The organism is Acinetobacter legionensis (assembly GCF_057165765.1).
In genome coordinates, this window is record NZ_CM169896.1 from 3,344,943 (window position 1) to 3,806,315 (window position 461,373).

Here is a 461,373-nt window from a genome sequence, read left to right on the forward strand (position 1 = left end):
TTTCTGAACCACTCAGTCGTGTTGCAGGTGTAGGTGAAATTCAAGTCTTTGGTGGTCAATATGCAATGCGTATTTGGCTAGACCCAGCTAAAATGACCAGTTTGCAAGTGACACCAAGTGACATTGCTGCTGCTATTCGTGCGCAAAACTCACAAGTAGCTGTAGGTCAATTGGGTGGTGCACCAGCGATCCAAGGTCAAGTTCTTAACGCGACTGTCAATGCACAAAGCATGCTGACAACTCCTGAACAATTTAAAAATATCTTCCTGAAAAACACTGCTTCTGGTGCTCAGGTTCGTTTAAGTGATGTTGCTCGTGTAGAACTAGGCTCAGATAACTATCAATTTGATTCTAAATTTAATGGTAAGCCTGCTGGCGGTGTAGCAATTAAACTGGCAACAGGTGCAAATGCACTTGATACAGCGGCTGCTGTAGAAAAACGTCTTACTGAGCTACGTAAAAACTACCCAGATGGTCTAAAAGATAAGCTTGCTTATGACACTACACCATTTATCAAGCTTTCAATTGAAAGTGTGGTACATACCTTAATTGAGGCAATCGTTCTTGTATTCTTCGTGATGTTCTTATTCTTACAGAACTGGCGTGCAACGATTATCCCAACAATGGCTGTTCCTGTGGTTGTACTGGGTACATTTGCAGTTATTAATATTTTTGGCTTCTCAATCAACACCTTAACTATGTTCGCCATGGTGCTCGCGATTGGTCTCTTGGTCGATGATGCAATTGTTGTGGTTGAGAACGTCGAACGTGTGATGCAAGAAGAACATACGGGTCCAGTTGAAGCCACTGAAAAGTCGATGAAACAAATTTCAGGTGCTTTAGTAGGTATTACCAGTGTATTGACTGCTGTATTTGTGCCAATGGCATTCTTCGGTGGTACTACAGGTGTAATTTACCGTCAGTTCTCGATCACGCTGGTTACAGCGATGGTTTTATCATTAATCGTTGCTTTAACCTTTACCCCTGCTCTTTGTGCGACATTGTTAAAACAGCATGATCCAAATAAAGAACCAAGCAATAACATTTTTGCGCGTTTCTTCCGTTGGTTTAACCGTAGCTTTGATAAAGTAGCTGAGAAATATCAAGGTGGTGTCAATCGTATGACCCATCATAAGATCTTCTCTGGTGTGATCTACGTTGCTGTGATTGTTGCCTTAGTCGGACTGTATAAAATGCTCCCCTCTTCTTTCCTACCAGAAGAAGACCAAGGTATGGTTATGACGCTTGTTCAATTACCACCAAGCGCCAGCCTTGAACGGACAGATAAAGTCATCACCACCATGACCAATTACTTCTTAAATGAGGAAAAAGCCAATGTAGATACTATCTTTACAGTTTCTGGCTTCTCATTTACTGGTGTCGGGCAAAATGCTGGTTTAGCATTTATGAAACTGAAAGACTGGAGTGAACGTACAACACCTGAATCACAAATTGGTGCCATTATTCAACGTGGTATGGCACTAAATATGATTGTCAAAGATGCATCGTACATCATGCCATTGCAATTACCAGCAATGCCAGAATTAGGTGTTTCATCAGGTTTTGATATTCAGTTAAAAGATGCAAGTGGTCAAGGTCACGAGAAGCTAGTTGCTGCACGTAATGCTGTTTTAGGCATGGCTGCACAAGACAAACGTCTTGCTGGTGTTCGTCCAAATGGACAAGAAGATACACCTCAATATCAAATCAACGTTGACCAAGCGCAAGCGGGTGCAATGGGGGTTAGTATTGCGGATATTAATTCGACCATGAGCATGGCTTGGGGTGGTTCTTATATCAATGACTTCGTAGACCGTGGTCGTGTGAAAAAAGTCTATGTTCAAGGCGAATCAAGTGCTCGCATGATGCCTGAAGACTTAAACAAATGGTATGTACGTAATAATAGCGGCACTATGGTTCCATTCTCTGCATTTGCAACAGGCCAATGGACTTATGGTTCACCTCGTTTAGAACGTTATAACGGTGTAGCTTCTGCAAACATTCAAGGTACACCAGCACCGGGCGTAAGTTCGGGAGATGCCATGATGGCTATGGAAGAAATTATTGGTAAGTTACCATCTATGGGCTTAACAGGTTTCGACTATGAGTGGACTGGTCTATCTTTAGAGGAACGTGAATCTGGTAGCCAAACTGTTCCGCTTTTGATTCTTTCTCTGCTTATTGTATTCCTTTGCCTTTCAGCTTTATATGAAAGTTGGTCAATCCCTGTTTCAGTATTATTAGTAGTACCTTTAGGTGTTATTGGTGCATTTACTTTAACGTGGTTGGGAATGGTCATCAAAGGTGATCCTAACTTATCATTTAACATCTATTTCCAAGTCGCGATCGTTGCAGTCATCGGTTTGTCTGCAAAAAATGCGATTTTGATTGTAGAGTTTGCAAAAGAGTTGCAAGAACAAGGCGAAGAATTGTTTGAAGCGACATTGCATGCTGCAAAAATGCGTTTACGTCCAATTATCATGACGACTTTAGCGTTCGGTTTCGGTGTATTGCCACTTGCTTTATCAAGCGGTGCAGGTGCCGGTAGCCAACACTCAGTTGGTTATGGTGTATTGGGTGGTGTAATTAGCTCAACACTTTTAGGTATCTTCTTTATTCCTGTGTTCTTCGTATGGATTCGTAGTATCTTTAAGTACAAACCTAAAAATCAAAATATTCAGGAGCATAAATCGTGATGCAGAAAGTATGGTCTATTTCAGGTCGTAGCATTGCGGTATCTGCACTTGCGCTTGCTTTGACAGCTTGTCAAAGCATGCGTGGCCCAGAACCCGTAGCTCAAGCAAACATACCAACAGGTTATATTCAAAATAACACTGGTACATCTATTGCTGAACAAGGTTATAAAGAGTTTTTTGCAGATCAACGCTTACTTCAAGTAATTGATCTTGCTTTAGCCAATAACCGTGATTTACGTACAGCAACATTGAACATTCAACGTGCTCAACAAGCTTATCAAATCACTGAAAACAATCAGTTACCAACGATTGGTGCAAGTGGTGGTCTTTTACGTCAAGATCAAGGTGTTGGTGCTCAAACACGTTATAATGTTGGTCTCGGTGTAACTGCTTATGAGTTAGACTTCTGGGGCCGTGTAAAAAGTTTAAAAGACAATGCTCTTGATACTTATTTATCGACCGCGAGTGCCCGTGATGCAACGCAAATCAGCTTAATTGGTCAAGTTGCTCAAGCTTGGTTAAATTATTCATTTGCCAATGCGCAACTTAAACTTGCTGACCAAACATTAAAAGCTCAACTTGATTCTTATAACCTCAACAAAAAACGTTTTGATGTTGGGATCGACAGTGAAGTTCCTGTTCGTCAGGCTCAAATTTCTGTTGAAACCGCACGTAATGATGTTGCCAATTATAAGACTCAAATTGCCCAAGCTCAGAACTTATTGAATCTACTTGTTGGACAATCAGTTCCTGACAATTTATTGCCTACACAACGTGTGACGCGTATTACCTCGAATGCTGTGTTTGCATCAGGATTACCAAGTGATTTGCTCAACAATCGCCCAGACGTAAAAGCAGCTGAATATCAGCTTTCTGCTGCTGGCGCGAATATTGGTGCTGCGAAAGCACGCTTGTTCCCAACAATCAGTTTGACGGGTTCTGCGGGTTATGCATCTACTGATTTAAGTGATTTATTTAAATCAGGTGCATTCGTTTGGTCTTTAGGCCCTAGTCTTGATATTCCTTTATGGGATTGGGGTACACGTAGAGCAAATATTAAAATTTCAGAAACAGATCAACAAATTGCATTATCTGACTATGAAAAATCAATTCAATCTGCTTTCCGTGAAGTTAATGATGCATTAGCGACTCGCCAAAATATTGGTGATCGTCTTTCTGCTCAAAAACGTTTAGTTGATGCGACCAATACAACGTATAAACTTTCAAATGCTCGCTTCCGTGCAGGTATTGATAGTTTCTTATCTGTATTAGATGCACAACGTACCTCTTACTCTGCTGAACAAGGTTTATTGCTATTAGAGCAAGCGAACTTAAACAATCAGGTAGAAGTCTATAAAACACTGGGTGGTGGTTTAAAAGCCAACACTGCGGATCAAATTGCACAACCGGCCTCTTCATCTGAATTGAAATATCATTCAAAAGATAAAAAAGTCAGTTAATATCAATTTGATAATCTAAGCTCACTTCGGTGGGCTTTTTTTATTGCTTTTTAGTGGATAATTTCCTATGTTTAAAGTAAGACATCATCAATGAATATTTAAAATGAAACTCAGTAATTTAGAAACTATTCCAGCCCATGTAATAAAGCAACAGCTTGATGTCGTTTATGGAAGCACAGTCCGCAGCAAACATGTCGGACGTGACTTTATGGCTGGTCTAAAAAATATTGTCGGTGGTGAACTCAAAGGCTATACCGAATTATTAGAAGAATCGCGTCAAGAAGCCATGAATCGTATGATTGAAAAAGCACGTGGTTTAGGTGCCAATGCAATTGTCGGTATCCGTTTTTCTACCTCTAATATTGCGCAAGGTGCTTCAGAACTTTTTGTCTATGGTACTGCAGTCATTGTTGAACCGACCACGACACAACTTCCTGATCCATTTTCAAAATAGGCGAAACAGATGGATGGTTTAATTTTTAAAATTGGGCTCACACTGGTTCTGTTTTTTATTGGCTGGGGGTTTGGACGTTTTATCGAACAAAAGCATTTAAAAGAATTGGCAGACAATGAACAACGGCTTGCTCATATTCGGATTGATACCAATAAGTTCCAAGTCTCTGAAAAGCATGGACAACTCATCAGTAGTAATGTGGTCATTTCACATGATTATTTTAAATATATTATCGCGCAAATTCAGAACTTCTTTGGTGGTCGTTTAACCACCTATGAGAGTGTCGTCGATCGCGCACGTCGAGAAGCAATTGTTAGATTAAAACAGGAAGCTGAAAATATTGGAGCAACGCATATTATGGGCTTACGTTTAAGTACCACTGAACTCGGTATGCAAGGTGGAATGGTTGAAGTCTTTGCCTATGGAACAGCAACTTAATCTCACTCCTCTTTTTTAAATAATCATCATGATTTTTTCATCAGAATACATAATCGCTGTTGGACTGTCTGGTTTTGTATTCTGGTGATGTAAAGATCTGGGAATATCTAAACCATAACAAAAATGAAAAAATCTTAACTTCATGAACAGGTTAGACATCATGAAAGCTTTAGCACTTAAAATAAGTATCGGATTACTGTCTATGCTTCCATTCACAATAAATGCAGAATTGATTGTATTGGCTTCGCCACAAAGTCAAGATAAGTACTATGCAGAAAAAATCGATGATATCTTTGATTTCCACGTCGATTATGCAAAGAAAATTATTCAAAATGGTGACAATGTGATGATCTTAACCGATCAACAACTTTACCCTGATTATGTTAACGCACTCGGTAAACAGCATGTCACTATTGCGCCTATGCAAGATATTTGGATGCGTGATTTTAGTAGTGCCAATCCCAATCAACCTGTTCTTTTTCGTTATACCGCAGCAGGACAAGGTGGAACCAAAAAGGCTCAAGCCATCTCTGATGATGTTCAATCAGACTTTAAAGCCTATAGTCAAAAGGCTGGCTTAAAATTTACCCAGACCCAACTGCTCAATGATGGTGGTAATTGGGTTGAAGATGGCTATGGCAATGCTGTGTTAAGCACCAAGTTCTTAGCTGACAATCATTTAACCGAAACCCAAGCAAGAGCACAGCTGATCCGTTTGACAGGTGCTAAACATATTGCATTTATTGAAGCGGATGAACAAGGTGGCTTAGAACATGCGGATGGCGTGGTGAGCTTTATAGATCAGAATACGTTAGTGATTAACACTTATCCTGAAGATCCCGAATACGCCAAACAGTTAAAAATTGATTTAAAACGCGGTATTCCAAATATCAAAATTCATGAAATCACCACACCTTATGATGGCAGTGAGATCTATGATGAAAAATTTGGTTCAGCTTGTGGTTTATATACCAATATGCTGGTTACGCCTGAGCGTATTTATTTTCCGCAATTTGGTATTAAACAAGATGCACTGGCATTACAGCAAATTCGTCGTCTAACCAAACGAACAGTCATCCCAATTCACTCTGCACAGGTGTGCCATATGGGGGGTGGAGTGCGCTGTATGTCATGGCAATTAAGAGGCAAAAATGCTGAATTATTATTAAACTACTTCAATAAAATACATTAAGCATTCGATTTTTACCCTTTCAAATATCCTGTTATTCTAAAAGCATTCATCTTTTAGCTCACTGCTATTTTTTCGCTAACGAGAAGATGGATGTTGAATAATCAGCATTACGCTGCAATGACTTAATTTTATTGATACTCTTGTACTGTACTGCCTATCGGTACTGATATTCATCTTTAAAACTTTTAGGAAATTGATATTTTTTCCTATCAAATTTTAAAACAAACCGTTGTTGCGATGAGTGATGATTAACTTCTTGGCAATCCTCGTTTATCACTTGCGTCTGGTAGCGTTTAATTTTGCTATTGACCAAAATATCCGTATATTTCTTGGTTTGGGTTGACTGCATGACTAAGGTAGAAGCGCGTTCTTCAATATCTGCATTACAATGCATATCTACTTCTGCCCGATTACGTGTCACAATCAAGCTGTCCAGAATTTGTTGTTTATTTTTAAGGTCATATAAATTTAAAAGTTGCATAGAAAAAGGAAAGGGCTGTGAGTGACCTGAGTAATTTAATCTTAGACCCAAAGCTCTATTTGAATCAGTGACTTTATAATTTGCAGTATCCAGCTCAATAGAATTTAAGCTAATTGCGTCCGAAACCATGCGTTCAGCAACAGCATAGTGATAAATCACCTTTAAATTTTTTGGATTAAACTTAAATAAGTCTAAAGCATAATCCCTTTCTTCTGCATTTCCTTTTACAGGAATCCATTGGGCATAGGCCATGATCATATTTGAATTATCGACCGGATCGAGTTTACAGTCGATTAAAGACTGTTCAACCTTTACAATTTTAGCCTGCTTCAATATTTGTGCGACAACTTGAGTATCATCACAAATATTTGCATAAACCGCACTGATCAATATGAATTGTAGACTGATGATTTTAAATATTATTTTCATTAGGTTTAACATGGATTTTGTGCTTATAGATAGAGACGGAACATATTAAGAAAAAGCGCTTATACAATGTATAAACGCCATCAATACACATAAAATTTATGAATTTTCAATCACTTTACTTTCATTTTGCGAATCATTTTATAAAGTGTCGATGGTGATAGACGAGAAACCAACACACCCAATTTCTCTTTACGCCCACCCACGACAATATATTCTTGACCTTTTAATAAAGCAGAAACTGTTTTCTGCGCAAAATCATCAGCTTCTAATCCATTTTCAATGGCTTCATCCTGATGTGCCTGTGCTTTTCCTGCACCATTTAAGGCATTGAAAGATACATTGGTTTTTACAAAACCAGGGAAAATAACAGAAACATTAACACCATCTTGTGCCACTTCTGCGCGTAAACTGTTTGCCCACATATGAATCGCTGCTTTTGCTGCAGAGTAAGATGCCCGATATTGCGTCCCCAATAAGCCCGCAACGCTAGAAATATACGCAATTCGCCCAGATTTTTGAGCTAAAAAGGTTGGTAAAACCAATTTGGTCAAAAACACTTGAGAGAAGTAATCAATTTCCATAATCGCACGTTCAGTTTGCATTGTGGTATCAGCAATCAGTGCCCTTTGGCTTAAACCCGCATTGTTGATCAACCAATCAATACGCCCTTTCTCATCTAAGACTTGTTCATATGCATGGCGTACTTGTGCTTCATCGGTAATATCCATTGCCACAGAAATATGATGATCTGGGTTAAGAAGACTTATACGAACTTTTTCAAGTTCTTCTAAACGTCTTGCACTTAAAACCACTTGTGCACCTTGTAAAGCACATTCAGCAGCCAAGGCTTTACCAATCCCTGAAGATGCGCCTGTAATCCAAACCACCTTTCCTTCTAAGCTTTCCATTTTATTATGCTCTTGAATATGGTGAATAAATATTAGACCACGTGACCCACCAAATCAATCAAGTGATTTGCTTTTAAAAACTAACCTTCAACTAAAAACTTTTTAAAATGTTCTGCATAATGTTGCGCCTTTTCTACATTGCGAGGATTGTATTCATCGCCAACTTTTTCTAAGCGTTTATAGCCAGTACTGGTGATCATATTAATCACACCATTTAAGGTTTTATCGACCACAAAGTTAAATTTTAACAAAGTCTTAGGGTCACGGATAAATTCTGATACACCGAGGTCAATAATTTTAACCAAATTTTTTAGTGTCTCAGGCAAAGCACTGGTATCCCCTTGAATGACCTTTTGAATATTGCTAGTCGCTTCTTGCCCTAAGCTACGGTCTAATTGGTAATACATCACCACTTCAGTTGCATCTGAATCTTCAAACTTTTTAAGAATATGGTTTGCCACAGGCTTTAGACGATCATTACTAAAAAAGGAAATTGACCACGGCATATATTTTTTTAATGCCCCTTCAATCTGATCAAAAATCTGTTCAGCTTCTTTGAGCTTTTTCTTCCCTGTTGCATCTAGTGCATCATTTTTACGTTGTTCATCAAGTAAGGTTCCAAAAACCTGATCCAGCACTTGGCATGACATTTCCGTAAAGACATTACCTAATTGTTTTGCTAGATCTCTTTTTTCACCATGATTCAAACTTTGGGTAATGCTTTTTAACTCTTGGTACGTTTGCTGTTTAATCAATAAATCGATTTTATACTGCATTGTTATGTGTCCTTTTGTTGTTTTGTCCTATTCAATTTTGATCTTAGCAAAACTTGAAATATCTTGCATTGTCTTTAACCACTGCTATTTGTTGAATATCAATCACAAATACTCTCAACAAATCAAATATCTAAAACACGCATTTGTAAATATGACTCAGTTAAAACCCCATAATATCCAACATTTGTCATATTTAAGATCGATAAAAACCACAAATGCATCTTGTATTCTCATGTTTTGATTGCTGCATTCAATTCAAGATAAATATGCCATAACAGGAATCAACATTCCTAATGAATATTTGCTACAATGAATGCAATTTTTTACTTACTTTTGATCTGTTTTTACTATGACTGATTCAGCGCAAAATATTGCTACAACCTACGATCCTACCGAGATCGAGAAAAAATGGTACAAGACTTGGGAAGAGAAAGGTTATTTCCAACCGTCTCGTAAAGGCGATTCATTCTGTATCATGATTCCGCCACCGAACGTCACAGGTAGCTTGCACATGGGTCATGGTTTTAACAATGCCATCATGGATGCCTTGACACGTTACAACCGAATGTCAGGCAAAAATACTTTATGGCAACCGGGTACTGACCATGCGGGTATTGCAACTCAAATGGTGGTTGAGCGTCAATTGGCAGCTCAAGATATTAGTCGTCATGACTTAGGCCGTGAAAAGTTCATCGACAAAATTTGGGAATGGAAAGAACAATCTGGCGGTACAATTACCCGTCAAATTCGTCGTCTTGGCTCATCTGTAGATTGGTCACGTGAACGTTTCACCATGGATGATGGCCTGTCAAATGCTGTTAAGGAAGTATTTGTAAAACTGCATGAACAAGGTTTGATTTACCGTGGCAAACGCTTGGTAAACTGGGATCCTAAACTACAAACTGCACTTTCAGACCTAGAAGTTGAATCAGATAAAGAAGAACAAGGTTCATTGTGGCACTTCAAATACTTCTTTGAAGATAAGTCTCTACGTACTCAAGACGGTCACGATTATTTAGTGGTTGCAACAACCCGTCCAGAAACTTTACTGGGGGATACTGCTGTTGCAGTTGCTCCAGATGACGAACGCTATGCACATCTTGTTGGTAAAAATATTATCTTACCAATTACGGGTCGTGCGGTTGCAATTGTTAAAGATGAATATGTTGATAAAGAATTCGGTACAGGCTGTGTAAAAATCACCCCTGCACATGACTTCAATGACTATGAAGTGGGCAAACGTTGTGAACTCGCAATCATCAACATTTTCAACAAAAATGCCGAAGTTTTAGCTGATTTTGAGTTTATCGCAAAAGCTGGCGAAGCAATTTCTAAAACCATCCCAGCACCAGCTGACTATATTGGTTTAGAGCGCTTTGCTGCACGTAAAAAATTGGTTGCACAAGCTGAAGCTGAAGGTTGGTTAGACCAAATTCAACCGTATACGCTGAAACCACCACGTGGTGACCGTTCAGGTGTGATCATTGAACCGTTATTGACCGACCAATGGTATGTCAAGATTGCGCCTCTTGCTGAGCCTGCAATCAAAGCAGTAAAAGACGGCGATATCAAATTTGTGCCTGAACAATACAGCAATATGTATATGGCTTGGATGAACAACATTCAAGACTGGTGTATTTCTCGTCAATTGTGGTGGGGTCACCGTATCCCAGCTTGGTACGATGCAGAAGGCAACATTTATGTTGGTCGTTCTGAAGAAGAAGTTCGTGAAAAAAATAATATCGCTGCTGATATTGAATTAAACCAAGATGAAGATGTACTGGATACATGGTTCTCTTCAGGTCTTTGGACATTCTCTACACTGGGTTGGACCGGAGATGAAGCAAAAGATAAAGAAAACTATTTCTTAAATACATTCCATCCAACGGATGTATTGGTTACTGGTTTTGACATCATTTTCTTCTGGGTTGCCCGAATGATCATGATGACCATGCATTTCATGAAAAATGAAGATGGTACACCGCAAGTTCCATTTAAAACTGTGTATGTACATGGTTTGGTTCGTGACGGTGAAGGTCAAAAAATGTCTAAATCTAAAGGGAACGTACTTGATCCATTAGATTTGATTGATGGTGTAGATCTTGAAACCTTAGTACAAAAACGTACCACTGGTTTAATGAACCCTAAAGATGCACCAAAAATTGAGAAATCTACACGTAAAGAATTCCCTGAAGGTATTCAAGCTTACGGTACAGATGCGGTTCGTTTTACTTTCTGTGCACTTGCCAATACTGGACGTGACATTAAGTTCGATATGAAACGTGTTGAAGGCTATCGTAACTTTGCCAACAAAATCTGGAACGCAACCCGTTTCGTGATGATGAACTGTGAACAACAGCCAATTGGTCAGGAAATCCGTCAAGATCTTTGGGAACTTCCTGAACAATGGATTGTCAGCCGTTTACAAAAAGCGGAAGCTGCCGTTCAACAAGCGTTTGCAACCTACCGTTTAGATTTGGCTGCTCAAGCGATTTATGAGTTCATCTGGAATGAATACTGTGACTGGTATGTTGAACTGACCAAACCAGTACTGAATGATGAAAAAGTATCGACTGAGCGTAAAGCAGAAGTTCGTCGTGTCCTTCTTTCTGTAATGGAAGCGTCTTTACGTCTTGCACATCCAATCATGCCTTTCTTAACTGAAGAAATTTGGCAGACCCTGGCACCAATGATTGGTATTGATGGTGAAACCATCATGCTTGCGCCGTACCCTGTTCCTAACCCTGAACGTGTCAATGAACAGGCTGAAGCAGATATGCTTGGGTTACAAGGCTTGATTGGTGCTGTACGTAATATTCGTGGTGAAATGGGCTTAGGTAATGCACGTTTATTGCCTGTATTGCTTCAAAACGCGACTGATGCTGAAAAAGCACAAATTGCACGTATTGAACCACTGTTTAAAGCTTTGGCTAAAGTTGAAAGCATTACCTTCTTAACCGATGCTGAGCAACCACCGTTGTCTTCATCTTCTGTTGTTGGTCATGTGTCTGTATTTGTACCAATGAAAGGCTTGATTGATCCAAAAGCAGAACTTGCTCGCTTGCAAAAAGACTTAGACAAGGTTCAAAAACAGCATGACCAAATTGCTTCTAAACTTGCAAATGAAGGCTTTGTGGCTAAAGCACCTGCTGCGGTTGTTGAAGGTGAAAAGGTTAAACTTGCTGAATTTGTAGATCAGTTAGCTAAGATTAAAGCCAATATGGAGCAGATTGCGGCGCTTTAAGCTAAGCTTGCAATTTTGCCTCTAAAGAAGGAAGCTTAATTATGCTTCCTTCTTTTTTTGAGTAAAATAATGAATATTATAGAAGAATTTAAAGAATATCTTTTAAAGCAAAATTTAGAAATCAAAGAACCTGCAACCTTGATTGAGGTCGAACAATTTGAACAACAATATAAGCTCAAGCTTCCGCAAATTTTGAAAGCGTATTTTACACTTTGTAATGGTTCAGGTGAGATGAATTGTAATAATGAAGGATTTTCATTTTTTACTTTAGCTGAATTTAGACCTGTAAAAGATTTAAAAGGGATTGAAAACTTTCCTCATGCAAATTGTTTTGTATTCTCTGAGTTCTTACTCTGGATTACCGCGTATGCAGTAAAACTAGACGAATATGGCAATGAATTAGGCATTTATGAAATCTGTAATACGCATAATAAGGTTTGTAATAGTTTTGAAGAGTTTATTTTACTCATAATGAAAGATGATTTAGAAATACTTGATCGATGATGTTTTTCCGTACAGCATTCAACAATTTCATATCCATTTAACTTAAAGATTAGTTATCAAAATAAAGCGAATTGATACACTCTAATTTTTCAAAAATTACCCTCACCCTAGCCCTCTCCCACAGGGAGAGGGGACTTCCATTACTAATTTTATCGTTATTTGATACACAATAGGTTTCTCTCCTTTCAACAGAGAATTAAAGAGAAATGACTTAAAATATTTGCATAAACTCCACAACCTCAATCTTCCCAAAAATGTGGCAGAGACACTCTTTGAGAGTTTAATAATTATTCGATACACAATGAAGCTCCCTCTCCTTTCAGCAGCGGGTTAAAGAGAAGTAACTAAAAATGTGTGCATAAATTCCACAACCTCAATCTTCCCTAAAATGTGGAAGAAACACTCTTTGAGAATTGAATAGTTATTCGATACACAAAGAGGTTCCCTCTCTTTTCAGGAGAGGGTTAGGGAGAGGTCTGCTCTTTCAATATCTCTCCAGTAATGCATAACACTAAAACCACTATTCCTTAAGCTGATCTAAAGCTGTCCCCTCTACAGGATTTCTTTTCCAATAATAAGGTTGGAAAAATCGAAGCAACAAACGCCACGGTGTCATCCAGACAATACGCGCATTGCTCTTCTTATTCTTACTGATGCGTTGTGCCAAATAACCACACACTTGCTCAGGTGGGTCAATCACAAACATAAATAACCATTTCATTTTATGCCAGTTTTTAACTTCACCTTGTTGCCAAGAAGAAATCAATAAATCTGTTGCCACCATTCCGGGGCTGAGCGTTCCAATCAAAATATTACTATTTTTGGTTTCTTTATTTAAAGCATGATTCAGATAAGCAACTGCTCGTTTACTGGTTGCATAAGGCGTCATCCCCGCACTCCATTCACCACGACTACCCCAACCTTCCATATTAAAAATTTGCCCAAAACCTTGCTGCATCATTCCTTTTAAAGCCACTTGCGAACCCAACATCGAACCAAGCACATTAGTTTTGATTACACTTTCCAAGTCTGAGCTAGCAATCTCGGTAAATGCCCTTGCTGCATTACAGGTACCGGCATTGTTAATCCAAACATAGACCTGACCAAACCTTAAAACTGTTTCTTTCCATAAATTGTGTAAATCTTCATATTGAGCCACATCACAGGTCACCCCATAAATTCGATTTGGGGCATAGCGTTGCGCAAAATCTGCAACAACTTGATTTAACTGCGCTGCATTTCGTGCCGAAATCATCACAGACCAACCTAACTTTAAAAAAGCTTCTGCCAAAGCAAAACCAATTCCACGTGTGCCCCCTGTAATCACGACAGATAAAGCTTGATCAGAATTTGATGTGTTCAAAATATTCCCCCATTGTAGTGATGAAGATGAATCAGTATAAGACAGCAAACTGGCACATATAGAACACACGACTATATCTCCAATTTAGGACATTGAGCATCAAAAAATCAATTTTTAAGATAGAATCTTCAACATTCAAAATGATTGAATGATTCAAATTCTATGAAAAAGAAAATTTTATTATCCATCACCCTTATTTTTCTCATGGGATGTCATGAGAAAGCCGGCACTGAAACTAAACTAACCAAACAAGAAACTCCACAACAAGCATATACCAAAGTAGAATCCATTGAGATTCCTGCTCAGCCAGAGCCAGACCACCTCGTCAATAACCCAACACCACTCCCTCAAGGTTTTTCAGTTGATACGACACATCTTAAAAAGCCATTACTTATCGATTTTGATGGAGATGGAAAACGAGATGCTTTCCAAGTCTTAAAAAATCCCAATAAAAAGGGCATGAAATATCTGTTTGAATTTCGTATTTCGGACAGTGATAAAGTTTATTATTATCAAAATAATGAAGAAGCTGATGATTTAGATATTTTTGCTAAGTTCGAAGTCGCGCCTAAAACAAATATCTATGTCGATGAAGAATATCGCTTTGGAGAAAATGGCGATATTATTGCTAACGAACAGATTGACCCTAAACATTATTTAAAGTTTAAAGGTGATGGTGTTTCAGCCAATGTACTCGAAGAAACCTGTGCTGCATCTGCTTTCTTCTTAACAGATGACAAAATGAAACGGATTTATCTGTGTTAAATCTATTTTTCATCCGCAAAAATTGCATTTGCACCAATCACTTTAGAAATCTTTACTTGGCCTTGCTTTAATAAAGCATAGATTTTTGCTTTAAGTGTTTCACTGGTAAAAGTCCCATTTAAATTCAGCAAAATGGGTTCATCACTCAATGAACCTTTACCGTGATATTCTTGATTAATATCGTTGGTAGTTGCTTGATTGACCACCACAAAATGCCCCGCAATACCAGCCGCTTGACCACAAGCTAAACTTTGTGGTGACCAATCCCCTACTTTCATATCAGGTGTTAAAGCATAGCCTTTGCTTGCTAATATTTTCTGCTGCTGTACTGTTGCCATGGGAAAATTCAGTATTCTTTGCTGACCTTTCCAGTTTACCGCTAATCGACTCGATAAACATGATGTTCGAAAAGAACCTGCACTACCTGACTCTGCACTGTCATTAGAATCATCACATTGAGAAATAACTTGAAAAGTTGCTTCTCCACACTGTAACAGTTTCGACTTATAGATTTTATATTGATTGGACTGCGCACTCACTGATTCAGCAAATAGACAGAGGCCAAAGAATGCTATTAAATACACTAAAAAATTGGAATATGTTTTAGACACCATCATTTTTGTACACGTCATTAATTGTTTAATCGCAAATTGATTTTATCTTAAACATTTATTTTCAACTCATTAAAACACTCAATAAAAGACCAACCATTTGAAATTTATAATAATATAACTCAGATATCCCCAAGATGTTGATTAAACCAGAAGATGAATACAAAAGCTTGATAAAATACATATTTTAAAATACAGATAATTCAATCACAAAAAAATCGATATGATGATGAAAAATATAATAATATTCAACAGTAGTGTTCTATCACTATTTTTGGGCTCGCTTAATTATGCAGCGACTCCGCAAGTACTTGAGAAAACGGCCATACAAATTTTTTAAAATGCAAAGTTTCAAAAAACCAATCAATGGAACGGTCAAAAATTTCAAAGAAACCATTTCGAATACAGAAATCAAGCTTGCAGTGTGGGTGTATGCAAAAATTGGTCATTAAGTTATTTTTTAATTTTAACTCAATCATTTATCGGTTTGTTTTTAGATTCAAATTAGACAGGCTGGGTCTAAGGTGAAACACGATAAATAAAAATCAATAATTATCAGTATCTTAAAAATAAACCAGAATATCTTATTGCATCAAGTTAGTGCATAAATTCCAATATAGTGCATGCTTTTGCTTTATATCGAGTCTTAATAATATTTTGAAATTGTTGATCTATTTTTTCATACAGCCAAACACTTCACGGATTCAAATCGTTGGTTATACTTGAACCAATTTGTGACAGATAGCACCAAAAAGAATCGTATATGCAAAACGTTGATCTACTCTTTCTCTTGCTTGGCGCAGTGCTTGTACTCGCTATGCATGCAGGCTTTGCTTTTTTAGAGCTGGGAACAGTTCGCCATAAAAATCAAGTCAATGCACTCAGTAAAATTATTACTGACTTTTCAATCTCAGCAATCGCCTACTTCTTTGTTGGTTATTACATTGCCTATGGCCAACATTTTTTTCATACAGGTACTACGCTTTCAACTGAGCATGGCTACAATTTGATGCGTTGTTTTTTTCTTTTGACCTTTGCTGCAGCAATCCCCGCCATTGTTTCTGGTGGCATTGCAGAACGTGCCAAAATGCGTTCTCAAGCCATTGCGACCCTGTTTATTGTGGCGCTGGTTTATCCTTTTTTTGAAGGGATCGCATGGAATGGTAATCTCGGCTTACAAAAGTGGTTAGCGGATACGTTTGGTGCTAGCTTCCATGATTTTGCCGGTTCTGTTGTGGTACATGCGATGGGTGGCTGGATTGCACTTGCAGCAGTGTTACTACTTGGTGCACGTCATGGCCGCTATAAAAAAGATGGTCGCGTTAGTGCACACCCCCCCTCTTCTATTCCTTTCTTAGCACTCGGTTCTTGGATCTTAATTGTTGGTTGGTTTGGCTTTAATGTCATGAGTGCTCAACGCTTAGATGCAATCTCAGGTTTAGTCGCTATGAACTCACTCATGGCAATGGTAGGCGGCACACTTTCTGCAAATTTCTTTGGAAAAGAAGATCCGGGGTTTTTACATAATGGCCCCTTAGCAGGCTTGGTGGCAATCTGTGCAGGTTCTGATGTGGTTCATCCAATTGGCGCTTTATTTATTGGTATCTGTGCCGGTTTTCTGTTTGTTAAACTGTTTACCTATACACAAAATAAACTCAAAGTTGATGATGTACTCGGTGTTTGGCCATTACATGGGGTTTGTGGTGCATTTGGTGGTATTGCTGTGGGTCTATTTGGTCAGCAGTGGTTGGGAGGGATCGGGGGAGTATCTTTGATGTCTCAGATAATAGGTACGCTACTTGCCATTTTACTGGCTTTAGCTGGTGGATTTGCTGTATATGGTATACTTAAAGCGACTATGGGTATTCGTTTAACACAAGAAGAAGAGTTTCGAGGTGCAGATTTATCAATTCATAAAATTTCTGCAAACTCTGAGGATGCAATGTTTTAATCGTTTATACCAGCAGGTTTTATTTTTTATAAATTTTGCGGCTGAAAAGCCGCTTTTTATAGCATCTAAATGACTATACAATAATTTAAAAATAAAATTTTTAAAATAAGCTTATTCATTCTCAAGAGCAGTTACTTACAAAAACCATCTTAAAATAATCGTTGATGTTTCTATTTATTAATAGATCAAATTATAAAATTCCAATTATATAATCATTAAGCTTAGTTTAAGTTTGTTTTTTTCTAATACACGCAGATTAAAATATTTAAATTGAGCAAAACAACACATGTCTTATTGCGACTCAAATAAATTTTTCCTAAGTAACAGTTTATTGTTAGGAATATTATTTTTAATATTGTTCTTTGTCTTTCCCGTGGGTGGCGCAATCGATATGTATTTTATCCAACCGTGGATAGATAGTACTGGTCATTTTCCACTCAAGAACAATTGGTTTCTTATTGAAGTTAATCACAAGTTGCTTAAACATATTATCATTGCCTTCTATATTACAGTATTCATTTCATGGATTGCTTCTTTTAAAGTTGCGAAATTAAAATCGTATCAATGGCAATTGGGCTATTTGTTCATTGTCAGTGTTTTATCTACAGCAGTAATTGGCATTTTCAAATCCCACTCAGCTCATGCCTGCCCTTGGTCTATGACAGAGCAAACCGCTCTAGGCTATGTTTGGGATTTTTCTGCAAGCCACGGAGGCTGCTTTCCTGGTGGGCATGCCAGCACAGGTTTTTCATTGCTTACAGGTTTTTTTGTATTTAGACGATCAAATTCTAAAATTGCTTATCTTTTCCTAGCCCTAGGTTTAACACTTGGCTTGATTACGGGGTGGGGGCAAATGATGCGTGGTGCGCATTTCCTTAGCCATAACCTTTGGACAGGTTGGATTATTTTTACTTTTAACTTAATTGTGTATCGTATATTTTATAAAAAATTTACCAGATAACGACTCTAAAATTATATATGATATATCGCACAAAATTATTTTATTATAAATGCATCTCTAAAAATACATCAGATATTTAAAAGCGAATTACTGTTACTCTGGTTTATTTGATCGCTCATCTATTTTTATTTCAATCTAAAATGCCAAATCAAGTGATGCTTAGCTATATTCATCACTAAAAGAATTACATTTTTGTCATAATTTAAATATTAAATTATTAAACCAATCTTAATTTTTACAAATTATTATATTTTGTTTATACTTGTGCCAATTTAGTAATCTTATACGTGCAAAATATGAGTAATTTTTCTAAATTTCTCCGCAATTCGCTTAAAATTCAAGACCAGAATATTCAGTCTTATCAGTTAGGTGATGGCAAAGTGTGGCTTAAAAAAGCCTCTGAACGCCACTCGGCTTGGATTTATATCCCATTAAAATGGGTTGCACGTATACTCAATATTGAAGCACTAACCCCTATTCCAAATTATGGTGGAAGCAAATCGATTTATTGTGAAGTACATCGTCTGACAGAATTAAATTCACTTGGTATTCCAACACCACAAATTTTAGCTAATTGTTCACAAGGTCTATTGATTGAAGATGCTGCTGATCACGGTGAAGATGTCATGCAACTTGATCAAGCATTGGCAAAAATGGAAGGAAATACTGCTAAAAAGCTTGAATTTTATCGTGAAGCAATTTTTGCTATTCAAGCTGTACACCAAAAAGACAGTTATTTGAGTGAGGCGTTTGCACGAAATATTTTAGTGAATAAGGACAAAGCATTTACTTTTATTGATTTTGAAACTGATCCTGGGGAAGTCCTCGAATTAGAAACCTGTCAAATTCGAGATTGGTTATGCTTTATTTTCTCCACAGCATTCCGTTTTAATGATGACGAGCTTGCACAAGCGTGCGATATCCTGATTGCAGAAATTTATCCAAGTAAATCAAAATACAACGAGATTTGCCGTATAGGAAATAAACTCAATTGGGTTGCAAATTTCAATTTGGGTAAACTTGGCAGTGATGGTCGTAGAATGCAAAAATGTTTAGAATTTTTTCAGTATATGAAGAAAAATGAGCCCCTTCCGCTAATGTAGAAATGGGATCATTTATTTTTTAAGTATTTTACTTTTCTGTTTTGATATGGCACTGAATTGGGATTTTGACCAAAACACTGAGTCCGCCCAATTCTTCACTACGTGATAAAGACAGTTCACCGCCTAAATGTTGAATGGCTTTATCCACGATCGACAATCCCAAACCACTCCCCACTTCCAAGTGATGATGTACACGATAAAAACGTTTTAAGACTTTGTCATACATATCAGGATCAATTCCAGAACCACTATCCTCAATTAAAACATAAGCAAAACCATGAATATCTTCAAATACTGAAATATTAATCATGCCTGAAACAGGTGTATATTTTATTGCGTTATCGATTAAATTAAAAATGATTGAATGAAGACTATGTTCTACACTTCTTAAAGTCACTATTTCATTACGTACAAAGCCAAGATCGATATCTTTTTCCATTGCAAGATTCATCAACTGTTCTACACAATTAAGTGCTACATCATTCAGCTTAAATTGAGTCACTTGAACTTCATGACTCAATGAGGAATCTTGCTTTGCCAAGGCAAGCAGTTGCGTTACTAGGTGCTGCATCCGTGCTAAACCTTTACTTAAATTTTTCAGATTTTCCTCTTCAGGAAACTGGCTCATTAAAATTTTAGTTTGCAGATTCAAGGCAGTAATTGGTGTACGTAACTCATGTGCAGCATCTGCTACAAACTGTCGCTGTTCTTGCTGAGCAATAGAAATTCGCTCAAATAAATGATTCATTTCTTGAATTGTAGGCAATAATTCTTCTGGATAATGTTCATTTTGAATCGCAACCAATGAATTTGAATCACGTTTTGCGAGTTCAGATTTAAAGTCTTCAAGGGGCTTTAAACTACGGCGAATAATATAAACCAAACCGAGTAAGGCAAAAGGAATAATTAATAAATAGGGAAGAAACATACTTCCAGCCAGCTCTAAAGCCAAATGCTCTCTAACTTTTTCCTGTTGACTGATTTGAATTTGAAAATTAGTGGTAGGTAAGATATAGGTAATCCAAGTACCATGCGCTGTTTCTTGGCTATAAAAACCTGCTTTTTGCTTAGGTTCAACGATGACATGATGAGGCGTACTTTGGGTTTGACTTGGGTCAGCATATGCCCAAACATCAATAAATAAATCCTCTTCATGGTAACGTTTATGTATATCAAAATGACTTTGAATAGCACGTGGATTTAATTCCACTCGCTCTGCCAAATAGACCATTTGTGCATCTAAAATTTCATTAATCTCTTCTAAAGAAATTTTATAGGCTGAAAAAACCAACACGCAACCAAGTAAAATACTAAAAATAGATGTATAACGAATTAAACGTTTTCTTAAGGAAAATGCAGATTCCATGTTATTCCGCTTTTTGTGGTTGCCCCAAACGATAACCTAATCCACGAATTGTACGAATAATATCTTTACCCAATTTTGATCGGATATGATGTACATAGACTTCAATTGTATTACTGTTGATTTCACTATCAAAAGCATACAATTTATCCTCTAAATTAGATTTAGAAAATATTTTATTGGGATGGGTCATTAACGGAATGAGAATCGCCCATTCACGATTTGAAAGTTCCACTGTTTCACCTTTTAGAGTTGCAATATGCTGTTCAACATCTAAAACAATTTCACCATTTTTCAATAAATTTGATGCGTTTCCTATCACTTCTTTTGTTATATCACCTGTGCGACGTAATAAGGCATGGATACGAGCTACCAACTCATCAAACTCATAAGGCTTAATCAAATAATCATCCGCGCCTTGATTTAAACCTTCAACACGATTTTGTAATTGATCACGTGCTGAAATAATCAGTACAGGTAAACTTGAACGTTGACGAATTTGCTTTAAGACCTGCATCCCATCCATCATGGGCAAGCCTAAATCAAGTAAGACCAAATCAAATTGTTTCTCAGAAATAAGCTTGAGGCCATCTAAACCATTATTCACCCATTCCACATCAAAGCCCTGATATTTCAATAATGTTTTAGATGATTCTGCAATCATAAAATCATCTTCTATCATCAAAATTTTGGTCATGGTTTATATCCTTTCAATCAGCTTTGTACAGCACACTGGTGCAACATATTATTTTTTTGATCTATGACTTGAGTTTGGACATTTAACAAACTCAAAAGACTTGGAAATAAATTATCTTGACTCAATGTTGCCTGTTTTTGTTGATTTAAACAATTGATTTGTTTTGTTGCTACAGATTTCCAAGCATCTGAAAACCACATCACCATTGGTACATGGGTTTGTTGAGTAGGCGCAATCGCATAAGGTGCACCATGCAAATACATACCACGTTCACCTGTAGACTCACCATGGTCAGATAAATACCAAAAACCTGTGCGATAGTTTTGTTGCTGTTTTAAAGTTTCAATCATTTGATTTAGAATATGATCTGTATAGACAATCGAATTATCATAAGTATTAATCAATTCAGTCGATGAACAACCTTGTATCGCATTGGTTTCACAAGTCGGTTTGAATTTTTTGAATTCATTTGGTGCACGTTTATAATAAGCGGGTCCATGACTTCCCATTTGATGTAATACAATCAAATGCGCTTGCTTATCATCTTTTGGCAATTGACTTAAATATAGGTTTAAGCTATCGACTAAAATTCCATCTTGACATTCGCCATCTTTACACCATTTTTTCTCTAAATTTTGAGGAATTACAAACTTCTCAACGCGATCACAAGCACCTTTACATCCTGAATTATTATCAATCCACGTTACCTTGTAACCTGCGCGTTGCGCGATATCAAGCAGTCCCTCTCGATGACTTGCCAGTTGCTCATCATAGCTTTTACGAGGCATACCTGAAAACATACAAGGCACTGAAACTGCTGTTGCTGTACCACAAGAACTGACTTGAGAAAAATTAATTAGGCCCGTCTGCTTGGACAATTCAGGATTAGTGTTCTTTGCATAACCATTTAAAGAAAAACTCTCTGCACGTGCGGTTTCACCAACTACCAAAACCATCAATTTAGGTTTATGTTGTAAAGCAACATCGTCGACTAAATGTGCATCTTCACCATAACGAATCAAAGGTAGATTTTTTTTCGGTGCTTTTTTATGAAAATAAGAAAGTGTTGAAGCTACTGCATTTTGCGGAGAAATCATGCCTTTTAAATCACGATGCTCGCGAAAAATAGCAGCATAATCCACATAGAAAACAAATAATAATGCTGCAATTACAGCGAAAGAGCCCGCAATATTTATGCTTTTAAATAATAATATTTTGCCAATTTTTTCTGGTTTAATTTTTACCCAAAAAATAATGATGATGGGTAAAACAACAAATCCCAGTGTCCAAACCAAAAATTGCAAAGAAAGTAAGTCTGACACTTCACTAGGATCTGTTTGTACCATATTTTGAATTTGATCAGGCGAAATGACTACACCCAATGAGTTGACAAAATAAGCACTAAATCCACCAATGAAGACCAAGACAATTGCAAAAAATTTTGCTGTCCATTTCCAGTCTAAAATTTGTAATAATAGATTATATAAAGCAACCAGCACAAAACCTGTCGCGATCAGAAACAGCTGTGCTTTAATCCCCTGATAAGGCGTTAGAGACTGAACCTTATTTAAAAAACTAAAATTCAGGCACAAGCCTAACCACACTGCGACAATAAAATTAAAAGCAGTTAGGGAAATTGAGACTTCACGTCGTTTTATACGCTGTATTAAGTTAGACATTACTTTGGCAATACTCTTTTCAATGGGGTTAAGTTAAAAAATGAAGCTTAAACTGAACTTAAAAAGCACTTTCCCAAGCATATTGCACCACTGATCTTAATTGTAACTACCTTTAAATTTCTCACGATCTGAGAAAATTAAAATCAAATAAAGCATCTACAAAAAAAATGAGTATTATTTTATAGCCCGTAGATTATAATACTGCTTATTCCATTCACAATAATTCATTTAAAGTTAATATTTTTGAGATAAATTTATTTTAAATCCAAAAAAGTAATAATACACGAATTGATTTCTACATATTTTAAAATGGCGAAAAAGTAATTTTCTATTTTTCAAGCAATGCAAAACACATCAACATTTAATTAAAAAATAAAGACAAAACCACATTAAATCAAAGACATTTATACATAAATTAAACTTTATTAACCATACAATGTATTTTACTTTTATAATACATTGTGGGCTTATTTATTCCCAAGAAAAATTATTTAATTCAATCAAAACCTGACTAACCATAACGCTACATATTAAATATTGATCATAGCTATTATCAAAATTTAAGTTCATAATATTATGAATGACGAATCTTTTTGATCCAATATATTATAGGGATTTGACAAAAAATGCCTATCACTAAAATCAAACTTAAATAATTAAAATATCCCAATTGATCGCCAATCATGCCACTTAAGGTATACAACAACCCACTGATTGTTGCCATAATCGAGACCTGAAAGGTAAAATCTGTACCTGCATATTCTTGACGGCTATATTGCATCACTAATGTTAAAATTATGACTAAAAGCATTGCAGCAAACAGATCTTCTAAAGCATTAATCAAATAAATTAACCACGGTGCTACAAAATGAGATTGTTCATATTGAGCTGCTAACCACACAAACCCTGCTAAACTGATCAATTTCAAAATAGAAAATAGGATTAAGGCTTGCTGACGCTTTAGATTTTTTAACATTAAACTGGCCAAGCCTGCACCCAATAATGCAGAAAATGCCCCTAACATAGTGATATAAATGCCGATTTGAGAAAGGCTCAGCTGTAGATCAACCAACAAAGGTTTAGTTATTGGACCTGTAAAGCCATCGGTTATTTTGATGCTACAAAGTACAAAGAACCATGCTCTTAGTTTTTTATTGACAAAGAAATAAGTTAAATAACTTTTAAGTTTTTCAATAAAGTGCTGTGTAGCGTCATCGTGTAAATGTGTTAAAGCAGTCTTTTTCAAGTGTTTGGGTTCGTGGTAAAAGCAAATAGGGATTGTATTTAAAGCCACAATTCCTGCTAAAATCAAAAACGTACTTTGCCAACTTAACCAGTCCATTGCCCATAAGATTGCCCCGCCCCCAACAATAAATCCTAAACGAGAGCCAATGACTTGAATCATATTCCCGATATGTTGCTGATCCCCTTTTAAAATACTAACGGCTAAGCCATCCGTTGCAATATCTTGGGTTGCACCAACACTGTTCATACAGAGCAAAGCCATAAAAAACAATAATAAATAGATCGGTTCATTCAGGGATTGGATCGGTAAAAAAGATAAAATGGTCAAGATAGCAATGGTTAAAAGTTGGGTTGGAATAATCCAACTGCGATAATGCCCTTTGGAATCATGTCCAAAACTGTCCACAAAGGGCGCCCACAAAATCTTAATTGCCCAAGGGGCCATGAGTAATCCAAAGCCACCGATATGTGCCAATGACACGCCTTGTGATCGCAAAATTACTGGTAAAGCATGCGTCATAAATCCTACAGGTAAACCCTGTGCCCAATACAATGAAAATAACAACAAATAGGTGTGTCGCATGCAATCTAAACTCGAATGATGTCAATATAAATGGGCGTAACTTGATTCTGTATGTATTGCTTTTATCTACGAATTTTGTAATATTTACATTTTGCAGATCGTTACTATTAAGCAAAAACCAAAATCAATGCAAGAGTAATCATATAAAAATACAATGTCACAAAATTTTCCAATGATACCTGATCAAGTACCTCAGCGTGGTACAAACACCAGTCGTAATATTTTTAAAAACCTTTACTTAGTTCAAGGCTGGGGATTTGAAGGTGAATTTCCCAATTTACCTAAAGCGGTGGTATTTATTGCGCCACACACCTCTAATTATGATGGTTTATATGCCTTCCTCGCGATGTTAGGTATTGGTGTTAAAGTCACAATTTTTGGAAAAGATAGCCTGTTTAAAACGCCACTTAAAGTACTTTTTGAATGGATGGGTGTCATTCCTGTTCATCGTGATTCACCACATGGACTCACCCAACAGATTGTTAAAATCATACAAGAGCAAGATAAAATTTGGATTGCGATTGCACCTGAAGGTACCCGGAAAAAAGCTGAAAAAATTAAAAGTGGTTTTTATCATATTGCTATGGGAGCCAAAATACCGATTGCAATTTTCTCATTCGATTATGAGAAAAAGCAAATTCACTGCTTAGGAACATTGCAACCTACAGGAGATTATGAGCAAGATTTAGCAGAGATTTTAGCGCGTTTTAAAGGTAATTTTTCACCTAAACGGCCTAATTTTTTATCAATTCCTTTACAAAAACTTTTGAAAAATAACTAGAAAAAACAGAGACAATCTGTTCAGATGTGCAACATATATTTTGATCAAAAGTAATACTCCATGCGTTTTAAACAACTTGGTTTTATAGGCTTATTGGGTCTAGCCCTTGTTGGCTGTGACAAAACTACCAAAACTCCAACACAGACCACTGCAATTAAAGCACGTGAGCCTGTTATCGCGATTGCTTTAGGTGGCGGTGGTGCAAAAGGTTTCGCTCATATTGGCGTGCTCAAAGTTTTAGAATCACATGGGATCAAACCTAAAATTGTGACTGGAACCAGTGCCGGAAGTTTTGTTGGCAGTATTTATGCCAGTGGTAAAACACCATTTCAAATGCAACAAATTGCACAACAATTGAAAGAATCTGATTTGCGTGATTTAACTATAAATAGCCAAGGTATTGTTCTTGGTCAAAAACTACAAGATTATATCAATCGGAATGTTGCGAATAAACCTATTGAGCAATTTCCAATCCGTTTTGCAGCAGTTGCCACTCGCTTAGACAATGGTAAAAAAGCTGAATTTATTAAAGGAAATGCAGGACAAGCAGTCCGAGCTTCTTGCAGTATTCCGAATATTTTTGTACCAGCCACGATTGGTCATACAAAATATGTTGATGGTGGTTTAGTTAGCCCAATTCCTGTCCAGACTGCGCGTGATATGGGAGCTGATATCGTGATTGCAGTTGATATTTCTGCTCGTCCAAGTGGCAGCCAACCCATGAATATGTGGGGCTTATTGGATCAAACCATTAACATCATGGGACAACAAAGTATTAACAATGAGTTGGCTCAAGCAAATATTGTTATTCAGCCTAAAGTTGGACACTTAGGTACACTTGATCTTAAGTCGAGTAACCAAGCCATATTAGAAGGCGAAAAAGCAGCCCAAGGCAAAATCATTGCGATTCAAGCTGCAATTAATAACTTTAAAAAAACACCTGCTGCATTAAAACCTGCACCACGGGCAAAATTTTAATACCGCAATAGCGGTCATATAATCAATAAAGCTTTAAAACGAGAATAATCACGTTTTTATATGCAGCACTAAAATGATCTGCTACATTGATATAGATGATCCGTCATCTATATCAATGATAATCACTCGAGTAGATGTATGAACTTTATTTTTGAACCGTGGCATTGGTTTGTACTTGGCATATTGCTGATCTTATCTGAACTTCTACTACCAGCATTTGCGGCTTTGTGGTTTGGTATCGCTGCAGTTATAGTCAGCATTTTATTGTGGTTATTCCCAAGTATGAGTTTCACCTTGCAAGTCGTTTGCTGGATTATCTTATCTATCATTTGTACTGTGGCTTGGTTTAAATTCATTAAACCCTTATCTGTAGATAAAACTAAAGCTGGGCTTTCTCGTGAAGCAACCATTGGTCAAACGGGTATGGTCATTCAAACTGGGCTTAGCCATGATCAAATTCGTGTCCGCTTTCCAATGCCTGTTTTGGGTTCTGATGAATGGAATTGCCGTACGTTATCGCCTGTACAAGTAGGTGACCGTGTACGAGTGACTGATATTTTAGGTAATGATCTAGTTGTACAACTACATTCATCATCTTAATAATGAAGAATAAAGAGGAAAATTAAATGGGTTTTGGTTCTATTGTTGTTTTAGTCTTATTTCTATTTGTGGCTGTGACCATTTTCAAAGGTGTCCGTATTGTTCCTCAAGGTTATAAATGGATCGTACAACGCTTAGGTAAATATCACATCACACTGAGTCCTGGTTTAAACTTCGTCATTCCATATGTGGATGAAGTTGCTTATAAAGTAACCACAAAAGATATTGTTCTAGATATCCCATCACAAGAAGTAATCACACGTGATAACGCTGTATTAGTGATGAATGCCGTGGCCTATATCAATTTAACCACACCAGAAAAAGCCGTGTACGGTATCGAAAACTACACTTGGGCAATTCAAAACTTGGTGCAGACTTCCCTACGTTCAATCGTTGGTGAAATGGACCTAGATGATGCATTGTCATCACGTGATCATATCAAAGCGAAATTAAAAGCAGCAATCTCTGATGATATCTCCGACTGGGGCATCACACTAAAAACTGTGGAAATTCAAGACATTCAACCATCACACACGATGCAATCAGCGATGGAAGCCCAAGCAGCAGCCGAACGTCAACGTCGTGCAACTGTAACCAAAGCAGATGGTGAAAAACAGGCCGCTATTTTAGAAGCTGATGGACGTTTAGAAGCTTCTCGTCGCGATGCTGAAGCTCAAGTTGTATTGGCTGAATCTTCACAGCGTGCTATTGAAATGGTGACCTCTGCTGTAGGTGATAAAGAAATACCTGTTGCCTACTTATTGGGTGAGCAATATGTCAAAGCTATGCAAGACATGGCCAAATCCAATAATGCCAAAACGGTTGTGTTACCTGCGGATATTATGAATACGATTCGCGGTGTGATGGGCAGAAATTAATTCTGAAATTTAAAAAATTGCTCAAAATAGGCAACCGATGTGTTGCCTATTTTTATCTTGAAATAGGTTTTTGCATTAACATGCCCATAAGGTCTGATTCAGTAATATAATTCGCGATTGAATAAGCCCAAACTTCACACATAGCACACCCTCAATTGGTCTTGTTTCAACCGAGCTCTATTCCAACGTTGAAATATCTCCACTTAGTTTGGTTCTAATACAAAGTGGTATGCCTAATCGGAGCGGTAAACAAGGTAGCAATCAAACCTATTCAGATGCGACTATTCAATCTTATCTGATGATTAAATCCTTATTCTAATTGTCTTTAAGTATGGGCACAGGCTTTGTTTAAAGCTTGATTAAATTATGAGGGCCTGATTAAACAGCTTTAGATTTTTTCACTATTTTTAGAAGACAAAAGTATATTGAGATTACGATTCGCTATTAAAAAGTCATTGTATACTTCACCTACTTTTAAACATGAGATGCCAGCTTCACAAGATTTAAAATTTTCGTTGATCAAATAAGGTGAATGGAAGCCTAAGAAACAATAAGCTGAATATCGACCCCAATGGCATAAGCTCCATAGAGGTATCGATGCTAAAACACTACAAATAATATTAGTGATTTACTCTATCAGACTCCACCAAGTGAACAACTCAATTCCATCTATACTGATGGAGCTTATGATACTAAAAGCTGCTAACGGGTGATTTCAGACAAATTGGCACATATGGTGATCCCTAAGAAAAAATGTCAAGCCTTGAAAAAATACAAAAACTTGCTCATTAGAATGCAATGAGCTGCTTCGAACAGCCAAACATTTAGGTAGGATACTATGGAAAAATGGTCAGATTACCCTCAGAGAAGTTTAGTAAATACCAAGATGCACTGCATAAAATTTTTTGGCGACAAACTAAGCACAAGGAACTTTCAAAGTCAGGTCGTTGAAATCTATGTACCTTGCGCATTAATAATGCTCGTGTATTAAATAGATTCAGTGAATTAGGTAGAACTCGCACCCGAATTGTGGTCTAAACTTGACTTAGGCAAAGGAATTTAGACTTTCGAATCTTTGTGCAACAAAGCCTATTCAATTGATTACCCCACATTGAGGGGGATTCATCAAATTTAAATGATTCAAAAATATTTCTTTAGTGCTGAGAGATAAATAAATCACCGCATTACATTAAGTTTAAATTGTAACCTCATAAATTTTTTGTACTGTCGCTTGGATTGAGCGTTTAAATCAATTTTGCAGGTAATGTTCTACTTTCATATATGAAATTAACAAAAATCCTTTTTGCTAAGGTGACAAACCTGTACTTAAAACAATCTTAGTACTCATGTCTCCATTCATAGCGATATCATGTCGAATTAAACTATGAAAAAACAGTGTTAATCTATCTTATCTAAGTACTCTATTTAAGTACTACTGATGAGCATTACTTTATTGAAAATCTGATTTAGCTTTTTCTTGCCAATAAAAATTGAGAAATTTGATTCAATTCCTTAGCATCCTCACCAAAATATTCTAAGGCTTTAAATGCTTGGTCATGTAATTGTTGTGCATAAATTTTGGCATTGTCTAATCCCATTAAAGCAGGATATGTCGACTTATCTACTTGTTGATCTTTACCTGCAGTTTTTCCCAAAGATGCAGTATCAGAAATCACATCTAAAATATCATCTTGCACTTGAAATGCTAATCCAATCGCTTGACCATATTGACGCAATTGGGGAATAGCCTGATCTGTACCTACAAAAATTGTCACAGCAGACATCATAATTGCAGCTTGGATTAAAGCCCCAGTTTTATTAAGATGAATACTTTCTAAATGCGCTTGATCAACATGCTTACCTTCAGCCTGTAAATCTAAGACCTGACCACACACCATTTTTGAACTGGCTGTTGCTAAAATTTGCATTTGCTTAAGAATAATGCTCTGTTCAACGGCTTGACCTTGATCAAATAGACGACTCCCTAACACTTCAAATGCCATTGATTGCAGAATGTCTCCTGCTAAAAGCGCTGTATCTTCACCAAAAGCCACATGACAAGTTGGCTGCCCTCGACGTAACAAGTCATTGTCCATACATGGCAAGTCATCATGTGCCAATGAGTAACAATGAATAAACTCAATCGCAACCGCAGCTCTACGCACAGCTGCAAAATTTGGATTATTTGCTTTTAAATGTGCTGTTGCGTAACTTAAAGCAGGTCTAACTCGTTTTCCACCTAACATTACCGTATGATGCACAGCCGATTTTAATGGCTCTGGCAATGAAAAGGCATCTAAAGCAACTTGTAAATCTTGCTGAATTTGTACTTGCGCTCGTTTTAAAATTTCTGCATTTACATTGGGAATAGAAGTCACATCTGCCTCGGTTTGTACGAATCTCTAAAACTAAAAAATCAGAAGTTTTAGATGAATTGGTAAATTTGATGAGTCAGAACATTCTACTATGAGTTACTATAATTCTCATCTCTTAATTCCAATAGGATCATTTGAATAAGTTCAAGGTATTTACAACTCATTTTTTAATAGAAACAGCGAGTTTTTTCCCTTTTCTTTAGCAGCTCGTACTGCAAATTCTAATTTTTGTAAAACATCAATCTCAATCTGTTTTTTTTGTAGATCTAAATGATAAATTCCTATAGACGCAGTAAGGTATTCGTTATTATTGCCAAATAATATCTTTTCATTAGTAACTGCAAATTTAAGCCTTTCAGCAAGTGTTACAACAGCCCACTCTGTCAGGTGTTCAATCACAATAACAAAACTTGCTGAATTTAAGCGAAAAATTTCGGCTTCTTCAGTTTGAGCAATCGCTTCATTTAATACAGAACCTAACTGTATTAAGACCTCATCACCTGCCGTATAACTATTCAATTGATTAAATCGCTTGAAGTTATCTAAATCAATTTTCAGGAATGATAGATACGTTTCATGGCTTTTTTGCCAAACTCTATTTAAATAATGCTCAAAAGCAAAAGCATTTTGTAAACCTGTGACAAAGTCTAAATAGAGATGATCATGCAATTTTTTATTATTTTGCAAAAGTACATTTTCACGACGCTTCAAACGCGTTATATCTGAGCAAACCACCACAACTCGTTCAATCTCATCATATTGATTACGTATTGCTTTAAAATAAGAAAGATAAAATTTTCCTTTTACATAGAATTCTTGTTCAAAATAGTTATTTTTCTTTGCAAAATAACGCATTGCTTCATGAAAATGTGTATAGACTACAGTTGAAAATGTATTCAGTAACTTGTCAAATAGATAAAGTGCGTCACTTTCATAAATATCTGCAAACTTTTGATTTACCCCCAAAAATCGTGCTTCTTGATCAAATAATGCAATAGGCAAAGGAATTTGTGAAATAAAAGAAACCAGATGTAATTTATCGATGTCTTGTAAATATTCAAAAACTTTGATGTCTTCAAGGCTATCTCGTAGTTTTTTAGACTCTTGTTCCATACGCCACCTCGAAGCCAATAAATTTTAATCTATTGAAATCAGCATTTAATGTATTAATTTTTTACAACAGCAAATAATCAAAATTGCTATCTCATAAAGTAAGTATGATAAAATACTGCAAACATTTTGCCACACACAATACAAAATTAGTACTTTTATTGATATAAATCACAAAAAAATAAACCTTGCGAGCGCAAGGTTATTAAAATTTCAACGTAAAAATTACTTAAGTAGAAATTAGAACGTATATAAAATCTATCAAAAACTATCTGCTGGCACCCGAACCCAGCCCTCCATCAATACACGTGCACTACGACTCATCATTGCTTTCTTGACAATCCATTGCCCTTTTTCGTTCAAAGCCTGTGCCCCTACACGAAGTGTTCCAGATGGATGTCCAAAGCGTACCGCCTCACGCTCACCACCTCCTGCGGCTAAATTCACTAAGGTATTTGGAATTGCTGCTGCCGTACCAATTGCGACTGCAGCTGTTCCCATCATGGCATGATGTAATTTACCCATTGATAATGCACGTACCAATAAATCTGTGTCCGTTTCACTCACTTGTTTACCACTCGAAGAGGTATAGCTTTTAGCTTTGGATACAAATGCAACTTTAGGAGTATGCTGACGATTTATCGCCTCACTGATGTCTTTGATTAAACCCATTTTTACAGCACCATACGCACGGATTTTTTCAAAACGTGCTAATGCAGCGACATCACTATTGATATCTTCTTGTAGTTCAGTTCCGTTATAGCCAATCTCTTCAGCATTTAAGAAAATTGTAGGAATACCCGCATTGATCAAAGTTGCTTTAAATGTACCAATTTCAGGCACATCTAAGTTGTCAACGACATTACCTGTAGGGAACATGGCTCCACCATCTTCACCATCATCGGCGGGATCTAAAAATTCAATTTGAACTTCTGCAGCAGGGAAAGTGACACCATCCAATTCAAAATCACCCGTCTCTTGAACTAGACCCTGTGTAATAGGAACATGAGCAATAATTGTCTTATGAATATTGGCTTGCCAAATCCGAACCGTACAAATGCCATTCTCTGGAATGCGATCAGTAGCAACAAGACCATTACTAATTGCAAATGAACCAACAGCTGCAGTTAAATTACCGCAATTACCACTCCAATCTACAAACGCTTTATCAATAGACACTTGCCCAAAAAGATAGTCAACATCATGATTAGGTTGCGAACTTTTAGCCAAAATAACTGTTTTACTGGTACTTGAGGTTGCCCCACCCATCCCATCAATTTGCTTTCCATAAGGATCTGGACTACCTATGACTCTAAGTAATAACTGATCACGTGATTGCCCTGCTATTTGTGCACGTTCAGGTAAGTCATCAAGCTTAAAAAAGACACCTTTACTAGTACCACCACGCATATAGGTTGCTGGGATTTTGATTTGTGGTGCAGAACTCATTTTTTCGTATTCCTTTAAATTCTCTTTGTTGTATCAAATAATGAATCATCATTCAGTTTTATAGTACCCTTTTTGGAATAAAAATACTGATAAATTAACTCAAATATTCAATAAATCTTGGCACAAAGATTAAAAGTTAAACAGTTTAAATATAGTTTGAAAATTATTACTTATGATTATTTTATTGAAAATTAACAAAAAAATTAAAAATCCTATTTTTTGACTTCACAGTTCCTTCCCATACATCCATCGTATACTAGGCTAAAAGTAACCAATCTATTACAATAATTAAATTCGCATAAATAGAGTTGTACACATTGAGCAACGAGTCTACACAATTACAGCGTGGACTTAAGAATCGTCATATCCAATTGATTGCCATGGGTGGCGCAATTGGTACAGGATTGTTCTTAGGTTCAGCACATGTGATCGAAAAAGCTGGGCCATCCATTATTTTGGGATATGCCATTGGTGGTTTGATCGTTTTTTTAATTATGCGTCAGCTTGGAGAAATGATTGTACATGAACCAGTAGCTGGTTCTTTTAGCCATTTCGCCAATAAATATTGGGGTAAATTTCCTGGGTTTTTAACAGGTTGGAACTATTGGATGCTTTACGTCCTAGTTGCAATGACTGAATTAACTGCTGTTGGCAAATACATCAATTATTGGTGGCCTGAAATTCCCAATTGGATATCTGTACTGTTCTTCTTTGTTGTGATTACACTGGTAAATCTAGGAAATGTAAAGTTTTACGGTGAATCAGAATTTTGGTTATCCATTATTAAAGTCACTGCGATTGTTGCAATGATTGTGTTTGGTATCTATTTAGTTCTGACCGCAGATGTAAGTTCAGGTATTGCTTTTTCAAACTTATGGTCACATGGCGGGTTTTTTCCAAATGGATTTGACGGCTTATTTTATATGCTGGCTTTCCTTATGTTTGGTTTTGGTGGTATTGAATTAGTTGGTATGGCTGCTGCCGAAGCCAAAGACCCAGAAAAAACGATTCCTAAAGCAATTAATCAAGTCGTCCCTCGTATTCTCATCTTCTACGTAGGCTCAATGATTATTCTTTTGTCTTTAGTTCCATGGAACCAATTGAATTTTGGTGGTTTAGATAAAAGCCCATTCGTTATGGTCTTTAGTATGATTGGGATTGCATGGGCAGCTCATCTGGTTAACTTTATTATCTTAACTGCGGCACTATCTGTTTATAACAGTGGTATGTATGCCAATAGCCGTATGCTTTATGGTTTAGCAAAACAAGGCAATGCACCTAAAATCTTTACTAAAACCAATAAACATGGTGTTCCAATTCCATCGGTATTACTTTCTGCATTTTTAATTTTGGGTTGTGTACCTTTAAATTATTATTTACCAGAAGATGCCTTAAGTCATTTGATGTATGTGGTCGTTGGTGCTTTAGTTTTAAACTGGCTTATGATTACACTCACCCATTTGAAGTTTAAGCGCGCTCTACGTTTGACCAATCAAACCAGTAAATACCCCGCACTCTGGGCACCTGTTAGTAATTTCGTTGTAATTATTTTTATTGGTATCGTTTTATATATCATGTGGGATCAAGGATTTAAAGAGTCAGTATTGATGATTCCCGTATGGATTACACTGATGTTAGTCTTGTTTGATATTTTAAATCCAAATGAAATAAAGACCGAAGAAAAATAAATCCAACGTAAAGCTATTATTTAGATAATAGCTTTTTTTTCATATGTATATACGGTAAATTATTGACTTATTGTGCCCTTAGCTTAACTGGATAGAGCAGTTGCCTCCTAAGTGACAGACGTGGGTTCAAGTCCCGCAGGGCGCACTATCGAAAAAGCAAGAAGTGAAGGTCTCTTTTTTATAAAAATTTAATGTAAAGCGATTTATATAACCTGATAAATTTATATTTCACTCCAATTAATTGTTTAAATTTCACTCAATCTGTCAATTACTTAAATATCTAAATTTTATTGTTTTATATCTATAAATTTGTAATATTCCTCTAAATAATCACATCTTTATATATTTTTCTATATTCTCGCAAATCAAAAAAAACTACATAGTTCATTTTTTTTTTACTAATTCACCCTCTAGAGTATTTACTCTTATTTTTTATATGCTATTTTGTAAATAGAAGTAACTTTGAGTTGATTATTTAAGTATCAAAATTATTTCTCATTCAAAACTTAAGTACTTCAAAGTATTCATTTTATTATATTAGGGAAAAATTAAAATGAAATTAAAAAATTTATCAATCGCGATAATTGCTGCAAGTTTGCCAATGACTGGTGTTTTTGCCGCAGCAATGGATCGCTCAGGCCAATCTATTTCGGCATTCCTTCAACCTAATAATTATTTTGAAGCTGGTATTTCAGTTTTAGACCCGACTGTTGAAGGCCGAGAAGCTGGCGATACACCTAAACCATATCGTGAAATTGATGATATGGGTGGGGATTATTACTTTCCATCTGCCGCTATTAAATTACAACTCACTGATCAAGTATCATTCGGTCTATTGTATGACCAACCATTTGGCGCGGATGCAAAATACTCTGGTGAAAATGCATTTGTCTCTTCTAATGGCGATACGGTATTACCTCAAGATAGATTGACAGCGCTTCGTGCTAGTACTATTGCTAAAAATGTAAATTCACAAGTTGTTGACCGAGCAACACAGCAAGCAATTGCGATGACTGGTTCTCCAACACCACCTCAAGCTGTAATTGATCAAATTGCAACGCAAATTCGAGGAAATGCAAATGCAATGGCTTTGATCACAACAGGCGTAACACAAGCTGTAGATAAAGGTATTGCAGGGGCTAATAGTACACTGGGTAAAGGCAGTACTGAAGTTAAAGTTGACACCCAAAATATTTCAATGATTTTTGGTTTTCAACCTATAGCTAACTTGAACTTCTTTGGTGGTGGTGTATACCAAACCATTAAAGGAAATGTAAGCCTTCGTGGTCAAGCATATAGTTTATACAATGGCTATGATGCTAACATCAAAGAAACTGGCGGTGTGGGTTGGTTAGCAGGTGCTGCTTATCAAATTCCAGATATTGCCTTAAAAGCATCGGTAACTTACCGCTCTGAAATCGATCATGATGTCAATATTAATGAATCGATTCCTACGCTTGGAGCATTAGCATTACTCGGTGATAGCGGAGCTGCTGCTGCACAAGCAATTGCCGCTTCAAATGGTAAAACGACAATTACAACACCACAGTCGGTCAACATTGATTTACAATCAGGGATCATGGCAAATACAGTTGCATTTGCAAATCTTCGTTGGGTGAACTGGAAAGACTTTTCAATCCGCCCATTAAAGTTTGGTCAAGTTTCTGAAGCAGTTGGTCCAATTGTTGGTCGTCCAAACGGATTTAACCTCGTTGAATATTCTGATGATCAATATACAGTGACAGCTGGTCTCGGTCGTAAAATTAATGACCAATGGGCAGGTAATGTCTCAGTGGGTTGGGACTCAGGTGCTGGTAACCCAGTTTCAACTTTAGGCCCAACAGAAGGTTATTGGAATGTAGGTTTAGGAGTTCAATATAGCCCTACACCTGCGACTTTCATTGCGGGTGGTGTTAAATACTTCTGGTTAGGCGATGCTAAAGCACAAACGGGTGCTCAAGCAGGTAGTGATGCCTATGTTGCAGAATTTAAAGATAACAATGCAATCGCTTATGGTTTAAAAATGGGTTATAGATTCTAAGAATCTATACTGATAAAAAATCCCACTCTAAGTGGGATTTTTTATCTTAGAAATTTAAATTTTTAAAAATCATAAAAAGAAACTTCACCTGTTTCTAGAGAATATTCAGCACCAACGACTTTCAATTTACCTTTTGCAATTAAGTTTTCTAAAACAGCTGAACCATGGCGCAATTGATTAACAGAGGCAAAAACATTTGATTTCACTGCATGCATAGATAACTTTTCTAAATCATCTTTCAATTCAGTTTGCATTAAAATTTCAACTGACGGACGTACACGATTCACAATTGACATGAGATTTGCAGAAGGAGGTGTGTTGGGATTCTTAAGTGCTTCAATCGTTGAATGAATCGCACCACAATGGCTATGCCCTAAAACAACAACCAATGGACAACCAAAACTATCTGCGGCAAATTCCACACTCCCCACTTGCGATGGCGCAACAATATTACCTGCAACACGAATCACAAATAAATCGCCAAAACCTTGGTCAAAAACCATTTCTGCTGGGACACGTGAATCCGAACAGCCTAAAATAATTGCAAATGGCTCTTGATTGTCCATCATTTCAGATCGTTGCTGATGCGTCAAAAATTTAGTCAGATTTGTTTCACCATGTGCAAAACGTTCATTACCCTGTTTTAATCGTTCTAAAGCTTCTTGAGCGGTTAGCATGTCTTCGTTCCATTGTGTGGAGATTTGCATTATTTTAATGCCGTAAAATTTGAAAGTCACTGACTAAAAATAAACTCTGTTACAATTTTTGTTATGCATGGTTTATCTACCAAAACTTAAACAATATGTAGACATAACTCACATTTTCAATAAAATTATTTAACCAAACTACAAAATAATCTTTATATTAGTTGAGTTAGAAGCTTAAAGTATGGCAAAAAACTTACAAATAAGACTTTCTCGGCAAATGTTGAAAAAATTATGATCATGAATAATATTTTTACTTTATATAATGCCTAGTCTTTTACTCGGAACCCTATGCATGTCTGAACTGTCCCATAAAAAAACTCTTCATTTTTTAAACAGCATATTGTTAAGTTTGACTGCGATCGGTGTATTGTTTTTAACTAGCCACAATGCAACCGCTAGTACACCAGAATATGTGGATTATTTAAAAATTGTACAAGAAGAACGTGCTTGGGCAGGCTTAAGTTCTAAAACATTGCGTGTAGGTGATGTTATTTGGTCTTATAGTGAAGGTGGGTCTAAAGATAAACCTACTGTTTTACTGATTCATGGCTTAGCCAGCAGCCGTGATACATGGAATGATATTGCGCAGTCATTAACCCCTTATTATCATGTCATTATTCCAGACTTACCTTCTGCTGGAACTACCCAAGTCCCAGCCAATTTTGATTTATCTGTGCCGAATGTAACAGAGCAACTTAGACGCTTTATTGAAGCCGCACATATTCAAGATAATTTAAATATTGCAGGACACTCATTGGGTGGAACCATTGCAATGTTTTATGCTTCACAGTACCCTTTTGATACTAAAAGCTTATTCTTGATGAGTACTGGCGGTATTTTTAAGTCGACAAACACCAATTATCTAAGAAATCCTATCTATCTAAAACAGTTATTGATCACCCAAAAAGGCGATTTGGATTTTGTAATGAAAAAGGTGATGTTTAATCCACCTTTTACTGCCCGTGTAATTAAAGATGAACAAGAAAAGTTATTTATTGCTAAATCTCAAGACACTGCCAAAATTATCAATCAAATTGATGCCCTCAATCGACTATATACCCCTGCAACCTTTACCACAATGTTAAAAAACATTGAGGCACCCACCATGATTCTTTGGGGTGAACAAGATCAGATTGTAAATGCAGATGTTGCAAATGAATTAAAGTCGGTATTAAAACGTGCTGAAACACCGATTATTCTAAAACATGTTGGACACATGCCCCTACTCGAAGCACCTGAACGAGTTGCAGATCAGTATTTAAGCTTTTTAAATAAGGTACAGCCCTTGCAAAATCCATTGTCTGATCAAACACATGGACAAATTGAGCTCAAAAAATGAAAAATCAACTTATTGAACAATTGATCGAAGCCCAACTTGGCTTTTTAGACCAAGAGTTTTCACAGATAGATACGATTAAAATTGAGTTTACTGAATTTTATCACTGGTTTAGAAAACAGCCTTTAAAACAAATTTGGTCTTTTGCACAAATCCATGATTTATTGTTAAAGCAAATTTTAGCAACGCCTGCAAATAACTTTCTCATTGAGCAAATCGCTGAACATATTCGTTTTGCATTGATTCATCCAAGTAACGATGAAACCTTAATTGAAGATATTATTCCAGTCACCACAATTGATAAAATTGCCCAATATGTCGCAAGTAAATCACGTCATCGTCAAGCCTTGATCAAACGTGTTGTCAATAATCCAGCCTTTTCAAGTATGTTAACCCAACTGATTCATCACTCTATCCAGGATTATATTGATAATTCGGTCATGAATAAAAAAGTCCCGGGGGTGGGACGTTTTATGAAGATGGGGAAATCAGTTTTAGAATCGGTTACCGACACTAATTTAGATGATACGGTTAAGCATTATCTGCAAAAAAATATTATTAAAATTAGCCAGTTGAGTGAACAAGTCATTAATCAACAATTTGATGACAATAAACTTTATCATTTTCAAGCCAATTTATGGCATAAAATTAAAAAAGTACCGATTGCTGTATTGCGTAATTATGTTGAAATTAACGACTTACCTAAAACTGTGGGTATGGGGCATGAGATATGGGAACATATTCGCCAAACAGATTATTTAAAGAAACAAGTACATGATGGTGTACTGACTTGGTATGTACGTAATGAAGAGCGACCTTTTGATTTAATTTTAAGTGATATCAACATTGATGAAGCATTGATTCAAAATCAATTACAACAGTTACTTGAACCTGTTATTCAACAGATGCTTGCTTCTCAACACTTAAAAAGTCGTGCACGGATCTATTTGGAAAAATTTTATTATTCCGATGAAACTTTAAAGATTCTAAATATTGAAAAAGGCGTATAAAGCGCCTTTTTCTACTATTCATTTTTAAAACATAGATTTATACATTAGAAATTAGCAATAAAACTGATGCCATAACGACGTCCATCTAATAATTGATCGCCATCTGCATTTTCTGCTCGTTCATCTAAAATATTGTAAACGCCAAATTTTCCTTTTAAATGTGGAGTAAATTTGTAATTAAACCCTACATCTAAAAACTCATAACCAGGATTGGGATTAGACATCGATGTACGACTTAAATAAGCTGAAGTTTCAGCACGATAATGTAATCTAGACCAAATATTTAAGGCATCGTTAATATTATGATCAACAGTAATATTAAACATATGTTCAGGCATTTCATTTAAAGGACGTCCTTTAAATTCACCTGACTTAATTTTAGTATCACTAAACGTATAATTCGCTGTCAATGTTGTGTATTCAGTTAAATCTGCTTCAACAGTTGCCTCAATCCCTTTCAATTCAGCTTCATCTACGTTGATACGATCACTAATAAAGTAGAATGGCGTAGCACCTTCTGCACATTTCCAAGCAGCAACATTATTACGATTGGTCGTTGAGCCATCAGTATCTGTTTCACATGTACGTACTTCAGTAATTTTATCTTTAAATTGAGTGATATACCCTGTTAAAGAAGCGTTAAAATAATCATTTTTCCAATTAAACCCTAACTCTGAAGAAATACTTGTTTCTGGATCAAGATCTGGATTTGCTCGAATAATCCCTCGGCCTGTAGGTGTAGGTGAGCCACCACCACCAGTTACACTATAAAAACCTTCTGTAGCTGCACGAATATCTGGCTGTTTATAGCCTGTAGAAACACCACCTTTTACAGTAAAGTTATCATTTAAACTAAACACACCGTATAAGCGCGGTGAAACATTGCCACCGTAATTTTCATCATGGTCATAACGTACACCACCCGTTAAATCAAAGCGGTCTGTAATACTCCAAGAATCTTCTAAAAATGCAGCTGCTGACCAGCGTGTTAATTCACTAAACTCAGGAATATTGGGATTTCGGTTGGTCGCCTTATCATTTAAAGATTCGTCTTTATAGTAAGCACCGAATGACAATCTATGATCTGCTAAACTCCAATTCCATTGATTATTGAACGTCCATGTTTCGAGTTCAATTCCTTTCGTATCCAATGTCGTATTTTCACGATCAGGATTTCGGGAATTTTCATACTGTAAATAAGTTGAGCTTTCTAAATTGTCACTATATTTCCCATTATGGGTTAGAGAATAGACACTGCGGTAATTTCTTGAAAATGAATCAGCGGCATTGGCTGCTGGGGCAACCGTTTTACCTACAGTTGATTCAGCATCTTGTTTGACAAAATTTGCATCAAGTTGTAAGTCATGTTGATCGTTGACTAAATAAGTGAAGCGTGTATTTAAGCTCTCACGCTCAACACCACGGAAGCCACCTTCATAACTGTCCTCATCACGTTTTTGTTTGTTTACACCAAGTTGTAAACCTAATTTATTGGCAATTAATGGTCCAGATAAATAAACCGATCCATTCTTTATATCACCAGAATTACTGTGATCTTGAATCACTGTACCTAATTCAACAGTTCCCGACCATTCATCAGTCACTTTTTTAGTAATGATGTTAATCACACCTCCCATCGCTTCACTACCGTATAAAGTTGAAGCGGGTCCGCGAATAATTTCTATACGCTCAATTGCTGCCATAGGCGGCAAAATATTTTTTTCAAAACCATAGTCATCCCCATTTGGATTCACATCTTTTGAATACTGGCGTTTACCATCGATAAGAAATAACGTGTAATTTGAGCTCATTCCGCGAATACTAATACCCTGTGCAGAACCAGAACCAGAAACAACAACCCCTGGGGTATTGCGAAGTACATCCGTAATATCGCTATATTCACGTTTCTGTAATTCTTCTTTACTAATCACAGTTATAGATGCAGGTGCTTTTGTAAGATCTTGTTCATAACCAGCAGCTGAAACCACAATCGTTTGTAATTTCGCTAATTCAGGAGACTGAGATCTTTTATCACTAGAATTTTCTTGTGAATCTGCTGCATAGGCAGTACCCATCATAACGGTGATAATGGAGAGAGATAACGCAGATTGGATGATACGGTTAGTAGACATAAGGTATTCCAAAGAGGCTCAGCAATGAATAGACAATGAAGATTTAGATACAATGTGTAATAAAACACCACAGCATTATAAACAATATTAATAACTATTCTCATTTTTATTAACCATTCGGTTAATATTTGGACGTTTATGAGTATATCTTTAAGTTTTTATTCTATTTTTTAAGATTCATTTAAGCTTATCAATATTTAAAAATACAAAAATAAAATTTAGCTATGTGACAACCATAAAAAAACCTCCGAAATCCGGAGGTTTTGAACAACAGTAAAATATCTACATTGATATACAGACTATTTGAAATAAGCACCTTCTGCTTGACTGTGATCAGTCTGATCGACCACACGACCTAGTTCAGGAATATGCTCTTTAAGCGTAGTTTCTACACCTTGTTTTAACGTTACATCGATCGCAGAACAGCCTTGACAGCCACCACCGAATTTTAATACCGCAGTTAAACCATGTTCTTCATCTTCAACCACTTCTACCAGTGCGCAGTTTCCGCCATGCCCTGCCAATCCAGGATTGATCTCTGCCTGAAGAATATAAGTAATTCGTTCTTCCATAGACGCATCTGGACCAACACGTGGTACTTTCGAGTTAGGTGCACGGAAAGTAAGCTGCCCACCAAAACGGTCTTTGTTGTAATCAATTACAGCATCTTTCAGATATGGAATCGACGGTGTATCAATAAATGCAGGGAAATCAGGATAATCTTGTTTGTAATCTGTTGGAGCAATTTCATCAGGTGCACTATATGCCATACAACATTCAGCACGTGGAGTACCTGGATTTTCAACAAATACACGAACGCCAATTCCTGGAGTATTTTGCTTCTCCAAAAGATCTTTTAAATACTCTTGCGCATTGGGAGTAATCAATAAATTTGGAATTTCTTCTGCAACCGCAGTATTGGTGTTCTCAGTCGACATAACTCTATCCTCAAGCTGAAGTCGGTATTTTAACTGAAGATGAGGCTGAATGAGTGAAAATCAACTAAAATTGTCGGAATTAACTTAAAAAGATGTAAAAAATATAATCTATGCAAATTTTAAAATAAAATATGTGTGTAATAAATGAATATAAATCATACACAAATTGATATTTACTACATTTTAGCTTATCAATAAATTGCGTTTTAAAACGCACAAAATTACACCAATGAAACTTTTTATAAATGAAATAATAAGCTTAATTTTAGATGTTTTCAGCACTGATTTATTTAATTTATACGACCAATTTATCTAAATTTTGTCAGAAAATGCCACCCAAATATTGAATATGGCATGGATAATGTATACATCTGTATATTAATGATGAAATAAAACGAGATATTTTGCATGTCCAGTTCAATTGATGGTTTACAGTTTCCAGTTCATCCAAAGACTCAAAAAAGTAGCAGCTCGCAAGTCGGTAAAGAAATCATTGCAGAAGCACTTTCCTTGGTTGATCATCTCAGCGCACAGCAAGCTTTAGATGAAAAAAACTGGCGTAAAAATTATCCAGTTTATTTTAAGGCATTGGTCGAACATGGCATTCGTTCAAGTCATAACGCCATCACTATTGCCAAACAAGGCTTGCACAAAGCCCAACATAGCTTTGATTTCTTTAGAGATGGACAACGCTATTCTTTAAAAGATATTGGTACAGTTCCAGTATTAGATAAGATTCAAAGCGTTAGTTTTAAAGGTCATTCAGATGCTGAAGTTGAATGGTTTGTGCCCTATCATGGGCAAAAACTGCAAGGCGAAGCGCTATATCAGCAAATTCAAAAGTGGCAAGAAACTGGCATTATTGAAGCCAGTCATGCAGAAGCACTGAGAGAAGTGATTGCTCATCCCGAATGGTTTGATTTATCGGATCGTACCTTAGTTTTATTTGGCGCAGCCTCAGAGGCAGGCCCATTAACATGGTTATCGAAATGGAAAGCCAATATTGTTGCCGTTGATCTGCCCAATGAACGCGTTTGGGAAAGAATTCTTAAAATCATTGAAAATGGCAATGCTACACTGCACGCACCAAGTTTTCAAAAAATCGCCAACACCCATGATATTGAAGAATTAAAAAGTAAACTTGGGGCAAATTTACTAACCCAAATTCCAGAAATTACACAATGGCTTTGTGATAATCCACACAAATTAGATTTGGCCTCAATTGCTTATTTAGATGGTGAAAAACATGTCCGTGTATCGATGGCAATGGACACGATTATGAGCCATGTCAGTGAACACAAGAATGATTCATCATTGATGTATATGTGTACGCCTACAGATGTTTATGCAGTACCTGAAGAAGTGATTGAAGGTTCAAACAAAAAGTTCAAACATAGATCAAAATTTGAAACCGTATTCAGCAAAGGGATTGCAATTCTCTCCTTAAAACAATTCTTTAAGCACAATGATCAACAACTGATTGCCTCTGACAATGGTAAATTCTATGGGATTGCTGATTGTCTTGTGGTTGAACAAGGCCCTAATTATGCCTTGGCAAAACGCATTCAACAGTGGCGTGCAACTTTAGCACGACATCAAGGGCAACATGTCAGTATCAATATTGCACCATCCACGACGACACATTCGGTCACCAAGAATCCTTTGCTTAAAGCAGCGTTTAACGGTGCAAGTTTGTTTGATGTAGAAGCATTCCGCCCTGAAACAACCAATTCAATTATGGCAGCGCTTTGGATCCATGACTTAAGAAATCCGAAGTCTGTTGCAAATCCAGAAACTAAGATGGGACATCCATTAGAATTGATGATGGAGGGTGCCAATCATGGTGGTTTATGGCGTGTCGCCTATCTTGCTCGCACAGCCTTACCTTTTGCTGCAATTTATGGGTATGCAAGTGATAAATTGCCGATCCAAAAGCTTTTAACCAAGTTTAAAAAGTAATCCTTCAGGTTTAAATCTCTTTAAATTAAATGCCTAGTGATAAATTTAGCTAGGCATTTAAGCTTATGAGCAGATTTTTATGTCTAGTTAAATTTCTTATAAAAACTATAGGTACTCCCCCCAAAGCGCCAAATAACATACACAATGCAGCGATCCTTCAACGCCTTAAATAGGCTATACCGATGTAAACGGTTTAGTCACTCTAAAATCATTGACAGTTTTCTAACGATCGTTTAAAAACTTATAAAACAACCAATGAGAGAATAACAAATGTCAAATCTACAAGGAAAAGTCAGTCGTGAAATCCGTGGTCATATTTTTTTAGTTGGCCTAGACCGTGCAGATAAACGCAATGCTTTTGATAGTCATATGATTCACGACCTATCACTGGCTTTAACTGAATATGAAAATAATCCAGAACTACGCTGTGCGGTGGTCTTTGCCCATGGGGATCATTTTACTGCAGGATTGGACTTGGTTGAGTTACAACCAAAATTAGCCGATGGTGTTTTTAATTTTAGCAATGATATTGTGAACCCTTGGGGAACTGTTGGGCGTCAAAGAACAAAGCCATTGGTAACCGCGGTACAGGGTTATTGTTATACCGCTGGTATAGAATTAATGTTGAATTCTGACATTGTTATTGCCAACAAAAATACTCAATTTACCCAAATTGAGGTACAGCGCGGTATTTTACCTTTTGGTGGTGCAACGGTACGTTTCATCCAAGCTGCTGGCTGGGTAAAAGCTATGAAATATGTGTTAACTGGTGATTTATTTTATGCACAAACAGCCTATGAAATGAATTTAGTGACTGAAGTTGTTGAGGATAACCAACAGTTAACGCGTGCCATAGAATTGGCTGAACGTATTGCCAATGCTGCACCACTTGCCGTCAAAGCGGCACTGCATTCGGCTCATCAAGCCTTTTTACAAAGTCCTGAAGTCGCATTTGCAAACCTACAAAATCTACTTAGCCCTTTACTTGCCTCTGAGGATGCGCAAGAAGGTGTAAGAGCAATGATTGAACGTCGAGCACCACAGTTTAAAGGTAAGTAAACCAATCATAGCGATATACGGCGATAATCTAATAACTGTGGGAACAATCATGCAAAATTTAAAGTACTCAACTGAGGTCCAACACTTGAATGGCAATAGTTTTACCAGTCAGGCCATTAGTTTTAAGGCACTGGATGGTTATATATTGGCTGGCATACTTTACACGCCAGTCAATACAATCAAAGCAAAAATTGTTGTTTCCAGTGCAACAGGAGTCCCTCAAGCATTTTATCGCCGCTTCTCTGAATATGCTGCACAATTGGGCTATCAGGTACTCACTTTTGATTATCGTGGGGTGGCCAACTCTGCTCCACGGCAATTAAAAGGTTTTAAAATGTCATACCTCGATTGGGGAAAATTAGATTTAGCAGGTGCAATTGACTACAGTTTTAAACAAGACATGCCCCTATTTTTAGTTGGACATTCTTACGGTGGACAAGCTTTAGGGCTAACACCGAATCATACCAAAGTAAGCGCAATGTATTGTTTTGGCACAGGTGCTGGCTGGCATGGCTATATGCCATTGAAAGAAAAAATTAAAGTTCAGGTAGTTTGGAATATTATCTTTCCACCTATGGTGGCGATTACAGGTTACTTGCCTTGGAGTAAACTCAATATGGGTGCAGATTTACCTAAAGGGGTCTATCAACAATGGCGTAGATGGTGTAAAAATCCCACTTATTTTTTTGCAGATCCTGAGCAAAAAAATTTGCATGAGCAATATGCCCAAATTAAAACGCCAATTTATGCAGTAGCTGCTTTAGATGATGATTGGGCATTGCCAAATTCTCGTTATGCTTTTATGCAACATTATAAAAATGCGCCCATGCACTATATCAACATATCAGCTGATGAGTTTGGTTTAAAACAGATTGGACATATGGGATATTTTCGTCAAGGTTCAGAGCCAATTTGGGATAAAATGTTAAATATTTTTGAGACATTCATCCACAATTAATTTTAAGCCCATAAGCAGCAAGGTCATCTATGCGCCCACAAAAACTTACACCTGAACACATGTTAAATACCTGTGCTTTGCAATTTAAAGCACATGGTTATGCAGGGACAAGTATGGAGATGTTGGCAAAAGCATGTGGACTCAGTAAAGCATCGTTTTATTATTATTATCCCAACAAACAAGCCTTATTGATGCAGATCTTAGCGCACACTCATCTTTATTTAAATCAATCGTTGTTTAAACTCGAAGATTTTGCTGTAGTGGATGCAAATCAACAATTTCAAATCATCCATGATAAAGCTGTTCATTTTTTTAGTTATGAAATAAAAGGCTGTTTAGTTGGGATGCTGTCCTTAGAGGCCAGCCATATTTCTTTAGAAGTCTTGGAAAAAATCCGTGAAATTTTCCAAGATTGGCAAAATGCCTTGTATCAATTATTTCAACAAAAAATGAATCAAACCGATGCACAAATTTTGGCAAAAATAAGCGTGGCCGATTATGAGGGTGCTATTTTAATGTATCGACTGAACGATGACCTGTTCTATTTAAATCAAGTGAAGCAACGAATTTCTCAACTACTCTCTATATAATACTCGACTGATTTGCAACTTCTTGGTGAAAATTAAATGATAAAAAAGATCAAATATAGTTTTTTAGCTTTGCTTTTTATAAGCCTATTCAATACAGCTCATGCGCAATGTAATCAACAAGATCAACAACAAGCTTATCAATGTATGCAACAGCAATTAAAAACAGATAAAGCGAAAATGATAGGGTCTGTTGACAATTCGTCTACGTTTGCGACTACGAGTGTTTTTTAGGCGATACTAGGCACGAAATATGAAATTTAGTCATTCTAAATGAATAGTTCGTAACGACGTAGCGGCAAAAAACACAAAAGGCTTGGCTTAATTATCGTGATGCTCAATGTAATGAACTTACGGGAAGTCTTACTTATGGCGCTTTGGGGTTAGCTTCAGGATTTGCACATTTAGATTGTGAAATCAATTCCACAATATTTCGACTAAAAGAGTTAAGCAGCCTAAGAGAAAATCAATAACGATCTTTAAATTCGGCTTTATGTTCTATACCTTGATAATCAACATGCGCATAGAATACCCCATAACGTCCGACATAGTATTCAAGTGATTGTTCATGATAGCTCCAAAAAATAGACCATTCACCAAAATCAAAAGAACCAATCTGACTTTGTGTATTCATAGGCATTTTACTGAGTACATCATGTTGAATATGCCCTGCTTGAGAAAAGTCTTTGGTCTGTAAAGCTTGTTCAAAAAAAAGTTGCGCAGCTGAATCAAATAAACGTTGGTCTTCATCAGTGATCTGCTTGGCGAGTGCATATTGGTCTTCGACTAAACTCTGCTGCTCTACTTGAACTGTAGCGCTTAATGCCTCTTTTACTTGGGTTAAACCCGCCTTTTGTCGCTCTTCTGCAATCATCTGTTTAATCAGTTTGGTTTTTTCGGGTAGATCATGCTCTTCTTGAGGATTCTGAACCAATTCAGATAACGCTTGTCGTTGTTCTTCAAAAGCTGCATTAATTTTTTGTTTAGCAACCCATCGCCATAACACATATAACGTGATCAAAAATAACACGACTAGGATAAATTTCAACATAGCGTAATCTCAAGCATATAATACGCCCCAGTTCAGACTCATGAGCTAAGTTTAAAGCTGAGTATTTTGATTGTTTTTTTAATAGTTTACCCTATAAATTGTATAACTATCTCACTAGAGATACCCAGCTTAAACGTAACAATTGTTTTCTCTATATCGATAAACTAGATCTCTTATTTTAATTTTGTAATGCTTTTAGATCACCTGAAGCAAATACGATCCCTTTGCCTGGCACCTTTTTGAATATTATGGGTTTTCCTATATTTTCATATATCGGCTGATCATCTTTAAGCGCTTTTAAATCAATTTTTTGAATAAAATCTGATTATTTTTACTATACAACTTTACCGCGCCTTCATCTGAAGCCATATAATGAACTTTCACATGATAGATATTTTTTAAATCTTGCATCTACATAATCACTAAATCGCCGCCACGTTCATACATACTGTCAAACACAATGGTATCTGCATCTACTTGCTCTAATTTAACACTAACATAACCACTTGCATCCGCCAGTTGATCGACTAAATATAATGATTTTTTAGCACCCAGCTGTATCCCATACGCTGAAAAATATTGCTCTCGAACTTGCTTTTTACCAATACAGGAATAAGTTTTTAATACGACTTTTATCGAGCCCAATTGATAGTTTTGAGGTGAAAATATGTCTTCGTCATCTTTATGGCATTGTTTTGCAAGCTTCGTTTGAGTATTGAGTTGTTGAAATTCTTGTGCATATATAGATGAAGTGAGCACGACACTACAAATGAATAATAACTGTTTGAAATATTGTATTTTCAATATTTTAGTATAAGCCGTTATCTGTTATATATCATTCAAAATAAATGATCAGTTTTACCTGAATTATAGCAATATTTAAAATAAAACACGCCATATAATACATAAAGCATGTTTTATTTTAAATTAATTATTGCAATGTTTTAAACTGCGCTAAGCGTTGTTGCTGTTGTAATTCTTGTTCAAATTCAACTCTCCCCTTTGCTACATAATTTTGTAAACCCGTCTGATCAATAAATGCTTTTTTATTACCCACATTCAATTTGGCTAATTTCTGCTTCATATAGAAACGATCAGCTTTATTGGCAAGGAAAATATCTGCATGGATTGCATCCAAAGTTTTAAATGTATGTCGTATGTCTGAAACTAGATTTGGATAGTTGATATTGTTTACCAAATAATAACCGCCAGTAAATAAACTGTCGGCATAGATGACTTTATAGTTTTTAAAGTAGTAACGGATATCTGTCGTCCAAGAGGTTGCGCCTGGTAAATGGCCGGGCGTCGCATGTGCTGTAAAGATTTGACGACCGAGCTTTAATTGTTGCCCATCTTTAATGATGATATCTACAGCTACAGAAGGAAAAGGCAATTGCTTACCTAGAGCAAAATCAGTCACGCCCCCATTTTCTAGCATTTCGGCATTTGCAGCACTTGCGACCAATTGAGCACCACTCCATTGTTTTAACTTAGCAAAACCACCAGCTTGATCTAAACGGGCATGACTATTGAGTAGATATTTTACATCTGTAATTTTAAAACCTAATTTTTCAATATTGGCTTTAATCTGCACTGCCGATTGATCAATCCCACTATCAATTAAAACCAAACCATCACCCGTATCAAACAGTACTGAAGATAAATTTTCAGTACCAACATAATAGACATGATTAAAAATTTTAAAGGGCACAATGGGTGTATTCCACGATTCAAATAAACTCATTGGCGGTGCATCGGTCAGTGCTTGCTGAGCATTTAATGGTGCTGCTTGAGCAAATTGAAGACTCATTGCAATCAATGAAATAACAATGGATTTGAACAGATGCATATAAGCGATCCATGCTAAAAATGAGTCGCCCATACTTGATTAAATCACGATATTTATCAATTTTTTAATGTCTAAAAAACAACTCAATACATCTTAAATTGTAAACAATATTTGCAAATTGTATCCGAGTCTTGAAGTACTAATTTAAAACCTTGTCGGCAATTTTATTACTGACCTTAATAGCGAACTGATCGATATAATCACTATAAAAATTTGCAGCAATCAAAGTGACTGCAATCGCAGTTAATCCTGAGCAGATTACAGCGAAAGAATAACTCCAATGCCAACTTAAAAATAAGTTAAATAGCGGAATACAGATTAAATACAACATCATTAGATGTAATAGATAAATGGAAAAAGATAACTTTCCTAACCAGACTAAAATCGGGTGGTCTAAGCCTTTAGACAATAATGGACTCATCAAAACACTGTAAACAATTAAAATCCCAGCAATGAAATTACTATAATCATAAGTATTCTCCCCTAAAATATGATGCACCCAGCTATAGGCTGCGCTGGTATTATGTGCACCCGCTAAATATAGGCCAATCAATAACATAGGAATGGCTACAACATTCGAAAGTGGTTTGGCATACAGATAGATATAGATACCAATAATAAAGCTGGAAATCCCAAAGCTGAAACCTTGCCCACGCCAAAGAAATGCAAAACAAGGGATTAAAAGTGAACCTAGCCAAAAGGCACTATGTTTATAATGATACAAATAGAGTAGAAAAAATAATGCAAATGAGCCCATAAGCTCAATCGTCATCGTCCATAACACCCAGTTTATATCACTTTCCGAGAATAAAAATGCACCTATAGTTCCTTCATATAATGCATGTTTAAAACTAAAATCTTGTATCGTAAATGCATGTAACCAAGCACCCACATGACTACTATCAATATGAATGACTTTAAAGACCAACCAAATGATGACGCATGAAGTCAGCGCTGGGATCATTAAACGTGGATAGCGTTTAATCATCATATTGTTAATTTTTGCATGAAATTTTTGAGGGCTTTTTAAGATCGCATAACTGAGTACAAAGCCACTTAAGACAAAGAATACAAAAACAGCCGCATCACCTGAGTAGAGAAAACCAAAAGGCAAATGATGTATGGCATACACCCAAGCCAAGTCTGTTTTCTCATTGGGATCAAAATGATGTAAATATGGAAAAAAACTCATTGCAAGATGAGAAAATACGACAGCTAAACAAGCTAAACCTCGAATACTTTCTGCCGAGTTTATTTTTGCGGACATCTAAGTTTCCCTTTGAAAACAAAAGCCCCAACCTGTGGGACTTTTGCCGACTAAACCATTAGTCAATATATGTGATTCGACCATCAGCATCATGATGAACTGTAGCGATTTTTTGCTGACGAGAATGTAAAAGATCATCCATATCCAAATTGAAATGATCAGCATATTCTTGTGTAGATTTAGCTTCTGCTTCTTTTTTGGTCTTTGCTGGAACAAAGTTACTCCATAGCCACAAAGAAATTGCACAAGCAATCAACGCAAACAATCCGCTTTCTAATGCTTTTGCAAAAGCATTAAAAAAGTAATGTACTAGTTGTGGTTTCTCAAGTGAAAGATATCCCACCAAGATAACAATAGGTCTCCAAAGCAACAACCAAAATGCCCATAGCATTGCCGTCATTGTCGTGGAGAAATAACGACGATGCCACGGTAACTGCTTACGTAAATCAATAATCAAAGAATTTGTTTTCATATTCGTATCTCAAAACTTATTTTGACTAACATCTTAGTCATCATGTCGCATACCACGATCGGGACTGACCCAACGTGCTCTTTTACTTTCTCCACGTAAAAGAACTTTTGGAAATGCAACAATACTTGCCGTTACTGTAATCAACCAAAATACAAAGGGATACCAAATCATCCAATAATAGTTTTTCACTAAACTCGATTCGTAACGACTATCCATCCACTTACTGATTGCGAACTGCAGTAAACAAGTTGTACCGAGTAAAATACCTGTTCCCATAGGTAATAATGGAGAACTCATTGCAGGGAATCCCGCATAAGGTAACACCAAATGCAAAATCCAGAAAATCACCATAATCAGCATTAAATATGACCAAACTAAGGTGAGGATCAGCTCAATAATCAAAGGCCATAGAAAATTAAGTTTCGGTTTAAATAATACATCAAAATTCTTAATTAAAACTTGAGCGCCACCCATGGCCCAACGTAAGCGCTGCTTCCATAGACCATCAAAGGTTTCTGGCATTAAAATCCACACCAAGGCATTGGGTTCAAACTTTACATCCCAACCCGCACGATGTAATTTCCATGTAATATCAATATCTTCTGTTAACATGTTCGGTGACCAATAGCCTACCTCATGTACAGCACTTTTACGAAAAGCAGTAATTACACCAGAAACTGTAAATAAACGCCCGAAAGTACGTTGTGCGCGTTTAATCATACCAACAATTGATGAAAATTCACCAACTTGAATCCGTCCAAGTAAAGTAGAACGGGTACGAATACGTGGATTTCCTGTCACAGCTGCAACTGTAGGATTATTGAGAAAATGACGAATCATCCACTGTGCAGCATATGGATCAAGTAACGCATCGCCATCAATACCAATTAAAAATTCAGCATCGGTAAGCAGACTACCTGCTTGTAAAGCCATGGCTTTACCCTGATTTTCAGCCAAGTGTACGACGCGCAGCTTGTCATACTTCAAAGCCAACTCATTTAAGATTTCTGCGGTATTGTCAGAACTCCCATCATTAATCGCAATGACTTCAAAGTTTGGATAATTCAACTTTAATGCATGACTAATGGTCTCATCCGCATTATCTTGCTCATTGAAACATGGCACAAGCACAGCAACTAAAGGATATTCTTCCAATGTTGGCGGTTGAGTATATGGGGGCTCTTTACGTTCTTTCCAATAGAAAATTAAAGCACCTATCATCCATAAATACGACATAAATAATGGATAATAGAAGATAAAGTTTAATACTGATTGCCACAGGTGTTGAAATGCGCTCATATCAGACCTTAAGGAACCAATCGTTGTGGTTTAGAATCAAATACTTTACGCATTTCAGCAGTATTTGGGTGATCTTCAATTGGATCGTCGGGGTAGTACCCCACATGCATCACACCTTGTTGGTATAAAGACTGGATCGTTTGAGCAATTTCTGATGTTGGAATCTTTTGATTATTACGCCAGTTCACTGCTTGTAATTCAAAAATCGTCTTTTTAATCCCATTTGGTTGTTTCTTCACGTTTTGTACTAAATCTTTATAAAACTTAGTTGCATCTGGTGCCTGTTCCATATACGGCATTGCCATAATTGCAGTAAAGTCATAATTTTTAATCGATTGCTCTAAAGACTGGGCATACCAGTTTTCCGAATATGCTGAAAGTGCAACTTGGGCATATAAGTTACGTGCAGTCAGTAAGAATGGTTGGTAATAACGCGCCTTTTGCGCTAAATCCATTGCAAAGTTATCAATGGTCTTGGTTTTAAAATCAGTCCATTTTTGCAATTTTGCATCATCATTACGAATTTCTTCTAAATCCGCTGGTAAACCAATTTTTTGATAAGCTTTAATCGCTTCTGGACTAGCATCTTCATAATCTGAAAGTGTTGCATCATCATGGAACAAGATGCCATCAAACGTCGTCGATTTTGCTAAATCCTGATATAAACCTTCAATTACTTTACGTGCTTCTGGTGAATATGGACTTAAACGATGATATCCCATATTTAAATGATCACTGTCTTTGGCTTGCTGAGTCACCACCACATCTTTAGACGCAGGATTTGAAGTTGGTAAGTCCCAAGCCAATAAAGGCATCCACGCATATAAACGACTCACATGGGTCCGAGTTTGAATCTGCCATGCAACACGGTTAAACAAATCTGCACGCATTGGTAGATAACGATTTGGGAAATACACCATATCAGCTGACCCATTCGCATCTGGATCAGCGAATGCCTGTAAGAATACCGTAGTGACATTCATTTCACGAATACGGTCTAACAGATGTCCTAAGTTTTTCTCTTGCTGCGCTTCATCTGGATCATAGATATAGTCTAAATCCACATGCATGACTTTTTGTGGACGGTTATTGTCAGTAAAATTCATCTGACGACTTTGGATTTCTTGTGCTAGAGAATCCGTAGTCATATTGCCTTCGACAAGAATGCGGTTCAAATGGCCTAACGATTTCTCAATATGGTCTGGACCATCATCTAAGCTAATGGTGATGGGCATACCCACCTTTTTAGCCAAAGCAACCGCTTCCATATTATAACGACCATATGGCCACACCATCACACGTGGTGCTTTTAAACCATGTGATTGCAATAATTTATTATTTTTTTTCAAATCACTAAAAATACGATCTGCATAGACTTTATCAGATTCATAGGTTTTACTTTTTGGATCGTATTCGCGTGTGACGGCGGCAGGCTCAGAATTGCCCTGAGGATTGCCTAAAATACCACGATGTAAATTATAACTGTGGCTACCAATTTCTACATAGCCACTTTTTTGCATGGTTTTAAGTTCATCCCAAGTCAAAAGTTTTTTACGTGCTAATTTTTCATCACCAAATTGAACCATTTCATTGGCTTTAGGTTCTAACCATGAGCCAACGACAGCGAGTACAACAGGAATTTTACGTTGTTTAATGACAGGATATGCATATTGATAAAAAGATTGATAACCATCATCTACAGTCAACAATACAGGTTTGGTGGGTAGTTTATATTTACCTTCATTGGCTTTAATAATTTGGTCGACATTGACAAAATTATAGCCATTTTTTTGCAGCCAATCTAAATGTAGCTCAAACTGTTTCGTGGTGACAGCATAATCTGGAATCACTGCATCATGGTTCGGCGTAATTTCATGATAACCAATAATAGTCAGCGTATTTAAATCAATTTTAGGTAATTCGTGCTCTATTGGAGTTTCAGTAGCAACTTGGTCTACTTCTGCCATTGCACTATTATAAAAGGACGAAAACAATAGTGTTACGCATATCATCGCTGAAGGAGAAAAGTAACGGCTTAGCATATATTTAAATACTCGATCATCATTGTTTTTAAATCTGAATCCGTCCGTAGTACATCAATAATGAAATACTAAAATCCTTTTTCAAGACGAATTAAGCCAGAGGTTTTACAACGATGATTTAAAAGAATAAAACTGAAACGAACCTTAAAAAATAACTCTGAGCAGAATTATTTATTTGTGATATTTAAACACTTTTAAGACAAAAGTATTGTAGATGATTGTTAAGCATTGAGCAAATAATAAACAAAAAAATAAAACTATTGTGTTTAAAATCACACTATTAGATAAATAATAAACTTATAAAGTCGAATTCGGGTTATATTTTATCTGAGTAAAATATACAGAAGTCAAAAAGCCCCTCTCAACATTGTTAGTACAACATCGTGTAGTCAATAGATGCTGCATTAAACATAAAAAATAGAGATCAATTGACCTCTATTTTTATGTTTGAAGAGTGATGGCTGAGTCAATCCAGACATTTAGCAGATTTAATCACGCGTTTTGACATCAAACAGTTCAATTTCAAAAATCAGATTAGAATTTGCTGGAATAATTTTGCCCATTTTACGCTCTCCATAAGCCAAGTGTGCAGGAACGATCAATTTACGTTTACCGCCCACTTTCATTCCCATAATACCTTGATCCCAGCCCTTGATTACACGCCCTGTTCCAATCACTGTTTCAAAGTAATTGCCGCGATCAATTGAAGAATCGAATTTGGTTCCGTCTTCCAACCAGCCAGTATAATGGGTTGTAATCAAAGCACCTTTTACTGCTTCTTTACCTTCACCAACTTTTAAGTCAATAATTTCTAATTCATTTGACATACATTATTCCTATTCATCATTCGGGTTTATGCAAAGCTTTACTCATCACTGTCTTTTGTTCATTACGATATTCAGCATAGCTTTTACAAAAACTTTGATAATCTTGCTCAACTTGTTGGGCGTAATTATACGTGTATTTCAACAACTGCGTTTTCCAAAGTTCTGCTTGTTCTGCAAAATTGATTAATTCATCTGCTGTTGAAGAACCTTTACGCCCTGTTGAACGTAATTGAGCATAAGCAATTAATCGAGCCATGTTATAACAGGCATCGGTAAATTTTTTAGGTTTATCTACACATTGTTTAAAATCAATTTTATCTTGTTCAGGTTGTAATGCTTTGACAATATACGCTTGTCCTTGAAAGTCTAGCCGTGATAACTGAGCCGGTATTTGATACTGCATGAGTGTTTGAATGAATTGAATGCGTTGCGCATGATCATCCCATTTTGGTTGTTGTATTTTTAGAAATGGAGACAAGCTCAAAGAGGAAGCTTGAGCCTGTTTCATATCGAATAAAGTATGGGTTTTATTTTCACTATCATAGACTAAGAATACATAGCGATTTAAGCCAATACTTCCTGTCCCCGCAATACGGAATGCGACATCTAATACTTGAAAATTTGATTGATTTTTCGCCTTGAGTGTTTTTAAATCCTCAGAAAATGTTTTTATCAGTGCTGTATATAAGCTTTTGGACTCTATTTTAAAATATTTTTTCTGATCAATCACCAAATAACGCCGCTCACTTGTTTTATCTAAAGAACAACGCGATTCAATAAATGCCACAGGATCACGCTCAGAAACTGTTGTAATATATTTCTTTAAAATACCATCGACGGTTTCTTTTTCTACTGCATAAGCTTTCCCTATTCGAATTGCATTTAAATACTCATCTACCAGTTGTTCCGCGATAGATTTTAAATCATCGTCTCCGATATTCAGCTCTTTGCCAGCCAGAAATATACTGCAAATAAAACGGGACACATCCCACGTTGGATAGGCCAAAATTGCCTCGTCAAAATCATTTAAATCAAAATAAACCACTTGATGTCGACTACGATAACTACCAAAATTCTCGATATGTAAATCACCACAGATCCAAGTGATGGTTTGATCTTTCCATGTTTGTTGGCTTGCTAAATCTTCATAATATAAATGACATGAACCACGAAAAAAGCGGAAAGCACTGCTCGCCATTAATTTATATTTAATTGCTAGAAATTTCTCATCTCGCGACTGATTAAAATGAATAACTCGCTCATAAGGATCTCGCATCGGTTTACTCCAATACTTATACATTTCGTTAGATTAAATCGCTAAGCTGAAAATTTGATGAATAAAAAATTGAATAAATCAAGCACACTTTTTCTTGTTTTAAAAGCTTAACTCTTTAATCTCTTGATCTAAAAGCAAATAGTTTGTGAGTTTTTTGTGATTTTGAGCAGATCCTATTAACACCCAGCGCCCAACAATCTGTTTTTCAGTTTTATTTTGCACGCCGCGTAAAATTTTCATATGGTATTGTTTAAATAATTCCTCATATTTATCTAAAGTTTCTTGTTGATAATCACATAAAATTCTATAGCTACGCGATTGGTGAATGGCTTCAATTCTCTCTTGAAAATAGACAAGAAATACGAGAACAACCAATACCAGTACTGTACCAACACATGCTAAATATTCATAACCAGCACCTGCGGCCATACCTAAAGCTGCCACCATCCAAATCGTTGTTGCTGTAGTAATCCCAGAAATTCTATTATCATCTTTAAAAATAACCCCCGCACCTAAAAAGCCCAAGCCAGTCAGAATATTTGCAGCCAAACGATCAGGATTTTGCACTCCAATTTTAATTGAAAGTATGGTGAATAAACAGGATGCTAAACTCACCATAATCATAGTTCGCAATCCTGCCGACTTACTGCGATACTCACGCTCTGCTCCAATAATTGCACCAATCGCCAAAGCCATAAGTAAGTGGTAGATGTCATTATTCATTGATTTTCTACATAGCTATTTTTATCACTCTAGGTATACGAAATTTGAGTAAAAAAAAGCAAGCGATTCGCTTGCTTTTCTTGTCAATTTTTATTGAACAACAATGCTTACTGTAACTGTGTCCATTCAATCACAGCTTGAGCATCATCACCAATCAAGGTCCACTCACCATCCATAACATTTAATTGCAATTGCATGGTGCGTTGACATAAAGCTTGAATTGCTGTTGTCGTCGCCTCAGACAATTGCCATACCTGAACATTTGACAATGTTTTGAGTTTAGAACTTCTTTTATACCATTCTGCAACGGCTGAACCATAGGCGATCACAGCCACTTCTTTACAACGCGCTGCCGCTTTTTTAACTTTGTCTTCGTCAGGCAAACCAACTTCAATCCATTTAATCAACTGTCCGGTTAAATCCTTCTCCCATAAAGCAGGTTCATCAGTTTCAAATAAATCTTTGGTAAATTCCAAACGTTCATCTGCAAAGCGAGCATATGCCAATACACGTACCATCAAACGTTCAATCGTTTCAGACGGATGTAATGCCATCGTGAATTGATAATCACCATATTGATGCACATCCATATTGGCAATATTCAGATCAGCCTTATAAATTGTTGCTTTTAATGCCATGAAAGTTCCAAAAAGTTCTTAAATATGGCGCACAGTCTATAAGATTTTCAAAAGGATTACTGCGTTTTTTCCGCCTGATCAATTCGACAATTCAACAAAGCCGTTTCTAAACTTTCCCAATCACGATTGTGCTGGCTAATGAGTTCGATCCGATTATCCAAGCTTTCTTCACCCGATTTATAATTCAAATTTTCAGGATTAAAATTAAATGTCATCCAACCTTGATTGGTATTGAATATCCCTTTGATGCGCAACCAGTCTTTTTGCTCACACAAGACATCTAACAAGTCATAAAAATCGAATTGCCAACGCTTTGAAAATTTCCAACCAGCAACAGTATACCCATTAGCCGTTTCAACATAGTGATAAGGTAATTGTTTAACCACAGGCAGTACTTCATCGGGGTTAAATTGCTTTTGCACTTGAATCAGCGGTACAACTTTTCTCTCCCCCCCTTGATGTGATAGATCCAGCTGTTGAATATCAAGATTACCCTGCTCTGCCAATACCCAAGTTTGAATATAAGCAAAGTAATCATTTTTAAACTGGTTTAATACCTCATGATCAGACGCAGACATGCTATCTGCATGCGAAACCACAACAATTTGTGCAGCTTTTAACTGATCTTGATAATGCGCTTGATTCACCCATTCAGAATCATGTAAGCGACTCCCATCGATTACTGTCACCAACGCACGCATATCAATTTGCGCTTGCCATTGCGGTTCAGTCAATTGTGCCAAAAGTTGAGCGGGATGACCTAAGCCTGTAGGTTCTATAAATAGTCGATCGGGTTGTTTATCATAAATCAATCGAGACAAGGCAATTTGCATAGGCAATTGTCCTGCACAACATAAACAACCACCGAGTAATTCTTTTACTTCATAACCTGAGTCTTGTGGTAACAATTGCTGATCCACACCAATCTGTCCAAACTCATTCATAAGAACCGCCCAAGTTTCATTTTCTGGCTTCTGTTGAAGCAAATGCTGTAATAAGGTGGTCTTTCCAGCCCCTAAAAAACCAGAAATAATATGAGTTTTGACTGTTTTTTGGCTTAAAATCTTCAAAGGATCGACCCAGCATATTAAATGAAAGAAATAGATAGATATTGTGACTCTTCTTATTATTACTGAAAAATTGCCAATAGTTTCAGGTTTAACATCTATTTTTTAAATTAAATTTACAAAAACAATCCAAAACTCCAATACCAGGTTCATAAAGATTGCATAATGAATGTTTAGAGTAAGTAACAATGCAGTGTGTTTTTTAATCAACTTTTCATATTTACATACACTTTTACCTATGTGTAGAAGTCAATAGATCACAAAAAAACAACATAATACAATGATTTGTTTTAAACATGTAAACCAGCCTGTTACGCTTTGTTGCTTAGGTTGCCCATTTTTTCATCTGCACTTAGCATGACATTACTCCCTGTGATCAGCAACGCATTTAACAACTGACGCTCTCACAGGTCGTTATACGATCAATTCAATGAATTAAGGATGCCAAAATGAAACTCGTTAAAACACTTTTAGCTACTACACTTGCTTTCACTGCTTTCTCAACTTTTGCTGCTACTGATACAGCTGCAACTGAAGCTGAACAAGTTGTTGTATCAACTCAAGAACAACCAGCTGCAACTGAAGATACTCAAGCTGCAGGTCAACCTACAGCTCAACCTGCGACTGAAAGCGCTGCTGAAGCTCCAGCGACTTCTGCTCCTCAAGCAGGTCAATAAGATTTAACTCTCCTCCCGAGTTAGCAATTGGGTTGTCTGAAAAGACAATCTGAATAAAAAGACTAGATCATGCTGCGATTTAGTCTTTTTATTTTTCTAATGTCTTTTACTTGATCTTTGCTGTCTTTAAACAATTAGACCCAACATATCGAAATCTGGCTTTCTTATTATTAGAAAAGAAATTTGATAACTTTATATTCTTTCTGATTTGTAATTTTTGATCCTAAAAAGAATTAATTTTTTTATTTCATATAAATAGATTCCATATTTTAAGATTTCAAAAAATATTAACCTAAAGTTTAAAAACTCAATGCCTGTATCGCTTCATTTTGCTCAACTCTAGTATAGAGAGGATTTTTGAATAATTCATATATACTCTTTTGCACTTAAATCAGTTTGTAAATTTATAATTAAAACCTGACATATCCAGACTTACGAGGAATTTAAAATGTTAAAAAAACTGATCGGTTTAGGCGTCATCAGCACCCTACTTGTTGCATGTAGCAAACCATTACCGACAGACAAACAAAACTACTCAGGCACATGGCAAAGTGAGGATGGCAGTGTAAATTTGATGATTACGCCTGAAGGACGCGTTGAATATAGCAATAAACAACCTAATTCAAGCTCATCTGTATCTGCACCAATTTCTAAATTTGAAGGCAATAACTTTAGTGCTGGCATTGGACCACTTTCAACTGAGTTTAAAGTTTCTCAAGCACCGCAACAAACTGCCAATGGGATGTGGAGCATGACGGTAGATGGACGTGTTCTTAACAAAGTCAATTAAAAGTGTGGAACTGTTTTTATCAAATTTTTATCGTTTGAATTTATTGTCAAAGCCACCTAATTATTCATATAAGTGATTTGCATCAAGTCATTGATCATAAATGAAGCTTATGTTTTTGTATGAAATTTTGAAACTGTTGGTTATCAATTCGTTTTTTTACTTTTGAATCGTAGATGGTGATCCTACCGTGGGACGACAGGGATGTCGCCGTTCGGCGGTATAGCCCTCTTCCATGAGCAAAAACAAAGCAATGCTTTATTTGCAGCGCAAGGTCTGGCATCTCCTACATAAGTGAGGCATCGCCTACTCAAAGGTATTTAAACTTTGAATGTAGTGTGGGTCATTGTAAGCTTTTTTAAAATCAAACAATTTATTCCGCTATACAGTTGATTTGATTTAAATATTAATTAAAAGAAATTATATTCTTGTGTTTGATTTTTTTGACAGGTTAACCATTTGTTTAAATGTCAATCGCTTAGTGCTGGCAAATATAGCGCATCAAGCTGACTACATTTCATTTTAATTTTGAGATTACCTAAAGCGCCCCCTCATTGGCAACGAGGGGGGAAACTTAATCAATTAACTATTTGAAGCTTTTTTATAAATACTACAAGAAGGATGATGATTTTCTTGTAAACGTGCCACTTTACGCTGCTCAGCCGCTTCAAAACGACAGCGTTTCCAATCATTATCCAGATTTAAAGCTGGAATTTGTTGTGGTTTACCATTTTCATCTACAGCCACCATGGTGAAATAGCAACTGTTAGTATGACGTACTGTACGTTTTTGAATATTTTGTGCTTCAACACGAATCCCGATTTCCATTGAAGTACGACCAACATGGTTTACACTGGCAAGAAAGCTGACCATTTCACCCACATGAATTGGTTCTTTGAAATTCACTTTATCGACTGAAAGTGTTACCACATAACTACCTGAATAACGACTTGCACATGCATAAGCGACCTGATCAAGCAGCTTAAGGATGGTTCCACCGTGTACATTACCTGAAAAGTTTGCCATATCTGGGGTCATCAAAACGGACATGGTTAATTCTGACTGGTCATCTGTAGCTGGGATCATTTGATCTAATGGAGACATCGTATTCTAGACTCTATTTTGGCAGGAGATTTAAGTCTATTATTATATATCTTTTCAACTAAAAAACATGTTTAATTCGGCAATTGACCATTCTCTCAATTTATGATTATGAACACTGTCATTTATTTGAAGTATATCTTATTGGTTTATCAATCATTTTCTATTTATTCAACATGTTTGCTACAATATTTCTATATTTAGGTTTTTTCTGATCCGAATACTTGGTGTTGGATTTTAAAGTACTTCTAACTGTTGATCTTAGTTCTGGACTTGAAATTGCTGTTGGGCAGTTTCAATACTTTTCTTACTGGCAATAACCACGTCTAGATCATGCATACGTTGATTAGCTGCATCCATTCCAGCTTGCATAGTATCCTGACGACCTTTTACATCAAAAATATGTGCTTTTTCACGCAAATCTGGCTGAATCACAATATCTGCATTTTTTAATTCTTCAGCCGCTAATCTATTTTGCATGATATTGATATTTTGGTTAAATAGCCCCCAGACATTACTCGTTTCAGTATTGACAGGTTGTGCCAATATATCCACCGCAATCACGATATCTGCACCTAATTCTTTGGCAATATTCACAGGTACAGGGCTTACTAAACCACCGTCAACATATTCCTTACCTTTAATTTTGGTAGGAATAAACATGCTTGGAATAGATACAGAAGCTCTCACAGCCTGACCTGTATTACCATAATTAAAAATCGTCTTTTCACCATTTTGTAATTCTGTAGCAACAACATACATAGGTATTTTCATTTTTTCCAAAGGCATTTGATTGATTTGCTTATTGACATAATCTTCAACTTTTTGCCCATCAAAAAAACCTTTCATGCCAATTTTAAAATCGCGTACATCACCCACTTTCATATTGAGTGCAATTTGGCGTAGTTGTTCAGGCGATTTTCCACTGGCATAAATTGAACCAACAATACTTCCCGCACTTGTTCCAACAATAAAATCAGGTTTAATACCATGTTGCTCCAACACTTCAATTACACCAATGTGTGCATATCCACGCGCGCCTCCACTGCCCAAGACCAAGGCAATCACAGGTTTTTTCTTTGATAATTGTTTGTATTGATAAAAAGTATAGTCCAATCGCGAAGAGGCTTCCAAAACCTGTTGTGATGCCAATATACCAGCTTGCGATTTTTTTTCGGGTGAGTGTGCACATGCAGTTAGTAACAAACCACAAAACAAAGAAGCAAAGATTTTCTTTAACAATGACATATACTCTCAGATCATGGCACAATCTAAATTCGCCTGTATCTAAGCATAATTTGCAATGATTTGCTGTTGTATTTATTTATTCTGTCATGATTTTCGATTAGATTTTAAAAATCAATGTCTAAAATAATCCTAAAAATATGCCCACACTTTTTGAAATTTTTTGGATTTTTTTAAAATTAGGCTGTAGTAGTTTTGGCGGTCCAGCGGCGCATTTAGTGTTCTTTAAACAAGCTTTTGTAGAGAAAAGAAATTGGTTAAATGAGCAGCAATATGATCAACTGCTTGCACTCACCCAAATGCTCCCTGGCCCAAGTAGTAGTCAAATGGGCATGGCTATAGGTTGTTTACAACATCGATATTTAGGCGCAATTGTCGCTTGGATTGGATTTACTCTCCCATCAGCACTGCTAATGTTTGGCTTAGCAAGATTCATTCAGCAGCATCCAGTTTTTAATCTAGCCTTATTTTCAACAATTCACTCAATCATCTTAGCAATTATAGTCTTTGCTTTTTTACAGATGTTTAAAAGCTATTGTAAAACCAAACTACAATTTACCTTAATGCTGGTCAGTACTGTGTTGCTACTCTTATTTTCAAATGCATGGCTACAACTTGCGATTATCCTTGGTAGTGCTATTTTAGCCATTTTAATGACACGATTTAAATATATTCAAAAGGATTCAAATGTTTTTGCTAGTGGTAATCAGCAGGCAAATTTTAATGTATTACCGAGCTCTTATCATCACAACTCAATCTGGTTGATTGGCTTTGTTTCAATTTTTTTTGCCCTGTGCGTAGCAATGCTTTTTTCCAACAAGCTACTATTTCAAGCCAGTTTTAGTTTCTATAAAACAGGTGCTTTAGTCTTTGGTGGTGGCCATGTGGTTCTTCCCATGCTTCAGCAAGATTTTGTCGATACAGGCCTAATCAGCAAACAAGATTTTGAATTAGGCTACACACTTGCACAATTTATGCCAGGACCACTCTTTAGCTTTGCCAGTTATCTTGGTGCATATTTGCCCCTTACAACTTTTCCCATTGTAAATGCTGTCATAACAACACTGTTAATCTTTTTACCTTCTTTTTTCTTTGTTTTTTTAGCTTTGCCTTACTGGTCTAAGCAACTTGTGAATCCTTATATTCAAAATTCTGTGATACTCATCAATGCTGCAGTTGTTGGATTTGTCCTGTCTGTGATTATCCCTATGCTACAAAAAAGCATGGAAAATCCATTAGATATCGTCACCACCTGTTTAATGCTGTTGAGTTTAGAACTTAAAATTTCAATTTTTATCAGTATTCCTAGTCTTTTATTTATTCATTATGCCTTGCTAAATTTCATTTAAAAAGCCAGTGATATCACTGGCTTTTTAAATCTAAACATAAATTAAGCGATAAATTTTAGAATCAATTGAATCACTGTTGCATTAATTAAGTCGACAAAAAATGCACCACAAAGTGGAACAATCAAAAATGCTTTATGTGAAGGGCCATACATATTGGTAATGGCTTGCATATTTGCAACAGCTGTTGGTGTAGCACCCATACCAAAACCACAATGCCCTGCTGCCAATACAGCTGCATCGTAATTTTTTCCCATTACACGGAATGTCACGAAGGCGGCATATAAAGCCATCGTTAATGTTTGTGCACTCAGAATAATCACCAATGGCCCTGCTAAATCTGCTAACTGCCAAAGTTTTAATGAAAGTAAAGCCATCGCAAGGTAGAGTGAGAGTGCTGCATTACCAAATACATCGATCGCGCGATCAAACATTTTAACTCTTAAAATGCCTTCAAGTACATTACGAAGAATAACACCCCCAGCCAATGCCCAAACAAATGTTGGTAGCTCAAACCATTGCCCTTTACTGTAACCGGTCATGAATTCAGCAAAAGCCAGACATGCTGCAAAAAGTCCCAATGTTGTAATCGCATTATCTGCAGTAATCAAACGGACTTGGTGTGGATACTCAAATGGAACATATTCCCCAAGATCAGAAACGGCTTGTTGATTGGTCTCATCCACTTCTTTTTGTGTTTTTGGGTTCGATAGCTGATAACGGTTAATCAGCAACTTGGCTAATGGACCACCGATGATCCCACCAATAATTAAACCAAACGTTGCGCTCGCCATACCCAACGCTAAAGCACCTTGTATACCATGCTGGGTTTCTAAAATCTCACCCCAAGCACCTGCTGTACCATGTCCACCTGTGAGCGTAATTGAACCTGCAATCAGACCAATCAGTGGGTCTAGCCCCATGACTGTTGCCAACCCAATCCCAACAAAGTCTTGTACGACAATAAATGAAGCAACACAAATTAAAAAAATGACTAAACCAAAACCGCCTTCTTTTAATTTTGCAAAATTTGCACTTAAACCAATCGAAGCGAAAAATACCAACATGAAACTGGTTTGTAATTCACTACTCGTGGTAATGCTATAACCCCAAAAATTATGGATGAGTAAAGACAAAATTGCGGCAACAAGTCCCCCAGCAACAGGTTCTGGAATATTATATTTACGGAGAAAATCAATCTTATTGACCAGGAAACGACCTAATAACAATACGATGACTGCTGCAATCAACGTATAGAAGGCATTAAAAGAAAATTCCATAAGTAATTGTCCATTCTTTGGCTAGATTTTTTGTTGTATAGGTATAGAAATGCTATTCCATAATAGTAGCAGACTTAAAATCACTCAGATTTAGTGATTACCTAATTGCCTGATATATACAACAAAAAATTAAAATAAAAAGCAGATTTTCAACATTGAAAATCAAAAAGGCTCATCGCGATAAATACATTAGCGATTAGATATAAACAGAATTGCAATGCTGCAAAAATTTAGAAAAGAAAATGGTCATGATGTTACTCCTATTATTGATAAAAGATCATTTCATCAAACAATGAGAAATACAGTTCTCATAAGTCATTCGCTTTACAAGAACAGGCCAAAACAGGTCATTTATCTATACGATAATATGAACATAGAAAAAAGTGGGTTAATTATGCATTTTTTTAAGCAAATGTCTTACGTTTTTACAATTTTAGCTATCATTTTAAATTATATTTTTTTCTTATCTATTTCTTTTATAAATACTCATGCATAAAAAACCGAGGAGCATTCCTCGGTTTTTGGGATTAATAAATTTCTAAGCTGGAATTAGAAATTGTATTTCGCCATTAAACCTACACGGTTATCTTTATAAGATTGACCCGCGAAAGTTTCACGCTTACCGTTGATATACTCGATACCTAAATCAATCGGTTTCGCTGGAGAATAGATCACGTTTAACCAAGCTTGTTGAATTTTTTCATTCGCGTTTTGGTTTGCTTTCGCAAAATCTGTACCGTTGTCAGCAAACAATGCGCCATATGCTAAAGTCGAACGCAAATTAGGTAAGATTTTATATGTACCACCCACTTGAAGTGCAGTGAACTCATTCTGCTCAATATCGCCATTTACAATAGCATAAGCATTGTTACTGCCGTATAGGTAATTGCTATTGCCCACCACATAAGATGCATCAGCAAAAAGTTTTAAAGGATCCGCAACTTTAAAGTCTGTGCCAAGTGCAACACCCCATCCCGTCTTATCTTTGCCAGCATTGTTATCTTTATAGTTTTCCACTAAAACACGTGCAGACGCATTACCGTTGCCATCAGCATATGATTGTGTAATTTTACCTGTTAACACAGGAAGACTATATTTAACTGCTGTACCGGTAGCCCCAGCACTATTACCTTCTTCAGCAGCAACCAATAATTTTGTAGTTGGTGCCAGATTGTATGCATAACGTACTTGTGGAATACGTGTAGTACCGCCACCTGCGTTAGTTGCAAAGTCAATCATTTCTGGCGCATGGCTAGATAGGAAGTTAGATGTTGTTTGACCGAATAACCAGTTGTTATAGGTTAAATAAGCATGACGAATACGAAGGTTTTCATTTACACCGTTACCTGCAAAGTCAACTTCAACTTTACCACCAACTTTAGCATCACCTACTGGCGTATTAAAATCTAAACCAATACGTGTTGTTTTTGCTGTCGCGCGGAGTTTGTCTTTCGCTTCTCCAGTAGTTGAACTAATTTTGTTGAAGTCGTCATCACCGCCTTCAATGATATAGTTGGCATCACCACGAACAAAACCATAAATATTGATATCTGCACCAGACTTAGACTTTAAGCCAACTGATGAAGAAGATGGTGCTGCTTGAACTTTAGATTCAACTAATCTCACTTGCTGTTGTTGTTGCTGAAGAAGTGCTTTTAATTCTTGAACTTCATTGCGTAATTGTTGAATCTCTTGACTGTCAGTAGCAGCTTGAGCTGTATTTACCATCAAAGCTGTTACTGTTAATGCTAAACTTTTGACGATCAATGACTTGCGATTTGTGAATAGACTCATTAAATACTCCTAGCCTTATTTATGATGTGCATCCGTACAATTTGATCTTTTAACCCCAATACTTTGCTAAAAAATCAATTTTTCTTGTTTTCTTCAGTAGTTTCTCAGACACCACATAAAAAAAACTTTGCACATATATGCTTGCTATTAAATTATGAAAGCGTTGAAACTAAGTTAAAACCCAAAAGTAACAATTTGTGTATAATTCTTACACCTTTGTAATCTAGCGTAACTCAACCCCTTTATTAAATCAGTTTTATCGAATAAGACTTTAATTTCAATTCTTTTTTCAGATTAGTATTTCTATAATCATTATATAATCTAAGGCTTAGCTAAAATTTCAAAAAATGAATATAACCCCTCTACGACTATCGTATATAGTTTATTTGATTGAAAACTAGACCAATAAAGGATTTTTATGTTTTTCGAACAGGTTCAAGTAATAGATCAAGTAATTACAAGCCGTCATTCAGTGCGTGCTTTTTTGGATAAACCTATCGATTTAGCCATTATTAAAGATATTTTAAATGTCGCATGTCGTGCACCATCTGGAGCAAATACCCAACCGTGGAAAGTATATGTAGTTACTGGTAATAAGCGCCAAGAAATGATTGACCGTGTATGTGCTGCACAAATCGAATTATTTACCCGACCAGAACTCGCCGAACAGCATACAGCAAGTTTTTCATACTACCCGACCACTTGGATTTCACCGTTTATTGATCGTCGTCGTGAAAATGGTTGGGGGCTGTATGGACTTTTGGCGATTCAAAAAAGCGAAAAAGAAAAAATGGCGGCGCAACATTTAAGGAATTATCAGCTTTTTGATGCACCTATTGTGTTGTATTTTACTGTAAATAAAATTATGGGAACAGGCGCTAAAATGGACATTTCCATGATGGTGCAAAATGTCATGATTGCAGCAAAAGCACGTGGTATAGACAGTTGTCCTCAAGCTGCATGGAATCATTTTCATCGTATAGTCTTAGAGGTACTCAATGCACCTGATGATGAGGAGTTAGTCTGTGCTGTTGTGTTGGGTTATGCCGATCCAGACCATATTGTAAATACATTTATTACCCCGCGTGAATCTGTTGAAAACTTTAGCGTGTTCTTGGATTAGAGCGACTTTATTTAACAGCCTTCAATAATTTAAATCATTTTAAAATATTTTTATTCGGCTTCTTTCAAAGGCCCTTTTAAAAACTGAGTTCAACATAAAAGTTCCTCATCCTAACCTTCTCGAAAGGTGGAGAAGGAACTTTCAATACCAATATGATTTACTCCACATGAGCATTTTTTGATTTTTAAAAGATTTATTGTTCTGTATCAGTTGAACATGAATATTTCAACGAATGAATCATCCCTCCTGACTTTTTAAAGTACATGTTTTCTTATAGTAAGGGCTTTTTATCGTAGCTGTCTTTTATATAGCTATCGTCTTTTAGCGATCCCCTGCTTTTTCTTACATAATAAATGTCTAGGGATTAAAACCTGTTAAATCTCGAATAACAGACAGCATTAAAAATCAGCACGCTCTCACACACCAAATATTACAAAATAAAACAATGACTTAAATAAAAATCCAATCAAAAAGCATCTAATACCCAGGTTTGTAATCTTTTGTAAAGTAATATTGATAATTAAATAGGCTTTATGACACTATATATGTATTGGCAGTAAGCCACTTTATAGGTATAAGCAACATGTCTATCCAAGTCAAAGATTCAAACAACAATATTATCCCTATTCAAAATATCCAGTTTGCGGGTGGTGAACGACATGTTCAAATTTCAGCAGATACGTTAAAAACGTTGAAAGGGCAAATTCAGATTCAAGCCAAAATCAGTAACACGCAAGATTTGATGGATTACTTGTTAATTGAAAATGTATTACTCAATCAAGGTTTAGAAATTGATTTGGAAATCCCCTATTTTCCATACGCACGCCAAGATCGAATCTGTGCGATAGGACAGGCATTCTCATTAGAACTAATGACAAAATTATTAAATATCAATACTGAACAATTTCCACAACAACGTAAATCAATCAAAGTTTGGGATGCACATAGTTGTGTTACTGAAAAACTTTTAAATGAAAATACCCATTTTTTTGAGATTGAGAATGTTCAACCCAGTGAAATCATTCTGCAAAATTCAAAGTTACAAGACATTTTAATTGCTCAAGACACCGTTTTAATCTGTCCAGATGCAGGTGCAAAACAACGGACCAAAATGATTGCCAAAGTCATCAATAGCTTACGAGATCACGAAATCGAAATGGTCTACTGTGAAAAAAAACGTGATGCCGTCACAGGAAAAATTCAGAATGCTCAAGTCAACGCAACTGATTTAACGGGCAAAACAGCTGTGATCACGGACGATATTTGTGATGGTGGTGCAACTTTTATTGGTATTGCACAAGAGTTAAAAAAATTAAATTGCCAACATGTGATTTTATATGTGACTCACGGGATCTTTAGTAAAGGTATGCACGTATTTGAAGGCTTGGTTGACCAAATTTTTACCACGATGAGCTTTCCTCAAACTGAACATCCAAATCTAAACGTCATTTCATTTAGTCGTTTCAATTCATTTTAATTATTTTGGAGAATAACAATGAGCTTAAAAATCAATCCACTGAATGCAATTGACTTTTATAAAGCAGATCACAGACGTCAGTATCCTGTTGGCACAGAATATGTTTATGCCAATTTCACGCCACGCTCTTCTCGTTTAGCGAAAATGTTGCCTGACTTCGACGATAAAATCGTGTTCTTTGGCTTACAAGGCTTTATCAAACACTTTTTGATTGAAACTTGGAATGAAGGTTTTTTCCAACAAGATAAGGCAAAAGTCATTGCTAGATATAAACGTAGAATGGATAACGCATTGGGCGAAGGTGCAGTTCCTGTCGATCATATTGAAGCTTTATATGACTTAGGCTATTTACCGATTCGGATAAAAGCATTAGAAGAAGGCAGTCGTGTCAATATAAAAGTACCTGTCCTCACTATTGTAAATACCCTGCCTGAGTTCTTCTGGTTAACCAACTACTTAGAAACAGTACTCAGCGCTGAATTATGGAAAAGTTGTACTACAGCAACGATTGCATTTGAATACAAACGCTTACTGACAACATATGCGATTAAAACAGGTGTACCTTTAGACTTCGTTGCTGTACAAGGGCATGATTTTAGTAGTCGCGGAATGAGTGGGATTTATGATGCCACACAAAATGGTGTAGGACATTTAACCAGCTTTATCGGTACAGACGCGGTTTCAGCGATTGATTATGCAGAAGAATATTACGATGCGGAAGGCATTGTAGGTGTTTCGGTTCCCGCAACCGAACATAGTGTGATGTGTATGGGCAGTGAAGACAATGAAATTGAAACTTTTAGACGTTTAATCACTGAGCTTTATCCATCAGGTGTGGTCAGTATCGTATCGGATACTTGGGATTTTTGGCGAGTAATTACAGAATTTACTGTGGCGTTAAAAGACGAAATTTTAGCTCGTCAGCCAAATGCTTTAGGTTTGGCTAAATTGGTTTTTCGTCCTGACTCTGGTGATCCTGTAAAAATCATTTGCGGTGACCCTGAAGCTGAAATGGGCAGTCCAGCTTATAAAGGCGCTGTGCAATGTTTATGGGAAATCTTTGGCGGAACCGAAACAGATCAAGGCTATAAAGTTTTAAATGAGCGTGTTGGTTTGATTTATGGTGACTCGATTACTTTGGAACGTGCTTTAAATATTCTTCAAGGGCTAGAAGCTAAGGGCTATGCTTCAAATAATCTGGTCTTTGGGATCGGTAGTTATACTTATAACTATTTAACGCGTGACACATTTGGTTTTGCAGTTAAAGCCACTTGGGGACAAGTCAACGGTGTTCCACGTGAATTGTTTAAAGATCCAATCACTGATTCTGGTATAAAGAAATCCGCTAAAGGTTTACTTCGCGTAGAAAAAACTGAAGACGGATTTGTGTTATTTGATCAGCAAACCATGGAACAAGAGCAACAAGGTGAGTTAAAAACAGTGTTTGAAAATGGGCAATTGATTCTAGCGTGTCGTTTGAATGAAATTCGGGAGCGATTGGCAAATCAGTTATAACAATCATTTTCAGAAACCTTGCTTTTTTATTGCAAGGTTTCTGTGCTTAGGCTGCACCATTGCCAATCTCATTTTACTCAACATATTTTCTACTTGGCGAATCTCTTCCACCCTGTAATAATCCAAGACAATCCGTTACTTTAATAAAATTAAGCGAGCCTTACAGTGACCTTTAACTCCGAACAGGAATTTCTCTCCAACTATAATAAAAAGGATTATGAATCCCCATTACTTACAGTAGATATGGCGATTTTTTCTGTTAATGCAGGTCAGCTACAAGTTTTATTGATTAAACGTTCCAATTTCCCACAAAAAGATAAATGGGCACTCCCAGGTGGTTTTGTCGATTTGTCTAAAGATCAAGATTTGATGACAACAGCACATCGTAAATTGGTTGAAAAAACTGGACTTCAATCACCACATTTGGAACAAGTTGCGACGGTTGGCAATGCAGCACGTGATCCTCGTGGGTGGGCTGTAACAGCTTTATATTTTGCCCTGATTGATTTCAAAGCATTCCAACAGATTGCCACTGAACAAAATGAATATAGCGAGTGGGTTTCAATTGCTGAGGCAAAAAAATTAGACTTGGCTTTTGATCATTTAGAGCTTTTAGATATGGCTGTTGACCGTTTAAGTAGTAAGGCACGTTATACAGCCTTACCCGTCAGTTTAATGCCTCAACTGTTTACTTTGACTGAGTTACAGCAGATTTATGAAATTATTTTGGGACAAAGTTTAGAAAAGAAGTCATTTAGACGGCGTATGATTGAAGCTGGCGCAGTTGAGGAAACAGATCAATCTAAGATTGCGGGCAAACGCCCTGCTCAATTGTATAAGTTTGCACTACAAAGTTATGATTTCCATTTTCCTCGAATTTTAGAGTATCCAAGGGAAACCACTTAAGCGCTTTGTATTGCTTGGATAACAGCAAACAATGAAAACTTTAGAAAGATTAATCAAAGGGATTTACGCAATAAGCTTAAAAGCTTTGTCTTCACTTATCGACATCACTAAATTACTTCAGATCGACTTCTAATTGCCGTTTCAATTTCATTTATTGATTTCCAAAAATAACGACATAAGTCCCTATTTGTATTTTTTTCTCTAAACAACAGACCAGTTTTTCTAAAAAATTCATCACTTTGCTATCGTTAAAATGCAGATCTTTAATTTTTAAAATAATGTCTTGTAGGGCATTTTTATCAAAATAGTTATCTGAACAAGGATCAAAACTACACTCGTATTCATTTCTCAGTGGGCTAAACAACGGAAATAAAGATCTAAATATTTTAATGACATAAGCAAAATCATCTTGCGGAATAAAATAAGTTCTATTGCCTTTATTTTGTATCCTCTCTAAGTTTTCATCTTCTACCCAAATAAAGAAACCCACTTTATCAACATATTTTGGATTTTCATCTATACTCAATTTGATTGTACGTTGATTAAATTCATTAATTTTTTGAATGATTTTTTCAAGATTGGGATGATATCTAGGATCATCATAATATTCTCGTGCAAGCTCCACTTTACAATCTGTTGCTGCACAAATTTTTTCAATATTCTGCTGATGATAAACTTGTATGCAATGTTCTATCTCATCATATTGTTTTAATAAAGCGCAAGCATCTGCGATTGAAATGGTAATTTTTGTGCGTAATTCATGCAATTTTTCTTTATCCATAACACACCACTTTTAATTGCCTCATTCTTTCATTTTCAATATTTATACATCACAACTTTGCAAATTCTATTATCTTAATCAAAACATTTAAAATTGGACAATAACAATGAACGCACTAAGCTACTTTGAAATTCAGTCTTCAAATCCTGAGCGTGAAGTTAAATTTTATCATGAAGTTTTCGGTTGGAAATTTCGCAAAGTTGAAGGTCTACCCATTCAATATTTTCAAATTGAAACAGCCAACATACATGGTGGCTTATTGGAGCGTCCAGCTCAAACACCACCCACCCATTGTGGAACCAATGCCTTTACCTGTTCTTTTGAAGTTGAAGATTTTGATACAACTGCTGAAAAGATTTTAGCTTTGGGTGGACAAGTAGCAATGGAGAAATTTGCTATTCCCAATAAATGTTGGCAAGGATATTTTTTAGATGCAGATCATAATACCTTTGGATTAGTCCAAGTTGATCCCAATGCAAAATAACATTCAATAATTAAAAATCTAAATAAATGTTCGAAAAAACCTGTCTATATTCGGCTGCATGAAACAGTTGAGAAAAAGATAGCGAGTATTTTTTAAGAATTTTTATAAAAAATACAGATCATATTAAGTGATTAAGGCCTTACAGCTGATTTAAGCATTCAATTTGTGCTACCTTAATTTTAAATTCTGTAAGGCTTATCCAACTAATGACTGTACGCTTTCTTCATACTTCAGACTGGCATCTGGGACAATTCTTCTATAACCATTCTCGCCAGTATGAACATGAGCAATTTTTAGCGTGGTTATTAGCTCAAATCAAAGAAAAGCAACCCCATGCCCTATTAATTGCAGGCGATATATTCGATGTCATCAATCCTGCATCTGCTGCGCAGAAACAACTCTATCAATTCCTAGCCAATGCACATCAGCTTGCTCCACATATGCAAACCTTAATGATTGCAGGTAATCATGATTCAGGTTATCGCATTGAACAAGTTGAGCCCCTGCTTGAAAAATATCACGCCAAAACCGTCGGTGTGATTCATAAAAACGAGCTTGGTCAAATTGATTTGGATCGTTTACTGATTCCAATTTATGATGAACAAAAAAATATTATTGCTTGGTGCCTAAGCTTACCGTTTCTGCGCCCAGCCGAAATTACAGGTTTTAACGAAAAAACCAATAACAGTCAAAATGCCATTGCCTATTTACATCAACAGGTGATTTCTGAAGCACGAAAAAGAAAAACAGATAATCAAGCACTCATTCTAATGTCACATGCCCATATGCAAGGTGGAGAAACCTCTGATTCTGAACGGCCTATTATCATTGGCAATGAGGAAGCACTTTCTACCACATTGTTTGAAGATAGCATTGATTATGTTGCACTCGGGCATTTACATAAACCGCAAAAAGTTGGTCAGGAACATATCCGTTATAGTGGTTCACCTATTCCCTTATCCTTTAGTGAAATCAACTATAAACACCAAATTGTCGACGTGAATATTGACCCGCTTAAAATAGATGAGTCACGGGTTTCATTTGAAAGTGTATTTATTCCCCGTAGTGTACAACTACATAAAATTAAAGGGGAATTGAACGAAGTTTTAGCCAAATTAAAGGCATTAGCAAGCGATGAAATTGAAAATATTGATCAGCGTGAATATGTCGATATTGAATACCATACCGATGTTCCACCTCCGCCCAATTTGCGCCAACAATTTGAAGATGCTTTACCCAAAAACCGTTACCGCTTAGTTCGCATCTCAAGACAATACTTCGCATCAGAAAAAAATAGTGATGAAATTACTTCAATCAATTTAGAACCACCGACACCAGAAAAACTCTTTCAACAACTTTGGGAAAAAAATGGCTATACCAATGATGATGCTGTCTTGAAAGACTTTTTAAGCTTATTACAAGAAGCCGAAAAAACGCTTGAAAATGAACATGACGCATAGGAGTTTGCCGTGAAAATTTTATCTATACGACTCAAAAATCTCGCGTCTCTTTCGGGTGAACATTTTATAGATTTTGAATCTGAACCTTTAGCTTCAGCAGGTTTAGTTGCGATTGTTGGAAAAACAGGAGCAGGAAAATCAACCATTTTGGATGCCATGTGCCTTGCTCTATTTAATAAAATCCCACGTTTAAAAGACAGTGATGGTAAATTACAGGATGTTGATGGCTCTGAACTTTTAACCAACTCACCACTGACGGTACTCCGCCGTGGTACCTCACACGGCTTTGCTGAATTATGTTTTGTGGCACAAGATCAAAAGCATTATTTGGCACGCTGGGAACTTAAACGTTCCCGTGAAAAAGTAGATGGAAAACTACAAAGTGTCCAACGCTATTTAAAATGCTTAACTGATGGAACGGTAGTCGCAGATAAAGCCAAAGCCGTTGAATCAGCGATCTATAAAATTACCCAACTGAGTTTTGAGCAATTTACTCGTGCAGTTCTTTTGGCACAGTCCGAAGTTACAGCCTTCTTAAAAGCACGTGACAATGAACGTGGTGAATTACTTGAGTATTTAACCAATTCATCCATTTTTGGAAAAGTCGGTCAATTGGCCTACGAAAAAACCAAATTGGTGGCATCAAAACGTAAGGATTTGGAAAACCTTCTCGGTCATATTGAACTCCTCGCTGAGGAAGATGCCGCTGAATTACAGATGCAATTCCAACACATCAATCAAGACTATAAAAAACTTGAAGATGAAAAATCGCAACTTGAAAAACAACAGCAATGGTTTGAGCGTAAACAAAAACTGAATAATGAAATTGTCGTTAAGCAACAGTTGCTTAATACACAGTTACAAGCGCAACAAGGCTTAATCCCTGAGCGTGAACGTTTAAATCGTTTAGAAATATTCTCAGAGATTCGTTCTAGTATTTTTCAAAAGCAACAACTGATAAAAACCGAACAGCAACTCGCACCACAAACTCAAAAACAACAACAGCTTTTTGATGCATTACAAGTTCAATTTGACACTGAAAAGACCCGTTTTCTCCAAACTGAAACGGCTTTAACTGTTCAGCAAAATTTCGAAAATACCCATCGTGGATCTTTGAGTGAAGTACGGAAATGTATTCAGGAGCGGGATTTTATTGGGGTCGAATTTAAGAAAATTCAGACCAGATTAAATGATTTAGAATCGTCTAAAACCCCACTACTCAATCAACAACAACAACTTGAACATCATATTCAGCAGATTACAGAAAAACGAAATCTTTTAAATCAGCAACTTGCAGACTCTCAGCAGTTCTCAAGTTTGGATAAAGGTTTAACTGCACATGTGCAACAGTTAACCCAATTTATTCAGCACTATCAATCTATTGAAAATCAATTAGGGAACCTGTCTCAGGCTGAAACGAAATTAATTGAGCAAAAAACACAATTACAAGACTCAATTCATCAATTTGGAACTGCGGAGCAACTTGAAACTCAGCTTGAACAAACGCGCCAACAACGTGAATTTAAACTGAGCCAACTCAACCAATTGGCTACCTTACAGCAAAAATTAGCCCAGTTTTTTGAATTAAAGATTGAATCTCAGCAGCTTAATGACCGATTGAAACGTTGCTCGGAACAATTTCAACAACTAGAAAAAACCACAATACAGGCTGAACAAGATTTCCAAACGGCGAAACAAGCCCGTTTAAAACTGCAAGAGGTTTTACAACAACAACGCTTATTACATGCTGAAAATGTGGAACATTTAAGAGCTGAATTAATAGATGGTCAACCTTGTGTTGTTTGTGGAAGCACAACCCATCCCTATCACCTTGATGATTCTGCTATATCTAAAGTACTGTTTGAGCTACAACAGCAACAGGAACAACAAGCCACGCTCAAAGAACAACAAACCTTTAACCTTTGGCAAGCGGCTCAACAAAACTTGACCAAATTGAGTGTCGAACAGCAACAGCTTAAGACCACTCTTCAAAATGTGACTGAAAAAATAACCGTCATACAACAGCTATGTATTGAACAAGGTCAATCAGCCCAAATCCCTCTGAACGTAACTTATACACAATCTGAAATTAAGCAACAATTGGAGCAACTTACCCAGCAATATCAGTTTGATATTCAACAATTGGAAGCACAATCTAAGCAATGGATTCAAAGCATCAAAATTCAGCAACAATTAAGTCAAAGCATTCAACACACTGAACATTTATTGCAAAATGCCAATAACCTACACAATCAGGTACAACATATTGTCAGTTGCTTAGCTGATCGTGAAAAAAATGCATGGCAACAGTACAGTATCACCACAGCACAATATATCTTGAGCCAATTAAATACGCGTACACAACAGCTTGAACAGCTTGAGTTATTGTCGAAACAGCATGATCAATATCTACAGCAACTCAATACAACTCAACTCAATATAGCGAATACAGCCAAACACATTTCTGAAACTGCTCACAGCTTGAACGAGATAAAACTGAAAGGGCAACAAAACACAGAATTGGCAAATCAACTCATTCAAAATATGACGGGATTAACCGAAGTTAAGCCGAATGAATGGTTAACGCAGTATGACCATGAATACCAAAAAATTCAGACGCTTTACCAACAACAAAAGCAAAGTTTTAATCAATTACGCAATCAATTTGAGCAAGAAAAAAGTCAGCTCGAACAACTCAACGCTCAGCAACAACACAATCAGAATAACCTCAATCTAGTGAATCAGGATATTCAGCAATGGCTTACTCAGCATCCAGCTTTTCAGCCTGATGATTTAGAGCTTTTGGCTCAAATCACGGCGGTACAAGAACAACAGATTCGCCAACAACTGCAACATGTTGAACGAATGTTAAATGAGGCCAACTCAGCACTTAACACCATACAAGAGCAATTAACTGAACATACGCTTCATCAACCCGAAATTGATTTTGAACAGTTACAACAATTGATTTTGAATAATGCGAATACGCTAAAAACCCAATTTGAAATCCGCGATCAGTTAAAACTCAAACTTGAATTGCATCAACAAAATGTTGCTAAGCAAAAGCAATTTGCTGATCAGATTCAACAAGTACAACAGGAAGAACATCGCTGGGGCAAAATTTCAGGCTTAATGGGAGATGCGACGGGTAAGAAATTCCGTGATTATGCACAACAGTATAATCTGGATATTTTACTCGAACATGCCAACCAACAATTGGCAATGTTGTCTCAACGTTATACCTTAAAACGATTAGATAATTCACTCAGCCTTGCCATCATTGACCATGATATGGATGGTGAAACCCGTTCGGTTGCCTCACTTTCAGGAGGTGAGTCATTCTTGACTGCCCTTGCCTTATCTTTGGCAATTGCCAATATGGCATCAGGTTCAATGAAAATTGAATCTCTCTTTATCGATGAAGGTTTTGGTACATTGGATGCATCTTCATTACATATGGTTATGAATGCATTAGATCAACTGCAAAATCAAGGGCGTAAAGTTGTATTGATTTCACATATACAGGAAATGCATGAACGTATTCCTGTGCAAATTCAGGTACGCCCTTTAGGGGCGGGTGCAAGTACGCTTGAAGTGGTGAGTTAGAATAAATGAGGAGGCCACCCTCCTCTAAAACATAAACTCATCGTATTTATTTATGTTCTAAATACGCTTGTTTAGCTTGATCACAAATTTCTTTTTTATCACTCAAGCCTTGTGTGGCTTCTGCTAAAGTTTCATCAAATGTCGTATCGAACTGCTTATAGTCACGATCATATTGAGCCTTATATTTTTGATTATTTTTCATAGCAGTGATTGAGCTTTGTATTGCAACACACATAGGATAAAGCTCAGATTTGTCCTGTATTTGAGTTACACGTTCCGTTATTTCTTCAATTTTACCAAGGATCGTATCAAAGTTTTCTTGAAATTTGGCATAACTGGGCTGAGGTTTAATAAGGACTTTATATTGATCTTCAATAGGATTTGCAAATACTTGCGTAGACACCATGCCCATTAAGATTACAGTGTATATTTTTAGTAATTTCATTGGATTAAAACTCTTTATAGTTTTCATTTAATTTCATTAAGTTTAATAATAGGCATTCTTTATTTTAAGAATGCCTATTATTATTACAAACGAATAAATTAACGATCTGCGGGAAATGCATTTGGTGGAGGTGCATATTTATTCACGGGTTTAGACTCGTCTTCTGGTGCTTCCAACTCATATAAAACCGTACCAATTACACCAGCGTTCTGAATTGAACCATTCTCTGAGTTCGCAGCATACGCATCTTTAGGCTTACTAAATGTAAAGGAAGCAACAGCAGATTCACTCTTACGGAAACCTTCAATTTTCAATGAATCATGTGCATGTAATACATAACCAGAATTGCTTCTGGAAGCCTCACTGCCATCAATGACATCTACACCATCAACACTGGCAACCACTTCAAACGTTTTAGCTGTGTTATTTTCATAATGAAGTTGATAGCTTTGCCCTTCACGCCCTGACAAATAGTAGCTTTGTCCAACACGATACATTGGAATTCGGTTTCCACGATCATCTACAACAGAAAAACTCACTTTTCCTGCGGCAATAGAAATTGAATTGACCGTTTTACCTTTGTAGCTTTTATCTGCATATTGCACGATAGTTTCAGCAAGAGGTGAATCAGATTTGCGCTTTAATTGCACTTCGGTCACATGGGAATCAATTTCATCACCCCACTTTGTGCCTAACTTTTCATCAGCAGCAACTTGATTGTTGGCTGCTTCAGCGGCAGCATCTGCACTGGTCGCTTCAGTTTGGGATTGAGATACGCTTTCATCTGTTTTTTTCGAACATGCAGCTAGAAAAATACACAAAAAAAGGCAGAGAAATATATTTATATTTTTCATTATAAAACCTATTTTAAAGTTTATAAGTTACGTAGATTATTATCAAAGTCATAATATCGTAGCTATTTTGACTGTGCTATTTTTAAATCATTGCAATTATGTAACATTATAACATCTAAAAAGAGGGATAATAACATCCCCCCTTTCGTCTTAATATTTTTAATTAATCCGCAGGAAAGGCATTAGGCGCAGGTGCGTAATTATCCTTAGATTTTTTGGGTAGATCGTATTTTGGTGCTTTTAACTCATACACCACTGTACCAATCACACCAGTATTTTGAATAGAACCACTGGTAGTGTTGGCAGCATAAGCATCATTTGGCTTACTAAAAATAAATGAAGCTACAGATGAATTACTCTTCCTAAAACCTTCAATCGCGAATGAGCTATATGGTCTTAACACATAACCACTATTTGAACGTGAAGCTTTACTTCCATTAAGAACATCTAAACCATCGACACTTGCAACAACTTCAAAGGTTTGGCTACTGGTATTGGCATAACGCAATTGATAGCTTTGTCCATCACGCGCAGAGAGATAATAACGCTCTCCATCGCGATACAATGGTAAAATTCGCCCACGATCATCCACAACAGAAAAGCTAATTTTTCCAGCAGCTAAAGAAATGCTATTAATACTGCGTCCTGAAAATTGCTTACTGGCATAACGAATTTGAGTTTCATCAATAGGATTACTACTCAAACGTTTTAAATCAACCTGAGTCACATATGAACTCACATCATCTCCCCATTTCGTTCCCAAACGCTCTTCTGACTTTACTCGATTTTGATTGGAGATAGGCGCTGGTGCAGCTTTAGCTGTTGCTGAGGTAGGTGATGGTGCAGATTCGATTTCTTGTGAAGTAGCATCCTGCGTTGAAGAATATTTTGCAGTACTACAAGCGCTGATTAAAGCACAAAGACATAACCATAATAATAGTTTGGATTTATACATATTCTATTTCCAGTTTTTAAATTTTATTCAAATCAGTATAGTCAAATCGACAATCATATTACATCTAATATTGTTGAGTATATTTTAAAAAATTTAACTGAATAATTTGCCTTAAAGTAAATTCCAAATGCCTAAACGGATACTCATCAGCTTCATTTTACCTACACATAGAATTGTTTTTTATAGCGATTTATCTAAGCCAATGTAAAAAATCTAATTACTATTCAATAAATACCAACAGAAATCAAAAACGGTATGTAGAAATATAGTTTTTGATTTCATCCATGCAATTACTCAACGTGTATGGGTCTTAAAGTGAGAATCTGTTCACTACGTCCAAATGGCCCATAAATATCATGTAAGATGGAACTGGTTAAACCAATACCATCTTCACCATACTGTTGTACGGTTTCTAAGCCTAGCCATTGACCTTGGGGCAAACGATATAAATGAATTTGTAAATCTAGATTTGGAAAGCCCCAATTAAAAGGTGCTGTTTGTCTCGCCACGACACCATTTGCAGTATCGATCATTCCCATTAACTTCACAAATGCCGATGTCGGTCGACCTTCAACCATATCCAAAGTATTGCTAAGCCATACAATACCAGCTCCCTGTCGACGTTGCTCAGTCCTTGCTTCAATCGAATGAATATATCCACCAGGCCATTGACGTATTTCATGCCAAATCGGTAACTGTTCCGGTGTGCCAATAGATTGATCCTCTAAGCCTGCAACACTTTGACTATTGCTGATCATCATGCGCCAACTTCTCGCCACAATACTTATTTTACCTTGTGTGACCATTTCGGATTCAATCAGTTCAATGGTCTTGCCAGCTCGAATTACTTTTGTCCGAATATAAAATTCGCCACCTGCAATTAATCCAAGAATATCTAAACTTATACGACCAATTCGAACATCATTTCGAGGTGAAAACTGCTCTAATTCAGCACAAATAACCCCTGTCGCTGGTGCCATATGTTGCTCATGTGCATTCCAAGCCCCTTGAGCATGATCTGTCGATTGATAATGTGCAGTCACTACACCCTGTTTATCGATATGACGCTGAATCAATTGATAATATGCAGACATAAACTTCCCTATCACTCTTAAAAATCATTCGCTATACATATAATCCCGCATTATTTTTGTACTCGACTTAAGCAAAGAAGTCTAATATTAATAGGAAAAATGACCCATAGCGTTCAATATTTTACACGGGATTGAACGCTTAGATTTAAAGTGACATATTGAAAAGTCAGTGTTTGAAAGCCTAGATTTAACCAATGAGTAAAACGACACCAGAGAAAATCAGACAATAAATACCAAAGAAATGCCAACGACCATGTTCAAGCCAACTCGATAGCCATTTTAAAGCAACAAGACCTGCAATAAAGCTAAACAGCATTCCAAACATACTGGGTAAAAACAGTTGAGCTAAATAGGTATTTTGAAAATTTTCGGCATGTAGCAATCGATAAAGTTCTTTTACAATCACCGCTGGGGTTAACACCACTGCCAAGGCAAAACTAAACTCTTCCGCTTTTTGGCGAGCGACACCTAAAAATAATCCTGTTGAAATTGTTGCACCTGAACGTGAAAAACCACGAAACGGCAAACATAAAGCCTGAACAGCGCCAATCCATGCCGCACTTTTCATCGTCACATCACCAACCTGTCCACGATCTAATCGAGAAGATAAAATAATCAATACACCAGCAGAAGCTAAAGCAGCAGCCATTAATTTTGAGTTGCTAAACAATTGCTCAATTTCAAAGTGGTTTGCCCCAGCAAAAAATACATGTTTGATCATCGATTGCAACGCTAATCCAAGTACGCCCGTGATGCATGTTGCAACAATCACAAACCATGCTTGTTTTTTAAAACGATCCCATGACGAAAAATAGGTTGTGCGCCAAGACTTCCAAAAATACACAATGACCGCAAACATGGTTCCTGTATGTAGCATCACCAATAAAAACGTCATATCGGGCGCTGATGGGTCAAAACCCATCAATTTTTCAGCCACAATCACGTGCGCTGAACTGGATACAGGCAGCAGTTCTGCAAACCCTTGTATGATGGCAAGAATAAGTACATGAAAAATAGTCATCAACAATCTCTACGGATTAGAATTATCGATGCCTTATACGTTTACAGCATTAAATCAAAATTAAAATAAACTTAAACCACTCATTATAGTAAGCTTCATACAAATTTAGCTGCTTTTTTGTCTTGTTGAGTCATACATGGGCGATCTATCGTGTGGCGACATGGATGCAGCTGTTGAGTGGAGCGTACCCTACCCAACATGAGCAAAAACAAAGCAGGGCTTTGTTTGCAGCGCAAGATTTGGCATCCATCCCTGAAAAGAGAGGCATCGCCTACATAAATTTATTTAAATTTTCAAGGTAAGGTGCGGCTACACCAACCCTATAATCCTATAAATTAGCTTTTATGAAATGCTATAAATTAGGGTAAGCGCAATAATCTTTCAAAATACGTCATACCATGATTAATGTTTATTTGAATAATCTCGTGCACCAAACAAAGCTGTCCCGATACGTACCATGGTTGACCCTGCGGCAATGGCTTCCACCATATCTCCAGACATCCCCATGCTTAACGTATCCCAATCTTCAGCATGCGCATGATGAACTTTAACCTGATCAAATAATTGCTTTGTATCACTAAATGCTTGCGGATGATCAGGTGCAGGAATCACCATTAAACCACGCAACTTTAAATTCTTTAATTGACTAATTTGTTTTACCAGATCTGCAACTTCATCAGGCTGACAACCATCTTTACTGTCTTGTGCATCAATATTCACTTGCAAGCAAATATTTAATGGCTTTTGAGTAACTTCTCGTTGATTTGAGAGACGCTCTGCAATGATAAAACGATCAACACCATGCACCCACGCAAACTTTTCAGCAAGATGCTTGGTTTTATTGCGCTGCACATGACCAATAAAATGCCATTCGATCTCTAAATCTTTTAAATCTTCAATTTTTTCGAGCGCTTCTTGTAAATAATTCTCGCCAAAAGCCCGCTGCCCTGTAGCATACATTTCTTTTAAGAGCATACTTGGATGTGTCTTGGAAACTGCCAACATCTTTACCTGACTCACATCTCGATTTGCTGTCAAACAGGCCTGCTGAATTTGCGTGAGTATATGATTTCGAGCTTGATTTAGATCATTCATTGACAAGGTTCTCATTTCATAAAAATTTCAGCTTCCAAGCAATCAAATTGTTGGTTATGCTGAGTGAAAGGCCTTATTATTCTACAAAATAATGAGGGTGTGTAGATCGTTTATAAATAGCTTGCGTTGTAGGCTAAAATTGAGCAAACAAGGAATGAAATGAAGAGAATAGTAAGCCTATTTTCAAATTTCACAACACAGTTTGAAATAATTTTAACTACAACTCTGTGGGACTTTGATGTTTTTGACTGCTACGTGTTAGCTTGCGAAACGATGTATCTCATCATTTAGAATAACTAAATTTCGTACTTCGCGCCTAGTAACCCAGAAAACACGCTTAAGCACAAGCATGATGAATAATCTACACCCTAGGCAAATAGATTTTTATTCGGGGACATTATGGATATTACAGAATTATTGGCGTTTTCCGTCAAAAATGGTGCATCTGACTTACACCTTTCAGCCGGTATGCCACCGATGATTCGTGTCGATGGGGAAGTCCGTCGTATCAATTTACCAGCATTGGAACATAAAGAAGTTCACAGACTGGTTTATGACATCATGAATGATAAACAACGTCGTGATTTTGAAGAACAATTAGAAACAGACTTCTCATTTGAAGTTCCAAGTATTGCCCGTTTTCGTGTAAACGCATTCAATCAAAATCGCGGTGCTGGTGCTGTATTCCGTACCATTCCGTCCAAAGTTCTGACCATGGAAGATTTAGGTTTAGGACAAATCTTCAAAGATCTTTGTGAATTACCACGTGGTTTGATTCTTGTAACAGGCCCAACAGGTTCGGGGAAGTCAACCACATTGGCCTCTATGATTGACTTTATCAATGACAGTCGCTATGACCATATTTTAACAGTCGAAGACCCAATCGAATTTGTACACCAATCTAAGAAGTGCCTCATCAACCAGCGTGAAGTGCATCGTGATACACATGGCTTTAATGAAGCACTGCGTTCTGCGTTACGTGAAGACCCTGACATTATCTTGGTCGGTGAGATGCGAGACCTTGAAACCATTCGCCTTGCATTAACTGCTGCAGAAACAGGTCACTTGGTTTTCGGCACGCTACATACCACATCTGCGGCAAAAACCATTGACCGTGTCATTGACGTATTCCCTGCTGAAGAAAAAGATATGGTACGCGCCATGTTGTCAGAATCATTACAAGCCGTCATTTCGCAAACACTGCTTAAAAAGAATGGTGGAGGACGGGTTGCCGCACATGAAATTATGATTGGTATTCCTGCAATTCGTAACTTAATCCGTGAAAACAAAGTTGCACAGATGTATTCAGCAATTCAAACGGGTGCAAACTATGGTATGACCACCTTAGATCAAAGTTTAAAAACACTGGTTGCCAAAGGTATTATTAGTCCTCAAGTTGCAAGAAATGTAGCAAAACAACCAGAATCATTTTTATAAAATGGATTATTGAGGTTTAAAAAAGATGGATTTTAATGACTTGCTCAATATGATGATTGAGCAAAAAGCATCAGACTTATTTATTACTGCCGATGTTGAACCATCAATGAAAATTAATGGTCAAATTGTTCCTGTAGTAAAAACCAAGTTAAACGGCGAAATTATTATGCAACTGCTTAACTCAATTATGAGTGAAAAGCAGCGTAAAGAATTTGCTGAGACGCGTGAATGTAACTTTGCCATTACCAATCGCGATAAAACTGCTCGTTTCCGTGTGAGTGCCTTTCAGCAGCGTGATATGCCAGGTATGGTTTTGCGTCGTATTGAAACTCAAATTCCAACTATGGATGAGCTTAAATTACCACCTATCCTCAAAGATCTGGCAATGACCAAACGTGGAATTATCATCTTTGTCGGAGCAACAGGGACAGGTAAATCAACTTCGCTTGCGTCTATCATTGGTTATCGTAATCAAAACTCTAAAGGTCATATCATCACCATTGAAGACCCGATTGAATTTGTGCATGAACATGCAGGATGCATTATTACGCAACGTGAAGTGGGAATCGATACAGATTCTTTTGAAATTGCGCTAAAAAATACTTTGCGTCAAGCGCCAGATGTGATCTTGATTGGTGAAATTCGTTCTCGTGAAACCATGGACTATGCCATAGCCTTTGCTGAAACGGGACACTTAGTATTTGCCACACTGCATGCCAACAACGCAAACCAAGCAATTGATCGGATTATTCACTTCTTTGAGTCTGATCGTCATAGCCAGTTGTTTATGGATCTATCGCTCAATTTAAAAGCGATGGTAGCACAGCAATTAATCCCAACACCTGATGGTAATTCACGTCGTGCTGCAATTGAAATTCTAATCAACTCACCATTGGTTTCAGACTTAATCCGTAAAGGTGATGTGCATGAGATTAAGGATTTGATGAAACGCTCTCGTGAATTGGGTATGCAAACTTTTGACCAAGCTTTATTTGACCTTTATAAAGCAGGACAAATTACCTATAAAGATGCACTTAAACATGCTGACTCTCCAAATGATTTACGTCTACAAATTAAATTGGATGAAGAAGGTGGTGCACAACTACTTAATGCAAATAGTAAACTCACCTTTGATGGACAATAGTCCCAAATCAAAAAAAGAGCGTATAAAAAAAGGGGGGCTTAAATAAGCCCCCCTTCATTTGTTGTATTTATGTGATTCTAGCGCTTACGATAAGCTTCCTGACATCCAGGTTCATCACAATAACCGTAAAGATTCAAAGAATGTCCAGTCAACTGAAAACCGTGTTTCTCAGCTACTGAATGTTGCTCTTGTTCAATGGTTTCATTAGTAAATTCAACGACTTTATTACAATTTTGACAAACCAAATGATCATGATGATCTTCTTGCATTATTTCAAAAACAGAATGATTGTTTTCGAAATGATGGCGCTGAATGATTCCAGCAGCTTCAAATTGTGTTAACACACGATATACGGTCGCTAGACCGACATCTTCACCTTGTTCGAGTAATGTTTTATAAATGTCTTCCGCGCTCAAGTGGTGTTGTCTTGAATTTTCTAATAATTCCAAAATCTTGATTCGTGGTAGGGTAACTTTAAGTCCAGCTTTGCGTAAATCTTGATTTGAAATAGGCATATAAAAAGGTCTCTCAACAAATTTTAAGTTGGAATATGCAACAGAGTTGAGATGCAGTATGATCTATCCATGGATCAATTGCATCATAATTAATTTGGGATAGTGTAGCAAAATGCAAAAAATCATGCTGACGTTATTCGTCGCTTCTTTACTTGGTGGTTGTTCTGTATTTGGAGTATACAAAGTCGATATTCCTCAAGGAACACCGTTAACCCAAGCTCAAGCTTCAAAAATTCAAGTCGGTATGACCTACCAACAAGTACAATTCTTGTTGGGTAGCCCAACAGTCTCAGATCCATTGAATCCAGGACGATGGGATTACATTTACAACTATATCCCAGGAACTTACGCGAAAAAAGCGAAGATTCCCGCAGCACATGGCCAACATTTAAAGGTTTATTTTGATCAATCAGGTGTCGTAAACAAAATTGAAGGTTTAGAAACCATTCCTGAGTCTCAACCTGGTTTACCTGCTTCTAAAGAAGCAATATTGAATGCGCCCCCACTATAGACACTTTGCGATAAAAAGAAACCCCTCAGTGAGGGGTTTTTCATATGCATTCAATTGTTTAAAGCGATTATTGTAAATAACGCCTTATTTAAATAACAATTGTTGATAGCGATTTCCACGGCAGTAACGTCCGACAGGATTTGCTTTTGCGCGATTGCGACGAATATCTTTTGGATTAATCGTTAAAGGTCTATAAATTTCAACACGATCACCTGCTTGTAATACATGTGATTGTTGTTTTATTTTCACTCCAAAGATACCAAAACTAAAATTTTCAGGCAGTTCTACTTGTTGCACCAATCCACTTTGCGCAATTGCATCAGCAATCGTCATGCCTTGAGAAAATTGTAACTCAATGTGAAATTGTTGCTTTTCGGCAGCATATGCCACCCAAATTTTTGCCACGAGATTCACCTTGACCCTTAAATTAACTGTCCAATATAGGATACCAATGCCAACACAATGCTCAAAGGTAAAATAATTCGTACCGCAATGCGCCAAATATTATAAAACGCTTCAGAACTAAAATTGATCGCTTTACGTAGATGGCTGATTTTCATAATCCAACCCACAAAGATTGAATAAATCAAGCAAATGACCAAGCCCCAAATCATCAGTAATGGATTAAACACCACGACCATATTTGGAATTGCCCAAATGAATAATGCCACCAATAACACTACAAATTGAATAAGTATTGCGACTTGGCGTTGAGCTAACTGTTCTTTGCCTAGTTGTAATAATAGCGCGGCTGAAATGACTGCAGTAAATAATAAAGTATACGCAGGGATTTGTGCTGAAGCTGCAAAAAAACTAAAGGCAATCACAGCAACCAGTTGCGCAATCCAAATAGGTAAAGCTGTTTTAGACGCCTCATTATTCTGTTGGACATTTAACAAGCTGGTTTGCCAATACAAACCTAAACCGAGCCCTGTGGCCACAAGGGCTAAAATCGTAGCATTGCCCCACTCTTTAAATTCTAAAGGGGTAACATGCCAAGTCTGTAAATGGGTACCAAAGACTTGTGCAAGAATTAAAGAAAGCAGCACGCCTACCGTGATCAAACCCACTAAAATTTGACGAGGTGCAAATGACAAAGCAAAAGCCATGACAGCGGCACCAGCAAACAATAGATGACTTTGTATCGGTAAATTCACCATTTGCACAGTACTTTGACTGATATTCGATAAAATCCCACCCGCTAAGAACGGAATAAAGATAACAGCCAGCCAGCCAACAATACGCCACGATTGTGATGCATCAGCATCACGAGTTAAGCTAGACAAGGCATTGAGTGCAGTTGTTTTAGAACGCTTTGCTAATGCAACTTCTAAATAAGTAATCGGCAATGCCAACACGAGCATTGACACTAACCACAATATCCAAAAATCAATTTGTCGATCAATTTGAATATCCAGACTTGGTGCTAAGCCTGCGATAATTATAAATGATAAACAAAATGCCATGAGCGGCGATAACCATCGTGACATAGAATAATCCTGCATGAGGTGTTTCGTAAAAAGTTCTGCTATTTTGCCTTTGTCGATGCTGAAAATCAAAGTTTAAAAGAAAAAAGCAAATCACCCCTCGATGATTTGCTGCGCTAGATATTGTTATAATCTTTGTTATTTCTTTTTATCCCCTCTGAATTTTTTTAGTTAGAGAGCTGGTGATTTCCATAATTTCACAATCATAAAATGTCTGTAAATTACGAAAAAAATCTTGCAAACCAATTTTTTCCTTTTTTCTTTTCGTTTTCTTTAATGATCCCCATCATATTTAATTTTACAGCCCCCACATAATCTGCATCATCGTGTTGAATATGATTAATTAACCATTTAGACAACACCTCATGTAATTCTTTTTCTATAGAATGCCCTTCTTCAAAACTGGTACGATAACTTTCTATACGTTTAATAAACAGGTCATGTACACGCTTATGAGGAACACGATATTTATAACCAGCCTCTTCTTGTAAGCTTTCTTCAAAGGTAAAATGTGATTGCGTATAGTCAATAATATTATCAAGAATTTGCTTGATACGAGCACGATCCGTTGCCATACCGATTTCATCAATTTCATTGATGTAATCCAAAATCCTTTTATGTTGATCGTCGATCACATCGATACCCGTATTATATTCTGGAATCCATCTCATCTTCATACGATCACCCTAAAATAATGTCTTGACCTTAAGCAACCATATTAACGGCTATCTCTCTAAATAAAAATGAACTGTATTAGTCGGGATTCATTAAAAAAACTATGAAATAAATTAAGTTATTGTTTATACTTGGATAATATTTTAATCCGCACTAAAAGAGTAAGATATTTTTTAACCAATTATTAAATTTAAATGATTTTATTGATTGTCTATATTTATTATTAAGCATGAATAAATGATTATAATTGTGTAATCGATTTTTCTTACAATCACTTCAAATGTTATTTTTATACGATTTCTCGTTAAAAAACTAAGATAATTTTGTCAAAATCAGAATAAATATTCTTTTGTGATTTTGTTGTATTTTTAAATACTTTCTTTATTCAAGTAAAAATATTTTATAGATACTATTATTATTCCTCTTATTTCATGACTCACTTTAAAAGAGTTGAAATATAAATTTTATTAAGACTATTTAATATGATATTTAAATAATTATAACGGTATCATTACATCAAAAATTATATAAAGAATATAATTAAATATTATTATTTAATCGTCCTCTGTTTATTGTAACAACATCAAAATACTTAGTTAATTATCAAAGATGACAATCCCATATAGTCAACCACCTCATTATTCATACAAGTGTTTTGCATCAAGCCATTGATCATAAATGAAGCTTATGTATTGTATGAACATTTAGAAAATGTTGGTTATCAATTCATTTTTTTTGAATCTTAGATCGTGATCCTACCGTATGGCAACATGGATGTCGCCATTGGGCGAGGTACAGGACGTACCCCTCGCCTAACATAAGCAATAACAAAGCACTGCTTTGTTTGTAGCGCAAGGTTTGATAATCCCTACGAAAAGCGAGGCATCACCTAAGCAAAGGTATTTAAACTTTGAATGTAAGATGTGGCAGTGTAAGCTTTTTATAATCAAACAATTTTATTTACTCATACAGTCGATTTAATTAAAAGTATTATTTAAAAGAAATTATATTCTTGTGTCTGAGTTTTTGACAGGTTGACTATAAATTAAATTTATTTTTACAATGACTTAGATTCTAAAAAATATGGAGTTAACGAATTACGCCTCCCCCAATCTTCACATGAATTCATTCAGATCAAACTAATATTGATCTGCCTTGGTGACTCTAACCAAACTTGGATCAGCGGCCTCACGAGCAAGTCTTTCCACATGGGTCGTTGCGGCTTTTATCGCTTGACCATCTTTAAATAAAATCATCTCACCAGGCTGATATGCGGTCCAAACTTCATTTTGAGTCAACGGCTCTGTGGTAATCACGGCAACACGATCTTCTTTTGTTGTAAATTGACTAAAATCAATATCAACATCAATATCGACTAAGCGTGCATATGTAAATGGATACTCACGTACAATCCAATGCAGCTTAGTTGTCGCATAACTAAACAATGCTTGTCCATTGGAGAGGCAAAAATTAAAAGTGCCATATTCTGCAATTTTAGGTGAGATTTCTTCAAGCAAGGCAAAAACATCATTTAAACTCGGTTCAAAATAACCAAATCTTAAAACTAATTGTTCAAGTAAATAACAAAATGCCAACTCACTATCTGTACTGCCTACAGGGGTAAAACGCCCCGATAAATGCGGATGAAAGTTATGTAAATCACCATTATGTGCAAAAATCCACTGTCTCCCCCATAGCTCACGAATAAATGGATGAGAGTTTTCTAAGGTGATTTTACCTTGGGTTGCTTTGCGAATATGCGCAATAACATTACGAGATTTGATCGGATAGTTACGCACCAGTTCAGCAATTGGTGACAAGACAGCAGATTGATTATCAACAAATAAACGGCATGCTTTATCTTCAAAAAAAGCAATACCAAACCCATCAGAATGATCAGAGGTTATTCCTGCGCGTTGAGAAAACCCACGAAACGAAAAGGTAATATCAGTGGGAGCAGCGCAGTTCATTCCAAGCAATTGGCACATAGTGTATTCATACAGCATTTTATTTATAAGAATATTGTGCATGACTACGCACCTGCTTGCAAATCTCAATAACTGAAAATAACTGCAAACAGATGCATATTAGACTAATGACTTCACACAGAACAACAAAATGCTTGGGATAATTTTAGGATATCTAAGTCAAAGTATCCTTATTTTTTCGGACACTCAGCGATTAACCATTTTCTTTAAAACAAAGTTTTTGGCAATTTCATTGACATCTAAAAAGACAAAATAATCTAAACAATTAAATGCCTCATCATGATAAGCCTGTTTAGATAAACGAGCATTCATTTTCAAATAGACATCAAATAACTTCGGAATTCGTTCATCTTGTGGAAAGCTGTACTCTGGATGACACGGTTCAAAAGCAGAATTTGCCTTTATATCAATCGACTGTTTGCTAGTCATTTTCTTCAAATGCTGATGCGTATAATAAGCACGGGCCTTATTGTCTTCTAGACGAATACTGACACACCCTATTAAATGTTTTGCTTTCATTTTCCACAGCACTGTCGGAACTAGATTTAACCATAACATCGACAAGGCACGCCCATTACGATAGCGCGGATGCACACAAGTACGACCAATTTCTACAATATTAGATAAATGTGAAAGCTGAGAAAGATCAAACTCTTGTGCACTATAACTACGTGCAAGCTCATGCCCTTGAATTAACTTCAAGCGTGTATAAGCAACAATTTCATTGCTCCATTTATCACGTAATACTGCATGTTCACAATCAAGATCATATAAGTCTTGATCTAACCCATTTTCAAATGTAATGCCAAATTGATCTCCGAACTGTACTGCACGAAATTTTTGTACTTCTTTGAGTTGTTTCAGGTCTTCGACCCATTCAAATTTATATTGTGATTGTGCTTTTTTAGATTTTGGTAAAGGTAAATTTAAGTTCTGGAAGTTCTGACGATACTGATTTAATTTTGCGAACATATTTTCGACTCCTTGAGCTTTTACTTACACTAGGCAATCCCGATGACACTTATATGACGAAAAAATGACCGTTTAAAAACACGCAATGAGTAGTTAATTTGAAACAGTGTCGGTAAAATAAAAAGCCAATGCTTTCACATTGGCTTTCAAAGAAATTAACGTATAAATTAAAAATTATTTATGAGGCTTGCCACGGTTGGTAATTAATGTTCCTACACCATGATCTGTAAAGATTTCTAAGAGCGTTGCATGGGGTACACGCCCATCCACAATATGTGCACTAACAACCCCACCTTTAACCGCATCTAACGCACAGCCCACTTTGGGGATCATCCCCCCGTAAATCACTCCGGTTTCAATAAGACGATCCACTTCTTGAGTACTCAAACCAGTAAGGAGGTTTTTATTTTCATCTAAAACACCCGAGATATTGGTCAATAGAATCAATTTTTCCGCCCCTAAAGCTTCTGCCACTTTACCAGCAACTAAATCAGCATTGATATTATAAGTTTGACCATCTTCATCTACACCTAAAGGCGCTATCACTGGAATAAAATCACTCTGGGTAAACATTTCCAAGACATCAGTTTTAACCCCGATCACTTCTCCCACAAGACCTAAGTCAATTTGTGTGACTGTACCATCTGCAAGCGTTTTTTCCATCAAGAGCTTTTGAGCACGTAATAAATTACCGTCTTTCCCTGTTAAACCAATAGCACGTCCACCGTGTTGATTAATCAAGTTAACGATGGATTTATTGACACTGCCGCCTAAAACCATCTCGACTACTTCCATGGTTGCTGGATCCGTCACCCGCATTCCATCAATTCGATCAGACTCACGACCTAACTGTTTAAGTAATGAATCTACTTGTGGACCACCCCCATGTACGACAATCGGATTTAAACCTACAGTCTTGAGTAAAACGATATCACGAGCAAATGAACTTTCCAAAGCAGGATCAGTCATTGCATTGCCACCATATTTTACAACGAGTGTTTTACCTGTAAATCGTTGAATATATGGCAAAGCCTCTGTCAATATTTGCGCTTTGTCGATGCCAGTATGCTGATGTGGCATTCGCCTCTCCTTAGTGAGCTGTAGGAATTAGACTGATGAATATGGATAAATTAAGAAATCAGTGTGCCTGTAGAATATCTTTGGCGATCATAGGATAACGGTCACGAAGCATAGACGCAAATGTCTGACGAATTTCATTTAAACAAATTGGGTCATCAGCATCAAACCGTACTGTAAAATATTCACCCGTATTTGATGCTCGAATAATGCCAAACCCGTGTTCAAAATCAAGGCGTATGCCATCAATTTTACTCAGTTCAGCACCAAACTGTTGACTGAGATATTCAATCTCATTCAAAACAATTTTCGGATCAGTACAATGGGTACTGATATAGGTATCTTCGGTATAGAAACGATCGGGATAACACGCTAAGATTTCAGACAATGTGGCTTGAGGAAAATAACATAAGTACTCCATCACACGTAAAGCAGCATATAACCCATCATCATAGCCAAATCCTCGCCCATCATTAAAGACATAATGACCTGCGTACTCACCACCAAAGACAGCTTGGCCTTTAGATTGCGACATGTATTTGCGTAAAAAACTGCTGCCAGTTCGAATCATCTTGGCTTGACCGCCTAAACGCTCAACCACTTGACGCACCATAGATGAACATTTCACATCAAACACGATTTCATGCTGTGGATGATCTTTCAAACAGATTTGCGCGAACAGTGCTAAAAGTCGATCTGCTGAAATAATATGTGCATTTTCATCCAACAAAACCACACGATCACCATCACCATCTAAAGCAATACCAATGTCTGCCTGATGATTGAGTACATTTTGTCGTAGTAATTCTAAATGTGAAGCTTGTGAAGGATCTGGTGCATGATCAGGGAAGTTTCCATCAGCATTACAACGTAATGCAATCACCTCACAGCCCAATTTTTTTAAAACAAGATTGGCACAAAAGCCTGCGGAACCGTTTAAACCATCAATCACGACTTTGAGTGGTCGGGTTAATTGAATATCTGTTAATAACGCGGACTGATAGGATAAACAAAATTCAGACTTTATTTGATGAGTTGCCCTTTCAACAATAGCTCCTGTATCAATCCATGCTGACTGCTTATTTTGCAGATAATTTTTTGCTTGAATTCCAATGTTTTGAATCATTTCAGGAGAAGGTGGCTCAAACTGCATAATCCATTTAATACCATTGTCAGTTTTTGGATTATGACTTGCTGTCACCATAATGCCATTGCCCTGCGTATTTCTTGCGGCAAAGTACAATTGTGGGGTCGCACAGCAGCCTATTTCAGTAACTTCAATGTGGTTATTTTGAAATACCTGTTTGATAATTTGAGCATACGCAGGACTACTTAATCGTGCATCATAACCCAAGGTTATTTTTGATTGACTCTTTTCAATCAGTTGATTAACTAAAGCATATGCCACTGCCTGAATCAATTCTGGGGTCATCATTTCAACTTTTCCACGGATATCATAGGCGCGGAAAATCTGAAAAGGAAAATCATTCATCTTTTTCATAAGCAAAACTTCTATTTGCTCAACCCTTTATTTTGTTAGCTTCATCTCTCTAATGATTAGCAATCAATTCATTTATATGAAAATATTTATATCAGGTCAAATGCAATATACTAAAAACTCTTGATAATATATTCAATTTCATACAAGGCTTTATACATACTTTTTGTTACAAATCAATATAATATTAAAAAAGCCTGATAAATCAGGCTTTAAAAATTATAGAAAAATCTAGTTTTTCCCAGTATGACCAAAACCACCCGCACCACGTTCAGTCGCTTCAAACTCATTTACAATATCAAATTGCGCTTGAACTACAGGCACTAATACATATTGCGCTAAACGCTCACCAGGCTCTAAAGTAAAGCTGGTTTGACCACGATTCCATACAGAAACCATTAATTCACCTTGATAATCTGAATCAATTAACCCAACCAAATTGCCCAATACGATCCCATGCTTATGGCCCAAGCCCGAACGTGGTAAAACTAGACCAGCAAAATTACTATCTTCAATATAAATGGCCATGCCTGTTTTAACTAAAACAGTTTGACCAGGTTCAATCTGAATCGCTTCTTCTACACATGCACGTAAGTCCAAACCTGCTGAACCTGATGTTGCATATGTTGGCATTGGCCATTCTTGACCTAAACGTTGATCAAGTACTTTTACTTGAACTTTCATATTGAAATCCTTGGTTAAATAAAGCTGTTAAAAGTTTTTTTATTTTTTTCGATCTGTTCAAAATCAAATCGAAAGAAAAAAAAGAACTGGTTTAAAAATTAACGTTTTAATAACGCTTTTAAGTTTTGTAAATATTGCTGTGCTTGTTGCTTTGGATCGACATGTTCAGCTATTTTTTTCTTACGCCCTAGCCAATCAAGCTCATCTTGTGGCAATTCATCTAAGAAGCGACTTGGCGTCATTTGCTTCATTTGTCCACCATTTTTACGCTGCTCAGCCAAAGTCAAGGTCAAACCTTGTTGTGCACGAGTAATCCCCACGTACATTAAACGGCGTTCTTCTTCGATCGTTTCCGCAGCAATGGAGTTCTTATGTGGCAGAAGCTCTTCTTCTAAGCCCATAATATAAACAAATGGAAATTCCAGACCTTTAGATGCATGTAATGTCAGCAGGTTGACCTTATCGGTGTCTTCATCTTCCTGTTGTTGCTCAAGCATATCCAACAACACCATTTTACGAATCACACTTTCAATGTTCTTTTCATCTACATCTTCAGCACGGTTGATTAAGCTTTGAATACTGGTATAGAGCATCTCCACATTATCAATCTTGGTTTTTTCTTGTGCAGGCGTTGCCGCAGTTTCACGTAAATAATCGATATAGCCTGCATCATTCATCATTTGACGAATTTTAGGAACAGGTTCATCGTCATCTAACAATTCACGAGTGAAATCATTGATAAAGCCAGCAAACTCAGCCAATTGTGTGGTGGCCTTTTTTGGCATCACCATAGTTAAGCGTTGATCACTTGCCGCAGCCAACAGTGATAAATGATTTTCTTGGGCAAAAAGACCTAACTTTTCAAGTGTTACTGGGCCAATTGCACGTTTAGGCGTATTGATAATACGTAGGAAAGCACTGTCATCTTCAGGGTTAATGATGATACGCAAGTAGCTCATCACATCTTTAATTTCTGCACGACCAAAGAAAGATTGACCACCAGAGAGCTTGTATGGAATCTGCATTTGACGTAGCTGAGTTTCCAATACACGTGCTTGGAAATTTCCGCGATACAACACCGCATAATCTTTCCAGTTTTTGCCATTCATCAATTTATGCGTGAGCAGGTCTTTTACTACGCGTTCAGATTCATCATCATCATTACGACAGGTGATGATTCGAATGACTTCACCATGGCCTTTATCACTCCACAACTTTTTATCAAAAATGTGTGGGTTATTTTCAATGACATGGTTCGCGGCTTTTAAAATACGACTGGTAGAGCGGTAGTTTTGCTCCAGCTTAATCACTTTTAAATTGCGGAAATCTTCTTTGAGCAATGCCATATTTTCAGGCTTTGCACCACGCCATGCATAAATGGATTGGTCATCATCACCTACAGCGGTGAACTGCCCCATCACACCGACCAATAATTTCACCAAAATATATTGCGCGGTATTGGTGTCTTGATACTCATCCACAAGTAGATAGCGAACTCGGTTTTGCCAACGATCACGAACTTCTGCATTGTCTTGTAAGAGGCGTGTTGGCATCACGATCAGATCATCAAAATCTACGGCATTATAAGCACGTAAATTTCGCTCATATAATTGATACAAGTGGGCAAACTGCACATCTTCTGGTGTTTCACAAGTCGTATGTGCTTGTTCAGGCACAATCAAATCATTTTTCCAATCTGAAATCTTTTTCATGGCTTTAGCAATCAATTCTTTACTTTCAGCGCCCGATAAATTATCACGATGCATCAAATCCATAAGAATACGCTTACAGTCATCGGCATCAAGGATTGAGAAATTATTTTTCAGTGGGGTATTTTTCAGCTCAATTCGTAATAAATTTAAACCAAAGGTATGAAAGGTTGAAACCGAAAGCCCTTTCCCTTCTTCTTTACCCAACAACTTACCGACACGTTCTTTCATTTCACGTGCAGCTTTATTGGTAAAGGTCATTGCAGTAATTCGATGTGCAGGAATCCCACACTGTTGAACCAAATACGCAATTTTTCTTGTAATTACTGAGGTTTTACCTGAACCCGCCCCTGCAAGTACTAACAAGGGTCCTTGAGTATATTTCATGGCTTCAAGTTGCTTGTCATTTAGTTGACTTGCTTTCGACATTGTTCATCCTCTAAAAACTTCGAGCTCGATTATAGTCATCTAAAGTAGAGTTGCAAAATGCTTAATTTGAATTTTTCAAATATAAAAACCAGATAAAAATAATTTCAGTTAAATTATGCTTTAGTTTCAAACCGTCTTGTTTCAATACTCTATTTTGCTCTGAGCTGTTGTTATTCAGTTAACCTGTGATCAAATGGCGAAAGCATAACCAAAAGCTATCACCCAAAGCCATAATAACGGTTAACACACTGCAGCAAGAAGAGAGACTATCCTCGAATCAACGCTCGTATTAATGATAAAAACCTTAATCTCATGCTTAAAAAGATTAATAAAATTTAAGCAAAAATTTGGAAAATAAAAAAAAGGAATCATAGCGAACTATGATTCCTCTTCAACACTTTTAGCTAAAAAATTCGCTACTTTTATTACGATTTCTTAGTTTGTCGCATAAATACTAATTTCTACACGACGGTTCTGTTCACGACCCGCAGCAGTTGAGTTATCTGCGATTGGATTTTGCGAACCATAACCTTGGGTATCAATACGGCTTTGTACGCCTTTACCTTTAAGGTAGTTAGCAACTGAGTATGCGCGGTTTTGAGATAATGGAATGTTAATTGAGTCATTCCCTGTATTATCCGTATAACCAGTCACAAGAATTACACTCTTGTTGTCTTCCATTAAAGTTTGTGCAACTTTATTCAACGTACCGTAGAAGTTCGGTTTAATTGATGACTTGTTAGTATCAAATGTAATGCTACCTGGCATAACTAAAGCTACAGAACCATCTGGATTACGGTTAACTTCTACACCAGTACCCTGCATTTGCTGACGTAATTTCTTCTCTTTATTGTCTAAATAAAGACCAGTACCCGCACCTAAAAGCGCACCTATTGCTGCTGCACGATTGTTTTGTGCAGATGAGTTTGCATTACCACGAGACAAACCATAGCCCGCTGCTGCACCGATCAAACCGCCAATAGCAGATTTGTCGTACTCCATACCACCAATGTTATTACCAGTTGATTGACAGCCAGAAAGTACTAAAGCCCCTGCTGTAAGTGTTGTAATTAATAGTGCACGCATTGCATGCCTCCAAGTTGTGTTTTTTGTTAGCTTAATTTTGGTATAAAAAACAAAGCACCACTATAGGCGTTTTGTTAACAATCACGTATTTTTTTACATTTTGTAATATTTACAATGAAATTTACAAAAGTGATCATCATAATTTGTACATAGTCATTAAATGTGTCTTTTTAAATTGCATTGTAACGATTATATTTAAGGGCTGTGGACAATTCGTCTATGTTTGCGATTATGTATATTTCTAGGTGATACGAGGCAAGAAATACGAAATTTATTCATTCTAAATAATGATAAACATTATTTCGCAACGTAGCAGTAAAAAATATCTAGTCGCTTGAACTGGCACTCACAATAAATCATTAGGACTGTTCTATGTCATCTCAACAGCAGAAGCAACCTATTTTAAAAAAAATTACGAAAGGTTTAACCGTTGGCTCAGTGATTACTGGCAGTACTTTTTTTCACGGCCCACCTGTTTTAGCTTTAGGCTTGACCAAATTATTTAAAAAGTCAAAAAAGGTGGATGAAACCAATATCAATATCACCAATAGTTGGTTAAGTGTAAATAATTGGTTGATTGATCATGTTCTTCCCGAAACACAATGGGACATTACTGTTGATGACAACTTGGATTTAAATATGCAAGGTCGTTATTTAATGACCTGTAACCATCAAAGTTGGGTCGATACTACCGTAAACCAATATTTTGGTCTAACACGCATGCCTCTCACCCGCTTTTTCACCAAATGGGAACTGATCTTTATACCATTTGTCGGGCAAGCATTTAAAATTCTTGGCTTTCCGATGATGAAACGCCATACAAAAGAGCAGATTGCAAAGAACCCTGATCTCAAAACACGTGATATGGAAGAAGCACGTAAAGCCTGTGAACAGTTATTAAGCCAGCCTTTTACATTGCTCAACTACCTTGAAGGAACACGTTTTACCCCAAAAAAACATGCTCAACAGCAATCCCCTTTTACCAATTTACTTAAACCTAAGGCCGGTGGACTTGCTCTCGCCTTAAATATCTTAGGTGATAAGATTGACGCTCTGGTGGATATGACCATTGTGTATCCAGATGGTGCACCCGGTTATGGTGAGTTTTGGTTAGGTGAAGTACCTCGAATTGCAGTTAATATGCGTAAAATTGAGATTCCTGAATGGGTACTGGGCGGCAATTATGAAGATGATGCAGAATATCGCGAACGCTTTCAAAACTGGGTTGATGATTTATGGAGTGAAAAAGATCAACTGATTAGCACCATAAAACAAAAATATAATCACTAACTTTCAATTGAAGAAAAAACTACAGAATAGGATGGATATGACAGAGCAAGTTCCACCACTCGAAAACAGTACAGAAACGAAAAACGATATGTCACGAGGATGGTGGATCGCTTTTGGTTATGACATCTTTATGATGTTTATCATCGTCTTCAACCTATTCTGTTTATGTGCCAATGCTTTTTTAATGAGTAATTTTGGTGACTGGCTTTTCAATGAAATTCATCTACCGCAAGTTTTACAGTATTACAAAACAGATCTGCATCCGTGGGTGATTAAAACTGAAAGCTGGTTTATTACCTTTTTGATTGTTGAATTAGGCATTCGCTGGCTCATCGCTATTATCAACAAACACCATGCGCGTTGGTTCTTCTTTCCATTTATTCACTGGTATGAGATTTTAGCGATTATTCCTTATTTACGTTTTTTACGTTTAATTCGCGTCGGTATTATTGCTTATCATTTTCATGAGTTAGGTTATAAGGTTATTCCCGATAACATTCTAAAACGTGTGCTGTTTTATTATCGAGTACTGATGGAAGAATTATCAGATCGTGTTGTGATTACCGTCATTGATGGAATTAAACAAGAATTAGACACCAGCTCAAGCCATAAAAAAATCATTCATGATTTAATTGATCACCATAGAGATCGTTTTGCACAAACTTTAGCTGAAGTATTACAAGAATCTTTGGCCACTGAACTAAAAGCACAAAGTCATGTGATTACCCATAATGTCGGACAGATTGTACGTCAAGCGATTGAGGACACCCCGCAATTGACCCAGTTATTGCGCATGATCCCAATTGCAGGCAGTATGATTGAAAATCAGATTCAAAATATTGGGCAACAGCTAGGTGAGAATATTACGCAAGGATTGGTGCAACCGTTTACTCAAGGCAATCTACAAAATCCAAACGCGACCTATCAATTAATTTCAACCAAATTAAGCCAATTAAATATTGAAAATCAAAAACTTGAAGAACTAGTTGAATCTATAGTCTATGAAAGTTTAGAATCGTTAAGGAAACAAGTGAAAGTAAAACAATGGCAGCTTGAATTAGAAAAAAATGATCAAGTAAAAGATGAGTGATTCAAAGAATAAGCAATTCATTGAAAATATTTGTATCTTTGCTAGAGAAATCATTCAATATGTTCTAGCATTTGCCCTATTTCACAATTTTTGACGCTTAGATAGAAAAATTTAGGTCACATGCCTTTTAAGGAATAATTATGGCTGATATACGGATTACAGGCAGAATGGTTAATTTTACCCGATTAACCTTCGATACTAATGATCATGATGCCATCCGCCAGCAATTAACTTCAATGATGAGTGAGACCTCTTATCAAGGGGCTTTGGTCATTATTGATACCACAGTTGAACAAGAGCTTATTGCCCTGATTCAACTCATTATCAGCCTAGATTTACAGCCTATGGCTGTGATTGATGGTTTATTGGGTGACCAAGCACGTGCAATTCAATTCCCAGTCTTGCCTGCCGATCGTCCATTGCAACGGATTAAACCGACGAAAGAACAAGTGGTTGAAACTCCAGTAAAAGCACCCGCTGTAGCGACACCAAATGTAAGCGTAGATGCGTCTAAAACATTGAGTCATGTCACTTCATACCATGATGAAATTTTAAGAACTGGGCAATGTTTGGTTCAAGATCATGGAGACATCATACTGAATGCTGGTATTAACAGTGGTTCAGAAGTGATTGCTTCAGGAAATATACATATCTATGGCAGTGTTCGTGGTAGAGTCATTGCAGGCGCAGGTGGTAACACCAGTGCAAGAATTTTTTGTCATTCACTAGAAGCCGAATTGGTTTCTATTGCGGGAACATATTGTGTAGCAGATGACATTCCTCAAGATGTAATTAAAAAAGCTGTACATATTTACTTGAATGACCAGCAAGAGCTAGTGTTTGAAGCTTTGCAATTTTAAGGTATAAATTAAACACCATATAAAACTCGTTTAATCGGGTAAAATGACCATAACAGGAGTGGATTCGGTGGCCAAAATTGTTGTCGTTACATCAGGCAAAGGTGGCGTAGGTAAAACTACGACGAGTGCATCTTTTGCAACAGGATTAGCCCTACGAGGTCATAAAACTGTTGTGATTGATTTCGATGTGGGTTTGCGTAATTTAGATTTGATCATGGGCTGTGAACGCCGTGTCGTATATGATTTTGTAAATGTCATCAATAACGAAGCGCGCTTACAGCAAGCGCTAATTCGCGATAAAGATATTGAAAATTTATATATTTTACCTGCATCGCAAACCCGTGATAAAGATGCACTGAGCGATGATGGTGTTGCTCGTGTAATCGATGAGCTTGCACAAGAATTCGATTATATTATCTGTGACTCACCTGCAGGGATTGAGCGTGGTGCAATTTTAGCCATGTATCATGCAGATGAAGCGATTATTGTAACAAACCCAGAAATCTCTTCTGTTCGAGATTCAGACCGTATTATTGGTATGCTCGACAGTAAGACGAAAAAAGTAGAAAACAACGAAGGGCGTATTCGTAAACATTTATGTATTACGCGTTTTAACCCTGAACGTGCCGATAAACAAGAAATGTTGACCATTGATGATATCTCAAAAGATATCTTACGTGTACCAACTTTAGGCGTCATTCCAGAATGCCCTAGCGTACTTCAGGCATCGAATGAAGGTAAACCTGTCATTCTTTACCAAGAAGCATCTGCTGGGCAAGCATATGATGATTTAGTTGCGCGTTTCTTGGGTGAGGAACGTCCTTATCGACATATTACAGTGAAACCTAAGGGTTGGTTAGCACGGTTATTTGGAGCGTAGAAATGGCAGGATTTTGGAGTAAACTTTTTAGCAATGATGACAAACCATCTAGCGCCCAAACTGCTAAAGATCGCTTAAAAGTTATTGTTGCTTCTGAAAACGGTTTGGGCAAACGTTTAAGCCAAGACAAGATTGACCAAATGAAAAAAGAAATCATGCAAGTGGTTAATCGTTATGTCCGTGGCGTGGATGAACAGCATATTCAAATGCAAGTTCGTTCTGAAGCCAACATTGAAATGTTGGAAATGAATATCAATTTACCTGAAGAACGATAATTTCATTATTGATTAGTCAAGCGAATTGATTCAGGGCAAAATATAGGGCAGAGTTAAAAAAGGGTTACTTTTTCTCGTGCAATATATTTTGCCCTTTTTGTTTTAGATTTTTTTCAGCTAAAGATTGTATTTATCCTTATAAAATGAAAGATAAATAAGGTTGATATAATGTTGTAAATTAATCATTTAATTTAGAATTATTTTATTTGAGGAGATGCTGTTATGGCACTTTCACAGCCAGCAACGTTCAATGAAGAATGGTCAGACGAGCGTGTTTTTGCCTACTTAGATCAACTTCCTCCTGAAGGTACTAATACTGATTTTCATGTACTTTATCATGCCTTTAAACATATGCGTCCTTTTGACTATGAACGCTTATTGACTAAGTTTGTTGCTGCTGGTCGAAATATCAACGCAACTAATCCAGAAGGTCTACGTATTCATGATGTGATTGCAGAGTACCCGCGTCAAAAAGAAGGTTTCTTAGAAGTATTAGCGAAGTTTGCTTAAGCACTTCAACCAACGAGCAATGTAGTCTTGAAATATTGCTGATCTATAAACGCCTAATGAACTTCATTGGGCGTTTTTTAGTTTACATATCCCATTTTATCAATGTCTATATCTCAATGTTCTATACTATTTCCTACAAAAAAATATTAAAAACATCCATATAAACAATTAAGTCAGTCAGCATAATTTCATATGAACAAATTAACTTTTCTAAAATTACACTATTTTATTTGATCTTTAATCACGTTTAAACATCATTTAATTTTATTTATGTCAAACAACCATATGCTTTGTAAATACGCATTGCTTTTATGATTTACTTTAAATCACTCCTGTATATCAGCACTGGATAATTATATTTAAATGTAGTTCCTGTTTGATATGTCTGAAGTTGAAGTATTTAATTCTACAGACTCTAATAACCTGTCATAAAAAAACCCAGCTTGCGCTGGGTTTTTGAATCAAGTCAATGCTTAGTGAGCAGCAAATTGGTTCATTGTGTTTTTAGCATCGTCATGCGCTTTAAGTGCATTGTCACCAGAGAAGATTTCTTTGTGATCATCACCAATGTCAGAACCCGCCATCGCTTGGTGTTTAACACAAGCGATACCACCACGGATTTCTTTACGTTGTACACCAGCAACATAAGCCAACATACCTTCAGTACCGAAGTAACCTTGTGCAAGCTCATGAGTAGAAAGCGCAGCAGTATGGTAAGTCGGAAGTGTAATCAAGTGATGGAATACACCCGCTTCACGAGAAGCATCTGCTTGGAATGTACGAATTTTCGAGTCAGCATCAGCAGCCAATTCAGAAGCATCGTACTCAGCGCTCATTAATTTAGCACGGTCGTAAGCAGAAACATCTTTACCTTCAGCAACCCAACGATCGTAAGCTTGTTGACGGAAGTTTAAAGTCCAGTTGAATGATGGGCTGTTGTTATAAACAAGCTTCGCATTTGGAATTGTTTCACGTACACGGTTAACCATGTGTGCAATTTCTTCAACGTTTGGAGTCGCAGTCTCGATCCAAAGAAGATCTGCACCGTTTTGTAAGCTAGACACACAGTCAAGTACAACACGGTCAATTTGAGTACCTTCACGGAACTGATATAGGCCTGAAGCTAAACGCTTAGGACGGTGTAATTTACCATCACGTTTAATCAAGATTTCATCTTCTTGAGCATCTGCAATGTCAATTTCAGTTGTATCTAAGTAGCTAATATATTGAGAAGCAATATCACCTGGCTCTTTAACCACTGGGATTTTTTGAGTCAAGTCAGCGCCTTCAGAGTCAGTACGCGCAACGATGATACCGTCATCAAGACCCATTTCTAAGAATGCATAACGTAATGCATGGATTTTAGAGATAAAGTCTTCATGTGGAACTGTTACTTTACCAGCTTGGTGACCACATTGTTTAGCATCAGATACTTGGTTTTCGATTTGAAGTGCACAAGCACCAGCTTCAATCATTTTACGCGCAAGTAAATAAGTTGCTTCTTCGTTACCGAAACCTGCATCGATGTCCGCAATAATTGGCACAACGTGAGTTTGGAAACCATCGATTTGTGCAGTGATTTCAGCAGCTTTAGCTGTATCACCAGCTTCGTTTGCTTTTTTAAGCGCACGGAATAAATCATTAAGTTCTTTCGCATCAGCTTGACGTAAGAATGTATAGATTTCAGCGATTAGAGCAGGTACAGAAGTTTTTTCGTGCATAGATTGGTCAGGAAGTGGACCGAATTCTGAACGAAGTGCAGCAACCATCCAACCAGAAAGGTAGATATAACGTTTGCTTGTAGTACCAAAATATTTTTTGTTTGCAATCATTTTTTGTTGCGCAATGAAACCATGCCAGCAACCTAAAGATTGAGTGTATTTACTAGAATCAGCATCATATTCAGCCATATCACGACGCATGATCGCAGCTGTATATTTAGCGATATCTAAACCAGTTTTAAATTGGTTTTGCAGTTGCATACGCGCAGCATCTTCTGGGCTAATATCGCGCCATGTGCTTCCGAATTTTGCTTTTAATTCACGGATTGCATCAATCGCTGTTTGGTATGTAGTCATGATATGTTCCTGTAATAATATTAGGATTTCATCAATCGAAGAGCTAAATCCACTCGGTATTTGTTTGTTCAGATTTAGAACACTTCGTTGTTATGGTCTTAGCTTAGATTGAGTCCTCAAATTAATCCAATATTCTGAGTTAATTTTCAGTATTTATTTAAAAAATATGTAGATCAAAGTCATATTATAATTAAACCAAAAATCGATAAACAATTAATTTATATAATTTTTAATAATTAACAACTACCTATACATTGCTTAAATATCAGTCAATTTGATAATTTTATCTCTATTAGACTTAAGTCTGAGCTTGTAACAAAAAAACCAAAACTGCATTTTTTTAATATAAAAACACCCTGAATGATCAAGAATCGGACAAAGCATAATTGGGTGATTCATCGATTGATAAACAATGTTGTTGCTTAAAAATCTGCTTATCTTCACATATAATGGCGAAATTATGATTTATTCAAACATGCATCTCAATTTAAAACTAAGACAACAATTCTTGATTCTTCTACAACAATAAATCGTCTGCTGTTTTTTTATCTACTTTTTACACAAAAGCATTTCCTTATGGCATAATCCTCTGTGATTTCTAAATTTTATTTTCGGTATTTTTTTTATGAATCTGGAGCGGGTCGATCTCAACCTCTTAATTTACCTTGACGTTCTTTTACGTGAAAAAAATGTGACTCGTGCTGCTGAACAGCTTGGCGTTACCCAACCCGCAATGAGTAATATTTTACGTCGTCTTCGTAATTTATTTAATGACCCTCTTTTAATTCGTTCTTCTGAAGGTATGACACCAACAGAACGTGCTTTAGAATTACAACCCCGCATCCGTGACGCACTGTCTGATTTATCCATGATTTTGGAACCTCGTACTGAGTTCCGACCTTATACGTCAAACCGTGTATTCCGTATTATGACCTCTGATTATGCCGAAGCAACACTTGTTCCTCGTCTAGTCAAAGCCTTGCGCTCTGAAGCACCGAATGTTGTTCTCGACTTTTTAACACCAAGTGACGTGTCATATCGTGACATGGAACAAGGAAAAGTTGATTTAGCCATCAACCGGTTTAATGAAATTCCACAAAGTTTTCACCAAGTTTTAGTGTGGCGTGACAGTTTCTCTTGTCTACTCAATAACAAACATCCAGCTTCAAGTACTTTAAATCTTAAAAGTTATTTAGATGCACAACATATCTGGGTATCAAAAACAGGGATGGGTGTTGGTTTTGGTGTGAATCCTGAAAAACAAGCAGGATTAGGTTGGATTGATCAAGCTTTAGAGCGGATTGGTCAAAAGCGTAAAATTTCAGTCTTTACGCGTCATTATCAAATGCCTGCATTATTGGCTTCAAATGTCGATTTAATTGCGACCTTACCAACCCGTATCGCACGTTTACAAGCCAAAAGCCAAAATTTACTCATTAAAGATCCGCCATTTTATATTCCTGAATTTGAATTAAAAATGGCATGGTGTCCTTTACTTCATCATCATCCTGCACATCGTTGGTTACGCCAATTGATTCTTTATGTTGCACGTCAAATGATTGAAGAAGAAAATCGTGAATTTATGCAAAATAATTCGCATTTTTCTCAATATTAATAGGAATTTTGTTAAATTCTTATCATTTCAAGCTTATACTAATTCTAGATCGGTAGTGTGTTACTCACTACCACCCCCTTTTATGTGTTAAAAATATCTCATAATAATGATGATCCATAGGTGGATTCGTGAGCCTGTTCCAGAATATCCTAATCATCGCTGTCCTCATCGCAGGAGCTGGTTTTTTATCTTTAACTGAAATCGCACTTGCGGGTGCGCGTAAAGTTAAACTCAAAATTCTTGCCGAATCTGGCGATGAGCGAGCACAAAAAGTCCTAGACTTACAGCAAAACTCTGCCGATTTCTTTGCCGCATCCCAAATCGGTTTAAATGCTGTTGCTATTCTTGGCGGTATTTTAGGTGAAGGTGCATTTCGCCCTTATTTTCTTGAATTTGTTTCTCGTTTCTATGTCGGAAATTGGACTGAAACCATCAGTTTTGTCCTCTCATTTACTTTAGTCACCTCACTTTTTATTCTTTTTGCCGATTTAATGCCAAAACGTATGGCGATGATTGCACCCGAAAAAATTGCAGTTTCAGTCATCAATCCCATCCAGATCTTTATCGTGGTATGTAAACCATTAGCTTGGTTTATCAATGCTGTTGCTAACTTGTTATTCCGCTTGTTTAAAGTCAATACAACGCGTGAAGACAATATTACCTTTGATGATATTTCAGCGGTGATGGATGCAGGTGCACAAGCGGGTGTTTTACAAAAGCAAGAACATCACTTTATTGAAAATGTATTTGAACTTGAAGAACGTAATGTTCCATCCAGTATGACCCCACGTGAAAACGTAGTGTTTTTTACTTTAAAAGAACCAGAAGAAAGTATTCGCCAAAAGCTAGCTGAATACCCTTATTCTAAGTTCCTTGTTTGCAACGAAACCATTGACCAAGTGATTGGTTATGTCGATGCCAAAGATATTCTAGTTCGTATTCTCAATAACCAGAAAATTAATCAGTTACATGAGTCAACTATTCGTACAGTATTGACCATTCCTGATACATTAACACTATCTGAAGTCCTTGATCGCTTCAGATCTAGCAAAGAAAAATTTGCAGTCGTATTTAATGAATATGCCCTTGTCGTTGGCGTTATTACCCTGTCAGATATCATGATCACTGTGATGGGTGACTGGGTTACACCAATGGATGAAGAACTACAAATTATTAAACGTGATAACAACTCATGGTTAATTGATGGTAGTACACCAATTGAAGACATGAAGCATGCTTTAGCAATTGATGAGATGCCAGATGAAGAGAACTACGAGACACTGGCAGGCTTTATGATGTATCAGTTAAGAAAAATTCCTAAACCAGCTGACACCGTGATTTTTGGTGGTTATAAATTTGAAGTGGTCGATGTTGATCATTTTAAAATTGACCAGCTACTTGTCACACGCTTACTTGAAAAAGCAGAACCCTCGACATCAGAAGACTCTTCACAATAAGCTTCTTTAGCTCATTTAAAGCTTAGCAATCACCTTGCTAAGCTTTTTTTATGAAAAGTGGCGCTTTAATATTGCAAGATCCAGAACGCTATTGATTAGATTATAGCCTTTTGATTTATAAATTTTAAAAATATGAAAATTAACATGAATACAGTTTTTAAAATCATAAAATATAATAAACATATAAATCAATATCTTAAATTTTATAACCATTTTGGTGCAATTATAATATTCATTTTTAAATATCTGTTTTGAATACTCTATTTATTTAAAAAATAGTACTGAATTCAGTATTTCTACAAGGATATTTTAATTTAATCCAATAACTATTAGCATGCTTCTGCTTAAAAAATTAAAAGACTTCTGTTACCAAAGTCTCATTCAAGGATCGAACTATGCTAACCGTATTAGGTTTGGGCATGATTTTGTGCTTTATGTACTTAATTATGTCTAGACGAATGACTGCTCTTGCAGCACTCACACTTATTCCAATTTTATTTGCATTAATCGCTTACGGTCTTAGCTTCTATTTCGACAGCCTTGGGCATTTAGAAATCAAACAGCTCGGTGAAATGATGCTTGATGGTGTAAAAAAACTTGCACCAACAGGCGTAATGCTACTTTTTGCAATTCTTTATTTTGCCATCATGATTGATACGGGATTGTTTGATCCTTCTGTAAAATTTATCTTGAAGCTGGTCAAAGGTGATCCACTTAAAGTCGTTATTGGTACCATTACCCTGACACTCATCGTCTCTCTTGATGGCGATGGTTCTACCACCTACATGATTTGTGTAGCAGCAATGCTCCCACTTTATAAAAAGTTAGGTATGAGCCCATTGATCATGGCTTGTTTAATGATGCTGGCAAGCGGAATCATGAACCTTACCCCGTGGGGTGGACCAACGGCACGTGCTGCAAGCGCGCTGCATGTAGAAGCCAGTGAAATCTTTGTGCCAATGGTTTTACCAATGCTCGCTGCTATTCTTTGGCTCTACTTTGTCGGTTTTATGTATGGCCGTATGGAACGTAAACGCTTAGGTATTATTGAACTTGATGTTAGTCATGGTGATGACATTCAAATTTCAAGTAATCCAGAAGCAAATCGTGCACATTTAAGATGGTTCAATGGTTTATTGACAGTTGTCCTTATGATTTGTTTGGTGAAAGGCGTGTTGCCTTTACCGATCTTATTTATGATTGCACTTTGTATTGCATTGGTGGTCAACTATAAAGATGTCGATATGCAAAAATCTTTAGTTGCTCATCATGCAGGTAGTGCTCTAAACGTTGTGGGTATTATTTTTGCTGCAGGGATTTTTACTGGGATTCTTTCAGGGACAGGCATGGTTGATGCGATGTCTAAAGAATTGGTGGCGATTATTCCACAAAGTATGGGTCCTTTTTTAGCGCCCATTACTGCTGTGATTAGTATGCCTTTGACCTTCTTTATGTCGAATGATGCTTTCTATTATGGAGTGTTACCGATTCTTTCTGAAGCGGCAAGTCATTATGGTATTACACCTGTAGAAATGGCGCGTGCTTCAATTGTCGGCCAACCTGTACACTTACTTTCACCATTGGTTCCTTCAACATATTTATTATGTGGATTGGCTGGTATCGAATTTGGACAGCATCAAAAGTTCACTATTAAATGGGCGATTCTGACCTGTTTGGTAATGCTTGTTGCAGCCATGCTGCTCGGTGTATTCCCACTCTATTCAACACTACACTAATAGAAAAAAGCCGATATAAATATCGGCTTTTTTCATTTTAAATAGATTATTTTCATCATCTATTTAAAATAATGATTTATTTAGAATCAAATCCAATTAAGCATGAATCAATACATCAAGCAATGCTTGATAATGAATTGAAATATCATCTTCTAAAATTTTATAAGCGCTATCAAACTGCACCATTGGCCAGCCTTCTTTCCAGAAAGGAAAAATATTATGCAGGTCACGCGTCACGATTGCATCTTCACGAATAATCGCTTGAGCAACTTGTGATAACACTTGAGCGGTTTCTGCCCCATCAAGAGCTAAATAATCGATACCTTTTGCTTTTAAAATACGGATTCGATCTTTCTTATAACGAATTTTCTTGGCCTGCGCTTCATTTAAATTTAAAGCCAAAGTCACAGCTTCAACAAATTTGTCTTCAAAGCTTTGATGTAAAGCAACCAATGCCTGTTTATGTGCTTCTTGACGCCCAGCTTTTCCACCATCACGAATGATTTTTTGTGCTTCAACATTCAATTCATCCGATTTCATCGACTGAAGAATGTCTAAAATTTCAATATCACTTAATGAAGCAGAAGAATCTGTCATGGGAGTCCTAAAACAAAAATAAATAGAAATCCTATTTTCGCACAATTTTAAAATTAAGTCAGAGATAATGTTAATCTGTGGCGATGTATCTCTAGCTGATCAAATAACAATAAAGGATAATATTTTAATGCTGTTTTAGCCCTACTTGCCTGTATTAGTTTTTATTCTGCCTTATATCTTATCTATTTTTATTTTGCTCAACAACCTTAACCTCTGTCCTTGTGCTGGCAACAGTTTTACTCATATAGTCAACCTGTCAAAAGCTCAGCCAAAAGAATATAATTGCTCTTAAATAATATTTTTAATTAAATCAATTGCATGGAAAATAAATTGTTTGATTATAAAAAAACTTGCCATGCCATACCTTACATTCAAAGTTTAAATAGTTTTGCGTAGGCGATGGCTCGCTTTTCGTAGGGATTGTCAAACCTTGCGCTGCAAACAAAGCAGTGCTTTGTATTTGCTCATATTGGGCGAGGGTACATCCTACACCACCGCTCAATGGCGACATCCCTGTCGCCCCGCGCTAGGATAATCATCTAGGATTCAAAAGTACAAAAAATGAATCGATAATCATTGGTTTCTAATAGTTCATATAAAAACATAAGCATCATTTATGATCTATGACTTAATAGAAATCGCCTGTATAAATAATTAGGTGGTTTGAATATATTTTGCTACCCTGCGGCTTATCAAAAGGGACGACAAACATTTAACCGCACCTTGAATCATGAAAATTGGTTGACTCTACCGTTTTACATATACTGGCAATTGTTTATCTTGCGTATACGCTTGTTACTGTCCAAATTTCTTGATTAAGATCATTTGATAAAATCTTATCAATAAGCATAAACTGACAATTTTTTTCTTTCTTAATTGAGGATTTTTTGCTATTGATTTGATATGCCAATAAAAAGTGAAACCTTATGAAAGCTATTGCTTATAAAAAACCATTCGCAATTTCAGAAGCCCATGTTTTTTCCGAAATCGAAATCGAACAGCCAGTTGCAACTGGTCATGACTTACTGATTGAGGTTAAAGCCATTTCAATCAACCCAGTCGATATCAAAATGCGACAGCGTACTTCGCCAGAAAATGATACTTGGAAAATTTTGGGTCATGATGCGGTTGGAATTGTGAAAGCAATCGGAGAAAATGTTCAAAATTTTAAAGTGGGTGATGAAGTTTTTTATGCGGGTTCAAACCAAAGACAAGGCTCTTATGCTGAATTCCAATTGGTTGATGAACGTATCGTTGGATTAAAACCGAAATCATTGAGTGATGCAGAAGCCGCAGCGTTGCCTTTAACGTCGCTCACCGCATATGAAATGTTATTTGACCGTTTAAAAATCCAAGACACCAAAGTTGAAAAACCTGTGATTTTAGTCATTGGCGCTGCAGGAGGTGTTGGCTCTATTACAGTTCAATTGTTAAAAGTACTGACTGAATTTACAGTGATTGCTACAGCTTCCCGCCCTGAATCTAAAGCATGGCTGACTGAAATTGGCGCAGATTATATTGTGGATCATAGCCAACCTTTAGAACAGCAAATTCTAGACTTGAATATTGGGCTACCTCATTATATTTTTTCAATTAACGGTACAGGGCGATATACACAAGCCATTGCAAATTTGATCGCACCCCAAGGTCATTTTGGTTTAATTGATGATCCTGAAAACTTTATCATTAACCCGTTTAAAGTTAAGTCTGTTTCAGTTCATTGGGAATCGATGTTTACTCGCTCTACATTCCTGACCAAAGATCTCAGCCGCCAAGGTGATATCTTAAATAAAGTTTCAAAATTAGTTGATGACCAAAGACTCAAAACCACTTTGGGACAAAACCTCGGTCAAATCAATGTTGAACATATATCCCAAGCTCATACACTGATTGAGTCAGGTAAAAGCATTGGTAAGATCGTATTAGCAGGCTTTTAACCACTCGAATAAAATTTAATTTTTAAGAATCGCTTAAAGGTTTATAAAAAGATTTAAATGACCCTGTGAATATCAATCAATTTAATGAATTAAATATAAATTGAACATTTTTTCATCATTTAATCATACATAGTGTATCGATAGCTTAGCGACATGGATGTCGCGGTTGAGCGAGGGGTACGCCCTATACCCCTCGCTCAACATGAGCAAAAACAAAGCACTGCTTTGTTTGCAGCGCAAGGTTTGACAATCCCTACGAAAAGCGAGCCATCGCCTACGCAAAACTACGTAAACTTTTCAAGCTAATACGAGGTAGTGCTAATTCTTTAATAATGAGAATCAACTTTTAGAGAAATAGTTTAATCACAAAGTTAAATAGAAAACTTATCTTAAATCACTTCCACCACAACTTTACCAATATGCTCACCTGTATCCATACATGCATGCGCAGCCTGAATTTGATCAAACTTAAATGTTTTATAAATCATTGGTAAACATTCCCCTTTTGCCCACAATGGGACGACATGTTGCATCAAACCTTTGGCAATTTCAGCTTTTTCAGCAGTTGTACGTGCACGCATAGTTGAACCGGTAATAGTGAGGCGTTTCATCATAATCTGTCCCAATTTTACCTCTTTGGCCTTTGCACCGCCCAAAAATGCGATATAGACCAAACGCCCATCTCTACGGAGTAGATTTAGATTTTGATCTAGATAAGGCGCCCCAACCATGTCAAGAATAATATCAACACCCTCATTTTGGGTCTTTTCAGTAATGACCTGTTCAAAGTCCTGAGTTTTATAATTAATTGCATCAGTCAAATTGCGAATAGCTTGAACTTTCTCATCTGAACCTACAGTTGCAAAGCTTTTCAAACCGAATGATTGCGCTAACATTAATGCGGTTGTACCAATACCACTTGTACCACCATGTACCAATAGTGTTTCACCTGCTTTGGCATGTGCCATTTGAAAAACATTGGCCCATACCGTAAAGAAAGTTTCAGGTATTGCTGCAGCTTGAACAAAACTTACAGCTTCAGGAATATGAATGGTTTGAGATTCTGGCACGACACAATATTCTGCGTAGCCACCACCATTGGTTAATCCACAAATTTTATCGCCCACAGTAAATAAAGTAACATCTTCGCCCACTGCAATCACTTCTCCAGCAACTTCCAAACCAGGAACAGGTGTCACCCCTTTTGGCATAGGATATAAGCCTTGACGCTGTAAAATATCGGGGCGATTAATCCCAAATGCATGGACTTTAATCAAAACTTCATCTACTTTGGGTTGAGGAATTTCTACCGTTTCATAAGCCAGTTTTTCTATACCACCAGGTTCTGTAATAATGACCTGTTGCATATTATTTGTAGACATAATTTCTTTCCTATTCCATTCATTACTTTTCATGTTTTCTGTATTTGAACATAAACCAGTGCATGTGCAAATATTTCACCACCAATGTCTACAAAATATAGTGGGTATCCTTACAAAAATATAATTTTCAAATATTTATACAAATGGCACCAAACGGATAAAGACATAAAAACAAAGATGAAAAAAACAAACTATGTTGTTAATTACAGATCACCATGCGCTCACTTATGATTTAAAAATAGGTTATCGCTTTTAATCGTTATATTTTTGACAATTAAGCATTTAATTCTTAAAGATTTACATGCTTTTTTATTACCGTTTTTAGGCATCAAAAAACTATATTGATCATTTTTTGTTTGCTAATTTAATTTTACCCTGATAATATTCAAACACGAATTAGTTTTACCCTGATAAAAATATTCAAAGGTTTTAAAATGAATACTGAAAACACCTACTCTGCCTTTGTTGGCAATAAGCGTTTAATCACTGATTCTTTGTTAAACGTAGCATTAACCATTAAGACTCAACAAAACACCTCCACACCTGTGTTGATTTTTAATGATCAAACGGGCCAAGCCATTGATGTTAATACCATCGGATCTACAGCAGATATTCAACAACGTTATGCTAAACCTGAAGCGGTTAAAAAAGTTGGCCGTCCTAAATTAGGGGTGATTTCTCGTGAAATCACTTTGCAGCAAAAGCATTGGGATTGGTTAGATCAACAAAGTTCTAGTGCATCTGCTGTGATTCGAAAATTGATTGACCAAGAGTTAAATAACCCTAATTCAGCAAGCAATAAAATGTTGGCAAAACAGGCAACTGATCGTTTTATGTCAGCAATGTCAGGCAATATGCCAAATTATGAGGAAGCCACTCGTGCTTTATATCAAGGTAATCAAGCGCTGTTTTTAGCACTAATTCAAGACTATCCAAAAGATTTACGAGCGTATTTGACTTTAAAAACGCAACATGCTTTTTAACTATAATATTCGCAACTATATAAAAATTAAATGCGCTAAGCCTATAGAATTAGCGCATTTTTTATAATGATCGGCACATGATTGATCATTAAATTATTTTTGTTGTTCGGACTCTTCACAAGTTTGTTTTAAACGTTGCATTGCCATCGGATCCATAGGTGCCGTCATCATTGCATGATAATTATGGCATTCTTTGGTCGGCTCAGGTATTTTCTTCGGTGGGTTTGAAGCACATGCTGTCAACACGCTTGTCATTCCTATCAGGAAAAATATTTTCATTACATGACCTACTATTAAATCTTAACTTGATTTAAAACTAAATTTTATTGCTTGTGCTGTTGTAAGTCTGTTTTGATCACATTCCATAAATGTTAATTCTTCTTATCTTACAGCTTACACAGCCGTGCCGCTCATTAGTTTTAAATAAATTTAGCTGAGCGTTGCAAAAAGTACTCATCGACTGTTGCTGAGAATAGTAATTTAAAAATCCCTTTATTTATAGCAAAACACACGCTCTAAGTATTAAATAACGCAAAATTCAAAATGCTTTAATCTATATAATGTTGATTAGTATTATCTTATATATATTAAATTTTTTGCATGAAAAAACCCACCTTATGGTGGGTTTCTCTCAATCAATCCAATCTGTTAAAGACGAACCAATTCCACAATTTTTTCAGCCAATTCTTCAACTGCTTCTTGAGCAAATACTACATCAGCACCTTGTTCAACATTCGTCACCACCACAACACCAGTTTGACGAAGCAATGCAACTTGATCGCTTGATAAACCTGCTTTTGCAATCGCAACAACACCTTGTTGAATCAGCAAGCTTTCAAGAGCTTGCGAATGTTCAAGTACTTGAGCAGATACAGCAACCACAGCAGGTTTTTGACCTAAACGTGCAGCACGTGCTTCAGCAGTGACAGGTTCATTGTGTGCAGTCCATTCAACCGCAGCTTCAACCATACCCGCACCAACAGTCACATTACTTAAACGGTCAATGAAGATAAAAGAACCCGTATAACGACTGTCATGATAACGGTCAAATACCACTGGTGCATCAAACTCAATCGTTACATCTGCAATGGCATTTAAATCAAGCTGTTCAACTTGCATTTTTTCCAATGTGTTGACATTGGTACGATAGTTAATCTTCGCAACCTTAGCCGGAATGGTTTGTGTACCAAACTTCACATTATAAAGTTTGCCCAACACTAATGGCTGATCAGTCATCCATACGACTGTCGCACGAGCAGAACGTGAAATGAGCGGTTGCTCACCTGCTTTGACCAAGACATTACCACGCGAAATATCAATTTCATCATTTAACGTTAGAGTTACAGCCTGACCTGCTATAGCATGCGCTAAGTTACCATCAAAAGTGACTATTTCTTTCACTGTTGATTTCTTGCCCGAAGGTAAAGCCACAATTTCATCGCCAACTTTCACTTCACCTAAAGCAATTGTACCGCAGAAACCGCGAAAATCGAGGTTAGGACGGTTCACATATTGCACTGGAAAACGGAACTCATGTTTGCTTACATCATGTGTAATTTCAACAGTTTCCAATGTTTCCATCAAGGTTTTACCCTGATACCACGGCGTATTTGCGGATTTATTTACAACGTTATCGCCATTCAATGCAGAAATTGGCGAGAAGATGATATTGGCAGGTTTACGCTCACCCAATTGATTGACAAAATTATTGTACTCAACTTGAATTTCATTGAAACGTTCTTCAGAGAATTCAACCAAGTCCATTTTGTTAATCGCAACCACAATATTACGAATACCTAATAGGCTCGCAATAAAAGTATGACGACGAGTTTGCGTTTGTACGCCATAACGGGCATCAATCAAGATGATTGCAAGATCTGCGGTAGATGCACCTGTTGCCATGTTACGGGTATATTGTTCATGTCCTGGTGTATCAGCAATAATGAACTTACGCTTTTCAGTAGAAAAATAACGGTATGCCACATCAATGGTAATACCTTGCTCACGTTCAGCTTGTAAACCATCGACAAGCAAGGCCAAGTCAGGTGCATCACCTGTTGTACCCACTTTTTTCGAATCACGGGTTACTGCTTGTAATTGATCTTCGTAAATCAATTTTGAATCGTAAAGTAAACGACCAATTAACGTTGATTTACCATCATCCACATTACCGCATGTCAAAAAACGTAATAGGTCTTTATTTTCATGCTGTTTTAAATATGCCAAGATATCTTGACTAATTAATTCTGATTGATGAGACATTGCTCAAAGCTCCACAATATTTTGAAATCTCTTGCTATATCTTTAAATCCTCCTAAAAGCTCCTTTGATAGCAGAGGACTTTCCTCCATTTTGTTGCTGGAGTTCCCTCCTCTTTTATAAAGAGGGATTAGGGGGGATTCATATAAAAAATCCTTAGAAATAGCCTTCTTGCTTTTTCTTTTCCATCGAACCCGCTTCATCATGGTCAATCATACGACCTTGACGTTCAGAGCTTGTGGCTAAAAGCATTTCTTGGATAATTTCAGGCAGTGTCGTTGCCGTTGATTCAACCGCACCTGTCAACGGGTAACAGCCCAAAGTACGGAAACGTACCGATTTCATTTGTGGAACTTCACCTTCTTTTAAACGCATACGTTCATCATCCACCATGATCAACGTACCACTACGTTCAACAACTGGACGTTCAGCTGCTAAATACAAAGGCACCAAAGGAATACTTTCTTGGTAGATATATTGCCAAATGTCTAACTCAGTCCAGTTTGACAATGGGAATACACGGATACTCTCGCCTTTATTGACTTTACCGTTATAAAGATTCCAAAGCTCTGGACGTTGGTTTTTAGGATCCCAACGGTGCTTAGAATCACGAAAAGAATAAACACGTTCTTTTGCACGTGACTTTTCTTCATCACGGCGTGCACCACCAAATGCAGCATCAAACTGATACTTATCCAAAGCCTGTTTTAAGCCTTGGGTTTTCATAATATCGGTATATTTTGAACTACCATAATCAAATGGATTTACGCCTGCATCTTTACCTTCTTTGTTTTGATGCACGATCAGATCAAAACCGTGTTCTTTTGCCATGTTGTCACGGAATTTAATCATATCCTTAAATTTCCAGCCTGTGTCAACATGCAACAGTGGGAAAGGAAGTTTAGCAGGATAAAATGCTTTTAAAGCAAGATGCAGCATGACAGCTGAGTCTTTCCCGATTGAGTAAAGCATCACTGGATTTTCAAACTCAGCAGCAACTTCACGGATGATATGAATACTCTCAGCTTCAAGCTGTTTTAGATGAGTAAGTCTTTCCTCAGATATAGGCATTGACAGCACCAGCTCACAAAAACGTGTACTTATTACACATATTAAAATTTATATTCATTATAGTGATTTACACCTCAACCCTTTTGCTTGTTTTTTTATATTCATATATAAAAACATCATAAGCAACAACAAGAGATCGGCATGACCACACAAATTATTGCACTAGAACAGATTGATTTTGAGCAATGGCTTCCACTTTGGCGCAGCTATTTAACATTTTATAAATCACAACTCAGTGATGAACAAATAAGATTATCTTGGAAGCGAATCACAAATCCTGAACAAGCTGATATGTTTGGTTTTGCCATCAAAGTAAATGGTCAAGTGGTTGGCTTTGTACATTTGATTGCACATATGAGCATGTGGACAGATTTACCCTATTGTTATCTACAAGATTTATTTGTCGATGAAGCTTTTAGGAATCGAGGTTTAGCACGACAATTAATTGAGCATTGTTATCTGGTCTGCGCAACAAAGTTTGACCGTGTTTATTGGCTCACTCAAGAATACAATATTAGCGCCCAACACCTTTATGATCGTATTGCGAGTAAAACAGGATTTATCCAATATAAAAAGGTATTAACATAACTAGGGTCTGTTGACAATTCGTCTACGTTTGCGACTACGAGTGATTTTTAGATGATACAAGGCACGAAATATGAAATTTAGTCATTCTAAATAAATTGTTCGTAACGATGTAGCAGCAAAAAACACTCTAGTCCCCCGCTGCGCCTTGCGCTGCAAACAAAGCAGTGCTTTGTTCTTGCTCAGGGTTGTGGCTAAAATTATCTCAGTCTGCGTTATGAAACTCGTAAATAGTCTCGCTATTCTCTTCGTTTCATGCCTTGCCTGCTCAATTTTAACCTACAACGCAAGCCATTTATGAAATGTCAACAGACCCTAATAGATGTAATTCATTTAATAATGACCGTCAAATGCTCACGCTTGAAAAAGATCAAGCCTAAACATAAAAAAGGCTCACCTTTTTCAAGTCAGCCTTTAAAAATATTAAAGATCTGTGTAGCAAATAATTCAATCAACAATCAAAAACTAAAAATCGCTTCTAGAATTTAAAGAAGCGATTTTAGCTTAGTCCCAACTTATCAAACTGTATATGCTTAAAATTAGATATATACAGCCGATAACTCAGGTCTTAATGGCCGAATAATGCTTTATCTAAAGGAATTTCGATTCCTACAGAAGCACCTGCATCATTGCCATGTAGATCAGAATCACTGACCCAACCATTAATTTTTAATGGCATGGTCGGTTTAATATAATGTGTCCAAGTTAAATCTAATGCTTTAATTTTGTCTTTTTCTGGGAAGGCTAAGTTGATTTGCTTATCACCAAAGAGAGCAGCAGATTGGTTAACTTTGGCATACAGTGCACGACCAGATAAACGATTCATCACATCAAAACGAATATCACCACCGACAGAAATCATTTCACCATCACCACCCATTGCATGTCCCAATGGGAAACCTTGTTGGTAATAACCATCTTTATAGACATGGTGACTATAAGAAACACCTAATGGATCACCATTTGTTTCTGTATTCGCCCATTCAACATAAAGCTGATATGGTAAATTTTTAAAGCTTGATGAATAGTCAGCACCAGCTAAATACATTTTTTTAGATGGTAATAGACCCGCTTCATCTTCACCAATATATTGCCCATAAAAACTCATAGGAACATTCAGCAAAGACTGAAGATTTAAACGCGCATCAAATCCAGCAAGCTGATTGGATGGATTACCCACCCCCGTACAAGTGCTATCTGCACACTCATTGTCTTTTCCAATAAAAGCATTCCAATAAGCTTTTGCACTTCCTGGTTGACCCTCTCCATCAATTTGGAAAGCGCGTGATGCACCGATTTCCAAATAAGGTAAAGGTTGAGCAGTTAAGCGCAATCCCATTAAACGTGCATCAGGTACAGCCGTATAATCATTTAACTGTCCAGCAAATGCTTGATATTGCCAAGGACCAATCCAAGACAACCATTTAGATTCAAAAGCCTTTTGTTCAGCACGCTGTACAGTAAAGCCATACACAGGACGGCTGGCATCACCACGAATCAAACTACCATCATGTCCCGGCCCCCAATATGTTGGGATTTGACCCGCAATAACCCATTGATTCCATAACTTCCCAGCAATATATGAACCTTCCACATTGACATCTTGACCATTGTCAATTTGCGGATCTTTTTCACCATTGACACGAAGCTTTGCATCCCAATTCTCGCCACCCGCATTGAATTCTAATGAACCCACATATTGTGCTTTTGCACTATCCCCAAAAGCTTGAGGAATATTTTTTTGATCAGTTTCGGCAAATAAACCTAATTTTGCAGTTTGATTATCTGCTTTTAAGGCATTTTGAATTGAATCAATAACTTTTTGTTGAGTATTGTTTAAAACTTTTGCTTGAGATAAGGCACGTTGAATTTCATCCCCACTCATCGGCCAAGTCGATGTACTGATTTGTATCACACCTTGTTGATTTAACCAGTTCAAATCTGTGCGAAGATCTTCATTATTTAATACGATTCCCTGTGCAAATACAGGTAAAGACATTCCAAGTAATACAGCAGCACAAAGTGATTTTCTTAAATACATGCTCATTGTTCTCAAGTTTGATTTACAAACACACCTTAATTTTTTTATAAGTTTTTTTCAATGGTGAAATTGTGTTATTCATATTTTAAAATTCCATTATCCAAAAGAAAAAGAGTGCACCAAAGTGCACTCTTTTTCTTTTAAATTCAGATAATAACGATCATTCAATTTTTAAAAAATCGCCATCTCTAACTTTTAAATTAAAATACTTTTAAAAATAGCCAGAATAAACCACCTGATAAACAAATCGTTGCAGGTAAGGTAAAAATCCATGCAGAAAGAATCGTTTTGACTGTTGCAAAATTCAATCCAGTTTTATTGGCGACCATGGTTCCTGCAACCGCACTGTTGAGTACATGAGTCGTTGAAACGGGTAAACCAAAGCCATCTGCAGCAGCGATTGTCGACATTGCCACAAGCTCAGCAGACATCCCTTGACCGTAGGTCATATGATGTTTACCAATACGCTCGCCCACAGTAACCACAATACGTTTCCATCCCACCATTGTTCCTAAACCCAATGCCAATGCCACAGCAACTTTTACCCAGTTTGGAATATATTGGAGGAAAGAATCTAAGTTTTTGCGATACTCTTTTACCACTTTGCCTTGAGCTTCATCCATTTTTGGAAGTTGATCCGCTTTATCCAAGCGTTTAAAAGCCGTGGTGCTTAAGTACATATCATTACGTAATGAAGATACTTCAGCTTCTGGAATATCTTTGAGATCACCAAATTTACCAACACGCTCGCCCAAATGATCAGTCAAACTGGCCAATGCTGGAACAACTTCAGGATTCATTTCTTTGGTTTGGATAAATTTAGTGATGGTTACACGCGCTTGTTCATCTGGAATATCGGCATGCTGTGCATAAATTGCCGTCGCAGTTTGACCAGACAATTGTGAGAATGACTGTAAATGCTGTTGGTCTAATCCTCTATTCAACGAATAAGCCAAAGGCACAATACCAATCAAAATCAACATGATTAACCCCATACCTTTTTGACCATCATTTGAACCATGTGCAAAGCTCACACCTGTACAGGTGAAAATCAGAACCGCACGAATCAATGGTGGTGGTGGTTTATTGCCTTCAGGGGGTTGGAACAACTCAAGTTGCTTTTTAAATATTTTTTTAACAATCAAAAATACAATTGCTGCAAATGCAAAACCAATCAAAGGAGAAAACAGTAATGCTTTACCCACTTTAAGCACTTGATCCATGTCTACACCACTTGCACCCGTTGAAGCATGCAAAATGTAGTTCATGATGCCTACACCCAAAATTGAGCCAATCAAGGTGTGAGAGCTTGATGCCGGAATACCTAAGAACCAAGTGCCTAAATTCCACAGAATCGCCGCAATTAGCATGGCAAAAACCATAGCAAAACCAGCGCCACTGCCTACATTCATGATCAGTTCAACAGGAAGCAATGCAATAATTCCATACGCAACTGCACCACTGGCAACCATTACCCCAAGGAAGTTACAAAAGCCTGCCCACATGACTGCTACAGGCGCAGGCAATGCATTGGTATAAATCACGGTTGCTACAGCATTGGCTGTATCATGAAAACCATTTACAAACTCAAAACCCAAAGCGATAAACAACGCTGTCGCTAAAAGAATCACTGAGTAGAGGCTTAACGGTGGAACATGTGCTAAATCTGCACTAACTTGCACCCCAATGTAGATTAAGGTAGCAATGATAATCGTCAGAAACACCGGCATAAAAAATTTCGGTGTAGGGACGTGCACATTCGTCGATTGAACGGGTTTAGGTGACTGTGCAGAATCTGTGACGGGAGGTAAATTCGAATTCATGCAGAAAGTTAGCGAATATTAGAATGCGCTTATTGTTCAATTAAATTGTGACAATTATATGACAAATAGAGATCATATGAAGTGAAATTTATAATTATTTCACCTCAGTGTTTCGCTACATAAGCGACAAAATTAATATTTTTATTATTTATAATTAGTATCTTAAACTAATAAAACCAATATAACTTGAGCAAAATATTTTATTTTAATCTGAAATAATATTTGTAATATTTCAGATCAATTTGAACTATTTATCATTTGGTATTGCTATTTTTCATGAAATTTATGACAAATTGATGAAAAAACAAACATACTTTTAACTTTATTTTTACATATGTTCCAATAAATCCCGCTTACCTAATCCAAGCAAGTTTAACGCCAACAATTGCCCTACACTAAAAAAGTATCCTATATCTTCAACGAATCGTCTTAAATTAAATGTGCCAGACCAATAAATAGATCATCTGAACAATATCCCACACATTTTAAAAACCTTGCGCTAACACGCCGATCAATCATTTACTTTTCAATCGATACATAAAATGATTACGAACAAAACCTAGTATATTGTAAATACCAATGATATAAAAAGATCAAAAAAAACCTAACCCAATGATTTTTTATAATTTTACAGATCAAAAATCTACAATCAGGAAGTACATCAAGACTGGTACCTTGAAAGTCTACATTCTGATAACATATCGGCTATTTTTAAAATCCGATTTTATTGAGAGTTTTAATGTCCACGCTTACCACGTTAAAAGAGCTTCTTGCCCAACGCATCCTAATTATTGATGGTGCGATGGGAACTATGATCCAACGCCATAAACTGGAAGAAGTTGATTACCGTGGTGAGCGTTTTGCTGATTGGGCATCTGACTTAAAAGGTAACAATGACCTTTTAGTGTTAACTCAACCCCAAATTATTCAAGGCATCCATGAAGCTTACCTAGATGCTGGTGCTGACATTATTGAAACCAATAGCTTTAACGGTACACGTGTTTCAATGTCTGACTATCACATGGAAGATTTAGTCCATGAGATCAACTTTGAAGCAGCCCGACTTGCCAAAGCTGCTTGTGAAAAATACTCAACCCCTGACAAACCACGTTTTGTTGCTGGAGTATTGGGGCCTACATCACGTACCTGCTCGATCTCACCGAATGTAAATGATCCAGCGTTTCGCAACATTACCTTTGATGAACTCAAAGAAAATTATATTGAAGCCACACATGCTTTAATTGAAGGTGGTGCAGACATCCTTCTCATTGAAACTGTGTTTGATACTTTAAACTGTAAAGCAGCAATTTTTGCGGTAAAAGAAGTCTTTAAACAACTTGGCTGTGAATTACCGCTGATGATTTCAGGCACAATTACGGATGCTTCTGGTCGTACCTTAACAGGACAAACTGCAGAAGCATTTTGGAACTCTGTTCGTCACGGCGATTTATTGTCAATTGGATTTAACTGCGCCTTAGGTGCAGATGCCATGCGTCCACATGTCAAAACTGTATCAGATGTTGCGGATGTTTTTGTTTCAGCGCATCCAAACGCTGGCTTACCAAACGCATTTGGTGGCTATGATGAAACACCAGAAGAAACAGCTGCCTTCTTAAAAGAATTTGCTGAAAGTGGCTTAATCAATATCACTGGTGGATGTTGTGGTACCACACCTGACCATATTCGTGCCATTTATAATGCGGTTAAAGACATCCCACCGCGTAAAATTCCAGACATCAAACCTGCATGTCGCCTCAGTGGTTTAGAGCCATTTAATATTTATGACGACTCATTGTTTGTCAATGTTGGTGAACGTACCAATGTCACTGGTTCTAAAAAATTCCTCCGTTTAATCCGTGAAGAAAACTTTGCAGAAGCACTCGATGTTGCATTACAACAAGTAGTTTCAGGCGCACAAATCATTGACATCAATATGGATGAAGGAATGCTCGATTCGCAAAACGCGATGGTACATTTCTTAAATCTGGTTGCATCTGAGCCTGAAATCTCTAAAGTACCAATCATGATTGACTCCTCTAAATGGGAAATCATTGAAGCAGGTCTAAAATGTGTACAAGGTAAACCTGTTGTTAACTCCATTTCCTTAAAAGAAGGTTATGATGAGTTTGTCCATAAAGCACGTTTGTGTCGCCAATATGGTGCAGCTGTCATTGTGATGGCATTTGATGAAACAGGTCAGGCAGATACTGCCGCACGTAAACGTGAAATCTGTAAGCGCTCTTATGATGTGTTGGTCAATGAAGTTGGTTTTCCTGCGGAAGACATTATTTTTGATCCGAACGTTTTTGCTGTTGCAACGGGGATTGAAGAACACAATAACTATGCTGTGGACTTTATTGAAGCAACCGGCTGGATTAAACAAAACTTACCACATGCCATGATTTCTGGTGGTGTGTCTAACGTGTCGTTCTCTTTCCGTGGCAATGAACCTGTCCGTGAAGCCATTCACTCTGTATTCCTTTACTATGCCATCAAACAAGGCATGACCATGGGAATTGTCAATGCGGGTCAAATGGCCATCTATGATGATATTCCTAAGGAGCTGAAAGCCGCTGTTGAAGATGTCATTCTCAACCAGAATCAAGGTGACAGCGGTCAAGATGCAACAGAAAAATTGCTTGAAGTTGCTGAACAGTACCGTGGTCAAAGTGCTGCCCAAAAACAGGTTGAAAACCTTGAATGGCGTAATGAACCTGTTGAAAAGCGTCTTGAATATGCATTGGTCAAAGGGATTACCAGCTTTATCGATGAAGATACTGAAGAAGCCCGCTTAAAGTCCAAACGTCCACTTGATGTGATTGAAGGTCCATTGATGGACGGTATGAATGTGGTCGGTGACTTATTCGGCTCAGGTAAAATGTTCTTACCTCAAGTGGTTAAATCTGCACGGGTGATGAAACAAGCCGTAGCATGGTTAAACCCGTACATTGAAGCCGAAAAAACAGGCAGCCAATCCAAAGGTAAAGTGTTGATGGCGACTGTAAAAGGCGATGTACACGATATTGGTAAAAACATTGTCGGTGTTGTACTGGGGTGTAATGGTTATGACATTGTTGACCTTGGTGTCATGGTGTCTTGCGAGAAAATTTTACAGACTGCAATTGATGAAAAAGTCGATATTATCGGCTTATCAGGTTTGATTACCCCATCGCTTGATGAAATGGTGTTTGTTGCAAAAGAAATGCAGCGCAAGGGTTTTAAAATTCCACTGTTGATTGGTGGCGCAACTACATCGAAAGCACACACTGCAGTAAAAATTGATCCTCAATACTCAAATGATGCAGTGATCTATGTTGCCGATGCTTCTCGTGCGGTGGGTGTTGCAACCACCCTGTTGTCTCCCGAAATGAAGCCTAAATTTGTGGATGAACATCGTGCTGAATATGAAAAAGTACGTGAACGTATTGCCAATAAGCAACCAAAAGCAGCTAAATTGTCGTATACAGAATCCATTGAAAATGGTCTAAAAATTGACTTTTCCGCCAATCCACCAGTAAAACCTAACTTTATTGGTTTGCAAACCTTAACCCATTACCCTCTTGATACGTTAGTAGAATATTTTGACTGGACGCCATTCTTTATTTCTTGGAGTTTGGCGGGTAAATTCCCGAAAATTTTACAAGATGACGTGGTCGGTGAAGCTGCGACTGATTTGTATAATCAAGCTCAAGCGATGCTCAAAGACATTATTGACAATAAGCGTTTCGATGCGCGTGCCGTTTTTGGGATTTATCCTGCAAACCGTTCAGCCGCAGACTCTGTTGAGGTCTTTAATGAAGATGGTCAATCTGTAACCCATACCTTCCATCATATTCGTCAGCAATCAGATAAAGTTACAGGTAAACCTAATTTGTCTTTGGCTGATTTTGTTGCAACCAAAGCACAAGCCGAAGACTACTTGGGTGGTTTTACCGTTTCAATTTTTGGTGCGGAAGAAATGGCGCATGAGTACAAAGCCAAAGGTGATGATTATTCTGCCATTCTTGCTCAGTCCTTAGGTGACCGTTTTGCTGAAGCATTTGCTGAACATTTGCATGAGCGTATTCGTAAAGAGTTCTGGGGCTATCAAGCCGATGAGCAACTGTCGAATGAAGAATTAATTAAAGAAAAGTATGTCGGTATTCGCCCTGCACCGGGCTACCCAGCTTGTCCTGAGCATTCTGAAAAAGCATCTTTGTTTGATTGGTTAGGCACCACGGATAAGATTGGTACGCAATTGACCAGCAGTTTTGCAATGTGGCCACCATCAAGTGTCAGTGGTTTCTACTATGCCAACCCACAGTCTGAATACTTTAACGTGGGTAAAATTGCGTTGGATCAGCTAGAAGATTATGCAAAGCGTAAGAATTGGACTTTGGATGAAGCCAAACGTTGGTTAGCACCGAATTTGGATGATTCGATTGCTTAGATTTATTTAAATCTCCCCTAACCCCTCTTTTCAAAGAGGGGAACTGCACGTCTCGATTGAATTACGTGAAAGCTCGTCCCTGAACAAGTTTAAAGTATTACTTTAAAACGAAGTTCAAGAAGGAGGGAATAGCTCGAATCGAAGACCATCATCCAATTCACGGCAGGTCCCCCTTTATCAAAGGGAGATTTAGGGGGATTCCAAATGCTGACTCGCCACATCAAAAACCTTCGAAATCCCCCTATCAATTTCCAGCAAAATTCTTCCATTATCAAATATTAAGATAACTAAGCCTTGCTGAGTCAATGCTTCATCACGGATACGATCAGCTTCTAAACCCTCATCTGTATAATGCTACCCACCATGGCATTCAATCACCAAATTTATAGCGGGACAGTAAAATCGACGATGTAATTTAAAATCAGTTTCTGACGATAAAACTGTAAACCTAAAATTTGCTTGTGTCGTAACTTTAACCAAAGCAATAATTCTGCATCCGTCATATTATTCCTAAGATCACGAGACAGTTGTTTTAAGTTTTTGTTATCGGGTTGCATTGCTGTTCTTCTTTTTAAATTTATTTAATCTTTTCCAATTGCCCGTTCTTGCACTTCATTTTCAGCAAGCAATATTGCAAATCCAATACCATCATAAAATTAGCAACATTCCCCTCTTCAAAAAAGAGGGAAACTGCGATTTTAGCAGCACAAAGGAATATTTTTATATTAAAAAACCAATTCCCTCATACAAAATCCCGTCAATTAAAGGGATTTATCTAAAAAAACTACGATCCAATAACCCAAAAATAAAATGGCCTGAATCTATACCTATTACTTTCTAAAATTAGACAACAAATTATTGGTAATCGACTTATTGTTTTCAACAATTCGGGTCTTTTTGGCCTTTGCTGATTGATCTTCAACGCGTTCAATTTTGGTTGCTTTTAACTTGCCGTTATTTTCAACAACGATAAATTTAACTCTTTCATTTCGCTTTGGCTCACCCTCTGCAAGCGGAAAATCCGAAATATGAAAGAAAATATCTTGTTCAAGTCCACCAATAAAGCCAAAGCCTCTATCGGCATCGTATTGTTTAATTTTTCCTTGTTGGAATTCAGGCTTCATACATATTACTCATCGCGGTACACAATCGCTGTATTATACCCTGATCTTGATCAATAGATAAAATAGCAAAAAAAAGTCTTGCTTCATCCTAATTGCAGCGATAAAAAAGCCCACTTTTCAGCAGGCTTCTATACAACTTGAGTTCTAATGCGCATGTCCTGCGCCGACATTCCCTTTCGGTTTTGGACATAACCAAATAATCAATCCTGCGAAAATAAAAATCATCGCAAAGATCAAAAATACATGATTGACCGAAAGTGTTAAAGCCTCTTTATCGACCAAATTTGAAATGGTGCCTAAAGCCATTTCAGGACTAAAGCCACTGTTGACCAAGTTACGTTGAGTTTCCTCAACATGCATGGTCGACACGATTTCACTACGTGCCAGCTTGGTATGATCATCCCAAATGGTCACCGCAATAGATGCACCAATAGCCCCTGCCATAGTTCGCATAAAGTTCATCAAACCTGCAGCAGAAGCCACTTCATCTGGACGTACCACACCTAAAGCAATATTAGACAGTGGGATAAAGAAGAATGGTACCGCAAAACCTTGAATAATCTGTGGTAACGCCAGCGCCATAAAGTCAGCATCACTGGTCCAAAATGAACGCATTAATGTAACGCCACCTAAAATCATCAGACCAAAACTCGACAAGGCTCTGGGGTCGTATTTAGTCGCAAGTTTGGCAACCACTGGCGACATCATCAAACTACCAAAGCCCATCGTCGCAGTCAGATAACCTGCCCAAGATGCGGTATAGCCCAAGTTAATCTGTAACCATTGTGGAATGAGCACAATACTGCCAAAGAATGCTGCAAAGGCAAAAGCCAATGAGATTGTTGCTATAGTAAAACCACGGTATCGGAAAATTTGTATATTGACGATAGGATGTTTTTCATAATATTCCCAGATGAAAAAGGCGATAAATCCAACTACCAAAATCACAGCCAAAATACAAATAAAGCTGTTATTAAACCAATCCCGCTCATGCCCCAAATCGAGCATTAACTGTAATGCGCCAATCCAAATGATCAGTAGCGTTAAGCCAATGGTATCAATCGGAAGTTTAGCAATCGGTGTTTCAGCAACTTTTAATAGACGCATCACCCCAACAGCACAGATCACACCCACTGGAATATTGATAAAGAAAATCCAATGCCATGACCAGTTATCACTGATCGTACCGCCTAAAATAGGACCTAGAATCGGTCCAACAACGGTCGTCATTGCCCACATCCCCATTGCTTGAGAATGCTTTTCGGGTGGGAAAATACGCATCAACAAAGTTTGACTGAGTGGCATGATTGGACCACCAAATAAACCCTGTCCGATCCGGCAGATCACTAACATCGCCAAGCTATTGGATAAGCCACAAAGAATTGAAAATGTGGTAAAGCCAATCAGACTGATGGTAAATACCCGAACAGCACCAAAACGTCCTGCGAGCCACCCCGTTAAAGGTACACAGATGGCTTCAGCAACAGCATAGGAAGTAATCACCCAAGTCCCTTGAGAACTTGATACTGCTAAACTTCCGGTAATATGAGGCACAGAAACATTGGCAATGGTCATATCCAGTACGACCATAAAATTGGCAAGTGCTAAAAAGAAGGCGGCAAGAAGTAAACGCCCACCTTTAAGCTCACTTTGAAACGTTGCTGTATTCATAAGTGATTACTTCGCTGAAGAGGTATCAACCTCAGCATTCATGGATAAACCCACACGTAATGGATGCTCAGCCAACTCTTTAGGATCGAGTTTGATACGTACAGGTAGACGTTGAACCACTTTAATCCAGTTACCTGTCGCATTTTGTGCAGGGATCAACGCAAATGCTGAACCTGTACCACCAGAAAAGCCGATCACCGTACCGTGATACTCTACTTTCTTCCCATAGAGGTCTGAAGTGAGGGTTGCCTTCTGACCAACTTTCACGTTTTGCAACTGACTTTCTTTAAAGTTTGCATCCACATAAAGTTCAGCCAAAGGAACCACTTTCATCAGACTTGTCCCTGGTGCAATACGCTGACCGACTTGAATACTACGGCGGGCAATCACACCATCTAACGGCGCTTTAATTTCTGTACGTTGTAAATCTAAAAGTGCTTGATCAAGTTTGGCTTGAGCCACCAATACATCAGGGGTTGAACTTTGTGAGGTACCCCGAATTAAAGCTTCATTGGCATCTAAATTACTTTGTGCAGCTTTACGTTTAGATTCCGTTTGCGCCAATGCTGCTTTTGCCACATCGACATTTGCTTTGGCATTGTTTAAAGCACTTTGTGCTTTGCTAAATTCTTCTTTAGAAATTGCACCTGTCGCGCTTAACTGCTGACGGCGTGCAAACTCTTGTTGTGCTTGTTGATACGCCACATCAGCTTGCGCCACTTGTGCTTTAGCACTGTTAATATCATCTGCACTGACTAAAATCTGTGAGGACAATGAACTGCTATTTGCCGAGCTTTGCGTATATTGACGCTTGGCTTTGGTCAACGCTGCTTCAGCTTCTGCAACAGCGATTTTTGCATCACGATTATCAATAATTGCAAGCACATCGCCTTTTTTCACTTGTTGAGTATCACTGACCAAAACCTCAGCAACCTGTCCGCTGACCATCGAAGTGATTTCAGCAGTTTCAGCACCGACATAGGCATTGTCTGTTTCAACAATATTGCCAAAAATAAAAGCCCAAATTGCATATAGAATTGCAGCTACAACAACAATAATGGCAAAAATCTTCAGCATTTTTTTACGTTTTTGTTTGGCTTCCAAATCCGCTTGCGCTTGATTTTCATCATTTGGAGAGGCATTCGTCGTTTGCGCGTCAGTCATCGCATGTTCCTAGCTTACTTGGACTTGTCAAAACATCTTTGCATTTTGGAGATATAAACTGAAAAACTGCTTAATCATATCTATATGACATTGCTTGATGGTTGAATAAGTCAACTTCTTAAAATTGTGGTGCTCAATTTTACAGGTAAAAATCATATTATGAGAATAAAAATATTACTCTATAGTTTATCTTTATAAAATAGGATGATCTTATTGATATTCATATTTTTTTGAAAAAAAATAAGCCAACAAAATATCTATTTTGCTGGCTTATATTGACACAAAGAATACAAAAGTGTACTGATTAGTACACTTTTCAACTTAATCAATAAGCATAAGAAGCAATAGCTGTCGCAATCGCCTTACCTTCATTGTTGAGCATGGTCATACGCATGGTGCAACCTTTACGCCCCATTCTCAAGGTTTCAGCTTTGGCAATAAAATATTCACCGCGCCCAGGTGCAAGATAATCCACACGCATATCAACTGTCGCTAAACGAGAAACTTTCTTTAACGTGTCTGGCAATTGATCTGGCTCTGCACGTTTATATAGCTCCCCCATTGCCACAATTCCACCAATACTATCCAGCAATGTCGCGGCCACACCACCATGTAAAATTTGAAATGCGACATTGCCAATCAAATACGGTTTCATTTCGATGTAGCCTTCAATCTCATCATTGACAACACGCATTTGCATATTGTTATGTGAAAAATAAGGCGAACCATTAAACGCTTTAGTGAGTTGGTTAAGCACCACATTTAGATCTGCTTTCGCGCCTAAATGTAAATTACCAGTCCACTTTTTTTGCGATTCGCTAGGCGCAGAATCAATTTTAGAAGAATCACTCATCATCATTTCGAAACCAATATTGAGAAAAATTTTCAGCTTTTTCCCAAAAAATATATGAAAGGGCTACAATATATGCCTAGTTTAATACTGAACATCGAGATTGTTATGACTTATACGTTCAATCGTCCTGCTTTTCCAGCTACACGTATGCGCCGTATCCGTAAAAACGATAAGCTTCGAGCAATGGTAAGAGAGACTCAACTCACAGCAGATCATCTCATTTATCCAGTATTTGTGCTTCCGGGACAAAACCAAAGCCAAGATGTACCAAGTATGCCAAATGTTCAACGATTGTCAGCAGACTTATTGTTGAAAAAAGCAGAAACACTATTAGAACTTGGTGTATCAAAACTTGCCTTATTCCCCGTTACACCACAACAAGACAAAAGTTTAACAGCAGAAGCAGCGTGGCATGAAGACGGTTTAGTTCAAAATACTTTACGTTTGCTAAAAAAAGAACTGCCTGAGATGGTGCTCATCACCGATGGTGCATTAGATCCTTATACCACCCATGGTCAGGACGGTATTATTGACAATACAGGTTATGTGTTAAATGATGAAACAGTCCAATGCCTGATCAAACAAGCCTTAAGCCATGCTGAAGCAGGTGCAGATGTGATCGCGCCAAGTGACATGATGGACGGCCGTATTGGTGCAATCCGCCAAGCTTTAGAAAGTAACGATTTTATTTATACCAGTATCATGGCGTACTCTGCAAAATACGCGTCTAGTTTCTACGGTCCTTTCCGCGATGCAGTTGGCTCATCATCCAACCTAAAAGGTGGTAATAAGTATAACTACCAAATGGATGTCGGTAATCGTGCTGAAGCACTGCATGAAATCGCCCTCGATATTCAAGAAGGCGCAGACATGGTGATTGTTAAACCAGGTATGCCATATTTGGATGTGGTACGTGAAGTTAAAGATACCTTTGGTGTCCCAACCTTTGTTTATCAAGTCAGTGGTGAATATGCCATGCTTGCTGCAGCCATCCAAAATGGCTGGTTATCAGAAAGCGTGATCATGGAATCATTGATGTGCTTCCGTCGTGCAGGTGCAGATGGTATTTGGACCTATTATGCAGAAGATGCAGCACGTCAATTAAAAGAGATGAAGTAAAAAATTCCTTCCTTACTGAATTCATTGTTCCTTACCTTTTAGAAAGGGAAGTGTCCATTACTGATTCGGTCGTGGAAGGAAAGTCCCCTCTTTCAAAAGATAAGCAGTATTGCTTTTGTAGGTGGGGATTAAAATTCTAAATTGGTACAGAATACACAATGCATATCGCCATTATCGGTGCAGGAGTAAGTGGCTTACTCAGCGCGCTTGAACTTGTTGAACAAGGTTGCACCATCACTCTGTTCGATCAACAACATGCTGGACATGCTGCTTCATGGGCGGGTGGCGGTATTTTGTCACCCATGTATCCATGGAGATATCCAAATGAAGTCAATCATCTGGCACAACATGGCAAACAACTTTACCAACAATGGAATGAGAAACTACAGCCTAAAACAGGGATAGACTTTCAAATCCATGAAACTGGAATGCTAATTTTTGACGAAGCAGATTTTGAGCTTGGACTCGGTTATAAAGACCAACATCAAGAACCGATGCAGCATTGTGAATACCTGCAAAGAGAGCAGCTTGAAACCATCAACCCACATATTTCAGCACAATTTCAACATGCAATTTATTTTCCACACTTAGCCAATGTTAGAAATCCAAGACTTCTTAAATCACTGATCAGCTATCTCAAACAACACCCTCAAGTTGAAGTGTATGAAAATACATGGATCGAAAAATTTAATATTCAAAATCAAAAAATTCAGTCTGTTGAAAGTACCAATGGGCGACGTTTTTTCGCAGATCAATTTGTGATTACCACAGGCGCATGGTCAAATTGCTGGGCAGAACAATTACAGCTTTCGATCCCAGTAGAGCCAGTTCAAGGACAAATGATGTTATTTAAAACCCCTGAAAACTGGCTACCCACCATGTGTATGAACAATGTCATGTATTTGATCCCACGCCTAGATGGTCATATCGTATGTGGTTCAAGCATGGACAATATCGGGTTTGATAAGCGTCCAAATGTACAAACACAGCAAAATATTTATAAAGCCTGTATCGAGATGGTCCCTGAATTGACAAACTTCCCTATTGTTAAGCAATGGGCAGGATTACGTCCCAGTTCACCGACAGGCATTCCATATATAGGAAAAATGCCTAAACTGAACAATTTATGGGCAAATTTTGGACATTACCGTAATGGCTTATGTATGGGGCCTGCTTCTGCACAGTTATTAAGACAATTGATGCTCAATCAAGATACACATGTTGATTCAACAGCTTATTCAACCGAGCGATTAACTGCATATACACCTCTCACTCAGTAATCATCTTTTAGCTAAAAAGTGTTAGGTTCTGGCATGAAACAATCAAAGAGAAGACGCTTAGTCGCTTCTCTCATCGAAAACGATTGATAAAATTGCTGATGCCGACAAGTGATTTACCAATAATTCTCTACAGCAATATTACCTTCACCCCGACGATTCATCGTTAAACCACGGGATTTTAATGCGGCTTTGGTGTCATCCACCATTTGTGGGTTTCCACATAGCATGACATGAGTGGTATCTGCATTGAATTTTAAATCAGCGGCTTTTTCCAATTCACCATTTTCAATCAAAATTGGTAAGCGATCATGCAAGGTGGCATTGGGATCACGCGTAACAATCGGGATAAATTTAAAACCTGTATGTCCCTCCCCAAAAAGCTGGGCAATCTCTTGGATCCGATCGACATAAGCCAATTCAGATTCAGTTCTTACGCTATACACCAAGTTGATTTTTTCGTACTTTGACCAAGTTTCAAAATCTTGTAGCATCGAAATAAAAGGCGCTAAACCTGTGCCCGTTGCCAACAACCACAAATCTTTAGGCAACGGCAATTGATAACGTGCTAAAGTTAAGAATCCATAGGGGATTTTTTCCAAATAAAGCTCATCACCGACTTGTAAATGCTGTAAATTGGAGGTAAATGCACCATCAGGAACAACGATTGAAAAAAATTCGAGTGTTTCATCAAACGGGGATGAAACCACGGAATATGCCCTTACCACCAATTCATCACCCACTTTTAAACCAATGCGAGCAAATTGCCCAGCGGTAAACTTAAAATGAGCAGGTCGAGTCATGGTGAAACTGAAAAGTGTATTGGTCCAACGCTGAACAGACAAAACCTTTTCTATGCTAAATTTTTCAATTGACATGATTTCTTCGTGGCATGAAACATAGTCCTCATGGTAGCATGACTATATAATCTATGAATATTAAAATGTTAAGGCTCTACTTATGCGAATGACTTTACGCCAGTTGGCGGTTTTTGTTGCTGTCGCTCAAGAAGGCACCGTGACTAAAGCAAGTGATGCGGTTCGGTTGACTCAAAGTGCGGCAAGTATGGCTTTGGCAGATTTAGAAGATGGGCTGGGAGCCCCCCTTTTCGATCGTCTTGGTAAGCGCTTACAGCTCAATGATCTTGGTCGCTTCTTACTTCCCCAAGCTTTAGAAATTTTAGGCCGCTGTGAAGCTTTTGAACAAGCAGCCAAAGGCGAATTACAAAGTATTGATTTACGCATTGGTGCAACACTGACTATCAGTGATTATTTAATGCCCGACTTAATGGCAAACTTTTTACAAGTTCAACCTCAAGCACATTTGCAACTCCAAGTTGGCAATACCCGTCAAATGATTGAAGCCGTCAACCAATTCCAACTGGATTTAGCATTGATTGAAGGTTCATGCTTCTTACCACAACTTCAATGTATTCACTGGCGAGATGACGAACTTGCGGTATGTTGTTCACCTAATCATCCACTTGCAAATTTACATCGTGAATTAAAACAGTCTGACTTTCAACATGTTGAATGGATTTTGCGTGAAGAAGGTTCTGGCACACGTGAAGTTTTTGACAATGCCATTCTAAAAGACCTAGAAGATGCCAATATCCGCTTAACTTTGGGTCATAATGAAGCGATTTTAAAAATTGTCGCAGGTGGTTTAGGAATGTCATGTATTTCTAAATTAGCCATTCAGCCTTTGCTGGACAAAGGGCAATTGGTAATTTTAAAGACTCCTTTTTGGCAACTTGCACGTCCTTTGTACATGCTTGTACATCGTCAAAAGTACCAAGGTCCTGGTTTAAGAGCCTTCTTAAAATTCTGTGAACACGGATAAAACTAAAGCTCCTCTTGGAGCTTTTATATAATTTTTAGCTTAATAAAGTTATTTACCAAATTGTCTTTCGCATGGCTGACCATCATGATCGCCATCCATTTGCGTATTAGGACAATTTTTAATAAAAAATACAGCTTCATCATAGGATGTCATTTGACTGCAATGTGTCCGCCCATCACATTGATAAGGCGATTTTACCATTGATGATGTCGCTACAGTTGCGTTAGATTGCACTGTTACCTGAGCATGTTCAGTCCTTACTAGGTTATGATCACCATTTATTAAAGCATTTTGCGATTTTTCACTAAACTTTACTGGTTTGACATAACCAATTTCTTTGCGTTGTTGCTCAATAATTTGTTGCTGCTGGTGTTCTAACAAGGTAAGTTTATTATGCTGTTCATCCTGATAGGTTTGGTATTGATTCCATGTCGCAAAACTAAAATAAACGAAGCCAAAAACAATCACTAAAATTACCACAGACATAAAACCAAATTTCTGTCCTTCACTTTTACTTCGTCTTAATATATTTTTTTGCTTATCAATATTGATGTTTTTATTTTTTAATTCATTACTCATCGCTACATCCAAACGAATCATTTGATGTGCTTTTAATGTTCCTTGCTCATTGATAATTACATACTTTATAGTTTCCCCTTTTTTCGGTTGACCACCTAGTTTTGGAAAATCAGCGATGTAGAATACGACAGATTGCGCTGAATTATGATCCAATAAAAGTCCGTAACCTTTATCATGATGATATTCAATGATTTGCCCCAAATAAAACATAAAACTTCTCTTTTAAAATAAGTTTGAACCACAATAAATTCAACTCGTTTCAGATGTTTAGTGTGAATATGCCTTGCGTTTTTGCTGTTTAATCTTGTCCTTTTGTTGTTGTTGATATTGTTGAAATCTCATTTCAGTTTCGATTTTGTACTGCCTATAACGATCTTTTGCATACATTACAGAACTTACCCCAATGGATATCACTACAGCAACGGTCACCACCCAAGAATTCAATGCTAGACGTTTTTCAAGTCTAATTTTCTTTATAGGCTGTTTGCGTTTTGAGTATAAAAATTTAACTTTTAACTTTTGAATTAAACTTTGGATCGCATTTAAACGCATATTTTTTTCAAGCAACTGCTGATTCATTTGCCTATCAAAATATAAATCTTGTTCTTTAAAACATTGCCCCTCTACCAACATCTCTACAGGCTTAACCAACTCTTGTTTCTTAGAGTCCCCCGCAATTTCAATATTTTGATACGCCTCTCCCAAATCAGAAAGCATAACCTCACAAATTCCTTCAGTGGTTTTAATGTTATTAACTGTATGAATTTCGTCTTCGGATTCAGTATTTTGGATAACTTTAATAGAAAGGTCAACTTGTGTTTGCGCTACAGGCTCAATTTGATTGTTTTGGTATAAATTTATGCTACCTTCTTCTATCATAGGATTACTAATTAGAGTTTGTATGGGCTCGACAAAGATTACTTGTTGCTCCTCTACAACTAAGTCAATAGCTGGAATAGCTTCTACTGAAACCAATTGCTCTGTTTGAGTTTGTGTTTTGATATTAGCTAAATCGTTATCAGCTACCAATCTTCTCTTTTTAAGCGCTTTTCGAATAGTTCTAATTTGTTCATAGCCATTTTCTGAATGGAGACGCGTATTAGGTAACTTATTTTGATCGTTCTCATAATTTTTATAATCAAACCGCACAATAAATTTAGCTAAGGTTGCACCATATTGTTCTAAAACAACACACTTAATCCGCTCGCCAATTTGAGGAAGAATGGATTGATTTGAAAAATCTTCTAATTTAAAAACAACTTGTTGATGATTATCATTTAATTCAATTAGACCTTGCCCTAAATCATTATCGAAAAAGGTTACTGTCCCTTTTCTGAACATTTTTTATTCTCTTATAATTAAAAAAGGAGGCCCCTATAGCCTCCTTTGATCATACTAAATTTTAATCTTTTTGCACACTGCCAAAAATTTTATCACCAGCATCTCCTAGACCTGGCACGATATATCCCTGTTCATTTAAACCTTGATCAATTGAAGCAGTAAAAATCGTCACATCTGGGTGAGCTGCTTCCACACGTTTAATGCCTTCAGGTGCTGCAACTAACACCATAACACGGATATCTTTACAACCACTTGCTTTCAACACATCAATCGCAGCAACCAAAGATGAACCAGTTGCCAACATCGGGTCAATAATCATAGCTAAACGATTTTGTACATCTGGAACCAATTTTTTATAATAAGTACGTGCTTCCAAGGTTTCTTCATCCCGTTCTAAACCGAGAACTGAAACTTTTGCACTTGGAATAAGATTTAAAAAACCTTCTAACATGCCAATACCAGCACGTAAAATTGGCACTACAGTGATTTTTTTACCCGCAATTCTGTCCACTGTGACTTTACCGTTCCAACCATCAATTTCGTGATCACACACAGGTAAATCTTTGGTTGCTTCATAAGTTAAAAGCATAGTTACTTCTTGAGCAAGTTCACGGAAATTCTTAGTACTAATGTCAGCACGGCGTAATAAACCTAATTTATGACGAATAAGTGGATGACGAATTTCTTGAATAGACACGGGAGGACACCTAAAAGGATAAAAGTAAATTTCCATTATTATAAATGTTTTTTATATCTGAGATAAGAAAAGCCCTCAATGAATGAGGGCTTTTTTTGTTAATAGCAGGATTTTATTGCGATTAGTGTTGCTGGCTCATCAAGAAATGTAAAGGAGATAAAATTTCTGATTTCAACGCCAAGCTGATGATTGGATCTGGATAAACACCAATGATCAATACCAAAGCAGCAGCACCGAGCACCATAAGACCACCCACTTTTTGTCCCCAGTGATCAACAGCATCAATACGAGGATTATCTGGTGGCGTCATATACATCACGATCATCACACGTAAGTAGTAATACAAACCAATACCACTACCCACCACTACCATAGCAGCCAAGAACCAATGTTCTGTGGTTACAGCAGCAATCACCACCATAAACTTACCAATGAAACCAGCGGTTAATGGAATCCCTGCAAGAGAAAGCATCATCACTGTTAATGTCGCAGTCAGTACTGGACGACGCCAGAATAAACCACGGTAATCCGCAAGAGACTCAGCTTCATCAACATTGTTATATGGGCTCGACATTAACGCGACAGCACCAAAAGCACCAATCGTAGTTAAGGTATAAGTCACCACATAGACGCTTACGCTGCCTAAACTTGCATAACCTAAACTAATCAAAGCAATCAATAAATAACCAAAATGGGCGATTGATGAATAACCTAAAATTCGTTTTAAGTTGACTTGGCGTAATGCAAGAAAGTTCCCGACTAAAATCGAAAGCACAGCGATCACTGTTAATACAGTCACGATAGACGGTACAAGAATGAAACCTGAACTTAAAATAAAGCGTACTAATAAACCAATCGTTGCGACTTTAGCAACAGTTGCAAGATAAGTAGCGATTGGCGCAGGCGCACCTTGATAAACATCTGGTGTCCATTTATGAAATGGCGCCAATGATAATTTAAACGCAATCGCAATCACGATTAATCCTGAACCCAACAAAATCATTGGTTGAGCAAGGAAACCTTTTAACTGTTCAATAAAGTCAGCCAAAGATGCAATTTGTTGCACTTGTGCTAACTGATTTCCATACAAACCTGGGAAGTCAGTAAATGACAATGTACCTGTATAAGCATAAACGTATGCCATACCCATCAACAAAATTGCTGAAGCGGTTGCAGAAAGTACCAAATACTTTACGCCAGCTTCTAGCGATTTTCCACGCTGATGCGTATATGCCAATAAGCCATACACAGGAATTGACAAAAGCTCCAAACTAATAAAGAACGACGCATAGTGAGAACTTGCCACCATTAACATTGCCCCTGTTACAGAGATCAACATCAAGATATAAAGCTCTTCACGATTATCTTTATAAGTTTCAATATAAGCGTGAGATAACGTACAGCATGCGAGTGCAGCAACTACTGCAATAAATTGATAAAACAATGTAAATGGATCAACCACAAACATGTTCATCACATTTGATGGTGCAAATGAACCACCAAACATCATGAATAAAATATCAATTGCAGCAAGGTTTAAACCCACCACCGATGCAGTCGCAATCAAATTATGATTACGCTTGATCGAGGTTAGGATCATCACCACTACAGCGGTTAAAGCAACAATAAAAACTGGCGCTAAAGGCATGAGACCCGAAAATGACATAGTGAAGTTCATGACTATTGGATCTCCACATTTTGTTGAGATACGACTTGTTGTGCCGCATCAACAACTTCTTGAACTGGAATATAGCTATTTGATAACCACGCCATACTTGAGTGAGAAATATCAAGGAAGCTTTGTGGATATACACCTAACCATAATAAGCCAAATGCACAGATCAATAGAATTACTGTTTCACGTACATTCAAGTCTTTTAATGGACTTTCATAATGCTTTTTCTGTTCTTCATTTGGCGTACCAAATAAAGCTTTGTGGATCAGAATCAAGCCATAAAGACCAGCAAAGACCAAGCTAATAGCAGCAATGATGGTAAATGTTGGGAACTTAGCGAATGAACCCATCAAGATCAGGAATTCACCAATAAAGTTACCTAAACCTGGAATGCCCACAAGTGCAGAGACAAAGAACATCAAGAAGAATGGTAAATACTGGAATTGACCACGAATACCACCCATCAAACGTAAGTCACGGGTATGTAAGCGTTCATACACTTGACCACACATAATGAACAATGCAGCAGATGACAAGCCATGTGCCAACATCATGATCATTAAGCCTTGGAATGTCAGAATATTACCGGCATAAAGTGCAAGTAATACGAAACCCATATGCGAAATAGAAGTATAAGCAAGCAGGCGTTTCATATCTGTTTGCTGGAAAGCACACCAAGCGCCGTAGAAAATACCAATCAAACCTAAAATAATCGCAATATCGGCAAATTGTGCAGATGCTGCTGGGAAGAATGGCAATACAAAGCGCAATAAACCGTACGCAGCAGTTTTAATCAAGATCCCCGCTAAGTCTACAGAACCTGCTGTAGGTGCTTGTGCATGGGCATCTGGTAACCAACCGTGTAATGGGAATACTGGCAACTTGACTGCAAAACCAATAAAGAAACAGATCATCAACGCATAGGCAATATGTGGTGCCTGAGCATCTAAAGTATTTGCAACAGCAAGTAAGTAGTTATAGTCGAAGCTAATCGTACCTGACATCTGAGAACCATAAACCACTAAGCCTAAGATACCGATGAGCATGATTAAGCCAGCGACTTGGGTGTAGATAAAGAACTTGGTTGCAGCATAAACACGTGATTTACCGTCTGCGCCTTTATGACCCCAAAGTGCGATCAAGAAGTAGATAGGGACCAGCATCATCTCCCAGAAGAAGAAGAACAAGAACATATCAATTGCAAGGAAAACCCCGATTACCCCACCCAAAGACCATAAAAGGTTTAAATGGAAGAAGCCGACATTCTTTTGAATTTCACCCCATGAACAACCCACTGCAAGTACACCCAGTAATGCAGTCAAGCCCACCATCAGCAATGAAAGACCATCTACAGCCAAATGAATGTTAATACCGAGTGATTTAATCCAAGGTAAATAAAATTCTGCTGCCCAAGTTGGAGTCTTCGCCCCCAACTCATAGCTAAAGCCACCTTGTTTCCACAAAATCAGTGTTAAGCCCAATGTAACGAGCATACCGACTAATGCGATATAACGTGGCAAATGTTTATCAAGTTTATCGACCAACCAACACACGAAACCTGCAATAAAAGGTACAAGAATCAGTGCGGGTAAAATCCAATTGTTTGTGATTTCCATCTTATTTCCCCACTACCTGAATCACGATCAAGATCATCAGCAATACCACCACACCGAGTGACATACTTGATGCATATTCACGTAATGAACCTGTTTGACGGGTACTTGTAAATTTATTTCCACTATTTACGATTGCAGGTAATAACAGCCATAAACCATCAACTGGGTCACGACCTAAAATTTTCGCAATGAGTAAATAAGGTTGAACAAAAACAAGGTTGTATAAAGAATCGAAACCAAATGCATTACGGCAGATATTTGCAAGTCCAGCACCAAATGAAGTGGCTGCAAAACCTTGCACCGCTTTATAAGCGAAAGCAAATAACACCACACCTACAGCTAAACCGACCAATGCGATACCGACTGCAAGGTGTTCTGCACCATGCATCCCTTCTTCAATCGCTTGAGAAACTTCAAATGCTGGGATATGTGCTGCATTTAAAATGTTCATCACTGGCGCTTTTAAGAAGTAAGCCAAACCTGTTGAAAGAACAGCCAAGATACCTAAAGGCGCCCAATACGTTGCACCTTTGATTTCGTGATAATGTGTTTTTTCTTCACCAAAGAATACAACCCAAATTAAACGGAATGTATAAATCGAAGTTAAGAATGCACCCGCAACACCCACCCAATACAATGAGTTATACAATGCCACAGATTGACCTTGCGCCCAAACAGCACCCAAGATTGCATCTTTAGAGAAGAAGCCGATCGTAATAAATGGAATTGCAGCAAGTGCACCACCACCAATCGCGAAGCAAGCAAATAAGAATTTGTTTTTGTAGAACAAGCCACCCATTTTAAAGATGTTTTGTTCATGATGGTAAGCCAAGATCACTGCACCCGAAGACAAGAACAATAATGCCTTAAAGAATGCATGTGCAAGCATATGGAACAGACCTGCTTGATACGCTTCTGCACCCACAGCCATAAACATATAACCGAGCTGACTCATGGTAGAGTAAGCCAGAATACGTTTGATATCTGTTTGAACCAAAGCCGCAAAGCCAGCAACCAACAATGTTACAGCACCTGTAATCGAAATGAACTGCATCACTTCTGGTGTCATTTCAAATACAGAGAACATACGGCAACATAAGTAGATACCAGCGGTAACCATTGTTGCAGCATGGATCAATGCAGATACTGGTGTCGGACCAGCCATTGCATCTGCCAACCATGTTTGTAATGGGATTTGCGCAGATTTACCAGCTGCACCCAAGAACAACATCAATGACGTGATCAATGCCAAGTTATGATCAAGTGCCAGAACTTGTGAAGCATTGGCAACAATCGTGCCGATGTGTAAAGTACCAAATTGTTGGTAAAGCAAGAACAAAGCGATCAGTAAGAATACATCACCAACACGCGTTACTGTAAATGCTTTAATTGCCGCAAAACCATTTGCAGGGTTTTGGTAGTAATAACCAATCAACAGGTAAGAACACAGACCTACGCCTTCCCAACCTAAGAATAACAACGCTAAGTTGTCACCCAATACAAGCACCAACATGCTTGCAACGAATAAGTTGAAGTATGAGAAGAAACGTGCGAAGTCTTCTTCACCACGCATGTACCAAGTTGCAAAGATGTGAATCAGGAAACCTACACCTGTCACCATGCCCATCATTAATAATGACAAGCCGTCAAGATGCAAACTTACACCCGGTGCAAAACCGCCTACATTGAACCAAGTCCATAAATGCTGTGCTTGCGCAACTGAACCCTGCTTAACAAAGTCCATGCCTGCAATCAATGCAAATAAAGCAGAAAGGCCAACAGAACCCGCACCAATAATTGCTGCTACATTTTCAGGAAGTTTATTACGTCCTGCCGCTAAAAGTGCAAAGCCAATCAGCGGAAATAAAATCGTTAAATATAAATAACTCATCCGCGCATCTCACTAGCAGCATCTACATCCAGATGATGGAAGCGATGATAGAACTGGAGGACGATCGCTAGACCGATACAAGCCTCTGCCGCAGCAAGTGTGAGGATCAAAATAAACATAATTTGACCATCAGGTTGTGCCCATGCACTTCCTGCCACAACGAATGCCAATGCTGCTGCATTCATCATGATCTCAAGGCTCATTAACATAAATAATAGGTTGCGTCGCACCATTACACCGTAAAAACCCAGTGCAAAAAGGATAGTTGCGACGATCAAACCATGTTCTAAAGGAATGTTGCCCATTACTGTTTATCCTCTGCTGCACTCGGTTCACGTTTGCCTAAGTGGAATGCTGCAACCAATGCTGCAAGCAATAACATTGCGGCAACTTCAACCAATAATAAATAGTGGGTAAAGAGTGCTTGACCAATTGCTTTAGGTCCAATCACTTGAGTTCCAAGTACTGCACCAGATTGCGTGTAGTCTGAACCTAATACCCAAACCAAACATAAGCCGATTAAGAAGCTCATGAGTGCTGGATAAGCCCAAGCATCTGAAGTCAACCATTTACGCTCTTGATCAACTGTATGTTGACCAAGGTTGAGCATCATTACTACGAATACGAACAACACCATGATCGCGCCCGCATAAACAATCACTTCAAGTGCAGCTGCAAATGGTGCACCAATGATTAAGAAGATCCCTGCAACAGCAAGTAAAGAAACGATCAAACTTAATAAAGCATGTACTGGATTGGTGTTGGTCACAACACGAATCGTCGAAACAATGGCCACAAGAGCCATTAAATAAAATGGCCACATCATGGTAATAAGCTCCGTACATCTACAGGCGCACTTTCACGTTGCGCTTGACCTTTTTCTTTACCATCAATTGCCATACCACTTACACGGTAGAAATTGTAGTCTGGGTATTTACCTGGTCCTGAAATGAGTAAGTTTTCTTTCTCATAAACAAGATCCTGACGGACATATTCGCCTAACTCAAAATCTGGTGTTAACTGAATGGCAGTTGTTGGACATGCTTCTTCACACATACCGCAGAAAATGCAGCGTGAGAAGTTAATGCGGAAAAATTCTGGATACCAACGTCCATCATCTTTTTCAGCTTTCTGCAATGAAATACAACCAACAGGACATGCAACCGCACATAAGTTACACGCAACACAACGCTCTTCACCGTCTGGGTCACGTGTTAATACGATACGACCACGATAGCGTGGAGGTACGATTTGTTCGGCTGGCACTTCTGGATATAAAATCGTATCGCGTTTGCGTGTGACATGGCTAAACACCATCCACAACGAACGAACAATTGATCCTACGCCAGCTAGAATTTTATACATTTTGTACTCCCTGCTGTCCTAGGCCTGATTCATCAGAATCACAGCACCAGTCACCAAAAGGTTGACCAATGCAAGTGGTAAACACACTTTCCAACCAAAATTCATAACTTGGTCATAACGTGGACGCATTAAAGAACCACGTGCCAAGACAAACATCATTACAAAGAATGCTGTTTTCGCAATGAACCAGAACGCATCTGGAATGAATGGAATATTTAAATTAAATGGTGCTAACCAACCGCCAAAGAATAAAGTCACGATCAGTGCAGAAATTAGAATGATGTTGACGTATTCAGCAACGAAGAACATCCCCCATTTCATACCACCATATTCGACATGGTAACCTTCTGCCAATTCTTGTTCAGCTTCTGGTTGGTCAAATGGATGACGATGCGTTACCGCAACACCCGCAACCACGAAGATCATGAAACCAATGAATTGTGGAATCACAAACCATACATCACGTTGTGCTTCTACGATTTCACGCAAGTTAAATGAACCCGCAATTGCCACCACACCCATCAATGAAATCCCTAAAAAGACTTCATAAGAAATGGTTTGTGCTGCTGAACGTAGACCACCTAATAGTGCATATTTGTTGTTGGATGCCCAACCACCAAATAACACCGCATATACTGCAATACCTGCCATTGCCATAAAAAACAATAGACCGATACTCATGTCTGAAACACCTAAGTAAGGTGAAACAGGAATAACCATGAATGACAGTACTGCAGTCGCCATTGCTACTGCTGGTGCTAAACGGAAGGTTAACTTATCTACAAACTTTGGTGTCCAGTCTTCTTTGAACATGATTTTCAACATGTCAGCAACGATCTGGAACATCCCGCCAGGACCAACACGGTTTGGTCCATAACGGTCTTGCCATAAACCCAGCAAACGACGCTCAATAAATGACATCAAAGCGGCCAGTAAAACCACAACCAACAAAATTACGATGGCTTGAATCACTGAATAAGCGATTGGCCAGTCTTGTGCCCATGTCGGTAGTGCGCGTAAAGATTCATTCATGATTACACTCCTACCGTTACAGATACAGGTTCAGCAAGTGAAACTGTTGGTGCTTGGCCGACTGGATAACCGATATAACCTGTTGGTAAATATTCAATTACATGCACAGGAAGACTAATCGTCGTTTCGCCTGCTTTAACTGTCAGTTGTTGACCATCTTGAACATTTAAACGTGCTGCATCTTGCTCGCCCACGGCAAAAGTCGCTTCTGGAATACGCGATTCCATCACCGGCGTTTTAATCGTAAATTCACCTGAAGCGAAAATATGATGCATTGGAACTAGACGGAAACTCTCTGGATTTGCCACAACCGCAGTTGGCGCCACATAGCTACGTGCAGGACGTTTTACTAAGCGATCAAATAAACGGACGCCTGAATCACCACCTTTAAGGTGACCACCCACTTCATCCTGGTATTTATTCCAAGCTTGTGGTGAGTTCCAACCCGGTGCCCATGCAAATGGAACCAATGACGATGCATTTTGCGGTCCAACATAACCTTCCATAGAGAATGTTAATGCGGAATCGACATCGACAGGTTGTTTCGGTTCATGTACGTTTAATGGTGCACGCATTGCAGTACGACCTGAATAACGACGTGGTTCACGAGCAATTTTCAAGCCATGAACACGGTAACCCGCATCAGGTGCAACATCTTGAATTGCTTCAAGAACTGGAACATTTTTGACCACAGACTCAATTACATCATCAAGCAATGTCCATGAGATCGCTTTACCTTTCACACCCGTTTCAATGGCATGTAACCAGCGCCAAGATTCTTTGATGGCATATTCTGGTTTGTAATAGCTTGGGTCATAAACTTGATAGAAGCGTTGCGCACGACCTTCTTGGCTGACCACTGTCCCATCGCCTTCTGCAAAGCTTGCAGCAGACAAGACGACATCAGCCGCTTTTACGGTTTCAGTTTCAGAGTGATCAAGCACAATCACGCTTTGCGCTTTGTCTAGAGCAGCCTGAACTTGTACAGCAGGTAAACGGCGGAACAAATCATTTTCAACGATAATGATTGACTCATAATCTTGAGCAAATGCTTGTTCTAGGCTTAAACCACCAAACAAAGCCATACCCATTGAGTTCACTTCTGGAACTGTCAAGGTTAAGCCGGCATTTCCACCTAGGTTTTGTGCAACTTGTGCAGCAGCTTCCATGATGGCAGCATCTTGTAAGCTCGTACCCGAGATGATTAATGGTTTTTTTGCAGCTTTTAACGTATCCGCAATGGTTTGTGCAAATGCTTTAGCATCATCATCTAAACCAAGAATCGCATCACCGTTTACACCGGCAGCAATCGCAAAACCTAAACGTGCAATATCATTTGGAGAAGCAACAACTTCACCCTCAGCAATATCAGCTAAACGTGTTTGTGTTGCAGCCAAGATATAGATTGGAGAATTTGCATCCTGACCAATACGTTTTACCGGTTCAGCTAACCAATCTTGGGTACGGCGGTCTGCAGCCATTTGTTTGGCTTTATTTTTCGCAGCTTGGCGAACAGACAATGCCATACGTGGTGCAGTTTGTGTTAAGTCTTCACCCAAGATCAAGACTGCATCATAGCTTTCGATTTCACGCATACTCGGGTTGTAAACGCCCTCAGCTTGCATAATCGATGCAGCAAGTTCAACCAAGCTCTGTTCTTTTTGAGAAAGACCTGTTGAATAATTTTCTTGGCCAACCAACTCACGCAACGCGTAGTTTGATTCTAATGATGCACGTGGAGAACCAATACCCAAGACTTTTTTGCCTTGAACATTTTCAATCACTGAATCCAGTGCCACATCAACAGAAACAGTTTTAACTTCTGTTGCAGCACGGAATTGCGGCTGACGTGGACGATCTTCACGGTTCACATAACCCGTACCAAAACGACCTTTATCGCAAAGGAAATATTGGTTAACGTCACCATTGAAACGGTTTTCTACACGACGTAATTCGCCATAACGCTCACCCGGAGAGATGTTACAACCAGAAGAACAGCCTTGGCATACGCTAGGCGCATACTGCATGTCCCACTTACGGTTATAACGTGCCGAATGAGTTTTATCGGTAAATACACCTGTTGGGCACACTTCAGTCAAGTTACCAGAGAACTCAGACTCTAAAGTGCCTGATTCTGGACGACCGAAGTAGACACGTGATGCATTGGCATAAACACCAAAGTCTGTACCACCGGCATAATCGTTGTAGTAACGAACACAACGGTAACATGCGATACAACGGTTCATCTCATGTGCAATGAAAGAACCCAACTCTTGGTTGTGATGCGTACGTTTGGTAAAACGATAACGACGACGATCATGTTGCGTCATTACTGTCATATCTTGTAAATGACAGTGACCACCCTCTTCACAGACTGGACAGTCGTGTGGGTGGTTGGTCATTAAGAATTCCACAATCGATTCACGGAAATCTTTTGCTTCTTTGTCTTCAATCGAAATAAAGGTATTGTCAGATGCAGGAGTCATACATGACATTACTAAGCGACCACGAGTATCTTCTGGATTCGCATATTGAGTAACAGCACATTGACGGCAAGAACCGACAGAACCTAAAGCTGGATGCCAACAAAAATATGGGATGTCGATGCCAAGACTCAAACATGCTTGTAGCAAGTTTTCCGAGCCATTGACTTCATACGATTTTCCATCGACATGAATTGTAGCCATAGTCGAATTCCTTAAACTTGTTCTACGTGGCTGGCTTGGGCTACAGGACGATCTGTCACTTTAGCTTCAAACTCGCTACGGAAATATTTGAGTGCACCCATCAATGGTTCCATCGCACCTGGTGCGTGAGCACAGAATGTTTTACCAATCCACAATTTGCGAGTCAGTTCTTGAAGATGTTGAATGTCTTCCATCTTCCCTTCACCTTTCTCAATTGCGACAAGTGCTTTGACCGCCCAAGGTAAACCATCACGGCATGGCGTACAGAATCCACATGATTCACGTGCAAAGAATTCTTCTAAGTTACGCGTTGCAGAAACCATACACTGGGTTTCATCAACGACCATTAACAAACATGTACCTAGACGAGAACCTGCTTTCATAATGCTTTCTGAATCCATTGGAAGATCAATGTGTTCAGCAGCCAAGAAGTCAGTCGATGCCCCACCCGGTAACCATGCTTTCAGTTTAAGACCATCGCGCATACCGCCAGCATAGTCTTCAATCACTTCACGTGCAGTCGTACCAAACGGTAATTCCCAAAGACCAGGGAAAGTCACTTTACCTGATGCACCATAAATTTTAGTGCCTGGATCTTTAGATTTACCCGCAGACAAACCGATATACCACTCAGGCCCACGCAACATAATTGCTGGTAAGTTGTTATAGGTTTCTACGTTGTTTACGATAGTCGGACGGCCCCATGCACCTGCAACTTGTGGGAATGGCGGCTTAGTACGTGGGTTTGCACGACGACCTTCGAGTGAGTTAATCAATGCAGTTTCTTCACCACAGATATAACGACCCGCGCCGGTATGCACATGCAGGTCAAAATTCCAACCTGTGCCTAAGATGTTGTCACCCAAATAACCTTTAGCACGCACTTGTTCTAAAGCTTCATTTAAGTATTGTGCAGCTTCAATGTATTCACCGCGAATGAAGATATAACCCTGAGTCGCTTCGAGGGTATAACCTGCAATCAACATCCCTTCGATCAATTGATGTGGAAGTTTTTCCATCAATAAACGGTCTTTGAATGTTCCCGGTTCCATTTCATCGGCATTACAGATTAGGTAACGAGGACCACCATCATTGGGTGCCATCAATGACCATTTAATCCCTGCTGGGAAACCTGCACCACCACGACCTTTTACAGTCGCTGCTTTAATGACTTCAAGAACGTCTTTAGGTGGCATAGAAAGCGCTTTTTTAAAGCCTGCATAGCCTTCTAAAGCTTCATAGTCATCAGCACTACGAACAAATTCCTGTTTACTCAAACGCCATGTTAATGGATGAGTTTCAGGGTTTCCTTCGCCATAAATTGGTCTTGGTTCGGTATTCATACATACTTCTCCAATAACTGTTTCACAGAAGTCACTTCAACCAAACCGTGTGTATCTTCATCAATCATCAGGGTTGGACCTTTGTCACAGTTCCCTAGACAGCAGATCGGCAATAAAGTAAAACGACCATCAGCTGTCGTTTGACCAAATTGGATACCCAGTTCACGTTGGAAAGCTTCTGCTAAAGTTTCCGCACCCATCAAGAAACATGCAATCGAATCACATAATAAAATTACGTGACGACCTACAGGCTGACGGTATATACGGTTATAGAATGTTGCAACACCTTCTAAATCCGCAGTTGTAATTGTCAATAATTGAGCAATTGCATGTAACTGCGCGTCATCCACCCAACCATTACGGCGCTGTACACACTTTAAAGCATCCAAAGACGCTGCGCGTGGGTATGGGTAGTGACCCATGTGATGTTCAATTTCATGGATTTCTTCGCTAGTCAGAATCCCTTCAACATTCACACGTGGCTTTTTATCAGTCAAAATCATCATAATGCGTTTACCCCTTAGCGATCCACGTCAGCCATAACGACGTCAATTGTCGCTAAATAAATGATCAAGTCAGATACAAGACTGCCGTTAATCACGGAAGGAATTTGCTGCAAGTGGGTAAAAGTAGGTGTACGAATACGTGTACGGTAACTCATCGTTGACTTATCTGAAGTCAAGTAATAGTTAGATGCACCTTTCACCACTTCTGCCATTACAGAGGCTTCACCAGCTGGCATTACAGGACCCCATGACACGCTCAAGAAATGCGTAATCAAAGTTTCAATATCTTGTAAAGTCTTATCTTTTGGTGGTGGAACTGCCAATGGATGATCCGCTTTATAAGGACCAGAAGGCATATTATCCAAACACTGTTTGACGATTTTTAATGACTCTTCAATTTCGCGATAGTGAACCATCACACGTGCGTAAGCATCGCCTTCATACTCTAACGGCACTTCAAAGTCGTAATTTTCATAACCACTGTATGGACGATATTTACGAACATCAAAATCAATACCTGTTGCGCGTAAACCTGTACCTGTTACACCCCAAGCCAATGCCGATTTAGCATCGTATTGCGCAACATTACGGGTACGCCCCACAAATACTGAGTTTTTCAGCGCAGCAGTATGATATTCCTTCAAACGTTTTGGCATCCATTCGAGAATTTCACGAATCAGTTTTTGCCAGTTGTTTGGAAGGTCATGTGCTGTCCCGCCAATACGGAACCATGCTGGGTGCATACGGAAACCTGTGATCGCTTCAATTGCGTCATAGATTTTTTGACGATCCGCAAACATATAGAATACTGGTGTCATACCACCAGCATCCTGAATCGCAGTACCGATATACAATAAATGGTTATTGATACGGAATAATTCAGACATCATGACACGGATACATTGTGCACGATCAGGAACGGTAATCCCTGCAAGTTGTTCAACACCCATGACATAAGGCATGTTTTGCGCACAACCACCTAAGTAGTCAACGCGGTCTGTATATGGAATAAATGAATGCCAAGTTTGACGTTCAGCCATCTTTTCCACACCACGGTGGTGATAGCCAATATCAGGCACACAATCTTTCACTTCTTCGCCATCAAGCTGCAAAATCACACGGAATGCACCATGCGCAGATGGATGGTTAGGACCTAAGTTCAAGAACATAAAGTCTTCATCCGCGTTACCGCGTGTTAGACCCCAATCTTCTGGAACGAAACGAAGATGTTCTTGTTCGAAATCTTGTTTAGCCTTGTCTTGCATATACGGTGTATATTCAGTCGCACGTGCAGAATATTCTTTACGCAGTGGATGACCTTCCCAATAGGTTGGCAACAAGATACGACGAAGCATTGGATGCCCTTCGAAATTGATCCCAAACATATCGTAAGCTTCACGCTCGTACCAATTGGCATTTGGCCAAATATTGGTCGCCGTTGGAACGTTAATATCGTTCTCACTCAACGCCACTTTGATACGAATATCACTATTACGTTCTAATGAAAGTAAGTGATAGAACACTGTGAAATCAGATGCAGGTAAACCATCACGGTTGTTACGCAAACGTTCATCGACCGCAGATAAGTCAAACAGCATCACATAAGGACGTGGTACTTTACGCAAGTACATTAGAACTTCTTGTACACGTGCGCGCTCAACCCAGACCGTCGGAAAATCTTCAAACGTCGGTTGCACGTAAAAGTTCTCGCCAAATTTGGCTTTGAGATCTTCTACAATTGCAAATGCTGGGCGGGAATCAACTGGAGTCGATTCTGGCATAGCAATTTCAGTTTCAGCCATTGGCTTGGCTTCCTATTTAATACAAATTCTGTCAAATTCCCTGATGACCATATCCATCAGATATGTCAAATATTCATCAGAAAAAATTACTCAATTTCATCCATAGAGCGTAAGTTTTTCACTGCAATACGTTCAGCGTTCTTACGGTCGCGTTCTGGCATCATCTTTGGCTTATACACTGGCTGAAGATCATCACCGATTACCGCAGAGAGCGGACGACGTTCTAATTGAATTTGGTCTTGCAATAACATCAAGGCTTGAATCAATGCTTCTGGACGTGGTGGGCAACCTGGAACGTACACGTCAACAGGAATGATTTTATCCACACCTTGTACAACAGAATAGATGTCGTACATACCACCAGAGTTTGCACAAGCACCCATTGAAATCACCCATTTAGGCTCAAGCATTTGTTCATACAAACGTTGAATTACAGGCGCCATTTTAACAAAGCAAGTCCCTGCAACAATCATCAAATCTGCCTGACGTGGCGAAGCACGAATAACCTCGGCACCAAAGCGTGACAAGTCATGCACACCGGTTAACGTGGTTGCATATTCAACGTAGCAGCAAGATGTACCAAAGTTAAAAGGCCATATTGAGTTTTTACGGCCCCAGTTTACAGCTGTGTGTACCACATCCTCTAAGCGAGTCATGAACACATTTTTATTCACTTCTTCTTCAAGTGGATCTGTCACAATTTGACGATCTTGAAGCGGATATTGTTCAGCTTCTGGATTCGCACGGGTTAAAGTATATTTCATTCCCGAGTTACTCCTTGTTCAGAGACATGGTCGGTGTTTTATCTTTCACACGACCAGAAGATTGAGCTGGAATAGTTCCTGTAGGATCCATCACCAACTCTTCAATTGAATTGAAGCGAGTAATTTCTGCAAGGTCCATATTTGGTGAACCAATTTTAGGTTTAATCCCTGCGATTTTACGTTTATCTGAAGGTGACCAGTTCAATGCACCTGTAGATAATTCATAAATCAAACCAACGAGTAAAACTAAAATAAATACAGCTGCAGCTGAAAACCCAACCCAACCTACTTCACGTACAGATGTCGCCCATGCATATAAATAGAGGGCTTCCAAATCGAATACAACAAAGAAGATTGCAACAAGGTAGAACTTCGCAGACAAGCGGATACGTGCACCACCAGCACTAACCACACCTGATTCAAATTGCTCTTGCTTCGCACGTCCCCATGATTTACCCCCAAGGAGCAAAGGAACGGTGAGCATAAAGACACATAAAAATGTCACGCCGATCACGAAGGCAATGATTGCCCAATCGTATGGAGTAATGGCACTCATGCGGGGATAACTCCTGGCAGGCCTATTATTTAACAAAGAATGTATGTATTGGCCTTGCAAATACACCAAACACAAAATAAATCTGGTCAATTGTACCCGATTGATGTCATCTGTTGCTAGTTAATAGCTCTAAGTCTTTCGGATGATTTTTTAGACAAAAACCATATTTTTTCCTGATTCACAGCGATACAGCGCTGACTTATCGTTTTATTAAATTTCTATCCCTATTCTTATTAGTTTTTCCGAAGTTTATTTTTTAATCATGAATTAAAAATGACAAATCAGTAGCTTAATCCGATTCAGCCCAAGTAAAAGCCATGATTTATGCATGTATTTCTGCGATTTAATTGGCTAATTTCTACAAATATAAGGATTTACCATCTAAAATATTTTGTTACATTCTATGTGGTAAAATAGTCACATTAGATCAATCAAGTGATAAAAATTATCTTATTGTGATAATTTTTAAATATTACAAAGTTATTTATAATTTTTTATACTTCACTATTATCAAAACCAACTTATTTCAATGAAATAAGCCGCTTTAAACCATCCAACGCCAAATGCCCAATGCCTACTTTTGACCTACCTTGTGCCCTCTTATGATTTTCTGATTTGAATTTTCAAAACAGTCAGCACTGTCGATCATGTCATTTTTCGCATATACAACAAACCCAAGTTTTCCAAAACTAAAGCCATTTGAAAGGTGAATAACTTATCGTCGCTTAAATCAGTAAATTGTATATTTAGCACCCAATTACAGAAAAAGGTGTTCGTTGTCGCAAACTTAGACGAATTGTCTACAGAGCCTATACACATTGAACCACTTTTATGTATATGCTATTCAATATGAACAACTTTAAATCAAAAATTTAGGGGTAAAACAAGATGGAATTCAGCAGCAAGCCAAACTATTTTTTATTTGCACAATTACTGATTCGTCATATTGAAAATTATGTCAAAAAACACGTTGATGCACAAAATGCCATTTTTGATCTAAGAGATGTGTATGAGCTTTTCCGCCAAGATCTTGCCGCAACCACGACAAATCTAGAAGGGATTTTAAATATCGCGGATGAATATCGTATTGACACCATTCAAGGTGATCAAAAAATCATTAGCAGTTATAAAATTGACGCTGAACAAAACAGCTTATTGATTGATTTTAATCATGATGCATTACAAGCATTGCGAGACAGCAAGCCAATCATTGCGCCTGATGCAACGCTTCAACAATAGGATCTAGACTGAGCAACAGCCAGACATAAAAAACCACTGAAAATTTTCGGTGGTTTTTTTATTGAGTTTAACAATAGATTTTTTATATAGTCAGCCTGTCAAAAAACTCAAGCACTAGAATAGAATTTCTATTAATTAATATTTTCTAAATAAATCAATTACATAAAAAATTGTTTGATTATAAAAAAGCTTGCAATACCTCATATTACATTCAAAGTTTAAATACCTTTGCGTAGGGGATGCCAAACCTTACGCAACAAACAAAGCAGTGCTTTGTTTTTGCTCATAAGCAAGGGGTTCGTCCTATACCCCCGTATTCCTCGGCACAAGGAGAGACATCCATGTCGCCACACGATAGAACAACCCTCTATGATTCAAAAGTACAGCAAACCAATTGATAACCAATAGTTTCTAAAAGTATATACAAAAACATAAGCTTCATTTCTGATCAATCAGCCGATAAAAATCACTGGTATAAATAATTAGGTGGTTTAACTATAAATCAAAAATAATTATAGGAAATTAAATCATATTGAAAGCCCCATCCCTTCCTCTGAATAAAGGAAAGGATGAAAGTGGTTTTATCTTAAATGATGGCTTTAAAGATGACTGATAAAATAAATCGAATGGATCTTAATCATATATTTTAATGGCACGATTTAACGTCTAAACTTTTTTCTTTTTAAAGCGCTCTACCGGCCAAGACATGGTAAATCTTGCACCACCCAAATCTGAGCTTTGATCGACTTCAATCGTCCCACCAAACCAATACGCAATACGACTCACAATTGAAAGTCCTAAACCATAACCACCTGAAGCACGGGTACGGCTATCATCTAAACGTGCAAATGCCTCAAATACACGTTTACGGTCTTCCTCTGGAATCCCAGGGCCATCATCTTCCACACAGACATAAGCCATACTAGTCTGGTGATTAACACCACCACTAATATTGACCTGATGATCACAATAACGTATCGCATTCCCCACCAAGTTTTGTACAACTCGATGTAAATAACGACGTTCTGCATCGACAATCACATCAGATGAAAGTGGGTTGAGGTGGATAATCTTTTGGGTTTTTAATGCTTCTGTTTCTACTGCAACTTGCTTTAATACATCAATCAACACAATTTTTTCAAAATCTAAAGAAGGTGTACCTTGCTCTAATTTCGCATAAGTCATGATTTCATCAATCAGTGTATTTAACGCTTCGATGTCTTTATCAATCATCTCGACCTGTTGCAAACGATACTCATGGTCATCTTCGTCTGCCAGCATTTCCATACCAAAACGGATTCGCGCTACAGGTGTACGTAACTCATGCGATACGGCACGCATTAACTCACGCTGTGCTTCAATCAAACGCTGTATATGATCAGACATGCTGTTATAACTGGTGGCCAGACTTGCCATCTCATCATAACCTTCAACAGGTACACGTTGCGACATATCCCCTGTTCTCATCACATCCAAGGCTTCATTCACCTGTTTCAACTTGCGTTGCATTGGCACAATCAAGCCATAAACCCCCAAACACAGCAAGAACATACTCAACAATGTTATTCCAGCAGCCAATTTAACAGGCATCCAGTTAAACATTGGAACAGGTCCCAGCACCAAGACATCTGTAGGCGAATTTGGCAATGGAGAAACAATCGAAATGGTTGTACCACGTACAGTTGCACTGTCACGCCATAAAATTACACTTTGATCTGATCTTAAACGTCCAATTTGCTCTGAATCGAGATTGAGCTGAGAAATCTTTTCAACACCTACATGATAGGAAAAATGTTGTTGAATTTTTTTAAGATATTCTTGTTCTTGACCGGGATAATAAACCAAATAATCCAGAATGAACACAGGAAGCGCCTTCATTTGGCGTTCGCCGATTTGGTCGACTTTGATATATAAATAATGCTTTGGATCGTTTCTGATCCCTAAAACTAGATAAGCAATCCCTTGTTCTGCATCATAACGCACCACCGCTTTTTGATTTTCTATGCGTTTTTCTTCAGTACGAGATAAATCAACCTTTCTTGCTTCGAGATAATAAATGGGAAGCTCTAACAAATCAGAAGCATCTGAAATCCAATCTAGACGCTGCTGCTCAGTTTGCTGACGTGCCACACCCTCACTAATCACAAATGAAATTCCATCTGTGAGAGACTCACGATATTCCTGCGCACGTTGATAATTAATTATTTGGACAAGTAAATATCCAAACAAGGCAACCAACACAACAAGAATGACTAATCCTGCATAGATGCGCAAAAATATACTGTGTTTAGACACGCAAACTAACCTTCTTTATGCTTGTCCGGTGATGGACAAGCATCTTGGATGACCGACCCATCGTTTATAGACCAGTCTCTTTAACAAACAAATAACCTTTACTACGTACAGTTTTAATACGTTTCGGGTTTTCAGGATCATCACCAATTTTTGGACGAATACGTGAAATACGTACGTCAATCGAACGGTCTTGACCATCATATTCAATACCACGGAGACGTTCAAAGATGTCTTCACGCGATAAGATACGGCCTGCATTGGATGCCAACAACCAAAGTAGATCATATTCAGCACTGGTGAAGTCAACCAACTCACCATTGAGTGTCACTGAACGACCGCCATTGTCGATCACAAGATCGTCAAATTCAATACGTTGTGCAACTTCATCTTCAGGCGCTTTATCTGTACGACGTAATAGCGCACGGATACGCGCAAGCAGTACACGCGGTTGAACAGGTTTTGCAACGTAGTCATCTGCACCCATTTCTAGACCAAGAACTTGGTCCATATCTTCGGTACGTGCAGTCAACATCAAAATCGGTTGATGATAATGTGGACGAACTTCACGACAAACGGTTAAACCATCTGCACCCGGCAACATCACATCCAATACAACCAAGTCTGGTTGTTCAGCAATAATGCGGCGAATCGCACGGTTACCATCTGGTTCTACCCCAACTTCTAATCCATTACGAATTAAGTATTCCTGAGTTAAGCGAGCTAGGCGCTCGTCATCTTCAACAATCAGAATCTTTGGTAACTTTTCTTCTTGGCTCATCTATTTGCCCCTATATTTGATTTTGGAGTCTGCTACAAAGCTCGCAGATTCAACACACTATGTTTTGCAATATACACACGTTTACAATGTAAACAAGACCTCATTCACCAAACTGATACATGAGCGTATCAATTTGTTATATTTTTATTAACTATTGAATTGTAGGCAGTTTTATAAACTCAATACACATCATTTGTAAATTTCTCTAAGACAATCAATAGCTGGACTAATTTTTATACAAAATATTTCATTGTTCATATTCTGTCTCATCAGTTTATCGTTTTTTTAGTTATCCACACACTTATCTATAAGCACTCTACTGAGTCTTTGCTATGCTATGTGCTTGTCTCATAAGGCATATAACAAAAATGACACTTTGAGGCAAAAAGATGCAAATAAAAATTTACTTTTCACGGATAAAATATTCTTGAAATGTCAATATTGATCTACCCTTAAAATTACCGTATCTTGTGTTCTAAATTAAATTAAACCACTAAGTATTGTGTTTAGTCCTCAAACATCGTGACAACAAATTTTGCAGTTTGTACGATTCAAATGGTCCATAAACATAACAATGATGACAATGGAGCTACGCTGACAATGAACGCCATTACAACCCCAGGTCAACTACAAGTGATTAAACGCACTGGTGATGTTGCCGCTTTTGATGCAGATAAAATCTCTGTAGCAATTGGTAAAGCTTTTTTGGCTGTAGAAGGTCAACAAAGTGCAGATTCAAGCCGTATTCATGATCGCATCACTCAGCTCACAGAGATGGTGATGAATACTTTTAATCGTCGTTTACCTTCTGGCGGAACAATTCATATTGAAGAAATTCAAGACCAAGTTGAATTGGCGCTTATGCGTACAGGCGAACAAAAAGTTGCACGTGCATATGTAATCTATCGTGAACAACGTTCTGATGCACGTAAACAAACTGGTGCTCATCATCACCCAACCTTACAAATCACAGATGCGAACGGTCAGCTTCAGCCTCTAGATTTGAGCAAACTTCAAGCCACGATTGAAAAAGCAAGTGAAGGCTTAGAAGGCATCAATGTTCAAGCCATTGTCGATGAAACAGTTAAAAACTTATATAACGGTGTAAAACAGTCAGACATCTCAACCACGATGATGATGGCGACACGTACCCGTATCGAACAAGAACCAAACTATACTTATGTAACTGCACGTCTATTACGTGATGACTTGGTTGCGACAGGTTTAAAATTCTTAGGTTTAGCTACAGATACTATCGAAGGCGATGCGCTCGAAACTTATTTAAACAAAGGTATCGAGCTTGAGCTTCTCTCTCCTGAGCTTTTAAACTTTGACCTTGCAAAATTGGCAGCTGCAATCAAACCAGAACGCTCAAACCAATTTACCTATTTAGGTTTACAGACTTTATTTGACCGTTACTTCATTCACTCAAATGATGTACGTTTCGAACTTCCGCAATTGTTCTTTATGCGTGTTTCAATGGGACTTGCATTAAATGAAGAACAGCGTGAAGATCGTGCAATCGAGTTCTATGACTTATTGTCTAGCTTCGATTATATGGCGTCTACACCGACCCTGTTTAACTCAGGTACATTACGTCCACAATTGTCAAGCTGTTACTTAACTACGATTCAAGATGATCTTTATGACATCTATGGTGCGATGCGTGACAATGCCCTTCTTTCTAAATGGGCAGGCGGTTTAGGTAATGACTGGACACCAGTACGTGCCTTGAACTCATATATCAAAGGTACTAACGGTAAGTCACAAGGTGTTGTACCTTTCCTTAAAGTTGCCAACGATACTGCTGTTGCAGTAAACCAAGGTGGTAAACGTAAAGGTGCAGTATGTGCATACCTAGAAACTTGGCACTTGGACATTGAAGAATTCCTAGAGCTTCGTAAAAACACTGGTGATGACCGTCGTCGTACCCACGATATGAACACGGCTAACTGGGTTCCAGATTTGTTTATGCAACGTGTGATTGAAGATGCTGAGTGGACATTGTTCACGCCATCTGAAACACCTGATTTGCATGATTTAACTGGCGGTGAATTTGCTGAACGCTATGCTTACTACGAAGGCATTGCAAAAGAAAACAACATGCTGCATAAGAAAATCCGTGCGAAAGACTTATGGCGCAAAATGTTATCAATGTTGTTTGAAACAGGTCATCCTTGGATCACATTCAAAGATGTATGTAACTTACGTTCACCACAACAACACGTAGGTGTAGTGCATTCATCTAACTTATGTACTGAAATCACTTTAAATACCAATAAAGATGAAATCGCAGTATGTAACTTAGGTTCGATCAACCTTGTACAACATGTTCAAGGTGGCGCATTAGACCGTGAAAAATTAGCGCGTACAGTTAAAACTGCTGTTCGTATGCTCGACAACGTGATTGACATCAACTACTACGCAGTTGAACAAGCACGTAATTCAAATATGAAACACCGCCCTGTCGGTATGGGTATCATGGGCTTCCAAGATGCTTTATATGAATTGGGTATGGGTTATGGTTCTGATGCAGCGGTAGATTTTGCTGATGAATCAATGGAAGTGATCAGCTACTACGCGATTCAAACATCAAGCGACCTTGCTGTTGAACGTGGTGTGTATTCAACATTCAAAGGTTCATTGTGGGATCAAGGTATCCTGCCAATCGACTCTTTAGATATCGTTGCAAAATCACGTCCAGAGCGTATGTTTGAAGTTGACCGTACTCAACGTTTGGACTGGGATACATTACGTACTAAAGTTCAAAAAGATGGTATGCGTAACTCAAATGTAATGGCGATTGCCCCTACAGCAACCATTTCAAATATTTGTGGCGTTTCACAGTCTATCGAACCGACCTTCCAAAACCTTTATGTAAAATCTAACCTTTCTGGTGAATTTACAGTGATCAACCCGTACTTGGTACGTGCGTTAAAAGATCGTGGTCTTTGGGACTCTGTGATGGTTAACGACTTGAAACACTTTGAGGGTTCAGTACAAAAAATTGCACGTATCCCTGAAGAGTTAAAAGCAATTTTTGCGACTGCATTTGAAGTAGATACACGTTGGATCGTAGATGCTGCATCACGTCGTCAAAAATGGATCGACCAAGCACAGTCATTGAACCTTTATATCGCTGGTGCAAATGGTAAGAAACTAGACATCACTTATAAGATGGCTTGGTTACGTGGTCTTAAAACAACTTATTACCTCCGTGCATTAGGTGCAACCTCTGCGGAAAAATCAACCATTAACACGGGTGCTTTAAACGCAGTAAAAGCAACAACTGTTGCTGCACCAGTGGCTGCGGTTGCTCAAGAAACTAAACCTGAAGCGCCTGCTGAAGAAGATGGTTTCGCTCAAGCAGCACCAGTACCACAAGCATGTTCAATCGACAATCCAGATTGTGAGGCTTGTCAGTAAGTAATCCTCCCCAATCCTCAAGGGGAATAAACTCCCCCCCTTTAAAAAAAGGGGGGAGTTAGGGGGATTCAAAAAATCTGAAATTATAAAAGGCGAAGAAATGTTCCATTTAAGTCATAACTATGAGTTAGGCGTAATCGTGCTGATCTTAGCCTTTTTAGTTTTTTACGTGCCTGCGGTCTATGCATTCTTTGCGATCCGTAAGCAGCAAAAGCGTAAGCAAAATAAGTAGTGTGGATATCTGTTCTTTCGAACAAGAACAAAACAACTATCGGCAAAACTTAATTTTGCTTGCACAGAATAAGCGTATAGTAGTGACATCTTCCATTGTGAGATGTCGAACATAGATATTAACAACGAAGAGAGAACAACGATGTCTATCCTAAGTTGGGACGATTTTGAAGATGATGAACAGAAACAAGCTGCACAAGCTCACCAGCCTGCGCCCGTCGAACAGAAAAAAACGACTGATTCGCAAGTGGTATCTGATACAAAGCAGTCATCGCAGAATGTGGCAACTACACAATCCGCTGGAACCTATACAGCAAGATCAACAAATCCAACCGATTCGTTGGCAAGAGCATCTCACGCCTTAGAAAAGTTAGACGTTGCACCTGGCTTAGAAGAGCTTGAAATGGGTGCACAACGTGTACAAGTTGATGATAAAGCCATGATCAACTGTCGCGCTGACTTAAACCAACTTGTACCATTCAAATACGAGTGGGCTTGGCAAAAGTATCTAGACGGGTGTGCAAACCACTGGATGCCGCAAGAAGTTAACATGAACCACGATATCGCACTTTGGAAGTCTGAAAATGGCTTAACCGAAGATGAGCGTACCATCGTGATGCGTTCATTAGGTTTCTTCTCTACTGCAGATTCGTTGGTTGCAAATAACTTGGTGTTGGCGATTTACCGTCACATCACCAACCCTGAATGCCGTCAATATATCTTGCGTCAAGCATTTGAAGAAGCGATTCACACGCATGCTTACCAATACTGTATCGAATCTTTAGGTATGGATGAAGGCGAAGTCTTCAACATGTACCGTGAAGTTCCGTCAGTTGCTCGTAAAGCAGCGTGGGGCTTGAAATATACTCAGTCTTTATGTGATCCAACCTTCCAAACAGGTACACCTGAAAACGATCAAATCTTATTGCGTAACTTGATCGCATTCTATTGCGTACTTGAAGGGATCTTCTTCTACTGTGGTTTCAGCCAGATCTTGTCTATGGGTCGTCGTAACAAGATGAATGGTGTTGCTGAGCAATTCCAGTACATCTTACGTGATGAGTCTATGCACTTGAACTTTGGTATCGACATGATTAATCAAATCAAGATCGAAAATCCAAACTTGTGGACTGCTGAATTCCAAGAAGAAATCATTCAGATGATTCTTGAAGGTACTATGCTTGAAATCGAATATGCGCGTGACACAATGCCACGTGGTGTATTGGGTATGAACGCAGCGATGATGGAAGAGTATTTGAAATTCATCTGTAACCGTCGTTTAGCGCAGTTAGGTTTACCTGAACAGTTTGCTGGTGTAAATAACCCGTTCCAGTGGATGTCTGAAATGATGGACTTGCGTAAAGAGAAGAATTTCTTTGAAACGCGTGTAACTGATTATCAAACTGGTGGTGCGTTGAGCTGGTAAGAAGTGACATCGCCCTGATCTGACAGTTATCAATATTTGATTGAGACTGTCAGGTTAGATTTGAGCTAAATTCTTTTCAACCCACAGATGTCCCCCTAAAATAGAACAATAAACAGCCGTTTTTAATACTATTAGCAAAATACCTCCTGATAGAGGTATTTAATTTATTGTTTTTTAACCAGATATATTCCACTTAGAATTAAAAAAGCAATCTGGCAAAGAAGCCAAACTAAAACAGAAAAATTTGAACATTTAACTATTGAATCGTAAATAATTTCTTTATATGACACAGTTTCGATCATGTTTAATAGAGTCAATTCCAACACTAACAGTATAAATATCAATCCAACATAAATGTATTTGTTTTTTATAAAAATCAATATGATTGCTAGTATTATTGATAAAAGCCCAGACATACCAAGCATGGATGGATCATTCGCCGATACTCCGTTTAGTTCTTTAAAATAGGTAACTGTGTTAACAGCTATATATTCGTAAACACATAAATCTTGACCGAACTTATCAATTGTATAGCCAGCTACACCAGATAAAAATAAGAATACTACTGCTAAATATTTAATCATGACTTATAAACTCAATTTTAATGATGGGTCAAACTTCCAAGTTTCAACTTGCCTTTCTGGATCAGCGCGACAAATTCCTTCACATCCATCGGGAATCTCAATAACATCACCGTTAAGAGCCAATTTTATAGCTTCTTGCCATTTCCATGATCGTGCATATACTGCATTTTCTAATCGTTTTTTGGAATTTCACCTTTTATCCAACTATTTAGAGCAATTTTCCCTGCATTATAAAAAATGGTTGATTCTTGCAAGGTAAGCTTTCTACCTAAAATTTTTCCACCACGCACTACATTTTTTGCAACAAAATCCATTGCAACTGTTGCATCTGTAAAAATGACAACAAATGTTTCATACAACCAATCAGGATTTCTTTTATCTATATTCATCAATTCAGCAGCTAGCCCTAATTGCATTTCGCCAAAAACCCCAACCCATCCAAAAAACACCCCACTAACCTTTCTCGATCATCCACACTATTTTCACCCTGAAGCTGAACCATTGCCCCATCAATCACAAACAAAAACATATGTGCATCTTGTTTTGAGGCATTCACATTGCTGGTTAAAAGCAATTTATAAATTTCATCAATTAACCAGCTTCGGTATTCAACCACGATTTGATAAGCATTGGGATAGCGTTTTTCAATTTCAAAAATAGCCTTAAATAATAAATGGTACAGCCCTTCAACATCGGCATGTAAAAAGAAAATTCGCTTAAGTTTTTCAAAAACGGTAAGGTCTTTCCGCCTATAAATTAGCACAAACACTTCTTCTTTCAATGTGGCTTTTTGAAAGGTTAAACTCCTCTCAATCAAACTTTCTTTAGAATGAAAGTATTTATAAAACGTTGCTTTGGTAGTTTTAGCAGATTCAACAATACGGTTTATCCCGACATGATGAAAACCGTATGTATTAAAGAGTTTTCGGGAGGAATCGAGCACCCTTAAAGCTAGAAATGAAATATATAAATTTGACATATATTTTCCATATAAATCATTTTTTTAATTAAATAAGATAAAGTCACTCTCGATCTTGTTATAAGCAAAAAAGCATGCAACGGCTTCAAAAGGTAACCAGAATGAATCTCAAGTTTTATTGTTGATATTTTGAGGTATAACCAGCCAATGCCAAAAAACCCAAAGGCTGTTCAACCGTACTAAACACTAATCTGATGGGGTATGAATAAAATACATGGCCAACTCCTGAACAATTCAAAATTCTGCCAATGTATAAAAATTATGGTGGCAGAACGAAAGAGGGTTAGCAGACTGAACCTAAGAATCAGTACACCCGAAGGTGTCCCCCTCCCGTCCAACCGCAACAAAAGGGGGACGAACGAGTCTACATCAAAAAAACAAGTTTTTTCAATGCACTTAGGCAGCGGTCTGCTAAAACCGACTGGCAATGTAGGCCAGCCAGCAAAGAATAATCGGAGATTTTTAGGGTGTCAATGTCATATTTTGTGCAAAAAATTAAAATTATTATTATTTTTCAAGTAATTAAATAATTGATTATGATTGCTTTAAACAAGCCTATTCGGTCAATTCAACAGATCAACACGCCTTATTATTTTTTAGCTCTGGCATAAGGCGTAAACGCAAAAGCAAACTGGCTTTAAGCAACCTCGGTCTGCCCAACATGATGATAAGAACGATTAAAATAAACTAAGCTTTGATCATGTTCACTTTGTTGAATCGCCACGATACGACAAATAAAAATCGTATGTGTTCCAACTTCCTGAATTTGCTCAATCTCACAATCAAAATTCACCAAAGCATCATCTAAAACCGGTGCGCCAGTTTCTAATTCTGTCCAAACGCCATGTTTAAATCGTTCTTCTGGGCTTAATTTAGACGAAAACGCTTTAGAAATATGCTGATGATGTGCACTTAAAACATTTACAGTTAAAATTTTATTTTCAACAAAATGCACATGCGAACTCGCCGCTTTATTCATACAGACCAATAAAGTCGGAGGCGAATCCGTCACACTACATACGGCAGACGCAGTAAATCCATAACGACCAGACAAACCTGTCGTGGTAATGACACTGACTGCACTGGTCAACAAAGACATTGCATTTCTAAAGTCTGTTGCTTCAATCATTTCATTGTTCCTAAATTGAACCGTACTTTTTTAGATTTAGCATTACCCTGCTATTCCGTCATGTAGGCACTGCATCTGGATGAGTTTCTCAGTAGAACTGACGTTCTCTAAATTGTGATCAGGGTTTCCAGTTGGGTCTTGGATATCCATTCACCCAAACAGGTCACCCTTTTTACACCACAATATCGTTGAATACTAGCGGCTAAGTTCTTGACGAACGATTTCTGCGCCAGCACTTAAAGCATTAAGTTTGCCTCTTGCAACTTCACGAGATAAAGGAGCCATACCACAGTTAGTCGATGGATAAAGCTTATCCGCATCGACAAACTGAAGTGCTTTTCGTAATGTATTGGCAACTTCTTCTGCTGTCTCAATGGTATTGGTTGCCACATCAATAGCACCAACCATTACTTTCTTACCACGGATCAATTCGATCAGATCCATTGGCACACGAGAGTTTTGGCATTCTAAAGACACGATATCAATTTTAGATTGTTGAAGTTTAGGGAATGCTTCTTCATATTGACGCCATTCTGAACCTAAAGTCTTTTTCCAATCTGTATTGGCTTTGATACCATAGCCATAGCAAATATGCACCGCAGTTTCACATTTAAGCCCTTCAAGCGCTCTTTCTAAAGTCGCAACACCCCAGTCGTTGACTTCATCAAAAAACACATTAAATGCAGGTTCATCAAATTGGATAATATCCACACCCGCAGCTTCTAACTCTTTGGCTTCTTCATTGAGGATTTTGGCAAATTCCCAAGCAAGTTTTTCACGACTTTTATAATGCGCATCATACAACGTATCAATCATGGTCATTGGACCAGGCAACGCCCATTTAATCGGTTGATTGGTTTGTTGACGTAAAAACTTGGCATCATCAACAAAAACAGGCTTTTGACGAGATACCGCACCGACAACAGTTGGTACGCTTGCATCATAGCGATTACGAATGCGTACAGTCTCGCGCTTCTCAAAGTCCACACCATTCAGATGTTCAATAAACGTGGTGACAAAGTGTTGGCGCGTTTGTTCACCATCACTGACAATATCGATCCCAGCGTGTTGTTGCTCTTGCAATGACAAGCGTAAAGCATCTTGTTTGCCTTCAATTAATTGCTCATCTTGTAATTTCCAAGGTGACCAAAGTTTTTCAGGCTCAGCAAGCCAAGAAGGTTTTGGTAAGCTGCCAGCAGTTGAAGTTGGTAATAATATTTTCATAATCAATAATCTTGTCTATCTAGGTAAATTAAGCAACGTAATTTGCAGACCACTGCTCAAGGATATGTTTGTATGGCTTGATGAACTGCTCTTCAGTAAATTTCCCTTGCTTAATCGCCAACTGGCCTCGCTCTTCTCGATCATACACAATACGAGTAAGTGAATAATCCTGATGCTTTAAACTTGGTTGGTAAGATTTACCTGCCACAGAATTCGCGTTGTAAATCTCAGGTCGGTAAATCTTCTGGAAAGTTTCCATGGTGCTGATAGTACCGATCAACTCAAGGTTAGTGTAATCACTCAACAAATCACCACGGAAGTAAAATGCCAAAGGCGCAACACTATTAGGCGGCATAAAATAACGAACCTGCAAACCCATTTTTCCGAAGTATTCATCTGTTAACGAATATTCATCTTGTAGATATTCAACACCCAATACTGGATGCACATTTGCAGTACGGTGATACACCTTGCTACTTGAAACACTAAGACAAATCACAGGTGATTTTTTAAAGTTTTCTTTATACGCATTTGAATTTACAAATGCGTTGAAAATCTTCCCATGAAGCTCGCCATAGTTTTCTGGCAGGCTAAATTGATCTTTATTTTTATTATGTTCTAACAGCAATACACTAAAATCATAATCACGCACATAAGAAGAAAAATTGTTGCCCACAATACCTTCAATGCGTTGATTATTTTTGTGATCAACAATATTGGTTTTCAATATTTCAATCGTAGGGAAAGTCTCACCGTTGCCTTCGATATCAATATCAACTGAAATGATTTCTAACTCAACAGAATAACGATCTGCTTCTGGATTATCCCAATGCGCTAAGGCATTAAAACGATTGTCAATCATCGTTAGGGTATTGCGCAGATTGTCATGGCGACTCTCACCTCTTGCTAAATTGGCAAAGTTGGTTGTGATACGCGTATTATTAGAGGGATGATAGTTTTCGTCGAAACTAATGCTCTTAATCGTAAATGTAAAATCTTTACTCATGATGATCTGATACCCTATTTTCTGAAATAAACCTGAATTTTTTTCATGCTCTTTCTGAACCATCCAATTTATCTTTGGATCTATCCAGTCAATAGTATTTTCCGTATTTTCTGATTTGTACTTAGTCGTTCATTTCAGAATCAACGATAATTTTGTCTATCGTGAAGCGCTTGGTGTAATTTATACCCCAATCCGCACATGAATAAAAATGATATAATTTCACAAAAAAGTGAACCAAATTCATGTTTAAGAGTGAGTAACATGAATAAATGGATTGTGAGGCTGGGCTATATGATAAAACTCAAGAAATGAGTAAGCAAAAATGCTGTTAAAAGTGTATATAAAAAAACTGATCTGATTACCAATGTGTTGGGCTTTATTGTGTTGGTTGCTATTTGGCTTATTTCTTGGATTAGGAAATTGAGAAGAAATGAAGATCGAAAGTATTTTTTAGATTGATCAGTTAAGTTTTTCTATTGTTGGACTGTTGGGTAACTACCGTTGGCAAAAAAACATCATCTAATAATGACTTATACTCATCATTTAATAGCCTCTTTATAAATATTAAATTTGTTAAAAGCAGCCAGCTCGATAAATATCAATTAAAATTATATGGTTATGGTAAATATTTTTTGATGATGAATCTCAAACGTAATTATGACTAAACTCCTAAAAAATATCAGATAATTTAATATATCCTTCTGTTGTCTTAGTTTTTCCATAATATTCAACATGAAGGTATAATGAGTCACTATTTTTAATAATATTCTTTATTGTTACTTTATCATTTTTTACAATATAAGCCTTTGTTTTTATATAATTTTTATCAAGAAAAAACACTTTAGGTAAATTTATTTTTATATTTTTTACTGTTTGATTTGAATTGTCTTTTAGAGAGTAAATAGTTGATTTATTATAATAAATAACACTTAGGTTAAGATTATCACTTAATGTTTTTAGTTCTTCTTGCAAAGAATATCTATCATTTTTCAACTTGTATATACGTGTGTAACTTATAGAGCCATCTTTAAACCTTTCAATAATTTGTTTTTTATCATTTATAACTTCTGGATCGTATAATGGACTCAAATAAAACTTATGAGCTTTATTATTTGATATATCGAATATTTGATACTTTCCACTAGGATTGCAATCATCTGTATAGTTTACAAACAAATATTTCCTTTTATCATTCGTTAAACTCTCCACAGAAAAAGCATCTTTATCAAAACAATAATTAGCATCATCAAATAGGAAAATTTTCAGGGAACCCTGTTTAAAATAAACTTTATGATTATCCTTTACTAGGCTATCACTATCAGCAAAAGTTAGTGGTGGACATAAAAGAGCTACTGTTAAAAAGATTTTTTTACTTAAACCCATTTCTTTTCTCAACTTCTCTTAATATTTTCAAAAATAAACTTTTCCGCTCAGCTAAACCTACTGTACCACCATTAATCCTTCTGCTTACTTTATCTACAACTTGTAAATGATGAGAATTGGTATAAGTCCCATTTAAGTCACTATATCCTTTCCGAACCAAATTATCCGCATTTTTAAATTCATTAAAAGCCCATACAGCACTTTCAACAGCATGAAAAAGATCGTTACAAAGTAAATCCGGATTTGTTACCACATCAAGTCCTGAATAGTTTTTATATAAAATATATGCACTTTTCCACGTTAATTGAATTAAACCTCGCCCTCTATATTTTGGTCCATCACCCGGCGTAGTATTACCTTCTTTTATTATTTGTTTACGCCTTCTACACGCTCTACTTTTTGGAATATCACATACAGATGGAGGAAAAGTTGAAATGTCGTAATCTCTCCCACTCGCATACTCGATTAATGTATAAAAATGATCACATTCATGGTAGATCTGAGCAAGAAAATGACAAAGCATAAGCTTGTCTGTCATTTTATATTTTAGTAATCCCTTATTTAAGGCGAGTACAAATTGTTCAGGAGTTGTATTCTGTGTCGGTTTACCGTTCATTCCTTCTTTCCAAAATAACTTTCGAGAACCATATACCTCCTTAAAAAAGCTTAAAGAAATTATTTCTCCTGAAATACTATCCTCTATACGTCTAGGAATATTAGGATCATTTGTTGCTGTTCTTCCATTCAAAATATCTACACTTAATTGTAAATCAATAAATTCCTCTTTAACTCTTCTGACCATAAAGCTAACAGAATCAAAAAGGAGTTCCATCTGGTTTTAAAATGATTAATTTAATTTTTTGACCAACCCAGTTAATTAACTTTAATTGTCCATTTTTAACTTTAAGATTCTTTTTTTGATTATTGTTAAAAATCATCTCAACATCGACATCATTAACTGCATAACGCTGTCCTGATTTATCTAATACTTTTATTAATGTAACACCTTTAAAGCGATCATATGGTTCATTTAGTTTGAGTAATATTGGTTGCTTTATCCCATTTCCTGAGTTCCCAGAAAACTTAAGCTGAAATTGATCAGTTGATGTAAGTACTAAAACTTCAATATCTCGATTCGCAGATGATAGAACTTCTACTATTCCTTGGCTATTTGTATATTTATCTGGAGAGTTTCCTTTTCCTTTTGGTCTAGATTGAATCGGAAAATTAACCATAACTTTTCCATTACTATCAACAACTTTAAATAAAGTACTAACTATTCCTTTGTTCGTAGAAGACCTATTGCTTTGTTTATATTCGTCAATCGTCTTTGGCAATTGAATTCTAATAGGATTATCTTCAGATGATATTACAGAAGAATTGATTGTTTTAAAAACAGTATAACTTTGCTGATTAGGTGGTTGAACAAGAATTTCAATCGTTCTATTTGGTGAAGCTTGAAATACAAACAAGCCATGCGAATTCGTTTTCTGAAGATTCTCTTTAGATGACCCCTTATATTTAGATTTGACACTTAAATTGACTACATATTTCCCAGAACTATCAAAGAATTTTACTGTAATTGTTTTTAATTCAGACATTACTAAAAATCCTCTTCAGAATAAACATCATCACCGTTCGATAATGCTTCATCTAATAATTCATCTATATTTTCTCCATCTAATCGTTTTTGCACTAAAGAAACATATGATGAATCAAACCCTAATGCAATAAAATCAGTTTCTTCCCGTGTATAAAAGCGTAAAGAACTCATATTATTTTTATCATTCAATTTATCAATTTTAGATTTTATTAAATAATTATTATGTTTATTTAGAACAAAAATTTCCTTGTCATTACCAATATTGTCACTCCAGTTATAATCAATTTTATTACTGTAAAGTGTTCTAGGTGTTGGTAAACTTACTTTAAAATTAGGTACATGTACTCCTCCTTCAAACTTCTGCTGCCCCGACTTCACCTCAAACAATCCTGATGTTGTCGCAAACACACCTGAACCATTGATCCTTACCTCAGAAGTGTCCCCAACCAGTCGAATCTCTTTAGGGCTTATGATATAAACTGCATCTTCAGTTGAAATAATTTGGATGTCTTTACGTGCAATGACATCAGCACCATCACCCTGAGCTTGAATTTCAACTTTACCTTTTCCTGCAAATAACCTTGCGCCTTCTTGTGCTGCAAACAAACTGATCTTGTTTTGTGCATGCGCTAAGAAGCTCTTTTGAGTGCTTAGATTAATACTGTCGCCTGCGCTATGACTAATTTGCCCATCTGCTGAAAGATGAATATCTTCATTACTGGTAAGCGCAATTGAGTTTGGTGAAGCCAATATCATTAACGCCTGTTTAAATGCCTCGGCTTGGTTCTTAGCTTCATCTGAGTCATCTTTTTCCAAAGCAGAAATAAACGATTTCAAATGATCTAAGTTTTCTAAAGGATCAGTCTTTTGGTTCTTGGCAATATCACTTAAAGCTTTACTGTTGGTCTGACTACCCTCAAGTTGCTTTTTGGCAAACTCTGAATCAAGGTGATCACCTTTGGCTTGGTCTTGTTTGTAGGTCGAAAGCAGTAAACCTTGCCCTGCGCGTAGTGCTCCCCATTGGTCAGTTCTCAGCTCAAAACCTTCTCCACGATCATCACTTTCTGCTTTGTCTTTTGGATGACTCAGTTTGCCCAAGTTGAGTTGGCTGGCCCCATGACTACTCTGTAACTGGCTGCTGATTTGGCCAGTAGTATCGTCAAACCTCAGTTGATTGTAGCCACTGCCTTGATACTCTCGACTTTTGATTCCTGCCAGTTTCTTGGTATCAGGCAGTTTGCCTTTGTCATCAAACTTGCTTGGATGACGTTGTGCTTCATGGATGCGCCCAACCACAAATGGACGGTCAATGTTACCATCAAAGAAGTCAATCACGACAATCTCACCGATTCTCGGTAAGAACCGCGCACCATAGCCTTCGCCTGCCCATGGGGTCAGGACATCGACCCAAGCTGAATCTGTGTCATTGTCATTAGAACCCGCACCGCCATCATGGGTATTGTCTTCATTACGGCTAAACAGGAAGCGAACTTTGATACGCCCCCATTCATCAACATGAATTTCTTCTCCGCTTGGCCCTACTACTTTGGCCCGTTGTGGTGATGCAATCGGTCGGTGTTGTAATGGGTTATAGGCTGGAACCGTGCTGATATTACGACGTTGAATGGTTAAATTACTGGCTTAACGTTCATCACTCGTGTTGCTGGTGATTTGACTTGTTTGCCAATTGCTTTGTTGGACTAAAGCGGTGACTTGATCGGTGAGATCTTTAGGTAAGTTATTTTGGTTATAAAAGCTTTTAGCCATGATTAAAAATTCTTTGTCTGCACCTGAGTGTTGATCTATCTCAGGATGTTCATTCAGTTCAAACCAATAACCAACATGTGCATCGCGCACAGTTGACGTTGCTGTAAATTGTTTGGCTTGTGAATCGTAATAGTTGCTGAGGTTTTGGTTAAATTTTTCAATCTGACTGTTGCCCGATGGCGTTGCACCATCTTCGCCATTAAGGTCTTGAATCCATGCAGGGCTAAAGTGCCATGCTTGTTCTAAAGCTAGACTGGCATTGTCATAATTTTCACTATGGCTGTGTTTACTTTGGACACTGCCAGCGCCTTCATCAATATCCAGTACATCAGCTTGCCAACGCTGGATATGCACTGAAGTCGGTTGAATGGAACGCTGACCAATAAAATTGGTAATTGAATCAGTTTTTTCTACGGCGCTGCTTCTATGGAAGCGAATATTGCGGCGTTCTAAGGCACTAAATTGTGAATTGTCATCAATTAAACGAAGCTTTTGTGCTTGGATTTGTTCTGTTGAACTCGACACTTTAAGTTGTGCTTCATCGATCAACCAGTTAATCCCTTCACTTCTCATCAAACGGGTCAGGAAGTCAAAATCACTTTCAGATGCTTGCATAATGAATGGGCGCACATCATAGTCTTTGCTCAGTCCACTCTTATCTAATGTCAGACTTGAAGCAAATAGTGGGCTGCGCTGTACCCATTCTTGGAACACGGTCTGGATCACATCCACAACCGACTTATTCATAAATACTCTAGAGTTTCTACGGTGTTTCCAAAGTGCTGTTGGGTCTTCTACAGTCAAACGATAGATGGTAAGAGAACCATCAGATGCGCCAATATCGGCTTGGGTCACAATTCCTGAAATACGGGTTAATTCAGATTTATCTGTGACAATATCAATTGCAGCTTGCGTTCCAATAAAGCTTTTTAAAGGAATGCTTGCTGACGTTGAAAGACAGATGAGCTGAAGTCGAACACCCTCATTGATTTGATGTGTTCCATCAATACGTTGTAGGAATACTTGTTGGCTCAACGCCGAATTAGAAAATTGTACGTGGATCGCACGTTTTTGTGCTGATAATCCAAGCTGCTCCAAAGCAGAGTAAATATTGTTAGACATATTTTTTATACATAATCTTAATAATTAATATATATCTTTAAGTATATAACTATAAAAATCAACTTAATAACATTATTCTATTAATTTTTACTTAATAATTTTTAAAATTCCGTTCAATTTTTTATTAGCTACTTACTTCAATATTTATTGATATTCATATTTGAACTGCTTTGAAATCAATTGTACTCATACAGAATATTTCCTTTACTCAATTCATTTTAAATACAGTTTTATTAATTGAAAATTATATTTCTATCTCAGCCTTTATAGACAGTCCTAAGTAACAAAGCTCCTTAGTATTCAAACCCACCCAACATATAAAGTTGATCCACTTCACATTATGCTATTAAAATATGGATAAATTTTCTATTAAAAACATATAAAAATTTACATTAAAAATTATAAACTTAGCTTAGTTTAATCATCATAAAACAAAATATTCCCTATTTATTTTCAGGTTTTTTTATGGTTTTTATAATTAAACAATGTATTCCTCTTAACTTTTCCATTAAAATAAGCCAAATATCTTTTTGTAATTCGTCACCACCCTCTCCTATGTGCCTATTGAGTGGTAACACGAATAAAACATGCCTTTGAAAATTCGCGTGGCTAATAAACTGTAATGACTCAAGCAACTCAGCATCCTATGGAATCCATTTCCAACATCCGTGTATTGGATGAATGGCAAGAAGAAATTCCAGAGGATTTATATATTCCTCCTGCTGCATTCGAAATTCTGCTTGAACATTTCGAAGGACCACTCGACTTTTTAATTTATCTGATTCAAAAAAATGGTTTCGATCTTTTACAGTTAGATATTGCTCCGATTGCAACACAATATTTGTCTTATATGGACAGTATGAAATCGTTAAATATCGAGCTAACCGCAGACTATATGGTGATGGCAGCATTATTGGCAGATTTAAAATCTCGCTTGTTATTGCCAAAACCAAAAACCATGCATATTGAAAAAGATCCAAAACAGGAATTAATCGATCGCTTAGAAACCTATTTACGGATTAAAAAAGCAGCTGAACGTTTAGGCCAGATGCCAGTTTTAGACCGAGATACTTTTGCGACACATATTGCAATTGGTCATATTCCAAAAGTGTATGAAGGTTATGACGTTGAGATGCTAAAAGATGCCTTATATTGCATTTTTAACCGTCCTGAACCCGTAACCCATAAGATTGAACAAGAACCTGTACTTCTTGAAGAACGCATTGCTTATATCGAATATATGATTGAATCTGGAGAAGTTCTCAGTTTCCAAGAATTACTCAAGCCAAACCAAGGTCGAATGGGCATGGTGGTTACATTTATGGCAATCTTGGAGCTGACTCGTCAGCAAAAAGTCCAAATTATTTCTTCTGGTGTTGAAGCCCCGCTTGCAATTCAAGGAGCAACGGCATGACCATTGATCAAAATAATGCCTTTAATGTTGATGAATTACATCACGAAGTTCTGATGCAACTTGAAGCGATTATCTTTGCAAGTGATGCCCCTGTATCGCTTGCTCGCTTAAGAGAAGCATTTCAAAATCAGTATTCTAAACAACAGTTGCAACAGTATTTACAGCAATTGTCTGTGTTACAACATGGTCGTTCAATCGAACTTGTCGAAACGGCTCAAGGTTATCGTTTTCAAGTGCGGGCAAAATACCGCAACGTGATTGCGCAAGTTTGGCCAGATCGACCGACTCGATTATCGCCATCACTGTTAGAAACTGTTGCAGTGATCGCTTATCATCAGCCAGTAACCCGTGCTGATATTGAGCAAATACGAGGGGTTACAAATAATAGTCAAATACTCAGGACTTTGTTTGATTGGAACTGGATTAAAGAATCTGGTTACCGAGAACTCCCAGGTAGACCCGCGTTGTTAGTGACAACGCCACAATTTTTAAATGCTTTTGGTCTAGTGTCTTTAGATCAATTGCCTCCCCTACAGGATGCCAAGGAAGCTTTTATGATTTTGGATGCGCAAGCTGCCAAGTCTTAAATAGGTGCACTGTTGATGATTATTTCTAAGGTTATGCTGTCATGAGTGAAAAATTGCAAAAGGTACTCGCACGAGTGGGTTTGGGCTCTCGCCGTTATATGGAAGAGGTCATTGCCGCTGGTCGTGTAAGTGTCAATGGGCAGGTTGCTCAAGTGGGCGAACGTATTGAACCAGGTGATGAGCTTCGCATCGATGGTCGTAAAGTTCAGTTCCAAATTGAAGACGAAATTCGTCGTCGTGTATTGATTTACTACAAACCTGAAGGTGAAATCTGTTCTCGTAATGACCCAGAATCTCGCCCGACTGTGTTTGATAACTTGCCCCCGATTTCCAATGACCGTTGGGTGATGGTAGGTCGTCTAGATATCAACTCAACAGGTTTATTACTTTTTACAAATGATGGTGAACTTGCCAATCGTTTAATGCATCCCTCAAATGAAATCGAACGTGAATATGCAGTTCGAGTCATGGGTGAAGTAACGCCTCAAATCAAAAACAACATGACAAATGGCGTTGTTTTAGATGATGGTCCAGCAAAATTTGAATCTTTCTCTGAAATTGGTGGTGAAGGAATCAATCGCTGGTACCAAGTCGTTGTAAAAGAAGGTCGTAACCGTGAGGTTCGCCGTATTTTTGAATCACAAGGTCTAAAAGTAAGTCGCTTGCTCCGTACTCGTTACGGCACTGTGATTTTGCCTCGTGAACTTCGTACAGGTCGTTGGATGGAACTTGATAAAACTGATATCGATAATTTAACCAAAGCTGTTGAACTTAAACCACGTCAAGGTACAGGTTTATTTGGTATGGCAAAACGTCGTACCGAACGTATGCAAGACAAACCTATGGCTGCGCGTCGCGGTGGATTCCTGCGTCAACAACGTCGTGATAGCGAAGGTGAAGAAGCTCACAACCATCAAAATGATCGTCGTGATTCTCAGCCAAGTGCAAACCAATATGGTCAAAACCGCACTGAAAACCGTACTGACAATCGCAATGAACGCTCAGACAACCGCTTTAATAAAGCACGTTCTGGTGGCAACAGCTACAACAATGACCGTGCGGACAACCGTGGTAATAGTTTTAATAGCAACCGTTCTGAAAACCGTTATGGCAATCAACAAAACCGTAACCGTTCAGAAGGTCGCTATAATCCAAACGAACGTTTAGATCGTTCAGATCGCCAAGAACGTAGCGAACAACCTGAAAAGAAAAAACCGTTTGTTGTGACAAAAGGTTTTAAAAAATTCTAAGTCTTTAACACTTATTTATTGACACTAAAAAGCCACTCAATCGAGTGGCTTTTTACACAGTAAAAATCTAAATCACCTGTCTGGTTCCTTGCGGAATTGAACTCAATAAGCGTTTGGTATAGTCATGCTGTGGTGACTGATACAACTCATCCGAATTGGCGATTTCAACGATATCACCGTGGTTCATCACCATAATTTGATCCGAAATATATTTCACCACAGACAAATCATGTGAGATAAAAATATAACTTAAGCCAAATTCATCTTGCAGATCTTGAAGTAAGTTCAGGACTTGTGCTTGAACCGATACATCAAGTGCTGAGACGGATTCATCACAGATTAAAATTTCAGGTTTTAAAGTTAAACAGCGTGCTATTGCAATACGTTGACGTTGCCCCCCAGAAAACTCATGCGGATAACGATCAAAGGCTTGCGCAGGTAAGCTTACTCTTTCCAGTAATTCCAAAGCCATCTTTTTACGTTCAGTATCATTTGCGCCAATTTTATGAACTTGCATCGGTTCCATCAAAATTTGCCCCACGGTAAAACGCGGATTAAGTGAGGCATAAGGATTCTGAAAGATAATTTGAATCTTACGTTGATACTGGGCAAACTCTTTTTCAGACATTGCCAAAATATCTTTACCTTGAAACAAAGCTTGGCCACCAGAAGCTTGTTGCAAGCGCATCAACAATAAACCAATGGTGGTTTTACCTGAGCCAGACTCCCCGACGAGCCCTAAAGTTTTACCTTTCGCCAGTTGGAAGGATGCCCCTTTGACTGCCTGAAATTCATCTTTGCCAAATAGCCCTTTACGGCTAAAAAATGATTTTTTTAAATCACGTACATCTAAAATAATTTCTTCACCGCCAATAAGACCTCGCTTACGCTCCGCAAAATCCACCTCAGTCAAACTCACCGCCTCAGTCTCAGGTACATCTTGAACTTGCATAAAATCACTAATGACTGGTAAGCGATATGGACGATGCGAAAGTTGCGGACGGCATAATAATAATGCTTTGGTATAGGCATCTTGTGGTTGTTCTAAAACAACCTTTGCTAAACCTTGTTCACGAATTTCACCATGACGCATCACAATCACTTCATCAGCAATTTCACTCACCAATGCCAAGTCATGAGTAATAAACAGCATAGACATTTGACGGCGCTTACGTAAAGCCTCCAACAAATCCAATATTTGTTTTTGGATAGTGACATCTAATGCTGTGGTCGGTTCATCAGCAATCAGTAATTTGGGTTCACAGGCGATTGCCATGGCAATCATGACCCGTTGCTGTTGACCACCAGAAAGTTGACTGGGATAAGCATCAATCTTGCTTTCAGGGGATGGAATTCCAACTTCAGTGAGCAACTCCAAAGTACGTTGTCGTGCTTGTTTACGCCCCATATTTAAATGAATACGCATAATTTCAGCAATTTGATCACCCACCGTAAACACAGGATTAAGTGATGACATCGGTTCCTGAAAAATCATAGCAATATCTTTACCACACATTGCACGCATTTGTTTGCTGTTTAAACTGAGTAAGTCTTTACCTTCAAAAATAATTTTACTGTTTTCAGCAATACGAGATTGGCCTTTGGGTAATAAACCCATGGTTGCTAGGGAAGTTACAGATTTGCCACTTCCTGATTCGCCAACCAGGGCCACGGTGGTATTGGTAGGAATCTGAAATGAAATGCCTTTTACAGTTTCAATAAATTGCTTATTTTCACCCTTAAAACTCACACTCAGATTTTTAACACTGAGTAGTACAGGAGGTGTCGCTTGTTGTTCTGACATCTTTATGCTCCTTATTTTAGTTTAGGGTCTAATGCATCACGCAATGCATCTGTAAACATTGAAAATGCGGTCACAAGCACGGCCATCGCTACTGAAGCTGCCACCAATTGCCACCATTTGCCTAAAATTAGCTCACTTTGTGCTTCATTCAACATACTACCCCATGACACCACTCCCACAGGTACACCAAAGCCCAAGAAGCTTAGAATTACTTCAGACTTAATAAATGCAACCACCAAGATCGACATCTGAACCAAAGCAATATGACTTACATTTGGGAAAATATGCACGAACATCCTTCGGGTATTACTGACACCAATTGCTTTGGCTGCCAGTACATACTCGCGTGAATTATGTTTCATATATTCGGCACGAATTAAACGAAATACCCCAGTCCAACCCGTTAATCCAAGAATTAAAACAATGGAAAGAATACCCTTTTGTTGCAGTACAGCAGCAATCGCCAACACCAACAATAGATAAGGTATCGAGGTAAAAATGTTATAAAACCAGTTCAGAACATCATCGACCCAACCACCAAAATAACCAGCGATTGCCCCTAAGAATGTGCCGATTACCACTGCCAGCAATGCCGAGATCAAGCCCACAATAATAGACGTTTCTGCACCTTTAATGGTTTTTAGTACTACATCCTGTCCCCATTTATCCGCACCAAAAGGCAAGGTTTGTTTGAGTTCGCTTTGCTGATCAAGTAAATGCCCACCCAATTGCTGATCAATGGCTTTCATATCTTCTGCAAGCGGATCTTGAATACCGTAGTAGTCAATCTCACCACCTGAAGTTTGTTCTGTTGAAATTTCAGTATTTAGTTCTTTGATCACATCTTTTAAAGGATCAACAGGATTTTCAGGTAAAGCTGCTACAGGTGTGGCTTTTTTTTCAGAATCTTGCGTGTTTTGATCTGCCCCTATAAATGTAGGTGGCGCATAACTCACGGCGACTTCTTTATTCCAATTTGATGCAATCACACCCGTCATGGAGAGTACCAATATGATGAAATAACACAGCAACACCAATAACGACAGCATAGCAATACGATCTGCTTTTAAACGTCGCATCGCCAATCGCCATAAACCAGGAGAAGTCTGTTGGTCTTGGACGTCTACTTTTTTAGATAAAATTCCGAGCATCATCCCACCTACTTCAACTGTACGCGTGGATCAACCACTTTATAAATCAAATCGGCAATGAGGTTAAAAATCATGGTCGCAGCAGCAACATATACGGTGATTGCTTTAATCACTGGAAAGTCGCTTCGTTCTACTGCAATAATGACTTCTCGTCCAATCCCCGGAATACCAAAAAATCGCTCAATTAAAAATGCTCCAATCAATAACGCTGGCAGGCTCGACATCACATCGGTAATAATCGGAATAGATGCATTACGCAGCACATGCACGCCCAAAATACGTCCCTCACCGACCCCTTTTGCCCGTGCAGTACGCACATAGTCCTGATTGACTTCATCTAAGACAAAGCTACGGTATAGACGTAAAGTCGGTGCAATACTCACCACTAACATGATTAAGATTGGCAATAGTGCGTATTGCAATAGATTTTCACTGATACTATCGCTCCAACCTTGTACAGGGAACCATCCCAGCTTATAGGCAAGACCGTATTGAAACACGATGATATAGACCAAAATACTGATCGACATCCCAATGGTACATAACAACATCACCATACGATCCGTCAACGAACCACGTACCGAAGCAACAGCCAAAGCCAGAATGATTGAAATTACAGTTTGTAAAATTGTCAGTGGAATGATGATGGTCAGTGATGGACCTAAACGGGTCAGGATAATGTTTGAAACTGATTCCCCGGTACTCCAGCTATTGCCATAATCAAAAGTCAGGATTTGCTTAATAAAAATCCACAATTGAACGTAATATGGTTGGTCTACCCCAAGTTGCTGACGAATATTTTCAATCTGTTCAGGATTTGCCATTTTTCCAGCAAGGATATAAGCAGGATCTCCGCCTACCCAGTTAAATAGAAAGAAAATCAGCAACACGACTCCCAACATGGTGGGAATCATTTGCCATATACGGCGCGTGATATATGCCAGCATAGTTCTAATTCCTTTTAATCACGTTGACCGGTAATTTCTTGAAAGAATGCCTTGTTATCCGGTTCTCTGCCCAAGAAATCAACAACCAACTGCTCTGCTTTCTTTTGTCCACCTTGTGACAAAATTGCTTTACGATAACGTGCTCCAACCTCTGGATTATTTAAGTTATCGCCAAAAGCAGAAAGCATGTCTAAGGCCATCACTTCAGACCACATATAGCCATAATAGCCGACTTGGTATCCGCCCATAATATGACCAAATTGCCCTGGGAATTCTGTAGTTGGCACATACCCTAAGGCGGTTTGATTTTCGAGTTTTTTCCATACCTCTAAAGGCTGGGTTTTTAAAGCATCTGCGGTATGCAGTGCCATATCGTATTGCGCATATAAAGTTTGACGAGAATAAAATAAGCCACGACCGTAGTTTTTAACGGCTTTTAATTTGCCAATCAATTCATCGTCGACACGCGGACAGGCGGGTTTGCAATAATTGGCTAAGGTCGACAGCGTTTCTTTACGGCGTGCCCATTCTTCATACATCTGTGACGGTGCTTCAACAAAATCTCGCTCGACTGAGGTGCCAGATTGTGAGGCATAACGGGTGTTTGATAAAATTCCGTGTAAAGCATGCCCAAACTCATGTACAAAGGTTTCCAGTTCATCACTGTTTAAACCTTTACGGTTAAAGTTGGTGACTAAGGCTGAAATCGGTTTACGCTGGGTTAGGGTACTGCCCCCCTTAACGCCCCACACCGCTGCATGACCATACTTTCCTTCACGTGGAAATTTATCGATATATAAACCACCTAAAAGCTGACCTGTTTTCTGATCTGTTACATCGTAATATTCAACTTCATCTTGCCAGACATCAACCTTGGCAGGCTTAAATTCAATCCCATATAGATTTGAAGAAATTGCAAATAACCAATCTTGTGATGCTTGAGTCGGGAAATATTCCCGCATTTTTTCTTGGTCAATTTTGTACTTTTCTTGGCGTAATTTTTCGCTCCAATAGCCCTCACTCCAACGGTTAATTTCCGCTTTTTCCACAGGAATATTTAAGGTTTTAGCCTTAAATTCACGCAGTGTTTGCACTTCTTTTTTCTCTAATGGCGCAACCGTACTATGTACCTCATTGAGGAATTTATTGACCGTTTCAGGATTTTTGGCCATACGATTTTTCAATGCCCAATCGGCATAACTGGCTTTACCGAATAATTGTGCAAGTTCATGCCGTAAATCAATCGCTTGTTTAAGCAACACTAAATTCTTTTCAGTACCACGGCGGGTATAAGCAATTTGATAACGTTTACGCGCATCATCACTGTCTGCCAATTCCATAAAAGGACGGTATTCTGGGTAGTCAAAACCCAACAGGTAATTGCCTTTTTCATTTTTCTTTAGATTGGCAATATAGCTTTCTGGTAAGCCTTTTAATTCGGCTGGAGTAAATTCTAATTTTTCAGGATTGTCTCGAATGTTACGGGCATATTCTTGTTGAATCTTGGTCAATTCATCTAAAATCACTTTTAAACGTGCTTGTTTTTCTGCGGGAAGTTGTACCCCTGTATCTTCAAAACCATCTAAAATATCTTGGCGATATTTACGGTCAATCTCATCACTGGCTTTGATTTTTTTAATTTGCTGATAAAGCTTTCCATCTTGATACACTTCAGTTTGAAACTGACTGATTTTAACTTCACAGTCTTCTGCGGCTTTACGTAAATCCGCGCTTGGGTCAACATTACTGGCTAAATTAATTGGTCCATAAAAATCTTCAAACTCTGCAAAAATTTCATCCCACTTTGCCAATACTGCTCCAGCAGGTGCATTATTTTTGAGTTTAACTTTGGCAAATTCAGCCAACTTGGTTTTAACGTCTGTAATTTTTGCATCACATTGGGCAGGGATATCTTTGGCCTGAAACTTGGGTAAAGTACTGCGCTCAGTTTCTGCAAAGGCCCATTGCCCCATACCCATTGACAACATACAGAGTGTAGTTAATTTAAATCGCTTCATTTTCATTTTCTCCAATCTTTCATTTATTCATTTTCAAATTTCAATCTGTTTATTTTTAAGCTTTTGATAGAGTTTATTTTTTCATATCAAAATACATCCATTCCGATGGAATAATCGGATGCTTTTTAAAGCCAATGACACGCGGTTGCGCCAAAGCATTGCGATAACGGGTCGATGCCATTTGTACCGGCATATACACTTCTAATATTCGCGCCATCTTATGGTATAAAGCATCACGCTCAGGACCCGGTTTCAATTTTTGCGTTTGTTCATATAAGCGATCATATTCAGGAATTTTCATGCAGGCACTATTGGTTGAATGGATATTCTTTCCATAAAATAGCTGCATAAAGTTATCTGCATCGGGATAATCTGCAATCCAAGCTGATCCCTTAAACATGGTTTTACATTGTTTTTCTGCTTTTAAACCTTCCGCAAAAGGCAAGGATTTGGTGGTCATTTTGACCTTGATATTGTCTAAAGTCTTTTTCCAAAATTCAGCACTTTGCTGACTACGTGTACTATTTCCATAAACAGTTAATTCAATTAGCAAAGGTTTACCATTCGGCAAGGTACGCCAACCATCGGCAGCAACCTTATAATGATAACGATCTAACAGTAAATTGGCGGCTTTGACGGAATAAGGAATACTGGTTTTATAGTTTGGATCATGCCCAATCACTCCATAAGGAATGGGGAATTGTAATCGTTGCGCATCACCTTTCATCAAAATCTTAATTTGATTATCAGGTGAAAAGGCCATTGCCATGGCACGACGTAAAGCAATTTTTTCTTTACTCAAACCACCAACAACAGGGTTTTGCATATTCCAGTAATAATAATCAATTGAAGGATCGGCAATACGGGAAAGTTGAATCCCTTTTTTGGCAAGTTCGGGTTTAAGCTGACCGTCTTGGATGGCTTGAACACTGAGATCACCATCCAACACAAATAAATCAGTTTCATCTTTACTAAATGATAACCAGCGTGATTGTGATTCTTCCATCACTTGAATATCGACCACACCGATTTGCGGCATTTTTTTGCCTTTCATGGCATCTACAATTTTTTGATCTTCTGGTGTGGATGCTTTGAAATCCCAAATATAACCACGATAATCTGGATTGGCTTTCAGGATAATCCGTGAGCCGGGTGTCCATTTTGTCAAGACATAGGGACCTGTTCCCACAGGATGTGCCATGGCAAAACCAGACCGATCACGATAATGTTCAATCACTTCTCGTGCAACTGCGCCAGCTGGTTGATGTGCCAACAGCATTGGGAAGTTTTGATCAACTTGTTTCAGTTTAATCACCAAGGTATAACGATCTGTCGCCTGAAGCCCTGCAACTGATAGATCATAATTAAACTTCCCTGTTTTTTTAGCTTGCTCAAGCACTTTGTCCATGCCTAGAATTTTGTCATCAAACAACCAACTATTGGGCGAGTGCAAACTTGGGTCTAACAAACGCTTATAAGAATAAACATAGTCTTGCGCGGTTAATTCACGGGCTTTGCCTTTAAATACAGGATCTTTGGCAAAATAAATACCTTTTTGAATTTTAAAAGTATAGGTTAAACCATCAGCACTGACTTCAGGCAGGCCCACCGCGGTACGTGGTACTAATTTGGCGGGTGATGCCAAATAATCATAGGTATATAAGCCTTCAAATATTGAATTATGTACATGTGCAGAATAAAGATCTTGGGTACCTGCTGGGTCAAAACCCGTTTCTGCAACTGGGAAAACATAACGTAAAACTTTATTTGGATCCGCTGGACTTTTGGCAAATACATTCATTGTGACTGTCAGGAGCATGCCCCCCAATAATGCACTAACCCCAATCTGCTTTAACTTTTGATTTAAATCATCCTTCATCATTTTATTCAACTTCATCAGGTTATTTTTTAGCTGGCTGAACATCAAGGTATTGCCAAACGGTATTGATCATTGGATGTGCTTTATAGCCTTGAACTTGTGGTTGCAACAGCCAATTACGAATACGGGTACTATGAATAATCCAAGGGTTATCTGCCTCTATCTGCCGACTGATTTTTTCATAAAATGGCGTTCGTTGTTGTGGCGGTAAAGTTAAAGCTTGCTGATACAGTGCATCATAAGCTTTAGATTGATAGCAACTTAAATTTCCTTTGCCTGAGTTCGGACCATAAAGCAATTGGGCAAAATTTTCTCCTTCAGGAAAATCAGCAATCCATGCCCCACCCCAAATCATATGTTTACACTGCATGGCTTCTTTTAAGTTATCGGCAAAATTACTGACCTTAAATTCTACACGCACTCCAATAGCATCTAAGTTTTTCTTCCATAACTCAGAATGAATGACTGAGCTTGAGCTATTTTCCGTATTATATTTCAGGGTAAACGGCTGCCCGTTGGGTAAAGTTCGATAACCATCTTTGCCTTTCTTATAACCAAATCGATCCAGTAATTTATTGGCCAATAACGGGTTATAGGCAATACTACTTCTATATTGAGCATTGTGCCCTTGCACCCCATCTGGCACCAACATTTCAGCCCTAACCGCTTGACCTTTATAAAGTTGCTTAATCGCTTCTTGTTGGTTGTATGCCAGCGTAATGGCTCGACGTAGCGCTATTTTGTCTAGACTATAACCTCCCACAATCGGATCTTTCATATTGAACATGGTATAGGTGATTTCAGGGTCTTTATTGGGAAAATGTTGAATGCCCTGTTGTTTAAGTTCTGGTTTTAATTGTGTGCCGTTTAAAGCCTGAGGAACCGCATTTGAGGTTAATTTGTCAAAATCCAATTGGCCTGACTTAAACGCCAACCACCTTGACTGTTCTTCCTCAATAATACTCACGACAACCTTACCGACTTGAGGCATTTTTTTACCCGACATCTCTTTGACAAGTTGGTTATCCCATGCCGTACCTGTCGATTTATAATTCCAAATAAAGCCACGATAGTCAGGGTTTGCCACCAGCTCAATTTTACTACGTGGCACGTATTTACTCAGTTGGTAAGCACCTGTACCTACAGGATGCTGCCCGATACGATCACCATAAAACTCAACAACTTCACGCGCTGTTCCGCTAAAAGTGACATAGGCCAAAATATAAGGGAAATTATAATCTGCACGGGTTAAGGTGAATTGTAGAGTGTATTTGTCTAAAGCTTTAAGCCCTGAAATGGGCGCATCATAATTAAACTTGCCTGTCTTTTTCGCATTGGCAACTATTTGCTCTAAACCTTGAATTTTGCCATCAATAAAAGAATAGGTAGGCGAATGGTTTTTCGGATCACTCACACGTTGAATAGAGTAAATATAATCCTGAGCAGTCAGCTCACGTCGTTTGCCTTTGAACGCAGCATCATCGGTAAAATAAATGCCTGGCTTAATTTTAAAAGTATAGACCTTGCCCTCTTGTTCTATTTTTGGCAATGCTTGTGCCGTATTGGGCACCAATACCACAGGACGAGCCAGATAATCATATTTTAATAAAGGTTCAAATATCGCCTCTGCGATATTCCCACTATAAAAATTATAGGTTTTCACCATATCGAAACCATCATCTGGTGCTTCAAAAGCCAAATTCAGGATTTTATTCGGTTGCGCAGGCGTTTTCGCGATCGCCATTTCCCTGTAACTCATTGCACCGACCAACAACGCAAATTGTAAAAGCTTGAATTCCAAATTCACACCTATGTATTTTTATTCATCAAATTATTTAAACAGAATACTGGCAACACCATCATCCTGTAGATTGCTGCTTTGGTGCCGAACCAGAACGTTAAATTAACAATAGTGAAAAATTGAACGATATAACAGTATTAAATGCAAAGCGAATATCATGCCACTACGATTACCCCTTCTAAATTTTATTTATTTTTACCGTAATAAAATCACATTAATTCTATGAATATCTATGATTGACATCCTATCGTCATCTTCCACCCCAGCCTAAATATTAAATTCAGATATCATTTATCAGAACTACTCATAATGCACAATTTAAGTACACACACGTTCCAAAATTGATCACTTATTTTATCAAACACTTTAAATACTCACTTAATCTTTTGATTTAAAATAATTAATATCAAAAACAAAGTCATAATTAATAGTTATACGATTCATTAGATCTAGTTAAAGTCTTTAAATAACAAATAAATATAAAGAATAATTAAAGCCATCAGCGTGTTTTTTAATCACAACTTCATATTGTATTAACATTAATTAAGACGACTTCCAAACTTATTTTTCTACCATCAAGTCACGGATGAATAAGAAGATTAAACACTAGTCACGTAAATTCTTATCATTTTTTTGTATATTTTTAAAACATATAATTAGATAGTTGGCACTTGAATTGCTAGAAAGCAATGCAGCAATATCGCTAAGTACAAAAAAAAACGGATGTCTGAAAATATGAAAGTAAACAAAAATGTTTGCACTTTGGGATCGCCAACGATGGGGAAAACCTTACTAAAGTTGAGTACGCTTAGTCTAAGTATGATGTGGCTATCGCTAGCGCATGCAGCAGAAACTGAAGAAAAAACACAGCCAACAAAAGTAGCCAAAGTCACAGTTACAGGGTCTTCAATTAAAGGTGTTGCAGCTCAAAGTGCTTCACCCATTACGATTATTAAAGGTGAAGATCTAGCCAAACAAGGGGTAACCACTGTCGAAGAAGCACTGACCAAAGTCAGTTCTAACCAAGCTGGTTTTTCTACATCTCAAAATGTGGGTGCAAGTAATACCGAGGGTTCATCAGCCAATTTACGTGGATTAGGCACAGATAAAACTCTGGTCTTATTGAATGGTCGTCGTCTGGCTTATAGCCCATTTAGTACATCAACCACCAACCTTAATATTATTCCAATGGCAATGGTTGAACGTATCGAAGTCCTCCGTGATGGCGCATCAGCGGTTTATGGTGCCGATGCAATTGGTGGTGTCATCAATTTTATTACCAAAAAATCCTTTGAAGGTCTCAACATCAGTGTGGGAGCGACTCAGCCCGAAGCCAGTGGTGGTGATAAACAAGATATTTCCATCTTTGGGGGCTATGGCAATCTAGATGAACAAGGCTTTAATGTTTACGGTGTGGTCGATTATCGTAGAAGCAACAATATCATGGCAAAAGACCGCAAGATCAGTCGCCGTGGTGGTGTAATTCCTGAGCTCGGTTTAGATGCCAGCTCAGCAAATGCTTTCCCAGCAAATATTTTTGATCCCAAAAACAATATTTTGGCAAATCCATACGGCAATACAAATTGTAATAACACACCAAATGTCGCTGCAGATGGCGGCTTATGTTATCTCAATACCCAAGCACTGATTGGAATTACTCCAGAAGTTGAAACAATTTCAGCACTTGGCCGCGGAACCTTTAAACTTTCAGATAAATTTAATCTGATTGGAGAATATATCTTCTCACGTAACGAAGTTACTACTTCGATTGCGCCTGATGTATATAGCCGTTCAGTCACGCTTCCTTCGACAAGTCAATATTATCCAGGCAAAGGTATTGTCCCCGCAGTGAATGGACTCAGCAATGGAGATTTACAACTCTATCTGCGTTCACAAGGGGGAAACCGTTCAGGCAAAACAACCAATGACTCACATCGTGCATTTGCAGGAATTGAGGGTGAAGCCTATGGTTGGGATATCAATGCAGGCTTAACCTATGCAAAAAGTGAAGCAACCGATAGCTTTAATGCGGGTTACCTCAATCAAAGTAAAGTTCAAGCTGCTTTAAACGACGGTTCACTCAATCCATTTGGCCCTTCAGCCGATGCTAATATTTGGAAATCTTTTGAAGTCAATGGGGATACCAATAAAGCCAGCTTAGACTCAACCTCTTTTGATGTCACTGTATCTCGTCCAATCTATACACTGCCTGCGGGTGACGTTGGATTTGCCTTAGGTGGTAGTTTTACCAAACAAAATTGGGATCAAAAAATTAATGCTGAGATCGTCAGACAAGTGCCTGGTAGCGGTATAGATCCAGATAAACCTGTGAGTAAGGGTGATCGAGATATATCTGCAGTATTCACAGAATTACATATCCCGATTTTAGCCAATTTAGAAGCGCAGCTCGCAGCACGTTATGATGACTATAGTGATTTTGGCGATACCTTCAATCCAAAAGTTGCTTTACGTTGGGAACCGTTAAAGCAATTGATGTTCCGTACCTCATACAGCACAGGTTTTCGTGCACCCAGCTTATATGACATCAACTCACCGCAAAGCCAAACCTTTACAGGTTCGAAATACAATGACCCTGTGCTCTGCCCCGGTGGTACTGCAACTTCACCACAATACCAAACTGAATGTAATGTCCAATTTAAGCGTATGCAAGGTGGGAATCCCGACTTAAAAGCTGAAGAGTCAACATCTTATACTGCTGGACTGGTGTTTGAGCCAATCAAAAATCTAGTATTTACAGCAGATTACTACAACATCAAAGTAGACAACCTGATTGATGCAATTACCGATTCAATTATTTTTGCTGACCCAAGCAAATATTCAAGTTTATTTGTCCGTGATGCAGATGGGCGGATCAAATATGTGAGTACCACTTTGATCAATATGGGTGGAATTAAAACCCAAGGAGTTGATTTAAGTTTGAACTATCTCACGCCTGTAACTAAAACAGGGCGTTTTGGTTTTGGTATTGATGGAACCTATGTCATTAAATATGACAAACAAGAAGAAAAAGGCGGGGAATGGGTCAGCCGTACAGGTAGCTATTATAACCAGCAAGTCTATTCTCGCTGGAAACATGTTGCCAATGTCAATTGGAGTTATGACAACTGGAAAATGATCTTTGAGCAACAGTTTAGCCGTGGTTATAAAGACTCAAATTCTATTGGTGAAGCCAAATATGATAACCATCGAGTCAGTGATTACATCCTTTATAACATTGCGGGCACTTATAGCGGATTTAAGAACTTAGAACTCACTGGCGGGATCAAAAATATTTTTGACCAAGATCCACCTGCATCCAACGTGACTGATAACTTCCAATACGGTTATGACTCTAGCTATGCAGACCCAACAGGTCGCGCATATTACGTCAGAGCAACTTACAAATTCTAATTGGGCATTTCGCAAACATTATCTAAGCCTTGTCATGGTGTTTGCGTAATTGATTCATTCACTTAGCCAAACAAAAGAATTGAACAGAATTTTTTATCGTCTCTCTTTTACTATTTATTGTTTGTCTCTCATTTCAGGAGTAGCAATGGGCAAGAATTTTTCAGAATTAGAAAATAATTCTTCCAAACGCCTGATCGGGATTGGAGCAGTCATCTTACTGCATCTAATCATTCTCTATGGCTTGATTACGGGTTTATCTAAAACAGTTGAAAAACCAGCGGATGAACCTGTTGAATTACTGATTATTCAGGACAAAAAACCTGAACCAGAAAAACCTAAACCCATTGAAAAACCACCAGAACTACCAAAGTTGGTGCAGAAAGTTTTGAAAACGCCAGATCCAAAGCCGACTGAAAAACCAATGGAAAAACCGACAGCAACACCAAAGCAGCCGGCTACACCCACAGCAACGCCTAAGACCTCAGAAAGTCCTGAGCCGACACCAACCCCGACGCCAAAGCCAGAAACAACACCAAAACCTGAGCCTGCAAAAGCAAAACCAACAGGTGAAACACGCGGTGTGTCGAGTGGAGAAGCGGGTTGTAAAACCCCTGATTACCCACGTGAATCTTTACAAAACGAAGAACAAGGTGAGGTCCTTATTTCGGTATTTGTGGGTAGTGATGGAAAGGTTAAAGAGGCCAAAGTAAAAAAATCGAGTGGGAGTAAAAGCTTAGATAAAGCTGCCTCGAAAGCTTTTAGTTTATGTAAGTTTAAACCTGCATTAAAGAATGGTGAACCTCAAGATTCTTGGTATGACATACCTTATGAATTTGTATTGAATTAATCAATTAAATAAAAATTTGGAGATAAATGATGAATAAAGCGCTCAAATCTGTACGACTATTTGCTTCAGTTGGCATTTTAACTGTAAGCACCCTACTGCCTGTATCTGGTGTATTTGCAGAAGAAACCACTGCAACACCTGCGACTATAACGGCAACAAATACAACAACAAGTGAAGCCCATACACCACCACCTAAACCAGCAACAACACAAGCTGTACACAACCCTTACGGTTTAGAAGCACTATGGCGCGAAGGTGATATTGTTGCTAAATCAACCCTATTTATCTTGGTCCTGATGTCGATTGGAACATGGTACATCATGGTAACCAAGTTTATTCAGCAGGCAAAAATTAAACGTCAGGGTAAAGAGGTTGAAGCCAAATTTTGGGATGCTGCATCAATTGACGGCGCTGCGGGAACACTAGGCGAAGCAAGTGCCTACCGTTTTATTGCTGAAAAAGGCATTAACTCAACCAAAAAACATGGTGGAAACCTACTTGAGCGTATCGACTTTAACACTTGGGTCACAATGTCGATTCAACGGGCAATTGATAAAATTCAAAGCCACTTAAGTGGTGGTTTAGCATTTCTTGCAACGGTTGGTTCTACCGCACCATTCGTAGGTTTATTCGGTACAGTTTGGGGAATCTATCATGCACTTACTGCAATTGGGATTTCGGGTCAGGCCTCTATTGATAAAGTTGCTGGACCTGTAGGCGAAGCACTGATCATGACAGCAATCGGTCTCGCTGTAGCAGTGCCTGCGGTACTTGGTTATAACTGGCTCACCCGCCGCAATAAAGCAGTATTGGATAATGTACGTACTTTTGGTTCTGACTTACATACTGTTTTACTCAGTGGTGAGATCAAAAACAGTAGTGATGCTAAATAAATGAGGGATCAGTTATGAGCATGACAGTCAATTCAGACAGTGACGAAGATGATGTGATTTCTGCGATTAATACCACACCTTTGGTGGATATTATGCTGGTTTTACTGATTATATTTTTAATCACTGTCCCTGTTGCAATTCACACGGTTCCAGTCAAATTGCCTGAGGAAAAAAATACACCTTATGTCACTAAACCAATTAATGTGCAAATCGCTGTCAATAAAGCGGGGGATATTTTTTGGAACGAAAAGTATATCGCAGATAAAAATACATTGATCAATCGTTTACAGGCTGAAGCAGCAAAACGCCCACAACCAGAAGTACATATTCGTGGTGATCAAGTAACAAAATTTGAAGCGATTGATGAAGTAATCAGTGCTACCAAGCAAGCAGGTATCGGCAAAATCGCTTTTGTCACGACACCAGTTGCCGCACCATAATCGAGAAAAGGAACAGCTTATGGCTATGAATGTCGGTGCCAATAAAGACGATGATGATGTGATGTTAGATGTCAATATGACACCACTTATTGATGTGATGCTGGTGTTGTTGATTATGTTTATTATCACCATCCCAATTCCAAATAATGCGATCAATATTGACTTGCCCAATGGTGCACCACCACCTACCAATGAGAAGCCACCTGAGCCAGTCACCTTACGTATTGACCCTCAAGGTAAAATCTTTTGGAATGATCAAGCTGTTGAAAATAAACAAGCGCTAGACGTTTTATTTGCTGGTGTTGCACAGAAATCAGATCAAGATCCGATTAAAGTCCAGCCAGATAAACTCACTGAATATAAGGATGTAGCAATGGTGATGGCAGCCGCACAACGATTAAATGTTAAAAAAATCGGAATTGCAGCAAGCCAATAATATTTAAGGGATGAACAAAGCTGCACAGTACAATCGACTTGCAGCTTTGAGCCCTTGATCTATGCAATGTTTCAAGACGTTTTATTCATAGTGCAACATTATAAAGAACACAATACTCAATATATCTGACTTTCACTCACATCTAAACAAGCCAGCATCTGCTGGCTGATCATAAGCATTCAATCAATTAAGTGATTTTAAATGCCAAAGAAATGGCTTGATCTTGTTCTTCAGGATCAGGCCATTTTTGTGAAACAGATTTTAACTTCGTATAGAAACGAGCGGCATCTGGACCATATAAATGCGACTCACCAAATTTTGAACGTCGCAAACCACCAAAGTTAAAATAACTCACTGGGAGTGGTACAGGCACATTAACACCAATCATGCCCGACTCAACTTCCATAAAGAAGCGATGTGCTGACTTTCCATCACGGGTAAAAATCACCGAACCATTGCCATATTCATGGCTATTGGTCACAGCAATTGCCTCATCTAAACTATTGACGCGTAAAATTCCTCGCGCTGGGCCAAAAACCTCTTGTTGATAAAAATCCATATCTGTAGACAAATAATCAAATAGAGTTGGCCCAATATAATAGCCATTTGAATACTCTGGATGTTTAAAATCACGACCATCTAATACCAACTCAGCACCATCTGCAATACATTGATCAATCGCCTTTAAAACAGACTGTTGCGATTGCGCACTAATCACCGCACCAAAATCTGCAGTTGGATCATTATATGCGCCAACTTTCAATGCATTGATTTTTTCCACGATACGTTGACGTAAGCGATCTGCCGTTTCAGCACCGACGGGAATGAGCAATGACACCGCCATACAACGTTGACTTGCTGATCCAAACCCTGCTGAAACAAAGGCATTTGCAGCTGCTTCAAGATCGGCATCAGGCATCACCACCATGTGATTTTTCCCGCCTGTAAATGCGGCAACACGTTTGTTATGTGAGGTGCCTTTTTGGTAAACATATTCACCAATCTGTGTAGAACCCACAAAGCTCACAGCTGCGATTTCAGGATGTTCAAGTAATGCATCGACTGCGGTTTTATCCCCTTGTACAACATTAAATACATCATCTGGAAGACCAGCTTCTTTCCATAACTCTGCAAAAAATAATGCAGCCGAAGGCACTTTTTCAGACGGTTTCCAAACAATTGAATTACCCACAGACACAGCCATTGCCATCATAACAGCAGGAATCATGATGGGAAAATTAAACGGGGTAATACAGCCCACCACACCCACAGGAACACGTACAGAAAACACATCGATGTCGCCAGCAACATTACGTGCATATTCGCCCTTAGTAATCTGTGGGGCATTACAAGCAAATTCAATTCCTTCAATCGCACGGCCAATTTCACCGATTGCATCGGCAATAGTTTTGCCATGTTCACGACCAATGATTTCTGCTAATTCAAATGTTTTGGCAATCATTAACTCACGTAATTTAAACAGAACTTGCAAGCGTGTAGCATGTGAAGCTTTTGCCCATTTTTTTGCATTTGCTGATGTCGCAGCTTTTACGGCAGTATCAATCACTGTTGCATCGCCATAAGCACAACGTGCTATTTCTTCACCTGTAGAGGGATTAAATACTGGGCCTGAATGTTGAGCTTCTGTGATATGACGACCTGAAATATAATGTCCGATTAAAGTATTCATCCTGATTTTTCCTTCACGTTGCGACTGAAACTAAATTAAAAATGCTACTGAAGTCGGTCTTTCCATGACCACTTTGACTATGCTTACTATAAATCGTTTGAGCCAATGTTCCTAAACTCACCTGTGCATCGACTTCGGATGCTGCATCTAGGGATAATCCCAAATCTTTCAACATTAAATCGGTCATAAATCCCGCAATATAACCTTGACTTGAAGGCACATTTTCCAAAACATCTGGGACAGGATTATATTTCTCCACACACCAATTTGCCCCGGAACTGTTTTGAATAATCTCAGACATGACTTTGGGATCTAAACCATGTCGCATTGCCAGATTCAAAGCTTCACTGGTACCAATCATATTGATTGCCAGCAGCATGTTATTACTGGCTTTGGCAATCTGCCCTGCACCATGTTCTCCAGCATGAAAAATATTTTTACCCATTTTCTCTAAAATAGATTTCGTTCGCTCAAACTGCAGCTTTGAACCACCCACCATAAAGGTCAAGCTTGCTGCTTGGGCAGCTAAAGTTCCACCTGAAACAGGTGCATCTACACAGTCGACTCCCATAGATTCTGCAAACTTTGAGACTTCTCGGCTTGTTAAAGCTGCAATCGACGAACAATCAATAATCAACGAACCCTTTTTTAAACTTTTTAAAATACCTTGATCACCAAGATAAAAATTTCTGACACTTTCTGAGTTGGGTAACATGGTGATCACAACATCTGCATCTTGAAGAACGTGCTTGTGATCTACGGCTACACCACCCAAGGATTTAAATGCTGCAACAGCCTCGGGGGATAAATCTAAGCCTGTCACCTTCCACTGTGCACTGAGCAAATTTTTAGCCATAGGAAGCCCCATATTCCCAAGACCAATAAAGGAAATATTCATATTTATTCCTAAAAATTAAGTGTTGTAAATTTGATCATTGATTGCAATGATTTTCTTTAAATCAATCATCTACTCTAAACAGACAATTTGCTTTTAACCGTTTTACGATGTCGCGCTAGGCTGAGATCATCACGCTTCATAAACAAGCTACAGAAGATTGCGAAAATCGCCATACTTACGATGTAGATAACAATCAAATGAGGACTACCATTACCAATACTGAGTAGTTTGGTGGCGATCAATGGCGCTAATCCACCGCCTAACACGCCTGCAAATTGAACTGAAATCGAGATGCCACTGTAGCGAATTTCGGCAGGGAACTGTCGAGCAAACAACTGAGACTGTGGCGCATACATAATCGGAAACACCACTCCAATTGCTAAAACAATTGCGGTCCAGACCAACACAGGATCTTTGGTATCCAGCATGCTAAAGAACGGATAGCAATACAATGCAAGGACCACTAGACCAAACATAAACATATTCCGCTGCCCCACTTTGTCGGATAAATGTCCACACAATGGCGTCATCACCATGATTAAGCCTGCACCACAAATCGTTGCAAACAAAATGTCTTGGCGAGGAATACCTAACTTGGTTGTGGTATAGGCTAAGGCAAAAGTTGAAGCAATATAGAACCATGCATTTTCAGCAGCACGGGCAAAGATAATCGTGAGTAATTCACGCGGATGATTTTTAAAGACCTGCATTGCTGGAACTTTAACTTCTTGTGCTTGTTGTTTTACTTTTTCAAAATCTGGTGACTCAGGTACTTTGACACGGATATACCACCCCACACCTAACAATAAAATGCTGGCAAGGAAAGGCAAACGCCAGCCCCAACTAAATAGACTTGCTTCGGGTAAAAGTGAAACCAACCCCAGTGCGATAGAGGCCAACATTAAACCACCACCGGCACTCGCTTGCGGTAAACTCCCCCAAAAGCCTTTACCGCCTTCAGGTGCATGCTCCACAGCCATCAACACGGCACCACCCCACTCGCCACCCATTGCCATACCTTGAACAAAGCGTAAAATCACCAGAAAAAAGGTCGCCCAATATCCAATACTTTCGTAGGTTGGCAATAGGCCAATTAAAACGGTAGGAATCCCCATCATAATCAGGGTAGTGAGCAACATTGTTTTTCGACCAATTTTGTCCCCGAAATGACCAAAGATAATACCTCCCAACGGACGTCCTATAAAACCAACTGCGTATGTGGCAAATGCAGCCAGTACGCCTGTTAATGGATCAAGATTTGGGAAAAACAATTTATTGAAAATCAACGCTGCGGCTGCACCGTAAATAAAAAAGTCATACCATTCAATTGTCGTTCCCACCATGCTGGATATACCAGCTAAACGGTGTGAAGATTTTTTCTGTTGTTGAGGACCTGATCCTTGTATGTGCTCCATCGCTACCTCGCCCAATTTTTAGTATTGTCATCCATTCATCACCTTAGAGATAATCTATCCTGATTATATTAATTAAGGTGAGCTCATTCTTTTTACATAAACAAGTTAAAATAAGCAGCCAAGATTAATATTGATTTATTTTGATAAAAAATTCTAAATAACCTACAGGCTTCTCATCATCAATGTGAATCAATTGCTTTTTTCAGTCAACACCCTTAATTACTTAAGTAGTTTTAAAAATAAAACAAATAAAGCAAATACAACTAGTTATATTAAAAACCTAAATATAGACTAAAGTTAAATATAAAAAATGTGATACATTGCATAGTATTTAAAATACTAAATTTATATACATAGTCATATAAAAATAATCTATTTAATTTTCATCATATTATAAAAAAATAACGGTTTAATACTTGTTATTTCCATCTAGCTCGCTATATTTATTATTATACTAAGTAAGGATGCTTATTATGAACTATAATAAAATCGCATTTGATTTTAGCCCTGCACCGATCGTTGTATTAAGTTATAGACATATGATGGAAATGAATTCTGCATTTGCCACTTTGTTTGGCTATGAGCGTGGGGAATTGATCGAGCAATCTATTGTGAAAATTTTTCCTAGCCTTGAGGATTATGAAAAAGTTGGCAATGATGCATTACAAAGTTTACTGTTAAAAAAAAGCCATTACTATTCCGATCAGCGTTTTATGCAGCACAAAAATGGCGAAATCTTTTGGACACATACTCATGGGCAAACATTGACGCCTGAAGATCCATTTAAATTAATGGTCTGGCATTTTGAACGAAAAGATCAGGTGTTATCTTCTAAGCAAAAACTCACAAAACGTGAATCTGAAATTACCCAATTGATTGTCAATGGGTTTACCTGTAAAGAAATTGCCCGGAAATTAGAGCTATCACACCGGACCATAGAAGTACATAAAGCAAATTTAATGAAAAAGTTGGGCGTTCGCTCCAAAGCAGAACTAACCTCAAAAATTATTATTCGAGAAAATGATAGCTACTAAAAATGATCACAGTCATTATACTGTGATCATGTATGAGCCTAAGAAATTAAGCTTTTTTCACAAATTCTGATTTCAATTTCATTGGACCAATCCCATCGATTTTACAATCAATATCATGACCATCATTACTGTCTACAAGTAACCGAATACTTTTGACTTTCGTTCCTACCTTGACCACTGAAGAAGAACCTTTAATTTTTAAATCTTTAATCACCGTCACTGAGTCGCCATCTGCCAAGATATTTCCAACAGCATCTTTAATCGTCACGTTGACATCTGCTGTTACTTGCTCACCATCTTTCCATTCATAGCTACATTCTGGGCAAATCAATAAATCACTATCTTGATAGGTGTATTCTGAATTACATTTCGGACAATGGGGCAACGACATAATAAGCTCAGCTTAGGATCAAATCACAATCATAGCATTTTAAGATTTTTCATCAACTTAAAAACCATAATAAATATAAGGAATAATTTAAAAATCAACCGCGATCATTAAACTAAGCTTTAGGATTTAACACATCAAGCAAAACACTGACATGATTTCGACCTTGATTTTTGGCCGCCGTTAATAAGGTTATAGGACCTTGTGCTGTAAGTTTCCGCAATTCATCTAACGATACTGTAACCTGAGATAATTCAACCAGATATCGTTTTTGAAATTCATCCCAACGGCTTTCTATATCCTCGTGATACCATTTTCTCAGTTGATTAGATGGTGTAACGTCTTTTGGCCATAAGTCAATCTTAGCATCTTCTTTTTTGATACCGCGTGGCCATAAGCGATCAACGAGAATCCTTTTACCATCTGTTTCTGAAACAGCATCATAAATCCGCTTACTATAAATCGTCATTATTTTTCCAAACTGGAGTTGTACTTAACCGAAGTGATTCTAAATAATGAGAAATATCCTTTCACAAGGTAATACTGGAGTAACAATAAATATGCACGCCCCACCTTAGCTGTTGCACTAAAAACATAGCACTATCTTATACTTGCTTACGCAATCTAGACAATCGATGATTGAATTGCCCACTTATTGTTGAGGATAGCGGTGCACCATTTGCTCTCGAAAACGATTATTTTCATTATTTCACTAGCACTATTTTATTGGTCTGGAATGGTTGGATTGACCAATAACCCAAGTAACTGCAAAGACTCTTGCCATCCCAAGTAACAGGCTTCAACAGGAATCACTTTGGGGATGCCTGACTGGGTAATATTGACTTCAGTTCCGACAAGCACCCCTTTTATTTCAATGATCACTTCAATATCTCCAGCTAATTCGGGATTATCAAAGCGATCAAAATATCGTATGCGCTGGTTTGGAATAAGCTCCGCGTAAGTTCCACCAAATGAATGAGTTGAACCTGTAGAAAAATTGGTAAAAGACATCCGATAAGAACCGCCAACTTTCGCATCCATTTGGTAAAGTTTTGCGGTAAATCCATGGGGTGGCATCCATTTTACAATCGCGTCTGGGTCTAAGAATGCTTTATAGACTCGCTCTGGTGGTGCACTAAAAACGCGATGCAATTTTACCGTGTTACTCATACTCATATCCTTGACTATTATTCTTGTTGAAAATCAAGTTTAGCGCTGTATAAAGCTTTCATATGTATGGTTTGAGTAGTCTGAAACTTAAAAAAGCAGATCAACAAGGATATGCTTTTAAAACAATATCAGTCATCTATTCCTCATCGTCTTCATCATCAAATATATAGGTTGTGCATCCCCAACCATCATACTCACCTTCAAACTGCTCAGCAATTTTAGTAAACCATTGCTCTAAATCCACAATGTCTTCGTAGTCTGGAAGAAGATGAACATAAATTGTAATCACCCATTCATTTGGCTGTACTTCTTCGTCCAAATACAGTGAAACTTTTTGCTCTTCGTGTAAAAGATAAATTGCACATTTTTCAGCAAGTTCTTGTGTTTTAAAATACACAGAAAACTCGATTTCATGTACCTCTTCCAAATCATCACCATCTTCGTGCATTTGCCAAAGTAGATTACCGTTATCATCTTCTGGGAATTTTTCAAAATCACGAGTCATGGCTAAGCCCTCTTTTAAGGTTATAAATATTATGAGTTTACAATATCAAAGTTTTATGACAGTTTTAAAATATTGCCCATTCGCACACAAATTACTACTTTTATTTGACGTCAATTTGTAATAAAAATTGAATTAATTCTATGATTAATAAAACTCATATCTATTGTTAACCTATATTCATTGACGATTAAACTAATAATGACAGGTGCATGATGCCAGACTTTAGCCAACAACAACGACAAGAAATTCTTTTACTGATTCAACAAGGTCGTAAAGTTGAAGCAGTTAAATGGGTCAAAGACCACTCAGACTTAGGCTTGAAAGACGCGAAGGATTATGTAGAAAACCTGACAGAAAACTCATACGACTTTGCATTTTCAGATACTGCCCAAAGTGTTATTTCTCGTGATATACACTTGCAAACTCCACAACAAGACATTCTTGTCCTGATTCAACAAAATCGTAAAATTGAAGCGATTAAACTGGTCATGGAAAATTCAAACCTTGGGCTAAAAGATTCCAAAGACTTTGTAGAACAGCTCACTGAAAATCCTCATTTAGCAATCAATCAATTTCAGTTCGATGATGATTTTTATGATAGTCAGCATCCACGCTATAAGGCAATTCAGTCGAATTTTGAAACTGGCGAAATCTATGTGTTAGATCAAGATCATCAAAAAGTGTTGATAGATGAACATCATCCTGACTGGAATGAAATTATGCATCATTTTACGCAAGGTGAAACATATGATTCGGCTGCTGACTACATTGCTGCAATGAAAGCCAAAGCACGTGATAGCGCTGTCAATTCGACACATAATATTCATTCAATTCCCCGCCCATCCAGCGTGACAATACAACCGGTCGGTATTGAAGATCAAACCCAGAAAAAAGGCTTACCTATTTTTATGCTTATTGTTATTGCGATTGTTGCTGTGCTTGCATATCAATTTTTTATCAAGCAATAAAATGCAACGCCGCGATAAAATTTAACACAGCAATAAGATTGAATATGCAATGCAAAATGTCTAATAAAGTTTAAAACAGTCAAAAGAAAGCCTTTCGACTAAAAGCTCTTGTTCTCATCACTTAAATTATTCGGGGTAAGCATCTACCCATTGAATCAAATATAATTACAAGCATTGCTTGATCTACTTAAATACCATCAAATAGAACCAGCAGAACAATTCCTTATTGCACAACTTCAACTAGATCCTACCGCAGCACAAAATTTAGTCCGCATCCTACATGAATCACCCGATGCGCTTCATGCTTTTAAAGCAAACCCTCAAATTTTATCGGGCGAAATACCAAATATAAAAAATGAAAGCAAATCTTTTCAATTCAACTTTTCATCTAGTACGGTGAAAATACCCCATCAGGATGGTAAAACCATTGAAATCAATGATCAACATCCCGACTGGCAAGAGATCAAAAAACAATTCCAAATCGATTTGACTCAACCAGATGCTTTATCCAAATTTGCCGAAAACTTTATACAAGGACAGACGCAAAATACCTCATCACAAGCAAAGTCTTCATCTTATGATTCAACAAGCCCTACTTACGCTTCGGTTCAAACCTCAGGGGTGGAAGACTTGAGTCATCAGAATATGTCCAGCAGCATGCTGTTATTGATTGGGTTTCTTGTTTTGATTGGGATTGCAGCCTTTTACGATTTTAAAACATGATTGATCAGTATGAAAATTAACTCAGTTCAATAATATCAATAGTTGGTGGTACTCTAAACCGAAAAGGTACACCCACCATACCGGTACCGACACTGACAAATACATCGGCATTTTCATGCTGATATAAACCACGTTTATGACCGAGGATAGACACTTTTTTCATCACATAGCTGGTCAACCACGGCAATTCAACTTGCCCGCCATGTGTATGCCCAGACAGCATCAGCGGACGTGTAGGTAATTGCGGAACCATATCTACCGTATCGGGGTTATGTGACAAAATTAACCACGGTTTGTCTTGAGGTAAGTCAGGCATATAGCGCATATCCGCTTTACCTGCCCATAAATCACCCACACCGATTAAACGAAAATCATCAAATTCAACAATTTTACCTTCAATATCCATAACATTATTGGCTGCTAAAGCTTTTGCCAATAACCCTTGAATCGGTGGTCCCGGATATTGCTCATCATGATTGCCATTCACTGAATAAATAGGAGCTTCAATCTCTTTTAAGATCGCCAACTCTTCAACCAATTTATTTTCAGGCTCATAGGTCCAATCTCCCGCAACTACAACAAAATCGGGTTGAGCTAAATTAATTTTTTTGACAATTGTTTTCAGCTGACGCTCATGTCCAGAAAATAGTCCGATATGTAAATCAGCAAGCAGCGCAACTTTAATCGGTTGAGTAAATGTTTTCTCTTGTCCCAAACAATAACCTATATGCTGAACATGAACTGTATGTGGTTCAATAAAACGAGCATAAATCAGTAATGCACTGAGCAAAAAAACAAAAATACTTTCATGTAATGAGAATTTTCCGATGTAACCTGCATAAATGCTAAAAAATAACAACGGAATTAATAAATAAGATAGGTAGAATGCGAGTAAATGGACGAAAGACTTAAAAGGATGGATCGTTTCAGTTCTAGATTGACTTAACCATGCTTGGCTCATTCCCCATATTGCAAGCACAATGAAGCAGAGATAAAAAATTGATGTAACGGTTAGGGTTGGAAACATATTCAATCTCTCAAGTACTGTGTATGTACTTGTCATCTCTCTATTTATCTTTTGAAAAGGGGATATTGGCATTTCATAAATGGATTGCATTTCAGCAAACATCAATGAATTGTCAATATATCCTCAGGCAATTATACTCTAGCTCTGAGAAATCTTAGAAAATATTATGCAAAGAACGATCAATCGTAATACCCAATTACAGCAAAAAGCTCACAATCACCATGTGTCAAAATTTTGGGTGATGATCGGTTCTTGCCTCTTACTCAGCCTTTCTGCCTGTTCAACTCTACCTCGACAAGAAAATATTAAACCCGAATATGCTTACGATATAGAAACCAAAGATACCCCTTTAGCACAAATTATTTCCCCATTAAAAGCGCAAAATCCAGAGTTAACTGGTTATCACGTTCTGTATGATCCGCTGGAAGCAATCGCAGCACGCATCAATTTGATTGAAAAAGCACAAAAAACATTAGATTTGCAATATTACATTTGGGACAATGACAAAATTGGCTCATTGGCTTTATACAAAATTATTGAAGCCGCAGATCGCGGTGTTAAAGTTCGTTTACTGATCGATGATAATAATGCTAAACAAATGGAAGGGGTTTATCTCGCCTTAGATCAACACCCAAACATAGAAGTAAAATTATTTAACCCTTACCGTTTTAGAAGTATTCGTCCAATCGATATGGTGCTGGATTTAAAACGTATTAATCGTCGTATGCATAATAAAACATTTACTGCTGATAATCAGATTTCATTAATTGGCGGACGTAATATGAGTAATCAATATTACAATGTTAGTGACAATTATCAATTTTCAGATGTTGATGTCATGCTTGTAGGCCAAGCGGTAGATGATATTACCCATTCTTTTGATGAATATTGGAATCATAGCTATGCTTATCCGGTAAGAAATATTGTCAATCACAGTACCTACACCTTACGTTATGACAGCCTAAAAGAACAATTAACCCACCATTACCAAGAAATTACGGTTCAAAATTATTTAAATTTAAGTAATCGTACGCATGCTTTTGATCAGTGGCTCAATCAGAATATTCAACTTGATTGGGTCAAAGCAGAGGTGGTCAAAGATGCCCCTGATAAAATTCAGGCCAAGGCAAAAAAAGAACAGCATCTCAACTTCCAAATGGTGAAACGCTTAGATATCCCAACTCAAAATGTCGATCTGATCTCTGCTTATTTTGTTCCGCAAAAAAAAGGCGCAAAGAAACTGGTTGAGCTGGCAGATGAGGGCGTCAAAGTACGTATCCTGACCAATTCATTTAAAGCCAATGATGTCGCATTGGTGCATGCATTTTATGCAAAATATCGAGATAACTTATTAAAAAATGGTGTCGAGCTTTATGAGTTCCTGCCTGCCGTTTCTGAGGAGAATCTCTATGCCAATTCAGAAGAAATCTCAAAGAAAGCCAAAGTCAGTTTAAAGGGCTTAAGCCGTTCTAGCTTGCATGCCAAACTGATGGCTGTGGATAATAAGCAAGTATTTATTGGTTCATTTAATTTCGACCCACGTTCAGCCAACTTAAATACTGAAATTGGCGTCATTATCAACAGTCCACCGTTGGCAATTGCTGTACATAAAACCATGGACGATAATTTAAAAAAATATGCTTATAAGTTGGTTCTAGATTCACAGAATAAAATCAATTGGCTCAAAGAAACACCTCAAGGTATTGTCACTTTAAGAAAAGAACCAAAAATGAAGTGGTGGCAAAAAGCAGGAATTAAGGTGATTTCTTGGTTGCCGATTGAGGGCTTTATGTAATCCTGAATAGTTTCATAGATATGGTATAAGCACTGAATAAGCAAAGTAATACAATTCATGAAAAATTGCATAATATAAGGTGTATTCACTGCCTTATATTTTGAGAAAAGTTTCGATCAATTTGCATAAGCGATGCTCTACTTTTCTCGGGCAATGCCAAAACTTACGCTGCAAACAAAGCCGTGCTTTGTTTTTGCTCAAGTTTGTCAAAGGGGCAATCCTTATCGCCCTTGACCAACGGCGGCATCCATGCCGACAAATGCGATAGCCATCTCTGGTAAAATCGTTGAGAAACAATAATGCCTTCACTGTATTTTTGAATCTAGAATCAATCGTCCTCACTTATTATTTTTTGCTTTTTCGAACAATCCTCGTTGTGACTCTGCTCCAGAGACAAATATGTTGGCTTGCTGAGTAAAAATCATGATTATCTATTCTGATAAAAAATAAAGATATTTTATAAACCTACACACTCTTGCAGACAGCTTTTGAGCTATTCAAAACAGTCAGAAACATCATTTTGAATAGATCGTCAATCTGTTAGGACTTCTTTCTGTAGATCTTCCAAGCCTTTTTGCATCATCACTTGCACTTGTTGAGTCAGGCTTTCAACTGTATGCCCTTCTGTTGCAATCGCAGGAAAGGTTTTGAGATGCGCCACAACCTTTGGCATTTCCAGCACAGCTTGAACATGTTCAACAAATGTGGTTTCGCCAATAAAAGGCACCACGGTATCTAATTTCCCATGTTGATTTACATAGCAAATCACACACACTTGTACGGGTTTCTTAGCTTCAATCGCTGCACCTAAGATCCGACCATGTACTTTTTTGACTTTTGAACCATCGGTGGTCGTTGCTTCAGGGAAAAACAAAACTGGAATATCTTTACTTAAGAACTCAGCGATTTGCTCTCGAATACGCACCGAATCCCCTGAACCACGTTTAATAAATAGGGTTCCACCACCTTTAGCCAAATTGCCAAAAACTGGCCATTTTTCAATTTCAGCTTTCGCTAAAAAGAATACCCTTGCCCCAGAACCTAAAACAGCAATATCCAACCATGAAATATGGTTACTCACCCACAATGCAGGTTCACGAGGAATATCGCCATGTACACGTACATCAACATTAAATACTTCACTTAGCCGGCGACAAAAATATTGAACATAACGGGTATTTTTAGGATTATTGGGATCTTTATAGAGTTGATGGCGGTAAACCAGATAAAAGCCTTCTGCAACAGCAGATGTTCCTGATATCAGTTTTTTACTGTACAAAAAGACTTTAGATAAAGCGCTTAATTTCGATGGTTTTGACTTTTTGATTGCTTGTTGTTGAGTCATAGATATTCACTAAACAAAATGTATTTCATATTAAACTGGCACTATTGTATACATATCTAAACCAACTTGCATTCATCATAGATGACATTAACCCTGATTAACTTTGCTAAATGAATATTCAGATAAGCACAATCCTAAATTATAAGAAGATGGAGTATCAATCACGCAGCTAGCTTTTTCAGAACATCTAAAAAATCACTAGAGAAATATAAATAAACATTTTAAAATAAATTCAAATGGTTATAAATTTATTCCAATACTTTGCATACGGCTAAGGATTTAACACAGAATATCCTTTAGAATGATTTTTCTAATCTAATGTCTGAGTTTTACAATCTGTGGAATACTTTGATCAAAATCAAGGTGGTGAAAAAACCATTTTAGTCAGTGTGAATGTTCAAATCTTAGAAGATCTTGATGCAGAAGAATTTCGATTACTGGCTAAATCTGCGGGCGCGGATATATTAGAGCATTTAAGCGTACAACGGATTAAACCCGACCCTAAGTTTTTTATTGGTTCAGGTAAAGCAGAAGAAATTGCTGAGCAAGTTGAGGCAGATGAAGTGGAATTGGTCATTTTTGACCAAGCACTATCGCCCGCTCAGGAACGCAATTTAGAACGTATTTTAAAATGTCGTGTGATCGACCGTACAGGTTTGATTCTTGATATTTTTGCGCAACGTGCCCGTACCCATGAAGGTAAACTACAAGTTGAATTGGCTCAGTTAGATCACCTTTCATCACGTTTAGTCCGCAGTCGTAGCAATCTAGACAGTCAGAAAGGTGGTATTGGTCTACGTGGACCAGGTGAAACCTTACTTGAAACAGATCGACGTCTATTACGCATCCGTATGGAACAGCTCAAAGATCGTCTAGAAAAAGTCCGAAAAACACGTATTCAAGGCCGGGCTGCTCGCCAAAAAGCCAATATTCCAACTGTGTCTTTAGTCGGTTATACCAACGCAGGCAAATCAACACTTTTTAATATTTTGGCAAATAGTGATGTTTATGCAGCGGATCAATTATTTGCCACACTTGATCCAACCTTACGCCGTTTAGATTGGGATGGTATTGGCACGCTTGTTCTTGCAGACACTGTTGGTTTTGTGCGCAATCTAGCTCATTCTTTAGTCGAATCCTTTAAGGCAACTTTGGAAGAAACTTTAGAAGCCACTTTACTGCTACATATCATCGATTCGAGTAGTCCTGATGTCATGGAACAAATTGATGCCGTAGAAACGGTGTTAAATGAAATTGGCGCAGATGTTCCAATATTAAGAGTTTATAACAAGATCGATCAAAGCGGAGAAGAAGCCAAAATCATTTATGCCAAACCGCACCAACCTGAGCGTGTTTATGTTTCAGCCCATACACAACAAGGTTTAGACCTGTTACGTAAAGCGGTACATGAATGTTTGATGGGCCAAATTCAACGTTTTGAACTACAATTAAAACCCGCTTATGGTAAGTTAAAAAATCAACTTTACGATCTTAACGTCATCGAATCTGAACATTATGACGATGAAGGCAACTTACAATTGGTGGTTGCCATGGCACCACAAAAACTGGAACAGCTCATTAATCAGGCACATTTACCACTCGTTGAAATACTTGGAAATAAGGCAGAGCAATTTAAAAGACCGTTAGAAGAGTTTGAAATAAAGCGCTAAATCGGTTAAAACGTGAAAGATCAATTTTTATAAATAAACACACATGGATCAGTTAAAAGGTATCGATTGGCAAGCATGGATCTTCACAATAGGACTTATCATCTTCTTTCGTGAAGCTTCTGTGTTAGTGATGTCACAATTTAATCATCCTGAATTGGGCAATTTAACAGGTCTACTCAGCCTACTATTTGTGTTGGTTTTATGGCGTAGATTCAAGAAAATCCCTGCCCGTCTGGTCGATACCAACAATAAATTAATGAGAGAAAGTGGATTTGCTTTCCTACCGATATGTGCGGGTTCATTAATCATGCTGGTCAGTATGGGAAAAGAGATCCCCTTATTCTTGGTTGTGATGTTTGTCAGTACACTGATTCCACTCTGGATTTATGCAAAAATGGCGAAGAAGTGGCTATAGGAGGCTGATATGTTAAGTGTAATCACTGGTTTTTTAATCACACTAATTGCCTACTTGGCAGCGAAACCAATTAATAAACGCTTTCCTCAAATTCCGCTTCTGGTTATTGGCATGTTTTTTGTGATTGGAATTTTAATGATCTTTAAAATTCCTTACGAAAAATACAATACCGATATGAATGGTCTATTTAGCCACCTACTCGGTTATGTCACTGTGGCATTGGCTATTCCATTAGCCGCAATGCGTTATGATGATTTACCACTGAAATCTGTCGTAGGGATCTTGGTCTTTGCCAGTATCAGTGCTGTTGCATTACCTATGAGCTTAGCTTATTTACTGCATATGTCAGAACCGACTATTATGGCCTTTGCCACACGTGCTGTGACAACGCCAATTGCAATTAATATTGCAACTTTACTGCACTCACCAGTCACATTAGTGATTTTGATCGTAATTTTATCGGGCGTGATTGGGGCAGCATTTTCATCGATTATTTTACGTAATATTAATGATGAACGCGCATCTGGCTTGGCTTTAGGACTGGCTGCACATGCCATCGGAACGGCCCAAGCTTGGCAACGTGGAGCGGTTGCAGGTCGTTATGCAGCCTTTGGAATGGCAGTAAATGCGGTGTTCACAGCCATCTGGTTGCCAACTTTTATACTTTTTATAAAATAAATGTGATTTATTTTACTTTTCACATGATTGCCTAGAGTAATTATTCAGCTTAAGATGAACTATTCTTTCCCCCATTTTGATAAGGAATCAATAAATGAGGTTTAATAAGTTCATCTTAGGGACATTATTTTCTGTTTTAAGCTGTAGCAGTATGGCAAAAGATATCACTGGTATTTGGAAAAATATCGATGATAAAACTGGCTCATCTAAAGCTGTGCTTGAAATACGCAAAGAAGCCAATGGCACATATACTGGTAAAATCATCAAAATTACCCCGCGTCCTGGTTATACCCCAAAAGAAACCTGTATAGACTGTCCAGCGCCTTATACCAATAAACCCATTTTAGGTATGGATGTTCTTAAAAATCTCAAACAAACCAGTGATGAAGACTATGTCGGTGGAAAAATTATCGATCCACTTACAGGTAAAATTTATTCCATGAAAGCCAAACTCAACTCAAACGGTAATCGCTTGATGTTAAGAGGTTATGTTGGAGTGTCTGCACTCGGCCGTAGTCAAACTTGGATTCGTGAATAAGGCCTTATTCACAGATCACAACATTTAAACTTAAAAGAAAATAGGTATGCTTATGAAAAAAGGAATTTTCAGTTGTATGCTACTGGGAATGATCAGCTGGACACATGCAGCTGACATTACTGGCACATGGCGCACTGTCGATGATAAAACAGGTTATGTGCGTGCACATATTCAAATCGAGAAACAAAAAGATGATACTTATGTCGGCAAAATCATTAAAGATTTTCCAGCACCCGGTGAAACGGTTTTAACACAATGCCGCAATTGCCCCGCACCCTTTACCAATAAACCGATTATTGGCTTAACCATTTTACAAAAGTTAAAAGCTGATCCAAATAACCCAAACAACTATATTGGTGGCGAAGTTCTGGATCCTCGCGGAGGAAAAATTTATCACGGTAAAGCCCGCTTAAATGCAAGTGGAAACCGCCTGACCTTACGTGGCTATCTTGGTATTTCACTCATTGGTCGAAGTCAGACTTGGATTCGACAAGAATAATTTACTTTTCAATTGGTAGATGAATTCGCCAGTTAAAAGATTAAAATCATTTAAAATGGCGCATTGACATTATGCTTGAATCTCGTGACATTGCCAAAAATAGAAGCCACATCTTGTGGCTTTATTCATATCAAAAAAAAGGGTTATCTACACTGAAAAGTTTTTGATCCTCTAGTCGATAAGCCAGCAGTTGATGCCCCCAAACACACCCACCATCGACATTTTGGATTTGAGGATTGATGCGCTCACCTTGCAACGCTGCCCAATGTCCAAAAACGATCTGATGAGTTTTTGCTGTCTGCGATTCAAATTTGAACCATGGCTGAAAACCGACTGGCATCGGCTCATCTAAAGCATCTTTAAAGCTAAACTCTAAACGACCTTGGGCATCGGTCAAACGCATACGGGTTAAATAATTGGTAATACAGCGTAAGCGAGCATGACCTTGTAAATCATCTACCCATAAATCTGGCTCAGTGCCATACATCTCTTTCAGAAATGAATCAAGCACAGTAAAGTCATCATGCGCTAAGACTGCTTCCACTTCTTTGGCCAACGCTACGGTCTTTTCCGCATCCCAAATATTCGGAATACCCGCATGAGTCAAAATTGTCTTTTCATTGGGAAATAAGCACAAAGGCTGTTTACGTAACCAATCAACCAATTCATCACTTTCTAAAGCATGAATGACATCAGCAATATGGTCTTTTTCTTTAAGCTTTTTAATCCCACGTGCAACCGCCAGCAGATTTAAATCATGATTACCAAGGACTGTTGCAGCATTGCCTTGTTCGCATAATTTTTTGATAAAACGTATTGCACCCACTGAATTTTCACCACGGGCGATTAAATCGCCCGCAAACCAAATAAAATCTTGATCAGCATCGAATTGGATTTCTTTGAGTAGTGCTTTCAGTGCTTCAAAACACCCTTGTACGTCGCCAATCACATAATTATATCTAACTTTTTCCAGTGCCATTTAAGCCACCATTTGGTCAGATAATGCAACAAACTGAGCCAATGTTAAGGTTTCTGGACGTGCCATTGGATCTACACCAGCATTTTCAAAACCGTCTTCAACCAACATGCCTTTTAAGCTATTACGTAATGTTTTTCGGCGTTGTGTAAACACATGCGATACTAAACGTGCCAAAGCTTTTTCACTTTTAGCAACAATCGGTTTAGTTGCATATGGCTCTAAACGAAATACCGCAGACGTTACTTTTGGTGGTGGATTGAATGATCCCGGTGGTACTTCAAACAAGAAAGTAGGTTTGCAAAAGTATTGAATCATGACTGACAAACGACCATACTCTTTGGTGTTTGGAGATGCTGTAATACGATCAACCACTTCTTTTTGCAACATAAAATGCATGTCTTTGACTTTGTCACCAAATTCCAAGAGATGAAAAAGCAAAGGTGTTGAAATATTATAAGGTAGGTTTCCGACTACACGTAAAGGACGACCTTCCTGAAATAATTCAGTAAAATCATATTTTAATGCATCAGTTTCAATGATAGTTAGACGTTCAGGATGTGGTACTCGACCCGGTAAGCCTGCTGCCAAGTCACGATCCAGCTCTAGCACAGTCAAAGCATCACATTCACCATTTAAAGGCGAAGTTAAAGCAGCTAAACCTGGCCCAATTTCAACAATATTTTCTCCTGCTCGCGGGGCGACAGAACGAACAATTTTGGCAATCACACGTTGGTCATGTAAGAAGTTTTGTCCAAAACGCTTGCGCGTATGATGCCCTTCATCTTTTGGGTTTAAGGCATTAATTTGATACATAAAAAATATCCAACGTGATAAATAAGGTTGTTTACAACTTAATTCGAACGAGCTAGATCAAGTGCTAAATCGACAGCGACATGCAAACTTGAACTTTTTGCAAGGCCTGTACCTGCAAGGGAGAGCGCAGTACCATGATCGACCGAGGTCCGAATAAAAGGTAAACCTAAAGTAATATTAATGGCTTCGCCAAATCCCTGCGATTTTAACACAGGTAACCCCTGATCGTGATACATCGCTAAAACAGCATCAGTACCTTTTAAATGATCCACAGTAAATAAAGTATCAGCAGGCATACTTAAACTCATGTCTATGCCTTGCGCTCGATAACTTTCAAGTACAGGATTAATCGTATCAATTTCTTCATGACCTAAATAACCACCTTCACCTGCATGAGGATTTAAACCACACACCAAAATACGCGGATGATTAATTTTAAATTTTGTTTTTAAATCATGAATCAGAATATCAATCACCTGATGGAGACGTTGTTTGGTAATGGCATCTGCAACATCCCGCAATGGTAAATGGGTGGTCACTAAAGCGACTCTTAACGTTTTTGTTGCAAGCATCATAACCACACGCTCCACACCCGCAAACTCTTGGTAATATTCTGTATGGCCACTGAAGTGGATCCCTGCATCATTGATAATTGACTTTTGTACTGGCGCTGTAGCAACACCAACACTCAGCCCGCGCATCGCATAGTACGCAGTTCGACGCAATTGCTCGATCACATATGCAGAGTTTTGTGGGTTTAACTCCCCTAAAATAACATCTACAGCTAAAGGAACATGTTCAATATAGACTTGACCTTGAGCCAAACGCTCCGTCTGTCCTTTATACTCAATGAGCTGAACACTTTTGTTTAAAATTTTGGCACGATCCCTCAACATATTGATATCAGCCAATACAACAACTGGACGATCATCAATACGATCTGCCAAATCTAAACAAATATCTGGGCCAATGCCAGCAGGCTCACCACTGGTTATATATAAAGGAAGCATCTAGAACTCTTTTAATAGACCTTGCATAGACAGTATACATCGGTTCTAAATTATCATTTCCAATTCAAGTTCATTTTTTATATCGAATATAACTAAATCACGTAAAAAATGAACCAAAAATATTTCTCAAACCACCTATATAAGACCATTGCAAACAATTTTTATATTTCATCAGACTTAGATGATGGAAACTTAAAATGCTTTAGAGCTGACTTTTAGACGCTGGCCGAGTTTCTGGATTAGCTTGCTGTTGATCAATCTCAGAGAAATCAAACATCGATTCAACCTCTTTCCCACACTTGGATGGGGCAATATGTTGATCAAAGATTATTCTGACTCGATGGTCTGATTCAACTTTTCCATAGACTGTATATTCGCCACTTCGGCTTTTATCATCATCATCCCCCCATTGCACGACAGCATCGACTTCCTCACCAATAGGGATATGTTGTGTTTGAATAAGTAATCCAACCGCTTGGCAAGGATATGCGGATTGAATTTCTTCACTAAAATCGACCGTCATCCATTTCGCATCCAGAATCGTAACAGGTTCTCCTTGCTGTTGTTTTCTTGCTGCTTTTTCTTCGTTGGTTGTTCCTACTTGTTTTATTTTGTCATTTTCTTCTGTTTTTATTGAATTCAATTGATTGAACTGGGATTTATTTAATTGACTTTGTTTTAACTGGTTTGACTTTAAAGAAAACGGGATCTGTATTTGATTTTTTTGAGCAAGTTTGCTTTCAACGATTTTAGACGGTATCACCTTTTCATTTGGCGCTGTAATAAAATCATGAAATGCTTCTGGTTCACACAAGTCAAAAACTACTCTTGCGATACCATCCGCACCAACAGTCCCTTTTAATTTATATTCGTCTCTATTGTCATTTTCTGGATCATATAGCGTAAGTGGAATCGTTGAGCCTGCAACAATATCTTTTGTAGTCGCTTGAATACCGAAAGGCTGGCAAGTGACAGCCACACCGCCTTTTAATTCTGTAGAAAAATCTTCCGTCATCCATTGAACAGAGATAATCCTGTCTCCAAGATCAGCTTGATTTTGATAATGCACAGGAGCACTTGGATGAAGTTTCGGTAAAGATGATGCCTGATCCAGCAAATCAGCTTGAGCAAAACTAAGGTTTAAGTTGCCTCCACCCAATATCAGTAGAAGGAATTTTATTGAATTTATTATTTTCATTTTTGCCTGACTTATTTTCTTTATATCACTTTTATTATTCATGAAGTCCGTCACAATTCCAATATAAATCAGAAAACCTTACAACATTTTATCCAAACTAAGCTTTGCTTTTGGCTACGTTTATCAATATAATGATGCGCTTGAAATTCAATATTTCAATTGCGACTCTAACTCTTTTCAGATAGAATTCGCACTCCTTTTTGTTTGGACAGATTCCATAGTCCAAACCAACTATAATAGGTAGTGGTTTAATGAAAACTCTCAGCGCTAAGCCAGCTGAAGTTCAACATGACTGGTATGTTGTTGATGCTTCTGGCAAAACTTTAGGTCGCCTTGCGACTGAAATCGCTCGTCGTTTACGCGGTAAACACAAAACTTCTTATACGCCTCACGTTGACACTGGTGACTACATCGTTGTGATCAATGCTGAACAAGTACAAGTGACTGGTAAAAAATCACTTGATAAGAAATACTATCGCCACACTGGTTTCCCTGGTGGTATTCGTGAAACTAATTTTGAAAAATTAGTTGCTCACAAACCAGAAGAAATCTTCGAACGTGCTGTAAAAGGCATGTTGCCAAAAGGTCCTCTTGGTTACGCGATGATCAAGAAAATGAAAGTGTACGCTGGTACTGAGCATCCTCATACTGCTCAACAGCCACAAGTTTTGGACATCTAAGGGATACAGCACATGGCTACTAACTATGGTACAGGTCGCCGTAAGACCGCAACTGCACGTGTTTTCCTATCAGCTGGTACTGGTAAACTCGTAATCAACAACCGCACTCTTGAACAGTATTTCGGTCGTGAAACTGCTCGTATGGTTGTTCGTCAACCACTTGAGCTTTTAGAAGTTACTGAAAAATTTGACCTTTACATCACTGTTGCTGGTGGTGGTATCGGTGGTCAAGCAGGCGCTATCCGTCACGGTATTACTCGTGCATTGATCGCTTCTGATGAGACTTTAAAACCTGCTCTTCGTCAAGCTGGTTTCGTTACTCGTGATGCTCGTGAAGTTGAACGTAAGAAACTTGGTTTACGTAAAGCTCGTAAACGTCCTCAATTCTCTAAACGTTAATTCGTTTACCGAATCGGACAAAAAACCTCGGCATTTGCCGAGGTTTTTTTATGGGTTAACTATTTGAAGTTATTTTGTTTTATCTCGTTTAGAGCAGTCCATGACAGCGTCAGAAATCCCATCGGCAGCTTTTGATTCTGTAATCGTACAGCCATTTTCCTGATAAGTTCGAGTTTCCTTAGAGAACTTATGATCTTTCGGAAGCGGTGCATTACACGGCTTATCGGTCTTTACATTGACCATTTTCACGGGTCCATCATTGTAGATCGTCACCTTACAACCTTTTACGACATATTCTTGTTTGATCCCACCATACATTTCTTCTTCAGAAGCAGCAGACGCAACATCACAGGCCTCATCAGCACTACATAAGGTTCCTTCTCCAGCCACTTCTGCTCCTGCAGCTTCGATTGCTTCAGTGGCAGCCTCTTGTACTTGAGTATCCAAAGGTTGCTTCTTTGCATATGTATTTGAAATACCCATCATTAACAGCAATGCCAACGCCAATTTACTGTGCTTATTTATTAAATTCATAGGTTTATCCTTGTTTCCTATCTATTTGATAGCAATACCCACCATAAGCTTATTAAAGTTAAGATGATTTTATTGTCTATTTTTAGTATTCTACTCTATTCACTTCACTTAGTTTTTGGAATATGCCTGTCGAAAATGCGCCTCAACAAGGGATTACATTGTATAGCCACGAGGATGACTTTCGTTCACATTGGATTAGATTTCTTCTTGTAGAAAAACAAATTAAACATACCTTAATCATTGTCGAAGAAGATGATGAAGATTTAGCCAGTTTAAATCCATATAATCAACTACCTATGCTGATTGAAAACGATTTAAAGCTGTTTAATACTAGTATTATTTCTGAATACTTAGATGACCGTTATCGACAAAACAAACTTTATGCGGATGCCCCAGCACCACGCGCAGAGCAAAGACAGTATATTTGGCGCTTTGAACAAGATTGGCTTAAACTTGCAGACATTATGCTACGCCACCCAGATACACTTAATGAAGCTGCAAAAAAGAATGCACAAAAACAATTAAAAGATACTTTGGTATCCCTGACCCCACTGTTTCAACATTATCCTTATTTTATGTCTGAAAACTTTACAATTTTAGATTGCATGTTAGCGCCAATTTTCATACGGTTAAAACATATGGGAATTGAATTACCGAAACAGCAATCTCGTCCAATTTTATTATATTGCCAACGGATTTTTAGCCGCCCTGCTTTTTTAAAGTCGATGACTTTTAAAGAGAAACACAGATATAGTGAATTTTTGGCAAAATTCTAGATCGCAAATCAATAGAGTATTTTTTAATGTCTGAACAAGAATTGAACTTAACCCCAACTCGACCATACCTTGCACGCGCAATATATGAATGGATTTGCGACAACAATTTAACGCCATACTTACTTGTTGACGCAACTAAACCCTATACCGATGTACCACAACAATTTGTACAAGATGGACAAATTGTATTGAACATCGCACCACATTCTGTACATATGTTAAATATGACCAATGAAGCAATTACCTTCTCTGCTCGTTTTAGCGGCGCATCCAAAGATATTTATGTGCCTATAAATGCGGTATTAGGCTTGTATGCACGTGAAAATGGACAAGGATTATTCTTTGATCCAGATGAATATGCCAATGTGCAAATTGATGAAGATGTTTTAGAATCAAATACAAGTGAAGAAGTAGAAACTAAAACTGAGGCACCAAAGAAAAAACCAAGTTTAAGAATTTTAGAATAGAACAAGGAGAACTGAATGGCTTTTGATCTCGTACAATACTTTGCTGAGCAGATAAAGATTCAAAAGCCTCAGCTATTATCTCAATTAGAGCCTGCCCAACGTATTGCACATATTGAAGAACTCAATGCTTTAACCTTGGGTAAACTCATTACGCTATGGCGTAAGGATGATGATGCTTTATATCAAGAAATTCTTTCGCAAGATCAGTTATACAGCCAAGAAATTTCTCGACACCTCACCACCTCTACCCAGAATAAATCCAGTTTAGATAAATCTATACTTGAACCTGTAACAACGGAAATTCTTGAACTACAGCTTGCAGAATTAAAGCAACTTGAAACAGCAGGAAGTTTAGGTAAGCGAGGTCTTCGAGAATTGGTGATTGGTCAAATTGAGCACCTATCGGGTCAGGCAAAAGATTGGGTTTGGTCAACAAACGAACTAACCGAACTGATTGGCTCTCAACCTGTGCCTGAAGAAGAGATATCATTAGATGAAACGATGAAGGAGTTTAATCAAATGGTCAATGTTCAAAAAGTAGATCTTCATGCTGATCACAAAGAAGTCATAGTAACCGAAACCGCAAATCCAACTTGGGCTAAAATTGCAGAACCTGTGGTAGCACTTGTGGTTTTATATATTCTTTTTGAAGCAGCGACGAAGCTTTTTGCTTAATTTAGTTTGATAATCAAAAATTATAAAAAGCGATCGAAATGATCGCTTTTTTTCATGTAAAAAATACTTAAGTAATTTTAATCATTTCATGTGATTAAAATCACAGTAATAATATTATAAATGATAAAACATGCACAAACATAATAAATATTTAATTTACTATTAAGTTAAGCTTTTATTGATAAAAATAACTAAGCAATTTATTTAACTTTGAGATAGATTTTTTATAATAACTAATGTTAATTTAAAGCAATGAAACTCTCTAAACTTTAAGAAAAATTAACAGTTTACACAGGAGGATAATAATGTAAGAAATATACTGATTAAATGCCAAGCAATTAAACATTAAAAAAATGATTTTACTGGAAAAAGAACAAATCTAGCGTTAACTTAAACTAATTACGACCGTTAAAAAACAGTTTACACTTTAATTTTTTAATATTAGATAAGTGATATTATGAACAATCAATGTATCAATATCGCAATTTCAGGCTTAGGTTTAACCACCTCTGACGATCTTAAAATAAGGCTTAGAAAAATTTTACCAACCAATATTGGTATAAATTGGACAAGTGTTTCAGATCAAAATATAAATTGTATTTTGATCAATGAGCAGTTTTTTGAAAACAATAATATCCAGAATATTATCCAAAATAAAAATATTCCTTATTTGAAAATTTCAAAACATAGTGAACATAAAGAAAGTGCTGAAGATAATTTACTCTGCATCCCTATTTATGACGAATTCACACTGAAAAACTGGGTCAACATCAAATTACTGCATAAGACTGAAATAGAACAATCTGAACTTAGCCAAATTTCAGATGATGAAGGTGATGATCAACTTGAAATCAAAGAAATTGATTTTTTTGCAGCGCTTTTCCATCACGACAGTCGTAAAGTCATTTTAAATGATCATCTCGGCACGATTGCGATTATCGACCATCATGCGCATCTGGCATGGCTTGAAGCAACTCGTGAAGAATACCAAACAGATCGCTCGATACACTATACGGCAGCAGTCACTGCGGATTTTATAAAAGTTTCACGTAAACGACAATTCAATTTAGAAAATTGGTTATTTAACCTGATTTGGACAAATCCCAATTTAATTACTGTACCTGAAGCTGATAAACATTATCGTCTCAAATTTTGGATTCAACCCAATGAGTTGGATAAGAAATTACTGCTACAACTAAGTGCATGCTTTATTTCTGGGGCAGAAATCCAACATGTCTCAGACAAACTCAACATTCCAGTCGCAACCGTGCAACACTTTGTTGCTGCGAATTTAGCCATCCATAACGCTGAACTGATTTCAGCAAAAGAAAGTCGATTTGATAAAACACCAAGTGATACTGAGCAAACGGAAGAAAAAGGGATTTTAAAAAGCTTTTTTAACAAATTAAAAAGTCGATTTAAATTTTAAGGGATAAATCTACGATGATTATTCAGAAGTACAAAATTGTTTTTGCTGGTTCAATGGGGGCAGGTAAAACTGAAGCGATTAAATCTTTATCAGAAATACCTGTATTAGCAACAGAAGCATTTAACACCGATGATCGTAGCCATAAAAAACTAAACACAACCGTGGGAATCGATTATGGCGAAGTAACCCTTTATGATGGCAGTAAAGTTGGGCTGTATGGCACACCAGGACAAGGTCGCTTTGACTTTATGTGGGGCGTGATATGCAAAGGCGCGATTGGTACGATTTTGTTGATTGATCATAGCTTAGCAACACCCTTAGATGAACTTGAATACTACCTCAATATTTTTAAACAGTATGGTGAAAACATTGTGATTGGAGTCACCCATATCGATGATGATATGAATAAGCCAACGCACCAATACCGTCAATGGTTGATGGAACGCGATCTAAATTTACCTGTGTTTTTTATTGATGCACGCAAGAAAGCCGATGTGTTATTGCTCTTAGAAACCTTAATCACCACATTAGAAGTAAAATATTTATAGGCTATTGATCAGTATTCACTTGCAGCAGATCTACTAATGGAATCCCCAAAAGAAGTTATTTAAGTAATGAAATAATTACAGATTAAAATTCTGCCGTGAGCGAATAAAATATTGAAACTTATCTCTATTCATATAATTGTATGAATTGCCATTTATGGCTTGCTCTAGGTCGGTACATTAATGCATACCTATACTGCGGCATCTTAACAATCTGTATGATTTTTAGCTTCTTATTGATAATTTCTTAATTGCTTTGTCGGTAAGTTAATGAGATCAAATAAATGGAATTTTACGGTATAATTTTCATGGAATTTTTCAGGATGAGCGGGAAAACAACTCTGGTTTACTTCAACTATTAAAACTTTGTAAGTTTTAATCCTATTGCCTATAAACTTCTGATTTATAGCGTCCTAAGCCGAATCGAGACCTTGTGGGTAAGTACTACACTCACGTTGTACTTAACTGGTAGCAATCTACTCTTTTCGATCCCTTACATCCTTGAGATAAATATTAACGAAATCGGTTCGGAATTATTTTCCTAAGATTAAGATTTTCTCGTGAAATTTAGAATTATTTTCCAAAATCAATCACAATCTAAGGATTTTTTATCTTTTATATTTCTAAAATGATTTTTTATTGCAAACTCATTTAAAAAATCGAGAATATATTTCTGTTCTTATCAACAAAGCCACCAACTCAAAAGAGCCGTAACGCTCAAAAGCTTTTTCTGTATTTTTAATCTTTCACTCGCCTTTTTTTACTTCTCTTTTATTCATTTCTGATAATAAATCCAATTGAATTTCCTGAATTTTTGCCAGTTTATCCCACTGATGAATGAGTAAATGATCTATTTTTTCATGTAAATGACGGATTTCTAATTCAGCTTTTAAATTGACTTTATAATCATTTTGGGAGCGTATACGATCTTTGGCTTCTTGACGGTTTTGACTCATCATAATAATTGGTGCTTGTACTGCAGCAAGACAAGATAAAATAAGATTTAATAGAATAAACGGATAAGGATCAGCAGGTTGTTTTACGATCACAACTGTGTTTAATAAAATCCAAACAACTAAAAAGAGCATAAAACAAATTAAAAACGTCCAACTTCCGCCAAAATTTGCAATTTTATCTGCGAGCCTTTCCCCAATGGTCCATTTTTTTTCAAGTTGTGTTTCAGTATTTTTTGTTATTAATTCATGCTGTTGCATACTATTAAGCACTTCATACTCTAGGTTTGACACCTCCCCCTGCTCCGATTGAAGCAAAGATTGCACATACTGCATACGATATTTGGTTAAATCTAATTTACAAATATAATCCTGCGCAGACCAATTGGGAAAATCTCGTGCAATTTCTTCAGTAATAACCTTACGTATAGCCCCGAGCGGAACAACATTCGCATGTGAAAAAGTTTGATTACATATTAAGCAAATATGATTTTCATTTTTATCATTCATTACACTACTCTTTATCATTGTTTGGTTTCAATATCTTTCATTATTTGAATAAAGTATAGAACTTATTTTAATGGGATGCTGAGATGAAATCATTTTGCTTTAATGTATTTTTCTGATGTTTTGAATAGGCTTAATTGATGAATCTAATTTGAGATTTTCACATTATTTTTATCGAATTTTTCAGGATGAGTGGGAAAACAACTCTGGTTTACTTCAACTATTAAAACTTGGTAAGTTTTAATCCTATTGCCTATAAACTTATGGTTTATAGCGTCCTAAGCCGAATCGAGACCTTGTGGGTAAGTACTGCACTCACGTTGTACGCAACTGGCAGCAATCTACTCTTTTCGATCCCTTACATCCTTGAGATAAATATTAGCCAAATCGACTCGGGATTATTTTCCTAAGATAGATTAATTTTTTTATTTTTTAGGAAAATTTTCCTTTAAAAGTTACTTAATAAAGAAAATTTTTCAACAAAGCTTATTTAATGATTTTTTATTGCATAAATTTTAAAAAAAATGCAAATTTATAAATTTGCATTTTAGTCATTCTATTTCAATGATCACACGCTTTAATCTGCTAACTTAAGGCGCATCTTTTAGCGAGGTTGTTTTACTATCACGCAAAATATCTTCCAAGCCTTGGGTATCCTGATTTAAAAATGCAGTTAAACTCGCTTTTACCTGTTCAAGTGTACTGTGTTTGATTGCAAATACTTCTTTATTTTTTCGTGTCATCAAGCCAAACAATTCGCGTTGTGGGAAAATCAATTTGATATTGCTTTCTATCTTAAATTCAAAATTCTCACTTTTTGCATAAGCATTTAATGTAATTTTTAAAAATGCTTCTGACGCTGAGTTCAACACTGTAAAAATAGTGTTTCGACCATCCAATTGTAATTGCAAAACGCGTTGACGGCGCCAACTGATACTTTCAAATTTCGCCAATATCTCAGCAATGTCTAAATCGCTCTCTTGCTCCATCTCACGCTCATCGGCGTGATTAGGATACTGAATTTGAATTTCAAACTTGTTCATTATTTTATAACGCATACCCTTAAAATCTATTTGTAGTGTAACAACACTCTTTAAAATTAATAGCGACTCCAATCAAAAAATTATAAATTAATCATTGATTTTAAATTACAAATTGTAAAATTTATCACTATATTTGATTTTTATATGCACTAGGTGTATTTTATCTCTTGGTCAAACAATCAAGCCCGTTTATTCTTTTTTACAGATCAAGAAGGAAGCTCAAGCTTCCTTATTTTATATAGAAGATGTCAATCTCTAGTCGTTATGCCAAACGATGCTCTTGTAGCATTTTTTTATGCATCAATTGTCGATATTGTTCTGTCATCTCGTCGATTTGACCGTTTAGGAATAAGCTGAGCTGTTCTGAAACTTGTGATTGGTTTAAGTTTTTATACACCACATCATATTTCTTTTTACGTGTTAAAAGCCCCAAAAATTCTTTACTTTCAACAACCAGTTGAATATTGCTATCGATCTGAAAAACAGGGTCTGCTTTACTCGAGTGTGTATTTAACTGGATATGTAAATAAAGTTCTGTCTCCGTGTCCTGTACAGCAAAGGAAATATCAGAATTTTCAACTTGCCCCTGCGTCAGGAATAAACGGCGCCAATTGATCGCATAAAATTTTGCATGAATTTGCTCAATGTCCTCTGCCTCAAATGATACGATATCTTGTGCAGGCAAATTGATCTCGATCTCGAACTTTCTCATTGTTCTCACCTATCCATGTGATGTTTATATTATGAGCTATTAATAGCATTTATATTTTTGTTTTAAAACAAATATTTATGTTAAATCATTAAAATTTATTACTTTTTATCAAATACACATCACAAAAATCAGATTATTTATTGATGAAGTTTTTATTAATTTTTCTATTTTTATATCAAACAGTAAAAAGTATCAGCATACTTTTAATCCCCAAGTTATTTTTAAAACGATGAGTCAGCATAAGCTTTCATCGTGACTTCAAACAATTGACGTTTAAAATATACATTTCAATTGAATAGATATACGCTCTATTCCTTTTAATGTTATGCAGTTCCACCACATAAAGATGGAACTGCAGGTAAAATTGGTGATGGTTAAAGGCTATGAGCTTCTTAACAACAGCAAATACATCCCTTGATTTTTTCACGAGGCCAATTCATCTTTGCTCGTTTAATTGCCAGCTCACTTGTCGCAAAAAATCCCAGTAGATTTTGATTTTCCGCCTTAGGTAAATGCTCACAAGATTTGCTTGCATTGTGTACCTCGTATACACCATTGACTTGCGCATTTACATTGATAATAAATTTGTCCATCATAAAAGTTTCCCCCAATACTCTTAAAAAGACCTTGAGATTAAATCCATAAAAACGATGTTTTTATCAATCCCATAACAAAAGTATGCCTTTAAGGTGCAAAAATCAATCTCTCTTTTATTGATTTATTGTTGGGGAAATTTGTCTTTGTATTCGATTTAGAGTGAATCAAATTTTATGTCAAAAAACAGAAAACACTTAATCCAATTTAATGACTCAACCCAATTGAATTGAGTCATTATCCTCTTTGAATCTTGATAAACACTTGTTTCACAAATGCTAAAACACACTAACTACAATGGATGAACAACGCTTTCTTGTTTTTTCTTTCTTAACCAGCGAACCGCTAGCACCATCAAAATAATACCAACAATCACCACCAATACAGGAACGATAAGTGATAATACCGATACCACTATTGCCCCAATCCACTCACCTGTAGACACCAAAGGATTGGCTATTCCGCCTGTCGTTGCAGTAGATACACCACGAACCGCAACCGTGCCCATTTGTACAGCTGTTGCTGTACCACCACCAACGATAATCGCAGCCGCCCAACTTGCAAACTGTGACATTTCACCTGTACTGACCGCCATGGTGGTCAATGTTCCAGCTACCATTGCTGCTGGCGTGGCAATAGTATCTAAAGCATTGTCGACCCAAGGAATATAGTACGCGCCAATTTCACAAATAGTCGCGACAGCTAAACCAATACATACCGATGGTATCGCTAACCACTCAAAACCTTTCATTGGCTCAAACCAGCCCATCAGTGATGTAACACTCATCACCAATAACGGTACAAATACACGAAAACCGCAGGCGGCACTTAAACCAATGCCAATACATAGACTCAGGATTGTTTCCATAATGATTTATCTGCCTTTTTCTCGTTATCTTTTGAACTATTATTAAATTAACAAAAAGCCCTATCACTGGATAGGGCTTTTGCTTAAAACAGGGAGTATCTGTTTTATCTGTGCGGCTTAGCAATCTTATTTTTTAAATTGATTGCCAAGGCATTTGGTACACTGGGGTAAACGATCTGTACCAATTTCTAAGTAAGTGCGATGTCCGCATTGGACACAAAAATAGAAGCCTGTTCCGGGTTTTTCGCCAGCAGTAACCATTTTTGTTCTCCATAGGTTTTAGAAATGGTGAATAAAGTATAGCCATATTTTGATGTATGTCTACTGTCTATTTCTAAAAATGATGGTGTCATTTTTGCAAGAAATGATTTCAAAAGAAAAATTTATGGTTTTTGAGAGCTACTGCTTAATCATTAAATAGCGCAAACCATTTAAAGCTCTTCTCTTTCTTGAGGTGGTTCATCTGTTCTTTCTTCCTCATAAAAATCATCAGGCATCTGTGACAATACGTTTAAAAGACGCTCAGCTGTGATTGATTCATCAGAATTTACCGTATCACTTTGAGTTTTTCGTAATAAAGACATTTTATTCCCCAAATAAAAACCCCACTGAACAGTAGGGATTTTTTTCAACAATTTCAATTCCTTTTTTCCTTAATCGCCCCCCTTGCGAAGTAATACTTCTCATCTTTAAAAAGAGAAGAACTCCCTCCTTTTTCAAAGGAGGGTTGGGGGAGGATTTAAAGAATAGAATTCAATTAAGCCACTTGCCCTTCCAAGAAATCCTGTGCAAAGCGTTGTAATACCCCACCCGCTTCATACACATGCACTTCTTCTTCAGTATCCAAACGACAAGTTACAGGAACTTCAATCACTTCACTCTTACCATCAACCGTGGCACGCTCAATCACCAAAGTTAAGTCTGTACGTGGTGCAATATTACCAATCACACTATACAGCTCAGTACCATCAAGCTTTAAGGTTTTACGGTCGGTGCCCGCTTTAAACTCAAGTGGTAACACTCCCATACCAACAAGGTTAGTACGGTGGATACGTTCAAAGCCTTCAGCCACAATCGCTTCAACCCCAGCAAGACGAACACCTTTCGCAGCCCAGTCACGGCTAGAGCCTTGACCATAATCCTTACCAGCAATGATGATCAGTGGTTGCTTACGATTCATATAAATCTCAATCGCTTCCCACATACGCATCACTTCGCCTTCTGGCTCAACACGCGCTTTAGAACCTTGCTTAATGGTACCGTCTGAACGAACCACCATTTCATTAAACAGTTTTGGGTTGGCAAAAGTTGCACGTTGCGCAGTTAAATGGTCACCACGATGCGTTGCATACGAGTTAAAGTCTTCTTCAGGTACGCCCATTTTATGCAGATATTCACCCGCTGCCGAATCCATCATAATTGCATTCGATGGTGACAAATGATCCGTGGTAATGTTGTCAGGTAAGATCGCAAGTGGACGCATATTTGACAATGTACGTGGTGCAGCCAAAGCCCCTTCCCAATATGGTGGACGGCGAATATAAGTACTTTGCGGACGCCAATCGTATAACGGGCTTTCTGATTTTTCTGTCACACCCAAATCAAACATCGGGATATACACTTTACGGAACTGTTCTGGTTTTACAGACTCTTTAACCAACGCATCAATTTCAGCATCAGATGGCCAAACGTCTTTTAGATAAACTGGATTACCGTCTTTGTCATTGCCCAATGAATCCGTTTCAATATCAAAACGAATTGTGCCTGCAATTGCATAAGCCACCACCAATGGGGGTGAAGCCAAGAATGCTTGTTTTGCATAAGGATGAATACGACCATCAAAGTTACGGTTACCTGAAAGTACCGCAGTGGCATACAAATCACGATCAATAATTTCTTGCTGAATCTTTGGATCTAAAGCACCAGACATACCGTTACACGTCGTACATGCGTAGGCCACGATACCAAAACCAAGCTTTTCTAAATCTTCCAGTACGCCAGCTTCTTCAAGGTAAAGTGCAGCAGCTTTAGAACCTGGTGCAAATGATGATTTCACCCAAGGTTTACGCACTAAGCCCAATTCATTTGCTTTACGCGCCAACAAACCCGCAGCAACTGTATTACGAGGGTTTGAGGTATTGGTACAAGAGGTAATCGCAGCAATAATGATTGCACCATCAGGCATTAAACCATCAGTACGGTTTTCAACTACGCCTGCAATACCTTTCTCTTTTAAATCTGCTGTTGATACACGTGCATGTGGGTTTGATGGACCTGCAATATTACGTGTTACCGTTGAAAGATCGAAACGAAGTACGCGAGGATATTCTGCTTGTTGCATATCCGATGCCCAAAGACCAATTTCTTTGGCATAACTTTCCACCAATTTGATTTGGTCTGATTCACGACCAGTCAAGGTTAAATAATCAATGGTGTTCTGGTCGATATAGAACATTGCCGCAGTTGCGCCATATTCTGGAGTCATATTGGAAATCGTTGCACGATCTCCTACAGACATACTGTCCGCGCCTTCACCAAAGAATTCTAAATATGCACCCACTACACGTTCTTTACGCAAGAATTCTGTAAGTGCTAAAACGATATCTGTTGCAGTGATACCCGCTTTACGCTGTCCCACCAATTCCACACCGATAATGTCTGGAAGACGCATCCAAGATGCACGACCCAGCATCACATTCTCAGCTTCCAAACCACCAACACCGATAGAAATTACACCCAACGCATCTGTATGTGGCGTATGTGAATCGGTACCGACACAAGTATCTGGAAATGCGATACCTTCACGGTTTTGAATCACTGGAGACATTTTCTCCAAGTTGATTTGGTGCATGATGCCATTCCCTGCTGGGATCACATCGACATTTTCAAACGCTGTTTTGGTCCATTCAATAAAGTGAAAACGGTCTTCATTACGGCGGTCTTCTACAGCACGGTTTTTTTCAAATGCATCTGGATCAAAGCCACCGTATTCCACCGCCAATGAGTGGTCAACGATCAACTGTGTTGGTACAACAGGATTAACTTTAGCAGGGTCACCGCCTTGATCTGCAATCGCATCACGTAAACCTGCAAGGTCGACTAATGCCGTCTGTCCAAGGATGTCATGACATACCACACGTGCTGGATACCAAGGGAAATCATGGTCTTGTTTACGGTTAATTAGTTCTTTTAAAGACTGTTCGAGAATGGCTGGATCACAACGGCGTACCAGCTGTTCGGCCAATACTTTTGAAGTGTATGGAAGTTTTGCATATGCGCCTTGCTGGATGTCTTCTACGGCTTGACGCACATCGAAGTATTCGAGCTGGGTACCTTGCAGTGGTTTACGATAGTTGTTATTCATTAGTTTTGTGCCTCTTGCATCATTTTGTACTGCGTGTCTAATGATTGGCATAGTACACTGTCGAAAACCCATTTCCCAAATCGTTTATATTTCATAAGCTTAGATATAAAAACAGGGGTTTTTGAAATATTTAGTAACAACTTCATTAAAATATTTGCACTAAATCTGCTTTTTTTTGAAAAATAGCGGAAAATAACATTAATTCTTTAGTATTAGATTTAAGATAAGCGAGCAATTCATGAGCGATCTAGCTTTCTCCTCATTTACCTTGATTGGTGTTGATGCAATCAAATTTCTACAAGGTCAAGTGACTGTAAACGTTGAAGCTTTGGCTGAAAACATCACCCAATACACTGCGATTTGTGATCTTAAAGGTCGTATTCATTTTGGCTTATGGCTTAAAAAAATTAATCCTGAACATTTAGAGATTGTTACGACTCAAGATCAAGCCGAAGAATTTGCCAAACATATTAAAAAATACGGCGCTTTTTCTAAAATGAAGCTTGAAGAAACTGGACAAGTTTTTCCAACATTGAACGGCTCAACGACTGATTTTTCTGCTACAGAAACCGATATTTCAGTATGGGAAATTGCTGCAATTCAAACTGGTCAGGCTTATATAAATCAAGCAATTGAACATGTATTTCAACCACAAGAATTACGCTTACACCAACGTGAAGGAATCAATTATGACAAAGGGTGTTATCTTGGTCAGGAAGTGATTGCACGCCTCTGGTTTAAGGCAAAACCAAAAGCATGGTTACATGTCATTCAAGGTACAGGTCCTGCCCCTGCTCAAGCTGAACAATTGAATAAAGGTGTTCAAGTGGTAAATAGTGCAGCATTTGAAAATGGTTATATTGCGCTTGTGGTTGCCCGTCCTGATGCTTTAGAAGAGTTAGATGTGACTGTTTTAGCATTACCTGAAAGCTTAAGTGGTGATGTGGCGAGACCGCAGTAATTTCTCAAAATTGTCTACAATAATAAACCTACAACCTTGTAGGTTTATTTAGAGAATAAAATGATTGAGTCAATCAAAACAACTTTAACATTAGCAATTGGTTAGCTTCATTTTCATAGATGAATACTTTCCGGTCTAATACTGCTTCCAAAGATTTATCGACAATTTATATTTTTACTTTCACCTGAATTTTTTATTCTCAGCCATGTTCTTTTAACTAACGCCTAAATTTTTAGAAAAGTTCAAAATTTAGGAAGATGCTTTTTGCCGAACATAATAAATCACACCGCTCTTATCATCAGAGAAATAAAATGAATTTTCATCTACTCGAAAAATATCACAAGGGCGACCATAGACATTTTTGCCCACTAAAAAGCCATCCATAAACGTCTGTAGTTTTTGCCCTTTACGCATAATCACAATTTTATAGCCATGACCAATCGTGGCATCGGTAGAACCATGTAAAGCAACTAAAAAAGAATTTTTGATGGTGTCATCTGTATTGGGATGATCAAAATAGTCAAAACCAAGTGCAGATGAATGCGCTGGGAAATAGGCATAAGGAGGCAATACATTTTTGCAAGCTGACGGACGTTTAAATTTTGGATCTGCCAAAATTTTTCCATTCGACGAATAACATGAAGCCCAGCCATAATCTGCATCACGTTTGAGTGCATAAAAAGTTTCATCAGGCTTATTTTTACCCAAATGATCCACACCTTGATTGGTGGCAAATAAAAAATTACCAACCCATTTCAAACCGACTGCATTGCGTAAACCTGTAGCAAAAATCTTTTGTTGCGAACCATCGGGATTCATTTCTAATACTGTTGCCCGAACTTTTTCTTTCTCGGTACAAGCATTGCAGCTTGAGCCGACAGAAACATAAATTTTCCCGTTCCCACCCACGGCAAGTGTCCGTGTTAGATGCCAACCACCATATTTATAACTTAAACCGTAGTCAGGAAAAGTTACTAAAACTTCGGCTTTATCGGTTGGTTTAATTTCACCTTTGGTAAATTTTCGTCGGGTCAGTTGATTAGTTTCCGCTAAATACAACCAATCTTGTCCTGAAGAATCTGTATAAAATTGAACTGAATTAGGGTTCTTCAGCCCCGTCATATAAGGAATAATTTTGCCGAATTTTCCCGTTTCAGGGTTCCATTCATCCAAAATATAAACGATGCCTTTTTTATTATCAGTCAAATCGTGCATATCTGTTACAAACATTCTGCCATCAGGAGCTTTGCTAAAAAAACGAACTCGCTTTAAGCCCTCAGCCGCTGGAATAATTTCGTAATTTGCTGGAAGATTTAAAGAAAAGCGCTTCCCATTTTTTAACTTAACCTGCTGAGGCACAAGATTTGGCTGTTGAGCTAAAATCCCCATTGAACAAACTAAACTTATGAATAAGATTGACAGTACTTTCATCATAGATACGTCTCGATTAATCTTAGGAAAAACAGCCTTCTTTTTTATATTATATAACTTGAAGCACGAGTATATAGTCAAATAATTTTGCTAGAAAAATACAAAGATCATCTAGATACAAGCCATTGTTTTATATTGTTTTTAGCCAAGCTCCGAATGTATCATTGCAGTGGATTAAAGCATTCACTCTCATTCTACGGCACACAGCGCATCAAAAAACAGAACTAAGAAAATAAACAATGACAACATCAAAAGTTATTACTTTAGAAAGCCCTAACCACCATCAATACATCGGTAGAGGGCTCATCCAAATGCTTAAAATATTTTTATAGCCCAATTGAACAGTTCACTAATTTTCAATGGATATTAAAACCCATGAAATAATTTATTCATGTCTTTACACAAATAATCTTTAAAGTGAAATGCCCGTGCATGTTTTGCATCAAACTTGGCCGTTTGACCATCTTTTTCAAAAATATAAACACGGTCATCCTTACTGACAAGAAACTCACCACCCAGTTTGATCAATAAGGCATCTATCTTATCTTCATCGGCAATACTGTCATCTTGGCTGACTTTGTCATAATTACGTCTAATGCCTTTTATAAACATCATCTACTCACACGTTCTATTTAGCCAGAATTATACCCTTTTCAGTGCCTTTAAAATGGCCCTAAATAAACATTATCAAAATCATTCGGCTTGTTTAACCCGATAAATACTTATAAAATAGCCCAATCATGTGTTATCGCGGCTGCTGAACCCGATCAACTCATGAATTTTAGCTATGGACAATACACAACAATATTTTGAAAATGAATTAAACCGCAATCGCGCTTGGAGACGTAAGGTAAATTATTTACACCGTGGTCGAGATTGCAGACATACTTCAAGCCTTTGGAAACCAGAAAAAGACTGGAAATTACTTTGGAACAGATCGTTAAAAAGATCTCGTTCTAAACAATTAAGAATTGAATATCCACGTATTTCTTCTGCCAAAAGACGAAAACAAGCACAATATGATTTTTGGAAGACTGCTGATTGAACACCCTTTTTATTTGTAGTCGTAACCAATGGCGTAGTCCCACTGCCGAGCGTGTCTTTGCAGTGGGCTATGGCATTTCCACGCGCTCTGCGGGAACAAGTAAACACGCCAAACATCGTATTTCTGCCAAAGATATTGCGTGGGCAGATATGATTTTTGTCATGGAGCAAAAGCATAAACAAAATATCAAAGAGAAATTCCCCAACCAGTTACAACATAAAAAAGTCATGGTATTGGATATTCCAGACGATTATCACTATATGGATGAAGAGTTAATCGAAATTTTAACAGAGGCTATGCAACCCTATTTGCCTTAAATGCTAAAGACCTTGCCATCAATCTGTATGACCAATTCATAATCAAAATGATGACGAAACAACCTTAAATTGCCATAACTCAACCCGATCAATATTTAACAATAAAATAAATGATGCAGAATCCACTAAAAGTATTTTCTATCCTTAAAACCTTCACGCTTATCTTGGTGATATGCGCGCTTCTATTCAGCTTTAGTTTTATATTTAGATTTTCTGACTCAAATTCAGATGAGATTCCTTTTACGGCGACTACAGAAAAACTGGGAATATTTCAAAAATATAACAACCAAATCTATGCCGCTGTACCCAGCAATGGTGATTATTTGATCCCAGAAGCAGATGTTCAAAGTTTTTATTTACCCAATGATAATTACCAATACCGACAACTAGGTGCAGATAAACTGCATGTCTATTGTGGCAATATCATCCTAAAGGGTGTGCAACCTCAACAGGTGAAAACTATTGGGGATGGTTATTTTACTGCTGGAAAAGACACTTGGTATTGCTCCCCCTCCACCGAACGAAATAAAGATTTAAGTGCGCTTCGAGAAGTATGGCAAATCATGCAACAAAATTTTGCCCTAGCTTCAAAACCACAAAGTTATCTCTACCCCTATTTTAAACTTGGATCAGGCAATCTGCCTTATCGTGTCAATTCCGGAAATGATACGGCAAGTAATGGGACATTCACCTATTTTCAAGGGAAATTACTTTCAGGAGCCAATCCAGACCAACTCAAACTTGTCTTAGGTGAACGTAACTATGCCTATCGAGCGGATGGAAAAAACGTCTATTACAATAACACCCTGCTCGATTTAAAAGACAATGGAAAGCTTTATAGTATTGAAATAGACGGTTTAAATAACCAATATTATTTGCTCAATCCTGTCGATGGTATGGTCTATGTCAACGAATTTGCCTTTGATCCTCAATATGCGCCTTATCATCTCTTAAGCAAACATGGCGATCATATTAACCATGCTTTGTTTTATAACGACACAGGGATTTATTATTTTGATCTGAATAAGAAAAAAATGCGTCGCGCAGGTGATAGTCCATTTTTAGGCAAAGCATTTAAAGAAATCGCACCGCTGATTTTTTCTGATGGCACACAGCTTCTCTATCTACAAGCCAGTGAATATCGCAGCAATAAAGGATCAGCCTCTTCCAAATCCACCCATATTCTAAAATTAGCTGAACCACTTCATTCCTCATGGCAAAAACTTGGGGATGTAAATTACAACTATGGCAGTGTATGGAAAAATGGCAATGCATTTTACTATTTTGATCAGTTAGGAAATAGCCAACTGGTTAAGGCCACGATTTATCATATTCGCGACCCACAAACGATTCAAAATTTACTGAGAACTCAACCACGCACTGACGATATTCGACAATGGATTGAAGAGCAAAAAATGGTTGAAGCCAAACATGTAGAATTACTCGAAGTAGAGACAACTAACCGCTCAGACAAATATTGGGGCTTGTTGGTTCCAATCATTTTCATAGCATTTTTGAGTATGCTGATGTGGATATTTAAACGGTTTAATTTAAATTTTTCCCCATTTTATATACGCAATCATAAACTGATCGTCAGTAATTTGATGATGACCTCTTACCCATTAGATCAGGTCACATGCGTTGAATTTAGTACCCATAGGACAACAGCGAATGGTAGTCATATTGGGCACTTTCAAATTTTACAGCGTAATGGAAAACGCAGCAGAATCTTTAATTTTAGTACGCAATTACGCTTACGGAGTGACTCACAAGTAGAATTAAATCAATATATCCAACAACTCAGAAATGAGTTAACACGCCATGGTATCCAGAATACAATACGAAATTAAGCGTGGTATCAACTGAATATCGCATTGGCAATTACATGATCTCAATATATTTTTGATCTTTATTGAGTGCACAATATCCACATTATTATTTTGAGCTTTAACATGAAAATCTGGTTATCTCTTCTGACTTTGGGTCTTTTTACCTTTTCTTCTGCACATGCAGATATTCAGACTTTACAGCAAAACTTAAAAACCAAATATCCTGAGATTCAGGTGAAATCGGTACAAAACTCACCAATTAAAGATGTTTATGAAGTCTATATGGGTGGGCGTATTGTTTATACCAATGAAGAAGCAAAATATTTCTTTGTCGGCAATTTAATTGATCTTAAAGAACAAAAAAATCTGACTGAAGAACGTATGCAAGCGCTAAAAAGTATTGATGTAAAATCATTACCTTTGAAACAAGCCATTAAGCATGTCAAAGGTAAAGGTGAACGTGTAATCTACGTATTTAGTGATCCTGACTGTCCATATTGCCAACATCTTGAAAAAGAATTAAAAAATATCGACAACTTAACCGTTTACTTATTTTTATACCCAATTACCCGTTTACATCCAAATGCTGAAAGTATTTCACAGCAAATCTGGTGCTCTAAAAACCAGTACCAAGCGTGGGAAGACTATTTAATTGATAAGAAACAACCGACTTCAAACAAGTCATGTACGAACCCAATTGAGAAAAATATTGCTTTAGCAAAATCACTCGAAGTCGATGGTACACCAACATTCTTCTTACAAGATGGCACCCGTATTTCAGGGGCACGTGAAGCAGGCGAAATTGAATTACTCCTCAAAGCAGTAAAATAACAGCCCACAGCCTAGAGAATAAAAAATTTCTCTAGGCTTTAATGTTGTTAAAATATCCTTAATTCTTTCTTATTTATAAATAAATTAAAATTTAAATACACTAACTTATACAATAGGCATGTTTACATTTATAATTTTCAAATTATGATAAAAACGTCCTCAACAATGTTCTCACACCATAAATGGAATTATGTTGAAATTAAAACAAGGTATATCGTCAAAATGAAAAAAATTCTATTCGCTACACTACTCAGCTTTTCATGTATTTCTGCATTTGCAGCAGATACAGCTAAAGCGAACATTGACCCTACATTTGCCAAAGCACAAGAGCTAATTCAAGCAAAAAACTATCCTGCGGCGTATCAAGAACTTGAACGTCTTGCAAAGGCTGGCAATGCGCAAGCATTATATAACTTAGGCTATTTAACCCAAACGGGACAAGGTACAACCAAAGACGATAAGAAAGCTTTGAAATATTATCAAGATGCTTCAGCAAAAGGCTATTCTGTTGCAAGCTATGTCTTGGCGCAAAGCTATGCAGTAGGTCAATTGGGCTTAGCCAAAGATGAAAAGAAAGTCCGTGAATACTTAGAGAAGTCCTCTGCTCAAGGATTTGATGATGCTACCGTGGAATTGGCTGTTTTATTATTTTCTGAAGGTACACCTGCATCTGATAAACTCGGCTTACAAAAACTTGATCCTTTAGTGAAAAAAGATTTTGCACCTGCAATTCATGCGAAAGCGCTGTATGACATCACCGATGGCTTAAAGAAGAAAAATGCATCAGCAGTTAATCAAGGTTTAAAATCAATCCAAGATTTAGCTAAAAAAGGATATATTCCAGCATTGATGGCTGTCGGAAATATGCTGACTAATGGCAATATCATTGATCAAAATCTGCCAGAAGCACAAAAGATTTTCTCAGAACTTGCTAAAAATAATGTGCCTAAGGCAAAAGAGTCTTTGGATGTTGTAAACAAACTAATTGCTGAAAAAGGCAAAACACCTGCTCCCAAAGCACCAGCAAAAAAATAAGCAGCTCTTAAAAAATACTCTCGCAAGAGAGTATTTTTTTACCACCAAACACCAATCAAAACACTCACCACAATAAAACTCAGTAAAGTACTAATCATCAATGGTGTCAGTGCTTTTTCATTTAAACCATAGACTTGGCCAAAAATTCCAAATATAGAGGGCATAGGCAAAGCAGCAATCAAGGTACCTGCATAAATCATCTTTTGATCCAAGTCGGTTAAATGAGTCAAGCCTAAATAGACCAATATCGGCATACAGATATTTTTAGAAACCACCAAATAAATGGTTTGTAGATTAAGTGATTGAATCGTAATCCCAACCATTCCACCACCAATAATAAATAACGCTAAAGGTGAGGCAGTCTGACCTAACAAGGCAAATACTTGGTCTAATACATGTGGAATTTGAATTTCGAAGATCGTACAGCTCATGCCAATCATCACTGACAAGAACAATGGATTTTTTAATAAAGCCAGAAATGTTGTTTTTAAAATAGCGGCTAAATTGGCTTGTCTTTGTCGCCCTATTTCTGCCAAGGTTAACATCAGCGGTACAAGAAATACGCTTTCAATGATAACAATCAGTGAAATATAAATCATGGCTTCACTACCCATCAGCAAAGTCAAAATTGCTGCGCCCAGTAACCCAGTATTGGACATTGATGCGCCAAGTGAAAACACAGAAGCATGGGTAAAATGATTGTTAAAAAGCTTTTGCCCTAAAATAAAGGCCAAAATAAATAGAGTAAAAGTAACCCCTGTATAAACAAAGAAATAGGCAGGATACCAAATCTCATGTAAATCTTTTGCAGCCAGTGCATGAAGTAATAAAGCAGGCAATGCAATTTTGATTACAAAAGCACCAATTGCAGTAATTTGCTCTTTAGAGATCAATTGGATTTTGACAGATATAAAACCCAAAAATAACAGGAAAAATACTGGAAAAATTACCGAAAAAATCATTCAAGCCGTTCCTTTTCCAGATCATACAAATAAAGATATATCCTAGAATATATCTTTATTAAGTTTAAATACGTTTAAAGAATAATGAGTGAATCAAAACTGTTATGCCATCAATATGCTGAGAACAGATCTTTGATTCCATGCGGCTGACAACGTAAATATTGTGGTGCAATCGAGATTTTTGCACCCAATTTTGCTGCAGCATGCCAAGGCCAGCGTGGGTCATATAAAATCGCTCTTGCCAATGCAATTGCATCTGCTTCAGCATCTTGAAGAATCTGTTCAGCTTGCTCAGCTTCGGTAATTAAGCCCACTGTTATTACAGGAATATTCACCTGCTTTTTAATCGCATTTGCAAAAGGCACTTGGTAATTTGCAGCCACTTTAATATCTTGTTGAATATGCAATCCCGCAGAAGATACATGGATATAAGCAGCACCAAGTTGCGCTAAAGCTTTTGATAAGCCAATGCTTGATTCAACATTCCAGCTATTTTCTGCATCCATCCAGTCAGTTGCAGAAATACGTACACCTACAGGGTAGTCAGTTGGCACAACTGCTCGAATGGCTTGAAAAACTTCTAATGTAAAACGAATACGATTTTCAAAACTTCCACCATATTCATCAGTTCGCTGGTTAGACAGTGGTGACATAAATTGATGTAGTAAATACCCATGCGCCGCATGAATTTCAATCAATGAAAAACCAGCATCTACTGCACGAATCGCCGCTTGCGCAAAGTCTTGAATAATTGTTTTAATTTCATCAATGGTTAATTCATGCGGTGCAATATCATTCGGGCTAAAAGCAATACCGCTGGCTGATACAGTTTGCCATCCGTGTTCATGGTCAGGCGCAATCTGACCTTTCCCCTGCTTCACCAACCAAGGCTTTTCAGTCGAAGCTTTACGACCTGCATGCGCAAGCTGAATAGCAAAAGGTGTGGGAGCAATGCTTTTTACCTTATTGAGTAAAGCTTTGATTTGATCTCGTTGGGTATCATTCCAAAGTCCCACATCAGCATAACTGATCCGCCCTTCGGCTTGAACCGCTGTCGCCTCAATAATACATAAGCTCGCACCTGACAAAGCGTAACTTGCCCATTGTTGTTCATGCCAATAAGTCACTTCACCCTGATCTGTTGCTGAGTATTGACACATTGGTGCAATAATAATTTTATTGCTGAGGGAGAGTGAACCAAATTGAATAGATTCAAATAACTTTGGTTGAGCAGACATAAATTATTTTCCCAATGAATTAGAACTGTTTAGTGATACTAAGTCCTGCACTCCAGTTAATACCATCAGCAGGTTCAAAGAATCGACTATTACCATCATTTACAATGACTGAACCAACATAATTTTTATCGAATAAATTATCGACTCGAGCAAAACTATGCACTTTCCAATCATTGTTTTTCCAGATATAACCGACATTCATACTGGTTACTGTATAACTTGGTGCAGTATCTGTATTGAGATCGTCTACATAGATTTTATCCATATAACGAACATCTACACCTGCGTTAAAGCCCTGCTCAGGCAACCAACCGAAAGATACAAAGGCTTGATTTTTTGCAATACCAGGAATGTAATTGCCACTTTGGATGACTTTTTTAGGATCACTGTTGGGAATGTCTGCATCAAATGTAGCATCAAGCAAGCTATAACTAGCTTGAGCCGTTAAATTCTTCCACAGCTTTTTATTCCATGACAGCTCTACACCTTGGCGCAGTGTTTTATCTGCATTTTGATAGGTTGCACGTCCATTGAGTGTCCCCGCAGAAACGATATCATCTTGAGTATTACTTTGGAAAACTGCAGCAGTAAAATTACCTAGGCGATTTTGTGCTTTTAAACCAAGCTCATAGTTATCACTGGTTGAAGGTTTAAGCGCAAAATTAATCCCTGCCGTGCCTTGTGTTGGATAGGCCATTTCGGTAAAGGTTGGTGTTTCAAAGCCTTTAGCATAACTGAGATAACTGCTGATCTCAGGAGTAATTTCCCATGTCAAAGCAGCCGATGGAAGCAATTTGTTATAATCGGTTTGACCACTATCATCGCCATTCAAACCAATAATATAGTGATCTTTTGACTCATAATGAACATTGCTATAGCGTAACCCTGTATCTAGACGTACAGTCGGCAAAAACTGCCAAGATGCCTGAAGATAAGGATCTAAATTCCATAAAGTATTTCGTTCATCACGGCGCAAGTTGCCTTTTACCCCATATTGGCCATTGGCATTAAAATTCTCATACCCTTGGCGGTCTTCATTCATTGCATCATAAGCCACGCCTACACTGATCCGTGTATTCGGTAATAAGTCTTTGCCAGTCCAACGTAAATCAGTGCCATAAAAGTCTCGTTCGAAATCAATCACCCCACCAGCATGACGTGGATTCTTTTGAGCAGAACTTGGAATGGACTGGTATTGAGTCACTTCACGATGACCAATATAAGCCATACTATAAAGCTCTTGATGATCATTCAGGGGCTTAGTCCAATTGATACCTGTTTGTGTTTGATTAATATCTTTACGAACGTCATAGATATTTTTACTGTCATTGACCTGTTTAGGATTTTGCTTCCATTGCTCGCGTGTCAAACCTTGTGGATCATCAGCGGAAATATCCACATGATTGATCAGCCAATTGATCTTAGAACCATCATCTAAGTCCCACGTGAGTTTGGCATTGCTCAACACTTTTCTTGCGGCACTGTGATCACGATAGCCATCAGTATCAAAATAAGAAGAACTGATCACATAGCTTGGTTCATTGGCTTTATCTGCACCACCTTGTAAGGTGATGTCAGCACGGCCTTTATTGTTACTTCCACCTGAATAACCTAACTCTACCGAATCACGCCCTGTTCCTTCTTTGGTCGTGGTGAGAATCGTGCCCCCAGAGGAGTTTCCATACAGTGATGAAAATGGCCCACCTAGCACTTCAATATGATCTAAACTCGTTAAATCAATATTTGAAGTTTGGCCTTGTCCGTCTGGCATCGTCGCAGGAATCCCATCGACATAAAGACGTATCCCACGGACTCCAAAAGTTGAGCGTGCGCCAAAACCGCGCATAGACAGTTGTAAGTCTTGGGCATAATTTTCACGATTATTGAGCTGTAACCCTGGGATTCCCTTGAGTGTTTCAGTGAGGTTTACCCCAATATTATTTTGATTTTGTTGTTGATCGACTCTATATACCGATGCCGGGGTATTTAATATGTTAGTATCAGAACGTGTAGCTTCAATTTTGATGGTTGGAAGTTGCTGAGTAGAATGCTGCTGAGTGGAATCTTGAGATTCCACTTCAGCATATAAGCTCTGTGTGATACATACCGTTAAGCAAAGTAGTGTTGTATTAATTTTTAGATGTTTCACTCTTTGCATAAAGGTGTCCTCGAGTTGTATTAAAAAATAATTTTAGACCCCAAGCCAACGACAAATGCATTGTCCACCTGATTGGTTGCACCAGGATGTACCACATACTGCACTAAAGGACGAAGCATGAACCATTTGGCAGGGTAATATGAGTAGTTCAACTCAACATTATACTCTGCATCTTCATTCAACTGTCTTAAATTTGTTCCTGAACGAGCACTATTCACATAGTTAGTATACCGATCGTTCAAATGTACTCGATTTACAGCTAGACCTAGAATATCGTTTGGTTGACTATCAAACAGACCATAGTATTTTAGACCAAGTTGCTGTGAATCATTTACGGCTGTCGTCGTACGATCATGAATGGTGAAGTTACCAAAACTGTGTAAACCACGTTTTCCTATCCCAGCTGAAGTCAACTGCTGTTCAAACGCAAACCAACCGCCGTATGTACGATCTTCAGCCTTAGTTCCTGCTTTATAAGCAACATCGTACTGATTTTGAGCCTCATCAGCAGTATTGTAAAGCGTACCAATACGATAACTGCCTGGTAAATCATTCACACCCTGCTTAGGTGACCACACCACTTCAGAAAGAATATTTACACCATCGGCATGCTTTGTATCCAAATTCCAGCCTTGTCGCTCTAAAGCATTATCAGGGTTGTATTCAAACACCCCCACTTGTGCAAATAGTTCAGGATTGATGTGATATTTTAAGCGTGCGCCCCATTGTGAGACTGGTGTGTTATACCAAAGCTTACCTTGCCATTTCCCCATCTGTGCTGCACAAAATGCATTGCCTTGGAAATCACAAGCCATGGTATTGAATTCAGTACCTAAACCCATACGACCTAAACGCAGGCTTAGTCCTTGATCCTTAAAATTCTTTTCTATATATAATTCGCTGAGACGGCTCCCCGAATTACCACGGCCCCAATTGGCTTGCGAGTTTGCCCACTGAGGTGCATCTGGTGCTTGGATACCTCTGAGTGAAGTACTTTCACCTTGACGTGCTGTAACTAAAGCACGAATAGTCACATCATTCCAACCCGCCAGCTTCCCCATATCTAAAGTTGTACCCAGTCCGAATTGTGTCGCAAATGTTGGCGCTTGGTGCGCATCATAACCACCCTCAGCGAGATATGAACTGTCCATGGCAATCGTGCCATCAAATTTGATTCCCTTTTCTGCAAATTCAGTCCGACTCCCATTCCAGTCACCCGTCATGGTCGAGCCATGTAAATTAAACGCATCTTCAGCTGAGGCAAAAGACATTATGCTATATACAGAGATTGCCAATAAAGGATAAGCAATTTTTTTCATGGGAAAGCCTAATCAGGAACAAAACGAATAAAGATAAACCAGCCAACTCTCAATCACTTTAACTGTCTAAATTTAATAGAAAGTTCCAGCTTTAAAATGACTATTTTTGCTGAAATATCGAGATAAAAAGAATTATTTCAGCAAACAATTCACTAGAAATTTACACATTTTTTTACATATAACTATCAGATATTTTTTATCAATTGGAAAACTTTATTTTATTAATAAACTTTATATTATATAACAATGGCTTAGGAATAATATTTCAATCTTATTCAACGATCATCTCTATAATTTCAACCTAAAGTCGTAGGCTCAACAGAACCGCCCTTTAATGCAATCCAATTCTTGCATACAATATTCAGTCCTCACACCAATGTGACAAGTGCATGCCTGAATTACCAGAAGTTGAAACAACAAAAAACAGTTTACTCCCCCTGATTGACCAGAAAGTTCTTCATGTTCAAGTACGTGAGTCACGGTTACGCTGGCCAATTCCCGAAGATATTCAACAACTTCAAGGTCAGAAACTCGTTCGCTTAACACGTCGTTCAAAATATATTTTGGCAGAGTTTGAAACCCATAGCATGTTATGGCACTTGGGTATGTCAGGGAGTTTTAGAATCTGTGATGAACATGAAGCGCTTAGAAAGCATGACCATCTGATCATTCAATTTGAAGACACACAGCTGCGCTATCATGATCCCCGACGCTTTGGTTGTATCATTTGGCTGAATGAGGAAAGCCAAACAAAATTGATTGATACTTTAGGGCCTGAACCATTGAGTGATGAATTTCATGCCGAATATTTAGCAGAAAAGTTTAAAAATAAAAATGTCGGCACAAAAGTTGCAATCATGGATAACCATATTGTTGTGGGTGTAGGTAATATTTACGCAACTGAAAGCTTATTTAATTTAGGGATTCACCCTGCACAGCCTGCTTCGAGTTTGACGAAAGCGCAAATTCAAAAATTGGTCATCGAAATTAAACGAATTTTAAAGCAAGCGATTGATTTGGGTGGGTCAACCTTAAGAGACTATAGCAATGCCATGGGTGAGAATGGCTACTTTCAGCAGACCTTATTGGCTTATGGACGTGCGGGTGAGATGTGCATTAACTGTGAAACCACTTTAGAAAATTTAAAGTTAGGACAAAGAGCCAGTGTGTTTTGCCCACAATGCCAGCCATTAAAGATCGCGAAGAGCATCCCACAAAAACCACGAGGAAAAAGTAAATGAAAACTGCAATCGTTCGACATATTCTCGTCAAAGATAAGGACTTGGCAGAACAACTTAAGAAGAAGATTCATGATGGTGCTGATTTTGCCAAAGTGGCCAAACAGCATTCCACATGTAATTCAGCAAAACGTGGTGGTGAACTGGGTGAAGTGAAAAAAGGACAGCTTGTTCCTGTGATTGATAAACTTGTATTTACCGCTGCTGAACGTGTACTCCATGGCCCAGTAAAAAGCCAATTCGGCTTTCACTTGGTTGAGATTAAATTTCGCATGGATTTTTAGTTTAAAGATTTACATTCTTGGTATGAAGTTGAAATGATATCCCCTTGTCTGGCAATTCCCATACTCGCACCTCGCTCAAAACTCATCCATGCCTTAGTAAGGGGCTGACTCGGTTGATTTATGTATCCATACAATCCTTTTCCTTGCCCTTCAATAATACAGATTGGCTGATTCATAAATAACTTCTGAGTATTTCCACTTAGAATTTGAACTGTTTGCTCTATTACTGTTTCGGAATCATCATTTCGCTCTAATGACTTAGAAATGTCTTCCGCAGACTTTATTGTCAAATGCAAAGGTTGCTCAAACACAAGCGCTTTAAAGCGTTCAGGTAATGCTTGATAAGATGGTGATGGTTCTTCATCACCTTTATAATGATGATAATCCTGAATATGACAATGAATCTTCTTAAATTGTGAACGTGCACTTCCCATCGTTTGTGACCATGACATTGAACTGGCTACATCCTCAATATCTTTAATTAAAAATGCACTCTGAGCGTTTTGCAAATATATAAAGTTTTCAAAATCTGCACTTTGATTTGCCAAGGGGTCTGACTTATTCAATTTTTCCGTTTTTAAAATGATTTGGTCATTTCGTTTTATATATTGACCCGTTTGCAATTCAATATCTGAAACTTCATCTATAGGAGAGTACTTGACATCATCAAAGCTTAATATTTCAAATCTGTTGTTTTTTATTCCAATAAAGGTATATAAACCAAATGCATAGCGACTAAAATAAATCCCTTGAACCTGATCATTAGAATCATATTGTTCACATATCGAGATCACTTGAGGGCGTATTTCTGGGCTGAACTGCTTAATAAAATTTTCATCAACTTTAACTTGGGCTTGGCATCCATAGATTAGAAAACTCGCCAAAACAATAAAAATCTGAGCTGTTCTAGTCACTTTAAACCATCCTATATTTTTGAATCAATTTGCTCAGGTTTAAACTCATGGATAAACTTCGCATAATCATCAATATATGATCTAAATGCTTCTTCGCGAGTGGTAAAGTAAAATATTTCATTACCATTTCTAACGATGGTTTCAGGAGATTTACCATTACAGTATCCTCCTGCTGAATAGACAGCAGACTTAAGCATTTGAAAACTTTGCTCAGCAAGCTGTTCATCCTTAAAAGCAAAAACCAGCAAAACAAAATCTGGGCGATATTGTTTTTCATCACCTAACTTAACTTTACTGATTGCCTTATAAGAGCGGATGCCCTCACCTTTTACTTGAATCACCCTATTCAGAGAACAATCATTTTCAGACCAAGAGCTACCACTGTCTTTTTCTATAAACTCAAAATTGGCTTTTAATAAACGTGTTTGTAGTGCCAACAGTAATGTTTCATTTTCATCTACCGAGTCGGTTTCTATAGTGACGTAGCGGGTATCTTCATTTGGCATTTCATTAAAAGTTAAACCACTGGCAGGTCGGTTTCGATCCGCTTGCGTAGATGTTGGAGTATCAGCGGATTGCTGCTCTTTTGGATGCTCTGAACATGCATACAAACTGATAAGTATTGCCATAATCCCTATGTTTTTTTTCATCAGCCCCATCTCTATTTTCTTGCTTGCATAAAAAACGGTACTTGATCGTACCGTTTCATTCAACTCTTTTACAATGATTTAATAGCTTTATCAGGCTTTAGACATATTAAAATACTGTAATTTGAATCAATTTGATGAAGATTAAGCTTCAGGGCGTTTCTTTAATTCATCACGAATTTCACGCAGTAATGCAATATCTTCTGGTGTAGCAGCAGGCGCTTCTTCAGCAGGTTTACGAATTTTATTGAGGAATTTAACCAACAAGAAAACCACCCACATTAAGATCAGGAAGTTCAATACAATTGTGATGAAATTACCATAGGTTAGTACGTTAATCCCAGCTTTGGTCAATTCATCCAATGATGAAAGGTTATTTGGGTTATCGCCCAGTACGACAAATTTTTGAGTAAAATCAACACCACCACCCGTAATCACTGTGATTAAAGGCATAATCACGTCTTTCACTAATGAGTCGATAATTTTATTGAAAGCACCACCAATGATGACACCAATTGCCAAATCCATCATATTGCCTTTAATGGCAAATTCTCTGAACTCTGAAAGAATACTCATACTTTAACTCCACGCCGATTTTGCGTATTTTTTATGTGACGAAGTATACATTATGTTTCAACATATATTTCCGCCTAATTTACTCGCTTTTTATTAAAAACCAATATCCTTTTACATTTATATAAAAAAACCGCAATTTATTAAAAAATTGCGGTTTTTTTCTAGAAATTAAATTATTTCCAGTTTGAACGCTTAGCCACGTGAAGCACGTTTACGTTCATTTTCAGTTAAGAATTTTTTACGAATACGAACTGATTTAGGTGTTACTTCAACTAATTCGTCATCTTCAATAAATTCTAATGCTTGTTCAAGCGTGAATTTAATTGCAGGTGTTAACGTTAACGCTTCATCTGTACCAGATGCACGCATATTAGTTAACTGTTTCGCTTTCGTTGGGTTCACAGTCATGTCGTCTGAACGAGAGTTCATACCCACGATCATACCTTCATAAACTTCTAACTGTGGTTCAGCAAATAGACGACCACGGTCTTGTAAAGTGAACAATGCAAACGCTAAGCAAGTACCGTTAACCATTGAGATCAACACACCGTTTTGACGTTTCGCAACTGCACCTTGTTTAGCAGGCCCATAATGCGAGAAGCTAGAAGTCATGATACCAGTACCAGAGGTAATGGTTAAGAATTCAGAACGGAAACCAATCAAACCACGTGATGGAACAGTTGCTTCAATACGGATACGGCCTTTACCGTCAACTTCCATATTGGTCAACTCACCTTTACGGTTACCCATTTGTTCCATAACAGAACCTTGATGTTGTTCTTCAACATCAAAAGTAACGTTTTCGTATGGTTCTTGAGTTTCGCCATCCACTTCTTTCATGATCACTTGCGGACGAGAAACACCCATCTCGAAGCCTTCACGACGCATTGTTTCAATCAATACTGAAAGGTGAAGTTCACCACGACCAGAAACTTTGAAACGGTCTGGACTGTCAGTATCTTCAACACGTAAAGCAACGTTATGGATCAATTCGCGATCTAAACGCTCACGGATATTACGTGAAGTTACAAATTTACCTTCTTTACCAGCAAACGGTGAATTGTTTACTTGGAACGTCATCGAAACTGTAGGTTCATCTACAGACAATGCAGGTAATGCTTCAACATTTTTAGGATCACAGATTGTGTCAGAAATGTTCAATGCATCTAAACCAGTGATACATACGATATCACCCGCTTGAGCAGAATCTACATCTACACGCTCTAAACCATGGTAACCCATAATTTTCAAGATACGACCATTACGTGTCTTGCCATCTTTATCGATCACAGTCACTGGTGTATTGGTTTTTACTGAACCACGTTGAATACGGCCAACACCAATTACACCCACGAAACTATTATAGTCAAGTGATGAAATTTGCATTTGGAATGGACCATCAATATCAACTGCTGGTGGTTCAACGATATCTACGATTGTTTCAAACAACGGTGTCATATCTTCAGCTAATTCTTCAGGAGAAGGACCAGCAACACCACGTAAGCCAGAAGCATATACGATTGGGAAGTCTAACTGTTCATCACTACCGCCTAAGTTATCGAACAAATCAAATACTTGATCGATAACCCAGTCTGGACGAGCGCTTGGCTTATCTACTTTGTTGATGATAACAATTGGCTTCAAACCACGAGCAAACGCTTTTTGTGTTACAAAGCGAGTTTGTGGCATTGGGCCTTCTTGTGAATCGACAAGAAGAAGTACGCAGTCAACCATAGACATTACACGTTCTACTTCACCACCAAAGTCAGCATGTCCTGGGGTGTCGACGATGTTGATGCGGTATTCAGTATTTGTACGCTTGTCTAACCATTTGATCGCAGTGTTTTTTGCAAGAATGGTAATACCGCGTTCAGACTCAAGCGCATTCGAATCCATAACACGCTCAATCTCACCCGCGCGGTCACCGAGTGCACCTGATTGTTGTAAAAGTTTGTCGACAAGAGTCGTTTTACCATGGTCGACGTGCGCGATGATGGCAATATTACGGAGAGTTTTAATATCAGACATGTAAATTCGATACGCTTTAAATTTGAGGGCAAATTATACAGAAAAATCTTAACTTTTAGTAGTGACAGTTTATTGACAGTTACAAGTTTTTTTCACAACAGCAGGCTTTTTATTTTGTAATAGTGTGTAAAGCGATTAGAATAGCGCCATCTTGCCACTTCCAATTGCTGTGCCATGTCCAATTCTAACCCCTCTCCCAATCAGAAACAGACTCAAATCGATCTTGTTTATGGTCTAGATGATCGTCCAAAACCACTCATCGCTTTTTTTGCGGCTTTGCAACATTTACTTGCGATTATTGTTCCAATTGTAACACCCGGTTTACTGATTTGTTTAGCTTTAGGTGTTTCTCCTCAAGATACCAATATGATTCTTTCCATGTCATTGGTGATTTCTGGAGTGGCAACATTCTTACAATGTAAAAAAATTGGACCATTTGGTGCAGGGCTACTGATTGTTCAAGGTACAAGTTTTAACTTTATTGGTCCAATGATTGGGATTGGTTCTGCCATGGTTGCTGCCGGCACACCAGTAGAGGCAGTTATGGCATCTATTTTTGGTGTGGTCATTGCAGGCTCATTTATTGAAATGGGTGTTTCTCGTATTTTACCTTGGGTAAAAAAGTTGATCACACCATTGGTTACAGGAATTGTGGTGCTGTTAATTGGTTTAACCTTAATTAAAGAAGGCTTAATCAGCATGGGCGGCGGCTACCAAGCCATGGAAAGTCATACGTTTGCCAGTGCCGACAATCTCATTATGTCATGTACAGTGTTGGCAATTATCGTTCTTCTCAATCGCTTCAAAGTAGTTTGGGTGAAAAGTTCTGCAATTCTCATTGCTTTAGTGATCGGCTATATTCTTGCGGGCTTTATGGGCTATTTGGATTTTTCTGGTTTAAAAGATGCCCCATTGATTCAAATTCCGACACCAATGCATTTTGGAATTAGCTTCTCATGGAGCTTATTTATTCCTATGGCGTTTATTTATCTTGTCACGTCATTAGAAGCAATTGGCGATGTCACCGCAACCTCTAAAATTTCAAATCAGCCTGTAGATGGCCCAGTGTGGATGGAACGAATTAAAGGTGGTGTATTGGTCAATGGTGCCAACTCTTTCCTTGCAGGGATCTTCAACACATTCCCAAGTTCTGTCTTTGCACAAAATAATGGTGTAATTCAGTTGACGGGTGTTGCAAGTCGTTTTGTTGGGATTTGGATTGCAATCCTGCTTATCATTCTGGGGTTATTCCCTGCTGTGGCTGGTATCATTCAGGCGGTACCGCAAGCGGTACTGGGCGGTGCGGTTATGGTAATGTTTGGTGCAGTTGCTGCTTCAGGCATTAACATTTTATCGGGAATTCAACTAGACCGTCGTGCACTACTAATTATTGCTATCTCTTTGGGTCTCGGCCTAGGGGTTGCGCAAGTTCCTCAAATTTTGGAACATTTGCCAGAATTACCGCGTAATATTTTTAGTTCTGGTGTCGCAACTGGCGGACTCGCTGCATTAATTTTGAATTTAGTTTTACCCGAAACTAAAAAATAATAAATCTATTCTTTATAATGCCCAGCTTAGACTGGGCATTGCGCTAATTTTTATTGATGGATGGTGAATATGGAGCCAAAAAGCGAAGTTGTCATTCGACAGCATGACTACCTTTCTGGACGCGTGCTATTTGTAAATGCAGCAACGGATGATCTACTTTCAAATTTAGCTCATAACATCGAAGCAAGCATTTGGACTTGGAATTACAATGAGTTTCAATATTTTCAGAATCAGCAGGCAAAGGTACATTTTGGTACTGACCTGCCAGAAGCTGAATTTGATCAGGCTGTTGTTTTTGTTCCAAAATCAAAAGAGCTACTCAATTATATCTTGCACAATTTAGTCAGTCGTTTAGCCGTTGGCGCTTCGATTTTCTTGGTTGGAGAGAAAAAAGGTGGGGTAGAACGTGCTGCAAAACAACTCCAGCCTTATGGTCAAGCCATCAAGCTTGATAGCGCACGTCATTGTCAAATGTGGCAACTCACCACAGATAAAACTGTAACTGCAAAGCCATTAGCAGAATGGGCGCAAGTCTATAATGTTCCAACACCTGCTGGAGAACTTAGCATTTGTGCACTCCCTGGTGTGTTTAGCCAAAATCGTCTCGATATTGGAACTGGGGTTCTTTTACCTTATCTCAAGCAGGTCACTTCTGGAAAAATTGCAGACTTTGGCTGTGGTGCTGGCGTCATCAGTGCTTATCTCAGTAAACTTAATCCGAAAAATCGCATTTTTGCTTTAGATGTCGATGCTTTTGCTTTAGCATCAACACGAATGACCTTTGAAAAAAATAATTTACCTTTAGAACAACTTGAAATAAAAGCAGTCACAGGGATTGAGGATGCACCATTGTTCTTACATGCGATTGTGAGTAATCCTCCATTTCACCAAGGTATTCAAACAGATTACAATGCCAGTGAAACGTTATGTAAAACTGCTAGACGACATTTAAAATCAGGTGGTGAATTATGGATTGTGGCAAACCGCTTCCTAAATTACCCATTACTCATTGAGCAGAGTTTTAGTCAATGTACGACTAAAGCAGATCAACAAGGCTTTAAAGTGCTGTTCGCCAACACTCAAAAAAGTAGTAAGGAATAACGATGAGCGAAACAGATCATCCCCAACAACTCCAGCGGAAGCTAGGAGCACGACATTTAAACATGATCGCCATTGGCGGTTCTATTGGTACAGGGTTATTCCTTGCTTCTGGTCAAACGATTGCCACAGCTGGTCCTGGTGGTGCATTACTTGCTTATGTTCTGATTGGTATCATGATTTATTTCTTGATGACCAGTTTAGGTGAACTTGCAACCCATAATCCAACATCAGGTGCATTCTTTACCTATGGTAATAAATATGTAGAAGAAGGTTTTGGTTTCGCACTGGGCTGGAACTACTGGTATAACTGGGCCATTACTGTTGCATTTGAATTGGTTGCCGTTCAATTCATCATGAAATTTTGGTTTCCCGATATCCCTGGATTTTGGTGGAGTGCGCTATTCCTTGCGATTATCTTCTTTATCAATGCATTAACTGTAAAAGGTTTTGGTGAAAGTGAATTTTTATTTTCACTGGTTAAAGTGATTGCCATCATCTTCTTTATTGTCATTGGCTTATTCATGATTGGTAAAATCATGTTAGATCCAACAGATTCAATTAGCAAAAATTGGACTGTTGGTGAAGCGCCATTTGTCGGTGGTTTTCAAGCCTTAGTCGGTGTGGCAATGATCGCTGGATTCTCTTTCCAAGGAACAGAGATGGTAGGCGTTGCAGCGGGTGAATCTAAAGATCCGAAAAAAACCATCCCTATCGCCATTAAACAAATCTTTTGGCGTATTCTTTTATTTTATATCTTGTGTATCTTTATTATTGGTACATTGGTTGCGTATACAGATCCAAACCTTGCACTTGCTGCGGAAGGTGATGGAAACATTACCCTGTCACCATTTACCCTGTTATATGAAAAAGCAGGTTTAGCATTTGCAGCGGGCTTAATGAATGCCGTGATTTTGACTGCAATTATGTCTGCTGGTAACTCAGGTATGTATTCATCAACACGTATGTTGTTCGATATGGCACGTGAAGGTAAAGCACCACGAGTTTTCTCTAAACTCGATCTTCGCGGTGTACCCATGAATGCACTGTATGCAACCACTGCAATTGCAGCACTGTGCTTCTTAACCACCTTTATTGGTGAAAGTGTCGTGTTTACATGGTTGTTAAACATGTCAGGTATGTGCGGATTTATTGTCTGGTTAGGTATCGCAATCTCACATTATCGCTTCCGTAAAGGCTATTTAGCACAAGGTTATAAACTTGAAGATTTAGCTTATCGTGCAAAATTCTTTCCTTTTGGTCCGTGGTTTGCATTTGTTCTTTGTGCCATTATTATTCTTGGTCAAAATGCAGAAGCTGTGCTTGATGGAAAATGGATGAGTGTATTGTCTACTTATATTAGTATTCCCTTGTTCCTTGTTATTTGGCTTGGTTATAAATGGAAACACAAATCCAAATTGATTGCTTATGATCAAATGGATGTACAACCGATTCAAGTCGAAAAAGAGTAAATCATTTGATATGAATAAAGCAGCTTTTTAGCTGCTTTATTATTTTTACATAAGTAATTCCACCTGAATTAAAAATTAATTTACTATGTTTTATTGACAAAGTTTTTTTTATTTATAGAATGATGCCCATTGGATAGTGTTCAATCAGAATTTTCACCCTTGATTTTAAATCAAAAAATATAGGAGTACGACATGCATCAATTTGAGAAAACTTTAAAGTAAGATTAAGCAGTCGTCTACTCACGGGCACTGAATTAATCAAAGTGTCCGAATGTCAGTCAAACCTAGCATTCGCTAGGTTTTTTTATTGTCTTTAAAATCTGAATAGATCATTGCTTTGACAATAGAATTTTAACCACCTTCGGACAATAAAAAATTTGCTTCGAGAAAAAAAATGAGCATACAAATGATTTTAAACGCCAAAGCAGAATATGGCGTTCCTGTAAAAATTTATACAAAAGATGTGGATGAAGAAAGCTTAACGCAACTGCGAAAAATGGCACAATTACAATTTATTCATTCGCATATCGCAGTCATGCCAGATGTACATTTAGGTAAAGGTGCAACAGTGGGAAGTGTTATTCCAACCAAGAATGCCATCATTCCTGCTGCGGTTGGCGTGGATATCGGTTGCGGTATGAATGCATTAAGACTTAGTCTAAAAGCATCCCAGTTGCCCGATAATTTAAGTACTTTACGCAATGCTATTGAAAGAAAAGTACCTGTCGGCTTTGAAATGCACAAACAAATCAAAGCCAAGGCTTCTACACTTTCACCCTTAGATAAAAAGCTCCAGCGAATTACAGATAAACACCCTGCTTTAAAACGTATGTTGCGCAGTTTTGATGTTACATGGCAAAAGCAACTCGGTACCCTGGGTGGTGGTAATCACTTTATTGAATTGTGTTTTGATGAAAATGAAGATATCTGGATCATGCTACATTCAGGTAGTCGTGGCTTAGGGAATGTGATTGGTACTTATTTTATCGAACGTGCCAAGAAAGAAGCGCAGCATCGTTTTGGTCACGTGCCTGATAAAGACTTGAGCTACTTTGCAGAAGGATCAACGAATTTCGATGATTATGTGGAAGCTGTAGAATGGGCACAAGAATATGCTTTTGAAAACCGACGTGAGATGATGCGTTTAATTTTAGAAGCGATCCGCCCTTTATTACCAAGTTTTCAAATGACCAAAGAAGCGATTAATTGTCATCATAATTATGTACAGAAAGAACTTCACTTTGGTGAAGATGTCTTTGTTACACGTAAAGGTGCAATTCGTGCAGGGCTCGATGAATATGGGATTATCCCCGGTTCAATGGGCGCGCAATCTTTTATTGTTAAAGGCAAGGGTAATCCAGATTCGTTTTGTTCATGCTCACATGGCGCAGGACGTAAAATGAGTCGCTCTAAAGCCAAGCATTTGTTTAATCAGCAAGATTTAATTGCACAAACAGCAGGCATTGAGTGCCGTAAAGATAAAGGTGTGGTTGATGAGATTCCAAGTGCCTACAAGGATATTCATCAAGTTATGGCCAATCAAAATGATCTGATTGATGTGGTCCATACACTAAAACAAGTATTGTGTATTAAAGGCTAAAGCCGAAATAGCCCTCAATTTTTATCACAAATCTCAGTAAATTTCGATTTACTGAGATTCACATTTTTAATTGGATTAACAATAACGTACAGGTGGAATATCGGGATAAATCACAATCACTTGCTGACAGATTCCCTCAGCTAGCCGTTGTTGCTCAAAGACCGCTTTCGGCATGGCTTCAAAATTATCATAGAAACAAATTTCCTGATCATTTATCGAATAAACCAACGAATGATTTCCAATGCCTTCTAAAGTGTCATAAAAAACAATGATATTGCACCCTTGTTCAGTATAGTCTTGAATTTCTTCATAGCTTAGCGCTGGACTGATCTGCAACCCTAACCTTTTCGCGTCTTGATAACGGACGATTTCTTTTTCATGAATATTTGAGTCTTCATCTGTATAAAAAGCGAGATCAAAACCTAATTTTTTCAACCCAACAGCTAAGCCAATCGTAAAAGTACCATCTTCTGCATCGTGATGACAAAGTTTAACCAGCTGTTGAGTATCTAACTGAATTGAGTAATTGTGCAATAACATCCAAACAGCAAAAATACCGCAATTTGATTCTAGGTCTAATAAGGCTTTAGGCAGTTGTACACTCATTCAATTTTCAAACTTGTAGAAATCACAATCAACAATTATAACGTTATAAAATTGAATTATGATGCTTTATCAAAATTACTTAATTTTTAAAGTCACTGTTACCCGTCTATTTTTTACTCGACCTTCTGCCGTTTTATTATCAGCAATTGGCTTTATTGGTCCTAAACCAAGTGTAATCAATTGCTCTGGATTCACTTGATATTCATTTAATAGAAAATCTTTCACAATATTTGCGCGTGTTAACGATACTTTATTATTTGTAGCCAAAGAGCCTGTACTGTCTGTATGACCTTCAATGTAGAGAACAAAATTTTTATTGTCTTTCAATAATTTTGAAGCAACAGACAAAGCGGGTTTATACTCAGCTTCAATATCTATCGATTTCGGTTGAAAATATATAGACAGCCCATTTTTCAATGACTTCACTTCATTTGGATATTGTTTTTGGATTGAGACACGATTTGGATTTATTGATGTCGACGTACAGGCATTTAATGCCATGAGTACCAGTCCTAAAATGATATATTTCATCGTTAACCTGTAATTATTAATTTCTGATTCAGTTTTATTTAAATATTCTATAATTATAAGGACTTTAAATAAAAAAGCGACTCAATTGAGTCGCTTTTTTATTCACTAAATAAAGGATTATTTAGTTACAGTACGGCTACCAGTGATTGTCGCGAATACACGACGGTTCATAGCACGACCTTCTTTAGTTTTGTTGTCAGCAATCGGTTGATCCCAAGCGAAACCTTGAGTAGACAAACGAGATGCATCAATGTTGTACTCGCTTACAAGCGCTGATTTAACAGAGTTAGCACGAGCTAAAGATAAACGTTCGTTTAACTTACGTGGACCAGTGTTATCTGTATGACCTTCAATACGAGCAGTCGCATTCGGGAATGTAGTTAACGCATCAGCAACTTTAGCAACTTCTGGCTTGTATTGATCTTTGATGTTTGATTTGTTTGTATCAAAGAACACACGAAGTTCCATGTTCAAATCTTCAGTAAGAACTTGTGGAGCTGGTTCAACTGGAGTTGGAGCAACTGGAACCACTGGAGCAACTTCTACTACAGGAGCAGCAGGCTTCAAGTGACCACCAAGAACTACGTTAAGACCTGCAAGAGCAGTATAGTTCCAGAATTTTTCGTCAAAGTTATAAGTACCACGAGCTTCAGTACGAAGAGATAAAGCATCGTTTAAGCGCCAGAAAGCACCAACACCAGCATTACCTAAAGTACCTTCTTCGTTGTTATGGTAAGACATGTCATCAAGTTTATACTTGTAATGACCAGCACCTAACAATACATACGGTTTGATTTTGCTGTCATAGTTTTTAGTGATCAAATCAGAAGTAGCATAAAAGTTACCGTTGATTTGAGTTTGCTTGTATTCAGAACCAGCTACGCCAGTACCGTCAAGGTCACCTTTAACTTGGTTATATTCAGCTTCAAAACCTAACCATGGAGTAAGTTCTACACCAAGTGCAGCACCAACGAATAAATCGTCTTGTAATTCAGGGCCGTTAGTTAACTCGCCTTTATCACCACCATTGTTGTGTTGAGAGTCTTGGAAAGTGTAACCAAGTAGTAAAGGTGTAACAGTTACACCAGCATTAGCAGCAGCGAATGGAGCAGCAACAAGCATAGCAAGTGCGATACGACTCAATTTCATGGATATCCTCCAGAGATAACAATTGTTGTTCAAGCTTAGCCTAAAATTTATTGGCTATCCTGAGATAAATTTTAATACCCCAGTATTATTTTTAAGCTACTCACGTTGAATCATACAAACACTTGAGGCTTTTTCCAAGTGCTTGATAACTTTAATCAAGTAAATTATTGACAAAATTACTTACAATTTCCGTTGTAATTCGGTAACATTTTACTCAATTTTTTTGCGTGGATCGCTTATCTTTTTGCTACATGCATTTTAGCAGTAAAAGAAACCGATAGTAATAAATATTTTACTACGTTAACATTTCAATTAAATTTAATAGAAAAATCATTATTTTTCAAATAAAAAACAAGACTTAACAGAAGACCTAATGATGTATTTTTATTGTAAAGAGCAAGGTCTTACCTTATTCGAACTAATTACCATAATCTGTATTATTGCAATTATCAGCTTAATCTGCTTACCGCATTATCATAATTGGATGCAGAAACAAGAGATTAGGGCTGTTTCAGCACAAATACAGCAACATGTTTCTTATGCAAGAAGTCAAGCTTTGGTCCGACATACAACTGTGGTCATTTGTTCATCTGAAGATTTAATTCAATGTGAAAAAGACAAATGGAATAAAGGATTACTTATTTTTACAGATAAAAATAAAAATAAACAGATTGATGCTGGAGACCACATACTCCTAAAAACTGAAAATAAAATTAAATATGGCACACTGAGCTGGATTGGAAGTGCAAGCAGTAGAGATGCGTTAACTTTACAAGGTGATACTGGCCTACCCAGAGGTTCACCTGGAAGTTTCTATTATTGCAGTCAATATGATGTCGAAAATAATAAACGATACAAAATCGGACGAATGGGAGCTATAAATTTAGGACCACGACCCGAATGTTAAAAACTGTTCTCTACGGTCAGCATATATTCAATACCTAGACTTTATTCTTACACTATTTTTTATATACTGCTTAGGTTTTGGATATATTCACAGAATAATCATTTGGAGATAGAACAATGACTGACATCGTAATTGTTAATGGTGCCCGTACAGCTATGGGTGGTTTTCAAGGAAGTCTGACCAGTTTGACTGCACCTGACTTAGGTGCTGCGACAATTAAAGAAGCCATTGCCCGTGCTGGATTACAACCAAACGATGTACAAGAAGTCATTATGGGGTGTGTATTACCTGCTGGTTTAAAACAAGGTCCTGCACGTCAAGCGATGCGCAAAGCTGGCTTACCTGATACAACGGGTGCTGTAACCATTAACAAACTGTGTGGTTCAGGGATGAAAGCAGTCATGCAAGCTGCGGATTCGATCAAAGCAGGTTCGGCAGACGTCATTGTTGCTGGCGGAATGGAATCTATGACCAATGCACCGTATCTTCTTCCTAAAGCCCGCAGCGGATATCGCATGGGACATGGTGAAGTAAAAGACCATATGTTCTTTGATGGTTTAGAAGATGCTGAAACGGGTCGCCTAATGGGTTCATTTGCACAAGATATGGCAAATACAAAAGGCTATACACGTCAACAAATGGATGATTTTGCGATTCGTTCTTTACAGCGTGCACAAAAAGCTATTACTGAAGGTTGGTTTAAAGATGAAATCGTTTCTGTGACGGTTTCAAGCCGTAAAGGCGATGTTGTTATTGATCAAGATGAACAACCATTTAATGCCAATATCGAAAAAATTCCTACCTTACGTCCTGCATTTGCCAAAGATGGAACTATCACGGCTGCGAATGCCAGCTCAATTTCAGATGGCGCATCTGCACTTGTATTAACTTCTGCGGATCATGCTGCTGCAAAAGGGCTCCAACCATTAGCAAAAATTGTTGCATATGCTTCAAACTCACAGCATCCATCTGAGTTTACCATTGCTCCTGTAGGTGCAATCCAAAAGGTCCTGAATAAAACCGGTTGGGATGTTCAAGATGTTGATTTATGGGAAATCAATGAAGCATTTGCGATGGTCACTATGTGCCCAATCGATGAATTTAAACTGGACGCTGAAAAAGTCAACATTCACGGTGGTGCATGTGCCCTAGGTCATCCTGTTGGTTCTACAGGTTCGCGCATTATTTTGACCTTAATTCATGCTTTAAAACGTACTGGCGGTAAAAAAGGGATTGCGGCCCTTTGTATTGGTGGTGGTGAAGCGACTGCTCTAGCAATTGAAATTCTTTAAGTATCTCAATACTTAAACTTAAAAAGAGGCATTTACTATATAGTAAATGCCTCTTTTATTTTGCTTTCAACTGAACAACCTAAATTATCACCCAATCCATAATTAATGATTTAAATTTTTCTGATCAGGAATCGGGGCAATATAAGCAATAATCAGCATCACAAAACCCGCCCCCAAGAAAGAAACCACTCGAGTTAATGTTCCAATATGTGATAAATCAAAAAGCACCAATTTTAAGGTGACAATCACCAAAATACTCCCCCCTAAAATCCATAAAGGACGTAAAAACTTACGACTGGCAAAGCTCATTGCGATAAAAGCTAAGCTCACCCAAAGCAAGGTTAAGCTCAGTTGTGTAGTGGCATCTTGCCATAGACTAAGTTGATTATAAGGAGTAGCAAAATAAACATGTAAAGCTCTTAAAATGATATAGCTACTCAGCCACAACAAACTTAGAACACACAGAACAGCAAGTATCCCATGGTCTATTCCCTGCTTTATACCTTGCTTAAATTGAAGATACAGCATCCAGAAAAAACCAATTAACATGGCGATACTAACCAAATCAAATGGATTTAAGATTGGTAATAAATATCCTTGAAATGCTTGCTGTGAAAATAGCTGAGAACAAATCATCCAAATCAGCATCAGTAATAAACTACTTCGCGTCTGCCAGAACATCGTCCATTCTGATTTTTTCTGAAAGAAACACCATCCACAAAACACTAAAGGTAAAATGACTACGCTGATATAAGGCATCGTTGCAATCAAGCTAAGACTGCTTAGACTTAAACTAACTAAAACACCTAAACTCAGCCATTCACTTTCAAACTGTATCCCTTTTGCAGGTCTTAACCATACTGCCGCTAGCACTAAACCTGAAACTACGATCCCCCATCGTTCAATATCACTAGTCCATAGCAACATGCCATCTTTACTAATATCCAATAATAAAATGAGTGTAAATACATAGACAGGAATTACCCCAATCCATTTTGGAATCAACCATGTTGATCTGGCCTTTAGCCATAACATCAATTCATTCATCAACAGATAAGCGACAACCACAATCAATACAGTGTATATATATCGATTTTCTCCCTCTAGGTGATCAAGCAATAATGCAAGAATCATCGTGGTTGCAGAAATCATCAGCAGGCTTAAAAACAAGGTCGTTACTGAACTGATCTGTTTGCGAAAATCATCACGACTATTTGCCAATAACACCACAGCGATATAGCTTAAACTTAAGCACCAATACATCGTGGTTGGAAAATCAGGCAATTCAAATAAGTAATAAAGGCTTGAACAACCTGCAACAATCAACAAGGCTATCGCCATATAACGACTGATCACTGATTGTCGATATAAAGCAAAGCCAAAAATACATAAGCCTTCAACAGCCCAACCCACCACGCTCCACTGACCATGCAGAAGAATCGGTGGAATTAAAGCAATAAAGATCAATGCCAAACTAAAATAACTTTGAGAAATCAGTTGAATAGATTGATTACGTTTAGAAAGTTGGTAAATTCCTGCAAACACCACAGCAAAACCAAGGCTAAATCCAGCAAGGATAAGCTCTTGGTGAAAATACATTAAATATATAAATAAATAGCCAATTATCGGTGCCCCAAAAATCAACGCAACATCTAAACTGGGTTTAAGTTTAAATTGCTCCAGGTCCTGTTTGGCGATCAATTGACTGAATCGAAAACCAAGCCAAATGAATACGGAGAGATGTGCAAAAATGAGTATTGTGAGTAACTGTTTTTCTTGAATATATCCATAATAGAAAGCATAACCACCACCAATGATGACTGTCACTAAAAATCCGATCTGATTTAAATATTTCCAAGGTCTTAAGGTACTAAGTACAGCAATTGCAATGTTAATCACTAAATAATAAGCTATCAGTTCTGCTACCGTTGCATTTCGCACAGGCAACGTAAATGGCGCAATATATGCGATAAGGACTGCCATCAATGCCAATTCCACGCTTTGCTGCTTTAAGCTTAAACTCAGTGTCAATGCCATAATTACAGCAAAACATAAACTTGCCAGATAAAGACTCGGAAGCAACTGATTGTAATAGGCAAAGAATAAGGTTAAAAATAATCCAGCAAGCCCCAACCCCTCTATTGCTAAGGCAAAACTACGATTTTTATTTTGTAGCAACACTCCCAATGTGGTGATTGCTCCACTGGACAAAGCAACGATTGAAAGTTTGACTGCTAAACTTAATTGCCAATGCTCTGTCGCAAAACGTAGCAATAACACAATGCCAATCACCAAAACCAAGATCGCAACTTTTAAAACAGGATTTCCTTGAAAAATCCATTGGCGAATTTGTCCCATTAAGTTCAGGGAAGAGTCTTTATTCATCGCTATACTTTGTTTAATCGATAGCGGATGGTTTAAATCTGGGGATGTATGTTCTGAAAAGTTCAAATGTTGAATTTGTAATTGTACTTGAGTTAAATAACGCTCTAAACGGCGTAACCAGCGTAAGAAAAAGAAAATCCAAGCTGTGAGACCTAAACCAACCATCCAGCTCAAATGCAGTGTTAGCCCTACAACAGCAACAATCGAAGAAATATACAAAGGCACTTTTGAGGTGCTTTGTAATGGAAATAATGTCTGCTGTGCAATCTCTTGCAATGGATCTTGAATCGCATCAACATACTGCATCACACTCATGACAAATGCTAAACCACTGATGTATGTCAATATTCGTGCATCCAAAAACCATGCACTGACTGCAATAATGATCAACATCATTAACCAAATGATACGAATTTCACTCTGCCCTTTGAGCATATTTCATCTTTCTCGATCCTGAGTAACTCGATAATACAACAGCCTTGCTTGATGATTATGTGAATTCATCAGATATTCAGTAACACAAGGATGACTGTTGCATCTTCGCAAGCGTAAAAAATCACGTACAATAAAGCGGTTATTTGAATTAGGAAAATATCAATGCCACCATTTGTATTGGTCGATGGGTCATACTTTTTATTTCGTGCTTTTCATGCACTCCCACCTTTAACCACATCAACTGGATTACAGACCAATGCGATTCGTGGGGCAATTTCTGCAATTCAAAAACTGATGCGTCGTGTGCAACCAACACATATGGCGGTTATTTTTGACACACCTGAACCCACCTTTCGTCATGTGCTGTCACCGATATATAAAGGTGACCGTCCAAGCATGCCAGAAGAATTGTCACAACAAATTCCTTATTTGCATGCCTTGATCCGTGCTTTAGGTATTCCATTACATACGCTTCCTGGTGCTGAAGCTGATGACATTATTGGAACCTTGGCAAAACGTGCTGAAAAAGCTGGTCATCAAGTTTTGATTTCTACGGGTGATAAAGACATGGCCCAGTTGGTCACTGATAAGGTTACCCTTGAAGACAGTTTTAAAGACAAACCGATGGATGTCGATGGTGTAATCGAAAAATTTGGCGTCCGCCCAGATCAAATTATTGATTATTTAACCTTAATGGGTGATGCCTCTGATGGTATTCGTGGCGTACCGGGTGTAGGTGCAAAAACTGCCGCTAAACTGTTAAATGAGTATGGTACGATTGCTGGTATTTTGGAAAATGTTGATAATATCAAAGGTAAAGTTGGACAAAGTTTAAAAGACAATGTTGAAGGAATTACGCTTGATCATCAATTAGCAAGTATTGTTATCGATCTCGATTTAAGTTTGACCTATGATGATTTAAAGCTGTGTGAACCTGATGTTGAAGCATTGCGTAGTTTGTATACTGAACTTGAATTCCGTAATCAATTACAATCGCTTGATCATCCCAATAATCCAAATAGCCCCGCCTATAAACAAACAACTCAAAGTATTAGCAAAACCGAACAACCTGTTGAAAGTGAAATTACAGATCAAGCCACAAGTTCAAGTGTTGATGACCGTCTTGGTGAAGCCACTTATCATACTATTTTAAGTCAAGAAGCATGGGATAAGCTCTTCCAACGCTTAAGCACAGAAAAACGTTTTGCAATTGACACTGAAACCACAAGCTTAGATTATCGTATCGCTGAAATGGTTGGTTTTTCAGTAGCTTTTGATGCCAATGATGCTTATTACATCCCCTTAGCACATGATTATGAAGGTGCTCCTGAGCAACTCAATCGCGATGCGATTATTCAGCAAATCAAACCGATTCTTGAAGATCCAAGTATTGAAAAAATTGGACATCATTTAAAATATGATGCGCATATTTTTGAAAATCACGGTATTCATTTACAAGGTTGGTATTTTGACACCATGCTGGCCTCTTATGTATTGAATGCAGTGACAACACGCCATGGTATGGATGATGTTGCGCGCGTTTATCTGAGCCATTTGACCACAACTTTTGAACAAGTTGCAGGTAAAGGTGCAAAACAAAAGACCTTTAATCAAATCGAGATTGAAACCGCTGGACATTATGCAGCAGAAGATGCACATGTCACATACCGCCTATATGAAGTTCTGGAACGTAAGCTGAAAGAAATTCCTGAACTGATCAATATTTTACATCACATTGAAATGCCTGTAGCCAGTGTTTTGGCAACCATGGAAGAAAATGGGATAGAACTTGATCTAAGCTTCTTGGATCAGCTCAGTGTAGACTTTGCCAATACCATTCAAAATCTTGAAAATCAAATTATCGAAATTGCAGGCGAATCTTTTAATGTCGGTTCACCCAAACAAGTCGGTGAAGTTTTATTTGAAAAATTAGGCTTAAAAGGTGGCAAAAAAACCGCAACGGGACAATACAGTACCTCTGAAGCAGTTTTAGAAAAAATCGATCATCCAATTACTGAACTAATCATTGAGTATCGTGGTTTAACTAAGCTTAGAAGTACCTATACCGAAGCCTTAGTGAAACAAGCCAATCCCGATACCCACCGCGTCCATACCAGTTACCATCAAGCATTAACAGCAACAGGACGCTTGTCATCAACCGATCCAAACCTACAGAACATTCCGATACGTGAGGAAATTGGTCGTCAGATTCGTAAAGCCTTTATCGCACCTCAAGGTCGTGTACTTTTGGCAGCCGATTATTCACAAATTGAATTACGTTTAATGGCGCATTTCTCACAAGATGATGCTTTAGTTGATGCTTTTCAAAATGGGCAAGATGTACACCGTCGTACAGCATCTGAGGTCTTGGGTGTCGCGCTAGAAAATGTGACCTCTGATCAACGCCGCCAAGCGAAAGCTGTTAACTTTGGTTTATTGTACGGTATGTCTGAGTTTGGTTTGATTCGTCAACTGGGCTTTACTCGTGAAGAATCGCAAAACTATATTAAGCAATACTTCCACCGTTATCCGGGTATCTATGAGTATATGCAACGTACCCGCCAAGTCGCACTGGAACAAGGTTTTGTAGAAACCATTACAGGTCGTCGCTTATATACACCAGATATTGATGCTCGAAATATGATGGTGCGTAAAGGTGCGGAACGTGCTGCGATTAATGCCCCACTCCAAGGCTCTGCTGCTGAAATTATTAAAATGGCGATGATTGAAGTCAATAAAATCTTACCTCAAAATCAGGCGAAACTTTTACTTCAAGTACACGATGAATTGGTGTTTGAAGTTGATGAGGCTATTGCAGATAAATTGGCTGCACAGATTAAAGATGTGATGCAAAAGGTCGTTACCTTATCGGTACCTTTAGTTGTTGAAGTCGGTCAAGGCAAGAATTGGGGTGAAGCACATTAAGCCTTTAGACTATTCCCTAACTTTCTAGAAAAAGTTAGGGAGAGATCATCTTTTGTTGAAAACATACTCAATATTATATTTTTAATACTCACAAAAAAAGGACTCTATTGAGTCCTTTTGCTATTTAAACTGGTAAGTTAAAGGCCTGTTAACAACGCAATCGCAGCATAATCCATAACTTTTTCAGCAATGATCAATGCCAAAATCGCTAGAATTGGAGAAAGATCAATCATTCCCATATTTGGCATGATACGGCGGAACGGCGCCAATAATGGCTCGGCAAGCTCTTGAATCACTTCAATATAAGGTGATCTCGACTGGGTAAACATCACCACCCAACTAAGAATAATGGTCGCAAAAATTAAATAGCGACAAAAACGAATCAGGTCTTGGATCATGGTTACAAAAGTTAGAATGATCAAATGTACAGGACTATTAGGTATTGCACCTTGCAAGTACATCATTCCAAAAATCTTAAGCAGATATAACACCACCAGCAAAACTAATGCAGCTGTATTTACTCGCCCTTTGGCTAAAGGCGGAAAAATTCGACCAAACATATCCACAATTTTTGTCGCTTTGACTGTCGACATCACCACTGGATTGTATGGACTCACCATGGCCAATTGCATTAAAAAACGAAAGAATACGAGCAAAATCGCTACGTTAATAATAATGCCAAAAATTTGCGCAGAATTTGCACCCATACTGGAACGTTCCTAAAAATCAATAATTATTTAATGCTGTCACTTAATTCTTGAGCCAGTTCCTGACTACGCTTCTGCGCAGCAGCTAAAGCTGTCTGAATATTTTGAGAAATTTGAGCACGATCAAATACTTCTAAAGCAGCTTGTGTAGTACCGTTTGGAGAAGTCACATTTTTACGCAATTCCGATGGCGCATTTGAGCTGGTAATTGCCATTTGTGCTGCACCAAGTGCTGTCTGTAAAGTTAAAGCGGTCGCAACCTTTTCATCTAAACCCATATTTTTTCCAGCGCGAATCATGCTTTCCATCATATAGAAGAAATATGCAGGGCCTGAACCAGAAACAGCAGTCACAGCATCAATTTGCGCTTCAGAAGTCACCCAGATCGTTAAACCTGTCGAAGCAAGTACTTGTGTTGCCAATTCGCGGTCTTTAGCACTGACCTCTTCTTGAGCAAAAATACCATGTGCACCAGTTTGAACCAAAGCAGGTGTATTCGGCATAACACGAACAATACGCTCACTACCCGTTAAGTCTGAAATTGTTTGAATTTCAGCACCTGCAACAATTGAGATCAATAATTTATCTTCGAGTAAACCTTTTAATGGTTTAAGCACTCCACCCAAAACTTGAGGTTTTACAGCAAAAACAACGATATCGGCGTTTTTAATTGCTGCGATATTATCGTCAGTCACATGCACATCTTTTTCTTGTAGCAATTGTCGAATATTTTCAAAGGGGTCAGAAACTGTAATACGTGTTGCAGGTAATCCACGACTCAACAAGCCACCGATTAGGGCTTGTGCCATATTCCCACCACCAATAAAAGTAATATTACAATTTAACGCTGCACTCATGAATCACGCTCGACCTTAGTTTTTTAACTCAGAGATTAAATTTGGTTGCCATCCACCCACTTCACAATATTCAGATTGCGCCAACCAAAAACCATTTGGTGTAAACACACCAAGCATAACATTATCTACACTTAATATTTGAATTGTATGACGCATCCACGGAAAAATATGTGCTTCTTGAATAGCTTTTTTCAAAGGCCAAGCACCTACTCTGCCATAAAGATGAATTTTTTCACCACCTAAACGCGGCTTTAATGTTAGCTTATGATTGAACAGTGCAAAAGCCAGGCCCATTTTAGAGCTTTCGATCTGAAACACACCAGATGTGAATTGTAGTTGTTGATGAAGCTGAAATTGAACTTCCTGTTCTTGAGGCAATTGTTTAGATTTTGACGCTAAATATTGGTTTTGCTCAATTCGGTAAAGCTGATTTTGATAGCGTAAATAATAAAAATGATTCCAATGTAAAGCGGCTTGCGCATCTGTCTTAGATTCAATTACCTCATCTTGTAGCCTTTGCACCATGTCCAAAGCTGGGCGATATGTCCCTTCACCTTTCATCCACATTGAGAGAAGTTGCCGCTGTCTAGCAGGGGAAAGTGATGCCAATTTGGCTAAATCCAATTGTGTAGGATGACCACAGAACTTTAAATCCTGCTGTACTACCTCATTGAGAATTTCATCAGCATCTTGCATTAAATAGCTAGTACGTGCCAATGCTTGCTGCATTTTAGGATAACGACTTTGCAAAATATGCCAAAGTTCATGTCTACACCATGCACGGTCATAATGTATATCTAAATTGGAAGGATCATCCACATAATCGATTTTCAGTTGCTCAACCCATTGGCAAATCTGCTCACGGGAAGTATCAAGTAAAGGCCGCCAGATCAGCAATTGATCGCGCTGATCGATGGATTGCATTGCTGATAGACCTGTAACCCCCGCACCTGACAACAAGCGTAACATTAACGTTTCGGCCTGATCTTGCTGATGGTGAGCAAGAACCAATACCTCATTTTTATCTATATGCTGAAAATAAGCCTGATAACGCACTTCACGTGCTTGATTCTCAAGATTGCCTTGAGCGACTTGAACTGGCTGAAGAATATAAGGAATATTAAGCGCTGTACATTGTTGAGCAACAAAATCAGCCCACTCATCACTGACCTTTTGCAGTTGATGGTTGACATAAATTGCACGAATTCGCTCAGGAAAAAGCTGTGCCATCAGATGTAGCAATAGCATGGAATCCATACCACCGCTACATCCGATTAAGAAACGGGTATCTTCAGGAAATTGAGAATACTGTTTTAAGAAGCAAGACCTAAATTGTTGCTGCCAAACTTCATTAAACGTTGATAACGTGCTTCGCATCGTTCTTCCGCAGTCATTGGCTGTAATTCATCAAGCGCTTGTTTTAACACATCCTTAAGTTTTTCCATAACCTCAAAAGGATGCAAATGAGCGCCATCACCTTCATCAACCACATATTCAACAATGCCAATTTCTTTCAGTTTATTGGCAGTTAATGCAAGTGCTTCACTGGCTTGTTCAGCTTTATCCGCAGTTTTCCATAGAATCGATGCACAACCCTCAGGAGAAATCACAGAATAGATACTATGCGAAAGCATAATGACGCGATCAGCAACACCAATCCCCAAAGCACCACCAGAACCGCCTTCACCCAAAACTGTCGCAATCACCGGCACTTTAAGGCTTGAAAGTTGCGCCAAACTTGTTGCAATTGCTTCCGCTTGACCACGCTCTTCAGCACCAATACCAGGATATGCCCCCATCGTATCGATAAATGTAAATACAGGAAGGTTAAAGCGTTCCGCCATATCAAGTAAGCGTTGAGACTTTCTGTACCCTTCAGGATTACACATCCCAAAGTTATGCTGTAATTTTTCACGCGTACTACGACCACGGTGTTGACCCACAACCATCACTGGTAGACCGTTAAAACGGGCCAAACCACCCACCATTGCACCATCATCACCATATAGACGATCACCATGCAAGGTATCAAATTCAGTAAAGATTTCGCCTACGTAATCCAAAAATTGCGGACGCTCAGGGTGACGTGCAATTTGAACCGTTTTCCAAGCTTGAGATTGAGCAGCTTTATTTTTCATAAGTCGAGTATTATCCCTAATTCACCGATGGATTACGCATCGGAAGTTTAGGTTTAAGTGATATGAAATGATTGATCATTCCATCATCACAAAACCTTTAAGTTAATCGATAAACTGTTCCGACTGAATATTCAATTCAATGTCCCAATGCTTAAATTGCACTTGCTCATCATGCAAATCTGCAACCAGCAATGGCCATTGTTTGGCATCACCAGAAACGCTGAGTTGCCATTGTTGCTCATTCTCTACCGCCAATTCAATGGCAGGAAGCATCTCATCGCTACGACTATGATTCAGTAAAACAGCAAGACGGAGTAACAAACACAAGTACACAAGCTTGTTGCCGCCCACTTTTAGCACTTCTAATTTGGCATCTACTCGCAATTTACGACGATGATGAGCGACCAAATGTGACAAATGGTTTTGATCAATTTGTGAAAAACCAGGAATGTCTGAATGTTGTAATAAGTAAGCACTGTGTTTTTGATAACCACTATGGCTAATGGCTAAGCCCATCTCATGCAAATAAGCAGCTCGACGCAAAAGATCACTATCATCACTGTTTAAATTTAATGTACTGGCCACGGCATTAAACAAATGTTGTGCTGTTTCTACGACGCGCTCAGCTTGTTTTGCATCTGCACCATAGCGTCCCATCATTGCCTGTACACTACGATCCCGAATATCTTCATGTTGGAAACGGCCTAATAAGTCATACATTACACCTTCACGTAATGCCCCATCAGAATATACCAGCTTATCAATATTCAAGACTTCAAAAACAGCATAAAGGATCGCTAAACCCGCAGGTAATACAGCTCGACGGTCTTCTTTTAAGCCTTCAAACTCCATATCTGAAATATTTTTAAATTTCAGCAATTTATCTTTTAACTTTTCTAAACCTTCTCGAGTAAGATTTTCTTGCTCATCACTCCAGCCCATATTGACAGCAATTTGACGACACGCTTTGATGGTTCCACTAGAACCGACCACAGTATCCCAACCCGCAGCTTTATAGGTATTTGCAATCGAAGACAATTCTTTTCGTGCAGCAACCACAGCTTTATCAAAAGCCTTGCTATTAATATCGCCCTCGGCAAAATAGGCTTTAGTAAAAGCAACACAGCCCATTTGTAAAGATTCGGTATGAATCGGCTCAAACTCTTCACCAATAATCAATTCAGTAGATCCACCACCAATATCGATCACCAGACGACGACCACTATTGGCCATAGTATGCGAGACACCCAAGTAAATAAGTCGGGCTTCTTCTCGTCCCGCAATAATTTCGATGGGTTTTGGCAGGATCTCAGCTGCTTTTTGAATAAATTCATGCCCATTTTTAGCTTGACGTAGAGCATTTGTCGCTACAATTCTGAGGCGAGTGGGCTGTACTGAACTTAAACGTCCAACAAAACGCGCTAAGCAAGCCAAGCCTCGTTGCTGTGCAGCTTCAGTTAAGTTTTTATTTTCATCTAATCCAGCCGCAAGCTGAACCTTTTCTGACATAGAAGCAACTTTCTTAACTTCACCATGATCCACACGAGCAATTGCCAAATGGAAACTATTTGACCCCATATCAATCGCGGCAAGTAATTCTTCATCAATCAAAAAATCAGACATTATTTATACAAACTCATACTGAATTGTTGCTTAGATTAATTCACATACACGCTTTTTAAAAGCCATTTATTTAGACAATTTGATGAGTCATTATTTTTTCAGCATATATGACAATTATGTGACAGTTTCACTGATTTTCTAAAGATCCGATTGTAAATATCGTGAGCATCAATTGGACAAACTCACAAATTAGAATGAAAATTTAAGCATCCCCCTACATTGTTAAAGATGACTATGTAATACTTATATCCATAGATAGATTCATCTTTAAAATATTTTGGAGCAAAATCCATGTCTGGCAATATCGTAAATACCACTGATGACAACTTTGATGCAGATGTACTTCAATCTGATATCCCTGTAATCGTAGATTTCTGGGCTGGCTGGTGTGCACCGTGTAAAGCGATTGCACCAGTTCTTGAAGTACTTTCAACTGAATTTGAAGGTAAAGTTAAAATCGTTAAAGTTGATGTGACTGCATGTGAAGCAACTGCTGTCAACTATAACATTCGTAACATTCCAGCGTTATTGATGTTCAAAAATGGTGAAGTTGTTGCTCAACAGATTGGTGCAGTGCCAAAATCTAAATTAACTGCATTCATTGAAGAAAATATTTAATTTGCTGAATTTATACATTATTTGTATAAATCTAGGAAAATGAGAAATACGCTTGATTTTCTAGCGTATTTTTTTTCGACTATAATTTGACAAACTTGTTGATCTAACTTATATTCCATGCTCAAGGAACATTAGGATTCTCTTCCTGTTTCTTAAAGGACAACACATAAGATCGCCGTTCGGCAACAGAAATTGTTTTACATATTTCTCCTCGAAAGAACTACATAGATTCTGAGTTTGTTTTTGTGTCTATACAACTTCAACTCACCTATTACACTGCTGGCGACTTTTGCTTCTTTTCTCTTTATCTGTGTTCCACACATCCTTATTCAATCTGACCATTTATGAATTTAACTGAACTCAAGAAAAAACCGATCGGCGAACTCATTAAAATTGCTGAGTTTATGGGCCTTGAAGGAATGGCTCGTAATCGTAAGCAAGACATCATTTTTGCCATCCTCAAACGCCATGCAATGAATGGCGAAGAAATTTTTGGTGATGGTGTTCTTGAAATTTTGTCTGATGGTTTCGGCTTTTTACGTTCCGCTGCAGGTTCTTATCTTGCAGGTCCGGATGATATCTATGTTAGTCCTTCACAAATTCGTCGTTTCAATCTACGAACGGGTGATACGATTACAGGTACGATTCGCCCACCTAAAGAAGGTGAACGCTACTTTGCATTATTAAAAGTTAATCAAATTAACTATGACACTCCTGAAAACTCACGCAATAAAATTTTATTTGAAAACCTCACACCACTTTTCCCAACTGAGCAATTGGTTATGGAATTAGGTAATGGTTCTTCTGAAGATTTGACAGCGCGTGTAGTGGACTTAGTTGCACCCATTGGTAAAGGTCAACGTTCAATTATCGTAGCACCGCCAAAAGCGGGTAAAACAATGTTATTACAGAACATTGCTCAATCTATTGTGCGTAATAATCCTGAATGCTTCCTGATTGTACTTTTGATCGACGAACGTCCTGAAGAAGTGACCGAAATGGAACGTACTGTGCGTGGTGAAGTTGTTGCATCAACATTTGATGAATCTCCAGCTCGCCATGTACAAGTTGCTGAAATGGTGATTGAAAAAGCCAAACGTCTGGTAGAGCACAAAAAAGATGTTGTAATCTTACTTGACTCAATTACACGTTTAGCACGTGCTTATAACACGGTTGTTCCTTCATCTGGCAAGGTACTTACGGGCGGTGTTGATGCACATGCCTTAGAACGTCCTAAACGTTTCTTTGGTGCTGCACGTAATATCGAAGAAGGCGGTTCTCTCACCATTATTTCTACTGCCTTGATTGAAACAGGCAGTAAAATGGATGAAGTGATCTACGAAGAATTCAAAGGTACAGGTAACCAAGAAATCATTCTTGATCGCCGTATTGCTGAAAAACGCGTCTTCCCAGCAATGAATATCAAAAAATCGGGTACTCGTCGTGAAGAGCGTCTCATGAACGAAGAAAATCTGCGTAAAGTATGGATTCTTCGTAAACTTCTTCATCCTATGGATGAATTAGTGGCGATGGAATTCTTATTAGATCGAATGAAAGAAACCAAAACAAATGATGATTTCTTTGATCAAATGAAACGTAAAGCTGCAAACTAATTCGATAAGTATTTAAAAAGGCTACTTTAATAGTAGCCTTTTTATTTGGTTGACATTATTTACATAAATATACAATCACCGAGCTTCAACGTTACAGAACATTGCAAATATTTAAATATATAAATTGTTGACCAATATTTTTTATATTTATTAATAGCTTATTTATCAACAAACCAATCTAAAAGTGCATCTTGATTGTAAAATACTGTTAAAAAAACATCACTTTTTCATCAATTTGGTCAGTTTTTTTAAGATTAACAGTAGCAATTCAAAATGCGCAGTGATAGCATATTCGCATACCAGTTAGACTGCTCATGCAAAAAGCAAAAAACAGGCTAACTTGGGTTTTTTGTCTCAATTAAATTTATGAGAGTGATGCCATGTTATTCAAAAAAATCGCTATTGCTGCTGCAGTTGCTACTACTTTAGCTTTCGTTGGTTGTGCTAAAAAAACTGAAGAAGCTGCTGCTGACGCAAATGCTGCTGCTTCTCAAGCTGTAGAAGCTGCTTCTGAAGCTACTGCTGCTGTTGACGCTGCTGCTGCATCTGCTACTGATGCTGCTGCTGACGCTACTGCTGCTGCATCTGATGCTACTGCTGCTGCTGCAGACGCTTCTGCTGCTGCTTCAGCTGCTCAATAATAATCGCTTAGATTGTTATCAAGAAAAGAGAACCTTTTAGGTTCTCTTTTTTTTGCTATATTTTTTGTTAAAATTGGATTAATCATAAACAAGCCATATCACCTTCAAGTTAAACCTCTTTAGACCGTACTAACACGAATCCCTTAGAACTATATTTTACTTTTATTATCATCCTTTAAAATAACAGATCTAATCGGATAATCTTAGCCAACACTATAATATTTTTACTTATTTGTGTTTTTACAAAGACGCTTAGAGTTTTCTCAGATTAAAGTTATTAGCCATAAGAGCTTTGCTTATCAACAATTGCAACACATTCCCCCGCCTTGTTTTAACTAAAACTTCGTCTACGTAAAAATCCAGTTGATCATTTAATATTATGATAAAACGATATCAATCCTTGTCACAATCATTCCAACAAAGCTAGTTTATACAACTCTAGCGGCATTTATTTTTGCAATAAAAAAACCCCAAGCATATTGCTCAGGGTTTTTATCTTACAAAACTTTTTAGATTACAGAGCTTTCATCTTACGACATAAAGAGCACCAATTAATCTTCTTGTTCTGTTCCCACACGTTGTCTAAATTTTTGACCTGCACGGAATGTTACAACACGGCGTGCTGAGATTGGAATTTCTTCTCCAGTTTTAGGATTTCGACCTGGACGTTGACGTTTGTCACGTAGCTCAAAATTTCCGAAACCTGAAAGTTTAACTTGTTCACCTGCAATTAATGCTTGGCTAATCTCGTCAAAGAACAACTCGACCATTTGTTTTGCTTCACGACGGTTTAAACTCGTAAGCTCACTTAAATGATCAGCCATTTCTGCTTTTGTTAATGCTGTCATGAGGCCCTCAATGTCGCTTGATAAGTGTCTTCTAACACTTGAATAATATGATCCATACCGGATTTAATCTCAGCATCTTCGAGTGTACGTGATGGATGTTGCCATAACAATGCAAATGCCAATGAGCGTTTACCTTGTTCAACACCGTGCCCTGTATACACATCAAATAACCAAGTAGAGTCTAAAAGCTCTCCACCCGTTTTTTCGATAAGTTGCTGAATTTCACTAACATTAATCTTATCACTAATTACAAGCGCAATATCACGTCTAACCGATGGAAATCGTGATAATTCTGTAAAATTAGATACATAAGTTTGCAAAACAGCCGATTGGTCGAGCTCTGCGATCCAAGTTGTGCTCAAATCCAGTGCATTTTCCAAAGATGGATGTAGGCGACCTAAATAACCTACTGACTTACCATCCACGAGAATTTCCGCAGACTGACCTGGATGTAACCATTCACGATCAGAACGAACATATTCAACTTGAACACGTCCAGCTGCTAAAATTTCTTCGACCTCGCCTTTGAGATCAAAGAAATCCATAACTTGAGCTTTTCCATGCCAAGATTCAATTTGTTTTGATCCTACGGCAATCATAGCCAAAGTTGGAATCTGTTTCAAATCTTCTATACTTTTCGCGTTTTGATAATCAAAACGTAGCCCTAGCTCAAAGAAACGTACACGACTTTGTTGACGATTGATATTGTACTGAACACACGGAATTAAGCTTGAAAGAAGAGTTGAACGCATTACCGCCAAGTCACTTGAAATCGGATTTGCAAGCGCCAATGGATTTACTTGTGAATTCAATTGTTTTTCAAGTTTTAAATCTGCAAAACTAAAACTAATCGCCTCTTGATAACCGAGTGTTACTAACGTTTGACGTAATTGAGTCAGTTCAAATTGATCCTGATGTTGAGCAAGTTTTACATCAATCACTGGCAGACTAATTTGAATATTGTCATAACCATGTATACGCGCAACTTCTTCAATTAAATCTTGATAAATTGCCATATCGTAACGGTGTGATGGGGGAACAACAATCCATTCACCTTCAGCTTTTACAGTCACATCACAACCTAAACGTTGCAGTGCATCTGTAATAAATACAGTAGGAACTTGATAACCCAGCAATTGATCGACTTGCGCTTGATTCAATTCAATTGCTTCACGTTTAGGCAATAATTCAGTTTTTTCAGATACGGTAATTGGACCGAAATCACCACCTGCAAGGGCTTGAATCAATTGTGAAGCGCGTTGCATTGCAATCATAGGCAATTCAAAATCCACACCACGTTCATAGCGTTGTGACGCATCTGTATGCAAACCATAACGGCGTGCACGACCTGCGATATGTAATGGTGCAAAGAATGCAGACTCAAGGAAAATCTCAGTGGTTTCATCTGTAACAGATGAAGACAAACCCCCCATGATGCCTGCGATCGCCAATGCTTTTACATCATCTGCAATCACCATAACATCTTCGGTCAATTCAATTTCTTGTTCATTTAACAAAACAAGCTTTTCATTTGCACTTGCCTGACGCACATGCACTGAACCTTGAACCTCATCACCATCAAACGCATGCAACGGTTGACCAAGTTCCATAAGTACATAGTTGGTAATATCAACAAGAATACTGTGTTGACGAATACCTGAACGTGCTAAAGCTTGCTCCATCCACTCTGGCGTAGGTGCTTTGGTATTTACATTTTTAATTACACGGCCTAAGTAACGAGGACAACCATCCGTTGTCACAACAACTTGCTTCTGGTCAGCAAGCGTAGCAGCAACGTCTTGAATCTCAGGTGCGGTTACAGGTAATTGGTTAATTACACCAATTTCACGTGCTACCCCACGAATACTAAAGCAATCACCACGGTTTGGCGTGATGCTGATATCGATAACATGATCATCAAGATTTAAATATTCTCGAATATTTGTGCCTACAGGTGCATCAGCAGGAAGTTCTAACAGTCCATCAATTTTATCTTCAAGGTCAATTTCTGAAGCGCCACAGAGCATTCCTTGTGATTCAACACCACGAAGTTTGCCTTTTTTAATTTTAAAATCACCTGGGAGTACTGCACCAATGGTTGCAACTGGTGCTTTCATACCAACACGTACATTTGGTGCACCGCATACGATTTGCAAAGGTTCGCCCGAGCCAATATTCACCGTGGTGACACGTAAACGATCTGCATCAGGATGCTGTACAACAGTTAAAACCTCACCAATCACCACACCTGTAAATGGTTTAGCTGCGGGAACTAGTTCATCAACCTCGAGTCCCAACATGGTCAGTTGATCAGACAAAGTATCGCTATCAATTGCAGGGTTGACCCATGTGCGAAGCCAATTTTCGCTAATTTTCATTTCTAAAACCTATATTCAATATCTATGAATTCCTCTCTGACTCTTTTTTAAAAAGAATCAGAACCCTTCGTCTCGTTATCTTGGACATCCCCTCTCCTCATTAGGAGAGGTCAGGGAGAGGTATAAATTTGTTAAGCAAATTGGCGTAAAAAACGCACATCATTTTGGTAAAACATACGCAAATCATTGATGCCATAACGCAACATTGCGAAACGCTCTACACCAAGACCAAATGCAAAGCCTTTGTATTTTTCAGGATCAATACCCGCAGCTTGTAGAACATTTGGATGCACCATACCGCAACCCAAAATCTCTAACCAACGGCCACGCTCATCCATAATATCCACCTCAGCACTTGGCTCTGTGAATGGGAAATAAGACGGACGGAAGCGTACTTTTAAATCTTTCTCAAAAAATTCATTTAGCAGATTAATCAACAAACCTTTTAATTCTGCGAAGCTGGTATTTTCAGCAACGTATAAACCTTCGATTTGATGAAACATTGGAGAATGGGTTTGATCTGAGTCACAGCGATAGACACGCCCTGGACAAACGATACGAATCGGTGGTTGCGAGTTTTCCATTGTGCGTACTTGTACACCTGAGGTATGGGTACGTAGCAAATGGTTTGCATCAAAGTAAAACGTATCATGCATCGCACGTGCAGGATGATGTCCTGGAATATTCAATGCTTCAAAATTGTGATAATCATCTTCAACTTCTGGCCCTGTCGCAACAGTAAAACCCGCTTTGGTAAAGAATTGACAAATACGTTCTTGAACCTGAGTAACAGGATGAATACTTCCTACAGCTTGCCCACGTCCAGGCAAAGTAATATCGATTGTTTCACTTGCTAGCTTTAATTCTAATTCAACTTTCTGTAATTCAGTTTGGCGTTCAATCAACGCTGTACTGATCGCTTCACGTACTGCATGAATTGCAGCACCCTGAACTTTACGCTCTTCAGGGTCCATTTTACCAAGTGCCTTAGATTGTTCCGCAAGCTGGCTTTTTTTCCCTGTAAATTGCACTCGTACTTGGTCGAGTGTAGTCAGGTCTTGAGCTGCTGCAATCGCAGCGAGCGCTTCAGTGGTCAGGGCTTCCAGTGACATAGTAACTCTCAAAGCAATATTTTAGAAAAATAATATAACTCTATATTCTAACAGTTTTTATGCAGTCGAATGAAGTTTCCGCTTTACAAAAAATACGATTAGTCACAACTTATTCTAAATAATTTGTATATTTCCCTGTTTGATTCCTGTTGAAATGCTAGAACTTTGATTTATAAAAAGTATAAAATGGATTTAATGTCGCTGAGATCTATAAAAAATGGCACTCGATCAAATCTGGAAACGTCAACTTACACTCGTCACTTATGGCAATGAGTATCTCACTCAAGGGATTAGTTTTTCTCGTTGGGTCAATCATGCCATTTTTAATCAGCATGCTTTTGGCTTCCGTGATTTAACCAACCAGCACCTATTGGCACAGCATTTTCAGATTTGGCTTGAAGGGCTGAAGAAACAAGGCGTGTATCGACTCAGTCTACATAGCTCTAGTATTTTAAATGATGAGCAAAATCCAAATGCCAATGTTGAACTGTTAGCCATCCCCCACTTTATTGTTAGCCATGATCAACAAAAGAAAACCGCATGGATTTTTGGTAAAGAATTGGCTGAATGGTATAGCGCAGACAATGATTACGAAGCACCTGAAACGCAACGTCCCAATTTACGTACCGAGATTTTTTGGCGATATAATCTGAATGCAAAATTAATTAAACGAATTGAACAAGATTTAGTTCAACCCAATTGGGATGATATTCAAGTTTATACAGACAGTGAATTGTTCGATACCCAATATGCCAAAGGTTTTCCAGAACCTGTAAATAAAGATTTACCTTATTATGGATTAGATGAAACGCTATATACCACCGAGGATACAAGTCTTAAACTTGCGCTGTTACCCACTGACTATCAAGCTGATTACGCACACGAAACCTTCTGTCGTATCGATGCATTAGAATGTTTTATTTCTGCAAAATTAAAGCATCCCTATGATGAAAATGAGCAAATCATTAGTCCTGAAGAGCAAATGAATTTGCGCCATTTCCTCCAAAAAGTTGAAGATTTAAAATCAAAATTTATTGTTAAAGTTGCAAATCATTATAAATCTGCACGCTTAACGCCAAAACAAATTGCTTCGCCTTTTGACATGCATGACAATATCAAAATCGAGCAGCGTCAGGCTTTTAGCAACAAGACAAATCCTGAGCATAAACCAGGTAAAACAGGTGTTTTTGCATTAATTATTGTGACCATTTTAATCTGCCTTGCAGCTTATTATTTTGGACTATAATGTCTTATCTATTTGATAAAATGAATCTTAAAAAGAAAGCAACATTAAAGTTGCTTTCTCACTTCCATTAAGGCGAAACCCAAAAGATTTAAACCTTGCCATGCGTTTGGATTTGTCGCATTAACATGATCTGCTGCAAGTCCAATCCCCCAAATTTGATCTACAGGCGAGGCTTCAACAATGATCTGATCTGAGGTACTCAGTAGAAACGCTTTAAGATCATTGTCTTGAGAAAACTTAGCCAAATTACCTTGAACCACAATTTCATAACGATGAGCAATCCAAATCTCATCTTGATAATTTTTGACCAAACGACCTAATGCTTTTATTTTCTTAGGATCGTCTGTTTGTAAAATTTTCTGAAAAATATTCTCGTCATTAAATAGTTTGGCTTTCTGCGCCATCATATACTGTTCTGTACTTTGATAATTGACACCTTCAATTTCAAATTTTGCAGGAAACCATTGACTTAAACAGCTCTTGTCTATTTTTCCAGAAGTCTTTTGACTATGCCCCCAAAAACACAAATAACTATACTTTTGCCCGTTCTTTACTTGTTCTTGTAAAGTTGTTAAAAATTGAGAATCACTCATTTTATTGTCCTATGATTAATATCCCACTGATACGATACTTCTGTTATGCCATCACCATAATCAGAAAGAATCTCCTCTCCAAGTACATTTCCCCCTAATTTCTCATAGAAATGACGGCTTGGATTTTTATTGATCACGCCCAAGCGAATAAATTGATAATGCTTAGCTTGAGCATATTGATAAAAGCGCTCAAACATCTCACGACCAACACCTTGTTTTTGAATTTTCTTTAATAAATAAAAAGCATTAATTTCTGCGATATTATGCGTTGTATTAAAATAACCACTTAGAAAACCAACAATTTGGCCATCTTGCTCATATACCAGTACATGGTGATCTTGATGCGAAAAAATCTGTTGCCAAAGCTGTACTCGCTTTTCGATATCTGCGCGATCTATAATTTCTTGCTTAATCATACCAGTATAGGTTTCATTCCAGCTTTGCAAATGTACTTCAGCAATCTGCTGAGCATCACCTATAACAGCTAATCGAATCATATCATCCTCATTTAATTGGGACTTATCTCGAAACCAAACTTTATACCCTTCAAAAAATTAGGTAAAAAACTTTTTTATATTGTTTAATCTTACATGTTTGTATCTGTCGCGCGATGTCATGGATATCAGCAACGGGGAAATTACTGCACATACCCCACCCAATCCAAGATGTTTATCACTTTGTATGCTAAGTAAAAACACAGCTTTCTGTAGAGCAACTTAAGATATCAGCTACACAAATATATTCAATCAATAAAGGAATATCTAACCAAATTACGGTATCGATATCTTGCCATTTGATATGCGTGGTTCACGTATAATTACCATCGATGACAAAGCCAGATTTAGCTTGATCTAATTTGGTCTGAATTTTCTGAAAAAATATAGTATCGGTAGACTCTTGCCAATCATCCAACCAAAATAAATCATCCATTTCAATGTAGATGAGTTTTAATTTTTGAGCCAATTTTATTGAAAATGTTGTTTTTCCTGACGCAGAAGTCCCCACGACATTGATGCGTTTCATAGATTTAAGAACTCTCTAGAAATAAAAAGTAGCCAAACAAGCTACTTTAAATCACGCAACAACCCACTCATGATTCAATCATTTTAGATGATGTATATCAAAATAAGGGGCGTATGGTGAGTATCACTTTATGTTCATTTGCATGTTGATTGATATAATGCTCCACTGCTGTGACTTCACCTTTAACTTCAGCATCTGCACCATACATCACTTTTAAAACTTCCCCAACTCTGGGTAATAATTGCAACTCAACTTCAATTGCACCTTGTTGTAAACCTTCAATCTCAACACGCATATCTGCTCCATCATTTTCTATTGTTCATTGTTCTACTCTATGCGAGCTATTTCTAAAACAATAATGCTTTCACGTTGATATTGTGTAATGTGTATGCAAAGTTATTTGATTGTTTAAATCATTCACAAGGCCTGCTCAATCATCATAATCCAAATTATCCTCATCAATATTGATAAAATTTGCTGGTGGTGTAATTTCAAACCTGATGGCTTTAATCGTAAGATGATTGAGTAATTTTGCTTTTGCCACACGATGCATACCATCCATCACCTTGCCATCAGCAGATAGAATAATTGGATAACTTAAATCTGCCTGCTGTATCAATTGAAAATGTTCAATCATTTGCTGTGTTGTTGGATGTGTATCTGGAAACCAATACGCTTCATTGAGTTCTTGTATATTAGACAATAGAACTTCATCGATTGGGATGTCTCGGCTTAGTTCAACTAGATGATGTACATCCCAAATATAAGTGTCTTCACCAACTTGGCGAAAATGATATTGTTTACGCATAAGACTAGATTCACAATTTGGTCAATTCAATGCCATAACAAAATAGTTAGAGCATTCATAATGACAGATTTTACTTCAACAGAAATTTCAATGATTAGTGCTGTATTTCAACAATCAAACTCAAAGGAAACTCAGCTCTAAAAGTTCCTACAATAGTCTGAAAACAAACTTTTAGGTATAAAAAAGACCGCTATAAAAGCGGTCTTTTTTTAATCATCAAAGATGATTAAGCAGCTAATGCACCTTTAGCTTTTTCAGCTAAAGCAGCAAATGCAACTGAGTCATGCATAGCGATGTCAGCAAGTACGCGACGGTCGATGATCACTTGAGCTTTTTTCAAGCCATCGATCATACGGCTGTACGACAAACCATTTTGACGAGCACCAGCATTGATACGCGCAATCCATAAAGCACGGAATTGACGTTTCTTTTGACGACGGTCACGGTAAGCGTATTGACCTGCTTTAATTACTGCTTGGAACGCTACACGATAAACACGTGAACGCGCGCCATAGTAACCTTTAGCACGAGCAAGAATTTTTTTATGACGGCGATGAGCCTGTACACCACGTTTTACACGAGCCATTTATAATCTCCTTAGATGTATGGGCACATACGACGAACTGAATTCATGTCACTTACGTGAACCATGACACAACCGCGCAATTGACGAATACGTTTAGCAGATTTTTTGGTCAAAATGTGGCGTTTGAACGCTTGTTTACGCTTGAAACCGTTAGCAGTCGCTTTGAAACGCTTAGCTGCACCACGGCGAGTTTTTAACTTAGCCATAACAACCTCTTTAAACACCTGTTCGGTACGTTCGCACCATTGCGACAACGACCTGCAGGTAAGGGAGGCAGTATTCTAAATCATCTCTGTACAAAACAAAAGCAAAACATCCAACAATTTCACATTTCTCCAATGTAATTTTCGATATAAATTTCACCTAGTTTTATAAGAAAAATCAGGATTAAATCTTTATAATCATCACATCATGATAAAACTGGACAGTTATGACCCCTGCACAGGATGCTTTTGCTGCGCTTCGCTATCGAGATTTCTCAATTGTTACCATCAATCAATTTTGTTTAACCCTCGCAATTTTAATTCAAGAAATTATTGTTGCCTATTCACTCTATCAAATTACCAAAGACCCGCTCACCTTGGGTCTGATTGGGCTAGCAGAAGCAATCCCTTTTATTGCACTGTCGCTTTGGGGTGGTTATTTTGCAGACAAGTTGAATAAACAAACCATTATGAAAGTTTGCTTATTCTTCTCCTTCCCTTTGCCATTGGTGCTTTGGTGGTTATTTCACAGTTATGATCATGGGCAAATTGGTGTGACTACTCTATCTTGGGGGATTTATGCGGTTATTTTTGGATTGGGGACCATCCGGGGGTTCTATAATCCATCAGCAACCTCATTAAAACCGTTTTTAATTCCTCGTGAACTGTATGCAAATGGAGCGACATGGACCACGATTGGATGGCAAAGTGGCGTCATTATTGGCCCAATGCTGGGTGGTTTTATGCTGGCAGGAATCGGTCGTGAAAACAGCTTACTCTCGGTAGCGGTACTTTTATTTATTTGCTTCTGTCTGATTAACTTGTTAAAGAAGCGTACTTTTCCAACCATGGAACAAGACAATCTTTGGGACAGTTTAAGTGAAGGCTTTCGCTTTATTTGGAAAACTAAAATTGTACTGTGGGCCATATCATTAGATTTGGTTTCAGTCTTGTTTGGTGGTGTGATTGCCCTGCTTCCTATTTTTGCAGAAGATATTCTTAAAGTAGGACCTGAAGGTTTAGGTTATTTACGTGCAGCCCCTTCTATTGGCGCGTTAATAACCATGATCGCTTTAACCAAATTTCCACCCACACATCATGCTTGGCGAAATATGCTGATTGCCGTTGCAGGTTTTGGGGTGTTTACCATTATTTTTGCATTCTCAAGCAACGTATGGCTTTCTTTATTTGCTTTGGCTATGACAGGTGCTTGTGACAGTATCTCAGTGGTTGTACGCCAAACCATTTTACAAGTTTACCCTCCTGAAAATATGCGTGGCCGTGTCGCCGCAGTGAATGGGATGTTTGTTTCATCGAGTAATGAATTGGGTGCATTTGAATCTGGGCTGGCTGCAAAATATTTAGGAACAATCACTGCCACAGTATTTGGTGGATGTATGACCTTGGCCGTCGTCGCAATAAGTTGGGTAAAAACCTCTGATTTATTTAAAGTAGACATTACCAAAGGCCAAGAGTAATGTGTTTGGCTGAATAAAAAACAGTAAAAAAATGCACCTTCGGGTGCATTTTCTATTGCGAGAATACAAAATTCGATAAATACTTTGCGCAATTAAACTACTCTCATGCGTATTAAACTGCATGGATTGCCAAACCTATGAATAAAGCTCTTTTTACCACTTGTTTATTGTGCCTTTCAACCTATAGCTATAGTGCGGATAAACTTCCTACAATAAAGGTCAAGGGGGAGCAATCTGAACAAAATGATCCTCAGCATCTAACTACACGTATACAATGGATCAAATTTCCCCAAATTCACTATCAAATCGCTGAATTAAAAGATCAAGATCGTTCAGCGATCATTCGTGTAAAAGCCAATAATGTTGGTGAAGTCACAGATGCTGATATCCAAGAGAGTACAGGCATCCGTGCATTGGATCAGAAACTTGTAGATGCTGTGGAAAATGCAAAAGTTAAACCCTATTCAAAAAATGGAAAAGCCATTGCTTTAGTCGGTTATCAAACATTTACTTTAACACTAGAGAATGCAACGGATCATGTTCAGCGCGCTAAGCAATGTACCTATAGTTTTAATTCAAAGAATTGGAACAAACAACAACTCGATAAGTCGGTTCCCTTTGCTTATTTAAAACAACCACAACTTACATTGGATCAACCACTATTAAAGAATAAAGATCGTACAGTAAAGTTTAAATTTAAAGCCAATAAACAAAGCGAAATTACCCAAGTTAAGCTAACTCAACGTTCTGGTATTAATGCACTTGATCAACAAGTACTTACAGCCGTAGAGCATGCATCAATCAATGTAAAACGTTCTTACCGGACTTTATGGATTTATAAACAATCCAGCTTCAATGATGCGATTCAATTTAAAATCAATGAATGTAAATAAATTCATAAAGATGCGTCTTTTAAGGTTAAAGATAGTTTTGTGTCTTTAGGGTCTGTTGACATTTCATAAATGGCTTACCAGCAGACCCTAACTTTCTATTAAAATAATCCGATATACACCAAATAGATAAAAACATATCTACCAGCTTTTGCAATGGTTACGATCAAAAGAAAACGCCAAAAGTTCTCTTTCATTAGCCCTGCAATCAGTGTGATTGGATCTCCGATAATAGGTGTCCAGCTTAATAACAGAGACCAAAAGCCATACTTTTGATATATTTTTTCCGCTTTGAGCATATTCTTTTCAGAAACAGGAAACCATTTCTTATCTTTAAACTGCTCGATTTTAAGTCCCAAATACCAATTCACGCATGAGCCTAAAACATTGCCAATCGTTGCAACAACAAGTAATAAATATTCAGAATGCTGGGTTTGTATCAATAATCCAAGCAATACCGCTTCAGACTGCAACGGGAGTAAAGTAGCAGCACCAAATGCTGAAAGGAAGAGTAAAAAATAAGCCATAAAATTAGCTAAAGTTGGGTTTAGGTTTTAAGGTATAAGTCAAGAATGACAGGATAAAGGGAGCAAGAAAAGCCAACCAAAATGAAAGGTCTGATTTAAAAAACTTCTGCAACAATGTGAGTTGAGCTTTACCCTCTGAAATCGCTTGCCAATCGATTCTGATATGAATAAAGCCGTAGAATAAAACAATAAAATAAAGTGAAAGCAAAATGACTAAGATCATGGTATTCAAAATGCTTTGCTGTAATTTATTTTGAAAAATGCCAAAGAGCATAGCAAAAACCAAGCCTGAAACACTCACGATGCTCAAAATAATAAACCAGAAGTAATCATATGCGGAGTGATACTGTAAGATGCTACAAAGCATTGCTGTGATTAGCATCACGGCAAAAGAGATGAGGAAATGCCAAACAAAGTTTTGCTTCATACTCACCTCCTTGTTGGATTTACTACTTCCAATTCAATCATCCTAAATCTAGCATTTTTTTTGTTTTACGATACTGAAAATGTGCCCAAATAATCGCCAATAACATAAAGATAATCCGAGACCATTGATAACGTTGCGCAATCGGGTCTATCACACTTCTAATCAGGGCTGACGCTTGACCATTTAATTCCTCTAAAATATTTTGAATATGCACAATTTCCGCAATATAGAGCATTAAACAACCGGCAATACCAACAATGATACTCCAGTAAATTTTTGGATTCGTTTCTAATATTTTCGTAAAGTTCAAAAAGAAATCTTTCATGACTAAAGCCTACCAACCATCCAAAAATCGATCATTTAAAAAATAAAAAACCACGTTACGTGGTTTCTCATCTTAACATAAAATACATTTCACACTTTTATTGATAGCGCTCTTTGTATCGCTGGGCGCGCAGTTAAACGCTCAATATATTCTTTAACATAAGGATAATCCTCTAACTCTATTTGCTGCCACTCATAGCGTAATACCCACGGTAAAATGGCCATATCTGCAATCGAATATTCACCAGCCACATATTTTTGTCCAATGAGCTGCTTATTTAAAACACCATACAAACGTTGAGTTTCCGTAACATAACGATCAATTGCATAAGGAATTTTTTCTTTAGCAAATTTACCAAAATGATGGTTTTGCCCTAACATCGGCCCCAGCCCGCCCATTTGCCACATTAACCATTGTTCAACTTCAACACGATCTTGCTCATCGCTTGGATAATACAGGCCTGTTTTACGACCAAGATATTGCAAGATTGCGCCTGACTCAAATACTGAAATCGGCTCACCATTTGGGCCATCTTGATCGACAATAGCGGGAATTTTATTGTTCGGTGAGATACGAAGAAAATCGGGCTGGAATTGGTCATTCTCTAAGATGTTGATGGGGAAAATCTGATAATCCAAACCCATTTCTTCAAGTGCAATGGTAATTTTATGGCCATTGGGCGTACCCCAATAATAGAGATCAATCATATTTCATCCTTCTGCGTTTTCACGTATTTTCTGAATTTTATTGCGTTAATCGGTTACTTTTATAACATGAATTTGCTTAATTCAGTATGCTATAAAAAGAGATTATTCTAATAATCTATTCTAAAATTATGTTATTGCATTTTATAAAATACAGCACGTTCTCATATTATGATACTAATTTCAAATATCTACTTCAGCAATTGCATCTATATATGTTTTGGCCTTTTCACCCACAAATTTACGCCCAGCATTGTTTCCCAATATCCACTCATCGGGATTAAATAAGTCAAATAAACCGACTTTCACTAAGGTAGGGATAGCGAGTATCAGTTCTTGCTCAATCTCTCCACGTAAACCTGAGTTATACAGATTGATATTATGCAACATGGTTGCCACTGTACCAGTTTGTACAGCACTACCATCCTTTAATTTAACCACAGGCAAGACCTCACCTGCTTGAATAATTTTTTGGTTAATACTCGATAATTCATTTGAATTTTGGATAGATGACATATCAATTCCACTCGATTCAGATTGATTTACTACCATTTTAACGTAAAAAAGCACTGCTTAATGCAGTGCTTTTTTAACAGATGAATAATTACTTTTTCTTTTTAGGTCCAAGTAACATACCCATTTGACGGCCTTCCATTTTTGGTGCTTGTTCAACAATACCAAACTCTGCTACGTCTGCTTCAATTTTTTGCAATTGTGCAAGACCCAACTGTTGGTGAGCCATTTCACGACCACGGAAACGTAGAGTAATTTTGACTTTGTTGCCTTCTTCAAGAAACTTCAGAATAGCACGCAACTTAACATTGTAATCACCAATGTCTGTACCAGGGCGCAACTTGATTTCTTTCACTTGAACTTGATGCTGTTTCTTTTTCGCATCTTTTTGCTTTTGCTTCAGATCAAATAAATGTTTGTTGAAATCCATGATTTTACAAACAGGTGGCTCTGCATTCGCCACGATCTCAACAAGATCAAGATCAACCTCTTCAGCAGCACGCAAAGCTTCAGCAAGTGAAACGATACCTTTTTGCTCTCCATCTGCAGCAACGAGACGCACATCTTTCGCTTTGATCTCATCATTTAATGCAGGACGATTACTTTTAGCACCTTGTTGTTGGTTACGGTCAGGCTGTTTAATCTTTCTTACTCCACAATATACCGGCCGCGTTCGGCTACGGCTGCTTTCACTAGGTCAATAAATGCGTCTATTGACATAGTACCTAAATTTTTTCCAGAGCGAGTACGAACATTCACAGTCCCTTCCTCTACTTCTCGATCTCCAAGTACCAATAAGTATGGAATACGCTCTAGTGTACGCTCACGAATCTTAAAGCCGATTTTCTCATTTCTCAAGTCTGAAATTGCTCGAATTCCATTTTCTTTGAGTTTTGCGACGACTTGCTCACAAGCTTGCGCTTGAGAATCCGTAATATTCATGACACATGTTTGGATTGGAGCCAACCATGGTGGCATAAAGCCTGCGTAGTGTTCAATTAGTATACCAATAAAACGTTCAAAACTGCCAAGAATTGCACGATGTAACATCACAGGATGGTCACGATCGTTATCTTCTGTTACATATGAAGCGTCTAAACGTAACGGTAAGTTAAAATCACACTGGATTGTACCGCACTGCCAGATACGTCCTAAACAGTCTTTTAATGAAAATTCAATCTTTGGACCGTAGAAAGCACCTTCACCAGGTTGTTCTTCCCATTTAAGATTTGCAGCATCTAAAGCATCTGCTAAAGATTTTTCTGCAACATCCCAAAGTTCATCAGCACCCACACGTTTTTCAGGACGTGTAGACAATTTCATTTGTACTTCTTCAAAGCCAAAATCTTTATAAACATCTAAAGTCAGTTTAATAAAGTCTGCAACTTCTTTACCAATTTGTTCAGTTGTACAGAAAATATGTGCATCATCTTGAGTAAAGCCGCGTACACGCATAATCCCGTGTAACGAACCTGATGGCTCATTTCGGTGACATGAACCAAACTCTGCCAAACGAATTGGAAGATCACGGTAAGATTTTAAACCTTGGTTAAACACTTGAACGTGACATGGGCAGTTCATTGGTTTTACCGCATAGTTACGACTTTCTGAATGTGTCGTAAACATATTTTCTGCATAGTTGGCAGCATGACCCGATTTTTCCCACAAAGTGAAGTCTACAATTTGTGGTGTTTTAATCTCTTGGTAGCCATTGTCTTGTTGAACTTTACGCATGTATTGTTCAAGCACTTGGTAGATCGTCCAACCATTGGCATGCCAAAACACCATACCTGGCGCTTCTTCTTGCATATGGAATAAATCTAAAGCTTTACCAATTTTACGATGATCACGCTTTTCAGCTTCTTCAATGCGCTTGATATAAGCTGCTAATTCTTTTTTGTCTGCCCAAGCAGTACCATAAATACGCTGTAATTGTTCATTCTTCGCATCACCGCGCCAATATGCGCCAGAGATTTTAGTCAATTTGAATGATTTTAAAAATTTGGTATTCGGTACGTGTGGACCACGACACATATCTAAATAATCTTGATGATAGTATAAGCCCATTTGAGTTTCTTCAGGCATGTCAGCAATCAAACGTAACTTATAATCTTCACCACGTGCAGTGAATTCAGCAATCACATCATCACGAGGTGTCATTTTTTTAATGACATCATAATCCTGATCGATGAGCTTTTTCATGCGCGCTTCGATTGCAGCCATATCATCTAAAGTAAATGGACGGGGCATCCAGATGTCATAGTAGAAACCTTCTTCAATGACAGGGCCAATCACCATTTTTGCTTCAGGGAAGAGTTGTTTTACCGCATGACCCACCAAATGTGCACAAGAGTGACGAATAATTTCTACACCGTCTTGATCTTTTGGAGTAATGATTTGTAAGGTTGAGTCTTCGGTAATTAAATCACTTGCATCGACTAAGCGACCATTTACTTTCCCAGCAACTGTATTTTTAGCCAGTCCAGGTCCAATACTTTGAGCAACTTCCATAACGGAAACAGCTTGATCAAAACTTTTTTGATCGCCATTTGGCAATGTGATAATAGGCATATTTAAAAATCCTTAAGGAGTGATGCCCCGTACAATGGAGCATGTCACCGCGAGATTATGATCGAGGAAAATCCTCAAGATAAAATCGGTGGAACAAAATAAAAGTGTGTCAAATTTTACACCTTTACAGCATATTTATAAACCTTTGTCTTAAAATTATTCTTTATTCTGATTTAAATTGTACTTTTGATTATCCATCGACTCTCCCTTTTTAGCAAATTACTCTCTAAAGGTTTCCCACGCTTCAAAATCTCGATTTTTATAACAATATAATTTATGAAATTGAGGAATAATCGCTTCGCTTTGCGTGGGTCTTAAAAATACAAAATCATCAACAGCTATTTCAGTATTTTTAGGCACATTAACCATTTCTTGATTGGTACTTCGCCCATAAAGTGCATGCGGATGAATCCCCCGCGGATAAACATAATGGGCCATCCAATATCCACCATACACAAATAAGGCTTTAGAGCTATGTGGTAATTTATCTAAAACGGCTAATCCAGGTAACTGGGTAAATGGCAGCACTTTTAAAACAGGGGTTGAAATCCATAGTGCAGCTTGTAAAACACTTAAACCATCACTGTCAAAGTCACTTGGTTTGAGTAACATAGAGCCAAAAGAAAGATCATTACAGACACTTTGCTCCACGTGGAGGTAAAATGTAGGGCTACCGCCACCGTTAAAACAAAGATTAGCTCGCCATAAATGTGGAAATTGCTGTTGAATAATATTTTTATAATTTTGATAAATGTCTTGTGACTCTCGATAGGCAACATCAATCTTTTTAATCACTGAAGGCAGCTTCGTCACATGAGCATCATACCCCATCAAGCCAGCAAGTGCTAAATACTCAGGATGTTGCTCAATCAATCTTAATATTTCGATCAGTGCAAAATCAGAACGAACACCACCGCGATGTAAACCCACATCAATTTCAATATTGATTTTAAGCTTTAAACTAAACTGTTTTGCAACATCAAGATATTGTAATAAACGTGCTTTAGAATCAATTAACCATTGTATATCGGCTTGTCTGCAATTTTGATTCATCGCATAAAAATGCTGAACTATACTCACAGGCATCGGTTTCCCAAACAATACATCTGCATCCGAAAAGTTCTCAAGGATGGGGGGAAGCTGTGGCATGTGAAATAGCATAAATCGTTGAGTCGAAAGCTTTAGACTAATGTTTTTTAATAATGCTAAGCATGCCAAAGACTTTACCACGAGGCGTGGTTGCAAATGGCTAGCGTATTTAAGCTTTTTGGCAACGTACTGTAGATTTTGTTCAAGCGCCTGATCATCAACAATTAATCGAGGTAATGCACCATTTGACTGTTTTAAATCACGATTTAATTGCTCAAAAAAGTTGTTCATAGTCTATCTTTATGGTCTATTTTAGTTTTACCCATTCACTTAATTTTATCCATTATTCAGATAAGAATAGCTTTTCTAAATAAGGATTTAAAAACTTTCCGCTTGGATCAAGTCGTTCTCGCAACTGCATAAAGGCATCCCACTTAGGGTATAAGGTCTGAAGTTGTGTTGCTGTCATACTATGCATTTTCCCCCAATGTGGTCGTCCCTGATAATGTTGCAAAATCGACTCAACTTCATCAAATAATTGTCTAGGTGCTTGCTTATGATATTGGTGTACTGAGATGGAAATAGAGTCCCGCTGATAAAACGGACTCAACCAAATATCATCACCTTTGACAAATCGAAACTCTACAGGGAAAAAGGTTTGTATTTTTGAGTTTTTTAGCGCTGCTAGAACAGCTTGCAAACATTCCACACCCAATTCAACTGGAACCTGATATTCCATTTCATTAAATTTCGTTTCACGCGGTGTCGGGAAAATCTTGCCTGACCAATCAACAAATGTGCTTGGCTTAATAAAAACGCCTAAGAGCTTTTGTAGTTTTGGATTCAATGCCGGAAAAGATTTGGTTAACTCGCAACATAAGGTTAATAACGTATCTTCAGATGGCCATGATTCAGTTCTTGGTTGAATCTCATCTTCAGTAATATCTAAGGTTTTTAAAATCAACTTATCTGCATGAGAAAATGCAAAACACTCAATATGCCGATATTGTGCTTTCCATTGGTCAATATTTTGAATAAAGTCTTGGACCGCGCACAGTCTAACTTGCTCTTTGAGTTTATAACGTGGTTTATTTTGCATGGTGATTTTAGTCAAAATCCCTAAACTCCCTAAAGACACTCGTCCTGCAGCAAAAATATCTGGATTTTCATGGTGATTACAATGAAGTGTTTCTCCTGATGCTGTGAGTAATTCAAATGCTTGTACATAACCGGAAATGCAATATAAGCCTATGCCAGTACCATGGGTTCCTGTTGAAACAGCACCAGCTAAACTTTGCTGGTCAATATCACCCTGTTGCATTAATGACTGTTGCATCGGTTCTAAATATTGCCCTAAATTAAATAATCGTGTTCCCGCCCAAATACTGGCTTGAGCAAATTCAGTATTGACTTGATCCACACCAGAAAGACCATCCAAAGACAGCAATGTTGCATCAGTACACACCAAAGGTGTAAATGAATGACCTGCTCCCACCACCCGAATCTTTGCTTGGGTTTCGACAATGTGTTTTAACTCGTCAAGACTATCAGGCTTTAAAATCAGCTCAGGGTGAGACTGTTGATAGCCCGACCAATTGTTCCATTTTTGCTGATTTGATTTGTGCTTGTTTGGTGCTTGATTAATCAACTGATTCATAATGCTCATCCTTTAGCGTACAGCAGTTTTTAAATTGCCGTGATTTGTTCTTTTTTCTATTTCGTGTAGTGGAATCGTTGATGGGCGTGTGACTTGATCATATTCGCGTTGAGATTTATCTAGATCTAACTGCGCTGCTAATTGCCAAAATTTGTACTGAATTGCAGCATGTGTCCATTGGCCATATAAGGTATGTGCACCTTCATAAGCTTGTTGCTGATATTCTTCATTGGTGGTGATATAGCCCATATAATCATTGCAATAAGACACCAAACCAACCTTTGAAATACCCCGATAGATTGCAAACTGTTTTGTCACAGTCTGAATCACTCGTTGCCCTGCTGTTGTAGTTATTTCTCCGGGGCAACAAATCAAGGCCAATTGACCAATTTGGATTATCTGTAGCGGAATAACACTCGGAACCAGTGGGCTATCTTGAATGGCACCAGCTTTGACTTGGCGATTCATTTCTGCAATTAAAGGATCAAAAATACTTGGGGGAAAATCTAAATGTTGACCCAACAACTGATTGTCAGGACTTTCTAAAACAATCTCTTTCGGGAATTGTGAGTCATAGAGTGCTTTATATTTGCTGTAATGTGGAGAATTCGAGTTTACTAAACGTTGCTTACGTACTCGCTTAGCCAGTAAAGACATCACTTTAAGAATCGCTTTAGGTGTCCCCTTACCATCTATAGGCGTTCCCCCAAAGAAGCCGACACCATGACAAGCTGCACTGGTTTTAGCCCCTTGGATCCCCTGACTAAATTCACTTGGCACATCAACTTGACTCAGATCTACATAGGATAAAACAGCATCGATACCACCTTGGAGTAAACATGCTTCCATTACTATGTTGGTATTTTTTTCAATCGGTGTAGTCAGTGCTTTAAGCGCAATTTCACTTTGAAAACGCCCATTTTGCTCAGCATATTGATATTCTTTTTCACCCTTAACTTTCTTGCGAGTCGCATCTTGTTTAGGACCATGAAAATGTGGCGATACATCACCTGCTGTTGCTTGTGCAAAAATTGCAACAGGTTGTTGAATGCCTTGTGTTAATAAGTATTGCTCACTTAATGCCGAAGCATAGCCTTTATTATCACCATCATGTGCTTTGAGTTGGCTACTCAAACATGTTGCATGCACCCCAAATAATGAAATAAAAGAACATAATTGATCGTCCCGATAAAAACCTATTAATTGCATTTCACGGTTTAAGGCGAGATGAGTTTCTGCTTCGGTTCTTTGAATCACATCTGGGTTACGATTATAAGCCTGCAAGGATCTATTCCATGCCACAGGAATATCGTGAGGAAATTGACAACATTGATAACGAATTTCAGTTTCTTTCTCTGTGCCTATAGCATTGGAAATACTGAGCATGACCGCATTAACCACAGTTTCGAGATGCTCTGCTACAAAACCCGGAGTCGGCATATTATATAACGCTTCATACGCACAACCGCCTGGCCCAGAGTGAGTATGCGTTGCCATCAATACCAAATGCTGTTCATTAAATTGGTCTGTAAATTTTTGCTTTAAGCGCTCAACAACGCCGCTTCTTATCGCATATGTAATACAACCAAAATCCAGACAACAAAAAATAATCGGCTGTTCTAAAGCTAAACTACGAATACTAAATGATCGAGCAAACAAAGCTGTACGCTTTTCATAAGCACGATGCGACCACATACCATAACCAAACATGGCATAACCTTGCGGCTGAATGTTTATTTCTTGCTTATCCCACCCCACCATAAACATATGCGATCATCCTTTATCTTTTTTATATCAGCGAACACGAGAAGTAGATTGAATCTTAATCAAAAATATGCGATACCAACTAGGGTAAAAGCAACAATAATATGGGGGGCGAAGCGGACTTTATGAGCTTGCAGCAAAAGGAAATTGCCAATTCTCAATTTTATATTCCACCAATGATATTGACGAGTTTGATTCATTATGCCGAACAACGACACTGGCAATATGACATTTGGTTTACAGCACAAAATTTAGATTTGGAAAAAATTCGCCAAGGGCATGGTTTTGTTGGTTTTTCAGAACTATGTGAGGTTATTCATCTCGCAGTTAAAGATACTCAGCAACAAAATTTAGGTTTATTGCTGGGCAGTAGTGAAGGTCAGATTTCAATTGGTATTTTGGGCTTTGCCATGCAAGCCTGCAAAACAGTAGCTGAAGCATTGGAGACCGCACTGCACTATCATCCCATTTCAGGTAGTGTGTTAGATTTAACCGTCAATCTTGTTGATGATTATTGTGAAATTGAACTTTCTGAGCGAAGTAACTGTGGTGAGCTAAAAGCATTTTTCTGTGATGAAGTATTTGCCAGTATTATTACCTGTGTCAATATGATGCTAGACGATAGCTATGAGTTGGTGAGTCTGGAACTTAGCTACGATCATTCAGCATACCTCAATGATTATAAAAGAATTTTCAATTGCCCGATTTATTTTAAATCGACTAAAAATATTATCAGATTTAACAAAACACTCTTGTCGAGAAGACTCAAAAACTATAGCCCTGTCAATTATCAAAGCGCAATTCTGATTTGTGATCAAGCTTTAAAACAATTTGATCAAATGAATCAGCACAGTTTGGCAAAGGTATTAGCACATTTGATTGAAAGCCATCTACCTGAACGCTTTGATATGCAACTAGCAGCGCAATATTTTCATTTTAGCGAACGTCATTTACGGCGTTTACTACTCAATGAGGGGCTAAATTTTCAGTTATTAAAGCAACTGGTGTTAGAAAAAAAAGCCAAACAGTGGATTGAAGAAAATCAATCGATTAGTGAAATCAGTTTCAATCTTGGTTTTAGTGAGTTAAGGGAATTTCGTCGTGCATTTAAAAAATGGACTGGATCTTCGCCAACGGAATACAAAAAAGCGAAACTGATGGGTTCAGTTATTCGTATTTAAATGATGAGATTTTAAATAAGATTCTCAATAAAATCAGGATTAATATTTACATCAAATGTCCAAAATATTAATTTAATTCAATAAATTAAATATTACAAAATATTTAAACAATGGTAAAGATGTCTAACGATGCATATTTAGCTGAAATACTCGACTAAAGCCTAAATGAATTCTTACAGGCTTATGCATATCTTTTAAACACGGAAATTAGAACAAATATAGATGGAGCTAAACATGGTTAGTGCCTATGATCAATTACCACGTACCCCTGCAAACTTTGTAGCATTATCACCTTTACGTTATCTAGAACGTGCAGCCTACATTTATCCAAATCAAGATGCGATTGTACATGGCGCTCGTCATATCTCTTGGCGTGATACCTATACCCGTTGTCGTCAATTTGCCCATCAATTACAAAATCTTGGGATTCAAAAAAACGATACTGTTTCTGTTCTTTTACCCAATATTCCTGCGATGGTCGAAGCACATTTTGCAGTACCCATGGCTGGCGCTGTTTTAAATACCCTCAATACTCGTTTAGATGCCAAAACCATTGCATTTATGTTAGGACATGCTGAAACCAAAGTCCTATTGGTTGATCCAGAGTTTGCGGCTTTAGCTAAAGAAGCTGTAGCGCTTATTGATCAACAAATCTATATCATTGATGTTGCAGATGAGGAATACGAAAATAATGAGGCTACAGCGCGTATTGGTCAAATTGAATATGAGGAATGGCTAAAAGGTGGCAATGCAGATTTTGAGTGGCATTTACCTCAGGATGAATGGGATGCGATTAGTCTAAATTATACCTCAGGGACCACAGGCAATCCAAAAGGAGTGGTTTATCACCATCGTGGTGCTTATATCAATGCTGCCAGTAATATCATTGCCTGCGGTATGACGCCACGTTGTAAATATTTATGGACACTTCCGCTATTCCATTGCAATGGGTGGTGTTTTGCTTGGACTGTTGCCGCCAATGGCGGTACCAATATCTGTTTACGTAAAATTGATCCTAAGTTGGTTAATCAACTCATTGATCAATACAAAGTTGACTATTTCTGTGGTGCACCGATTGTCCTTTCAATGTTGATCAACACTCCAAAAGAGCAACAAATTAAATTTAAACATCATGTAGAAGTAATGGTGGCTGGGGCTGCACCTCCTGCGGCAATTATTGAAGGAATGCATCATATCGGCATTCAAGTCAATCATGTCTATGGTCTCACTGAAACTTATGGCCCTTCTGCATTATGTGCCTCTCAAGCAGGTTGGAGTGAACTGTCTATTCAAGAACAAGCTCAACTACACTCGCGCCAAGGTGTACCTTATCCATTACAAGATGGTATGCGTGTGTTGGATGCTGAAACGATGCAACCTGTGCCTAATGACGGCAAGACCATGGGAGAAATTATGTTCCGTGGCAACATCGTCATGAAAGGCTATTTAAAAAATACTAAAGCCACAGAAGAAGTCTTTAAAGGTGGCTGGTTTCATACCGGTGATTTAGCGGTTTGCCAACCTGATGGTTATGCAAAAATTATGGACCGTTCAAAAGACATCATTATTTCAGGTGGTGAAAATATCTCATCTTTAGAGGTTGAAGAGGTTCTTTATACTCATCCTGCAATTATGACAGCGGCAGTGGTTGCGCAACCCGATCCGCGTTGGCAAGAAGTTCCTTGTGCCTTTATAGAACTTAAACAAGGTGCAGAGACCACCCCTGAAGAGGTGATTGAATTCTGTAAACAGCATTTGGCACGCTTTAAAGTCCCTAAAAGTGTAGTGATTTGTGAGATTCCAAAAACATCGACAGGTAAATTGCAAAAATTTATCTTACGTGACTGGGCAAAAGAGCGCTCAGTGGGCGAGTTTAATTAGCCTACCCGTTTGAATCATCCAATTTACCCTCCTCTTCCCAGTAAAAATAAACGACTGTTTTTATTTAGAAGGTCATCCTGGAGAGAGAGGTAAATTGCTGAAAGAATAAAATAAATTGGTAAAAATGGGCTTAAAACTTTAATTTCTCATTTCTCGACTTCATTTTAGAAATTATGCTTTTCTTGTCGCTTATTGATAGCATCATTAAAACTTTTTGATCATTTAAACATAATAAACGATGAATAAACTTCGTACAGAAATAGAACCCGATTTTGAAACAGCACAACAACTTTATCTAACTGTGCTCGAATTGATTACCAATTACATAGACTATTGCGATGAGTTTGGTGATGAAGACTCGCTTGAATATCAAAAACTCAGTGAAACACTTACAGAAATTACCAGTAAAGACATTTCTCAATATGAACTTTGGGAGTGGTGGGAAGCCGAAGGTATTGAAAATTTAAGCTTTGATATTTGCCTACCTGAGCCTAAAATCATCCACAATATTTCAAAACAAGAACTTACTGAAATTATCCAGCGGATTAAAAGCTCAGATTTTAATACTCAACACGCAAATGATTTCATCAATGCTTTTTACCTCCGTACCATTTTCTCAGGCGGGTATTTTTATAACTTTTTAAAACTCAATTTTAAAGCATTTAAACATCAATTGTTTCAACGTAATAAAGATCAAGCAGGACGATACTTTGAATATTCGGTAGAAGACATTGTGGATCGGCTTTGGAGTCAATGATTGCCATAAAAATATCACCATCAACAAAACATGCAATTCGTCTATTGGTTTAAATCATTGAGAGGCATATTTTGACTGGCATTTTATTGGACACAAGTTTTTACGATTTTGACTATTTGTATCCTTATTTTTCAATGAAAAGTGTTTACACTCAATATACTTACAGCTTTCAAGCCTTTTTTCTTTGACTTTACAGTCACAGAGAATTAACCATGAAATACTTGTACGTCACTATAAGATGTTGCACGATGTAGCGGAACAAATATGTGTCATAGAAGACACACGTCGTATTTATGAAGATTATAAATCTGGTTTAACCAGTATTGAGGAAACCGATATGCCACAATACAAAGCACCCTTACGTGATATGCACTTCGTTTTGCATGAGTTATTAAATGCTGAAGAACATTACGCGAAACTCCCTGCATTCCAAGAAACCGTAAGCCGTGAATTGATTGATCAATATTTAGAAGCTGGCGCGGATTTCTGTGAAAATGAATTATCTCCACTTAACCAAATCGGTGACAGTGAAGGCTGTAAATGGAATGATGGTGTAGTCACCACACCTACAGGCTTTAAAGCAGCCTATGACAAATATGTAGAATTAGGCTTCCCTTCTCTTTCAGTTCCAGAAGAGCATGGCGGTCAAGGTTTACCGGGTTCTTTAGCAACAGCTATTTCTGAAATGGTGGGTGCGGCAAACTGGGCGTGGGGTATGTACCCAGGTCTTTCACATGGTGCGGTTCGTACGATTGAGCATCATGGTTCTGCTGAGCAAAAAGCAACATATTTACCTAAACTTGTTTCAGGTGAGTGGACTGGTACTATGTGCTTAACAGAATCTCATGCAGGTTCTGACTTAGGAATTATCCGCTCTAAAGCTGAGCCACAAGCAGATGGTAGCTATGCAATCTCTGGCGAGAAAATCTTTATCTCTGCTGGTGAACACGATATGGCGGAGAACATCGTTCACATCGTCTTGGCGCGTTTACCAGGTGCTCCTAAAGGTACTAAAGGTATCTCGTTATTCATCGTACCTAAGTTCAATGTAAATGCAGATGGTTCTATTGCAGACCGTAATGCAGTTCGTTGTGGTTCAATTGAACACAAAATGGGTATCCACGGTAACGCAACGTGTGTGATCAATTTTGATAACGCAAAAGGTTTCTTGATTGGACCTGAAAACCGTGGTTTACATGCAATGTTTACCTTTATGAACACTGCACGTATTGGTACTGCTGTTCAAGGTTTAACAGCATCTGAATCATCTTTCCAAGGCGCACTTGCATATGCGAAAGATCGTTTAGCAATGCGTTCACTTTCTGGTCCTAAAGCACCAGAGAAAGAAGCTGATCCAATCATTGTTCACCCAGCTGTACGTAACATGTTGATGACGCAAAAGGCATTTGCTGAAGGTGGTCGTGCATTGGTTTACTTCTTATCTCAATATGCAGATATCGTAGAGCAAGGTGTCACTGAAGAAGATCGTAAATTTGCTGACAACATCTTGTCATTATTAACACCAATTGCAAAAGCGTTCTTAACTGAAACAGGTTCTGAATCAGCGAAACACGGTGTACAAGTATTTGGTGGTCACGGCTTTATTTCTGAACATGGTATGGAGCAAATTGTACGTGATACACGTATCTCTTGCTTATACGAAGGTACAACTGAAATCCAAGCACTTGATTTGTTAGGCCGTAAAGTATTGGGTACGCAAGGTGCAATGTTGAAAGACTTCACCAAGATCATCCATAAATTTGCTGAAGCAAACAAAGACAATGCTGAACTGAAAGAATTTGTTGAACCACTTGCTGCTCTAAACAAAGAGTGGGGTGATTTAACCATGCAAATCGGTATGAAAGCAATGCAAAACCCGGATGAAGTTGGCGCAGCTGCGGTTGACTACCTATACTTCTCTGGTTATGTAACACTTGCATTCTTATGGGCTCGCATGGCGCTTGTTGCACAACAAAAGCTTGCTGAAGGTTCTACTGAAACTGGCTTCTATAATGCAAAAATTAAGACTGCGCGTTTCTACTTCAAGAAAATCTTACCACGTGTTCGCTCACATGTTGACGTGATCGCGGGTGGCTTAGATCCATTGATGTCATTAGACGCAGAAGACTTTGCATTCTAATTAGAATGTCGAGTTAGGCATTTAAAAAACTGTACTCAAGAGTGCAGAAATAGAGAAAGGACGGTCATAGCTTTGGCAGTCCTTTTTCTTTATAAATAGAGCGTTATTTACTTAGACCATCTAACAACATACATGTTTGTTGGTTAAACTGATCTAAGTCTACAGATTCAAACAATAAACAGGTGAACGAACATGCCAATTTATAATGCGCCACTTGCAGATATGAAATTCATTCTGAATGACGTTTTCAATGCAGAGCAATTCTGGCAAGCCAACGAAAAGCTTGCACATGTTGATGCGGCAACGGCTGAAGCAATTTTAGAAGAAATGGCTAAATTTGCACAAAATGTTACGCTTCCTTTAAACCGTACAGGTGATGAAGAAGGCGCTCATTATGAAAATGGCAAAGTCACGACACCTGCTGGTTTTAAAGAAGCATTCCAACAATATGCTGAAGGCGGTTGGATTGGCCTAGGTGCTGAAGAGGAATGGGGCGGCCAGGCAATGCCAAAAATGCTGACTGTACTTGCAGATGAAATGTTATTTGCTACCAATCCATCATTCATGCTCTACCCGCTTCTCTCTGTCGGTGCTGGTATGGCGTTAAACAGCTATGCATCTCAAGAGCAGAAAGAAACCTATTTACCTAAAATCTATTCAGGTGAATGGTCTGGAACGATGTGTTTAACTGAACCTCATGCAGGTACAGATTTAGGTATTATCAAAACTAAAGCTGAACGCAACCAAGATGGTACGTACAACATTACTGGTACTAAAATCTTCATCACTGGTGGTGACCATGATCTTGCTGACAACATCATTCACCTTGTTTTAGCAAAAACACCTGATGCACCTGCGGGTTCACGCGGGATCTCACTCTTTATCGTGCCTAAATTCCTTGTTAATGCTGATGGTTCATTGGGCGAACGTAATACAGCGGGTCCTGGTTCAATTGAACACAAAATGGGAATCAAAGCGTCTGCAACATGTGTCATGAACTTTGATGCAGCCAAAGGCTTCCTTGTTGGTAAAGAAAATGAAGGACTAGCAGCGATGTTCGTGATGATGAATTACGAACGTTTGTCGATGGGTATTCAGGGCCTAGGTGCTTCTGAATATGCATACCAAAATGCAGCACAATATGCGACTGATCGTGTACAAGGTCGTAGTGCAACAGGTGTTAAATCACCAAACAAACCTGCTGACAGCATCCTTGTACATGGTGATGTGCGTCGTATGTTGCTCAATGCGCGTGCCAACAATGAAGCTTCTCGTGCATTTGCTGTTTACGTTGGTCAACAACTCGACATTACCAAATTTTCAACCGATCCTGAAGCTGTAGCGAAGGCAAATAATCGTGTTGCGTTATTAACACCAATTGCTAAAGCCTATTTAACGGATACAGCTTTTAATGCCACGATTGACGCGCAAATGGTGTTTGGTGGCCATGGCTATATTCGTGAATGGGGCATGGAACAATGTGTTCGTGACTTACGTATTGCACAAATCTATGAAGGCACCAATGGCGTTCAGTCACAAGATTTAATTGGTCGTAAAACAATTAAATGTAATGGTGAATTCATTGCTGAATATATTGAAGAAATCCGTGATTTTGCCAATGGTCTAGATACAGACTTAAACTTCATTAAAGATGCGACTTTAGATATTGCAACTGAAGTAGATATGATTACGCAGCATATTTTAGAAAGGGCAAAAGAAAATGCTGATTTCGCAAATGCTGCGGCAGTAGAGTATTTACATGTCGTTGGGTTATTAAGCTTCTCTTATATGTTTGCTCGTATTGCCAATGCTGCAAAAAATAAGCAAGGTCAATTCTACCAAGACAAACTTGCATTGACTCATTACTTCATCCAACGCCTCTTGCCTGATTTAAATGCACGTGTTGCTAAAATCAAAGCAGGTGCAGAAGTTATTATGAATTTCAGCGAAGATTATTTTACGAATCAGGCTTAATTTCATCATCAACTGAAATAAGACATTAAAACGCCCGATCATTCGGGCGTTTTTTTATTTACAACTAATGCTTTTTTTTAGAACATTTACTGTTCTATAGTCAAACCACCTAATTATTTATACAAGTAATTTCTATCAAGTCATTGATCAGAAATGAAATTTACGTTTTTGTATGAACTTTTAGAAACTGTTGATTATCGATTCAATTTTGTACTTTTGAATCCTAGATGATTATGCTACCGTGGAGCGACATGGATGTCGCTATTGGGCGGGGGATATGAGCAAAAACAAAGCACTGCTTTGTTTGCAGCGCAAGGTTTGGCATCGCCTACGCAAAGCAATTTAAACTTTGGTTGTAAGATGTGACATTGCAAGCTTTTTATACTCAAACAATTTTATTTTTCCATACAGTTGATTTAATTAAAAATATTAATTAAGAAAAATTATATCGTGTGGCTATAAAAGTTGACCGCAATATAAATCAAGTTGCATCAAAAAATCTTACTTTGGATAAAACTTCCGAATTGATTCAGCCATCTCTGGATTTTGGGTTTGCAAAGCATTTGCTGCACTTGTGGCATCCACAGCACTGCGATTTTGACTGACTTTAAATTTCCCTAAGATTGAATCTATTTCAATCTCAATCGCCACAATTTTTTCTAATTGCTCTTCGATATAATCATTCGGCGCATCCCCCATTTTCCAAGGTACAACCTGTGGTGCTTCATGCTGACGTGTCAATCGCGCCAAAATACCCCGCAAATATTTTTCATCATCTATTTTTCGAATTGTTCCCTTCACATGCACAACACGATAATTCCATGTCGGTACTTCCCGATGATGCTCAAATTTTCCTGGATACCAATTCGGTGAAATATAACTTTGCTCAGCATGGAAAATCACATAAGCCGATTCAACCTGTTCTAACAAGTTAAATAAAGGATTGGCTTTGGCGATATGTCCACGTAACAATCCAGACTTGCCAGCTGAACGATCCAATTCAAAAGGAATATGATTCGCTTCAATTTCACCGTCATAAGTAACCATCAAACTTCCCAATGGATTCTGTTCAATTAAATCGAAAAGTTCAGGGAGATTCTCTTGTTTAAAATGAGTAGGAAGATACATGTTTTATTTCCTAATACTCTTTCGAGCCATCTGGGCTGGTTTTAAATATTTCAGGTAATTCAGCATTTTCAGTAAAAGCTTCACCTTTAAAAATATTAACCACTTCAATTTCCCCTATAATTTGCTGATTAAACTCGTCTAGTCGCTCAGCTGGGATCCATAACTCCTGACAAAAATCATCACCAACCGTATGTACTTCAAACTGAGCCAGATACTCATCATTCAATTCAAACCGTGTGACATAGCCAATATAACCACTTGCTTGATCTTTGGTATTCCAATCTAAAGCAATTTTTTCAGCATACTTCTGATTTAAAACAGGATAGAAAATAGGTTGCCAATACAATCTTGGTGGGAAATTTTTAAAGCCACTCTTTTCAATCAATTGATATTCAAAAAGTCCAATTGGTCGGTACAAATACATTGTTATTCCTTTAATTGTATTGAAAATAATCTATCTATAGACTAATCAGGTGAAATGATCAATTTCTTAATTAAATAGTTGTTATTTATTCGCCATAAACATTTTACTTCACTTTTCATGTGCATGAAATTTGCATAGTGTTTAATGATAAAGAACACACGCAAATGGAGGATGTTATGAATAAAGATCCACGTATAGAAAAAATAGAAAACCTCCTCGATAAATTGGGCAATATTGCAGTAGAAGCATTTCATTATATTGCGTTGTTTATCATTGGCTGTATGATCGCTTGGTCAGCGGTACATACAATTATTGAAATTTTAACCATGAAACAATACGCCAGTATTGATGATATTTTGTTATTATTCATCTATTTGGAATTAGGCGCAATGGTGGGGATCTATTTTAAGACCAATCACATGCCTGTACGTTTCTTAATCTATATCGCAATCACCGCACTCACGCGATTACTAATTTCAGATATTCAGCATGACCATAAAGCCGATATGGATTTAGTGATTATCACAGGGTCAGTTTTAATCTTAGCCATTGCAATTTTGATCGTGAGATATGCTTCTTGGACATATCCTTCTGTTATTCGTGATAAGCACACTGAAAAATCATTACCACACGGTAAAACACCGCGACCAGAAGACGATGAGTTGGCTTAGTCTGCCCCCTCTCCTCTTAATCTAAACCTAAGCCCTTCTTCCTAAGCAAAATCAAAACAATACTTTATTGGAGCGCAAAACAACAAGGAGAAGGGGCTTTTTAATATGTTAAAACTCTTGTATGCATTCATATTGATCATAATGACGTTTTTAAATCATGTTCAACGATTATTAGGCACTTGTAAATAACGACCATTTTGGAAAATCCAATGCATACCAACCTGAGGATCAGGTAAACCATAACGGCGCCAATCACTAATTAAGGTGTATTGTGAGCTTTCTATATGACCGCCCTCTCCATTTACATAACCATAGCTAGTACCGGAATACTCAGTCTGAGTTGGAAACTGGTGATTATAAATAATCGTCACACCATTTTGTGGTGGGTAACTTGGATATGGGGCATTTGGATGCGGATAGGGCCTATTTGGATAACTTGGGTACGTTGGATAGGAATGCTGGTATTGAGGTCGAACAGGAATCTCCTGTGACATTTGGCGGCCATATTGATCTGTATATTTATAGGTCGTTGTTGGATATTTCTTTTGAGGCCGCTCAACACTGAGATAATTCGCCCAATCTTTAGCGTCTGCCCATGTCATTGTTGAAGTTGCTGAAAGCATCAACATCAAGACACTTAAACTGAGTATCTGTTTCATTTCAACCTCCAAACTTGAACGTATACACAACAGCTTAATATATCATTCAAGATAAATAATGGATGAATTGCAGTCAAAATTTAATCTTCTTTATTGTTTATACATCAACTTAGGTAAATTCTGACATCAATCTGATAAAATATAATTTTAATCTGATGAGTGCTGTATTGTGGCTGAACTGAGCTTTGACCGTTTACATCAATTTTTTTGCAAAATCCCAAGTGTGCAAGAAGCATTTATTGATAGCTATGGTTCAGATGGCAAACAAGCATGGTGGTTTAAATTTCAAATCAATATTGACCACCCTTTAGCCTGGCAAACTGTGCAAGAACTTGGTCACGTTTTAAATTATATTTCTAAAAATGAACGTCTTCCGACTCAGTTTTTACCCGTATCTCCTCCTCCGTATATGAATGGTGAGGCGAAACAATTTTTAGCTTGGGTGATTCAATGTAACCATGCAGATTTTTCACCTGATGTGGTGTGTGACTGGTTAGAGGCACGTCTCCCAAAACCTGTAGATGATGAAAGCCAATGGAAAATCAAAACTGATTTACATGAGTTAGATCATATTTCAAATAAAGATTTGGATGAGTTAGTTCCACCAAATCCGCAGTAATTCAATCTACATGAATCTCAAAAATTTAGAATTATGCGGTAAGAAGCTCAAATATCGACTTGAGCTTCTTACTCACTTATATTTTTAATTTATTTTGCAAATGCAGTACTTCTGCTTTCAACCAATTGAAATACCAACTATCAAATTTTTGTCTACTTCCACTCTCATCCAATATAGGCGCAATCCCACCCCATAGATCTCGAGAATCGATCCATATCTCACCTTTTGATGGTCCATTAATGACTAAAAAATAATATTCACCACAACCAATACCACAAATAGGCAAAATCCCATTGAGTTCAAAGTTTTCATAATACTGATCACGTGGATTTTCACCATGATGCTGAATAAATCTTTCAAACTCTTCGGTTGTTGGTTCGATGCGCTGAAATAATTTATCTCTAAATTCAGTATTATACTTTTCTAACCACTGGTTAAACTGCTCAGCAAGTTCCTCCCAATTTTCCAAATTATATGCATCGACAAATGGAAATGGTGTTTGCAGGTCAATTAAAATATCCCCCAAAATTAGACATTGGTCCTTATGGAATATTACTTTTAAAATTCCCAGATCAGGTCCTATCCCAGCACTTTCCCAGGTATCCCCTGTACCATTACCAATTTCAGTTAAAAATCTTTTATATTCAATTGGTATTTCAACTTGATTGAGTGTTTCAAACTTAGAGAGCATGTCAATGTCAACCTGAGTGGCTAACGATTTAAAAATTAAATCTTTTTGCTGAATCGATAATTGTTCTTTTTCAATAAACTTTTCTATCAACTGCTGATAAATATTTAAGTATATTTTTATTGTTTCAATCATTTACTCTAACTCTGCTTATCTTTTTCTTATCCACCTAGACTCCCTCATTGATAAAGGAATCTAGGCAAAATAAATACTAAAACGTCGACAAACCACTCCATTCCATAAAACGGTAAACCCCGTATTTAAGTTTTGACTCATCAGCGTATTTGCTGTAATCCACACTCATTTGACGACCATTTAAGTTTGACCAAGCCGTATTAAAATACTGTTCAGCATCGATAAAGACTTGTTGTTGTGGATTGCCAACCACGCGTAAATCAGTTTCCAAATTATAATTTTTTAAATTACGTGCGGTAAAGTTGGCAGAACCTAAAATCATTTCCGCAGATTGCGCATTATGCTTTACGATCATTTTACTATGGCACTGCTCACCTTGGGTATTACACCAACGCACATCAATTCCTGCGTCATTTAACTCTGAAGCCACTTGACGGTTTGGGATACCATTTTTTTGACGACCAAATGCATCTTTATTGGGATCAAGCAAGATACGTAATTTCACTCCACGTTGCTTGGCAGCAACTAAACCTTTAATAATTTGGCGCTCTGACAAATAGAACATGGCTAAATCAATTTGATCATTGGCTTTTGCTGATGCCAACATGTTTAAGACTGCATCATAAATTGCTTTTTCAGTGAGTACTTGAACCTGAGGATCATTCGGATTTTCAGGTAGTTTGCCAAAGGCAACAAAAGGCGTATCTCCTCCCGACATATGCGCGACGGTTTGTTCAGTATTTAAAATATCTGTTGCAGTTGCCCCGTCAACCATTAATGCAATGTTAGAGTGACGTGAACTACCATCATGAGGATTGGCGGATGTGACGATGGTTTTCCAACCTTCCGCTGTATCGACCACGATGGTTTTACGATGATTGGCTTTAAAATTAAATAAATTTAAATAACTACGGACTGTAATTTTTTCTTTACCAAATGGATTATTCAGCCAGCCTTTATTTGGATTATTGCCAATATCCTGACAACATAAATACCATATTCCAGACCAAGTAGGATTAGATGCGCGGAGTGGTGTTAAATTCGTTTCAATCACATCAATACCGCCTAAACGTAATTGACGATATTGTTCAGGCTGAATTCCACCATAAACAGAATTGATAGGATCGGTAATAAACTTAATTTCTAAGCTTGGGTTTACAATTTTTTCATTAATCAAGGCTTGGGTTAATTGCTTGGTTAATTCTCGTTGCTGAACTTTAGAATCGCCGACTTCACTGTTAAATAGAAACATATCGATCACAATGGTGGTCTTGGCTTGCTTAATCAGCTGTAACACTTGATCAAAGATATGTTGATCAAGTTGCTGCTTCCCTTGCGCATCAATATAAGTTTCATCGGCAATAAATTTTACATTGGCATGACGCAATGGTCCGGTAAAATTCAGCCCTTTAGGAAGCGGTTTATAAACATGATAAATCGCAGATGAGAGATATCCTAAGGCCAATATGCCGATAATAATGCCGAAATAGCGACGTTTTGACCAATTCAGTTTGTTTTGAATTTTATTAAAGATACGCATAAGAAAAGACCTAGACCAATTTAGGGGCTGTCAACATTTCATATATAACTTGCGTTGTCGGCTAAAATTGAGCAAACGAGGCATAAAATGAAGAGAATAGCGAGACTATTTTCAAGTTTCATAACGATGTTTGAGATAATTTTAACTACAACCCTTGAGGGACTAGAGTGTTTTTTGATGCTACATCGTTATGACCTACTCATTTAGATCACTAAATTTCATAGATCATGCCTTGTATCCTCTAAAAAACACTCGTTGTCGCAAATACAGATGAAGTATTGGCAGACCCTTAGAGCCTAGGTCGAATTCCTTTATTTTTCAATAACGATTTGGTGAATGATTGCAAATAATTAGAACTTATAGTCCATACCTATGACAAAGTTACGTCCAATTTGTGGAATATTCGATAAGAAAGAAGTGTGTTCATAAATCTTCTCGTCCAACAGGTTGTTGGCTTTAAAGAATACTTTCGCTTCTTGTTTGTTGGCCAAAGGATATTGATAAGCAACACCTAGGTTCACCATGTTATAACCTTTGGTTTCTTGTTCATAAGACGCAAATTTATCTTGGTTAAACACATGTGAATATTCTGCTAAACCAGACCAACGCTCATCAAACTCAGCATTTACACGAGCGCCTAAACGACCAGCAGGAACACGTGGTGCATTTTCATCTTCAATTTTACCGCGTACATAGTCACCAAACAGGCTGGTTTTATACACATCATTCCACTGATAAGCGACTTCACCTTCTGTCCCGTAGAACTTGGCTTTATCTTGACTGTATTTGATCAAACGGAAGTTTTCGTATTGATCCAAAGTTTTGGCATAAATATAGTTATCAAACCAATTTTGATAGACATGTACATGATAGCTCAACTTGTCATTGTCATAATGAAGACCTAATTCCACATTGTTTGACTTCTCTTTATTTAAGTCTTGATTGCCCAATTCATAAGTATTGGTCGCATAATGCTTTCCATCAGCATAAAGTTCTTGTGCTAAAGGCAATCGCTCTTGATGAGAACCCGTTAAAGAGAGCGTGTAATTTGGTGCAAATGCCCAATTCACAGCACCAGAATATGAGAATGCATTACCATCAAAGTCTTTTTGAGCTGAATCAACATCCACTGTTTGATGATCAAAACGAGTCCCTAATTCCACATGAAAATCACCAAATTGGCGATGCTCTAAGCCAAATACACTATATTTTTGGGTTTTATTTGGCGCAAGAACCGCTTCTTCACCTGTGATATCTAATTTTTGCTGGCTGGCTTGAACACCCCACACGCCTTCCCAAGCAGCAATCGGATTGTGTAACAACTCAACACGACCTTCATAACCTTTGCTCTTGAAGGTTGTCATTGCTGTACTTCCTTCAATTTCATCATGTTGATAGTCGGTATAACTTGCTTGTGCACGAAGTTTTTTAAAGCCAGCAAAAGGTTCATTGAGCTCAGAACGGAAATCATAACGTTCTGTTTTCATATCAATCCATGGCCCTGCTTCAGCATGATCATGCTCTTCCTCACCATGCCCATGTCCATGTCCTTCATCATGGTCATGGCCTGCATGATCATCATCGTGCCCACCACAGTGGAGTGATAAACCATGTAAATGGCATGACTCATATTCATGACTATGTCCAGGTAAACCGTATTGATCTTGGCGGTTGCTATAAGACACACCCGCAAAACCACGTTCACCGATCCAAGATAAGCCCACATTTACATTTTCAGACTCTGAAAATGTATTGCCAACTCGACGCTCTTTTGTACTATGTGCATGATCACCATGTTCTTCTGTTACTATATAGTTCGGGGTAATGTAATCATTGGCATCACGTTTTAAACCTTCTACACGTAATGCAACATTTGAACCTAATCCAACAGTCACCCCAGCATTTGCCATTTTTTCATCGTTGCCCGTGTTATAACGCAGACCAACATTGCCTTCATAACCATTTTCAGGCATCACTGTCGGAATCTTGCTGTCAACCACATTGACTAAGCCACCCACAGACCCAGCCCCATATAATAATGTTGATGGTCCACGAATAACTTCAATTTTTTGTGCAAGTTGCGGATCTACAGTGACAGCATGATCTGGTGACAAGCTTGAAACATCCATGGTTTCTGTTGCATTCTGAGTCACTTTAACCCGCGCACCCTCTTGCCCACGAATTACAGGACGACTTGAGCCAGCCCCAAATGTATTGGAATAAATCCCTAGTTCATCTTTGAGTGCTTCGCCTAAGGTCGTGCCAGCCTGTTGTAGTTTTTCACGTGAAACAGTTTCATCTGCAACACCAAAATCTTGGCTTGAACGGACCAAGGGATGCCCAACAACTGTAATGGTCTCTAATTGTTGTGGATTTTTTGCAGTATTGATTTGATCTTCCGCCCAAATAGAAGTTGAAATAACTGCAGAAATGGAAAGTGTTAGGGCGCTTTTGGTAAAAGACATGGGATGCTCTCAAAGCTCAGTATTTTTGAATTACGTTATATTATAACATTTCAATATTTTTGCAATAAAAAACATTTGCTCTTTGGCTTTTTATATAGAATCAGATCAAAACCATTGCTTAACTTTTTAATATCCTAATGCCCTTCACACTTTCACATGCTATTTTAGCGCCGCCTTTGTCCAAACTTTCAGGAAATCGCTTACCGATTGCTGCACTCGCAATTGGCACAATGACACCAGATTTGTATAGAGTATTGGTTAAAACTGAAATTTATTTAAATCATCAATTCAAAGGAATCATCTATCCAGATTTATTGGTGGGATTATTGTTCTGCTTGCTTTGGTATAGTTTATATCGCCCATTATTATTTAAGTTTTTAGGCATTCAAAAACCATTAAACATTGCTTCTTTTTCAAATTTTTTTCAATTTCTAATTTGGATAGTGTTGGCGATTATCTTAGGTACAGCAACTCATATTATTTGGGACGGTTTAACCCATTTAGATTTTCGAACTTTCGCTTTTAAAGAGTTTTTAGCCCAACCTGTCAGTATGTTTGATCGTATTTATCCTATGCATAAAGTCCTACAAATCGGCTGTTCTGTTGTGGCTTTACCGTTTTTAATGTGGATGGGGTTACATTACTTTTTTAAATATAAAGTCAATCAAATACGAAATCCTAAAATACAAATATTCTGTATAGCCTTATTTACAACCTCTTTTTTTAGCGGTTGCATTTATTATGTTTACATTGCCAAAATCACAGGATTAGCTCCTCAAGACACTGATTTGTATGTACTGATTGGTTTCTTTATGAAAACCTTTACTCAAGCTTCTGTTCTTTGTTTTACTTTTGGCTGTCTACTATTTCATTATTTAAATTATAAAAAATATTTTTAATGATGCTCTATTTGCCGATTGAGTCACTTAAACTTTCTCGGAATTAGCTTAAATTTATTCTGCAATGTGGTAGTTTTTGCCCCAAGTCCTTGTGACTCACCTCTCAAAGAGGCATAATCTCACATTACATTTTTAGGCGATGCGCTGTTTACGTACTCGCTTCCTTAACCCATATAGTTGGATTTTTAACGCTATGATGCGAACTCATTATTGCGGTTCTTTAACCGAAGCTCAAATTGACCAGACTGTAACACTTTGTGGCTGGGTACATCGTCGTCGTGACCACGGTGGAGTGATTTTCCTTGATATGCGTGATCGTGATGGTCTCGTTCAAGTCGTCATCGATCCTGATACTCCAGAAGCATTTGCAACTGCGGATAAAGCACGTTCAGAATATGTATTAAAAATTGTAGGACGTGTACGTCGTCGCTATGAAGGCACCGAAAATGCCAATATGGTGAGTGGTCAAATCGAAGTTTTAGGTAAAGAAATCGAAGTTCTTGCTGCATCTGAAACTCCACCATTCCCATTGAATGATGAAAATGCCAATATTTCTGAAGAAATCCGTCTGAAATATCGTTTCCTCGATATTCGTCGTCCAGAAATGATTGACCGTTTACGTTTCCGCTCTAAAGTGACCACGTTAATTCGTAACTACTTAGATGAAAACGGCTTCTTGGATGTTGAAACACCCATTTTGACACGTGCAACACCTGAAGGTGCGCGTGACTATTTAGTGCCTAGCCGTGTTTCAAATGGTAGCTTTTATGCGCTCCCTCAATCACCACAATTGTTTAAACAATTGTTGATGGTTGGTGGTGTAGATCGTTATTACCAAATCGCAAAATGTTTCCGTGACGAAGACTTACGTGCCGATCGTCAACCTGAATTTACTCAAATCGACATCGAAACATCGTTCTTAAACGATGACGATATTATGGATTTGATGGAAGGCATGACCGTTAAGATGTTCAATGAACTTCTTGGTGTGAAATTCGACAAATTCCAGCGCATGACTTATGCCGATGCAATGCGTGATTATGCATCTGACAAACCAGACTTACGTATTCCTTTGAAACTTGTAGACGTTGCGGACATGATGCAAGACGTTGAGTTCAAAGTATTTGCAGGCCCAGCAAAAGATCCTAAAGGTCGTATTGTGGCACTTCGTGTACCTGGTGCAGGCTCATTGCCACGTAGCCAAATCGATGAATACACTAAATTCGTTGGAATTTATGGGGCGAAAGGCTTAGCTTATATTAAAGTCAACGAACTTGAAAAAGGCATCGAAGGTCTTCAATCTCCAATCGTTAAATTCATCGAACCAATCGTGCTTGATTTGTTAAAGCGTGTTGGTGCTGAAAACGGTGACATCGTATTCTTTGGTGCAGATAAAGCCAAAGTTGTAAATGATGCAATGGGTGCTTTACGTATCAAGATCGGTCATGACATGAACATGTCAACAACCGAGTGGGCGCCACTTTGGGTCGTAGACTTCCCAATGTTCGAAGAAACTGATGATGGTAAATGGACATCTGTTCACCACCCGTTCACACTTCCAAAATCAAGTGTTGAAGAAGTGAAAAGCAATCCTGGTGCAGCACTTTCTGTTGCTTACGATATGGTATTGAATGGTACCGAAATCGGTGGTGGTTCATTACGTATCTACACTTTAGAAATGCAAAAAGCAATTTTTGAAGCTTTAGGTATTGGCGAAGAAGAAGCTGAAGAAAAATTCAGTTTCTTATTAAATGCTTTAAAATTCGGTGCACCGCCTCATGGTGGTTTAGCATTCGGTCTAGACCGTTTAGTGATGTTGATGACAGGTTCATCATCTATCCGTGACGTGATTGCTTTCCCGAAAACCAAAACTGCTGAGTGTCCATTAACTCAAGCACCTGCACCAGTTGAACCAAATCAATTGCGTGACTTGGGTATTCGTTTACGCGAAAAACCGAAAGCTGAAGAATCTAAATAATTTTTAATTGTTTCATCAAAAACCCTGCTTTATGCAGGGTTTTCTGTTTTTCATATGCATTTTATTTCGATAGGTTCTAATTGAGATAAGTTCTCATAAATGGCATACTATCGCTGTTAACTTTTGAGGTGAAAACCTATGGCTATGCGACCTAATGTACTTCGTCATACAATTATTATCATTGTATTTTCAGTGGTTCAATGGGGATTTATGCGTTATATCCTAAGCCATCAGTTGTTTAATTTAGATACTTATCAACGTATTCTATATTTCAGCATGAGCAGTTTTATTGCTGGTTTCTTTATTATTTCAGCACTAATTTATTTGGTGTTGAAAGGCAATGCTGATCGCGACTAATATTAATTAAATGTATAAGCTACTTAAAACTTTCTCTCGATTACCTCTAGGGATGATACAAAGTATTGCTAGAGGTGTGGGGAATTTATTGTTTATGAGTAATTCTTCAGCAAAACGTACCACTGCATTGAATTTAACAGCAGCGTATCCCGAGCTTGATGAACAACAACGCAATCAACTGATTAAGGCCAGTTTAAAAAGCCAATGTATGACTTATGCAGAGTCAATTAAAATTTGGGGATCTTCTCCAGAATTCGCCTTAGCCCAAATTAAACAGGTTTATAATGCTGATATTTTTCTCAATGCCTTGAAGAATCCCAATGGCTGTATTGGTGTGGTACCCCATTTTGGAGCATGGGAGCTCATGAATGCGTGGATCAACCAACATACTCATCCTGTTATCATGTATAAACCAAGTAGAGATAAAGACTTAGATCGATTTATGTTAGAGTCTCGCCAACGCTTAAATGCAACATTAGTACCCACTGATGATACTGGTGTACGGGCCTTATTTAAACATTTAAAACAAGGTGGATTTACTGCCATCCTTCCCGACCATATCCCCAAAGAGTCTGGCGGTATTTATTCTGAGTTTTATGGGCAAAAAGCATTTTCATCAACTTTACTTTCAAAGCTTGCTGCAAAAACCCAATGTTCCGTCGTGGGTTTAACTTGTGTTCGCCGCTCTGATTTCTCAGGTTTTGATTTACATTTTACCGCACTATCACAAAATATTAATTCTAAAGATTTACAGCTTTCAGTCGATACCTTGAATAAAGAAATGGAACGAATGATTAGTATTGCTCCTGAACAGTATTTATGGGGCTATAAACGATTTAGGAAATTAGAGGGTGGCAGGAATTTGTATAAATAAGCAAATTCATGTCCACCAAACAGAACTTCAAAAATTAACAGCTAAAACATTAGTTTCAACGAAATTTTATTTTCACAGTCCGAATGCCTTGTCTAAATTTTGCCAGCTTAATCATCATTTTTTGAATTTGTCTAATAACTCTTGAACATTCTTTTTTCAATTTATCACTAAATTTCAATTTTTTCTTTTTTAGATACTTCCCTTTTCTAATATTTCTAACTTCTTCCAAGGCACTTGGAAACTGTGTATTACCATTCGTCAATATCATATCCTGAATACACAATGCGGGGCTAAGCTGATACACTTCTAGCTCTGGGCACTCTCTAAACAAAAAATGATCCACAGGGATTAATGCTTTCGATTCAACAATAAAATTCAGCAATTTTTTTGCTACATCTTGCGATATGATATATCCGCCACATCCCATATGCGCTTCACGTAATAACAATAGCTTACGGGCATCGGGAGCCGAGAGATTATGTTGTTTTAACGCTACACCAATTTTTTTATAAAAGACCTCTAACTTAATCACAGAACATTCTTTTGGAATCCATACATCATCCAATAAAAAATCTTTTGCATGATCACCTAAATAGATATCATCTTCAAATATTGCAATATAATCGAGTTGCTCATCTATTGCTTTTTTCCATAACAGCATATGGCTCAGCAAGCAACCGACTTCATTTTGGTGTAAAGCTGTTGTATACCCGACCAGGCCAAGTTTAGATGTCGCGATGTCTATATTCACAGGCGTAATCGCATCAAAAAATTCAAAATCTACTTCTTGTTTTGTAAATTCAGCTACAATATGCTTACGGCGCTCTTGAGCAGTTGATAAACTAATGACAAATTTTTTCATAAAAACTCTTACAACAATTACTCATAAATTTAATTTTGAGATCGACTCCACGATAAAGATCAATGTTCATTTAAATTAATCGCATTTAGCGATATACTATACGGCACCACTCTAATAAATGTGATTTAGGGGCTATAAATAATGATTAGTGAAAACATTAAAATTTTTGTAGGTTGCGATCCAAATAACTGTGATCTTGAACAACTCATGGTATTAGAACATAGTGTTCGTAAACATACACAGCATAATGTTGAATTTATTTGGATGCAACTTAGTCATGACATAAATAGTCCGTGGTATAGCGACCAAGAAACAGGTAATGGATGGTCTACAGAAAAATGGGCAACACCTTTTTCTGGTTTCCGTTGGGCAATACCTGAGTTATGTAATTTCACAGGTCGCGCAATTTATATGGATGCTGATGTGGTCGTACTCTGTGATATTGCAGAACTTTGGTCACACCCTATGAATAATGATGCAATCGTTATCGCTAAAGGCGGGAAAAGTACAGCGCGTTTATGTACTTGTGTATGGGATTGTGAGAAAGCCAAACAATACCTCCCACCACTTGATGAAATCCGCACTAATCCAGAGAGTCATAAAAATTTAATGCGTCTTATCAAAGACAAGCCTCAATTAGTTGAACCTTATCAAGATTCTTATAATAATATTGATGGTGAAGACTTAGCGATCGAACAAATTAAAGTATTACACTACTCGGACATGGGAACTCAATTTAGTCATAAATATGCAATTCCACGTCTTGCCAAAGCGAATCAAAAACATTGGTTTGATGGCAAAATAATGCCTCATCCTCGCCAAGATTTAGTTGAGTTATTTGATCAATATTATGCGGAAGCACTAGAGCTTGGCTATAAACCTGAAAATTATTTAATTGAACCTTTTGGAACTTTTTCAAAAGCAACTCAAATTAACTACCAAGGGAATAAAGTGACTCGCCCAGACCAAGAAACCAATTGGTTGAGTAAGCAAATCCGAAAAATTAAAGCTAAATTTAAAAAGCCCACATTTACTTTAGATGGATAAATTGTCGAATAGACATTTTATCCATCTTCAATCCTTTTCTCATTACGACTCTATATGAACCATAAAACACCAAAATCGATTCAATTATTCTTTTCAAATTTTGTTTTAAGAAATATCTATAAATTTATTTATAAACATAGCCATCCTAAAACACATCGACATAATCGTAAATACTGGCCTTATTATTCCGTTAAAAGGAATGAACTTGGTGGAATTGATCAGGTGTATTTTCGTAAGAAACTCATTGCTGACAATTCAGTTATGCCTACACGCTCTTGTAAAAAAAGCATGCTGGTTGCAACTGGTCCTTCCGTTCAGAAATGCCCAGAAGATGTTTTTAAAAGACAAGATATAGATTATATCGGAATTAATGGTTCAATCTCATTGGACTATGTTCAATTTAAATATTATGTCATTATCGACTTTAATTTTACTAAAAATCGTTTTGATTTAGTACTCAAAGTACTTCAAAGTCAATGTACTTTTTTCACCACTCATCGCTGTCTAGACATCATTCTAAGAAGAATCAATCCTGACCAAATTAAATGTCAGATCAAAGTCATTGAAACGATTACGGATGGTGTAACTGAGCGATTTTTAGGTCCCCGTCTCACTATTAATCCCCATCAAGACTATTTTTATTTAGAAGATGGTAAAGGATTTTCTCTGCATATTCGTGATTCCATTTTTGATTATTTCACAGTGTCATATGTCGCATTACAAATTATTTATTCTCTGTCTTATGAAGAAATTTATTTAGCAGGTTTAGATATGAATAACTTTAATCAACCACGTTTTTATGAAAAAAGCGGTAACAAACAACCAACGATGCTTGACCAATACTTAACGGAAATATTTCCAGCATTTGAGGCCGCTTCTCACTATTTAAACAAGCAGAATATTAAAGTTTACAATCTTTCACTGAAAAGTGCGATAGAGTCTTTTGAGAAATTAGATCCAAAGCTTTTATAAAGTTTTGGATTCACCTTAGCTCTTAATTTGTTTTTAATATGCAAACCAAAAATTTCCGTGATGATATCAACGGGCTTCGCGCCTATGCTGTAATACTTGTTGTTCTATTCCATTTTGGGGTTTCAGGATTTTCTGCTGGATTCTTAGGTGTCGATGTTTTCTTTGTTATTTCTGGTTATCTAATGACCAAAATCATTATTGAGAACCTTGAAAAAAATAGTTTTTCTTTTATAAACTTTTATTTAGCAAGAATCACACGAATTTTTCCTGCACTTTTCTTTGTCATCTTAATCATGACAATTTGCGGATGGTTTTTTTTCATCCCAGAAGACTTCAAACTGTTTGCTAAAGATGCAAAATATAGTCTAAGTTTTTTATCTAATGACTTATATTATCGTCAAGCAGGTGATTATTTTGCAGTAAGTTCTCATGATAAGGCCTTACTTCATACATGGTCTTTATCAGTAGAATGGCAATTTTATATATTATTTCCTATTCTTGTTTATTTATATTTTAAAATTATTCAAAATAAAAAATTCTTAGGAATATTTTTAATTTTATTATGTATTTCATCTTTAAGCTTCTCAATTTATATCTCTTCTAAAGACTCAATCTATGCTTTTTTTAAGCTCACCTCTCGTGCTTGGGAGTTGCTTGCGGGTGGCTTGGCTTATTATTATTTTAGAACATATACGCCAACTCAACCCATAAAATATTTTTTTGAACTTGTTGGTTTTTCATTCATTGCACTAAGCTTAGTCCTGTTTGGTCAAAATACAATCTGGCCAAGTTATAACGCATTAGTTCCTGTAATTGGAACGATGCTTATTCTTATTGCTAACCAACAAAATTCAGTTTTCACCAAATTTAAATTTATTCAAAATATAGGCAGTGCTTCTTACTCTATTTATTTGTGGCATTGGCCAGTTGCCTTTTTACTTGGATATTTTTTCTTTGAAAAAAACATAGTCAATATTAGTCTAGGGATTCTGATCTCTTTTATTTTAGGCTGGTTAAGCTATAAATATATTGAAAGTTCAAGAAAATATTTAGTCAGTATTAAGGTATATTACTGCTATTTATTATTCTTTATCATCCTGATCTCTTCATCCACACTCTATTCATATATAAATAAAGACGGTTTAAAAAATCGTGCCGATTCACTCTATTTAAAACACAATGAAAAACTTGAAATGCCAAAGGTTTCCAATGGCTGGTGTTTTTATAATATTAAAGATGATCACAGCCTTAAGGTAGGTCAACAAGGACTTGAATGTCATATTGGATCGAAACAAACTGATGCTCAAAAAGTACTTTTATTTGGTGATTCTTTTGCTGGACATAATATTCCCTTTTGGCATTATCTGGGTAAAAAACTCAACTTAAATATCCATGCAATTACTACAAATTGGTGTTATCCAAGTACGGATGATCAATTCACAGGGGATAAGAATTCAACGGCCTACCAGCAATGTATGATTAATCGAAATTACTTAAAAAACAATATAGATCGATATAGTGTATTAATTTTTGCAGGTCGCTGGTCCGATATTGTGCAACAGCATCAAGAACAAAGTTTTAAAAATTTGCTCGAACTAGCGAATCAATCACATAAGAAAGTGATTGTAATGTCTGAGCCTTATGCATTTGATGCAAACATTAGCATGTTATACAAACGGTCATTGTGGTTACATCGAAATTTCAATCTAAATAGTTATTTTGATAATGTTAAAGCTAAACAGCAAAAAAATGCTTCACGGCTCATTACAGATACGACTCAGCACTATCCAAATACGTTATTGCTCACTCAAGCAGATTTGTTTAAACCAAATCATATGGCAAAAGAAAGTATTCCTTACTCTTTGGATGGTCGCCATTTATCTGTTTTTGGTTCACTGTCCTCTGAAGAGTATTTTACTCAACAGCCTAAATATAAAGTACTTAAACAGTTTTTATCTACTTCAAACTAGTTAAAAATTTGGGTCAGCTAGGATTTTAGTCTAAATAAGCTTTGATTTCAGAAAAGAGATCAAAGCTTATTTTTTAACATGATTGAATGAGTTCTAAGTTAAAAATCAATAAAAGATCCTTTAAAATACATTCCTTTATCATAATATTGGCATAAATAATTACGCTCTTTTCCTGCAAGTTTTATTAACTTAGGATATTCTTCAGCTGGATAATTAATTGCCATATCAATCAAAATCTTTTCTTTTACCCAGCGATTTTTCACTTGGTAGTAAAAGGCATTTTCATCACAATCGATTAAAGTAATGCTTGGGAAAGATCGTCTGAGCACTTTCTGACATGCGACATAAGCCACTAAATATTCCAAATTACTAATTCTTTGAAAAATATCTTTGCTATTTTTTTCAGTTTTTTGAATATTTTGTACATAGCATTTAGGCGTTTGTTGAATTGCTAAATATAATTCATCATACCAATGCTTAAAGAAAACATTTTTTTTAACACTTGCCAATAACCAATTCTCCAATACTGGATAATCGATATTCGTAGTATTTTTTTTTCGGTAATAAGAAAAACATTCTGTCTGATTATTTTGCATCAGTTCAGTAATCCAATCCAAATTATCATAAAGAATTATACTGGCATCTAACCAGATCCCACCATGCTGATATAAAAGATCAAATCTGAGTAGATCAGCCTTTTGTTGAGGCGTCGCATCCTTCAATAAAGAAAAATCAATATCACTGTACTCACTTACATTTTTTGGGTTAAGTACATATACTTGATAAGATGGGTTTTTTTCACGAATATTTTCGACACATTTTTCTACAAACTCTGGGAAACCTCCTTCCCAATAAATCCAAATTTTTTTAGGTAACTCAATAGAAGTAGTAACAGGATTAAAAATGAGCTGTCCTGCATAATTATCAATTTTTTTATTGGTATGTCTAATTTTATAATAGTACATCATATGAAATTTAGCTAAATAAAATAATTTTTTAAAAATTTTCATATAATAGATCCACAACGTTTACCTAAAGCAATACTGATAAAAATACATTTTACACAGTATATTTAACCAACAATTATCCAATTACATCTTAATACAATTAAAAATAAAGATGTTTAAGAGCATATACCCGATCACGCCACATACGTTTTTGCTTCTTAAAACCATAAGAATGGTCACGATTTTCTTTCTCTTTACGAGATATTCCCTGTGTTGCAACTGTACCTAAAATATCGCTGTCCAAACCTGCTGGACGAACAAAAGCAGGCCAAACACCTAATCCTTTTCCATTCTTACTCAACCAAGTTTGGAAAAAGATATCAACAGGCATCGCAATTGTTTTACCTTGTGCAATAAACGCCTCAGCACCCTTTCGTGACCAAATTAACCCCAAACCACGAATAGGAAAATAATAAGCGTGCCACAATGAATAGTGATCAAACTGAGTAATGTCTTTGGCTAACTTTTTCTTCTTCGCGGCTAAATTAATCAGATACCAGTCTAAGTCTGGATGCGTATCTAAATAATTTAAAACTTGATCCATAGACTGTTTGAAATCAGCTGTAATTTTCATATCATCTTCTAGGACAACAAGATAATCTGCATCACTTGCTAAAAATTTCTGAGCACAGCCATAATGACTGAGATAACACCCTAGCTCAGAATTGAGTAACCGTCTTCCTAAAGTTTGCTGCGTCAACGCATCATCATAATCCTGAAAAGATGACAATCCTTTGCCACGTCCATCGTAAGCAGAAAAACGCTCAAACTCCCAGTTTACCGCCTGTAACTGTTCTGTTGCGCGAGCAAGTCGCTCATCACTACCATCTAAATTTATCAGATATGTTTTAACTTTCATGATGGGCTTCCTACGATAAAACTTTGGCTGAAATAACTGATTTAGGTAAATAATCATATAATTTATCGATCATTTTAAGACGTACCTGTTCAGCATTCTCAGAATTTAGTTGATCTAAACTTTGGATACAACCATATTTAATATTGCCTTGATTCAATGCTTCTACAAACTCAGGTAAGCTTTCAGCATTCTTCAAATAAGCCAAAGCTAAATCAGATTTTAAAACTGCTTCATTTTTTTGAATCTTTAAATGATTCATCAATGAAATCGGATTTAGCTGTTCGACACTTCTAAATTTATATTTAATCTGTGTTTCTAATAGGTCTGGATGATGCAATAAGTATTCACTTAAAATTTTACGATCTACGCAATGTGGATAATGGTGGATTTCAAAAAATTCTTTAAAGCCTAGAATATCAGCACCCAGCATTTGTGCAATCACATGACCAGGTTGAATCGGTTTATTAAATTTTCGATTTAAAAACTGACGATATTTCAGCTTAGCCTTGTAACTAAAACAACTTTTCCAGTGTCCATAGGTGACGATTTTATTGGCTTCAAGAAAATCTTCAATTTGAGCAGGTGAATTGAAAAAGAAGTCATCATTTAAGTAGATAAAATAATCTGAAAGCCCGTTAATATTCCATAACATGCTTTCAATTGACCGGGTGTTAAACGTGGGTAGAAATTGCGTATAACCAGCAAAAATCTCACGATGATCAACGACACGAATTTTATTTGCATCACAAAGACCTTGTGTTGCAAATTCATTTAAAAATTCAGGCTGCTGATTATCTGTAACAATGAAAATATGACGGCAAAAAGGTACATACTTCAATATAGATGCAATGTTGTAATAGATCTCATCATTACTAGCAAAACGTGTATCGCTCACAGCATCTGAGGCATCTCCACCTGTGAGGTATTGATGACGTTTACGTTTTAACTCAACATCATTGCCATCGACCCAAGCAATCACGATATCAAGGTTTTGCATCTATATTGTTCTCAAATTTTCTAATGATCTAAATAAAATTACTGCCAAGCGTCTTTAATCCAGTCTGAAGGCAACACATAACGATACCATTTACCACCACCGCCAGTCACAGCATCAGGTGGATTAATTTCCCCATGGAAAATAATAATTTTGGCATCTTGTGGCTTTACTGGTGGCTTAAAATAAGCCAATGGTAATTTTTGCAAGCAATGGTATTTATAACTCTTACACCAATCTTTTGGCCAGTAGCTTAGTTTTTGCTGCTGATCGACATACCACGATAAATACTCTTGTTCATTTCGGAATTTATGACTAATTTCTTTAAAGTTTTCACGAAAATACGGCAAAATTTCAGGAAAGGTGCCCAACTTAAAACGATAAACTGAGCTATTTCCGGTCACACGCCAAGGACGTTTCCAATCGTGAATAATTAGAAATTCACCGGGATAAGTAAAGAAATCATCAATATTGTCTACAATGACCACATCAAGATCTAGAAATAATAAATTGCCTTTTAAACCATATAAATTGGGTTCAAAAGTAGATAGTTTATTCCATCCTCGCTCAGGACTTCCTTCAGGTAATGCTAATGGCGGAATTGGAAAGCATTGAACTTCGGGATTAATACCTTCCGTACGATCAGTCAAACACACCATTTGGAAATCAATTGTGGTATGTCGTTTCACCATGTTATATAGGCGATTGACATACTCAGCACCATACTTGCTGCCCCACTTCATACACAAAACGATATTCTGTTCTGATTCAACTAAATTCGACTGTAAATTTGATTCATTGACCTGCATGCATCAATCTTCCACCTGAGCAATCGCCATATCATACCATTACCCTCGCCAAGTTACTGTATTCGATTGCATATGCTGAACAATTTGTTTCATGAGAATATGCTATGATGCGTTAACAATTCACATTGAGCATGATCATTTTAATTGTTCGATATTTTATTGAGCAATCTTTTTTGAATGAATGCACTGTGAAATTGAATACAACTTTTGCAAGCACATTTTCTATATTAGGTTTTTATGAAAATAGCAGTCGCTGGAACAGGTTACGTTGGCTTATCCAATTCAATGATATTTGCACAACATCATGAAGTTGTTGCAGTAGATATTTTAGAATCTAAGGTTAACTTGCTCAACAATAAAATATCGCCCATTCAAGATGCGGATATTTCATTATTTTTAAAAGAAAAATCATTAAATTTTACAGCTACGACAAATTACCAAGCAGCGTATTGCAATGCAGATTTTGTGATTATTGCAACACCAACGGATTACGACACCAAAACCAATTATTTTAATACGCAAAGTGTCGAAAGCGTAGTTCAGCAAGTCTTAGAGGTCAACCCCAATGCAGTGATGGTGATTAAATCAACTGTCCCTGTCGGCTTCACCAAGAGTTTAAAAGAAAAATTTCACACTGAAAATATTATTTTTTCTCCAGAATTTTTACGGGAAGGAAAGGCATTGCATGACAATTTATACCCTTCCCGCATTATTGTTGGGGAAAAATCTGATCGGGCAAAACTGTTTGCTGACTTATTGATCGAAGGGGCCATCAAAAAAGACAGCCCTGTTTTATTTACCGATTCAACTGAAGCTGAAGCAATTAAGTTATTTGCCAATACCTATCTCGCTATGCGCGTTGCCTATTTCAATGAACTGGATACCTATGCGCAAATTTTTGGCTTAGACACTCATCAAATTATTGATGGTGTTTGTTTAGATCAACGTATTGGTAATCACTATAATAATCCATCATTTGGTTATGGTGGCTATTGCCTACCCAAAGACACCAAACAACTTTTAGCCAACTATAATCACGTTCCAAGTAATTTGATTCAAGCCATTGTTGACTCAAACAGCACGCGTAAAGACTTTATTGCAGACTCGGTGATTGCACGTAACCCCAATAAAGTTGGTATTTATCGCCTAGTGATGAAAAGTGGTTCAGATAATTTTAGAGCGTCCGCAATCCAAGGTGTGATGAAACGCATCAAAGCCAAGGGTATTGAAGTGATTGTCTATGAACCGACTTTACAAGAGGACCAGTTCTTTAAGTCCAAAGTCGTCAATGATTTAGTACAATTTAAACAGCAAAGTGACGTGATTATTGCCAATCGGGTTTCTAATGACTTAAGTGATGTATTAGATAAAGTCTATACACGAGATATTTTCGGAGCAGATGAATGAAAGTCCTCGTCACAGGTGCAGCAGGTTTTATTGGCTTCAATGTTGCAAAAAAACTTTTAGAACGTGGTGATGATGTTGTTGGCTTTGACAATATGAATGATTACTATGACCCCGCATTAAAACAAGCCCGATTAGCGGTTCTCAAAGATACGGCGGCACAAACCCAGCAAATATTCACTTTTATTCATGCCAATCTTGCCGATAAAGCAATCGTTGATCAATGTTTTCAAGATCATCAATTTGATCGGGTGATTCATTTGGCTGCACAAGCTGGTGTCCGTTACTCATTAGAAAATCCATTGAGCTATGTCGAAAGTAATTTAATTGGCTTTACCAATCTTATTGAAGCATGCCGTTATGCCAAAACACCACATTTAACTTATGCCAGTACCAGTAGTGTTTATGGTGCAAATACCACCATGCCATTTAGTGAAAAACATGGCGTTAACCATCCTGTACAGTTCTATGCCGCAACGAAACGTGCCAATGAACTCATGGCGCACAGTTATAGCCATCTCTTCAATTTACCAACAACAGGCTTACGCTTTTTTACTGTCTATGGTCCTTGGGGCCGTCCAGACATGGCTTTGTTTAAGTTCACCAAGAACATTATTGAAGACCAACCTATTCCTGTTTTCAATCACGGCAACCATACCCGTGACTTCACTTTTATTTCAGATATTGTGGAAGGTGTGATTCGTTCAAGTGATCAAATTGCGCAACCTGATCCAAATTGGAACAGCAAAAATCCTGATCCATCGACCAGTTATGCGCCTTTCCGTATTTTCAATATCGGCAACAACAATCCAGTAAAATTGATTGAATATATTCATGCTATTGAAAAAGCCTTAGGCAAAGAAGCAATTTTAGAATTACTTCCATTACAACCAGGTGATGTGCCGGATACTTTTGCGGATAGCAGTGCTTTAGAACAGATGGTCGGATACAAACCATCGGTCTCTGTTGAAGATGGTGTTAAACAATTCGTAGATTGGTATCGAGATTTTTATCAAGTTTAATTAAGGCTTTTATTTAGTTTAAAGCTAAATTTTAGCCTTTGAATTTTTTTTCAATTATTACAACAGCCAGATCTAAGCAAAAAAAGGATTCCTCTAGGAATCCTTTTTTTGCATGCAGCCACTTATTTTACATAAGTCAGCCAATGTGCATATTTTGGATCTTTACCTTGAACAGCATCAAAGAATGCTTTCTGAATCTTCTCAGTAATCGGACCACGAGCGCCTGAACCAATTTCACGATCATCATATTCACGGATCGGCGTCACTTCAGCAGCAGTCCCAGTAAAGAATGCTTCATCACCAATATAAAATTCATCACGGGTAATACGACGTTCAACAACTTCAATCCCCATATCTTTCGCAATGGTGATAATCGTTTGACGCGTAATCCCATCCAATGCCCCGCCAGCAATGTCTGGTGTATGTAATACACCATCTTTTACTAAGAATACATTTTCACCTGAACCTTGGCATACATACCCTTGAGGGTCCATAAGCATCGCTTCATCATAACCAGAATGTGCCACTTCTTGGTGTGCAAGAATAGACAAAGTATAGTTACCTGAAGCCTTGGCTTTACACATGGTCACGTTAGGGTGATGGTGCGTAAATGATGAGGTTTTAACACGAATACCTTTCGCCATTGCTTCATCGCCAAGGTAAGCACCCCAGCTCCATGCAGCAACTGTCGCATGAATGGTATTATCAGTTGCAGCGATACCTAATTTTTCCGAACCAATGAAAATAATTGGGCGTAAATAGCATGACGCCAATTTATTTTCACGGACAACATCAATTTGAGCTTGTTCAAGAGTTGCTTGATCAAATGGAACTTTCATTTGATAAATTTTTGCAGAATTTAACAAACGTTTTGTATGGTCTTGGAGACGGAAAATCGCAGTACCGTTAGGTGTTTCATAAGCACGGACACCCTCAAAAACACCCATACTATAATGTAATGTATGAGTTAAGACGTGAATTTTAGCTTCACGCCAATCAACCATTTGTCCATCTTGCCAAATAAAACCATCACGATCAGCCAAATTCATGGCGCACACTCCAAATTTTTACACAATTATTCACTTTCCAAAGCGAAACTCGCTGTTGGATCAATTAATCTTTGCCATAACTTGCAAACGACCTCTCGGGTATCGTGCCAATCCGCAGCACTCACTTGCATATTATGATTTGCAAGTGCCAAACGGTGGCTCTCGGCGCGTTCACTGAGATAAGCTTGAATCAATGCGGATACATCGTCGCTGGATAAGCAACCTGCCTTTGCGGCATCTTCAAGGATTCGTACGTTGTCGGAATAATGGGCGAGATCAGGATTCGTCCCACTCCAGGCTAATACGACATACTGTGCCATAAATTCGATGTCAACGATACCACCTGCATCCTGTTTTAGATGAAAAATTCCATCTTTTTTCTGATCTTTTGAGGAACCCAAATGATCTTTCATCTTCTGACGCATGTTCAGGACTTCTTTGCGAACTGTCTCTTCTTCTCTTGGTAATGTGAGAACCCTACAACGTAATTCTTCAAATTTTGCTCTTAAGCTTTGCTCACCTGCAATTGAGCGTGCTCGAACAATTGCTTGATGTTCCCACAACCAGGCACTTTTGAGTTGATACTGTTCAAATGCCTTTAAACTGGTGACCAATAAGCCTGCTTCACCAGAAGGGCGTAAACGGGTATCAATTTCATAGACTCGACCATCTAAAGTTTGTGTGGTCATCAGAGACATAAATTTTTGCGCAACACGCATGGCAAATTCAAAGCCACTAATGGCCTTTTGACCATCAGTATCTGCTTGTTCATCCATATAATGAATAAAAACTAGATCGAGGTCTGAACCATAGCCTAGCTCAATGCCCCCTACTTTGCCATAACCAATCACAGCATAGGCCATATGGTCTAATGAACAACGCAGGCCTTCTGCATCGACAGGATAACCATGACGCTTAGCAACTGTCTGATAAGCCAAATTTAATGTTGCAATCACAGAAACTTCTGCAATATCTGTTAAAGCATCCGAAACTTTCATCAACGGGCTTTCTGCCAGCACATCGCTTGCAGCAACGGTAAGCACATTGGATTTTTTAAATAAGCGCAATACTCGCATTTGATCTTCAACTTGATCGATTTCAATACGCAGTAATTGCTGGCGGAGCGAATCTTCCAAATAATCTCGTCGAGGCAGTTCAAAATCCATGGATAAAAACTCATCCAGAAGAACAGGATAATGAGTCAACTCCTCACAAATCCACGGACTAACTGTCGCCATTTTGACCAAACGTTGCAACGCCCCTTTGCTTTCAATCAACATCACCAAATACACGGTACGGCGCATTACAGATTCGACCAACGGCATCAATCGCATTAAAGCCACTTGCGGACTATTCGACTGTAGGACTGCTTCAACCAAATGCGGCCAAAATTCTTTTAAACGCTGTACAGCTTTAGCAGGCAGTTTCTTGATTGCATGACCATACCAAAACTCATGAATCAGATTTTGTGCATTACGGTCTAAGATCTCATTGAGCTGGCTTTCCAACTGACTAAAACTTTCAATCGGAGAATCAAGTCCTTTTTCTTTAATCAAATGCTCAAATTGGAAAGTCACCTTGCTGCGCTTTTGGTTGAGAAAATCAATAAAAGCAGCCCAATCATCAAAACCCAAGGTATCAATTATTCGCTGACGAAGTTCAGGTTCTGTAGGTAAAGATTGTGTTTGCTGGTCATTCAAGGCTTGAATAGCATGCTCTACACGTCGTAAAAATAGATAAGCCTCTTCAAGATCCTCAACGGATTGATGATCGAGTAATCCCGCCTCACCCAAATGTTTTAGGCTAACAAGGCATTGGCGGTCTTGTAACTCTAATTTTGCTCCGCCATAAATCAGCTGAAAAACCTGCACAATAAATTCAACTTCACGAATACCACCTGCGCCCAGCTTAATATCGTCTGCAATGTTACGCCGAGCCACCTCACGTTCAATCATGGCTTTCATTTCACGCATGGCTTCAAAAGCGGTGTAATCTACATATTTACGAAAAACGAATGGGCGGGTCATATCCAATAAACTATCACCGTCTTGTCCACCTGTGATAATACGCGCCTTAATCCATGCATAACGTTCCCACTCGCGCCCATGCTGACTTAAATATTTTTCTAAAGCCACATGACTTATTGCCAGTGCTGAACCATCCCCCCAAGGACGTAGACGCATATCCACACGAAATACAAAACCATCTGCAGTAATATGATCTAATAAATAGATCAGCTTTTGCCCCCACAAGATGCAAAATTGCTGTACATCAATACACTTACGACCATTGCTTTCTCCTTGCTCATCAAAGGCAAAAATCAGGTCAATATCACTAGATAAGTTCAGCTCTTGTGCCCCAAGCTTGCCCATCCCAATGACGATCAAATCTTGAAGCTTGCCGTTATAACCTATCGGTTCGCCATGTTTTGCCAGCAAAGGAATCCGAGCAAAATCTTTTGCTGCAATGATACAGGCATCTGCAAAATCAGACAGTTCTCGTGTCAACTTCACCACATTGGTCAGTTGGTTAGCATCTTGCCAAATCCAACGAAACATTAAGCGTGCACGAAGAATACGTAAGACTTTCATCCACGTATTTTCATCTTGAATATTGACTAAATGATCGTAAACGAGTTGTTGAATTTGTGCTGTACTGAGCGATTGTTGAAATTGATCAATTGCATAATCATGTTCTAAAGTGGCTTGATGTAGACTTAATACTTGTTCTGCATACTGACTTGCATGTAATGTTTTTTGCAATTGCTCAATGTTCATTGAAAAGCCTGTACTTATGTTTTATCAGCTTATTTATAGCAGTTTGCTTTACATTTAGGGAGGTTTTTGTACTTTTCTTAAAAAACAAAGCTCAAAAAACCACCACTCACAATCAATCTAAATTATTCAAATATAAAATTATGAAATTTTTATTTTATCTTGCTTGATTTCAGGACAAACCAAAGCTTGATGGGTATTTTTTGCAGCAGGTAAAGCAACAATAAAAGTCGTTCCCTCACCTGTTTTAGAGCTTACTGAGATTTTTCCATGATTGAGATCCACAAACCGTTTACATAGAACCAGCCCTAATCCTGTTCCTCGCTCCCCAATCGTACCTTTTATACTGGCTTTGATCTGTGGTTCAAACAGCTGCTCAATTTGCGACTGAGTCATTCCCAAACCAGTATCATGAATAATAATTTCTATATCTTTTCCTACTGGGTGCGCAACAATGGAAACTTTTCCAGAACCATCAGTACGGGTAAACTTCAAGGCATTCGAAACCAAATTCTGAATCACCGAGGTCACCATATTCATATCTGCAAAAACACTTAAATCTTCAGCAACATTTTCAATCAGTTGTATATTTTTATTCACTGCCAAAGGCTTAAGCACATCGTAAACAATCTTTGTGGTCTGTTTTAATTTAAAATTAATTGGGTGATAAACAAAGCGCCCACCTTCTGCCATCGCCCAATTGAGTAAGTTTTCAAGTAAGGAATAGGTCGATTGCAAGGTATCGTGCAAATAATCTGCAATATCCTGTACACCTTCTTCACTCAAAGTTTCACGCTCGTTTGCTAAGACATCTGAGAAGCCAATCAATCCATGAAAAGGCGCACGTAAATCATGAGCAATAACTTGGAAAAACTTAGTTTTACTAAAATTTAAAGCGCGTTCTTGTTCATATAACTCATAGTAATCTTGGGATTCAGATTTACGCTCTAAGATCGTCACCAAACCTAAGCTAAGTTCTTCTAATAAAGCCTGTTGCTTGCTTGTAAATGTTGTTTTTTTATTATCATAGAAATAAACATGTGCAATAGAGTCGTTATCTTCTAACTTAAAATCGTAGCACAATAAACGTTGGTGTTTTATCCCAATTTCAACCATATATTGTGAGAATTTTTCATAATTTTTATGCATTTCTGAAACGATGCACTGATTGCCAAAATATGGTGATAAGCTCAATTTACAAGCAATAGATGCTGCTTTAAAATCACTACTTTCATCGGCAACCCAAATATAAGGTTCATTATGAAAAGTAAAAAAAGCATTTTCTACATTGAGAACAGCACGAGCTACACGTAAATAACGTTCAATTTTATTGTCTGTGGTATAAACACCTAAAATCAACGATAGTTGACAAGCACTAAGCTGTTCAGTCTGATGAGCTTCTAAGAATTCTAATTTCATGTTTACCTCATTTGCACTTTCAGTTAACACGCTAGTTATTTAAATCGCCAACGTTTAAATATCAACTTCTTCCAAACACATACAAACTTGAAAACATCGCTTTAGAGAAACACTTACAAATGTTCACATAAAACAATATAACAGCAATACAATCAAATAAAAACAATGGGATGAAATTTTCGATAAATTTCACATTTTATTTAACATGCACAATCAGTTACTGCTTTATATATTTTTATGATTTAAATAGAAAAAACCAAGCTTTTGATAAAAACCTCTAATTTAAATCATCGCAATCAAACCATAAAGTATTTATCAAGCTATTGGCATGTATAAGTGACAGAGAGGTTGCAAAGATCAAAGACAAAATAGCGAAATTCAGCAACAACTTTACTAAAGTTATCTCTCAAATGATTGAGGAAATGAGTTATTTTAATCCCTTAAAAAAGCATTTCGAAAAAATAGATCATCCCATACAAGACGATAAAAATGATGGATAGCAGGCTCATATTTAAAATGAATTTGAGTATTTTATAAGTTTTGAAATGCTTTTCACGAAATTGTATTGAATACTGTCTAAATGGTGCAAAAAATTTAAAAATAGCACTATACACCCCTCTTTTATCTTCAGGTGTATTTGGAACAACAGTACCTTTAACAAGAATACGATAAGCGCTGTTAAAAATTCGTCCAAATATGTTCATTGGACGATCAACATCACACATCAGAATCAATCGCGCTGAATTCGCTGTATTATATGCAAAATGTGGATATGTTTCATCAAAGACAAAGTCTTTACCATTGAACCAAGTACTAGTTTGTCCATCAATATTAATTTGACAAGTTTCAGAGTTAGGTGTCACCAAACCGAGATGATACCTAAAGCTACTAGCAATCGGATCAGCGTGTAAGCTCAGTTCAGAACCCGCCGGTAACAGTGAAAACATGGCACCTCGAATAGCAGGAACTTGATTAAGTAACTCCAATGTCTTAGGACATAATCTTTGCGCAGAAACATGCGTTGTTCCGTACCATTTTAAGTAAAATTTACTCCAACCACGTTTGTAAAAAGTGCGAAAACCAACATCATAATAACCGTCTGCTCCAGGTGTCTTGATCACTTCAAATATACCCGATGACTCTAATGCTATTGCTTCATCTCTAATAATTATCCAATTGGCTCTAAGTACTTCAATATTTTCTAAAAAGTCAGCATCTAATATTGGCTTTTTTGCAAAGCTGCGTGTCGTCATATACAGAACACAATTAAATGGTGCAAATATAGGCCAACTTTTTCTTAAATATTGTGAGAGTGAGTCATAACGTACATTTCCTCGCCAACGGTATACATAAGTCATGGCTGCTATCGAATACACGATTAAACCAATGATGATCATAATACTTAGATTCATTATAATTTTACTCCGATTATGATTTCTGAATCCCCATGATGTGTCCTTGATTTTCCTTAAATAAAGCCAATCTTCTTTGCTGAACAACCTGCATAAAGATCATTTAGATATTTTTTGAAATAGCGAGAAAAAATAAAATAGTTTCAAATTATTTAAAATACTTTTAACTATAATTAATTAATTTTCTTATAGGCAAGAAATATGTACACCTTTGGTTAAGTTTTAAATGATTGAAATTAAAAATTTTAACTGTTGTTGTTAAGTGATCAGGCGCTATTTCTCGCATACTGATACTTGTTATAAAAATGCGTCATTAAAGAGGGAGCGATGGAACACTAGAAATTACGTAATTTTAATTAAACATCGAAACCATCATTTAAATGCCAATCTATTAATTGGTCCATACTGATCAAAATCAGTTTTTTTCTTTTTAAAGCACTCATGTTCTTATTTGGTTTCTTAAGTTCTGATAGCACCAATTTCAAACAATAAAAAAAGCCCTCAAGTCTAAATATGCTTGAAGGCTTTTCATAATATATGGTCCCGAGGGTCGGATACAAAACTTACTTTAATTTCAATAATCTATACATTTTATGTGTAAATACGTGGAAGCAAATTCTAGGTAGCTGCATCAATTTGACGATAGAAAATAAGATATGGTCAAAGATAATTAGGAATACTTTTTAAAATCTCAGGTCATAAAAAAAACAGGTTACTTTAGTTACCATTATTACTTTATACAGTTATCTATATGAATATATTAAAATTAAATACTATTTATAAAAGTTACTTTTAGGTTACTTTAGGGTTACCAGTAACCCGTTTTTTAGGTTACCGACAGTAACCTATTAACCTTATGATAATTAATAATTAATTGATTTTTTAATTGTCTTGGTAACCCGTGGTAACCTTATAAAAGTTACCAACTATTTTATTAAATATTAATAACTTATATATCACTTTAAAGCTTGGTAACCTAAATTAGACTTTTATTTTTGGACTTATAAAAACAGTAAAATACCTCACATAATTCAATGCCCTTTCTCTTTGCATCAAATCGCATCACTTTGCATCAAAATTAATTCATTAAAATGTCTGAAAGCCTTTAAAACATGAGCTTTAGACTTGATTTCTGCATGCATCAAAAATGAGACATTTAGTAAGTGGGCAGGTGGGAGAGGAGACTGCGTTTGGCTTAGCTCGAAAATTTTTGATATGTAAAATTGAAATTTAAGAAAATTTATAAAACTTAGTCTTTAGAGTTTGACATGCGTTTAATCTATAATTAACCCATTGAAGTTTTAAAAGTTAGAAATTGTTTTGATTACATTACATCATTTAGACCAATCACGTTCTTTTCGCATACTATGGTTGTTGGAAGAAATTAAACAACCATATGAATTAAAAAAATATTATCGAGATTCAATCACTCATTTAGCACCAGAATCTTTAAAAATTATTCACCCGTTAGGTAAATCCCCAGTAATAGAGTGGAATGAAAAAGTAATTATTGAGTCTGGTGCAATTGTTGAATTATTAATTCAAAAATTAGCGCCTCAGCTAGCACCTGACCTTGAGGATCTAGATTATATCGACTATTTACAGTGGATACATTTTTCAGAAAGTTCGGCAATGGTGCCCTACTTATTAAAAATATTTAATTCTATTGAAAACCAGCATGGCACTAACTTAGTATTTTTAGAAAATTATGCCCAAATAGAATTTGATAAAGTGTTTAGTTTCTTAAATGACTATTTAAAAGATAAACAATACTTCGTTGCAGATCGTTTAACTGGTGCCGATTTTATGATGGGCTTCGCATTAAATAGTCTAATTTATCAACTAAATCAGGGAGAAAATTATCCGTATATTAAACGTTATGTCGATGGTTTAACAAAGCTAGATAGTTGGAAAAATGCTGTTAAAATTGAAGGCTCTTTAAGTTTAAATTGAGAAAATTAAACTCAAGATTTAACAAGATTGATAAAAATGGGAACCTAAATCTCCCATTTTTGGTTTCGCATAAGCTGTATTATGTTAATTTTAGAAAAACTTAATGATCATAAGTATTTATAAAATTAGGGGTTAAAGTCTACAATAAGTAAACCATATGTGATAAATCTAATTACTTACTACTTCCTCACGCTCTACTGCTCTTATTACACGTTCAAAAGTATTTAAGCTATCTTCAAAATTATTTGATAGATCAAAATATTCGGGTTTATGTGGATAATTCCGCCATAAATCTTGAAGATATTGTTTAAAACTTAGGGTTCTTTCTAAGCGATCACTAATTGACAATGATTCTAGATGTGTGACCAATGATTCATTAATAGCATCATTAAAAATAGGCGTATCAAATACCATTGCATCTAAATATGTGAATGATCCCATCCACTTTTTCAAATGATATGCACCTATAGTAGTAATCCTAAAGTTATCAGGCATATCACCAATAAGTAATCCTTTATCATCCTCATCGAATGTTATTCTTTGCGAGGTTTCTATCAATTTTCTATTTGTACATCGTCTAATTGCATAGTGAATTTGATTAATTGTAAATCCATTATTTTGTAATTCTTCTTGAAGAATATTCAATGAGAAAAAAGAATCTTTATCTTTTTTAGAGTTATCCGAACAAAGGAATGCTAATAAAATCGGAGTCAAAAAATGCTCATATGTATCAGATGTTGAAACATCAAATAGATTCATTGCAATTGACGTATCGGCATTATAATGAGAATAATCACCTAAAAGGGCTGATTTTGTGAACTCGTGGAGAGGTACAATATACTTTTTATTCTCAGAATTTCTTTCTGTGAGATCAATAATTTTTTGAGCATCTACATTTGGGCTACCAATAAAATTGACTATTAGTTCTATCGCATTCCTAATATTACCTCCCGTTATATTCGTTAAAAACTCCTTCAAATCATTGTTATTAGCTAAGGAATCAATTAAAACCTTTAAAAAGACTGCTAAATTTTTAGAGTTTACTTGAACATAGTTAGCTATCTCTAATGGAATTTTACCTTCAGCCATTCCTAGTGCAAACAATAATCTTTTTTCTATTACCAAATCTATTCGAGGAGGTGAGATAGTAAAAACCTTATGAGGATAGGCAGACAATGCTCCCGATCTCTTTGATTTAAAAAATGTTTGCGGACGAACTGAAATAAAAACTGTTGTATTCCAGTCTTTAGCTAATTCCTGTGAAATAATAAAGGTATCTTGTTGTACCTCATAATCACGTTGATCTGCATTATCTAGACAAACGATTATTTGTCTATTTTCTGATTTTGCTCTTGTATTAATTGATCTTTTTAAATGTGCATCTTTTTTTTCACAAAGATTAGCTATCATTTCTAGAAGTTTAGTCTCATATAAAGCTGGATCTGACTCCTTCTTTTGCCCCCAAAGACCTTTAGAGAAACGACTTATTTCCGATGCATACACACCTTTAATAAAACTATAGTCATTAATATCTACACTATATTTTTCTAAAAGTTGCTTTTCAATTTCTTCTAGAACAAAGTCTTTTAAATTATTTGTAAGAGCACCACTTGAACCTAAGTCAATGTAAATATAAAAAGCTCTTTTAAACTCTTCATATGCACCATTATATATAAGATTTTTTACAAAAGATGTTTTACCAACACCAACATCACCTAATAAGACTATAGGTCTACGTGATAAAGCTTCAGATAAAATATCAGGAGATATATTATTATTTTTCTTTTCTCTTACTGGCGTAATAAATGGTGCTGTTTCAGATTGATTAAATAAAGAAGCATATCTTGCCTCAAGAATATTTTTACTAAGTAACGAATATTTTGATAAAGCACCGCTTTCACAATAACATTCTTTAAAAAATCGTTCTTCAACCTGTTCATTTTCAACAATATCTTGAAAAAATATTTCAGCTAACTGTCTAAGAGTAGACTGTAGCTCGCTTCCATACCGAACGATTGGATAATTTCTTAGTTTAGATGAGAGTTTTGATGGTATCGACTCAAAGTCCGGTTTTAAATATTTATATATATTTTTTTCTTTAATTCCATGGAATGACATAATCTGCCAAGCATCTTTAAAATTATCAGCCAAGTGTTCAAGACTTTTAAATACAACAGCTTTACCATCTTTTATAGATATCCCATCTTGTCTAGAAGCTATAAAAATAATGTATTGATGACCATTACTAATAATTCCTATAGGAACTCCTCGCTGATTGCAATAACTAATGGCTTGATCGATAGTATCTTCAGTTGCTGAACACATCTTAATTAAAGATCTAATATCACATGTTAATGATTTACTATCATATGCAGGGATCTCAAAAATCTTTCCTTCTCTTTTTGCTTCTAATATAGCTAATCGGGTGGGTTTACCTAACTCATAGTCAGTAAATTTATTTTCTTCATTATTTTCAACTTCGACAAAATTTTTATCCCATCCTAAACATTCAAATAAAAGATGGTCGATTATAAAAAATCTAGTTTGAGCTTCATTTTGATTTGTATGAAATTCAGCTTTGTGTTCTTGTACAAATTTCTTTAATTTTATCTCAGCTTGAGCAAGGGTTATCATAAAATACCTTTCATCTAATAATCATAAGCATAGGGTGATTTTACTATTTCTTTAATTTAATTACCTTACTATTTTCCACTTTACTTTAATTAGTAGAGTAATTTTATTTAACATAGCGTGTTGTACGCTTAGGCGTACAATCATTGAAGGATTTAGCCAATATACGGATTGAATACAATTTTTTATTATAGACACATAGAGAGCAGGATGCTCCAGACAAGAATAACAAGATAAGATACAAGGAATGTAAAGGTACGACAGGAGTCAGACCAACGCATCAATTACGTAAAAAAGCCCGACAGGATGTCGGGCTTTTTTATGCCAAAATATCTACAAATTAATAATCTAACTACTTACTAGGTAATAAAAGCTCATATTCTTTGAATTTTATAACTTCAGCCCCTAACCTTTCATTAATTTGTTTTAGTAGGTTTTGGTAATACACAATTTCATTGTAATAAAAAACTTTAGCTGCTTTTTCAACATCACCAAATCCACCTGCATTTTGTGGAACAACTCCAATGAGTTGAGGTGGTATGCGATGCCCGGCAAGTTGATCATCACGACTGGCAATTTTAATATTATAGAATTCATCCTTTGCTGCAACTTCGGCTAATGGAATTACTTTAACACCGTCCTTCGTTCCACCAGGTGTATAAACAAGTAAATTTTTAAAGTTCCCTGCCCCTTTTGAATTTTCCAGTGAATCTTCTAAATCATCGACATCTTGCTGACTTTGCAAAGCATCTGTCATATGTAAAATAAATCCTGCGTGTGCACCATTTTTATAATAACGACGACGAAATAACGTTGCTGCTTCATTTAATAAAATTGCATTAATACTACTCAAATAATTAGGCACACCGTAAATTTCTTGACCAATATCGGATTCATAAACATGAATCATATCTTGTGGCGCAAATTTATAATTATTGCTTTGATCCCAATCTAGTTGGTAATAACTGGATAAATCTAAACCACGACGAATATTAAGTGCTGGTCTAGATCCAATCCCAACAATTCCATTGAAGCGATTTCTTTTGATATGTGCATAGCAATTGGCAAAGGTTAAAAGATTCAAAGCCAAAGCATTAAACTCATGCCGACTTAATAAAGGATGAGGAATGTAATCACTGGTTAAGATATTACGTTTTACAATTAAAGCACTGGTGTGGTGACTAGTTGCACGAAATAATTTTGCCGTGGCCATCATGTCATATGGAAGCTCGTACCAATCTTGCCATTTAGGACAATAGCCATATTCGAATAGGTCATGCCCGTCTAAAACAGGCTGCGCTTCCCCAAAATTCTTACATATAATTTTACTGGTTGGAGCAGCTGCTGTTTGATGTGTTGGCAACACACGTAAACGATCCAACTGCTGAGATAGCATAGATTTTATATTCATGATTTAAATACTCTGATTCGGCTACGTGTTGCGCCTTGTTGAGATGGATCGGTAATATCGACAATCGGTGCTCTTTCTAAACCATTCATAATTGCCCAAGCCAAATCACCATGACCATTTTCAGCAGAGCGACTTGTAACCAAAGTTTTATTACCACCACCACTGGTCATGGCTTTTTTAATAGAAAGAAAGGCTTTGGCGACAGTTGTTAAACCGGCATCAAAATTAAGTCGTCTTTTTTGAAATAACTCTTTGGCTCTAAGCCCCATACGAATTTTTAATTCAGGGTTATAGTTCAATCTCGTGAGTGCAGGGAAAAATTTAGACACATATTCAGAAACAGAAAGACCATTACCAGTGTTATCAATTCCAATAAAAGTGACGTTGTAACGTGCACAAACTTTTTTGATATATAGCGCTTGTTCTTGAGAAGTCTGCCCTTTGAACTGTTTTACTTCTAAGATTCGATAAGGGGATAGAGGCGTTTGCGGTGGAGCAATGACTGCAAGTGCAGCATTATCACCTGTGAATGACGGATCATAGCCAATCCATACTTCACCGTCATAATGTGGTGTTTGAGTCGGATTAAAATCGTTCCAAATTTCCCATGAATCCACCATATTAGGAATAATATCTTTGAGTGGAAAATAAGAACCTGAATCATCAATAAAATCACAATCAAATAAATTGGCAAACTCTTCATCACCATACTCGGCTAGCAAGTCATCCCGGTCAAAAAGATCACAACCCTTCTCTTCGGCTGCATCCAAAGTCACAATTTGACGAGTCTTTCTATCCGCACATTTGACGGGCATTTTTAATGCGATTTTACTGACATCAATTTCAATTGGTAATTTACGCTTGCTGTCAGTACCCGTCCAAAACGCATAAGCTTCATGCAAAATGCTGGATGGCGTCGACATATAAATTTGCTTATACATCTTTTGTGAAGCCATCGCTGAAGCGACTTTTTTGAATTTTAAGAAGTTACGAATCCAAAAGAACTCATCCATAATGACATCACCATGGCGTCCTTGTGCTGTAAGCGCATTTGTTCCTAAATAATATAGAGTTGCTTGTCCATTGGGTCCATTGACAACAATTGGATCTCCTGTTAATTCGATGCCAACAACTTCCAAACAAAAAGCTTTGATGTACTCAATAAACTGATATGCCTGTGCTCTTGAAGCTGACATAAAAATTTTATTCTTACCTGTTTTAAGTAAGTCAATAAATGCCCATAACGCAATGATAAAAGTCGCACCAATTTGACGAGATTTTAATAAAATAAAAATTCGAGACCAGGATATTGCATCCATCCATTCCTCTTGGTAAACAAATAAAAAATCTTGAAATGCTTGTTCAAGCAATGCCAAATCATCTTCAGTAATTTGATTTTTAAGTTTGCGTTTTTTCGGTTTGTTATTGCGATTTTCTAATTTTGGATTGAGATCTGCTTGTGTTCCACCTGCGCGATATTTTTCAATTCGAGCAAAACGTTCAAATTGAATCCCGATAAAATCCATTTCTTTATAGTTGGCATTACTTTTATTTTCCATAAAAGTCAGCGCTAAGTATCTAACTTTTAAACCTATCGTTAGATCATCGAATAAATCTGCTTTTTCCCAACTATCACGTTGCTTCCAACTTTCTACCGTTGCCCGATTTTCTTCTAATTGTTTTGAGATTTCAGACACAGTCATGCCCATCGCAAATAGGATTCGTCCATGTTGCCGTGGGTTTAGATTCTCGAAAGTCAAAGGATGTGATGTATTCATGCGCTTAATGTAGCGCTATGTGTTCATTTTCAACGAATAACAAAATCCTGATTAAGCGTTAAACAGGATTTAGATCGTTGCGACCTCCCTGTCATCACAAGCAGACTGCATACATCAGAAACATAGATGGAAATTTAAATAATGGGACTACCAGGAGAAGGACGTGTAGAAAAACGCTTTCGAGTTGCCCGTGAAGGTCAAACGGTCGATGGTCGTGAATTGAGTCGTCAAGAAATTCAAGACATGGCCGATACATACAATCCTGAACATTATGCAGGGCGCATCAACATTGAGCATTTTGCTGGCTGGTCACCTGAACCACCATTTAATGCATATGGCGACATTATCAAAGTTGAAGCTGTTGAAGAAGGCGGAAAACTTTGTCTTTACAACACAATTTCTGCCTTACCAAATTTTGTGGCCATGAATAAAAATGGACAGAAAATATTTCCCTCAATTGAGTTTTATCGCAATTTTGCAGGGACAAATAAAGCCTATCAAGTCGGTCTTGGCATGACTGATCAACCTGCATCACTGGGAACTCAAGCTATTAAGTTTTCATCAAATCAATTTTCTTTACGCACTCAACCCGATTCGGAGATTTACATGTCATTGACAGCTCCAACTGAAATCAATTCAGTTCCAACCGATCAAAAAGGTTTATTAGAACAACTTAAAACCTTACTCACACCGTCAAAGCCGACTGAAAGTGAAGATGAGTTTAAAAAGGTGGTTACCCAAGGTCTTGTTGCTGTTTTTGCATCGATCAAAGACTTGAATGAGAAATTCAGTACATTGAGTCCGGCACCTGCAACAACTACAACACCTGTTACAACGCCTGTAGCTCAAACCACAGAACAACCTGCAGCTGCGCCACAAGATGATTTAAGCAAAGTACTCGAACCGATTTTGCAATCAATTCAAGGCTTACAAACTCAATTCAACCAACTTTCAACGACTCCAGTCAATCTTCCACCTGCAGCTGCAGGCGGTGAAGCTGACAAAGTTGATTATTAATAGGGATACAAATAAATATGTCAGTCGCTCTTAATCCCATTGCCCGTACAAAATTATCTGCTTATATGGCCGATGTTGCTCGTGCAAATAATGTTGAAGACGTTAGATATACATTTGCAGTTCAGCCTGTCCCTGAACAAAAAATCATTGCTGCTTATCAAGAAGCAGCAGATTTTTTAAAGCAAATTAATATATTTCCAGTGGACAATGCAAAAGGTGAAAAAATTGCCCTGCTTGTAGGTACTTCCATTGCAGGGACAACTGATACTCGTGTCAAAGCACGTGCACCAACCGCAGTCGGTTCGCTCGATTTACTAGATGAATATGATTGTACTCAGACTAACTATGACGTCGCCTATTACTGGTCATTACTAAATGCATGGAAACACCATCCAAACTTTAAAGCCAAATTACAATCTATGGTTGTTCGTGCAGTAGCATTGGATAAATTATGTATTGGTTTTAATGGCCTATATCGTGCGCCAACTTCTGACCGTGTGGCTAATCCCCTTTTACAAGATGTAAAAAAAGGTTGGCTACAAAAGATTCGTGACAATGCGCCTGAGCAACATTATGCAGGCGTTGATGACGGTACAGGAAAACTTGTCACCAAAATTGGCGCAGGCAATGAGTTTAAAACACTGGATGGTTTAGTTGAATTTGCAGTTGAAGAATACATCGCAGAACAACATCGTGATAGCGGTTTAATCGCAATTTGTGGCCGTGGGGTACTCAGCGATAAATATTTACCATTGCTGAATACCATTCAAGATCCAACGGAACAATTGGCTGCTCGTACAATCTATGCCAATAAGCAGCTTGGTACTTTACGTGCCCTGCATGTGCCTAAATTCCCGGCAAAAACCATTCTAATTACGACGCCTGACAATCTATCAATTTACCTTCAGTCAGGTACTTTAATGCGTTCTATTGCTGAACAGCCTGAATGGGATCGTGCTGTGGACTTCCAATCCGTGAATGAAGATTTTGTGGTGGAAGACTATACAAAGGCAGTTCTTATCGAAAACATTGAGGTACAAGACTAATGGCAACGAATTCAATGCGTGAGCATCGTGAAAAGATGCTCGCAATCAAAGCGCAACAACAAGCAAAAAGCCAAGATCCACGCCTAAAACGTAAATCGGTCATTATGGGTGTTGCGCCTGCTTCGCCTGAAGGTGATAAAACCGTTATCACACCAACCTCACCAACGGCAAATATTGAATTGCGTTTGTTCAATCACATGAACCAATTGAAAGAAATCAAATCAACTCAGGAAAAAATAGCCAAGAAAAAAGAATGGCTTCCTGAATATTTGGGTTACATCGATGGTTGCCTAGCTGTTTCCCCTTCAGCTCAAAATACAACATTAGTGACTTTAATGATTTGGGCCGTAGATGCAGGCGAATATGAACTTGCGGTACGTATTGCTGAATATGCAATTTTAAATGAAATGGTGATGCCTGAAGGCTACAGCCGTGGCATTGCAGAATTCGTTACAGAGCAATCCGCTATAGATTTTTGTGATGATTCTGACCTTGCCATTGCCCATGCTGAACTGATTAAAAAAATCATTGAGTTGGGTGTTGGTGAACAAATGGTCGATCAAGCCCGTGCCAAAATTTACCGTGCGCTTGGGGATGCATTAAACGAGGCGCAGCCTGTTGAAGCACTCAATGCCTATAAAAATGCCTTGCGACTCAATGATAAAGTCGGCTGTAAAAAAGATCTTACCGCCCTTGAAAAACGATTGAGTAAGCAAACAACCGAGTCGTCTCCCGACGCCACTGTCGGCTCGCAGGCTGATACATCTGCAGATCAAACTGCCGATGCCTCAGTACCTGCGTCCACCGACTCCACCACGGCTGCGGAGTAGGTCAAATGTTACTAAATGCACCTGTTCCTGATAATGAAGTCGAAAATCCTGATCCAATGCGTCCCAATGTCAGTATTTTAGATTTGTTGGGTCAGGTGCGTTTAGACAAATCCAAAGGCGAAGTACTGCTGACTGAAAAAATCATGCTCGCCATGGATAACATTAATGATCAAACACTTTTACTTAATATCGAAACTGATACTCAAATTCGATATTACAAACGTGCAGTTTGCTATGAAGCGGCTGCACTGATTTGTGAAGATAATTTAGATTTTGATACCACAACAACGGGACAAACCCGGGGTGAAAATCAACAAGTTAAAACGCAAGCTTTACGTCGAACAGTGAATTACAGCGTCGGTAAATTAATCAGTAAAGGCAGACCAAAACGTAATCGAGTGAAATTGATATGAATCAAATCAAAGCAATGCAAAACGATACTTTTGATTCACTCGCTTACCGCTATTACGGCAATCAGTCGATAGTCATGCTGCCTGCACTGCTTGAAGCAAACTCAAATTTGCAACAAGTCGTTTTACAAGAACATCAAATCATTAATTTACCTGAACTGGTACAAGCTCAACGGCCTCAGACAATTAAATTATGGGATTAGTTATGTTTGAACACTTAACTTCCCTCAAGGGGAAAACGATGAATGATCCGCTGTCAATTAAGGGGTTACCATGGCTTTTTAAAATTATTGCAGCGATCATGGGCGCAATTCTCGCCTTGATTTTAAGTGGTGATATTGACACCCAAGGTCGTATAAAAATCACCGTTGGTGTGATTTTAAAATTTTCGATTAGCGTAACTATCAGTTTATATGGTGGTGCTGCTTGCATTGAATATTATCAATTACAGCAATACTCACATATGGCTCAAGGTTTTGTGATGTTGCTTTTTGCCGTGTTTGGCATGTTGCTGATTGGTATTTGGTATCAATCTATGCAGTTACTCAAAGGTAAAACCTTTAGCGAAATTATTGCTGAAGTTAAAGCTGCTTTTGCTGCAATGTTCAATAAATAAGGAAATCATCATGTCACTTACATTTGATCAAGCCTTTGAACGTCTCATTGGCCATGAAGGTAAATTTACAAATGATCGTCAAGACCGTGGCAATTGGACGACTGGTGTAATTGGTAAAGGTCAACTCAACGGCACAAAGTATGGTATTTCTGCCATGACTTATCCTGATTTAGATATTAAAAGTTTAAACCTTGAACAAGCCAAAAACATTTATAAACGGGATTGGTGGGACAAGATCAATGCCGATCAAATCGACTCTGCCCTTGTCTTTCAAGTTTGGGATTTTGCCATTAATGCAGGCATGGGAACCGCCAAACGTAAACTACAATTGGCTGTAGGCGTGTTAGATGATGGCATCATCGGAAACTTAACAATTCAAGCCATTAATAAAGCTGATTTGAATGATATTTTATTGAAATTTAATGCAGAACGATTGAAATATTATACAAGTTTAAGCACTTGGCCACGCTATGGAAAAGGTTGGACCTTACGTGTTGCAAGCCAGTTAAATTATGCAGCATTGGATAATTAAATCATGATCGCATTGATCGGTTTAAAAACATTTTTGCAAGAAAAATTGCCGAGTATGACTGCAGACAAATGCCATTTATTTATTGTGAATGGCACACAAGCAAAAGGTTATATGGATTATACCGTTCGGCTTTTATTTCTTGATTATCGCTTAGATCCGATTGAAGTCATCATGCTAATTCGGAGTTGGCTTAAAACTCAAAATCTGCATTTAGACACCACGGGCAATGATCTACAAATTTCATTTAGTTCTGAAATTATTGATAATGATACCTTTGACCTCGAAGTTGACTTTCCACAACGGGATAAAGTGGTAATAGATGACCAGGGCTATCATATTTGCCCTGCGTTGGAATGGAGTGATTTACGAGGTGGATTCATTCCGAAAGGATTCGAATAATGAAATCTTTTGCTGCTTTAAATCGTTGGTTTGATCAATATCTTCAGCACTTAGAGCCATCTCAACGACGAGAATTAATGCGTCGTTTAGCTCAAGGATTAAGAATACGATCTAAAGACAGAATTAGTCAGCAAAGAGATCCAAACGGTAATCGTTTTACGCCAAGAAAAAGGGATCAAATTGGAAGTATTAAGCGTAAAGGTGATATGTTCAAAAAGATTGGCCAACAATTAAAAACAGAATATTCAGCCGATAAAGCTTCAGTAGGTTTTGGTGGACGTACAGCCCAAATTGCGAAAGTACACCAGGAGGGAAAAACGATCCGCCCTACTGATCATGCAAAACCAACTAAATACCCAATTCGTGAATTGGTTGGTTTTAGTCAAGATGATCAAAAATGGATTGAAACGGAGTTAGAGAGATTCTTCAGAATATGATTGAACTCAGATGTAAATGCGGAAAATTACTAGGTCGTATTGAAAAGATCACAGTACATCTAGAAATCAAGTGCACTCGTTGCCGAGTGCTGAATCATTGGAACGCCTAGAGCGTCAGGTTAGATAGCCTTGAGCTACCAACGGAGTAGACATTATGTCCCCGAAAACTAACCCAAACCAAGAAGTATCAAAACCTTCCTATAATCCTTCAGGACATTCATTTTCAGGGTGGATTGGTGGTAAATCTCAATTGGCCAAAACTATTATTGACATGATGCCTGAGCATCATCATTACTGTGAAGTATTTGGTGGTGCAGGTTGGGTGCTGTTTAAAAAAACAGTCTCCAAACTTGAAACTATCAATGATATTAATGGCGACCTTATAAATTTATATCGCGTTTTTAAATATCATCCTGACGCCCTGGTGCAAGAGTTTGAAACCCAACTCATCAGTCGTGATGAGTTTGAACGATTAAAAATATCAAACTCTCAAACATTAACGGACATTCAAAGAGCAGCTCGATTTTATTACTTATTGAGAAACTGCTTTGGAGCAAAAGTCGCGGCACCAAATTTCTTTTCACATGTTGAACGTAAACCACATTTAAAATTAGGTGATGAATTAAAATTAACCTTGTCTATAATTCATCAGCGATTACAAAAGGTAAATATTGAAAATCGCAATTTTGATACTTTGATTCAAAAAATGGATCGTCCGACCACTCTATTCTATTTAGATCCACCTTATTACAATTGCGAAAACTATTATGGTAAAGATATTTTTAGCCGAGATGATTTTTCAAAACTGAATGATATTTTACGAAATATCAAAGGAAAATTTATTTTAAGCCTTAATGATGTGCCTGAAGTGCGTGAATTGTTTAAAGGCTTTTACTTTCAAACTAAAAAAATTCGTTGGTCACTCAACTCTCAATCTGAAGATGAAAATAATGGTAAAGAAATCATTATTACCAATTTCAAGATTCCTGATTAAGCGCTAAACAGGATTCAATTCCTCGCACTTTAAAAACAAAATGCCCATGATTTCAAGCATGGGCATTTTTACGTTTAAATCATCATGAGCAATCAACTTTTACGCCAATTTCAAAACCTTTCCAGTATTGGAACTGTAATAGCAGTCGATGCTTCAGCATGGAAAATTCGCTTAAAAATTGATGAAAATGAGACTGATTGGATTCCTATTCCGACCATGGCTGCAGGCGTTGTTAAAATTTGGCGCTGTCCATCGATCGGAGAACAATTTTCAGTTTCAGCTCAAGGCGGTGAGCTAACTAATTCGGTACCGCAAATCAGTTTATTTTCTGAAGATTTCCCACCTCCAAGCGTAGACCCTGACGAGGTTTATATTCAATTAGGCGAACATTCTTTTGTTGTCAATGTCGCTTCAGGCGAAGCCATTTTTAAATTAAGCAAATGCACCTTTGATGTTCCTGAAACTGAATTTACTGGTCAGGTCAAAATTCAAAAAAAATTGGACGTTACACAAGGCATCCACGCCCAACAAGATATCACCTCTGATACGGATGTCATCGCCCAAAACATTAGCTTAACTACACATAAAACTTTAGGTGTGAAAGGTGGTACAGACACTTCAGGAGGACCAACTCAATGAAAGGTATGCATCGAAGCACTGGTAAAGCAATTACTGATAATGATTCATTTCCTGAGCATTTATATCAATCTATGCATGACATTCTTAGCACCTTGATCGGTACTCGATTATGTCGAAGAAATTACGGTTCACTTGTTCCGCATCTGATCGATCAACCCTGTAATGACTTTACCAAGCTTCAGATTATGAATGCCTCAGCGACTGCACTGATTCGCTTTGAACCTCGCATCAAAATTAGTCAAGTTCAAGTTAGCCAAGCTGCTGCTGTTGTGGGCTATTGGCTGATTACCATTCTAGGCAATATTAAGACCATTACAGGTACTCAAACAGTTAAACAAGAATTTCTAATCGGGGCAGCTACATGAGTTCAAATCGTATCGATCTTTCTGCTTTACCCTTTCCAAATGTTATAGAGCAGCTCGACTTTGAAGCGGAGTTAGATGCATGCAAACAAGATCTCATCGCAAGAGATCCCGAACTAGCGCCAGTATTAAATTTTGAAAGTGAGCCAATCGTTAAAGTACTTGAAACCTTTGCTTATCGCTTATTGCTTAAAACCTCCCAGATTAATGCCAAAGCAAAAGCACTCATGTTGGCTTATGCAAAAGGGGCAGATTTAGACCATTTAGCAGCTAACCGTAATGTTTATCGAAAAACCATTATTGAAGCAGATCCTACCGCAAACCCACCTGTCGAAGCTGTTATGGAGGACGACGAAGATTTGCGTCGTCGAGTTCAGTTAGAGCCTGAGAGTAAATCTGCAGGTTCAGTCGGTGCATATCAATTTTGGGGTTTAGGTGCACATGGCCATGTTAAGGATATTGCGGTAGAAACGCCTGCAGCTGGATACGTTGATATTTTTGTACAAAGTCATATTGATGATGTTGCGCCTCAAACTTTACTCAATATTATCGATGTCGCATTAGATCCTGGTACTAAGCGTCCCTTTACAGATGCCGTAACTATAAAAGCAGCCACACCTTTTGAATGGGCGGTAAACGCCACTTTAGTTTTATTCCCTGGTCCTGATTCTGCAGTAGTTCAAACGGCTGCTGAAGATGCCCTCAACACCTACATTAAAATGGTTAATGCTTTGGGGTATGACGTCACTCGCAGCGGAATTTATCACGCTCTACATGTGGCTGGTGTACAAAATGTCATTTTGACTGCGCCAGCGAGTGACATCATTTTAGCCAAAAGCCGGTATGCAAAATGTACTGGCACAACGCTAACAATTACGGAGTTTCGCGATGTCTAAACTCTTGCCTCCCAACGCCACAAAACTTGAAAAAAATATTGAGCAGCTTGGTGAAAAAATTACTGCACTTCCCGTCCCTTTTGTTGATTTACATCGTATTCATCTTTGCCCTGTTGCTCACTTACCTTGGCTTGCATGGGAGCACCGTGTCGAGTATTGGCAGCCTAACTGGGCCGAATCACAAAAACGTAATGCCATCACAGAAAGTAAGGCTTTCAATGCGCAACGTGGCACCCGATCTTCCATTGAAAGTCTACTTTCAACTGTCGTCCCTCAATTCCAATTAACCCCTTGGCATGCGCTCATCCCAAAACAACCGCCATTTACTTTTATAGTCAATATTCCGACTAGTTACCTGCTAACGATTGACCAATTACTTCAAGTATTAACGGCTATTGAAGCAACAAAATCGGCAAGAGATGCTTATTCAATCACTGCAAAAGTTAAAACAGAAAGTCATTTTAATGTTGTTGGTGCATCACATACTGGTGCAACCGTTTATCTATCTACAATTTAATAAGGTTTAAATTATGGCTGCAAAATACTATGTCGCTTTGACTGAGTACGGTTCATCATTGATTGCTCAAGCTCATAATGTTGTCAGCATTCAACTCACCGCAATGGTGATTGGTGATGCAAATAATCAACCTTATGAACCTATTGACCAAAAAAGCCGAACATCTTTAGTCAATGAACGTGCCAGAGTTCCTATTCAATCTGTCGAAGTACTAGGGCAAACTGCACGAGTCTCTGCCACGATTGAAGCAAATATCGGTGGTTTCAATATGCATGAATATGGCTTTATCGATGCCACTGGCCAACTGGTTTATATTGGTAATTATCATGGCGCATACAAACCGGTGATTGCTGAAGGTGCAGGTGGTGAACTTGAAATTGTCACCGAAATTAAAGCAGATTCAGGCGCTCAAGTTTTAGTCGAAATTGATTCCCACGTTGTCACTGCAAATAAACAATGGGTTTTAGATCAAATCAATAGTCTAAAAGAAACCCTTTTAAGCCGACATGATATTGCCATTGGCGATCCATTCATCACCACAATCTTATTCAATAATTCAGATGCAGTGAATAAACATAAAGGATATGGCGAATGGCAAAAGTCGGGTGATGGTCATGCCCTGGTCAGCCGTGCCCTAGAAAGTAATGAACTTGCGCCTAGTTTTATGAAAGTAATAGGCAACACCGGGGGCGAATATACCCATAAATTAAGCATTGAAGAATTACCAAAACATCGCATTAATATCGATGCAACAACAACCGACAGCCCTGGTACTGCACGTCCCTCATTTAATTTTTCAACTGATAAGCCTGCTGACTTGAAAACTAACGAGATTGGTGGCGATAAAGCCCATAATATCGTGCAAAAATCCATGGTGGTCGATGTTTGGATCCGCACTGCATAAAAGCAAAATCCTGATTAAGACTTAAACTGGATTGTACTTATAGAATATTAAAATCTCAGACCGCATGATGACTTCAAATCCACAAAACCAATATATTTGGAGTAATCATGGCTGAGTTTCATCACGGAATATCAAAACGTGAACCCACTTCAGGCATCATTCCGATGCGAGATGCTGACACCAATGTCATCGGACTCATCGCGTTTTCAGATGATGCCGATGAGGATGTATTCCCACTCGACACACCGACTTTAGTGACATCAATCAATCGCGCACTAGCAGCTTCAGGAACTCAGGGTAATTTAAGAGCTTGTTTAGAAACCATGTCCGCGATTACCTCTCCAACACTTGTGGTTATCCGTATTGAAAATCCATTCAAAGGTGAGATTTTTAATCAAAGCTTGGTCATTGGTACAACCTTACCAACTGGCCAACGCACAGGTATCCAAGCTTTACTGACTGCAAAATCAATCTTGGGAATCACACCTAAAATTAATATTGCACCAGGTGTAGAAACCCCTGAAGTTGTCCAAGCTTTGGCAGCCGTCAATAAGAAAATTCGTGCTTTCTCTTATGTCACCCCACGGAATATGTTTGGGGTAATGCTTGAAACCATGCAAGATGTTACAGCCTATCGAGATACCCTTTCAGACCGTGAAATCATGCTGATTTGGCCTGAATTTACCAGTGGCAATGTGCTTCAAGGGAATAATATTCCTCAGCCCAGTGGTGGACGTATCGATTACACCATTAATGGAATCGTAAATACCCAATACTTAATAGGTGCAGAATTCGAACAATTCAGATCCTTAAATATTACCCATGTGGTTGTTTATGAGGGTGTTGAATATCTTGGTGATGGATCATTTTACGAAAATAAGATTTCAGGAAAACTCGTTTTCCCTGAGTCATTACAACGGATTAAACAAAATACCTTTGCAAATAATCAAATCAGCGAAATCGTTTTACCCACAAATTTAATCGAACTCGATAGTTATGCATTTGCAAATAATCAAATCAAAACTGTGACTGCATTAAGCATGATCCCACCTACCATAGGCAAAACCTTTGCATCATTTTCCAATAATCCGTTAGAAACAATATATGTGCCTGCTGCTTCAGTAGATGCCTATAAATCGGCTTGGGATATTTATGCAAATTTCATTCAACCAATAAACTGACCAAATGCAAAAATCCTGTTTAAGACTTAAACAGGATCGAACTTATAGAATTATAAAATCTCAAACCGCATGATGACTTCAAATCTGCCAAAACAACATATTTGGAGTAATCATGGCTGAGTTTCATCACGGGATATCCAAAAGAGAACCCACGTCAGGCATCATCCCGATGCGAGATGCTGACACCAATGTCATCGGACTCATCGCCTTTTCGGATGATGCAGATGAGAATGTTTTTCCACTCGACACACCGACTTTAGTGACATCAATCAATCGAGCACTTGCAGCTTCAGGGACTGAAGGTAATTTAAGAGCTTGTTTAGAAACCATGTCCGCGATTACCTCTCCAACATTGGTGGTTATTCGTATTCAAGACCCGTTTAAAGGCGAAGCTTTTAATCAAAGCCTGGTCATTGGTACCACATTACCAACAGGTCAACGCACAGGTATCCAAGCATTGCTGACTGCAAAATCAATCTTGGGAATCACGCCAAAAATTAACATTGCACCGGATGTAGAAACCCCTGAAGTTGTCCAAGCCTTGGCAGCCATCAATAAAAAAATTCGTGCCTTCTCTTATGCCACCCCACGGGATATGTTCGGGGTAATGCTTGAAACCATGCAAGACGTTACAGCCTATCGAGACACACTTTCAGATCGTGAAATCATGTTGATTTGGCCAGAGTTTACCAGTGGAAATGTCTTCTTGGGAAAGTCGAAAGGCCAATGTGATCCATCGTATTTTGCGGTTCAAGATGTTGCGATGGATTTACCAACAACGGCTCAATATACGATTACTTATGATCTTCACATCCCTGTAGAAAACATTGATTTAAAAAATCAGGTCTTAAAATTTGATAGTGGCACAAACAGTACACAAGAAGAATTTGAAACGATTATTCGTCGAATTTCACTTGTAGAAAGCAGTCAACAATTACTCACGGGTGGCGGTGGTGGAGTTGCATATTTTCAATCCTATCGTGGTTGGATTATGGGGGGTGATGGATCTACAACAAAAAGCGCTGCGACGATTACTTTAAAAAAATCTTTGAACGCTGAATATGATTTTTTTGATTTTTTAAAAAGACAAGATTCTGCGACACCATTGGTTAGCCCTTTTGAAATTCACTCTTGTGGTGTTCAAAACTTTTTAGGACTTTAATATGGAACTTACATACGGACCAGGCATCCTCTCTGCCGTCGTGGCTGCTGCTGCTTTACGAGCTGAAACTGACAAAAAAGTCGGCTGGCATAAATCACTTTCAAATATTCCAGTGACTGGACCAACAGGAATCAGTCGCCCTATTACTTGGGATCTAGAAGATCCTGACACTGACGCTGGCTATCTAAACAGCAAAGAAATCACAACGCTTATTCAACATCAAGGCCTTCGTTTTTGGGGCAACCGCACTTGTTCTGCAGATCCTAACTTTGCATTTGAAGTCTCAACACGAACAGCCCATTTTCTACTTGATACCATTATTAATGGCTGTTTCCCCTTTGTTGATCAACCCTTAACGCCTTTCTTGGCCAAAGACATTATTGATTCAATTGATGCAGAGCTTCAGGAGCATGTCGGCGAAAAACACCTATTGGGTGCATCGGTTTGGTATGACCCGAATGAGAACTCAACAACACAATTACAGCAAGGGCAAATGTGGGTCGATTATGACTACACCCCTATTCCACCACTTGAAAATCTAGGCTTAAACCAACGTATCACAGGTCGATACTTGGTCGACTTTGCTCAGTTGATCAATGGCGCAAACACCACAGAAGGAGTTTAAGCATGTTACCAAGAACACTTAAAAATTTTAATGTCTTCGTCAATATGCATTCATGGGCAACCGTAGCCGAAAGCTTCAATATCCCTAAAATCACTAAAAAGACTGAAGACTTCCGAGGCGCAGGCATGATCGGTGATGTCGCTTTGGCCATGGGCTATGAAAAACTTGAAGGTGAAGTGACCTATGCAGGTTTTGACGTCAAACAATACCGACAATTGGGGGTATGTGGGACCAACGATTTACCTGTGCGCTTTGTCGGCATTTATGAGAATCAAGATACCTGCAAGATTCAAAATGTCGAAATTTATATGCGTGGCCAAGCATTGGAGCTTGATCCTGGTTCATCAAAAAATGGTGATAAAACTGAAATTAAAATGGCTTACAACTACACCTATTACCGCATGGAAGTCGATGGTGTGATCGAAGTTGAACTTGATTTCATTCGAGGTATTGAACGCTTTGGTGACAGTAATCTCGTTGCCGATATCAAAAAATTACTTGGTCTTTAATAGACCAAGTTTTACCCATCATTTCTATATTTAAATCAGAGAAAATCATGACTAAAGCAACTGAAAAAACCACTCAAGCACTTAATTCAGAAACCATCACAGATCCGAATGTTAAAACAGCGATTTTAGAAAACCCCATCATTCGTGGTGAGATTCAAATTACTGAAATTCAAATTCGTAAACCCAACGTCGGGACTTTACGAAATTTAAGCCTACAAGATGTGCTCAAGTGGGAAATTAATGCGGTGAATACAGTACTTACCCGTGTCACTCAACCTGCCCTTAATGTGGCTGAATTAAACGCCATGGATGTGTCTGACTACACCACTTTAACCGTGGAGCTCACCAGTTTTTTAGTCAGTGCGAAAGCCAAATCCCAAGCAGCGTTGATGACGTCATAGCGAATCTTGCTGTGGTTTTCCATTGGACACCGAAAGATTGTGAACATTGGGAAATAGAAGAATTAATGCAATGGAATGAACGAGCGAGCGCACGTTCTGAAGTTAATCATTGACCAGGTAAAAATATGAGTAGTCTAAGTCTAAGTGCAATTTTAATGATCGTGGATGAAGCTACTCGTCCTCTTAAAATGATTCGTCAGAATTCGGATGACACCGAAAATTCTATTGAAGACCTTACCCGTAGCATTGACCGCTTAAATCGAACTTTGGGCGGTTCAGATGCACAACAATATAATCAATCCCTAAAACAAACAGAAAAATATTCCCATGCCGTTCGATCAGCAACAAAAATGTTGGTGACTGAATATGGTCATGTTGATCATGCATTATCTGCAGTCCTCAATAAAACAGATCAATGGAATGCCAAACTTGCTGAAAGTAGAGCAGCAATGCGAGAAGAATTTAAAAGCATGGCCATAGGCGGTATTGCTGCAGGCGCAGGACTTTATAAGTTTTTTCAACCTGCCCTTGAGTTTGAAAAACAAATGAGTGGTGTTCAGGCAGTTTTAGATTTAGAAAAACATAGCAAAACAATGAAAATGCTTGAGGATGATGCGCGTAAATGGGGCGCAGCGTCATCATTTAGCCCAAAGGAAGCTGCAGAGGCACAATTCAATTTAGGTTCAGGCGGTTTTAATCCGAAGCAGATCCATGAGGCTTTAGGCGGTACATTACAATTGGCTGAAGCAGGCAAGGTCGAACTTGCTGAAGCAGCGCAAATTGCCATAGGTACACTAAATGGATTCGGTTTAGCAGCTAAAGATATCAACCGAGTTAATGATATATTTTTACAGTCCACCAATGCGACTGCAACCAGTGTTCAAGGTTTAGGGGAAACCATGAAGTATGTTGCACCTGTTGCCAAGCAATATGGTGCAAGTATTGAAGAAACCACCGCAATGGCTGGCCTATTGGGAAATAATAATATTCTTGATACTCAAGCCGGTACTTCGCTTCGTGGCATCATGTTGCGTTTAGCATCACCACCAAAAGCAGCCAAAGCAGCGCTTGAGTCGTTAAATGTCACTACAGTAGATACTAAAGGCAATCTGCGTGATATGTCTGATATTTTGGATGATATTCGAAAATCCACTGCAGGTATGGGATCTCAAAAACGTCTAGAACTCATTTCAGATATTTCAGGTGTCGAAGCTGCTTCAGCAATGGCTGTATTGGTTGATCAAACAGCAATACTTGATGAAAACACAGGCAAAACTGTAAATAAGATTAAGCAACTCACAAGTGAGCTCGAAAACTCTGAAGGCGCAGCTGCACGAGCTGCTGCGATTTTAAAAGACAATCTTTCAGGTGATATCGAAAATATGGGTGGTGCTTGGCAAGATTTTAGTATTTCCATACAAAAAGTGCTTGGCAATGACTTACGTACTTTCATCCAACAAGTTACAGAGATCATTGATCGAGTTAAAAATTGGGTGGATGCAAACCCTGAGCTTGTTCGTACCCTTGCTAAAATTGCTATGCAATTGATCATGTTTAAAGTGGCGATGTTAAGTATTAGATACACCACCAACTTATTTTTTGGGGCCATTGTTGGCGTGATTGCAGGCATTACCAAGCTTGCTATTTTAATGTTTATATTGCGAACCGTTGCAGGCAAGCTAGGTATCGGCCTACCGAGCCGTTTCACACTCATAGCAAAAACCATTCAACTTGTAAGTCGCGCTTTTACTTTCTTGGCCAGTCGTGCGATTCCCTTATTGCTTGTAGGGTTACGAGCAATGAGCATTGCCCTACTTACCAATCCTTTGACTTGGATTATTGCAGCAATCGCCCTGCTCGCATTTGTCATCTATAAATATTGGGGGCCGATCAAAGCATTCTTTAAAGGATTTTGGGATGGTCTAAAAATTGGCCTTACGCCTGCCATAGATGCAATTCGTAGCGCATTTAATAACATCAAAACCATACTCGCACCCTTACAGCCGGTTTGGGATGCGCTGATAGGTGCTTGGACCGCATTTAAAGGCATATTGGGGGAAATACTGACACCTATGCAAGCCTCCAATCAAGAGCTTCAAAATGCGACCAATTACGGCAAAATATTGGGTGAATTTATTGGTCTACTTGCAGGCATATTTATCCAATCCTTTGTGACTATTGGCAGATGGTTGGGCGAGACTGCAGCCAAAATCGTGATATTTGTTGGCGCTGCTATGGCAGCATGGGAAAACTTTAAAAGCGGTGTAGTGGCCGTGGGAGCGAGTATTGTTGATCATTTACTTTCACCGATTCGACTAGTGATTGGCGCTGTCAATACGCTCATTACTGGACTGAACAAAATCCCCTTTGTGAATATTCCAAAAATTCCTCAAATTCCACAATTTAGTAATACTGCAACGGCTGGAACCACGATCCCCACTAAAACCATTCAAACGCAGCCGATCGTACCTTTACGCTTGCCTCAAGCAAAAACATCAATCAATCATTTTGCACCGGCACAGATTCATATTTCTGGGGTTTCTGATACTCAGGCTGTTGGTTTATTAATGGATCAAAAATTAAAGAATTGGCAGCAATCTGTCACTTCAGCTCAAAACCGTAGTTATAGCGACCAGGACTAGGAATAAACCATGTTAATGAGCCTTGGACAGTTTTTATTTAAAATCGATACCTTGAGTTTTACCGAAATTCAGCGACAACGGGCATGGAAATATGCTGAAAATGAAGTGGCTGCAGGCAGAGCCAAAAAACAATACACCGGTGTTGGTTCAGATACGGTTACTTTACCTGGTCTAATTTATGAAGAATACGGCTTCGGGCGTCGCTATGCGATTGATGAACTTGCAAGCATGGCCAGTACTGGCCAAAGCTTTGTTCTTATGGATGGCAGCGGTTATTTATACGGTGTCTATGTCATCGACAATATTGATGAAACCAAGACTTATCTTTTAGACAATGGCGTCCCCCGAAAAGTTGATTTCACCTTAAAACTTTCCCGTACCGATGATGAGCGCATCGAGGAGCAAACCGCACCTGAAAACACAGATGAGGTGATCACATGATAAAAACACCAACATGCCTGATTACTGCAGACAATAAGCCCTTAAATGATTTAATTCTAAGTCGAATCATTAGCGTAACCGTAACCGACAATCGAGCCAATGAAGCGGATGAACTCAGCATTGTACTTGATGATAGTGATGGAGCTTTGGAATTACCCAAACGAGGAGTAAGACTGAATTGTAAAATGGGGTTTATTGGTGAAGAACTTCACGATAAAGGTGATTTCATTGTCGATGAGGCTGAATGGTCAGGTCCTGCAGATGCCATCACTGTTAAAGCCTCGAGCGCTAATTTTAAGAGCAGCATTAAAGTTGCAAAGTCAAAATCATATCACCGCAAATCTTTTGGTGAGGTTGCAAATGAAATTGCGAAAAACCATCAATTAGAACTGATCATGACTGCCGATTTAAAAGCCATAAATTTAAATCATATCGATCAAACCAATGAATCGGATCTCAACCTTTTAGCACGTTTAGCAAAAACCAATGGCGCAGAAATGGCTGTCAAAAAAGATCGTTTACTTATTTTTAAGGCTGGCACAGCTAAATCAGCTTCGGGTCAAGATTTGTCATCAATTACTGTGACCAGGAGCACTGGCGATCAATTCCGTTATAACGAGCAAGATCGGGAATCAGATTACACCGGTGTTTCTGCAGGCTACCAAGATTTAGGCAAAGCTAAACGTCAGCGAGTGACCTCAGGTAATCCCGAAAAACGTGGTGGTGGCAATGATCCGTCAACCAAGACCAAAGTCATAAAAGGGACATTTGCGAGTAAAGAGGATGCTCAACGTGCTGCAGATGCAAAAATGGATGAGATAAAACGGCAAATGGCCAAGTTCAGTATTAGTCTCGCTTATGGAATACCTGAAATCAGTACAGAGTCACCTGTCAAATTAGATGGCTTTAAAAATGAGATTGATCGATTGAAGTGGATTGTTGAGAAAGCCACTCACACATATAACAAATCCAATGGTTTAATTACGCAGTTAGAACTTGAATCAAACTTGAAGTGAGTAAATTAAGTACTCATTTCCTATCAAAAATACTGGTTTAAAGCATTTATTTAACTATTTGGAATTAAATTTATAGAATACATCTCAATATTCTTTTTATACAAAAGTCAAAACACAGTGTATGTACTTAATATTAATGATATATTACAAGAAATACAGCCACTTACTTATTCCAAATTTATAATTAAGGAAATAATAATGCCTATAGCAACTAAAATATGTAGTCTAGTAAATAATCAAGGAAAACCTGATTGGTGGAGATTCACACTAAGCAAAGCAATTGAATGTGGAGAATTATCTTCAATAGAATTAGAGAAAGCTTATTTACTTGCTAAAATGGAATTTGGTCTCGAAGAAAAAAGTATAGACTACTCATCATTAGTGAAGCCAGTTCTAGCGACTGGTTACCATGAAGAAGTGGAAGAAAATAAACTTGTTTCTGTTGGAAATACATCTAATATTTCTACTCTAGCATCACAGAAAAAGATCGAATTTTCTACCTCAGGATTAACAGTTATTTATGGAAATAATGGAGCTGGAAAATCTAGTTATGCAAAGATATTAAAAAATGCTTGCTTGACTAGAGGTGAACTCCCTGAATTAAGGCATAACATTTTCGAAGAGAAAGTCGGTATACCTTCTGCTGAAATTCAGATTGAATCTAATGGTATCTCTGAATTAATATCATGGAACACTCGTTTAGAGCCTCACTCTCGTCTTAAATCAATCAGGGTTTTCGATTCAAATTCATCCATTCACTATCTATCTAAAACAGGCACTTTAGATTTTAAGCCAACTGCTTTAAAACTATTGGATGAACTATTAAAAGCTAGTAGCTTTATTATGGATAAAGCAAAAAATGATGAAATAAGTTATATACCATTACCAGTTCTACCGAAAATGAATCAAGGCACAACGCCAAGTAAGTTAATCATAAATTCCACCTTAGAACCGGAACAAATAGATTTATTCTGCGCAACACAAGAAGAGTCAGCCGAACTAATAGTTTTAAGAAAAGAAGTGCTTGAATTAACCAATAATTCACCTGAAAAGTTACGAGAAAAATATAAAAGTAGAAGGCTACGACTAGTACCGCTTCAACGATTCCTAACAGCTTTAGTCAATGAACTAAATCTAGAATCAATAATTAAATTTAAAGAAATTTACAATACAAAAGAACAAACGAAATTAGCAGCACATTTGCTCAGTACTGCTACATTTGCAGAGTTACCAGTATCAAAAATTGGCACAGAGCAATGGCATACAATGTGGAATGCTGTAAAAAATTTCATTGAGAATCTAGACCAAGACAAAAAATTCCCTCTACTAGAAGGAGATCACTGCCCTACATGTTTACAAGTCATAGATAACACAGCAGCATCAAGACTAGCATCATTTGATGTTTACCTTCAGAATGAACTCCAAAAAGATGCAACTTCGGCTCTTATAAACTGGAACAAAATATTAAAAAAAATAAGAGATTTGAGTTTTTCTACAGTTCCTTATGATGCAATCCTTAATGAAATAAAAGAAAAGGATCAAGAACTTGGTATACTGTTTACGTCATTAATTAATAAGTTAAAAGAAAAAGCAGAAAATATTTTACTAGATTTACCAGTTTTTGATATTGAAGATTTAAATTTTGAAGCTTTAACAAGACTTAATACACATATTAGCAAGCTAGAAGAAATCGAAAAATCTGTTTTAGATGATGAAACAAAAGCAACGACGATATTAATAAAAACTCAAAGGATCCTAGAAATTGAAGATAAAGAAAAAATATTAATCGTCAAAGAGCAAATTAAAGAAGAAATTAAAAAAGCGAAGAAAATCGAATGTTTTAACAAACTTAAACGCTCTACTTCCACAACTGCAATTACATTACTGAATAATGAAATATCCAACACTGGTTCTATAGGGAAAATGCAAGAATTTTTCAACGCTGAACTAAAAAAACTAGGTTTTGATCATTTCACAATAAATACACTAACAAAAGGTGCAAAAGGAAATCAAAATTTCAGCCTACAGCTTTCTGAAAATAATGCGAATATTCTTGATATTGCTAGCGAAGGAGAGCAAAAGTGCATTTCTCTAGCTAGTTTTTTTGCAGAATTGTCTACTGATAGTAGAAAGTCAGCGATTATTTTTGATGATCCCGTAAATTCTCTTGATCATATTTGGAGATTAAAATTTTCCAAAAGAATTGCTGAGGAAGCCAACAAAAGGCAGGTCATTGTTCTAACGCATGACTTACCTTTCCTTAAAATGCTTCAAGAAGTATCTAATGATATAACTGTCAAAGCTATTACTAGAAGCAATAAAGTTACAGGAATACCTCTTGATACACCTCCATGGGATGCATTAAAAACTGCTGACAGGATCGGACAACTTAAAGTAAAAGTAGTAGAAGCTAGAAAAGCAGCAAAGAATTCAATAGAAGAATATCAACATCATGCATGTATAATTTATGGAAAAAAAAGAGAAACATGGGAAAGACTTGTTGAAGAATGGTTAATTAAAAGTGTTGTTGAACGCTTTAGCCGTGAAATTAAAACTCAAAATACAAGATATTTAACAGATATCACTGAACAAGATGTCCAAAAAATTTATGCTGCTATGGGTAAGTGTAGTACCTATATGAATGGGCATGATATGGCTGAAGCGATGTCTGGTGTTTTTCCAGATATTGATGAGTTAGAAAGTGATTTAAGAGAACTAGAAGATTACTTCAAAGAGTTAAAAACAAGAAGAAAATAAATATAAAAAAAGCCCTCAAATAATGAGGGCTTTTTTTCGACTTAGTAATTATGCAATTATTAAATCGACATCTTTATTAATCACATTAAAAGCTTCTTCAATCGCTTCTAATTTAGTTGAATGATTTAATGACAATAATCGATCAACTTGTTTCTGATCCCAATGTAACTCACGTGCAAGATCAGCTTTTTTTAGACCTCGTTCAATCATTGCATTGTATAAAAAAATTTTTAAACTTACTCGAAAAGGTAACTTAACGAGAACTTCTCCTTTTAATTTTTTACTAGGTAATGGTATAGCTCTTCGCTCATTCATATAAATAATAAAAGCTGTTTCTAAACCATTTAATGCTTCAGTTAAAGCTTCCTCTTCTGAGTAACCGACAGCGAAAGCTTCAGGTATATCACGACTACGTACCAAGTAAGATTTATCCGTATCGCGTGTTATAAACACTGGATATAACATACTAAACACCTCATCAAATGTTCTACTTAACTCTACTTAGTGCGATTTAAGTAGAATGTTTTTTAGACAAAAAAATCAAAGAATTTAAATCAAAATCTTTGATGCAAACAATGCAATAGATATTTCCTCTAAGTATTGCATTCCATATAAAGATGTACTTTAAAGTTCAACAACTAGGGCTTAAAGCCCTAGTTGTTTCAGAATTTCCTTGCGAAGGCCTTCTCCAATTTCCTTGCCTTTATGAAACGGTAATGTAGTTTGTTTTCCCTTGTAGCTAACTATTCGGTGAGAACCTTTTCCACTTCGTAACACTTCGACACCTTGTTGTTTCAACCATCGCTCGAATTCACTGTACTTCATAGCACATCTCCTTCAAAACGATAAAGCAATAATACGACATATTTGTCCTATAATCAAGAAATAAATACGACATATTTGTCTTATTATTTGCTTACTATCTCTCGCAAGGAGAGCGAAAATATATTTATCGAAACGCGTAAATAAGGCTTTAAAATGAATGAATTAGGCACAACAAAAGTTTATATGGATGTCTTAGAAAAACACCTTAAAGAATTACAACTGAAACAAGATGATAGTCCACTTGCAAATATTTGCATTAATCATATTAATAATAAATTAGATAAATTAATTAGATTCTTAAAACCCTAGCATTAAAAATGCCCCAAATTTGGGGCATTTTCTTTAAATAGATATCTATTATTTTTCAATCTTGTTAGCAATATAAATATTTCTACTTTCACCGTGGTACTCTAAATCTCCGCTTGAATCAATTATGAAGTATTGAGTTTCATCAGGATCTTTATAACGATAAGTTGCCACATCTTTAAGCAATTCATAAGGCTTTAAAGTCGCATCAATATAAAAATCTTGTTTAAAATATTTCTTATCTTTCTTATAAAGAACAACGATATGATCAGTGAACCCATTTGGTGAAATCCATTGGCCAATCACTTCACCATCTACATCATGTTTTACATTTAATAGTTTTTTGAAATTATCAGAACTTAACCCAATAAATTTAACTTCTAAGCTTGGATCAAAATGAGCTGTTGCCCATGCTGCAACACTTTGCTCTCCTTTTATTCGGTACATAATAAAAGTGCGCTCATAGCTATTGCTATCACCATTTTTTATTTCATTCGAAATTTGTCTCAGCTGTTGCTCAGAGATACGCTCTGGTAACTCCACACTAACGTTACGAACAATATCTCTCTTTTTATCATCAGAAATAATTTCATAATCAATTTTGACATTTTCAAGATCAACAATTTTTTCTTCTATTTTTTCATTATTGGTAGCATTTGCAGAGGTAGTATTATTTTGACCATCATTAACAGGATCAGGTGCAGTCACACCAATAACTAAAAATAAAATTATGCTGCCAATCACACCACCAATCAAAACGTCTTGTCGAGTAATTTCTTTACTTTTACGTAAGCTTTGTAAACGCTTTGGACTAATTAAACCTATGAAAGTAAGAACCCATACCGCTATCAAAGCGAGAAAAGACAATACAAAAATAACTTCCATTTCTACCCCATTATTAAAATTTAGATGGCTTATTAATTACATTTTTTGACACTATGCATTAGCTCAATATGAACCAATCGATAAGCTCATTATGACACTATGCATTAGCTCATTTTGACACTTTCTTCTATATAAAAAGAATTAAGAATAGAAATATAAAAGAATTGTATCGCAACCTAATTGTCATTCTTTTAATTCTTTATAATCCAATCAATAGTGAAATAAATACACTTATATAATCAATTGTTACTTAATCAATTACATGTTCATAATCCAATCATTAGCAAAATGAATTATCTTTTTATTCATCTAATGATTGACAATAAATTAAATTGAATTAATACTAATTAAATCACAGCAAAACTGTGAACGGGCGTGAGAACCTGTTTTATCATCACTGAGCGCAAATCAAAGTCGCTTAAGCGGCATTTTTTTTGCCTACTGTTTAGCAGTCGTTATGGCAGGCTAGGCAGGGCAGCCTTGTGCTGGCCGTACTCAGTGAACGGTATTCTCACCCCTGTTTAGTCTGTCACCATTACCGTGAGAAGTAATGATGTCAGGTATATAACCTTGTCACTGAGAAAACGACTATGAACACTCAAAATAAAAGTGTGTATTCAGCACCTGTATGTCTAGACACCCTCTGTATTCAACGCTTAAATGCGCCAGATTTCGCTCAACCTGAAAAACTCAGTATTCAAATTTTGAAATTTCTTCGTTCTAAAAAGCGAGGATAAATCATGTCAAAAATCTATATTCAGACCGAATTAGGTACTGAAAAATGTTGTCCCATGTGTCATGAATACTTCCCTTTTGATGAAGAATTCTTTTTTAAAAACGGCATAAAAAATGGAATTCAAAAATGGGCAGCCCGTTGTAAAGTCTGTTATATGGAGTCTTATCGCACGGGGTATGACATATGAAAAACATACTCTTGCAAAACAACGAATATCCGATTATTGCCTCGCCTATGCTCTCAAAAGAGCTAGGCTTGCCAGCTGCAACTTTCTTACAAAAACTGTATTACTTACTCAACGAAACTCGTAAATACAAGCGTAAAAAGAACCTGACTCAACACAATAATCGAAAGTGGTGGTTTCATACCTATCAAGAGTGGACTGACACATTAGGATTATTCAGTATCGCTACCATCAAACGTGCGGTGGCAAAACTTAAACAGATGGGACTGATTGAAATCAATAAGCTAGATCCTAACAAGTCTATGCGTGTCAATTACTACACAATTAACTATAAAAAACTAAAAGAAATATTCGGTTTCGGTGTTTTGGAATCAAAATCTGAGCCGACACCAGGTGTTTCTGAAACGCCAAAGGGGACAGATTGTCCCATCCATCCTGAAGCAACCCCTCAACAAGCTTGTACCATGCTTGATATCAATCGACAGCTCTATCGCCAATTACGCAAGCTTAAACTCGACATTACTTATGACAGCCCCTTACTCTTGGCTTGGCAAAATCGACAACGGGAAGTAATTGCTTATGTTGCCTCAGCGACATCAAGACTCGATATAAATAAATGGCAATGGCATACACCTGAACAGGTTATGCCTGCACATTTGATAGGGATATAAAAAATGAGAATTTCAAAAATTATTCTTAGAGTTAAGAACCCTCAAAATAACAAACGTCAATTGTTTGTTTCTTCAAGAAAACTTTACAATCTGATAAGTCCTAATGTTTCTTATAAAACTTTCGTTGAAACCAATATAACCTGGTCTAAACTCAGAGAAAATATTGACTATCACTACAATCAACAGTTTGATAGCTATAATTTGAACATTTGCGCTGTTCAGGCAATCTTAGTATTGGAAAACAGCGACCAAAGTTGGACGCTATTTAATGAATTATCCGATCTTATAAATTGTGGTTTTTCAACCATAAATTAATAATCAAATTAGGGGTAATACAATGAGTGTAGAAATCGATGAAGAGACAATTTACGAAATTAAGAAATTACTTATTAAACTTAACTTTTTATCAAAATGCACAATTGATCCAAGCATCAAACCTATAGAAATTGAGAAAGTATTTGAAAGTTTATCTAATGATGCTCGATCAATTTTACAACAGATAAAAACTGAGTGATAAAAGCTCCCTTTTGGGAGCTTTTTAGTATTTAGAGCGTGTATATAAACTATAATTACTAACAATAGTTTTACTCTTTTCCTCCAGTAACTTCTGATCTTCTTTTTCTTTTATCTTCTTATATAGCTTCTCTGCAGCATAAAAATTTTCTAAAAAAATAGAGGTTTGATCAATTGCGAACGATAATTGTGGAAAAAATATTGCTAATATAAACGTAATAACCCCAAAGAAAAATGCAAAGAAAAAATCAAACGCTGTATCAGAAACTGAAACTAAATAAGCAAAAAACAATGAATAAATAATCAATAAAATAAAAGTTCCTTTAAAAATAATCTTTGACCATTTTATACTTTTTTTAATTTTATCAAGATTCTCTAAACAGTAAATTCTATTATTTTTTTTACTAAAATAAAAAACAAAGCAATCTTGTAATCCTCTATTTTTAAGGTATTTTAAGTGCCCAAATTTTTCCCCACCATGAAATAAACCCATCATTTCATTTATATCGACCAATTTTTTTTCATGGAGTTCTAATAGAAAATTAACTAAAAAAGCATCAACTTTTCCATTTCCAACTAAATCACAAGCTGCTGCATCTTGAACATTTTTCGAATATTCTATTTTATTGGAATTTCTAACAAATTTTTCATGATACTCAATACTCGATTTAACCCGCTTGTTCAAAATATTTTCATGATAGTTTTGAAATTCTTTACTTCTATAAAAAACCATAAAAATTGTTGTAAATGCAGTAATAAGTGTACCTATTGATATTGCGATACTTTTTACTTCTTCTAGTGTCATATTTTTAGCTCAAAATATTATATTTTTAAAAGGATGAGCAAATAAATCATTGAATATTTACTCAAATATAATTATTTATCTATTTTTAGGATAAGCAGCAGCAAATGCCTTTGCTAAAAATATTAAACCTTCTTTTTGCTCTTCAGCTACCTGTTCATAAAGAGTTAATAGCTCACTATTTGCAGACTGCATATTTAACTTGTACTTCCCAAATAAAACATACGACATATCGAAGCCATACTTTTGTAATGCATAAATCTGTTCTTCATTCATAGACTCGCCATGTTTTTCATAGCGAATCCATGAAGCCTCAAGTACACCAATAATTTCAGCAGCTTTCACTTGAGTAAGCTTTAGCTTTTTTCGTTCTTCTTTCAGGCGAATACTTCGATTAGCAGTAGAAAATAATTCATCCATTTGAATAATATCTCTTGAATACTTCGATATATCGAAGTAAATTAACATTGTCAGAAATCACACACAGTCCGATTTCTACCATTTTAAATTTTTATGAGGTCATTGCAATGAGTAGTACCCAAAACACCAACAATTCAGAAAAAGAAAAACAAATCGTTTTTCGTGTTTCAGAAGCTCAACATCAACAAATTCGAATTAAAGCAGCAGTAGAAGGATCTCTAACACCAAATCAGTTTTCCAAAAAATATCTTTTGGAAGGTTTGGGTATCGATATTGATGACGAAAGCTCTGATCAAAAACAATCATAAGTCACAGATTTTGGGGAATTCATGCCAAGCGCACTTTCTGAAATAAATGGACACATTTTTAATGAAAAAATTTGCTGTCCGGTATGTGACAAGCCATTAAGAATTTTGGGGACCGTTGTTTATTTAGAAAATCCCAAAGGTTATGTAGGTGAGTGTCGGGAGCTGACATGCATGACTATGGTTCATTTTCACATTCAAATATCAAATGTGATTGCTCCAAGTCGTTTAATAAAATCAGTAAAGGAATTGAACGATGAGTAAATCAATTGGTTTTTATTGCCCTCACTGTGGCATGCGTATGCATGTGTCTAGCCGAAAAAGACCTTCGCCACTCTTACATGAGTTGATTGTTTCATGTCGCAATGATCAATGCCTTGCAAGTTTTGCAGCGAGTTTAGAAATGGTGCGACCAATTCAGAACAGCATCAATCCTAATCCTGAAGTTCAAACAGGATTACCACAGCATAAACGCCAGTGGGAGCAAGAACTTGAACATCACATCGAAAGTTTAGAACTCCAAACCTCAATTGATGAACACCAAAAAAATTATGTAGAAGGCTTTATTTCTGCGCTCTTTCATTCGTCAACAATTGATTTGACCAGGGCTACGACTTACCGCAACCGACTTCTACAAATGAAACTTATATAGGCATTAGTGATGGATCTTCAGCGTCATATCGACGACAGACTTAACCAACTATTTAACTTTAAAAGAGTTGGTGAATGGTATCGTCAAGGTCTTTGTCCAAGTTGTAATGAGAAAGAACTTTACACACATGCAGAAACACCACGCATGGTGAAATGTGGACGTATTAATAAGTGTGGTTATGAGGAATACGTCAAAGATATCTGCGAAGAATTTTTCAAAGATTGGTCAGAATATCACCCTAAAACCCATGAGAATCCAAATGCCGCTGCAGATGCATATTTGAGGGATGGTCGAGGTTTTGACCTTAAAAATTTAAAAGGCAGATATACACAGGAACTATATCAAGCGCCTAAAAATAGAAATTTAGTCAGTGCAACTGTTCGCTTCAAATTAGCTGAAGGAATATATTGGGAACGGATCATTGATCGTCCTGATCGTTTTGGTCGTCAGAAAGCCAATTTTATCGGCAAATGGAATGGCTTGGCATGGACATTACATGAGTTAGATGATCTTTGTACTGCAGGCAGTATATGGATCACTGAGGGCATCTTTAACAGTATTGCGCTATCACAATCAGGCATTATTAGCTTGAGCAATATGAACAGTGGTAATTATCCCACACAATTATTAGATACGATCAGCAAACGCTGTCATGAACTCAACAAAGATAAGCCACGTTTAGTTTGGGCTTTGGACAATGACAACGCAGGCAAGAAGTTTTTACCTAAACACCATAAACATGCTACCGATCAAGGTTGGATCTCAACTGCTGCCCTTCCACCAACACCGATTAATGGAAAATCACTAGATTGGAATGATCTATTTCAACGTGAACAACTCACAGAAAAAGACCAGGAGAAATACCTCCATTTTGGCAAGCTTCAAATTGTTGAAACGCCTGAAGAAGCAGGCTTATTGATCTATAACTATTATGGTAGCAATCTAAGTAAATTCTTTTTTAATCATAAGTTCCGTACATACTGGTGGGAATTAGATTATGAGAAATATAACAAAGCTGTCCAATATGTTGAGGAAAGCCAACAAGAACAAATGCTTTCAGAAGATGAAAAGCGTATTCAGGCATTAAAAACATGTTCTTCAGCGAAAGAAATCTGTAATGCACAGCTTGAGCCGTTGTATTTCCAACGAAACGAAATCACCGATGAATCTTGGTATTACTTCCATCTTCAAAGCCCATGGGGAGAAACCAAGACCACTTTTACTGCTGAACACATGGCATCACGCAGTAAATTTAAGCCTCGTGTAATGTCCGTCCTTTCAGGTGCGATGTGGACTGGCAGTGATCAACAACTAGAAACCTTTATTAAACGTAAAACTGAAAAATTACGTGAAGTTAAAACTATCGATTTCATTGGCTATAGCAAAGATTATCAAGCCTATATCTTTGATAAATATGCTGTGCATAACGGGCAAGTTATCCCCAAAAATGAACATGATTTCTACAAAACGGGAAAAAAAGAATTGAAAAGCCTAGCAAATTCACCAGTGATTACCCTGAATCCTAAAAAGGAATTTTCTGCAAGTTGGTGGAAAGATTTTTATACATTGAATGGCGCAAATGGCTTAATTGTTCTTGCTTGGTGGACAGGAACATATTTTGCTGAACAGATCCGTGCTCTTAATTCCTCATATCCTTTTTTTGAATTTGTTGGTCAAGCAGGTGCAGGTAAATCAACATTGCTTGAGTTGCTTTGGAAATTTAGCGGTCGAGAAGCCTATGAAGGCTTTGATCCGAATAAATCTACCAGTGTGGCAATTTATCGTAATTTTGCCCAAGCCTCTAATATGCCGATCGTTCTAATTGAGGGCGACCGAAATGATCAAAATGGTGGTGTCCAAAAAGCTAAATTTAGTTGGGATGAATTGAAAGACGCCTTTAACGGTCGAGCAATTCGTTCAAAAGGCTTAAAAACCGCAGGGAATGAAACGTATGAGCCACCATTCCGTGGTGCAATCATGATCAGTCAAAACACGCCTATACAAGCCTCAGAAGCGATTTTATCTCGTACCTTGCATATTACAGTGACAACAAAAGGCCATAACCTAGAAAAGAAAAGAATTGCCGATCGTCTTTCTCGTATTTCGTTAGAAGACGCATGTACTTACATGACGCATTGCTTAAAAAATGAAGCAAAAATTCTGCAAACCTATTCAGAAAATATCCAAGCCTTAGAAGAAGAATTTCATCAAAAAGGCATTACTCATACTCGTATTGCACTTTGTCATGCACAAGTATCAGCAATGGTTGATGCACTTGAACAACACGTTTTAAAAGAAGTCATCGACTTAGATGAAATTTGCGATGCCAAACGTATTTTAGAGGCAATGGCACGGGAGCGTGTGGAGCAATTAAGTAGCGACCACCCTATGGTTCAACAATTTTGGGATGCCTACGAATATATGAATGTCAGCAGAAATGCAGCATTCAGCTTAAATCATCATGATCAAGACGCCCAAAGCATCGCTATCAATCTAAATGAAGTCTACAAAGTCGCTGCCCGTAACTATCAATCGTTACCTGACATCAATGAAATGCGAACGCTACTTCGATCAAGCCGACGTTATAAATTCATAGAAATGAATAAACCAGTTAAGTCTAAAAACTTCCCTGCAGATGAAGTTAAAAATGTGACATCAGAAATGCGTGAACGTGTCGTCAAATGCTGGCTTTTTACCAATCCATACTACAACCAACACACACCTTTTAAATAATTTTTAAAGCGTGAATAAAGAAGCTTGCACTTCTTTTTAAGGAGAAATAACTTATGAAAAATAACCCTTTTAAAATTGCTCGTGGCGGTTGGTGGCCATGTGAAGAAAAAGTACTTATTTCAATGCTTGAAGATAAATATCCGGTACATTTTATTGCGGAAGTACTAGGGCGAGATCGTTTAGGTGTTCATGCAAAAATTACATTGATGGAACGCCAAGAAGCTAGGAAATTGGAGGATGCAGCATGAACGATAACGCATTCGATCAATATCTTTTAAAAATGACAAAAGTATTGGATTCAAAATTGATTCTACCTGTTGAACACCAACTCTGGGACGAAAAAGATATCGCAAAATATCTAAAATATACAGTGGATTATACGAGAAAAAATATTATTCCATGCCCTAACTTTCCACCTAGTCGACAGTTACCGACATCAAAAGATAGTGACCGTACATCACCACGTTGGAAAGCAACAGATGTAATTAAATATGCTATGGCGTTTGATAAATCAAATTTGAAATACAACGGGAATTGAGAAGAACAAAACATATAAAAGCCACAAAAGTGGCTTTTATTTTATTTATGATTTTCTAAGCGATTAATCTTGATAAACCAGGACTGATATTTAGTTCTTCTAAAATTTCATCGTTAGTAGGATTGTAGTAAATCAAAGCCTGCTTGGGATCTTTCCATCCAAAAATCTTACATAAAGTTAAAGCATTTTTTATACGTCTAGCCATTAAACTTGCCGCTTCATGTCTCGAATCATGAAATGTTAAATCGGAATTTTCTAAACCTGCAGCCTTTCGAGCCTTTCTAAACAATGTATCCCTAGAGCCATCAGAAATAGTAAAAACTTTTGGAGAATTTTTACGGTCAATTTTTATGGCCAATGTCCAAAGCTGAATCGCAAAATCATCAAGGGGGACATTACGACTAGATCCATTCTTAGTATCAGGCAAACGTATAAAACGTTTTTCTATAAAAACATCTGACAATGGTCGATTAACAATTTCACCTGATCTCATACCAGTGGACATTGCAATTAACCATATTAAACCTACTTCTTGCATCTTAGAATTCGGAACTGTGCCTGGTGTATATTTTAAAGCAGTAAGTATGCTTTGCAATTCATCTATTTCAATACGACGTTCACGATGTTCAGGTTTTTTGGGCTTCCGTAAATTTTCAACTGGATTAAAGTCGATCCAACCTTTATCTCGTCTACACCAGTTAAAAAATGCAGATAGTGTTGAATAGTCACGAAGTACACTCGCAGCACTTAAAGGGCGTATTGTCCGGTTCATAACTATGCTTTCCCATTGCTTGAGATGTTCAGAGCGATAATTAGCTAATGGCCAATCCACAAAAGGTAGATTATTTTGATAATATTTTAGCCGTTGGATCTCTTTTTTCGCAGTTTTCTTATACCTAGACACTTCATTCATATATCTAGTCAATGCTTCTTCTACAGTAAGAACTATTTTATTATTTAAAGCTTGTTTGGTAGAAAAATTTAAGAAGAATTCACGCTCTTGAATCTCTGACCATCGTTTCGCATCATTCTTGGATTTAAATGTTTTACTTTTTCTTTGATTGAAGGCAATAAGATCTGCTCTCCACTTACCATTTTCAAGTTGATAAATTGACAGACTCATAAAGTTTACAACCTCAATGACTTATACAAATAAACACACGTTAAAAAATGTGTAAAAAACGTGTAAATGAATAGCTAAGAATACCTCAAAATACCTTAAAAAAACCCAACACCCAGAAACGAAAAAACCCCGAAGCCTATATGTATCAAGGCTTCGGGGTTTATCTAATCTGTTTAACCTAAACTAATGGTCCCGAGGGTCGGACTCGAACCGACACGTCATCGCTGACAGTGGATTTTGAGTCCACCGCGTCTACCAATTTCACCACCTCGGGAGAGGTTGTGTGCGTATAATAGCGCGTTTCATTTTCTTGTCAACGACAAGTTTTCACATTTGTTTAATTTTAAGGCAGATCTGGTTTTTTTGGATTATAAAACATCAATTTCAGCCATTAATTTGAAAAACGGCTATACTAGCGGCAGTTTTTAAATCCCAAATGTCAGTTTTTCTTCCTCATGATGCAACTCTCCGATTTTAATTTCGAACTTCCCGACGAACTCATTGCGCGCTACCCACTTGAAACACGTAGCGCTTCTCGCCTTTTACATCTCAATGCAGAGGGTTCATACCAAGATCTTCACTTCACCGATGTTTTTGATTTATTCAATGAAGGTGATTTATTGGTACTCAATGATACCAAAGTGATGAAAGCACGTTTAAAAGGTAAACGCGCCTCTGGTGGTGCTATTGAAGTTTTGGTTGAACGTATTTTTGATCAGACCATTGCACATTGTCATATCAAAGCCAGTAATTCGCCTAAAGCAGGTGCTGAGTTATTTATTGGCAAAGATGAAGTTAAAGTGACGGTAACAGGGCGTCATGAAAACTTATTTGTGGTGGAATTTTCTCAGCCTATTTTGCAAGTTTTAGATTTATACGGACAACTACCTATTCCGCCTTACTTTAACCGTGAAGCAGAAGCCATTGACACAGAACGCTATCAAACCGTGTTTAACGATCCAACCAAATTGGCAAGCGTAGCAGCACCGACAGCAAGTTTGCATTTCGACCAAGCCCTATTAGAAAAATTAGAGCAAAAAGGCGTAAATAAAGCTTTTGTAACCTTGCATGTGGGTGCTGGAACATTCTTACCAGTACGCACAGATCAGATCGAAAATCACATCATGCACAGTGAATGGTGTGATGTGCCTGAAGCAACTGCAAAATTGATTCAAGAAACCAAAGCACGTGGCAACAAAGTAATTGCCGTCGGAACGACAGCAACACGTGCCTTAGAAAGTGCAGCGCAAGCGTCTGGGGGAAAAATTGCCGCATGGACAGGCGATACACAAATCTTTATCTATCCAGGGTATCAGTTCTGTGTGGTTGATCGCTTGATCACCAACTTTCATTTACCAGAATCTACCTTGTTAATGTTGGTATCTGCATTATCCAACCGTGACAATATTATGAACGCATATCAACATGCTGTTGCAAGCAAATATCGTTTCTTTAGTTATGGCGATGCAATGTTGATTGAAAACGCAAATGGCTAAGGTCTAACGAAGCGCAACCTATTTAAAAGTTATTGCTTAGTCAGACTACCAATATGCAAAGTGTGGTTTAAACACGACACTTTGCATTCAAAATCATTTTTTCGTTACAATCAGGCATCTAAGCACTTGCCACAATAATGAATAAAGATGAATGATTTACTCACAAAAATTCAAAATGCTTTTAGCCAACAACACGCCAACAATGGCAAGACTCAGCACAATATACATGCGATCAATCAGTTACTCTCATCAAATCAAGATTTTGAACAGATCATTACAAGCTTAAAGAATTGGCAAGATGATCCGAGTCTGTCTATTCAAAATTATACTTTTTGGCTTTTTATCGCGATTGCGATTGGCTTATTTGTACTGGCTATTTTTACCCACCCGATACTCTTACTAGCAACAGTCGCTAGTGTGGCTTTTGCTTTCTATAAGCGTACTTCGACAAAAGCCCTCAATCAATTGATTGAGGATACTCATCAAAAGAACCTAGAAGTGAAATATCAAATTCGCTTCTATCCCAATGCCTTTGATGAAAATATTGAGTCTCCCTATAATTTCCCGTTATTTGGTTTAGGGGATCATGAAAATACCATTGGTCATTGCATTTATGGCGCTTGGCAGATCAACAGTATCAACTATCCATATATGCTGTTTAATTATCATTATGTGGATGAAGTCGAAACTCGTGATTCAGACGGTAAGAAAAAGATTGAATATCGTCATTATGATTTATGGGGGATCATCCTAGAGAACTTCCCTGCTCAAGGTATCAGCATTTCATCTAAACAAAATCGAGCCTGCCGTCTTGGCGTAAAATGGTCGAGTGGGGATATTCGTTTCGACAATCAGTACCAATTAAGTGGTACAAATGAAATGCAACTTGCCAAATTTTTCACACCAAATCATGTATTAATGCTTGAACAAGCCATGGCTTATTTTAAAGGTGATTTTTATGTTCAAGTCCAGCGCCCTACTTTGTGCTGGCTGTTTAAAACGGATATTACCAAAGCACAGATGCAAGTCGATAAAGTTCAAACTGTACATGATTTAGCTGCACAACTTGAAAGTATGAACATGCCTAATTATGAACAGCTAAAAGATTCAATGATCACAATTCTACAAGAAATCCAACCCCATTATGAGACAAATAAAGTTGAAAAATAAACAATTTACTTTGTCGATACAATAATTTATCGCATACTTATCAATCTGGAATTTGAACTTTAATATCCTTTAATCATGATGATTTGCCATGCCTATAGAAACCGTTGAGCGATTACTTCACCTACGCACAAGAAAAAATAAACATGTGATGCGCAATATCGCTCGGCTTTGGGAAATTGGACAACAGGCTCAATCAGCACAAGATATTTTAGATGGCTTACATCCGTGGGGAGAATGTAGAGAATTATTTTTTCATAACCTCATCCCCAGACTGCTATTTATGATTGGGGTAATGACTGCACTTTTTGGTTGGCTGATTCATCACTATATTCCCTATCCATTGAGCCTATTAGCAGCGTTGTTATGCTGTTTTGGTGCTTATTTAATTTATGAGCAAAATGATCCAATTGATGAAGCCATCAATTTTTTAGAACAGCGCATGATGTTTCTCCGCTACGAATTAGATTTTAATAAAACGCCAAGTCATATCTCCACAACAAGCAATACCTTTTTGGTCATGAGCAAGTTAAAACAAAGTTTTCCATTGTTTTCGCAAGGCAATGTGTTGAACGAGATTGAACAATTTGCATCCACCAAATGGTTTGATGGTGAACAAGAACATCATGTGATGTTGTTTCAGTATCATTATGTCGATGAGTTTTCACTGCCCAATACTCAGGGTGAAAAACAGAAAATTAAGGAAACCCATAAAAACCAATGGGGCGCTTTTATTTTTCAATTACCCGCCCTCGGCTTTGCTGCCAGTAATAAACACCATGAATTTATTCCGCCCTATACCCAAATATGGAAAACTGCGGATATTCTGGTCAATCAAAATTTATATATTTTTGGCTATAATCAACATCAACTTGCCCGTACCATTAGTCCAAGTATCACCTTAAAATTAAGTGATTTTTTTCAACACTATTCAGGTGATATTGTTTATCATTTTGAAGAAAATATGCTGTGCTATATGGGAGATCAAGATCTCTTTCGCATTCGTCGTAAAAAACAAAAGCTTCAGGATATTTCAGCACTTCGTGGACATTTAAGAACATTAACCATGCCTGAATATGAAAAATTTAAACAGTGCATGCTAAACTTGATTTCATAAATTAAAAGGAATAATCAAAATGGGTTTAATCATATTTATTGGGATTTTTATTGTTCTGATCGCTTGGGGTATTCTGGTTAGAAATAACATTGTGCGTTATTTCAATGCGACACAACGTGCATGGGCTGAGGTTGCCAATTTTGAACGCCAGAAAGTAAAAACACTGGAAACTTTAGAGCAAACTTTGGTGCAATATACACAGTTTGAAAAATCAACTTTAGAAAAAGTGACCGAGTTACGTCAGCAAATTTTGAATCTAAACTTGAACAATACTGATGTTTCTCAACTGCAACATGTTGAAAAACTCAATCAAGATTTAATGAAAAGTTTAAATGTGGTGGTTGAAAATTATCCTGAACTCAAAGCGGATACTTTGTATGCAAAAATGATGGATGATATTCAAGAACAAAATGAAAATGTCGGTGCAGCAATCACCATCTTTAACCGTAATGTTGAAGAATTTAATAACACCATCGAAATTTTCCCCAACAATATGATCAATACCATTACTTTGGCAAAGAAAACAATTCGTCCATTTTCAGACAATGTGGTCACTCAGAATTTTGATTACAAACCTAATTTTAACTAAGGTCTGTAGACAATTCGTCGAAGTTTGCGACTACGTGTGTTTTTTAAGCGATACTAGCTACGAAATACGAAATTTAGTTATTCTAAATGATGAAAAATATCGTTTCGCAAGGTAATACGTAGCGGTAAAAACATGATAGTCTCAAAGAAATGTTGGGAAGATTCTTTGATCAAACATCCCTTGATTAAATACATTAAAAATGAATCATGATAATGCATATATAAAAGGCTTGGTAAAAAACAATAGGCAACAATCCAGTCCTTGCATACGATTAAACTGAAATTTCAAATCGTCTGTAAGATTTAAATCCGGTATAAATTACCAGCAAATAACACCAGCAGCATTCGTTAGAATTACAAACCCTATGTTGAAACTCTTTTTTCCCTCACCCTTTCGGCTTCTTTTCAAAAATTGGAATGTATTTGAAATTGTTTGGCTTTTTAGTTTTATTTTCATCGGCTGTATCATTACCTTAGTTCAACAGGATACATGGTTTAATTTCGTGGTATTACTCAGCGGAATTCTCTGTGTGGTATTGGCAGCAAAAGGCAATATTCTCAATTATAGTTTTGGTTTATTCAATAGCTGTGCTTATGCATGGATTTGCTATAACAACGGGCTTTATGGCGAAATGGGACTGAATCTCTTGTTCTTTGTCCCAACTGCTTTGATCGGCATGCTACTTTGGCAGAAACATACCACAGAAAAACAATTACAGCAGGCGTATGTCCTTCGGCATGCTTATTTGATTTTGATCATCCTGAGCAATATAGGTTGTATTGCTATACTCGGTTACCTACTTGCCCAAATTTCCACTCAAAATACGCCTTATATAGATGCAACCACCAATATTCTTGCAATCTCGGCAACGATTTTGATGCTGCTGCGTTTTAAAGAGCAATGGTGGTTCTATATTGCATTAAATATATTCAGTATTTTAATGTGGGCGATCCGAACCCTTGATGGGAGTGGTGATGGTGCAATGATGTTATTGATGTGGTCGGCCTTTCTGATCAATGCCATCTACGGTTACTATAATTGGAATAAACTTGCACAAAACCATTCAAACTCATCCTATTGAATTTAACAACTATGAAAAAAATCGGACTGACACTTGGTAAATATGCCCCCTTACATGCAGGGCATGTACATGTATTTGAAACAGCATTACAGGAAGTGGATGAGCTATATGTATTGATCTATCAAAGTTCAATTACAACCATTCCCTTGAACATTCGCGCCCAATGGATCAGAGATTTATTTCCTCAAATTTATGTGATTGAGGCATGGGATGGGCCTGAGGGTTATTCCAATGATCGGGCTTTTGAAATAGAACAAGAAAATTACATCATTCAAAAGCTCAATGGTGTGAAAATTTCGCATTTTTATAGTAGTGAATTTTATGGTACGCATGTCAGCAGGGCACTCAATGCAATTGATCGTAGAGTGGATGAGCCACGTCTACAGGTGCCGATCTCCGCTACAATGATTCGAGCAAATGCCTTCCAAAATCGGAAGTTTATTCCCAACTGTGTCTATGCAGATTTGATTAGCAAAGTCGTCTTTGTTGGTGCCATGTCTACAGGCAAGTCTACCTTAGTTGAAGCACTTGCGAAAAAGTATGCAACAACTTTTGCCCCAGAATATGGGCGTGAATATTGGGAAACTTACCAAGTTGATCGTCGTATCGGTTTTGAGGATTTCAACATTATTGCAGATCGTCATATCGCCTACGAAGATCAGGCCACTTTAGATGCAAACTGTTATTTATTTGTAGACACCAACGCGATAACCACAGCGATGTTTTGTATGGATTATCATGGCCGACTACCGGAGCACCTCAAACAACTTGCACTCGAAAATGCACAGCGCTATGACTTATTTTTCTTATGTGAAGATGATATTGCTTATGACGACACCTGGGATCGTAGTGGCCCACAAAAAAGAGCTATTTTTCATCAACAAATTATTGCAGATCTCAAACAACGTCGGATTCCATACATCGCTTTAACAGGAAGTTTAGAACAAAGGATTGCCAAGGTTGAACAAGTGTTAAATCAGTTTGATAAATTCAATAATTTTTTTGGGTCAGCTTTAAAGCCATGATCAGGAATAGATTATGGCGATTGAGCATAGTTGACTCGAAACATATTACCTAAATCACTACAGGGAAATTTGAATAAAAATTTAGCCATAATTGTGTTTATTTTCAACATAAAAAATGACATTTCGATCATTTTCTGATATTTTCAAACCGCTAAAAAATGACTATTTTTAGAACAAAACGATCAACTAAAAATGATCAACTTAATAAAAAGACAATCTAAAGATTGGAGTAAATCAAATGTTAAAAAAATTATTCATGATGTTATGTCTGTGTTTTCTCTGGCAAGCGCCTGCTCAAGCGAAAGGCCTGTTAGTTTTCAATACAGGCGATGAAATGTTTAAGGTTGGACCATTTCCACAAGAAATATTAAGTCAATATGATGATCTTAAAAGTTTAAATGCAGGATATAAATGTAGTCACTTTGGAGTCTTATGGGCAGATGTCAAAACTTGGGACTGCACCTTGGTCGGCATGACTGATGCAGAGCCAGATACTTTTTATGAATTGCCTGATGATGTCATTGCAACATTAGGTAAAAATCCTGAATACCAAGAAAATAAAATGCAACGTAATTTTTGGAATCATTATGGGATATTTATCATGATTCTGGGAATTATCGCCTTGATTATTATCGGTCGTAAGGCAAAAGACTAATTTTCTATCTTGTCCAAATCTAAGTTAAAAAAGCGAACCACTCTTCGCTTTTTAACTGCATAAAAATAATACCTTGATATTCAAACAATAATTATTCAACTATAAAAAATGATTCTTGCATTAATCTATTGATGTTCACAGCGCTAAATCAATAATTTTAAATTTAACATTATGAAAAACAACATGACTGGTATTCGACCATAAAATCAGGGAAAATAGCCCCCTTTTGCAATTATCAATCAGCGAACTGTTTTTTCGCCAGATTTAGGTTACTTATGAAGTTTGAAAAATTAGGTCAGTCGGGGCGTGCTCGTCGTGGTCGTTTAACTTTAGAACATGGTGTAATTGAAACACCTGTGTTCATGCCTGTGGGAACTTATGGCACAGTTAAAGGCATGTTGCCACGCGATATCGAAGATATCAAAGCACAAATTATTTTAGGCAATACCTTCCACCTTTACTTACGTCCTGGACTAGATGTTATCCGTGAACACGGCGGTTTGCATGAGTTTATGAAATGGGGCAAACCGATTCTTACTGATTCAGGCGGCTTCCAAGTATTCAGCCTGGGTGCTATGCGTAAAATCAAAGAAGAAGGGGTTACTTTCCGCTCACCTATCGATGGTTCAAAAGTCTTTTTATCTCCTGAAATTTCAATGGACATTCAACATACATTGAACTCAGATATTGTGATGATTTTTGATGAATGTACGCCATACCCAGCAACCCATGAAGAAGCACAGAAATCGCTTCAACTGTCATTACGTTGGGCGAAGCGTTGTAAAACACAGCATCACGATGTTTTAAAAAATAGAAACGCATTGTTTGGAATCATTCAAGGCGGAATGTATGAAGACCTTCGTGAAGAGTCTTTAAACGGTCTTAAAGAAATTGATTTTGATGGCTTTGCGATTGGTGGTTTATCTGTAGGTGAACCCAAAGAAGAAATGATCAAAGTTTTGGATTACCTGCCTGCAAAAATGCCAGAAGATAAACCACGTTATTTGATGGGTGTGGGTAAACCAGAAGATATCGTTGAAGCAATTCGTCGCGGTGTCGATATGTTCGACTGTGTGATGCCAACTCGAAATGCACGTAATGGTCATTATTTTGTTACTGATGGTCTGGTCCGAATTCGTAACAGCCAATATCGTCATGATCAAAGTCCACTGGATCCACATTGTGACTGTTATACCTGTAGCAACTTCACCCGTGCTTATTTATTCCATTTAGAAAAATGCGGTGAAATGCTTGGTTCTATGTTGGGCACGATCCACAATTTACGTTATTACCAACGTTTTACCCAAGATATTCGTGATGCTTTAGATCAGGGAACTTTTGATGAATACGTAACTGATTTCTATCAACGTCGCGGTTTAGAAGTTCCAGCTTGTCCTGCTGATTAGTGCCCCAATGTAAAGTTGAATTGAAGATTAATTCAACAGTATTTGCGCTGAAACCCAAGACAAGGTAAATTGCTGAACAAGTCAATTTAAAAGCCATGAAAATGGCAGATAATTTTTAACATTAGGAAATTAGAATGAGCTTATTTATTTCTTCTGCTCACGCTGCAGCAGCGCCTGCACAAGGCCCAGGCATGATGGCAAACATATTAATGATTGTGGTATTTGTTGCCATCTTTTATTTTCTGATCTGGCGTCCTCAAGCTAAGCGTGCAAAAGAACACCGTACGTTAATCGAGAGCTTAGGTGTTGGCAGTGAAGTTGTATTTGCAGGTGGATTAATGGGTCGTATCCTAAAAATTGATGGCGACTTTGCAGTGGTTGAATTAAGTAAAGGCAATGAAGTCAAAGTTCAACGTGCAAGTGTTATTTCAGTACTCCCTGAAGGCACATTAAATAACCTTTAATCATAAAACGGTCGTGCACTTAGCACGACTTTTTCATTTTAAGAAGAAAGCGAATGCGTTACCCTGCATGGAAATATATATTGATTCTAGTGGTCCTAGTAATCAGTACATTATATGCGCTGCCGAGTTTGTATCCTGACGAACCTGCTGTTCAAATTTCTGGTGCCAAGGCTGGTACCACAATTGATCAGTCTGTCATACAAAAAGCAGAGCAAATTTTAAAAAGTGAAAATATTAGCAGTCATGATAATACCTTCACTAACAATGCTGCCCTTCTGCGTTTAAATACGTCTGAAGCACAGTTAAAAGCAAAAGATGTCCTCAGCAAAGGTTTGGGTGATAACTATACCGTTGCATTAAACCTTGCACCAACCACACCTGAGTGGTTGCAAAAAATTGGCGCTAAGCCAATGAAGCTTGGTTTGGACTTGCGTGGTGGTGTTCATTTCTTACTTGAAGTAGATATGGACAAAGCTATTGCACAACGTATGGAAACCTCAGCAACAGACTTACGTCGTGAGTTCCGTGACAATAAGATTAAATTTAATAGTCTTTCATTGAACAACAATACCATTACGATTCAGTTTGCAAATAATGATGACCGTGCAGCGGTAATGGACTTTTTACGTCGTGATGGGAATAAGTTCAATCAACAAGCTCTAGCAACAGATACAGGTTCTACGCTTAAGTTGACCTATAATGATGCGACCAAGCAAGACATTCAATCTTATGCACTCAATCAAAACTTAACCACCTTACGTAACCGTATTAATGAGTTAGGTGTGGCTGAAGCTTTGGTACAAAGTCAAGGTAGCAATCGTATTGTGGTTGAACTGCCTGGTGTACAAGATACTGCTGAAGCTAAACGTGTCTTAGGGCGTACTGCAAACCTAGAATTCCGTTTAGTGTCCGATTTAAATGATCAATATATTGACCGTTTCTCAGGTAAATATAATGGTCAACCGTTACCGCCTGGTACTGAAGTTTTTGCTTACGAATCTTTGGACAGTGGTCGTGAACTATTATTAAATCGCAGTCGCATCCTTACCGGTGAACGTGTACAAAATGCATCAAGTGGTTTTAGCCAAGATAGTGGTGGTGCTGAAGTAAATATTACTTTAGATACTGCTGGTGGTAAGTTGATGTCAGATGCAACCCGTACTGCTGTTGGCAAACGTATGGCGGTTTTGTTTATTGAAAATAAACAAAAAATCACCTCTGTTGCTGATCCAGTTACAGGTGCTATGACAGAAGTTCGTACACCATATACTGAATCTGTGGTAATCAATGCTGCAAATATTCAAGCGGTTTTAGGTTCATCTTTCCGTATTACTGGTTTAGATTCTCCTCAAGAAGCGGCTGAACTTGCATTGATGCTACGTGCTGGTGCTTTAGCTGCCCCAATGTACTTTGTAGAAGAACGTGTTGTTGGTCCAAGTTTGGGACAAGAGAACATCGACAAAGGCGTATTATCAACTCAAGTTGGTTTCCTGCTTGTTGCAATCTGGATGATCGTGTTCTTCCGTCTATTTGGTTTAATTGCTGATGTAGCATTAGTGATTAACTTGGCAATGCTTCTCACCATCATGTCTTGGATCGGGGCTTCACTTACCCTACCAGGTATTGCGGGTATCGTCATCACCATTGGTATGGCGGTCGATGCCAACGTACTGATCTGTGAGCGAATACGAGAAGAAATGCGCTGGGGGGCCTCGCCCAAACAGGCCATTATTGCCGGTTATGATCGAGCCTATAACACCATTCTCGACTCAAACTTAACCACATTCTTGGTTGCATTTATTCTGTTTGCAATTGGTACAGGTCCGATCAAAGGCTTCGCTGTAACGCTGATGATTGGTATTATTTGCTCAATGTTTACTGCAATTACAGTAACACGTGCAATTGTCCAATTGGTATATGGCAGAAAACGTAACTTGAATAAGTTGAGCATATAGGAGATCGATGATGACTGATGTGACTCAACCGAAAAAGAAATATGGTCGCCCTGATGATGAGCATGTAATTAATTTCATGAAGATTGCCAAACTAGCGGCAATCATCTCAATCCTTTTGACCATTGCAAGTATCTTCTTTATTGCAACCAAAGGCTTAAATCTTGGTTTAGATTTCACTGGTGGTGTTTCTGCAGAGTTGAACTATCAATACGCAGCAAAACCAGCAGACGTTATTTCGAATTTGGATAAAGCAGGCTTTAAAGATGCAGTTGTACAAACCTTAGGTTCAAACAAAGACTTAATTGTACGTATGCCAGCGCAAGACCTTAAAGTTGAAGACTTAAGTAATACCATCACCAAAGCGGTTCAACTGCCGAATAACACTGCCGTTGTTCATAAGGTTGACTCTGTCGGTGGTCAAGTCGGTAATGAGCTATATTTACGCTCTGCAGGTGCTGTAGCGCTTGCAATGCTACTTATGCTGATCTACGTGACCATTCGCTTCGAGTTTAAACTTGCAGTGGGTGCAGTGCTTTCATTACTGCACGATGTGATCGTAACGATTGGTATTTTTGCAATGATGCAATGGCCATTTGACCTTACTGTTTTAGCGGCTATTCTTGCCTTAATCGGCTTCTCGTTAAACGATAACATTGTTGTATCGGATCGTATCCGTGAAAACTTCCGTAAGATTCGTGGCGCGACACCGTTAGAAATTGTGAATATTGCCTTAACTGAAACCTTAAAACGTACTATTCATACCTCGATGACATTATTGCTGGTTGTACTTGCAATGATGTTCTTGGGTGGTGATGGCTTACACTGGTTCTCAGTTGCTATGTTTATTGGTGTATTTGTAGGTACGTATTCTTCAATCTATATCGGTACTGCATTTGCATTGTGGCGTGGTCTTAATCGTCAAGACTTTATCGTACAAGTTAAACCTGAATTTGAAGATGAAGAGCATATTCCTCATTAAGTTTCAGTTTTAATTAAAAAAGCTCATCTTTGGATGGGCTTTTTTATGTTTAAAATTTAACATCACACCGTAAAAGAAGTTGTTCTATTCATAAGACCTTACTCTGCCCCACAATTCAGCATCACGCTATAGTCAACCTATCAAAAAACTCATACATAAGAATATAATTTCTCTTAGTTAATATTTTTTAATTAAATCAATTATATGGAAGAATAATTTTTTTGATTATAAAAAAGCTTGCAATGCCACACCTTACATTCAAAGTTTAAATACCTTTGCGCAGGCGATGCCTCACTTTTCAAAGATGACAAAAATCTTTCGTTTAACAGGGCTCTTGCGCTGCAAACAAAGCAGTGCTTTATTTTTGCTCATATACCCTCACCCAACGACGACATCCATGTCGCCCCACGGTAGGATAACCATCTAGGATCCAAAAGCACAAAAAACCAATTGATAACCAATAGTTTCTAAAAGTTCATACAAAAATATAAGCTTCATTTCTGATCAATGACTCGATGCAAGTCACGTGTATGAACAATTAGGTAGAGTTTGGCTATAGGTCAATACAAAATAGCGATACGAGGTAAATTGTGACTACTGAGCATAATATTTTGCAGTTGGATAATACTTGGTCTTTTCCTTCCATTTTCCATTGACCAGATTGCGATCTGTGACTTCAACTTGATCACCTCTTGGTGAAGTAGCATCCTCAATAAACTCTCGAACCAGCAATAAACCTTTTCTAGGTACAACTTGATACTCAGAACGAATATGGTAGCAACAGCCACTTTTATTAAAGGCGATGATGCGTTTGCGCTTTTTGTCTAGCTCGAACATGCCTAAATTTTCTTGAGTGAGTGCAGACAGTTCCTGACTCAAAACAAATTTATTCTTGCTTTGATTAAATACATAAATGTCATACACAGGACCGCCATAAGAACCATAATTACCGTTTCTAATCGCGAGGTCTTCTGTTCCATCGAAGTTAAAATCATCAAAAATCAAAGGACTTTGTTCACCATAAAGCTGTATAACATTGACACTCGGTTTAAACTTTTCGTCTAAATACATAGTCAACTCATCAGAGTGAAATGTTTGAAATACCGCTTTACTGCCCTTTTTTAATAGCTTTACTTCGGCCTTAGCCCCACATTCATCTTTTTCACATGCAATATCAATTACGGCATCATAGTGTTTCGAACCATCTTGAATTTCAAAAACTTGTGCATTCGTTATAGACAAGGAAAATGCCAAATAGATGCCTAAGCTGTTACAGATTATTTTAAATGGTTGATTCATCATTTTTTATTCAGTCGATTTTTATCAAAATCATAACATCAAACTGTGAATAATAAAAAACCGCCCGAAGGCGGTTAGGCTCCCTCCTTTCTCAAAGGAGGGTTGGGGTGGATTTAATCCAAGAGCAGCTTAGTGCCCACCACCATTGATTGCTTTCGTCATCTCTTCAACAACTTTCTTGGCATCACCAAAGATCATCATGGTTTTATCATTGTAGAATAAGTCATTGTCTAGACCCGCATAACCTGTTGCCATAGAGCGCTTGATCACCATAATGGTACGTGCTTTATGTGCTTCAAGAATCGGCATACCATAAATTGGTGAGCTTGGATCATCTTTAGCTGCAGGGTTAACAACGTCATTTGCACCAATTACCAGTACAACATCAGTCGCTGGGAAATCAGAGTTGATCTCGTCCATTTCCAAGATGTCTTCATAAGCAACATCAGCTTCCGCCAACAATACGTTCATATGACCAGGCATACGACCCGCAACTGGATGGATTGCAAAACGAACTGTTACACCTTGCTCTTTCAAGATTTCACACAATTCTTTCACTGCGTTTTGTGCACGACCTTGCGCCATACCATAACCCGGTACAATCACAACGCTGTCAGCATTTGACATCAAGAAACCCGCATCATCCGCAGAACCAGAACGGTAATTACGTTGAACTTGCTCACCTTTATCAACCGATGCTACAGCCGTACCACCCATCGCACCACCAAACAATACATTGATGATTGAACGGTTCATTGCTTTACACATGATGTAAGACAGAATCGCACCTGATGAACCCACCAATGAACCAGCAACAATCAACATGTTGTTTTCAAGTGTGAAACCAATACCTGCCGCAGCCCAACCAGAGAATGAGTTCAGTAGTGAAACCACAACTGGCATATCACCGCCACCGACTGGTGCAATCCAAACCCAACCAAATGCCAGCGCCAGTGCAGTCATCGTCCAGAATGCTTGCATGTTACCTGTGGTAAAGAAGTACACACCACACGCCAGCATAGCGAGGAAAATAATCGCTTGAACGGGTTTAACCCAAGCACCTGAAATGGTTTTTGCCCATTTCTTTGCAGCTAACTTACCATAAGCAAATACAGATGCAGTAAAGGTAATCGCACCTACGAAACAACCGACGAATAATTCAAATAAATGAACTTTACTCATATGTGCATGCTGTACACCAGCAGCCGTTAAAGCAGATTCATTTTGAGCAAACAAAGCAGTCAGTTGGTTATTATGTAAAATTGCAGCAATTGCAATCAGTACCGCAGCCAAACCGACAAGTGAGTGCATCAATGCCACTGTTTCTGGCATTTGTGTCATTGGAACTGTACGTGCACGAGCAATACCCACAATTGCACCCAACACCATGGCACCACCTATCATCCATACAACAGGATGATCTGCGACAAAGAATGTGGTGATTACTGCAATCGCCATGGCAATCATACCGTAACGGTTACCAGCAATCGCAGTTTTAGGACCTGAAAGACCACGTAAAGTTAAGATGAAAAGGACAGCACCTACAAGGTAGAACCAATCCGCATATTCTCGAATAAATTCCATAGATTAGCCCTCTTTTTTCTTTTGTTTTGGCTTAAACATTTCAAGCATACGTGCAGTCACTGCAAAGCCACCAAAAATGTTAATACTTGCCAAGAACACTGCAATTGCACCAAGTACACTAACAACATTCACGGACTGGAATTGTACACTTGCCTCTACAACACCAGGAATTCCAACAGTTTGTATCATCGCACCCACAACGATAATTGAGGACAATGCATTGGTTACTGCCATTAACGGCGTATGCAATGCAGGTGTTACACCCCAAACCACGTAGTAACCAACAAAGATGGCTAAGACGAAAATAGTAATAGTTTCAACCATGATGACTCTCCTTAACCACGCTTCAGCAGTACTTGACCGCCATGAGTTACTAGAAGTGCTTTTTGAATTTCGTCTTGTTGATTGATCGCAAAGTTTTTCTCTTGATCAAACAAAGTTTCTACGAAATTGAAAACATTACGTGCATACAGTGCCGAAGCTTCTGTCGATACTGTAGAAGGAATATTTGGAATACCTAAAATCGTCACGCCATTGTCAGTGACAACATTTTCACCATTCTTAGAGCCTTCAACGTTCCCGCCTGATTCAACCGCCATATCTAGGATGATTGAACCCGGTTTCATTTTGGCAACAGTTTCAGCTTTGATTAAGCGAGGTGCATCACGACCTGGCAACAACGCAGTGGTAATCACGATGTCTGCATTTGACACGGCTTTATCTACGATGATGGCTTGGTCTTGAATATATTGCTCACCTGGCATCCAGCCATAACCATTTTTAGCGGCATCAGCAGCTTTTTGTTTTTCTTCATCAGACATCGGTACATCTAACCACTTACCACCAAGCGATTCGACTTGGTCACGTGCAGTTGGGCGTAAATCTGTTGCTTCAACAACTGCGCCTAAGCGTTTTGCAGTTGCAATGGCTTGAAGACCTGCGACACCCACGCCCATAATCACGATACGAGCGGGTTTTACAGTACCTGCAGCGGTCATCAGCATTGGGAACATACGTTGATATTCCGCAGCGGCCAGTAACACCGACTTATAACCTGCAAGGTTGGCTTGAGAAGACAATACATCCATATTTTGCGCACGAGACAGTGTTCGTGGCAAAAGCTCTAACGCAAATGCAGACACTTGTTGTGACGCAAATTGGTCAAGTTCAGTATTACGGTATGGGTCAAACATTGCTACCACAGCTGTTCCTGCGGCAAGCTTTTGAATTTCCTCACCTTGTGGTGCACGAACTTTCAAAATAATTTGACTACCTGTATAGGCATCATCTGTAATTTTAGCGCCGACTTGTTCATAAGCACTGTCAATATAAGCCGCTTTTTTACCAGCGCCTCGTTCAATGACAATACTATGACCAGCACTAATCAACTTTTTTACTGTCTCTGGCGTAGCGGCTACGCGGTTTTCACCGACGACAGATTCTTTTGGGATTCCAATCTGCATGAGCGTTCCTCAAGCTAATTTTTCTTCAAGTAAACATCGTAAATAACCCGATGTTTCCCCCAGATGCGTTGTTATGAATTTTTGGATTCTAATTGAACTTTTTTAAAATACCACCCAATATTTATTTAATAAATACCCATATTTTGAACTGATGATTCATAAATATAATTGTGCGACATACCCTATATTTAATTTATTGTATTTTTCTTGCATTATCCTGCTCAGTTTTTTTGACATATCCTGTCTCCAATTTTTAAAAACGATGTTTTTTTAAGCTTATCTGGATGTTTTAAGCTGCTTACCCTACCCTACCGATTGGCATTTACAGCAGTATGATTCACTTTTAAGCATTCCAACTTGCTGTTTAAATACTCTATAAAACAATAGATTTAGCACAAAAAAGAACATCCCTATTGACCTTTCTGACAAATTACATGGTTTTTTTATCAGCTTATATTGGCCTTTTCTATCATTTTTTCCGTCAAAAATGTAAGTCGGTTTTTATAACATTTTTTAATTTCATTAATAAAAAAAAGTACTTGGGATAACCATTAGAATTACACTAGACCCGAGCCTAAAGCAATTACAAAAAATTTTAGTTTTTTTTTATTTGCCATTTTGTCAGTTAATAATACTCGAACAGCTTGAACCAGTCATGGTGATATTGCACCTTTTTTGTGCAAAAAAATAACATATAGAATTTGAGTAATTTATAAACAAGAATTTCAAGATTGATTTTTATACATTTTTTGTTTACATCTCTTTAAATGACACTTAAATCCACAAAGAATTAAGTAAGCAATTGTGCTTTATATTCCTTTTATTGCGCCAATTCATTCTTTTTTTGTATTTCCACTGATTGAAAACAACATTTATACTGCTTGTTCAAATTTACATGTCGTATAGCGACATTGTCAATGCAGTCAAATTCATGAAACTTTCGTTATCCAGTACTCAACTCGGTTCGATTTTCGCACTTGGTGCGGCTTTCTTATTTAGTACCAAAGCTATTTTTATTAAACAGGCTTACGCATTATCGCCATTAGTCGACAGCACCGTGCTCATGGCATTGAGAATGGCAAGTGCCCTGCCTTTTTTCCTTTTATTGTGTTGGTTCAATCGCCATCACAATAAAAATATGACAGGAAAAGACTGGGCCTTCTTAGTTGCTGCTGGTTTGATGGGCTATTACCTTTCAAGTTGGCTCGACTTCGCTGGTCTGATGTATATCAGTGCTTCGTTAGAACGTATTATTTTATTTCTCTATCCAACACTGACAGTGATTGCCACAAGCTTTATTTATAAGCAAAAACTCAACTTTAGAACCATCCTAGCGATTGCATTAAGCTATGGTGGTACAGTGATTGTGATGCTGCAAGAGCAAAGTACAGTACCCCATGAAGGAAATTTCTGGCTAGGCGTGAGTTTAGTCTTTGCCAGTGCGGTCTGTTTTGCGACGTATTTGCTCATGACCCCGCGTTTAATTCAAAAATTTGGTTCATGGAATTACACTGGTTTGGCATTAAGCATTGCATGTTTTGGTACGCTAACCCATTTTATCATTGCAACTCCCCAGCCGATTCAACTGCTAATTCAACTTCCGACACAAGTCATTTGGTATGGTATCGCCTTAGGCTTATTGGTGACGGTTTTACCGACGATTTTGGTCGCGCAAAGTATTTCTCGTTTAGGTGCTGCACAAGCAGCTATGATTGGTTCGATTGGCCCGATCCTAACCATTATTTTGGCTGTGGCTTTGCTCGGTGAGCATATGAATGCGATACAATGGTTTGGTTGTTTACTGAATATCATCGGTGTCATGATGATTACTTTGTCTAAAAAGAAACTTGCACACTAAATTGTGCAGAAACTTGGAAGGAATATGCATTTTAAAATTGTATCGCCGAGTGCCTGTGTAGATGTTGAAAATATCCAGTTGGCACAGTCGCATTTGGAACAGTTAGGTCATACAGTCAGCTTAAGTGAACATGTATTTTCACAACATCGCTATTTGGCAGGTACAGTTGAACAACGTATTCAAGATTTAAAACAAGCATGTATAGATCCAGACATTGATGCAATTTGGTGTGGTCGTGGTGGTACTGGTGCTGCCATGTTATTGCCATTTTTAGATGAGTGGATTTTAAATAAACCCATTATTGGCTATTCAGATACAACGGTGTTATTAAACTATATCGCGATGCATCATGGACAATCTTTACATGCGCCTGTATTTCAGGAAATTGCCGTTAAAAATTTAGACAATAGCTCCCTGTCGTATGATGCTTTAAAAACCATTAGCCTGTTATCAGCGGATATAAACCAACACGGTCATTATCCCTTATCCAGCGCAAATGGTTTTGCTCAAGATCAGCACATTGAAGATGTTAAAATCTTAGGCGGGAATCTTACTGTACTGTGTACTTTACAAGGCACACCGTCTGCGTTAAAACTGAATCAGCCGAGTGTTTTACTGATTGAAGATGTAGGCGAACCGTATTATCGAATTGAACGTTCATTGACTCAGCTCCTACAAAGTATTGATACTTCAAACTTAAAGGCTTTGGTCTTGGGTGATTTTTATCAATGCCCACAAAAAAATGTCCCGCAAAGTATTGTTGAGATTGTGAAAGAACATCTCGATCCACTGCACATCCCACTTTACCAATGTGACTGGTTTGGTCATGGTGAAGTCAACCGTCCATTTTGGTTAGGGAAAACGGGCAAGATTGTAGATTCACAACTCATTATTTAACGGCTAGGTTATTTAATGACTGAGTTATTTAAAGTACAGTGCCATTTCAGCACATTGAATATAAAAAATAGCCAATAAATTGCACAAGATATGCCTCTATGGAATCCTAGTCAGTGCTTACTGGGATTTTCTAAGAGTATCAAAGCAAAGATAAACAACCTATATACTTTTAATACTGAGCAATACTTCACTTGTATGCCCTCTCTTCTGATCACTTTTCTATATGACGGTTTTCTCGTTTAACAGCCCGTTGAATGTCCATTCATAAATACGATCAGTTGCTTCGGTTTTTTCTAGGTATTTTTACTTGACCTTAAGTTAACTTGAGTTTTGATACTAACGGAAATTTCCAGTCAATCAAAAGAGTCATCCATGAATTCCAGATCAGAATCTGCACAGATCAAATCGTTCCAAATGATTAACCCAAATACACTTTATAATCCAACAGCATTTGCGTATAGTCATGTGGCCGAAGTACGCCATTATTTACGTATTTTGCATATATCTGGACAAGGTGGTGAAAACCAACAAGGACAATTATCCCAAGATTTTGCACAACAAGTTCATCAAGCTTTTGTCAATCTGCAACATGCCCTACAAGCGGCTGATGCATCATTATTGGATATTGCTGTTTTAAGAGTGCTTGTGGTCGATCACAGTACCAAAAAACATCAGTTTTTAATTCAGGAAATGCAACAACTTTGGAAAGATCAACCTTTCCCTGCGTGTACACTGATTCCTGTCCCGTGTCTTGCTTTACAAGGAATGCTCATTGAAATTGAAGCAACTGCCTATTGTATGTAACTCCAAGAACTAGGATATTTTTATGAATGCTCAACTCGATATTAGCCAAAATAAAGCATTACTTTGGCTGATGGCGATTGCCTGCGGTTTATGCGCAGGAGCAAATTATTATAGTCAGCCGCTGATTCACTCGATTCAACTCTATTTCAACATGCCAGAATCACAAGTGGCATTTACAGTGACCTTTGCTCAAGTGTCTTATGCACTTGGTCTTTTATTCATTGTGCCCATGGGCGATATCGTCAATAAAATCAAATTTATTCCGTGGTTAATGTTTTGTGCTGCGATTGGTTTATTGATGTGTGCTTTTGCAGTCAATTTACCCATGCTTTGGGTTGGCACAATTATTACAGGTCTATTTTCAGTTGCGGCTCAGGTGTTAATCCCTCTTGCAACGATGGCAGTTAAACCTGAAAAAACAGGAGAAGTTGTTGGCTTTTTAATGAGTGGACTATTGGTTGGATTACTACTTTCCACCAGTCTTGCCGGTTTGTTGTCTAACCTGTTTAACTGGAAACTGATTTACTTTGTTAGTGCGGTATTGATGTTAATACTTGCCTATTTATTGAAAAAACGTCTGCCGCATGTACCTGTGTTTAAAATGAGTTATGGCAAAATTTTCTACTCGATGGGTGTGCTGTTAAAAGAAGAACGTCGTTTAGTCTATCGTGCAATTATTGGTGGCTTTGCATTTGCAGCCATGAGTATTTTATTTTCAACGATTGCTGTTTTACTAACTTCTGAACCGTTTAAATTACCTGATGTTTTGGTTGGTGTTGCAACGATCATTGGGGTATTTGGTGCTTTAGCCACTGCAAAAATTGGTAAAATTGCAGACCGTGGACATACCAGTATCCTGACATGGATTGGGGTAGCGTTGATGATCATCAGTTGGGCGCTGCTTTATTTCGGTGGAAAGTACCTCACCAGTTATATTTTAGGGTATGGTCTGATTAGCTTTGGACTCGCTGTGGTTCATACCAGCAATCAAAATATCATTTTCCGTTTACGCCCAGATGCGAAATCTCGGATTAACTCTATCTATATGACAGCCTATTTCACAGGTGGTGCATGTGGTTCTGCTTTAGGGGTTTATGCATGGCATCATGGAGGTTGGACCATGACTTGTCTTGTTGGTGTATGTCTGGTTATGGGGTCTGCACTATTTTCTCTGCTAGATCGTCTATATCTCAATAGAGCACAGACCATTTAAAGCATTCTAAAATCACAATCCTTCAAAATTTGAGGGATTTTGATTTTTTAAGAGACTTATTATTTTAATAAAAAAACGGATACCCAAATCATTCTATTTGAATAATATTCACTGTAACTATTGTGTGAAAAAACCGATCATAATATATTCATACAAATAATATTCTAACGTGGGTTTGACCTAGCTATATCTTTAACTTATTGAAAAAAATGATCTTGGCGGAGTCTTGTTTAACTCTCATCGAATTTCAGGATCAGCCTGCGGCTTGCCCTACTTTTCTTTTGGGAAAACTAGGCAAAACCATTGTCACCCGCAAAACTCGTCGACGACCAGCAATGCATTTAATAAATCACAGAAACAATACTTTATGAATGAAGTCCTGCCTCAGACAGTTGCGGATGACGTTTCCGAGTATCATATTTCATCAAGACTTTTATATCGAACTCAGGTTATTCTATAAAATTCAAAAAATGCGATGTATACAATTTTAATTTAAATGGATATACGGGTTACTCTCTTGAAGCTATATGAATAAATAGTTGAGGAGCAGAATTATACGCAAGATAAATCTCAGTCCTTTCAATAAATTTGTACAGGGCAATCTATGTTTTTTGGAAAAAATATCCATGATTATTCAAGTTTAAAATTGGTACACTTTGGTCAAAATGATAACCCTGTTTGTCTTTGCTAAAGCGTGATTGACGATACTCAAGCAAAGTTTTATTCAGCTCGCACAGTAGCGAACATTGATCCTCAATCAATCATACAGCACAATAGTTTGCCTATAACATACATCCTGATAGATCAACCAAGAGCTTATCCCTTATGAAAAAAATACGATTAGCATGCTTACCGATTAGTTTTTTATGTACTTTTTCAAGTTTGGTCTTCGCTGCGCCAATAGGTAATGAAAACTTATTAAGCCAAGCTTTTATAAACTGTGACAACAGTGCCCAAGGTATCATTGAACAGGCAACTTGTCTAAAAGATGAGGCTAAACGTCAAGATGCGCGATTGAATAGTACCTATAAAAAATTACAATCGCATTTGAATGCTAACCAGAAAACAAAACTGGTTGCATCGCAACGCATTTGGCTACAATCACGTCAAAGTGATGCTGAACTGGAAACAACGCTGTATGGTCAATCACAGCCAGACAACTTGCAAACTGAACTTAATGATATACAGCGTATCGCAGGCCGTACTGCACAATTGCAACGCTATCTGAATTTACTTCAATAATGCGAATTTAAAGCATAGAGATATTCAAGAACACATAGCGAGATCAATATAAAACTAAAGGTTAAATATATGAAAAAAATTAAAAGTATTACATTGTTGTTCATCTTTCTTCTGCCTTTTGCAACTTTTGCCGATGATGAAATGTCTCGTCCCCTTCCAGATGATTCTTATATTCATGCCAAATTAAGCAGCAGTTATGGCCAATGTATAAAACAAAGTGGTGCAGTAACATTTGAAATGCAAAGCTGTATGGACCAAGAATATGCTCAACATAAGAACCGCGTTCAACAGGCCTTTGCCAAAATCATCAGTCGTCCAGACAGTGTGAAAAAAGACCGGCAGATGGATGAAATCGCAGCATGGTGGGAAAACACCGACAAGTATTGTAATTGGGATCCGAAAACCGAAGGACAAGGACAAATGTTAGATGCACAGTCTTGCCGTCTGAACCGTATTGCCAATCTTGCGGATAAAATCAGCCACTATTGAGTCTCACAAATTAAAACTGAGCATCCCATCGTATTCAATAAAGTACTGTTGATTGGCATATTGTAATCCGTGAAACTGGGCTTACCTATGCCCAACGGTTGCATACTTATCTTCACCTACTCACTTGGACTTTCTGAGAGTCTGTCAATCTTGTTGAGTAAGTAATTGATGCCCGAATGTAGCTAAAAAGTATTTTTATAAATTATTGTCATTCACAATCAATACAATAGCGTATCTGCTATTTTGAGGTTGTACTTTTGGATAAATTTGCCTTCTTAAAGAATATTCAGGAATGGTCTGATCAGTATCCATGGCTAGAGATGCTAACATCATTATTCATTCTAATTTTTTTCGCTTTTGTCGCAAATTATATTGCAAAACAAGTTGTTGTTCGTGGGATACGTAAACTTATTTCAAAAATGAAGTTTGCACATAGTGAAATTTTTTCTCAGCATAGTGTTATCCGCAGAGTGGCGAATATTGTTCCTGCCATTGTTATTTTAAATGGTATTTCCACAGTTCCACATTTGTCCTTAAAAGCGGTTGGCCTGATACAAATGGCTGCACAGGCTTTTATCTTCCTGACCATTGCACTGGCCATCAGTGAACTTTTAAATGTTTTCAATCTGCTTTATCAACGTAATCCAAAATCACTGAATAAGCCCATCAAAGGCTATCTTCAACTGATCAAGCTGATTCTGTTTATCGTTTGTGGTCTGCTAATCTTGGGTACTTTCTTAAAGAAAGATGTTTTTACCCTGCTTGCTGGTTTTGGTGCGATGGCAGCGGTATTGTTACTAGTTTTTCAAAATACGATTCTGTCCTTGGTAGCGTCGGTGCAAATCTCTTCCTACGATATGGTTCGTATCGGTGATTGGATTGAAATGCCAACATTAAATGCAGATGGTGATGTTATTGATATGTCCTTACATACCATTACTGTACAGAATTTTGATAAAACCTTTACCACAATTCCCACCAATAAGTTGGTCACGGATACCTTTAAAAACTGGCGTGGGATGAAATTGTTGGGGGCGAGACGAATCAAGCGCTCAATCTTTATTGATCAAACCAGCATTCATTTTATTACCCATGAAGAACAACAGAAATTAAAAGCTTTCCTGTTACTGGATCAGTATTTGGATAATAAACAATCTGAACTGGACAGCTTTAATCAGCAGTTTGAAGATCAGTCAGTCTATAACCAGCGCCGCTTAACCAATATTGGAACATTTCGGGCCTATGTGGAGTTCTACTTAAAACAACATGCTGGTATTGCTAAAAACCAATCCTTAATTATCCGTCAGTTACAACCGACGAGTGAGGGATTACCACTGGAAATCTATGCATTTGCCAATACAACGGTATGGAATGATTATGAGGCAATCCAGTCTGATATATTTGACCATCTGATGGCAATTATCCCTGAGTTTGGGCTAAAAATTTATCAAGCGCCTTCTGGTTCAGATCTACGCTCATTGTCAAAACATGCTGAAAGTAGCTCGGAACTTCTGTTCTGAGTTGTTGGTCAGGGGGTTCTGCCCCTGATCATTTACATTAAAAATGCCCATGCGATAAGCATGGGCTTGCTTGCAATGAACGAAGATTGCAAATAGAAAAGCTTTCCTCTATTGCTTTTAATGTATCTTTTAAAATTACTACCCCCCAATATTGGCAAGACTTAAAAATTAATTTTATACATAGATTTTTTCAAGTTTATGTGAAATATCTAAATAAAAACCTTCTTAATAGGTAATGGATTGCCTTAATGTCTTAATTAACAGTTCATATAAATGATCGACCGCTTTTGAATTAAGCGAGGCTCTACTTCTATATACAGATGCTTCCATGGGTGCTAATGGGCCTAGTCTATGCTCCGCTCCCAAAATTTCTAAATGCTGAGGGGCGCTACATTGTGTGAAAACTGCGACGGCCAAACCACTTTCAACTGCTGCAATTTGCCCGATTAAACTTGAACTATTATAAACCACACGATAACGGCGACCTTGCAATGCAAGCGAATTGATCGCACTTTTTTTGGCTAAACTGGTACTTTCATAAACAGCAATAGGTATCGGATCTTCACGCCATAATTCAAATTGGGGAGAACCTACCCACACCATTGGCTCATGAAACAATAAAGTGCCTTGACGGGGGTTATCCCTTGAAATCAAAGCTAAATCAATCTCGCCATTTTCTATACGTGGGATCAATGAAGTCGATTGTTCACAAATAAATTCTATTTCAACGCCGCTATGACGTGGTGCAAAACGCTTAAGCACAGGCGTTAGATATTTAGCAGCGTAATCATCGGGTACACCAAGTCTAATCCGACCAGTTAACTCTTCTCCATTAAAAGCCATTTGTGTTTCATGGTGTAGATCAAGTATCCGTCTTGCATAACCTAAAAGAAGTTGTCCTTCAGAAGTGAGTTGAATTTGTCTATGCGTTCGAACTAAAAGTTGGCATTTTAAAGCGCATTCCAGTTTTTTTAACTGCATACTGACAGCAGACTGTGAACGGTATAGCTCAGGTGCTGCATTTGAAAGAGAACCTGTATCAACAACTGCGACAAAACATTTTAACCAATCAATCTGTAGATTTTGTAGATTCATGATCACCCCCAAATTATTCGATTTTCGAATAGTATATGTAAGAATTATGCGCTTTTCATTCTAACTTTCTAAGTCCATAATTTATTAAGAAAAGAAGGAATTTCCCCTAATTTTCATCAGCGATCATTAGGTATATAGCTCACTAGAAAATTTAAAAAGATAAGGAAATTATTTTGTCGAATGTTGACCCAGATATTTACAGTTTAAGTTATTCCCAAGTTTGGTCAGGCTTTAAAAGCCTTCTTCCAATTTCATCTTTCGTGGTGATTTTTGGGGCTGCTTTCGGCTTAGCTGCAACGCAAACAGGACTAGACAATAGCTCTATCATGTTAATGAGTAGCTTTGTTTTTGCAGGAGCATCTCAATTTGCGACTTTAGAACTATGGGGTGCGCAAATATCACTGATTCCCTTAATAGTCACAGTTTTCTTTATCAATGCTCGGCATCTTTTAATGGGCGCATCTCTTTATCCTTGGTTACGTCACCTGTCTCCCATCAAACGATACAGTATCTTGCTGGTTATTTCTGATGCCAATTGGGCACTCTCACTACAAGCATTTAATCGTGGTGAATCAGGGATGGGCTTATTGTTTGGAGGGGGCATTGCGCTTTGGCTCGCGTGGGTTTTAGGCACAGGACTGGGTTTCTATTTTGGTAATGTCATTCATCATCCTGCACTACTGGGATTAGATATGGTCATGGCTTGTTTTCTACTGGCGATGGTTGTGGGTGGACAAAAAAATCTCAGAATACTCATCATCTGGGCAATCGCTGCCTGTAGTTCATTACTAGCCTATTGGTACTTACCAGAAAATAGTCATGTCGTTGTGGGTGCCTTATTTGGCGGAATTGTCGGAATTTTCTGGAAAGAGAAACGGGTATGAACCTAGAAATTAGCACTACTTATCCCTTGATTATTATTTTTATTATGGCCGTTGTGACATTAGCCACTCGCTGGGGTGGTGTTTTAATTATGTCTTATGTTCCTATTAGTGATCGTGTACAGCGATTTATTAACGCAATGTCAGGATCTGTACTGGTTGCACTTTTGGCCCCCATTGCGGTTGAAGGTGATCATGGCGCTCGATTAGCATTACTGACGACATTGATCGTTATGCTATTGCTTAAAAACCCGCTGTTGGCGATTGCAGCAGGAATATTGGCAGCAGCTTTATTCCGTCAGTATTTTGTATGAAATGATAGAGAGTTCAAGAGATTTAGGGCATTTATAGCTCATGTTATTGCGTACTTGTAGTGCTAAGCCACACCGTATTTTGTTCAACCAATATGCTCTACCAACACACTAATTTTATTTTTAAGCGGTTTCACCAAGTTGATAACGCTTTAATCAAGCCCCATAAATCTTACTTTCTCACATTTAAAAATCACCATCATAATCAAAATTTTAATTCGATTTACAAATTCTATCTTTTGAGTATGGCTATTGATTTTAAAATAAAGCACGTATAATCCGCACTTGCTTTTTTTCTATCTTTTTCAGGTTGACTGTATGTCTGAGCTCCAATCTTTAACGCCTCGTATTTCGGTCGCCCCGATGATGGATTGGACAACTCGTGACTATCGTTTCTTTGCACGTTTGTTTAACCCCAATATTATCCTCTATACAGAAATGGTCACCACAGGTGCCATCATCTATGGCGGAGCAAATCGTCATTTGGACTATAACCATGAAGAACATCCAATTGTTCTACAGCTCGGTGGTTCAAATCCTAAAGATCTTGCAACGTGTAGCAAAATGGCTCAAGACTGGGGTTATGACGAAATCAATTTAAATGTGGGCTGTCCAAGTGACCGCGTGCAAAACAATAAGATTGGTGCCTGCTTAATGGCAGAGCCTGATTTGGTTGCAGAATGTATTGCTGAAATGCGTAATGCAGTTGATATTCCAGTTACTGTAAAACACCGCATCGGTATTGATGACATGCAATCTTATGAAGAGATGCTACATTTTGTCGATACAGTTGCGAAAACTGGATGTGATAATTTTATCGTACATGCCCGTATTGCCTTGCTTCAAGGTTTATCACCAAAAGAAAACCGCGATGTTCCACCACTACGCTACGAAGATGTTTATCGTTTAAAACAAGAGCGTCCTGAGTTGCTGATTGAGATCAATGGTGGGGTTAAGACTTTTGCTGAAACTCAAGCACATTTAAAGCATGTTGATGGGGTCATGATTGGGCGTGAGGCTTATCACAACCCTTACCTCTTGGCAGAATTGGGGCAACTCTGGAACTTAGACTTACCTGATCGCTTTGAAATTATCGATCAAATGCTGCCTTATATTGCCAAACGTATGCAAGAAGGCGCACCTCTATCGATTATTACGCGCCATATTTTAGGCTTATTTCAAAACCTTCCTGGTGCTCGTAAATGGCGTCAAGCTTTAAGTGGCGGTAATGCCAAAACATTTGCAGATGTTGAAAATGCCATTATCAATATTAAAGAAGCCATGAAGCGAACAGAAGATTATATTCGAGAACAGTCTGTCTGATCACGACTGAAAATTTCTACGATTCAATACAGTCTTAATCCACAGCTATCTTTTCAATCAAACGATGGTCTTTAAAATCGTTGAAACTGTTTGATCATGTATTCATTACATCGCTGAATGACACCATCTGCATTTTTACTCCAGACCATCACAACAGCAGACCATGCATTTTCAGCATCCAAAGCAATCAGTCGTACCTGTTTAGGTAGAATATGTCTAAATTCTTCAGGAACAATACAAATTCCAATTTCAGCAGCCACCAATTGCAATTGTGAAACTTTACGGGACTGAACCGCCGCTTTCTTTGGAGAAAAACCAGCACTTAAGCAAAGGTTTGCAACCAAATAACTTAAACCTCCCCGTTCTGCATGTGGTGTAGAAACAAAATTTTCATGCTTTAACTGTTGGATTTTGATACTGCGTTCTGAAGCTAAAATATGATTTTGATGTAGTGCAACGTATAAAGGTTCAGGGTAGAGCGTGGTTGTATATAACTCATCTAGGCGATTTAAAACAGGTGGGCGAATAAAACCAACATCAATATTTCCTTTCATCAGTGCAAGAATTTGGTCTTCAGATGACAAGGTGTTGATTTCGAAATTAACATTGAGATGCTTTGCGGTTTGATCAAATATTTTGACTTTTTCTAAGCTCATGCTAATGCTACTTGAGTGTGCAATTTTGATGAGTCGATTTTTTCCATCTGCAATATCTTTAGCATTTTCAATAATATGATCTAAGTTAAGCAAATTATTTTTAATTTGAGCATAAAAGAACTGTCCGGCTTGGGTGAGTTTTATTTTTTTATCACTGCGGTCAAAAATTTCAAATCCTACTTCGTCCTCCAAAAGCTTAATCTGGCGACTTAAAGCAGATTGGGCAATAAACAACTTTTCAGAAGCCGCAATAAAACCACCTTCTTCCACAATTCTAATCAAATAATTAAATTGTTTGAATGTCGCCATATCCATCTCAAAATTAGATCAATTCTGCTTTTTTCTATATTAGATTAGATTTTTTGATTTCACTAGACTTTACTTAAAGCGACTTACATCAGAGAGAAATAGTATGAGGACATCCAAACAATTACTGGTTTTTATTTGTATTATTTGCGCTGTTGTTTTACTCAATCTTTATGATGGTTTTATCGCAAAACAAACGGGCAAAGTGCCCCAACAGCATGAGTTTATTTATTTGCAGGACTGATTGAGCTGAACAGATAAAGTATGTTTTTTACAAACGCGTGCAAGATTTCACCAAAGCATACTTTTTTATATTGGTGACGCATGTTGTGGTGCTTTTTTTAAAATCATATTGGTAAGTAATATACTTGCCAGCAAGATCATCACTCACAAAGGCGTCTTTTCGAAAATGAGCACGTATAATACAGCCGTGTAAATCAGGTGCTGCATACACGTTTATACTTTCAACATATTTGCTGTGTTGTTGAATATTGACCTCCCAGCCCAACAGTTGCTTGATCTTTTGAAACTCTTCCTGTTTGCTGATCTGTTGGATATTTTGCAAATTACAGACTTGAATTGCATTTGCTTGAGGTTGAAGGATTGACCAGCCCAGCAAGTTCTGTATATCACGCATTATTGTTTTAGCTTCATCCAATTGGTTGACCGCCTGAAAATGACGAACCGTTGAATAAAGGTAATATGCAATCCCGCCAATCAGTAGGATCGCCAATAGGGTTATTTTAAGATCGAGGATAGGTCGATTAAAAAGCCTCTTCATTCTCTAAGCTGTCCATGTTTATGGTCTGAATGCTATAGAGCATTTCAAGCGACTTTTCAGCATAGTTAACAACCAAACTTATTTAAACAACGCCAATATTTATCTTTAAATAGGCTGACATCGATTTCAAAATTGTTCTGATATTTTTCAACCACCTGATCTATAACTTTGGCGGGTTTTCTAAACTCTTTACAAGCAAAATACATAGTTCTTAAGTTATTACCCGTTTCGCGTCCAATATTTAAATACCCTTCAAAATCTTTTAGCTCATTTAATAATTCTTCTTCAATCGTGTTAAGCAACTCATAATCTGTAGCAGATGGCATACCACTGGAGTTCTGACCAGCATAAGGTATTTCAACCAGCATCATCCAAGGGTGAGAAGCCTTTTGATCCCATGTTAAAAGGGTACTATTTAAGATCGCCACCAAAGGCAAACTTTCATTGGTCTCCCCCTCCAAACTGATATATTCATCTTCATCAGTACTTGAACGAGTTATTTTGTCTAAGCGAGAAATTTCACCGTTCTTTAAAATTAAAATATTCTTTAAACGATCGATAGGCATTAATTCTTTTTCAACATCTTGTCTGAATTGCAGCGAAACTTGATCTAGTTTTGTAATCGAATCATATTCGCCCAAATAATTATCCAAAAAGATATAAACTGCTTGTAAGAATTCAGCTTTTTGAGCTTCATTATATTGATCATGCACAACCACGAGATCAATTTCATCTGGATATTCTTCATGGTCTTTTAAATAAAACGATAGCGTTTTTTGACTAAACTCATGACCATGCATACCAATACTGGTTTGCTGAATATCACTTGCGGGTTTAAGTGCGGTAAATTTCCAGCCGGGAATTTCAGGGGCTACTGCCACCAATTCCTCTACAAATACAATGTTTGCCACAACACCATCTGGCGTTAAAATTAATTCAGCTGTTTGTGAATCAAGCATCCCGGTAAGGAAAAAAATTCCACCATGAACTTTGGCCAATTCAGGCGATAATTTATCAAAGAAATCCGCCTGAATCGTATCTTGATTTAACTCATCCACAATACGGTGAAAATCCTCTTGATGCTGTTCAAACCATTGCCAAAATTCAGCATAGCGGTTTCGATTGATTTGTATTTGTTGTTGTTTCTTTCCAAATAACTTTTTGAAAAAACTCATTTTGATTGTTCTCTGTTATTGCGTTTATTTCAGATTAATTTAACTGAATTTTTATGATTTTTAAATGAACCTAAACTTTTACTTAAAAATACCAAGCGCTTATTTGATCCGATCTAACTTTTTCAACACTTCTGCAACGGCGACCATCGCAAAACTAGAAGTCACCACCACAGCCGAGCCATATCCACCACAACGCAAGCCTGCACTTGCACACACATCAGCACTAGAAAAAGGATTATCAATTGAATACACACAAGTAATGCCAAATTTTTCTTTTGGTTTCTTACAAATGCCTTTGGCGCGCAACTGACTCCGCAATTTAGCAAGCATCGGATCTTGTTCTGTTTTAGATAAATCAGCAACACGAATTTTTAGAGGATCAAGCTTACCACCTGCCCCACCCGAAACAATCAAAGGAATTTTATTAAAACGACAATGTAGCATGAGTGCAAATTTTGCTTTAACGTCATCGATGCAATCTAAAATAATATCTGGAACATTTTCTAAAATTTCTTTCACATTTTCAGGGCTGAGATAATCATCAATCAAATTGATCTTGATCCGAGGATTAATTGAACGGCAACGTTCCGCCATGACTTCAATTTTCTCATGACCTAAAGTAGAGGTCATTGCAGGCAGCTGTCGGTTGATATTTGAAGCAGCCACTGAATCCATATCGACCAGTGTTAACTCACCAATCCCTGTACGTGCTAAGGCCTCGACCGCCCATGAACCGACTCCACCAATACCGATTACCATGACATGACTTTTTTCATAGTGATTGAATGTATCTTCTCCATAAATTTTGGCTACACCTGCAAACCGGCGCTCATATTCATCATTTTGGAAAAGTTCAGTCATGGTTCAAATCTAGGCTCAAAAAATCAAGCTCATTTTATCAAAAATAAGCAGTGAAAATGAAAAATTAAATTTGCAATGCTAAGATCAAACTTTACAAATATAAAAGTTCGAACAATGCAAAATTCACAACAGATTATTTTATGCATTCCTGGGGTATGGAAAAATCATCAGGAATTAGTTCATGCCATGCTTGAATGCGACACTGGGTATATTTATGCGGGGATGATCATGACATCACTGCATTCTGATCATTTTGTTGAAGTTGAAGAACATAATCATGATCCTGAAGTAAGTCGTATATTCAGATTATTCAGTATGCAACGCTTTTCAGACCATGAGCTCGATCAAATCGATCAGCACAATATGGTGCTCTACCTCATATGCAAAGGTGGTCATTTTCAAAGTGTACAAGATGCCTTTAAGCTTGGACAAGCGTTATTAAAGGCAGGTGGATTAGGTATAAAAATAGAAACAGCAGGGCTTACACATAGCAAAAAACAATGGCTCGAATTTTCTGCAACGAATTTATTGGATATTTTTAAGGCATTTATACCAGTTGTTTCTGATCAAGAATATCTTTATTCGTGCGGCATGCATCAGTTTGGAAAACCAGATGGCTGTATTTCGTCTAGTGTCAATGAAGCCAGTTTCACCTTAAATCAATTTCTACTTTATATTTTAGCCGAAGATCCTGATTTTAAAAAAGGTGATACATTCAGGGCTGAAGAGGATATGGAAAAATTCAAACTCTCTAAACGCTCCTCATCTGAGTTTTTTGAAGCAGATTCACTTTATTTTAACTCCTTCGGTATATGGCAATTAAATTCACTACTTCCTTAAAAATCAACATCAAGTTCTCTTTTAAACAAATAAAAAAAGCCCTGCATTCTATACAGGGCTTGGAGAACTGAAATAAATCGTGATTTATTGATTAGGCTATGAAGCGATTAAATTACGCAGCACATAATGCAAGATACCACCTGCTTTAAAATATTCCACTTCATTCAAAGTATCAATACGGCATAACACTTTGAAACGATCTATTGAACCATCAACACGTTTAACCTCCACATCTAAACTTTCATGTGGTTGTATGTCATCAGAAAGTCCATAAATCGACAGTTGCTCACGCCCAGTTAAGTTGAGTGATTGACGAGTTTGACCATCCACAAATTGCAACGGTAAAACCCCCATACCAACCAGATTTGAACGATGGATTCGTTCAAAACTTTCAGTAATTACCGCTTTTACTCCTAAAAGATTGGTGCCTTTCGCCGCCCAGTCACGTGATGAGCCTGTACCATATTCCTTACCTGCAATGATGACCAACGGCGTACCATCTTGCTGATACTTCATCGCAGCATCGTAAATGGCTAACTTCTCATCTGTCGGGATATAGAGGGTATTGCCGCCCTCTTCACCATTGAGCATTTCATTCTTGATACGAATGTTGGCAAAGGTTCCTCGCATCATCACTTCATGATTGCCACGACGAGATCCATAAGAGTTAAAGTCCTTTTGATCGACACCCTGCGCTTCTAGATAACGACCTGCTGGACTGTCTTTCTTGATATTCCCCGCAGGAGAAATATGATCTGTTGTGACTGAGTCGCCAAGAACGGCCAAGATATTTGCATTGAGAATATCTTTAATTGGTTTCGCGGGTTGATCAATGCCTTCAAAGAATGGAGGATGACGAATATACGTTGAGTTTTCATCCCATTCATAGGTTTCAGAGTCAGGGATTTGAATTGCTTGCCATTTTTCATCACCATCAAAAACTGCCGCATATTCTTTATGGAACATCGCTGTATTGACTTTTTGCAGCACCTCATCAATCTCGATTTGACTCGGCCAAATATCTTTTAAATATACTGGTTGTCCTTGCTGATCATGCCCCAATGCTGTGCTGGTAATGTCACTACGAATGGTGCCCAATAAGCCAAATGCAACCACTAAAGGCGGTGATGCTAGCCAATTGGTTTTTACCAAAGGATGTACCCGCCCTTCAAAGTTTCGGTTGCCTGAAAGTACCGATGCAACATTCAGGTCGTGGCACTGAATAGCATCTTCAATCGGTTGGGGTAATGGCCCTGAATTACCAATACATGTGGTACAACCATAACCAACCAGGTTATAGCCCAACTGGTCTAAATAAGACATCAAACCTGCCGCTTCTAAATAATCGGTTACGACTTTAGAGCCTGGTGCTAGAGAGCTTTTCACCCATGGCTTACGTTGAATGCCTTTTTCGATGGCTTTTTTTGCCAACAAACCCGCAGCCAACATCACACTTGGATTAGAAGTATTGGTACATGAGGTAATCGCAGAAATCACCACATCCCCATCCGTCAATGGGTAGCGTTTACCGTCAATCACACAATGTGGTTCTTCATTTTGTAATGCAGATTGTTTTGAATCAATGGCGTTACCGGCCCCACCCTCATTGGCTAAACGTTCTTTTTCCTCACCTTTAGCTGGCTTAAGATCCAGCGCCATTAAGTCACTAAAAGTTTGTGGGATATCAGGCAATGCCACTCGATCTTGCGGACGTTTCGGGCCAGCAACACTTGCTACAACGGTTCCCATATCCAATGCAAGCACATCGGTAAATACAGGTTCATCCCCAGTATGACGCCATAAGCCTTGTTCTTTACAATAAGCCTCAACCAATGCAATACGATCTTCTTTACGACCCGTTAAACGCATATACCCTAGAGTGATTTCATCAATCGGAAAAAAGCCACATGTTGCACCATATTCGGGCGCCATATTGGCAATGGTTGCACGGTCTGCAAGCGGTAGAAATGCGAGCCCATCACCATAAAATTCAACAAATTTACCCACCACGCCTTTTTTACGTAGCATCTGAGTAATAGTTAAAACTAAATCCGTTGCGGTAATTCCTTCACGCAATTTTCCTGTCAATTTAAAACCAATCACTTCTGGAATCAGCATTGAAATCGGCTGTCCAAGCATGGCCGCTTCGGCTTCAATCCCCCCCACGCCCCAACCCAATACACCTAAGCCATTAATCATCGTGGTGTGTGAATCTGTACCAACTAAGGTATCGGGAAATGCAAATACCTCACCCTCACTTTCACCCAGCCACACTGCTTGAGCTAGGTATTCTAAATTGACTTGGTGACAAATCCCTGTTCCAGGTGGTACCACACTAAAATTATTAAATGAAGACTGCCCCCAACGGAGGAATTGATAACGTTCTCCATTGCGTTGCATCTCAATTTCAACATTTTCTTCGAACGCATGATCTGTCCCAAAATGATCCACCATCACAGAGTGATCAATGACCAAATCTACTGGAGATAAAGGATTAATTAAATTGGGATCTTTATTGGCTTTTTGTACAGCTGCACGCATCGCAGCCAAATCTACAACAGCAGGTACACCAGTAAAATCTTGCATCAATACTCGTGCAGGGCGATACTGGATTTCTTGATCTGAAGTTTTATTGTTCTGCCAATCGACAATCGCTTGAATATCGCTTTGCCTCACTGTTACATCATCTTCAAATCTGAGTAAGTTTTCCAGCAGTACTTTGAGTGATTTAGGCAATTTTGAAATATCACCTAAACTCGCTTGAACCTGATTTAAACTAAAAATTTTATAATTTGTATTCCCTACAGTTAAGTTTTGCAAAGAATTTAAACTATTGATATGACCATATTTTGCCATTGGTTAAACCTCCAGCTTGGCGTTGACTTTCTTATTGGCTACTTGGAGTACTTCTTTAAATCTAAGACAAATAATTATTTTAGGTGTTGTTGATTGGTTATTTTTATTCAAATTTACATCGGTAAATGTAAGCATTCATGTGAGTTTTTCCACAATACACCTGCAAGTGTTGTTCGTTCAATTGCCAAGCTTTCAGCTAAACCCGTCAAGACAAAAGGCAAATTCACCGGCGTATTACGGGTATGCTGCTGGTCAGATGTCTGGCAACACAACGGTGTCATATCTGGACAATCGGTTTCTAGTACTAAATGTTCCGCACCAACCGCTTGTACAACTGTATGCAGTTTTTTCGCATTTGGATTGGTAATTTGCCCTGTGATACCGAGTTTAAAGCCTAATTTAATAAAGGCTTTCGCCTCTTCTACCCCCCCACTAAAAGCATGTGCAATACCACCATGTTTAAACTGGTGCTGTTTCAACATTGCAAGAACTTCAGCATGTGACTTACGAATATGTAGAAGAATTGGCTTATCGTATTGCTGGGCGAGTTCAATTTGGGCTGAAAAAAAATCTTGTTGTTTTTGAAAAATTTCAGCTTGTTTATGCTGTTTAAGAAACGTGTCCAAGCCTATTTCACCAACCGCAATACAAGCTTCAGTTTTCAGTATATTTTCCAAAGCATTTAAATGCTCTAGGCGGTGTTGTTCGATATAAAAGGGATGCAACCCCGGTGCAAGATGGCTTCGGGGTGCATTATTTAACTGATTTAAAAATTGTTGAGTGTCAATCAAATCTTGAAAGCGTTCATATAAAAACCCAATCAAAATCAAATGTTCTACACCTACCTTTTTTGCTTGATAGGCCAATTGTTCTCGATCCAGATCAAAATCAGGAACATCAAAATGTGTATGTGTATCAAACAAAGGCCAAGGCATTAGGATTTCGCTTTCCCACTTGCAACAGGTGCAGAACTGCTTGGCTGATCAACTTGCATCTCCGCTGGGAAATATTGACTTTTCAACACGCCTTTTAACTGATCGTAAGGAATCATCAAGCGCGGTAAGCCAACAACATAAGGCCCGATATCATATTCACCATATTGTAAAATCAGACCTTGTTTACCCAAATAGAAATTGTCTGATAATGTAAACTTCCACGCCTGTTCATATTCATTGACGCTTTCAGCAAGTTTTGAATCGATAACCCAAGTTTTAAATGCATCATGTGCCAATTTTTCAAATTTAGCTTTTTGATTGGCTTCAATGATTTGATCCAAGCCAACTTGTTTTTTACTCACCAAATCAAAGTTAAAATAGGTTTGCGCAGATGCCCCATGTGCGCCGCCTAAATAACTACTGGTATTTAATACCACCGTCGCTAAAGGTTTATCTGAGTTTAAAATTTTAGGACTTAAACTAATCGTGATCTGGCCACTTGCCCCTAATGTTTTAAGCTCTTTATCCATCTCAAGGAATGAATTTGCATAAGGTTGTACACGCTCTTGCAATTGCTGAACAGGGGTTTTATTGACTTGCACTTCACTTGCTGAAGCTTGTGAAGCCGTTTGTTGCTGATCTGCGTCTTTTTTCGCTTTACTCAATTGCGCGATATCCAGCATTTTATCCAGATTATCTAAAATCGCTTGATCAATCGTTTCATCAACAAAAGCCTGATTACTTTTTAGTCTTTCTATAGAAAACTCAGGGCATGTATTGCCATTACACTCAGGTAATGTCAATTTTACTTTTTCTGTATCGCCCTGTAATAACATTGAAGTATCAGGCACTTGAGATGCAGCACTTTGATCAACTTTTGGCTCTGCTTTTTTCGAGTCAGATTTTTGACATGCAGTTAACCCTAAAGTGATCACCAGAATTGAAAGCGCTAAAGTACTTTTTTTATTTAACATTTCACAAACCTATCCAATGAATCAAGCCAAGATTTTTTAATCTCTATATTCATTAGCCTATTCTTCTCTATACAAATCCTCAATCAAAATTTGTATGAAAATTGAAGCGTTATGAAATAAGTGGCTCAAGTTTATTGATCGCTGAGTCAATTCAACAACGACCAACTAATCTTAACCGCTCTGCTTTAAAATCCCGCTAAAATTGGCAGAATGATCAAGATACACCTTAGAACATATGTTGATACACTTCAGGCTTAAGTATTTTTTGCGTCTGTTCTTTGCTCAAATAAATATCCAGCTGGGTACCATCTTCGACAATTTCATTGGCGCGATAATGCAATCCAACACCTTCACCATCAAAGAACCAATCGGCTTGTCCCCAATATAACTTTTTAGGCGCATTCTTTTTCACATCGCTATTTTGCTTTTCCAACCATTCTGCATATTTTTCTTGGACCCAAGTATTCAGTTGGTTCTGATGTTTGGCATCAATCACATCTAAAATACTTAAGCTTTTCTTCAATTTCCGGTCAGCAACAAAAAAGTATTGTCGTTCTTTGATACTGACATCTGCTTGTAAACTATTGACTGAAACTTGCAACAAAACATACTGATTACGTTGTGAAGCCATACGCGTTTGCATATGCAGTTCAAACGCTTTATTTTTCGGGAATTCTTCTTGCCAAGTATCTGATTTTTTGACAAAAGCATTAATGGCCTGTTGTAAGGTCATGTTCTGTTTTAAATCAATCTGTGCCTGAATCACGTTGGACTGACTATTTGCAATCCACTGATTTAACCAATTGTCTTGAGTCTTAATGGTTTGAATATCGATTTCAATGCAATTATTTTTTTCACAAAACGGTAAGGCATAATCAGCTTTGGTTTCTTGAATATTTAAATAAGGTAAGACTTCAGCGGCTTCTTGTTTGGGTTGGAATACAGAACCATCTTTGTCCTGATCTTTTTTAGAATCACATGCAACCAAAACCATTGTACTTAAGCAAAGCACTGAAATTATTTTTTTTGAAAATTGCACTGCATAAATCCCTTTGGACAAAAAGCATTGTATTTTGATACAAAAACAGCTTCACAAGGAAGCTGTTTTTACATTTTGCAATAAGTTAGCTGAACTTAATGCTCACGTGTAGAACGGAATTGAATATCTGGATAACGCTCTTGCATTAATTGTAGATTTACTCGGCTTGGTGCGAGATAAGTTAAATGCCCACCACCATCGACAGAAAGTTGGTCATGTGCCTTTTTCTTAAATTCATTAAATTTCTTTTCATCATCACAAGAAACCCAACGCACTGTGTTGATGTTCACTGGCTCATAAATACAATCTACTTTGTATTCTTCTTTCAAACGGTATGCCACTACATCAAACTGAAGTACACCTACAGCCCCAACAATCAAGTCATTGTTGATTTGCGGCATAAACACCTGCGTTGCACCTTCTTCTGAAAGCTCTTTTAAACCCTTTTGCAATTGTTTAGATTTCAATGGATCTTTTAAGCGTACACGGCGGAACATTTCAGGTGCAAAGTGTGGAATCCCCGTAAAATGAAGTTTTTCACCAGAAGTGAATGTATCACCAATCTGAATCGTACCGTGGTTATGTAAACCAATGATATCACCAGGCCAAGCTTCTTCAAGTTGCTCACGTTCACCCGCAAGGAATGTCAATGCATCACTGATACGTACATCTTTACCAAGGCGTACATGATTCATCTTTAAACCTTTCTCATACTTACCTGAACAGATACGCATGAAGGCAATACGGTCACGGTGTTTTGGGTCCATATTGGCTTGGATTTTAAATACAAATCCACTGAAGCCTTCTTCCGTTGCTTCAACAGTACGTTCATGTGTTGGATGCGCTTTCGGTTGTGGTGCCCACTGAATAAATGCATTTAATACATGGTCAACCGCAAAGTTACCCAAAGCGGTACCGAACAGTACTGGGGTTTGACGCCCTGCTAAAAACTCCGCTGGATCAAGTGGATCATTCGCCATTTGCACCAGTTCTAAAGACTCTTCAAATGAAGCAAAGGCCAGATCACCGACTTTTTCACGAATGTCTGGATAGTCATATCCATCACGGATTTCAATATCTGTAATAGTCGAACCAAAACCTGCTTTATATACATAAAGCTTATTTTCAATGATGTTATATACACCAGCGAAGTCACGCCCCATACCCAATGGCCAAGTAATCGGCACACAACGGATTTTAAGCACGCTTTCAATTTCATCAAGCAATTCTAATGGCTCACGGATTTCACGGTCCATTTTGTTGACGAAAGAAATGATCGGGGTATCGCGCATACGACACACTTCCATCAATTTGATGGTCCGTTCCTCGACCCCTTTTGCACCATCAATCACCATCAACGCTGAGTCAACGGCAGTTAAAGTACGATAGGTATCTTCAGAGAAATCTTCATGCCCTGGAGTATCAAGTAAATTGATGACATGATTTTTATAAGGGAACTGCATGACTGAGGTGGTAATCGAAATACCACGCTCTTTTTCCATTTCCATCCAGTCAGATGTCGCAGAACGGTCAGACTTTCGACTTTTAACCATACCTGCAACTTGGATTGCTTTACCCCACAACAACAGTTTTTCTGTCATTGTCGTTTTACCAGCATCGGGGTGGGAAATAATAGCGAAGGTACGTCGCTGAGCGACTTGCGCCGCTAATTCATCTTTAAACATAAAAAATCTACAATATGTACACAGTTATGTACACATTTATAAATATGTACTTGAACTGGAAAATGGGAATTCAAAAATTGGCGATATTGTATCAGATTTAGCGTCGTTTTTAACGATTGTTGCTATATGATTAAGCACTTTGATCGCGCAGACATAGCAAAAATTCCAGAAAGAGGATGAGCGATACAGACGACAAGCAAATCGTTTTAAAGATCAACGTAGATCTCAATATACAGTGCTGATGGTTAAGTAAAACGTGATTATGCTCAGCTTAAACCTCGTTTGAATGATCGTGCTAGGTCTTTAGTTGGCTGAATATTTTTATATTTAAGGTATGGCTTTAACCATACTATAATTGGTTTCCAAACGGTCTACAGGTAGCGGCATTCCTAACAAATAACCTTGTAATTGCTGGCAACCTAAACGTTTAAGAATCTGCGCCTGTTGTTCAGTTTCAACACCTTCTGCCGTCACCACCAAACCCAAACGAATCGCCAAATGAATAATACTTTCTAAAATGATTTGTTCTTTTGAACCTTCACACAAATTACGGATAAATTCTCGATCTATTTTTAATTCATCTACTGGTAAATCTTTTAAATACAAGAAACTCGAATGGCCCGTTCCAAAATCATCAATTGCCAGTCGGATACCTAAATTTCTTAATTTCTCAAAGGTTTGAATACTGTCATCAATATGATGCATCGCTGTAGATTCAGTAATCTCAATAATTAAATTACCATTCTTGACATGGTATTTTTGAATCAATTTTTCTAAAGTTTCAATCAAATGCTTATGTTCAAATTGCACAGCTGAAAGATTTACGGCGATGGGACCAAAAGCATATTTTTTATCTTCCCACTCTTGAATTTGCTTACATGCTTTTTCTAAAGCCCAATAACCCATACGAATAATCAGACCCGTTTGCTCAGCACCATCAATAAACATGCTCGGTGCAAGTAAGCCTAGGGTTGGATGCTTCCAACGGATTAAAGCTTCTACGCCACAAATTTGGTAGTCGGCTGTGAATTTAGGTTGATAAAATAGAATAAATTGTTGTTCTTCTACTGCTTTATATAAATCATTGATGAGTTTAGATTGACTTCGGCTTTGGTGTTGTTGGTCTAAAGAACTGCTATAAACACTAAAAGTATTACGACCCTGCTCTTTCGATTGCATCATGGCTGAATCAGCATTAATCAATAAATCTTGTAAGTTCTGCCCATGATCTGGAAAAAATACAATTCCAATGCTGGCAGAAATATTGATTTCTTTACCTGAAATTTGAAACCCATCTTGTATTTTTTGTAAGAATAATTCAGCAATTTCTTCAGCTTCATTACGATTAGAATCTTCAAGAATCAGAATGAACTCATCTCCACCAATACGAATAAGTCTTTGTCCGTCCTTGAGCAAAGGATATAAACGCTGTGCGAGTTTAACCAGAAGTTCGTCACCTATATGATGACCAAACGCATCATTGACTGATTTAAAGCGATCTAAGTCAATATAAATAAACGCAATTTTAGTCTGTATTTCTTTATAACCTAAAAATAAAGCATCTGTGTATTCAACTAGAAATAATCGATTTGGAAGTTTAGTCAGATTGTCTTGAAGTGCTAAGTCTTCAAGCTCTTTATTGGCTTGTAATAACTGTAAACTACGTTCTTCTAATCTTCGTTCTAAAATCGCTACACAAAAAGCAGAAACAAGGATCAAACTCGCTACAAAAATAATGGTAAACAATAAAATACCTTGTCCTTCGTGTAGTTGACTTCCAAAATGTTTTTCATGCACCGATGAGATCGTCGCCGCAGCCATACCAATATAATGCATTCCCACAATGCTGAGCGCGATCATGATCGATACAGCAATTTTATAGAGCATCTTATGATTAAAAGAATTCTTATATTTAAAGGCGAGCCAGAAAGACAATCCTGAACCACTTATAGCCATGATGACTGAGAGCATCACTAAAATAACATCATAATCAACTTGTTGATTTGGAATATTTAAACCCAGCATGCCGATATAGTGCATCCCAGAAATTCCCAACCCCATCAACAATCCACCCAAAATCAGCCGTACAATAGGCAAAGTTTCTTGAGTTGTCAGCCAAATCGCAAAAGTCGACGCCAATGCAGCAATAATATATGAAATCACTGTGAATGTTAGATCAAAGGAATAACCTTGTGGTAGATCACAAGCCAACATTCCGATAAAATGCATTGCCCAAATTGCAAACCCAAAAACCATGCCACTCAAGCATAATATAATTTTTTGTTGGCGAGGCGAATGTTGCGTAAATATGAGTTGTTCTAATGAAATAGCTACGTAACAGATGATAACTGCAATACATGCAGAGCCTATTACGAGATTACTATCATAACTCATATAACTCATAAAAATTTACTTCCAGTAATGAACCTATTTTTGTTATAAGCAACCTTTATATATACAACCTAAAATTGCGAGAAGGTTCACCTTTTTTAAAGAGCGTTCGTTTTACTTAAAATATCACTATCCTATTGAACGTCAAGTTATTTTTTAAATCGAAATAAAAAAGCATACCCGAGATATGCTTTTTTATTTTACCTAAATAGAATTTTTAGTTATTTACTTGTTAGATGTGCCAAATCTAACAGAACGTTGGCAGCTTCATTCACAAAAGTCTCTTCTTCTGGCAAAGCTGGGCGCTGGTTTACTTTCATTTTTGCTCTCGACTCAGCCAAAGCATCCAAACTTGCTTGGTAGCTTTCCCAATTTGAATATGGTTTTAGTCCTGTTTCAGTACGGCGTTTGTTCTCTGCAGCCAATGTTCTTGCTTCAAGCGCTATTAACTCCGCTTTACGTTTATCAATATCTAGAGAGATTCGTTTCTGATCTTTAGCTTCTTGAGCAATCGCTTTACGCGTCTCTAAATATTGGAACTGAGAATCGCCTGCCGTACGAACTTTTGATTTTTCACCAAGCTGTGCCACATAAGGTTGAATTGAACCTTCACGTTTAAATGGCGCAGTCGGAATCGTATCCCATTTCAGGGCATTTTTCGCTTTACGCTCACCAAACTCTTCATCGTAAATATCAACCAATTTGATATCTGGTATCACACCTTTGTTTTGTGTGCTTCCACCTGTAACACGATAAAATTTACGCTGAGTTAAGGTCGCTTGACCATAAGCAAGACTATCTAATTGAACTTGTGCAGTTCCCTTACCTGTTGTTGTGCTCCCTAAAATAACTGCACGATCGTAATCTTGGAGTGCAGCAGAGTAAATCTCACTGGCAGAAGCTGATGCTAAGTTAACCAAAACAGCCAAAGGTCCTGAATAAGTTTGAGCACCACCGTCGGTGTCTTCAAACACACTCACATTCCCGTTACCGTCACGGATTTGAACCACTGGGCCCTCTTTAATTACCTGCCCAATCATTTTGGCAACTTCTTCTAAAGAACCACCTGGATTATTACGCAAATCAATAATAATGCCTTCAACATTTTGTGCTGCAAGTGACTTCAATGCTTTATTGGTATCTTCTGAAACAGAGCGATATTCAGTCCCTGCACGACGTGCACGATAGTTCAAATAGAAAGATGGTATTTCTAAAACACCAAACTTATGCTTTTTACCATCACGTGTAAGTTCCACAGTCCGTGAACGGACACCAGCATCTTCTTCTTGAATCACATCACGAGTAATTGTGACAACTCGCGCTTGGCTCATAGAGGCACCAGCAGCTAACAATTTCACTGAAACTTTGGTTCCACGTTTCCCACGTATCAATCCAACAATTTCGGAACTTGGCCAGCCAATCACATCGACCATCTTATTGCCATCTTGTGCAACACCAATAATGCGATCACCCGATTTAACCTGTCCAGTCTTACTTGCCGGCCCACCATCTACAATAGTTTCAATCTTAGTGTAGTCTTCATTACCACGCTCAGGACGAATCGAAACACCAATACCTTCAAGTTGTAAGGTGGTTTGACGATTCAACTCCATGGCATCAACAGGTGGAAAATAATTGCTGTGCGGATCGTAGGTCAAGGTCATTGCATTGAGGATACGTTCCAGTACATCATCACTCTTGGTTCGTCCAATACGCTCTAGTTGGCGGGTATACCGCTTGGTAAGCGTTTGAACCGGTGTAAGATCTTCTGATGCGGCCAAATCCTGACCATTGGCCAATGTTGGATCATCTTTTAATGCTTTTTGTTTGGCTTGATCTTCTTGCTTAGCAATAGTGAGATTGATTAATTGCGACACCAGCATTTTACGCCAATAGTTTTGCAACTCGGCTTTGCTTGCAAAAAACGCAGCTTTTTCACGATCGGCATCAATAAACTCATTCGGTTGATTTAAGTTCTGTGTCTTTTTAAGTTCAGCCAATTCAAATTCATAAAATTCTTTTAAACGCGCACGATAATGCGCATGAATCGCAAATGGTCCAGACAAATCACCTGCTTTTAGTTTTGCGCCAAGTGTTGCACCATACTGTTTTTTATATTGTTCAATTTCTGAAGCTAAAAATAATGTGTGCTCTGGATCGAGGCTATCAATATACATGTCTAAAATACGATTTGATGTGGTTGCATCTAAACGCATATTCAAATAATGCTGACGGTCAATCAATGTTGCAAGTTGACGTGTCACTAAAGCTTGATCTTGTGAAGGATGAATCGATTGAGACACGTTTGTAGCATTGGTTTCCGCCATTGCCTGATTGATGGTATGGGTAAAGAATAAACCACCTGTTGCAAGTGCTATAGCGCAAGCGAGAGTTTGAATTTTCATAAATTCTTAATACTTCCTTGGGTTTTCCAATTTCTATATCGTTTTTCAATCTGAACTCAACAGTTTCAATATCTTAAACGACTTTATCTGTTTATGTTGTGTAGTTTTAGCATAATCTGTACTGACTAAGTGTAGCAAATCATTGCAGAAATCGGGTATTGTTTCCCAGTTTAAATAAATACAACCGTGGATTCCTATGATCGGCGCATTGATGCTTGATATTGCAGGCACAGAACTTACTCAAGAAGATATTGAACTATTACAAACTCCGCAAGTCGGTGGCATGATTTTATTTTCAAGAAATATAGAATCACCTGCACAAGTTCGCGCATTAACCGATCATATGCGCCAAATTCGCCCAGACATTCTTATTGCAGTTGATCAAGAAGGGGGGCGAGTACAACGCTTAAAACAAGGGTTTACTCTACTACCAGCTATGGGGCATTTTGGTGAGCTTTACTTAACTCAACCTGAAAAAGCATTAACACTGGTTGAACAATGTGGTTGGCTCATGGCAATTGAAGTGCTTGCTGTCGGGATTGATTTTAGTTTTGCCCCTGTTTTAGATCTCAATGATATAAGTGATGTGATTGGCGATCGCGCCTTTGCAAAAAATGTACAAGATATTGTGCCCCTAGCTAGTGCATTTATGAAAGGGATGCAACGTGCTGGTATGGCAACTACAGGCAAACACTTCCCTGGACATGGTTCAGTTAAAGCAGATTCTCATGTTGCTGCAGCAATTGATCCACGTGAATACCAAGATATTTATAATAATGATATGCAAAGTTTTATTCAGTTACAAACCCAGCTGGATGCACTTATGCCTGCACATGTTATTTATGAAAATGTAGATCCAAATCCTGCGGGCTTTTCACCCTATTGGATTGAAACGATTTTACGTCAAGAACTTCAATTTGATGGTGTGTTATTCTCAGATGATTTAAGTATGCAAGCTGCTTGTGTCGCAGGCGGAGCAGACGCACGTATCCGAGCTGCTCTCGAAGCTGGTTGCGATATGGGCTTGGTGTGTAATAATCGTGAATCAGCATGTATTGCATTGGCTGGAATTAACAATCTACCATTACCAAATCAAGCACGTTTAGAACGTATGCGTGGCAAAATTCCAGATATCACCATTGGTGAAAAATTTGAGCTTGGAAATGAATGGCAAACTGTCAAAAGAGTCATTGAAGAATTTAAAAATTCACTTTAAAAAGAATAGAAACACATCTATATGATGTTGATCTAGAAAAATTAACATCTCTTTCTTTTTATAAAAAGAAAGAGAAAAATTTAAGCTTTTTAACAGTTTAAAAAGCTTAAAATGCATATCTCTAAATAGTGCATTGGGAAGGATAAAAAAGAAGAACTGAGTAAAATTAAATTTTAGTCTTCTTTTTAATTGTTTTCGTAATCATCGAATTAGAAAAAATATAAGTTAAGGATAACTATGTCAGACCAACAACTTTCAAAGCACCGCCATATCTCATTTACAGCCCATTACACAGGCTATATTTGGTATAAAATGGGAATTTCTCATCCATTATTTGCTACATCAAAGGGTAAAACTTTAGCGATGATTGCCCATCCAATAGAAAGTTGGGGAGAAAAATATGTAGGCGGCAGTATGCGTACCACACTCAAACAACGTCATACTATGTTAGATGAGCGCTTAGCTAAACTGATCGAACAGTCTCCTGACTTACAAGTATTAGAAATAGCCGCAGGACTATCACCAAGAGGTTGGTGGTTTAGGCAACATTATCCCACGATTGATTATCGTGAATTAGATTTGCCCGATATGGCAAAAACTAAGCAAGCAGCGCTTAAGCAAATTGATAACGCGAGCCCAGATGTATTGTCTGTAGATTTATTTACAGACGATTTTAAAAAAGCCTTTGACGTATTTGATCCCCAACGACCGCTCGTTGTGATCAGTGAAGGTTTAATTAACTACTTTACCAAAGCACTTTTACAACAATTGATTCAATCGATTTCCCAGTACGGACAAGACTTCAAGAGCTTACATTATCTCACAGACCTCTATCCTGAACCTGTAAAAAACAAACTGGCTAAAGTGATTTGGAATAGTAGCAAGCTATTAAAAATCATGTCTCGAAGTGCTTTTACCTTTCACTTTATCAATCCAGAACAAGTGAAAAATTTTATCTATCAAGCTGGTTTTCAAAAAGTTGAAGTAATCCAGCCTAGTTCCTATTTTAATAAAAATTCAATTGAACACGATGCTGAAGAACATCTAGGTGATTTGGTGTGGATGATTGATGCACAACGATAAAGCAATCATTTGTTGCTATGATCGAGACTTGAACTCCTAACTATAAAAAACCAGTGAAAAAGACTGGTTTTTTAACAGAATAAACCCTGACTACCTTAAAGCTACAGCATTTTCTTGTTCAATACACACCGGTACTGTTTGAGTTTGGCGCGCGATAAAGCGTAATAAGCGATCTGCATTTTCAAAGCTACCATGCTTAAATAGAGCGCGAACACCAAATTCAGATGTTTCAAAAATCAAACATTCAATCGCAAACTCACCTTCATCATCACTTAAGTTTAAAGCCAAATCACGGGTATGTTCATTGACAAAAGCTAAATCCTGTTGATGATCAAGGCTTATCAACAGACCAAAATAATTTAAATCAATCACATCTACCTGTATCACTCTATTTGAATGGCGGTGGCTCAACTGGCGATGCGGATCAAGCACTTGAATACGTTGTTCTCCACGGCGCTCGATATGTTGCATTTGTTCCCGTGTGAAATTAACAATGCCATCTAGCCCTTGAATAGAATCACCTTTTAAATAAGTAGTGAATAAGGTCATGGTTTCTTTACGACGCTGTAATTGTGGAACATGATCTGCATTGGCAATCATTGCAAACTGCATGTCTGGACATTGCAAAGCAAAGTTTGCATTTTCATGGGGTAAGGTAAAACTGTCGTATTGACCACATGCCACCAGCGTATTGACTTGAGGGACCGGCACATGGTTTAACCGCAATAAGCGATTACAATTGATTTCATAACGTTCTTGTTCTGTATGAGAAAACTCAGCCATTTGCTTAAAGAACAATCTTTTTGCTGTAGGCGACATTCGGGTTTTGTCTAATTTAGCATGATTGACTAAATACAAAATGACCGCTTGACCAAACTCCCCCATACGTTGTTCTTTCATCAGCATCAATGATTCTTCTAACAGCATCCGCCAGCTTTTACGCGTTTCTTGCATGACGCCCATCAGGATCATTTTCTCGACCAATTCTGGACGTTGATCAACAAAAAATGAAGCAATCACAGAACCTAAAGATATCCCCACCACGGCAACCTTTTCAATCGCGACAATATCAAGCCACTGTCCCAACATACGAGAAAGATCTGGTAACTCTAATGTACCTGCTGATAAGCCAGAATCGATATTGGTGATTTGTTGATTGGCGCCCATTGAGGGCAAATCAATCAGAATGACTGGGCCACTTTCAAAAAACTGCTCTACACAATATTTATATGAGTTAAAGTTTTGGAATGCTCCACCCACAATCACAATAGGGGTATTGTGAATTGTTCGTGGATCTGCGATCGCCATATACTCAATTTTCCAGCCATCAATCCAAGTTGTTCTTGGTTCCTGCTTAAAACTATTTTTGTGGTATATGTCGAAAAAACCAAAGCTTGATAAAGATTGGTGTGATTCTGTGTCCATTTGGATAATGGAATTCATATCCTTCCTCCATCCTTGCTTTATTCTTTTAATATGCAAGATTTTGACCCGCATTATTCTTTCAAATTCGTGATACGTATAAATTCTGTATCACTTCAATGTCCTTATTGTTTCATTCTTACAGATGTGTGATTTATACGCAATCGCTAAATTGACCGTTTATCCAGTTTAAATGGCAAAAGACTTTGCAAAATATTCTGAGTTCTGGCAACACAAAATAAGTTTATTTCAGTGAAATACTTCCTTGGCTTTACTTAGACTGCTACTATCAAAGGGAAATTTTTAATGATCAAATAAACTGCTATGCAAGACTCAATTGAACAGTATATGCAAACTGTAGGGAAGCAAGCACGCCAAGCCGCTAGTGTTTTGGCAGGCGCAACTACACTTGCAAAAAATAATGCCTTATCTGCGATTTATACTGCTTTGGAAAATAGTCAACCGCAAATCTTGGCCGCCAACCAAATTGACATGAGCAAAGGTCGTGACAATCAATTGGATAGTGCTTTACTTGATCGTTTAGAACTCAACCCCACACGTTTTAAAGGAATGTTACAAGGCTTAAAAGATGTCATTGGTCTTGTCGATCCGATTGGTGAAATCACGGATCTTGCTTTCCGCCCAACAGGTATTCAGATTGGTAAAATGCGCGTGCCTTTAGGTGTGGTCGGCATGATTTATGAATCACGCCCAAACGTTACCCTTGAAGCTGCCTCACTTGCGTTAAAATCTGGCAATGCCATCATTTTACGTGGTGGCTCTGAAGCATTGAATTCAAATCAAGCAATTGCTGAAGCCATCCAACATGGTTTAAAAGCAGCGGGCTTACCAGAAACTTGTGTACAAGTGATAAACACCACTGACCGTGCAGCCGTGGGCCAATTAATTACCATGTCTGAATATGTTGATGTGATTGTACCTCGTGGTGGTAAAAGCTTGATTGAACGCATCACCAATGAGGCAACCATCCCAGTGATTAAACACCTCGATGGAAATTGCCATGTTTTTGTTGAAGCTCAAGCTGATCTACATAAAGCACTTCCTATCGCATTAAACTCCAAAACACATCGTTATGGTGTATGTAATGCAATGGAAACTCTCTTGGTTGATGAAAAAATCGCTGAGGAGTTTTTACCACGTATCGCCGAGCTTTATGCAGAAAAAAACGTTGAATTACGTGGTTGTAGAAATGTTCAAAAAATCTTAGGCAACGCTGTAAAACCAGCAAGTGAAGAGGATTGGTATGAAGAATATCTAGGCCCAATCTTAGCAGTGAAAATTGTGACAGGGATTGAGGAAGCCATTCAACATATTAACAAGTATGGTTCACATCATACTGATGCAATCATCACCGAGAACTTTAGCTTAGCGCGTCAATTCTTGACACGCGTAGATTCAAGTTCGGTCATGGTCAATGCTTCGACTCGTTTTGCTGATGGTTTTGAATATGGCTTAGGTGCTGAAATTGGGATTTCTACAGATAAAATTCATGCCCGTGGTCCAGTTGGTCTTGAAGGATTAACCTCTCAAAAATGGATTGTTTTGGGAGATGGTCAGATTCGTCATTAATTCCAAGCATGAATAACTCGACTCAGCATTTATCTTAACAATAAATGCTGAGTTTTTTACTTTTAATACATCGTTAAAATATAACTAAATTCAATTTTTTTTATAAAAAAACAATTAATTAAATTTTAAAACACCAAAACAACATCATTTTTATAGGACAAGATTATTTACAAGAAACTATATAATGCAGATAGATAAAAACGGCAATGAGTGATAATTTTTAACAATCAATTGATAAATATTAATTATTAATCAATATCAGGTCGATAGTCCAAAAGTCTAATCACCTAAAGTCTATCTAGGACAAAAAAACTACACATGGTACAACATGACTGCCGATCTAATTTGCCCTATATAAACAAGCATAATCAGATCAATCAGGATGACTTTTTTAAATTATAATTTCGGGTATTCAAACGTGTCTACATCAGTATTAGTAATTAACTGCGGATCTTCATCAATCAAATATGCGCTTGTTTCTGAACGTCGTGAAGATCGAATCTTTGGTTTAGCAGAAAACCTAGGTTCTGCTGATGCACGTATTAAAGGAATCACGGCGGGTAATCAGCCTCTTGAACTGTCAATTCCTTATGCAGACCATGAAAAAGCTTTAGAAACGATCTTAGGTCGCTTATCACAATATAAGCCTCAAGCCATTGGACACCGTGTCGTTCACGGGGGTACCTTAACCAAAGCGGAATTATTGACACCTGAAATTGTAGAAAAAATTCGTGAAGCAACACCGCTTGCACCGCTGCATAATCCTGCTCATTTAGTCGGTATTGATGCGACAATGCGCCTATTCCCTGAATTACCACAGGTTGCAGTATTTGATACTGCATTCCATCAAACCATGCCTGCACATGCATATCGTTATGCTTTACCAAAGTTTCTTTATACACAACACAATGTTCGTCGTTATGGTTTCCATGGTACCAGTCATGCTTATGTTTCTGAACGTGGTTCTGAACTTGCGGGTAGCTACAAACATGGCGGTTGGTTAACAGCACACTTAGGCAACGGTAGCTCAACTTGCGCAATCTGGAACGGTCAAAGTGTCGATACATCCATGGGACTTACCCCGCTCGAAGGCGTGGTGATGGGCACACGTAGTGGTGATGTTGATCCTAGCATTCATAGCTTCCTTGCTTCAAACTTAGGCTGGGATATCTATAAAATTGATAAAATGCTAAACAGCGAATCAGGTTTACTAGGCCTATCTGATCTTTCAAATGATATGCGTACCTTGATTGATGCCTCAGAACAAGGCAATGAAGATGCAACTTTAGCGATTGAAGTATTCTGTTATCGTTTAGCCAAATCTCTGGCTGCATTAAGCTGTGGCTTACCACGTATCGATGGTTTGTTCTTTACTGGTGGTATTGGCGAAAACTCTGCCTACATTCGTGAAAAAACTGTTGCTTACTTACCTCACTTCGGTTTCAACCTTAGCAAAGAACAGAATGATGGTTTAAAACGTGGAACAGAAGGTCGAATTGATGCAGGAACAGGCCCTCAAATTTGGGTAATTCCAACCGATGAAGAAGGTCGAATCGCTAAAGAAACGGTTCATGTTGTAGAACACGAGGTACAACAGGCTGCAAAAAAGTCTGAATCTGATATTACGACAGCTTAAGCTGTCGTAAGTCTTGTACGAGCTTTGCGTGTACATGTTGAAATAGCAGCATACTCAAGATCATTATTTATAATGATCTTAATCAGATTTTTGATATAAAGCTATTTTGTAATCGTTTAAGCTGGCATAAATATATAAACCAGTCTTGTAGATGATTGGAGATATTCATCTTCAATTTATCCATGAATTCACACTATTTACTGATTAAAGAATCGTCTATGAAAACAATTTTATTAGTTCCGACTGGGGAAGGCGTTGGCTTAACGTCGGCGTGTTTAGGTTTGGTCTATGCATTGGAATGCCACGGTGTTAAAGCCGGTTTTTTAAAACCATTTTCACAAGAATTAATCACTGAACCAGATCGCACAACTGCGCTTTACCGTCATATTTCAAAATTAGATACAGTTGAACCAATAGCTTATGTAAAAATCACACAACAGCTCAATGATGGTGAAACAGATGAACTCCTTGAAGAAGCGGTCAGCTTACAACGCCAAATTGCAAAGTCCCATGACATTGTGATTGTAGAGGGCTTAGTACCAACTGCTCGTGATGCTTTTGCCAGTGATTTAAATGCCTCTTTAGCGCAAGCTTTAGATGCCAAAGTCATCTTCGTCAGCAATGCCAATATCGAAAAACCAGAACAAACTGCTGAAAAAGTTGAAGCACAAGTACGTAATTTTGGTGGAGCATCATCATCGCGTAATGCGGGCGTATTGTTTATGCGTACTCGTGGTCTACCTGCTGAATCTGCACAAATTCCAGTAACCATTGATCCAAGTTTACGTTTAGTTGCAGATACTGAAAAATTTAAAACTGAAATTCAAAAAACTTATGCACACATTGGTTCAGCAGCATTCCCAATTATTGGCTTAGTTCCATTCAGTGATACCTTAAGTGTGCCACGTATTTCAGACCTAGCTAAACAAATTCAAGCCACATGGATTAATCAGGGCAAAGCTAACACACGTCGTGTGTTGCACAGTAGCTTAATTGCTTCAAATATTGAACATGAGCTACAAAAATTCGTTGCAGGCGAACTGATTATCAGTGCTTCTGATCGTATTGATGTGCTATTGGCGAGCAGTTTAGCCACCAGCAATGGCATTCCACTCGCAGGTTTAGTTTTAACTGAACATCATGAGCCAAATCCATTGGTTTTAGAATTCTGCCAGTCTGCAATTAAAAATGGTCTACCTATTTTACATACACCACTCAGTACCTTTGAAACAGCACAGCAGCTTGCCAATTTAAGCAATGAAATTCCTGTGGATGATACCGAACGCGCAGATCAAGTGACCCGTTTCGTTTCAAGCCATATTGATCCAGCATGGCTGACCCAGATGTTGAACGGTGACTATAAACCTCGTTTATCCCCTTCCGCATTCCGTCATGAATTGGTACAAAAATCAATTGCTGCAAAAAAACGTATTGTACTGCCCGAAGGCGATGAACCTCGTACTATTCAAGCCGCAGCGATCTGTCAATCACGCGGTATTGCGCAATGTGTATTGTTAGCAAAACCTGAAGCGGTACTTGAAGTCGCCAAAGCACGTAATATCGAACTTCCTGTGGATTTAGAGATTATTGATCCAGATCTGATCCGTGAAAACTACGTGACGCAAATGGTTGAATTACGTAAAGGCAAACTCAACGAATTACAAGCACGTGAGCAACTGCAAGATACTGTGGTCCTTGGTACGATGATGCTGGCACTTGATCAAGTCGATGGACTGGTTTCTGGTGCTGTACATACTACCGCCAATACGGTGCGCCCTGCATTCCAGCTGATCAAAACCGCACCAGAGTACTCATTGGTTTCTTCAATCTTCTTTATGCTGTTGCCAGATGAGGTTTATGTATACGGTGATTGTGCAATCAACCCCGATCCAGATGCTGAGCAATTGGCAGAGATTGCAATTCAATCCGCAGACTCAGCAAAAGCATTTGGTATTGACCCACGTATTGCCATGATTTCTTATTCAACAGGAACCTCAGGTGCAGGTGCAGAAGTCGAAAAAGTAGCTAAAGCCACTGAAATTGCCAAACAACGTCGTCCAGATTTATTGATTGATGGCCCTTTGCAATACGATGCTGCATCCGTTGAAAGTGTTGGCCGTTCTAAAGCCCCTGACTCTCAAGTTGCAGGTCGTGCCAATGTCTTTATCTTCCCTGATCTCAATACGGGCAATACGACTTATAAGGCGGTTCAACGCTCTGCCAATGTCGTCAGTGTTGGTCCAATGCTGCAAGGTTTAAATAAACCTGTAAATGATTTGTCTCGTGGAGCATTGGTGGATGATATTGTGTTTACCATTGCATTGACAGCGATTCAGTCAGAACAACAAACTACACATTAATTCTCTACTAATAATAAAAACCACCCAAATCAATTGGGTGGTTTTTATTATCGACTTACTATAAACGCATGCATCATGCTTTCATCTGACCAAACGATTAGATTGCTATCATGGTAATCAGGCAACCTCTTTTCCGATGAGATTAAAGTTTAGAAGAAATAGTTTAAACGGAATAAATAATTTCGAGGAGTCCCTAGCATTGCATTTGAACGCCAATATTCTTTATCCGTTAAATTATTTACAGCAATCGTCGCGCCCCATTTATCGTCTTTATAACCAATTGCAGCATCTACACGAGTCCAATCTGGCATTTTGATGGTATTTTCATCAGAAGTATAATAATCCCCCATATAGGTTGCACCAACCTCGCCATAAATTTTTTCGGTAGGAAGATAACGTACAAATAAATTGCCTGTATGCTTGGACACATTGCGTAAATTATTATCAACTAATTCAGGTCTTACATCATGTTTAGTAATTTTGGCATCTGTATAACCATAGCCACCTCGAACATAAATATTATTCAGTGCCTGACCAATAAAACTAAACTCTAATCCTTTAGATTCATTTTCACCAATAACAACATAAGGCGAGTTATTATCATCTGGATCTTTACGCGCTCGAATATTATGTTTTTTAATATTGAATACAGATAGTTGGGTGTTTAGCTTAGAATCTAGCCAATCACTTTTGATACCCACTTCATATTGATCAAGATATTGTGGCTCATAATTAAATGCGCTTAGGTCATCAGTTGCATTTATAACATTGACGCCCATATTACCACCAAAGGGTGAAAAACTTCGACTATAAGATGCATATAGACTTTGCTCAGGGACGGGTTGCCATACAAAACCTACATTTGGACTAAATGTCTCATCTTTAACTTCGCGTGATTGTCGATATGAGGTTGAACTCTCTAATTTATTTGTGGTTTTTGATTCATAGTAATCATATCGCCCGCCTAACATCATTTTAAACTGATCATTGAAGCTAATAAGATCTTGAAGGAAAAGCGCATAATTTGTTCCTTCATTATAATTATGCGAGGTAGTAATATGCCCTGTACCACGGTTACTAAAACGATCACCTGTTAATGGATTAACAAACCCATAAATCAATGAGCCATCCTTGTTTTTATTTGATAGTAAGGGTTCTCTCTGCTCATAAGACCAGTCTGTACCGACTAGAATATTATGTTTAATTGTCCCAGTATTAAACTCACCAGTTATATCCCAAGTATTGGTTGTGGTTTTATTGGTTGTCTGTTGCCAATAATAAATTTGATTGATATAACCTTTATAACACCCTTTATTTGTATTCGTTGGCTTCACGTCAGCAGTACACATAGAGCCTAAATAAAAATGATCAAAATTTTGTTCCGACTCACGATGGCTTAAGCCCCAATGAAATTTCCAATTTGGTGCAAATTCATATTTAACATCTGTACGCATTGTTTGAAGAATATCTTCTACATAATCACCAGGTTGAGCAAACCCCATCTTAATTGAAGTTCCTGCAGGCAAATTATCATAAGCAGGCCCACGATCAGGAACTCGATTTATATTGTCGTAAGTAAATTCCGTTGTCCAAAGTAGCTTTTCATCATCACTACGATAAGTCACACTTGGAGAAATCATTTCCTCATTGGCACCAATTTCTGAACGGAAACTATTGGTATCTGACTTTTCACCAACCAAACGTACAGCCCAGTTATCATTAAGTACTTTATTAATATCAAGCGTTCCGCCAACATTGTCATAAGAACCCACGTATGCCCCAACTGAGCTTCCCGAGTCAAAATTTGCATATTTGGTGACCATATTGATCACACCACCGCCGCCACTACGGCCATATAATACAGATGCAGGACCTTTTAAAATTTCAATTCGTTCAACATTGGCGGTACTGCGACGTATTTGTCCACTTTCACGCACACCATCACGATAGATATCCCCAGAATCCGCACTAAACCCACGCAGCATAATACCATCACCACGCATATCGTAACTGGTTGAAACGCCTGGTGTGCCTTGTAGCATGACACTCAAATCATTTGCACCATATAGCTTATATTTAGAAACATCAATTGTATCAATCGTTTGTGGTATATCTTTTTTATCTAAACCATTTCTCGTAACATTGGCTTGTTTATAGTCCACATATGTTTTTATTGGGTCACCATCATTCATTGCTTCAATTACAATCGTGGGAAGCGTTGCTGTACTTTTTTTCTGTTCTTCACTGCTATCTGTATTTGCAAATGTTAGAGAGGAAACGAAAAGTCCTCCCGTCGACAGCATCATTAAAGTTAAGCTTTTTTTAACAAAAGGCATGATTACACCAAAAACATAATGAGAATAGTTATCATTATAATACAATTTCTCACCAAAATTTACAATAACATGCTAATTTAACTACAAAATAATCATAGGTAAATAAAATAAACGTGAAAAGTACATTAAAGGAGATAGGCTTTTTTTTCTTATTTAGAAATTTAACTAAAAAATAACTTTAATACTCACAATTAAAATAGATGAGTCTCTTAATTTGAGAATCTTAAAATTTTTAGATATTTTTAATTTATTGCTTAATTTATTTTCATCTAGGTATTTTATATTCGCTTGGCTAACCAAACAGTATGTCCTGTACAATTACGGTCTTCTGCAATCATCGCTATCACTGCAAAATTATACTTTTTAAATAGTTCGTGGTACTCAGCCGATGATAAGCTCGCATGATACAGAGCATCACCAAACATCTCTCCAATCGCCTCCCCTTGGGATGGTCCACTGCTAAACATTAAAGTAGCACCAGCTTTTGTATATTGATTAAAAATTTCAAACATATTTCTCTGATCTTGTGGTGTAAGATGAAAAAACTATCCCAAGCAAGTATTGCATCAAACTTGCGATCTAAATTTACTGTTCGCATATCAGCTAAAATCCAAGTGTGCTCAGGAAAATTCTGTTTCGCCATTTCAATCATCACATCAGAACTATCAACACCTGTCACTGTATTCGCTTGCTCAATCAAATAAGCAGTAATGGGCTTTGCTGAACCACAGCCCAAATCCAGAATATGAGAGTGAGCTGGAATTAAAAGTTAAAAAGCGATCCAACCACGCTTTTTCATAAAGAAATTCCCCACGTAAATCAGTCCATGCACGGGCATTTTTTTAAAATTTCAATAATATTTTTCGCAAGATGTGTATAGTTTTCCATATTGTTGTTATTCAGCCCAAGCTTCCGACTTCAAAGAGTATTGAGCTTTTTACCCTGTAAAATCTGAAATTTATTTCAATAAGATTATTCGATTGTCTCCTTTTAAGTTCAATTATTTTAAGGGAGAATTACCCTGTTTTTGTATGAACTTTAGAAGTTTTGGCAATGAATAAGTTTTTGTATTTTTGAATTCTAGATAGTTATCCTAGCGTGGGACGACATGGATGTCGCCGTGGGCGGGGATACAGGACGTACCCCTCACCCATGAGCAAAAACAAAGCACGGCTTTGTTTGCAGCGCAAGGTTTGACATCCCCTACGACAAGTGAGGCATCACCTACGCAAAGGCATTTAAACGTTGAATGTAAGGTGTGGCATTGCAAGCTTTTTATAATCAAACAATTTATTTTTCCATTCAATTGATGTAATTAACAATACTAATTAAGAGAAATATATTTATGTATCTAAGTTTTTTGACAGGTTGAATATATATAAAGTAGAAAAGTTGACTTGATCAACCAAAATATAAGCTGAGTTTCTCAAATAAAATCATAAAACTTTAGGCTGAAATTAGATCTAAGCCACCACAAAACAAGCAATATCACGTATAATTTAGCCCGCTAGCTAACAGCCCGCTCAAGAGATTTTTGATATGACAACTATTATCAAACAAGATGACTTGATCACATCGGTCAAGGACGCGCTTCAGTTCATTTCGTACTATCATCCACAAGACTTTATCCAAGCGATGAGCCGTGCTTATGATCGTGAAGAGAACCAAGCTGCAAAGGATGCTATTGCACAAATCTTAATTAATTCACGTATGTGTGCAGAAGGTCATCGTCCAATCTGTCAAGATACTGGTATTGTTAACGTATTTGTTGACGTGGGCTTAGATGTTAAATTTGATTTAACCATGAGCTTAGATGATGCAATCAACGAAGGTGTCCGCCAAGGTTACTTAGAAAACTCCAACGTACTCCGCGCTTCAGTTTTAGCAGATCCTGCTTTTGGTCGTAAAAATACTAAAGACAATACACCTGCTGTAATTCACTACAAACTCGTTCCAGGCAATAAAGTCGATATTACTGTTGCAGCGAAAGGTGGTGGTTCAGAGAATAAATCTAAACTGGCAATGCTTAACCCTTCTGATTCGATCGTAGATTGGGTACTTAAAACTGTACCAACGATGGGTGCGGGTTGGTGCCCTCCTGGTATGCTCGGTATTGGTATTGGTGGTACTGCTGAAAAAGCCATGATGCTTGCAAAAGAATCGCTCATGGAAGAAATCAATATGGACGAGTTACTTCGTCGTGGTCCTCAGAACCAAATCGAAGAACTGCGTATTGAAATCTTTGAAAAAGTAAATGCATTGGGTATCGGTGCACAAGGCCTTGGTGGTTTAACCACAGTGCTTGATATCAAGATCAAAGACTACCCTTGTCATGCTGCTGGTAAACCAGTGGGTATGATTCCAAACTGTGCTGCAACACGTCACGCTCATTTCCAGTTAGACGGTTCAGGTATTGCACATATTCAAGCGCCTTTACTTTCTGATTACCCTGAAGTGACTTGGGATACCTCAACATCTAAACGTGTTGACTTAGACAATATCACACAGGAAGAAATGAACTCATGGCAACCGGGCGATACTTTATTATTAAACGGTACTATCTATACAGGTCGTGATGCCGCGCATAAACGCATGGTTGATATGTTGAATAAAGGCGAACAGTTACCTGTAGATCTTAAAGGTAAATTCATTTACTACGTAGGACCTGTAGACCCTGTAGGCGATGAAGTGGTAGGCCCTGCTGGCCCAACAACAGCAACTCGTATGGATAAGTTCACACGTCAAGTGCTTGAAGCGACTGGCTTGTTCGGTATGATTGGTAAAGCGGATCGTGGTCCTGCTGCTGTTGAAGCGATCAAAGATAATAAGGCGACTTATTTGATGGCTGTTGGTGGTGCTGCTTATTTAGTATCTAAAGCCATTCGTGAAGCAGAAGTTGTTGCATTTGCTGACTTAGGTATGGAAGCTATTTACAAATTTAAAGTACAAGACATGCCTGTATCTGTTGCAGTTGATGTCAATGGTACTTCTATTCATGCGACTGCACCTAAAATCTGGCAAGCCAAAATTGGTAAAATCCCAGTGGTTGATGCTGTTGCACAATAATCTGATCTAAAGCTTAGATTAAGCTTGAGCATCACTTAAAAAGCACTCTATGATTAGAGTGCTTTTTATTTTGAGTCAGATCATGAACTTTATAAAATATATTTTTTTTCCTGGGTTATTTGTATGCTTGATCTCTATTCAAAGTTTTGCTTCAAACACAGATAGTGACGTCGTTGACCGACTAGCGCAAGGTATTATTATCAATCAGATATGGCGCCTACAATACAATGAAAGTGCAAAAAGGATTTATCAAAATCAAGCAGAAGATTTAATCAAAAACGGATTAAGTACAATAGAACTCACTGATGAAGAAAAACAAATCATCCCTCAAATTGTAGAAATTTATCAGGCAATACCAGAAAATATTCTCCGAGATCCACAATTTATCGCTCAAACCAAACAAATTCTTTTAGAATCGTTAAGTTCTCAAGAAATTGAAATGCTCTATCAGCGTGATAAAAGGTTGAGCCAAGAGCTGTACACAAAACTTGCCAATATTGACACAGAAATATTCATAGAAAGCAATGCTGCTATTCATAAGGCAGTCAATGACCCTCAATTTATCCAACAATATCGCAATAAAATTGGAGAAATTATTCAGCAACTGCATCATTTAGATGAAAATAAATAAAGGAAAACCTATGAAAATTAAGCAGTTCGTTTTAACTTTAAGTTTATGCTGCATCACAGTGTCAAGTTTTGCATCTCCAGCAACAGATAAAAGTGTCGACAAGTTGATGCAACTTTCCAATATCTCAGAGATTTTCAAACAAAGTACCCGCGATATGCAACCTTACTTTGACGATCAAGCAGAAGCACTTGTCCGCCAAGTGACGGGTGCCCAAACATTGAATATCGATCAACAAAATGCAGCACTACAAATTAGTGCGCTGTATAGTGATCTTCAACAACAGCTGGTAACTGACCCCGAATATCTCAACATGTTTAAATCATTATTTAAAAAGACCTTTACAGAAGAAGAAGTTCAAGCCAATATCGCTTTTTTAAGTACACCGATTGGACAATCTATCAATAAAAAGATGAACACCCTGATGACAGAAGTCATGCAAGAAACCACAACGTTTTCTCAAGAAAAAATGATGAAAGTAGAAAATCAAAAAGCATTGAAGGAAAAAATGGAAACGATTTTAAAGCCAATTCTTCAGGTTGATTAAGCTTTCACTCAATCATTTTATGATGTTAATTACAGCAGGATCCTATAGGTATTTTATGAAATTATTCCAACACTTACTACTTGCAAGCGCATGTATCACCACAAATTTTGCTTTTGCAGCGCCCGCTTCAGATCAACAAGTTCAACAATTATTGAAAGTCATGAATATTGATGAACTGCTGCAAGAAACATTACAACAGATTCGTCCTCAGCTAGATCAACAGGCTTATCAAATCATTCAAATGACGGTCAAAAAAGATCAGCTCAATCCACAAGAACAAATTGTAGCAAATGAACTTGCTGACAAAATGTATGAGCAAAGTAAAAAAACTGTTGCTTGGGATCAAATCAAACCCGTTTATCTTAAGATTTATAAAGACATATACAGTGCTGAAGAAGTTCAAGCTCAAATTGATTTTTATTCAAGTGCTATTGGACAGTCAATTTTGAAAAAAACACCTCAAGTTGCTCAAGAAACCATGAAAGTCATGAACAGCCAACTGATTAAAAGTGTACAAAATGCATCTGAAGATTTTAAAGAAGTAACTAAAAAATTAGATGCTTTAAAAAAGTCTGCAAATACTCAATAAAACAAATAAGAAAAGAGAGCTTCGCTCTCTTTTCTATATCAAGCAGCATCTAGCGATAGATTACCAAGTCATTGGATTCCAAAGTTTAAACTGCTGCCCCAAATGTACGTCATCACTCACTTTGTATGGCTCACCTTTGATTTTTTCTTTAGGTTTGATCAATCGTCCATCCGCAGTCATTTCTGCGACAAAATTAAGACCAGGTGTCTTCAATTGAGTCATTGAAATTTCTTTTAGTCCTTGTCGGGTAGGCATTTGCATTAAAGGCCCTACACGCAATAACCCAGCTTCACCATTTGGCCCACCGCGAAACTTTTCTTCTTCATATTTGACAAAATACTGCCCGCCAGCTTCCACTGAGAAGTAAGCAACTTTGGGTTTCTGGAAATGAAAAACAGTTAATGGACGACTGAGACTTAACTTATAATCCCCCTCAGCCAGTTCAATCCAGTAGTAATGATTACTGATCAAGCTTGGAATTTTCTTACCATTCAGAAAAAAATTGTTTGGAATAATTTCTTGTCTATTCCAACGACTATCAGGTCGATAAAAATACACAATTGCAGCTTGAGGGTTCTGAGGTTTAACCAGCTTAAAATACTGCCCCGGTTTTTGATTGACCCAAGACCCTGTAGAAAATGATGCAACTTTATATTGTTCCAGCTTTTCATGAACCAACGAATCTTCTTTTTTGAAATCGATTGGCTCTAAAGTTGAAACAACTTTTGCTGGTTGCTGTTCAACAGATTGATGACTTTGACAAGCTGCCAACCCACAACTGATCAAAACGACTAGACCGATGTAACGCATGATTTTCCCTCACCGCGTATTTTTTATTTTCGTTTTTAATAAACCCTATTGTCTACAGCCAGCTTAACATTTCAATGACCATTTAAAAATAAAAAACGTGCAAATAGTCAAGCTAGTTGCACGTTTCAGATGAATTGCACTGAGGATGAATCGAAACCCAGCTTTTAAGCTGACTTAGTATCCAACACCTTCAAGTCTACTTTTTCAACTTCAGTATTTTCATGCTTGGGTTGACGTTCAGGCTTAAACTCTGGCTGAGCTTTATCGTTGATAACAGCTTCATTGATAATCACAGTACCAACGTCTGAACGGCTTGGTAAGTCATACATCGTTTCAAGCAATACATTTTCCAAAATAGAACGCAGACCACGCGCACCTGTATTACGTTCTAACGCCTTTTTCGCGATCGCACGTAAAGCAGAATCTTCAAAAAGAAGGTCTACATTTTCCATCTCAAAGAGATATTGATACTGACGAGTTAATGCATTTTTTGGTTCAGTTAAAATCTGCATCAACGCGTCTTGATCAAGTTCTTCAAGTGTCGCAATCACAGGTAAACGACCAATAAACTCAGGAATTAAACCAAATTTCACCAAATCTGCTGCTTCAACTTGACGGAATAATTCAGATACTTTCTTACTATCGTCTTTATTCTTTACATCTGCTGTGAAACCAATGCCACCTTTTTCTTGACGTTGTTGCACAACTTTTTCAAGACCAGAGAATGCACCACCGCAGATAAACAAGATATTTGCAGTATCGACTTGAATAAACTCTTGCTGTGGATGTTTACGTCCACCTTGAGGCGGAATTGACGCAACCGTACCTTCAATCATTTTCAACAATGCTTGTTGCACGCCCTCGCCAGACACATCACGTGTAATCGAAGGGTTTTCAGATTTACGGGTAATCTTGTCAATTTCATCAATGTAGATAATGCCCTTTTGTGCTTTTTCTACATCGTAATCTGCTTTTTGCAAAAGTTTCTGAATAATGTTTTCAACATCTTCACCAACATAACCAGCTTCGGTCAAAGTTGTTGCATCCGCCATTGCAAAAGGTACATCAAGCAAACGTGCAAGTGTTTGTGCTAGCAATGTTTTACCTGAACCTGTCGGTCCAATCAGCAAAATATTACTTTTAGCAATTTCAACTGCATCTTTAGGCTTATGCCCTGTCTGAGATACTTTTAAACGTTTGTAATGGTTATACACTGCAACTGAAAGTGTTTTCTTTGCTGTGTCTTGACCAATTACATACTGGTCCAAAGCCGCACGAATTTCATGTGGTTTTGGCAATGGACGTGTTGCCCAATCGCCTGTTTCCACCTGTTGACTCGTTTGCACTAAGTCTAAGCACACATCCACGCATTCATTACAAATATATGCGTCCTCGCCTGCAATCAGCTTACCGACTTCAGACTGCGTTTTACCGCAAAATGAACAATGCTTTTGTCCTTGAGGAAGATCGGACATTTTCACTCCAAATTCTTAAATCTTATCTATAAATGTTTAGTCTTGAGGTCGTTTACTTAATACCTGATCCACTAAACCATATTCTTTTGCTTGCTGTGCAGTCATAAAATTATCACGATCTGTATCTTTAGCCACAGTTTCGTAATCTTGACCACTATGTTCAGCCATTAAACGATTTAAACGTTCTTTGATGAATAAAATTTCACGTGCATGAATTTCAATATCCGATGCTTGACCACGGAAACCACCCAATGGTTGGTGAATCATCACACGCGCATTTTCCAAGCAATAACGCTTACCTTTTGCACCAGCATTTAATAAGAAAGCCCCCATAGATGCAGCTTGCCCCATACAATAGGTCACTACATCAGGCTTAATAAATTGCATCGTATCGTAAATTGCCATACCCGCAGTCACTGAACCACCAGGTGAATTGATATATAAATGGATATCTTTATCTGGATTTTCAGCTTCTAAAAACAGCATTTGCGCGACAATAAGATTCGCCATGTTGTCTTCAACTTCACCAGTTAAAAAAATCACACGTTCACGTAAAAGACGTGAAAAAATATCGAAAGAACGCTCACCACGTGAAGATTGTTCTACGACTACTGGCACCAAAGCGCTTTCAATTGATGGAACATACATACGTTATTTATTCCTGAATTCTTGTTACTTCACTCATGTTCACAATATGAGGGATAATTGCTGAAAATGCAAAATATTCCCAACTTAATATCAGATATTTTTTGCATAAGTATTGTGAATGGAATGATTAAATCCATGTTTAAGCTCATAAAAAAAGGCGCCAAAGCGCCTTTTTTAGATCAAACAACTTAGCCTTGTTGGCGCGCTTGTTGCTCTTTTAACAAATCTTGGTAGCTAACAACTTCATCAGTTACTTTAGCAGCAGCTAAGATATGATCAACAACTTGATCTTCTAACACTACGCCTTCGATTTGAGCACGTTGTTGCTTATCAGTTTTGAAATATTCGATCACTTCAGTCGGATCTTCATAAGAAGAAGCCATATCTTCGATATAAGCATCAACACGTGATTGGTCTACTTCAAGTTTAGCATCAGCCAATACTTTGCTTACCAATACACCAAGTTTAACTGCTTTTTCAGCTTGTTCTTTGAACAATTCATCAGGAAGCATGCTGCTGTCAAATGCTTTAGCACCTTGAGCACCAAACTGCTGAGTAAATTGTTGAATCATTTGTTGACGTTGACGATCAATTTCTTGAGCCAACATAGATTCAGGAACTTCTACGTCATTTGCAGCAACAAGTGCATCAAAAGTTGCACCTTTTACTTGGTTACGTAGGCCATTTTTTACTTCACGTTCCATGTTTTTGCGAACGTCAGCTTTTAATTTCTCTACGCCTTCTTCTTCAGTTAAACCGAAGATTTTAAGGAATTCAGCATCAATTTCAGGAAGTTTTTGTTTTTCAACAAGTTTAACTGTGATTTTGAATTGAGCCGCTTTACCTGCTAAGTTTTCAGCTTGGTAATCTTCAGGGAAAGTTACATCAATCACTTTCTCTTCGCCTTTCTTCATACCAACGATACCGTCTTCGAAGCCAGGGATCATACGACCAGAACCTAAAACAAGTTTAAAGTCTTCAGCAGCACCGCCTTCAAACTTCTCACCATCAACAGTACCTTCAAAATCGAAAGTTACTTGCATGTCTTTTTTAGCCATGCCTTTAGTTTCAGTCCATTCAGCGCGTTGCTTTTGAAGGTTTTCAAGCATTGCATCAACGTCTTTATCTGTTACTTCAGATGATTTACGTGATACTTCAAGACCTTCAAATTTAGCTTCAACTTCAGGATAAACTTCAACTGTAGCTTGATAAACTAAAGCATCATCTTTGTTTTCAACTTTGTCGATGTTTGGCATACCAACAGCGTTGATTTTTTCTTGTTGAATTGCTTCAAATACTGTGTCACGAATGATGTCGTTTACAACTTCTTGGTAAATACCAGCGCCGTATTCACGACGTACAACGTTTACTGGCACTTTACCTTGACGGAAGCCGTTGATCTTCACAGTTTTGGCAGTGCGTTTCAAGCGAGCTTCAAACTGCTCGTTAATACGGCTCGTCGGTACAGATACATTTAAACGACGGGCAACGCCCGAAACCGCTTCAGAAGTTACTTGCATGGCTTCCTCGATAGAATTTAATAATTACAGTTTTTCAAAAAGTGCCACATTATATGACAACATTTGAATATATACAAAACACCTGTGTAAATCATTTTATTTCGGTCACGGATTTCCCCATTATGTCGCTTTTTTAAACAAATCCCCTTCTTTGTAGTCAAAAGGCAGAAATCCGCATATTTTGAGAAATTTACCAAATTCAAATACTTTAGTGACAATAGAATAAATTTATTTACATTTTGAAATATCCAAAAATAAAGCTAAATAGATAAAATTCAAAAAGTTAAGTGAAAATTCAATACATTTTCAATTCATTTTCTCATCATAAACTTTTAGAACTATCGACAAATTCAATTTCAAACAGATGAAATAAACAATAAGAATCATTATTATTCGCATACAAATTTGCACTACTCTTAGTGAGTTTAAGTATGTCTTTTATCAAATCACGCAAAAAGATTGTTACTACAGCAATCGCTTCATCTCTTTCAGTTATTGCAACGTCAGCCATCGCTCAAGACGAAATCGCAAAACTACCAACAATTAAAGCACAAGCAACGACTGAACAAGGTTTAAAAGTAGATCAGTCTGCCAATACAAAATTTGTTGCGCCACTTTTGGATACACCTAAATCTGTATCTGTTATTTCAAAACAACTGATTCAAGATACTCAAGTAACAACATTGAGTGATGCTTTACGTACAGTTCCTGGGATTACCTTAGGCGCTGGTGAAGGTGGTAACCCAAATGGCGACCGTCCATTTATTCGTGGTTATAACTCTGAAAGTTCGATGTATATTGATGGAGTTCGTAACTCAACTTCGCAAAACCGTGAAATGTTTGCTATCGAGCAAGTAGAAGTCACTAAAGGTTCTGCGTCAGCGATGGGTGGTGCTGGAACTTCTGGTGGTAGCATCAATATGATTTCTAAAGTCGCTAAAAAAGGAGACTTTTTAGAAGGTTCTGTTGCGGGTGGTACAGATGATTACCAACGTATTACCCTAGATGGTAATAGAGACTTTGGTAATGGGATTGCTGCTCGAGTTGCTGTGATGGGTCATCATAATGAAAAGGCTGGTCAAGACGATGGTACTGAATATAAACGTGCAGGTATTGCACCAAGTATTACTTTTGGCTTAGACACCGCGACTCGTGCAACATTAAGCTACTATTACTTAAAAACAGATGACACGCCAGATTCAGGCATCCCATACAATAATCCCTTTGCAGCTACAAATGCAAATGCTAGTTTAAATGGCAATGGTAAGCCAATAGATGTTAAACAAGGTACATATTATGGTTGGGCTGATCGTGATTTTCAAAAACAAGAAAATCAATCAGGTACTATCAAATTAGAACATGATTTAACAGATGATTTAACAATTAGTAATACTGCCGTCTACAATAAATCAAAAAATGATTACCTCTGGACTAACCCAGATGATTCAAAAGGTAATTTTTATGATAAAAAAACAGGTGCCTTAACAGGTAATGTTTGGGCACGCGTAAACTCTCGTATAGCAAATACAGATACATTCACAGATCAACTATCTTTAACTGGTAAATTCAATACTGGCGTATTAAAACATCGTTTCAATTTGGGTGCTGAATATTCAGATCAAGAAACTGATCGTACTCAATATATTATTGATGGTTTAAGCTCTACTGGTACAATTAATAGTTCTTGTAATGCAGTTGCTGTTAGCTCAGGTTGGTGTACATCTGTACAAAATCCTAACCGTGGCTCATGGAATGGTTCTATTAGTACTGAAGGTGCTGATAAATATAATATTCAAAGTAAAAACACTTCAGTCTATTTTCTTGACAATATTGAACTTAACCCAAAATGGTTATTAGATTTAGGGATACGTTGGGATAAATATAAAACTGAACAAACCATGACTTATGGCGCACTTAATAGTGCTGTGACTGCTGTAAAACCAACAGCGAATGTAGGTGATCAAGTTTCTATCAAAAACGATAAAGACTTTATCAACTGGCAAGCTGGTATCACATTTAAACCTGTGGAGAATGGTTCAATTTATGCCAGCTATGCAACATCTTCTAACCCAGTGGGCGTCGATGGTGGTGATGGTTCAGAAGGTATTACCGCAGCTATTGAAAATCTAAAACCTGAAGAGGTAAAAACTTACGAGTTAGGTACCAAATGGGATTTACTTGATAAGAAATTAAACCTAACGGCTGCAATTTTCCGTACAGAAAAAACCAATACTCGAGCAACAACAACCGAAGGTACAACAAGCAACATTGGTGAGACTCGTGTTGATGGTATCGAGCTTGGTGTAACAGGCAATATCACTGACAAATGGGCAGTAATGGCAGGTTATACCTACCTAGACAGCGAACTTATTGACGGTGGTTACACTAAAGTAGGTGATGACTACGTGTCTAATCCAAGTAATGGTAACCAAGTACAGAATGTTGCTAAAAACTCTGCAACGCTTTGGACAACTTATAAAGTATTGCCTCAAGTTACACTTGGTGCAGGTGCAGTTGCAATGGATAAAGTCTATGGCAATGCCGCAAATACTAAATTTGTTCCAGGCTATGTTCGCTACGACGCTATGGCAAAGTATGACGTAAACAAAAATGTAAACGTGCAACTCAACGTAAACAACTTATCGGATACACGTTATTTCACAAAAGCATATTCTTCACACTTTGCAACGGAAGCTGAAGGCCGTAGTGCTGTAGTTTCTTTAAACTTTAAATATTAAAAATTAAAGTGAAATGGCTCCTGCTCATAGGGGCCATTTTTTACCGATAATTTAGCTCGTTGTGTCTTTTATTAAAGATAAATCTCATTGTTATTAATCCTCACTAAAAAATAATTCTATAACTTCCAATAGTTACTTTTTACCAAAAAGTAAAAATACTTTAAATTTCAGCAATATGATCAAACTCCATCAATCATATCCCCTATAGTTTTCTTTAATTATATTTAATAGATTAAACAGTTTTTCCGTATGAATAATCATTTATACTTATTGTTAATGAAAATAATTATCATTAGAATTCGCAACAATGGTTACATACCCTAACAATTTCTCCATTATTGCGACATGATGTTTCCTGAGCAGTATTGGGTAAGTTTGATACAACCTGCGATGGACGCAAAAAATGGCTCAAAAATACTCTGTAAAAAACAAAAAAGTTAAAACAGTTGCACTTGCAATTGCTTTACCCAACCTAGCTTTTGCAGCAAATGAAGACACAACAGTACAACTTCCTACTATTCAAGCTCGTGCAGAACAAAATACTGCATATTTAGCAGCAAAAACATCTTCAACTAAACGTACAGAAAACATTTTAGATACCGCTAAAACTGTTCAGGTCATCACGGAAAAAGCACTCAAAGATCAAGGCTTACTTTCACTACAACAAGCTCTTGCAACAACTCCAGGCATTAGTTTTGGTGCTGGCGAAGGTGGTGGTGGTTATGGCGATAAAATCAACCTACGGGGTTATGATGCAACCTATAACACAACTGTAGATGGCTTACGTGATGCAGCATTAACCAACCGTTCTGATTTATTCAACTATGAAGCTGTTGAAATCATCAAAGGTGCGAATTCTGTTGAAAATGGTGTAGGACAAATCAGTGGTGGTGTCAATTTAGTCTCTAAAACACCTAAGAATCGTGACAGCAATGAAGTTACTTTAGGTTTTGGTTCAGATAGCTATAAACGCTTTACCGGTGATTTTAATAAAGTTGTAGATGAAGATTTAGCATTTCGTTTAAATATAATGGGGCATCAAAACACCTATGCGGGTCGTGATGAAGAAATGAAACGTTGGGGAATTGCGCCATCGGTTACTTTTGGAATCAGCGATACGACCAAGGCAACTTTATCTTACTTATATCAAAAAGATGAAAATGATCCACAGTACGGCGTTCCTTATTATAATGGCAAACCTGTCAAAGGGATTTCAGATAAAAATAACTATGGCTATAGCAACTTAGATCAACAAGATATTGAAAATCAGGTTGTCACATTTAAAGTAGAAAGCGAGATCAGTCCCAACGCAAAACTGAACTCCATTACTCGTTATAGTGATATTCAACAAAAAGCAACTGTTTCTGCACCACAAGGAACATTTTGTTTAGCAGATGGCACATCACCAACAGCACTGACCAATACCAACCAAACTGGATATAAAAATTGTAATGTAACTTCTGGTACAACCACGATTACTGTTCCAAAGGGTTCATATTATATTTCTGGTCCACGTGGTTATTATCGTGATACCCATAATAAGCAATTTGCCAATGACACCAACATCAATGTGCAATTCAAAACTGGGGTTATCGATCATGCTCTTGTTGCTGGGGTTGGCTTTAGCCGTGAAGACTATGAGATTACCACAGCTGGCTTTTTATATAATTCAAATGGTTCATCAGCAGGCAGTTCTATTACTAACCCGCTTTACATGGATGTGTACAATCCAGATAACTTTTGGCATGGTCCAACAAATTTCCGTAAAACAGCTGTTGCTGAAGGCTACTTAAATGTTTATTCAGCGTATTTGTTTGATACTTTAAAGTTTGGTGAACAATGGTTACTTAACCTTGGTGTGCGTAATGATTATACTGACGGTCAATATCGTTCAGATACTATTTCAACAACTAATGCAGCGGTAACTCGTGGTCAAAACTATAAACAGTCTGATAATTTAATTTCCTATAATGCAGGTTTGACATTTAAACCATCACCAGCAACCAGTCTTTATTTGTCTTATGCTAATGCTCAAAAGCCGGTACAAAATACTGCAAGTGGTGGCTGTTCTCAAACTATTACCAACAATGCAATCACAGCAAATTCTTGCAGTACAGACCCAGAAAATGCAGTTGCCTATGAAGTGGGGGCAAAGTGGCAAGCACATCCTAACTTCTTAGTGTCTGCCGCAGTATTTCGTAATGAACAAGATAAAGTCCGTGTAACCAATGATATACCTGGACAACCAGATGCCAAATTAGATGGTAAAAACTATGTACAAGGTGTTGAACTTGGTTTAGCTGGTGAAATTACGCCAAAATGGAACATCACCGCTAGTGCTGCTTATATGGAAGGAGAATACGACCAAACTAAAGTCAATGGTTCACCGAATACTGACTTCCAAAAAGGTGACAAATTGGTCAATGTTCCTAAAATTTCAGGCAGCTTATGGACAACGTATCAATTCAATGATCAGTGGCAAGCTGGCTATGGCTTAACCTATCAAGGTGAAATGTATTTAAGCACACGTTCAGCGACGAATAATCTTGTGCCGCAGGTCAAGTCTGAAGATTATGTGATTCACAATGCTTCTGTAACCTACAGCTACAACAAAGATTTAAGTTTCCAATTATTGGGGCAAAACTTAAGTGATGAGAAGTACTACACCCATATCCGTAACAATGGTTGGGCAATGCCTGGTGAGGGTCGCAAAGGCGTATTCAACATCAACTATAAGTTCTAAGATTTAGCCAATCTATGTTAAAATTCAGCGTCTGATTCATCAGGCGCTGTTTCTTTTTTGGGGAAGAAAATCATGATTTTACATATTCCAAATTTACTTAGTCTGGATGAACTAAATCATTGTCGTCAGACACTTTCTCAAGCAGAGTGGACAGATGGAAAAGTAACAACAGGCTATCAATCTGCGCATTTAAAAAATAATTTACAACTGGCTCAAGATTCTCAACAAGCATTTGAACTTGGACAAATCATTCAAAATTCTGCCAATGCAAATCCTTTGTTCTTTAGCGCGGCTCTTCCAAAAACATTTTTACCTCCGCTGTTTAATTGTTATCAACACGGCGGAAACTTTGGCATGCATGTTGATAATGCTATCCGTCGTCATCCTCAACTCAATCAGTATTTAAGAACTGATGTGTCTTGCACTGTTTTTCTCACCAATCCCGATGAATATGATGGCGGTGAACTGGTGATCGAAGACACTTTTGGTACACAAGAAGTAAAACTTCCAGCTGGCGATGCAATTGTCTATCCTTCTACCAGTTTACATCAGGTCAACCCAGTCACTGAGGGTGCACGTATTGCCTCGTTCTTTTGGGTACAAAGCTTTGTATCATCCGATGCGCAACGACGAATTCTCTTTGACTTAGATCAAAATATTCAAAAGCTGACCATCGAGCTATCTGCTACACATGAGCAAGTGATTAGTCTTACAGGGATCTATCACAACCTTCTACGTGAATGGAGTGATTTATAAGTTTTAGCTTGCAAGTCATTATTGTAATGAAAGTGTTTTGTATAAATTTGGACAATCAATAAATGAGTAAAAAAATCCAAGCACCACTCACTCAAATTCCAGCATATTTACAGACCATTGCGGATTACGAGAAACAAGCAGAACAGCATCTGCCTGAAAACACTTGGCACTATTTGCAAGGTGGGGCGATGGATGAGCAAAGTGTTCAAGAAAACTTACAACAATTTAAAAATATTCAACTGATTCCAAGACTGCTCAATGACTTAACTCAAGGCTCGACCCAATGTGAGATTTTAGGACAAAATTTTCCTCATCCAATTTTTCTTGCACCGATTGGGCATCAACAATTGTTCCACCCTGACGGCGAAGCTGCGGCTGCACTAGCGGCCGAAGTTTTAGAAAGTAATATTGTACTGAGCACTTTCACCAATACCGATATGCGAAGTTTAAAACAAGAAAACCCTTTGAAATGGTTTCAATTGTATTGGCAAGGTGATCGTGAGAAATCATTGGCCTTAGTTCGACTCGCAGAACAACAAAATTTTAAAGCGCTTGTGATTACAGTAGATTCACCGCATACAGGGATTCGTGATCGTGAACGTCGGGTGAATTTCCAATTGCCAGAAGGCATGCTACATCCCCATACCCCCACCCACATTCCTCTACCCGAAATTTCTGAGCATCAACATCCAGTATTCAATGGCTTAATGCAAATTGCACCCAAATGGGCAGATATCGAATTTATAATTGCCCATAGCCATTTGCCTGTAATTTTAAAAGGTGTGCTACATCCACTCGATGCAAAAAAAGCAGTCGAAATCGGAGTAAAAGGCTTAATCGTTTCCAATCATGGTGGGCGGGTACTCAATACGAGTATTTCCCCACTGATCGCCTTAGCAAAAATTAAGGCCGTTGTTCCTCATGATTTTCCTTTGCTTTTGGATGGTGGAATCCGTCGTGGTACAGATATATTTAAAGCATTGGCATTAGGCGCATCTGCGGTGCTGATTGGCCGTCCTGCGATCTACGGGCTCTCTGTTGCTGGTGCTTTAGGTGTCGCCCATGTGATTAAAATTTTAAAGGAAGAATTTGAAATTACCATGGCATTAATGGGAACAGCTACCGTAAAAGAAATCAATCAAGAATATATTTTTCAAGATTAAGACATTCAAAGAAAATTTTTCTCTCAACTGATATTTTTTATGCAAATTAAGGAAATTATTTCCAAGATAATTGTTTTAGAATTAATCTCAAGTTAAACCATTTGTAAGTTATCAGTGTTTAGATTTATCTCGTGCTACCCACGTATAAGTTTATGAAAATTTATAAGTGTTTTCATCATAAAAACACTTGTAAATTGAACAGATAGACACAATCTATATTTGTAGTAAGTTGCCTTTATCCAAGAGACGAGCAACAACAACTACACAAGGAGTTCCCTCATGATGTTGGCTGATCCAAGTAAAAAATATCGTCGCATGTACCAACGTGTAGACTTGCCTGACCGTCAATGGCCAAATAACGAAATCAATAAAGCGCCAATTTGGATGAGTACCGACCTTCGTGATGGTAACCAAGCGATTTTCGAACCAATGAACATCGAACAAAAATTCAAAATGTTTGAAATGTTGGTCAAAATTGGCTTTAAACATATTGAAATTGGCTTTCCTTCAGCTTCACAAATTGATTTTGATTTCACCCGTAAGTTGATTGAAGAAGGTCATATTCCAGATGACGTTTATATCGAAGTCTTGGTGCAAGCCCGTGATCATTTAATTGCACGCACCTTTGAAGCCTTACAAGGTGCGAAACGCGCCATTGTGCATATCTATAACTCAAACTCACCCACTTTCCGTAAAAAAGTATTGAATGTTGATGTCAATGGTGCAAAGCAATTGGCAATGAATGCGGCAAGCAAAGTAAAAGAATATGCAACCAAACAGCCTGAAACTGAATTTATTTTCCAGTACAGCCCAGAATGTTTTACAGCAACAGAATTAGAGGTTGCTAAAGATATTTGTGATGCTGTGACTGAAATTTGGGAAGCATCGCCTGACAATAAAGTTATTTTAAATTTACCTGCAACTGTTGAGGTTTCAGGTCCGCATGTCTATGCCGACCAAATCGAATGGATGCATCGTAATTTGAAACGTCGTGATGGTGTGATTATTTCAGTGCATTGTCACAATGACCGTGGTTGTGGTATTGCAGCATCTGAGTTAGCGATCATGGCTGGTGCTGATCGTGTTGAAGGTTGTGTATTTGGGAATGGTGAACGTACTGGTAACGTTGACGTGGCTGCAATTGCATTAAACATGTACACACAAGGTGTGGCATGTGAGTTAGATTTCTCAAACATTAACGAGATTATTGCCACAATAGAAGAATGTACTGGTTTGCCTGTACATCCGCGTCATCCATATGCAGGTGATTTAGTCTTTACTGCATTCTCGGGTTCTCACCAAGATGCAATTAAAAAAGGCTTTGAGTTCCAAAAAGATGAAGAAATTTGGGATATGCCTTACTTACCAATCGACCCTAAAGATTTAGGTCGTGATTATGATGCGGTGATTCGTGTCAACTCACAGTCGGGTAAAGGCGGTATTGCTTACTTGCTAGAATCTAACTATAACGTGGTTTTACCTCGTCGCTTACAGATTGAATTCTCACAAATTGTTCAGCAAGTTGCAGATGAAGAAGGCGTTGAAGTTTCAGCTCAACAAATTTGGACCTTGTTTAAAGATACCTACGTTGCTGCAAAAGATGCACATTATTCAGCAAAAAACTATAGATTGTCAGATGAAAATGGTAGTCAAGTGATTGAACTTGATGTGGTCATCAATGGTGAAACTCAGCACTTACGTGGTGAAGGGAATGGTCCAATTTCTGCGATTTTAAATGCACTTCAATTACCAATTGATGTCTTAAACTACGAAGAACGCAGTATCAGTTCAGGCGCACATGCAAAAGCGTTGGCATTGATCGAACTTCAAGTCCAAGGCACAGGTAAATCTGCATTCGGCGCTGGTGTACATGATAATATCGTCACCTCTTCAATTGAAGCAATCATTGCCGCAACCAATCGTTTGATTGACCAAGGTGTTTTAAGTACTGAACAAGTCATCGCAGCTGCTGTATAAGCCATATCAATTAAAAGACTTTAGAAAGGATGCCCCCTAGTGGTATCCTTTCTTTCATTCATGGATATTAGCAAGTGACTTTCTCGAATAGCTTTATGCCTCTCAAAGATAAAAAATACGTGGAAATTTCATCCATGATTGTTTGAGATCAGACAGCTGTGAATGAGTAGCGAGTAAGTTCCGTAGTGATTCATAAGATCGTTCTGTTGCAAAGCTTTGCATTTCATTTTCCAAAATGGAAAATAAGTTAAAGCCAGTGAAGTGAAGACATTCCATTTCGACTCACTATCGCTCTAGACATCATCACTCATTCTGAAAGTGAACTTTAATGATAAAACACTATTGTGAAAACCATGGAATATCATTAATTTATTAGCTATATAGATGTCTTAGATATCTCTAATATTCGTAATTTATCGACCTTCTAAAACTTTAAGGTGAACATTTCCAGTGTCTTTTCCAGCTGATTCAGTGGGGCTCGTTACTCCACAAAAGTTTGAATTTGAAGAACCGTTAGAGCTTGAGTGTGGTCGAGTATTGCCACGCTATGAAATCATGGTGGAAACCTATGGTGAGCTCAATGCAGATAAATCAAATGGAATTTTGATTTGCCATGCACTTTCAGGACATCATCATGCGGCTGGCTATCACCACGAAGACGATAAAAAAACAGGCTGGTGGGATGCATGTATTGGGCCAGGTAAAGCCATTGATACTTCGAAGTTTTTCGTGGTCGCACTCAACAATATTGGAGGTTGTAGTGGCTCAACGGGACCCACTTCACCTAACCCTGAAAATGAAAATCGCCCATACGGTCCCGACTTTCCATTAGTGACTGTACGTGATTGGGTTAAAACCCAAGCCCTCCTCTCTGACCGCTTAGGGATAGATGTTTGGTATTCAATCATTGGTGGTTCTTTAGGTGGCATGCAGGCTTTACAATGGTCTGTGGACTATCCAGATCGTTTACAAAAATGTGTCATCATTGCCAGCGCACCAAAGCTTTCCGCACAAAATATTGCATTTAACGAAGTGGCACGTCAGTCTATTTTGTCTGATCCAGATTTTCACAATGGCCGTTATTTAGAACTCGATAGTTATCCAAAACGTGGCTTAATTTTGGCACGTATGGTGGGTCATATTACCTATCTTTCTGAAGAAGCCATGAAACAAAAATTTGGTCGTGATTTAAAATCAGGCAAGTTTATGTATGGTTTCGATGTTGAGTTCCAAGTTGAAAGCTATCTGCGTTATCAAGGCGAACAATTCAGTCGAAACTTTGATGCCAATACTTATCTGATCATGACCAAAGCCTTGGATTATTTCGATCCATCACGTGAATATGAACAGTCACTCACTAAAGCCCTATCAAATACCAAATGTCGCTTTTTAGTAGTGTCATTTACAACAGACTGGCGTTTTAGCCCAGAACGCTCGCAAGAGATTGTCAACGCCTTGATTACCAATCAAAAACCTGTGAGTTATTTGGATATCGATGCTGAGCAGGGCCATGACTCATTCCTATTCCCTATCCCCTTGTACGTCAAATCCTTACGTGCATTTTTAGGTGGTATTGAACACCTTAATTCAACACCTAAGGAGGCTTTGTAATGCGTATTGACCAACAGCTTGCAGAAAAATGGATCAATGCTGGTGCGAGTGTGCTCGATTTAGGTTGTGGTGATGGCGAATTATTGTCACAAATGAGCAAAAAACAGCAAATTCACGCTTATGGGCTAGAAATCGATCAAGAAAAGATTGCAATTGCCGTCAGCAAAGGGTTAAATATTATACAACAAGACTTAAACCTCGGTTTGGGACGCTTTGCCGACCAGTCTTTTGACTATGTGGTTATGGCACAAGCTTTGCAAGCTGTAGATGCACCTGATGTGCTTCTGCGCGATATGGTGCGTGTGGGGAAACAAGCAATTATTACGTTTCCTAACTTTGCGTATTGGAAAACACGGTCTTTCCTTGCACTGAAAGGCAAGATGCCTGTTTCTGATGCCTTACCGTATATGTGGTACAATACACCTAATATCCACTTATGCACCTTTCGTGATTTTGAAGCATTATGTGCTGAAAATCAGATTCAAATTATTGATCGACTCGCTGTAAATGGGAACCAACAAGGTAGCTTTTTAAGTAAAGCCATACCGAATTTGTTCGGCGAAGTCGCTATTTATCGAGTGAGCGCTCTATGAAGAAATTATTATTAGGCAGTACGTTATTTTTTGGGCTAGTGAGTATTCAAGCCCATGCGGACTATGTACCGCAGCAACAACAATCTGTATCAGCAATGGCAGCACAATATGCACATATGAATGTGACAGATTTGCAAAAAGCAGCCAAAGCTGGTCAACCTGCTGCACAATTTTATTTAGCAACACATTTCCAGGCTGGTACTGGCGGTGTATCTAAAGACCTTAAACAAGCATTTACATGGTTTAAAGCTGCGGCTGACCAAGGTATTTCTGCGGCTCAGTTGAATGTTGGTCGTATGTATGCTGATGGTTTAGGCGTTTCTAAAAGCGAAACATCTGCGCGTCAATACTTTGAAAAAGCAGCAAGCCACGGCGATAACCGTGCAAGCTTTAATCTTGCGGTGATGGAAGAGCAAAAGAAAAACTACATGGGCGCTTATCAGTGGTATGAGCTTTCTACACGTGATGGTATGTTAGACAATAAAGTAATTAACATGTCGCAAACCAAAAAAACTGCTTTGGCTGCTAACTTAACTCAAGACCAAATTCGTACTGCAACACAACGTGCAGATCAATGGATTCAAGCTCAATAATTTGATTTTCATCGATCATAAAAGCACCTTCGGGTGCTTTTTTTACTGCTATCCATTTAAGTATTTCAACTGGGATTGTTGACAATGCAAGACCTATTCAAACAATTAATTCAATATGAATGCGGGTTGCATCATCGTGATCGTCAAAACTTTCAAATACTTGATCAACGGTTACATCCAGATTTTAAAGAAATTACCAAATCAGGGTGGGTTGTGCATAAAGCCCAAATGATTGAAGCACTTTTAAACGATACAGATACCGACATCATTCAAGCACAGGATTTTCAAGTTCAGTCGTTATCTGATCATAGCGTTTTACTGACCTATCAAAGCCATCAAATCAATGTGGCAACTCAAGCTCAATACAATGTGGCTTTACGCAGTTCAATTTGGGTTATGAATGATCACGGTATATGGCAAATGATTTTCCACCAAGGCACCACTTGTGCATTTGAGAAGTAAATCGAGTTCTTCTATGTATGGAAAAATATGCAAAAGAAAAAATATTATGCTTCACGCAAACAAATAATTCCTTTGGCGATTTTTGCTGGAATTTTGGCCTGCCCCTTTTGGGCTGCGACCGTGCTTTTAATCTTGGAAATATTTGAATGGAAGAATGGCTTAAAAAGTCTCTTTTCGCTATTTCTTGTTACGCCATTGGGTCTCATTGCTTATTTTTTCAGTAATAAAGCTATTCAGATATTTAGCAATCAACGTCCTATTTTAACCCTCTCCCAAGACATGATTAGAAGCATTGATTTTAAAGGTAGAGTGATCATTAAAAAACACATTAAAATACCAGAGATCTATGAAGTTGAGCTCAAAAAAACCTTACTTGATCGACAATACTATTTACTTTTTATCATGAAAGATAACAGCAAACAGAAACTCAATGTTGGACTAGGTTTTATGAAAAATGAGGATGTTCTCGATTTAAAACAACAGTTAGACAAACGCATTAGCGCAAAAGCAAAACATATCCAGTAAAGCGTAAAGGACGAGAGAATTTAGCCGCATTTTATGACACAGATTAAGTTAAAATAACTCAATTTTAAATTTTGAGTCTGCATCATGTCATCAAAAGATTGGTTATCACAAGGAACACTGGTACTCGCAAGCAATAACAAAGGCAAAATTGCTGAATTTGAAAAATTGTTTGCTGAATTGGCTTTACCCGTTGAAGTGATTCCTCAAGGTCAACTGAATATCGAAGACGCGATTGAAGATGGCTTAAGCTTTATTGAAAATGCAATTATCAAAGCACGTCATGCGAGCCGTATTTCAGGTAAACCTGCGATTGCTGATGATTCTGGGATTTGCGTTCCCGTATTAGGTGGAGCACCTGGAATTTACTCTGCACGTTATGCAGGTGAACATGGCGATGATGCAGCCAATAATACAAAATTGCTGGAAAACCTTAAGCCTTTACGCCAAGACGATCAAGCGATTGAAGCAATGTTCGTGTGTGTATTGGCATTGGTTGAACATGCAGATGACCCTTTACCACAAATTTTCCAAGGGATCTGGCAAGGTGAAGTACTAGAGCAAGCTCGAGGTGAAAATGGCTTCGGTTATGACCCACTGTTCTGGTTACCCGAGCTAAATATTTCAAGCGCAGAAATGAGTAAAGCAGAAAAGAACAAAATTAGCCATCGTGGTCAGGCGATGCAATTGTTTAAAGCAAGCTTGAAATAAGCAGTTAAAACCAGCCGTTTAAAATCATACGATTTTGTTAGATTCCTCCTCGCCTTTGAGCAAAGGAGGAATATGATGGATATCGCTAAAACTTATCTAAAACGAAGCAAAATAAACCAATCAACCGATAAAACTATAAAAAATGAATCAACACACCATATAGGATGCATACCACACAACTGACTATCGTTCCCGAAGCAATATATTTTGCTGAAACCCCAGTGCCTTGATAGTGGGTTTCCAATGCGACAATATTGGCAGCTGGCGGTAAACAAAACAGTAAAAACATCACCCCAATATATTGATGGATCTGTGGAACAGGTAAAAAGAAATAAGCCAGACTGCACAATACAACACCACAAACTAACTTTAATATTGCGAGCTTAGTACTGGACAGTAAATCCTCGATATGGACTTTGGTTTTTCTTAACCACATCCCCAATACACACATACCAGTAAAACTCATACTCCATTTAGCCAGAGTATAAATCCAATTAATCCAATCATTTGTCTGAAACTGTTGCACATCAAAACAACGTAAAAGCCCTGCAATGATCAAGGCAATCACAGGTGGCGATTGCAGTACTTTTTTGATAAGCAATTGTTTGGATTGCGGGGCTGAACTTACCGAAGTCACCGCCCAAGAGTTTCCAAAAATTGAAACCCCGATATAGAGTGGTATCATCAGCATACTATTGTCTGGACCAAATATAGCCAAGGCAATCGGAAAGCCGAGCCATGCCATATTGGTATAGCTAAAACACAATGAAGCTAAACGATCTTTAGACAGCGTGAGATAAATAAAGAAAAGCGTAAAGCATGAGAAAAAAGCAAATAAAATTAAAGCAATACTGCCCGATTTATAAAATACCATATTGTAAATAATCACAATCGGGATAAATAAGCGAGCCAACAGCAAAGACATGAATGATTTTAAGTTTACTGAAAATTTGCTATTTGCCAGTATCAGCCCACAGATAAATGATAAAACTGGAAATAACAAAGCCACAATACTACACCTTATTCTCAAATCATGAACATACTAGCATTTTCCAAATATAGATAACGTTTAACATATCAAAATAATTTATAAATATTGTCTGTCTTTAAATTGAAATATTAGTGTCACTTTTTTGTCATGGATAACTGTTGTTATAGCTGTTAATAAATAGGAGTTAAAACTATGGCTGGATTATCGATTTGGCATGTACTTATTTTTGCAATCGTTGTGATTCTACTATTTGGTACATCAAAGCTAAAAAACTTAGGTAAAGATGTTGGTGGTGCCGTCAAAGATTTTAAGAAATCGATTAAAGAAGAAGAGGCAACAACTGCTTCACTGACTGAAACGCGTACACTAGAACATCAAACTAGCAATACTGATGTGAACTCTACAGTAAAACACTAATCGGTGAGGCGTAGATCATGTTAGATGTTGGATTTTCAGAACTGTTAGTGTTTGGGATCATTGCGCTCTTGGTATTGGGACCAGATAAACTTCCTGAAGCTGCGCGTTTTGCTGCCAAATGGTATAGCAAATTTAAACGTGCAATTAGTAGTGTCCAAAATGACATCGACCGTGAATTACGTCTTTCTGAATTTAGAGAACAAATGCAACAAGAGATGCAAAAAATTCAAGAACTTGAACAAAAAATGCAGGCTCAAATGCAAGAGTTACAACAACAAAAAATTGCTGTAGAACAAGAAAGTCATCTCGCAATAACAGACAATAAAAAAATTCACACGACTTATCATAAACTCGATATTACGGTTCCCGCTATTTATATGTCAAAGACTTGGTTAGATAAACAAAACTGTACTGTAACTCGACCACAAATTGTTCTTGTTAAAGAAGTACCGCAATTGAAGGTGGCTGTATGAGCGACTCATTAGCACCACAAGTACATGATGCCTCATCTACCGAGACGCCGCCTTTAGATGCGATGCCGATTACTCAACACCTGATGGTGTTACGTAAGCATTTATTTAAAATTGTTGGCGCGCTCATCGCTATATTTTTTTGTTTATTGCCATTTGCCAATAAGACCTATATTGCGTTATCAGAACCACTCAGAAAACAATTACCTGCAACCTCAACCATGATTGCAACTGATGTTACAGCAACCTTCATGGCGCCGTTTAAGTTAAACTTCTTTATTGCGCTGATGTTGGCGATGCCCTTTATCATCTATCAACTTTGGGCGTTTATTAAACCTGCATTATACGAAAAAGAAAAAAATCTAGCATTTCCATTGTTGTTTGGCAGTATTGTGCTGTTTTATTCAGGGATCGCTTTTGCTTACTTTATTGCATTGCCATCCATCCTGCATTTCTTTATCAGTGTTTCACCAGAAACCGTCGCGCCAATGACTGACATCAATAGTTATTTAAGCTTCTGTCTAAAATTATTTTTGGTATTTGGTGTGACCTTTGAAATCCCAATTATTACTTTAGTTTTAATTTTAGTTGGCTTCGTCACCACTAAAACATTGGCTGAAAAGCGTCGCTTTATCGTGGTGGGATGTTTCTTCGTGTCTATGTTTATTACCCCACCAGATGCAATTTCAATGATCATGCTCGCAATTCCAATGTGGATGCTATTTGAGCTGGGTTTATTGCTGGGTAAAGTGATTGAAAAACGTAAAACTGTAGATGCTTAACTATCAAAATAAAAAACTTTTTAATATTTAAATGACTTCTTTTGAGGTCATTTTTATTTTAAGTTTGTTAAATTCTTTTTTAGAAACAATTATTAAAACAAGTCTATTGCTTAATCTTCTGCCCTTTTATTCAAATACATTAGATCTATTTCACAAGTCGAAAAATGATCATGTTGAGTGAATTATATTGCGATCGAAAGTTCCTTCTCCCCTCGGGAGACGGTTAGGATGAGAGCGATTTTATACTGATCTATGCTTTTGATAAGCGTTTATAAAAGAAGCCTATTATTAAGAGCTCTTTGTTAAAAATCTCTATTTTTTAAAACAATTGAAAGTTAATCCAGTTTATTCAATTCACCAAGCAGATATCATGCTTAATCAGTCATAACCTAATTCTTATAGAAATTGAACAACGGAGTAATGGTCTAAATATAAATATGACAATCCTATTACTTTCTTAAAATAAGATTAAATTTAACCAATATTAAATATAAGAGTAAGAGATCTTACACATTTGTTCTGTATGTTTTTAAGCTGAATCAAAATCACATTTAATCAAGACTTAAAGCCAAAGGGAATCGTATGACAGACCTCACGCCATATCATGAAAATCAAGAGTTAGATAACAATACTTCGAATAACACGCATTTCCGTGACATTTTAGAACAACGGATTTCTCGTCGTAGTTTAATTACAAAAACAGCAAGCGGTGCAGCTGCTCTCGCTTTAGCATCGAGCCTAGTTGGTTGTAATGATGACGATGACAATAATTCAACACCCACCACGACAATTAAAAAACCTGAAAAATTCACCTTTAACCCTGTTGCAAAAAACCTCAATGACATCGTCACTGTTCCTGCGGGTTATGAAGCAAATGTGCTTTATGCTTTAGGTGATCCATTAATGCAGACGATCCCTGACTGGGATGATAACAATGTTCCTTCAGGGGTCAGCTTTACAGCACGTTCAGGTGACTGTCATGATGGTATGAGCTATTTTGGCTTAAATTCCAATAGCTCTAAATATGATGCTAAAGCGTCAAACCGTGGCTTACTGGTCATGAATCATGAATACATTAATCAAACCTTCTTACATCCTAAAGGTGCAACAAAAGTAAATGGTCGTCGCCCAGAAGATGAAGTGATTCGTGAAGTCAATGCGCATGGTGTTTCCGTCATTGAATTAAAGAAAGATGCAACTACACAAAAAGTAGAGATTGTTAAAAGTTCTCCATTTAATCGCCGTATTACAGCGTCAACGGTCATGGACTTTGCAGGCACAGTTGCAGGTTCAGACTTGGTGAAAACCAAATACTCAAGCTCAGCAAAGCAAACACGCGGCACACATAATAACTGTGGTAATGGTTATACCCCTTGGGGAACTTACCTCACCACAGAAGAAAACTTTATTGGATACTTTGTGCGTAATAAAGGTGATGATGCAAAACGTAGTGCGGCTGAGATCATCGCACTGAATCGCTATGGTTTAAAAGATGGTGCCAGCTCACGTTATGGCTGGGAAACCGCGATTGGGGCAATCGAAAGCCAAGATTTATATGACCGCTGGAACTCTTCAATTACTGCTGACTCCGCAGACAAAGATTATCGAAACGGCGCAAATACCTTTGGTTGGATTGTTGAAATCGATCCGTTCGATAGTCGTTCAAACCCCGTTAAACGAACATCTTTAGGTCGCTTTGCGCATGAAGACTGTCGCTCAAGCCGTTTAATCGAAGGGGAAAATCTAGCCTTCTATATGGGCGATGACTCACGTGGCGAATATATCTACAAATTTGTATCTGATGCGAAGTGGGATGCAAAAGATGTAAATGGTGGCTATCGCGCTGGCGATAAATATATGAACAGTGGCAAGCTATATGTTGCGCAGTTCAATAATGATGGTACAGGTAAATGGATTGAATTGGCGTATGGTAAAAACGGTTTAAATGATAGCAATACCGTCTATCCTTTCAAGTCTCAAGCCGATGTCACTACTTTTGCACGTTTAGCCGGTGATTCAGTCAAAGCCACTAAAATGGATCGTCCAGAATGGGTTGCGGTGAACCCAGAGAATGGTGAAGTCTATGTCACACTAACCAATAACTCGAACCGTGGTACAGCACATGCATTAGATGCCGCAAATCCACGAAACTATAGCGACCCAGAAGGTGGTAAAGGCAATGTAAATGGTCACATTATCCGTTTCCATGAAAAAGATAATAAAACTACAGCTGAAAGCTTTACTTGGGACATCTACCTCTTTGGTGCTGAAGCAAAAATGGCCAGTAACATCAACTTGTCTGGGTTAAATGATAATAATGATTTATCTTCACCAGATGGTATGTGGTTCGACCCACGTGGTGTACTTTGGATTCAAACGGATGATGGTGCTTATACAGATACCACCAACTGTATGATGCTTGCTGCACTCCCTGGTAAAGTCGGTGATGGCGCAAAAGCAATAACATCTGCTGGGCAAGAAACGATCGTGGGTAAACAAGTCACTGATGAAAACCTGCGTCGCTTCCTAACAGGTCCAAAACAATGTGAAATCACGGGTGTCACCATGACACCCGACTACAAAGCCATTTTTATCAATGTTCAACATCCAGGTGAAGACTCACCTAGCTTTGATAAGCCTTCAAGTAACTGGCCTGCATCACAAAAAGATCCAAGCAACAAGACTGCTCGCCCACGTTCTGCAACGGTCGTCATTACTCGTAAAGATGGCGGTGTAATTGCTGGCTAATCAACTAAATTTATTTTTTTAAAGCCATAGTGACGAAAGTTGCTATGGCTTTTTATTTTTCAATAGTGCGCTTAATCTCGACTAACTCACCCATATGTTCACCTTGTTGTGTTTTTTCGATCCAATGAATCTGCGTACTGCTTATTCTTAAAAAGTTGGAACAGCGTGTGCCATAAATTGGGCTTTGAATAAATGTTGAAGACAACAACGCTTCCATCTCAGGATTAATTCCAGTATTGGGCAGTAAATCAGGAATAATTTTTCGTTCATCTTCTAAAATATCCCAAACAGCGAATTGTAGATCTTGCTCAGAGATAGAAGGGACTTGCAACATGGGTAAAAATTCTTGGGTAAAGCGTTTACGTAAATGCTTGGTTTTTTCCCAATCATCTGACATCAAGCCATTTGAAACGACAAATACACCTTGGGATAACACTTGTGGGGCTTCACCGCGATTACTCATATAAACAGCTTGCTGTCGATCACCCACAAATAAGTTAAAACCCGCATAATCTCTTTGCTGCTTTTCCAATGCTTGTGCAAAACGAATTGGTGTTTGATCTGACGCTAAAAAGGCTTGAATCAAATAGCCACGCGTAGTGGGATAAGTTTGTTTATCAGCACCATCACGATAATTGGTAATCACTGCCCAACGTCCCTGTGGTGTAACCCCCATCCATGTTCCGCCGGATTGTAAATCTTGCCCTGCAATAATCGGACTGTTCGCCCATGACTGTAATTGAGTGCTTGGACGATGGTAGAATTCGTCACGATTTGAAATTAAACAAACAGGTAAATCATCCAAAACTTGCCAAGCCAATGCCACAATACACATAAAATACATTCCATGAAGTTTACACATTGAATGTACAACATTTTTAATATGTTTCAGCTAAAATCTGTGCAAAATAGAAAATCAAGGATTAGGAATGCTCACCTACCCGAATATTGACCCAATTGCGATATCACTGGGTCCACTCAACGTCCATTGGTATGGGCTGATGTATCTCTTGGCATTTTTATGTGCTTGGGGACTTGCTACTTATCGTGCTAAACAACGTGCTGACTGGAACTCTGAAATGGTTTCAGATCTGGTGTTCTTTGGTGCACTTGGAGTTGTGCTCGGTGGTCGTGTAGGCTATGTTTTATTTTACGAGTTTGGCAAATTTTTAGCAGATCCTATCTGGCTATTTAAAGTTTGGACTGGTGGTATGAGTTTCCACGGAGGCTTCCTTGGTGTAATGATCGCCATGCTTTTGTGGTGCCATAAATACAAGAAAACTTGGTTTGAAACACTAGATTTCATTGCACCCTGTGTACCGACGGGCTTGATGTTTGGTCGAATTGGTAACTTCATAGGTGGTGAATTATATGGTCGTCAAGTTTCTGACCCTAACTTTGCGCTAGGTATGATCTTCCCGACAGATCCACTACATTTGGTTCGTCATCCATCTCAGCTCTATCAAGCGCTGTGTGAAGGACTGCTGCTGTTCCTTATTCTATGGTTCTATAGTGCTAAACCACGCCCACGTTATGCCGTATCTGCAATCTTTCTAATGGGTTATGGCTGTGCTCGATTCTTTATGGAATTCTTCCGTGAACCTGATGCGGATCAAGGTTATATTTTGTTTGGTTGGATGACCAAAGGTCAAATCCTCTCATTCCCAATGATTCTGATTGGATTATGGTTAATTTGGTATGCTTACCAAAAGAAAATTTTTGACTGGGGTCCACAAAAAAATAATTAAGCCTTATGAGCTAAGTTGAAAAAGGTGAAGCTAAGCTTCACCTTTTTTATGCTAAATTATCATTATCCAATTTAAACGAAATCACTATGCTTGAATTTTGGTTTGATCCTAAAGTCTCGGTTGCAAAGAAGCTCATTTTTCTTATTTTATTGGTACTGGTCACTATTGGACTCTATTGGTACCAGCCTTTAACCCTTGATAATATTTTACTTTTTGCAGGTACAGGTATTATTTTTCTGATTTGTCGTTACTGTAAAGTTCATTTTGCAGCCCAAAACCCCACAGGATTTCTTTATCGTTTATTGACCTGGATTCCACTGGCTTTAGTTTTGGCATTGGTTTTTAAAAATATGAACAATGGTGAAATTTTGATCCCAGGCGCTCAAGGTATTGGTTTTATGGCTCTAGCAGTTTGTATTTTTTCACCACTATCCCTACTCAATCAAAATTCGTCTGAACAAGTCTCTAAATAATGTTAGATTTTTGGTATTCAGCGCGCTGTAGTCGTGAAATTAAAGTCGTCATTTCAATCTTAACCTGCGCAATAATTTATTATTGCACCACGATTGAGAAGTTAAGTCCAACGTTTACCGTGATGTGTTTAGCGATTGGAATCTCTACACATTTATTAAGAATGCTCGGGCTAAAAATCTCTAAAAATAATGTCTATACTCAAGGTTTCAAAATTTTATTTTCCATCTACCCTTTTCTTGCACTTATGCTTTTAATGGCTTTTTTACCTGCACAACATAAAATATTGACATCAATTCAAGCCCTTGGCTTTGCTGCTTTAGGTCTATTTATCATGTCAATTTATCAAAATCGCGCAAAACGTTTTGACTAAAGATGTTGTAAAAAAAAGCATTGCAATAAAAAAGGAAGCCTTTCATTCCAAAAGCTTCCTTTTTTATCTTTTAATCCGTAATAGATTAAATGATTTTGACTGTGAAACTAAGCAGCTAAACGATAATACTCATAGGTTACATTTGGGTCTTTATACACATCGTAACTACGCTGTCTAAAGTCAGAAACCCATTGAGAACCTGTAAATCCAGCAATATGGCCATAACGATGGCGACTGGTACTGTTGATGATATAAATATCACCTTCTTGAGGATTATCAAAGTCAGGACGGATTTGCTTATAACCAATCTCAGTTAAAGTCGAACCCCAATCTGAAGCCGCAACTGGATGATCAGAAAAACGTGCACCAGCTGATTCAAGCGCTATACGCACATATCTTGCACAACGATGTGCAGTAGTACTACGTGACATACTGACAAGTTTTTCAGTAAATTTACTAATATCGATTAAGCTTTCTTTCTTAAATGCTTCAGTTTGATTTTTAAAAGTTTCAAATGCTTTATTTTTTAAGTATTCATCTGGTCGAAAATTATTATTTTGATTTTCCGATCGAATCTGAATATGAACCGTGGGATTCACGTATTCATTCATATTAACATTGTGGTCGTAAATCATGCATTGTCCTCAAACTGCCCTTTTGAATTGATTCAAACTACCTTGTTTAAATCAATAACAACTTTTCACAAGCCATGAATAGTAATCAGCAATTCTTAAAATGTAGACTTAAAACATGTAAAAAAATATGTAAGTGTTAATAAATCTCATTTGTAACGCCTCAAGCTACTGAAACTGCTGACATTACACAATTCATCACTTGGGTTTGTTTGTTTAAAAATTAATCAATAGAGGTTTACTCGGCCGTATCATTAAAATATTTTCTTAATCTAATCAACACATTAAACTGTCAATTCAGTCACACTTTTGTTTTATGAATTCAGCAAAATCGTATGCCAAAGAAAGATTTTTTCAATAAAAAGCTGATGTTATCAACATCAGCTTTTTAGAAATTATGCCGTCGGTGCTTAATAACAATCCCAGTTATACACCACTTTAGAGAAATCTCTTTTTTCAAGATCATCCGGATGAATAAAGAAGTTCCCTACACCTGAGTCGCCCCACATGATCTCAATACCTTCAGCTTCACCTGTATCGATCTGCAACAGTAAAATATAATCTTGAATAGATTCATTGTATTCACGCGGATCAGATTGAGTAAAAAATGGATATCCACCTAAACGATGACCGCTTGCGGAAAAAACTTCACTGTACTCATCACAAAACTCTTCTTCATTATCTTTTTCATAAGGGTCTGTGACTTTTTGAGCAAAATCAAAATTATTCATATCAATATAGCTTTCAGCCTTCTCAAACTGAATCGCAGACTGTCCTGCGATAGGACTATAAATATCGTCCTCAACAAAACTTGGAAAATCGCTTTGTAAAAGTGCAAGATCTTGCTCAATCTTGTCATAAAAAACCACCCGAAAGCCATCTTGCTTTTTTTGATCATCAAAATTGAGACCATATAAATCATCATGCGGATTGATAAAAAACTGTAAAATTCCAGACTTTGGATAATGTTGATTTTCTGGCACTTCTGCAAAATTGATCTGCGCCAATAATTGTAGGTCATCACCCTCCGCGCTCTGCGGATATTGCGTCTCTACAGGTAAATAGGGATTTCCACCTACTTTGCTTTGCCAAATCTGTAAATCTTCAGTCGGCACTAATGATATTTCTATACTGTCTTTTTTTGTCGCAATAATTTGCGTTTTATATGGCTGTAAACATGCTGGGAGCTCATTCAAATTTATACTCATTTTCAAATACTCTTAGTTTTAGCTGTTAGATGGATGCAAAACAGAAAATAATCTAGCTTAAAAAGAAACTCAGATTAGTATAAACTCTGAAGCTATTCAGAAACATTACGAATGGGTAATCATGCGACATAATCTGTCATTTATGTCGTATGGACGCCCCAAATTGGACACTATATGAAAGCGTATTTAGACCTTCTACAACATATCCTAGACGATGGCGGTGACAAAGGTGATCGTACTGGTACTGGTACTCGTTCTGTATTTGGTCATCAAATGCGTTTTGACTTGTCAAAAGGGTTTCCGCTACTAACCACTAAAAAGGTTCATTTCCGCTCAATTGTGATTGAATTGCTGTGGTTCCTAAAAGGCGACACCAACGTTCAATATCTTAAAGACAATAAAGTTTCGATTTGGGATGAATGGTCTACCGCTGAGCAGACTGCCCGTTTTGGACGCCCTGAAGGGGAGTTGGGCCCAGTCTATGGTCATCAATGGCGTAACTTTGGCGCTACGCAAAAAGATAATGGTTTGTTTGAAAATGATGGTTTTGACCAAATCAGTTGGTTGGTCAATGAAATCAAGACCAATCCAAACTCACGTCGTTTGATTGTGTCTGGCTGGAATCCAAATGAAGCAGGTAAAGTTGCCTTACCGCCATGCCACACTTTATTCCAATTTTTTGTTCAAGATGGAAAGTTGTCTTGCCAACTTTATCAACGTAGTGCAGATGTTTTCTTAGGGGTGCCATTTAATATTGCCAGCTATGCTCTACTGACTCATATGGTTGCTCAAGTTTGTGGTTTAGGCGTAGGTGATTTTGTCTGGACTGGCGGTGATACACATTTATATGTTAACCATTTTGAACAAGCGAAACTTCAGTTAACACGTGAGCCCTTACCACTGTGCCAACTCAAATTAAATCCTGAAATTAAGGATATTTTTGACTTTAAATTTGAAGATATTGAAATTACAGGTTATGAGTCACATCCTGCAATTAAAGCACCTGTAGCTGTTTAAATATTTTAATTCAGTCTTTCCTTATTCCCTCCTTGCAATAGGAGGGAAAATTTTCCAATGGATAATAAGCGAATTCATTATGACATTTAAAAACTTTGAAATTGTGCATGTCGTTGCAATGGATCAACAACGCTGCATTGGTAAAGCGAACGATCTTCCATGGCATATTTCAGCAGACCTTAAGCACTTCAAAGAAATCACCCAAGGTGGTGTTGTGGTGATGGGACGTAAAACGCTTGAATCGATGGGACGTGCATTACCTAAACGTGTCAATTGGGTGATTACCCGTGATCAGGATTGGAGTTTTGCTGGAGTTAAAACGGCCCATAGTATAGATGCTGCTTTGGAGCAAGCGATTCCTGATGTATTGGTCTCAGAAAAACCTGCCAGTATCTTTATCATTGGTGGTGGTGAAATTTTTAAACAAACCATGCACATTGCTGATCGTTTAGAGCTCACCCACATTGAACTCGATGTACAAGGTGATGCGTATTATCCAGAAATTCCAGCGGAATTTAAAAAAGTTGCGAGCGAGTCACATGTTGATGACAAAACAGCTATTGCTTTTGAGTTTGCAACATACCGAAAATAGCACTGAACTTTATGAATAAAAATAGTGGCTTATGGATAGCTTAAAAGCAAGATCAATACTGCATACACTTGGAATGGGGATAATCCATTCCTTGTTTAGCTTATTTGTCGTATTGAGCAGCCTGTGGTTTTGTTTCGCAATTTGGATTCAACATCCCTTAGGAAAGATTTTCAGTTATATCATCATCCCTATTTGGATTATTTTTGCACTGAGTATTCTTGGAATCTATTTTACTAAAAATATATTTAGCCGAAAAACTGACAGTTTGATCTATATCATCGCCTTTATTGTCAGCTTAGTCTGGTACTTTAATATTCCTGCGCAACAAGATCGTCAATGGAGTCCAGAAGTTTCCAGAATTTTTACTTACGAGCAGCAAGGTCATCTTGTCACGATTCATAATGTCCGT

Annotated in this window: 408 protein-coding genes, 2 tRNA genes and 10 pseudogenes (2 of these 420 running past the window's edge); 209 read left to right on the plus strand and 211 right to left on the minus strand. The window is 37.8% G+C overall.

The window, feature by feature from the left end:
* The 5 genes from adeJ to AC2G3J_RS15235 all read left to right on the plus strand — a co-directional run.
* Positions 1-2,696 carry the 3' portion of a multidrug efflux RND transporter permease subunit AdeJ gene (adeJ, locus tag AC2G3J_RS15215; protein ID WP_336952795.1) on the plus strand. 484 nt of this gene lie to the left of the window's left edge, so only the last 2,696 of its 3,180 coding nucleotides appear in the window; its start codon lies beyond the left edge, outside the window; its stop codon occupies positions 2,694-2,696.
* On the plus strand, positions 2,696-4,156 hold the full coding sequence (adeK, locus tag AC2G3J_RS15220) for a multidrug efflux RND transporter AdeIJK outer membrane channel subunit AdeK (RefSeq protein ID WP_336952986.1): 1,461 nt from the start codon (positions 2,696-2,698) through the stop codon (positions 4,154-4,156). Before adeJ ends, adeK begins: the two co-directional genes overlap by 1 nt.
* Before the next feature lie 103 nt (positions 4,157-4,259).
* Complete coding sequence (locus AC2G3J_RS15225) at positions 4,260-4,610, plus strand: YbjQ family protein (protein WP_336952796.1); 351 nt, start codon at positions 4,260-4,262, stop codon at positions 4,608-4,610.
* A 9-nt stretch (positions 4,611-4,619) separates the two neighbouring features.
* Positions 4,620-5,048 (plus strand): YbjQ family protein, encoded by a 429-nt coding sequence (locus AC2G3J_RS15230; RefSeq protein ID WP_056514420.1) that lies wholly within the window; start codon positions 4,620-4,622, stop codon positions 5,046-5,048.
* Between the two features lie 160 nt (positions 5,049-5,208).
* Positions 5,209-6,240, plus strand: coding sequence for an agmatine deiminase family protein (locus tag AC2G3J_RS15235; RefSeq protein WP_483770227.1), 1,032 nt, complete (start codon positions 5,209-5,211; stop codon positions 6,238-6,240).
* A 154-nt stretch (positions 6,241-6,394) separates the two neighbouring features.
* Here the strand turns inward: AC2G3J_RS15235 and AC2G3J_RS15240 are convergent, their stop codons facing one another.
* From AC2G3J_RS15240 to AC2G3J_RS15250, 3 genes are all read right to left on the minus strand, one after another.
* A complete protein-coding gene (locus tag AC2G3J_RS15240) occupies positions 6,395-7,162 on the minus strand; it encodes a PA3715 family protein (RefSeq protein ID WP_336952799.1) in 768 nt (255 codons plus the stop codon).
* A 98-nt stretch (positions 7,163-7,260) separates the two neighbouring features.
* Positions 7,261-8,058 carry an SDR family NAD(P)-dependent oxidoreductase gene (locus AC2G3J_RS15245; RefSeq protein ID WP_004722584.1) on the minus strand — a complete coding sequence of 266 codons (798 nt, stop codon included), beginning with the start codon at positions 8,056-8,058 and terminating at the stop codon, positions 7,261-7,263.
* 80 nt (positions 8,059-8,138) lie between these two features.
* Positions 8,139-8,834: a hypothetical protein gene (locus AC2G3J_RS15250; RefSeq protein WP_483770228.1), complete on the minus strand. Its 696-nt coding sequence runs from the start codon at positions 8,832-8,834 to the stop codon at positions 8,139-8,141.
* Positions 8,835-9,183: 349 nt separating this feature from the next.
* On the opposite strand from AC2G3J_RS15250, the gene AC2G3J_RS15255 reads away from it, so the two are divergent.
* On the plus strand, positions 9,184-12,078 hold the full coding sequence (locus AC2G3J_RS15255; RefSeq protein WP_483770229.1) for a valine--tRNA ligase: 2,895 nt from the start codon (positions 9,184-9,186) through the stop codon (positions 12,076-12,078).
* Positions 12,079-12,147: 69 nt separating this feature from the next.
* Positions 12,148-12,582: an SMI1/KNR4 family protein gene (locus tag AC2G3J_RS15260; protein ID WP_336952801.1), complete on the plus strand. Its 435-nt coding sequence runs from the start codon at positions 12,148-12,150 to the stop codon at positions 12,580-12,582.
* Between the two features lie 520 nt (positions 12,583-13,102).
* Here the strand turns inward: AC2G3J_RS15260 and AC2G3J_RS15265 are convergent.
* A complete protein-coding gene (locus AC2G3J_RS15265; RefSeq protein ID WP_483770230.1) occupies positions 13,103-13,945 on the minus strand; it encodes an SDR family NAD(P)-dependent oxidoreductase in 843 nt (280 codons plus the stop codon).
* A 162-nt stretch (positions 13,946-14,107) separates the two neighbouring features.
* Between AC2G3J_RS15265 and AC2G3J_RS15270 the strand changes: the two genes are divergently transcribed.
* The gene (locus AC2G3J_RS15270; RefSeq protein ID WP_483770231.1) at positions 14,108-14,710 is read left to right on the plus strand and encodes a hypothetical protein; all 603 of its coding nucleotides are present in this window, start codon (positions 14,108-14,110) and stop codon (positions 14,708-14,710) included.
* Between the two features lie 2 nt (positions 14,711-14,712).
* Here AC2G3J_RS15270 and AC2G3J_RS15275 read toward each other — a convergent pair whose 3' ends face one another.
* Complete coding sequence (locus tag AC2G3J_RS15275; protein WP_483770232.1) at positions 14,713-15,327, minus strand: hypothetical protein; 615 nt, start codon at positions 15,325-15,327, stop codon at positions 14,713-14,715.
* A gap of 757 nt (positions 15,328-16,084) precedes the next feature.
* On the opposite strand from AC2G3J_RS15275, the gene AC2G3J_RS15280 reads away from it, so the two are divergent.
* The 3 genes from AC2G3J_RS15280 (at position 16,085) to AC2G3J_RS15290 (ending at position 19,336) form a co-directional block, all read left to right on the plus strand.
* Entirely contained in the window at positions 16,085-17,272 is a 1,188-nt protein-coding gene (locus AC2G3J_RS15280; RefSeq protein WP_336952805.1) for an ammonium transporter, read from the plus strand.
* A gap of 286 nt (positions 17,273-17,558) precedes the next feature.
* Positions 17,559-18,233: a phosphatase PAP2 family protein gene (locus AC2G3J_RS15285; protein WP_336952807.1), complete on the plus strand. Its 675-nt coding sequence runs from the start codon at positions 17,559-17,561 to the stop codon at positions 18,231-18,233.
* A gap of 296 nt (positions 18,234-18,529) precedes the next feature.
* Positions 18,530-19,336 carry a BUD32 family EKC/KEOPS complex subunit gene (locus tag AC2G3J_RS15290; RefSeq protein WP_336952808.1) on the plus strand — a complete coding sequence of 269 codons (807 nt, stop codon included), beginning with the start codon at positions 18,530-18,532 and terminating at the stop codon, positions 19,334-19,336.
* A 28-nt stretch (positions 19,337-19,364) separates the two neighbouring features.
* Here the strand turns inward: AC2G3J_RS15290 and AC2G3J_RS15295 are convergent, their stop codons facing one another.
* The 4 genes from AC2G3J_RS15295 to AC2G3J_RS15310 all read right to left on the minus strand — a co-directional run bounded on the left by AC2G3J_RS15295 (position 19,365) and on the right by AC2G3J_RS15310 (position 24,903).
* A complete protein-coding gene (locus tag AC2G3J_RS15295; RefSeq protein ID WP_336952810.1) occupies positions 19,365-20,702 on the minus strand; it encodes an ATP-binding protein in 1,338 nt (445 codons plus the stop codon).
* A 1-nt stretch (position 20,703) separates the two neighbouring features.
* The gene (locus tag AC2G3J_RS15300) at positions 20,704-21,396 is read right to left on the minus strand and encodes a response regulator transcription factor (RefSeq protein ID WP_336952811.1); all 693 of its coding nucleotides are present in this window, start codon (positions 21,394-21,396) and stop codon (positions 20,704-20,706) included.
* A 17-nt stretch (positions 21,397-21,413) separates the two neighbouring features.
* Positions 21,414-23,075: a phosphoethanolamine transferase gene (locus tag AC2G3J_RS15305; protein WP_336952813.1), complete on the minus strand. Its 1,662-nt coding sequence runs from the start codon at positions 23,073-23,075 to the stop codon at positions 21,414-21,416.
* Between the two features lie 574 nt (positions 23,076-23,649).
* Complete coding sequence (locus AC2G3J_RS15310) at positions 23,650-24,903, minus strand: MFS transporter (protein WP_336952815.1); 1,254 nt, start codon at positions 24,901-24,903, stop codon at positions 23,650-23,652.
* 154 nt (positions 24,904-25,057) lie between these two features.
* On the opposite strand from AC2G3J_RS15310, the gene AC2G3J_RS15315 reads away from it, so the two are divergent.
* The 5 genes and pseudogenes from AC2G3J_RS15315 (at position 25,058) to AC2G3J_RS15335 (ending at position 29,178) form a co-directional block, all read left to right on the plus strand.
* Positions 25,058-25,684: a lysophospholipid acyltransferase family protein gene (locus tag AC2G3J_RS15315; protein WP_336952817.1), complete on the plus strand. Its 627-nt coding sequence runs from the start codon at positions 25,058-25,060 to the stop codon at positions 25,682-25,684.
* A 60-nt stretch (positions 25,685-25,744) separates the two neighbouring features.
* Positions 25,745-26,662, plus strand: coding sequence for a patatin-like phospholipase family protein (locus tag AC2G3J_RS15320; RefSeq protein ID WP_483770233.1), 918 nt, complete (start codon positions 25,745-25,747; stop codon positions 26,660-26,662).
* Between the two features lie 138 nt (positions 26,663-26,800).
* Positions 26,801-27,262, plus strand: coding sequence for an NfeD family protein (locus AC2G3J_RS15325; RefSeq protein WP_336952821.1), 462 nt, complete (start codon positions 26,801-26,803; stop codon positions 27,260-27,262).
* A gap of 26 nt (positions 27,263-27,288) precedes the next feature.
* Positions 27,289-28,140, plus strand: a complete 852-nt coding sequence (locus tag AC2G3J_RS15330; RefSeq protein ID WP_336952823.1) for an SPFH domain-containing protein — start codon at positions 27,289-27,291, stop codon at positions 28,138-28,140.
* A gap of 117 nt (positions 28,141-28,257) precedes the next feature.
* Positions 28,258-29,178: pseudogene (locus AC2G3J_RS15335) on the plus strand (IS5 family transposase).
* Between the two features lie 428 nt (positions 29,179-29,606).
* Here the strand turns inward: AC2G3J_RS15335 and AC2G3J_RS15340 are convergent.
* The 3 genes from AC2G3J_RS15340 to prpF all read right to left on the minus strand — a co-directional run bounded on the left by AC2G3J_RS15340 (position 29,607) and on the right by prpF (position 33,074).
* A complete protein-coding gene (locus AC2G3J_RS15340) occupies positions 29,607-30,518 on the minus strand; it encodes a polyprenyl synthetase family protein (RefSeq protein WP_483770234.1) in 912 nt (303 codons plus the stop codon).
* Between the two features lie 150 nt (positions 30,519-30,668).
* Complete coding sequence (locus tag AC2G3J_RS15345) at positions 30,669-31,517, minus strand: sensor domain-containing diguanylate cyclase (RefSeq protein WP_419819554.1); 849 nt, start codon at positions 31,515-31,517, stop codon at positions 30,669-30,671.
* A gap of 369 nt (positions 31,518-31,886) precedes the next feature.
* Entirely contained in the window at positions 31,887-33,074 is a 1,188-nt protein-coding gene (prpF, locus tag AC2G3J_RS15350; RefSeq protein ID WP_336952829.1) for a 2-methylaconitate cis-trans isomerase PrpF, read from the minus strand.
* A 317-nt stretch (positions 33,075-33,391) separates the two neighbouring features.
* Between prpF and AC2G3J_RS15355 the strand changes: the two genes are divergently transcribed.
* The 3 genes from AC2G3J_RS15355 (at position 33,392) to AC2G3J_RS15365 (ending at position 36,803) form a co-directional block, all read left to right on the plus strand.
* Complete coding sequence (locus tag AC2G3J_RS15355) at positions 33,392-34,762, plus strand: amino acid permease (RefSeq protein ID WP_336952831.1); 1,371 nt, start codon at positions 33,392-33,394, stop codon at positions 34,760-34,762.
* Between the two features lie 72 nt (positions 34,763-34,834).
* Positions 34,835-34,907: transfer RNA gene (locus AC2G3J_RS15360), tRNA-Arg, on the plus strand.
* Positions 34,908-35,315: 408 nt separating this feature from the next.
* Positions 35,316-36,803: a long-chain fatty acid transporter gene (locus AC2G3J_RS15365; RefSeq protein ID WP_336952833.1), complete on the plus strand. Its 1,488-nt coding sequence runs from the start codon at positions 35,316-35,318 to the stop codon at positions 36,801-36,803.
* A gap of 62 nt (positions 36,804-36,865) precedes the next feature.
* Here AC2G3J_RS15365 and AC2G3J_RS15370 read toward each other — a convergent pair whose 3' ends face one another.
* Positions 36,866-37,480, minus strand: a complete 615-nt coding sequence (locus tag AC2G3J_RS15370) for a carbonic anhydrase (protein WP_336952987.1) — start codon at positions 37,478-37,480, stop codon at positions 36,866-36,868.
* 322 nt (positions 37,481-37,802) lie between these two features.
* Between AC2G3J_RS15370 and AC2G3J_RS15375 the strand changes: the two genes are divergently transcribed.
* A complete protein-coding gene (locus AC2G3J_RS15375; RefSeq protein WP_336952835.1) occupies positions 37,803-38,849 on the plus strand; it encodes an alpha/beta fold hydrolase in 1,047 nt (348 codons plus the stop codon).
* The gene (locus AC2G3J_RS15380) at positions 38,846-39,856 is read left to right on the plus strand and encodes a hypothetical protein (protein ID WP_336952837.1); all 1,011 of its coding nucleotides are present in this window, start codon (positions 38,846-38,848) and stop codon (positions 39,854-39,856) included. The genes AC2G3J_RS15375 and AC2G3J_RS15380 overlap by 4 nt, the downstream gene beginning before the upstream one ends.
* 44 nt (positions 39,857-39,900) lie before the next feature.
* Here AC2G3J_RS15380 and AC2G3J_RS15385 read toward each other — a convergent pair whose 3' ends face one another.
* Both AC2G3J_RS15385 and nfuA read right to left on the minus strand, forming a co-directional pair.
* Entirely contained in the window at positions 39,901-41,988 is a 2,088-nt protein-coding gene (locus AC2G3J_RS15385) for a TonB-dependent receptor domain-containing protein (protein ID WP_483770235.1), read from the minus strand.
* Positions 41,989-42,287: 299 nt separating this feature from the next.
* The gene (nfuA, locus tag AC2G3J_RS15390; RefSeq protein WP_004819478.1) at positions 42,288-42,926 is read right to left on the minus strand and encodes a Fe-S biogenesis protein NfuA; all 639 of its coding nucleotides are present in this window, start codon (positions 42,924-42,926) and stop codon (positions 42,288-42,290) included.
* A 408-nt stretch (positions 42,927-43,334) separates the two neighbouring features.
* Here nfuA and AC2G3J_RS15395 point away from each other — a divergent pair, with 408 nt between their 5' ends.
* The 5 genes and pseudogenes from AC2G3J_RS15395 to AC2G3J_RS15415 all read left to right on the plus strand — a co-directional run.
* The gene (locus AC2G3J_RS15395) at positions 43,335-44,885 is read left to right on the plus strand and encodes a hypothetical protein (RefSeq protein WP_483770236.1); all 1,551 of its coding nucleotides are present in this window, start codon (positions 43,335-43,337) and stop codon (positions 44,883-44,885) included.
* Between the two features lie 270 nt (positions 44,886-45,155).
* The gene (locus tag AC2G3J_RS15400; protein ID WP_419361175.1) at positions 45,156-45,944 is read left to right on the plus strand and encodes a crotonase/enoyl-CoA hydratase family protein; all 789 of its coding nucleotides are present in this window, start codon (positions 45,156-45,158) and stop codon (positions 45,942-45,944) included.
* 49 nt (positions 45,945-45,993) lie between these two features.
* Positions 45,994-46,902 carry an alpha/beta hydrolase family protein gene (locus AC2G3J_RS15405; protein ID WP_419361177.1) on the plus strand — a complete coding sequence of 303 codons (909 nt, stop codon included), beginning with the start codon at positions 45,994-45,996 and terminating at the stop codon, positions 46,900-46,902.
* A gap of 29 nt (positions 46,903-46,931) precedes the next feature.
* A complete protein-coding gene (locus tag AC2G3J_RS15410; RefSeq protein WP_336952847.1) occupies positions 46,932-47,492 on the plus strand; it encodes a TetR/AcrR family transcriptional regulator in 561 nt (186 codons plus the stop codon).
* A gap of 359 nt (positions 47,493-47,851) precedes the next feature.
* Positions 47,852-47,962 (plus strand): annotated as a pseudogene (locus tag AC2G3J_RS15415) (lysozyme inhibitor LprI family protein); the annotation flags it as partial.
* On the opposite strand, the gene AC2G3J_RS15420 reads toward AC2G3J_RS15415, so the two are convergent.
* From AC2G3J_RS15420 to AC2G3J_RS15475, 12 genes are all read right to left on the minus strand, one after another.
* The gene (locus AC2G3J_RS15420) at positions 47,956-48,540 is read right to left on the minus strand and encodes a hypothetical protein (protein ID WP_483770237.1); all 585 of its coding nucleotides are present in this window, start codon (positions 48,538-48,540) and stop codon (positions 47,956-47,958) included. The pseudogene AC2G3J_RS15415 and the gene AC2G3J_RS15420 overlap by 7 nt on opposite strands.
* 411 nt (positions 48,541-48,951) lie before the next feature.
* Positions 48,952-49,299 carry a hypothetical protein gene (locus AC2G3J_RS15425; RefSeq protein WP_336952853.1) on the minus strand — a complete coding sequence of 116 codons (348 nt, stop codon included), beginning with the start codon at positions 49,297-49,299 and terminating at the stop codon, positions 48,952-48,954.
* A gap of 172 nt (positions 49,300-49,471) precedes the next feature.
* Entirely contained in the window at positions 49,472-50,389 is a 918-nt protein-coding gene (locus AC2G3J_RS15430; RefSeq protein WP_419327587.1) for an HARLDQ motif MBL-fold protein, read from the minus strand.
* 139 nt (positions 50,390-50,528) lie between these two features.
* Positions 50,529-51,656: an acyltransferase family protein gene (locus AC2G3J_RS15435; protein WP_483770238.1), complete on the minus strand. Its 1,128-nt coding sequence runs from the start codon at positions 51,654-51,656 to the stop codon at positions 50,529-50,531.
* Between the two features lie 58 nt (positions 51,657-51,714).
* Positions 51,715-52,128, minus strand: coding sequence for a poly-beta-1,6-N-acetyl-D-glucosamine biosynthesis protein PgaD (pgaD, locus tag AC2G3J_RS15440; protein WP_336952859.1), 414 nt, complete (start codon positions 52,126-52,128; stop codon positions 51,715-51,717).
* A gap of 33 nt (positions 52,129-52,161) precedes the next feature.
* Positions 52,162-53,427, minus strand: coding sequence for a poly-beta-1,6-N-acetyl-D-glucosamine synthase (gene pgaC / locus AC2G3J_RS15445; protein ID WP_336952860.1), 1,266 nt, complete (start codon positions 53,425-53,427; stop codon positions 52,162-52,164).
* Positions 53,428-53,435: 8 nt separating this feature from the next.
* On the minus strand, positions 53,436-55,469 hold the full coding sequence (pgaB, locus tag AC2G3J_RS15450; protein ID WP_419361185.1) for a poly-beta-1,6-N-acetyl-D-glucosamine N-deacetylase PgaB: 2,034 nt from the start codon (positions 55,467-55,469) through the stop codon (positions 53,436-53,438).
* 488 nt (positions 55,470-55,957) lie between these two features.
* Positions 55,958-56,296 (minus strand): FKBP-type peptidyl-prolyl cis-trans isomerase, encoded by a 339-nt coding sequence (locus AC2G3J_RS15455; RefSeq protein ID WP_004722677.1) that lies wholly within the window; start codon positions 56,294-56,296, stop codon positions 55,958-55,960.
* A gap of 16 nt (positions 56,297-56,312) precedes the next feature.
* Entirely contained in the window at positions 56,313-57,572 is a 1,260-nt protein-coding gene (locus tag AC2G3J_RS15460; protein ID WP_483770239.1) for a DUF2252 domain-containing protein, read from the minus strand.
* Between the two features lie 99 nt (positions 57,573-57,671).
* A complete protein-coding gene (locus tag AC2G3J_RS15465; RefSeq protein WP_483770240.1) occupies positions 57,672-58,295 on the minus strand; it encodes an MgtC/SapB family protein in 624 nt (207 codons plus the stop codon).
* A 107-nt stretch (positions 58,296-58,402) separates the two neighbouring features.
* Positions 58,403-58,933 carry a YaeQ family protein gene (locus tag AC2G3J_RS15470; protein ID WP_004722682.1) on the minus strand — a complete coding sequence of 177 codons (531 nt, stop codon included), beginning with the start codon at positions 58,931-58,933 and terminating at the stop codon, positions 58,403-58,405.
* 56 nt (positions 58,934-58,989) lie between these two features.
* Positions 58,990-60,003, minus strand: a complete 1,014-nt coding sequence (locus AC2G3J_RS15475; RefSeq protein WP_336952868.1) for a CobW family GTP-binding protein — start codon at positions 60,001-60,003, stop codon at positions 58,990-58,992.
* A gap of 446 nt (positions 60,004-60,449) precedes the next feature.
* Between AC2G3J_RS15475 and AC2G3J_RS15480 the strand changes: the two genes are divergently transcribed.
* A complete protein-coding gene (locus tag AC2G3J_RS15480) occupies positions 60,450-60,677 on the plus strand; it encodes a hypothetical protein (RefSeq protein ID WP_336952869.1) in 228 nt (75 codons plus the stop codon).
* Between the two features lie 448 nt (positions 60,678-61,125).
* Positions 61,126-61,467 carry a hypothetical protein gene (locus AC2G3J_RS15485; protein WP_336952871.1) on the plus strand — a complete coding sequence of 114 codons (342 nt, stop codon included), beginning with the start codon at positions 61,126-61,128 and terminating at the stop codon, positions 61,465-61,467.
* A gap of 579 nt (positions 61,468-62,046) precedes the next feature.
* Here the strand turns inward: AC2G3J_RS15485 and AC2G3J_RS15490 are convergent.
* Together AC2G3J_RS15490 and AC2G3J_RS15495 are read right to left on the minus strand one after the other, a co-directional pair.
* Complete coding sequence (locus tag AC2G3J_RS15490; RefSeq protein WP_336952872.1) at positions 62,047-62,568, minus strand: acyl-CoA thioesterase; 522 nt, start codon at positions 62,566-62,568, stop codon at positions 62,047-62,049.
* 258 nt (positions 62,569-62,826) lie between these two features.
* A pseudogene (locus AC2G3J_RS15495) lies at positions 62,827-63,705 on the minus strand (patatin-like phospholipase family protein); the annotation flags it as partial.
* 245 nt (positions 63,706-63,950) lie between these two features.
* Here AC2G3J_RS15495 and chrA point away from each other — a divergent pair.
* On the plus strand, positions 63,951-65,159 hold the full coding sequence (gene chrA, locus AC2G3J_RS15500; RefSeq protein ID WP_483770241.1) for a chromate efflux transporter: 1,209 nt from the start codon (positions 63,951-63,953) through the stop codon (positions 65,157-65,159).
* A 41-nt stretch (positions 65,160-65,200) separates the two neighbouring features.
* Here the strand turns inward: chrA and gltS are convergent, their stop codons facing one another.
* On the minus strand, positions 65,201-66,436 hold the full coding sequence (gene gltS / locus AC2G3J_RS15505; RefSeq protein ID WP_336952874.1) for a sodium/glutamate symporter: 1,236 nt from the start codon (positions 66,434-66,436) through the stop codon (positions 65,201-65,203).
* Between the two features lie 549 nt (positions 66,437-66,985).
* A complete protein-coding gene (locus AC2G3J_RS15510; protein WP_336952875.1) occupies positions 66,986-68,230 on the minus strand; it encodes a DcaP family trimeric outer membrane transporter in 1,245 nt (414 codons plus the stop codon).
* Positions 68,231-68,648: 418 nt separating this feature from the next.
* Between AC2G3J_RS15510 and AC2G3J_RS15515 the strand changes: the two genes are divergently transcribed.
* The 4 genes from AC2G3J_RS15515 (at position 68,649) to ntrR (ending at position 73,251) form a co-directional block, all read left to right on the plus strand.
* Positions 68,649-69,353, plus strand: a complete 705-nt coding sequence (locus AC2G3J_RS15515) for a nitroreductase (RefSeq protein WP_336952876.1) — start codon at positions 68,649-68,651, stop codon at positions 69,351-69,353.
* 583 nt (positions 69,354-69,936) lie between these two features.
* Positions 69,937-70,830 carry a phosphoribosyltransferase family protein gene (locus AC2G3J_RS15520; protein WP_483770242.1) on the plus strand — a complete coding sequence of 298 codons (894 nt, stop codon included), beginning with the start codon at positions 69,937-69,939 and terminating at the stop codon, positions 70,828-70,830.
* 18 nt (positions 70,831-70,848) lie between these two features.
* Positions 70,849-72,345, plus strand: coding sequence for a nicotinate phosphoribosyltransferase (locus tag AC2G3J_RS15525; protein WP_336952878.1), 1,497 nt, complete (start codon positions 70,849-70,851; stop codon positions 72,343-72,345).
* A gap of 165 nt (positions 72,346-72,510) precedes the next feature.
* The gene (ntrR, locus tag AC2G3J_RS15530; RefSeq protein ID WP_483770243.1) at positions 72,511-73,251 is read left to right on the plus strand and encodes an ADPR responsive transcriptional repressor NtrR; all 741 of its coding nucleotides are present in this window, start codon (positions 72,511-72,513) and stop codon (positions 73,249-73,251) included.
* 151 nt (positions 73,252-73,402) lie between these two features.
* On the opposite strand, the gene AC2G3J_RS15535 is transcribed toward ntrR, so the two are convergent.
* Positions 73,403-74,032 carry a hypothetical protein gene (locus tag AC2G3J_RS15535; RefSeq protein WP_483770244.1) on the minus strand — a complete coding sequence of 210 codons (630 nt, stop codon included), beginning with the start codon at positions 74,030-74,032 and terminating at the stop codon, positions 73,403-73,405.
* Between the two features lie 106 nt (positions 74,033-74,138).
* Between AC2G3J_RS15535 and AC2G3J_RS15540 the strand changes: the two genes are divergently transcribed.
* From AC2G3J_RS15540 to AC2G3J_RS15550, 3 genes are all read left to right on the plus strand, one after another.
* Positions 74,139-74,516 carry a VOC family protein gene (locus AC2G3J_RS15540; protein ID WP_483770245.1) on the plus strand — a complete coding sequence of 126 codons (378 nt, stop codon included), beginning with the start codon at positions 74,139-74,141 and terminating at the stop codon, positions 74,514-74,516.
* A 206-nt stretch (positions 74,517-74,722) separates the two neighbouring features.
* Positions 74,723-75,976, plus strand: coding sequence for an exonuclease SbcCD subunit D (locus AC2G3J_RS15545; protein WP_483770246.1), 1,254 nt, complete (start codon positions 74,723-74,725; stop codon positions 75,974-75,976).
* Between the two features lie 9 nt (positions 75,977-75,985).
* Positions 75,986-79,582: an SbcC/MukB-like Walker B domain-containing protein gene (locus tag AC2G3J_RS15550; RefSeq protein ID WP_483770247.1), complete on the plus strand. Its 3,597-nt coding sequence runs from the start codon at positions 75,986-75,988 to the stop codon at positions 79,580-79,582.
* 46 nt (positions 79,583-79,628) lie between these two features.
* Here the strand turns inward: AC2G3J_RS15550 and AC2G3J_RS15555 are convergent, their stop codons facing one another.
* The 6 genes from AC2G3J_RS15555 to AC2G3J_RS15580 all read right to left on the minus strand — a co-directional run bounded on the left by AC2G3J_RS15555 (position 79,629) and on the right by AC2G3J_RS15580 (position 85,046).
* The gene (locus tag AC2G3J_RS15555; RefSeq protein ID WP_336952885.1) at positions 79,629-80,054 is read right to left on the minus strand and encodes a hypothetical protein; all 426 of its coding nucleotides are present in this window, start codon (positions 80,052-80,054) and stop codon (positions 79,629-79,631) included.
* 71 nt (positions 80,055-80,125) lie between these two features.
* Positions 80,126-80,881 carry a hypothetical protein gene (locus AC2G3J_RS15560; RefSeq protein WP_336952886.1) on the minus strand — a complete coding sequence of 252 codons (756 nt, stop codon included), beginning with the start codon at positions 80,879-80,881 and terminating at the stop codon, positions 80,126-80,128.
* Positions 80,882-81,044: 163 nt separating this feature from the next.
* Positions 81,045-81,836: a hypothetical protein gene (locus tag AC2G3J_RS15565; RefSeq protein ID WP_419327571.1), complete on the minus strand. Its 792-nt coding sequence runs from the start codon at positions 81,834-81,836 to the stop codon at positions 81,045-81,047.
* A gap of 290 nt (positions 81,837-82,126) precedes the next feature.
* A complete protein-coding gene (locus AC2G3J_RS15570) occupies positions 82,127-82,930 on the minus strand; it encodes a thioesterase family protein (RefSeq protein ID WP_336952888.1) in 804 nt (267 codons plus the stop codon).
* Between the two features lie 187 nt (positions 82,931-83,117).
* Positions 83,118-83,951, minus strand: a complete 834-nt coding sequence (locus AC2G3J_RS15575) for an undecaprenyl-diphosphate phosphatase (protein WP_483770248.1) — start codon at positions 83,949-83,951, stop codon at positions 83,118-83,120.
* A gap of 402 nt (positions 83,952-84,353) precedes the next feature.
* The gene (locus AC2G3J_RS15580) at positions 84,354-85,046 is read right to left on the minus strand and encodes a YggS family pyridoxal phosphate-dependent enzyme (protein ID WP_483770249.1); all 693 of its coding nucleotides are present in this window, start codon (positions 85,044-85,046) and stop codon (positions 84,354-84,356) included.
* A 399-nt stretch (positions 85,047-85,445) separates the two neighbouring features.
* Here AC2G3J_RS15580 and AC2G3J_RS15585 point away from each other — a divergent pair, with 399 nt between their 5' ends.
* Positions 85,446-86,483: a type IV pilus twitching motility protein PilT gene (locus tag AC2G3J_RS15585; RefSeq protein WP_336952893.1), complete on the plus strand. Its 1,038-nt coding sequence runs from the start codon at positions 85,446-85,448 to the stop codon at positions 86,481-86,483.
* 25 nt (positions 86,484-86,508) lie between these two features.
* The gene (locus tag AC2G3J_RS15590; RefSeq protein WP_336952895.1) at positions 86,509-87,627 is read left to right on the plus strand and encodes a PilT/PilU family type 4a pilus ATPase; all 1,119 of its coding nucleotides are present in this window, start codon (positions 86,509-86,511) and stop codon (positions 87,625-87,627) included.
* A gap of 77 nt (positions 87,628-87,704) precedes the next feature.
* Here AC2G3J_RS15590 and fur read toward each other — a convergent pair whose 3' ends face one another.
* The gene (gene fur / locus AC2G3J_RS15595) at positions 87,705-88,142 is read right to left on the minus strand and encodes a ferric iron uptake transcriptional regulator (protein ID WP_336952896.1); all 438 of its coding nucleotides are present in this window, start codon (positions 88,140-88,142) and stop codon (positions 87,705-87,707) included.
* A gap of 112 nt (positions 88,143-88,254) precedes the next feature.
* Between fur and AC2G3J_RS15600 the strand changes: the two genes are divergently transcribed.
* Positions 88,255-88,653 carry an outer membrane protein assembly factor BamE gene (locus AC2G3J_RS15600; RefSeq protein ID WP_004722739.1) on the plus strand — a complete coding sequence of 133 codons (399 nt, stop codon included), beginning with the start codon at positions 88,255-88,257 and terminating at the stop codon, positions 88,651-88,653.
* A gap of 84 nt (positions 88,654-88,737) precedes the next feature.
* On the opposite strand, the gene AC2G3J_RS15605 is transcribed toward AC2G3J_RS15600, so the two are convergent.
* From AC2G3J_RS15605 to AC2G3J_RS15650, 10 genes are all read right to left on the minus strand, one after another.
* A complete protein-coding gene (locus AC2G3J_RS15605; protein ID WP_336952898.1) occupies positions 88,738-89,067 on the minus strand; it encodes an RnfH family protein in 330 nt (109 codons plus the stop codon).
* 8 nt (positions 89,068-89,075) lie between these two features.
* Entirely contained in the window at positions 89,076-90,143 is a 1,068-nt protein-coding gene (locus AC2G3J_RS15610) for a hypothetical protein (protein ID WP_336952899.1), read from the minus strand.
* Positions 90,144-90,361: 218 nt separating this feature from the next.
* Positions 90,362-90,817 (minus strand): bacteriohemerythrin, encoded by a 456-nt coding sequence (locus tag AC2G3J_RS15615; RefSeq protein ID WP_004819397.1) that lies wholly within the window; start codon positions 90,815-90,817, stop codon positions 90,362-90,364.
* 1,137 nt (positions 90,818-91,954) lie between these two features.
* Positions 91,955-92,803 carry a class II glutamine amidotransferase gene (locus AC2G3J_RS15620; protein WP_336952988.1) on the minus strand — a complete coding sequence of 283 codons (849 nt, stop codon included), beginning with the start codon at positions 92,801-92,803 and terminating at the stop codon, positions 91,955-91,957.
* Positions 92,804-92,989: 186 nt separating this feature from the next.
* Complete coding sequence (locus AC2G3J_RS15625; RefSeq protein ID WP_336952901.1) at positions 92,990-93,775, minus strand: GNAT family N-acetyltransferase; 786 nt, start codon at positions 93,773-93,775, stop codon at positions 92,990-92,992.
* A gap of 174 nt (positions 93,776-93,949) precedes the next feature.
* The gene (argB, locus tag AC2G3J_RS15630; protein WP_336952902.1) at positions 93,950-94,855 is read right to left on the minus strand and encodes an acetylglutamate kinase; all 906 of its coding nucleotides are present in this window, start codon (positions 94,853-94,855) and stop codon (positions 93,950-93,952) included.
* Between the two features lie 58 nt (positions 94,856-94,913).
* Positions 94,914-96,353, minus strand: a complete 1,440-nt coding sequence (locus tag AC2G3J_RS15635) for a phosphomannomutase/phosphoglucomutase (protein WP_483770250.1) — start codon at positions 96,351-96,353, stop codon at positions 94,914-94,916.
* Between the two features lie 228 nt (positions 96,354-96,581).
* Positions 96,582-97,034: a dUTP diphosphatase gene (dut, locus tag AC2G3J_RS15640; RefSeq protein ID WP_419359201.1), complete on the minus strand. Its 453-nt coding sequence runs from the start codon at positions 97,032-97,034 to the stop codon at positions 96,582-96,584.
* Between the two features lie 98 nt (positions 97,035-97,132).
* Complete coding sequence (locus AC2G3J_RS15645) at positions 97,133-99,172, minus strand: UvrD-helicase domain-containing protein (protein ID WP_336952905.1); 2,040 nt, start codon at positions 99,170-99,172, stop codon at positions 97,133-97,135.
* A 435-nt stretch (positions 99,173-99,607) separates the two neighbouring features.
* Positions 99,608-100,258 carry a YiaD family glycine zipper/OmpA-like lipoprotein gene (locus tag AC2G3J_RS15650; protein WP_336952908.1) on the minus strand — a complete coding sequence of 217 codons (651 nt, stop codon included), beginning with the start codon at positions 100,256-100,258 and terminating at the stop codon, positions 99,608-99,610.
* A gap of 372 nt (positions 100,259-100,630) precedes the next feature.
* Here AC2G3J_RS15650 and AC2G3J_RS15655 point away from each other — a divergent pair, with 372 nt between their 5' ends.
* The 6 genes from AC2G3J_RS15655 to AC2G3J_RS15680 all read left to right on the plus strand — a co-directional run bounded on the left by AC2G3J_RS15655 (position 100,631) and on the right by AC2G3J_RS15680 (position 105,163).
* On the plus strand, positions 100,631-101,548 hold the full coding sequence (locus tag AC2G3J_RS15655; protein ID WP_336952910.1) for a 1-acylglycerol-3-phosphate O-acyltransferase, YihG family: 918 nt from the start codon (positions 100,631-100,633) through the stop codon (positions 101,546-101,548).
* 37 nt (positions 101,549-101,585) lie between these two features.
* Complete coding sequence (locus tag AC2G3J_RS15660) at positions 101,586-102,638, plus strand: preprotein translocase subunit SecA (protein WP_419327566.1); 1,053 nt, start codon at positions 101,586-101,588, stop codon at positions 102,636-102,638.
* A 140-nt stretch (positions 102,639-102,778) separates the two neighbouring features.
* Positions 102,779-103,498: a septum site-determining protein MinC gene (gene minC, locus AC2G3J_RS15665; protein WP_336952912.1), complete on the plus strand. Its 720-nt coding sequence runs from the start codon at positions 102,779-102,781 to the stop codon at positions 103,496-103,498.
* Between the two features lie 67 nt (positions 103,499-103,565).
* Positions 103,566-104,378: a septum site-determining protein MinD gene (minD, locus tag AC2G3J_RS15670; protein WP_336952914.1), complete on the plus strand. Its 813-nt coding sequence runs from the start codon at positions 103,566-103,568 to the stop codon at positions 104,376-104,378.
* Positions 104,379-104,380: 2 nt separating this feature from the next.
* Positions 104,381-104,653 (plus strand): cell division topological specificity factor MinE, encoded by a 273-nt coding sequence (gene minE / locus AC2G3J_RS15675; RefSeq protein ID WP_004722763.1) that lies wholly within the window; start codon positions 104,381-104,383, stop codon positions 104,651-104,653.
* 222 nt (positions 104,654-104,875) lie between these two features.
* The gene (locus AC2G3J_RS15680; protein WP_336952916.1) at positions 104,876-105,163 is read left to right on the plus strand and encodes a PA4642 family protein; all 288 of its coding nucleotides are present in this window, start codon (positions 104,876-104,878) and stop codon (positions 105,161-105,163) included.
* A gap of 473 nt (positions 105,164-105,636) precedes the next feature.
* Here AC2G3J_RS15680 and AC2G3J_RS15685 read toward each other — a convergent pair whose 3' ends face one another.
* Entirely contained in the window at positions 105,637-107,241 is a 1,605-nt protein-coding gene (locus AC2G3J_RS15685; protein ID WP_483770251.1) for an isocitrate lyase, read from the minus strand.
* 625 nt (positions 107,242-107,866) lie between these two features.
* On the opposite strand from AC2G3J_RS15685, the gene AC2G3J_RS15690 reads away from it, so the two are divergent.
* The 3 genes from AC2G3J_RS15690 (at position 107,867) to AC2G3J_RS15700 (ending at position 112,049) form a co-directional block, all read left to right on the plus strand.
* Positions 107,867-108,856: a LysR family transcriptional regulator gene (locus AC2G3J_RS15690; RefSeq protein WP_336952920.1), complete on the plus strand. Its 990-nt coding sequence runs from the start codon at positions 107,867-107,869 to the stop codon at positions 108,854-108,856.
* Between the two features lie 128 nt (positions 108,857-108,984).
* The gene (gene paeA, locus AC2G3J_RS15695) at positions 108,985-110,313 is read left to right on the plus strand and encodes a polyamine export protein PaeA (protein WP_336952922.1); all 1,329 of its coding nucleotides are present in this window, start codon (positions 108,985-108,987) and stop codon (positions 110,311-110,313) included.
* A gap of 395 nt (positions 110,314-110,708) precedes the next feature.
* Entirely contained in the window at positions 110,709-112,049 is a 1,341-nt protein-coding gene (locus AC2G3J_RS15700) for a CitMHS family transporter (RefSeq protein ID WP_004722773.1), read from the plus strand.
* Positions 112,050-112,145: 96 nt separating this feature from the next.
* On the opposite strand, the gene AC2G3J_RS15705 is transcribed toward AC2G3J_RS15700, so the two are convergent.
* On the minus strand, positions 112,146-112,646 hold the full coding sequence (locus AC2G3J_RS15705) for a hypothetical protein (protein ID WP_336952925.1): 501 nt from the start codon (positions 112,644-112,646) through the stop codon (positions 112,146-112,148).
* A 926-nt stretch (positions 112,647-113,572) separates the two neighbouring features.
* Between AC2G3J_RS15705 and AC2G3J_RS15710 the strand changes: the two genes are divergently transcribed.
* Positions 113,573-114,583, plus strand: coding sequence for a zinc-binding alcohol dehydrogenase family protein (locus AC2G3J_RS15710; RefSeq protein WP_419327564.1), 1,011 nt, complete (start codon positions 113,573-113,575; stop codon positions 114,581-114,583).
* A 389-nt stretch (positions 114,584-114,972) separates the two neighbouring features.
* On the opposite strand, the gene AC2G3J_RS15715 is transcribed toward AC2G3J_RS15710, so the two are convergent.
* The gene (locus tag AC2G3J_RS15715) at positions 114,973-115,965 is read right to left on the minus strand and encodes an NAD(P)H-quinone oxidoreductase (RefSeq protein ID WP_419327562.1); all 993 of its coding nucleotides are present in this window, start codon (positions 115,963-115,965) and stop codon (positions 114,973-114,975) included.
* A 434-nt stretch (positions 115,966-116,399) separates the two neighbouring features.
* Between AC2G3J_RS15715 and AC2G3J_RS15720 the strand changes: the two genes are divergently transcribed.
* A complete protein-coding gene (locus AC2G3J_RS15720) occupies positions 116,400-116,948 on the plus strand; it encodes a DUF2239 family protein (RefSeq protein ID WP_483770252.1) in 549 nt (182 codons plus the stop codon).
* A 93-nt stretch (positions 116,949-117,041) separates the two neighbouring features.
* Here AC2G3J_RS15720 and AC2G3J_RS15725 read toward each other — a convergent pair whose 3' ends face one another.
* The 3 genes from AC2G3J_RS15725 to cysD all read right to left on the minus strand — a co-directional run bounded on the left by AC2G3J_RS15725 (position 117,042) and on the right by cysD (position 120,272).
* A complete protein-coding gene (locus AC2G3J_RS15725) occupies positions 117,042-117,194 on the minus strand; it encodes a hypothetical protein (protein ID WP_419327635.1) in 153 nt (50 codons plus the stop codon).
* Between the two features lie 402 nt (positions 117,195-117,596).
* Entirely contained in the window at positions 117,597-119,210 is a 1,614-nt protein-coding gene (gene cysN, locus AC2G3J_RS15730; protein ID WP_419359196.1) for a sulfate adenylyltransferase subunit CysN, read from the minus strand.
* Between the two features lie 153 nt (positions 119,211-119,363).
* Positions 119,364-120,272 carry a sulfate adenylyltransferase subunit CysD gene (gene cysD, locus AC2G3J_RS15735; RefSeq protein WP_026040334.1) on the minus strand — a complete coding sequence of 303 codons (909 nt, stop codon included), beginning with the start codon at positions 120,270-120,272 and terminating at the stop codon, positions 119,364-119,366.
* Positions 120,273-120,419: 147 nt separating this feature from the next.
* On the opposite strand from cysD, the gene AC2G3J_RS15740 reads away from it, so the two are divergent.
* Positions 120,420-120,866 (plus strand): GNAT family N-acetyltransferase, encoded by a 447-nt coding sequence (locus AC2G3J_RS15740; RefSeq protein ID WP_483770253.1) that lies wholly within the window; start codon positions 120,420-120,422, stop codon positions 120,864-120,866.
* 565 nt (positions 120,867-121,431) lie between these two features.
* Here the strand turns inward: AC2G3J_RS15740 and AC2G3J_RS15745 are convergent.
* Positions 121,432-122,904, minus strand: coding sequence for a capsule assembly Wzi family protein (locus AC2G3J_RS15745; protein WP_234622535.1), 1,473 nt, complete (start codon positions 122,902-122,904; stop codon positions 121,432-121,434).
* A gap of 200 nt (positions 122,905-123,104) precedes the next feature.
* Positions 123,105-124,727, minus strand: coding sequence for an inorganic phosphate transporter (locus AC2G3J_RS15750; protein ID WP_336952934.1), 1,623 nt, complete (start codon positions 124,725-124,727; stop codon positions 123,105-123,107).
* A 739-nt stretch (positions 124,728-125,466) separates the two neighbouring features.
* Between AC2G3J_RS15750 and metH the strand changes: the two genes are divergently transcribed.
* Entirely contained in the window at positions 125,467-129,156 is a 3,690-nt protein-coding gene (metH, locus tag AC2G3J_RS15755; RefSeq protein WP_483770254.1) for a methionine synthase, read from the plus strand.
* A 189-nt stretch (positions 129,157-129,345) separates the two neighbouring features.
* Here the strand turns inward: metH and AC2G3J_RS15760 are convergent.
* The 5 genes and pseudogenes from AC2G3J_RS15760 to AC2G3J_RS15780 form a co-directional block, all read right to left on the minus strand.
* A pseudogene (locus AC2G3J_RS15760) lies at positions 129,346-129,713 on the minus strand (endonuclease domain-containing protein).
* Between the two features lie 273 nt (positions 129,714-129,986).
* A complete protein-coding gene (locus tag AC2G3J_RS15765; protein ID WP_004819352.1) occupies positions 129,987-130,280 on the minus strand; it encodes a cold-shock protein in 294 nt (97 codons plus the stop codon).
* Between the two features lie 144 nt (positions 130,281-130,424).
* A complete protein-coding gene (locus AC2G3J_RS15770) occupies positions 130,425-131,951 on the minus strand; it encodes a DHA2 family efflux MFS transporter permease subunit (RefSeq protein WP_419327558.1) in 1,527 nt (508 codons plus the stop codon).
* 6 nt (positions 131,952-131,957) lie between these two features.
* Positions 131,958-133,115: an HlyD family secretion protein gene (locus tag AC2G3J_RS15775; protein WP_004819348.1), complete on the minus strand. Its 1,158-nt coding sequence runs from the start codon at positions 133,113-133,115 to the stop codon at positions 131,958-131,960.
* A gap of 325 nt (positions 133,116-133,440) precedes the next feature.
* The gene (locus AC2G3J_RS15780) at positions 133,441-133,974 is read right to left on the minus strand and encodes a thioesterase family protein (RefSeq protein ID WP_419327557.1); all 534 of its coding nucleotides are present in this window, start codon (positions 133,972-133,974) and stop codon (positions 133,441-133,443) included.
* A gap of 99 nt (positions 133,975-134,073) precedes the next feature.
* On the opposite strand from AC2G3J_RS15780, the gene hemB reads away from it, so the two are divergent.
* Both hemB and thiO read left to right on the plus strand, forming a co-directional pair.
* A complete protein-coding gene (gene hemB, locus AC2G3J_RS15785) occupies positions 134,074-135,087 on the plus strand; it encodes a porphobilinogen synthase (RefSeq protein ID WP_171500326.1) in 1,014 nt (337 codons plus the stop codon).
* 158 nt (positions 135,088-135,245) lie between these two features.
* A complete protein-coding gene (gene thiO / locus AC2G3J_RS15790; RefSeq protein ID WP_419327556.1) occupies positions 135,246-136,367 on the plus strand; it encodes a glycine oxidase ThiO in 1,122 nt (373 codons plus the stop codon).
* 113 nt (positions 136,368-136,480) lie between these two features.
* Here thiO and AC2G3J_RS15795 read toward each other — a convergent pair whose 3' ends face one another.
* A complete protein-coding gene (locus tag AC2G3J_RS15795; protein ID WP_419359191.1) occupies positions 136,481-137,242 on the minus strand; it encodes a ferredoxin--NADP reductase in 762 nt (253 codons plus the stop codon).
* An 82-nt stretch (positions 137,243-137,324) separates the two neighbouring features.
* On the opposite strand from AC2G3J_RS15795, the gene gigC reads away from it, so the two are divergent.
* Complete coding sequence (gene gigC, locus AC2G3J_RS15800; RefSeq protein ID WP_336952945.1) at positions 137,325-138,206, plus strand: LysR family transcriptional regulator GigC; 882 nt, start codon at positions 137,325-137,327, stop codon at positions 138,204-138,206.
* Between the two features lie 48 nt (positions 138,207-138,254).
* Here the strand turns inward: gigC and AC2G3J_RS15805 are convergent, their stop codons facing one another.
* The 16 genes from AC2G3J_RS15805 to AC2G3J_RS15880 all read right to left on the minus strand — a co-directional run bounded on the left by AC2G3J_RS15805 (position 138,255) and on the right by AC2G3J_RS15880 (position 156,060).
* Positions 138,255-138,995 (minus strand): excalibur calcium-binding domain-containing protein, encoded by a 741-nt coding sequence (locus tag AC2G3J_RS15805; RefSeq protein ID WP_336952946.1) that lies wholly within the window; start codon positions 138,993-138,995, stop codon positions 138,255-138,257.
* Positions 138,996-139,052: 57 nt separating this feature from the next.
* Complete coding sequence (locus AC2G3J_RS15810; RefSeq protein WP_483770255.1) at positions 139,053-140,126, minus strand: hypothetical protein; 1,074 nt, start codon at positions 140,124-140,126, stop codon at positions 139,053-139,055.
* 61 nt (positions 140,127-140,187) lie between these two features.
* Positions 140,188-140,823: a uracil phosphoribosyltransferase gene (gene upp / locus AC2G3J_RS15815; RefSeq protein WP_004722821.1), complete on the minus strand. Its 636-nt coding sequence runs from the start codon at positions 140,821-140,823 to the stop codon at positions 140,188-140,190.
* A 121-nt stretch (positions 140,824-140,944) separates the two neighbouring features.
* The gene (nuoN, locus tag AC2G3J_RS15820) at positions 140,945-142,501 is read right to left on the minus strand and encodes an NADH-quinone oxidoreductase subunit NuoN (RefSeq protein WP_336952948.1); all 1,557 of its coding nucleotides are present in this window, start codon (positions 142,499-142,501) and stop codon (positions 140,945-140,947) included.
* Positions 142,502-142,503: 2 nt separating this feature from the next.
* The gene (gene nuoM, locus AC2G3J_RS15825; RefSeq protein WP_336952990.1) at positions 142,504-144,108 is read right to left on the minus strand and encodes an NADH-quinone oxidoreductase subunit M; all 1,605 of its coding nucleotides are present in this window, start codon (positions 144,106-144,108) and stop codon (positions 142,504-142,506) included.
* 7 nt (positions 144,109-144,115) lie between these two features.
* Complete coding sequence (gene nuoL, locus AC2G3J_RS15830) at positions 144,116-146,005, minus strand: NADH-quinone oxidoreductase subunit L (protein ID WP_336952950.1); 1,890 nt, start codon at positions 146,003-146,005, stop codon at positions 144,116-144,118.
* Positions 146,002-146,310, minus strand: a complete 309-nt coding sequence (gene nuoK, locus AC2G3J_RS15835; RefSeq protein ID WP_004722831.1) for an NADH-quinone oxidoreductase subunit NuoK — start codon at positions 146,308-146,310, stop codon at positions 146,002-146,004. Before nuoK ends, nuoL begins: the two co-directional genes overlap by 4 nt.
* Positions 146,310-146,828, minus strand: a complete 519-nt coding sequence (gene nuoJ / locus AC2G3J_RS15840) for an NADH-quinone oxidoreductase subunit J (RefSeq protein ID WP_336952992.1) — start codon at positions 146,826-146,828, stop codon at positions 146,310-146,312. Before nuoJ ends, nuoK begins: the two co-directional genes overlap by 1 nt.
* Positions 146,828-147,370, minus strand: a complete 543-nt coding sequence (nuoI, locus tag AC2G3J_RS15845) for an NADH-quinone oxidoreductase subunit NuoI (protein WP_004722835.1) — start codon at positions 147,368-147,370, stop codon at positions 146,828-146,830. The genes nuoJ and nuoI overlap by 1 nt, the downstream gene beginning before the upstream one ends.
* A gap of 18 nt (positions 147,371-147,388) precedes the next feature.
* Entirely contained in the window at positions 147,389-148,402 is a 1,014-nt protein-coding gene (gene nuoH, locus AC2G3J_RS15850; RefSeq protein WP_336952951.1) for an NADH-quinone oxidoreductase subunit NuoH, read from the minus strand.
* A 2-nt stretch (positions 148,403-148,404) separates the two neighbouring features.
* Positions 148,405-151,089 (minus strand): NADH-quinone oxidoreductase subunit NuoG, encoded by a 2,685-nt coding sequence (gene nuoG / locus AC2G3J_RS15855; protein ID WP_419359183.1) that lies wholly within the window; start codon positions 151,087-151,089, stop codon positions 148,405-148,407.
* 11 nt (positions 151,090-151,100) lie between these two features.
* The gene (nuoF, locus tag AC2G3J_RS15860) at positions 151,101-152,432 is read right to left on the minus strand and encodes an NADH-quinone oxidoreductase subunit NuoF (RefSeq protein ID WP_004722838.1); all 1,332 of its coding nucleotides are present in this window, start codon (positions 152,430-152,432) and stop codon (positions 151,101-151,103) included.
* Positions 152,429-152,938, minus strand: coding sequence for an NADH-quinone oxidoreductase subunit NuoE (gene nuoE / locus AC2G3J_RS15865; RefSeq protein WP_004722839.1), 510 nt, complete (start codon positions 152,936-152,938; stop codon positions 152,429-152,431). The genes nuoF and nuoE overlap by 4 nt, the downstream gene beginning before the upstream one ends.
* Before the next feature lie 14 nt (positions 152,939-152,952).
* Positions 152,953-154,740, minus strand: coding sequence for an NADH-quinone oxidoreductase subunit C/D (gene nuoC, locus AC2G3J_RS15870; RefSeq protein ID WP_336952953.1), 1,788 nt, complete (start codon positions 154,738-154,740; stop codon positions 152,953-152,955).
* An 86-nt stretch (positions 154,741-154,826) separates the two neighbouring features.
* Positions 154,827-155,504: a NuoB/complex I 20 kDa subunit family protein gene (locus tag AC2G3J_RS15875; protein ID WP_004722842.1), complete on the minus strand. Its 678-nt coding sequence runs from the start codon at positions 155,502-155,504 to the stop codon at positions 154,827-154,829.
* Between the two features lie 7 nt (positions 155,505-155,511).
* Entirely contained in the window at positions 155,512-156,060 is a 549-nt protein-coding gene (locus tag AC2G3J_RS15880) for an NADH-quinone oxidoreductase subunit A (protein ID WP_004722844.1), read from the minus strand.
* Between the two features lie 888 nt (positions 156,061-156,948).
* Between AC2G3J_RS15880 and AC2G3J_RS15885 the strand changes: the two genes are divergently transcribed.
* Positions 156,949-157,299 (plus strand): hypothetical protein, encoded by a 351-nt coding sequence (locus AC2G3J_RS15885; protein ID WP_336952954.1) that lies wholly within the window; start codon positions 156,949-156,951, stop codon positions 157,297-157,299.
* Between the two features lie 666 nt (positions 157,300-157,965).
* On the opposite strand, the gene bfmS is transcribed toward AC2G3J_RS15885, so the two are convergent.
* Both bfmS and bfmR read right to left on the minus strand, forming a co-directional pair.
* Entirely contained in the window at positions 157,966-159,594 is a 1,629-nt protein-coding gene (bfmS, locus tag AC2G3J_RS15890; RefSeq protein WP_336952955.1) for a sensor histidine kinase BfmS, read from the minus strand.
* A gap of 64 nt (positions 159,595-159,658) precedes the next feature.
* The gene (gene bfmR / locus AC2G3J_RS15895; RefSeq protein ID WP_004722855.1) at positions 159,659-160,372 is read right to left on the minus strand and encodes a response regulator transcription factor BfmR; all 714 of its coding nucleotides are present in this window, start codon (positions 160,370-160,372) and stop codon (positions 159,659-159,661) included.
* A 600-nt stretch (positions 160,373-160,972) separates the two neighbouring features.
* Between bfmR and AC2G3J_RS15900 the strand changes: the two genes are divergently transcribed.
* The 3 genes from AC2G3J_RS15900 to AC2G3J_RS15910 all read left to right on the plus strand — a co-directional run bounded on the left by AC2G3J_RS15900 (position 160,973) and on the right by AC2G3J_RS15910 (position 165,455).
* Positions 160,973-163,798, plus strand: a complete 2,826-nt coding sequence (locus tag AC2G3J_RS15900; protein ID WP_483770256.1) for a ribonucleoside-diphosphate reductase subunit alpha — start codon at positions 160,973-160,975, stop codon at positions 163,796-163,798.
* Between the two features lie 100 nt (positions 163,799-163,898).
* A complete protein-coding gene (locus AC2G3J_RS15905) occupies positions 163,899-164,030 on the plus strand; it encodes a preprotein translocase subunit YajC (protein WP_004722859.1) in 132 nt (43 codons plus the stop codon).
* A gap of 141 nt (positions 164,031-164,171) precedes the next feature.
* A complete protein-coding gene (locus tag AC2G3J_RS15910; protein WP_004722861.1) occupies positions 164,172-165,455 on the plus strand; it encodes a ribonucleotide-diphosphate reductase subunit beta in 1,284 nt (427 codons plus the stop codon).
* 164 nt (positions 165,456-165,619) lie between these two features.
* Here the strand turns inward: AC2G3J_RS15910 and AC2G3J_RS15915 are convergent, their stop codons facing one another.
* The 10 genes and pseudogenes from AC2G3J_RS15915 to AC2G3J_RS15960 all read right to left on the minus strand — a co-directional run bounded on the left by AC2G3J_RS15915 (position 165,620) and on the right by AC2G3J_RS15960 (position 176,252).
* Positions 165,620-166,039: a hypothetical protein gene (locus AC2G3J_RS15915; protein ID WP_483770257.1), complete on the minus strand. Its 420-nt coding sequence runs from the start codon at positions 166,037-166,039 to the stop codon at positions 165,620-165,622.
* A gap of 170 nt (positions 166,040-166,209) precedes the next feature.
* Positions 166,210-166,455 (minus strand): hypothetical protein, encoded by a 246-nt coding sequence (locus AC2G3J_RS15920; protein ID WP_483770258.1) that lies wholly within the window; start codon positions 166,453-166,455, stop codon positions 166,210-166,212.
* Positions 166,446-167,018 (minus strand): TetR/AcrR family transcriptional regulator, encoded by a 573-nt coding sequence (locus AC2G3J_RS15925; RefSeq protein ID WP_483770259.1) that lies wholly within the window; start codon positions 167,016-167,018, stop codon positions 166,446-166,448. The genes AC2G3J_RS15920 and AC2G3J_RS15925 overlap by 10 nt, the downstream gene beginning before the upstream one ends.
* Positions 167,019-167,655: 637 nt before the next feature.
* Positions 167,656-168,147 carry a flavin reductase gene (locus tag AC2G3J_RS15930; RefSeq protein ID WP_004722874.1) on the minus strand — a complete coding sequence of 164 codons (492 nt, stop codon included), beginning with the start codon at positions 168,145-168,147 and terminating at the stop codon, positions 167,656-167,658.
* A 195-nt stretch (positions 168,148-168,342) separates the two neighbouring features.
* A complete protein-coding gene (locus tag AC2G3J_RS15935; RefSeq protein ID WP_336953273.1) occupies positions 168,343-169,371 on the minus strand; it encodes a methionine synthase in 1,029 nt (342 codons plus the stop codon).
* A gap of 28 nt (positions 169,372-169,399) precedes the next feature.
* Positions 169,400-170,377, minus strand: coding sequence for a DUF1852 domain-containing protein (locus tag AC2G3J_RS15940; RefSeq protein WP_034610135.1), 978 nt, complete (start codon positions 170,375-170,377; stop codon positions 169,400-169,402).
* Positions 170,378-171,046: 669 nt separating this feature from the next.
* Entirely contained in the window at positions 171,047-171,760 is a 714-nt protein-coding gene (locus AC2G3J_RS15945) for a hypothetical protein (RefSeq protein ID WP_336953276.1), read from the minus strand.
* Positions 171,747-172,592 carry a glycoside hydrolase family 19 protein gene (locus AC2G3J_RS15950; RefSeq protein ID WP_483770260.1) on the minus strand — a complete coding sequence of 282 codons (846 nt, stop codon included), beginning with the start codon at positions 172,590-172,592 and terminating at the stop codon, positions 171,747-171,749. Before AC2G3J_RS15950 ends, AC2G3J_RS15945 begins: the two co-directional genes overlap by 14 nt.
* Entirely contained in the window at positions 172,576-173,361 is a 786-nt protein-coding gene (locus AC2G3J_RS15955; protein WP_483770261.1) for a hypothetical protein, read from the minus strand. The genes AC2G3J_RS15950 and AC2G3J_RS15955 overlap by 17 nt, the downstream gene beginning before the upstream one ends.
* A gap of 2 nt (positions 173,362-173,363) precedes the next feature.
* A pseudogene (locus AC2G3J_RS15960) lies at positions 173,364-176,252 on the minus strand (type VI secretion system Vgr family protein).
* 622 nt (positions 176,253-176,874) lie between these two features.
* On the opposite strand from AC2G3J_RS15960, the gene AC2G3J_RS15965 reads away from it, so the two are divergent.
* The 3 genes and pseudogenes from AC2G3J_RS15965 to rluB all read left to right on the plus strand — a co-directional run.
* Positions 176,875-177,666: a segregation and condensation protein A gene (locus AC2G3J_RS15965; protein ID WP_419819579.1), complete on the plus strand. Its 792-nt coding sequence runs from the start codon at positions 176,875-176,877 to the stop codon at positions 177,664-177,666.
* The gene (gene scpB / locus AC2G3J_RS15970) at positions 177,663-178,253 is read left to right on the plus strand and encodes an SMC-Scp complex subunit ScpB (protein WP_336953283.1); all 591 of its coding nucleotides are present in this window, start codon (positions 177,663-177,665) and stop codon (positions 178,251-178,253) included. The genes AC2G3J_RS15965 and scpB overlap by 4 nt, the downstream gene beginning before the upstream one ends.
* 41 nt (positions 178,254-178,294) lie before the next feature.
* A pseudogene (gene rluB, locus AC2G3J_RS15975) lies at positions 178,295-179,188 on the plus strand (23S rRNA pseudouridine(2605) synthase RluB); the annotation flags it as partial.
* Positions 179,189-179,570: 382 nt separating this feature from the next.
* Here the strand turns inward: rluB and AC2G3J_RS15980 are convergent.
* The 6 genes from AC2G3J_RS15980 to AC2G3J_RS16005 form a co-directional block, all read right to left on the minus strand.
* Positions 179,571-181,307: an ABC transporter ATP-binding protein gene (locus AC2G3J_RS15980; RefSeq protein WP_483770262.1), complete on the minus strand. Its 1,737-nt coding sequence runs from the start codon at positions 181,305-181,307 to the stop codon at positions 179,571-179,573.
* 11 nt (positions 181,308-181,318) lie between these two features.
* Positions 181,319-182,458 (minus strand): ABC transporter permease, encoded by a 1,140-nt coding sequence (locus tag AC2G3J_RS15985; RefSeq protein ID WP_483770263.1) that lies wholly within the window; start codon positions 182,456-182,458, stop codon positions 181,319-181,321.
* Positions 182,459-182,466: 8 nt separating this feature from the next.
* Positions 182,467-183,405 (minus strand): ABC transporter permease, encoded by a 939-nt coding sequence (locus tag AC2G3J_RS15990; RefSeq protein WP_483770264.1) that lies wholly within the window; start codon positions 183,403-183,405, stop codon positions 182,467-182,469.
* Between the two features lie 14 nt (positions 183,406-183,419).
* Positions 183,420-185,429 carry a M3 family metallopeptidase gene (locus tag AC2G3J_RS15995; protein WP_336953287.1) on the minus strand — a complete coding sequence of 670 codons (2,010 nt, stop codon included), beginning with the start codon at positions 185,427-185,429 and terminating at the stop codon, positions 183,420-183,422.
* 67 nt (positions 185,430-185,496) lie between these two features.
* Entirely contained in the window at positions 185,497-187,242 is a 1,746-nt protein-coding gene (locus AC2G3J_RS16000) for an ABC transporter substrate-binding protein (RefSeq protein WP_419820732.1), read from the minus strand.
* 82 nt (positions 187,243-187,324) lie between these two features.
* Entirely contained in the window at positions 187,325-189,061 is a 1,737-nt protein-coding gene (locus AC2G3J_RS16005; protein WP_483771088.1) for an ABC transporter substrate-binding protein, read from the minus strand.
* A 777-nt stretch (positions 189,062-189,838) separates the two neighbouring features.
* On the opposite strand from AC2G3J_RS16005, the gene AC2G3J_RS16010 reads away from it, so the two are divergent.
* The 5 genes from AC2G3J_RS16010 to AC2G3J_RS16030 all read left to right on the plus strand — a co-directional run bounded on the left by AC2G3J_RS16010 (position 189,839) and on the right by AC2G3J_RS16030 (position 195,130).
* Entirely contained in the window at positions 189,839-192,514 is a 2,676-nt protein-coding gene (locus tag AC2G3J_RS16010; RefSeq protein ID WP_419359164.1) for a TonB-dependent receptor, read from the plus strand.
* A 145-nt stretch (positions 192,515-192,659) separates the two neighbouring features.
* Positions 192,660-193,361 (plus strand): energy transducer TonB, encoded by a 702-nt coding sequence (locus AC2G3J_RS16015; protein ID WP_419359162.1) that lies wholly within the window; start codon positions 192,660-192,662, stop codon positions 193,359-193,361.
* 26 nt (positions 193,362-193,387) lie between these two features.
* A complete protein-coding gene (locus tag AC2G3J_RS16020) occupies positions 193,388-194,254 on the plus strand; it encodes a MotA/TolQ/ExbB proton channel family protein (RefSeq protein WP_483770265.1) in 867 nt (288 codons plus the stop codon).
* A gap of 14 nt (positions 194,255-194,268) precedes the next feature.
* Positions 194,269-194,694 carry an ExbD/TolR family protein gene (locus AC2G3J_RS16025; RefSeq protein ID WP_336953294.1) on the plus strand — a complete coding sequence of 142 codons (426 nt, stop codon included), beginning with the start codon at positions 194,269-194,271 and terminating at the stop codon, positions 194,692-194,694.
* Between the two features lie 19 nt (positions 194,695-194,713).
* A complete protein-coding gene (locus AC2G3J_RS16030) occupies positions 194,714-195,130 on the plus strand; it encodes an ExbD/TolR family protein (RefSeq protein ID WP_419359160.1) in 417 nt (138 codons plus the stop codon).
* 187 nt (positions 195,131-195,317) lie between these two features.
* Here the strand turns inward: AC2G3J_RS16030 and AC2G3J_RS16035 are convergent, their stop codons facing one another.
* The 3 genes from AC2G3J_RS16035 to AC2G3J_RS16045 form a co-directional block, all read right to left on the minus strand.
* Positions 195,318-196,820, minus strand: coding sequence for a CoA-acylating methylmalonate-semialdehyde dehydrogenase (locus AC2G3J_RS16035; protein WP_419819583.1), 1,503 nt, complete (start codon positions 196,818-196,820; stop codon positions 195,318-195,320).
* Positions 196,821-196,833: 13 nt separating this feature from the next.
* Positions 196,834-197,718, minus strand: coding sequence for a 3-hydroxyisobutyrate dehydrogenase (gene mmsB / locus AC2G3J_RS16040; protein WP_483770266.1), 885 nt, complete (start codon positions 197,716-197,718; stop codon positions 196,834-196,836).
* A 74-nt stretch (positions 197,719-197,792) separates the two neighbouring features.
* Positions 197,793-199,133 carry an MFS transporter gene (locus tag AC2G3J_RS16045; protein WP_419359157.1) on the minus strand — a complete coding sequence of 447 codons (1,341 nt, stop codon included), beginning with the start codon at positions 199,131-199,133 and terminating at the stop codon, positions 197,793-197,795.
* A gap of 473 nt (positions 199,134-199,606) precedes the next feature.
* Here AC2G3J_RS16045 and AC2G3J_RS16050 point away from each other — a divergent pair, with 473 nt between their 5' ends.
* Positions 199,607-200,167, plus strand: coding sequence for a LuxR C-terminal-related transcriptional regulator (locus AC2G3J_RS16050; RefSeq protein ID WP_336953299.1), 561 nt, complete (start codon positions 199,607-199,609; stop codon positions 200,165-200,167).
* Positions 200,168-200,213: 46 nt separating this feature from the next.
* Here AC2G3J_RS16050 and AC2G3J_RS16055 read toward each other — a convergent pair whose 3' ends face one another.
* The 4 genes from AC2G3J_RS16055 to AC2G3J_RS16070 all read right to left on the minus strand — a co-directional run bounded on the left by AC2G3J_RS16055 (position 200,214) and on the right by AC2G3J_RS16070 (position 202,230).
* Positions 200,214-200,558: a zinc ribbon domain-containing protein YjdM gene (locus AC2G3J_RS16055; protein WP_483770267.1), complete on the minus strand. Its 345-nt coding sequence runs from the start codon at positions 200,556-200,558 to the stop codon at positions 200,214-200,216.
* Positions 200,559-200,670: 112 nt separating this feature from the next.
* The gene (locus tag AC2G3J_RS16060) at positions 200,671-201,024 is read right to left on the minus strand and encodes a DUF488 domain-containing protein (RefSeq protein ID WP_483770268.1); all 354 of its coding nucleotides are present in this window, start codon (positions 201,022-201,024) and stop codon (positions 200,671-200,673) included.
* Between the two features lie 254 nt (positions 201,025-201,278).
* Positions 201,279-201,725 carry an SRPBCC family protein gene (locus AC2G3J_RS16065; RefSeq protein WP_336953303.1) on the minus strand — a complete coding sequence of 149 codons (447 nt, stop codon included), beginning with the start codon at positions 201,723-201,725 and terminating at the stop codon, positions 201,279-201,281.
* A 136-nt stretch (positions 201,726-201,861) separates the two neighbouring features.
* Positions 201,862-202,230, minus strand: a complete 369-nt coding sequence (locus tag AC2G3J_RS16070) for a ribonuclease E inhibitor RraB (RefSeq protein WP_336953304.1) — start codon at positions 202,228-202,230, stop codon at positions 201,862-201,864.
* A gap of 209 nt (positions 202,231-202,439) precedes the next feature.
* Here AC2G3J_RS16070 and AC2G3J_RS16075 point away from each other — a divergent pair, with 209 nt between their 5' ends.
* Positions 202,440-203,198: a 50S ribosomal protein L7/L12 gene (locus tag AC2G3J_RS16075; RefSeq protein ID WP_483770269.1), complete on the plus strand. Its 759-nt coding sequence runs from the start codon at positions 202,440-202,442 to the stop codon at positions 203,196-203,198.
* Positions 203,199-203,372: 174 nt separating this feature from the next.
* On the plus strand, positions 203,373-203,921 hold the full coding sequence (locus AC2G3J_RS16080) for a hypothetical protein (RefSeq protein ID WP_483770270.1): 549 nt from the start codon (positions 203,373-203,375) through the stop codon (positions 203,919-203,921).
* A gap of 16 nt (positions 203,922-203,937) precedes the next feature.
* On the opposite strand, the gene AC2G3J_RS16085 is transcribed toward AC2G3J_RS16080, so the two are convergent.
* A complete protein-coding gene (locus AC2G3J_RS16085; protein ID WP_336953308.1) occupies positions 203,938-204,948 on the minus strand; it encodes a metallophosphoesterase in 1,011 nt (336 codons plus the stop codon).
* Positions 204,949-205,114: 166 nt separating this feature from the next.
* Between AC2G3J_RS16085 and AC2G3J_RS16090 the strand changes: the two genes are divergently transcribed.
* Entirely contained in the window at positions 205,115-206,743 is a 1,629-nt protein-coding gene (locus AC2G3J_RS16090; protein WP_336953309.1) for a phospholipase D family protein, read from the plus strand.
* Between the two features lie 532 nt (positions 206,744-207,275).
* On the opposite strand, the gene AC2G3J_RS16095 is transcribed toward AC2G3J_RS16090, so the two are convergent.
* The gene (locus tag AC2G3J_RS16095; protein ID WP_483770271.1) at positions 207,276-208,088 is read right to left on the minus strand and encodes a lysophospholipid acyltransferase family protein; all 813 of its coding nucleotides are present in this window, start codon (positions 208,086-208,088) and stop codon (positions 207,276-207,278) included.
* Positions 208,089-208,426: 338 nt separating this feature from the next.
* On the opposite strand from AC2G3J_RS16095, the gene hflX reads away from it, so the two are divergent.
* The 5 genes from hflX to AC2G3J_RS16120 all read left to right on the plus strand — a co-directional run bounded on the left by hflX (position 208,427) and on the right by AC2G3J_RS16120 (position 211,888).
* A complete protein-coding gene (gene hflX / locus AC2G3J_RS16100) occupies positions 208,427-209,758 on the plus strand; it encodes a ribosome rescue GTPase HflX (protein WP_483770272.1) in 1,332 nt (443 codons plus the stop codon).
* A 43-nt stretch (positions 209,759-209,801) separates the two neighbouring features.
* The gene (locus AC2G3J_RS16105) at positions 209,802-210,173 is read left to right on the plus strand and encodes a hypothetical protein (RefSeq protein WP_034610058.1); all 372 of its coding nucleotides are present in this window, start codon (positions 209,802-209,804) and stop codon (positions 210,171-210,173) included.
* 9 nt (positions 210,174-210,182) lie between these two features.
* Entirely contained in the window at positions 210,183-210,851 is a 669-nt protein-coding gene (locus AC2G3J_RS16110; RefSeq protein ID WP_336953312.1) for an LrgB family protein, read from the plus strand.
* Between the two features lie 94 nt (positions 210,852-210,945).
* The gene (locus tag AC2G3J_RS16115; RefSeq protein WP_336953314.1) at positions 210,946-211,389 is read left to right on the plus strand and encodes a DUF2147 domain-containing protein; all 444 of its coding nucleotides are present in this window, start codon (positions 210,946-210,948) and stop codon (positions 211,387-211,389) included.
* A 52-nt stretch (positions 211,390-211,441) separates the two neighbouring features.
* Positions 211,442-211,888 carry a DUF2147 domain-containing protein gene (locus AC2G3J_RS16120; RefSeq protein ID WP_336953316.1) on the plus strand — a complete coding sequence of 149 codons (447 nt, stop codon included), beginning with the start codon at positions 211,442-211,444 and terminating at the stop codon, positions 211,886-211,888.
* Positions 211,889-212,018: 130 nt separating this feature from the next.
* Here the strand turns inward: AC2G3J_RS16120 and AC2G3J_RS16125 are convergent, their stop codons facing one another.
* The 4 genes from AC2G3J_RS16125 to AC2G3J_RS16140 form a co-directional block, all read right to left on the minus strand.
* Positions 212,019-212,867, minus strand: a complete 849-nt coding sequence (locus AC2G3J_RS16125; RefSeq protein ID WP_483770273.1) for a symmetrical bis(5'-nucleosyl)-tetraphosphatase — start codon at positions 212,865-212,867, stop codon at positions 212,019-212,021.
* Entirely contained in the window at positions 212,868-213,680 is an 813-nt protein-coding gene (rsmA, locus tag AC2G3J_RS16130; protein ID WP_336953320.1) for a 16S rRNA (adenine(1518)-N(6)/adenine(1519)-N(6))-dimethyltransferase RsmA, read from the minus strand. It lies immediately after the preceding gene.
* 38 nt (positions 213,681-213,718) lie between these two features.
* A complete protein-coding gene (gene pdxA / locus AC2G3J_RS16135; protein WP_336953321.1) occupies positions 213,719-214,690 on the minus strand; it encodes a 4-hydroxythreonine-4-phosphate dehydrogenase PdxA in 972 nt (323 codons plus the stop codon).
* Between the two features lie 202 nt (positions 214,691-214,892).
* Positions 214,893-215,930 carry a hypothetical protein gene (locus tag AC2G3J_RS16140; RefSeq protein WP_483770274.1) on the minus strand — a complete coding sequence of 346 codons (1,038 nt, stop codon included), beginning with the start codon at positions 215,928-215,930 and terminating at the stop codon, positions 214,893-214,895.
* 209 nt (positions 215,931-216,139) lie between these two features.
* Between AC2G3J_RS16140 and rplM the strand changes: the two genes are divergently transcribed.
* Positions 216,140-216,568 carry a 50S ribosomal protein L13 gene (gene rplM, locus AC2G3J_RS16145; RefSeq protein ID WP_004722943.1) on the plus strand — a complete coding sequence of 143 codons (429 nt, stop codon included), beginning with the start codon at positions 216,140-216,142 and terminating at the stop codon, positions 216,566-216,568.
* A 12-nt stretch (positions 216,569-216,580) separates the two neighbouring features.
* The gene (gene rpsI, locus AC2G3J_RS16150; RefSeq protein WP_004647927.1) at positions 216,581-216,967 is read left to right on the plus strand and encodes a 30S ribosomal protein S9; all 387 of its coding nucleotides are present in this window, start codon (positions 216,581-216,583) and stop codon (positions 216,965-216,967) included.
* A 69-nt stretch (positions 216,968-217,036) separates the two neighbouring features.
* Here rpsI and AC2G3J_RS16155 read toward each other — a convergent pair whose 3' ends face one another.
* The gene (locus AC2G3J_RS16155) at positions 217,037-217,501 is read right to left on the minus strand and encodes a hypothetical protein (protein WP_483770275.1); all 465 of its coding nucleotides are present in this window, start codon (positions 217,499-217,501) and stop codon (positions 217,037-217,039) included.
* A 122-nt stretch (positions 217,502-217,623) separates the two neighbouring features.
* Between AC2G3J_RS16155 and AC2G3J_RS16160 the strand changes: the two genes are divergently transcribed.
* The 5 genes from AC2G3J_RS16160 to AC2G3J_RS16180 all read left to right on the plus strand — a co-directional run bounded on the left by AC2G3J_RS16160 (position 217,624) and on the right by AC2G3J_RS16180 (position 221,396).
* The gene (locus AC2G3J_RS16160; RefSeq protein ID WP_419359144.1) at positions 217,624-218,277 is read left to right on the plus strand and encodes a glutathione S-transferase N-terminal domain-containing protein; all 654 of its coding nucleotides are present in this window, start codon (positions 217,624-217,626) and stop codon (positions 218,275-218,277) included.
* A 26-nt stretch (positions 218,278-218,303) separates the two neighbouring features.
* A complete protein-coding gene (locus AC2G3J_RS16165; RefSeq protein ID WP_004722950.1) occupies positions 218,304-218,744 on the plus strand; it encodes a ClpXP protease specificity-enhancing factor in 441 nt (146 codons plus the stop codon).
* Between the two features lie 15 nt (positions 218,745-218,759).
* Entirely contained in the window at positions 218,760-219,419 is a 660-nt protein-coding gene (locus AC2G3J_RS16170) for a hypothetical protein (protein ID WP_419359143.1), read from the plus strand.
* A 457-nt stretch (positions 219,420-219,876) separates the two neighbouring features.
* Positions 219,877-220,848, plus strand: a complete 972-nt coding sequence (locus AC2G3J_RS16175) for a hypothetical protein (RefSeq protein ID WP_483770276.1) — start codon at positions 219,877-219,879, stop codon at positions 220,846-220,848.
* 14 nt (positions 220,849-220,862) lie between these two features.
* Positions 220,863-221,396: a GTP-binding protein gene (locus AC2G3J_RS16180; RefSeq protein WP_483770277.1), complete on the plus strand. Its 534-nt coding sequence runs from the start codon at positions 220,863-220,865 to the stop codon at positions 221,394-221,396.
* A gap of 743 nt (positions 221,397-222,139) precedes the next feature.
* Here the strand turns inward: AC2G3J_RS16180 and AC2G3J_RS16185 are convergent.
* The 8 genes from AC2G3J_RS16185 to acnD form a co-directional block, all read right to left on the minus strand.
* Positions 222,140-222,856 carry a DUF1003 domain-containing protein gene (locus tag AC2G3J_RS16185; RefSeq protein ID WP_483770278.1) on the minus strand — a complete coding sequence of 239 codons (717 nt, stop codon included), beginning with the start codon at positions 222,854-222,856 and terminating at the stop codon, positions 222,140-222,142.
* 587 nt (positions 222,857-223,443) lie between these two features.
* Positions 223,444-223,911, minus strand: a complete 468-nt coding sequence (locus AC2G3J_RS16190; RefSeq protein ID WP_419328048.1) for a hypothetical protein — start codon at positions 223,909-223,911, stop codon at positions 223,444-223,446.
* A gap of 247 nt (positions 223,912-224,158) precedes the next feature.
* Complete coding sequence (locus AC2G3J_RS16195; protein ID WP_483770279.1) at positions 224,159-224,608, minus strand: hypothetical protein; 450 nt, start codon at positions 224,606-224,608, stop codon at positions 224,159-224,161.
* A 392-nt stretch (positions 224,609-225,000) separates the two neighbouring features.
* Positions 225,001-225,204 carry a hypothetical protein gene (locus AC2G3J_RS16200; RefSeq protein WP_336953336.1) on the minus strand — a complete coding sequence of 68 codons (204 nt, stop codon included), beginning with the start codon at positions 225,202-225,204 and terminating at the stop codon, positions 225,001-225,003.
* Positions 225,205-225,494: 290 nt separating this feature from the next.
* Entirely contained in the window at positions 225,495-226,070 is a 576-nt protein-coding gene (locus AC2G3J_RS16205) for a DUF4126 domain-containing protein (RefSeq protein ID WP_483770280.1), read from the minus strand.
* Between the two features lie 126 nt (positions 226,071-226,196).
* On the minus strand, positions 226,197-226,331 hold the full coding sequence (locus tag AC2G3J_RS16210) for a zinc ribbon-containing protein (protein WP_004722968.1): 135 nt from the start codon (positions 226,329-226,331) through the stop codon (positions 226,197-226,199).
* Positions 226,332-226,501: 170 nt separating this feature from the next.
* Positions 226,502-226,705 (minus strand): hypothetical protein, encoded by a 204-nt coding sequence (locus AC2G3J_RS16215; RefSeq protein WP_419328051.1) that lies wholly within the window; start codon positions 226,703-226,705, stop codon positions 226,502-226,504.
* 122 nt (positions 226,706-226,827) lie between these two features.
* Entirely contained in the window at positions 226,828-229,434 is a 2,607-nt protein-coding gene (gene acnD, locus AC2G3J_RS16220; RefSeq protein WP_419819589.1) for a Fe/S-dependent 2-methylisocitrate dehydratase AcnD, read from the minus strand.
* A gap of 238 nt (positions 229,435-229,672) precedes the next feature.
* On the opposite strand from acnD, the gene ygfZ reads away from it, so the two are divergent.
* Positions 229,673-230,395: a CAF17-like 4Fe-4S cluster assembly/insertion protein YgfZ gene (gene ygfZ / locus AC2G3J_RS16225; protein ID WP_224964831.1), complete on the plus strand. Its 723-nt coding sequence runs from the start codon at positions 229,673-229,675 to the stop codon at positions 230,393-230,395.
* A gap of 249 nt (positions 230,396-230,644) precedes the next feature.
* On the opposite strand, the gene AC2G3J_RS16230 is transcribed toward ygfZ, so the two are convergent.
* Together AC2G3J_RS16230 and AC2G3J_RS16235 are read right to left on the minus strand one after the other, a co-directional pair.
* A complete protein-coding gene (locus AC2G3J_RS16230) occupies positions 230,645-231,829 on the minus strand; it encodes a PQQ-dependent sugar dehydrogenase (protein ID WP_483770281.1) in 1,185 nt (394 codons plus the stop codon).
* Positions 231,830-232,192: 363 nt separating this feature from the next.
* The gene (locus AC2G3J_RS16235) at positions 232,193-232,438 is read right to left on the minus strand and encodes a hypothetical protein (RefSeq protein ID WP_004722984.1); all 246 of its coding nucleotides are present in this window, start codon (positions 232,436-232,438) and stop codon (positions 232,193-232,195) included.
* 175 nt (positions 232,439-232,613) lie between these two features.
* Here AC2G3J_RS16235 and AC2G3J_RS16240 point away from each other — a divergent pair, with 175 nt between their 5' ends.
* The 5 genes from AC2G3J_RS16240 (at position 232,614) to AC2G3J_RS16260 (ending at position 236,883) form a co-directional block, all read left to right on the plus strand.
* Entirely contained in the window at positions 232,614-232,871 is a 258-nt protein-coding gene (locus AC2G3J_RS16240; RefSeq protein WP_483770282.1) for a hypothetical protein, read from the plus strand.
* Entirely contained in the window at positions 232,868-233,188 is a 321-nt protein-coding gene (locus AC2G3J_RS16245; RefSeq protein WP_353161165.1) for a low molecular weight protein tyrosine phosphatase family protein, read from the plus strand. The genes AC2G3J_RS16240 and AC2G3J_RS16245 overlap by 4 nt, the downstream gene beginning before the upstream one ends.
* 110 nt (positions 233,189-233,298) lie before the next feature.
* Entirely contained in the window at positions 233,299-235,038 is a 1,740-nt protein-coding gene (locus tag AC2G3J_RS16250) for a DKNYY domain-containing protein (RefSeq protein WP_483770283.1), read from the plus strand.
* Positions 235,039-235,140: 102 nt separating this feature from the next.
* Complete coding sequence (locus AC2G3J_RS16255) at positions 235,141-235,848, plus strand: DsbC family protein (RefSeq protein WP_004819173.1); 708 nt, start codon at positions 235,141-235,143, stop codon at positions 235,846-235,848.
* A gap of 222 nt (positions 235,849-236,070) precedes the next feature.
* On the plus strand, positions 236,071-236,883 hold the full coding sequence (locus tag AC2G3J_RS16260; protein WP_336953344.1) for a tetratricopeptide repeat protein: 813 nt from the start codon (positions 236,071-236,073) through the stop codon (positions 236,881-236,883).
* 38 nt (positions 236,884-236,921) lie between these two features.
* On the opposite strand, the gene AC2G3J_RS16265 is transcribed toward AC2G3J_RS16260, so the two are convergent.
* From AC2G3J_RS16265 to AC2G3J_RS16280, 4 genes are all read right to left on the minus strand, one after another.
* Positions 236,922-237,845, minus strand: a complete 924-nt coding sequence (locus tag AC2G3J_RS16265) for an AEC family transporter (protein ID WP_483770284.1) — start codon at positions 237,843-237,845, stop codon at positions 236,922-236,924.
* Positions 237,846-237,955: 110 nt separating this feature from the next.
* A complete protein-coding gene (locus AC2G3J_RS16270; RefSeq protein ID WP_419328057.1) occupies positions 237,956-239,083 on the minus strand; it encodes an NADH:flavin oxidoreductase/NADH oxidase in 1,128 nt (375 codons plus the stop codon).
* Between the two features lie 19 nt (positions 239,084-239,102).
* The gene (locus tag AC2G3J_RS16275) at positions 239,103-241,241 is read right to left on the minus strand and encodes a TonB-dependent receptor domain-containing protein (RefSeq protein WP_483770285.1); all 2,139 of its coding nucleotides are present in this window, start codon (positions 241,239-241,241) and stop codon (positions 239,103-239,105) included.
* A 20-nt stretch (positions 241,242-241,261) separates the two neighbouring features.
* Positions 241,262-242,560 (minus strand): carbohydrate porin, encoded by a 1,299-nt coding sequence (locus AC2G3J_RS16280; protein WP_483770286.1) that lies wholly within the window; start codon positions 242,558-242,560, stop codon positions 241,262-241,264.
* 389 nt (positions 242,561-242,949) lie between these two features.
* Here AC2G3J_RS16280 and mutM point away from each other — a divergent pair, with 389 nt between their 5' ends.
* Together mutM and AC2G3J_RS16290 are read left to right on the plus strand one after the other, a co-directional pair.
* On the plus strand, positions 242,950-243,801 hold the full coding sequence (mutM, locus tag AC2G3J_RS16285; protein ID WP_336953349.1) for a bifunctional DNA-formamidopyrimidine glycosylase/DNA-(apurinic or apyrimidinic site) lyase: 852 nt from the start codon (positions 242,950-242,952) through the stop codon (positions 243,799-243,801).
* Positions 243,798-244,082: a peptidylprolyl isomerase gene (locus AC2G3J_RS16290; RefSeq protein WP_004819160.1), complete on the plus strand. Its 285-nt coding sequence runs from the start codon at positions 243,798-243,800 to the stop codon at positions 244,080-244,082. The genes mutM and AC2G3J_RS16290 overlap by 4 nt, the downstream gene beginning before the upstream one ends.
* On the opposite strand, the gene AC2G3J_RS16295 is transcribed toward AC2G3J_RS16290, so the two are convergent.
* The 4 genes from AC2G3J_RS16295 to typA all read right to left on the minus strand — a co-directional run bounded on the left by AC2G3J_RS16295 (position 244,079) and on the right by typA (position 248,247).
* The gene (locus AC2G3J_RS16295; RefSeq protein ID WP_483770287.1) at positions 244,079-244,996 is read right to left on the minus strand and encodes a hypothetical protein; all 918 of its coding nucleotides are present in this window, start codon (positions 244,994-244,996) and stop codon (positions 244,079-244,081) included. The genes AC2G3J_RS16290 and AC2G3J_RS16295 overlap by 4 nt on opposite strands.
* Positions 244,997-245,007: 11 nt before the next feature.
* Positions 245,008-245,646, minus strand: coding sequence for a hypothetical protein (locus AC2G3J_RS16300; RefSeq protein ID WP_483770288.1), 639 nt, complete (start codon positions 245,644-245,646; stop codon positions 245,008-245,010).
* Positions 245,647-245,787: 141 nt separating this feature from the next.
* Complete coding sequence (mscL, locus tag AC2G3J_RS16305; RefSeq protein WP_004723003.1) at positions 245,788-246,219, minus strand: large conductance mechanosensitive channel protein MscL; 432 nt, start codon at positions 246,217-246,219, stop codon at positions 245,788-245,790.
* A 192-nt stretch (positions 246,220-246,411) separates the two neighbouring features.
* Positions 246,412-248,247 carry a translational GTPase TypA gene (gene typA / locus AC2G3J_RS16310; protein WP_336953352.1) on the minus strand — a complete coding sequence of 612 codons (1,836 nt, stop codon included), beginning with the start codon at positions 248,245-248,247 and terminating at the stop codon, positions 246,412-246,414.
* A gap of 174 nt (positions 248,248-248,421) precedes the next feature.
* On the opposite strand from typA, the gene AC2G3J_RS16315 reads away from it, so the two are divergent.
* From AC2G3J_RS16315 to AC2G3J_RS16330, 4 genes are all read left to right on the plus strand, one after another.
* A complete protein-coding gene (locus tag AC2G3J_RS16315; RefSeq protein WP_419328061.1) occupies positions 248,422-249,795 on the plus strand; it encodes a uracil-xanthine permease family protein in 1,374 nt (457 codons plus the stop codon).
* Positions 249,796-249,864: 69 nt separating this feature from the next.
* Positions 249,865-250,896 carry a methyltransferase gene (locus AC2G3J_RS16320; protein ID WP_419359116.1) on the plus strand — a complete coding sequence of 344 codons (1,032 nt, stop codon included), beginning with the start codon at positions 249,865-249,867 and terminating at the stop codon, positions 250,894-250,896.
* 2 nt (positions 250,897-250,898) lie between these two features.
* Complete coding sequence (locus AC2G3J_RS16325) at positions 250,899-252,365, plus strand: amino acid permease (RefSeq protein ID WP_419328062.1); 1,467 nt, start codon at positions 250,899-250,901, stop codon at positions 252,363-252,365.
* Positions 252,366-252,759: 394 nt separating this feature from the next.
* Entirely contained in the window at positions 252,760-253,965 is a 1,206-nt protein-coding gene (locus AC2G3J_RS16330) for an RtcB family protein (protein WP_336953356.1), read from the plus strand.
* Between the two features lie 75 nt (positions 253,966-254,040).
* On the opposite strand, the gene AC2G3J_RS16335 is transcribed toward AC2G3J_RS16330, so the two are convergent.
* The 3 genes from AC2G3J_RS16335 to omp38 form a co-directional block, all read right to left on the minus strand.
* Positions 254,041-254,571 carry a cysteine peptidase family C39 domain-containing protein gene (locus AC2G3J_RS16335; RefSeq protein WP_483770289.1) on the minus strand — a complete coding sequence of 177 codons (531 nt, stop codon included), beginning with the start codon at positions 254,569-254,571 and terminating at the stop codon, positions 254,041-254,043.
* Between the two features lie 75 nt (positions 254,572-254,646).
* Positions 254,647-255,102 carry an OmpA family protein gene (locus tag AC2G3J_RS16340; RefSeq protein WP_336953358.1) on the minus strand — a complete coding sequence of 152 codons (456 nt, stop codon included), beginning with the start codon at positions 255,100-255,102 and terminating at the stop codon, positions 254,647-254,649.
* Between the two features lie 117 nt (positions 255,103-255,219).
* Positions 255,220-256,251 (minus strand): outer membrane protein Omp38, encoded by a 1,032-nt coding sequence (gene omp38 / locus AC2G3J_RS16345; protein ID WP_056514838.1) that lies wholly within the window; start codon positions 256,249-256,251, stop codon positions 255,220-255,222.
* 484 nt (positions 256,252-256,735) lie between these two features.
* On the opposite strand from omp38, the gene AC2G3J_RS16350 reads away from it, so the two are divergent.
* On the plus strand, positions 256,736-257,158 hold the full coding sequence (locus AC2G3J_RS16350; protein WP_419328063.1) for a GspH/FimT family protein: 423 nt from the start codon (positions 256,736-256,738) through the stop codon (positions 257,156-257,158).
* A 116-nt stretch (positions 257,159-257,274) separates the two neighbouring features.
* The gene (locus tag AC2G3J_RS16355) at positions 257,275-258,450 is read left to right on the plus strand and encodes a thiolase family protein (protein ID WP_419359111.1); all 1,176 of its coding nucleotides are present in this window, start codon (positions 257,275-257,277) and stop codon (positions 258,448-258,450) included.
* 102 nt (positions 258,451-258,552) lie between these two features.
* Here AC2G3J_RS16355 and AC2G3J_RS16360 read toward each other — a convergent pair whose 3' ends face one another.
* A complete protein-coding gene (locus AC2G3J_RS16360; RefSeq protein WP_483770290.1) occupies positions 258,553-261,270 on the minus strand; it encodes a DUF2339 domain-containing protein in 2,718 nt (905 codons plus the stop codon).
* Between the two features lie 162 nt (positions 261,271-261,432).
* On the opposite strand from AC2G3J_RS16360, the gene polA reads away from it, so the two are divergent.
* Positions 261,433-264,195, plus strand: coding sequence for a DNA polymerase I (polA, locus tag AC2G3J_RS16365; protein ID WP_336953362.1), 2,763 nt, complete (start codon positions 261,433-261,435; stop codon positions 264,193-264,195).
* Positions 264,196-264,332: 137 nt separating this feature from the next.
* Here polA and AC2G3J_RS16370 read toward each other — a convergent pair whose 3' ends face one another.
* From AC2G3J_RS16370 to ppx, 5 genes are all read right to left on the minus strand, one after another.
* Positions 264,333-264,902, minus strand: coding sequence for a YggT family protein (locus AC2G3J_RS16370; protein ID WP_004723028.1), 570 nt, complete (start codon positions 264,900-264,902; stop codon positions 264,333-264,335).
* 26 nt (positions 264,903-264,928) lie between these two features.
* Entirely contained in the window at positions 264,929-265,759 is an 831-nt protein-coding gene (gene proC / locus AC2G3J_RS16375; protein WP_419328066.1) for a pyrroline-5-carboxylate reductase, read from the minus strand.
* Between the two features lie 15 nt (positions 265,760-265,774).
* Positions 265,775-267,136, minus strand: coding sequence for a tRNA lysidine(34) synthetase TilS (gene tilS / locus AC2G3J_RS16380; protein WP_419359106.1), 1,362 nt, complete (start codon positions 267,134-267,136; stop codon positions 265,775-265,777).
* On the minus strand, positions 267,073-267,897 hold the full coding sequence (locus AC2G3J_RS16385) for an acetyl-CoA carboxylase carboxyltransferase subunit alpha (RefSeq protein WP_336953365.1): 825 nt from the start codon (positions 267,895-267,897) through the stop codon (positions 267,073-267,075). Before AC2G3J_RS16385 ends, tilS begins: the two co-directional genes overlap by 64 nt.
* A 102-nt stretch (positions 267,898-267,999) precedes the next feature.
* Complete coding sequence (gene ppx / locus AC2G3J_RS16390; RefSeq protein WP_483770291.1) at positions 268,000-269,520, minus strand: exopolyphosphatase; 1,521 nt, start codon at positions 269,518-269,520, stop codon at positions 268,000-268,002.
* A gap of 291 nt (positions 269,521-269,811) precedes the next feature.
* On the opposite strand from ppx, the gene trxA reads away from it, so the two are divergent.
* From trxA to AC2G3J_RS16405, 3 genes are all read left to right on the plus strand, one after another.
* On the plus strand, positions 269,812-270,138 hold the full coding sequence (gene trxA / locus AC2G3J_RS16395) for a thioredoxin (protein WP_004723035.1): 327 nt from the start codon (positions 269,812-269,814) through the stop codon (positions 270,136-270,138).
* Positions 270,139-270,482: 344 nt separating this feature from the next.
* Positions 270,483-271,751 (plus strand): transcription termination factor Rho, encoded by a 1,269-nt coding sequence (gene rho, locus AC2G3J_RS16400; protein WP_336953367.1) that lies wholly within the window; start codon positions 270,483-270,485, stop codon positions 271,749-271,751.
* Between the two features lie 380 nt (positions 271,752-272,131).
* Positions 272,132-272,392: a hypothetical protein gene (locus tag AC2G3J_RS16405; RefSeq protein WP_034609976.1), complete on the plus strand. Its 261-nt coding sequence runs from the start codon at positions 272,132-272,134 to the stop codon at positions 272,390-272,392.
* 551 nt (positions 272,393-272,943) lie between these two features.
* On the opposite strand, the gene AC2G3J_RS16410 is transcribed toward AC2G3J_RS16405, so the two are convergent.
* The 3 genes from AC2G3J_RS16410 to pheS form a co-directional block, all read right to left on the minus strand.
* Positions 272,944-273,240, minus strand: coding sequence for an integration host factor subunit alpha (locus AC2G3J_RS16410; protein ID WP_004723042.1), 297 nt, complete (start codon positions 273,238-273,240; stop codon positions 272,944-272,946).
* Positions 273,237-275,618, minus strand: coding sequence for a phenylalanine--tRNA ligase subunit beta (pheT, locus tag AC2G3J_RS16415; protein WP_483770292.1), 2,382 nt, complete (start codon positions 275,616-275,618; stop codon positions 273,237-273,239). Before pheT ends, AC2G3J_RS16410 begins: the two co-directional genes overlap by 4 nt.
* Before the next feature lie 131 nt (positions 275,619-275,749).
* Positions 275,750-276,730, minus strand: a complete 981-nt coding sequence (gene pheS / locus AC2G3J_RS16420; RefSeq protein ID WP_483770293.1) for a phenylalanine--tRNA ligase subunit alpha — start codon at positions 276,728-276,730, stop codon at positions 275,750-275,752.
* A 217-nt stretch (positions 276,731-276,947) separates the two neighbouring features.
* On the opposite strand from pheS, the gene AC2G3J_RS16425 reads away from it, so the two are divergent.
* Positions 276,948-277,976 carry a hypothetical protein gene (locus tag AC2G3J_RS16425; protein ID WP_419328072.1) on the plus strand — a complete coding sequence of 343 codons (1,029 nt, stop codon included), beginning with the start codon at positions 276,948-276,950 and terminating at the stop codon, positions 277,974-277,976.
* Positions 277,977-278,020: 44 nt separating this feature from the next.
* On the opposite strand, the gene AC2G3J_RS16430 is transcribed toward AC2G3J_RS16425, so the two are convergent.
* The 7 genes and pseudogenes from AC2G3J_RS16430 to rpmI form a co-directional block, all read right to left on the minus strand.
* Positions 278,021-278,569 (minus strand): riboflavin biosynthesis intermediates N-glycosidase, encoded by a 549-nt coding sequence (locus AC2G3J_RS16430; RefSeq protein WP_419328073.1) that lies wholly within the window; start codon positions 278,567-278,569, stop codon positions 278,021-278,023.
* Positions 278,566-279,066 (minus strand): GNAT family N-acetyltransferase, encoded by a 501-nt coding sequence (locus tag AC2G3J_RS16435; RefSeq protein WP_419328074.1) that lies wholly within the window; start codon positions 279,064-279,066, stop codon positions 278,566-278,568. Before AC2G3J_RS16435 ends, AC2G3J_RS16430 begins: the two co-directional genes overlap by 4 nt.
* A gap of 313 nt (positions 279,067-279,379) precedes the next feature.
* Positions 279,380-279,592 (minus strand): annotated as a pseudogene (locus AC2G3J_RS16440) (P-loop NTPase family protein); the annotation flags it as partial.
* A gap of 97 nt (positions 279,593-279,689) precedes the next feature.
* The gene (locus AC2G3J_RS16445) at positions 279,690-279,887 is read right to left on the minus strand and encodes a hypothetical protein (protein ID WP_336953373.1); all 198 of its coding nucleotides are present in this window, start codon (positions 279,885-279,887) and stop codon (positions 279,690-279,692) included.
* Between the two features lie 135 nt (positions 279,888-280,022).
* Positions 280,023-280,400: a hypothetical protein gene (locus AC2G3J_RS16450; RefSeq protein ID WP_336953374.1), complete on the minus strand. Its 378-nt coding sequence runs from the start codon at positions 280,398-280,400 to the stop codon at positions 280,023-280,025.
* 226 nt (positions 280,401-280,626) lie between these two features.
* Positions 280,627-280,986 (minus strand): 50S ribosomal protein L20, encoded by a 360-nt coding sequence (rplT, locus tag AC2G3J_RS16455; RefSeq protein WP_004723060.1) that lies wholly within the window; start codon positions 280,984-280,986, stop codon positions 280,627-280,629.
* 11 nt (positions 280,987-280,997) lie between these two features.
* Positions 280,998-281,192, minus strand: coding sequence for a 50S ribosomal protein L35 (rpmI, locus tag AC2G3J_RS16460; RefSeq protein ID WP_002054552.1), 195 nt, complete (start codon positions 281,190-281,192; stop codon positions 280,998-281,000).
* Between the two features lie 224 nt (positions 281,193-281,416).
* Between rpmI and AC2G3J_RS16465 the strand changes: the two genes are divergently transcribed.
* Positions 281,417-282,667 (plus strand): MFS transporter, encoded by a 1,251-nt coding sequence (locus tag AC2G3J_RS16465; RefSeq protein ID WP_004819112.1) that lies wholly within the window; start codon positions 281,417-281,419, stop codon positions 282,665-282,667.
* Between the two features lie 137 nt (positions 282,668-282,804).
* Complete coding sequence (locus tag AC2G3J_RS16470) at positions 282,805-283,560, plus strand: energy transducer TonB family protein (protein ID WP_483770294.1); 756 nt, start codon at positions 282,805-282,807, stop codon at positions 283,558-283,560.
* Positions 283,561-283,658: 98 nt separating this feature from the next.
* Here the strand turns inward: AC2G3J_RS16470 and AC2G3J_RS16475 are convergent, their stop codons facing one another.
* From AC2G3J_RS16475 to AC2G3J_RS16520, 10 genes are all read right to left on the minus strand, one after another.
* The gene (locus AC2G3J_RS16475) at positions 283,659-284,084 is read right to left on the minus strand and encodes a YqaA family protein (protein WP_419819600.1); all 426 of its coding nucleotides are present in this window, start codon (positions 284,082-284,084) and stop codon (positions 283,659-283,661) included.
* Between the two features lie 4 nt (positions 284,085-284,088).
* Entirely contained in the window at positions 284,089-284,511 is a 423-nt protein-coding gene (locus AC2G3J_RS16480) for an LTA synthase family protein (protein WP_419359088.1), read from the minus strand.
* 37 nt (positions 284,512-284,548) lie between these two features.
* On the minus strand, positions 284,549-284,836 hold the full coding sequence (locus AC2G3J_RS16485) for a hypothetical protein (RefSeq protein WP_336953379.1): 288 nt from the start codon (positions 284,834-284,836) through the stop codon (positions 284,549-284,551).
* A gap of 89 nt (positions 284,837-284,925) precedes the next feature.
* Entirely contained in the window at positions 284,926-285,543 is a 618-nt protein-coding gene (locus AC2G3J_RS16490) for a glutathione S-transferase N-terminal domain-containing protein (protein ID WP_336953380.1), read from the minus strand.
* A gap of 180 nt (positions 285,544-285,723) precedes the next feature.
* A complete protein-coding gene (locus AC2G3J_RS16495) occupies positions 285,724-286,056 on the minus strand; it encodes a DUF7709 family protein (protein WP_336953381.1) in 333 nt (110 codons plus the stop codon).
* A gap of 88 nt (positions 286,057-286,144) precedes the next feature.
* Positions 286,145-286,696: a translation initiation factor IF-3 gene (gene infC / locus AC2G3J_RS16500; protein WP_336953452.1), complete on the minus strand. Its 552-nt coding sequence runs from the start codon at positions 286,694-286,696 to the stop codon at positions 286,145-286,147.
* Positions 286,697-286,701: 5 nt separating this feature from the next.
* Positions 286,702-288,624, minus strand: coding sequence for a threonine--tRNA ligase (gene thrS / locus AC2G3J_RS16505; protein ID WP_336953382.1), 1,923 nt, complete (start codon positions 288,622-288,624; stop codon positions 286,702-286,704).
* Between the two features lie 219 nt (positions 288,625-288,843).
* Positions 288,844-290,004, minus strand: coding sequence for an alanine racemase (locus AC2G3J_RS16510; protein WP_483770295.1), 1,161 nt, complete (start codon positions 290,002-290,004; stop codon positions 288,844-288,846).
* 52 nt (positions 290,005-290,056) lie between these two features.
* A complete protein-coding gene (locus tag AC2G3J_RS16515; protein ID WP_419328081.1) occupies positions 290,057-291,370 on the minus strand; it encodes a D-arabinono-1,4-lactone oxidase in 1,314 nt (437 codons plus the stop codon).
* 12 nt (positions 291,371-291,382) lie between these two features.
* Positions 291,383-293,137, minus strand: a complete 1,755-nt coding sequence (locus AC2G3J_RS16520; RefSeq protein WP_483770296.1) for a neutral/alkaline non-lysosomal ceramidase N-terminal domain-containing protein — start codon at positions 293,135-293,137, stop codon at positions 291,383-291,385.
* Positions 293,138-293,259: 122 nt separating this feature from the next.
* Between AC2G3J_RS16520 and AC2G3J_RS16525 the strand changes: the two genes are divergently transcribed.
* The 5 genes from AC2G3J_RS16525 to AC2G3J_RS16545 all read left to right on the plus strand — a co-directional run bounded on the left by AC2G3J_RS16525 (position 293,260) and on the right by AC2G3J_RS16545 (position 301,067).
* Positions 293,260-294,315, plus strand: a complete 1,056-nt coding sequence (locus tag AC2G3J_RS16525) for an AraC family transcriptional regulator (protein ID WP_336953386.1) — start codon at positions 293,260-293,262, stop codon at positions 294,313-294,315.
* 234 nt (positions 294,316-294,549) lie between these two features.
* Entirely contained in the window at positions 294,550-296,196 is a 1,647-nt protein-coding gene (locus tag AC2G3J_RS16530; protein WP_483770297.1) for an acyl-CoA synthetase, read from the plus strand.
* Between the two features lie 238 nt (positions 296,197-296,434).
* Positions 296,435-296,953, plus strand: coding sequence for a hypothetical protein (locus tag AC2G3J_RS16535; RefSeq protein WP_483770298.1), 519 nt, complete (start codon positions 296,435-296,437; stop codon positions 296,951-296,953).
* Between the two features lie 337 nt (positions 296,954-297,290).
* Entirely contained in the window at positions 297,291-299,093 is a 1,803-nt protein-coding gene (locus tag AC2G3J_RS16540; RefSeq protein WP_336953453.1) for an acyl-CoA dehydrogenase C-terminal domain-containing protein, read from the plus strand.
* A gap of 192 nt (positions 299,094-299,285) precedes the next feature.
* Positions 299,286-301,067 (plus strand): acyl-CoA dehydrogenase C-terminal domain-containing protein, encoded by a 1,782-nt coding sequence (locus AC2G3J_RS16545; RefSeq protein WP_336953389.1) that lies wholly within the window; start codon positions 299,286-299,288, stop codon positions 301,065-301,067.
* Positions 301,068-301,568: 501 nt separating this feature from the next.
* On the opposite strand, the gene AC2G3J_RS16550 is transcribed toward AC2G3J_RS16545, so the two are convergent.
* The gene (locus tag AC2G3J_RS16550) at positions 301,569-302,195 is read right to left on the minus strand and encodes an FMN-binding negative transcriptional regulator (protein WP_483770299.1); all 627 of its coding nucleotides are present in this window, start codon (positions 302,193-302,195) and stop codon (positions 301,569-301,571) included.
* 10 nt (positions 302,196-302,205) lie between these two features.
* Positions 302,206-302,619, minus strand: a complete 414-nt coding sequence (locus AC2G3J_RS16555) for an ADP-ribosylation/crystallin J1 (protein ID WP_336953391.1) — start codon at positions 302,617-302,619, stop codon at positions 302,206-302,208.
* 176 nt (positions 302,620-302,795) lie between these two features.
* Between AC2G3J_RS16555 and AC2G3J_RS16560 the strand changes: the two genes are divergently transcribed.
* Positions 302,796-303,290: a phosphate-starvation-inducible protein PsiE gene (locus AC2G3J_RS16560; RefSeq protein ID WP_336953392.1), complete on the plus strand. Its 495-nt coding sequence runs from the start codon at positions 302,796-302,798 to the stop codon at positions 303,288-303,290.
* A 161-nt stretch (positions 303,291-303,451) separates the two neighbouring features.
* Here the strand turns inward: AC2G3J_RS16560 and AC2G3J_RS16565 are convergent, their stop codons facing one another.
* Complete coding sequence (locus tag AC2G3J_RS16565; protein ID WP_483770300.1) at positions 303,452-303,949, minus strand: RcnB family protein; 498 nt, start codon at positions 303,947-303,949, stop codon at positions 303,452-303,454.
* A 169-nt stretch (positions 303,950-304,118) separates the two neighbouring features.
* On the opposite strand from AC2G3J_RS16565, the gene AC2G3J_RS16570 reads away from it, so the two are divergent.
* Positions 304,119-304,568: a hypothetical protein gene (locus AC2G3J_RS16570; protein ID WP_336953394.1), complete on the plus strand. Its 450-nt coding sequence runs from the start codon at positions 304,119-304,121 to the stop codon at positions 304,566-304,568.
* A 76-nt stretch (positions 304,569-304,644) separates the two neighbouring features.
* Here the strand turns inward: AC2G3J_RS16570 and AC2G3J_RS16575 are convergent, their stop codons facing one another.
* The 3 genes from AC2G3J_RS16575 to znuD all read right to left on the minus strand — a co-directional run bounded on the left by AC2G3J_RS16575 (position 304,645) and on the right by znuD (position 309,396).
* Positions 304,645-305,391: a hypothetical protein gene (locus tag AC2G3J_RS16575; RefSeq protein WP_483770301.1), complete on the minus strand. Its 747-nt coding sequence runs from the start codon at positions 305,389-305,391 to the stop codon at positions 304,645-304,647.
* A 76-nt stretch (positions 305,392-305,467) separates the two neighbouring features.
* A complete protein-coding gene (locus AC2G3J_RS16580; protein ID WP_419328089.1) occupies positions 305,468-306,931 on the minus strand; it encodes a phospholipase D family protein in 1,464 nt (487 codons plus the stop codon).
* Positions 306,932-307,281: 350 nt separating this feature from the next.
* Positions 307,282-309,396 carry a zinc piracy TonB-dependent receptor ZnuD gene (gene znuD / locus AC2G3J_RS16585; protein WP_483770302.1) on the minus strand — a complete coding sequence of 705 codons (2,115 nt, stop codon included), beginning with the start codon at positions 309,394-309,396 and terminating at the stop codon, positions 307,282-307,284.
* Between the two features lie 137 nt (positions 309,397-309,533).
* Between znuD and AC2G3J_RS16590 the strand changes: the two genes are divergently transcribed.
* The 4 genes from AC2G3J_RS16590 to AC2G3J_RS16605 all read left to right on the plus strand — a co-directional run bounded on the left by AC2G3J_RS16590 (position 309,534) and on the right by AC2G3J_RS16605 (position 313,504).
* Positions 309,534-310,295: a DUF4184 family protein gene (locus AC2G3J_RS16590; RefSeq protein ID WP_419359072.1), complete on the plus strand. Its 762-nt coding sequence runs from the start codon at positions 309,534-309,536 to the stop codon at positions 310,293-310,295.
* Positions 310,296-310,488: 193 nt separating this feature from the next.
* Positions 310,489-312,273 (plus strand): aspartate--tRNA ligase, encoded by a 1,785-nt coding sequence (aspS, locus tag AC2G3J_RS16595; RefSeq protein ID WP_336953399.1) that lies wholly within the window; start codon positions 310,489-310,491, stop codon positions 312,271-312,273.
* Positions 312,274-312,411: 138 nt separating this feature from the next.
* Positions 312,412-312,630, plus strand: coding sequence for a hypothetical protein (locus AC2G3J_RS16600; RefSeq protein ID WP_004723114.1), 219 nt, complete (start codon positions 312,412-312,414; stop codon positions 312,628-312,630).
* A 10-nt stretch (positions 312,631-312,640) separates the two neighbouring features.
* Positions 312,641-313,504, plus strand: coding sequence for a lysophospholipid acyltransferase family protein (locus tag AC2G3J_RS16605; RefSeq protein ID WP_336953400.1), 864 nt, complete (start codon positions 312,641-312,643; stop codon positions 313,502-313,504).
* Positions 313,505-313,559: 55 nt separating this feature from the next.
* Here the strand turns inward: AC2G3J_RS16605 and AC2G3J_RS16610 are convergent, their stop codons facing one another.
* The gene (locus tag AC2G3J_RS16610; protein ID WP_336953401.1) at positions 313,560-314,366 is read right to left on the minus strand and encodes a glycosyltransferase family 25 protein; all 807 of its coding nucleotides are present in this window, start codon (positions 314,364-314,366) and stop codon (positions 313,560-313,562) included.
* Between the two features lie 141 nt (positions 314,367-314,507).
* Here AC2G3J_RS16610 and AC2G3J_RS16615 point away from each other — a divergent pair, with 141 nt between their 5' ends.
* The 3 genes from AC2G3J_RS16615 to AC2G3J_RS16625 are packed head-to-tail and all read left to right on the plus strand — an operon-like array spanning position 314,508 to position 318,355.
* On the plus strand, positions 314,508-315,413 hold the full coding sequence (locus AC2G3J_RS16615) for a glycosyltransferase (protein WP_336953402.1): 906 nt from the start codon (positions 314,508-314,510) through the stop codon (positions 315,411-315,413).
* A gap of 54 nt (positions 315,414-315,467) precedes the next feature.
* Positions 315,468-316,385, plus strand: coding sequence for a WaaZ-like lipopolysaccharide core biosynthesis protein (locus AC2G3J_RS16620; RefSeq protein ID WP_419359071.1), 918 nt, complete (start codon positions 315,468-315,470; stop codon positions 316,383-316,385).
* Positions 316,386-316,423: 38 nt separating this feature from the next.
* Positions 316,424-318,355 (plus strand): acyltransferase family protein, encoded by a 1,932-nt coding sequence (locus AC2G3J_RS16625; RefSeq protein ID WP_483770303.1) that lies wholly within the window; start codon positions 316,424-316,426, stop codon positions 318,353-318,355.
* A 98-nt stretch (positions 318,356-318,453) separates the two neighbouring features.
* On the opposite strand, the gene AC2G3J_RS16630 is transcribed toward AC2G3J_RS16625, so the two are convergent.
* The 4 genes from AC2G3J_RS16630 to AC2G3J_RS16645 form a co-directional block, all read right to left on the minus strand.
* Positions 318,454-319,365 carry a glycosyltransferase family 32 protein gene (locus AC2G3J_RS16630; RefSeq protein ID WP_483770304.1) on the minus strand — a complete coding sequence of 304 codons (912 nt, stop codon included), beginning with the start codon at positions 319,363-319,365 and terminating at the stop codon, positions 318,454-318,456.
* 97 nt (positions 319,366-319,462) lie between these two features.
* Positions 319,463-320,221, minus strand: coding sequence for a glycosyltransferase family 25 protein (locus tag AC2G3J_RS16635; protein ID WP_336953405.1), 759 nt, complete (start codon positions 320,219-320,221; stop codon positions 319,463-319,465).
* A 10-nt stretch (positions 320,222-320,231) separates the two neighbouring features.
* The gene (locus AC2G3J_RS16640; protein ID WP_336953406.1) at positions 320,232-321,218 is read right to left on the minus strand and encodes a stealth family protein; all 987 of its coding nucleotides are present in this window, start codon (positions 321,216-321,218) and stop codon (positions 320,232-320,234) included.
* Positions 321,219-321,256: 38 nt separating this feature from the next.
* Positions 321,257-322,024, minus strand: coding sequence for a glycosyltransferase (locus tag AC2G3J_RS16645; RefSeq protein ID WP_336953407.1), 768 nt, complete (start codon positions 322,022-322,024; stop codon positions 321,257-321,259).
* A gap of 237 nt (positions 322,025-322,261) precedes the next feature.
* Between AC2G3J_RS16645 and AC2G3J_RS16650 the strand changes: the two genes are divergently transcribed.
* Together AC2G3J_RS16650 and AC2G3J_RS16655 are read left to right on the plus strand one after the other, a co-directional pair.
* Positions 322,262-323,431 (plus strand): nucleotide sugar dehydrogenase, encoded by a 1,170-nt coding sequence (locus AC2G3J_RS16650; RefSeq protein ID WP_336953408.1) that lies wholly within the window; start codon positions 322,262-322,264, stop codon positions 323,429-323,431.
* On the plus strand, positions 323,428-324,450 hold the full coding sequence (locus tag AC2G3J_RS16655; RefSeq protein ID WP_483770305.1) for an NAD-dependent epimerase: 1,023 nt from the start codon (positions 323,428-323,430) through the stop codon (positions 324,448-324,450). Before AC2G3J_RS16650 ends, AC2G3J_RS16655 begins: the two co-directional genes overlap by 4 nt.
* A gap of 122 nt (positions 324,451-324,572) precedes the next feature.
* Here the strand turns inward: AC2G3J_RS16655 and AC2G3J_RS16660 are convergent, their stop codons facing one another.
* The 4 genes from AC2G3J_RS16660 to AC2G3J_RS16675 form a co-directional block, all read right to left on the minus strand.
* Positions 324,573-325,499, minus strand: a complete 927-nt coding sequence (locus tag AC2G3J_RS16660) for a branched-chain amino acid transaminase (protein ID WP_004723137.1) — start codon at positions 325,497-325,499, stop codon at positions 324,573-324,575.
* Between the two features lie 26 nt (positions 325,500-325,525).
* Positions 325,526-328,276, minus strand: a complete 2,751-nt coding sequence (gene glnE, locus AC2G3J_RS16665; RefSeq protein ID WP_336953410.1) for a bifunctional [glutamate--ammonia ligase]-adenylyl-L-tyrosine phosphorylase/[glutamate--ammonia-ligase] adenylyltransferase — start codon at positions 328,274-328,276, stop codon at positions 325,526-325,528.
* A 138-nt stretch (positions 328,277-328,414) separates the two neighbouring features.
* Positions 328,415-329,692, minus strand: a complete 1,278-nt coding sequence (locus AC2G3J_RS16670; RefSeq protein ID WP_419328098.1) for a sensor histidine kinase — start codon at positions 329,690-329,692, stop codon at positions 328,415-328,417.
* A 440-nt stretch (positions 329,693-330,132) separates the two neighbouring features.
* A complete protein-coding gene (locus tag AC2G3J_RS16675) occupies positions 330,133-331,104 on the minus strand; it encodes an aspartyl/asparaginyl beta-hydroxylase domain-containing protein (protein ID WP_336953412.1) in 972 nt (323 codons plus the stop codon).
* 1,320 nt (positions 331,105-332,424) lie between these two features.
* Here AC2G3J_RS16675 and AC2G3J_RS16680 point away from each other — a divergent pair.
* The gene (locus tag AC2G3J_RS16680) at positions 332,425-333,057 is read left to right on the plus strand and encodes a glutathione S-transferase family protein (RefSeq protein ID WP_483770306.1); all 633 of its coding nucleotides are present in this window, start codon (positions 332,425-332,427) and stop codon (positions 333,055-333,057) included.
* A gap of 168 nt (positions 333,058-333,225) precedes the next feature.
* Here the strand turns inward: AC2G3J_RS16680 and AC2G3J_RS16685 are convergent, their stop codons facing one another.
* The 3 genes from AC2G3J_RS16685 to AC2G3J_RS16695 form a co-directional block, all read right to left on the minus strand.
* Entirely contained in the window at positions 333,226-335,691 is a 2,466-nt protein-coding gene (locus AC2G3J_RS16685; RefSeq protein ID WP_483770307.1) for a hypothetical protein, read from the minus strand.
* A gap of 349 nt (positions 335,692-336,040) precedes the next feature.
* Positions 336,041-337,099, minus strand: a complete 1,059-nt coding sequence (locus tag AC2G3J_RS16690; protein WP_483770308.1) for a phage portal protein — start codon at positions 337,097-337,099, stop codon at positions 336,041-336,043.
* Complete coding sequence (locus tag AC2G3J_RS16695; protein WP_483770309.1) at positions 337,096-338,877, minus strand: terminase large subunit domain-containing protein; 1,782 nt, start codon at positions 338,875-338,877, stop codon at positions 337,096-337,098. Before AC2G3J_RS16695 ends, AC2G3J_RS16690 begins: the two co-directional genes overlap by 4 nt.
* 141 nt (positions 338,878-339,018) lie before the next feature.
* On the opposite strand from AC2G3J_RS16695, the gene AC2G3J_RS16700 reads away from it, so the two are divergent.
* The 25 genes from AC2G3J_RS16700 (at position 339,019) to AC2G3J_RS16820 (ending at position 359,210) form a co-directional block, all read left to right on the plus strand.
* On the plus strand, positions 339,019-339,894 hold the full coding sequence (locus AC2G3J_RS16700) for a GPO family capsid scaffolding protein (RefSeq protein ID WP_209826850.1): 876 nt from the start codon (positions 339,019-339,021) through the stop codon (positions 339,892-339,894).
* 17 nt (positions 339,895-339,911) lie between these two features.
* Positions 339,912-340,940, plus strand: coding sequence for a phage major capsid protein, P2 family (locus AC2G3J_RS16705; RefSeq protein WP_483770310.1), 1,029 nt, complete (start codon positions 339,912-339,914; stop codon positions 340,938-340,940).
* Entirely contained in the window at positions 340,940-341,770 is an 831-nt protein-coding gene (gpM, locus tag AC2G3J_RS16710; protein ID WP_483770311.1) for a phage terminase small subunit, read from the plus strand. Before AC2G3J_RS16705 ends, gpM begins: the two co-directional genes overlap by 1 nt.
* Before the next feature lie 5 nt (positions 341,771-341,775).
* Complete coding sequence (locus tag AC2G3J_RS16715) at positions 341,776-342,183, plus strand: head completion/stabilization protein (protein WP_483770312.1); 408 nt, start codon at positions 341,776-341,778, stop codon at positions 342,181-342,183.
* The gene (locus tag AC2G3J_RS16720; RefSeq protein WP_224964779.1) at positions 342,180-342,383 is read left to right on the plus strand and encodes a tail protein X; all 204 of its coding nucleotides are present in this window, start codon (positions 342,180-342,182) and stop codon (positions 342,381-342,383) included. Before AC2G3J_RS16715 ends, AC2G3J_RS16720 begins: the two co-directional genes overlap by 4 nt.
* Before the next feature lie 38 nt (positions 342,384-342,421).
* Entirely contained in the window at positions 342,422-342,796 is a 375-nt protein-coding gene (locus AC2G3J_RS16725; protein WP_096733105.1) for a hypothetical protein, read from the plus strand.
* A gap of 10 nt (positions 342,797-342,806) precedes the next feature.
* The gene (locus AC2G3J_RS16730) at positions 342,807-343,328 is read left to right on the plus strand and encodes a glycoside hydrolase family 108 protein (RefSeq protein ID WP_483770313.1); all 522 of its coding nucleotides are present in this window, start codon (positions 342,807-342,809) and stop codon (positions 343,326-343,328) included.
* A gap of 3 nt (positions 343,329-343,331) precedes the next feature.
* The gene (locus AC2G3J_RS16735) at positions 343,332-343,727 is read left to right on the plus strand and encodes a phage tail protein (RefSeq protein ID WP_483770314.1); all 396 of its coding nucleotides are present in this window, start codon (positions 343,332-343,334) and stop codon (positions 343,725-343,727) included.
* Complete coding sequence (locus tag AC2G3J_RS16740; protein WP_483770315.1) at positions 343,727-344,164, plus strand: phage virion morphogenesis protein; 438 nt, start codon at positions 343,727-343,729, stop codon at positions 344,162-344,164. The genes AC2G3J_RS16735 and AC2G3J_RS16740 overlap by 1 nt, the downstream gene beginning before the upstream one ends.
* Positions 344,165-344,318: 154 nt before the next feature.
* Complete coding sequence (locus AC2G3J_RS16745) at positions 344,319-345,158, plus strand: DNA adenine methylase (RefSeq protein WP_483770316.1); 840 nt, start codon at positions 344,319-344,321, stop codon at positions 345,156-345,158.
* A gap of 84 nt (positions 345,159-345,242) precedes the next feature.
* Positions 345,243-345,797 carry a phage baseplate assembly protein V gene (locus tag AC2G3J_RS16750; protein WP_483770317.1) on the plus strand — a complete coding sequence of 185 codons (555 nt, stop codon included), beginning with the start codon at positions 345,243-345,245 and terminating at the stop codon, positions 345,795-345,797.
* A complete protein-coding gene (locus AC2G3J_RS16755; protein ID WP_151803182.1) occupies positions 345,794-346,162 on the plus strand; it encodes a GPW/gp25 family protein in 369 nt (122 codons plus the stop codon). The genes AC2G3J_RS16750 and AC2G3J_RS16755 overlap by 4 nt, the downstream gene beginning before the upstream one ends.
* Entirely contained in the window at positions 346,159-347,055 is an 897-nt protein-coding gene (locus AC2G3J_RS16760) for a baseplate assembly protein (protein ID WP_483770318.1), read from the plus strand. The genes AC2G3J_RS16755 and AC2G3J_RS16760 overlap by 4 nt, the downstream gene beginning before the upstream one ends.
* Complete coding sequence (locus tag AC2G3J_RS16765; RefSeq protein ID WP_483770319.1) at positions 347,048-347,572, plus strand: phage tail protein I; 525 nt, start codon at positions 347,048-347,050, stop codon at positions 347,570-347,572. Before AC2G3J_RS16760 ends, AC2G3J_RS16765 begins: the two co-directional genes overlap by 8 nt.
* Before the next feature lie 13 nt (positions 347,573-347,585).
* Positions 347,586-348,476 (plus strand): phage tail protein, encoded by an 891-nt coding sequence (locus AC2G3J_RS16770; protein WP_483770320.1) that lies wholly within the window; start codon positions 347,586-347,588, stop codon positions 348,474-348,476.
* A gap of 107 nt (positions 348,477-348,583) precedes the next feature.
* Entirely contained in the window at positions 348,584-349,657 is a 1,074-nt protein-coding gene (locus tag AC2G3J_RS16775) for a leucine-rich repeat protein (protein ID WP_483770321.1), read from the plus strand.
* 112 nt (positions 349,658-349,769) lie between these two features.
* Positions 349,770-350,819, plus strand: coding sequence for a phage tail sheath protein (locus AC2G3J_RS16780; protein ID WP_483770322.1), 1,050 nt, complete (start codon positions 349,770-349,772; stop codon positions 350,817-350,819).
* 1 nt (position 350,820) lies between these two features.
* Positions 350,821-351,444, plus strand: a complete 624-nt coding sequence (locus AC2G3J_RS16785; RefSeq protein ID WP_483770323.1) for a phage tail sheath subtilisin-like domain-containing protein — start codon at positions 350,821-350,823, stop codon at positions 351,442-351,444.
* A 2-nt stretch (positions 351,445-351,446) separates the two neighbouring features.
* The gene (locus tag AC2G3J_RS16790) at positions 351,447-351,953 is read left to right on the plus strand and encodes a phage major tail tube protein (protein WP_483770324.1); all 507 of its coding nucleotides are present in this window, start codon (positions 351,447-351,449) and stop codon (positions 351,951-351,953) included.
* A 47-nt stretch (positions 351,954-352,000) separates the two neighbouring features.
* The gene (locus tag AC2G3J_RS16795; RefSeq protein ID WP_483770325.1) at positions 352,001-352,354 is read left to right on the plus strand and encodes a phage tail assembly protein; all 354 of its coding nucleotides are present in this window, start codon (positions 352,001-352,003) and stop codon (positions 352,352-352,354) included.
* An 11-nt stretch (positions 352,355-352,365) separates the two neighbouring features.
* The gene (locus AC2G3J_RS16800) at positions 352,366-352,467 is read left to right on the plus strand and encodes a GpE family phage tail protein (protein ID WP_483770326.1); all 102 of its coding nucleotides are present in this window, start codon (positions 352,366-352,368) and stop codon (positions 352,465-352,467) included.
* Positions 352,468-352,479: 12 nt separating this feature from the next.
* Positions 352,480-354,996: a phage tail tape measure protein gene (locus AC2G3J_RS16805; RefSeq protein WP_483770327.1), complete on the plus strand. Its 2,517-nt coding sequence runs from the start codon at positions 352,480-352,482 to the stop codon at positions 354,994-354,996.
* A 15-nt stretch (positions 354,997-355,011) separates the two neighbouring features.
* Positions 355,012-355,437, plus strand: a complete 426-nt coding sequence (locus AC2G3J_RS16810) for a phage tail protein (protein ID WP_483770328.1) — start codon at positions 355,012-355,014, stop codon at positions 355,435-355,437.
* Positions 355,434-356,453 carry a contractile injection system protein, VgrG/Pvc8 family gene (locus AC2G3J_RS16815; protein WP_483770329.1) on the plus strand — a complete coding sequence of 340 codons (1,020 nt, stop codon included), beginning with the start codon at positions 355,434-355,436 and terminating at the stop codon, positions 356,451-356,453. The genes AC2G3J_RS16810 and AC2G3J_RS16815 overlap by 4 nt, the downstream gene beginning before the upstream one ends.
* A gap of 198 nt (positions 356,454-356,651) precedes the next feature.
* A complete protein-coding gene (locus AC2G3J_RS16820) occupies positions 356,652-359,210 on the plus strand; it encodes an AAA family ATPase (RefSeq protein ID WP_483770330.1) in 2,559 nt (852 codons plus the stop codon).
* Positions 359,211-359,258: 48 nt separating this feature from the next.
* Here the strand turns inward: AC2G3J_RS16820 and AC2G3J_RS16825 are convergent, their stop codons facing one another.
* On the minus strand, positions 359,259-359,675 hold the full coding sequence (locus tag AC2G3J_RS16825; RefSeq protein ID WP_483770331.1) for a type II toxin-antitoxin system HicB family antitoxin: 417 nt from the start codon (positions 359,673-359,675) through the stop codon (positions 359,259-359,261).
* A 180-nt stretch (positions 359,676-359,855) separates the two neighbouring features.
* The gene (locus tag AC2G3J_RS16830) at positions 359,856-360,035 is read right to left on the minus strand and encodes a type II toxin-antitoxin system HicA family toxin (RefSeq protein WP_483770332.1); all 180 of its coding nucleotides are present in this window, start codon (positions 360,033-360,035) and stop codon (positions 359,856-359,858) included.
* Positions 360,036-360,188: 153 nt separating this feature from the next.
* On the opposite strand from AC2G3J_RS16830, the gene AC2G3J_RS16835 reads away from it, so the two are divergent.
* Entirely contained in the window at positions 360,189-360,344 is a 156-nt protein-coding gene (locus AC2G3J_RS16835; RefSeq protein WP_483770333.1) for a hypothetical protein, read from the plus strand.
* Between the two features lie 48 nt (positions 360,345-360,392).
* Here AC2G3J_RS16835 and AC2G3J_RS16840 read toward each other — a convergent pair whose 3' ends face one another.
* Positions 360,393-361,226 (minus strand): hypothetical protein, encoded by an 834-nt coding sequence (locus AC2G3J_RS16840; protein ID WP_483770334.1) that lies wholly within the window; start codon positions 361,224-361,226, stop codon positions 360,393-360,395.
* 590 nt (positions 361,227-361,816) lie between these two features.
* Here AC2G3J_RS16840 and AC2G3J_RS16845 point away from each other — a divergent pair.
* The 3 genes from AC2G3J_RS16845 (at position 361,817) to AC2G3J_RS16855 (ending at position 363,331) form a co-directional block, all read left to right on the plus strand.
* A complete protein-coding gene (locus AC2G3J_RS16845; protein WP_483770335.1) occupies positions 361,817-361,963 on the plus strand; it encodes a hypothetical protein in 147 nt (48 codons plus the stop codon).
* 182 nt (positions 361,964-362,145) lie between these two features.
* Positions 362,146-362,817 (plus strand): hypothetical protein, encoded by a 672-nt coding sequence (locus tag AC2G3J_RS16850; RefSeq protein WP_483770336.1) that lies wholly within the window; start codon positions 362,146-362,148, stop codon positions 362,815-362,817.
* 337 nt (positions 362,818-363,154) lie between these two features.
* Positions 363,155-363,331, plus strand: coding sequence for a hypothetical protein (locus tag AC2G3J_RS16855; protein WP_483770337.1), 177 nt, complete (start codon positions 363,155-363,157; stop codon positions 363,329-363,331).
* Between the two features lie 24 nt (positions 363,332-363,355).
* Here AC2G3J_RS16855 and AC2G3J_RS16860 read toward each other — a convergent pair whose 3' ends face one another.
* Together AC2G3J_RS16860 and AC2G3J_RS16865 are read right to left on the minus strand one after the other, a co-directional pair.
* Positions 363,356-364,135 (minus strand): hypothetical protein, encoded by a 780-nt coding sequence (locus AC2G3J_RS16860; protein WP_483770338.1) that lies wholly within the window; start codon positions 364,133-364,135, stop codon positions 363,356-363,358.
* A 75-nt stretch (positions 364,136-364,210) separates the two neighbouring features.
* Positions 364,211-364,552, minus strand: a complete 342-nt coding sequence (locus AC2G3J_RS16865; protein ID WP_483770339.1) for a helix-turn-helix domain-containing protein — start codon at positions 364,550-364,552, stop codon at positions 364,211-364,213.
* Between the two features lie 107 nt (positions 364,553-364,659).
* On the opposite strand from AC2G3J_RS16865, the gene AC2G3J_RS16870 reads away from it, so the two are divergent.
* From AC2G3J_RS16870 to AC2G3J_RS16895, 6 genes are read left to right on the plus strand one after another with little or no spacing between them, the layout of a single operon-like run.
* Positions 364,660-364,860 (plus strand): hypothetical protein, encoded by a 201-nt coding sequence (locus AC2G3J_RS16870; protein ID WP_483770340.1) that lies wholly within the window; start codon positions 364,660-364,662, stop codon positions 364,858-364,860.
* 21 nt (positions 364,861-364,881) lie between these two features.
* Entirely contained in the window at positions 364,882-365,121 is a 240-nt protein-coding gene (locus tag AC2G3J_RS16875) for a hypothetical protein (RefSeq protein WP_483770341.1), read from the plus strand.
* Positions 365,114-365,509, plus strand: a complete 396-nt coding sequence (locus AC2G3J_RS16880; protein WP_096733050.1) for an ogr/Delta-like zinc finger family protein — start codon at positions 365,114-365,116, stop codon at positions 365,507-365,509. The genes AC2G3J_RS16875 and AC2G3J_RS16880 overlap by 8 nt, the downstream gene beginning before the upstream one ends.
* 9 nt (positions 365,510-365,518) lie before the next feature.
* The gene (locus tag AC2G3J_RS16885) at positions 365,519-368,242 is read left to right on the plus strand and encodes a toprim domain-containing protein (protein ID WP_483770342.1); all 2,724 of its coding nucleotides are present in this window, start codon (positions 365,519-365,521) and stop codon (positions 368,240-368,242) included.
* 53 nt (positions 368,243-368,295) lie between these two features.
* Positions 368,296-368,490: a hypothetical protein gene (locus AC2G3J_RS16890; RefSeq protein WP_483770343.1), complete on the plus strand. Its 195-nt coding sequence runs from the start codon at positions 368,296-368,298 to the stop codon at positions 368,488-368,490.
* A complete protein-coding gene (locus tag AC2G3J_RS16895) occupies positions 368,487-368,780 on the plus strand; it encodes a hypothetical protein (RefSeq protein WP_096733044.1) in 294 nt (97 codons plus the stop codon). Before AC2G3J_RS16890 ends, AC2G3J_RS16895 begins: the two co-directional genes overlap by 4 nt.
* A gap of 55 nt (positions 368,781-368,835) precedes the next feature.
* Here AC2G3J_RS16895 and AC2G3J_RS16900 read toward each other — a convergent pair whose 3' ends face one another.
* A complete protein-coding gene (locus AC2G3J_RS16900; RefSeq protein WP_483770344.1) occupies positions 368,836-369,903 on the minus strand; it encodes a tyrosine-type recombinase/integrase in 1,068 nt (355 codons plus the stop codon).
* A gap of 187 nt (positions 369,904-370,090) precedes the next feature.
* Positions 370,091-370,177, minus strand: a tRNA-Leu gene (locus AC2G3J_RS16905).
* A gap of 184 nt (positions 370,178-370,361) precedes the next feature.
* On the opposite strand from AC2G3J_RS16905, the gene queA reads away from it, so the two are divergent.
* The 11 genes from queA to secF all read left to right on the plus strand — a co-directional run bounded on the left by queA (position 370,362) and on the right by secF (position 381,837).
* Positions 370,362-371,399, plus strand: coding sequence for a tRNA preQ1(34) S-adenosylmethionine ribosyltransferase-isomerase QueA (gene queA / locus AC2G3J_RS16910; protein ID WP_336953455.1), 1,038 nt, complete (start codon positions 370,362-370,364; stop codon positions 371,397-371,399).
* Between the two features lie 147 nt (positions 371,400-371,546).
* Positions 371,547-372,569 carry a hypothetical protein gene (locus tag AC2G3J_RS16915; protein WP_419819614.1) on the plus strand — a complete coding sequence of 341 codons (1,023 nt, stop codon included), beginning with the start codon at positions 371,547-371,549 and terminating at the stop codon, positions 372,567-372,569.
* A gap of 88 nt (positions 372,570-372,657) precedes the next feature.
* Positions 372,658-373,683: a hypothetical protein gene (locus AC2G3J_RS16920; RefSeq protein ID WP_419819615.1), complete on the plus strand. Its 1,026-nt coding sequence runs from the start codon at positions 372,658-372,660 to the stop codon at positions 373,681-373,683.
* Between the two features lie 19 nt (positions 373,684-373,702).
* Positions 373,703-374,272: a LemA family protein gene (locus AC2G3J_RS16925; RefSeq protein ID WP_419329057.1), complete on the plus strand. Its 570-nt coding sequence runs from the start codon at positions 373,703-373,705 to the stop codon at positions 374,270-374,272.
* 364 nt (positions 374,273-374,636) lie between these two features.
* Entirely contained in the window at positions 374,637-375,353 is a 717-nt protein-coding gene (gene pnuC, locus AC2G3J_RS16930; RefSeq protein WP_483770345.1) for a nicotinamide riboside transporter PnuC, read from the plus strand.
* 11 nt (positions 375,354-375,364) lie between these two features.
* Positions 375,365-376,378 carry an AAA family ATPase gene (locus AC2G3J_RS16935; RefSeq protein ID WP_336953417.1) on the plus strand — a complete coding sequence of 338 codons (1,014 nt, stop codon included), beginning with the start codon at positions 375,365-375,367 and terminating at the stop codon, positions 376,376-376,378.
* A 238-nt stretch (positions 376,379-376,616) separates the two neighbouring features.
* Entirely contained in the window at positions 376,617-377,033 is a 417-nt protein-coding gene (locus tag AC2G3J_RS16940; protein WP_419361114.1) for a hypothetical protein, read from the plus strand.
* 275 nt (positions 377,034-377,308) lie between these two features.
* Complete coding sequence (gene tgt, locus AC2G3J_RS16945) at positions 377,309-378,439, plus strand: tRNA guanosine(34) transglycosylase Tgt (RefSeq protein WP_336953419.1); 1,131 nt, start codon at positions 377,309-377,311, stop codon at positions 378,437-378,439.
* A gap of 134 nt (positions 378,440-378,573) precedes the next feature.
* Positions 378,574-378,903 (plus strand): preprotein translocase subunit YajC, encoded by a 330-nt coding sequence (gene yajC / locus AC2G3J_RS16950; protein ID WP_336953420.1) that lies wholly within the window; start codon positions 378,574-378,576, stop codon positions 378,901-378,903.
* Positions 378,904-378,956: 53 nt separating this feature from the next.
* Positions 378,957-380,858 (plus strand): protein translocase subunit SecD, encoded by a 1,902-nt coding sequence (gene secD / locus AC2G3J_RS16955; protein ID WP_336953421.1) that lies wholly within the window; start codon positions 378,957-378,959, stop codon positions 380,856-380,858.
* 7 nt (positions 380,859-380,865) lie between these two features.
* Positions 380,866-381,837 carry a protein translocase subunit SecF gene (gene secF, locus AC2G3J_RS16960; RefSeq protein WP_483770346.1) on the plus strand — a complete coding sequence of 324 codons (972 nt, stop codon included), beginning with the start codon at positions 380,866-380,868 and terminating at the stop codon, positions 381,835-381,837.
* 594 nt (positions 381,838-382,431) lie between these two features.
* On the opposite strand, the gene AC2G3J_RS16965 is transcribed toward secF, so the two are convergent.
* The 4 genes from AC2G3J_RS16965 to AC2G3J_RS16980 form a co-directional block, all read right to left on the minus strand.
* Positions 382,432-383,139, minus strand: a complete 708-nt coding sequence (locus AC2G3J_RS16965) for an XAC2610-related protein (protein WP_483770347.1) — start codon at positions 383,137-383,139, stop codon at positions 382,432-382,434.
* A gap of 126 nt (positions 383,140-383,265) precedes the next feature.
* Positions 383,266-384,720, minus strand: coding sequence for an NAD(P)(+) transhydrogenase (Re/Si-specific) subunit beta (locus AC2G3J_RS16970; protein ID WP_483770348.1), 1,455 nt, complete (start codon positions 384,718-384,720; stop codon positions 383,266-383,268).
* A 3-nt stretch (positions 384,721-384,723) separates the two neighbouring features.
* Positions 384,724-385,044, minus strand: coding sequence for a proton-translocating transhydrogenase family protein (locus tag AC2G3J_RS16975; RefSeq protein ID WP_336953423.1), 321 nt, complete (start codon positions 385,042-385,044; stop codon positions 384,724-384,726).
* Positions 385,045-385,055: 11 nt separating this feature from the next.
* Positions 385,056-386,183, minus strand: a complete 1,128-nt coding sequence (locus tag AC2G3J_RS16980; protein ID WP_004723168.1) for a Re/Si-specific NAD(P)(+) transhydrogenase subunit alpha — start codon at positions 386,181-386,183, stop codon at positions 385,056-385,058.
* A gap of 931 nt (positions 386,184-387,114) precedes the next feature.
* Between AC2G3J_RS16980 and AC2G3J_RS16985 the strand changes: the two genes are divergently transcribed.
* From AC2G3J_RS16985 to AC2G3J_RS17015, 7 genes are all read left to right on the plus strand, one after another.
* On the plus strand, positions 387,115-388,041 hold the full coding sequence (locus tag AC2G3J_RS16985) for a DMT family transporter (protein ID WP_336953425.1): 927 nt from the start codon (positions 387,115-387,117) through the stop codon (positions 388,039-388,041).
* A gap of 24 nt (positions 388,042-388,065) precedes the next feature.
* Positions 388,066-388,938: a S66 peptidase family protein gene (locus AC2G3J_RS16990; RefSeq protein WP_336953426.1), complete on the plus strand. Its 873-nt coding sequence runs from the start codon at positions 388,066-388,068 to the stop codon at positions 388,936-388,938.
* A 372-nt stretch (positions 388,939-389,310) separates the two neighbouring features.
* On the plus strand, positions 389,311-389,742 hold the full coding sequence (locus tag AC2G3J_RS16995; RefSeq protein ID WP_004723174.1) for a RidA family protein: 432 nt from the start codon (positions 389,311-389,313) through the stop codon (positions 389,740-389,742).
* A 22-nt stretch (positions 389,743-389,764) separates the two neighbouring features.
* Positions 389,765-390,955, plus strand: coding sequence for an MFS transporter (locus tag AC2G3J_RS17000; protein WP_483770349.1), 1,191 nt, complete (start codon positions 389,765-389,767; stop codon positions 390,953-390,955).
* Between the two features lie 825 nt (positions 390,956-391,780).
* Complete coding sequence (locus tag AC2G3J_RS17005; RefSeq protein WP_336953428.1) at positions 391,781-392,197, plus strand: lysozyme inhibitor LprI family protein; 417 nt, start codon at positions 391,781-391,783, stop codon at positions 392,195-392,197.
* Positions 392,198-392,338: 141 nt separating this feature from the next.
* Positions 392,339-392,686, plus strand: a complete 348-nt coding sequence (locus tag AC2G3J_RS17010) for a hypothetical protein (RefSeq protein ID WP_228270444.1) — start codon at positions 392,339-392,341, stop codon at positions 392,684-392,686.
* Between the two features lie 257 nt (positions 392,687-392,943).
* Positions 392,944-394,206, plus strand: coding sequence for a mechanosensitive ion channel family protein (locus AC2G3J_RS17015; protein WP_336953430.1), 1,263 nt, complete (start codon positions 392,944-392,946; stop codon positions 394,204-394,206).
* Positions 394,207-394,431: 225 nt separating this feature from the next.
* Here the strand turns inward: AC2G3J_RS17015 and AC2G3J_RS17020 are convergent, their stop codons facing one another.
* On the minus strand, positions 394,432-395,301 hold the full coding sequence (locus AC2G3J_RS17020; protein ID WP_336953431.1) for a LysR family transcriptional regulator: 870 nt from the start codon (positions 395,299-395,301) through the stop codon (positions 394,432-394,434).
* 173 nt (positions 395,302-395,474) lie between these two features.
* Between AC2G3J_RS17020 and AC2G3J_RS17025 the strand changes: the two genes are divergently transcribed.
* The 3 genes from AC2G3J_RS17025 (at position 395,475) to dusA (ending at position 397,816) form a co-directional block, all read left to right on the plus strand.
* Entirely contained in the window at positions 395,475-396,185 is a 711-nt protein-coding gene (locus tag AC2G3J_RS17025; protein ID WP_483770350.1) for an AzlC family ABC transporter permease, read from the plus strand.
* Entirely contained in the window at positions 396,182-396,496 is a 315-nt protein-coding gene (locus tag AC2G3J_RS17030) for a branched-chain amino acid transport AzlD family protein (RefSeq protein ID WP_419819623.1), read from the plus strand. Before AC2G3J_RS17025 ends, AC2G3J_RS17030 begins: the two co-directional genes overlap by 4 nt.
* Before the next feature lie 315 nt (positions 396,497-396,811).
* Entirely contained in the window at positions 396,812-397,816 is a 1,005-nt protein-coding gene (gene dusA / locus AC2G3J_RS17035; RefSeq protein ID WP_419329064.1) for a tRNA dihydrouridine(20/20a) synthase DusA, read from the plus strand.
* 71 nt (positions 397,817-397,887) lie between these two features.
* On the opposite strand, the gene AC2G3J_RS17040 is transcribed toward dusA, so the two are convergent.
* The gene (locus AC2G3J_RS17040) at positions 397,888-398,781 is read right to left on the minus strand and encodes a LysR family transcriptional regulator (RefSeq protein WP_336953435.1); all 894 of its coding nucleotides are present in this window, start codon (positions 398,779-398,781) and stop codon (positions 397,888-397,890) included.
* Between the two features lie 103 nt (positions 398,782-398,884).
* On the opposite strand from AC2G3J_RS17040, the gene AC2G3J_RS17045 reads away from it, so the two are divergent.
* A complete protein-coding gene (locus AC2G3J_RS17045) occupies positions 398,885-399,022 on the plus strand; it encodes a hypothetical protein (RefSeq protein ID WP_336953436.1) in 138 nt (45 codons plus the stop codon).
* A 27-nt stretch (positions 399,023-399,049) separates the two neighbouring features.
* Here AC2G3J_RS17045 and AC2G3J_RS17050 read toward each other — a convergent pair whose 3' ends face one another.
* From AC2G3J_RS17050 to AC2G3J_RS17060, 3 genes are all read right to left on the minus strand, one after another.
* Positions 399,050-399,559 (minus strand): hypothetical protein, encoded by a 510-nt coding sequence (locus tag AC2G3J_RS17050; RefSeq protein WP_483770351.1) that lies wholly within the window; start codon positions 399,557-399,559, stop codon positions 399,050-399,052.
* Positions 399,560-399,624: 65 nt separating this feature from the next.
* Entirely contained in the window at positions 399,625-400,734 is a 1,110-nt protein-coding gene (locus tag AC2G3J_RS17055; protein WP_483770352.1) for a DUF695 domain-containing protein, read from the minus strand.
* Positions 400,735-400,833: 99 nt separating this feature from the next.
* A complete protein-coding gene (locus AC2G3J_RS17060) occupies positions 400,834-401,595 on the minus strand; it encodes a tRNA threonylcarbamoyladenosine dehydratase (RefSeq protein WP_483770353.1) in 762 nt (253 codons plus the stop codon).
* A gap of 114 nt (positions 401,596-401,709) precedes the next feature.
* Here AC2G3J_RS17060 and AC2G3J_RS17065 point away from each other — a divergent pair, with 114 nt between their 5' ends.
* Positions 401,710-402,435 carry a DUF4261 domain-containing protein gene (locus tag AC2G3J_RS17065; protein ID WP_483770354.1) on the plus strand — a complete coding sequence of 242 codons (726 nt, stop codon included), beginning with the start codon at positions 401,710-401,712 and terminating at the stop codon, positions 402,433-402,435.
* A gap of 96 nt (positions 402,436-402,531) precedes the next feature.
* Here AC2G3J_RS17065 and acnA read toward each other — a convergent pair whose 3' ends face one another.
* From acnA to AC2G3J_RS17100, 7 genes are all read right to left on the minus strand, one after another.
* On the minus strand, positions 402,532-405,291 hold the full coding sequence (gene acnA, locus AC2G3J_RS17070; RefSeq protein ID WP_483770355.1) for an aconitate hydratase AcnA: 2,760 nt from the start codon (positions 405,289-405,291) through the stop codon (positions 402,532-402,534).
* Positions 405,292-405,404: 113 nt separating this feature from the next.
* A complete protein-coding gene (locus tag AC2G3J_RS17075; protein WP_419329067.1) occupies positions 405,405-406,226 on the minus strand; it encodes a TatD family hydrolase in 822 nt (273 codons plus the stop codon).
* Positions 406,226-407,200 carry an RsiV family protein gene (locus AC2G3J_RS17080; protein WP_483770356.1) on the minus strand — a complete coding sequence of 325 codons (975 nt, stop codon included), beginning with the start codon at positions 407,198-407,200 and terminating at the stop codon, positions 406,226-406,228. Before AC2G3J_RS17080 ends, AC2G3J_RS17075 begins: the two co-directional genes overlap by 1 nt.
* A 226-nt stretch (positions 407,201-407,426) precedes the next feature.
* Complete coding sequence (locus tag AC2G3J_RS17085) at positions 407,427-408,194, minus strand: hypothetical protein (protein WP_336953456.1); 768 nt, start codon at positions 408,192-408,194, stop codon at positions 407,427-407,429.
* A gap of 140 nt (positions 408,195-408,334) precedes the next feature.
* Complete coding sequence (locus AC2G3J_RS17090) at positions 408,335-409,924, minus strand: peptide chain release factor 3 (protein WP_336953444.1); 1,590 nt, start codon at positions 409,922-409,924, stop codon at positions 408,335-408,337.
* A 327-nt stretch (positions 409,925-410,251) separates the two neighbouring features.
* Entirely contained in the window at positions 410,252-412,327 is a 2,076-nt protein-coding gene (locus AC2G3J_RS17095; protein ID WP_483770357.1) for a bifunctional diguanylate cyclase/phosphodiesterase, read from the minus strand.
* 209 nt (positions 412,328-412,536) lie between these two features.
* Positions 412,537-414,720, minus strand: a complete 2,184-nt coding sequence (locus AC2G3J_RS17100; RefSeq protein ID WP_336954577.1) for a carboxy terminal-processing peptidase — start codon at positions 414,718-414,720, stop codon at positions 412,537-412,539.
* A 196-nt stretch (positions 414,721-414,916) separates the two neighbouring features.
* Between AC2G3J_RS17100 and nagZ the strand changes: the two genes are divergently transcribed.
* Together nagZ and AC2G3J_RS17110 are read left to right on the plus strand one after the other, a co-directional pair.
* Entirely contained in the window at positions 414,917-415,936 is a 1,020-nt protein-coding gene (gene nagZ, locus AC2G3J_RS17105; RefSeq protein WP_336954575.1) for a beta-N-acetylhexosaminidase, read from the plus strand.
* Positions 415,937-416,173: 237 nt separating this feature from the next.
* Entirely contained in the window at positions 416,174-417,019 is an 846-nt protein-coding gene (locus tag AC2G3J_RS17110; RefSeq protein WP_336954574.1) for a class I SAM-dependent methyltransferase, read from the plus strand.
* Between the two features lie 90 nt (positions 417,020-417,109).
* On the opposite strand, the pseudogene AC2G3J_RS17115 reads toward AC2G3J_RS17110, so the two are convergent.
* Positions 417,110-417,337: pseudogene (locus tag AC2G3J_RS17115) on the minus strand (alpha/beta fold hydrolase); the annotation flags it as partial.
* A gap of 77 nt (positions 417,338-417,414) precedes the next feature.
* Positions 417,415-418,462: pseudogene (locus AC2G3J_RS17120) on the minus strand (alpha/beta fold hydrolase); the annotation flags it as partial.
* Between the two features lie 303 nt (positions 418,463-418,765).
* Here AC2G3J_RS17120 and AC2G3J_RS17125 point away from each other — a divergent pair.
* The 3 genes from AC2G3J_RS17125 to pta all read left to right on the plus strand — a co-directional run bounded on the left by AC2G3J_RS17125 (position 418,766) and on the right by pta (position 424,027).
* The gene (locus AC2G3J_RS17125; RefSeq protein ID WP_336954572.1) at positions 418,766-420,031 is read left to right on the plus strand and encodes a glutamate-5-semialdehyde dehydrogenase; all 1,266 of its coding nucleotides are present in this window, start codon (positions 418,766-418,768) and stop codon (positions 420,029-420,031) included.
* 418 nt (positions 420,032-420,449) lie between these two features.
* The gene (locus AC2G3J_RS17130; RefSeq protein ID WP_483770358.1) at positions 420,450-421,667 is read left to right on the plus strand and encodes an acetate/propionate family kinase; all 1,218 of its coding nucleotides are present in this window, start codon (positions 420,450-420,452) and stop codon (positions 421,665-421,667) included.
* Positions 421,668-421,885: 218 nt separating this feature from the next.
* Positions 421,886-424,027 (plus strand): phosphate acetyltransferase, encoded by a 2,142-nt coding sequence (gene pta / locus AC2G3J_RS17135; RefSeq protein WP_336954569.1) that lies wholly within the window; start codon positions 421,886-421,888, stop codon positions 424,025-424,027.
* Between the two features lie 149 nt (positions 424,028-424,176).
* Here the strand turns inward: pta and AC2G3J_RS17140 are convergent, their stop codons facing one another.
* Together AC2G3J_RS17140 and AC2G3J_RS17145 are read right to left on the minus strand one after the other, a co-directional pair.
* Entirely contained in the window at positions 424,177-426,363 is a 2,187-nt protein-coding gene (locus AC2G3J_RS17140; protein WP_483770359.1) for a TonB-dependent receptor, read from the minus strand.
* Positions 426,364-426,641: 278 nt separating this feature from the next.
* Positions 426,642-427,251 (minus strand): annotated as a pseudogene (locus AC2G3J_RS17145) (class I SAM-dependent methyltransferase).
* 651 nt (positions 427,252-427,902) lie between these two features.
* On the opposite strand from AC2G3J_RS17145, the gene AC2G3J_RS17150 reads away from it, so the two are divergent.
* The 4 genes from AC2G3J_RS17150 (at position 427,903) to AC2G3J_RS17165 (ending at position 431,193) form a co-directional block, all read left to right on the plus strand.
* Positions 427,903-429,429 (plus strand): fumarate hydratase, encoded by a 1,527-nt coding sequence (locus tag AC2G3J_RS17150; protein WP_004726542.1) that lies wholly within the window; start codon positions 427,903-427,905, stop codon positions 429,427-429,429.
* 82 nt (positions 429,430-429,511) lie between these two features.
* Entirely contained in the window at positions 429,512-430,060 is a 549-nt protein-coding gene (locus tag AC2G3J_RS17155) for a hypothetical protein (RefSeq protein ID WP_336954566.1), read from the plus strand.
* Positions 430,061-430,070: 10 nt separating this feature from the next.
* On the plus strand, positions 430,071-430,604 hold the full coding sequence (locus AC2G3J_RS17160) for a DUF2059 domain-containing protein (RefSeq protein ID WP_336954565.1): 534 nt from the start codon (positions 430,071-430,073) through the stop codon (positions 430,602-430,604).
* 55 nt (positions 430,605-430,659) lie between these two features.
* Positions 430,660-431,193 (plus strand): DUF2059 domain-containing protein, encoded by a 534-nt coding sequence (locus AC2G3J_RS17165; protein WP_419328736.1) that lies wholly within the window; start codon positions 430,660-430,662, stop codon positions 431,191-431,193.
* A 60-nt stretch (positions 431,194-431,253) separates the two neighbouring features.
* Here AC2G3J_RS17165 and AC2G3J_RS17170 read toward each other — a convergent pair whose 3' ends face one another.
* The 4 genes from AC2G3J_RS17170 to tig all read right to left on the minus strand — a co-directional run bounded on the left by AC2G3J_RS17170 (position 431,254) and on the right by tig (position 435,646).
* A complete protein-coding gene (locus tag AC2G3J_RS17170; protein ID WP_336954563.1) occupies positions 431,254-432,003 on the minus strand; it encodes a DUF2846 domain-containing protein in 750 nt (249 codons plus the stop codon).
* Positions 432,004-432,167: 164 nt separating this feature from the next.
* Positions 432,168-433,478: an ATP-dependent Clp protease ATP-binding subunit ClpX gene (clpX, locus tag AC2G3J_RS17175; RefSeq protein ID WP_483770360.1), complete on the minus strand. Its 1,311-nt coding sequence runs from the start codon at positions 433,476-433,478 to the stop codon at positions 432,168-432,170.
* 36 nt (positions 433,479-433,514) lie between these two features.
* Positions 433,515-434,126, minus strand: coding sequence for an ATP-dependent Clp endopeptidase proteolytic subunit ClpP (gene clpP / locus AC2G3J_RS17180; RefSeq protein WP_004726532.1), 612 nt, complete (start codon positions 434,124-434,126; stop codon positions 433,515-433,517).
* 188 nt (positions 434,127-434,314) lie between these two features.
* Complete coding sequence (tig, locus tag AC2G3J_RS17185; protein ID WP_004726530.1) at positions 434,315-435,646, minus strand: trigger factor; 1,332 nt, start codon at positions 435,644-435,646, stop codon at positions 434,315-434,317.
* A gap of 431 nt (positions 435,647-436,077) precedes the next feature.
* Between tig and AC2G3J_RS17190 the strand changes: the two genes are divergently transcribed.
* The 11 genes from AC2G3J_RS17190 (at position 436,078) to rdgB (ending at position 449,515) form a co-directional block, all read left to right on the plus strand.
* The gene (locus AC2G3J_RS17190) at positions 436,078-438,384 is read left to right on the plus strand and encodes a TonB-dependent receptor (protein ID WP_483770361.1); all 2,307 of its coding nucleotides are present in this window, start codon (positions 436,078-436,080) and stop codon (positions 438,382-438,384) included.
* 403 nt (positions 438,385-438,787) lie between these two features.
* Positions 438,788-441,127 (plus strand): TonB-dependent receptor, encoded by a 2,340-nt coding sequence (locus tag AC2G3J_RS17195; protein ID WP_483770362.1) that lies wholly within the window; start codon positions 438,788-438,790, stop codon positions 441,125-441,127.
* 72 nt (positions 441,128-441,199) lie between these two features.
* Positions 441,200-441,883, plus strand: coding sequence for a Fe2+-dependent dioxygenase (locus AC2G3J_RS17200; RefSeq protein ID WP_336954559.1), 684 nt, complete (start codon positions 441,200-441,202; stop codon positions 441,881-441,883).
* Between the two features lie 62 nt (positions 441,884-441,945).
* Positions 441,946-443,046: an alpha-hydroxy acid oxidase gene (locus tag AC2G3J_RS17205; protein ID WP_483770363.1), complete on the plus strand. Its 1,101-nt coding sequence runs from the start codon at positions 441,946-441,948 to the stop codon at positions 443,044-443,046.
* A 279-nt stretch (positions 443,047-443,325) separates the two neighbouring features.
* Positions 443,326-445,023: a 2-isopropylmalate synthase gene (leuA, locus tag AC2G3J_RS17210; protein WP_336954557.1), complete on the plus strand. Its 1,698-nt coding sequence runs from the start codon at positions 443,326-443,328 to the stop codon at positions 445,021-445,023.
* 450 nt (positions 445,024-445,473) lie between these two features.
* Positions 445,474-446,634: a homoserine O-succinyltransferase MetX gene (gene metX, locus AC2G3J_RS17215; protein ID WP_004726519.1), complete on the plus strand. Its 1,161-nt coding sequence runs from the start codon at positions 445,474-445,476 to the stop codon at positions 446,632-446,634.
* Positions 446,634-447,227 carry a methionine biosynthesis protein MetW gene (gene metW, locus AC2G3J_RS17220; protein WP_004726517.1) on the plus strand — a complete coding sequence of 198 codons (594 nt, stop codon included), beginning with the start codon at positions 446,634-446,636 and terminating at the stop codon, positions 447,225-447,227. Before metX ends, metW begins: the two co-directional genes overlap by 1 nt.
* A complete protein-coding gene (locus AC2G3J_RS17225; protein WP_004726515.1) occupies positions 447,224-447,820 on the plus strand; it encodes a tetratricopeptide repeat protein in 597 nt (198 codons plus the stop codon). The genes metW and AC2G3J_RS17225 overlap by 4 nt, the downstream gene beginning before the upstream one ends.
* A gap of 84 nt (positions 447,821-447,904) precedes the next feature.
* Positions 447,905-448,282, plus strand: a complete 378-nt coding sequence (locus tag AC2G3J_RS17230) for a nuclear transport factor 2 family protein (protein ID WP_105713372.1) — start codon at positions 447,905-447,907, stop codon at positions 448,280-448,282.
* Between the two features lie 27 nt (positions 448,283-448,309).
* A complete protein-coding gene (locus AC2G3J_RS17235; RefSeq protein ID WP_336954554.1) occupies positions 448,310-448,807 on the plus strand; it encodes a hypothetical protein in 498 nt (165 codons plus the stop codon).
* Between the two features lie 84 nt (positions 448,808-448,891).
* Positions 448,892-449,515, plus strand: coding sequence for an RdgB/HAM1 family non-canonical purine NTP pyrophosphatase (gene rdgB, locus AC2G3J_RS17240; protein WP_336954553.1), 624 nt, complete (start codon positions 448,892-448,894; stop codon positions 449,513-449,515).
* A 133-nt stretch (positions 449,516-449,648) separates the two neighbouring features.
* On the opposite strand, the gene AC2G3J_RS17245 is transcribed toward rdgB, so the two are convergent.
* Entirely contained in the window at positions 449,649-450,524 is an 876-nt protein-coding gene (locus tag AC2G3J_RS17245; protein ID WP_483770364.1) for an AEC family transporter, read from the minus strand.
* A gap of 174 nt (positions 450,525-450,698) precedes the next feature.
* On the opposite strand from AC2G3J_RS17245, the gene tatA reads away from it, so the two are divergent.
* The 4 genes from tatA to AC2G3J_RS17265 all read left to right on the plus strand — a co-directional run bounded on the left by tatA (position 450,699) and on the right by AC2G3J_RS17265 (position 454,923).
* Entirely contained in the window at positions 450,699-450,923 is a 225-nt protein-coding gene (gene tatA / locus AC2G3J_RS17250) for a Sec-independent protein translocase subunit TatA (protein ID WP_004726505.1), read from the plus strand.
* A 17-nt stretch (positions 450,924-450,940) separates the two neighbouring features.
* Complete coding sequence (gene tatB, locus AC2G3J_RS17255; RefSeq protein ID WP_004818879.1) at positions 450,941-451,396, plus strand: Sec-independent protein translocase protein TatB; 456 nt, start codon at positions 450,941-450,943, stop codon at positions 451,394-451,396.
* Positions 451,393-452,175, plus strand: a complete 783-nt coding sequence (tatC, locus tag AC2G3J_RS17260) for a twin-arginine translocase subunit TatC (RefSeq protein WP_056514073.1) — start codon at positions 451,393-451,395, stop codon at positions 452,173-452,175. Before tatB ends, tatC begins: the two co-directional genes overlap by 4 nt.
* Positions 452,176-452,757: 582 nt before the next feature.
* Positions 452,758-454,923 carry a PhoX family protein gene (locus tag AC2G3J_RS17265; protein WP_483770365.1) on the plus strand — a complete coding sequence of 722 codons (2,166 nt, stop codon included), beginning with the start codon at positions 452,758-452,760 and terminating at the stop codon, positions 454,921-454,923.
* 52 nt (positions 454,924-454,975) lie between these two features.
* On the opposite strand, the gene AC2G3J_RS17270 is transcribed toward AC2G3J_RS17265, so the two are convergent.
* Positions 454,976-455,758 (minus strand): NRDE family protein, encoded by a 783-nt coding sequence (locus AC2G3J_RS17270; RefSeq protein ID WP_483770366.1) that lies wholly within the window; start codon positions 455,756-455,758, stop codon positions 454,976-454,978.
* A 94-nt stretch (positions 455,759-455,852) separates the two neighbouring features.
* Between AC2G3J_RS17270 and lgt the strand changes: the two genes are divergently transcribed.
* The 3 genes from lgt to AC2G3J_RS17285 all read left to right on the plus strand — a co-directional run bounded on the left by lgt (position 455,853) and on the right by AC2G3J_RS17285 (position 457,515).
* Positions 455,853-456,671: a prolipoprotein diacylglyceryl transferase gene (gene lgt / locus AC2G3J_RS17275; protein ID WP_483770367.1), complete on the plus strand. Its 819-nt coding sequence runs from the start codon at positions 455,853-455,855 to the stop codon at positions 456,669-456,671.
* Positions 456,672-456,757: 86 nt separating this feature from the next.
* Positions 456,758-457,144 carry a hypothetical protein gene (locus AC2G3J_RS17280; RefSeq protein ID WP_336954546.1) on the plus strand — a complete coding sequence of 129 codons (387 nt, stop codon included), beginning with the start codon at positions 456,758-456,760 and terminating at the stop codon, positions 457,142-457,144.
* Positions 457,144-457,515 carry a hypothetical protein gene (locus tag AC2G3J_RS17285; RefSeq protein ID WP_419328715.1) on the plus strand — a complete coding sequence of 124 codons (372 nt, stop codon included), beginning with the start codon at positions 457,144-457,146 and terminating at the stop codon, positions 457,513-457,515. Before AC2G3J_RS17280 ends, AC2G3J_RS17285 begins: the two co-directional genes overlap by 1 nt.
* Before the next feature lie 107 nt (positions 457,516-457,622).
* Here AC2G3J_RS17285 and AC2G3J_RS17290 read toward each other — a convergent pair whose 3' ends face one another.
* The gene (locus tag AC2G3J_RS17290) at positions 457,623-458,150 is read right to left on the minus strand and encodes a hypothetical protein (protein ID WP_004726489.1); all 528 of its coding nucleotides are present in this window, start codon (positions 458,148-458,150) and stop codon (positions 457,623-457,625) included.
* A 407-nt stretch (positions 458,151-458,557) separates the two neighbouring features.
* Complete coding sequence (locus tag AC2G3J_RS17295; RefSeq protein ID WP_336954543.1) at positions 458,558-459,355, minus strand: YwqG family protein; 798 nt, start codon at positions 459,353-459,355, stop codon at positions 458,558-458,560.
* A gap of 174 nt (positions 459,356-459,529) precedes the next feature.
* On the opposite strand from AC2G3J_RS17295, the gene thyA reads away from it, so the two are divergent.
* The 3 genes from thyA to AC2G3J_RS17310 all read left to right on the plus strand — a co-directional run.
* Complete coding sequence (gene thyA / locus AC2G3J_RS17300) at positions 459,530-460,372, plus strand: thymidylate synthase (RefSeq protein ID WP_151801587.1); 843 nt, start codon at positions 459,530-459,532, stop codon at positions 460,370-460,372.
* A 79-nt stretch (positions 460,373-460,451) separates the two neighbouring features.
* Positions 460,452-460,964 (plus strand): dihydrofolate reductase, encoded by a 513-nt coding sequence (locus AC2G3J_RS17305; protein WP_336954542.1) that lies wholly within the window; start codon positions 460,452-460,454, stop codon positions 460,962-460,964.
* Between the two features lie 31 nt (positions 460,965-460,995).
* A protein-coding gene (locus tag AC2G3J_RS17310) for an Lnb N-terminal periplasmic domain-containing protein (protein ID WP_336954541.1) crosses the window boundary here: on the plus strand, positions 460,996-461,373 show its start. 684 nt of this gene lie beyond the right edge of the window; 378 of the gene's 1,062 nt are visible here — the first part of the coding sequence; its start codon is at positions 460,996-460,998; its stop codon lies beyond the right edge, outside the window.

Coding starts and splice junctions, on each gene's coding strand:
- AC2G3J_RS15620 (WP_336952988.1), bottom strand. CDS start 92,803: ATGTGCCAATTGCTTGGAATGAACTGCGCTGCTCCCACTGATATTACC.
- AC2G3J_RS16745 (WP_483770316.1), top strand. CDS start 344,319: ATGTCCCCGAAAACTAACCCAAACCAAGAAGTATCAAAACCTTCCTAT.
- AC2G3J_RS17080 (WP_483770356.1), bottom strand. CDS start 407,200: ATGTTAAATAAAAAAAGTACTTTAGCGCTTTCAATTCTGGTGATCACT.
- AC2G3J_RS17200 (WP_336954559.1), top strand. CDS start 441,200: ATGATTTTACATATTCCAAATTTACTTAGTCTGGATGAACTAAATCAT.
- AC2G3J_RS16385 (WP_336953365.1), bottom strand. CDS start 267,897: ATGAAAAATAAAGCTGCTCAATCTCAAGCTTGGAAAACGGTTCAAATT.
- AC2G3J_RS17295 (WP_336954543.1), bottom strand. CDS start 459,355: ATGAGTATAAATTTGAATGAGCTCCCAGCATGTTTACAGCCATATAAA.
- hemB (WP_171500326.1), top strand. CDS start 134,074: ATGACTTATACGTTCAATCGTCCTGCTTTTCCAGCTACACGTATGCGC.
- AC2G3J_RS15320 (WP_483770233.1), top strand. CDS start 25,745: ATGCGTTTTAAACAACTTGGTTTTATAGGCTTATTGGGTCTAGCCCTT.
- AC2G3J_RS16830 (WP_483770332.1), bottom strand. CDS start 360,035: ATGAAGTACAGTGAATTCGAGCGATGGTTGAAACAACAAGGTGTCGAA.
- AC2G3J_RS15250 (WP_483770228.1), bottom strand. CDS start 8,834: ATGCAGTATAAAATCGATTTATTGATTAAACAGCAAACGTACCAAGAG.
- tgt (WP_336953419.1), top strand. CDS start 377,309: ATGAAGTTTGAAAAATTAGGTCAGTCGGGGCGTGCTCGTCGTGGTCGT.
- AC2G3J_RS16350 (WP_419328063.1), top strand. CDS start 256,736: ATGCAGAAACAAGAGATTAGGGCTGTTTCAGCACAAATACAGCAACAT.
- AC2G3J_RS16835 (WP_483770333.1), top strand. CDS start 360,189: ATGAATGAATTAGGCACAACAAAAGTTTATATGGATGTCTTAGAAAAA.
- AC2G3J_RS16630 (WP_483770304.1), bottom strand. CDS start 319,365: ATGAAAATTTTTAAAAAATTATTTTATTTAGCTAAATTTCATATGATG.
- rpmI (WP_002054552.1), bottom strand. CDS start 281,192: ATGGCTAAGTTAAAAACTCGCCGTGGTGCAGCTAAGCGTTTCAAAGCG.
- AC2G3J_RS15555 (WP_336952885.1), bottom strand. CDS start 80,054: ATGAAAACTATAAAGAGTTTTAATCCAATGAAATTACTAAAAATATAC.
- trxA (WP_004723035.1), top strand. CDS start 269,812: ATGTCTGGCAATATCGTAAATACCACTGATGACAACTTTGATGCAGAT.
- AC2G3J_RS16205 (WP_483770280.1), bottom strand. CDS start 226,070: ATGGAAACAATCCTGAGTCTATGTATTGGCATTGGTTTAAGTGCCGCC.
- AC2G3J_RS16700 (WP_209826850.1), top strand. CDS start 339,019: ATGGGACTACCAGGAGAAGGACGTGTAGAAAAACGCTTTCGAGTTGCC.
- AC2G3J_RS15625 (WP_336952901.1), bottom strand. CDS start 93,775: ATGTTCGCAAAATTAAATCAGTATCGTCAGAACTTCCAGAACTTAAAT.
- yajC (WP_336953420.1), top strand. CDS start 378,574: ATGAGCTTATTTATTTCTTCTGCTCACGCTGCAGCAGCGCCTGCACAA.
- AC2G3J_RS17075 (WP_419329067.1), bottom strand. CDS start 406,226: ATGCCTTGGCCTTTGTTTGATACACATACACATTTTGATGTTCCTGAT.
- AC2G3J_RS16780 (WP_483770322.1), top strand. CDS start 349,770: ATGGCTGAGTTTCATCACGGGATATCCAAAAGAGAACCCACGTCAGGC.
- AC2G3J_RS16555 (WP_336953391.1), bottom strand. CDS start 302,619: ATGTATTTGTACCGACCAATTGGACTTTTTGAATATCAATTGATTGAA.
- AC2G3J_RS16340 (WP_336953358.1), bottom strand. CDS start 255,102: ATGAAATATATCATTTTAGGACTGGTACTCATGGCATTAAATGCCTGT.
- AC2G3J_RS16110 (WP_336953312.1), top strand. CDS start 210,183: ATGTTAAGTGTAATCACTGGTTTTTTAATCACACTAATTGCCTACTTG.
- AC2G3J_RS16170 (WP_419359143.1), top strand. CDS start 218,760: ATGGCTTTTGATCTCGTACAATACTTTGCTGAGCAGATAAAGATTCAA.
- nuoI (WP_004722835.1), bottom strand. CDS start 147,370: ATGTATAAAATTCTAGCTGGCGTAGGATCAATTGTTCGTTCGTTGTGG.
- AC2G3J_RS17270 (WP_483770366.1), bottom strand. CDS start 455,758: ATGTGTATTGTGGCATTGGCTTGGCAAGTTTTGGATGATTTACCTGTT.
- polA (WP_336953362.1), top strand. CDS start 261,433: ATGCCACCATTTGTATTGGTCGATGGGTCATACTTTTTATTTCGTGCT.
- AC2G3J_RS15285 (WP_336952807.1), top strand. CDS start 17,559: ATGTCTTATTGCGACTCAAATAAATTTTTCCTAAGTAACAGTTTATTG.
- AC2G3J_RS16620 (WP_419359071.1), top strand. CDS start 315,468: ATGAACCATAAAACACCAAAATCGATTCAATTATTCTTTTCAAATTTT.
- AC2G3J_RS15435 (WP_483770238.1), bottom strand. CDS start 51,656: ATGTCCGCAAAAATAAACTCGGCAGAAAGTATTCGAGGTTTAGCTTGT.
- scpB (WP_336953283.1), top strand. CDS start 177,663: ATGACCATTGATCAAAATAATGCCTTTAATGTTGATGAATTACATCAC.
- AC2G3J_RS15420 (WP_483770237.1), bottom strand. CDS start 48,540: ATGTTGAAATTTATCCTAGTCGTGTTATTTTTGATCACGTTATATGTG.
- AC2G3J_RS16640 (WP_336953406.1), bottom strand. CDS start 321,218: ATGCAAAACCTTGATATCGTGATTGCTTGGGTCGATGGCAATGATGTT.
- AC2G3J_RS16525 (WP_336953386.1), top strand. CDS start 293,260: ATGAGCTTGCAGCAAAAGGAAATTGCCAATTCTCAATTTTATATTCCA.
- metW (WP_004726517.1), top strand. CDS start 446,634: ATGCGTATTGACCAACAGCTTGCAGAAAAATGGATCAATGCTGGTGCG.
- AC2G3J_RS16520 (WP_483770296.1), bottom strand. CDS start 293,137: ATGTTTATGGTGGGGTGGGATAAGCAAGAAATAAACATTCAGCCGCAA.
- AC2G3J_RS15560 (WP_336952886.1), bottom strand. CDS start 80,881: ATGAAAAATATAAATATATTTCTCTGCCTTTTTTTGTGTATTTTTCTA.
- AC2G3J_RS15260 (WP_336952801.1), top strand. CDS start 12,148: ATGAATATTATAGAAGAATTTAAAGAATATCTTTTAAAGCAAAATTTA.
- AC2G3J_RS16510 (WP_483770295.1), bottom strand. CDS start 290,004: ATGAACAACTTTTTTGAGCAATTAAATCGTGATTTAAAACAGTCAAAT.
- AC2G3J_RS16845 (WP_483770335.1), top strand. CDS start 361,817: ATGAACACTCAAAATAAAAGTGTGTATTCAGCACCTGTATGTCTAGAC.
- queA (WP_336953455.1), top strand. CDS start 370,362: ATGCAACTCTCCGATTTTAATTTCGAACTTCCCGACGAACTCATTGCG.
- nuoC (WP_336952953.1), bottom strand. CDS start 154,740: ATGGCTGAAACTGAAATTGCTATGCCAGAATCGACTCCAGTTGATTCC.
- AC2G3J_RS15275 (WP_483770232.1), bottom strand. CDS start 15,327: ATGATGGTGTCTAAAACATATTCCAATTTTTTAGTGTATTTAATAGCA.
- tatC (WP_056514073.1), top strand. CDS start 451,393: ATGAGCGACTCATTAGCACCACAAGTACATGATGCCTCATCTACCGAG.
- AC2G3J_RS16920 (WP_419819615.1), top strand. CDS start 372,658: ATGCCTATAGAAACCGTTGAGCGATTACTTCACCTACGCACAAGAAAA.
- AC2G3J_RS15715 (WP_419327562.1), bottom strand. CDS start 115,965: ATGTCTACAAATAATATGCAACAGGTCATTATTACAGAACCTGGTGGT.
- clpX (WP_483770360.1), bottom strand. CDS start 433,478: ATGTCCGATCTTCCTCAAGGACAAAAGCATTGTTCATTTTGCGGTAAA.
- thyA (WP_151801587.1), top strand. CDS start 459,530: ATGAAAGCGTATTTAGACCTTCTACAACATATCCTAGACGATGGCGGT.
- pheT (WP_483770292.1), bottom strand. CDS start 275,618: ATGAAAATTAGCGAAAATTGGCTTCGCACATGGGTCAACCCTGCAATT.
- AC2G3J_RS16410 (WP_004723042.1), bottom strand. CDS start 273,240: ATGACAGCATTAACAAAAGCAGAAATGGCTGATCATTTAAGTGAGCTT.
- AC2G3J_RS15700 (WP_004722773.1), top strand. CDS start 110,709: ATGCTAACCGTATTAGGTTTGGGCATGATTTTGTGCTTTATGTACTTA.
- AC2G3J_RS15235 (WP_483770227.1), top strand. CDS start 5,209: ATGAAAGCTTTAGCACTTAAAATAAGTATCGGATTACTGTCTATGCTT.
- AC2G3J_RS16965 (WP_483770347.1), bottom strand. CDS start 383,139: ATGATGAATCAACCATTTAAAATAATCTGTAACAGCTTAGGCATCTAT.
- mmsB (WP_483770266.1), bottom strand. CDS start 197,718: ATGAATATTTCCTTTATTGGTCTTGGGAATATGGGGCTTCCTATGGCT.
- AC2G3J_RS17045 (WP_336953436.1), top strand. CDS start 398,885: ATGAGGACATCCAAACAATTACTGGTTTTTATTTGTATTATTTGCGCT.
- AC2G3J_RS15985 (WP_483770263.1), bottom strand. CDS start 182,458: ATGCTCGGAATTTTATCTAAAAAAGTAGACGTCCAAGACCAACAGACT.
- AC2G3J_RS15925 (WP_483770259.1), bottom strand. CDS start 167,018: ATGTCAAATTTATATATTTCATTTCTAGCTTTAAGGGTGCTCGATTCC.
- AC2G3J_RS17050 (WP_483770351.1), bottom strand. CDS start 399,559: ATGAAGAGGCTTTTTAATCGACCTATCCTCGATCTTAAAATAACCCTA.
- AC2G3J_RS16855 (WP_483770337.1), top strand. CDS start 363,155: ATGAGTGTAGAAATCGATGAAGAGACAATTTACGAAATTAAGAAATTA.
- AC2G3J_RS15690 (WP_336952920.1), top strand. CDS start 107,867: ATGAATCTGGAGCGGGTCGATCTCAACCTCTTAATTTACCTTGACGTT.
- AC2G3J_RS15375 (WP_336952835.1), top strand. CDS start 37,803: ATGTCTGAACTGTCCCATAAAAAAACTCTTCATTTTTTAAACAGCATA.
- AC2G3J_RS17235 (WP_336954554.1), top strand. CDS start 448,310: ATGCAAAAGAAAAAATATTATGCTTCACGCAAACAAATAATTCCTTTG.
- AC2G3J_RS16280 (WP_483770286.1), bottom strand. CDS start 242,560: ATGAAAAAAATTGCTTATCCTTTATTGGCAATCTCTGTATATAGCATA.
- AC2G3J_RS15315 (WP_336952817.1), top strand. CDS start 25,058: ATGTCACAAAATTTTCCAATGATACCTGATCAAGTACCTCAGCGTGGT.
- AC2G3J_RS15980 (WP_483770262.1), bottom strand. CDS start 181,307: ATGTCAGAACAACAAGCGACACCTCCTGTACTACTCAGTGTTAAAAAT.
- AC2G3J_RS17040 (WP_336953435.1), bottom strand. CDS start 398,781: ATGGCGACATTCAAACAATTTAATTATTTGATTAGAATTGTGGAAGAA.
- AC2G3J_RS15875 (WP_004722842.1), bottom strand. CDS start 155,504: ATGAAATATACTTTAACCCGTGCGAATCCAGAAGCTGAACAATATCCG.
- AC2G3J_RS15365 (WP_336952833.1), top strand. CDS start 35,316: ATGAAATTAAAAAATTTATCAATCGCGATAATTGCTGCAAGTTTGCCA.
- AC2G3J_RS16785 (WP_483770323.1), top strand. CDS start 350,821: ATGGAACTTACATACGGACCAGGCATCCTCTCTGCCGTCGTGGCTGCT.
- AC2G3J_RS16725 (WP_096733105.1), top strand. CDS start 342,422: ATGAATGATCCGCTGTCAATTAAGGGGTTACCATGGCTTTTTAAAATT.
- AC2G3J_RS16495 (WP_336953381.1), bottom strand. CDS start 286,056: ATGTCATCTATCCAAAATTCAAATGAATTATCGAGTATTAACCAAAAA.
- adeK (WP_336952986.1), top strand. CDS start 2,696: ATGCAGAAAGTATGGTCTATTTCAGGTCGTAGCATTGCGGTATCTGCA.
- AC2G3J_RS15575 (WP_483770248.1), bottom strand. CDS start 83,951: ATGACTATTTTTCATGTACTTATTCTTGCCATCATACAAGGGTTTGCA.
- AC2G3J_RS15295 (WP_336952810.1), bottom strand. CDS start 20,702: ATGGAATCTGCATTTTCCTTAAGAAAACGTTTAATTCGTTATACATCT.
- glnE (WP_336953410.1), bottom strand. CDS start 328,276: ATGAACATTGAGCAATTGCAAAAAACATTACATGCAAGTCAGTATGCA.
- AC2G3J_RS16265 (WP_483770284.1), bottom strand. CDS start 237,845: ATGATTTTTTCGGTAATTTTTCCAGTATTTTTCCTGTTATTTTTGGGT.
- AC2G3J_RS16825 (WP_483770331.1), bottom strand. CDS start 359,675: ATGTTATATCCAGTGTTTATAACACGCGATACGGATAAATCTTACTTG.
- tilS (WP_419359106.1), bottom strand. CDS start 267,136: ATGCGAAGCACGTTATCAACGTTTAATGAAGTTTGGCAGCAACAATTT.
- nfuA (WP_004819478.1), bottom strand. CDS start 42,926: ATGTCGACTGAGAACACCAATACTGCGGTTGCAGAAGAAATTCCAAAT.
- AC2G3J_RS15950 (WP_483770260.1), bottom strand. CDS start 172,592: ATGGAACTCCTTTTTGATTCTGTTAGCTTTATGGTCAGAAGAGTTAAA.
- AC2G3J_RS16870 (WP_483770340.1), top strand. CDS start 364,660: ATGAGTAGTACCCAAAACACCAACAATTCAGAAAAAGAAAAACAAATC.
- AC2G3J_RS16000 (WP_419820732.1), bottom strand. CDS start 187,242: ATGCTCCTGACAGTCACAATGAATGTATTTGCCAAAAGTCCAGCGGAT.
- lgt (WP_483770367.1), top strand. CDS start 455,853: ATGCTCACCTACCCGAATATTGACCCAATTGCGATATCACTGGGTCCA.
- AC2G3J_RS16975 (WP_336953423.1), bottom strand. CDS start 385,044: ATGGTTGAAACTATTACTATTTTCGTCTTAGCCATCTTTGTTGGTTAC.
- bfmR (WP_004722855.1), bottom strand. CDS start 160,372: ATGAGCCAAGAAGAAAAGTTACCAAAGATTCTGATTGTTGAAGATGAC.
- AC2G3J_RS16370 (WP_004723028.1), bottom strand. CDS start 264,902: ATGGGTGCAAATTCTGCGCAAATTTTTGGCATTATTATTAACGTAGCG.
- AC2G3J_RS15635 (WP_483770250.1), bottom strand. CDS start 96,353: ATGAAAAAGATGAATGATTTTCCTTTTCAGATTTTCCGCGCCTATGAT.
- AC2G3J_RS17125 (WP_336954572.1), top strand. CDS start 418,766: ATGCAAGACTCAATTGAACAGTATATGCAAACTGTAGGGAAGCAAGCA.
- AC2G3J_RS17005 (WP_336953428.1), top strand. CDS start 391,781: ATGAAAAAAATACGATTAGCATGCTTACCGATTAGTTTTTTATGTACT.
- AC2G3J_RS16355 (WP_419359111.1), top strand. CDS start 257,275: ATGACTGACATCGTAATTGTTAATGGTGCCCGTACAGCTATGGGTGGT.
- AC2G3J_RS16160 (WP_419359144.1), top strand. CDS start 217,624: ATGCCTGTCGAAAATGCGCCTCAACAAGGGATTACATTGTATAGCCAC.
- AC2G3J_RS15610 (WP_336952899.1), bottom strand. CDS start 90,143: ATGTCACGATGGTTATCGCCGCTCATGGCATTTTGTTTATCATTTATA.
- dut (WP_419359201.1), bottom strand. CDS start 97,034: ATGAAAGTTCAAGTAAAAGTACTTGATCAACGTTTAGGTCAAGAATGG.
- AC2G3J_RS16625 (WP_483770303.1), top strand. CDS start 316,424: ATGCAAACCAAAAATTTCCGTGATGATATCAACGGGCTTCGCGCCTAT.
- tig (WP_004726530.1), bottom strand. CDS start 435,646: ATGCAAGTAACTTCTGAAGCGGTTTCGGGCGTTGCCCGTCGTTTAAAT.
- proC (WP_419328066.1), bottom strand. CDS start 265,759: ATGAGTGCAGCGTTAAATTGTAATATTACTTTTATTGGTGGTGGGAAT.
- rsmA (WP_336953320.1), bottom strand. CDS start 213,680: ATGTATCAAATTAATGCCTTAAACCCAAAAGATGAAGGGCATCATACG.
- AC2G3J_RS15305 (WP_336952813.1), bottom strand. CDS start 23,075: ATGTCTAACTTAATACAGCGTATAAAACGACGTGAAGTCTCAATTTCC.
- AC2G3J_RS16055 (WP_483770267.1), bottom strand. CDS start 200,558: ATGTCGTTGCCCCATTGTCCGAAATGTAATTCAGAATACACCTATCAA.
- AC2G3J_RS16125 (WP_483770273.1), bottom strand. CDS start 212,867: ATGGCACTGGAAAAAGTTAGATATAATTATGTGATTGGCGACGTACAA.
- AC2G3J_RS16360 (WP_483770290.1), bottom strand. CDS start 261,270: ATGCTCAAAGGGCAGAGTGAAATTCGTATCATTTGGTTAATGATGTTG.
- secF (WP_483770346.1), top strand. CDS start 380,866: ATGATGACTGATGTGACTCAACCGAAAAAGAAATATGGTCGCCCTGAT.
- AC2G3J_RS16690 (WP_483770308.1), bottom strand. CDS start 337,099: ATGAATATAAAATCTATGCTATCTCAGCAGTTGGATCGTTTACGTGTG.
- AC2G3J_RS16270 (WP_419328057.1), bottom strand. CDS start 239,083: ATGTCTGCTCAACCAAAGTTATTTGAATCTATTCAATTTGGTTCACTC.
- argB (WP_336952902.1), bottom strand. CDS start 94,855: ATGCCACATCAGCATACTGGCATCGACAAAGCGCAAATATTGACAGAG.
- AC2G3J_RS15770 (WP_419327558.1), bottom strand. CDS start 131,951: ATGAATACAGCAACGTTTCAAAGTGAGCTTAAAGGTGGGCGTTTACTT.
- AC2G3J_RS16895 (WP_096733044.1), top strand. CDS start 368,487: ATGAACGATAACGCATTCGATCAATATCTTTTAAAAATGACAAAAGTA.
- AC2G3J_RS15525 (WP_336952878.1), top strand. CDS start 70,849: ATGAGCTTAAAAATCAATCCACTGAATGCAATTGACTTTTATAAAGCA.
- AC2G3J_RS16790 (WP_483770324.1), top strand. CDS start 351,447: ATGTTACCAAGAACACTTAAAAATTTTAATGTCTTCGTCAATATGCAT.
- AC2G3J_RS16675 (WP_336953412.1), bottom strand. CDS start 331,104: ATGAATCTAAGTATTATGATCATCATTGGTTTAATCGTGTATTCGATA.
- AC2G3J_RS16230 (WP_483770281.1), bottom strand. CDS start 231,829: ATGATGAAAGTACTGTCAATCTTATTCATAAGTTTAGTTTGTTCAATG.
- AC2G3J_RS15920 (WP_483770258.1), bottom strand. CDS start 166,455: ATGCAATTAGGGCTAGCTGCTGAATTGATGAATATAGATAAAAGAAAT.
- AC2G3J_RS17225 (WP_004726515.1), top strand. CDS start 447,224: ATGAAGAAATTATTATTAGGCAGTACGTTATTTTTTGGGCTAGTGAGT.
- AC2G3J_RS15245 (WP_004722584.1), bottom strand. CDS start 8,058: ATGGAAAGCTTAGAAGGAAAGGTGGTTTGGATTACAGGCGCATCTTCA.
- AC2G3J_RS17060 (WP_483770353.1), bottom strand. CDS start 401,595: ATGACTGAACTTTTCCAAAATGATGAATATGAGCGCCGGTTTGCAGGT.
- AC2G3J_RS15395 (WP_483770236.1), top strand. CDS start 43,335: ATGTCCAGTTCAATTGATGGTTTACAGTTTCCAGTTCATCCAAAGACT.
- AC2G3J_RS17100 (WP_336954577.1), bottom strand. CDS start 414,720: ATGAAAATTCAAACTCTCGCTTGCGCTATAGCACTTGCAACAGGTGGT.
- AC2G3J_RS16050 (WP_336953299.1), top strand. CDS start 199,607: ATGAACTATAATAAAATCGCATTTGATTTTAGCCCTGCACCGATCGTT.
- AC2G3J_RS16600 (WP_004723114.1), top strand. CDS start 312,412: ATGGCTATGCGACCTAATGTACTTCGTCATACAATTATTATCATTGTA.
- AC2G3J_RS16200 (WP_336953336.1), bottom strand. CDS start 225,204: ATGATGGACAAATTTATTATCAATGTAAATGCGCAAGTCAATGGTGTA.
- nuoK (WP_004722831.1), bottom strand. CDS start 146,310: ATGGGCAACATTCCTTTAGAACATGGTTTGATCGTCGCAACTATCCTT.
- AC2G3J_RS15520 (WP_483770242.1), top strand. CDS start 69,937: ATGTCTATCCAAGTCAAAGATTCAAACAACAATATTATCCCTATTCAA.
- AC2G3J_RS15600 (WP_004722739.1), top strand. CDS start 88,255: ATGCAAAAAATCATGCTGACGTTATTCGTCGCTTCTTTACTTGGTGGT.
- cysN (WP_419359196.1), bottom strand. CDS start 119,210: ATGTCTCATCAATCAGAATTAATTAGTCAAGATATCTTGGCATATTTA.
- AC2G3J_RS16810 (WP_483770328.1), top strand. CDS start 355,012: ATGAGCCTTGGACAGTTTTTATTTAAAATCGATACCTTGAGTTTTACC.
- AC2G3J_RS16165 (WP_004722950.1), top strand. CDS start 218,304: ATGTCTGAACAAGAATTGAACTTAACCCCAACTCGACCATACCTTGCA.
- nuoH (WP_336952951.1), bottom strand. CDS start 148,402: ATGAATGAATCTTTACGCGCACTACCGACATGGGCACAAGACTGGCCA.
- AC2G3J_RS15470 (WP_004722682.1), bottom strand. CDS start 58,933: ATGGCATTAAAAGCAACAATTTATAAGGCTGATCTGAATATTGCCAAT.
- AC2G3J_RS16075 (WP_483770269.1), top strand. CDS start 202,440: ATGATGCCAGACTTTAGCCAACAACAACGACAAGAAATTCTTTTACTG.
- AC2G3J_RS16875 (WP_483770341.1), top strand. CDS start 364,882: ATGCCAAGCGCACTTTCTGAAATAAATGGACACATTTTTAATGAAAAA.
- AC2G3J_RS16985 (WP_336953425.1), top strand. CDS start 387,115: ATGAAACTTTCGTTATCCAGTACTCAACTCGGTTCGATTTTCGCACTT.
- znuD (WP_483770302.1), bottom strand. CDS start 309,396: ATGTCTTTTACCAAAAGCGCCCTAACACTTTCCATTTCTGCAGTTATT.
- acnD (WP_419819589.1), bottom strand. CDS start 229,434: ATGAATAACAACTATCGTAAACCACTGCAAGGTACCCAGCTCGAATAC.
- AC2G3J_RS16720 (WP_224964779.1), top strand. CDS start 342,180: ATGAATCAAATCAAAGCAATGCAAAACGATACTTTTGATTCACTCGCT.
- AC2G3J_RS15710 (WP_419327564.1), top strand. CDS start 113,573: ATGAAAGCTATTGCTTATAAAAAACCATTCGCAATTTCAGAAGCCCAT.
- AC2G3J_RS15590 (WP_336952895.1), top strand. CDS start 86,509: ATGGATTTTAATGACTTGCTCAATATGATGATTGAGCAAAAAGCATCA.
- AC2G3J_RS15570 (WP_336952888.1), bottom strand. CDS start 82,930: ATGTCTGCATATTATCAATTGATTCAGCGTCATATCGATAAACAGGGT.
- nagZ (WP_336954575.1), top strand. CDS start 414,917: ATGATCGGCGCATTGATGCTTGATATTGCAGGCACAGAACTTACTCAA.
- AC2G3J_RS16025 (WP_336953294.1), top strand. CDS start 194,269: ATGAGCATGACAGTCAATTCAGACAGTGACGAAGATGATGTGATTTCT.
- AC2G3J_RS17065 (WP_483770354.1), top strand. CDS start 401,710: ATGCAAAATTCACAACAGATTATTTTATGCATTCCTGGGGTATGGAAA.
- AC2G3J_RS16290 (WP_004819160.1), top strand. CDS start 243,798: ATGAAAACTGCAATCGTTCGACATATTCTCGTCAAAGATAAGGACTTG.
- AC2G3J_RS15945 (WP_336953276.1), bottom strand. CDS start 171,760: ATGGGTTTAAGTAAAAAAATCTTTTTAACAGTAGCTCTTTTATGTCCA.
- AC2G3J_RS15880 (WP_004722844.1), bottom strand. CDS start 156,060: ATGAGTGCCATTACTCCATACGATTGGGCAATCATTGCCTTCGTGATC.
- tatB (WP_004818879.1), top strand. CDS start 450,941: ATGTTAGATGTTGGATTTTCAGAACTGTTAGTGTTTGGGATCATTGCG.
- AC2G3J_RS15240 (WP_336952799.1), bottom strand. CDS start 7,162: ATGTTAAACCTAATGAAAATAATATTTAAAATCATCAGTCTACAATTC.
- AC2G3J_RS16435 (WP_419328074.1), bottom strand. CDS start 279,066: ATGATTCGATTAGCTGTTATAGGTGATGCTCAGCAGATTGCTGAAGTA.
- AC2G3J_RS15810 (WP_483770255.1), bottom strand. CDS start 140,126: ATGTTCAGAAAAGGGACAGTAACCTTTTTCGATAATGATTTAGGGCAA.
- AC2G3J_RS15660 (WP_419327566.1), top strand. CDS start 101,586: ATGACAGAGCAAGTTCCACCACTCGAAAACAGTACAGAAACGAAAAAC.
- nuoF (WP_004722838.1), bottom strand. CDS start 152,432: ATGAATACCGAACCAAGACCAATTTATGGCGAAGGAAACCCTGAAACT.
- AC2G3J_RS15765 (WP_004819352.1), bottom strand. CDS start 130,280: ATGAAGCCTGAATTCCAACAAGGAAAAATTAAACAATACGATGCCGAT.
- chrA (WP_483770241.1), top strand. CDS start 63,951: ATGCCCACACTTTTTGAAATTTTTTGGATTTTTTTAAAATTAGGCTGT.
- AC2G3J_RS16540 (WP_336953453.1), top strand. CDS start 297,291: ATGCCACAATACAAAGCACCCTTACGTGATATGCACTTCGTTTTGCAT.
- AC2G3J_RS17150 (WP_004726542.1), top strand. CDS start 427,903: ATGACAACTATTATCAAACAAGATGACTTGATCACATCGGTCAAGGAC.
- AC2G3J_RS16670 (WP_419328098.1), bottom strand. CDS start 329,692: ATGAAATTAGAATTCTTAGAAGCTCATCAGACTGAACAGCTTAGTGCT.
- AC2G3J_RS16550 (WP_483770299.1), bottom strand. CDS start 302,195: ATGTATCTTCCTACTCATTTTAAACAAGAGAATCTCCCTGAACTTTTC.
- AC2G3J_RS16705 (WP_483770310.1), top strand. CDS start 339,912: ATGTCAGTCGCTCTTAATCCCATTGCCCGTACAAAATTATCTGCTTAT.
- AC2G3J_RS16430 (WP_419328073.1), bottom strand. CDS start 278,569: ATGAGTGATTCTCAATTTTTAACAACTTTACAAGAACAAGTAAAGAAC.
- AC2G3J_RS15490 (WP_336952872.1), bottom strand. CDS start 62,568: ATGTCTCCATTAGATCAAATGATCCCAGCTACAGATGACCAGTCAGAA.
- AC2G3J_RS16255 (WP_004819173.1), top strand. CDS start 235,141: ATGAAAATCTGGTTATCTCTTCTGACTTTGGGTCTTTTTACCTTTTCT.
- AC2G3J_RS17085 (WP_336953456.1), bottom strand. CDS start 408,194: ATGGTTTTGGTTGCATGTGATTCTAAAAAAGATCAGGACAAAGATGGT.
- rho (WP_336953367.1), top strand. CDS start 270,483: ATGAATTTAACTGAACTCAAGAAAAAACCGATCGGCGAACTCATTAAA.
- pnuC (WP_483770345.1), top strand. CDS start 374,637: ATGTTGAAACTCTTTTTTCCCTCACCCTTTCGGCTTCTTTTCAAAAAT.
- AC2G3J_RS15965 (WP_419819579.1), top strand. CDS start 176,875: ATGACTCAAGCAACTCAGCATCCTATGGAATCCATTTCCAACATCCGT.
- AC2G3J_RS17190 (WP_483770361.1), top strand. CDS start 436,078: ATGTCTTTTATCAAATCACGCAAAAAGATTGTTACTACAGCAATCGCT.
- minE (WP_004722763.1), top strand. CDS start 104,381: ATGGCAGGATTTTGGAGTAAACTTTTTAGCAATGATGACAAACCATCT.
- AC2G3J_RS16475 (WP_419819600.1), bottom strand. CDS start 284,084: ATGGCTTATTTTTTACTCTTCCTTTCAGCATTTGGTGCTGCTACTTTA.
- AC2G3J_RS16760 (WP_483770318.1), top strand. CDS start 346,159: ATGAGTTCAAATCGTATCGATCTTTCTGCTTTACCCTTTCCAAATGTT.
- AC2G3J_RS17290 (WP_004726489.1), bottom strand. CDS start 458,150: ATGATTTACGACCACAATGTTAATATGAATGAATACGTGAATCCCACG.
- AC2G3J_RS15410 (WP_336952847.1), top strand. CDS start 46,932: ATGCGCCCACAAAAACTTACACCTGAACACATGTTAAATACCTGTGCT.
- pgaC (WP_336952860.1), bottom strand. CDS start 53,427: ATGAGCGCATTTCAACACCTGTGGCAATCAGTATTAAACTTTATCTTC.
- AC2G3J_RS16210 (WP_004722968.1), bottom strand. CDS start 226,331: ATGGTTACTGCTGGCGAAAAACCCGGAACAGGCTTCTATTTTTGTGTC.
- AC2G3J_RS16045 (WP_419359157.1), bottom strand. CDS start 199,133: ATGGAGCACATACAAGGATCAGGTCCTCAACAACAGAAAAAATCTTCA.
- thrS (WP_336953382.1), bottom strand. CDS start 288,624: ATGCCTATTATCACATTGCCAAATGGCGATCAAAAAAGTTTTGATCAA.
- AC2G3J_RS15310 (WP_336952815.1), bottom strand. CDS start 24,903: ATGCGACACACCTATTTGTTGTTATTTTCATTGTATTGGGCACAGGGT.
- AC2G3J_RS16995 (WP_004723174.1), top strand. CDS start 389,311: ATGAATTCCAGATCAGAATCTGCACAGATCAAATCGTTCCAAATGATT.
- AC2G3J_RS16805 (WP_483770327.1), top strand. CDS start 352,480: ATGAGTAGTCTAAGTCTAAGTGCAATTTTAATGATCGTGGATGAAGCT.
- AC2G3J_RS16190 (WP_419328048.1), bottom strand. CDS start 223,911: ATGCGTTATAAAATAATGAACAAGTTTGAAATTCAAATTCAGTATCCT.
- AC2G3J_RS15935 (WP_336953273.1), bottom strand. CDS start 169,371: ATGAAAATATTATTACCAACTTCAACTGCTGGCAGCTTACCAAAACCT.
- AC2G3J_RS16015 (WP_419359162.1), top strand. CDS start 192,660: ATGGGCAAGAATTTTTCAGAATTAGAAAATAATTCTTCCAAACGCCTG.
- AC2G3J_RS16140 (WP_483770274.1), bottom strand. CDS start 215,930: ATGAATAATAAAAGTGATATAAAGAAAATAAGTCAGGCAAAAATGAAA.
- AC2G3J_RS16260 (WP_336953344.1), top strand. CDS start 236,071: ATGAAAAAAATTCTATTCGCTACACTACTCAGCTTTTCATGTATTTCT.
- nuoJ (WP_336952992.1), bottom strand. CDS start 146,828: ATGTGGCCATTTTATTTAATGGCTCTTGTGGCCATTGTTTCGACGATT.
- AC2G3J_RS15535 (WP_483770244.1), bottom strand. CDS start 74,032: ATGGATAAAGAAAAATTGCATGAATTACGCACAAAAATTACCATTTCA.
- AC2G3J_RS17160 (WP_336954565.1), top strand. CDS start 430,071: ATGAAAATTAAGCAGTTCGTTTTAACTTTAAGTTTATGCTGCATCACA.
- AC2G3J_RS16795 (WP_483770325.1), top strand. CDS start 352,001: ATGACTAAAGCAACTGAAAAAACCACTCAAGCACTTAATTCAGAAACC.
- fur (WP_336952896.1), bottom strand. CDS start 88,142: ATGCCTATTTCAAATCAAGATTTACGCAAAGCTGGACTTAAAGTTACC.
- AC2G3J_RS16335 (WP_483770289.1), bottom strand. CDS start 254,571: ATGAGTGTACAACTGCCTAAAGCCTTATTAGACCTAGAATCAAATTGC.
- AC2G3J_RS15510 (WP_336952875.1), bottom strand. CDS start 68,230: ATGAGTCTATTCACAAATCGCAAGTCATTGATCGTCAAAAGTTTAGCA.
- AC2G3J_RS15995 (WP_336953287.1), bottom strand. CDS start 185,429: ATGAAAATGAAGCGATTTAAATTAACTACACTCTGTATGTTGTCAATG.
- AC2G3J_RS17110 (WP_336954574.1), top strand. CDS start 416,174: ATGTCAGACCAACAACTTTCAAAGCACCGCCATATCTCATTTACAGCC.
- AC2G3J_RS17195 (WP_483770362.1), top strand. CDS start 438,788: ATGGCTCAAAAATACTCTGTAAAAAACAAAAAAGTTAAAACAGTTGCA.
- AC2G3J_RS15585 (WP_336952893.1), top strand. CDS start 85,446: ATGGATATTACAGAATTATTGGCGTTTTCCGTCAAAAATGGTGCATCT.
- nuoG (WP_419359183.1), bottom strand. CDS start 151,089: ATGGCTACAATTCATGTCGATGGAAAATCGTATGAAGTCAATGGCTCG.
- AC2G3J_RS15910 (WP_004722861.1), top strand. CDS start 164,172: ATGTCTATCCTAAGTTGGGACGATTTTGAAGATGATGAACAGAAACAA.
- AC2G3J_RS16530 (WP_483770297.1), top strand. CDS start 294,550: ATGGTTAGTGCCTATGATCAATTACCACGTACCCCTGCAAACTTTGTA.
- AC2G3J_RS15300 (WP_336952811.1), bottom strand. CDS start 21,396: ATGACCAAAATTTTGATGATAGAAGATGATTTTATGATTGCAGAATCA.
- AC2G3J_RS17140 (WP_483770359.1), bottom strand. CDS start 426,363: ATGCCTTTTGTTAAAAAAAGCTTAACTTTAATGATGCTGTCGACGGGA.
- AC2G3J_RS15465 (WP_483770240.1), bottom strand. CDS start 58,295: ATGAATAATGACATCTACCACTTACTTATGGCTTTGGCGATTGGTGCA.
- AC2G3J_RS15930 (WP_004722874.1), bottom strand. CDS start 168,147: ATGATTGAAGCAACAGACTTTAGAAATGCAATGTCTTTGTTGACCAGT.
- AC2G3J_RS17055 (WP_483770352.1), bottom strand. CDS start 400,734: ATGAGTTTTTTCAAAAAGTTATTTGGAAAGAAACAACAACAAATACAA.
- AC2G3J_RS16660 (WP_004723137.1), bottom strand. CDS start 325,499: ATGAATTTGGCTGATCGTGATGGTTTTATTTGGCAAGATGGACAAATG.
- AC2G3J_RS17205 (WP_483770363.1), top strand. CDS start 441,946: ATGAGTAAAAAAATCCAAGCACCACTCACTCAAATTCCAGCATATTTA.
- AC2G3J_RS16925 (WP_419329057.1), top strand. CDS start 373,703: ATGGGTTTAATCATATTTATTGGGATTTTTATTGTTCTGATCGCTTGG.
- AC2G3J_RS16010 (WP_419359164.1), top strand. CDS start 189,839: ATGAAAGTAAACAAAAATGTTTGCACTTTGGGATCGCCAACGATGGGG.
- dusA (WP_419329064.1), top strand. CDS start 396,812: ATGTCTGAGCTCCAATCTTTAACGCCTCGTATTTCGGTCGCCCCGATG.
- AC2G3J_RS17030 (WP_419819623.1), top strand. CDS start 396,182: ATGAACCTAGAAATTAGCACTACTTATCCCTTGATTATTATTTTTATT.
- AC2G3J_RS17285 (WP_419328715.1), top strand. CDS start 457,144: ATGTTAGATTTTTGGTATTCAGCGCGCTGTAGTCGTGAAATTAAAGTC.
- AC2G3J_RS15900 (WP_483770256.1), top strand. CDS start 160,973: ATGAACGCCATTACAACCCCAGGTCAACTACAAGTGATTAAACGCACT.
- AC2G3J_RS16765 (WP_483770319.1), top strand. CDS start 347,048: ATGTCTAAACTCTTGCCTCCCAACGCCACAAAACTTGAAAAAAATATT.
- AC2G3J_RS16970 (WP_483770348.1), bottom strand. CDS start 384,720: ATGGAATTTATTCGAGAATATGCGGATTGGTTCTACCTTGTAGGTGCT.
- prpF (WP_336952829.1), bottom strand. CDS start 33,074: ATGAGTTCTGCACCACAAATCAAAATCCCAGCAACCTATATGCGTGGT.
- AC2G3J_RS15645 (WP_336952905.1), bottom strand. CDS start 99,172: ATGTCGAAAGCAAGTCAACTAAATGACAAGCAACTTGAAGCCATGAAA.
- AC2G3J_RS16320 (WP_419359116.1), top strand. CDS start 249,865: ATGGAGCCAAAAAGCGAAGTTGTCATTCGACAGCATGACTACCTTTCT.
- AC2G3J_RS16685 (WP_483770307.1), bottom strand. CDS start 335,691: ATGATAACCCTTGCTCAAGCTGAGATAAAATTAAAGAAATTTGTACAA.
- AC2G3J_RS16980 (WP_004723168.1), bottom strand. CDS start 386,183: ATGCAGATTGGAATCCCAAAAGAATCTGTCGTCGGTGAAAACCGCGTA.
- AC2G3J_RS15580 (WP_483770249.1), bottom strand. CDS start 85,046: ATGAATGATCTAAATCAAGCTCGAAATCATATACTCACGCAAATTCAG.
- AC2G3J_RS17095 (WP_483770357.1), bottom strand. CDS start 412,327: ATGAGTTATATGAGTTATGATAGTAATCTCGTAATAGGCTCTGCATGT.
- AC2G3J_RS16235 (WP_004722984.1), bottom strand. CDS start 232,438: ATGTTTATAAAAGGCATTAGACGTAATTATGACAAAGTCAGCCAAGAT.
- AC2G3J_RS15255 (WP_483770229.1), top strand. CDS start 9,184: ATGACTGATTCAGCGCAAAATATTGCTACAACCTACGATCCTACCGAG.
- pgaD (WP_336952859.1), bottom strand. CDS start 52,128: ATGAAAACAAATTCTTTGATTATTGATTTACGTAAGCAGTTACCGTGG.
- AC2G3J_RS17165 (WP_419328736.1), top strand. CDS start 430,660: ATGAAATTATTCCAACACTTACTACTTGCAAGCGCATGTATCACCACA.
- AC2G3J_RS15480 (WP_336952869.1), top strand. CDS start 60,450: ATGAAACTCGTTAAAACACTTTTAGCTACTACACTTGCTTTCACTGCT.
- AC2G3J_RS16535 (WP_483770298.1), top strand. CDS start 296,435: ATGAATAAACTTCGTACAGAAATAGAACCCGATTTTGAAACAGCACAA.
- AC2G3J_RS16735 (WP_483770314.1), top strand. CDS start 343,332: ATGATCGCATTGATCGGTTTAAAAACATTTTTGCAAGAAAAATTGCCG.
- AC2G3J_RS15380 (WP_336952837.1), top strand. CDS start 38,846: ATGAAAAATCAACTTATTGAACAATTGATCGAAGCCCAACTTGGCTTT.
- AC2G3J_RS15455 (WP_004722677.1), bottom strand. CDS start 56,296: ATGTCAAATGAATTAGAAATTATTGACTTAAAAGTTGGTGAAGGTAAA.
- AC2G3J_RS15805 (WP_336952946.1), bottom strand. CDS start 138,995: ATGTTTTATTTGGGGCAAATCATTGAATATCATCATGATAAAGGTTAC.
- AC2G3J_RS15685 (WP_483770251.1), bottom strand. CDS start 107,241: ATGACTACATACCAAACAGCGATTGATGCAATCCGTGAATTAAAAGCA.
- AC2G3J_RS16240 (WP_483770282.1), top strand. CDS start 232,614: ATGGACAATACACAACAATATTTTGAAAATGAATTAAACCGCAATCGC.
- AC2G3J_RS16880 (WP_096733050.1), top strand. CDS start 365,114: ATGAGTAAATCAATTGGTTTTTATTGCCCTCACTGTGGCATGCGTATG.
- AC2G3J_RS16315 (WP_419328061.1), top strand. CDS start 248,422: ATGTCCAATTCTAACCCCTCTCCCAATCAGAAACAGACTCAAATCGAT.
- AC2G3J_RS15915 (WP_483770257.1), bottom strand. CDS start 166,039: ATGATTAAATATTTAGCAGTAGTATTCTTATTTTTATCTGGTGTAGCT.
- ppx (WP_483770291.1), bottom strand. CDS start 269,520: ATGTCTGATTTTTTGATTGATGAAGAATTACTTGCCGCGATTGATATG.
- gltS (WP_336952874.1), bottom strand. CDS start 66,436: ATGGAATTTTCTTTTAATGCCTTCTATACGTTGATTGCAGCAGTCATC.
- rpsI (WP_004647927.1), top strand. CDS start 216,581: ATGGCTACTAACTATGGTACAGGTCGCCGTAAGACCGCAACTGCACGT.
- AC2G3J_RS15905 (WP_004722859.1), top strand. CDS start 163,899: ATGTTCCATTTAAGTCATAACTATGAGTTAGGCGTAATCGTGCTGATC.
- AC2G3J_RS15740 (WP_483770253.1), top strand. CDS start 120,420: ATGACCACACAAATTATTGCACTAGAACAGATTGATTTTGAGCAATGG.
- pheS (WP_483770293.1), bottom strand. CDS start 276,730: ATGTCACTGGAAGCCCTGACCACTGAAGCGCTCGCTGCGATTGCAGCA.
- AC2G3J_RS16465 (WP_004819112.1), top strand. CDS start 281,417: ATGACCCCTGCACAGGATGCTTTTGCTGCGCTTCGCTATCGAGATTTC.
- AC2G3J_RS16325 (WP_419328062.1), top strand. CDS start 250,899: ATGAGCGAAACAGATCATCCCCAACAACTCCAGCGGAAGCTAGGAGCA.
- AC2G3J_RS16885 (WP_483770342.1), top strand. CDS start 365,519: ATGGATCTTCAGCGTCATATCGACGACAGACTTAACCAACTATTTAAC.
- minC (WP_336952912.1), top strand. CDS start 102,779: ATGGCTGATATACGGATTACAGGCAGAATGGTTAATTTTACCCGATTA.
- AC2G3J_RS15565 (WP_419327571.1), bottom strand. CDS start 81,836: ATGTATAAATCCAAACTATTATTATGGTTATGTCTTTGTGCTTTAATC.
- AC2G3J_RS16865 (WP_483770339.1), bottom strand. CDS start 364,552: ATGGATGAATTATTTTCTACTGCTAATCGAAGTATTCGCCTGAAAGAA.
- AC2G3J_RS16425 (WP_419328072.1), top strand. CDS start 276,948: ATGGCACTCGATCAAATCTGGAAACGTCAACTTACACTCGTCACTTAT.
- AC2G3J_RS16095 (WP_483770271.1), bottom strand. CDS start 208,088: ATGACTCAACAACAAGCAATCAAAAAGTCAAAACCATCGAAATTAAGC.
- aspS (WP_336953399.1), top strand. CDS start 310,489: ATGATGCGAACTCATTATTGCGGTTCTTTAACCGAAGCTCAAATTGAC.
- AC2G3J_RS16300 (WP_483770288.1), bottom strand. CDS start 245,646: ATGAAAAAAAACATAGGGATTATGGCAATACTTATCAGTTTGTATGCA.
- AC2G3J_RS16580 (WP_419328089.1), bottom strand. CDS start 306,931: ATGCGTATCTTTAATAAAATTCAAAACAAACTGAATTGGTCAAAACGT.
- AC2G3J_RS17090 (WP_336953444.1), bottom strand. CDS start 409,924: ATGTTTAAAGATGAATTAGCGGCGCAAGTCGCTCAGCGACGTACCTTC.
- acnA (WP_483770355.1), bottom strand. CDS start 405,291: ATGGCAAAATATGGTCATATCAATAGTTTAAATTCTTTGCAAAACTTA.
- AC2G3J_RS16175 (WP_483770276.1), top strand. CDS start 219,877: ATGAACAATCAATGTATCAATATCGCAATTTCAGGCTTAGGTTTAACC.
- AC2G3J_RS16890 (WP_483770343.1), top strand. CDS start 368,296: ATGAAAAATAACCCTTTTAAAATTGCTCGTGGCGGTTGGTGGCCATGT.
- AC2G3J_RS16655 (WP_483770305.1), top strand. CDS start 323,428: ATGAAAGTCCTCGTCACAGGTGCAGCAGGTTTTATTGGCTTCAATGTT.
- AC2G3J_RS16815 (WP_483770329.1), top strand. CDS start 355,434: ATGATAAAAACACCAACATGCCTGATTACTGCAGACAATAAGCCCTTA.
- AC2G3J_RS16020 (WP_483770265.1), top strand. CDS start 193,388: ATGATGAATAAAGCGCTCAAATCTGTACGACTATTTGCTTCAGTTGGC.
- AC2G3J_RS15795 (WP_419359191.1), bottom strand. CDS start 137,242: ATGTCAATTGAAAAATTTAGCATAGAAAAGGTTTTGTCTGTTCAGCGT.
- AC2G3J_RS16900 (WP_483770344.1), bottom strand. CDS start 369,903: ATGAGTCTGTCAATTTATCAACTTGAAAATGGTAAGTGGAGAGCAGAT.
- gigC (WP_336952945.1), top strand. CDS start 137,325: ATGCGAATGACTTTACGCCAGTTGGCGGTTTTTGTTGCTGTCGCTCAA.
- AC2G3J_RS16515 (WP_419328081.1), bottom strand. CDS start 291,370: ATGAATCAGTTGATTAATCAAGCACCAAACAAGCACAAATCAAATCAG.
- AC2G3J_RS17170 (WP_336954563.1), bottom strand. CDS start 432,003: ATGCGTTACATCGGTCTAGTCGTTTTGATCAGTTGTGGGTTGGCAGCT.
- AC2G3J_RS15325 (WP_336952821.1), top strand. CDS start 26,801: ATGAACTTTATTTTTGAACCGTGGCATTGGTTTGTACTTGGCATATTG.
- AC2G3J_RS15430 (WP_419327587.1), bottom strand. CDS start 50,389: ATGCATCTGTTCAAATCCATTGTTATTTCATTGATTGCAATGAGTCTT.
- AC2G3J_RS15290 (WP_336952808.1), top strand. CDS start 18,530: ATGAGTAATTTTTCTAAATTTCTCCGCAATTCGCTTAAAATTCAAGAC.
- pta (WP_336954569.1), top strand. CDS start 421,886: ATGAAAACAATTTTATTAGTTCCGACTGGGGAAGGCGTTGGCTTAACG.
- typA (WP_336953352.1), bottom strand. CDS start 248,247: ATGTCTGATATTAAAACTCTCCGTAATATTGCCATCATCGCGCACGTC.
- AC2G3J_RS16485 (WP_336953379.1), bottom strand. CDS start 284,836: ATGAAAGATTTCTTTTTGAACTTTACGAAAATATTAGAAACGAATCCA.
- AC2G3J_RS17280 (WP_336954546.1), top strand. CDS start 456,758: ATGCTTGAATTTTGGTTTGATCCTAAAGTCTCGGTTGCAAAGAAGCTC.
- nuoN (WP_336952948.1), bottom strand. CDS start 142,501: ATGAACTTCACTATGTCATTTTCGGGTCTCATGCCTTTAGCGCCAGTT.
- AC2G3J_RS15225 (WP_336952796.1), top strand. CDS start 4,260: ATGAAACTCAGTAATTTAGAAACTATTCCAGCCCATGTAATAAAGCAA.
- AC2G3J_RS15680 (WP_336952916.1), top strand. CDS start 104,876: ATGGCACTTTCACAGCCAGCAACGTTCAATGAAGAATGGTCAGACGAG.
- AC2G3J_RS16185 (WP_483770278.1), bottom strand. CDS start 222,856: ATGAATGATAAAAATGAAAATCATATTTGCTTAATATGTAATCAAACT.
- AC2G3J_RS16635 (WP_336953405.1), bottom strand. CDS start 320,221: ATGAAAGTTAAAACATATCTGATAAATTTAGATGGTAGTGATGAGCGA.
- pdxA (WP_336953321.1), bottom strand. CDS start 214,690: ATGCTTCCTTTATATATAACCAGTGGTGAGCCTGCTGGCATTGGCCCA.
- AC2G3J_RS15655 (WP_336952910.1), top strand. CDS start 100,631: ATGTCATCTCAACAGCAGAAGCAACCTATTTTAAAAAAAATTACGAAA.
- AC2G3J_RS15270 (WP_483770231.1), top strand. CDS start 14,108: ATGAAAAAGAAAATTTTATTATCCATCACCCTTATTTTTCTCATGGGA.
- AC2G3J_RS15370 (WP_336952987.1), bottom strand. CDS start 37,480: ATGCTAACCGCTCAAGAAGCTTTAGAACGATTAAAACAGGGTAATGAA.
- AC2G3J_RS15405 (WP_419361177.1), top strand. CDS start 45,994: ATGCAAAATTTAAAGTACTCAACTGAGGTCCAACACTTGAATGGCAAT.
- AC2G3J_RS16450 (WP_336953374.1), bottom strand. CDS start 280,400: ATGCGTAAACAATATCATTTTCGCCAAGTTGGTGAAGACACTTATATT.
- AC2G3J_RS16935 (WP_336953417.1), top strand. CDS start 375,365: ATGAAAAAAATCGGACTGACACTTGGTAAATATGCCCCCTTACATGCA.
- AC2G3J_RS16755 (WP_151803182.1), top strand. CDS start 345,794: ATGAAAGGTATGCATCGAAGCACTGGTAAAGCAATTACTGATAATGAT.
- AC2G3J_RS16070 (WP_336953304.1), bottom strand. CDS start 202,230: ATGACTCGTGATTTTGAAAAATTCCCAGAAGATGATAACGGTAATCTA.
- AC2G3J_RS17305 (WP_336954542.1), top strand. CDS start 460,452: ATGACATTTAAAAACTTTGAAATTGTGCATGTCGTTGCAATGGATCAA.
- AC2G3J_RS16180 (WP_483770277.1), top strand. CDS start 220,863: ATGATTATTCAGAAGTACAAAATTGTTTTTGCTGGTTCAATGGGGGCA.
- AC2G3J_RS15615 (WP_004819397.1), bottom strand. CDS start 90,817: ATGAAGATGAGATGGATTCCAGAATATAATACGGGTATCGATGTGATC.
- AC2G3J_RS16470 (WP_483770294.1), top strand. CDS start 282,805: ATGAATAAAGCTCTTTTTACCACTTGTTTATTGTGCCTTTCAACCTAT.
- AC2G3J_RS15745 (WP_234622535.1), bottom strand. CDS start 122,904: ATGTATTTAAGAAAATCACTTTGTGCTGCTGTATTACTTGGAATGTCT.
- AC2G3J_RS16250 (WP_483770283.1), top strand. CDS start 233,299: ATGATGCAGAATCCACTAAAAGTATTTTCTATCCTTAAAACCTTCACG.
- AC2G3J_RS16120 (WP_336953316.1), top strand. CDS start 211,442: ATGAAAAAAGGAATTTTCAGTTGTATGCTACTGGGAATGATCAGCTGG.
- AC2G3J_RS15750 (WP_336952934.1), bottom strand. CDS start 124,727: ATGAATTCGAATTTACCTCCCGTCACAGATTCTGCACAGTCACCTAAA.
- AC2G3J_RS16065 (WP_336953303.1), bottom strand. CDS start 201,725: ATGAGTAACACGGTAAAATTGCATCGCGTTTTTAGTGCACCACCAGAG.
- AC2G3J_RS15650 (WP_336952908.1), bottom strand. CDS start 100,258: ATGCGTGCACTATTAATTACAACACTTACAGCAGGGGCTTTAGTACTT.
- AC2G3J_RS16840 (WP_483770334.1), bottom strand. CDS start 361,226: ATGGAAGTTATTTTTGTATTGTCTTTTCTCGCTTTGATAGCGGTATGG.
- ygfZ (WP_224964831.1), top strand. CDS start 229,673: ATGAGCGATCTAGCTTTCTCCTCATTTACCTTGATTGGTGTTGATGCA.
- rplM (WP_004722943.1), top strand. CDS start 216,140: ATGAAAACTCTCAGCGCTAAGCCAGCTGAAGTTCAACATGACTGGTAT.
- pgaB (WP_419361185.1), bottom strand. CDS start 55,469: ATGCTAAGCCGTTACTTTTCTCCTTCAGCGATGATATGCGTAACACTA.
- AC2G3J_RS16915 (WP_419819614.1), top strand. CDS start 371,547: ATGAATGATTTACTCACAAAAATTCAAAATGCTTTTAGCCAACAACAC.
- rplT (WP_004723060.1), bottom strand. CDS start 280,986: ATGGCTCGTGTAAAACGTGGTGTACAGGCTCATCGCCGTCATAAAAAA.
- AC2G3J_RS15545 (WP_483770246.1), top strand. CDS start 74,723: ATGACTGTACGCTTTCTTCATACTTCAGACTGGCATCTGGGACAATTC.
- AC2G3J_RS15280 (WP_336952805.1), top strand. CDS start 16,085: ATGCAAAACGTTGATCTACTCTTTCTCTTGCTTGGCGCAGTGCTTGTA.
- nuoL (WP_336952950.1), bottom strand. CDS start 146,005: ATGAGTTATTTATATTTAACGATTTTATTTCCGCTGATTGGCTTTGCA.
- AC2G3J_RS15940 (WP_034610135.1), bottom strand. CDS start 170,377: ATGAGTAAAGATTTTACATTTACGATTAAGAGCATTAGTTTCGACGAA.
- AC2G3J_RS16480 (WP_419359088.1), bottom strand. CDS start 284,511: ATGAAGCAAAACTTTGTTTGGCATTTCCTCATCTCTTTTGCCGTGATG.
- AC2G3J_RS17230 (WP_105713372.1), top strand. CDS start 447,905: ATGCAAGACCTATTCAAACAATTAATTCAATATGAATGCGGGTTGCAT.
- AC2G3J_RS17010 (WP_228270444.1), top strand. CDS start 392,339: ATGTCTCGTCCCCTTCCAGATGATTCTTATATTCATGCCAAATTAAGC.
- AC2G3J_RS15955 (WP_483770261.1), bottom strand. CDS start 173,361: ATGTCTGAATTAAAAACAATTACAGTAAAATTCTTTGATAGTTCTGGG.
- AC2G3J_RS17155 (WP_336954566.1), top strand. CDS start 429,512: ATGAACTTTATAAAATATATTTTTTTTCCTGGGTTATTTGTATGCTTG.
- AC2G3J_RS16850 (WP_483770336.1), top strand. CDS start 362,146: ATGAAAAACATACTCTTGCAAAACAACGAATATCCGATTATTGCCTCG.
- AC2G3J_RS15515 (WP_336952876.1), top strand. CDS start 68,649: ATGTTTTTCGAACAGGTTCAAGTAATAGATCAAGTAATTACAAGCCGT.
- leuA (WP_336954557.1), top strand. CDS start 443,326: ATGATGTTGGCTGATCCAAGTAAAAAATATCGTCGCATGTACCAACGT.
- nuoE (WP_004722839.1), bottom strand. CDS start 152,938: ATGATGATTTTGACTGATAAAAAGCCACGTGTGAATGTTGAAGGGATT.
- AC2G3J_RS16490 (WP_336953380.1), bottom strand. CDS start 285,543: ATGATTGATCTCTATTATTGGGGTACGCCCAATGGCCATAAAATTACC.
- AC2G3J_RS16005 (WP_483771088.1), bottom strand. CDS start 189,061: ATGAGTTACAGGGAAATGGCGATCGCGAAAACGCCTGCGCAACCGAAT.
- AC2G3J_RS16730 (WP_483770313.1), top strand. CDS start 342,807: ATGTCACTTACATTTGATCAAGCCTTTGAACGTCTCATTGGCCATGAA.
- AC2G3J_RS16750 (WP_483770317.1), top strand. CDS start 345,243: ATGAGCAATCAACTTTTACGCCAATTTCAAAACCTTTCCAGTATTGGA.
- AC2G3J_RS16195 (WP_483770279.1), bottom strand. CDS start 224,608: ATGAGAAAGTTCGAGATCGAGATCAATTTGCCTGCACAAGATATCGTA.
- AC2G3J_RS16035 (WP_419819583.1), bottom strand. CDS start 196,820: ATGAATACTTTAATCGGACATTATATTTCAGGTCGTCATATCACAGAA.
- AC2G3J_RS16330 (WP_336953356.1), top strand. CDS start 252,760: ATGAGCATACAAATGATTTTAAACGCCAAAGCAGAATATGGCGTTCCT.
- AC2G3J_RS15400 (WP_419361175.1), top strand. CDS start 45,156: ATGTCAAATCTACAAGGAAAAGTCAGTCGTGAAATCCGTGGTCATATT.
- AC2G3J_RS16090 (WP_336953309.1), top strand. CDS start 205,115: ATGCAAAGAACGATCAATCGTAATACCCAATTACAGCAAAAAGCTCAC.
- AC2G3J_RS16615 (WP_336953402.1), top strand. CDS start 314,508: ATGATTAGTGAAAACATTAAAATTTTTGTAGGTTGCGATCCAAATAAC.
- secD (WP_336953421.1), top strand. CDS start 378,957: ATGCGTTACCCTGCATGGAAATATATATTGATTCTAGTGGTCCTAGTA.
- AC2G3J_RS16740 (WP_483770315.1), top strand. CDS start 343,727: ATGAAATCTTTTGCTGCTTTAAATCGTTGGTTTGATCAATATCTTCAG.
- AC2G3J_RS16405 (WP_034609976.1), top strand. CDS start 272,132: ATGTTATTCAAAAAAATCGCTATTGCTGCTGCAGTTGCTACTACTTTA.
- omp38 (WP_056514838.1), bottom strand. CDS start 256,251: ATGAAATTGAGTCGTATCGCACTTGCTATGCTTGTTGCTGCTCCATTC.
- AC2G3J_RS15485 (WP_336952871.1), top strand. CDS start 61,126: ATGTTAAAAAAACTGATCGGTTTAGGCGTCATCAGCACCCTACTTGTT.
- AC2G3J_RS16155 (WP_483770275.1), bottom strand. CDS start 217,501: ATGAATTTAATAAATAAGCACAGTAAATTGGCGTTGGCATTGCTGTTA.
- AC2G3J_RS16990 (WP_336953426.1), top strand. CDS start 388,066: ATGCATTTTAAAATTGTATCGCCGAGTGCCTGTGTAGATGTTGAAAAT.
- mscL (WP_004723003.1), bottom strand. CDS start 246,219: ATGAGTATTCTTTCAGAGTTCAGAGAATTTGCCATTAAAGGCAATATG.
- AC2G3J_RS17000 (WP_483770349.1), top strand. CDS start 389,765: ATGAATGCTCAACTCGATATTAGCCAAAATAAAGCATTACTTTGGCTG.
- AC2G3J_RS15780 (WP_419327557.1), bottom strand. CDS start 133,974: ATGATGATGAGTGATTCTTCTAAAATTGATTCTGCGCCTAGCGAATCG.
- AC2G3J_RS16775 (WP_483770321.1), top strand. CDS start 348,584: ATGGCTGAGTTTCATCACGGAATATCAAAACGTGAACCCACTTCAGGC.
- AC2G3J_RS16560 (WP_336953392.1), top strand. CDS start 302,796: ATGAATAAAGATCCACGTATAGAAAAAATAGAAAACCTCCTCGATAAA.
- AC2G3J_RS15330 (WP_336952823.1), top strand. CDS start 27,289: ATGGGTTTTGGTTCTATTGTTGTTTTAGTCTTATTTCTATTTGTGGCT.
- AC2G3J_RS16030 (WP_419359160.1), top strand. CDS start 194,714: ATGGCTATGAATGTCGGTGCCAATAAAGACGATGATGATGTGATGTTA.
- AC2G3J_RS16545 (WP_336953389.1), top strand. CDS start 299,286: ATGCCAATTTATAATGCGCCACTTGCAGATATGAAATTCATTCTGAAT.
- AC2G3J_RS16565 (WP_483770300.1), bottom strand. CDS start 303,949: ATGAAACAGATACTCAGTTTAAGTGTCTTGATGTTGATGCTTTCAGCA.
- AC2G3J_RS16590 (WP_419359072.1), top strand. CDS start 309,534: ATGCCCTTCACACTTTCACATGCTATTTTAGCGCCGCCTTTGTCCAAA.
- AC2G3J_RS16610 (WP_336953401.1), bottom strand. CDS start 314,366: ATGAAAAAATTTGTCATTAGTTTATCAACTGCTCAAGAGCGCCGTAAG.
- mutM (WP_336953349.1), top strand. CDS start 242,950: ATGCCTGAATTACCAGAAGTTGAAACAACAAAAAACAGTTTACTCCCC.
- AC2G3J_RS16860 (WP_483770338.1), bottom strand. CDS start 364,135: ATGACACTAGAAGAAGTAAAAAGTATCGCAATATCAATAGGTACACTT.
- AC2G3J_RS15705 (WP_336952925.1), bottom strand. CDS start 112,646: ATGACAGATTCTTCTGCTTCATTAAGTGATATTGAAATTTTAGACATT.
- AC2G3J_RS15540 (WP_483770245.1), top strand. CDS start 74,139: ATGAACGCACTAAGCTACTTTGAAATTCAGTCTTCAAATCCTGAGCGT.
- AC2G3J_RS16820 (WP_483770330.1), top strand. CDS start 356,652: ATGCCTATAGCAACTAAAATATGTAGTCTAGTAAATAATCAAGGAAAA.
- rdgB (WP_336954553.1), top strand. CDS start 448,892: ATGTCATCAAAAGATTGGTTATCACAAGGAACACTGGTACTCGCAAGC.
- AC2G3J_RS16770 (WP_483770320.1), top strand. CDS start 347,586: ATGGCTGCAAAATACTATGTCGCTTTGACTGAGTACGGTTCATCATTG.
- AC2G3J_RS16445 (WP_336953373.1), bottom strand. CDS start 279,887: ATGCGTGTTGAGATTGAAGGTTTACAACAAGGTGCAATTGAAGTTGAG.
- tatA (WP_004726505.1), top strand. CDS start 450,699: ATGGCTGGATTATCGATTTGGCATGTACTTATTTTTGCAATCGTTGTG.
- AC2G3J_RS16085 (WP_336953308.1), bottom strand. CDS start 204,948: ATGTTTCCAACCCTAACCGTTACATCAATTTTTTATCTCTGCTTCATT.
- AC2G3J_RS16275 (WP_483770285.1), bottom strand. CDS start 241,241: ATGCAAAGAGTGAAACATCTAAAAATTAATACAACACTACTTTGCTTA.
- AC2G3J_RS16605 (WP_336953400.1), top strand. CDS start 312,641: ATGTATAAGCTACTTAAAACTTTCTCTCGATTACCTCTAGGGATGATA.
- thiO (WP_419327556.1), top strand. CDS start 135,246: ATGCATATCGCCATTATCGGTGCAGGAGTAAGTGGCTTACTCAGCGCG.
- AC2G3J_RS16650 (WP_336953408.1), top strand. CDS start 322,262: ATGAAAATAGCAGTCGCTGGAACAGGTTACGTTGGCTTATCCAATTCA.
- AC2G3J_RS15385 (WP_483770235.1), bottom strand. CDS start 41,988: ATGTCTACTAACCGTATCATCCAATCTGCGTTATCTCTCTCCATTATC.
- clpP (WP_004726532.1), bottom strand. CDS start 434,126: ATGTATGTTCCATCAATTGAAAGCGCTTTGGTGCCAGTAGTCGTAGAA.
- AC2G3J_RS15775 (WP_004819348.1), bottom strand. CDS start 133,115: ATGACTGACGCGCAAACGACGAATGCCTCTCCAAATGATGAAAATCAA.
- AC2G3J_RS16645 (WP_336953407.1), bottom strand. CDS start 322,024: ATGCAGGTCAATGAATCAAATTTACAGTCGAATTTAGTTGAATCAGAA.
- AC2G3J_RS16105 (WP_034610058.1), top strand. CDS start 209,802: ATGGATCAGTTAAAAGGTATCGATTGGCAAGCATGGATCTTCACAATA.
- gpM (WP_483770311.1), top strand. CDS start 340,940: ATGGCAACGAATTCAATGCGTGAGCATCGTGAAAAGATGCTCGCAATC.
- AC2G3J_RS15885 (WP_336952954.1), top strand. CDS start 156,949: ATGGAATTCAGCAGCAAGCCAAACTATTTTTTATTTGCACAATTACTG.
- AC2G3J_RS16060 (WP_483770268.1), bottom strand. CDS start 201,024: ATGACGATTTATAGTAAGCGGATTTATGATGCTGTTTCAGAAACAGAT.
- metH (WP_483770254.1), top strand. CDS start 125,467: ATGTCCACGCTTACCACGTTAAAAGAGCTTCTTGCCCAACGCATCCTA.
- AC2G3J_RS16940 (WP_419361114.1), top strand. CDS start 376,617: ATGTTAAAAAAATTATTCATGATGTTATGTCTGTGTTTTCTCTGGCAA.
- AC2G3J_RS16115 (WP_336953314.1), top strand. CDS start 210,946: ATGAGGTTTAATAAGTTCATCTTAGGGACATTATTTTCTGTTTTAAGC.
- AC2G3J_RS15720 (WP_483770252.1), top strand. CDS start 116,400: ATGAATACTGAAAACACCTACTCTGCCTTTGTTGGCAATAAGCGTTTA.
- AC2G3J_RS17020 (WP_336953431.1), bottom strand. CDS start 395,301: ATGAATCTACAAAATCTACAGATTGATTGGTTAAAATGTTTTGTCGCA.
- AC2G3J_RS15990 (WP_483770264.1), bottom strand. CDS start 183,405: ATGCTGGCATATATCACGCGCCGTATATGGCAAATGATTCCCACCATG.
- AC2G3J_RS15460 (WP_483770239.1), bottom strand. CDS start 57,572: ATGCGAGATCCTTATGAGCGAGTTATTCATTTTAATCAGTCGCGAGAT.
- AC2G3J_RS15230 (WP_056514420.1), top strand. CDS start 4,620: ATGGATGGTTTAATTTTTAAAATTGGGCTCACACTGGTTCTGTTTTTT.
- AC2G3J_RS16575 (WP_483770301.1), bottom strand. CDS start 305,391: ATGATTGAAACAATAAAAATATACTTAAATATTTATCAGCAGTTGATA.
- AC2G3J_RS17265 (WP_483770365.1), top strand. CDS start 452,758: ATGACAGACCTCACGCCATATCATGAAAATCAAGAGTTAGATAACAAT.
- AC2G3J_RS16715 (WP_483770312.1), top strand. CDS start 341,776: ATGTTACTAAATGCACCTGTTCCTGATAATGAAGTCGAAAATCCTGAT.
- AC2G3J_RS16695 (WP_483770309.1), bottom strand. CDS start 338,877: ATGAATACATCACATCCTTTGACTTTCGAGAATCTAAACCCACGGCAA.